General features: G+C 57.9%; 420 protein-coding genes, 5 tRNA genes, 22 pseudogenes, 2 riboswitches and 1 other annotated feature (1 of these 450 only partly in view). Of the genes and pseudogenes, 255 read left to right on the top strand and 192 right to left on the bottom strand.

All coding sequences use genetic code 11. The annotated features are described in order from the left end of the window. Positions 1 to 81 precede the first annotated feature (81 nt). The 9 genes from WJM78_RS03605 to ltnD all read right to left on the bottom strand — a co-directional run bounded on the left by WJM78_RS03605 (position 82) and on the right by ltnD (position 10,098). Positions 82 to 909, bottom strand: coding sequence for an SDR family oxidoreductase (locus WJM78_RS03605; protein WP_042034972.1), 828 nt, complete (start codon positions 907 to 909; stop codon positions 82 to 84). 145 nt (positions 910 to 1,054) lie between these two features. Next, positions 1,055 to 2,509: an OprD family outer membrane porin gene (locus WJM78_RS03610; RefSeq protein WP_108537848.1), complete on the bottom strand. Its 1,455-nt coding sequence runs from the start codon at positions 2,507 to 2,509 to the stop codon at positions 1,055 to 1,057. Between the two features lie 572 nt (positions 2,510 to 3,081). Beyond that, entirely contained in the window at positions 3,082 to 3,984 is a 903-nt protein-coding gene (locus tag WJM78_RS03615) for a DMT family transporter (RefSeq protein WP_212513761.1), read from the bottom strand. Positions 3,985 to 4,068: 84 nt separating this feature from the next. Beyond that, the gene (locus WJM78_RS03620; RefSeq protein WP_339013676.1) at positions 4,069 to 5,571 is read right to left on the bottom strand and encodes a gluconate:H+ symporter; all 1,503 of its coding nucleotides are present in this window, start codon (positions 5,569 to 5,571) and stop codon (positions 4,069 to 4,071) included. Continuing rightward, positions 5,568 to 6,512 (bottom strand): D-erythronate dehydrogenase, encoded by a 945-nt coding sequence (gene denD, locus WJM78_RS03625; RefSeq protein WP_275930343.1) that lies wholly within the window; start codon positions 6,510 to 6,512, stop codon positions 5,568 to 5,570. Before denD ends, WJM78_RS03620 begins: the two co-directional genes overlap by 4 nt. A gap of 35 nt (positions 6,513 to 6,547) precedes the next feature. Further along, complete coding sequence (gene otnI, locus WJM78_RS03630) at positions 6,548 to 7,321, bottom strand: 2-oxo-tetronate isomerase (protein ID WP_339013681.1); 774 nt, start codon at positions 7,319 to 7,321, stop codon at positions 6,548 to 6,550. Then, positions 7,318 to 7,950 (bottom strand): aldolase, encoded by a 633-nt coding sequence (locus tag WJM78_RS03635; protein WP_212513758.1) that lies wholly within the window; start codon positions 7,948 to 7,950, stop codon positions 7,318 to 7,320. The genes otnI and WJM78_RS03635 overlap by 4 nt, the downstream gene beginning before the upstream one ends. Continuing rightward, positions 7,943 to 9,193 carry a 3-oxo-tetronate kinase gene (otnK, locus tag WJM78_RS03640; protein WP_339013687.1) on the bottom strand — a complete coding sequence of 417 codons (1,251 nt, stop codon included), beginning with the start codon at positions 9,191 to 9,193 and terminating at the stop codon, positions 7,943 to 7,945. Before otnK ends, WJM78_RS03635 begins: the two co-directional genes overlap by 8 nt. Further along, complete coding sequence (gene ltnD / locus WJM78_RS03645; RefSeq protein ID WP_339013690.1) at positions 9,190 to 10,098, bottom strand: L-threonate dehydrogenase; 909 nt, start codon at positions 10,096 to 10,098, stop codon at positions 9,190 to 9,192. Before ltnD ends, otnK begins: the two co-directional genes overlap by 4 nt. Positions 10,099 to 10,353: 255 nt before the next feature. Here ltnD and WJM78_RS03650 point away from each other — a divergent pair, with 255 nt between their 5' ends. Beyond that, complete coding sequence (locus WJM78_RS03650; protein WP_339013693.1) at positions 10,354 to 11,142, top strand: DeoR/GlpR family DNA-binding transcription regulator; 789 nt, start codon at positions 10,354 to 10,356, stop codon at positions 11,140 to 11,142. A 19-nt stretch (positions 11,143 to 11,161) separates the two neighbouring features. Here the strand turns inward: WJM78_RS03650 and WJM78_RS03655 are convergent, their stop codons facing one another. The 3 genes from WJM78_RS03655 to WJM78_RS03665 all read right to left on the bottom strand — a co-directional run bounded on the left by WJM78_RS03655 (position 11,162) and on the right by WJM78_RS03665 (position 12,773). After that, positions 11,162 to 11,287 (bottom strand): entericidin A/B family lipoprotein, encoded by a 126-nt coding sequence (locus tag WJM78_RS03655; protein WP_084204580.1) that lies wholly within the window; start codon positions 11,285 to 11,287, stop codon positions 11,162 to 11,164. A 20-nt stretch (positions 11,288 to 11,307) separates the two neighbouring features. After that, complete coding sequence (locus tag WJM78_RS03660; protein ID WP_339013697.1) at positions 11,308 to 12,366, bottom strand: PQQ-dependent sugar dehydrogenase; 1,059 nt, start codon at positions 12,364 to 12,366, stop codon at positions 11,308 to 11,310. Between the two features lie 179 nt (positions 12,367 to 12,545). Continuing rightward, positions 12,546 to 12,773, bottom strand: coding sequence for a hypothetical protein (locus WJM78_RS03665; protein WP_339013700.1), 228 nt, complete (start codon positions 12,771 to 12,773; stop codon positions 12,546 to 12,548). 261 nt (positions 12,774 to 13,034) lie between these two features. Between WJM78_RS03665 and WJM78_RS03670 the strand changes: the two genes are divergently transcribed. The 3 genes from WJM78_RS03670 to WJM78_RS03680 all read left to right on the top strand — a co-directional run bounded on the left by WJM78_RS03670 (position 13,035) and on the right by WJM78_RS03680 (position 16,558). Beyond that, complete coding sequence (locus WJM78_RS03670) at positions 13,035 to 13,661, top strand: class I SAM-dependent methyltransferase (protein WP_339013703.1); 627 nt, start codon at positions 13,035 to 13,037, stop codon at positions 13,659 to 13,661. Next, positions 13,645 to 14,706: an HNH endonuclease gene (locus tag WJM78_RS03675; protein ID WP_339013706.1), complete on the top strand. Its 1,062-nt coding sequence runs from the start codon at positions 13,645 to 13,647 to the stop codon at positions 14,704 to 14,706. The genes WJM78_RS03670 and WJM78_RS03675 overlap by 17 nt, the downstream gene beginning before the upstream one ends. A gap of 715 nt (positions 14,707 to 15,421) precedes the next feature. Beyond that, positions 15,422 to 16,558: an ISAs1-like element ISKpn31 family transposase gene (locus WJM78_RS03680; RefSeq protein WP_339009338.1), complete on the top strand. Its 1,137-nt coding sequence runs from the start codon at positions 15,422 to 15,424 to the stop codon at positions 16,556 to 16,558. 8 nt (positions 16,559 to 16,566) lie between these two features. Here the strand turns inward: WJM78_RS03680 and WJM78_RS03685 are convergent, their stop codons facing one another. Next, positions 16,567 to 16,833 carry a hypothetical protein gene (locus WJM78_RS03685; RefSeq protein ID WP_339013709.1) on the bottom strand — a complete coding sequence of 89 codons (267 nt, stop codon included), beginning with the start codon at positions 16,831 to 16,833 and terminating at the stop codon, positions 16,567 to 16,569. A gap of 441 nt (positions 16,834 to 17,274) precedes the next feature. Here WJM78_RS03685 and WJM78_RS03690 point away from each other — a divergent pair, with 441 nt between their 5' ends. Further along, on the top strand, positions 17,275 to 18,609 hold the full coding sequence (locus WJM78_RS03690) for a tyrosine-type recombinase/integrase (RefSeq protein ID WP_339013712.1): 1,335 nt from the start codon (positions 17,275 to 17,277) through the stop codon (positions 18,607 to 18,609). Between the two features lie 11 nt (positions 18,610 to 18,620). Here the strand turns inward: WJM78_RS03690 and WJM78_RS03695 are convergent, their stop codons facing one another. Then, on the bottom strand, positions 18,621 to 19,664 hold the full coding sequence (locus WJM78_RS03695; protein ID WP_339013715.1) for a hypothetical protein: 1,044 nt from the start codon (positions 19,662 to 19,664) through the stop codon (positions 18,621 to 18,623). A gap of 605 nt (positions 19,665 to 20,269) precedes the next feature. Between WJM78_RS03695 and WJM78_RS03700 the strand changes: the two genes are divergently transcribed. From WJM78_RS03700 to WJM78_RS22765, 11 genes are all read left to right on the top strand, one after another. Continuing rightward, positions 20,270 to 20,446 (top strand): helix-turn-helix transcriptional regulator, encoded by a 177-nt coding sequence (locus WJM78_RS03700; protein WP_108536054.1) that lies wholly within the window; start codon positions 20,270 to 20,272, stop codon positions 20,444 to 20,446. 375 nt (positions 20,447 to 20,821) lie between these two features. Continuing rightward, positions 20,822 to 21,490, top strand: a complete 669-nt coding sequence (locus WJM78_RS03705) for a YagK/YfjJ domain-containing protein (protein ID WP_181364662.1) — start codon at positions 20,822 to 20,824, stop codon at positions 21,488 to 21,490. Between the two features lie 372 nt (positions 21,491 to 21,862). After that, a complete protein-coding gene (hcp1, locus tag WJM78_RS03710; RefSeq protein WP_339010171.1) occupies positions 21,863 to 22,381 on the top strand; it encodes a type VI secretion system effector Hcp1 in 519 nt (172 codons plus the stop codon). Positions 22,382 to 22,577: 196 nt separating this feature from the next. Beyond that, positions 22,578 to 22,865 (top strand): type VI secretion system PAAR protein, encoded by a 288-nt coding sequence (locus WJM78_RS03715; RefSeq protein ID WP_042038057.1) that lies wholly within the window; start codon positions 22,578 to 22,580, stop codon positions 22,863 to 22,865. An 11-nt stretch (positions 22,866 to 22,876) separates the two neighbouring features. Continuing rightward, complete coding sequence (gene tssI, locus WJM78_RS03720) at positions 22,877 to 24,919, top strand: type VI secretion system tip protein VgrG (RefSeq protein WP_339013719.1); 2,043 nt, start codon at positions 22,877 to 22,879, stop codon at positions 24,917 to 24,919. Continuing rightward, on the top strand, positions 24,916 to 25,710 hold the full coding sequence (locus tag WJM78_RS03725; protein ID WP_339013722.1) for a DUF4123 domain-containing protein: 795 nt from the start codon (positions 24,916 to 24,918) through the stop codon (positions 25,708 to 25,710). Before tssI ends, WJM78_RS03725 begins: the two co-directional genes overlap by 4 nt. After that, positions 25,710 to 27,662 (top strand): DUF2235 domain-containing protein, encoded by a 1,953-nt coding sequence (locus WJM78_RS03730; protein ID WP_339013723.1) that lies wholly within the window; start codon positions 25,710 to 25,712, stop codon positions 27,660 to 27,662. The genes WJM78_RS03725 and WJM78_RS03730 overlap by 1 nt, the downstream gene beginning before the upstream one ends. Then, positions 27,662 to 28,363 carry a DUF2931 family protein gene (locus WJM78_RS03735; protein ID WP_339013725.1) on the top strand — a complete coding sequence of 234 codons (702 nt, stop codon included), beginning with the start codon at positions 27,662 to 27,664 and terminating at the stop codon, positions 28,361 to 28,363. The genes WJM78_RS03730 and WJM78_RS03735 overlap by 1 nt, the downstream gene beginning before the upstream one ends. 8 nt (positions 28,364 to 28,371) lie before the next feature. Further along, positions 28,372 to 29,070, top strand: a complete 699-nt coding sequence (locus WJM78_RS03740; RefSeq protein ID WP_339013728.1) for a DUF2931 family protein — start codon at positions 28,372 to 28,374, stop codon at positions 29,068 to 29,070. A 25-nt stretch (positions 29,071 to 29,095) separates the two neighbouring features. Next, entirely contained in the window at positions 29,096 to 29,272 is a 177-nt protein-coding gene (locus WJM78_RS03745) for a hypothetical protein (protein ID WP_270688376.1), read from the top strand. Between the two features lie 321 nt (positions 29,273 to 29,593). Then, a complete protein-coding gene (locus tag WJM78_RS22765) occupies positions 29,594 to 29,956 on the top strand; it encodes a transposase (RefSeq protein WP_422388431.1) in 363 nt (120 codons plus the stop codon). A 39-nt stretch (positions 29,957 to 29,995) separates the two neighbouring features. Here WJM78_RS22765 and WJM78_RS03750 read toward each other — a convergent pair. After that, positions 29,996 to 30,235, bottom strand: a pseudogene (locus WJM78_RS03750) (transposase domain-containing protein); the annotation flags it as partial. A gap of 377 nt (positions 30,236 to 30,612) precedes the next feature. Here WJM78_RS03750 and WJM78_RS03755 point away from each other — a divergent pair. From WJM78_RS03755 to WJM78_RS03835, 17 genes and pseudogenes are all read left to right on the top strand, one after another. Then, positions 30,613 to 31,185: a TetR/AcrR family transcriptional regulator gene (locus WJM78_RS03755; RefSeq protein WP_339013738.1), complete on the top strand. Its 573-nt coding sequence runs from the start codon at positions 30,613 to 30,615 to the stop codon at positions 31,183 to 31,185. Positions 31,186 to 31,206: 21 nt separating this feature from the next. Further along, positions 31,207 to 32,016, top strand: coding sequence for a winged helix-turn-helix domain-containing protein (locus WJM78_RS03760; RefSeq protein WP_339013741.1), 810 nt, complete (start codon positions 31,207 to 31,209; stop codon positions 32,014 to 32,016). Further along, entirely contained in the window at positions 32,016 to 32,522 is a 507-nt protein-coding gene (locus WJM78_RS03765) for a FidL-like protein (protein ID WP_339013743.1), read from the top strand. The genes WJM78_RS03760 and WJM78_RS03765 overlap by 1 nt, the downstream gene beginning before the upstream one ends. Positions 32,523 to 33,285: 763 nt before the next feature. Then, positions 33,286 to 33,564: a BMC domain-containing protein gene (locus tag WJM78_RS03770; RefSeq protein ID WP_339013746.1), complete on the top strand. Its 279-nt coding sequence runs from the start codon at positions 33,286 to 33,288 to the stop codon at positions 33,562 to 33,564. A 16-nt stretch (positions 33,565 to 33,580) separates the two neighbouring features. Then, complete coding sequence (locus tag WJM78_RS03775; RefSeq protein ID WP_339013749.1) at positions 33,581 to 33,865, top strand: BMC domain-containing protein; 285 nt, start codon at positions 33,581 to 33,583, stop codon at positions 33,863 to 33,865. Between the two features lie 13 nt (positions 33,866 to 33,878). Further along, positions 33,879 to 34,157, top strand: coding sequence for a BMC domain-containing protein (locus WJM78_RS03780; protein ID WP_339013751.1), 279 nt, complete (start codon positions 33,879 to 33,881; stop codon positions 34,155 to 34,157). A gap of 53 nt (positions 34,158 to 34,210) precedes the next feature. Then, the gene (locus WJM78_RS03785; RefSeq protein WP_339013754.1) at positions 34,211 to 35,797 is read left to right on the top strand and encodes an acetaldehyde dehydrogenase (acetylating); all 1,587 of its coding nucleotides are present in this window, start codon (positions 34,211 to 34,213) and stop codon (positions 35,795 to 35,797) included. A 26-nt stretch (positions 35,798 to 35,823) separates the two neighbouring features. Beyond that, positions 35,824 to 36,081: a EutN/CcmL family microcompartment protein gene (locus WJM78_RS03790; RefSeq protein WP_339013757.1), complete on the top strand. Its 258-nt coding sequence runs from the start codon at positions 35,824 to 35,826 to the stop codon at positions 36,079 to 36,081. A 15-nt stretch (positions 36,082 to 36,096) separates the two neighbouring features. Continuing rightward, complete coding sequence (locus WJM78_RS03795; protein WP_339013759.1) at positions 36,097 to 37,251, top strand: 1-propanol dehydrogenase PduQ; 1,155 nt, start codon at positions 36,097 to 36,099, stop codon at positions 37,249 to 37,251. A gap of 26 nt (positions 37,252 to 37,277) precedes the next feature. Further along, positions 37,278 to 40,667, top strand: a complete 3,390-nt coding sequence (gene cutC / locus WJM78_RS03800; RefSeq protein WP_339013761.1) for a choline trimethylamine-lyase — start codon at positions 37,278 to 37,280, stop codon at positions 40,665 to 40,667. A gap of 113 nt (positions 40,668 to 40,780) precedes the next feature. Beyond that, positions 40,781 to 41,728, top strand: coding sequence for a choline TMA-lyase-activating enzyme (gene cutD / locus WJM78_RS03805; protein WP_339013768.1), 948 nt, complete (start codon positions 40,781 to 40,783; stop codon positions 41,726 to 41,728). 12 nt (positions 41,729 to 41,740) lie between these two features. Then, entirely contained in the window at positions 41,741 to 42,193 is a 453-nt protein-coding gene (locus WJM78_RS22770; protein WP_422388432.1) for a BMC domain-containing protein, read from the top strand. Then, on the top strand, positions 42,190 to 42,810 hold the full coding sequence (locus WJM78_RS03815; RefSeq protein ID WP_339013771.1) for a phosphate propanoyltransferase: 621 nt from the start codon (positions 42,190 to 42,192) through the stop codon (positions 42,808 to 42,810). Before WJM78_RS22770 ends, WJM78_RS03815 begins: the two co-directional genes overlap by 4 nt. A 12-nt stretch (positions 42,811 to 42,822) precedes the next feature. After that, a complete protein-coding gene (locus tag WJM78_RS03820; protein ID WP_339013774.1) occupies positions 42,823 to 43,518 on the top strand; it encodes a hypothetical protein in 696 nt (231 codons plus the stop codon). A gap of 24 nt (positions 43,519 to 43,542) precedes the next feature. After that, entirely contained in the window at positions 43,543 to 43,929 is a 387-nt protein-coding gene (locus WJM78_RS03825) for a DMT family transporter (RefSeq protein WP_339013776.1), read from the top strand. Positions 43,930 to 43,968: 39 nt separating this feature from the next. After that, complete coding sequence (locus tag WJM78_RS03830; protein WP_339013779.1) at positions 43,969 to 44,298, top strand: multidrug efflux SMR transporter; 330 nt, start codon at positions 43,969 to 43,971, stop codon at positions 44,296 to 44,298. A gap of 389 nt (positions 44,299 to 44,687) precedes the next feature. After that, a pseudogene (locus tag WJM78_RS03835) lies at positions 44,688 to 45,825 on the top strand (IS3 family transposase). Positions 45,826 to 46,069: 244 nt separating this feature from the next. On the opposite strand, the gene ulaR reads toward WJM78_RS03835, so the two are convergent. The 4 genes from ulaR to ulaG form a co-directional block, all read right to left on the bottom strand. Then, positions 46,070 to 46,828: an HTH-type transcriptional regulator UlaR gene (gene ulaR, locus WJM78_RS03840; RefSeq protein ID WP_339013782.1), complete on the bottom strand. Its 759-nt coding sequence runs from the start codon at positions 46,826 to 46,828 to the stop codon at positions 46,070 to 46,072. A gap of 97 nt (positions 46,829 to 46,925) precedes the next feature. Then, on the bottom strand, positions 46,926 to 47,798 hold the full coding sequence (locus tag WJM78_RS03845; RefSeq protein WP_339013784.1) for an L-ribulose-5-phosphate 3-epimerase: 873 nt from the start codon (positions 47,796 to 47,798) through the stop codon (positions 46,926 to 46,928). 14 nt (positions 47,799 to 47,812) lie between these two features. Continuing rightward, a complete protein-coding gene (locus WJM78_RS03850) occupies positions 47,813 to 48,640 on the bottom strand; it encodes a Cof-type HAD-IIB family hydrolase (RefSeq protein WP_339013787.1) in 828 nt (275 codons plus the stop codon). A gap of 107 nt (positions 48,641 to 48,747) precedes the next feature. Then, positions 48,748 to 49,815 (bottom strand): L-ascorbate 6-phosphate lactonase, encoded by a 1,068-nt coding sequence (gene ulaG / locus WJM78_RS03855; RefSeq protein ID WP_339013789.1) that lies wholly within the window; start codon positions 49,813 to 49,815, stop codon positions 48,748 to 48,750. Positions 49,816 to 50,327: 512 nt separating this feature from the next. Between ulaG and WJM78_RS03860 the strand changes: the two genes are divergently transcribed. The 4 genes from WJM78_RS03860 (at position 50,328) to WJM78_RS03875 (ending at position 54,103) form a co-directional block, all read left to right on the top strand. Next, positions 50,328 to 52,079: a PTS ascorbate-specific subunit IIBC gene (locus tag WJM78_RS03860; RefSeq protein ID WP_339013792.1), complete on the top strand. Its 1,752-nt coding sequence runs from the start codon at positions 50,328 to 50,330 to the stop codon at positions 52,077 to 52,079. Between the two features lie 44 nt (positions 52,080 to 52,123). Further along, positions 52,124 to 52,600: a PTS sugar transporter subunit IIA gene (locus WJM78_RS03865; RefSeq protein WP_339013795.1), complete on the top strand. Its 477-nt coding sequence runs from the start codon at positions 52,124 to 52,126 to the stop codon at positions 52,598 to 52,600. A 40-nt stretch (positions 52,601 to 52,640) separates the two neighbouring features. Beyond that, on the top strand, positions 52,641 to 53,333 hold the full coding sequence (locus tag WJM78_RS03870; protein WP_339013798.1) for an L-ribulose-5-phosphate 4-epimerase: 693 nt from the start codon (positions 52,641 to 52,643) through the stop codon (positions 53,331 to 53,333). Positions 53,334 to 53,458: 125 nt separating this feature from the next. After that, a complete protein-coding gene (locus WJM78_RS03875; RefSeq protein WP_339013801.1) occupies positions 53,459 to 54,103 on the top strand; it encodes a 3-keto-L-gulonate-6-phosphate decarboxylase UlaD in 645 nt (214 codons plus the stop codon). Between the two features lie 348 nt (positions 54,104 to 54,451). On the opposite strand, the gene WJM78_RS03880 is transcribed toward WJM78_RS03875, so the two are convergent. Further along, positions 54,452 to 55,369, bottom strand: coding sequence for a WYL domain-containing protein (locus tag WJM78_RS03880; RefSeq protein ID WP_339013803.1), 918 nt, complete (start codon positions 55,367 to 55,369; stop codon positions 54,452 to 54,454). A gap of 407 nt (positions 55,370 to 55,776) precedes the next feature. On the opposite strand from WJM78_RS03880, the gene WJM78_RS03885 reads away from it, so the two are divergent. Continuing rightward, complete coding sequence (locus WJM78_RS03885) at positions 55,777 to 57,021, top strand: hypothetical protein (RefSeq protein WP_339013805.1); 1,245 nt, start codon at positions 55,777 to 55,779, stop codon at positions 57,019 to 57,021. A 211-nt stretch (positions 57,022 to 57,232) separates the two neighbouring features. Here WJM78_RS03885 and WJM78_RS03890 read toward each other — a convergent pair whose 3' ends face one another. From WJM78_RS03890 to WJM78_RS03985, 20 genes are all read right to left on the bottom strand, one after another. Beyond that, complete coding sequence (locus WJM78_RS03890; RefSeq protein ID WP_339013807.1) at positions 57,233 to 59,962, bottom strand: ankyrin repeat domain-containing protein; 2,730 nt, start codon at positions 59,960 to 59,962, stop codon at positions 57,233 to 57,235. Between the two features lie 252 nt (positions 59,963 to 60,214). Next, the gene (locus WJM78_RS03895; protein ID WP_339013809.1) at positions 60,215 to 64,108 is read right to left on the bottom strand and encodes a type I restriction endonuclease subunit R; all 3,894 of its coding nucleotides are present in this window, start codon (positions 64,106 to 64,108) and stop codon (positions 60,215 to 60,217) included. A 100-nt stretch (positions 64,109 to 64,208) separates the two neighbouring features. Beyond that, complete coding sequence (locus WJM78_RS03900) at positions 64,209 to 65,582, bottom strand: restriction endonuclease subunit S (protein WP_339013811.1); 1,374 nt, start codon at positions 65,580 to 65,582, stop codon at positions 64,209 to 64,211. Continuing rightward, positions 65,572 to 67,188, bottom strand: a complete 1,617-nt coding sequence (locus tag WJM78_RS03905) for a class I SAM-dependent DNA methyltransferase (protein WP_339013814.1) — start codon at positions 67,186 to 67,188, stop codon at positions 65,572 to 65,574. Before WJM78_RS03905 ends, WJM78_RS03900 begins: the two co-directional genes overlap by 11 nt. Positions 67,189 to 67,202: 14 nt before the next feature. After that, positions 67,203 to 68,141: a restriction endonuclease gene (locus tag WJM78_RS03910; protein ID WP_339013816.1), complete on the bottom strand. Its 939-nt coding sequence runs from the start codon at positions 68,139 to 68,141 to the stop codon at positions 67,203 to 67,205. A 204-nt stretch (positions 68,142 to 68,345) separates the two neighbouring features. Next, a complete protein-coding gene (locus WJM78_RS03915) occupies positions 68,346 to 68,753 on the bottom strand; it encodes a type IV toxin-antitoxin system YeeU family antitoxin (protein WP_339013818.1) in 408 nt (135 codons plus the stop codon). Positions 68,754 to 68,755: 2 nt separating this feature from the next. Beyond that, positions 68,756 to 69,070, bottom strand: a complete 315-nt coding sequence (locus WJM78_RS03920; RefSeq protein WP_339013820.1) for a hypothetical protein — start codon at positions 69,068 to 69,070, stop codon at positions 68,756 to 68,758. Positions 69,071 to 69,154: 84 nt separating this feature from the next. Beyond that, positions 69,155 to 69,511: a hypothetical protein gene (locus tag WJM78_RS03925; protein ID WP_339013821.1), complete on the bottom strand. Its 357-nt coding sequence runs from the start codon at positions 69,509 to 69,511 to the stop codon at positions 69,155 to 69,157. 1 nt (position 69,512) lies between these two features. Continuing rightward, complete coding sequence (locus WJM78_RS03930; protein ID WP_339013823.1) at positions 69,513 to 70,055, bottom strand: hypothetical protein; 543 nt, start codon at positions 70,053 to 70,055, stop codon at positions 69,513 to 69,515. A 78-nt stretch (positions 70,056 to 70,133) separates the two neighbouring features. Next, entirely contained in the window at positions 70,134 to 70,496 is a 363-nt protein-coding gene (locus WJM78_RS03935) for a hypothetical protein (RefSeq protein ID WP_339013826.1), read from the bottom strand. A gap of 45 nt (positions 70,497 to 70,541) precedes the next feature. Next, positions 70,542 to 71,048 (bottom strand): hypothetical protein, encoded by a 507-nt coding sequence (locus WJM78_RS03940; RefSeq protein ID WP_108535499.1) that lies wholly within the window; start codon positions 71,046 to 71,048, stop codon positions 70,542 to 70,544. Positions 71,049 to 71,121: 73 nt separating this feature from the next. Beyond that, positions 71,122 to 71,490 (bottom strand): hypothetical protein, encoded by a 369-nt coding sequence (locus WJM78_RS03945; RefSeq protein WP_339012040.1) that lies wholly within the window; start codon positions 71,488 to 71,490, stop codon positions 71,122 to 71,124. Between the two features lie 24 nt (positions 71,491 to 71,514). Then, positions 71,515 to 71,706: a hypothetical protein gene (locus tag WJM78_RS03950; protein WP_108537670.1), complete on the bottom strand. Its 192-nt coding sequence runs from the start codon at positions 71,704 to 71,706 to the stop codon at positions 71,515 to 71,517. Then, positions 71,703 to 72,200 (bottom strand): RadC family protein, encoded by a 498-nt coding sequence (radC, locus tag WJM78_RS03955; RefSeq protein WP_339013831.1) that lies wholly within the window; start codon positions 72,198 to 72,200, stop codon positions 71,703 to 71,705. Before radC (WJM78_RS03955) ends, WJM78_RS03950 begins: the two co-directional genes overlap by 4 nt. 91 nt (positions 72,201 to 72,291) lie before the next feature. Continuing rightward, positions 72,292 to 72,600 (bottom strand): hypothetical protein, encoded by a 309-nt coding sequence (locus WJM78_RS03960; protein WP_339013834.1) that lies wholly within the window; start codon positions 72,598 to 72,600, stop codon positions 72,292 to 72,294. Next, positions 72,575 to 73,003, bottom strand: a complete 429-nt coding sequence (locus WJM78_RS03965; RefSeq protein WP_339013836.1) for a hypothetical protein — start codon at positions 73,001 to 73,003, stop codon at positions 72,575 to 72,577. The genes WJM78_RS03960 and WJM78_RS03965 overlap by 26 nt, the downstream gene beginning before the upstream one ends. 10 nt (positions 73,004 to 73,013) lie before the next feature. Next, on the bottom strand, positions 73,014 to 73,439 hold the full coding sequence (locus tag WJM78_RS03970) for a DUF2787 family protein (RefSeq protein ID WP_339012025.1): 426 nt from the start codon (positions 73,437 to 73,439) through the stop codon (positions 73,014 to 73,016). A 63-nt stretch (positions 73,440 to 73,502) separates the two neighbouring features. Beyond that, positions 73,503 to 74,081 (bottom strand): lecithin retinol acyltransferase family protein, encoded by a 579-nt coding sequence (locus tag WJM78_RS03975; RefSeq protein ID WP_339013839.1) that lies wholly within the window; start codon positions 74,079 to 74,081, stop codon positions 73,503 to 73,505. A gap of 87 nt (positions 74,082 to 74,168) precedes the next feature. After that, entirely contained in the window at positions 74,169 to 74,618 is a 450-nt protein-coding gene (locus WJM78_RS03980; RefSeq protein ID WP_339013841.1) for an IrmA family protein, read from the bottom strand. Between the two features lie 8 nt (positions 74,619 to 74,626). Continuing rightward, positions 74,627 to 75,439 carry a hypothetical protein gene (locus tag WJM78_RS03985; RefSeq protein WP_339013844.1) on the bottom strand — a complete coding sequence of 271 codons (813 nt, stop codon included), beginning with the start codon at positions 75,437 to 75,439 and terminating at the stop codon, positions 74,627 to 74,629. 160 nt (positions 75,440 to 75,599) lie between these two features. Between WJM78_RS03985 and WJM78_RS03990 the strand changes: the two genes are divergently transcribed. Then, positions 75,600 to 75,950, top strand: a complete 351-nt coding sequence (locus tag WJM78_RS03990; protein ID WP_339013847.1) for a helix-turn-helix transcriptional regulator — start codon at positions 75,600 to 75,602, stop codon at positions 75,948 to 75,950. On the opposite strand, the pseudogene WJM78_RS03995 reads toward WJM78_RS03990, so the two are convergent. The 3 genes and pseudogenes from WJM78_RS03995 to WJM78_RS04005 form a co-directional block, all read right to left on the bottom strand. Then, positions 75,942 to 76,363 (bottom strand): annotated as a pseudogene (locus tag WJM78_RS03995) (DUF932 domain-containing protein). The gene WJM78_RS03990 and the pseudogene WJM78_RS03995 sit on opposite strands and share 9 nt — an antisense overlap. A 310-nt stretch (positions 76,364 to 76,673) precedes the next feature. Beyond that, positions 76,674 to 76,750: transfer RNA gene (locus tag WJM78_RS04000), tRNA-Arg, on the bottom strand. Between the two features lie 50 nt (positions 76,751 to 76,800). After that, positions 76,801 to 77,955, bottom strand: coding sequence for a flagellar assembly protein FlgT (locus tag WJM78_RS04005; protein ID WP_339013850.1), 1,155 nt, complete (start codon positions 77,953 to 77,955; stop codon positions 76,801 to 76,803). Positions 77,956 to 78,149: 194 nt separating this feature from the next. Between WJM78_RS04005 and WJM78_RS04010 the strand changes: the two genes are divergently transcribed. Continuing rightward, entirely contained in the window at positions 78,150 to 78,770 is a 621-nt protein-coding gene (locus WJM78_RS04010; RefSeq protein WP_339013853.1) for a FlgO family outer membrane protein, read from the top strand. A 10-nt stretch (positions 78,771 to 78,780) separates the two neighbouring features. Further along, positions 78,781 to 79,206, top strand: coding sequence for an LPP20 family lipoprotein (locus tag WJM78_RS04015; RefSeq protein WP_339013856.1), 426 nt, complete (start codon positions 78,781 to 78,783; stop codon positions 79,204 to 79,206). A gap of 60 nt (positions 79,207 to 79,266) precedes the next feature. Here the strand turns inward: WJM78_RS04015 and pheA are convergent, their stop codons facing one another. Next, positions 79,267 to 80,439, bottom strand: coding sequence for a prephenate dehydratase (gene pheA / locus WJM78_RS04020; RefSeq protein ID WP_042037058.1), 1,173 nt, complete (start codon positions 80,437 to 80,439; stop codon positions 79,267 to 79,269). Between the two features lie 38 nt (positions 80,440 to 80,477). After that, positions 80,478 to 80,600, bottom strand: a sequence feature (Phe leader region). Between the two features lie 170 nt (positions 80,601 to 80,770). Between pheA and WJM78_RS04025 the strand changes: the two genes are divergently transcribed. The 21 genes and pseudogenes from WJM78_RS04025 (at position 80,771) to galE (ending at position 97,914) form a co-directional block, all read left to right on the top strand. Next, positions 80,771 to 81,367 carry an HAD family phosphatase gene (locus tag WJM78_RS04025; RefSeq protein ID WP_339013861.1) on the top strand — a complete coding sequence of 199 codons (597 nt, stop codon included), beginning with the start codon at positions 80,771 to 80,773 and terminating at the stop codon, positions 81,365 to 81,367. A 31-nt stretch (positions 81,368 to 81,398) separates the two neighbouring features. Next, a complete protein-coding gene (locus WJM78_RS04030; RefSeq protein ID WP_108537685.1) occupies positions 81,399 to 81,677 on the top strand; it encodes a DUF6482 family protein in 279 nt (92 codons plus the stop codon). A gap of 45 nt (positions 81,678 to 81,722) precedes the next feature. Continuing rightward, entirely contained in the window at positions 81,723 to 82,595 is an 873-nt protein-coding gene (locus WJM78_RS04035) for a hypothetical protein (protein ID WP_108537686.1), read from the top strand. A 100-nt stretch (positions 82,596 to 82,695) separates the two neighbouring features. Further along, positions 82,696 to 83,244, top strand: coding sequence for a DUF3157 family protein (locus tag WJM78_RS04040; protein ID WP_339013865.1), 549 nt, complete (start codon positions 82,696 to 82,698; stop codon positions 83,242 to 83,244). 207 nt (positions 83,245 to 83,451) lie between these two features. Continuing rightward, the gene (locus tag WJM78_RS04045) at positions 83,452 to 84,081 is read left to right on the top strand and encodes an outer membrane beta-barrel protein (RefSeq protein ID WP_108537688.1); all 630 of its coding nucleotides are present in this window, start codon (positions 83,452 to 83,454) and stop codon (positions 84,079 to 84,081) included. Positions 84,082 to 84,254: 173 nt separating this feature from the next. Beyond that, positions 84,255 to 85,199: a DUF523 and DUF1722 domain-containing protein gene (locus WJM78_RS04050; RefSeq protein WP_339013872.1), complete on the top strand. Its 945-nt coding sequence runs from the start codon at positions 84,255 to 84,257 to the stop codon at positions 85,197 to 85,199. A gap of 69 nt (positions 85,200 to 85,268) precedes the next feature. Next, a complete protein-coding gene (locus WJM78_RS04055) occupies positions 85,269 to 86,156 on the top strand; it encodes a MerR family transcriptional regulator (protein WP_042037069.1) in 888 nt (295 codons plus the stop codon). Beyond that, positions 86,153 to 87,574, top strand: coding sequence for a deoxyribodipyrimidine photo-lyase (gene phrB, locus WJM78_RS04060; RefSeq protein ID WP_339013877.1), 1,422 nt, complete (start codon positions 86,153 to 86,155; stop codon positions 87,572 to 87,574). The genes WJM78_RS04055 and phrB overlap by 4 nt, the downstream gene beginning before the upstream one ends. 1 nt (position 87,575) lies before the next feature. Next, positions 87,576 to 88,004: a nuclear transport factor 2 family protein gene (locus WJM78_RS04065; protein WP_042037071.1), complete on the top strand. Its 429-nt coding sequence runs from the start codon at positions 87,576 to 87,578 to the stop codon at positions 88,002 to 88,004. Then, positions 88,001 to 88,735: an SDR family NAD(P)-dependent oxidoreductase gene (locus WJM78_RS04070; protein ID WP_339013880.1), complete on the top strand. Its 735-nt coding sequence runs from the start codon at positions 88,001 to 88,003 to the stop codon at positions 88,733 to 88,735. Before WJM78_RS04065 ends, WJM78_RS04070 begins: the two co-directional genes overlap by 4 nt. Continuing rightward, entirely contained in the window at positions 88,732 to 89,991 is a 1,260-nt protein-coding gene (locus WJM78_RS04075; RefSeq protein ID WP_339013882.1) for an NAD(P)/FAD-dependent oxidoreductase, read from the top strand. Before WJM78_RS04070 ends, WJM78_RS04075 begins: the two co-directional genes overlap by 4 nt. Next, positions 89,988 to 90,740 carry a DUF1365 domain-containing protein gene (locus tag WJM78_RS04080; RefSeq protein ID WP_275931045.1) on the top strand — a complete coding sequence of 251 codons (753 nt, stop codon included), beginning with the start codon at positions 89,988 to 89,990 and terminating at the stop codon, positions 90,738 to 90,740. Before WJM78_RS04075 ends, WJM78_RS04080 begins: the two co-directional genes overlap by 4 nt. Positions 90,741 to 90,861: 121 nt before the next feature. Then, positions 90,862 to 92,118 (top strand): cyclopropane-fatty-acyl-phospholipid synthase family protein, encoded by a 1,257-nt coding sequence (locus WJM78_RS04085; protein ID WP_339013887.1) that lies wholly within the window; start codon positions 90,862 to 90,864, stop codon positions 92,116 to 92,118. Between the two features lie 2 nt (positions 92,119 to 92,120). Then, positions 92,121 to 92,600 (top strand): DUF2878 domain-containing protein, encoded by a 480-nt coding sequence (locus tag WJM78_RS04090; RefSeq protein WP_339013889.1) that lies wholly within the window; start codon positions 92,121 to 92,123, stop codon positions 92,598 to 92,600. Continuing rightward, on the top strand, positions 92,597 to 92,815 hold the full coding sequence (locus tag WJM78_RS04095; RefSeq protein ID WP_042037081.1) for a TIGR02450 family Trp-rich protein: 219 nt from the start codon (positions 92,597 to 92,599) through the stop codon (positions 92,813 to 92,815). Before WJM78_RS04090 ends, WJM78_RS04095 begins: the two co-directional genes overlap by 4 nt. After that, a complete protein-coding gene (locus WJM78_RS04100; protein ID WP_339013892.1) occupies positions 92,772 to 93,314 on the top strand; it encodes a chalcone isomerase family protein in 543 nt (180 codons plus the stop codon). The genes WJM78_RS04095 and WJM78_RS04100 overlap by 44 nt, the downstream gene beginning before the upstream one ends. Positions 93,315 to 93,328: 14 nt before the next feature. Further along, positions 93,329 to 93,876 (top strand): annotated as a pseudogene (locus tag WJM78_RS04105) (DUF3833 domain-containing protein). Between the two features lie 129 nt (positions 93,877 to 94,005). Then, entirely contained in the window at positions 94,006 to 94,473 is a 468-nt protein-coding gene (locus tag WJM78_RS04110) for a Dps family protein (protein WP_108536944.1), read from the top strand. Positions 94,474 to 94,690: 217 nt separating this feature from the next. After that, complete coding sequence (hcp, locus tag WJM78_RS04115) at positions 94,691 to 96,340, top strand: hydroxylamine reductase (RefSeq protein ID WP_339015743.1); 1,650 nt, start codon at positions 94,691 to 94,693, stop codon at positions 96,338 to 96,340. Between the two features lie 198 nt (positions 96,341 to 96,538). Further along, positions 96,539 to 96,805, top strand: a pseudogene (locus WJM78_RS04120) (2Fe-2S iron-sulfur cluster-binding protein); the annotation flags it as partial. A gap of 83 nt (positions 96,806 to 96,888) precedes the next feature. Beyond that, positions 96,889 to 97,914: a UDP-glucose 4-epimerase GalE gene (gene galE / locus WJM78_RS04125; RefSeq protein WP_108536945.1), complete on the top strand. Its 1,026-nt coding sequence runs from the start codon at positions 96,889 to 96,891 to the stop codon at positions 97,912 to 97,914. A 180-nt stretch (positions 97,915 to 98,094) separates the two neighbouring features. Here galE and WJM78_RS04130 read toward each other — a convergent pair whose 3' ends face one another. Next, on the bottom strand, positions 98,095 to 98,844 hold the full coding sequence (locus tag WJM78_RS04130; protein ID WP_287145723.1) for a DsbA family protein: 750 nt from the start codon (positions 98,842 to 98,844) through the stop codon (positions 98,095 to 98,097). A 198-nt stretch (positions 98,845 to 99,042) separates the two neighbouring features. On the opposite strand from WJM78_RS04130, the gene WJM78_RS04135 reads away from it, so the two are divergent. From WJM78_RS04135 to WJM78_RS04180, 10 genes are all read left to right on the top strand, one after another. Then, positions 99,043 to 99,130, top strand: a tRNA-Ser gene (locus tag WJM78_RS04135). 232 nt (positions 99,131 to 99,362) lie between these two features. Then, a complete protein-coding gene (locus WJM78_RS04140) occupies positions 99,363 to 100,136 on the top strand; it encodes a LuxR family transcriptional regulator (RefSeq protein ID WP_339013897.1) in 774 nt (257 codons plus the stop codon). Between the two features lie 9 nt (positions 100,137 to 100,145). Next, on the top strand, positions 100,146 to 100,289 hold the full coding sequence (locus tag WJM78_RS04145; protein WP_275931037.1) for a hypothetical protein: 144 nt from the start codon (positions 100,146 to 100,148) through the stop codon (positions 100,287 to 100,289). Positions 100,290 to 100,364: 75 nt separating this feature from the next. Continuing rightward, positions 100,365 to 100,883 (top strand): type VI secretion system effector Hcp1, encoded by a 519-nt coding sequence (hcp1, locus tag WJM78_RS04150; protein WP_339013902.1) that lies wholly within the window; start codon positions 100,365 to 100,367, stop codon positions 100,881 to 100,883. A 196-nt stretch (positions 100,884 to 101,079) separates the two neighbouring features. Then, positions 101,080 to 101,367, top strand: a complete 288-nt coding sequence (locus tag WJM78_RS04155) for a type VI secretion system PAAR protein (RefSeq protein WP_042038057.1) — start codon at positions 101,080 to 101,082, stop codon at positions 101,365 to 101,367. A gap of 11 nt (positions 101,368 to 101,378) precedes the next feature. Next, positions 101,379 to 103,472, top strand: coding sequence for a type VI secretion system tip protein VgrG (locus WJM78_RS04160; RefSeq protein ID WP_339013906.1), 2,094 nt, complete (start codon positions 101,379 to 101,381; stop codon positions 103,470 to 103,472). Position 103,473: 1 nt separating this feature from the next. Then, positions 103,474 to 104,199 (top strand): DUF4123 domain-containing protein, encoded by a 726-nt coding sequence (locus WJM78_RS04165; protein WP_339013908.1) that lies wholly within the window; start codon positions 103,474 to 103,476, stop codon positions 104,197 to 104,199. Then, entirely contained in the window at positions 104,196 to 104,489 is a 294-nt protein-coding gene (locus WJM78_RS04170) for a hypothetical protein (RefSeq protein WP_339013911.1), read from the top strand. Before WJM78_RS04165 ends, WJM78_RS04170 begins: the two co-directional genes overlap by 4 nt. 365 nt (positions 104,490 to 104,854) lie before the next feature. Beyond that, complete coding sequence (locus WJM78_RS04175) at positions 104,855 to 105,373, top strand: hypothetical protein (protein WP_339013914.1); 519 nt, start codon at positions 104,855 to 104,857, stop codon at positions 105,371 to 105,373. 2 nt (positions 105,374 to 105,375) lie between these two features. Then, positions 105,376 to 107,820 (top strand): hypothetical protein, encoded by a 2,445-nt coding sequence (locus WJM78_RS04180; protein ID WP_339013915.1) that lies wholly within the window; start codon positions 105,376 to 105,378, stop codon positions 107,818 to 107,820. A 183-nt stretch (positions 107,821 to 108,003) separates the two neighbouring features. Here the strand turns inward: WJM78_RS04180 and WJM78_RS04185 are convergent, their stop codons facing one another. Beyond that, positions 108,004 to 108,888 (bottom strand): LysR family transcriptional regulator, encoded by an 885-nt coding sequence (locus WJM78_RS04185; protein WP_339013917.1) that lies wholly within the window; start codon positions 108,886 to 108,888, stop codon positions 108,004 to 108,006. Positions 108,889 to 108,997: 109 nt separating this feature from the next. Here WJM78_RS04185 and budA point away from each other — a divergent pair, with 109 nt between their 5' ends. Next, positions 108,998 to 109,777: an acetolactate decarboxylase gene (gene budA / locus WJM78_RS04190; protein ID WP_042038062.1), complete on the top strand. Its 780-nt coding sequence runs from the start codon at positions 108,998 to 109,000 to the stop codon at positions 109,775 to 109,777. A 28-nt stretch (positions 109,778 to 109,805) separates the two neighbouring features. Continuing rightward, on the top strand, positions 109,806 to 111,476 hold the full coding sequence (gene alsS / locus WJM78_RS04195) for an acetolactate synthase AlsS (RefSeq protein WP_042038064.1): 1,671 nt from the start codon (positions 109,806 to 109,808) through the stop codon (positions 111,474 to 111,476). 108 nt (positions 111,477 to 111,584) lie between these two features. Here the strand turns inward: alsS and WJM78_RS04200 are convergent, their stop codons facing one another. Together WJM78_RS04200 and WJM78_RS04205 are read right to left on the bottom strand one after the other, a co-directional pair. Next, positions 111,585 to 112,160 (bottom strand): DJ-1 family glyoxalase III, encoded by a 576-nt coding sequence (locus WJM78_RS04200; protein ID WP_339013920.1) that lies wholly within the window; start codon positions 112,158 to 112,160, stop codon positions 111,585 to 111,587. Between the two features lie 35 nt (positions 112,161 to 112,195). Continuing rightward, positions 112,196 to 113,128 carry a 2-dehydropantoate 2-reductase gene (locus WJM78_RS04205; RefSeq protein WP_339013921.1) on the bottom strand — a complete coding sequence of 311 codons (933 nt, stop codon included), beginning with the start codon at positions 113,126 to 113,128 and terminating at the stop codon, positions 112,196 to 112,198. 200 nt (positions 113,129 to 113,328) lie between these two features. Between WJM78_RS04205 and WJM78_RS04210 the strand changes: the two genes are divergently transcribed. Then, a complete protein-coding gene (locus WJM78_RS04210; RefSeq protein WP_005311958.1) occupies positions 113,329 to 113,811 on the top strand; it encodes a YajQ family cyclic di-GMP-binding protein in 483 nt (160 codons plus the stop codon). Positions 113,812 to 113,943: 132 nt separating this feature from the next. Here the strand turns inward: WJM78_RS04210 and WJM78_RS04215 are convergent, their stop codons facing one another. The 6 genes from WJM78_RS04215 to WJM78_RS04240 form a co-directional block, all read right to left on the bottom strand. Continuing rightward, positions 113,944 to 114,786, bottom strand: coding sequence for an outer membrane protein OmpK (locus WJM78_RS04215; RefSeq protein ID WP_339013926.1), 843 nt, complete (start codon positions 114,784 to 114,786; stop codon positions 113,944 to 113,946). 156 nt (positions 114,787 to 114,942) lie between these two features. Further along, positions 114,943 to 116,322, bottom strand: a complete 1,380-nt coding sequence (locus WJM78_RS04220; protein ID WP_339013928.1) for an AmpG family muropeptide MFS transporter — start codon at positions 116,320 to 116,322, stop codon at positions 114,943 to 114,945. Positions 116,323 to 116,407: 85 nt separating this feature from the next. Continuing rightward, on the bottom strand, positions 116,408 to 116,737 hold the full coding sequence (locus WJM78_RS04225; protein WP_212512816.1) for a hypothetical protein: 330 nt from the start codon (positions 116,735 to 116,737) through the stop codon (positions 116,408 to 116,410). A 116-nt stretch (positions 116,738 to 116,853) separates the two neighbouring features. Continuing rightward, on the bottom strand, positions 116,854 to 117,405 hold the full coding sequence (locus WJM78_RS04230) for a peptidylprolyl isomerase (RefSeq protein WP_339013932.1): 552 nt from the start codon (positions 117,403 to 117,405) through the stop codon (positions 116,854 to 116,856). 14 nt (positions 117,406 to 117,419) lie between these two features. Next, a complete protein-coding gene (locus WJM78_RS04235; RefSeq protein WP_339015745.1) occupies positions 117,420 to 117,992 on the bottom strand; it encodes a YajG family lipoprotein in 573 nt (190 codons plus the stop codon). A gap of 30 nt (positions 117,993 to 118,022) precedes the next feature. After that, positions 118,023 to 119,159 (bottom strand): methyltransferase, encoded by a 1,137-nt coding sequence (locus WJM78_RS04240; RefSeq protein ID WP_339013934.1) that lies wholly within the window; start codon positions 119,157 to 119,159, stop codon positions 118,023 to 118,025. Positions 119,160 to 119,365: 206 nt separating this feature from the next. On the opposite strand from WJM78_RS04240, the gene WJM78_RS04245 reads away from it, so the two are divergent. The 9 genes from WJM78_RS04245 (at position 119,366) to nqrM (ending at position 127,226) form a co-directional block, all read left to right on the top strand. Then, positions 119,366 to 119,674, top strand: coding sequence for a BolA family protein (locus tag WJM78_RS04245; protein WP_339015747.1), 309 nt, complete (start codon positions 119,366 to 119,368; stop codon positions 119,672 to 119,674). A 439-nt stretch (positions 119,675 to 120,113) separates the two neighbouring features. Continuing rightward, positions 120,114 to 121,457, top strand: coding sequence for a Na(+)-translocating NADH-quinone reductase subunit A (locus tag WJM78_RS04250; RefSeq protein ID WP_042038078.1), 1,344 nt, complete (start codon positions 120,114 to 120,116; stop codon positions 121,455 to 121,457). A gap of 3 nt (positions 121,458 to 121,460) precedes the next feature. Next, positions 121,461 to 122,690, top strand: a complete 1,230-nt coding sequence (locus WJM78_RS04255; RefSeq protein ID WP_339013940.1) for an NADH:ubiquinone reductase (Na(+)-transporting) subunit B — start codon at positions 121,461 to 121,463, stop codon at positions 122,688 to 122,690. Next, complete coding sequence (locus WJM78_RS04260) at positions 122,680 to 123,468, top strand: Na(+)-translocating NADH-quinone reductase subunit C (RefSeq protein WP_042038081.1); 789 nt, start codon at positions 122,680 to 122,682, stop codon at positions 123,466 to 123,468. Before WJM78_RS04255 ends, WJM78_RS04260 begins: the two co-directional genes overlap by 11 nt. Continuing rightward, the gene (locus tag WJM78_RS04265) at positions 123,461 to 124,093 is read left to right on the top strand and encodes an NADH:ubiquinone reductase (Na(+)-transporting) subunit D (RefSeq protein ID WP_042038082.1); all 633 of its coding nucleotides are present in this window, start codon (positions 123,461 to 123,463) and stop codon (positions 124,091 to 124,093) included. Before WJM78_RS04260 ends, WJM78_RS04265 begins: the two co-directional genes overlap by 8 nt. 3 nt (positions 124,094 to 124,096) lie before the next feature. After that, on the top strand, positions 124,097 to 124,693 hold the full coding sequence (nqrE, locus tag WJM78_RS04270) for an NADH:ubiquinone reductase (Na(+)-transporting) subunit E (protein ID WP_042038084.1): 597 nt from the start codon (positions 124,097 to 124,099) through the stop codon (positions 124,691 to 124,693). Positions 124,694 to 124,725: 32 nt separating this feature from the next. Further along, positions 124,726 to 125,949, top strand: a complete 1,224-nt coding sequence (nqrF, locus tag WJM78_RS04275; protein WP_042038085.1) for an NADH:ubiquinone reductase (Na(+)-transporting) subunit F — start codon at positions 124,726 to 124,728, stop codon at positions 125,947 to 125,949. Between the two features lie 3 nt (positions 125,950 to 125,952). Further along, positions 125,953 to 126,990: an FAD:protein FMN transferase gene (locus WJM78_RS04280; RefSeq protein WP_339013948.1), complete on the top strand. Its 1,038-nt coding sequence runs from the start codon at positions 125,953 to 125,955 to the stop codon at positions 126,988 to 126,990. An 11-nt stretch (positions 126,991 to 127,001) separates the two neighbouring features. Beyond that, positions 127,002 to 127,226, top strand: coding sequence for a (Na+)-NQR maturation NqrM (gene nqrM / locus WJM78_RS04285; RefSeq protein ID WP_042038090.1), 225 nt, complete (start codon positions 127,002 to 127,004; stop codon positions 127,224 to 127,226). Positions 127,227 to 127,316: 90 nt separating this feature from the next. Here the strand turns inward: nqrM and WJM78_RS04290 are convergent, their stop codons facing one another. Then, positions 127,317 to 127,535: a hypothetical protein gene (locus WJM78_RS04290; RefSeq protein WP_287146871.1), complete on the bottom strand. Its 219-nt coding sequence runs from the start codon at positions 127,533 to 127,535 to the stop codon at positions 127,317 to 127,319. Between the two features lie 132 nt (positions 127,536 to 127,667). Between WJM78_RS04290 and dinB the strand changes: the two genes are divergently transcribed. From dinB to rlmM, 6 genes and pseudogenes are all read left to right on the top strand, one after another. Beyond that, entirely contained in the window at positions 127,668 to 128,720 is a 1,053-nt protein-coding gene (gene dinB / locus WJM78_RS04295) for a DNA polymerase IV (protein ID WP_339013953.1), read from the top strand. Between the two features lie 66 nt (positions 128,721 to 128,786). Next, complete coding sequence (locus WJM78_RS04300; protein ID WP_339013956.1) at positions 128,787 to 130,928, top strand: methyl-accepting chemotaxis protein; 2,142 nt, start codon at positions 128,787 to 128,789, stop codon at positions 130,926 to 130,928. A 283-nt stretch (positions 130,929 to 131,211) separates the two neighbouring features. Beyond that, positions 131,212 to 132,141, top strand: a complete 930-nt coding sequence (locus WJM78_RS04305; RefSeq protein WP_042038096.1) for a transcriptional regulator GcvA — start codon at positions 131,212 to 131,214, stop codon at positions 132,139 to 132,141. 50 nt (positions 132,142 to 132,191) lie between these two features. Next, positions 132,192 to 132,819, top strand: a pseudogene (locus WJM78_RS04310) (alpha/beta family hydrolase). 32 nt (positions 132,820 to 132,851) lie between these two features. Beyond that, positions 132,852 to 133,238, top strand: coding sequence for a DUF423 domain-containing protein (locus WJM78_RS04315; RefSeq protein WP_042038099.1), 387 nt, complete (start codon positions 132,852 to 132,854; stop codon positions 133,236 to 133,238). Continuing rightward, on the top strand, positions 133,231 to 134,325 hold the full coding sequence (rlmM, locus tag WJM78_RS04320) for a 23S rRNA (cytidine(2498)-2'-O)-methyltransferase RlmM (RefSeq protein ID WP_042038100.1): 1,095 nt from the start codon (positions 133,231 to 133,233) through the stop codon (positions 134,323 to 134,325). Before WJM78_RS04315 ends, rlmM begins: the two co-directional genes overlap by 8 nt. Positions 134,326 to 134,409: 84 nt before the next feature. Here rlmM and WJM78_RS04325 read toward each other — a convergent pair whose 3' ends face one another. From WJM78_RS04325 to queF, 7 genes are all read right to left on the bottom strand, one after another. Beyond that, complete coding sequence (locus WJM78_RS04325) at positions 134,410 to 134,853, bottom strand: hypothetical protein (RefSeq protein WP_108535348.1); 444 nt, start codon at positions 134,851 to 134,853, stop codon at positions 134,410 to 134,412. 121 nt (positions 134,854 to 134,974) lie between these two features. Further along, the gene (locus tag WJM78_RS04330) at positions 134,975 to 135,982 is read right to left on the bottom strand and encodes an isocitrate dehydrogenase (RefSeq protein ID WP_275930472.1); all 1,008 of its coding nucleotides are present in this window, start codon (positions 135,980 to 135,982) and stop codon (positions 134,975 to 134,977) included. A 163-nt stretch (positions 135,983 to 136,145) separates the two neighbouring features. Then, positions 136,146 to 136,955: a flap endonuclease Xni gene (gene xni / locus WJM78_RS04335; RefSeq protein WP_339013964.1), complete on the bottom strand. Its 810-nt coding sequence runs from the start codon at positions 136,953 to 136,955 to the stop codon at positions 136,146 to 136,148. A 137-nt stretch (positions 136,956 to 137,092) separates the two neighbouring features. Continuing rightward, the gene (ppnN, locus tag WJM78_RS04340) at positions 137,093 to 138,448 is read right to left on the bottom strand and encodes a nucleotide 5'-monophosphate nucleosidase PpnN (protein WP_339013967.1); all 1,356 of its coding nucleotides are present in this window, start codon (positions 138,446 to 138,448) and stop codon (positions 137,093 to 137,095) included. A gap of 150 nt (positions 138,449 to 138,598) precedes the next feature. After that, positions 138,599 to 140,218, bottom strand: a complete 1,620-nt coding sequence (locus WJM78_RS04345) for a GGDEF domain-containing protein (RefSeq protein ID WP_339013970.1) — start codon at positions 140,216 to 140,218, stop codon at positions 138,599 to 138,601. A 91-nt stretch (positions 140,219 to 140,309) separates the two neighbouring features. Beyond that, positions 140,310 to 142,580, bottom strand: coding sequence for a hypothetical protein (locus tag WJM78_RS04350; protein ID WP_339013973.1), 2,271 nt, complete (start codon positions 142,578 to 142,580; stop codon positions 140,310 to 140,312). Between the two features lie 126 nt (positions 142,581 to 142,706). After that, a complete protein-coding gene (gene queF / locus WJM78_RS04355; RefSeq protein ID WP_339013976.1) occupies positions 142,707 to 143,555 on the bottom strand; it encodes an NADPH-dependent 7-cyano-7-deazaguanine reductase QueF in 849 nt (282 codons plus the stop codon). Positions 143,556 to 143,723: 168 nt separating this feature from the next. On the opposite strand from queF, the gene syd reads away from it, so the two are divergent. Then, entirely contained in the window at positions 143,724 to 144,272 is a 549-nt protein-coding gene (syd, locus tag WJM78_RS04360; RefSeq protein ID WP_339013979.1) for a SecY-interacting protein, read from the top strand. An 88-nt stretch (positions 144,273 to 144,360) separates the two neighbouring features. Here the strand turns inward: syd and WJM78_RS04365 are convergent. The 6 genes and pseudogenes from WJM78_RS04365 to WJM78_RS04390 all read right to left on the bottom strand — a co-directional run. Continuing rightward, positions 144,361 to 145,142: pseudogene (locus tag WJM78_RS04365) on the bottom strand (Zn-ribbon-containing protein). A 6-nt stretch (positions 145,143 to 145,148) separates the two neighbouring features. Continuing rightward, positions 145,149 to 145,454, bottom strand: coding sequence for a hypothetical protein (locus WJM78_RS04370; protein WP_339013982.1), 306 nt, complete (start codon positions 145,452 to 145,454; stop codon positions 145,149 to 145,151). A 100-nt stretch (positions 145,455 to 145,554) separates the two neighbouring features. Next, a complete protein-coding gene (locus tag WJM78_RS04375) occupies positions 145,555 to 145,791 on the bottom strand; it encodes a DUF2789 domain-containing protein (RefSeq protein ID WP_339013985.1) in 237 nt (78 codons plus the stop codon). Positions 145,792 to 145,926: 135 nt separating this feature from the next. Continuing rightward, a complete protein-coding gene (locus WJM78_RS04380; protein ID WP_339013988.1) occupies positions 145,927 to 146,226 on the bottom strand; it encodes a DUF3301 domain-containing protein in 300 nt (99 codons plus the stop codon). Between the two features lie 74 nt (positions 146,227 to 146,300). After that, positions 146,301 to 147,329 carry a DUF3549 family protein gene (locus WJM78_RS04385; protein ID WP_339013991.1) on the bottom strand — a complete coding sequence of 343 codons (1,029 nt, stop codon included), beginning with the start codon at positions 147,327 to 147,329 and terminating at the stop codon, positions 146,301 to 146,303. 84 nt (positions 147,330 to 147,413) lie between these two features. Next, positions 147,414 to 147,533, bottom strand: a pseudogene (locus tag WJM78_RS04390) (IS5/IS1182 family transposase); the annotation flags it as partial. Positions 147,534 to 147,879: 346 nt separating this feature from the next. Here WJM78_RS04390 and WJM78_RS04395 point away from each other — a divergent pair. The 18 genes and pseudogenes from WJM78_RS04395 (at position 147,880) to ptsG (ending at position 166,731) form a co-directional block, all read left to right on the top strand. Continuing rightward, complete coding sequence (locus WJM78_RS04395; RefSeq protein WP_339013994.1) at positions 147,880 to 148,680, top strand: LuxR family transcriptional regulator; 801 nt, start codon at positions 147,880 to 147,882, stop codon at positions 148,678 to 148,680. A gap of 228 nt (positions 148,681 to 148,908) precedes the next feature. Further along, positions 148,909 to 149,427, top strand: coding sequence for a type VI secretion system effector Hcp1 (hcp1, locus tag WJM78_RS04400; RefSeq protein WP_339010171.1), 519 nt, complete (start codon positions 148,909 to 148,911; stop codon positions 149,425 to 149,427). A 196-nt stretch (positions 149,428 to 149,623) separates the two neighbouring features. After that, positions 149,624 to 149,911, top strand: a complete 288-nt coding sequence (locus tag WJM78_RS04405; RefSeq protein WP_339013997.1) for a type VI secretion system PAAR protein — start codon at positions 149,624 to 149,626, stop codon at positions 149,909 to 149,911. 11 nt (positions 149,912 to 149,922) lie between these two features. Further along, positions 149,923 to 151,833 (top strand): annotated as a pseudogene (locus WJM78_RS04410) (type VI secretion system tip protein VgrG); the annotation flags it as partial. Between the two features lie 81 nt (positions 151,834 to 151,914). Beyond that, complete coding sequence (locus WJM78_RS04415) at positions 151,915 to 152,850, top strand: cytotoxic necrotizing factor Rho-activating domain-containing protein (RefSeq protein WP_339015749.1); 936 nt, start codon at positions 151,915 to 151,917, stop codon at positions 152,848 to 152,850. A 9-nt stretch (positions 152,851 to 152,859) separates the two neighbouring features. Beyond that, positions 152,860 to 153,669, top strand: coding sequence for a DUF4123 domain-containing protein (locus WJM78_RS04420; protein ID WP_339014000.1), 810 nt, complete (start codon positions 152,860 to 152,862; stop codon positions 153,667 to 153,669). Positions 153,670 to 153,768: 99 nt separating this feature from the next. Next, the gene (locus tag WJM78_RS04425) at positions 153,769 to 154,686 is read left to right on the top strand and encodes an IS5 family transposase (protein WP_339009335.1); all 918 of its coding nucleotides are present in this window, start codon (positions 153,769 to 153,771) and stop codon (positions 154,684 to 154,686) included. Positions 154,687 to 154,718: 32 nt separating this feature from the next. Further along, a complete protein-coding gene (locus WJM78_RS04430) occupies positions 154,719 to 156,683 on the top strand; it encodes a DUF2235 domain-containing protein (RefSeq protein WP_339015751.1) in 1,965 nt (654 codons plus the stop codon). Continuing rightward, the gene (locus tag WJM78_RS04435; protein ID WP_339014003.1) at positions 156,683 to 157,387 is read left to right on the top strand and encodes a DUF2931 family protein; all 705 of its coding nucleotides are present in this window, start codon (positions 156,683 to 156,685) and stop codon (positions 157,385 to 157,387) included. Before WJM78_RS04430 ends, WJM78_RS04435 begins: the two co-directional genes overlap by 1 nt. Next, positions 157,384 to 158,076, top strand: a complete 693-nt coding sequence (locus tag WJM78_RS04440) for a DUF2931 family protein (protein WP_339014006.1) — start codon at positions 157,384 to 157,386, stop codon at positions 158,074 to 158,076. Before WJM78_RS04435 ends, WJM78_RS04440 begins: the two co-directional genes overlap by 4 nt. Positions 158,077 to 158,102: 26 nt before the next feature. After that, a complete protein-coding gene (locus tag WJM78_RS04445) occupies positions 158,103 to 158,252 on the top strand; it encodes a hypothetical protein (protein ID WP_339014009.1) in 150 nt (49 codons plus the stop codon). Positions 158,253 to 158,412: 160 nt separating this feature from the next. Further along, positions 158,413 to 159,780, top strand: a complete 1,368-nt coding sequence (locus tag WJM78_RS04450; protein ID WP_339014012.1) for an SEL1-like repeat protein — start codon at positions 158,413 to 158,415, stop codon at positions 159,778 to 159,780. A 319-nt stretch (positions 159,781 to 160,099) separates the two neighbouring features. Further along, positions 160,100 to 160,435 carry a YqcC family protein gene (locus WJM78_RS04455; RefSeq protein WP_339014014.1) on the top strand — a complete coding sequence of 112 codons (336 nt, stop codon included), beginning with the start codon at positions 160,100 to 160,102 and terminating at the stop codon, positions 160,433 to 160,435. 106 nt (positions 160,436 to 160,541) lie between these two features. Next, positions 160,542 to 161,282 (top strand): tRNA pseudouridine(65) synthase TruC, encoded by a 741-nt coding sequence (gene truC, locus WJM78_RS04460; RefSeq protein ID WP_042038132.1) that lies wholly within the window; start codon positions 160,542 to 160,544, stop codon positions 161,280 to 161,282. A 90-nt stretch (positions 161,283 to 161,372) separates the two neighbouring features. Then, on the top strand, positions 161,373 to 161,813 hold the full coding sequence (locus WJM78_RS04465; protein WP_042038134.1) for a flavodoxin: 441 nt from the start codon (positions 161,373 to 161,375) through the stop codon (positions 161,811 to 161,813). A gap of 727 nt (positions 161,814 to 162,540) precedes the next feature. Further along, entirely contained in the window at positions 162,541 to 163,815 is a 1,275-nt protein-coding gene (locus WJM78_RS04470) for a maltoporin (RefSeq protein WP_287146110.1), read from the top strand. A gap of 182 nt (positions 163,816 to 163,997) precedes the next feature. Continuing rightward, a complete protein-coding gene (locus tag WJM78_RS04475) occupies positions 163,998 to 164,867 on the top strand; it encodes a MalM family protein (protein WP_339014020.1) in 870 nt (289 codons plus the stop codon). 433 nt (positions 164,868 to 165,300) lie between these two features. Next, the gene (ptsG, locus tag WJM78_RS04480; RefSeq protein WP_108537429.1) at positions 165,301 to 166,731 is read left to right on the top strand and encodes a PTS glucose transporter subunit IIBC; all 1,431 of its coding nucleotides are present in this window, start codon (positions 165,301 to 165,303) and stop codon (positions 166,729 to 166,731) included. A gap of 242 nt (positions 166,732 to 166,973) precedes the next feature. Here the strand turns inward: ptsG and WJM78_RS04485 are convergent, their stop codons facing one another. The 4 genes from WJM78_RS04485 to map form a co-directional block, all read right to left on the bottom strand. Further along, the gene (locus WJM78_RS04485; RefSeq protein ID WP_042038140.1) at positions 166,974 to 167,357 is read right to left on the bottom strand and encodes a DUF3461 family protein; all 384 of its coding nucleotides are present in this window, start codon (positions 167,355 to 167,357) and stop codon (positions 166,974 to 166,976) included. A gap of 127 nt (positions 167,358 to 167,484) precedes the next feature. After that, on the bottom strand, positions 167,485 to 168,312 hold the full coding sequence (gene dapD, locus WJM78_RS04490; RefSeq protein ID WP_042038143.1) for a 2,3,4,5-tetrahydropyridine-2,6-dicarboxylate N-succinyltransferase: 828 nt from the start codon (positions 168,310 to 168,312) through the stop codon (positions 167,485 to 167,487). A gap of 135 nt (positions 168,313 to 168,447) precedes the next feature. Next, on the bottom strand, positions 168,448 to 171,135 hold the full coding sequence (glnD, locus tag WJM78_RS04495) for a bifunctional uridylyltransferase/uridylyl-removing protein GlnD (RefSeq protein ID WP_339014027.1): 2,688 nt from the start codon (positions 171,133 to 171,135) through the stop codon (positions 168,448 to 168,450). A 64-nt stretch (positions 171,136 to 171,199) separates the two neighbouring features. Further along, positions 171,200 to 171,988, bottom strand: a complete 789-nt coding sequence (map, locus tag WJM78_RS04500) for a type I methionyl aminopeptidase (protein WP_108537428.1) — start codon at positions 171,986 to 171,988, stop codon at positions 171,200 to 171,202. A gap of 362 nt (positions 171,989 to 172,350) precedes the next feature. Between map and rpsB the strand changes: the two genes are divergently transcribed. The 17 genes from rpsB (at position 172,351) to accA (ending at position 191,764) form a co-directional block, all read left to right on the top strand. After that, positions 172,351 to 173,079 carry a 30S ribosomal protein S2 gene (rpsB, locus tag WJM78_RS04505; protein WP_005312073.1) on the top strand — a complete coding sequence of 243 codons (729 nt, stop codon included), beginning with the start codon at positions 172,351 to 172,353 and terminating at the stop codon, positions 173,077 to 173,079. Between the two features lie 104 nt (positions 173,080 to 173,183). Beyond that, the gene (gene tsf, locus WJM78_RS04510) at positions 173,184 to 174,065 is read left to right on the top strand and encodes a translation elongation factor Ts (protein ID WP_212513615.1); all 882 of its coding nucleotides are present in this window, start codon (positions 173,184 to 173,186) and stop codon (positions 174,063 to 174,065) included. A gap of 71 nt (positions 174,066 to 174,136) precedes the next feature. Beyond that, positions 174,137 to 174,871 (top strand): UMP kinase, encoded by a 735-nt coding sequence (gene pyrH, locus WJM78_RS04515; protein WP_042038153.1) that lies wholly within the window; start codon positions 174,137 to 174,139, stop codon positions 174,869 to 174,871. Positions 174,872 to 174,974: 103 nt separating this feature from the next. After that, on the top strand, positions 174,975 to 175,532 hold the full coding sequence (gene frr / locus WJM78_RS04520) for a ribosome recycling factor (protein ID WP_287146108.1): 558 nt from the start codon (positions 174,975 to 174,977) through the stop codon (positions 175,530 to 175,532). A gap of 72 nt (positions 175,533 to 175,604) precedes the next feature. Next, a complete protein-coding gene (uppS, locus tag WJM78_RS04525) occupies positions 175,605 to 176,381 on the top strand; it encodes a polyprenyl diphosphate synthase (RefSeq protein ID WP_042038156.1) in 777 nt (258 codons plus the stop codon). 26 nt (positions 176,382 to 176,407) lie between these two features. Continuing rightward, positions 176,408 to 177,265, top strand: coding sequence for a phosphatidate cytidylyltransferase (locus WJM78_RS04530; RefSeq protein ID WP_042038158.1), 858 nt, complete (start codon positions 176,408 to 176,410; stop codon positions 177,263 to 177,265). A 132-nt stretch (positions 177,266 to 177,397) separates the two neighbouring features. Beyond that, positions 177,398 to 178,591 carry a 1-deoxy-D-xylulose-5-phosphate reductoisomerase gene (ispC, locus tag WJM78_RS04535; RefSeq protein WP_339014036.1) on the top strand — a complete coding sequence of 398 codons (1,194 nt, stop codon included), beginning with the start codon at positions 177,398 to 177,400 and terminating at the stop codon, positions 178,589 to 178,591. A gap of 82 nt (positions 178,592 to 178,673) precedes the next feature. Then, on the top strand, positions 178,674 to 180,026 hold the full coding sequence (rseP, locus tag WJM78_RS04540; RefSeq protein ID WP_042038162.1) for a sigma E protease regulator RseP: 1,353 nt from the start codon (positions 178,674 to 178,676) through the stop codon (positions 180,024 to 180,026). A 34-nt stretch (positions 180,027 to 180,060) separates the two neighbouring features. After that, positions 180,061 to 182,484, top strand: a complete 2,424-nt coding sequence (gene bamA / locus WJM78_RS04545) for an outer membrane protein assembly factor BamA (RefSeq protein ID WP_042038164.1) — start codon at positions 180,061 to 180,063, stop codon at positions 182,482 to 182,484. A gap of 148 nt (positions 182,485 to 182,632) precedes the next feature. Then, positions 182,633 to 183,145, top strand: a complete 513-nt coding sequence (locus WJM78_RS04550; protein ID WP_042038165.1) for an OmpH family outer membrane protein — start codon at positions 182,633 to 182,635, stop codon at positions 183,143 to 183,145. Between the two features lie 3 nt (positions 183,146 to 183,148). Then, a complete protein-coding gene (lpxD, locus tag WJM78_RS04555; RefSeq protein WP_042038365.1) occupies positions 183,149 to 184,168 on the top strand; it encodes a UDP-3-O-(3-hydroxymyristoyl)glucosamine N-acyltransferase in 1,020 nt (339 codons plus the stop codon). A gap of 24 nt (positions 184,169 to 184,192) precedes the next feature. Further along, complete coding sequence (gene fabZ, locus WJM78_RS04560) at positions 184,193 to 184,654, top strand: 3-hydroxyacyl-ACP dehydratase FabZ (RefSeq protein WP_042038166.1); 462 nt, start codon at positions 184,193 to 184,195, stop codon at positions 184,652 to 184,654. 5 nt (positions 184,655 to 184,659) lie between these two features. Next, positions 184,660 to 185,451: an acyl-ACP--UDP-N-acetylglucosamine O-acyltransferase gene (gene lpxA, locus WJM78_RS04565; RefSeq protein WP_339014042.1), complete on the top strand. Its 792-nt coding sequence runs from the start codon at positions 184,660 to 184,662 to the stop codon at positions 185,449 to 185,451. Further along, positions 185,444 to 186,583 (top strand): lipid-A-disaccharide synthase, encoded by a 1,140-nt coding sequence (gene lpxB / locus WJM78_RS04570; RefSeq protein WP_108536079.1) that lies wholly within the window; start codon positions 185,444 to 185,446, stop codon positions 186,581 to 186,583. Before lpxA ends, lpxB begins: the two co-directional genes overlap by 8 nt. 81 nt (positions 186,584 to 186,664) lie before the next feature. Next, positions 186,665 to 187,255: a ribonuclease HII gene (gene rnhB, locus WJM78_RS04575; protein ID WP_108536080.1), complete on the top strand. Its 591-nt coding sequence runs from the start codon at positions 186,665 to 186,667 to the stop codon at positions 187,253 to 187,255. A gap of 62 nt (positions 187,256 to 187,317) precedes the next feature. After that, the gene (gene dnaE, locus WJM78_RS04580) at positions 187,318 to 190,797 is read left to right on the top strand and encodes a DNA polymerase III subunit alpha (RefSeq protein ID WP_042038369.1); all 3,480 of its coding nucleotides are present in this window, start codon (positions 187,318 to 187,320) and stop codon (positions 190,795 to 190,797) included. Positions 190,798 to 190,813: 16 nt separating this feature from the next. Beyond that, on the top strand, positions 190,814 to 191,764 hold the full coding sequence (gene accA, locus WJM78_RS04585; protein ID WP_042038168.1) for an acetyl-CoA carboxylase carboxyl transferase subunit alpha: 951 nt from the start codon (positions 190,814 to 190,816) through the stop codon (positions 191,762 to 191,764). A gap of 180 nt (positions 191,765 to 191,944) precedes the next feature. Here the strand turns inward: accA and WJM78_RS04590 are convergent. The 3 genes and pseudogenes from WJM78_RS04590 to WJM78_RS04600 all read right to left on the bottom strand — a co-directional run. Further along, positions 191,945 to 192,283: pseudogene (locus WJM78_RS04590) on the bottom strand (IS4 family transposase); the annotation flags it as partial. Next, positions 192,249 to 193,670 carry an MATE family efflux transporter gene (locus tag WJM78_RS04595; RefSeq protein ID WP_339014050.1) on the bottom strand — a complete coding sequence of 474 codons (1,422 nt, stop codon included), beginning with the start codon at positions 193,668 to 193,670 and terminating at the stop codon, positions 192,249 to 192,251. The pseudogene WJM78_RS04590 and the gene WJM78_RS04595, both read right to left, overlap by 35 nt. Before the next feature lie 107 nt (positions 193,671 to 193,777). Then, positions 193,778 to 194,686, bottom strand: a complete 909-nt coding sequence (locus WJM78_RS04600) for a LysR family transcriptional regulator (protein WP_212513618.1) — start codon at positions 194,684 to 194,686, stop codon at positions 193,778 to 193,780. A 504-nt stretch (positions 194,687 to 195,190) separates the two neighbouring features. Between WJM78_RS04600 and WJM78_RS04605 the strand changes: the two genes are divergently transcribed. Continuing rightward, the gene (locus WJM78_RS04605) at positions 195,191 to 196,486 is read left to right on the top strand and encodes an HAAAP family serine/threonine permease (protein ID WP_181364657.1); all 1,296 of its coding nucleotides are present in this window, start codon (positions 195,191 to 195,193) and stop codon (positions 196,484 to 196,486) included. Positions 196,487 to 196,624: 138 nt separating this feature from the next. Next, complete coding sequence (gene yjeH / locus WJM78_RS04610; RefSeq protein WP_042038173.1) at positions 196,625 to 197,905, top strand: L-methionine/branched-chain amino acid transporter; 1,281 nt, start codon at positions 196,625 to 196,627, stop codon at positions 197,903 to 197,905. 59 nt (positions 197,906 to 197,964) lie between these two features. On the opposite strand, the gene WJM78_RS04615 is transcribed toward yjeH, so the two are convergent. The 4 genes from WJM78_RS04615 to WJM78_RS04630 all read right to left on the bottom strand — a co-directional run bounded on the left by WJM78_RS04615 (position 197,965) and on the right by WJM78_RS04630 (position 203,291). Continuing rightward, positions 197,965 to 198,501, bottom strand: coding sequence for a GNAT family N-acetyltransferase (locus WJM78_RS04615; RefSeq protein ID WP_339015753.1), 537 nt, complete (start codon positions 198,499 to 198,501; stop codon positions 197,965 to 197,967). Between the two features lie 81 nt (positions 198,502 to 198,582). Then, complete coding sequence (locus tag WJM78_RS04620; protein ID WP_339014057.1) at positions 198,583 to 200,316, bottom strand: ABC-F family ATP-binding cassette domain-containing protein; 1,734 nt, start codon at positions 200,314 to 200,316, stop codon at positions 198,583 to 198,585. 382 nt (positions 200,317 to 200,698) lie between these two features. Next, positions 200,699 to 201,136, bottom strand: a complete 438-nt coding sequence (locus WJM78_RS04625; protein ID WP_042038177.1) for a PliI family lysozyme inhibitor of I-type lysozyme — start codon at positions 201,134 to 201,136, stop codon at positions 200,699 to 200,701. A gap of 124 nt (positions 201,137 to 201,260) precedes the next feature. Then, positions 201,261 to 203,291 carry a M13 family metallopeptidase gene (locus WJM78_RS04630; RefSeq protein WP_339014061.1) on the bottom strand — a complete coding sequence of 677 codons (2,031 nt, stop codon included), beginning with the start codon at positions 203,289 to 203,291 and terminating at the stop codon, positions 201,261 to 201,263. Positions 203,292 to 203,420: 129 nt separating this feature from the next. Here WJM78_RS04630 and tilS point away from each other — a divergent pair, with 129 nt between their 5' ends. Then, entirely contained in the window at positions 203,421 to 204,761 is a 1,341-nt protein-coding gene (gene tilS, locus WJM78_RS04635) for a tRNA lysidine(34) synthetase TilS (protein ID WP_339014064.1), read from the top strand. Between the two features lie 67 nt (positions 204,762 to 204,828). Here the strand turns inward: tilS and WJM78_RS04640 are convergent, their stop codons facing one another. Next, positions 204,829 to 205,749, bottom strand: coding sequence for a GGDEF domain-containing protein (locus WJM78_RS04640; protein ID WP_287145982.1), 921 nt, complete (start codon positions 205,747 to 205,749; stop codon positions 204,829 to 204,831). A 100-nt stretch (positions 205,750 to 205,849) separates the two neighbouring features. Between WJM78_RS04640 and WJM78_RS04645 the strand changes: the two genes are divergently transcribed. Continuing rightward, positions 205,850 to 207,802: a cation:proton antiporter gene (locus tag WJM78_RS04645; protein ID WP_339014067.1), complete on the top strand. Its 1,953-nt coding sequence runs from the start codon at positions 205,850 to 205,852 to the stop codon at positions 207,800 to 207,802. A gap of 36 nt (positions 207,803 to 207,838) precedes the next feature. Here the strand turns inward: WJM78_RS04645 and WJM78_RS04650 are convergent, their stop codons facing one another. Together WJM78_RS04650 and WJM78_RS04655 are read right to left on the bottom strand one after the other, a co-directional pair. After that, positions 207,839 to 208,975 carry a patatin-like phospholipase family protein gene (locus WJM78_RS04650; RefSeq protein WP_339014070.1) on the bottom strand — a complete coding sequence of 379 codons (1,137 nt, stop codon included), beginning with the start codon at positions 208,973 to 208,975 and terminating at the stop codon, positions 207,839 to 207,841. 210 nt (positions 208,976 to 209,185) lie between these two features. Beyond that, positions 209,186 to 209,830, bottom strand: coding sequence for a response regulator (locus WJM78_RS04655; RefSeq protein WP_108535952.1), 645 nt, complete (start codon positions 209,828 to 209,830; stop codon positions 209,186 to 209,188). 158 nt (positions 209,831 to 209,988) lie between these two features. Between WJM78_RS04655 and WJM78_RS04660 the strand changes: the two genes are divergently transcribed. Beyond that, positions 209,989 to 210,615: a glutathione S-transferase gene (locus tag WJM78_RS04660; protein WP_287145985.1), complete on the top strand. Its 627-nt coding sequence runs from the start codon at positions 209,989 to 209,991 to the stop codon at positions 210,613 to 210,615. A gap of 75 nt (positions 210,616 to 210,690) precedes the next feature. Here the strand turns inward: WJM78_RS04660 and WJM78_RS04665 are convergent, their stop codons facing one another. The 5 genes from WJM78_RS04665 to WJM78_RS04685 form a co-directional block, all read right to left on the bottom strand. After that, a complete protein-coding gene (locus tag WJM78_RS04665) occupies positions 210,691 to 212,727 on the bottom strand; it encodes an alpha-amylase (RefSeq protein ID WP_339014075.1) in 2,037 nt (678 codons plus the stop codon). Between the two features lie 209 nt (positions 212,728 to 212,936). Beyond that, positions 212,937 to 214,097 (bottom strand): hypothetical protein, encoded by a 1,161-nt coding sequence (locus tag WJM78_RS04670; RefSeq protein ID WP_339014078.1) that lies wholly within the window; start codon positions 214,095 to 214,097, stop codon positions 212,937 to 212,939. Continuing rightward, positions 214,097 to 214,468 carry a GtrA family protein gene (locus tag WJM78_RS04675; protein WP_042038192.1) on the bottom strand — a complete coding sequence of 124 codons (372 nt, stop codon included), beginning with the start codon at positions 214,466 to 214,468 and terminating at the stop codon, positions 214,097 to 214,099. Before WJM78_RS04675 ends, WJM78_RS04670 begins: the two co-directional genes overlap by 1 nt. Further along, on the bottom strand, positions 214,465 to 215,529 hold the full coding sequence (locus tag WJM78_RS04680) for a glycosyltransferase family 2 protein (protein WP_042038193.1): 1,065 nt from the start codon (positions 215,527 to 215,529) through the stop codon (positions 214,465 to 214,467). Before WJM78_RS04680 ends, WJM78_RS04675 begins: the two co-directional genes overlap by 4 nt. A 56-nt stretch (positions 215,530 to 215,585) precedes the next feature. Next, entirely contained in the window at positions 215,586 to 216,131 is a 546-nt protein-coding gene (locus WJM78_RS04685) for a hypothetical protein (protein WP_042038194.1), read from the bottom strand. A 327-nt stretch (positions 216,132 to 216,458) separates the two neighbouring features. Between WJM78_RS04685 and WJM78_RS04690 the strand changes: the two genes are divergently transcribed. From WJM78_RS04690 to WJM78_RS04705, 4 genes are all read left to right on the top strand, one after another. Next, a complete protein-coding gene (locus tag WJM78_RS04690; protein ID WP_339014083.1) occupies positions 216,459 to 217,232 on the top strand; it encodes a substrate-binding periplasmic protein in 774 nt (257 codons plus the stop codon). A gap of 81 nt (positions 217,233 to 217,313) precedes the next feature. Further along, positions 217,314 to 218,798, top strand: coding sequence for a L,D-transpeptidase family protein (locus WJM78_RS04695; RefSeq protein WP_339014086.1), 1,485 nt, complete (start codon positions 217,314 to 217,316; stop codon positions 218,796 to 218,798). Positions 218,799 to 218,948: 150 nt separating this feature from the next. After that, positions 218,949 to 219,494, top strand: coding sequence for a DUF882 domain-containing protein (locus tag WJM78_RS04700; protein WP_042038198.1), 546 nt, complete (start codon positions 218,949 to 218,951; stop codon positions 219,492 to 219,494). A gap of 93 nt (positions 219,495 to 219,587) precedes the next feature. Then, complete coding sequence (locus tag WJM78_RS04705) at positions 219,588 to 219,839, top strand: hypothetical protein (protein WP_042038200.1); 252 nt, start codon at positions 219,588 to 219,590, stop codon at positions 219,837 to 219,839. Positions 219,840 to 219,930: 91 nt separating this feature from the next. Here the strand turns inward: WJM78_RS04705 and WJM78_RS04710 are convergent, their stop codons facing one another. Together WJM78_RS04710 and cysZ are read right to left on the bottom strand one after the other, a co-directional pair. Beyond that, a complete protein-coding gene (locus WJM78_RS04710; protein WP_042038201.1) occupies positions 219,931 to 220,545 on the bottom strand; it encodes a trimeric intracellular cation channel family protein in 615 nt (204 codons plus the stop codon). Between the two features lie 142 nt (positions 220,546 to 220,687). Then, the gene (gene cysZ / locus WJM78_RS04715) at positions 220,688 to 221,452 is read right to left on the bottom strand and encodes a sulfate transporter CysZ (protein WP_042038203.1); all 765 of its coding nucleotides are present in this window, start codon (positions 221,450 to 221,452) and stop codon (positions 220,688 to 220,690) included. Between the two features lie 109 nt (positions 221,453 to 221,561). Here cysZ and WJM78_RS04720 point away from each other — a divergent pair, with 109 nt between their 5' ends. From WJM78_RS04720 to ligA, 3 genes are all read left to right on the top strand, one after another. Further along, complete coding sequence (locus WJM78_RS04720) at positions 221,562 to 224,936, top strand: AAA family ATPase (protein WP_339014092.1); 3,375 nt, start codon at positions 221,562 to 221,564, stop codon at positions 224,934 to 224,936. Positions 224,937 to 224,951: 15 nt separating this feature from the next. After that, positions 224,952 to 226,076, top strand: a complete 1,125-nt coding sequence (zipA, locus tag WJM78_RS04725; RefSeq protein WP_275931112.1) for a cell division protein ZipA — start codon at positions 224,952 to 224,954, stop codon at positions 226,074 to 226,076. A gap of 103 nt (positions 226,077 to 226,179) precedes the next feature. Then, a complete protein-coding gene (gene ligA / locus WJM78_RS04730; RefSeq protein WP_339014095.1) occupies positions 226,180 to 228,186 on the top strand; it encodes an NAD-dependent DNA ligase LigA in 2,007 nt (668 codons plus the stop codon). 69 nt (positions 228,187 to 228,255) lie between these two features. Here the strand turns inward: ligA and WJM78_RS04735 are convergent, their stop codons facing one another. Then, positions 228,256 to 229,227, bottom strand: a complete 972-nt coding sequence (locus WJM78_RS04735; protein WP_339014098.1) for an ABC transporter substrate-binding protein — start codon at positions 229,225 to 229,227, stop codon at positions 228,256 to 228,258. A 442-nt stretch (positions 229,228 to 229,669) separates the two neighbouring features. Between WJM78_RS04735 and nrdD the strand changes: the two genes are divergently transcribed. The 4 genes from nrdD to WJM78_RS04755 all read left to right on the top strand — a co-directional run bounded on the left by nrdD (position 229,670) and on the right by WJM78_RS04755 (position 233,163). Then, entirely contained in the window at positions 229,670 to 231,787 is a 2,118-nt protein-coding gene (gene nrdD / locus WJM78_RS04740; RefSeq protein WP_339014101.1) for an anaerobic ribonucleoside-triphosphate reductase, read from the top strand. Between the two features lie 100 nt (positions 231,788 to 231,887). Further along, positions 231,888 to 232,397, top strand: a complete 510-nt coding sequence (nrdG, locus tag WJM78_RS04745; RefSeq protein ID WP_339014104.1) for an anaerobic ribonucleoside-triphosphate reductase-activating protein — start codon at positions 231,888 to 231,890, stop codon at positions 232,395 to 232,397. Between the two features lie 64 nt (positions 232,398 to 232,461). Next, positions 232,462 to 232,632 (top strand): YqaE/Pmp3 family membrane protein, encoded by a 171-nt coding sequence (locus WJM78_RS04750; protein WP_042038214.1) that lies wholly within the window; start codon positions 232,462 to 232,464, stop codon positions 232,630 to 232,632. Positions 232,633 to 232,782: 150 nt separating this feature from the next. Then, the gene (locus tag WJM78_RS04755; RefSeq protein ID WP_339014108.1) at positions 232,783 to 233,163 is read left to right on the top strand and encodes a hypothetical protein; all 381 of its coding nucleotides are present in this window, start codon (positions 232,783 to 232,785) and stop codon (positions 233,161 to 233,163) included. Positions 233,164 to 233,192: 29 nt separating this feature from the next. Here the strand turns inward: WJM78_RS04755 and WJM78_RS04760 are convergent, their stop codons facing one another. The 6 genes and pseudogenes from WJM78_RS04760 to slyA form a co-directional block, all read right to left on the bottom strand. Next, complete coding sequence (locus tag WJM78_RS04760) at positions 233,193 to 233,552, bottom strand: MliC family protein (protein ID WP_042038216.1); 360 nt, start codon at positions 233,550 to 233,552, stop codon at positions 233,193 to 233,195. Between the two features lie 108 nt (positions 233,553 to 233,660). After that, positions 233,661 to 234,533, bottom strand: coding sequence for a beta-1,6-N-acetylglucosaminyltransferase (locus WJM78_RS04765; RefSeq protein WP_339014113.1), 873 nt, complete (start codon positions 234,531 to 234,533; stop codon positions 233,661 to 233,663). 462 nt (positions 234,534 to 234,995) lie between these two features. Continuing rightward, positions 234,996 to 235,081, bottom strand: a pseudogene (locus WJM78_RS22775) (transporter); the annotation flags it as partial. 195 nt (positions 235,082 to 235,276) lie between these two features. Then, positions 235,277 to 236,305 carry a DUF2955 domain-containing protein gene (locus WJM78_RS04770; RefSeq protein WP_108535893.1) on the bottom strand — a complete coding sequence of 343 codons (1,029 nt, stop codon included), beginning with the start codon at positions 236,303 to 236,305 and terminating at the stop codon, positions 235,277 to 235,279. A 10-nt stretch (positions 236,306 to 236,315) separates the two neighbouring features. After that, positions 236,316 to 237,371 carry an HlyD family secretion protein gene (locus tag WJM78_RS04775; RefSeq protein ID WP_339014116.1) on the bottom strand — a complete coding sequence of 352 codons (1,056 nt, stop codon included), beginning with the start codon at positions 237,369 to 237,371 and terminating at the stop codon, positions 236,316 to 236,318. Between the two features lies 1 nt (position 237,372). Then, the gene (gene slyA / locus WJM78_RS04780) at positions 237,373 to 237,846 is read right to left on the bottom strand and encodes a transcriptional regulator SlyA (RefSeq protein ID WP_212513638.1); all 474 of its coding nucleotides are present in this window, start codon (positions 237,844 to 237,846) and stop codon (positions 237,373 to 237,375) included. Positions 237,847 to 238,161: 315 nt separating this feature from the next. Between slyA and WJM78_RS04785 the strand changes: the two genes are divergently transcribed. The 5 genes from WJM78_RS04785 (at position 238,162) to WJM78_RS04805 (ending at position 244,060) form a co-directional block, all read left to right on the top strand. Continuing rightward, the gene (locus tag WJM78_RS04785) at positions 238,162 to 238,353 is read left to right on the top strand and encodes a hypothetical protein (protein WP_084204678.1); all 192 of its coding nucleotides are present in this window, start codon (positions 238,162 to 238,164) and stop codon (positions 238,351 to 238,353) included. 556 nt (positions 238,354 to 238,909) lie between these two features. Further along, positions 238,910 to 240,217, top strand: a complete 1,308-nt coding sequence (locus WJM78_RS04790) for a 2-hydroxycarboxylate transporter family protein (protein ID WP_042038219.1) — start codon at positions 238,910 to 238,912, stop codon at positions 240,215 to 240,217. A 10-nt stretch (positions 240,218 to 240,227) separates the two neighbouring features. Continuing rightward, positions 240,228 to 241,778: an NAD-dependent malic enzyme gene (locus WJM78_RS04795; RefSeq protein ID WP_042038222.1), complete on the top strand. Its 1,551-nt coding sequence runs from the start codon at positions 240,228 to 240,230 to the stop codon at positions 241,776 to 241,778. Between the two features lie 17 nt (positions 241,779 to 241,795). After that, complete coding sequence (locus tag WJM78_RS04800; RefSeq protein WP_042038224.1) at positions 241,796 to 243,364, top strand: ATP-binding protein; 1,569 nt, start codon at positions 241,796 to 241,798, stop codon at positions 243,362 to 243,364. Between the two features lie 3 nt (positions 243,365 to 243,367). Then, positions 243,368 to 244,060, top strand: coding sequence for a response regulator (locus WJM78_RS04805; RefSeq protein WP_042038225.1), 693 nt, complete (start codon positions 243,368 to 243,370; stop codon positions 244,058 to 244,060). A gap of 87 nt (positions 244,061 to 244,147) precedes the next feature. On the opposite strand, the gene WJM78_RS04810 is transcribed toward WJM78_RS04805, so the two are convergent. Continuing rightward, positions 244,148 to 245,047, bottom strand: a complete 900-nt coding sequence (locus WJM78_RS04810; RefSeq protein WP_339014125.1) for a DMT family transporter — start codon at positions 245,045 to 245,047, stop codon at positions 244,148 to 244,150. 103 nt (positions 245,048 to 245,150) lie between these two features. On the opposite strand from WJM78_RS04810, the gene WJM78_RS04815 reads away from it, so the two are divergent. The 14 genes from WJM78_RS04815 to WJM78_RS04880 all read left to right on the top strand — a co-directional run bounded on the left by WJM78_RS04815 (position 245,151) and on the right by WJM78_RS04880 (position 257,797). After that, positions 245,151 to 245,984 (top strand): AraC family transcriptional regulator, encoded by an 834-nt coding sequence (locus WJM78_RS04815; RefSeq protein WP_275930249.1) that lies wholly within the window; start codon positions 245,151 to 245,153, stop codon positions 245,982 to 245,984. Positions 245,985 to 246,116: 132 nt separating this feature from the next. Then, entirely contained in the window at positions 246,117 to 247,397 is a 1,281-nt protein-coding gene (locus WJM78_RS04820) for a GGDEF domain-containing protein (protein WP_339014130.1), read from the top strand. 56 nt (positions 247,398 to 247,453) lie between these two features. Next, the gene (locus tag WJM78_RS04825) at positions 247,454 to 247,867 is read left to right on the top strand and encodes a VOC family protein (protein WP_108535931.1); all 414 of its coding nucleotides are present in this window, start codon (positions 247,454 to 247,456) and stop codon (positions 247,865 to 247,867) included. 102 nt (positions 247,868 to 247,969) lie between these two features. Further along, on the top strand, positions 247,970 to 248,659 hold the full coding sequence (gene phoB, locus WJM78_RS04830) for a phosphate regulon transcriptional regulator PhoB (RefSeq protein WP_108535930.1): 690 nt from the start codon (positions 247,970 to 247,972) through the stop codon (positions 248,657 to 248,659). A gap of 8 nt (positions 248,660 to 248,667) precedes the next feature. Then, entirely contained in the window at positions 248,668 to 249,963 is a 1,296-nt protein-coding gene (gene phoR, locus WJM78_RS04835; RefSeq protein WP_042038238.1) for a phosphate regulon sensor histidine kinase PhoR, read from the top strand. Between the two features lie 376 nt (positions 249,964 to 250,339). After that, positions 250,340 to 251,314 (top strand): PstS family phosphate ABC transporter substrate-binding protein, encoded by a 975-nt coding sequence (locus WJM78_RS04840; RefSeq protein WP_108535928.1) that lies wholly within the window; start codon positions 250,340 to 250,342, stop codon positions 251,312 to 251,314. 163 nt (positions 251,315 to 251,477) lie between these two features. Next, the gene (locus WJM78_RS04845; protein ID WP_042038240.1) at positions 251,478 to 252,284 is read left to right on the top strand and encodes a M48 family metallopeptidase; all 807 of its coding nucleotides are present in this window, start codon (positions 251,478 to 251,480) and stop codon (positions 252,282 to 252,284) included. Then, positions 252,272 to 252,778, top strand: coding sequence for a GNAT family N-acetyltransferase (locus WJM78_RS04850; protein ID WP_042038242.1), 507 nt, complete (start codon positions 252,272 to 252,274; stop codon positions 252,776 to 252,778). Before WJM78_RS04845 ends, WJM78_RS04850 begins: the two co-directional genes overlap by 13 nt. A 105-nt stretch (positions 252,779 to 252,883) precedes the next feature. Next, the gene (locus tag WJM78_RS04855; RefSeq protein ID WP_339014136.1) at positions 252,884 to 253,786 is read left to right on the top strand and encodes an ROK family protein; all 903 of its coding nucleotides are present in this window, start codon (positions 252,884 to 252,886) and stop codon (positions 253,784 to 253,786) included. Between the two features lie 41 nt (positions 253,787 to 253,827). After that, entirely contained in the window at positions 253,828 to 254,574 is a 747-nt protein-coding gene (locus tag WJM78_RS04860; protein WP_275930254.1) for a copper homeostasis protein CutC, read from the top strand. A 181-nt stretch (positions 254,575 to 254,755) separates the two neighbouring features. Further along, complete coding sequence (locus WJM78_RS04865; protein WP_042038246.1) at positions 254,756 to 255,367, top strand: FKBP-type peptidyl-prolyl cis-trans isomerase; 612 nt, start codon at positions 254,756 to 254,758, stop codon at positions 255,365 to 255,367. A gap of 153 nt (positions 255,368 to 255,520) precedes the next feature. Beyond that, positions 255,521 to 256,402, top strand: a complete 882-nt coding sequence (locus WJM78_RS04870) for an ABC transporter ATP-binding protein (RefSeq protein WP_042038247.1) — start codon at positions 255,521 to 255,523, stop codon at positions 256,400 to 256,402. A 70-nt stretch (positions 256,403 to 256,472) separates the two neighbouring features. Continuing rightward, positions 256,473 to 257,486: an ABC transporter permease gene (locus tag WJM78_RS04875; protein WP_339014138.1), complete on the top strand. Its 1,014-nt coding sequence runs from the start codon at positions 256,473 to 256,475 to the stop codon at positions 257,484 to 257,486. Continuing rightward, the gene (locus tag WJM78_RS04880; RefSeq protein ID WP_339014139.1) at positions 257,483 to 257,797 is read left to right on the top strand and encodes a DUF2845 domain-containing protein; all 315 of its coding nucleotides are present in this window, start codon (positions 257,483 to 257,485) and stop codon (positions 257,795 to 257,797) included. The genes WJM78_RS04875 and WJM78_RS04880 overlap by 4 nt, the downstream gene beginning before the upstream one ends. A gap of 52 nt (positions 257,798 to 257,849) precedes the next feature. Here WJM78_RS04880 and WJM78_RS04885 read toward each other — a convergent pair whose 3' ends face one another. After that, positions 257,850 to 258,068, bottom strand: coding sequence for a DUF1107 family protein (locus WJM78_RS04885; protein WP_042038252.1), 219 nt, complete (start codon positions 258,066 to 258,068; stop codon positions 257,850 to 257,852). 211 nt (positions 258,069 to 258,279) lie between these two features. On the opposite strand from WJM78_RS04885, the gene yfcD reads away from it, so the two are divergent. From yfcD to WJM78_RS04900, 3 genes are all read left to right on the top strand, one after another. Beyond that, entirely contained in the window at positions 258,280 to 258,762 is a 483-nt protein-coding gene (gene yfcD / locus WJM78_RS04890) for an NUDIX hydrolase YfcD (RefSeq protein WP_042038372.1), read from the top strand. 354 nt (positions 258,763 to 259,116) lie between these two features. Continuing rightward, positions 259,117 to 259,590, top strand: coding sequence for a peroxiredoxin (locus tag WJM78_RS04895; protein ID WP_042038253.1), 474 nt, complete (start codon positions 259,117 to 259,119; stop codon positions 259,588 to 259,590). Positions 259,591 to 259,713: 123 nt separating this feature from the next. After that, complete coding sequence (locus WJM78_RS04900) at positions 259,714 to 260,682, top strand: calcium/sodium antiporter (RefSeq protein WP_339014141.1); 969 nt, start codon at positions 259,714 to 259,716, stop codon at positions 260,680 to 260,682. Positions 260,683 to 260,763: 81 nt separating this feature from the next. Here the strand turns inward: WJM78_RS04900 and WJM78_RS04905 are convergent, their stop codons facing one another. After that, positions 260,764 to 261,915: a type III PLP-dependent enzyme gene (locus WJM78_RS04905; RefSeq protein ID WP_339014143.1), complete on the bottom strand. Its 1,152-nt coding sequence runs from the start codon at positions 261,913 to 261,915 to the stop codon at positions 260,764 to 260,766. Between the two features lie 507 nt (positions 261,916 to 262,422). Further along, positions 262,423 to 262,538, top strand: a riboswitch (glycine riboswitch). A gap of 119 nt (positions 262,539 to 262,657) precedes the next feature. Here WJM78_RS04905 and WJM78_RS04910 point away from each other — a divergent pair. Then, complete coding sequence (locus WJM78_RS04910) at positions 262,658 to 264,034, top strand: sodium:alanine symporter family protein (RefSeq protein WP_339014145.1); 1,377 nt, start codon at positions 262,658 to 262,660, stop codon at positions 264,032 to 264,034. Between the two features lie 78 nt (positions 264,035 to 264,112). Here the strand turns inward: WJM78_RS04910 and WJM78_RS04915 are convergent, their stop codons facing one another. Both WJM78_RS04915 and WJM78_RS04920 read right to left on the bottom strand, forming a co-directional pair. After that, positions 264,113 to 264,829 carry a lipoyl protein ligase domain-containing protein gene (locus tag WJM78_RS04915; RefSeq protein ID WP_339014147.1) on the bottom strand — a complete coding sequence of 239 codons (717 nt, stop codon included), beginning with the start codon at positions 264,827 to 264,829 and terminating at the stop codon, positions 264,113 to 264,115. Positions 264,830 to 264,931: 102 nt separating this feature from the next. Next, the gene (locus WJM78_RS04920; protein WP_339014149.1) at positions 264,932 to 266,329 is read right to left on the bottom strand and encodes a nucleobase:cation symporter-2 family protein; all 1,398 of its coding nucleotides are present in this window, start codon (positions 266,327 to 266,329) and stop codon (positions 264,932 to 264,934) included. A gap of 246 nt (positions 266,330 to 266,575) precedes the next feature. On the opposite strand from WJM78_RS04920, the gene WJM78_RS04925 reads away from it, so the two are divergent. Further along, on the top strand, positions 266,576 to 267,715 hold the full coding sequence (locus WJM78_RS04925) for a GGDEF domain-containing protein (protein ID WP_339014151.1): 1,140 nt from the start codon (positions 266,576 to 266,578) through the stop codon (positions 267,713 to 267,715). Between the two features lie 34 nt (positions 267,716 to 267,749). Here WJM78_RS04925 and WJM78_RS04930 read toward each other — a convergent pair whose 3' ends face one another. Then, entirely contained in the window at positions 267,750 to 267,998 is a 249-nt protein-coding gene (locus tag WJM78_RS04930) for a DUF2498 family protein (RefSeq protein ID WP_042038263.1), read from the bottom strand. Between the two features lie 149 nt (positions 267,999 to 268,147). Further along, positions 268,148 to 269,527 (bottom strand): MATE family efflux transporter, encoded by a 1,380-nt coding sequence (locus tag WJM78_RS04935; RefSeq protein ID WP_339014154.1) that lies wholly within the window; start codon positions 269,525 to 269,527, stop codon positions 268,148 to 268,150. 120 nt (positions 269,528 to 269,647) lie between these two features. On the opposite strand from WJM78_RS04935, the gene WJM78_RS04940 reads away from it, so the two are divergent. After that, positions 269,648 to 270,505: a helix-turn-helix transcriptional regulator gene (locus WJM78_RS04940; protein WP_275930265.1), complete on the top strand. Its 858-nt coding sequence runs from the start codon at positions 269,648 to 269,650 to the stop codon at positions 270,503 to 270,505. Between the two features lie 68 nt (positions 270,506 to 270,573). Then, entirely contained in the window at positions 270,574 to 272,268 is a 1,695-nt protein-coding gene (locus WJM78_RS04945) for an NAD-dependent malic enzyme (protein ID WP_042038269.1), read from the top strand. A gap of 279 nt (positions 272,269 to 272,547) precedes the next feature. Here the strand turns inward: WJM78_RS04945 and WJM78_RS04950 are convergent, their stop codons facing one another. The 4 genes from WJM78_RS04950 to WJM78_RS04965 all read right to left on the bottom strand — a co-directional run bounded on the left by WJM78_RS04950 (position 272,548) and on the right by WJM78_RS04965 (position 276,240). Beyond that, positions 272,548 to 272,673, bottom strand: coding sequence for a hypothetical protein (locus tag WJM78_RS04950; protein WP_339014158.1), 126 nt, complete (start codon positions 272,671 to 272,673; stop codon positions 272,548 to 272,550). Between the two features lie 206 nt (positions 272,674 to 272,879). Beyond that, positions 272,880 to 273,881 carry an OmpA family protein gene (locus WJM78_RS04955; RefSeq protein WP_339014160.1) on the bottom strand — a complete coding sequence of 334 codons (1,002 nt, stop codon included), beginning with the start codon at positions 273,879 to 273,881 and terminating at the stop codon, positions 272,880 to 272,882. Positions 273,882 to 274,313: 432 nt separating this feature from the next. Further along, complete coding sequence (ompA, locus tag WJM78_RS04960) at positions 274,314 to 275,336, bottom strand: porin OmpA (protein WP_339014162.1); 1,023 nt, start codon at positions 275,334 to 275,336, stop codon at positions 274,314 to 274,316. A gap of 307 nt (positions 275,337 to 275,643) precedes the next feature. Then, the gene (locus WJM78_RS04965; protein WP_287145767.1) at positions 275,644 to 276,240 is read right to left on the bottom strand and encodes a hypothetical protein; all 597 of its coding nucleotides are present in this window, start codon (positions 276,238 to 276,240) and stop codon (positions 275,644 to 275,646) included. Between the two features lie 259 nt (positions 276,241 to 276,499). On the opposite strand from WJM78_RS04965, the gene WJM78_RS04970 reads away from it, so the two are divergent. Further along, positions 276,500 to 276,766 (top strand): helix-turn-helix domain-containing protein, encoded by a 267-nt coding sequence (locus tag WJM78_RS04970; RefSeq protein ID WP_005298604.1) that lies wholly within the window; start codon positions 276,500 to 276,502, stop codon positions 276,764 to 276,766. 204 nt (positions 276,767 to 276,970) lie between these two features. Next, positions 276,971 to 278,332 (top strand): sodium-dependent transporter, encoded by a 1,362-nt coding sequence (locus WJM78_RS04975; protein ID WP_339014166.1) that lies wholly within the window; start codon positions 276,971 to 276,973, stop codon positions 278,330 to 278,332. A gap of 286 nt (positions 278,333 to 278,618) precedes the next feature. Here WJM78_RS04975 and WJM78_RS04980 read toward each other — a convergent pair whose 3' ends face one another. Beyond that, positions 278,619 to 279,488, bottom strand: a complete 870-nt coding sequence (locus WJM78_RS04980; RefSeq protein WP_042038277.1) for a patatin-like phospholipase family protein — start codon at positions 279,486 to 279,488, stop codon at positions 278,619 to 278,621. A 46-nt stretch (positions 279,489 to 279,534) separates the two neighbouring features. After that, the gene (locus WJM78_RS04985) at positions 279,535 to 281,076 is read right to left on the bottom strand and encodes a sensor domain-containing diguanylate cyclase (RefSeq protein WP_287145769.1); all 1,542 of its coding nucleotides are present in this window, start codon (positions 281,074 to 281,076) and stop codon (positions 279,535 to 279,537) included. 198 nt (positions 281,077 to 281,274) lie between these two features. Here WJM78_RS04985 and WJM78_RS04990 point away from each other — a divergent pair, with 198 nt between their 5' ends. From WJM78_RS04990 to WJM78_RS05000, 3 genes are all read left to right on the top strand, one after another. Next, entirely contained in the window at positions 281,275 to 282,324 is a 1,050-nt protein-coding gene (locus WJM78_RS04990) for an efflux RND transporter periplasmic adaptor subunit (RefSeq protein ID WP_287145770.1), read from the top strand. Beyond that, positions 282,324 to 285,440 carry an efflux RND transporter permease subunit gene (locus tag WJM78_RS04995; RefSeq protein WP_339014170.1) on the top strand — a complete coding sequence of 1,039 codons (3,117 nt, stop codon included), beginning with the start codon at positions 282,324 to 282,326 and terminating at the stop codon, positions 285,438 to 285,440. Before WJM78_RS04990 ends, WJM78_RS04995 begins: the two co-directional genes overlap by 1 nt. Before the next feature lie 173 nt (positions 285,441 to 285,613). Beyond that, the gene (locus WJM78_RS05000; protein ID WP_339014171.1) at positions 285,614 to 288,049 is read left to right on the top strand and encodes a YgiQ family radical SAM protein; all 2,436 of its coding nucleotides are present in this window, start codon (positions 285,614 to 285,616) and stop codon (positions 288,047 to 288,049) included. Between the two features lie 93 nt (positions 288,050 to 288,142). Here WJM78_RS05000 and WJM78_RS05005 read toward each other — a convergent pair whose 3' ends face one another. The 3 genes from WJM78_RS05005 to WJM78_RS05015 form a co-directional block, all read right to left on the bottom strand. Continuing rightward, the gene (locus WJM78_RS05005) at positions 288,143 to 288,655 is read right to left on the bottom strand and encodes a hypothetical protein (RefSeq protein ID WP_339014173.1); all 513 of its coding nucleotides are present in this window, start codon (positions 288,653 to 288,655) and stop codon (positions 288,143 to 288,145) included. Between the two features lie 284 nt (positions 288,656 to 288,939). After that, positions 288,940 to 289,764 (bottom strand): hypothetical protein, encoded by an 825-nt coding sequence (locus tag WJM78_RS05010; RefSeq protein ID WP_339014175.1) that lies wholly within the window; start codon positions 289,762 to 289,764, stop codon positions 288,940 to 288,942. A gap of 185 nt (positions 289,765 to 289,949) precedes the next feature. Continuing rightward, a complete protein-coding gene (locus WJM78_RS05015) occupies positions 289,950 to 290,258 on the bottom strand; it encodes a hypothetical protein (protein WP_157013457.1) in 309 nt (102 codons plus the stop codon). 406 nt (positions 290,259 to 290,664) lie between these two features. Between WJM78_RS05015 and WJM78_RS05020 the strand changes: the two are divergent. Further along, positions 290,665 to 290,889, top strand: a pseudogene (locus tag WJM78_RS05020) (alpha-amylase family glycosyl hydrolase); the annotation flags it as partial. 241 nt (positions 290,890 to 291,130) lie between these two features. After that, complete coding sequence (locus WJM78_RS05030) at positions 291,131 to 292,081, top strand: transposase (protein WP_339014178.1); 951 nt, start codon at positions 291,131 to 291,133, stop codon at positions 292,079 to 292,081. 352 nt (positions 292,082 to 292,433) lie between these two features. On the opposite strand, the pseudogene WJM78_RS05035 reads toward WJM78_RS05030, so the two are convergent. The 4 genes and pseudogenes from WJM78_RS05035 to WJM78_RS05050 form a co-directional block, all read right to left on the bottom strand. Further along, positions 292,434 to 293,235 (bottom strand): annotated as a pseudogene (locus WJM78_RS05035) (helix-turn-helix transcriptional regulator). A gap of 11 nt (positions 293,236 to 293,246) precedes the next feature. Further along, on the bottom strand, positions 293,247 to 293,783 hold the full coding sequence (locus tag WJM78_RS05040; protein ID WP_339014180.1) for a YbhB/YbcL family Raf kinase inhibitor-like protein: 537 nt from the start codon (positions 293,781 to 293,783) through the stop codon (positions 293,247 to 293,249). 239 nt (positions 293,784 to 294,022) lie between these two features. Next, positions 294,023 to 294,523: a DinB family protein gene (locus WJM78_RS05045; protein ID WP_339014182.1), complete on the bottom strand. Its 501-nt coding sequence runs from the start codon at positions 294,521 to 294,523 to the stop codon at positions 294,023 to 294,025. A gap of 186 nt (positions 294,524 to 294,709) precedes the next feature. Next, complete coding sequence (locus WJM78_RS05050) at positions 294,710 to 295,318, bottom strand: short chain dehydrogenase (RefSeq protein ID WP_339014184.1); 609 nt, start codon at positions 295,316 to 295,318, stop codon at positions 294,710 to 294,712. Between the two features lie 105 nt (positions 295,319 to 295,423). Here WJM78_RS05050 and WJM78_RS05055 point away from each other — a divergent pair, with 105 nt between their 5' ends. The 3 genes from WJM78_RS05055 (at position 295,424) to ruvC (ending at position 298,135) form a co-directional block, all read left to right on the top strand. Then, complete coding sequence (locus tag WJM78_RS05055; protein ID WP_339014186.1) at positions 295,424 to 296,305, top strand: LysR family transcriptional regulator; 882 nt, start codon at positions 295,424 to 295,426, stop codon at positions 296,303 to 296,305. 130 nt (positions 296,306 to 296,435) lie between these two features. Beyond that, complete coding sequence (locus WJM78_RS05060) at positions 296,436 to 297,341, top strand: Gfo/Idh/MocA family oxidoreductase (protein ID WP_339014188.1); 906 nt, start codon at positions 296,436 to 296,438, stop codon at positions 297,339 to 297,341. Between the two features lie 272 nt (positions 297,342 to 297,613). Further along, positions 297,614 to 298,135, top strand: coding sequence for a crossover junction endodeoxyribonuclease RuvC (gene ruvC, locus WJM78_RS05065; RefSeq protein ID WP_017412842.1), 522 nt, complete (start codon positions 297,614 to 297,616; stop codon positions 298,133 to 298,135). A gap of 534 nt (positions 298,136 to 298,669) precedes the next feature. Here the strand turns inward: ruvC and WJM78_RS05070 are convergent. The 3 genes and pseudogenes from WJM78_RS05070 to WJM78_RS05080 all read right to left on the bottom strand — a co-directional run bounded on the left by WJM78_RS05070 (position 298,670) and on the right by WJM78_RS05080 (position 302,312). After that, positions 298,670 to 299,425, bottom strand: coding sequence for a lytic transglycosylase domain-containing protein (locus WJM78_RS05070; RefSeq protein ID WP_339015758.1), 756 nt, complete (start codon positions 299,423 to 299,425; stop codon positions 298,670 to 298,672). A gap of 155 nt (positions 299,426 to 299,580) precedes the next feature. Then, positions 299,581 to 300,978 carry an alpha-amylase family protein gene (locus WJM78_RS05075; protein ID WP_339014189.1) on the bottom strand — a complete coding sequence of 466 codons (1,398 nt, stop codon included), beginning with the start codon at positions 300,976 to 300,978 and terminating at the stop codon, positions 299,581 to 299,583. A gap of 181 nt (positions 300,979 to 301,159) precedes the next feature. Further along, positions 301,160 to 302,312 (bottom strand): annotated as a pseudogene (locus WJM78_RS05080) (M23 family metallopeptidase). Between the two features lie 473 nt (positions 302,313 to 302,785). Here WJM78_RS05080 and WJM78_RS05085 point away from each other — a divergent pair. Further along, complete coding sequence (locus WJM78_RS05085) at positions 302,786 to 303,226, top strand: GNAT family N-acetyltransferase (protein WP_042038295.1); 441 nt, start codon at positions 302,786 to 302,788, stop codon at positions 303,224 to 303,226. Positions 303,227 to 303,230: 4 nt separating this feature from the next. Here WJM78_RS05085 and WJM78_RS05090 read toward each other — a convergent pair whose 3' ends face one another. Further along, entirely contained in the window at positions 303,231 to 303,773 is a 543-nt protein-coding gene (locus WJM78_RS05090) for a DUF1439 domain-containing protein (protein ID WP_042038296.1), read from the bottom strand. Positions 303,774 to 303,869: 96 nt separating this feature from the next. On the opposite strand from WJM78_RS05090, the gene cls reads away from it, so the two are divergent. Together cls and WJM78_RS05100 are read left to right on the top strand one after the other, a co-directional pair. Beyond that, entirely contained in the window at positions 303,870 to 305,351 is a 1,482-nt protein-coding gene (gene cls, locus WJM78_RS05095) for a cardiolipin synthase (protein WP_287145783.1), read from the top strand. A gap of 95 nt (positions 305,352 to 305,446) precedes the next feature. Beyond that, a complete protein-coding gene (locus WJM78_RS05100) occupies positions 305,447 to 306,703 on the top strand; it encodes a DUF945 family protein (RefSeq protein WP_339014192.1) in 1,257 nt (418 codons plus the stop codon). 84 nt (positions 306,704 to 306,787) lie between these two features. Here the strand turns inward: WJM78_RS05100 and purU are convergent, their stop codons facing one another. Next, complete coding sequence (gene purU, locus WJM78_RS05105; protein WP_042038302.1) at positions 306,788 to 307,624, bottom strand: formyltetrahydrofolate deformylase; 837 nt, start codon at positions 307,622 to 307,624, stop codon at positions 306,788 to 306,790. 209 nt (positions 307,625 to 307,833) lie between these two features. Continuing rightward, a riboswitch (FMN riboswitch) is annotated at positions 307,834 to 307,988 on the top strand. A gap of 105 nt (positions 307,989 to 308,093) precedes the next feature. Here purU and ribB point away from each other — a divergent pair. Both ribB and WJM78_RS05115 read left to right on the top strand, forming a co-directional pair. Then, positions 308,094 to 308,747 carry a 3,4-dihydroxy-2-butanone-4-phosphate synthase gene (gene ribB / locus WJM78_RS05110; protein WP_042038304.1) on the top strand — a complete coding sequence of 218 codons (654 nt, stop codon included), beginning with the start codon at positions 308,094 to 308,096 and terminating at the stop codon, positions 308,745 to 308,747. Between the two features lie 225 nt (positions 308,748 to 308,972). Next, positions 308,973 to 309,215, top strand: coding sequence for an Lpp/OprI family alanine-zipper lipoprotein (locus WJM78_RS05115; RefSeq protein WP_005334342.1), 243 nt, complete (start codon positions 308,973 to 308,975; stop codon positions 309,213 to 309,215). 141 nt (positions 309,216 to 309,356) lie between these two features. Here the strand turns inward: WJM78_RS05115 and WJM78_RS05120 are convergent, their stop codons facing one another. Next, complete coding sequence (locus tag WJM78_RS05120) at positions 309,357 to 310,205, bottom strand: tetratricopeptide repeat protein (RefSeq protein WP_042038305.1); 849 nt, start codon at positions 310,203 to 310,205, stop codon at positions 309,357 to 309,359. Next, on the bottom strand, positions 310,202 to 310,924 hold the full coding sequence (locus WJM78_RS05125; protein WP_339014196.1) for a 4'-phosphopantetheinyl transferase family protein: 723 nt from the start codon (positions 310,922 to 310,924) through the stop codon (positions 310,202 to 310,204). The genes WJM78_RS05120 and WJM78_RS05125 overlap by 4 nt, the downstream gene beginning before the upstream one ends. Before the next feature lie 300 nt (positions 310,925 to 311,224). On the opposite strand from WJM78_RS05125, the gene WJM78_RS05130 reads away from it, so the two are divergent. The 3 genes from WJM78_RS05130 (at position 311,225) to WJM78_RS05140 (ending at position 313,774) form a co-directional block, all read left to right on the top strand. Next, the gene (locus WJM78_RS05130; protein ID WP_042038374.1) at positions 311,225 to 311,689 is read left to right on the top strand and encodes a C40 family peptidase; all 465 of its coding nucleotides are present in this window, start codon (positions 311,225 to 311,227) and stop codon (positions 311,687 to 311,689) included. A 150-nt stretch (positions 311,690 to 311,839) separates the two neighbouring features. Then, complete coding sequence (gene rlmF / locus WJM78_RS05135; protein ID WP_339014198.1) at positions 311,840 to 312,796, top strand: 23S rRNA (adenine(1618)-N(6))-methyltransferase RlmF; 957 nt, start codon at positions 311,840 to 311,842, stop codon at positions 312,794 to 312,796. A 258-nt stretch (positions 312,797 to 313,054) separates the two neighbouring features. After that, on the top strand, positions 313,055 to 313,774 hold the full coding sequence (locus tag WJM78_RS05140) for a MaoC family dehydratase (protein ID WP_212514825.1): 720 nt from the start codon (positions 313,055 to 313,057) through the stop codon (positions 313,772 to 313,774). A gap of 138 nt (positions 313,775 to 313,912) precedes the next feature. Here the strand turns inward: WJM78_RS05140 and WJM78_RS05145 are convergent, their stop codons facing one another. The 3 genes from WJM78_RS05145 to WJM78_RS05155 form a co-directional block, all read right to left on the bottom strand. After that, entirely contained in the window at positions 313,913 to 314,914 is a 1,002-nt protein-coding gene (locus tag WJM78_RS05145) for a DUF481 domain-containing protein (protein WP_108537450.1), read from the bottom strand. A gap of 30 nt (positions 314,915 to 314,944) precedes the next feature. Next, positions 314,945 to 315,862 (bottom strand): L,D-transpeptidase family protein, encoded by a 918-nt coding sequence (locus WJM78_RS05150; protein ID WP_212514827.1) that lies wholly within the window; start codon positions 315,860 to 315,862, stop codon positions 314,945 to 314,947. Positions 315,863 to 316,027: 165 nt separating this feature from the next. Continuing rightward, positions 316,028 to 316,990: an IS1595 family transposase gene (locus tag WJM78_RS05155; RefSeq protein WP_339014202.1), complete on the bottom strand. Its 963-nt coding sequence runs from the start codon at positions 316,988 to 316,990 to the stop codon at positions 316,028 to 316,030. A gap of 349 nt (positions 316,991 to 317,339) precedes the next feature. Here WJM78_RS05155 and WJM78_RS05160 point away from each other — a divergent pair. After that, positions 317,340 to 317,429, top strand: a tRNA-Ser gene (locus tag WJM78_RS05160). A 197-nt stretch (positions 317,430 to 317,626) separates the two neighbouring features. Here the strand turns inward: WJM78_RS05160 and WJM78_RS05165 are convergent. From WJM78_RS05165 to WJM78_RS05260, 20 genes are all read right to left on the bottom strand, one after another. After that, positions 317,627 to 318,295, bottom strand: a complete 669-nt coding sequence (locus tag WJM78_RS05165) for a UPF0149 family protein (protein WP_339014204.1) — start codon at positions 318,293 to 318,295, stop codon at positions 317,627 to 317,629. Continuing rightward, entirely contained in the window at positions 318,282 to 321,608 is a 3,327-nt protein-coding gene (locus WJM78_RS05170) for an HsdR family type I site-specific deoxyribonuclease (RefSeq protein ID WP_339014206.1), read from the bottom strand. The genes WJM78_RS05165 and WJM78_RS05170 overlap by 14 nt, the downstream gene beginning before the upstream one ends. Before the next feature lie 82 nt (positions 321,609 to 321,690). After that, positions 321,691 to 323,094, bottom strand: coding sequence for a restriction endonuclease subunit S (locus tag WJM78_RS05175; protein WP_339014208.1), 1,404 nt, complete (start codon positions 323,092 to 323,094; stop codon positions 321,691 to 321,693). Continuing rightward, complete coding sequence (locus tag WJM78_RS05180; RefSeq protein WP_339014209.1) at positions 323,084 to 324,700, bottom strand: class I SAM-dependent DNA methyltransferase; 1,617 nt, start codon at positions 324,698 to 324,700, stop codon at positions 323,084 to 323,086. The genes WJM78_RS05175 and WJM78_RS05180 overlap by 11 nt, the downstream gene beginning before the upstream one ends. 14 nt (positions 324,701 to 324,714) lie before the next feature. Further along, positions 324,715 to 325,653 (bottom strand): restriction endonuclease, encoded by a 939-nt coding sequence (locus tag WJM78_RS05185; protein ID WP_339014211.1) that lies wholly within the window; start codon positions 325,651 to 325,653, stop codon positions 324,715 to 324,717. A 204-nt stretch (positions 325,654 to 325,857) separates the two neighbouring features. Further along, on the bottom strand, positions 325,858 to 326,262 hold the full coding sequence (locus tag WJM78_RS05190; protein ID WP_339014213.1) for a type IV toxin-antitoxin system YeeU family antitoxin: 405 nt from the start codon (positions 326,260 to 326,262) through the stop codon (positions 325,858 to 325,860). A gap of 2 nt (positions 326,263 to 326,264) precedes the next feature. Beyond that, positions 326,265 to 326,579, bottom strand: a complete 315-nt coding sequence (locus tag WJM78_RS05195; RefSeq protein WP_339014215.1) for a hypothetical protein — start codon at positions 326,577 to 326,579, stop codon at positions 326,265 to 326,267. A gap of 84 nt (positions 326,580 to 326,663) precedes the next feature. Beyond that, entirely contained in the window at positions 326,664 to 327,020 is a 357-nt protein-coding gene (locus WJM78_RS05200) for a hypothetical protein (protein ID WP_339014217.1), read from the bottom strand. A 1-nt stretch (position 327,021) separates the two neighbouring features. Then, the gene (locus WJM78_RS05205) at positions 327,022 to 327,564 is read right to left on the bottom strand and encodes a hypothetical protein (protein WP_339014219.1); all 543 of its coding nucleotides are present in this window, start codon (positions 327,562 to 327,564) and stop codon (positions 327,022 to 327,024) included. Positions 327,565 to 327,641: 77 nt separating this feature from the next. After that, positions 327,642 to 328,004, bottom strand: a complete 363-nt coding sequence (locus WJM78_RS05210; RefSeq protein WP_339014221.1) for a hypothetical protein — start codon at positions 328,002 to 328,004, stop codon at positions 327,642 to 327,644. Then, entirely contained in the window at positions 328,001 to 328,216 is a 216-nt protein-coding gene (locus WJM78_RS05215; RefSeq protein ID WP_339014223.1) for a hypothetical protein, read from the bottom strand. The genes WJM78_RS05210 and WJM78_RS05215 overlap by 4 nt, the downstream gene beginning before the upstream one ends. Beyond that, the gene (locus tag WJM78_RS05220; protein ID WP_339014225.1) at positions 328,213 to 328,722 is read right to left on the bottom strand and encodes a hypothetical protein; all 510 of its coding nucleotides are present in this window, start codon (positions 328,720 to 328,722) and stop codon (positions 328,213 to 328,215) included. Before WJM78_RS05220 ends, WJM78_RS05215 begins: the two co-directional genes overlap by 4 nt. 73 nt (positions 328,723 to 328,795) lie before the next feature. Beyond that, positions 328,796 to 329,119 (bottom strand): hypothetical protein, encoded by a 324-nt coding sequence (locus tag WJM78_RS05225; protein WP_339014227.1) that lies wholly within the window; start codon positions 329,117 to 329,119, stop codon positions 328,796 to 328,798. Positions 329,120 to 329,143: 24 nt separating this feature from the next. Then, positions 329,144 to 329,335, bottom strand: coding sequence for a hypothetical protein (locus tag WJM78_RS05230; protein WP_339014229.1), 192 nt, complete (start codon positions 329,333 to 329,335; stop codon positions 329,144 to 329,146). Continuing rightward, on the bottom strand, positions 329,332 to 329,829 hold the full coding sequence (gene radC, locus WJM78_RS05235; protein WP_339014231.1) for a RadC family protein: 498 nt from the start codon (positions 329,827 to 329,829) through the stop codon (positions 329,332 to 329,334). Before radC (WJM78_RS05235) ends, WJM78_RS05230 begins: the two co-directional genes overlap by 4 nt. An 88-nt stretch (positions 329,830 to 329,917) precedes the next feature. After that, on the bottom strand, positions 329,918 to 330,220 hold the full coding sequence (locus WJM78_RS05240; protein WP_339014233.1) for a hypothetical protein: 303 nt from the start codon (positions 330,218 to 330,220) through the stop codon (positions 329,918 to 329,920). Between the two features lie 9 nt (positions 330,221 to 330,229). Then, entirely contained in the window at positions 330,230 to 330,655 is a 426-nt protein-coding gene (locus WJM78_RS05245; protein WP_339014235.1) for a DUF2787 family protein, read from the bottom strand. Positions 330,656 to 330,699: 44 nt separating this feature from the next. Further along, positions 330,700 to 331,137, bottom strand: a complete 438-nt coding sequence (locus tag WJM78_RS05250; protein ID WP_339014237.1) for a hypothetical protein — start codon at positions 331,135 to 331,137, stop codon at positions 330,700 to 330,702. 14 nt (positions 331,138 to 331,151) lie between these two features. After that, positions 331,152 to 331,643, bottom strand: coding sequence for a lecithin retinol acyltransferase family protein (locus WJM78_RS05255; protein WP_339014239.1), 492 nt, complete (start codon positions 331,641 to 331,643; stop codon positions 331,152 to 331,154). A 170-nt stretch (positions 331,644 to 331,813) separates the two neighbouring features. Next, positions 331,814 to 332,728 carry a hypothetical protein gene (locus WJM78_RS05260; RefSeq protein ID WP_339014241.1) on the bottom strand — a complete coding sequence of 305 codons (915 nt, stop codon included), beginning with the start codon at positions 332,726 to 332,728 and terminating at the stop codon, positions 331,814 to 331,816. A gap of 1,784 nt (positions 332,729 to 334,512) precedes the next feature. Here WJM78_RS05260 and WJM78_RS05265 point away from each other — a divergent pair. Continuing rightward, positions 334,513 to 335,139, top strand: a complete 627-nt coding sequence (locus tag WJM78_RS05265; protein WP_339014243.1) for an inovirus Gp2 family protein — start codon at positions 334,513 to 334,515, stop codon at positions 335,137 to 335,139. A 260-nt stretch (positions 335,140 to 335,399) separates the two neighbouring features. Continuing rightward, positions 335,400 to 335,627 (top strand): helix-turn-helix transcriptional regulator, encoded by a 228-nt coding sequence (locus WJM78_RS05270; RefSeq protein WP_339014245.1) that lies wholly within the window; start codon positions 335,400 to 335,402, stop codon positions 335,625 to 335,627. A gap of 114 nt (positions 335,628 to 335,741) precedes the next feature. Here the strand turns inward: WJM78_RS05270 and WJM78_RS05275 are convergent, their stop codons facing one another. Continuing rightward, complete coding sequence (locus WJM78_RS05275; RefSeq protein ID WP_201035395.1) at positions 335,742 to 336,113, bottom strand: helix-turn-helix domain-containing protein; 372 nt, start codon at positions 336,111 to 336,113, stop codon at positions 335,742 to 335,744. Positions 336,114 to 336,744: 631 nt separating this feature from the next. Here WJM78_RS05275 and WJM78_RS05280 point away from each other — a divergent pair. The 9 genes from WJM78_RS05280 (at position 336,745) to WJM78_RS05320 (ending at position 344,963) form a co-directional block, all read left to right on the top strand. After that, a complete protein-coding gene (locus tag WJM78_RS05280; RefSeq protein ID WP_339014248.1) occupies positions 336,745 to 337,092 on the top strand; it encodes a hypothetical protein in 348 nt (115 codons plus the stop codon). Further along, complete coding sequence (locus WJM78_RS05285) at positions 337,068 to 337,265, top strand: H-NS family nucleoid-associated regulatory protein (protein WP_339014250.1); 198 nt, start codon at positions 337,068 to 337,070, stop codon at positions 337,263 to 337,265. Before WJM78_RS05280 ends, WJM78_RS05285 begins: the two co-directional genes overlap by 25 nt. Before the next feature lie 119 nt (positions 337,266 to 337,384). Further along, complete coding sequence (locus WJM78_RS05290) at positions 337,385 to 338,185, top strand: LuxR family transcriptional regulator (protein WP_339014252.1); 801 nt, start codon at positions 337,385 to 337,387, stop codon at positions 338,183 to 338,185. A 229-nt stretch (positions 338,186 to 338,414) separates the two neighbouring features. Next, a complete protein-coding gene (gene hcp1, locus WJM78_RS05295; protein WP_339010171.1) occupies positions 338,415 to 338,933 on the top strand; it encodes a type VI secretion system effector Hcp1 in 519 nt (172 codons plus the stop codon). 196 nt (positions 338,934 to 339,129) lie between these two features. Next, the gene (locus WJM78_RS05300) at positions 339,130 to 339,417 is read left to right on the top strand and encodes a type VI secretion system PAAR protein (protein WP_042038057.1); all 288 of its coding nucleotides are present in this window, start codon (positions 339,130 to 339,132) and stop codon (positions 339,415 to 339,417) included. An 11-nt stretch (positions 339,418 to 339,428) separates the two neighbouring features. After that, positions 339,429 to 341,471, top strand: coding sequence for a type VI secretion system tip protein VgrG (locus WJM78_RS05305; RefSeq protein ID WP_339014254.1), 2,043 nt, complete (start codon positions 339,429 to 339,431; stop codon positions 341,469 to 341,471). Further along, complete coding sequence (locus WJM78_RS05310; protein ID WP_339014256.1) at positions 341,471 to 342,262, top strand: DUF4123 domain-containing protein; 792 nt, start codon at positions 341,471 to 341,473, stop codon at positions 342,260 to 342,262. The genes WJM78_RS05305 and WJM78_RS05310 overlap by 1 nt, the downstream gene beginning before the upstream one ends. Continuing rightward, on the top strand, positions 342,262 to 344,262 hold the full coding sequence (locus WJM78_RS05315; RefSeq protein ID WP_339014258.1) for a DUF2235 domain-containing protein: 2,001 nt from the start codon (positions 342,262 to 342,264) through the stop codon (positions 344,260 to 344,262). The genes WJM78_RS05310 and WJM78_RS05315 overlap by 1 nt, the downstream gene beginning before the upstream one ends. Positions 344,263 to 344,264: 2 nt before the next feature. Further along, positions 344,265 to 344,963: a DUF2931 family protein gene (locus tag WJM78_RS05320; RefSeq protein WP_339014260.1), complete on the top strand. Its 699-nt coding sequence runs from the start codon at positions 344,265 to 344,267 to the stop codon at positions 344,961 to 344,963. 327 nt (positions 344,964 to 345,290) lie between these two features. On the opposite strand, the gene WJM78_RS05325 is transcribed toward WJM78_RS05320, so the two are convergent. Next, positions 345,291 to 346,499, bottom strand: coding sequence for a tyrosine-type recombinase/integrase (locus WJM78_RS05325; protein WP_339014262.1), 1,209 nt, complete (start codon positions 346,497 to 346,499; stop codon positions 345,291 to 345,293). A 265-nt stretch (positions 346,500 to 346,764) separates the two neighbouring features. Here WJM78_RS05325 and WJM78_RS05330 point away from each other — a divergent pair. Then, positions 346,765 to 346,992: pseudogene (locus WJM78_RS05330) on the top strand (IS1-like element transposase); the annotation flags it as partial. A gap of 163 nt (positions 346,993 to 347,155) precedes the next feature. Here WJM78_RS05330 and nhaC read toward each other — a convergent pair. The 3 genes from nhaC to WJM78_RS05345 all read right to left on the bottom strand — a co-directional run bounded on the left by nhaC (position 347,156) and on the right by WJM78_RS05345 (position 351,463). Beyond that, a complete protein-coding gene (nhaC, locus tag WJM78_RS05335) occupies positions 347,156 to 348,625 on the bottom strand; it encodes a Na+/H+ antiporter NhaC (RefSeq protein ID WP_339014264.1) in 1,470 nt (489 codons plus the stop codon). Between the two features lie 144 nt (positions 348,626 to 348,769). Beyond that, positions 348,770 to 350,023 (bottom strand): arginine deiminase, encoded by a 1,254-nt coding sequence (gene arcA, locus WJM78_RS05340; protein ID WP_042038315.1) that lies wholly within the window; start codon positions 350,021 to 350,023, stop codon positions 348,770 to 348,772. A 15-nt stretch (positions 350,024 to 350,038) separates the two neighbouring features. After that, a complete protein-coding gene (locus WJM78_RS05345) occupies positions 350,039 to 351,463 on the bottom strand; it encodes a basic amino acid/polyamine antiporter (RefSeq protein WP_042038317.1) in 1,425 nt (474 codons plus the stop codon). Between the two features lie 823 nt (positions 351,464 to 352,286). Here WJM78_RS05345 and WJM78_RS05350 point away from each other — a divergent pair. Next, positions 352,287 to 352,750 (top strand): annotated as a pseudogene (locus WJM78_RS05350) (IS4 family transposase); the annotation flags it as partial. Positions 352,751 to 352,762: 12 nt separating this feature from the next. Here WJM78_RS05350 and WJM78_RS05355 read toward each other — a convergent pair. The 6 genes and pseudogenes from WJM78_RS05355 to WJM78_RS05380 all read right to left on the bottom strand — a co-directional run. Next, a pseudogene (locus WJM78_RS05355) lies at positions 352,763 to 352,915 on the bottom strand (IS4 family transposase); the annotation flags it as partial. Between the two features lie 192 nt (positions 352,916 to 353,107). Continuing rightward, positions 353,108 to 353,446 (bottom strand): annotated as a pseudogene (locus WJM78_RS05360) (IS21 family transposase); the annotation flags it as partial. Between the two features lie 180 nt (positions 353,447 to 353,626). Further along, entirely contained in the window at positions 353,627 to 354,004 is a 378-nt protein-coding gene (locus WJM78_RS05365) for an SHOCT domain-containing protein (protein WP_339014267.1), read from the bottom strand. A gap of 69 nt (positions 354,005 to 354,073) precedes the next feature. Next, entirely contained in the window at positions 354,074 to 354,298 is a 225-nt protein-coding gene (locus tag WJM78_RS05370; protein WP_339014269.1) for a hypothetical protein, read from the bottom strand. Positions 354,299 to 354,318: 20 nt separating this feature from the next. Further along, the gene (locus tag WJM78_RS05375; protein ID WP_339014271.1) at positions 354,319 to 355,122 is read right to left on the bottom strand and encodes a hypothetical protein; all 804 of its coding nucleotides are present in this window, start codon (positions 355,120 to 355,122) and stop codon (positions 354,319 to 354,321) included. Positions 355,123 to 355,206: 84 nt separating this feature from the next. Then, a complete protein-coding gene (locus tag WJM78_RS05380; RefSeq protein ID WP_339014273.1) occupies positions 355,207 to 356,316 on the bottom strand; it encodes an META domain-containing protein in 1,110 nt (369 codons plus the stop codon). Positions 356,317 to 356,911: 595 nt separating this feature from the next. Between WJM78_RS05380 and WJM78_RS05385 the strand changes: the two genes are divergently transcribed. The 14 genes from WJM78_RS05385 (at position 356,912) to WJM78_RS05450 (ending at position 373,116) form a co-directional block, all read left to right on the top strand. Beyond that, positions 356,912 to 358,411, top strand: coding sequence for an alpha/beta hydrolase (locus tag WJM78_RS05385; RefSeq protein WP_339014275.1), 1,500 nt, complete (start codon positions 356,912 to 356,914; stop codon positions 358,409 to 358,411). 31 nt (positions 358,412 to 358,442) lie between these two features. Further along, complete coding sequence (gene glsA / locus WJM78_RS05390) at positions 358,443 to 359,447, top strand: glutaminase A (protein ID WP_339014277.1); 1,005 nt, start codon at positions 358,443 to 358,445, stop codon at positions 359,445 to 359,447. A gap of 68 nt (positions 359,448 to 359,515) precedes the next feature. After that, a complete protein-coding gene (locus tag WJM78_RS05395; RefSeq protein ID WP_339014279.1) occupies positions 359,516 to 361,153 on the top strand; it encodes an MFS transporter in 1,638 nt (545 codons plus the stop codon). A gap of 61 nt (positions 361,154 to 361,214) precedes the next feature. After that, on the top strand, positions 361,215 to 362,330 hold the full coding sequence (locus tag WJM78_RS05400; RefSeq protein ID WP_339014281.1) for an efflux RND transporter periplasmic adaptor subunit: 1,116 nt from the start codon (positions 361,215 to 361,217) through the stop codon (positions 362,328 to 362,330). Beyond that, positions 362,327 to 365,407, top strand: a complete 3,081-nt coding sequence (locus tag WJM78_RS05405) for an efflux RND transporter permease subunit (protein WP_339014283.1) — start codon at positions 362,327 to 362,329, stop codon at positions 365,405 to 365,407. The genes WJM78_RS05400 and WJM78_RS05405 overlap by 4 nt, the downstream gene beginning before the upstream one ends. 53 nt (positions 365,408 to 365,460) lie before the next feature. Then, entirely contained in the window at positions 365,461 to 366,009 is a 549-nt protein-coding gene (locus WJM78_RS05410; RefSeq protein ID WP_212512394.1) for a hypothetical protein, read from the top strand. Positions 366,010 to 366,026: 17 nt separating this feature from the next. Continuing rightward, entirely contained in the window at positions 366,027 to 366,527 is a 501-nt protein-coding gene (locus WJM78_RS05415) for a Na+/H+ antiporter subunit E (RefSeq protein ID WP_042038340.1), read from the top strand. Then, positions 366,520 to 366,801: a monovalent cation/H+ antiporter complex subunit F gene (locus tag WJM78_RS05420; protein ID WP_108537276.1), complete on the top strand. Its 282-nt coding sequence runs from the start codon at positions 366,520 to 366,522 to the stop codon at positions 366,799 to 366,801. The genes WJM78_RS05415 and WJM78_RS05420 overlap by 8 nt, the downstream gene beginning before the upstream one ends. Beyond that, positions 366,798 to 367,085: a cation:proton antiporter gene (locus tag WJM78_RS05425; RefSeq protein WP_108537277.1), complete on the top strand. Its 288-nt coding sequence runs from the start codon at positions 366,798 to 366,800 to the stop codon at positions 367,083 to 367,085. The genes WJM78_RS05420 and WJM78_RS05425 overlap by 4 nt, the downstream gene beginning before the upstream one ends. Beyond that, positions 367,085 to 368,026: a hydrogenase subunit MbhD domain-containing protein gene (locus tag WJM78_RS05430; protein WP_275931219.1), complete on the top strand. Its 942-nt coding sequence runs from the start codon at positions 367,085 to 367,087 to the stop codon at positions 368,024 to 368,026. The genes WJM78_RS05425 and WJM78_RS05430 overlap by 1 nt, the downstream gene beginning before the upstream one ends. Beyond that, positions 368,023 to 368,364: an NADH-quinone oxidoreductase subunit K gene (locus WJM78_RS05435; RefSeq protein WP_275931220.1), complete on the top strand. Its 342-nt coding sequence runs from the start codon at positions 368,023 to 368,025 to the stop codon at positions 368,362 to 368,364. The genes WJM78_RS05430 and WJM78_RS05435 overlap by 4 nt, the downstream gene beginning before the upstream one ends. After that, complete coding sequence (locus WJM78_RS05440; protein ID WP_339014288.1) at positions 368,365 to 369,915, top strand: complex I subunit 5 family protein; 1,551 nt, start codon at positions 368,365 to 368,367, stop codon at positions 369,913 to 369,915. Further along, the gene (locus WJM78_RS05445) at positions 369,915 to 371,549 is read left to right on the top strand and encodes a complex I subunit 5 family protein (RefSeq protein ID WP_339015761.1); all 1,635 of its coding nucleotides are present in this window, start codon (positions 369,915 to 369,917) and stop codon (positions 371,547 to 371,549) included. Before WJM78_RS05440 ends, WJM78_RS05445 begins: the two co-directional genes overlap by 1 nt. Before the next feature lie 118 nt (positions 371,550 to 371,667). Then, complete coding sequence (locus WJM78_RS05450) at positions 371,668 to 373,116, top strand: efflux transporter outer membrane subunit (RefSeq protein WP_108537279.1); 1,449 nt, start codon at positions 371,668 to 371,670, stop codon at positions 373,114 to 373,116. A gap of 53 nt (positions 373,117 to 373,169) precedes the next feature. Here the strand turns inward: WJM78_RS05450 and WJM78_RS05455 are convergent. Together WJM78_RS05455 and WJM78_RS05460 are read right to left on the bottom strand one after the other, a co-directional pair. Next, positions 373,170 to 373,274 (bottom strand): annotated as a pseudogene (locus WJM78_RS05455) (transposase); the annotation flags it as partial. Beyond that, positions 373,271 to 373,940: pseudogene (locus tag WJM78_RS05460) on the bottom strand (IS4 family transposase); the annotation flags it as partial. The pseudogenes WJM78_RS05455 and WJM78_RS05460, both read right to left, overlap by 4 nt. Before the next feature lie 91 nt (positions 373,941 to 374,031). On the opposite strand from WJM78_RS05460, the pseudogene WJM78_RS05465 reads away from it, so the two are divergent. Continuing rightward, positions 374,032 to 374,206 (top strand): annotated as a pseudogene (locus tag WJM78_RS05465) (IS4 family transposase); the annotation flags it as partial. A gap of 275 nt (positions 374,207 to 374,481) precedes the next feature. Here WJM78_RS05465 and WJM78_RS05470 read toward each other — a convergent pair. Continuing rightward, positions 374,482 to 375,330 (bottom strand): substrate-binding periplasmic protein, encoded by an 849-nt coding sequence (locus WJM78_RS05470; RefSeq protein WP_339014290.1) that lies wholly within the window; start codon positions 375,328 to 375,330, stop codon positions 374,482 to 374,484. A 699-nt stretch (positions 375,331 to 376,029) separates the two neighbouring features. Between WJM78_RS05470 and WJM78_RS05475 the strand changes: the two genes are divergently transcribed. Then, positions 376,030 to 376,494 (top strand): GNAT family N-acetyltransferase, encoded by a 465-nt coding sequence (locus WJM78_RS05475; RefSeq protein WP_108536293.1) that lies wholly within the window; start codon positions 376,030 to 376,032, stop codon positions 376,492 to 376,494. A 202-nt stretch (positions 376,495 to 376,696) separates the two neighbouring features. Here the strand turns inward: WJM78_RS05475 and WJM78_RS05480 are convergent, their stop codons facing one another. From WJM78_RS05480 to WJM78_RS05500, 5 genes are all read right to left on the bottom strand, one after another. After that, on the bottom strand, positions 376,697 to 378,457 hold the full coding sequence (locus WJM78_RS05480) for a bifunctional molybdopterin-guanine dinucleotide biosynthesis adaptor protein MobB/molybdopterin molybdotransferase MoeA (RefSeq protein WP_339014293.1): 1,761 nt from the start codon (positions 378,455 to 378,457) through the stop codon (positions 376,697 to 376,699). After that, a complete protein-coding gene (mobA, locus tag WJM78_RS05485) occupies positions 378,454 to 379,098 on the bottom strand; it encodes a molybdenum cofactor guanylyltransferase MobA (RefSeq protein ID WP_339014295.1) in 645 nt (214 codons plus the stop codon). The genes WJM78_RS05480 and mobA overlap by 4 nt, the downstream gene beginning before the upstream one ends. Continuing rightward, a complete protein-coding gene (locus tag WJM78_RS05490) occupies positions 379,070 to 379,765 on the bottom strand; it encodes an energy-coupling factor ABC transporter ATP-binding protein (protein ID WP_108537375.1) in 696 nt (231 codons plus the stop codon). The genes mobA and WJM78_RS05490 overlap by 29 nt, the downstream gene beginning before the upstream one ends. Before the next feature lie 34 nt (positions 379,766 to 379,799). After that, on the bottom strand, positions 379,800 to 380,501 hold the full coding sequence (locus WJM78_RS05495) for an ABC transporter permease (protein ID WP_339014297.1): 702 nt from the start codon (positions 380,499 to 380,501) through the stop codon (positions 379,800 to 379,802). Between the two features lie 64 nt (positions 380,502 to 380,565). After that, positions 380,566 to 381,396 carry a substrate-binding domain-containing protein gene (locus WJM78_RS05500; protein ID WP_339014299.1) on the bottom strand — a complete coding sequence of 277 codons (831 nt, stop codon included), beginning with the start codon at positions 381,394 to 381,396 and terminating at the stop codon, positions 380,566 to 380,568. 253 nt (positions 381,397 to 381,649) lie between these two features. Between WJM78_RS05500 and WJM78_RS05505 the strand changes: the two genes are divergently transcribed. Together WJM78_RS05505 and WJM78_RS05510 are read left to right on the top strand one after the other, a co-directional pair. Continuing rightward, the gene (locus tag WJM78_RS05505) at positions 381,650 to 383,005 is read left to right on the top strand and encodes a sigma-54 dependent transcriptional regulator (RefSeq protein ID WP_339014301.1); all 1,356 of its coding nucleotides are present in this window, start codon (positions 381,650 to 381,652) and stop codon (positions 383,003 to 383,005) included. A 25-nt stretch (positions 383,006 to 383,030) separates the two neighbouring features. Continuing rightward, positions 383,031 to 385,106: a sensor histidine kinase gene (locus WJM78_RS05510; RefSeq protein ID WP_339014303.1), complete on the top strand. Its 2,076-nt coding sequence runs from the start codon at positions 383,031 to 383,033 to the stop codon at positions 385,104 to 385,106. A gap of 95 nt (positions 385,107 to 385,201) precedes the next feature. Here the strand turns inward: WJM78_RS05510 and WJM78_RS05515 are convergent, their stop codons facing one another. Together WJM78_RS05515 and WJM78_RS05520 are read right to left on the bottom strand one after the other, a co-directional pair. Then, positions 385,202 to 386,068: a helix-turn-helix transcriptional regulator gene (locus WJM78_RS05515; protein ID WP_339015763.1), complete on the bottom strand. Its 867-nt coding sequence runs from the start codon at positions 386,066 to 386,068 to the stop codon at positions 385,202 to 385,204. An 89-nt stretch (positions 386,069 to 386,157) separates the two neighbouring features. After that, the gene (locus WJM78_RS05520) at positions 386,158 to 387,015 is read right to left on the bottom strand and encodes a formate dehydrogenase accessory sulfurtransferase FdhD (RefSeq protein WP_339014305.1); all 858 of its coding nucleotides are present in this window, start codon (positions 387,013 to 387,015) and stop codon (positions 386,158 to 386,160) included. A 233-nt stretch (positions 387,016 to 387,248) separates the two neighbouring features. On the opposite strand from WJM78_RS05520, the gene WJM78_RS05525 reads away from it, so the two are divergent. From WJM78_RS05525 to WJM78_RS05565, 9 genes are all read left to right on the top strand, one after another. Continuing rightward, positions 387,249 to 388,157: a hypothetical protein gene (locus WJM78_RS05525; RefSeq protein ID WP_339014307.1), complete on the top strand. Its 909-nt coding sequence runs from the start codon at positions 387,249 to 387,251 to the stop codon at positions 388,155 to 388,157. A 376-nt stretch (positions 388,158 to 388,533) separates the two neighbouring features. After that, positions 388,534 to 389,124 carry a DUF3305 domain-containing protein gene (locus tag WJM78_RS05530; RefSeq protein WP_339014308.1) on the top strand — a complete coding sequence of 197 codons (591 nt, stop codon included), beginning with the start codon at positions 388,534 to 388,536 and terminating at the stop codon, positions 389,122 to 389,124. Beyond that, on the top strand, positions 389,117 to 389,719 hold the full coding sequence (locus WJM78_RS05535) for a DUF3306 domain-containing protein (protein ID WP_339014310.1): 603 nt from the start codon (positions 389,117 to 389,119) through the stop codon (positions 389,717 to 389,719). The genes WJM78_RS05530 and WJM78_RS05535 overlap by 8 nt, the downstream gene beginning before the upstream one ends. 103 nt (positions 389,720 to 389,822) lie before the next feature. After that, the gene (locus WJM78_RS05540; protein WP_339014312.1) at positions 389,823 to 391,565 is read left to right on the top strand and encodes a 4Fe-4S dicluster domain-containing protein; all 1,743 of its coding nucleotides are present in this window, start codon (positions 389,823 to 389,825) and stop codon (positions 391,563 to 391,565) included. 9 nt (positions 391,566 to 391,574) lie between these two features. Next, a complete protein-coding gene (locus WJM78_RS05545) occupies positions 391,575 to 392,204 on the top strand; it encodes a TorD/DmsD family molecular chaperone (RefSeq protein ID WP_339014313.1) in 630 nt (209 codons plus the stop codon). 131 nt (positions 392,205 to 392,335) lie between these two features. Next, positions 392,336 to 392,539, top strand: a complete 204-nt coding sequence (locus WJM78_RS05550; protein ID WP_042035160.1) for a transcriptional initiation protein Tat — start codon at positions 392,336 to 392,338, stop codon at positions 392,537 to 392,539. A gap of 23 nt (positions 392,540 to 392,562) precedes the next feature. Then, positions 392,563 to 395,439: a formate dehydrogenase subunit alpha gene (locus tag WJM78_RS05555; RefSeq protein ID WP_339014315.1), complete on the top strand. Its 2,877-nt coding sequence runs from the start codon at positions 392,563 to 392,565 to the stop codon at positions 395,437 to 395,439. 4 nt (positions 395,440 to 395,443) lie between these two features. After that, positions 395,444 to 396,067 (top strand): formate dehydrogenase FDH3 subunit beta, encoded by a 624-nt coding sequence (gene fdh3B, locus WJM78_RS05560; RefSeq protein ID WP_339014317.1) that lies wholly within the window; start codon positions 395,444 to 395,446, stop codon positions 396,065 to 396,067. Beyond that, positions 396,064 to 397,035 carry a formate dehydrogenase subunit gamma gene (locus WJM78_RS05565; RefSeq protein ID WP_339014319.1) on the top strand — a complete coding sequence of 324 codons (972 nt, stop codon included), beginning with the start codon at positions 396,064 to 396,066 and terminating at the stop codon, positions 397,033 to 397,035. The genes fdh3B and WJM78_RS05565 overlap by 4 nt, the downstream gene beginning before the upstream one ends. Before the next feature lie 88 nt (positions 397,036 to 397,123). Here WJM78_RS05565 and WJM78_RS05570 read toward each other — a convergent pair whose 3' ends face one another. After that, positions 397,124 to 398,254: a response regulator gene (locus WJM78_RS05570; RefSeq protein WP_339014321.1), complete on the bottom strand. Its 1,131-nt coding sequence runs from the start codon at positions 398,252 to 398,254 to the stop codon at positions 397,124 to 397,126. Positions 398,255 to 398,430: 176 nt separating this feature from the next. On the opposite strand from WJM78_RS05570, the gene WJM78_RS05575 reads away from it, so the two are divergent. Together WJM78_RS05575 and WJM78_RS05580 are read left to right on the top strand one after the other, a co-directional pair. Continuing rightward, entirely contained in the window at positions 398,431 to 398,847 is a 417-nt protein-coding gene (locus WJM78_RS05575; RefSeq protein ID WP_339014323.1) for a DNA breaking-rejoining protein, read from the top strand. 215 nt (positions 398,848 to 399,062) lie between these two features. Beyond that, positions 399,063 to 400,778: an NAD-dependent malic enzyme gene (locus tag WJM78_RS05580; protein WP_212514382.1), complete on the top strand. Its 1,716-nt coding sequence runs from the start codon at positions 399,063 to 399,065 to the stop codon at positions 400,776 to 400,778. Positions 400,779 to 400,832: 54 nt separating this feature from the next. Here the strand turns inward: WJM78_RS05580 and WJM78_RS05585 are convergent, their stop codons facing one another. Together WJM78_RS05585 and WJM78_RS05590 are read right to left on the bottom strand one after the other, a co-directional pair. Next, a complete protein-coding gene (locus WJM78_RS05585) occupies positions 400,833 to 401,174 on the bottom strand; it encodes an RT0821/Lpp0805 family surface protein (protein ID WP_042035171.1) in 342 nt (113 codons plus the stop codon). After that, the gene (locus WJM78_RS05590; protein WP_339014325.1) at positions 401,171 to 402,520 is read right to left on the bottom strand and encodes a hypothetical protein; all 1,350 of its coding nucleotides are present in this window, start codon (positions 402,518 to 402,520) and stop codon (positions 401,171 to 401,173) included. The genes WJM78_RS05585 and WJM78_RS05590 overlap by 4 nt, the downstream gene beginning before the upstream one ends. Positions 402,521 to 402,827: 307 nt before the next feature. Between WJM78_RS05590 and WJM78_RS05595 the strand changes: the two genes are divergently transcribed. Continuing rightward, positions 402,828 to 404,066 carry a uracil-xanthine permease family protein gene (locus WJM78_RS05595; RefSeq protein WP_212514384.1) on the top strand — a complete coding sequence of 413 codons (1,239 nt, stop codon included), beginning with the start codon at positions 402,828 to 402,830 and terminating at the stop codon, positions 404,064 to 404,066. 73 nt (positions 404,067 to 404,139) lie between these two features. Here WJM78_RS05595 and WJM78_RS05600 read toward each other — a convergent pair whose 3' ends face one another. The 5 genes from WJM78_RS05600 to pykF form a co-directional block, all read right to left on the bottom strand. Next, positions 404,140 to 405,150, bottom strand: coding sequence for a beta-propeller fold lactonase family protein (locus tag WJM78_RS05600; protein WP_339014328.1), 1,011 nt, complete (start codon positions 405,148 to 405,150; stop codon positions 404,140 to 404,142). 65 nt (positions 405,151 to 405,215) lie between these two features. Continuing rightward, positions 405,216 to 405,455 carry a hypothetical protein gene (locus tag WJM78_RS05605; protein WP_339014330.1) on the bottom strand — a complete coding sequence of 80 codons (240 nt, stop codon included), beginning with the start codon at positions 405,453 to 405,455 and terminating at the stop codon, positions 405,216 to 405,218. A gap of 155 nt (positions 405,456 to 405,610) precedes the next feature. Further along, the gene (locus tag WJM78_RS05610; RefSeq protein WP_339014332.1) at positions 405,611 to 406,615 is read right to left on the bottom strand and encodes an IS1595 family transposase; all 1,005 of its coding nucleotides are present in this window, start codon (positions 406,613 to 406,615) and stop codon (positions 405,611 to 405,613) included. A 116-nt stretch (positions 406,616 to 406,731) separates the two neighbouring features. Next, on the bottom strand, positions 406,732 to 410,046 hold the full coding sequence (gene mscK / locus WJM78_RS05615; protein WP_339014334.1) for a mechanosensitive channel MscK: 3,315 nt from the start codon (positions 410,044 to 410,046) through the stop codon (positions 406,732 to 406,734). 147 nt (positions 410,047 to 410,193) lie between these two features. After that, positions 410,194 to 411,606 carry a pyruvate kinase PykF gene (gene pykF, locus WJM78_RS05620; RefSeq protein WP_042035179.1) on the bottom strand — a complete coding sequence of 471 codons (1,413 nt, stop codon included), beginning with the start codon at positions 411,604 to 411,606 and terminating at the stop codon, positions 410,194 to 410,196. 303 nt (positions 411,607 to 411,909) lie between these two features. Here pykF and WJM78_RS05625 point away from each other — a divergent pair, with 303 nt between their 5' ends. Next, positions 411,910 to 412,128 carry a hypothetical protein gene (locus WJM78_RS05625; protein ID WP_339014335.1) on the top strand — a complete coding sequence of 73 codons (219 nt, stop codon included), beginning with the start codon at positions 411,910 to 411,912 and terminating at the stop codon, positions 412,126 to 412,128. Between the two features lie 70 nt (positions 412,129 to 412,198). Here the strand turns inward: WJM78_RS05625 and WJM78_RS05630 are convergent, their stop codons facing one another. From WJM78_RS05630 to rdgC, 3 genes are all read right to left on the bottom strand, one after another. Next, on the bottom strand, positions 412,199 to 413,380 hold the full coding sequence (locus WJM78_RS05630) for a M28 family metallopeptidase (RefSeq protein WP_339014337.1): 1,182 nt from the start codon (positions 413,378 to 413,380) through the stop codon (positions 412,199 to 412,201). 411 nt (positions 413,381 to 413,791) lie between these two features. Beyond that, the gene (gene ggt / locus WJM78_RS05635; RefSeq protein WP_339014339.1) at positions 413,792 to 415,573 is read right to left on the bottom strand and encodes a gamma-glutamyltransferase; all 1,782 of its coding nucleotides are present in this window, start codon (positions 415,571 to 415,573) and stop codon (positions 413,792 to 413,794) included. 194 nt (positions 415,574 to 415,767) lie between these two features. After that, positions 415,768 to 416,679 carry a recombination-associated protein RdgC gene (gene rdgC / locus WJM78_RS05640; RefSeq protein ID WP_212514362.1) on the bottom strand — a complete coding sequence of 304 codons (912 nt, stop codon included), beginning with the start codon at positions 416,677 to 416,679 and terminating at the stop codon, positions 415,768 to 415,770. Positions 416,680 to 416,858: 179 nt separating this feature from the next. Between rdgC and WJM78_RS05645 the strand changes: the two genes are divergently transcribed. The 4 genes from WJM78_RS05645 to WJM78_RS05660 all read left to right on the top strand — a co-directional run bounded on the left by WJM78_RS05645 (position 416,859) and on the right by WJM78_RS05660 (position 423,196). Beyond that, the gene (locus WJM78_RS05645; protein ID WP_042036331.1) at positions 416,859 to 417,287 is read left to right on the top strand and encodes a GNAT family N-acetyltransferase; all 429 of its coding nucleotides are present in this window, start codon (positions 416,859 to 416,861) and stop codon (positions 417,285 to 417,287) included. Positions 417,288 to 417,391: 104 nt separating this feature from the next. Next, on the top strand, positions 417,392 to 418,618 hold the full coding sequence (locus WJM78_RS05650) for an exonuclease SbcCD subunit D C-terminal domain-containing protein (RefSeq protein ID WP_339014342.1): 1,227 nt from the start codon (positions 417,392 to 417,394) through the stop codon (positions 418,616 to 418,618). Then, entirely contained in the window at positions 418,615 to 422,367 is a 3,753-nt protein-coding gene (locus tag WJM78_RS05655) for an AAA family ATPase (protein WP_339014344.1), read from the top strand. Before WJM78_RS05650 ends, WJM78_RS05655 begins: the two co-directional genes overlap by 4 nt. A gap of 178 nt (positions 422,368 to 422,545) precedes the next feature. Further along, positions 422,546 to 423,196 carry a bactofilin family protein gene (locus tag WJM78_RS05660; RefSeq protein ID WP_042036327.1) on the top strand — a complete coding sequence of 217 codons (651 nt, stop codon included), beginning with the start codon at positions 422,546 to 422,548 and terminating at the stop codon, positions 423,194 to 423,196. Between the two features lie 28 nt (positions 423,197 to 423,224). On the opposite strand, the gene WJM78_RS05665 is transcribed toward WJM78_RS05660, so the two are convergent. After that, positions 423,225 to 423,773: a cytochrome b gene (locus WJM78_RS05665; protein ID WP_339014345.1), complete on the bottom strand. Its 549-nt coding sequence runs from the start codon at positions 423,771 to 423,773 to the stop codon at positions 423,225 to 423,227. Between the two features lie 245 nt (positions 423,774 to 424,018). On the opposite strand from WJM78_RS05665, the gene WJM78_RS05670 reads away from it, so the two are divergent. Next, on the top strand, positions 424,019 to 424,369 hold the full coding sequence (locus tag WJM78_RS05670) for a hypothetical protein (protein WP_339014347.1): 351 nt from the start codon (positions 424,019 to 424,021) through the stop codon (positions 424,367 to 424,369). Positions 424,370 to 424,535: 166 nt separating this feature from the next. On the opposite strand, the gene crr is transcribed toward WJM78_RS05670, so the two are convergent. The 4 genes from crr to cysK all read right to left on the bottom strand — a co-directional run bounded on the left by crr (position 424,536) and on the right by cysK (position 428,529). Continuing rightward, positions 424,536 to 425,045, bottom strand: coding sequence for a PTS glucose transporter subunit IIA (crr, locus tag WJM78_RS05675; RefSeq protein WP_339014349.1), 510 nt, complete (start codon positions 425,043 to 425,045; stop codon positions 424,536 to 424,538). A gap of 43 nt (positions 425,046 to 425,088) precedes the next feature. After that, a complete protein-coding gene (ptsI, locus tag WJM78_RS05680) occupies positions 425,089 to 426,816 on the bottom strand; it encodes a phosphoenolpyruvate-protein phosphotransferase PtsI (protein WP_212514356.1) in 1,728 nt (575 codons plus the stop codon). 44 nt (positions 426,817 to 426,860) lie between these two features. Next, positions 426,861 to 427,118: an HPr family phosphocarrier protein gene (locus WJM78_RS05685; RefSeq protein ID WP_005303128.1), complete on the bottom strand. Its 258-nt coding sequence runs from the start codon at positions 427,116 to 427,118 to the stop codon at positions 426,861 to 426,863. A gap of 442 nt (positions 427,119 to 427,560) precedes the next feature. After that, complete coding sequence (cysK, locus tag WJM78_RS05690; protein WP_042036320.1) at positions 427,561 to 428,529, bottom strand: cysteine synthase A; 969 nt, start codon at positions 428,527 to 428,529, stop codon at positions 427,561 to 427,563. A 167-nt stretch (positions 428,530 to 428,696) separates the two neighbouring features. Between cysK and WJM78_RS05695 the strand changes: the two genes are divergently transcribed. From WJM78_RS05695 to WJM78_RS05725, 7 genes are all read left to right on the top strand, one after another. Then, positions 428,697 to 429,539 carry an AAA family ATPase gene (locus tag WJM78_RS05695; protein ID WP_042036319.1) on the top strand — a complete coding sequence of 281 codons (843 nt, stop codon included), beginning with the start codon at positions 428,697 to 428,699 and terminating at the stop codon, positions 429,537 to 429,539. A gap of 3 nt (positions 429,540 to 429,542) precedes the next feature. Beyond that, positions 429,543 to 430,706 (top strand): vWA domain-containing protein, encoded by a 1,164-nt coding sequence (locus WJM78_RS05700; RefSeq protein ID WP_339014353.1) that lies wholly within the window; start codon positions 429,543 to 429,545, stop codon positions 430,704 to 430,706. Positions 430,707 to 430,763: 57 nt separating this feature from the next. Further along, positions 430,764 to 431,885 (top strand): beta-ketoacyl-ACP synthase III, encoded by a 1,122-nt coding sequence (locus tag WJM78_RS05705; protein ID WP_339014354.1) that lies wholly within the window; start codon positions 430,764 to 430,766, stop codon positions 431,883 to 431,885. Positions 431,886 to 431,940: 55 nt separating this feature from the next. Beyond that, complete coding sequence (locus tag WJM78_RS05710; RefSeq protein WP_212514354.1) at positions 431,941 to 433,383, top strand: HD domain-containing phosphohydrolase; 1,443 nt, start codon at positions 431,941 to 431,943, stop codon at positions 433,381 to 433,383. 668 nt (positions 433,384 to 434,051) lie between these two features. After that, complete coding sequence (locus WJM78_RS05715; protein WP_339014355.1) at positions 434,052 to 435,719, top strand: AAA family ATPase; 1,668 nt, start codon at positions 434,052 to 434,054, stop codon at positions 435,717 to 435,719. Between the two features lie 3 nt (positions 435,720 to 435,722). Next, a complete protein-coding gene (locus WJM78_RS05720; protein WP_339014356.1) occupies positions 435,723 to 436,571 on the top strand; it encodes an HNH endonuclease signature motif containing protein in 849 nt (282 codons plus the stop codon). A gap of 353 nt (positions 436,572 to 436,924) precedes the next feature. Continuing rightward, positions 436,925 to 437,170: a hypothetical protein gene (locus WJM78_RS05725; RefSeq protein ID WP_339014358.1), complete on the top strand. Its 246-nt coding sequence runs from the start codon at positions 436,925 to 436,927 to the stop codon at positions 437,168 to 437,170. 9 nt (positions 437,171 to 437,179) lie between these two features. Here the strand turns inward: WJM78_RS05725 and WJM78_RS05730 are convergent, their stop codons facing one another. Both WJM78_RS05730 and tsaA read right to left on the bottom strand, forming a co-directional pair. After that, positions 437,180 to 437,590 carry an H-NS family nucleoid-associated regulatory protein gene (locus WJM78_RS05730; protein ID WP_042036308.1) on the bottom strand — a complete coding sequence of 137 codons (411 nt, stop codon included), beginning with the start codon at positions 437,588 to 437,590 and terminating at the stop codon, positions 437,180 to 437,182. Positions 437,591 to 438,040: 450 nt separating this feature from the next. After that, positions 438,041 to 438,745 carry a tRNA (N6-threonylcarbamoyladenosine(37)-N6)-methyltransferase TrmO gene (gene tsaA, locus WJM78_RS05735; RefSeq protein WP_287147160.1) on the bottom strand — a complete coding sequence of 235 codons (705 nt, stop codon included), beginning with the start codon at positions 438,743 to 438,745 and terminating at the stop codon, positions 438,041 to 438,043. 270 nt (positions 438,746 to 439,015) lie between these two features. Here tsaA and WJM78_RS05740 point away from each other — a divergent pair, with 270 nt between their 5' ends. Continuing rightward, positions 439,016 to 440,008 carry an NAD-dependent epimerase/dehydratase family protein gene (locus tag WJM78_RS05740; RefSeq protein WP_339014361.1) on the top strand — a complete coding sequence of 331 codons (993 nt, stop codon included), beginning with the start codon at positions 439,016 to 439,018 and terminating at the stop codon, positions 440,006 to 440,008. A gap of 89 nt (positions 440,009 to 440,097) precedes the next feature. On the opposite strand, the gene WJM78_RS05745 is transcribed toward WJM78_RS05740, so the two are convergent. The 4 genes from WJM78_RS05745 to cydD all read right to left on the bottom strand — a co-directional run bounded on the left by WJM78_RS05745 (position 440,098) and on the right by cydD (position 444,579). Beyond that, positions 440,098 to 440,484, bottom strand: a complete 387-nt coding sequence (locus WJM78_RS05745; protein ID WP_042037595.1) for a DUF488 domain-containing protein — start codon at positions 440,482 to 440,484, stop codon at positions 440,098 to 440,100. A gap of 7 nt (positions 440,485 to 440,491) precedes the next feature. Next, positions 440,492 to 440,863, bottom strand: coding sequence for an Rcs stress response system protein RcsF (gene rcsF / locus WJM78_RS05750; protein WP_212514345.1), 372 nt, complete (start codon positions 440,861 to 440,863; stop codon positions 440,492 to 440,494). A gap of 208 nt (positions 440,864 to 441,071) precedes the next feature. Further along, positions 441,072 to 442,817 carry a heme ABC transporter ATP-binding protein/permease CydC gene (gene cydC, locus WJM78_RS05755; protein ID WP_275931085.1) on the bottom strand — a complete coding sequence of 582 codons (1,746 nt, stop codon included), beginning with the start codon at positions 442,815 to 442,817 and terminating at the stop codon, positions 441,072 to 441,074. Beyond that, entirely contained in the window at positions 442,810 to 444,579 is a 1,770-nt protein-coding gene (gene cydD / locus WJM78_RS05760; RefSeq protein WP_339014365.1) for a heme ABC transporter permease/ATP-binding protein CydD, read from the bottom strand. Before cydD ends, cydC begins: the two co-directional genes overlap by 8 nt. Before the next feature lie 201 nt (positions 444,580 to 444,780). On the opposite strand from cydD, the gene WJM78_RS05765 reads away from it, so the two are divergent. Both WJM78_RS05765 and WJM78_RS05770 read left to right on the top strand, forming a co-directional pair. Beyond that, positions 444,781 to 444,854: transfer RNA gene (locus WJM78_RS05765), tRNA-Gly, on the top strand. A 105-nt stretch (positions 444,855 to 444,959) separates the two neighbouring features. Beyond that, positions 444,960 to 445,034, top strand: a tRNA-Gly gene (locus WJM78_RS05770). A 132-nt stretch (positions 445,035 to 445,166) separates the two neighbouring features. On the opposite strand, the gene arcA (WJM78_RS05775) is transcribed toward WJM78_RS05770, so the two are convergent. After that, positions 445,167 to 445,886 carry a two-component system response regulator ArcA gene (gene arcA, locus WJM78_RS05775; protein WP_042037588.1) on the bottom strand — a complete coding sequence of 240 codons (720 nt, stop codon included), beginning with the start codon at positions 445,884 to 445,886 and terminating at the stop codon, positions 445,167 to 445,169. A gap of 376 nt (positions 445,887 to 446,262) precedes the next feature. Between arcA (WJM78_RS05775) and WJM78_RS05780 the strand changes: the two genes are divergently transcribed. Both WJM78_RS05780 and WJM78_RS05785 read left to right on the top strand, forming a co-directional pair. Further along, complete coding sequence (locus WJM78_RS05780) at positions 446,263 to 446,682, top strand: DUF3293 domain-containing protein (protein WP_339014367.1); 420 nt, start codon at positions 446,263 to 446,265, stop codon at positions 446,680 to 446,682. 39 nt (positions 446,683 to 446,721) lie between these two features. Then, positions 446,722 to 447,201, top strand: a complete 480-nt coding sequence (locus tag WJM78_RS05785) for a putative 4-hydroxy-4-methyl-2-oxoglutarate aldolase (RefSeq protein ID WP_339015766.1) — start codon at positions 446,722 to 446,724, stop codon at positions 447,199 to 447,201. A 4-nt stretch (positions 447,202 to 447,205) separates the two neighbouring features. Here the strand turns inward: WJM78_RS05785 and WJM78_RS05790 are convergent, their stop codons facing one another. Further along, a complete protein-coding gene (locus WJM78_RS05790) occupies positions 447,206 to 447,682 on the bottom strand; it encodes a hypothetical protein (RefSeq protein WP_212514341.1) in 477 nt (158 codons plus the stop codon). Positions 447,683 to 447,854: 172 nt separating this feature from the next. Here WJM78_RS05790 and WJM78_RS05795 point away from each other — a divergent pair, with 172 nt between their 5' ends. Further along, positions 447,855 to 448,253: an META domain-containing protein gene (locus tag WJM78_RS05795; RefSeq protein WP_275931088.1), complete on the top strand. Its 399-nt coding sequence runs from the start codon at positions 447,855 to 447,857 to the stop codon at positions 448,251 to 448,253. Between the two features lie 159 nt (positions 448,254 to 448,412). On the opposite strand, the gene aceK is transcribed toward WJM78_RS05795, so the two are convergent. After that, on the bottom strand, positions 448,413 to 450,140 hold the full coding sequence (aceK, locus tag WJM78_RS05800; protein ID WP_339014370.1) for a bifunctional isocitrate dehydrogenase kinase/phosphatase: 1,728 nt from the start codon (positions 450,138 to 450,140) through the stop codon (positions 448,413 to 448,415). 206 nt (positions 450,141 to 450,346) lie between these two features. Here aceK and WJM78_RS05805 point away from each other — a divergent pair, with 206 nt between their 5' ends. The 6 genes and pseudogenes from WJM78_RS05805 to WJM78_RS05830 form a co-directional block, all read left to right on the top strand. Continuing rightward, on the top strand, positions 450,347 to 451,039 hold the full coding sequence (locus WJM78_RS05805; RefSeq protein ID WP_042037582.1) for a tRNA/rRNA methyltransferase: 693 nt from the start codon (positions 450,347 to 450,349) through the stop codon (positions 451,037 to 451,039). 250 nt (positions 451,040 to 451,289) lie between these two features. Continuing rightward, positions 451,290 to 453,749, top strand: a complete 2,460-nt coding sequence (thrA, locus tag WJM78_RS05810) for a bifunctional aspartate kinase/homoserine dehydrogenase I (protein WP_339014373.1) — start codon at positions 451,290 to 451,292, stop codon at positions 453,747 to 453,749. Between the two features lie 2 nt (positions 453,750 to 453,751). Then, on the top strand, positions 453,752 to 454,732 hold the full coding sequence (gene thrB / locus WJM78_RS05815) for a homoserine kinase (RefSeq protein WP_339014374.1): 981 nt from the start codon (positions 453,752 to 453,754) through the stop codon (positions 454,730 to 454,732). Beyond that, a complete protein-coding gene (gene thrC / locus WJM78_RS05820; RefSeq protein ID WP_339014376.1) occupies positions 454,729 to 456,003 on the top strand; it encodes a threonine synthase in 1,275 nt (424 codons plus the stop codon). Before thrB ends, thrC begins: the two co-directional genes overlap by 4 nt. 94 nt (positions 456,004 to 456,097) lie before the next feature. Further along, positions 456,098 to 456,499, top strand: coding sequence for a YybH family protein (locus WJM78_RS05825; RefSeq protein ID WP_339014378.1), 402 nt, complete (start codon positions 456,098 to 456,100; stop codon positions 456,497 to 456,499). Between the two features lie 47 nt (positions 456,500 to 456,546). Further along, positions 456,547 to 456,657 (top strand): annotated as a pseudogene (locus tag WJM78_RS05830) (ABC transporter ATP-binding protein); its annotated part runs 153 nt beyond the window's last position; the annotation flags it as partial.

Raw genomic sequence — 456,657 nt, forward strand, 5'->3', positions numbered from 1 at the left:
AAGCGGGTAAACAAGATAGGCGCGTCGGGTTACGCCGCTAACCCAACCTGGGTTGCTTGATGCCCATGGCCGCTAACCGGATCAGGCCGACTTGGCCAGGATCCTGTCGAGCCAGCGGCTTGGCAGAAGGCGGCGCAATACCGCAAACAGCCGGGTCGGGAAGGTGACCGGGTAACGATGCTTTGGCCGCTTGCTCTGCAGCGCGTGCAGCAGCGGCGGGATGCAGGCTTCGCTTGGCAGCGTGAAACCGCTGGTAGCCCCCTCTTTTTCCAGCCGGGTCAGGGTCTGGCGATAGGCGCCCTGATGGCGGCTCTGGGCCGGATCGATATGGCGCACGAAGGCGGCGTGGGCATTGGCGCGAAAGCGGGTATCGATGGGGCCCGGTTCGATCAGGCTGATGTGCACGCCGCTGCCTTCGAGCTCCAGACGTAGGGTGTCTGTATATCCTTCCAGTGCAAACTTGCTGGCGTTGTAGGCGCCGCGATATTTCATGGCCACCAGCCCCAGCACCGAGCTATTTTGCACTATGCGACCCTCTCCTGCGGCCAGCATGGCTGGCAGTATCTGGCGGATCAGGTGGTGCCAGCCAAACAGGTTGGTGTCGAACTGGGCACGTAGCGCCTCGGTGGGCAAGTCTTCCAGCGCACCGGGCTGACCATAGGCGCCATTGTTGAACAGGCCATAGAGACGGCCCCCGGCCAGGGCCAGCGCCTCTGCCGCCCCTCGCTCTATGCTGGCGGTGTCCGCCAGGTCCAGTTGTACAGCCAGCAGACCCTGCTGTTGCAGCTGTGCCACATCGTTGGCCTTGCGGGCGGAGGCGATCACGGTAAAACCGTGCTGACCTAGCGCCTGCGCGGCAGCGAGGCCAATACCACTGGAACAACCGGTGATCAGAACAAAACGGGGCATGATAGCGTCCTTGTAACTGCTGACAGAAGCGTGCGGGCAGGATAGCGCGGATAAAAACCTTATCCGGCTCGCATGTTAGCCTGCCACCCGGAAAAAAGAAAACCGGGCCAAGTAGCCCGGTTTGCTGACATCGTAATTTGCCTGATTACATGATGGTAAGTGGCATGATGATGTGGAATTTGACGTCACGCTCGGAGGTAAACACGTTTGGATAGTCAGTCCAACCTTTCCAAGTGGATGGCAGATCGTTGTTATAGTCGGTGTAGTGCAGTTTGAACAGGGTGCCTTTCAGCTTGCCATCTTGGACTGTGTAGCTGACATCGAAGTTAGCTGCCCACTCTGTATCTCCTTCGGCAACTTTAGTGCCATCACCTTTCTCCATATCCCAGCCGTAAGCACCGGATACACCGACAGACCAGCCAGGCGCACCAACCAGGTCATCCAGAGAACGCGTTACGCCGAAGAACAGTGCTTTTTCGTTGTTGGCGTTCCAGTCGGAGCGGGAATCCCACCAAATTTCGTTAGCACCCTGGGAGTTGCCGTAGCCGCGGGTCAGACGGGGCAGGTAGTTGCCTTCAGCCCCTTCCGCTTTGGTCCACAGACCTTCCAGACGGAAGCCGTACTGAGCGTAGCTCCAGGCGGCGGTCAGGGCTTGTTGCCATGCCAAGCCATCATAAGTCTCTACAGGACTACCAGAGGCATTTTTGTAAGTCTCAGTCTCGGAGCCATAGAACTGGTAGCTGGTTGAGAGGCCTCCCAATACGTCAAACTTGTGAGCCAGTTTGGCGTGGTAGCTATCCATATAATCGGCAGACTGGCCGAAGGAGCCGGTAATGGCCGTGCCAGTCTCAAAGGTGTAACGAGCAGCAACTGCATGGATGTAGTCAATTTCGTTTTCTTTATCGAAGGTATTACCCCAAGGGCCGCTCCACGCTTTACTTTTGTAAAAGCCCTGAGTTTCTTTGAACCAGGGAGCCTTGTATTCATCGGCGATAGCGTAGGTCAGATAGAGACCACCAAGGTTACCTTCAATTTGTCCGCCCCGGTAAGTACCAGGTTGATAAGACCAGTTAACGCTAATTTGGCCAGGAACATACAATTGGGTATAGCCAGCTTTTGCGGTCACACCTTCAATCAGCTTCAACTTAAGAGCTGCGTTTGTCAGGCTCGCACCATTTTCAGATTCGGTGTTGCTGGTTCCCCAAGCTCGTCCCCAGAAAGAGAATTCATTCTCGGCGTTGACAGGGTTACTTTCATCAATGGCTAAGTCATAGGCAGTGAATCCGCCCAAGTCTAAACCCACCACGTCCCATGCATAGCCGGAGGTAAAGTTAAGGGCTGCTTGAGCGGTAGCATGGCTCAAGTTGGAGCGATATTTTCCGGTGTTCTCTGCAGGTACGACACCAGAGTCAACACGAACACGATCACGTTGGAAGTAGAACAGCCCGCCGGTCAGCTTGGCATCATCGGTAAAGGCTTCATAAGATTTGCCATAAGTTGGGCTCATCATATCCTGAGCTGCCAACGCCATGCTGGGGGTGACCAAGGCGGCAACAACCGCCGCGCTTAATGCAGCACGCTTGAAGATCACGTTTTCCATTTTTATAGCTCCTGATTTTATGGACTTAGCTTTTTTGTCCGGCAGTCAGGCAATGGCCCGCCGCTCGGTATTGGCATTGCAATCAAAGCCCCGTAGGGCAAAAAATTACTGGTCGTTCGTCTGCGGCCGCGACGTCTTGGCGTATGTGCGGTGGGCAGTTCTGTTCATCACATCATGTTATTTTTTGTGTTCCGATTCTTGGCTATCGGACAATGCCAAGAGTACGTTCGCGGTGCGAAATATCAATGAAAAGTTCCCGCCAAGTTTCAAAAATATGACAGAGTGCAAATAATCATGGATCTTGTCATGGACACCCGCAGCCCGCTTATATCAGCGCTGATAGCCATATTCAGGTGAAATTGGTTAGAGACTTGGGCGGATCTTTTGTGAGGGGCGTCACTTTTTTCGTTAACCGGTATGCAACAGATAATTTTGTGCCAAAAAAAAAGATATGCCCCCGCGTTGGGGGCGGGAGAAGGGGACTCATAAGAGAGATAGGACGGGATATTCAGACCTGATGGCCGAGGCAGGAGAGATGGCGTTTTTATGACAGCCACTTCATGGCGGTGCTGTCATGACAACGAAGGCGCGGCGGGCTCCTTCTGCTTGCGGGCGGCAGGTGACTTGCCCAGCATGCCGAGCAGGGCCCCCCCCATGATGAAGGCTCCGGCCAGCAGGTGACGGGGCGTCAGCTGTTCGCCATTGAGCAGCACCAGCAACAGGGTGCTCAGCAGCGGCGTCAGATAGGCCAGTGCCCCGATGCGACGGGGATCTCCGTCTCGCAGCGCCAGATACCAGGTGACGAAGGCCGCTCCCATGGGCCCGAGCGCCAGCCCCACGATCAACCACCAGTCGCGGGTGGGGATCTGTTCGAGGGGCAGCGGTCCCTCCAGCCACAGCGCAAGCAGCAGCGCCAGCAATCCGGCGGGCAGGCAGGCCGCCGCCGTCACCACAGCCGGTGCGGGTGGCAACCGGCGGGAGAGCACAGAGTAGGCACCCCAGATGATGGCGGCGCCGAGCGCCAGCAGGTAGCCGGGCAGATAGGCCTGTTGCAGCTGCAACTCGCCGTTGACCATCACCAGCACGGAACCGGCCAGCCCTAGCGCACCGGCCAGCAGGTGGCGAGCATGGAGCGGATGGCCCGGCAGCAGCAGGGGGGTGAACAGTATGATGCACAGGGGCCACAGGTAATTGATGAGGTTCGCCTCCAGCACCGGGGCGTGGCGAAAGCTCATGAACAGCAGCAGATGGTAGAACAGCAGCGCCGCAACCGTGACCAGCCAGGTGATGGGGCGAGCCCGCCACTGGCGCCAGAACGGCAGGGCACCGGCGCCGCAGAAGAAGAGCACCAATCCCACCAGCACCAGAGGTGACACGCTGGTGATCCGGGAGGTGAGCGCCGCCAGCGAGGCCCACAGCAGTATGGTCAGCAGCGCAAAACCGGTGGACTTGTCCCACCAGGAAGAAGCAGACATCCAACACTCCTTTGCAAGATGAATAAAAAGAGGGCCAGTCTAGCAGACTGACCCTCCCTCCTGACCATCCCTGTTTTGGTCTGGTTATTTACTGTTTACTACCGCATTGGCAACGGGGGTAACTGGCTGACGCCTTACTCCCCAGATGATCAGCGCCAGTACCACCAGTGGCAGCAAGGGGTCGAGCCAGGTGCCGCCCGAACCGAACAGCAAGTTGAGCAATGCCACGCTGGTGCCGCCAATGGCCCAGGCTATGGTGGTGGGGATGGACCAGACTACCATCTGCTGTTTGACATCCGAGATACCCATCATGCGGTTGACCACCCAGAACAGGCTGTCGTTGAAGTAGCCGAAGAACAGCGACCCCATAGTAGCTGCCTGGGCTGCCAGCAGCATGTTGACACCCGGGATCTGGGCCAGTATGGGCGCAGAAATAGAGGCCGCTGTCACCATGGCCACTGTACCCGAGCCCTGGATCAGGCGCACCAGGGTCGCCACGATGAAGGGGATCAGGATGGGGGAAATGGGTAGCTGGGCGATCTGCTCGGCCAGCTGCTGGCCCGCACCGCTGTCACGGAGCACGGCACCCAGGGCGCCACCGGCACCGGTCACCAGCAAGATGATACCGGCCGATTGCAGCCCCTCTTCCAGACGGGCGGCGGTGGCGTGGCGATCCATGTGCGGTACTAGTGTATAGACCGCCAGCAGCACGCTGATGGCGAGCGCTATGATGGGGGTGCCGATGAAGTTGACACCCTGCACCAGAGGGTTGGTGGCCAGGCCGTCCATGCCTTCCAGGGTGGCCAGGGTGGTGAGCATGGCCTTGAGGAAGATGAGCACTATGGGCACCAGGATCGGTAGCAGTGACAGGGTCAGACTGGGCAGGCTCTTGCCCTCCTTCTCCTGGATGTACTGCTCGTAGGTGGACTGGAGTTCATCCGGCGTCTTGGCGACCTGGGCGGCGAACTCGGGGTACTTCTTGTCGAGCCACTGGGCGTAGAAGACGATGCCGAGCACGCAGGGGATGGCCAGGGTCATGCCCATCAAGAGCATGGCGCCGATGTCCACGCCAAACAGACCGGCGACACCGAGGGGACCCGGGGTTGGCGGCACAGTGTGGTGGGTGACTACCAGCCCCCCCGCCAGCGCTACGCCCAGGGTGAGCAGGGAGCGCTTGCCGCTTTTCGCCAGCGCCTTGGCCACCGGATAGAGGATGACGAAGGCAGAGTCCACGAAGATGGGGATGCTGACGACGTAGCCCGTGATGGCCAGGGCCCACTCCTCGCGGCGTTTGCCGAGCCACTTGATGAAGCTGTAGGCGATCTGTTCGGCAGCGCCCGACACCTCCAGCAGGCGTCCCATCATGACGCCGAGGCCGATGACGATGCCGATGCAGCCAAGGGTCGAACCAAACCCCTGGGTGATGACGGTGAGGGTCTTGTCGATGCTCATGCCGCCAGTGATCCCGGCGATGCAGGCCGCGGCCAGCATGGCGATCAGGGCGTGTACCCGGGTACGCACTACCAGGAAGACCAGCACGAAGACCGCGATGATGAGTCCAATGATGGGGGTTGGTATGGTGCTCATGATGCCTCCTGCAGGTCATGGGTCATGAAACTGTCGATGATCCCGGCAAACGTCCTGTCTGCCATGAAGCCGGATGCCAGTGCCCGGCTGTTGTCTATTTGTCCGGGCCAGCTGGCGACGATGCGCTCGATGGCCGGGTCATGGGCAAAACTGACCTTGTCACGGGCCGCCTGACCACCCGCCTCGGTGAGTGCGTCCAGCATCTCGCCGACGGTGACGCTGATGCCGGGCAGGTTGATGCTGCGGCCATCCCCTCTGGGCAGCGTGGCAGCCAGCAGGAAGTTGTTGACCACGGTGGCGGGGCTCGAGAGCCAGAGGCGAAGCGCTGGGCTCACCGGGCAGGTGGTTTGTTCCCCCTGTAGCGGTTCGCGAATGATGCTGCTGACAAACGATGAGGCGGCGCGGTTAGGCTTGCCGGGCCGCACACAGATGGTGGGCAGGCGCAGCGCCAGGCCGTCGACGTAGCCCTTGCGGCTGTAGTCGTTGACCAACAGCTCCCCCATCGCCTTCTGGGCGCCGTAGGAGGAGGTCGGGGTCAGTGCCGTGCCGTCGTCTACCACCTCCGGCAGCGGGCCGCCGTAGACGGCCAGCGAGCTGGTGAACACGAAGCGGATGCCTGGGCGGGCCTGGCGGCACGCCTCCAGCAGACTGCGGGTGGTGTCCAGGTTGACCCGCCAGCCGAGATCAAAGTCTTGTTCCGCATGGCTGCTGACGATGGCGGCAAGGTGATAGACGATGGCGGTATGTTTGCTTATCAGCGATTCGGCCACTCCGGGAGCGGTCAGATCCGCCTGCAGGCAGCGTACTCGCGGGTCGGCCAGGGCTTGTGGCTCCTGAATGTCCACCAGCAACAGCTCGCTGAAAGAGAGGGAACTGTGCAACAGGGCATGAGCCAGCTTCTGTCCCAGAAAACCGCCTCCGCCGGTGATAATGATCTGCATCTTGCTATCCTCAGACTCGTTCGTGTTTAGGGTTGTTATTGTTGTGCCAGCCAGGCCAGGCCTTGCCGGGTATTGCCTCTGGGGTTGTATTCACAGCCGATCCAGTCGTGGTAGCCCGCCTGCTCGAGCACCTTGAACAGGTGCGGGTAGGCGATCTCCCCTTCGTCTGGCTCGTGACGGTCCGGCACCGAGGCGATCTGGACGTGGCCGATGGCCGGGCCCAGTTTGCCGATGAGGCGGGTGAGATCCCCGTCCATGATCTGGGCGTGATAGAGATCGAGCTGCACCGCAACGTTGGGTCTGTCTATCTCCTGCACCAGTGCCAGGGCATCGAGCTGATGGGCGAGGAAGTAGCCGGGCACGTCCCGATCGTTGAGCGGCTCGAGCAGTACCCTGATACCGTCTTTGGCCAGGAAATCGGCGGCGAAACGGATGTTATCGATCACGGTTTGGCGGTGGGCAGCCAGAGTGTGTGCCGGGTCGACGATGCCGCTCATGGCGTGCACCTTGCGGCAGCCAAGGGCCAGGGCATAGTCACGCACGGTGGGCAGGTGAGCACGAAATTCGGCTTCTCGCCCCGGTATGGCGGCCATGCCGCGCTCCCCGGCCGCCCAGTCACCCGGCGGCATGTTGAACAGCGCCTGGGTCAGACCGTACTGCTGCAACTGGCGGGCGAGCTCGGCGGCCGGCCACGCGTAGGGAAACAGGAACTCCACCGCCTCGAAGCCAGCCTCGCGGGCCGCCGCGAAGCGTTCCAGAAACGGCAGCTCGGTAAACAGCATGGTGAGATTGGCGGCAAACTTGCTCATGGCTTCAGACTCCTCAATTCGTTGATCTCGGGCTCGCTCAGATAGCGGATCCGCTGGCCGTGCAGCAGCAGGGCGAGGCGGGCCGTCTCTTCCAGCTCCTCCATGTTGTTGACCGCGTCGACGAGATCCTTGCCGGTGACCACGGGACCGTGGTTGGCCAGCAGGAAGGCGTTGCCGCCAGCGGCGCGGCGCCCCAACTCTTCGGCAATGCGCGCATCCCCCGGCTTGTAGTAGGGGATGAGCGGCAGCTGGCCGACCCGCATCACGTAGTAGGGGGTGAAGGGGCGGATCACATTGGCCGGATCCAGCCCCTCCAGACAGGAGAGGGCGGTGAGGTAGGTGCAGTGCAGGTGCACCACGGCCTGGCAGTCCGGATTGTTGTGGTAGATGGCGAGGTGGAAGGCCACCTCCTTGGAGGGGCTATCTCCCCCCAGGTGCTCGCCGCTCATGCTCACCCTGGCGAGGCGTGCCGGATCAAGCCGGCCGAGGCAGGAGCCGGTCGGGGTGGCGAGCAGGGTGCCGTCCGGCAACTTGGCCGAGAGGTTGCCGGCACCGCCGGTGGCATAGCCTCGTTCGAAAAGGGATGCAGCCAGCATCACCATGGTGTCGCGCAGTGCCTGTTCAGTCATGGAAGAACTCCTGTGCTCGGCTGAAGAAGGTTTCGTCACCAAAATTGCCCGATTTGAGGGCCAGTGACAGAGGGGCATCGGTGGCTCGCACCCAGGGGACTCCGGGGGCGATTTGAGGGCCGATGTGGAAGGCGGCGATACCCAGAGCCTGGGTGATGCGGCTGGAGGTTTCACCGCCGGCGATGATGAAGCTCTCCACCCCCGCCTCGCGCAACTGCACGGCAACTTGCGCAAAACACAGCTCCACCGCCTCGCTCGCCGCTTCGCGGCCAAAACGGGCCTGAATGGTGGCCAGCTCGTTCGGGCTGGTGGTGGCGTGGATCATGGGGGCCGGCGTTGCCGGCTGACTCAATACCCAGCGGGCCAGCTCGGCCGGGTAATCGGCCTGTGTCAGGCATGCCGCCACATCGAGAGCCAGGGACGGTGCCATGGTCTGGTAGCAGGCCACCTGGCGATTGGTCATCTCGGAGCAGGATCCCGACAACACCACGGCGCGCTTGCAAAGGGGTCTTCCAGCCTCGCGGGCGGCAGCCCGATTACCGTCGCCGAGCAGGCGGGCCAGGCCGATGGCGAGCCCGGAGCCGCCGGTCACCAGCGGCATGTCGAGGGCAGCGGCCGCGATGTCCAACAGGTGCTGCTCGGTGAGGGTGTCGACCACGACGTAGCGCACCCCGTCGGCTGCCAGCTGCTCAAAGGCGTCGGCAATGGCGCTGGGTCCCTGACTGATGGTGGTGAACGGGACCAGACCTGCACGCCCCTCGGCCTGAGCCTCCATCAGCCGCAGCAGGTTGCTGTCGGTCATGGGGGTGATGGGATGGTGGCGCATACCCGACTCGGCGAGCGGCTGGGTGCCAACAAACAGGTTGCCCTGATAGACGGTGCGGCCGTTGACCGGCAGCGCCGGGCAGATCAGGGTGAGTCGGCTGTCCAGCGCCGTCAGCAGGGCGTCGGTCACCGGGCCGATATTGCCCGCCGCCGTGCTGTCGAAGGTGGAGCAGTACTTCTGGTAAATGCGCGGGCAACCGCGCGCTTTGAGCCAGTCGAGGGCGGCTAGGGAGTCGCGGACCGCCTCGCTGGTCGGGCAGGAGCGGCTCTTGAGGCTGATCACCACGGCGTCAACCCCCGTCAGATCCGCCTCTGCCGGAATGCCGGAAAACTGGATGGTGGCGAGGCCGTTTTCCACCAGAAAACCGGCGATGTCGGTGGCCCCGGTGAAGTCGTCTGCGATGACACCAAGTTTCATGCTGTGCCCTCCATACCCGGCAGGCTGATGCCGTCGAAGATCTTGATGACGGCGCTGTCGTCTTCCTTGCCGTGACCGGCGTTGCTGGCGGTGAGGAACATGTTGAGCGCCGTGCTTGCCAGCGGCAGCGGGAAGTGCAGAATCCGCGCCGTGTCGGCCACCAGATTGAGATCCTTGACGAAAATGTCGACTGCGGAGCGGGCCTGGTAGTCACCGGTCAGCACTCGGGCCATGCGGTTCTCGAACATCCAGGAGTTGCCTGCGGCATGGGTCACCACGTCATACATGAGGTCGAGGGAGATGCCTGCCCGGCTGGCCAGCGCCATGGCCTCGGCGGCCACGGCGATATGCACCCCTGCCAGCAGCTGATGGATGATCTTGACCGTGCTGCCCTGACCCGGCTCGCTGCCGACCCGGTAGACCTTGCCGGCCACGGCGTCGAGCACCGGCTGCAGGCGTGCAAAGGCGGCGTCGGAGCCGGCGGCCATCACCGTCATCTCACCCGCATCGGCCTTGATGGCACCGCCGGAGACGGGGGCGTCCAGCATCAGCAGCTCCAGCCCGGCCAGCTCGTGTGCCAGGGCTGCGGCTTCATCAGCAGCGATGGTGGAGGAGATCATGACGCCTGTGCCCGGCTTGAGGTGGGCGGCCAGGCCGCTCTCGCCAAACAGGATTTGGCGCACTTGGGCGGCGTTGACCACCAGCAGCAGGACGGCATCCAGTGCTTCTGCCAGGGGGCGGGCATCGGCCATGACGGCGGTCGCACCGGCTGCTTGCAACTGCTCCCGGGCGGTTTCAGAGAGATCAATGCCATAGGTGGCAAGTCCGGCCCGTAAGCAGGATCGGGCGGCGCCCATGCCCATGGCGCCCAGGCCGATGACGGCTACGTGGTAGGGTCTGCTCATCTGTCTATTCCTCGATTACAACGGATGAGCCGATAGTAAGGGGTTGTTGTGGTTAAAAATCAGGCTGACATCACAAATATTAACTATCGATGTGTTAATTTTTGTTATTTATGAATGTCTGGAGCCAATTGGATGGCTTTGGATGTCGTTTTTGTGTGAATTTATGTGAGGCGTGAGCGGAGGGAGGATTTTTTATCAAAATTTCCCATTCCACTGGGGTAACATGAACACCCGTTTTACCGTTACGGATTGCCCATGATCCCCGTAGAGAGACAGCAACAGATACTGCACCTATTGGCCGAGCGCGGTGCCGTCAGCATCACCGAACTGACCGAGCGGCTACAGGTCTCCCACATGACCATCAGGCGCGACATCCAGAAGCTGGAAGAGCAGGGGCGAGTGCTCTCTGTTTCGGGAGGGGTGAGTCTCTCCCCGCGTATCAAGAGCGAACCCTCCCATGCCGCCAAGCGCAGCCTGATGCAGGAGGCCAAGCTGGCCATTGCACGCAACGCGGCCGCCCAGGTGGCGCAGGGCAGCACCATCTATCTGGATGCCGGCACCACCTCCCTCGAACTGGCCCGCGAACTGGCGCAGCGGGAAGATCTGATGATAGTGACCAACGACTTTATGGTTTGTGCCTACCTCATCGAGCATGGTCGTTGCCGCCTCTATCACTCCGGGGGCCAGGTCATTCGGGAGAATCAGTCCTGCGCCGGTGAGGCGACCGCCCATTTCCTGCGCAATCTGCACCTTGATATGGCGTTTTTGTCGGCGTCCTCCTGGGATGCCATGGGGATCTCCACCCCCAGCGAACAGAAGGTGCCGGTCAAGCGCGCCGTGGTGGAGGCGGCCGCTACCCGCATACTCATCTGCGACTCGTCCAAATATGGCAAGGTGGGGACTTTCAACGTGGTGGGATGGGAAGTGATCGATCAGGTGATCACGGATGGACAACTGCCGGAGAGCGCCCGAGAGGTGCTGGCCCAACATGGCGTCAAGCTCACGCTGGTGTCCTGGTTGGCAGAGCAGCAGGCCGCCGGTTAGGCGGCTCACTGCCCACGCCCTATTTACTGGCGGAGCGCTGGATCACTTCCCCCGCTTTTTCGATATCCCTGCCGATACCACTGACGGTGTTGCAGCCCATCAAGAGGACGCAGCAGAGCAGCAGCCCATATTTCATGTGTTTCATCTTGTTTCCTCTCAGGTGAGTTAGGGAATCAGTTTTAGCAAGCGTCCGTCAGGGGCATCGGTTAGCAGATAGATGGCGCCATCCGGTCCTTCCTTGACTGTGCGGATCCGTGCCCCCAGCTCGGTCAGCAGGCGTTCTTGCGCGACTATCTTGTCTCCCTCCATCTTCAGGTGCAACAGGGCCTGACCCCGCAAGGCACCGACCAGCAGGTCGCCCTGCCACTCCTTGAACAGGGTGCCTTGATAAAACGTCATGCCGGAGGGGGCGATGGAGGGAACCCAGATCCACTTTGGCGGTACCATACCGGGGGCCGCAGTGCCCGAACCAATTTTGCCGCCGCCATACTCTTCGCCAAAACTGACGCTGGGCCAGCCATAGTTGCGGCCAGGCAGGATCAGGTTGACCTCATCGCCGCCCTGGGGACCGTGTTCGTGGGCCCAGAACTGGCCAGTGACGGGGTGCAGGGCTGCCCCCTGCATGTTGCGATGACCCAGGCTCCAGATCTCGGGCAGGGCTCCGGCGTGCTGTACAAAGGGGTTGTCTTGTGGCACCCGGCCATCAAGATGCAGGCGTATGGTCTTGCCCAGGTGGTTATCGAGGGATTGGACCTGATCTCGCCCCTGATAGCGATCTCCCAGCGTGATATAGAGGTAGCCATCGTCCCCTGTCAGCAGCCTGGCACCAAAGTGGGCCCCCCCGCTCATTTTCGGCTGCTGGCGAAACAGCAGTTGCCACTGGTGCAGTCTGTCATCTTGCAATTTGGCACGGGCCACTGCCGTGCCTGCACCGCCCTCACCCGGTTCGCTGTAGCTCAGATAGATCCAGCCCTCCTTGTCCTGGGCCAGGTCGAGCAATCCCCCCTGACCGGCGCTGGTGATGGGAGGCAGCCCCTGCACCGAATGGCGCTCCCCTTGCGGATCGATGCGCAGCAAACGGCCTGTCCGTTCGCTGATCAGAAACTCCCCGCCAGGCAACAGCACCAGACCCCAGGGATGGGAAAGCCCTTCGACCAGCGGGGTCAGGGTGATGGCCCGGACGGGCGCGATCAGACAGAGCAGTAGTGCCAGTAGTCTGAACATGTGGGCCTCCTCTACAGTGACCGGTCAAAATACAGGTTGCCGGGGTGGGTCAATATCGCTGAAGTATAGAGAGACGTGACAGCAGCATCAGGAGCAATGCTCCCCTGTACGAGCCGGGATGAGGGAGCGTTTGTCTGATGTCTGGCGTGTGTTGACGAAGGGCCCCTGAAGATCCAGAGTCATACAAAGACGCATTTTCTAGTGGTATTGTGGCCAAGGACCACATCAGCCTCTTGTGCCAGCGCATTTAACTCCTTGAGGGAGAGATCCTGCGGGCCCTTGAGATTGAGCTCACGATCAGCCAGGAGTGCACCCAGATGACGGAGCTTTTCATCCCGGGTCAGTTCAAGGTCAAAGGAAAGAATCTTGTCATCCCCAAACAGGGCCACGACATCAGTCGAGTTCATCAATAGCCATCTCCATCTGGCGTTGGCCTCTCATGGCGATAATAAGTGCCAAAAGATCAGTGAGTTGGCCGAATATTACCCGAAATGTTGAACGGTGGCATCATTCAGAGCCCTCTGGTCTCAGTTCTTTTGGCTGGCATCCCGTTTTGGTAAATGTCCCTGCATCCTTAATGGCTCATGTTTGGAAAGTGTCGTCCTTGTCATGGTCAACCCACTGATCTTGTGAGACTATTTCCCTTCCTTCTCCGATCGGAACGCATTGTGTCCCTCGATTACTACCAGCGCCACGCCACCGAATTGGCGACCCGTTACCAGCAGGTATCTGCTCGCGCTGTTCACGGCGACTGGCTCACTCTGCTGGAACCTTGGCTCCTGGCTGCGCCGCGCAGGTTGCTCGATGTGGGGGCTGGCAGTGGTCGTGATGCCGCGTTTTTAGCCGGGCTCCATCGGGGCCACTGTGTGGTCGCTGTCGAGCCCTGTCAGGCACTCGCTCTACAGGGGCAATGTCATACCCGTGAGGCTGCGGTGGCGTGGGTCAATGACGCTATGCCTGCTCTCTCTGGCGTAACAGGCACTTTTGATCTGATTTTGCTCAGTGCTGTCTGGATGCATCTACCCCCGGAGTCTCGCCCCTTGGCGCTGGCACGTCTTCATGAGCTGCTCTCACCAGATGGTTATCTGGTACTGAGTCTTCGCCTGGTTGTATCGGAGCAGGAGATGCGGGAGCGAGCCATGTACCCGGTGGCTGCCGATGACGTCGAGCAGCTTGCATTGGGGGAGGGGATGACACTGCTCCATGTGTCAGAACCACAGGGGGACGCCTTGGCGCGTACCGGGTTGAGTTGGCAGAGTCTGATCCTTGGGGGCGAGCATGCACGCCTCTCCTGAGCAGCAACTCGCCTTTATTGCTTATTTGCAACGCATCTTTACCGAAGGCGATTTTGTTGCCACTTACAAGTGCGCCTTGCTCCACGGGATTGCAGATATCGCGATTGAGCGCAGCAGCGAGACCCATGATCTGACTGCGGCGCGCACCATTACGCTGGACGAACTGGCCACCAAGTTTGTGGAGCTCTATTGGCAGCACAGTCTGCCCTACTCGGCGACGGGAGAAACGGCTACCTTGCTCAAGCAGAGCAGCGGTCGTCAGGCCATCATGCTGACGGAGTTGTCACGGCTGCGTGAAGAGGGTGTCCGTTCGGTGACTGCACTGCGTCGTCACGACGCTTGGCAGCCTCTCCTTGCCCGAGTTCGACGCATCCTTATTGAGGGTCCCTTGTGGCGTCTGCAGATCCTGGGTGGGCGAGAGGAGTGCCACCTCTATCCTCATCAAAGGGGCGCGGATCATATCTGCCTTAACCCCGGCATTCTCTACTGTCTCCACCGCTTTTACGATCTGGTGGTCTCCCTCTCCCGACAGCATTGGCTGCAGCTTATCTGCGACATCAAGGGGAATCAGCCACTGATTGGCCCAAGCGTGGGGCTGGAGAATTTTCTCTTTGGTTCAAGCCGTCAGGCGCTGGGGCGGGTAGGGGAAGTATTGAGGGACTTGCAGGGGGGAACCTGTTTTTACTGTAACAAGGCGATACACGGGACTGGCGAGGTAGACCATTTCATTCCCTGGCGTCGTTATCCAATCGATTTGGGCCACAACTTCGTACTGGCACACGCCAACTGTAACCGGAGCAAACTGGATTTTCTCGCCGCTCCCGAGCACAGGGATACCTGGTACGAGCAGAATATCCTGACTCATGGGGCGTACCTTACTGGCGAGTTGGCCCCCTTGGTGAGCGTCGATGCCGAGCGTTCTACTGCCATCGCCACTTGGGCCTATCAGCAGGCCGTCCGTGAGCATGCCCGGTTGTGGCGTGGTATTGACGAGTTTGTGGATGTAACAGCCCCTAGTGTGGATATTCCCCTGCGCTTTTTATGAGGCTTTAAAGCTTGATAACAAAGGGCCACCTCTTGTGAGGTGGTCCTTTTCAAACGTTTGGTTGGCCGAGTCTGCGCATTGATATAGTCAAAGAAATCGACCTCCTGCTCGGCCATCTTGATCTTCACTCGCTCCACCAGATAGGGAATGGGCTTGCTGAAGTCGTCATACCCCATCAGGCTCACCTTGCCGGAGCGAATGTGCAGTTTGATCACATCGATATCGGTCAAGTCACCATAGAGTTGGCAAGCCGCCCCCAGGTAGACACGCAGCAGCGGCGGCAATTGTGCAATAAAGCATTTGTGCAGCAGCAGTGAATGGCTGGGATAGAACAGGTTGTTGGGTAGCTGTTGATGGGCCAGCTCGCAGGCCTGGTTGATGAGGGAAATGTCGGCAATCTGATAGAGCAGCGCTTTGGCGGCCTGCTGTGCCTGCGACTCTGCTTCGGTCCATAGAGATAGAGACGATCAAACGGGGTGTGTTGAGCCAGCCACAGGGCAATCTGATAGCTGTTTTTCCTTGGGTATATCAAGTCAATAGCAGCCCCTTGCCGAGGACAGACAAGTCGCCCCTGCTTGTTGAGTTCACTGGCTGCATGCTGATCAAGGGTGGGGGCTATGCCAGGGCAAGATCGCGAACGTTTTTTGACCAAGAAAAACAGGTTTGACCCTGCGATCCAGCTGTGATCTTATGCTCCTTTTTCAGGAGTGCCTTCATGTCTATTGATGCTGTTTTTGCTCAGTTTTTCGATGATATTCCCGACCCTCGCCAGCATGCCAAGATTTATTATCCTTTCTACGATGTCCTGTTTCTCACCGTCTGCGCAGTGATCGGTGGCGCAGACGGCTGGGAAGATATTGAAGATTTCGGTGAGGTTCATCTTCCTTGGTTTCAATCCAAGGGGCTGTTTAAAAATGGTATTCCTGTCCATGACACCATCGCCAGGATCATCTCCGGTATCAAACCAGAGCCGTTTCAGGCCGCGTTCGTACGTTGGACTCAAGCCATCAACCAGCACACCGAAGGCGCCTTGGTCGCTATCGATGGCAAAACCCTGCGCAGTTCCTATAACCGTGAAGATCGAACGTCGACCATTCACATGGTAAGCGCCTATGCCGCCGCTAATAAACTGGTGCTCGGACAGATAAAAACCGACGCCAAGTCCAATGAAATCACCGCCATTCCCGACTTGTTGGCGTTGCTCGACATCAAAGGCTGCCTGGTATCCATCGATGCGATGGGGTGCCAAACCGAGATCGTCGAGACCATCCTCCAGCAAAGTGGCGATTACTTGTTGGCCGTCAAAGGCAACCAGCCCAAGTTGTTCGAGGCGGTCCGGCAAGCCCTGGCCCCGCTGGCGGCTACCCCATTATGCGCAGCAACGATGACACTTGATAAGGCTCATGGGCGCATCGATGGTCGTGAGTACCATATCATGGCGGCGGGTGAGTTAGCTGCCCAGTTTCCTCATTGGGAACAGTTGTGCAGCATTGGCGTGGCCATCTCTTATCGCATTGAAAAAATGGAAAAAATCACTCTTGAACAGCGTTATTACATCAGTTCCAAAGCGCTGACGCGGGATGAGTTTTCACGAGCGGTACGTGGGCACTGGGCCATCGAAAATAGCCTGCACTGGGTGCTGGACGTCACGATGGGCGAGGACGATTGCCCAATTTATCGCGGTGATGCCGCAGAGATCCTTGCGTGCATCCGGCACATGGGGCTGAACATGCTCAGGGCTGAAACTTCACGCAAAGCGAGCATCAGACGGAAGCAAAAGATTGCAGGAATGAGCAGTGAATACCTGGAAAAGGTACTCAATGCTGGCCTCAACAAATTGGGTGAATTTTAACAATATGTTCACGCTCTCGCCCTGGGGGCTATGCCGGGGGAGGGGTTGGCCAGAATCGTTTTACGCAGCAGCGTCCCGCAGAACCCGTAGGTGAGTGACGGGGGTCCGAACATGTATACCAGCGGGTCGAGAATATGGGTAGCCAGTTCACGGTAGGCCAACCAGCTGTCATTTTGCTCGGGTAAGTTGGGGCATTGAATACGCTGCCACGTTTCACCACAGTGAAACAGCATCTCGAAGGTAAAGTGGCGGCTACATGAGCGGTAGATATCCATTGCTCATTTACTCTTTCCATGGCGAAAAGGTCAATGCAGGGCTTCCATTCGCTTAAGGAATGGTAAGCGCTGTTCTTGTATGGTCTGCCTAGTACTCAAGGCTGACGCAGAGATACCGTAACAAAAGATGACACATTCGAGAATTTGGGATGTGCAGAAACACCCAAGCCAAAAACGACCAAGGGGTTAGCGCCATGAAGATGCTAACCCCTTGTTTTATATGGTGCTCCCGACTGGAGTCGAACCAGTGGCCTGTCCCTTAGGAGCCAAGGTCGGTAGTGTTTCAGAAGGTTTTATAAAGTTGAAGAATAGATTGTAATACATTGTTTTTAATGTTTATTTTTCATTTTGTGGGTTTCAGCTAGTTTCATGAAGTCTCACCCTATATCATGTTTGCTGTGGTACCCCAAGTGGTACCCCAAACAGGGGGGAGAGAATGCTATGGCAAGAAAACCGGTAACTCAGGATCGAGAGATCCCCTCATTGATTTTGCAAGGGGAGGCTTCGATTACCCGCTATGCGGTGAAATCTCCCCATGGCGGTGGATTAGCCATTGAAGTTAGGGCTGGGAAGAGCAAGCGGTTTGTATATCGTTATCGGATTGCTGGTACTCAGGCGGCAGTTGTGCTGGGTAATTACCCTGCATTGTCGTTGGCGCGAGCCAGGCTTGAGCATGCAGAGCTGGCTGCCTTGGTAAAGAAAGGGATAGATCCACGCAAGCATGTTGCTAGTGAAAAGGCTAAAAATGAAACCGCCCTGACGATGGATGAGTTACTTGGGCGATGGCTCGAAGCGCAGCATGTTGCCCAGGCCGTCAAACCAAAGACTCTCCAGTGCCATCAGGAGCGTTGGAATCGTCACCTTAAGAAGAGCTTGGGTAATATTCGTCTAATCGATCTGACTCGTGCCCACTTGGCGCAAGCGTTAGAGATCACTCGACGTGCAACAAAAGATGAAACCCGTAAGGGGCTGGGAACGCTGAACCAGATGTTGGATTATGCGGTAGTTCACTGCCTGATCGAGGCCAACCCTGCGAGACTGTTGCGACCCAAGGATTTTGGTGCCAGTGCCGGTTCGCCAAGAGAGAGATGGCTGACAGTCCCCGAATTGCGCAGGCTATGGAAGGCGATTGATGAGGATCTTGGAAGTGGTGGTAGCTTGGAGGCTGGAGGGCGTGGCGTTTCTCGCCATGCCACTATTTCTCTGCCAGCAGCGAATGCGATCAAGCTATTGATACTGACCGGATGTCGTAGAGGCGAAGTCGCTAATATGCGTTTTTCACATATTAGAGATGATATCTGGACGATCCCTGATACTAAGAATGGGAAGCCTCATTCGGTATTCTTATCTCGACAGGCGAAAGCGTTGATTGATGAACAGGCACTATATGTAAACGGGGACTTCGTTTTTGAATCAGATAGACCTAAAAGTGACGTAATTGAACCAATTTTAGTTGACTCGATAACCAGAGCTTTAAGGCGATTTATTTCTCGCTCTTTATCTGACATGGAACCATTTACTGTACATGATTTACGGCGTAGTGCTGCAACAAATTGGGCTGAGAGATTAGATGCAGAAGAGAGAGTGATAGAATTATGTCTGAATCATCTCCCACTAAATAAATTGGTTAGAACCTATCATCGTTCGCGACATGATGATAAGAAAAAAATGCTATGGCAACGCTGGGGCGAGTTGGTTGAACTAGAAGTAGAAAATGAGCCGAAAAAAACTAATCTTCATGGGAATGTTATTGAGTTCGTAAGAAAAGTAAAATAAAAAAAGGCGGACTAGTGTCCGTCTTTTTTTATTTGTTCATATTCTTCTCGTATTAGTCTTGTGACTACCTCATTTTTTCTTCTATCTGTATTTTGACAAATGAAGTCTAATTTTTTAATGATATCTTCAGATAGCACAATACTTACTGCCTTTTTACCATTGTTTTTATCACGATATGCCTTTTGTGACCAAGCTGATTGCATGTTTTTCTTTAACAGTACCCTTTTGTATTTATATTCATGAAGTAAATCAAAGGTAGCAATTATCCCATTGCGTTTGTCATGTGTGTTACCATTGTTTATAAACCAGCTTGGTGTTTTTGTCTTATGTATATAAGACCATGCCCAGTTAGTTTTTTCTAGTTCTTGCAAAGTTATCCAAATTTCAATGTCGTCATTGTTTTTTATAAAACTCCATTTATTTTCAAGGGTCTTTATGCTTTCTGCTTTTTCATCCAATAAAACATTCCATGTATCAAAATATGAAATGACATTATCCTTTATTTCATCGTTGCTTTTAGGTATAGAGGAGTTAAACCTGTAGATATTGTCAAAAGTGTAAAAGTCATTATTTTCATAAAATTCATTTGAGTTGCTTTCCGCAATGATTGCATTTTCTGGTAGGTAAAGTTCATGTCCATTTATGGACTGCGGTTTATTATCCCCAAGGGATAAATTACTATGGATGATTTTATTATATGTTCGGGTTTTAGCGCTATTCACATATGCCCATAAAAAATTGCATAATCGATTATTATTAGTGTTAATCCATTCGAAGTGTGAACGATCTAGACACTCTGCATTTGCCATCACCTTAAAATACTCAGGGGATTCACGTGGGACAATGATGTTATTTGTTCCTAAATGGCTGTGGATATTTTTTAGGTTTACTCGGTTATGTACGTTTTGGCGATTATTAAATATCGCAGACAATAAATCATCCACATATAAGTCCAGCGGTTTGAATTTATTTATATCAACATGGTGAATGTTGCAAACTAGATTTAATTCCCGTTTGCTCAGGTTGAATAGCGGTCGATTGATACTCTTTGACATAGTGGGGAACTCGCTTGTTACTTAGTAATTGGTTGATTGTTTTGCGTTCTTTTGTGATGTGTTTTTAACTGATTTTAGATTGTTTATCAATTGATTTTAGTGTGATTTTTTGACATGAAGCATCATGATTTCTTCGTTTTCTTCGCACTAGCATGCAGTTCCTGAAGGTAGAGCCAGCATGTCGTTGAAATGACCTGCCATTGCTGTCTATTGATCCTGTGAGTGATGAGCCTATGAAAGAGTGTCAGCAGTGGAGTGGCTTTTTAGGATTACGGATTTAATGAGAGCTACAGCCGGACGAGATGAGAAGGGGCGGGTTCAACATTGAAGAGCCATGCCCACTTCAACATTCAGTGTGCAGCTATCTATAAGGGTAAACAGTATCCAGTTCATGATAATGCTTTAAACACGTGTATATAAGATCACCAATCGCATGTTCATTGCTTATCCATGTGTGTAAACACCAGTTTCATAGAGATGTGTATGCTACAGATTACGATGTTTAGCGTGCGCACAATAAAAATGTAATACTTATTTGTTTCGTTTTTATGATATATGTTTTTTACGTGAGGGACTCCTTGTATGGACGACAAAAGGAGCTCATCATGAAGTTACTTAAATTGAAGGATGTCATCGCAATGACATCACTCTCTAAGGCATCAGTTTATCGTCAGATGAATGACGGGAAATTTCCAGCGTCAGTCAAGATCGGCCCAAGATCTGTTGCTTGGGTTAGCTCTGAAATAGAGTTGTGGATTGAAGAGAAAATAAATCTTCGCTAGGGATAATTTCTGACGGGTAATTGGAATGAATTAGTTCGTTGCTGATGCTACAAGTCTTGTCCTATCAGGGGCTAGAGTTATTAGGTTGGTTTTACATTCAATACTTTGGTGTCGGCAATAGTAATATATAAATAAGGAGTAAAAATAAACACCGAATAAAACTGCATACACAGTATGCAGATCGACAGTACAAACATGTGGATGTCGTAACCATCAGCATACCAAAATCCATAACCCATCATATCGCTAAGTTGATAGCACTGTTTCAAACCTTCAATGAAAGTGTGCTAGTACACACTTGCAAACTGCTACCTTAATTTTAATGCAGGCATACATTCGCTGCATGTGGCCATGCTTTTATCTATGGAGTTTAATATGTTTGACACTCTTAATGAATATCGAGTGGCGGCTGAACGCCACTTCCAGAAAAATGGGTATACTTTCGATAAGGATAACCTCAGTAAAATTGTTGCTGTGATGAATGATGCTTTTACTCAATACTCTAGGGTCTTTGCTTTTAGAGTTGACCTTCGCTTCCCTGATAATGTTTTTACCAGGATCCTATCAGAAGGCAGTTCACGTTATCATGGCGCTGTGCTGAAAGCATTCTTTGCGGAACTTGAAAAACTGTTTGTGCTGGATCAGATGCGCCAAGCTACAAATGGGAAAAGAGTTCGCAAAACAGAAATTAGATATGTTTGGGCGAGGGAGCAAACAGCAGAGGCTGTCGTTCCTCACTATCACTTGATGTTTTTCTTAAATGGGGATGCCTATTACTCTCTGGGGAACTTTAAGTCTGAGAATATGAATCTGGCAAACAAGCTTAGAGTAGCTTGGCATCGAGTCGTCTTTGAAGCGGATGTATCAATTGATTTTTGTAGGAGGAGAGGGTTGGTTCAACTGTCAGAGGAGGGACAGCACGAAGTTTTCTCAGATGATCCTGTGGCTATAAAAAAAGTGCTGCTCCATGCAGCATACCTTGCCAAAAAGGAATCCAAGCGCCGTGGGCAGGGATATCAGTGTTTCGGGGGGAGTAACAATTGAGTGCGCAGTTTCCTTTCACCTCAAGCGTATCCTCGAGAGGCTGGGGGTAAGGGCCAGGCGATATTCTGGGTGCTCAAGCAGGGGCTGGTGCGGCTCAACATCGATGCTGCGTTAGTGGGGAATGTGGATGATGGTGGTCAATAGTTCTGTCTTGTGCAACAAGTTGCTCAGTATATGGAATTTAATGCTAAAAGTGTAACTTTTGCTGGCGTAATGGACTATCTGGCGCAATATCTTGCTGTTGGCTAGGGCTGCGTCGTGGTGGTTTTTCTTAAGGTGTTGATAATTAACGGATAAAAAAATTGGCATGGTCACTACTAAGGGTTTGGTCGAGTGCTAGCTCATTTAACCAACCTATTTAGGAGCATACACATGCCAACTCCATGTTATATCAGCATTGAAGGTAAAACCCAGGGCAACATCACTGCCGGTGCCTTTACCTCCGACTCCGTCGGCAACATCTTCGTACAAGGTCACGAAGATGAGATGCTGGTACAAGAGTTCCAGCACGTTGTCACCGTGCCGACTGACCCGCAATCCGGTCAGCCTGCTGGTCAGCGTGTCCACAAGCCGTTCAAGTTCACCGTTGCGCTGAACAAAGCTGTGCCGCTGATGTACAACTCCCTGGCTTCCGGCGAGATGCTGCCGAAAGTGACCCTGAAGTGGTACCGCACCTCTGTGGAAGGCAAGCAGGAGCACTTCTTCTCTACCGTGCTGACCGATGCCACCATCGTTGACATCGACTGCCAGATGCCGCATTGCCAAGACCCGGCGAAATCCGACTTCACCCAGCTTATTCAGGTCTCTCTTGCTTACCGCAAGATTGACTGGGAGCACACCGTTGCCGGTACCTCTGGTGCTGACGACTGGCGCGCTCCTGTCGAGGCATAAGCCTGACGTTCTGATTTCGTTATTTCCTGTATTAGGTTTCGTATCTTGTGGCCGGTGTGCACCGGCCTTTATCCCGTGTTTCTCCGGTCAGTCTTTGGCTGCCGGAGCCTTTTATGTTTTGCCATCCCCCTGCCCGGAGATTGATGTCGTGGTAGTGAGAGCGGAGTGATGGCAAAGCACACAAGAGGTTTGAATTATGTGTCCCTCCATTGCACTGCTTGGTGACCTTGGCACCGACCACGATGGCTTTCCACCGACCCCGGTGATAGCCGCCAGCCCTGATGTCTTTCTCGATGGCAAGCCGGTGGCCCGTCAGGGTGACCCGCTGGCGCCGCACGACAAGCCCAACAACCCGCCCCACCCGCGCAGCATTGCCGGTGGTGTGGGGTCTGTGCTGGTTAATGGCAAGCCTATCGCTATCACCGGCACAGCGGTGGATTGTGGTGGCGTGGTGATTGGTTCGGGCAGCGGGCAAGCAGGATAAGGAACAAGGTCATGGCACAGAGCACAGGATTACAATTCACCGTCAAGGTTGGCGCACTGGCTGACAACACCTTTGCGGTCGCGAGCTTCAAGCTGGATGAGGGCTTGAACAGCCCGTTTAGCCTCAAACTGGAGGTGGCCAGCCAGCAACCGGACATCGACTTTGGTGCTGTGCTGGACCAGCCCTGCGAGCTGATGGTGTGGTACCACGGCGAGCTGCAACGGCGGGTATGCGGGGTAGTGAGCGACTTTGCGCAAGGGGACAGCGGCTTTCGCCGTACCCGCTATCAGCTGCAAGTCAAACCTGCCCTGTGGCGATTGGGATTGCGCCAGAACTCCCGCATCTTCCAGGCACAGAAGCCGGACGAAATCCTCTCCATTTTGCTGCAAGAGCACGGCATCACCGATTACGCCTTTGCGCTGAAAAACGAGCATGCCCAGCGGGAATATTGCGTTCAGTACCGCGAAACCGACCTCGATTTCGTTAACCGCCTCGCTGCCGAAGAGGGCTTGTTCTATTTCCATGAATTCGAGCAAGGCAAGCACCGTATCGTGTTTGCCGACGATGCAGCTGCGCTGACCCAAGGCCCCGAGCTCTTCTTCAACCTCGGCAACCGCTCGCTGGAACAGGGCGCCTATGTTCGCCAGTTCCACTACCGCGAATCGGTGCGCCCCTCAGAGGTAGAGCTCAAGGACTACAGCTTTAAGACCCCGGCTTATGGCCTCTCCCAGAAGAAAATGGGGGCTGAGCTCGAGCACCAGCGCGACACTTACCAGCATTTTGACTATCCGGGCCGCTACAAGCAGGACGGCAGTGGCAAGGCGTTTGCCCAGCACCGGCTCGATGCGCTGCGCAATGACGCGGTCAGCGGCAGTGGCAAGTCCAACAGCGCAGCCCTCTTGCCGGGCCAGAGTTTCTCGCTGACCGAACACCCGAACGGCAGCCTCAACACCGACTGGCAAATTGTGCGTATCTGCCACACCGGCGAACAGCCACAGGCGCTGGAAGAGGAGGGCGGCAGTGGCCCGACCGTCTACCACAACGAATTTGGCGTGGTCAAAGCGAGCACCACTTGGCGAGCGCGGATTGGCAGCCCCGAGGCACCCCATAAGCCGATGGTGGATGGCCCGCAAATCGCCAGCGTGGTGGGGCCTGAAGGGGAGGAGATTTACTGCGACGAGCATGGCCGGGTAAAACTGCAATTCCCGTGGGACAGATATGGCAGCTCCAACGACCAGAGCTCCTGCTGGGTGCGGGTGAGTCAGGGCTGGGCGGGCGGTCAATACGGCATGATGGCTATTCCACGTATCGGCCACGAGGTCATAGTCGAGTTTTTAGAAGGCGACCCCGACCAGCCCATCGTCACCGGTCGCACCTATCACGCCACCAACCGACCCCCTTACGAGCTGCCCGCCAACAAGACCCGTACCGTGCTGCGCACCGAAACCCATCAGGGTGAAGGCTTCAACGAGCTGCGCTTTGAAGACCAAGCGGGTCAGGAAGAGATTTATATCCACAGTCAGAAAGACCTGAATGTGCTGATAGAGAACGACGCTGCTTGGCACATCAAGCATGACCAGCACACCGACATCGACAACGAGCGGGTCACCCGCATCAAGGCCAACGACCACCTGACGGTAGAAGGCGAGAAGCGCGACCACATCAAGGGCGATTACTCCCTGACGGTGGACGCATCGCTCCACCAGAAAATCGCGCAGGCACTGCTGGTTGAAGCGGGCCAAGAGGTCCACATCAAGGCCGGTAACAAGATTGTGCTGGAAGCAGGCTCAGAGCTGACGCTCAAGGTCGGTGGCAGCTTTGTGAAAGTTGACCCCAGTGGTGTCACCCTGGTCGGTCCCAGCATCAAGATGAACTCAGGGGGTAGCCCTGGCTCCGGCTCTGGTTGGGCGGGTCAGATGCCCGGCTTGCCAGGTGCGGTGAAAGTACCCCCCGCTCCCCCGGCTACTATCCCGGCGTTCTCGATTCAAAAGAGCATGGAGTCCATGGCTGCACTAGTGAAGCCCTGCCCCTTCGCCAAGGGAGGTAAGGCATGACCTTTCAAGAATGGCGTAACCAACAACCGGGCCAGCTTTTTGCCATCGTCGATGCGGCATTGGATACCACTGCCGTTGCGAGTTTCTGTGCCATGGGGGGCGAGCATGCCTCCCCCCTGTTTGCCGGTACTGCCTTTGCCGACCAAGCCGAGCAAGGCCCCTGGCTATTACCGTCTCCCACTCCTGAGTTTATTGCTGCTCACCCGCAACTTGGCGGCATTTATGTCATCAGCAGCGCCTCTTTGGATGTAGTACAGCAGCATTGGCAAAGCCTGATAGAGGTGGCGTTTGAAGGGGAAGTGATGTGGCTGCGCTACGCCGATAACCGGGTTTTCCCCAAGATGCTCGGCACCATGAGTCAGCAGGAGCTCGATGATGTGCTCGGCCCCTGCACCAGCCTGTGGGCTAACGACAGCGCTTGGCTACGCACGCCTGATGCCGAATTTACTCCCCGCCAAGCACCCTGGTTTCGCGTCCAGCCTCACCACCTGGCACCGCTGTATGACGAAAGCCGTCACGCCTACATCCTCTCTCGCCACTTCTGGCAGCGCATGGAGGATATGATGGCGCGTCATCCCAATCCGGAAGCCGCAATTGCCACAGTCCTCAAGCAGGCCAATCAAGGTGGGTTAGAAGGTGACGTCCTTGATGGCGTTGTGGCTGGCGCTCTCACGTTGCAGGCTAATATGGCGCTCGATGCCATCAGAGCGCCATTGATGCTGACTAACGACGAACTGGCTCAGGTGAATAACTGGCTGAACAAACACCCTGAATTGATAGGAGCCGTGTAATGGCTATCAGCGCCCACTGCATCCCCTGTGAGCAAAGTAACTGCTGGATTGAGATAGACGTTCGGGATGAACAGAACCGCTCGTTTAAAGGGCAAAAAGCCACCTTGACCGACGCTGCAGGCAAAACCCAAACCGTGACCCTGAAAGACGGTCCGACCCTGGTACAAGGCTTTGCGGTGGGGCCGGTCACCGTCAAGCTGGAAACCCAGTCCTGGCTCAAAGCCGCCCAGTCCCGTGAAGCCCTCAAGAAGGGTGAGACCAGCAAGGTCCCCCCCTATACCGACAAGCTCTTCGGACACTGCGATGTGAAACGCGAGCACATCAAGGTGACCACTGGCGACCTTTGCCTCACCGACCCCGAGCAGCCGCTACCGGAAGGGCATCAAGCAGGAAAAGCCCAGCCACCGCGCTTTATCACCAAGCACTCCTATGTGATTGAGGTGAAGGGCTATCAGCTGAATATCCTGCGCATCGGGGTGTTCTTTGATGGCACCGCCAACAACACCTTCAAGCACAAGGGGGGGAAAAGCGCGCTGGAGGAGGCCTTGGCGCAATGCAGCCCGGAAGAACAGCAGATATTGCTGGAGCAGTGTTTTGAAGGGGCGTTGCCTGATGGCCTGAACAACAGTGAGAAGAACGACATCACCAATATTGGCAAGGCCAGTGACCTATATCTACGTAATGACAAAGCTCCTGAGTTAAGTGCCGCTGTGTACATCGAAGGCATCGGCACGACCAAAGGTGAGGATGACGCCACTGCAGGCTTGGGGGCAGATAAGGGCCAGACCTCCAGCGCGTCCCGTGTCGAACAGGCTTGTCGTACCCAGATTGTTGCAGAAATAAAAGAACAACTTGAGAGCATACTGCCCACCATTGAGTGCATCCATAAGGTCGAGTTCGATGTCTTTGGCTTTAGCCGGGGCGCCTCTGCCGCTCGCCAGTTTGTAAACCGTATCGACCAAAAGGGGGACCACCCACTGGTGGAAGCCATGGCTGCTGACCCTGATATTCCCTTGAAAGCGGGCTTTGACTGGGCCAGTCGTGATGATGTGCGGATCCAGTTTGTCGGGCTGTTTGATACCGTGGTCAGCTCCTATCTGTGGGGTAAACGTAATGTGACGTTGGCTCCTGACTGCGCCGAGCGGGTGGTGCATATCGTTGCTGCCGATGAGTGGCGCTATCACTTTGACTTGACCCGTATCACCGACGATGCCGCAGGTACCGCGATTGCGGATAATTTTACCGAAGTGATTATTCCCGGCGCCCACTCCGATATCGGTGGGGGCTATTACAGCCGCTGGAGTTTGCGTGATCCCAACTATGCGTCACCGCTGATCACTGAAAATAGTGTGATTGGGACCTTCAGTTCCGATGAGTTGCCGCACATCCATCCAACGGATGCCCAGGCATATCGGGATGCCAGTGCCTATGCCAAAATGCAGGCTGGACAAGGCTGGGGCAAAGGCGTTGTGTCCTTGGCTAGCCATCTTGATACAACTCAGCTTGGTTATTTGAATGTACGCCCCAGGTCGCTGGGCCCGATCACGGGCAGTCAATCTGGGGGGCTTAGAAACATCAGCGTAGATGTGGTGCTGCACCGGGTGGTGGAGGGGGAGTATTCACGGATCCCGTTGCACATGATGGTGGAAGCTGCGCGGGATGCCGGAGTCCCCTTTATTAAGTGGGACCCCAGTCGCCGAGACTTGATGCTCAGCAGTGCCCTTTCATATCCCACCTTAAATCTGGCCAAACTCGATGAGCTATGGGTTGATGTGGCCAAACGGCGCGGAGAGGTGATCAACTTGGCTCGTCGCTTACCTGACGAGGTGTACCAAAAGTTGCGGCTGAGTTATTTGCACTACAGCGCTGACACAGGGCTGGTCAACGCCCCCAACAGGGTTGGTGACAAAGAGATCCGCAAGCTGACGGGTAATGAAAAGGGAGGTTCTTAATGCGCTGGATATTCTTATTGCTGCTGTTACCGTTCGTCACGGCCTGTCAGGCAGCCCCCACAGGCCCCAAACAACTGGACTGGCGCCATATGGTGGGCACCAATGCTGATCAGATATGGGTGACCGAGGTACTTTTTTATCGTCAGGGCAAGTTGGTGGATGCCTCAACCAATGGAGCGCTAAGCTCAGTTAGCGCCAACTCGTTAAAAGAGAAGGATTACCGCTGGGGCATAGGCAAGGGCCGTCGTGATATTCACCCCGCTCCCGATAAGGTGGAAGTGGAGTGGGTTTCATATCATGACAAGAAGCGCTATCGCATTAGCCTGGCCTTGCCAGCAGAACTGGAACGCATGATTGCGCAACCTTATCGCATCAAGGTGAGGGATGAGTGGCGTGAGGTTCGTCGCGATAACATTGGCTTAGGTATGGCCACTGGTGGGTATGTGGAAGCGTTTTTAACCAATGCCAAAGTGAAGCCTGATATCCTGCTAGCCAGGGGGATTGCCAAAGAGGTTACGGATGATCCTTATGATCAACGTATTCCGCTATCCAGCCAGTATAAAAATTCTTGGGCTGATTTTGACGCGAAGTACAGCAACGCCTATCAACAGTACCCAGTTCCCAGTGGTATGGCTTGGGCTCCGATCATGGACGCTTACCGAGCGGCGCAGCCCAAGACAGATACAGACCCAGTGCAATGATGGCTTCCATGCGCTGGATTCTCTTACTGCTGCTGTTGCCGTTCGTCACGGCCTGTCAGGCTTCCCCCACCGGCCCCAAGCAGTTGGACTGGCGCCATATGGTCGGTTCTAACTCAGATGAACTATGGGTGACCGAGGTACTCTTTTATCGCCAGGGCAAATTGGTTGATGCCTCGACGAATGGTTCCGCCGGATTTTTTGGGGCTGAAGGGTTAAAAGAAAAAGACTATCGCTGGAGTATTTCAAAAGGGAGCCACACCACACGACCAATTCCAGATCGGGTGGAACTAGAGTGGATTTCATTCCACGACAAAAAACGCTATCGCATTAGCCTGGCATTGCCAGCAGAGCTGGAAAGCATGATTGCACAACCTTATCGCATCAAGGTGAGAGATGAGTGGCGCGAAGAGCGTCGAGATAACATTGGCTTAGGCATGGCCACTGGTGGATATGTGGAAGCATTTTTAACCAGTGTCAGAGTGACACCTGATATCTTGCTGGCTAGGGGGATTGCTAAGGAAATTCAAACCTCGCAAGACAAGGAAAATCCTGTCACCAAAGTATACAAAGAATGGTTCGACGATTTTGATAAAGCATACGGTGATGCCTACAAGCAATATCCCACCCCCAGTGGCATGGCCTGGGCCCCGGTCATGGATGCCTACCGCGCGGCACAGCCTAAGACGGATACCGATCCGGTCAATTGATTTGGATAGCGCTTAAGAGGTATCAATGAAGCAGTACCAAAACTGGCTGGCCCAGTATCTGATCTGTCGTCGTGATAACGACCATGCCATGGCCGCAGAATTGGCAGAGAGTATCTGTGATTTCTGGCAGGCCAGAGGCGATAAGGCTGAGCATACCAAGTGGCAGAAGGTCTATCAGGATCACCGACAGAAAACCACCTGATAGGCAAGGCTAATGGCCAGGGAAGGCGCCGCATCAGTTTTTTGCCCATCAGGTGGCTGCGTAGCATAACGGATCAGCCTGCAAGACAGCAGTGCCTCATCCGTCACTTTTCACTCTGCGAAGATTTTCCCCATGACACACCGAGCCTTATGGCTGGCGCTGACCGCCAGCATGCTTGCAGCCTGTTCTTCCAATGGATCACGCACTGACGCCGAGCTATCCCAAGCGGCTAATCAGGGGTAAGCGTCAGGCCAGTACCGTCTGGTGAATCGTGGCAGTTGTGGACAAAGTAGTTCCCACTAAAAAGTATTGGGAACCAACATGGTGTACACCAATAGCCGTACCAATAGCAGCCGTAAAGGCAGAGCAAATTACTCGCGAGAATTCAAACAGCGACTTGTCGATGCCGCCAATCAGCCCGGTGTCTCTGTCTCAAAACTTGCACAGGAGCACGGCGTCAATGCCAATCTCTTGTTCAAATGGCGACGTGATGCCAAAGCCGAAGCCCCTGCGTTATATCCCATCGAACTGGTGTTCCCCCCCCTCATCCATGGAGCTCCTTGTGCCTCCGGCCTCGGCACCCGAAGTGCCAACGCGAGCCACACCTTCTGTAGAAACGCCATCAGGAAAAATCGAGATACGACTGGGGCGTGCAATGGTCGTCATCGATGGCACTGTCGATAGTAAGCGTCCAGCGAAGGCCGTATTGACAGGTGCGACAGGTTATTCAGCGGGTAGAGCAACACGCCATGGCAACAGTTCGCTGACCCGGTTCACCGGCCAGTCAGCGATCACATTCAACACATGCTGCAGATAATGCTCCGGATCCACCCCGTTTAACCGGCAAGTACCGAGCAGGATGTACAACAAGGCGCCCCGATCACCTCCATGGTCAGAGCCAAAAAACAGGAAGTTCTTTCGACCCAAGCTCACCAGCCGTAGCGCATTCTCCGCGATGTTGTTGGCACTGCGGCCTGCTAAAACTAATCGAGGCATTCACTTGCCAGCTTGCCTTGATGCTGCTCTTGGCACGCAAGTCCCAGCTGATAGCTGGCGTTACGATTGCCGAGGGCTGACTCTTGTGCTGACAAAGCTACGAGATCGCTATCTGCCCGCCTTTTTTGACCCAAACCTTAAAGCTGGCATCAAGGGAAAATTCTTTGTCACCCACCTAGTCCTCAAATAAATCCACATGACTCATATTCATGGGAATGATGTCAATATGATCTATGTGGTTAATTGTGAACCGCTACACAATAACGGTATCCAGTCTCGATACACCCCCCTCAAATTGATAACGATCAAGAATAATCATACCGTCTGGTCGGTATGATTCAGCCATGAACATGGAAACACAACATCGAAAAAAAGACCCTGTACGTCTCTATCGACAACTGCTGGAGGCAGCAGCCACTATTGCTGGCCGGGACGGTATCGCCGCCTTGTCATTAAACGCCGTCGCATATGAAGCGGGGGTAAGCAAAGGCGGCTTGCTACACCATTTTTCCAACAAGCAGGCGCTGATTTTTGCCCTCTTTGCTCGTCTGCTGGCCATAATGGAAGACGCCATTTCAGCACTGATGATGGCGGATACGACCTCTTATGGCCGCTTCACTCGCGCTTACTTGCACTATCTTTCAGCCCCCGAATTGACGGACACCCAGGAGAGTCGCCAGCTGATGGTGCTATCGCTGGCCATGCCGGATGAGCCAATGTTGCGAAAGTGCTGGCGTGACTGGATGCTGGCGCATCTGGAAAAAGGCGATGAACTGGATAATAGCCATACCGGTACGCTGGTGCGTTATGCAGCGGACGGTATCTGGCTATCGGAGTTAACCGAAGGGCGCACCATGAGCGCCGAGCACCGTCAGGCGCTGGTGGAGACCCTTTATAACATGACGCTTCCCACGTGAAGCGCGTGGACTGAGGCCAAGATGCGCTACAACATCAATGCCCGCTTCATTTATGACGCTACGGATGGTTCTCTGACTCAGTTGGAAAGTGCTGATCCGGATAGTCAGCTGTCCATCACAGCCAACGCTCTGTTCTATTTTTTCTTGCGAAATACCGGGATAGTCAGCCGTGAAGAGGTACTTAAAAAAGTCTGGGATGACAATGGATTAACCTCATCGAACAGCAATCTTAACCAATACCTGAGTATATTACGCAAGGCATTTCGCCACTACGATATCGACAATATTATCGTCACCGTGTCACGTGGTTATTTGCAGCTAAATCCCGACGTTATCATCGAGCCAATTGATGATATCTATCATCAGCCCACTAGCACACCGGTACACCAACTTGTTACTGCAACACCCGAGCTGACTATCGACCAAGAAGAGTGGAGTGTCCCCCTCACTCCCCATGCTCGAGGGATATGCTGGTATGTCGCAGGTAGCTGCCTGCTTGTTTTTTCACTTATATTGGTGGCTTTAGGCCTATTTAACGCCCGAGATCCGAGTCCAATCGCTCTGACACGAATTTCCCATAACCAGTGTGAGTTGCTAGCCAGTGATGAGATGTTGCGCTCGGTCAGTGTCGATATGTACCGAAAGAATTTCGATGACGTGCGGCAGCGGTTGGGAATTACCTGCAAACCCGGCGAACGCTTTTTGTTTTTCTACGGTGACAGGCTGGAAACCAATGGCTTGGGACGCGTGTTTCTCGCCCACTGCGCCATGCATGAAGACAACCCGTTTAGCTATTGTGATAACTACTTCTACTACTCTTGGAAGCCGTGATGAGACTAGCTCCGCGTTCCTTATTTCTCTTTTCCTGCATGGTGCTTATCGCAGCAGCGGTCTATGCCGTGTATCAGCTACCCAAAGAAAATGACGGTGTCATGAGGTGCACGACCAAAGGCATCATGCGTTTTGAAAACATGGAAAAAGAGAACGTGAATAGCAACATCCACTTTAACTTCGGCAGCCAGGGAAAAGGCTCTATGGTGGTTGAAGGCTATACTGATTCGGACGCAGGCTGGCTCTATCTCCAGCGCTACGCCAAGTTTACCTACAGCAGCAATCGCATCTCCGCCACCGAACGCCACTACCGCATCAACAAATGGGAATCCAGCGCATCGTCCATTGATCAGTCACCGGATGTGATTTTTGACTATTTTATGCGCGAGATGTCCGATAGCCATGACGGACTATTTCTGAGCGCGCAGCGGCTCAATAACAAGGCAATGCTGCTGAGCTCTATTAACTCGCCACTTTGGATCTGTAAGCTCAAATCCGGCAGCTAGCTGGACTAGCTCCGCCAATACGGTTGATGCGGTGGTACAGCTACCCATGACGCCAGCGCGTGTATTCATCCTCAACCTCTTGAATAGAAGGGCCACAATTAGTGGCCCACTCAAGTTGTCTGCCTGCTTGCCCGTACCTCCGAGGTAATAGCAACCTTGTTGTGATGGCTCGTCCTCCAAAACTATTGTGCCAAGCACAATATCATTACCGACAAGGCTGATCTTGTGCATCACAGATCAGATTGGCAGGCCGCCTCTCCCCACTCCTCCAGGCCATCGCATACATTCCTGAGTCGTGATGAACGATCTTCGACCCGAGACAAGAGAAACAACTCCCCCTGTCACAGTTAAACTGCCACAGTCACGTACTTCATCCCCTCTTCCTCCAGCACAGTAATCAATTTTTACATTTAGCTTCGACGACAAAACATGAGCTCCTCCACAGTTAGCACCAGGCCAAATTACCTCCCAACCCACATTAATAAACAAGCCTTTAACATCAGGTGCCGACTTATTTCCGAACCTGAATTCGGCCATATATAAGGCGAAAGTACACCATCAGAAAAAGCATAAAAACATAAATAAGGCTTATAAAGATAATAAATTTAGAGCAAAAAGCTAATTATTTCTTCTTTATGGATTTAAATTCCACTTAAGCCATCAATGCCTATAGTGGCTGTTGAACGCTGCCGCCGTGGTTTAACGCTGTGACACGGACGGTTTTCCTGAATCACACAACATAACTTGTTTTGAGGAGAGCACCATGGGTGATGCATTAGGGCTTATCGAAACCAAAGGTCTGGTGGCCTGCATTGGAGCGGCGGATGCGATGTGTAAATCCGCCAACGTTGAACTGATTGGTTATGAAAATATCGGCTCAGGACTTGTCACCGCGATGGTGAAAGGGGACGTCGGCGCGGTAAAGGCTGCTGTCGACTCCGGCGTCGAATCTGCACAGCGTATCGGGGAAGTAGTGACCTCGTTGGTTATCGCGCGTCCGCACAATGACATAAATAAAATCATCATTAAACACAAGGCTTAAGACTAGGAGAAAGCAAATGGGTGATGCATTGGGGCTTATCGAAACCAAAGGTCTGGTGGCCTGTATTGAAGCGGCGGATGCGATGTGTAAAGCCGCCAACGTTGAACTAATTGGATATGAAAACGTCGGTTCTGGGCTTGTCACCGCGATGGTGAAAGGGGACGTCGGCGCGGTAAAGGCTGCTGTCGACTCCGGCGTCGAATCTGCACAGCGTATCGGGGAAGTAGTGACCTCGTTGGTTATCGCGCGTCCGCACAATGACATCAACAAGATCGTCGCACATTACAAAATCATAGAATAACCGGAGCAAACTGATGAAAGAAGCACTTGGTCTTATCGAAACCAAAGGTCTGGTGGCCTGTATTGAAGCAGCGGATGCGATGTGTAAAGCCGCCAACGTTGAACTGATTGGATATGAAAACGTCGGTTCTGGGCTTGTCACCGCGATGGTGAAAGGGGACGTCGGAGCGGTAAAGGCTGCTGTCGATTCTGGGGTGGAAGCTGCAAAGCGTATTGGCGAAGTGGTCACTTTTCGCGTCATTGCTCGGCCGCACAATGATATCGAAAAAATCGCGGAACAGCACAAAGCATGACCTGACAGGGCACGTCCCGTCCGCACTTTATACGTCTGATGAAGGATAGTTCCATGATTGAAATCGATACCGATTTGCTCTCCCGCCAGAACGCGAGAGAACTGGTGCGTAATGCCAAAAAGGCGCAGGTGATTATGGCCACCTTTTCACAGCAGAGAATCGACGCCATCGTGAAGAACGTGGCCGAGGAAGCTGCGCGTCACGCCGAAGTACTGGCAAAGATGGCCGCAGAAGAGACCGGTTTTGGCAACTGGCAAGATAAGGTTCTGAAGAACCGTTTTGCTTCGCTGCGAGTTTACGATGCCATCAAAGATACGAAGACCGTCGGTATCATTCATGACGATCAGGAAAAAAAAGTGATGGACGTGGGTGTGCCACTAGGAGTGATCTGCGCGCTGGTGCCGTCGACTAACCCAACCTCTACGGTGATCTACAAAACACTGATCGCGTTAAAAGCTGGCAACGCCATCATCTTCTCACCGCATCCAGGTGCTCGCCAGTGTAGCTGGAAGGCGATTGAAATCGTTAAACGCGCAGCTGAAGCCGCTGGTGCCCCGGTGGGGATCGTCGATGGGATCACCGAGCTAACCCTGGAAGCTACGTCCGAGTTAATGCACAGCAAGGATGTATCACTGATCCTGGCAACCGGCGGTGAAGGTATGGTGCGTGCGGCGTACGCCTCCGGCACTCCGACCATCAGCGGTGGCCCGGGTAACGGTCCTGCCTTCATCGAGCGCAGCGCCGACATTCATCAGGCGGTGAAAGACATCATCACCAGCAAAACCTTCGATAATGGTGTGATCTGTGCATCCGAGCAGTCGATCATCGTTGAACGTTGCATTTATAACGACGTTCATCGTGAACTGGACGCTCAGGGCGCGTACTTCATGAACGAAAGTGAGGCAGCCAAAATGGCCGCCCTGCTGCTGCGCCCGAACGGCACCATCAACCCTAAAGTAGTTGGCAAAACGGCGATTTATCTCAGCCAGCTGGCTGGCTTTACCGTTCCCTCCAGCACCCGAGTTCTGGTTGCTGAACAAACTACCGTCTCTCATAAAAATCCGTATTCCCGCGAAAAATTATGCCCGGTACTCGGCCTGTATGTGGAAGAGGACTGGAGAGCGGCCTGTAATCGCGTGGTCGAGCTGCTGACTAACGAAGGATTGGGTCACACGCTGGTGATCCATACCCGCAACCAGGATGTGGTCCGTCAGTTCAGCCTGGAAAAACCGGTGAACCGCATTCTAATCAACACCCCTGCCGCACTCGGTGGCATCGGTGCCACCACCAACCTCACGCCGGCACTGACGCTCGGGTGCGGCGCCGTCGGTGGCGGATCCAGCTCTGACAACGTCGGACCGCTGAACCTGCTCAACATCCGCAAGGTGGGTTACGGCGTGCGCTCCATCGAGGAACTGCGAGCCCCCGATCAGCCGATTGTACCGCAGTCAATCATTGCCCCCCAGGCCGTGGATCCGCGCAGCAGCATCCTCGACGACGTACGCTTCACCTCCCCGGTACAGGTCTGCAACTCAGCCGATGACCGCTTTGCCGGCGCAGCTGCCGGTGTTGAATGCGAGATCAGCGAGCAGAACGTGGAGCGTGTCATCCGTCAGGTGCTTGAGCGCCTTGGCAAGTAACGCATTGAGATAAGGCGATAAAAACGATGATTCTCGCAAAGGTAACCGGACATGTCGTTGCCACGCAGAAATGCGATGAGCTGCGCGGCAGCAACCTGCTACTGATAACCCAGTTGGACGATGAGCAACAACCGATGAAGGACCGCTCTTGGGTCGCCGTTGATAGCGTCGGCGCAGGCATGCACGACATCGTACTGGCCGAGGAGTATCTCGCGCTCAACAAAGACCACTACAAGGCCATGTCGGTAGTCGCCATCGTCGAGAACGTGTTTCGGGACGCTTGAGGAGTGAATAGCCCAATGAGTGAATTTTCGCTGAAACCTCGGATCCGCTTTGGTCAGGACGCGCTGTCCGTCCTGACCGAACTGCCCGCCCGCAACGTGCTGCTGGTCACCGATCAGATGATGGTGAAGTTTGGCCTAGCCGACCGGGTGACGCAGATCCTACGCCAGCGCGGCATTGCCTTCCAGCTCTGGGACGATGTGGTGGCCGATCCGGATATCACCACAGTAGTACGCGGTATGAAGCTCATGGACAGCTGCTATCCGGATCTGGTGATCGCACTGGGCGGCGGTTCGGTGATTGATGCGGCCAAAGCGGTTATTTTCGCCCTGGCGCAAACCCGTCTGGACCTCAGTCGCGAGCGTCCCTGCTTCGTAGCCATCCCGACCACCAGCGGTACCGGGTCTGAAGTCACCAGCTTCTCCGTGGTAAAAGCCCACGCCGAGAAGCTGGTGTTGGTAGACCCGTCGCTGCTGCCGGATATCGCCATTCTCGATCCGTCGCTGGTGGCATCGGTGCCGCCTGCCATCACCGCAGACACCGGTATGGATGTGTTGTGCCATGCGCTTGAGGCCTATGTCTCTCGTGCGGCCAGCGACTTTTCCGATGCGCTGGCAGAGAAGGTTGTGCAGCAGGTGTTTCGCTACCTGCCCACCTGCTGGCGAAACGGGCACGATTTACTCGCCCGGGAAAAGATGCACAACGCCTCATGCATGGCGGGCATGGCATTTACCAATGCATCACTCGGTATCACCCACAGTCTGGCCCATGCTTTGGGCGGTGTGTTTCGTGTACCACACGGTCGGGCCAACGCACTCCTGATGGCGCAGGTCGTGGCATGGAACGCTGATTATCAGGGGCAATGCGATACCCAGGCCGCCCATAAATATGCTCATCTGGCTCACCTGCTGGATCTGCCCGCCCAAACTCCGCGCGAAGGCGTTACCAGCTTGCTGGTAGCCATTCAAGCATTGAAAGATGAAATGAACATGCCGACCGGGATTGGTGATACCGATGTCGTCTCTGTCGACTTTGACCTGCGTCTGGCAGAGATGGTCAACCAGGCGCTGCGCGACAACTGTACCGCGACCAACCCGCGTACACCGAATGCACCGGCATTAACCGAACTATACCGCCACGCATGGAGCGGCAACGCTGCTCTGGATTGCTAAGAACAAGAACTGGAGAAGTTTACCTCATGGCACACTACAACTTAACGCCGCGCGTCAAAGTGCTGGCCGAACGTTTACTGGCGCATACCAGCACCCTGTGCACCGAACACGCAACGATTCTGAACGGGCTGGACGGCGACATCGCGGGCATTCCCGCCGCAGTCAAACCGGCACGCCGTTTTTACGAACTGATGCGCCAGCTGCCGCTGACCATCTGCGCCGACGAGCTGATTGTCGGCAACCAGACCCGCACCCCGCACGGCGCCATTTTCCAGGACGAAAGTGCCGGGCAGCGCCCGTCCACCTTCAAGTTCCTGAATCTGAATAGCGATATCGACTCTCCCGACTACAAGCTGGTGGTGGAGAAAGGCGTGCTGGCCATCAAACACCAGCTGGAAGAGAAAACCCGTGCGTTGGGTAGTGCCGTTAGCCGCAGCGGTATGGACGAAGTGAACGGCTGCCGTGCCGCCATCTACGCCTGCGATGCCCTCATGGCGTTGGCGCAAAATCTGGCTAACAGTGCCGAAATGCTGGCCGCTGCAGAGAGCAACCCGTTCCGTCAGGCCGAACTGCGTGAAAGTGCCGGCATTTTACATCACGTCCCGGCCCACCCTGCACGTAACTTTAAAGAGGCATGCCAAGCGTTCTATCTGTTCCAGCTGGCACTTCAGTTGGATAACGGCAGCTACGCGGTAAACCCGGAAGGGGCGGACAAAGCTCTGCTGCCGTACCTTCAGCACGATATGGCCAGTGGCATGCTGAACGGGCAACAAGCGTATGAAATTGTTGAGAGTCTGTGGTTCAAGCTGGCGGAATTAAGCGAAGTGCGCGCCAACTGTGCCATCGACGGTTACCCGATGTTTGATGCCTTGTTCCATGGCGCTAGCCTCCAGAACGCGCGAATTAACGAGCTTTCTGACATGTTCATGAGTGCGCAGCAAAACCTCAGCGCTCTCAATTTGCCAGTGCGCTTGTTTAGCGGAGTGCAGCACGTCTCAGCCGTACCGTTCGCTGCCTGTACAGAAGATACTGCGGTGATGGAGGGTTTAACGCCGCGTCTGCAACGCCTGCGTAATCGCTATCTGACCGTGCGCCCCAGCGTCTCTATCTATCGCGCGCTCGCCTTTACCGAAGTCGTCAAAGCCAACCCGGGCATGCCAACCATTTTGCTGCGGGCCAAAGCCTTCCGTCACGCCTGCGAAACCGCCCCGATCCTGATTCAGGACGACGAGCTGATCGTCGGCCATCCATGTGGCAAGCCACGAGCGGGCGCATTCTCACCGGATATCGCCTGGCGCTGGGTTCACGATGAACTCGATACCATGAGCACCCGTCCGCAAGATCCCTTTGAAATCAGTGAAGCGGATAAAAAGACTATTCGTGAAGAGATCGTGCCGTTCTGGGAAGGTCGCTCGCTGGATGAGGTCTGCGAAGCACAATATCGTGAAGCCGGTATCTGGGCATTCAGCGGTGAGACTTTTGTCAGTGATCTCTCCTATCACCAGATTAACGGTGGCGGTGATACCTGCCCTGGCTATGACGTTCTGCTGTTCACCAAAGGGATGAACGGTATAAAAGCTGATGCCCAAGCTCATCTCGATCAGCTGAGCATGGAGAACCCGGAAGATATCGACCGTATTTACTACTACAAAGCTGCGATAGAAACCTGCGAAGGGGTGGTCAACTATGCTCGACGCATCGCAGCCCATGCACGTGATCTGGCTGCGAAAGAGCAAAATGCTCAGCGCCGCGCCGAGCTGCTGACCATCGCCGACGTGAACGAGAATGTACCGGCCAATCCGCCAAAAACGCTGCAAGAAGCACTACAGAGTATCTGGACTGTAGAGTCTCTGTTCGAAATTGAAGAGAACCAGACCGGACTGTCACTCGGTCGCCTTGACCAGTACTGCTACCCGATGTTCGAAGCCGATATTCGTGAGGGACGCCAAACCCACGATAGTGCGCTGGAAATGATGCAGGCGTTCATCATCAAATGTGCCGAACTGATGTGGATGTCGAGCGAGCTGGGGGCGAAATACTTCGCCGGTTATCAGCCGTTCATTAACCTGACCGTAGGTGGCCAAAAGCGGAATGGTGGTGATGCTTGTAACAACCTGACCTACCTCATCATGGATGCCGTACGCTTTGTGAAGGTCTACCAGCCGTCACTAGGTTGCCGTATTCATAACCAGTCGCCACAGAAATACATGGAGAAAATCGTCGACGTCGTGAAAGCGGGGATGGGTTTTCCTGCCTGCCATTTCGATGACTCCCACATCAAGATGATGCTGCGCAAGGGCTTTGATTTTGAAGATGCCCGCGATTATTGCCTGATGGGTTGCGTTGAGCCACAAAAGTCTGGGCGTATCTATCAGTGGACCTCCACCGGATATACCCAATGGCCTATCGCCATCGAGTTCGTGCTCAACCGTGGCCGCATGGTGTTGTTTGACAGCCACCAGGGGCTGGATACCGGTGACCTGCGTGATTTGCGTACCTTTGAGGAGTTCGATGCTGCGGTGAAAAAGCAGATTGCCCACATCGTGCGTCTCTCGGCAATTGGGACTGTGATCAGCCAGCGGGTGCACCGTGATGTTGCACCTAAACCACTCATGTCTCTGATGGTGGAAGGTTGCATGGAGAGTGGGAAAGATGTCTCCGCCGGTGGGGCGATGATCAACTATGGGCCCGGGCTTATCTTCTCTGGCCTTGCTACCTATGTCGACTCTATGGCCGCGATCCGCAGGCTGGTGTTTGAAGACAAAAAGTACACTCTTGAGCAGGTCCGCGATGCACTGCTGGCCAACTTCGAAGGGCATGAAGCGTTGCGCCGCGACTGCTTGAATGCACCGAAATACGGTAATGATGACAACTATGTAGACCAGTATGCGCTGGATATCACCGAGTGGACGGAGAAAGAGTGCAGCAAGTACAAGATGCTCTACTCGGTTATGAGCCACGGCACTTTGTCTATCTCCAATAACACGCCTATTGGTCAGTTGACCAACGCTACACCGAACGGCCGCTTGGCATGGATGCCGCTCTCTGACGGCATCAGCCCGACCCAGGGGGCAGATAAACAAGGTCCTACGGCTGTCATCAAGTCTGTAAGCAAGATGAATGTGGAGACCATGAACATCGGCATGGTGCACAACTTCAAGTTCCTCAAGGGATTGCTGGACACCCAAGAGGGACGTCACGGTCTGATCACGTTGTTGCGTACGGCCTCGATTCTCGGTAACGGCCAGATGCAGTTCAGCTATGTGGACAATGAAGTGCTGAAACAAGCGCAGCAGGACCCGGAGAAATACCGCGACCTGATCGTGCGTGTCGCAGGTTACAGCGCCTATTTTGTCGAGCTGTGTAAAGAGGTGCAGGACGAGATCATCAGCCGTACCGTGATTGAGAAGTTCTAATCGATACGTTGATAGCGATGTCCCTGTATTGAAAAAATAACTGGCAGTACTCCGTGATGGTGGGTCGCAAATAATACGACTGCGGCCTGCCATATCTGGAGATGGAGGCAAGCGTGATCGCAAACAATGAATTGACCGGGCGCATATTCAACATCCAGAAATATTCGATATATGACGGAGATGGCATTCGCACACTGATTTTTTTTAAGGGCTGCAATCTTAGCTGCCCTTGGTGCGCCAATCCTGAAGGACTGAGCAGCCAATATCAGGTGATGTTCTCGCACGACAAATGTATCAACTGCGGTGACTGTGTGAATGTCTGTCCGGCCGGGGTCCATTATCGGGCCGAAGAGAACGGCAGCATGAAACACTTCGTCGATCGCAATAAAGATTGCATCGGCTGCCGCAAATGCGAAGAGATCTGCACCCAGAATGCGCTGGATGTCATGGGCAAGGATGTCACCGTCAGCGAGCTGATGGAGATCATCATGCAGGACTACGATTTCTACATATCATCCGGCGGTGGCGTCACCATAGGCGGCGGAGAGATGAGCCTGCAAACCGACTTTGCCGTCGCGTTATTTCGCGAATGCAAGAAGATGATGCTCAATACCGCCGTGGAAACTCAGGGCACCACCCCGCTGGCCAATTACCAGCAGTTGGCCTCCGTCACCGATACCTTCCTGTTCGATATCAAGCAAATCAACAGCGAACAGCATAAAGCGATGCTTGGCATCGGCAATGAAGGCATTCGGCGCAATCTGGAATGGCTGGTCGATTACGGCGCCAACGTCATTGTCCGTATGCCGCTCATCCGTGGATATAACGATTCATGGGACGCCATTACCGGCGCTATCGAATACGTACGGAAATTGGCTAAACGCGGAAATATCCTGCGGATCGACATGCTGCCATACCACCAGTTGGGGCGCAAAAAATATGAACGGCTGGATATGCCCTACCCCATTACTCAAGACCCGTCTTATACGCCGGATCAATTAGACCGGCTGGAGACCTTCTTTAAAAAATTTGATTTCGATATTCGCTTGGTCCGCCATTAACAGGAGTCAACGATGAAAAGTTTGGGCGTAATTGAAACTCGAGGATTGGTCGCTGCCATTCAGGTCGTGGACGCCGCCTGTAAAGCCGCAGAAGTGACCTGCATTGGCTATCGCAAGGTGGGGTCTGGGCTGGTGAGTGTCTGCTTTGAAGGGGAGATCAGCGCCATTCGCACCGCCATCGAGCGTGGGGTCGCGGTTGCAGCCACGATCGACAAGCAGGTCCATTCACTGGTGATTGCCCGTCCGGAGCCAAGCGCGGTGGAGGCGCTCAGCAATCTCAAAGGCCACCCGCCGCGCACGCAAGCAAACACCAACGTGGACATGACTGCCGAAACGAGCGCAGCCCCGACCCTGTCACCGAAAAACAGTGCAGATGCCGAACCAGTCACCCCACAGGTCACGCAGTCCGCTCTGGATCTGGCGGAAGATAAAAACGCCGTGGCAAGGAGAGGGAAGAAGGCATGATCGACCCCCAGCTACATCAAGAAATTGCCAGCCGCCTGAGCCTAGCGTCACCGGCAATTCCGGTCGGTATCTCCAACCGTCATGTACATCTGGCGCAGCAGGATATCGACGTGCTGTTCGGCAAGGGCTACTCCTTGACGCCACTCAAACCGCTGCGCCAACCGGGCCAGTTTGCCGCCGAGGAGTGCGTCACCGTGGTCGGCCCCAAAGGCTCGCTGACCCGTGTTCGCGTGCTCGGCCCGACCCGGTCGGTTTCACAGCTGGAGATCTCCCGCGCCGACTGCTTCACCCTCGGGGTTAAGGCACCGGTACGCGAATCCGGCCAACTGGAAAATGCGGGCAGTGCACTGCTCATCGGTCCGGCAGGCCACGTTGAATTACGCTCCCAGGTGATCTGCGCTTGGCGACATATCCACATGTCGCCGCAAGATGCCCGTCAGCTGAATGTGACCAACGGCCAGAAAGTGAGCGTGCGCAGCAACGGCGAGCGCCAGCTGGCTTTCAATGGGGTGTTGGTGCGGGTACGTGACGATTTCGCCTTGGAATTTCATATCGATACCGAAGAAGCAAACGCCGCTGGATTGAAAAACGGCGCGCAGGTCATGCTGATCGGTTAACGGAGAACCGCTATGACCGACGAACAGATTGAACGCCTGGTCGAACACATGCTCCAGCGCCTGCAGCCACCGCTGCTGGTGATGGTTACAGCCACTAAGGGATATCGGGAGGCAATTCGAAGCCGCCTAGCTGGATGCGGACATCGCCTGCATCTTGCGCTGGCGGACGGCATTGAGGATGAAATGCAGTGGAAACTACTGGGTGAAGCTGTGGCGACCAGCGTTTGGCAACAAGCCCTGCCGCAAACACCGTATCGTGCGCTGGTGCTGCCATTTCTCGACTACCCGCTGGCGATGGACCTGCTAAGCGGCACGCTCCGCAGTCCCGTTGCCCAGCGTGTGCATGATGCCTTGTTGACGGGATTACCAGTGTTCGCGCTGCGCTATCACTGCGATCCGGCCAGCGAACTGAACCAGCTGCAGGGGGCGCATCCAAATTCAGCTTACGCAGGTCATATGCATGCTGCCCTGACCCGCCTGAGTGAGATTGGCGTCACCTTGTGCAACATAAATGAGCTGCTGGAGAAGCTGGTATCGGGTAACGACGCAGCTCTAGTGCTGGCAAGCACCACGAGCGTAACCCGGCGTTATCTCACTGTCAGCGATGTAGAGATAAATCCACAGCTTGCCAGTGCACCCGAAGCGCAGCTGACCGATGCCGCGATCGAGTATTTGAAAAATAAAACAAAAGAAAAAATCTTACCTTAAATAACAATCCCGGAGTTTTAACTTATGTCTTCAAAAACAAAATGTTGGTTATGGATGCTGTTGGTTATTATTTCAGAAACCTCAGCAACGTCGACCTTGAAAATGTTCGGCAGCAGTGAAGGTAATACCAAGATGATGCTACTTGGCCTGCTCGTACTGTTGTATTGTACCTGTTACTACTCGCTATCTCGAGCGGTAAAATATATCCCGGTTGGACTTGCTTACGCTACTTGGTCTGGCACCGGAATTTTGGTTTTGTCTACTTCTGGCATGGTATTTTACGGACAGCACCCAGATACAGCAGCTATTATCGGCATGGCAATTATTGCTAGTGGCATTGTTATAATGAATCTGTTTTCAAAAATGGGTAGCGAAGAAAGTGAAGACTCTTCAGGTGAGTCATCTATTTAATCAAATAAAAATAGCCAATTAATATAGGGTGTTTGACATATGTTTAATCTTGGGTTTTTATGGCTGGCGCTTTCTATCGGCGCTGAAATTACCGGAACATCAATGATCAAAAAAACCAATGGATTTAGCAAGCTAGCTCCATCAGTACTAGTAGTCTGTGCCTATAGCCTGTGTTATTTCGCACTAACACGTGCAATGAGCACGATTCCGGTTGGTGTCGCCTATTCACTGTGGTGTGGCTTTGGCATCGTGGGGGTAACTATCTGCTCCATGATTCTCTACAAGCAAAAACCGGATCTGCCCGCTATTCTGGCGATGATACTGATTATCTCGGGCGGAGTGGTCATGAACGTCTTCTCCAGCATGTAATGGGATTTGGGTTGCTTCGAGCGAACGAGCAAGGAGGCAACCCTCCCTACTACCTGTACTGTGTACTGCTCATTTCGGACTATGCCCACCATCAGCAGTCTTCTCTCTGGCTATGGCCGAAACGGTGTGCTAAGGAGAGTGCGATCAAGTTGGTCTGACCGTCATCATGAGTGACATGTCCACATTTTAAATTTTCATTATTCCATGCATCGGTCTCATTCCTTCCCCAATACTGCGTTTTATCCCATGATCCTCCCTGTTTTGAGGCTTACCTCGCGTTTTGGGCGCAGCTATCCCATGCCCGTATCATCTGGTCCACTCGAAACTGAATCGCCCCCAGTTCCCTAGACACCTCACAGCCTCAAAATGAGGCAACTATTGGAGGTGTTATGACCCGTCAGCGTTATCCAGAAACACTCAAAATCGAAGCGGTTAAACAAATCACCGAGCGCGGGCGGCCGGTGGCTGACGTTGCACGAGCCATCGGGGTATCCAGCCACAGCCTGTATGCATGGCTCAAGCAGTACGGTAAGCCCGCTGACCAGCAGCACGAAGAGTTAGCCTTGCAAGCCGAGATCCGCCGTCTGAAAGCCGAACTGCGCCAAGTCACCGAGGAGCGCAACATATTAAAGGAGGGCGCCGGGGACGAAGCCAGCGAGTCAAGGAAAGGTACGCGTTCATAACCTCCCGACTCGACCGGTACAGTGTCGTTACCTGGGGGTTAACCGAAGTGGCTTCTACGCGTGGCAGAAACAGCCTACATCGCCACGACAGCATGAGGACGAACGACTAACGGGGTTGGTCAAGCAATCCTGGCTGGAAAGTGGTGCTGTCTATGGTTATCGCAAGATCCATCGTGACCTTCGTGACTTGGGGGAAGTCTGCGGCAAGCACCGTGTGGCAAAATTCATGAGGCGAGAAGGACTGCGTTCGCAAACCGGCTATCAGCGCCGTAAGGGGCATTATGGGGGTAAGAGCCCGCAGGCAGCTCCGAACATACTGGCTCGTCAGTTTAAGGCCCCAGCCCCGAACATCTCCTGGGTGACCGACATTACTTACATCCGAACTCAAGAAGGGTGGCTATATCTGGCTATAGTGCTAGATCTGTTTTCTCGCCAGATCATCGGCTGGGCCATGAAGCCACGCATGACGGCAGACTTGGCGGTTGATGCGTTATTGATGGCGGTTTGGCGACGTAAGCCAACGCAGCCGGTACTGGTGCATTCGGATCAGGGCAGCCAGTTTACCGGTGGTGAATGGCAGGACTTTCTGAAGGCCCACAACCTGAATTGCAGTATGAGCCGACGTGGTAACTGCCACGACAATGCTGTCGCCAAGAGCCTCTTTCAGTTACTCAAACGGGAGCGGATAAAGCGCAGGATTTACCCGACAAGAGACGAAGCCCGCAGCGACGTATTTGATTATATCGAGATGTTTTACAACCCAATCAGGCGCCATGGTTCCAATGATGGGCTGTCGCCGGTAGAGTTTGAAAAGCAGTTCAATGTTCAACAACAGAGTGTCTAGAAAACCCGGGGCGATTCACATCGTATTTTGCGTGTCAACCCGCCCCCGGTGAGCGCTTACAGATTTTCAGCTCTCCTTGAGAAGAGTATATGCAACTCAAGATACCACTGGATGTGCGCAGTAGTAATATACTGTTTGGATGGATTGGATATGTTTTTCCTAGTAATGCCATGATAATTAAATATATTTTTATAGAGTGGGCGGGAAAGGGGTCGCTGGTAAAGCGCCCCCAGCGCCTAATGCTTTAGACCAGAATGACCTGCACATCCTTGGCTTTGAGCTGCTCTATGACCGCTTTATCGGCATCTTTGCCGGTGATCAGAATGTCGATCTTGCTTGCGGCGCAAAACAGCATGCCTGCCCGTTGTCCTACCTTGCTGCAGTCGGCCAGTACCACCAGTCGACCGACATGGTTGAGCATCTTCTGCTCCGCCATGGCGGTCAGCATATCCATCTTGTAGAGACCGTCTGCGGACACGCCCTTGCCGCTGGTAAACATCCAGTGTCCGGCATAGAGGGAGGAGACCTCGTCCTGTGGTGCCAGCGTGATGGATTGCGACTTGTTGTATTGACCACCGATGATGACCACGCCGTCATGGTCATTCTCGATAAGGTAGTTGGCGAGCGGGAAGTAGTTGGTGATGACTTGAACATCCTGCCCGCAGATCTCCTGACCGAGAACGAAGGCGGTGGAGCCACAGTTGATGACCGCGCTTTCGCCCGGTTTGATCAGGGCAGCAGCAGCCTGGGCGATGCGCACCTTTTCGCTGTGATTGAGGCTTTCGTTGCTGTCGAGGGGAGACCAGTGGGCTTTTCTTGCCTGCATCAATGCTTCGGCCCCGTTGCGCACCTTGTGCAGTTTGCCGGAGTTATTGAGCTTGTTGATATCGCGGCGAGCAGTGGCCGGAGAAATATCAAAGGCTTGCATTATGCTGTTGACCGACAGATGACGTTTCTGATTGAGCAATTCCAAAATGGCGTTATGGCGATGTGCTTCTGTCATATCATGCCTGATGATGATTGAATCTGATTGGGTGGTGATTATATCGCGCATAAGTTTGAATGACAGCTCTCTTGTCTACTCTTCTGGTGATGCGATATCAGGCTAGTGCCAGACCGGCTTGCTGGCCCAGCTCGATCAGTCGCGCTTTGGCCGTTTTCAGGTTGCTGGCCCACTGTGCATCCTTGGCCCACATCTCCAGTACCAATGGCCCGTTGTAACCCATTTTTGCCAGCGTGTTGAAAATGGCGGCAAAGTCGACCTCTCCCTCTCCAATGACCAGATCACGGAATTGTCCTTTGCAACTGTCCGATACCTTGCGGGTGTCTTTGAGGTGGATCTGCACGATATGGTCAGCACTCAAGTGCAGCTCGGTGCAGGTGTCATAGTTCCAGCCGCTGATATTGCCGACATCCGGGTAGGCCATAAAGTAGGGGGAGGGGATTTGCTTTTTCAGCACTTCAAATTTGCTCAGGGAGTTGAGGTAGGGGGTATCCATGATCTCCACGCCCAGCATGATGCCTGCCCGCTCTGCCATTCTGGCCGCCGCTTTCATCCCTGCAACGAAATGGTGGTGGGTCTCTTCGCTCTGGGGCTCGTAATAGACGTCATAACCCGCCAGCTGGATGCAGCGAATGCCGAGTTTGTACGCCAGATTGATAGCTTTTTGCATGATGATCGCTGCCCGCTCGCGGATGGCCGGATCGTGCGAACCAAACGGAAAGCGGCGGTGGGCGCTCAGGCACATGGAGTGCAGCGGGAAGCTATGCTGCTCGCACAGGTGTCTGAGCTGATAGATCTCGGCATCTGACCAATCCAGCCGCTGCAGTTTTTCATCTGACTCATCAATGGATATTTCGATGAAATCGAAGCCAAGCTCCTTGGCCGACAGAATTTTCTCTTTCCACTCCAGTTTGGAGGGCATCGCTTTTTCATAAAGGCCGAGGCGAAAGGCATGGTCAAAGTTATGCATACAAGCTCCTGCATTCAGATAGGGAAATAGGTGTTCAAGACCTCGAGGATCCCGCCCTCGTCGTTGCTCTCTCGGGTGACCCGGTCGGCTATCAGCTTGACCTCTGGCTCGGCATTGGCCATGGCGATGCCCATCCCCGCGAGGCAGAGCATGGAGGTGTCGTTGTGGTTGTCGCCGATGGCGACCAGCCGTGCAGGGTTGATCCCTTGCTGCTCAAGGTATTCCTGCAGTCGCGCCCCCTTGTTGTTGCCGCTGCGGGCAAAATCAACCCGGTTGGACCAGGACTGCTCGCCACTGAAGTGCTCGCGAACCCAGGGGTGGTTTGAGAAAGCCTGAATGGCGGCGATATCCCCCTCTGCCACGAACTTCCAGACATGGGTGCTGTTTGCCAGTTCCTCTTCAAACGAGTGAACACAGGCCACCTGCGGCTGGAGCTGCGGCGCAAAGCCGTTAGCCCATTGCTGCAGGGCGGTCATGTAGCGCACCGGCTGCCGGGAGGAGTAGACCATGCGGTCAGTGACATACATGACAAGGTTGAGTTGGTGCTCGGTTGCCAGCGTGATGAAGCGTTGTGCCAGCTCATGAGGAATGGCGTTGTCAGCTAGAACAGACCGTCGGTCGTAGTCGTAAACGTAGGTTCCGTTGCAGCAGATGATGGGGGTGGTCAGGCCCAGCTCGTGGTGATAGGGGTGGGCGGCCGTGTGATGTCTGCCGGTGACCAGCATGACTGTGGCCTGCTCCTTGATCCTCATGATGGCCTCCTTGACGGCCGGCATGATGGTGTGAGCATTGGTCAGGGTGGTGCCATCGAGGTCGAGGGCCAGGGCTAGATAGCGCATCATCTGCTCTTCTTGTTAACTGGTGATGGGGTGGGTAGTAGAGGGGGTGATTGAGATGACGCCTTGCTGGCCCATATCAATCACCATCCCTTGTATTACCCTACGTGTGCTTACAGGAAGGACTTGTAAGGCAGCTCCGGCTCGTCGATGAAGATGTCATCAAACCCGCGCGGGTGCTGGTAGTGCAGCTTGCTCTGATCAGTCGGGAAGGTGTACTTGCCACCGACTTGCCAGAAGAAAGGGCTGAAGCGATAGCCGAGGCGCTCTTTTTTCATGTTCCAGAGCACTTCGATCTCGCGGGGATCGCTTTGGAAGTTGGCCCAGATATCGTGGTGGAACGGGATCACCACCTTGGTATTGAGGGACTCCCCGGCCCGCAAGATGTCTGATGAGGTCATCTTGTCGGTCACGCCGCGCGGGTTCTCGCCATAAGAGAGCAGCGCCACATCGATCTGGTAGTCATTGCCGTGCTTGGCGTAGTAGTTGGAGTAGTGGGAGTCACCCGAGTGGTAGAGGTTGCCACCGGATGTCTTGACCAGATAGTTCACCGCCCGATCGTCCATGCCATCTAGGATGCTCTTGTCGGTGGATGAGACCCCCGCCGGCAGGGTGACCAGCGCGGTACGATCAAATGCATCGAGCACCTGAATCACGATATCACCCACAGGGATCTCGTCCCCTACACGCGCCACCACACAGCGCTCAGCAGGCACTCCCCAGCGCAGCCAGAGGTCGACACAGGCCTTGGGACCGATGAACTTCACATGCTCACCACAGTTTTGTTGCACGGCTGCTGCCACATTGACGTCGATATGGTCGGCATGATCATGGGTGGCGAGCACCGCGTCTATCTGCTTGATCCCGAAGGGATCGAGCACGAACGGTGAGGTTCTCAGGTTGGGTTGCAGCTTGCGCACGCCCCCCATCCGCATCATCTGGTGCTGCTTGTTCATATAGGGATTGCCATGGGTTCTTTTACCCGTGCCGCACCAGAAGTCGATGGAGATGTTGGTATTGCCGGCGGACTTCAGCCAGATACCGGTGCAACCCAGCCACCACATGGCGAAGGTGTTCGGTTTGACCTCTTCCTGCTCAATCTCTTCATTCAGCCAGGTGCCCCACTCGGGGAAGGTGCTGAGGATCCACGATTCACGGGTGATTTCTTCAATCTTGCTCATCTGACATACCTTTTCTGGTTTGGATGGTTCACGCAGTGGTGATTCATCGGGTGATGACATGGCTTGCATGGTTGCGAGCCAGTGATTCGTTTTGATTTATTGTGACTATATTATTGCTGTTTGTGATTATCAATGATTGTCGTGATTGTTTTGTGAGATTAATTGCGGGATATCACAATCCAGAAATGAGTGTGTTTTTAAGTCTTTGTATTTATGCGGGTTATTGTTTTTTGGTTCATGGTTGGTTTTTTTTGAATCCTTTTATGCGGCTAGTCGTGCTCTTTTAACCGAAATTTCACATCCGGAGGATGGAAAAAAGAGATTCTCCCGACCTAGATCTTCATCACAATAAATCATTTGGTGACCATATATGATTATTTTAGATTCCGCAGTGAGTGGTGACAGTTGAATCTGCTCGCGGGGCGTCAGGTAAAGCAATGCCCATATGAATGGTGAGATGTCCGCACCAATCCAATAGCAATGAGTTGTCCTCATCTGGACGGAGCATAAATATGGAAACCCTCTACAACGCTTTTTACATCTTTTACAGTCAGGTGATGACCAAGGCACCCCTGCTGTTGGGGCTGGTGACCTGTATTGGCTACCTGTTGCTCAAGCAGGATGGCACGACTGTCGTCAAGGGCACCGTGAAGACCATCGTTGGTTTCATGCTGGTGCAGGTTGGCGCCAGTACGCTGGTGGCCGGCTTCAAGCCAGTGGTGGACAAGATTGCGGAATATCATCATCTCACCGGTTCAGTGATAGACCCCTACACCACCATGATGGCCACCATGGAGACCATGGGAGAGAACTACTCCTGGGTCGGTTATGCCGTATTGCTGGCGCTTGCTCTCAATATTCTGCTGGTGTTGCTGCGGCGCTATACCGGGATCCGCACCATCATGCTGACCGGCCATATCATGTTTCAGCAGGTTGGTCTGATCGCGGTCTTCTATATGGTGATTGGCGCCTCAATGTGGGAAACCATTCTCTATTCCGCCGTTATCATGGCGCTCTATTGGGGTATCTCCTCGAACATAATGTTCAAGCCAACCCAGGAAGTGACCGGTGGGGCGGGTTTCTCCATTGGTCACCAGCAACAGGTCGCATCCTGGATTGCGACCAAGGTGGCGCCGAGACTGGGTAACAAGGAGGAGAGCGTTGACCATCTGAAACTGCCAAAATGGCTGCACATCTTCCACGACAGCATCACGGCCACCGCCATCGTGATGACCATCTTCTTCGGCATCATCCTGCTCTCGTTTGGCCTCGATAATCTGCAACAGATGGCGGGTCAGACCCACTGGTCAATTTACATTCTAGAGACCGGTCTCAAGTTTGCGGTCGCGATTCAGGTCATCGTGGTGGGGGTGCGCATGTTCGTCGCCGAGCTCTCCGAGGCCTTCAAGGGGATCTCCGAGCGTGTTATTCCTAACGCCGTATTGGCAATCGATTGCGCTGCCATCTACGCCTACTCACCAAATGCCATGGTCTTTGGCTTCATGTGGGGTGCCATCGGTCAGTTCCTCGCGGTGCTCACCCTGCTGGCATTCCAGGCGCCCATCATGATTATCCCAGGCTTCATTCCCATGTTCTTCTCCAACGCCACCATTGGGGTGTTCGCCAACCACTTTGGCGGCTGGCGCGCCGTGATGAAGATCTGTTTCGTGATGGGGATCATCGAGGTGCTGGGTTCTGCCTGGGCTATCCATCTGTTTGCGGTCAATGGCACCAGCTTCAATGGCTGGATGGGCATGGCGGACTGGGCGCTGGTATTCCCGGTGATCATGCAGGGTCTCTCGTTCTCTTCCCTGTTCTTTTTGGTGTTGCTGGCGGGGGCCGGGCTCTATATGTACTTCGCTTCCCGCTCCCTGCGCATGGAAGAGGATATGGCTGTCCCGGGTGCCATCGCGGAAGAGGATGAGAGCGATGTGCCTGCCTTGCAAGCCGAGAGTGCCAAAGGGGGAAATGCGGTGCGGATCCTGGCGGTATGCGGCAACGGCCAAGGCTCATCCATGATGATGAAGATGAAGATCGGCAAGTTTCTCGAGCAGCGTGGTGTGCCCCATGTCATGGACTCCTGTGCCGTGGCCGATTACAAAACCAAGCTTCAGACCACCGACATTATCGTCTCCTCCAAGCATCTGGCTGGAGAGATGAGCCCCGGTGATGGCAAATTCGTGCTGGGCGTACAGAACATGCTCAACCCCAATTCGTTTGGTGATGAACTGCTGGGCATCATCAAGAACAACTTTGCAAATTAAGCCGATGAACCTCGCTGCACTCGGCAGCGGGCAAGGAGAACAAGATGAAATTCAAACAATCTCTGATGGAAAACAACTCTGTATTGCTCAACGCGGCCGCCACCGACTGGCGCAGCGCCATCAAACTGGGCACTGACATGCTGATCCGCTCGGGTGCAGTGGAGCCTCGCTACCACGATGCGATCATCGGCAGCATTGAAAAGATGGGGCCCTATATCGTGATTGCCCCCCAGTTCGCGATGCCCCATGCGAGGCCGGAAGATGGGGTCAATCGCACGGCGTTCGCACTGGTCATCCTGACCACACCGGTGAAGTTTGAAGGGGAAGATGAGCTGGTGGACGTGCTGGTAACGCTGGCGGGCAGCACCTCGGATGAGCACATGGAGGGGCTGATGGAGGTCACTCAGGTGCTGGAGGATGAAAATAGCGAGAGCGGGATCAATCTCGACAAGCTGAGAGCATGCCAGAGCACGGCAGATGTATTCAACGTCATTGACCAGGCGCTGGCTCAAGTGGCCTGAGACACCCAACGTGGCCCCGCAATGGGCCCAGGAGAACGGAATGTACAAGTCATTGAAAGAGGCGGTACTGGAGGCCAACCTGCTGTTGCCCCGATATGGTCTGGTTACCCTGACATGGGGCAACGTTTCCCAGATTGATCGCAGCCTGGGTGTCGTGGCAATCAAGCCATCCGGGGTCTCTTACGATAATATGACCGTTGACGATATTGTGGTCGTTGATCTGAAAGGCCAGATCGTCGAAGGGCATTTATCCCCATCCAGTGATACCGCAACCCATCTGGTTTTATATAACGCATTCAAGGGTATTTCCGGTATTGTGCACACCCATTCCCGTCATGGCACTATTTGGGCACAAGCGGGTATGGATATTCCTGCATTGGGAACGACACACGCCGATTATTTTTATGGGGATATTCCCTGCACTCGTTCGCTGACTGAAGATGAAATCCGCGTTGATTATGAGAAAAACACCGGCAAGGTCATCGTCGAAGAGTTTCATCGTCGGGATCTGGATCCGCAGGCCTTGCCTGGCGTAGTCATCACCGGCCATGCCCCCTTCTGCTGGGGCAAGAGTGCGCTGGATGCGGTGCACAATGCGCTGGTGCTGGAAGAGGTCGCCACCATGGCGCTGGCAACCAGAGCGTTGAATCCGGCCATACATATTGCGCAGGAGTTGTCTGACAAACACTATTTCAGAAAACATGGTGAAAATGCCTATTATGGCCAGCGTTAATTGGCTGGCACGTTATTTAAATTACCCATCTATTTATTTTAGTGACGTCAGGTTACGGCCTCTTATCGACTTTAAATCAATGGGGCAATGAATCCTGTCAATATTTTAAATTAAGGAAATATATTATGACCAAGCCAATGTTACAGATTGCTCTGGATTCCACCGACCTTGCTACCGCCGTGGATATTGCCGAGCGCGTCGCCGGTTATGTTGAGGTCATCGAGGTCGGCACGATTCTGGCCTTCGCGGAAGGCATGTCTGCGGTACGCACCATGCGGGAGCGCCACCCTAATCACATCATCGTGTGCGATATGAAAACTACCGATGGTGGCGCCATTCTGGCACGCATGGCCTTCTCGGCCGGGGCTGACTGGATCACGGTATCGGCCGCAGCGCACGTCGCCACCATAGCTGCTTGCAAGAAAGTCGCGGATGAGTTTGGCGGGGAGATCCAGATCGAGATTTACGGTAACTGGACTCTTGATGATGCCAAGCAGTGGGCCGATATGGGGATCACTCAGGCTATCTATCACCGTTCGCGGGATGCTGAGCTGGCTGGAGTCAGCTGGACGCAGGCAGATTTGAGCAAGATGAGGGCGCTTTCCGAACTGGGGCTGGAGCTGTCGATCACCGGCGGTATCGTGCCGGAAGACATCCATTTGTTTGAAGGGATCCGTGCCAAGGCCTTTATCGCAGGGCGGGCATTGGCCTCTGAAAGCGGACATGAAACTGCAGAAGCACTGCGCAGCGAGATAAACAAATATTGGTAACGTGTTACTAGCCCCCACCGAAGTTGAGTCAGAGTCCGTTAACGTTCAATTAGAGTAGAGATGACTAAAGTGGAAGTTAAACAGGCTCAGAAGCTGTCAGAGCACTGGTTTGGCAAGATGCCATTAACCGTCAGGAAAAGCTAAAAAAAGAACATAGAAGGAAGCGGCCAGATGGCCGCTTCCTTCTTATTCAGTTGGCAAGTCACCAGAGACAAACTGAGCCGGTGCATCCATCAGTTGTGACAACGCTGCGTAGAAAGAGCACTCCTCTAGGGGTTGGATATATACGGGGCTTTGTTGCTGGAGAGGGTCATGCCTCTTTTCCTGCATTCCCTTTTTTTAAATCCCTTAACTCTCGCGCAAATCCGGGCTCCTAAGCTTGAAGATGCAACCCTTGGCCACCAGCTCATCCCGGTTTGCCAGCACTAGCGGGTAGAGTAGCGGATGCTGTTCGTGATCGCCGTTGTAGCTCACTTGCATACGCTCCAGCGCATAGTGCATCAGTGGAATGCGCTGGTTGAGCAGCAGCTTGCCATCTGCCATGGCATAGTCGTTGGCAATAATGGCCTGTTGTCCTTCGCTGAGGGTTGGATTGGGGATGACCACCGCAGTGACCTGGGTGTTCCACTCGAGATCCTGATCCCGGCCATGAGGGGAGGCATCCAGCAGCTCTGGTGCCCCACGAAACCGGCTCATCACAAAATCCAGATACACCCCTTTCTTCTCGCAGTAAGCGCGCACGTGCCAGCGGATCCCGTCATAGACCAGGGTATGCGGCACAATGTTGCGGCCACTCTGCTCCGCTGAGCTGAGCGACACGTAATCGACATCGACACGCAGCTGGCCGCGAGCAGCTTGTACCAGACCTCGGACAATCTGGGGGTCGATATGGCGATTCGGCACATCCAGGATTTCGATATGGCCGTAGCGCAGATCCATCAGTGGCAGGATCCCCCCCTCGGCCTCATGCTGGCGTTGGTGCTGTTTCTCCTTATGTAGCAGCATCAGGTACTCATCCACCTTACCTTCGCTAAAGCGGGGGTGGAACTGAGTGGTGGGTTTGTAACCCTTGAGATTGCGATCGTACTCCAGCCCTTCCGGGGAGACTTCTCTGATATAGCGGTTGATATCCTTCGATGCTTGCTGGCGGCCAATGTTGAAGGCGGTGCAGAGGTGATTGGTGGTCAGCCGTCCTTCCCATTGCAACACGATCTCTAGCAGGCGAAAGCGCAGGCTCTGATCCCAAGTAAGCTCTTTGGGGGTCATATGTGCTCCAAAATGCGACATGTGTATGTAACCAGTATCGGCATGAGTATACAGGCGACATATACTGAGTTAATCACAGTGTGGTGAAAAAGATTGTGCTGTCTGTACCACGTATGCAGCAAAGAGGGATCTCCGAGTATGTTGCCGAAGTGCAGCTTAACTTCGGTTGCTCTCACAATCACAAGGTCATGTCAGGCTTTGCCATCAGATGGGAATGTCCTATACCTCAAAGCCTTCGGCATGGTGTAGCACGATAAGGTGAAGTTATTTAGCGACAAGGGGACCAAGCTCATGATCGTGGAAGAAGACGCGAAAGGATACAAACGAAAAAATAAAGCAGAGGACGTTGCTACTCTATTCCGCGGCTTACCAGAAATGAAGGTTGAGGTTATTCAGGTGACCGATTGATGGACTTTCAGAATAAAATACCCTTCGCAATCAAGACCGAGACCGGCGCAATTGTCTCGGTCGATGATGTTGAACGAGGACTCGCAGCGGGTTGTCATTGCCCCAGTTGTAAAGGATTGCTTGTTGCCAGAAAAGGTGAGCACAACCGTCACTGCTTCGCGCATTACCGCGACAGCAAGGAAAAATGTCTTTACGCCTTTGAAACCAGTGTGCGGTTGATGCTGCGCTCTAAGCTGGGAAGTGTTGTTAAGCTCAATACCCCAGCCCATTACACCCAGTTTGATGGTGCCCAGGAACTGGTCGCCAAGATCCATGCCGATATAGGCGTTCAATTTGTTCCGCAAGCAGAGACCCATGGTGTCCCGGCAGGGCTCTTTCAGTTGGTATCGCGGCCAGACTTCCACCTTGCCTTACACTTTCCTGCCGCACATGAGCCTGTAGGGTTGTACCCGCTGTGGCTTGGACGATTTATAGCCAAACACCCTAAAACAGGCGTTTTGGCTGTTCGTTATAGCCAGTTTGGCGACCGGATGTTCGATAAGTCCTGCCCTGCAGGGATGGACACGACGACTTTGATGCTGACGATTCTGAGCGAAAATCCCAACTGTCTGCATTGGCTCTATCACCCACGCGAGGAGACGGCGCTGATCGCCCTGGAGCAGCTTGCCGAACAGCGACGGCAAGAGGCAGAGGAGAAAGCCAGACAGCGGCAACTAAAACAAGAACAACTGAAGGAAGCGCGGCGGCAGTATGAGGCAAAGCAAAGGATGCAACGCGAGCACCAAGCGGCGATTACGGCTCAGATGAGATTGGCTGAACAGGAACGCGCCGCCCTGAGAGCACGGGACTATGCCGCACAGGCAGCGCAAGACAGCGACAAGACCAGCAACGGGGGGCAGTATCCACGATCTACGCCAACCGCGTGCCGTAATTGCCAGCTACAGCACCAACGCCTTGATGCTGACGGCTACTGCTATCGCGAGGTTTGCATCAGATCTCGGGTGAAACGAATAGCAAGAGCAGAAAGGGCAGAAGCATCTACACGGTATTCCTACGCCAGCATGCGAGGTGGCGCAAATGCAAGCAGCACACCCCAGAAACAGACCAGCCTAGTTGCCAGTCAGCAACCCATGAGCGACACACAACGCCAATGGTACTCCTCTATCAAGCCTGGTTCGTGTCCTCACTGCGGGGGAGATAGAGGCAATGGCCCGAATGGCTGGTGGTGTGAGAAATGTACATAACCCTCTGGATTGACCCTATAGATCCAGACACTTTTTCCCGCTTAGTGTGATACCCGACTGTGCCGAAATTCCCGAGGTGTACGGTATCCATTGGTTCCCTTGAATAAGGTCCGCTTCAATATCCAATTATCTCCAGGCATCCATACCACAAAGGTAATAAAAAAAGAGATGCTGATAACAACATCTCTTTGGGTGCAGTGTGAGTTGCTATCTATTTCTGTAACACTGGGGTTGCTTGTGCAAGCAAGTCTGCAGTTGCGAGCAACTCTTGCTTGGTGGCACAACGCTGCCCATTTTGAGCTCGTTCGTTAGCTAAGAGGCTTAACGCTTCTGGGTTGTCGATCAAGTAGTTAATCCGTTCTAGGGGGGTCATTCCCTGAGAGTTGCGCTGCCGTGCGAGTTTGGGGGCTAGTTGCAGCAAGCGCCTGACGGCATGCAAATTGGCAGTCCAACTCGCCGTGTGCAGTGGTGATTGCCTATCATCCGTGAGATTGTCCAGATGGCACGGGTGATCGAGGAGTGCATCCACACAACTATCTACCCCAGACTTGATCGCCGAATGTAGAGCAGTCATTCCGCTACTGCTTTGTATTTCTGGATCAGCGCCAGCTTTGAGCATGATGGTTACTAAATCGGTATCTCCTTTCTCAGCCATCAGCATCAAGGGGGTTTGCCCTTTAATATCGGGGATATTTAGTTGTTTAGGGCTCTCTTGCGCCAGTTGGCCGATAAACGAGCGCCAATGCGCCAACATGGCTTCGAATCGACGCGTTTCACTTTGCAGCTCGAGTGGAATAATTAGCTTCATTGGTGGCATTATCTGCACAAAAGAAGAATGCATCTTGAGAAGAGCCATCAATACGGAATTTCCATCGACATCAGGCAGGCTAGATTTCAACAATGAACGATTGGCTTTGATCCATTTTTGCAATCCTTCTTCATCGCCAGCTTGGAACAATGGCAGCAGGTCGTTAAGTAACTTATCCATCGTACTTTGTATGCTACGGATTTCGGCCTCAATACCTGGATAGGGTTTGTACAGGTCATCCCAAAAGTAATCTGATGACCAGCGTGCAATATCCTCGATAGATGGAATCGTATCGCACTCTGCCATCATTCCTCCGGCCAGCATCTCCCGATAGTACTTTTCGTGGTTATTGGTGATTAGTTTCTGGTTGGCAACTTCTAAGGCCAGACCATCCCTCGCGATCTCACCACGCACTGGGCCATAATTTCGTTCCAAAGCAGCGTCCAGCGCCTCTCTGAACAGTTTGGTTGCACCCTCAAAATCATTACTGGCAAGCAGGTGCTTGGCTTTGTATTGCAAAATGGGTGCTTTCCATAATTCATACCCTGAGCTTGCTTCAGTTTCATCGAGCAGGGCTTTCACCTTGGTGATGGTGTCTTTTGGTCTTTGTTTGCGATCACCATTTAGATAGCCATCCAGCTCGAGCATAATTGCTTGGACGGTTTCAGCTGGGGTTGCAGCCAGCTCTCGCAAACGCTGGACAGCGGCCTCTTTGGCTCGTGGAGTTAGGGATGGATGCTGCGCTACCTGACTGACGACCCAATATCTATGCTCGGTCTGCAAGGCGCGCCAAGGTGATGAGGTTCTCATCCGGTCAATCAACCGATAGGTAGCTTGTGTCTCATCAGCATGAGCCTTGAGGCGTTCCAACTTTTTTTTAATGATGGGTACAGCGGATGCCGTGTCGAGTGCAAAGTGATCTTCAAGCATCGCCCCAGGCTGCAAATGGTAGAAATGACGAGTCAATAACTGAGCGAGTTCTAGATTTGCAGTCTCACGACGAGAAGGAAGGACCGAAAGGAATATGCCTTGTTTGTCCCATTCAGGCAGATGTGCTTCGAACCAAGCATTTTCAGCTGCTTCACCCTGCTCCCCGCAATATCGGTATGCATCGATAGTCCGGTTGTAGACAGCCTTATAGATGGCGAATAGTTGAAGCAATTTATTTTCTTGAGGATCTGCACACAACTTGTCAACATCTGGAAATAGGTATTTGAGTAACCGTATATAACCATCCTGTATCATCCGAGCGAATAAAAAGCGCTGGCGGATAATTTTTGGTAATGGTGCAGCATAACGCTCCGCGATGCATTTCACGAAGATGGCTTGCTCGTTTTCATCTGCCTGCCCAGCCAGAATTGACTCAATGCGACCAAGTTGAGTCATGGGGAGTTCCAATCGAAGTTGATCGGCAGTCAACCCCTTTTTTTCCAAAAAACTCAGAACGTTGTTGAATTGTGCAGAAGGGCTGCCATCGTTGTGGAGTGATATCGCGCCATCAAAACGTAGTTTTGTCTCGTCGGAGAAGTACTTCTCGATGGTCTCTGGGCGAATCGTGGTTCCACTACGCCAGTTATATAAGGATCGGCGTAGACCATCATGGCCATCCTCGAACAATTCACTATGTTGATCTGCGAATGCCTCTATAGGCTTACCCAGCAGGTCCAACAGCCAATCGACCACTTGGGCAACTGGCATATATAGGCTAGACGTGCCATTCACCTCGGAAGGCTCGGGCAGATACCAGAAACGCCCCCCCGGCATACCAGTATCCAGTTCTTGTTCAAGGTGCCAGAAGCCTGCATGGCGTGCTAGACCAGGTATGTATAAATGTGTCAGCACCGTCCAGAGAACCTGGCGTTGATCTGCGGCGAATGTCCAAGTATTGAGCTCGAGAAGCTTGTATTTCCCTGCAAATTCCATGAAGTTGTCGAGAGAATCTAATTGTGCCAGTGGGTCCATTCCTAGCGCCCTGAGGATATCGTCAAAGATTTCTTCGCCCATATTTTTGTGAGCTTTAAGACTTATCTGACCAGTCGCAAATTTTGTTTTCTTGGTTGTCGGATAACTCTGGCAGCCAAGGCTTTGATGAATTTCCAGCAAGATGGCTTCGGGTAGTGGCAAGGTGCTCATGTTGTGTCTGCTCCAGAATTTGTTTGGTGTAATGGCCATTCTGGCAATGTGTATCCATCGGGTCACTGAAAGGTCCTGTACCCCCCCCCCCTCTCACAGGCTGCAAAACTGGGGGGGGGGATTTTTGATCAAATTTGGTGCCCGCCTGAGCGGTCACCTGTCAGGGATGGGACATACAGGCTTGCGTTTTCATAAGGTCCTGTATGTACATGTTTCCTCGTTATGTTTAATAGAATTCACCCACCTGAAGCATTATTGTAATCTTCTTCTTTCTTTTTCATTGAGAGCTTGACGAAATGAAACATCCAGTACGATCACCGACTCTGCGGTCTCTGTTGTGGCTCCTTCGGATCTCTTCCAGCGCTTAGTCAAATCGGCCTTTAATCTTTCAAAACCATCTGCATATGCTGGATAGTTTTCCAGAAACTTCAGCACTGGCATAGCTATGGTGCCTACACCTCCAGCTATCAGACATACCTGCATCCACAACTCGGTACTACCAGCCTTGGCTTTTTCGAGCGCAAAAATAAGCTCCAAGCCATTCTTTGTGGCAAGGTCTTTCTCGGGTTTAAGTATGGAGTCAAGATATGCTACACAGGTCATCACGGTATCCAGCGTTTCTGGTGATTTAATGCCGGAATGCATGAAGTCTTGAACATCGTTCATCAGGCTCATTGCAGCAAAATTTTCACTGTAGGGGATATCGAGCTTTATGCTTAGAACACCAAGATGATGCACATTTTCAACTTGTTCTACACGCTGAGCAAGGTAGAGCTTCTTCTCTCCAATATCGATATAGCTGCGCCCGTTTCCCTTACCTCTAATGCGATCGCCACGACCAAATATGGTATTGATAACGGGTGAGAACTTCTTGAAGTTCTCCGCCTGCTCCAGCACGCTCTTGTAGACCTCATCGTTGGCCACTGGCGGGAAGCCGAATTTGTGTAGCAGCAGGATCAGGTCAACCTTCAGCTTGGCCTTGATATCGTCGCGGTTGCTCCAGTCGGGGTACTGAGCGTTGTTATCGACCGTCACCTTCATCTCTTTGGCCAGTTCCAGCATCTTCTCTTCGTCATAGGTGAAGTCGTACTTCACGCACATGTGCTCGAGGATATCGAGAAACGCCTTCTCTTCCATGTCGATGCCGATATCGGCGAACGACATCATCTCGGACTTGATGTCGTAGATCATGTCGGCCATCTGCTGGGTGAAGGCATCGAACTCTTCACCGTTGAGCACGTCGTTCTCTTTACGCTGGTTGTACTGTTCCACCAGTGCCTGGAAGCGTTTGGAGAAGTTAATCCCCTGCAGCTGGTTCACCTTTTGAAAATCGCTGATGGCCTTGGCCAACATCTTTTGCAGCAGTTGCATCCGGGTGTTGGGCAGCTTGATCTTGCCAATGCGGTCCATGTACTCGTCATCAAAGATATCGATGGTCTCTGCCTTGTCCTCACCCAGGGTGAATATCTCCTCCACCCCTTCCGCCTTGAGGGCCTCGGCAATCATCTCCCGCACCTTCTGGTTCATCTGTGCGGTATCAGGCGCATCACCCTTGGTGAGCTTGTAGACGATGGAGCGCACCGCCAGATAGAAGTGGATCAGTTCGCGCTCTTCCTGGCCAATCTCCTCACTGCCCACGCACACGTCATAGGCGGCCTTGAGCCGTTTCACCAAGCCCATAAAGCGCAGCTCAATCTTCTTGGTCTGCAGGGCAAACTCGGCGGCGCGGTTGAGGCAGTCGAGCTGCAGGGTCGGCGTGCCAGAGAAGTAATCACGGCTATCGAAGGTATGGAACACCTGGCCAAGCAGATGCAGGTGATTGCGCACCTCGATCAGCGACTGCTGAACATCTTCAAAGTTGGACTTGTCCGCCTTCGAGTACATGGCCAGCGCCATGTTCATCCGGCTTTTGATCCCGATGTAATCGACCACCAGCCCCTTCTCTTTGCCTTCAAAACGGCGATTGCCCCGGGAGATGGTCTGGATCAGGTTGTGCTTTTGCAGCGGCTTGTCGATGTAGATGGTATCGAGCTCCGGCACATCAAAGCCGGTCAGCCACATATCCACCACGATGGCGATTTTGAAGTTGGATTTGGGGTTCTTGAACTGCTTGTCCAGCTCGCGGCGATACTCCTTGGTGCCGAGCAGGTCATACATTACCGCATCGTCATCCTGACCACGGGTCATTACCATATTGACCTGGGGCAGGCGTATCAGCTCCTTGGCCTCTTGCTCTGTGAGGGGGACGCCATCAATGGCCAGTTTGGGCTCGAACCACTCAGGGCGTTTAGCTTTAAGGCTCTGATAGAAGGCATAGGCAATCTCCCGGCTGGCACAGACAAACATCGCCTTGCCTTTGACGGTCGATCCTTCCGCCACCCGTTGCTCATAATGCTTGGCGAAATCCTTGGCCAGCGCCTCGATGCGATCCGGGTCGCCCAGGATCGAGTTCATGCTGGCCGTGGTCTTCTTGCTCTCTTCAATCTGGTGCTCGCTGGCCCCCTGCGCCTCGCACTCCTGATAGTACTGCTCGATCTCTTCCAGCTTGCTGTTATCGAGTACCACCTTGGCGGCGCGCCCTTCATAGACGATGCGTACCGTGATCTGGTCGTTGACCGACTCGGTCATGGTGTAGCTGTCGATGGTGGGGCCGAACACATCCAGGGTGGCGTCGATAGGGGTACCGGTAAAGCCCACATAGGTGGCATTGGGCAGCGAGTCGTGCAGGTACTTGGCGAAGCCATAGGTCTTTTTGATGGTGCCCTTCTCTTGGTCGACCGTGAGCTTCAAATCGAGGTTGATCTGGCTGCGGTGGGCTTCATCAGAGATACAGATGATATTGCTGCGATCGGAGAGCTTTTGGATATCTTCGGTGAACTTGTGAATGGTGGTGAGGAATACCCCGCCACTGGCGCGCCCGGCCAGCTTGTCGCGCAGATCCTGACGGCTGGTGACCGGCTCAATCATCGCATCACCGATAAAGGCGGTGGCGCTGCAGAACTGCTTGGATAGCTGCTCATCGAGATCGGTGCGGTCGGTAATGAGGATGATGGTCGGGCTGGCAAAGTCGATGCTCTTCATCAAGAGCCGCGCCAAAAACTGCATGGTGTAGCTCTTGCCACAGCCGGTGGCGCCAAAGTAGGTGCCCCCCTTACCGCTACCGCCGACGTTTTCACCATTGGCGGCAATCTGCTTACGCTCTTTTTTGATGTTGTAGTAGAGCTTGCGGGCCGCGTAATACTGCGGATAACGGCAGCAGATCTTGGTTTCACTCTTGGATGTGTCAGGGAAGAAGACGAAGTTCTTCACCACATCGAGCAGCCGCACCGGGTGAAACAGCCCTTGGATCAGGGTGTAGAGGCCCTTTATTCCATTATTAGCACCCTCCTGCTCGGTAGACTCGTTACCGGTTACCTTGCGCCAGGCATAGTAGAACTCATAGGGGGCGAACAGGTTGCCCATCTTGTTGTTCACCCCGTCACTGACGATACACAGGGCGTTATAGACGAACAGCTTGGGGATATCCCGCCGGTAGCGCACGCAGAGCTGACGCCAGGCGTCATAAGTGGTGGCTTCTTCACCGCGCACTGCCGATTTGAACTCGAACACCACCAGCGGCAGGCCATTCACGTAGAGGATGGCATCGGGGATGCGGGTCTGTAGCCCGCCATCCCGGGTTTGCCCCTCAATTTCCAGCTGATTCACTACTCGGTAGATATTGTGGTCGGCCTCGGCAATCACCTCCTCTTGCCCCACGAACATGCTGGCCAGCTGGCTGGGCAAGGCTTGGGTATTCATCAACTCGATATAGAGGTCTTTCTGATCCCGGTCTTCGCGCTTGAGCAAAAAGCCATTACTGAGCCAATGGCAGAAGGTTTTATTACTCTGGTACAGGTCACTGGCGGGCAGGGTCTGCAACTGGTGCAGAATGGCTGCAATTTCACCTTCGGTAATGCCATCGGCCTGATATTGGCGGGCAAGGTAGTTGCGCAGGTCATCAGCAATCAGCACCTCACTGTTATCCCTGCGTGGCACATCACTGCCAACATAGTGGGGGTAACAGGGCTGGCCAGCTGAGTTAAGGTGATGGCCCAGCAGGGCGATAATGGCCTGTTCCAGCTTTGCTTCCGTGAAAATATGGCTCATGGCAATGGCTTCTTCTGTTCGTTTAAATAGCGTTCGTTAATGCTGGGCGTATCGGCGAAGGCGAAAGGGCAGCGCAGCCATTGCTGCGCGCCCCACCGGATCAAGCCACCTCTTCCGTGGTAAGGTCAGCTTCAATATTATCGAGGCGCAGTTCGCCGGAAATCAGCTTGGGTAATAGGGTGTCTCGAAGATTGGTAAGATTTTTTATTTGCTCAGTATGGGCAAAAATTCTTTTCCTTAACGTTGCCGCAAATGTATCGAAGGCATTCAATACATCATCATTAGGGGTTATTACCTGTAATCGATATGCATTATTCCGGTTTAAACCAGGAACAGCAGCATCAGTGTTCATCTCAGTAAGACCTAACGTTTGTAGCAAGCTAAAGCAGTAGGTGAGTGGCTTTTCGGATCTTACATAGAACACTGTATCTATAGGAAAAAACGGCCTGTCCTCCCAATACAAACTACCCACGGTACCCTTGCGACCGACAATTATTGATGGTCCATCGACCAGTGGTTCGTTGTGATACCCCGTAATACCGCCAGAACCATAAACAGGCACATGGCCATCAATTCGGTCTGTAGATTTCAGCGCCTTGCCGTAAGCAAGCTCCATCAAGTTCTCTAGCTTACAGACACTCCACCCCTTTGGCACCCAGCCGCCGAGGCCAAGGGAAGGCTCGGCGCACTCTTCAAATGCGGCAGGGAACAGTTGGCGGATAGCCTCTGGCAGCGGTTTAAAGTCACCACGTTCACGCACCGCTCTGCGTGCCTCGGCGCGGCGTAGCAGTTCGTCAGGGAAAGCTATATCCTGCTCAAAGAAGCCCGCATCCAGCGCGTTATCGATCACGGGATCGAAGTCCACAAACCACGACTTGAACAGAGCCTGTGCCATCTGTTCTAGGGTTTGGTTGATTTGGCGGTTGAGAGTAATTTTTTTGTTTAAGGCACCTAGCACGTTAATTATTTTTTTCTGCGCATCTAAATTTGGTAATGAAATAGGAAAGCTTTTCAGGTACGCGAGGTTAATTTTTGGAACACCTGTACACTCTGAATCTTTGATTAGCTTATTTATCGCGCTTTGAGAGGACACCCAATAGTACACATATTCTGGAAGTGCTTTGCTAGTGTCTACGCGGAGTCGCATTTGATTAGAAGATAACAAGTATCGATCAAAACGATGATGTGTGCAGAGGAGACCAGTTTGCCCAAGAGTACCTTTCTTAGTGAAAATAATGTCGCCAGCTATACATTCACTGCGTGACAATCGTTGAAATGCATCTTCTGGTACGTAAACGAATTCATGATCTTTAAAATCGTCTAAGCCGATAGAAAGGTTGCTTCCGCGAATAATCGGATACCCACTTTCTGTATATGCGGATGCTGGCAAGTTTGAGCCAAAAGGGCCATCAACAGCGCCATCAGAGCCTAGAGCAATTCCCCCCAGCGTAGTGTTAACCAATCTATTTCCCATAACCCAATGCCTCCATATTGGCGCAGATTGCTTTGTCGAGCTTTTCCGCTTCGTCCAATTGGCGATAGAGGGTTTGGGTGAGCTCTTGCATCTTGGTCTCAAAGGCGATGCCATCATCTTCAATATCGGCGGCCCCCACATAGCGGCCCGGGGTCAGCACATAGTCGTTGGCTTTCATCTCTTCTAGCGTCGCGACCTTGCAGAAACCGGCCTGATCTTGATACTGCTCGACACTAATTGATTTGTCTTCAATCCGGCGTTTCAGTTCGCTCTCGTCACTGCGCCAGGCGTGGAAGGTGTCGGCGATGGTGGCGATATCGGCAGTGGTCAGCTCTTTCTGGGTGCGGCTGATCATGGTGCCAAGGTTGCGGGCATCGATAAACAGGGTCTCACCACGGCGATCGCGGTAACCATATTTGACGCTGGCCTGTTTGCTCTTGCTGATAAACCACAGGCAGACCGGGATCTGGGTGGTGTAGAACAGCTGGCCCGGCAGGGCGATCATGCATTCGATGCGGTCATCTTCAATCAGCTTTTGGCGGATCTCCCCTTCACCGCTGCTATTGGAGCTCATCGAACCGTTGGCCAGTACAAAGCCCGCGATGCCATCCTCGGAGAGCTTGGAGAGCATATGGAGTATCCAGCCGTAGTTGGCATTGCCGGTGGGCGGGGTTCGGAAACCGGCAAAGCGCGGGTCGTTGGTGAGCTCCGCCTCGTTGCGCCAATCCTTCAGGTTAAACGGCGGGTTGGCCATGATGAAGTCAGCCTTGAGATCCGGGTGCTGGTCGGCAAAGAAGGTATCGGCCGGGCGCTCCCCCAGATTGCCGGAAAGACCGCGCACCGCCAGGTTCATCTTGGCCAGCTTGTAAGTGGTGCTGGTCAGCTCCTGACCGTAGATGGCGATATCCTGGCTCTTGCCCTGATGGCTTTGCACAAACTTGAGGGACTGGACGAACATGCCGCCCGAGCCACAGCAGGGGTCATAGATCTTGCCCTGATACGGCTCCAGCATCTCGGCCAGCAGGGTGACCACGGCTTTGGGGGTATAGAACTCACCGCCGCCCTTGCCTTCACTGGCGGCAAACTTGCCGAGGAAGTACTCATACACCCGACCCACCAGATCCTCTTCGGTCAGATCGCATTCATTGGCGAGGGTGTCGATGTTCTCGATGCTGTCGATCAAGGAGGCGAGCTTGGTCGCATCCAGCCCAAGGCGGGAGAAGTAGTTATCGGGCAGGGCATTGGCCAGCGAGGCGTTGCACTTCTCGATGGTCGAGAGGGCCGTATCGATAATGACGGCAATATCATCCTGCTTGGCGCGTGCACTGATATAGCCCCAGCGTGCCGCTTCGGGCAGAAAGAACACATTGTCTTGCTGGTAGAACACATCCATATCGACAAAGGCCTCTTGGCCGCTGGCGATCAGCTGTGCGCGCTTGGCCTCGAACTTGTCGCTGATAAACTTCAGGAACACCAGACTCAGCACCACGTGCTTATATTCGGATGATTCTACGCTGCCACGCAGTTGGTTGGCGGTATCCCACAGGGTCTCTTCAAAGCCTTTGCTGGCTTTCTTGGCGGGTGCTTTTTTCGGGGCGGTGGCCATGTATCTGTGTTCTCTTATTCTTCTGAAAAATAATCGGTGTCCAGGGCCTTGATGGCGAAGACCTGACGGGTGGAGACACCCACGTTGTGTTCAATCATCAGTGCGGTGAGACGAGTACCGTCGATCAGCACGATGCGCTTCTCAATCTCCCCCACATATTCTTGCGCCTCGCGGCTAAAGCCAGACGTGGTGATAAAGACCCCTTTCCGGGCTTTGTAGCGGTCGAGTGCCCCGGCGAAGGACTGGACCTCTGGACTGCCCACCGTCCTGTCGGTGTAGCGCTTGGCTTGCAGGTAGATGGAGTCGAGCCCTAGCTTGTCTTCCTTGATGATGCCGTCAATCCCGCCATCACTGCTGTAGCGGGTGGTATGGCTAGCTTCTTGAGTACTGCCGCCGTACCCCATGGCGACCATCAGATCGACTACCAGCTGTTCAAAGAAGCGAGGGGAAAGCCCAAGGATCTCGGCCAGCAGATCGTCGGCAAGGGAGCGATTGATGGCGGCCAGCGCCTGCTCAATCTGCTCTTGCGGGGTGCTGGCTTGATCGGGTTGTGGCTGCTCTTTCAGGGGCGCCACGATTTGCCGCGCATTGCCCGCACCTTCACTGGGCGCCTGGGTAAAGGCCACAAACTCGCCGAACTGGGCAAGGTAGCGATTGTCGATAGGCTGGCCAGAAGTCAAAGCAGCTTTGCCACGAGCCGTGATCAAGCAGATGCCGCGCTTAGGTTGGGCGATAAGCCCGGCTTTCACCAAGTAGGTCTTGGCCCAGCCGACCCGGCTGCGCAAGGTGGTTTGACGACCACTTGGCAAGGCTTCGGCAAGCTGTTGCGGTGTGAAGGCATAGTGCTGACAAACCCGCTCGAATACTTCCCGTAGGGGGCGGGGTATCCCATCGGCCAAGACCTTGAGCACCACCGGCATCATGGCTTCATAGCTGGGCAGGGTTTCTTTCATCGGGCGACCAGAGCGAGACAAAACAGGGGCGTATCTTGCCACAGCGACATAGCTGGAGCCAGTTGGTGTCGAGGATTCTGGGAGCAGCTTAGAAAAAACAAAATAACAAAAACAAAGGGAGGGCCACGCATTGGCCTTCCCTTCGACCGACACACTTATCACGGACGAGTAGGTGCAAAAATGTTACCACAAGCGAATGTGTGGTCACGCCTTGCGGTCAGGATTGGCGTTCGTGCTCGTGGCAGGGTAAATACAGATATACAGATATCCATGGCTGCCCAAGGTATCGGCTTCGCAGGTAAAGCCGCCGTGCTGGATAGTGATGCAGTGCTGACGTTGGGTATCTAGCTCGCCGGTCAATAGCTTAGCTTCCAGAGCATTGATGATCTCCGTAAAAGCCTGTTCGAGCTTCTCTATCTGCATCTGACTCCACTCACCGATCAGACTGGCTCGATCGGATAGAAAATCGAGCTGGTAGCGGCTCTGTATCAAACGAGCGCCAAAGCGTGGTGAGATATCACGCGGCAAACCCCAGCTGACGCTGGTGGGCGGTGTGAAAGTCCGGGTCTCAGGATTGTGTGTGGCAGGGCATGTGGGATGGGTCATGGTCATAATTAGCAATACCTCATTTGAATGTCGATACGGGTGCCAGGCACGTTGTGACGCTGGCGCAGTTTGGTCAGGTGCTCTGGGAGTTCGCTCAGGTTTGCCAGTCGCCCCCGGTAAAAGCGAGAAAGATTGACGTAGTCGGGATGGCTCACGGTGATGGTCACCTGATGCCCAGGCTGCCAGCGGCCAAACAGGTGTGCTTTGGCCTCTTTGATGGTGGTTATACCGGGTGCAGGTAGCGTCTGCCGGTTGCGCAGATGCAGTTTGTTGAGTTCGGGGGCATAACGATGCACCTCGAGCCCAGTGATAAGACGGGTCATGTTCGGTGACTCCAATGATGCCAAGGGCCAGCCTGTGAGGGCTGGCCCTTTATGCTGTTTGTGGATGAGCGAGACGGTGGGACCTCAACGAGCGCAGTCAGCTGTATCATTGATAACTGGCTTGCCATTGAGTCGGTCCAATAGATGCAGCGAGCCGTACTGAGCCACCAGTCGGTCTATGGCCATCTGGGCACAGGCCGTTCTGCTGGGCTTATTCTCCGGGACTGCGTAACGAGCAGTGAGCCAGCCGCCGAGCAGTGCAATGCGGTAGCCGCTCGGGATATGGGTGAGCGACGTTCCTATCCCCCTCCCGTGAATGAGGAAAGGCACGGCCTGGCCGCCGATGTCGATATCGATGCGCTGGCCCTTGAGCTCAAAACTGGTGAGTTCACCGGTCTGCGGGTGTTTGCCCGGTACTTTGATAGTGATGTGTTTGGCCATCTCACACCTCCGGCTTGGTTTCAAAATGGTGGGTTACAACGCCCGCTTCCGGGTCGATGCTGATAAACGCCGGGGCTTGCGGGTGGTACTGATAGAGCCGCGCCAGCTCGGCACGAAACGCCTCGATGTTTGGCGCAATCACATGACTTGTATCCCCCTCGGCGTAGTTAAAGGTCTCCAGCTTCTCGGTGTTAATCCAGATTCCGAAATACCAGGCATCCTGGTCGGTGTCGTATTGCTGCCAGCCCTGAGCCAGCAGTGTCCGGTCGTAATAGTAGCGGTCTGCCTGATGGCTACCCCGGTCGATGCGGCAGCCGGTCACCGTGAGCTCAAGCGGGATACGGCCCGCCTTGTGAGTCTTCTTGACCCGACGCAGCAGCTTGAGTGCCTTGGCTCTGCTGCGTTGATTACCGAGCGGATGCAGCTGTCTGGCCCGCAATGCCAGGTGGGTCATTATCTTCGGCGCAGTGTTGTGGTTGAGCTGACCGATGGCAGTGGTGAGCTGCCGAGCGGTCAGGGTCTTGTAATCACGCAGGTCGTGCATGGGTGGGTTCCTTAAAATGCAAACAGCCCCTCGGCGTGAGGGGCTGTATGGGGTCTTGTGTGTGCTGGTGGCCGTGGCTCAGGTGTGACTACTCCAATCCGGCTTGTCATTACTACCGTGGTTGACGTAGGCCCCGACAATTACCCGTTGCCACTCACTGACCGGTTGGCCTGCTGCATTACAGGCGCAGCGAAAACGAGCGAAGTTAATCTCTCGTGGCAGGTGTTCACGCATATCACGGGGACTGACAAAGAGCGTGGTCTTGTGCAGTACCGGGTTGGGCGCGACCAGCGGGCCGCCAATACGCCTTCCCTCCACATCGTGGGCATAGGCAAAGCCCGGTAGCATCAACTGCTGACTGATGAACTTGGCGAGCCCTGAATGGGCACGCATGGCCTCCGCTACGGCGGCCTGGCTAAAGCTGTCGTTGAATTCGATCATGGTATTGCTCCTGATGAAGAAGGGAGTGAGTGACGGTTCTGACCATCACATCTCTCCCCAAGGGGCTTGTTCCCACAGTGACAGCCGGGTCAGCACGTCTTGCGCCAGCGCTTGCTGCAACTGCTGTATTACCTTGACCAACCGAGGTGCCTGCTCAGGACTCCCACTCCATTCGCTCGATTGGTACAGGGCGCAGCAGGTGAATTTGTACAGCGCCACCAGTTCGGCATCGGTGAGTGGTGCCTGGTGGTAACGGTGGGCAGGTTTAAGCGGTCCCAGTTTGGTTGAGCCACGCTGGCGTGGTTCCTTCAGGCTCTGCTCACGCCCCAGCTGATAGCGATGCCAGACTGCACGGCGGTTTGCGAGCATCATCAGTCGTACCAGCCGGTCAACCCGCCATGTCCAGGTCCTGGTCGTGTCTGCTGGCGGTATCCACCAGAGGGTGCGCAGCAACTCTAGGGTGTAATGGGGGGGCATCGGGGCATTGCAAAAGCGGTGCAACTGCACGGCAAAGGCAAGGTAATCCTGGCGGTCAATCATGAAAGCAGACATGGGGGTGACTCCTTGAAATGAACAAGGCCACCTGCAGTGAGGTGGCCCTGTGGGTTGTGTCGGCATATCCAGATCATGGTGTTGGACCAGATGATCCGGGTTTGGGGATGTTGGCGGGCTCTGCGTCTGGGTGAGCCAGAGCGAACAGGATGGCGTAGAGCATGGAATCAATGCCGTTGACGGCATCGTGGTACGGGTAATAGGGCGGCGTGTCTCTGGAGCGTTCGAAGTAGTCGCCAAAACAGCTGAGACACTCGCGTATCTCGATGGTGGAGCCTTGCAGCAAAGCCTCTTCAAACTCCTTGGTGTAGGCCCTGTCGTCACTAGCCTTGGTAACCGCCTTATCCAACAACGCCTGCGCCCCTTCGTTGCTGGCGGCTGCCAGGCCATCGCGCAGCTTGCCCAGGGTTTCTTCCAGGGAATAGGGGTTAGGTAATCGCACGGTGTTTGTCCCTTTTTGGCCTGATTAGTGCCGCAACTGATGCAACAGCGCATCAATGGCTTCGACACAGTCGGCCTGGGTGAGTTGGTAACCGTTGGGCAGGTGAGCGACGATAGCGGGCGCTGCCTGCATCTGGACGTTGTCTGCCAGCCAGCAACGTAATTCGATGAGGATATCGAGGACGGTGAGGTGTGATTTGCCAGGGGGAACGTTCATAGCAGGCCTCGCTCGGCCAGCGAGACTACACCCTCAGCGCCGACCACCAGGTGGTCGAGCAGGCGGACATCGACCAGTGCCAAGGCCTCTTTGAGGGCCTGGGTAAAGACCCGGTCTGAGTGGCTAGGTTCGGGGTCGCCGCTGGGGTGATTGTGCACCGCGATGATGGCCCCACAGTTGAGTAACAAGGACCGCTTGACCACTTCCCGTGGGTAGATGCTGGCGCTATCGAGAGTGCCGCGAAACAGCTCCTCAAAAGCCAGTACGCGATGTTGGGAGTCGAGGAACAGTGCGCCAAACACTTCGTGATCCCGGTCTTGCAGTAAGGTTTGCAGCCGCTCGGCGGCCTCCGAGGTGCTGGTAATGGCATTGCCTTTGGCCAGACGCTTGCGGGCAATCTGATTGGCGATACGCAGCAGGTCTTGCTCGGTCACCGGTTCGGTGACGACATAAGTGCCGGGGCATTCCCCGGCTTTCAGCTTGTGGTAACGCATAGTGGAATTCTCCAAATAAACAAAACCCCGGCACGCATGAAGCATGTCGGGGTTAAAGGTAGAGCGGTTGTTGGTTCACTTTGAGGGTAGTTCAGTTGGCCTTGGTGGCGGCTTCTGCTCCTGCTCCGGCTGTAGGGGCACGCTTCACCGGCATCAGCGGTCCGGGGACCAGTACGTTGAGCGGGATAGCGAGGGCCACACTCAGCCGTTCTGCCAGTTGGTAGGCGGGACCTATGGTGTCGTAGTCTGCCACCCAGGTGGCCAGTGCCAGCCCACTTGCCTCCACCGCCCGCAGATAGACGCTGTAGCCGTGCACGGTCAGGCCGCTGTCACGTACCACCTGCGTTTCCCCCTCTCGATTGATGGCTTCCAGCTCAACGGCTATCGGATGTTTGGGCATCGCGAGCCTCCTCTTGGGGTAAGGGGTCACTCTCCACACGATAACCGTGATTAGTGCAGGTACGCTGCAGGTCGCTCAGAAAGCTACTCAGTACGCGGGGCTGCTCAGAGAGTGGCACCGGTCCTGCCTGGCCGCGCCAGAAACAACGACGCTTAGGGTCAACGCAGATTTCATCCACGGGCTGGCTCATGGTACGCCAGTCCTCGGCATTGGTGAGGGAGAGCAGTTGCCACTGCACCCCAGACCAACGCAGATACAGCGTGACGGTGCGGGCGTTTTGACCACCAGGAGTCAGGTGCAGCAACCAGCGTTCGCCTTGGCGAGTCGGCTGTATTTTGGCGTTGGCCGCGACTAGCCCCAGCCACTGGCGTGAGTAGTGGGAGAGCGGCAGTTCGTTAGTCATCACACACCTCCTAATCCCCGCTGACCGTGACGGTAAAATACCCCAGCTGGCCATAGGCGATGAAATTGCTCTGCCACAGGGCAAACAGTTCCCGCGCTTCCACGCCGGGCAGTGGCCCCCAGCCTTGCAGATAGTGCTCGTCACAGGAGAGGTTGAAGTCGAGCTCCTTGCAGAGCTCAGCATCCTGGCCCAGCCCCTGATAACTGAAGTCGGTGATGTAATCGAAGACCCAGCCGTGTAATCCCCGAATAAGCCGCAGCTCTACCGGATGGACGCCACCCGTTTCGGCACTGTAGCCGGGGCTGCGAAAGTTGAAGGTCAGTTGAGTCAGACGCTCCTGGTCGAGGCCTGTATTGGCGACCTCCTGATTGAGTAGCGCAAGTAATGCTTGGGCAACGGGCAGGGCAAAGCCGTCCCGGAAAAAGGGAATGGTCATGGTGTTTCCTCGTGGAACTCAAAGAGAGAGGGGGGTCACCTCTCGTCCAGACCGGGGGATGACTCAGTCGTTGAGCCAATCCCAGAGTTTGCTGATGCCATAGGCAGCGACGGCGCCCACGGCAAGGGGGGCTAACAGTGGGGCTGAAACAATACCGGTCACCGACACTACCGTCGCAGCGGCGCCAGTACCGCCAGCAGTTGTGGCCAGCGTGCTGGCAGCAAGCCCTGCCGTTGCACTGGTGGCCGCTTTACCCAGCGTATGGCGAGCCACTTCGGCTGCCACCACCGTTGCAACTGCTGTCTGCAGCAGCTTGGGAGGATGCGGGACCCCTTCTATGCACCAGGTAACAAACCGCTCACTGTTGGCAAACGGCTGACCCTGCTCACCTTCACTCAGTCGGGCGTAAGCCCGTGTCAGGCTTTCCTCTCGACTGAACAGGCGTTGGGTATGGGGCCTGACCTCAATGGCGTTGTGCTGGCTGAATTCAGCCAGCGAGGTCAGCGCCAGTTGGCCTGAGTGCTCTCCGGCAAGGGATGGTAGACAGTGAATGACCTGGTCATGGCCAACAAAGAGTCCGTGGTGGTGGCTTTCAGGCTGTGGCGCAATCAGGTGATCGCCAATAATGAAATGTCGTGTCATGGGGGGATGTTCCTCATCAAGGGTTGGAAATGAAAAAGGGCGTCACCATCACGGTGACGCCCTTTGGCTTTGTTTTTGCTGAGCGGGCTACTTGTTGCCCACGGTGATCTTCAGTGGTTGATGAAACTCAGGGGTGAAGGTCGAAACTGGCAGTCGGGTGACTTCGTTGTGAGCGAGCACCTCGGTCGCCTGAATGATGGCGATGGACTTGGCCTGCTCTACCTGTCCGCAGTCAACCTCCGTAAAGCCACCGCCATAGCGAGTGGCTGAGCTCCCGCCGAACGATTCAACCTCCAGAGTTGATTCGGCCAGCGCTTTGCCCTTCTTGTCATTGAATTGCAGCGTGATGTACAGCCGACCAAACTCATCGGCCCCACCGCTATCGAGGGAGAAGTGGTAGGCGCAGACGCCCTGGTTGGCGTAGACGGTGTCAGTGTGCTGGATAGCTAGATAGCGCTGATCTTCTGCATGGCTGACGGTTGTACAGAACAGTGCGGCAACAACGGTAGTCAATAGCGTGTTCTTGATAGTTATCATTTGGTTGATTACCCCCGGTAATATTCACACGGTGTTTGAAGCTGAACGGGCTTCATCTTCCATATCGCGACGGCAGTCTCGTCTTTATAAGCTGTGACTTTGGATGCGGCCAAGAGGGTGCTGACAAGGTCAGTCCATTGCGCCTGATTGGTTACCTTCGCGGAGAGACGCTTGCCATCGACCTCAATGGCATCGACAAATTGGCTACCTTTGCCATTGGTGTGTACCAGGCTTGAGGTGGAGCGCCCATCTGAGGTTTCAAATTTACGAGAGCACTTAAGCGTTAACAGATTCACGCCTTGGAATAGGTCGTATTGGGTGCCTTGGTTACTCATTTTCCATTCGGCATGTCCTACAGGCTCTTCAATCGACACAGGTTGTTTTTTTGCGTTCTCTTCAGCCTTGCTCCAGGATGCCCCTTTACCCGCCTTGCGTTCTTCGTGGTACATCCAGACATCCAGTGGATAACGCTTGATGAGCCTGTCACCGACCATGACATCGACGTTGTTCAGTCGATTGTAGGTATTGACCTCGATACTGGCTGAGGGGCTGCAGGTACCGGTATCGAGCTTTTTAAAGCTGCGGCTGGCGTGTTCAGCAACCAGCAGATCGCCAGTGGCACAGCCCGTTTGGGAGCGGTTGTTCACGAGGGCAAGGTAGTGGCTGTTTTTGTATAGCAGCTCACAAGTACGTTTGTTATTACACGCTTGAGCCAAGGTGGTGCCATCACTGTCTTGATAGGACCAGATGTCATTGGGGTTGCTAGCCATGGCGCTCGGTGCAGTGAGTGCCAGGGTGAGCAATGGAACGAGTTGTTTCATGAGAACTCCTGTTGCTTAGTTAATCGTGGGAAGGGGGAACACTATGTCGAGCTGGCAGGTAAAAAATGCCTAGTAACAACCTGTAGGGTCGATGTTCGCCTTTTGAGGTTCTTCATGTCAACGGGTCCATCCCCAACCATAAGGGTTGATGGGAGGACTTATGACAGATATCAACGTTGGACAGTTAGCCAAGAGCGTAGGTAAGGCGATTGGGCGTCAGCGCAACCGGGCAGGGCTTACCCAGGAGCAGGTGGCTGAACACCTCAATATCGGGATGGAAGCGGTCTCGCGGATGGAGCGGGGGATTGTGGTGCCGACCGTGGTGCGGTTAGCGGAGCTTGCTCAGCTGTTTGGTTGCGAGCTGGCGGATTTCCTGCGAGAGACCAGTAACCGGCCCACCGAACAGGGTATTGTGTTGAGTCAGCAACTGGCCCGGCTCGATGACGCCGACCGGACCTTGTTGCTGGAAACCATTAATCGTCTTGTGGCGCGATTAGCCCAATCAACGTAAATGGGTAAGGCAACGTTGATGCACGTGCATCTGCAGGGTGTTATTGCAGACCACCCGCAGAGACGTGAATTGCGCCGTGGTGCAGAGCGTGCCATCGCAACTGGTTGCCAGCAGTAGATAGGACTTCACCTTATTCCCCCCCTGGAGTGTCAGATCCTGGCCACTACCCACAACTTTCGACCGCCTTTGAGCGAGCCTGCGGTCTCCAGCTCAAAGCCACCGGCGGCTACCAAGTCTTGATAGAAGTGCAGCACCTCGTGAGGCTGGACCAGGTCGTAGTGACGGGAGACTACTGATGGGGGTTCAAGTGTATCTGAGTGATAAAGCACCTTACTGTCGCTGTAGGGGCGAATGTGCAGCGCATCGGAGGCGACATTAAACATCACGTCGCTCTGTTCGATAGTCCAATCCATCCCGGCAGCTTTAAGCCAGATATCGAGTTATTGTTGCGGGGGCAAGACATTGCCAAGGGGTTTGGCCTGTGTAGGCCATGGTGTCGATCAGGTGAGCCATGGGAGATCTCCAATGAAAAAGGGACTGCACAGAGCAGTCCCTTGGGTAGGTTCATGGAGATAATATATATCTGAGTTTAATTGAAATAAGACTTATTTACATTGTGGGGTTTCTATCTATGGAATGTGCGCTGTGGTACCCCGCGTGGTACCCCAAGCCAAAAACGACCAAGGGGCTAGCACCATGAAGATGCTAACCCCTTGTTTTATATGGTGCTCCCGACTGGAGTCGAACCAGTGGCCTGTCCCTTAGGAGGGGACCGCTCTATCCTACTGAGCTACGGGAGCCTTGTGGCGGGCATTATACAAGAAGCCGCTCCCTTTTAAACCCTTGATTCTTATTCCAATACTGCCAAATCACCGATTTGGATGTTAAATGGCGAATATTTGTTCCGAGTGCTGATGATGGCGCCGTCCTCGAATACCTGTACCACCTCGAACAGGCCGTCTGCCGGGTTGCGCATCATACGTGACTTGCCATAGGGGTCGATGAAGTCGGCGCGGTGCTGGATGCGAAACTGATCCCCGAGCTTGACGCCGTTGCGCCGACCCAGATTGATGTGTGGGCCACGCTCGTTCTGGCCTATCACCCGGGCTGTGACCGGGGCGCAGTTGAGCTGGGCCACCAGATCCTGTACCGCCTCTTGCAACTGATAGTTGACCTCCTGGCCATAGCTGGACTGCCAGAACTGGCCGCCTCTGGTGCCTATCTGATCCCGCTTGCCGAAGGTCCAGTTGGCGCGGCCCTGATACTCCTTGCGACTGAGCAGGCTGCCGCTGATGCCGTCGAACAGGTAGAGCTGCATGCGAAAGTTACGGATGGGGTCTTCGTACCAGCGTGTCAGCTGGCTGCCCTGCGGCTCAATGGAGAGGTCATCTATGCTGCCGAGTACCAGATACTGGCTGTCGGTGATAAGGCTCAGGGCCTTGATCTCCTCAAGGGGGCTGCGATCACCCTGTTGCAGGTGGAGCGGGTCTATGCGCAGATTTTCGTCCAGCCATTGGCGCGCGGCTACCCCTTGTGGCGCGTTGGCCAGGGCCTCGAACATGCGACGGGACAGGCTGGCTGGCATGTCGTCGAGGGCACCGTAGCTCGCCTGGTCCGGGTAGCGAAGCCGCAGCCTTACCAGTGTCAAATTCTTGGCGTAGTGCTGGGTCTGGCAGATCTGGCGTTCTGCTTGGATATCGGCCTGTAGCGTGATGTACATGCGGCCGTTGCGCACCTCTTCCCGCTTGAGCCGGTACTGGCGGATGTCGCCGCCGGAACGGATCTGGATCTGTTCGGAGCGAAGGCTGCCGTTCTCCAGACGCTGGGTGCTGGAGACAGCGGCGCCGCTCGCCAGCAGGGCTTGGCGCAGGGCATCGCGGGTGGCTTGCTCGCGGGCATAGACCTCGTCGCCCCCCAGGATGGCGGCACTGCCCTGGGCTTCGATAAGCTCTGCCCGGACCGACAGGCTGGCCAGCAGCAGGGTTAACAGCAGCGGTAATTTCATGACAAACACCTTGAATATGCGGGTCGGGGCGTTCACCCCTGTCGAAGTGATGGCGCCGGCCGATACAGACCACAGAACCGTGCCAGTTGCACAGCACACTGCAAATAATTAGCAAGATCCATGCCTCATTCCCGACTCAAGCTTTGGCCCGCTGAACCGATAACGAATCAGGTGCAGATACAGGAAAGGTATCCATGAACAAACTCATCACGGCGTTGGCCCTCGTGCTGGCGCTGACCAGCTGTGGTTCCGACCCCATCAACCGGAATATAGGTGACCCTCGCCAGGCCATTCATGGGATGGAGCTCAATTGGCTGGTGGCGCGCATGACCGATCAGCTGATGGAGCGCAAGTCGCTCACGACCCTGACCGAGCCCATTGCCGTCGCTTCCTTCGTCGATCTCGATACCCTGCAGGACACCAACTGGATGGGGCAGCAGATCGGGGAAAGTTTTATCCACGAGCTGAACCGGCGTGGGGAAGTCGTGGTGGATTTCAAGATGACCGGCAGCATCCGGGTGACCCCGCAGGGTGACTTCGTGATGAGCCGCAATCATCGGGATCTCGCCCCCCGGCTGCCCATCTCCCGCGTCCTGACCGGTACGTTCAGCCGCAACAGCAATGGGGTCCTGGTCAACGCCCGGATTATCGACATGCGTACCAAGATGGTAGAGACCACGGCCCAGAGCCTGATCCCGCCACAATTTTTGTCCGGTGCCAACAACTCTTTCGGGCGGGCATCGATTAATCGCGGTTTTCTGATCCGTGACAGTCAGGCTAGACCGGGCGGTCATCTGGTCAACCTGACACATTAAGGAGCGAGTCATGAAGATCTTGTTTGGTTGCCTGCTGGCACTCTTGCTTACTGGTTGCAGTGGTAACCGGGTAGTGGATTACACCCAGGGTAGCAGGCCCGATGATTTTCCGGTGCTCAAGGCGGTGGGGTATGCGGTGATCGACATTCAGCCCGGCCCCTCCCAGTCGGAGAAGATGCTGCAGGCTATCCGCGCTTCCAAGATGGATGCCTATCGCGAGCTGGCTGAACAGCTCAATGGCCAGCAAGTGCGTGGCCAGAGCAGCTACAAGGACCTGACCCAGGTCTCCAACTCGCTGGATGTGTCAGTGGCCGGCATGGTGCGTGGTGCCCGGGTGGTGGCCTCCTATCCCCGAGGCAATACCTATGCCACCGAGATGGAGCTCGATACCCGAGCCCTCTACAACATCAACCAGTTGATGGCCGGTCAGTTCTGACGGCGAGGCAGAAAAACAAAAGGCGAACATGATGTTCGCCTTTTTTGTTGGCAAAAATGGTCAGTTGCCCATGAGTACCGGCGGCACAGTCGTCGGCTTGACGTCTTCGCTCGGGTAGCAGCCCAGCACCTTGATGTAGCGGGTGATCTTGGTCAGCTCCATCAGCGCGACCTGCATTGCCGGGGTCTGCAGGTTGGCGGAAACATCCAGATAGAACATCTCCTCCCAGGGGTTGCCCTGTACCGGCCTGGATTCCAGCTTGGTCATGTTGATCTCGTTGTTGCGCAGCACCAGCAGCGCCTCCACCAGGGAGCCGGGCTTCTGGGAGGTGGACATGATGAGGGTGGTCTTGGCCGGAATTTGTGGCGCCACGTCGATGGGCTTGCGTGCCACTACGATGAAGCGGCTGTAGTTCTCTTTCTGGTTGGCGAGCTGCTCGGCCAGCACGTCCAGTCCGTACAGCTCACCGCCAGCCGCGCTGCCAATTGCCGCCGCTTCCGGGCTTGCCAGCTCCCTGACCTTCATCATGGCGCTGGAGGAGGAGTCGCAGATCTCGTGGCGTGCCCCTTCCAGCTTGCTCAGGTAGTGGGAACACTGCTGGAACACCTGGGGGTGGGCGTAGAAGGTCTTGATGCGGCCAAGCTCGGTTGGTACTGCGGTGAGAATGCAGTGCTCTATGGGGTAGGTCAGCTCACCGACGATGGAGAGGCTGGTGTGCTGCATCACGTCATACACCTCGTTGATGGAGCCCGAGCTGGTGTTCTCTATGGGCAGCACGCCAAAGGCGGCGCGACCCGATTCCACCGTATCCAGCACCTCGCGAAAGTTCTGGCAGTTCACCTCTATCACCTGATCCTTGTAGCGGGCCAGATACTTGCGGGCGGCCAGGCTAGAGTAGGAACCGCGGGGCCCCAGATAGGCGACGCTGGTCATGGGTTCCTGCTGTTCCGGGTTGAGCAGGCTCTGCAAATAGGCCTGCTGGGAGAGCACGGAATCTTCGATGATGGTGTGATAGATGCGGGTGATGTAGTGAGCATCCAGCCCCAGCAGTCGGCCCTGCTGGATCAGGGCGACTAGCAGGTCCTGCTCGCGCTGGGTGTCGCGGATGGGGCGTGGATTGGCCTGCTTGGCACGGGCAACCTCTATGCTGAGGGTCTTGCGCTTGGCCAGCAGGGCAAGCAGCTCCTGATCCAACCGGGTGATGTCTTGTCTGATCTCGTCGAGCGTAGCCATGGTGGTTCCCTATCCAAATAATCGAGTGTGGTAGCTGCAAAAAAAAGCCTCCGCTAGGGGAGGCTCGATTCGTCTTTGCTTTCTGTTCATGCGACGACAGGGCCTTCCCTCATGTGGGCCGGATAAACGAGAAAGCAAAGAAGAATGGTGCGTGCATGGGTCTTGTCCTGAAAATATCGTCATAACCATTAAGGGATTTGGGCGTGGGATGCAAGTAAAACTTGCCCGTGGGAGGCGAACGGGGCAGGGTATTTGCGTGTGCCGACGGGGCCATTCAAGCGCCATGTTGCGGCGGTTGGCTCAGCGGCAGAGGTATCATGAGGAGGTAACAATGGCGATTATTTTTGATCTGGGACGGGTGGTGGTGAGCTGGGATCCGGTGGGCATAGTGAGCTCGGTGCGAGGGCCGGACGATGCTGAGGCGCTGGCGGAGCGGCTGTTCAACCACCCGGACTGGCTGGAGGTGGACCGGGGCACGCTGTCGCTGCACACCATGGCCCGTCAGGCGCAGGAGCGCACCGGCTTGCCTGCGGCACAGAATCTTGCCATTTTGCAGGCGGTGCCCGCATCGCTCTTGCCGGATCCCGCTATGCTGACCCTGATAGCCGAGTTGCATGGCGCAGGCCATACGCTCTATGCGCTCTCCAACATGGGTCATGCCAGCATCGACTGGCTGGAGCAGCAGTCGTTCTGGCGCTTCTTCAGCGGCAAGGTGGTGTCGGCGCGGGTGCGGATGATGAAACCGGAGCCGGATATTTATCGCTATCTGCTGGTGTCGTTTGACCTGAAGGCCGACGAGTGCCTGTTTATCGATGACAGCCCCGCCAACGTGGCCGCCGCGCAGGCGCTGGGGATCGGGGGGCTGGTGTTTACCGATGCGCCCAGCTGCCGTCAGCAGCTGCTATCGCTGGGCTATCTGCCCGGTTGAGTCAACAGTCAGGAATGCTCAAGGAGACGTTATGGAGCATGGCCGGTTTCGCAATTGGTTGAGTCACTATCCGGATGCCGGCTTGCTGATCGCCTGCTTGGATGGCAGCGGTTACCAGCTCTGTGTCGAGGTCGACGGCGAGATGCTGTGTCTCACCGACAGCGAGGGGGGCAGGCTGACGTTTGGCTCCCTGGAGCAGGCGGAGGGCTTTTTGCGGGCGCATCAGGTGCATCAGGCGAAACTGCGGATTTATGATGCGCAACAGGATGAAAATGAAGGGAATTGGCAGGAGATGGTCATTAAATTCTGATTTCACCTTCTCTTTTAAGGGTTTATTCAGGATGGTTACGGCACAATAGCGGCCAATTTATCATCCGGTGTTGTCATTATGGATGCCAATATAGTTGTGCTGAATCGAGGATACGATCAGACCTTTCAGGCCAGGGAGCAGCTGCTTGTCGAGACCCTGGCCAGCTACGGCGAACTGGTGGTCTCCTTCTCTGGCCGACTGGAATCCTGCTACAGCATGGATTTGTGCCGTGCCAGCGGGGTTCGGGTCAGGGCCGTCACCCTGGACAGCCCGACCCGCAGCCGCAAGGAGGTGGCGCGGGCCAAACGCTACTGTCAGCGCTATGACATAGAGCAGAGGATAATCAAGACCGACGAGATGATCTTCTGCGATCACCTGCGTCACCTCAACGAGGTGATCGACCCGGTACGCTACATCTGTCATCTCACCGCGCGGGAAACCGACTGGAGTCATCTGCCCATGCTGCTGCCCGCCCCGGTCGAGGAGTTGCAGGAGTATTTGCGCCGCTTCGGTAGCCTGCCGGCCAACACCCTCTGGCTGTTTGCCAAGCAAGGTATGACCCACAGGGACGTTCGTTACGGCTTCAACAAACGACAGCTGGGGCGCTGGGGCAAGAGCGCCCACGGTTGCCTGAGCCGTCGTTTCTCCGATCCCGAACTGGTGGACAAGCGCCATCTGCGCATGGTGGACATGGCGGAGCAGATGCTGGCTGACATGGGGCTGGAGGAGGCGCAGGTGTTCTTTCATACCCTCTCCGATCAGGCGACCACCCTGGCACGGGTGCGCGTACCGCAGCGGCTGCGTGCCCAGGTATTCGACTTGCAACCGGATATCCTCAATGCCCTCAAGAGCACAGCGTTCGATCTGGTGACGCTGGACATGGTGCTGGAGGAGGAGCGGCAGGGACTGGCCGGCTGAGGCTGGCCGCAGCGGGCAAGAACGTGAGTCGGGTCATAGGCAAGTCGGGGCCGACTCTTTATACTGACGCCCTTTTCCATCGACGCCGAGCCATAGTCCTATGAAACCTTTGTCCCGCTTGCTGGTTGCCCTTTGTCTGTCACCCTTGCTGGCACAGGCTGCGCCCCTGACCCAGGTCACCCTGCCCGATGGCCGCCAGGTGCAGCTCAACGATGACTTCACCTGGGAATATCTGCTGATAAAGCCGACGGCGAGCGGTGACGTGGTCACGGGTGCGGTGGCTGTCCCCGTGCTGACCGAGCAGGCGATGACCAATCCGGATCTGCTGGCCCAGGCGGCCAAGGACGGGATCGGCGTCAAGCTCGACAAGATTGAGGGCTCGGATCCCCTGTCGCTGCAATTCATGGTGAGCAACACGGGCAGCCGCAGCGTGGTGCGCGTGCGCGGCAGCGTCACCCTGTTCAGCGAGCAGGGTGCCCAGCTGGCCAGGCAGGAGGCCCGTTTCTGGGTGGGCGAGAACCGCCTGCCGGAGTCTTATCTGCGCAAGGGCCAGCAGCGTCCCTCCCTGGTGATCGAGATGCCGCGCCCGGCCGGTCTGACTGGCCAACCCCTGGTGCGAGTCGAGATTGAGGAAGTGGAGTTCCGCTAAGCCTTCGCCACCCCGATGCCATTTGCCAAACAGGTTCCATGACTGAGCCTGTTTGGGCTCAATTGTTAATTCGGTAACCGCCAGCAACAGTTGCTTACATCTGACATGATTTAGCAACAGCTTGCCGCTCGGTATTCTCCCGCCTGCTCGGCACAATGGCTCCATTCCAGCTAGGTCTCAACTAGCTCAACACGTGGAGTCATCAAAATGAAAAAAGTTGCACTTTCTGTTCTGGTTCTGGCCGGTTTCGCTTCTACTTCCGCTCTGGCACAGGATGCCTTCAGCTATGCCAAGGGCGGCCTGACCTGGGCACATACCAAGTCCGATTACATCGGCGGAAAAGACAGCAACCACCGCGATTTCGGTGGCCTGAATCTGGATCTCTCCAAGAGCTTCGGTTCCAACTTCTATGGCCGTCTGGGCAGCGAATACACCTCCCGCAATGATGGCAACGACAGCATGGGCCTCTCCAGCCTGGGTCTGGGTGTCTACACCCCGCTCAGCACCGGTCTGAACCTGTACGGTGAAGCGGGTCTGATGGGTTACAGCATGGAGCGCGAAGTGGCTGCCAACGTGAAGGACAGCGGTTGGGATGTGATCACCCGCAAGAACAGCGGCAGCATGTACGGTGAAGTGGGCCTGCGCTATGACATTGGCGCCGTCGAGCTCTCCACCGGCTACCGTTACGCCAACATGACCGACGACATGCAGGACTTCAAAGTGGGCGCCGCCTACAAGGTGAGCCAGAATCTGGCCCTCACCGCCGACTACACCTATCGCAACTGGGATCTGCAAAAAGGTTCCATCTCCAGCCTGGGTGTGAAGTACAGCTTCTGATCTTCCCTCCCGTAGTGTCTTGATTGCTTGCCCATGACGTCTGTCATGGGCTTCTTCATTTCTGGTGATCCTGTTTTTGCCCTTGTGCCGTATCAGTCCGCAATAGTTATACAACTTTCTTTTCTTTGTATAACTGCTATAACTGAACTCAGGCTTATACAAGGAGCGTCAACATGTACAAGATTAAAGTCGGTATCAGTGCCTGCCTGTTGGGACAGGAAGTACGGTTCGACGGGGGCCACAAGCGCTCCAGCTTTTGCGAACGGGATCTTGGCGCTCACTTCGATTATCACCCCGTCTGTCCCGAGATGGCCATCGGCCTGGGGGCGCCGCGCGCAGCCATCCGGCTGGTCAAGCGCCATGGCGAGATCCGCGCCGAGGCGAGCAACGGGAGCTTCGATGTCACCGAGCAACTGATCGCCTTCAGCGAGCAGAAGGCCCGTCAGCTCGACTTTATCTCGGGCTACATCCTCTGCGCCAAGTCCCCCAGCTGCGGCATGGAGCGGGTACGCATCTATGGCGCCAACAACGAGGGGAGTGCCAAGGAGGGGATTGGCCTGTTTGCCAAGGCGTTGATGGAGGCCAACCCCCTGTTACCGGTGGAAGAAGATGGCCGCTTGTGTGATCCCATTTTGCGAGAAAACTTCGTGCTGCGGGTCTTCGCCTACCATGACTGGCAGCAGCTCTGCGCCCAGGGGCTCAGTGCCGCGGCGCTCATCCGCTTTCACTCCCGTTACAAGTATCTGGTGCTCTCCCATGCCACCACCCACTACCGCATCCTTGGCAAGCTGCTGGGCAACCTCGGTAAGGCCAACCTGCAGCAGGTCGCCGACAGTTACATCAAAGGATTGATGGCGGCCCTGACCCTGCGGGCCAATCGCCGCAGCCACACCAATGTGCTGATGCATCTGCAGGGTTACTTCAAGCGGGTACTGACCCCGTCCCAGAAGCAGGAGCTGGCCGACACCATAGACAAGTACCGCACCGGTATCTTCCCCTTGCTGGTGCCGTTGACCCTGATCCGCCACTACCTGCGGGAATACCCCAATCCTTATCTGGCGCAGCAGGTCTATCTCAATCCGCACCCCGATACGCTCAAGCTGCGTTATGGGCTCTGATCCCGCTTTGTTGCCCCGGTGCGCTGTGTGCACCGGGGCGATCCACCCCTCTGTTTGATGGACGTAGTTATGTCTGATTTACCGCACGAAGTTGCTCCTTTGCCAGATGTGGGGATTTACCCCATTCGTGATGTCTCCCGCCTCACCGGCGTCAATGCCGTCACCCTGCGTGCCTGGCAGCGCCGCTACGGGCTGGTGCAGCCGGCCCGCACCGAGAAGGGGCATCGCCTCTACAGCGAGCAGGATATCCGCCAGATAGGCGAGATCCAGCGCTGGCTGGAGCGGGGGGTGAGCATAGGTCAGGTCAAGGGATTGCTGAACGAACCCCAATCCCAGCTGGTGAGCGATCACTGGCAGCAGACCCTGGAGCAGCTATGCCAGTCGGTGCTTGGCCTCAACCAGCGCAAGGTGGAGGCGCAACTGAATGACCTGCTGGCAAGCTACCCGTTCGAGCTGGTGCGCAGCCGGGTGTTGCAACCCCTGGTGGGGCAGTTGCTCGGCCTGTGGCGCGAACGGCCCGATGGCGAGCTGCTGCAACAGGTTTGGCTGGGCTGGCTTCATACCCGCTTCGCTCGCCACCTCATCGAACAAGAGAAGGGACGCCCGGTTACCCTCGCAAGCTGGGGTCAGGTCGGCCCCCTCGATCTGGTCTGGTCTGCCTATGAGCTGATCGGCCAGGGTTATGAGGTACAGCTGCTGGGGGCAGTTGAGCCGCGCCACTTCGCCCTGCTGGAGGGGCGGGCGGCCACGCCCTGGTTGCTGCTACTGGGGGCCGGGCTTGGCAAGCCGGATATGGCCACTGGCTGGCCGGCGGGCACTCTCATGTTTGGCGAGCTGGGCCGCCTCTATGACGCGGATTGGCTGGCGGCCCATGGCTGGCAGCCCACTCTGGCTGAAGTCAGTTTGGACAAACCGGCAGCCCGTGGCGGTGCCGTGCGCGGGAGTAAGACCCCATGAAGCTGGTCTGGTTTCGCAATGATTTGCGCCTCGCCGACAATCCGGCTTTGCGACATGCTTGCGCCGAGACAGGGGAAGTAGCCGCCCTGTTTGTCATCTCCCCGACCCAGTGGCGGCAACACAAGATGGCCGCCATCCGTCAGCGCTTTATCCTGGCGCAGGTCGATGCGCTGGGCCGCGAGCTGGCGGCGCTTGGCATCCAGCTCCATCTGCTGCGGGTCGAGCTCTTTGCCGAGCTGCCCGCGGCGTTGGCGGCTCTGACCCGGGAGCTCGGTGTCACTCATCTCTACGCCAATCAGGCCATTGAGCTCGACGAACTGCGCCGTGACAGCGACGTCGGTGCCGCGCTGGCAGAGCAGGAGATGAGTTGCCACTGGTTCAACGGCTGCTGCGTGCTGCCTCCGGGGCGGGTGCTGACAGGCGCAGGGGAGATGTTCAAGGTGTTCACTCCCTTCAGCCGAGCCTGGTTCAAGGCGCTGGAGGAGGATGGCTTCGTCATTCACAGAGCCCCCGCGCCACGGGGCGAGCCGCTGCCGTGGCAACCGCTGGTCGACAGGACATGTGTCGATGCTGAGCTGGGCGACGTGTCGCCGGATCCGCACTGGCCAGTGGGGGAGGCCGAGGCCCAGCGCCGTCTGCACGATTTTCTGGAACAGGCGGTGCTCGACTATGGGGAGACCCGGGACTTTCCGGCGCAGGCGGGCACCTCCATTCTCTCGCCTTATCTGGCCGCGGGCATCATAAGCCCGCGCCAGTGCGTAGGGGCGCTGCAGCAGCGGCTCGGTTACCGACCCCAATCCAAGGCGCAGCAAGGTTTCGTCTGGCTCAACGAGCTTGTCTGGCGCGAGTTCTATCGCCACCTGCTTGTGCTGGTGCCGACCCTCTCCATGAATCTGCCGTTCAAACCCGAGACCGCGGCCTTGTCCTGGGGTTGGGATCCGGAAGCCTTGGCCGCCTGGTGCGAGGGGCGGACCGGCTATCCCATCGTCGATGCGGCCATGCGCTGCCTCAACGCCACCGGCTGGATGCACAACCGACTGCGGATGATAGTGGCGAGCTTCCTGACCAAGGATCTGCACATCCACTGGCGGCTCGGGGAGGATTATTTCATGAGCCAGCTCATCGACGGGGATCTGGCGGCCAACAACGGCGGCTGGCAGTGGGCGGCGGGAACGGGTGCCGATGCGGCCCCCTACTTTCGGGTGTTCAATCCCTCCACTCAGGGGCAACGATTTGATCCACAAGGAGACTTTATTCGTACCTGGGTAACTGAACTTGCCGATGTCCCTGTCGCCTATGTGCACCAGCCCCATGACTGGTTGCGACTCAAAGGAGGATGTGGATATCCTGACCCTATGGTGGATCATGCCCTTGCCCGGGTAAAAGCCATCGAGATGTTTCGCCACCTGGAGAAATAGAATGAACGCGCCGCTGGCCCGCTTTATTGCCCTTTACCAGCAACTGGATAAGCAGCAGCTGTATCGCTTGCCGGAAGTTTATGCCGAGCAGGTGATCTTCATCGATCCGGCCCACCGTATCGAGGGGCTGACGGCGCTCACCGACTATTTTGCGGCCCTCTATCAGCGCCTCGCCGACTGCCGCTTCGAGATAACCAGCCAGCAGCAACAGGGTCGTGAGGCCTGGATAAGCTGGGTCATGACCCTCTCTCACCCAAGACTGGCTGCAGGTCAGCCGGTGCGGGTCGAGGGGGCCACCCACCTTGAGTTCGACGCCGCAGACAAGGTGTGTCTGCATCGCGACTACTTCGATCTCGGCGCCATGCTTTACGAGCAGTTGCCGCTGCTTGGGCCCGTGGTGCGTACCATCAAGGGGAGGCTGGGGACATGAGCAAATGTGTGTTGATCACTGGCGCCAGTTCCGGGCTGGGTCGCCAGCTGGCGCTCGATTATAGGCAGGCGGGCTGGCAGGTGTGGGGTTGTGGTCGTGATGGCGAGCGGCTGGCACAGTTGGCCCGGGACGGTATTACCTCCTTGCAGTTCGATGCACGGGATGCGGCGGCAATGGCAGAGGTGGCTGCCAGCCTGCCGCCGCTGGATCTGTTGATCCTCAATGCCGGCAGCTGCGAATACATGGATGTGGCGGACGGCTTTGACGGCGAGCTGTTTGCCAGGGTGATCGAGACCAATCTCATCGCTACCGGCCACGCGCTTGCCGCTTTTCTGCCGCTGCTTGGCGAGGGGGCGCGGCTCGCCATCGTCAGCTCGTCGGTGAGCTGGTTGCCACTGCCAAGGGCGGAAGCCTATGGCGCCTCCAAGGCGGCCCTCGACTATCTGGCCGATACCTTGCGTCTCGATCTCAAGGCCAGGGGAATCGCGGTGACCCTGATCCGCCCCGGCTTTGTACAGACCCCGCTCACTGCGAAAAATGATTTTCCCATGCCCTGTCTGGTGACGGTAGAGGAGGCCTCTCGCACCATCCTGACCGGACTGGCCGCCGGTCGTCATCAGATCCACTTTCCCCGCCGCTTCATCTGGTTGTTGCGCCTGCTTGGCGCACTGCCGGTGGGACTCTGGCTGCGGCTTGGCAGCACGCTCGTTTCGAAAGGACGCCATTCATGAAGAAAAAGATTGCCATCGTCGGCTCAGGTATCTCCGGGCTTACCGCCGGTTTTCTGCTCCACAAGTGCCACGACATCACATTGTTTGAGGCGGCCCCCACCCTGGGTGGCCACACCGCCACCGTCGATGTCAGCCTGGCCGGTCGCAGCTATGCCATCGACACCGGTTTTATCGTGTTCAATGATCGTACCTACCCCCATTTCCTCACATTGCTGGAGCGGATCGGCGTGGCACGCCAGGACGCCGAGATGAGTTTTTCGGTGAAGAGCCCGGAGGGGCTCGAGTACAACGGTCACAATCTTGACACCCTGTTTGCCCAGCGCAGCAATCTGCTGAGCCCGCGTTTTTACCGCTTCGTCGCCGAGATCCTGCGTTTCAACCGGGAAGCGCGCGCTTGGCTGGCTGATAGTCAACGGCAACAAGATAGCTCTGAGCTGACGCTCGGGGATTTCTTGCAGGTGGGGGATTTCAGTGACTACTTCGCCCGCCACTACATTCTGCCCATGGGGGCGGCCATCTGGTCATCCACCCTGGCGGACATGCGCGCCTTTCCCCTTGGCTTTTTTCTGCGTTTTTTTGCCAACCATGGCTTGCTCGATGTGGCCAACCGTCCCCAGTGGTACGTGATCCCGGGCGGCTCGCGGGAGTACATAGGCCCGCTCACTGCTGGCTGGCAGCCGCAGATCCGCCTCGCTTGCCCGGTACAGGGGATCCGGCGGCTGACCGAGGGGGTGCTGATCCAGAGCAGTTATGGCGAGGAACAGTTTGACGAGGTGATCCTCGCCTGCCACAGCGATCAGGCGCTGGCCCTGCTTACCGATGCGAGCGAGCGGGAGCAGGCGATTCTGGGCGACATGGCCTATCAGGCCAACGATGTCTGGCTCCATACCGATGCCAGCTGTTTGCCCACTCGTCGCAAAGCCTGGGCCAGCTGGAACTATCAGCTGGACGGGGACGACGAGGCTCGGCCGCTGGTGAGCTACAACATGAACATTCTGCAGGGGGTGAACTCGCCAGCGCCCTTCTGCGTCAGCCTCAATCCCAAGGGCAAGGTGGACGAGAGCAAGGTGCTGCGCCGCTTTGTTTATCACCATCCGGTGTTCAATCAGGCATCCATTCTGGCGCAGCAGGCGCGGTTGGAGATCTGTGGTCAGCAGCACACCCATTTCTGCGGCGCCTACTGGTACAACGGCTTTCACGAAGACGGGGTGCGCAGCGCGCTGGACGTCGCCAGACGCTTCGGGGCCGAGCTATGAGTACTGTCGCCATGGCTCAGACAGTCAGCGCCATCTGGCAAGGTTCGGTGCGCCATCGCCGCTTTGCACCCAGGGCGCACGCCTTTTCCTACAGCCTCTTCATGCTGGGGCTGGATCTGGACGAGCTGCCACAGCTTAATCAAGGGCGCTGGTTTGGGGTGGAGCGGGCAGGCTTGCTCTCTTTTCACCGCAAGGACTATCTCAAAGGCAGCGAGGGAAGCCTCAAGCAAGCGGTGTGGGAGAAGGTGACCGAGCTTGGTGGGGCTGCAGAGCCGGACGGGCGCGTGCTACTGCTCGGCAATGTACGCTGCCTGGGCTTCTATTTCAGCCCGGTCAATTTCTACTTCTGCTACCGGCACGGGGATGCGCGTTACCTGCTGGCAGAGGTATCCAACACCCCCTGGAACGAGCGCCACTACTACCTGCTGGATCTGGCGGCGCTGGCGCCCCATGACAAGGATTTTCACGTCTCTCCCTTTATGGGGTTGGCCATGCGCTACCACTGGCGCATTCGCCCACCGGAGCAGGAGACACTGATCCATATCGAGAGTCATCCCCAGTCTGGCGAGGCCAAGTTGTTTGACGCCACCCTGGCGCTGAGTCGCGAGCCGCTGTCGCGCAAGGGGTTGGTGGCGCTGCTCACCCGCTGGCCCTGGATGACCCTGAAGGTGCTGCTTGGTATCTACTGGCAGGCCTTGCGTCTTTTTATCAAACGAACACCTATCTTCAGCCATCCGGAGACGCGCTAATGGAGCAGATACAATCCACTTCCGCAGCCTCAATGTGCTATCCGGTGGTCAGCTTAATTCATGACTCAGATTCAATTCAAACGCTCTGCCACTTATTCTTCAGCCATCCGGAGACTCACTAATGGAACTGGTGCAATCAACAAGCTCTGCCTCTTTCATCGACAAAGGCGCAAGGCAACTACTGCTAGCCCTGCTGGGGCGCCTCGAGCAGGGTCAGTTGCTGCTGCGAGACGGCAGCGATCGTCATAGTTTCGGGGTGGCGGGTACTGACCTGCACGCCGAAGTGGTGGTAAAGGATCCGGCCTTCTATCGCCGCTTGTTGTTGGGGGGCAGCATAGCCGCTGGCGAGACCTGGGTGGAGGGGATCTGGACCAGCCCGGATCCGGTGGCGCTGGTGCGGTTGCTGGCACGCAATATGACACTGCTCGATAGCCTGGAGCGGCGGCTTAGTTGGCTGAGTTTCCCCTTCAACAAGGCGCGCCACTGGCTCAATCGTAATACCCTGACAGGTTCACGATCCAACATCGCCGCCCACTATGATCTGGGTAATACCCTCTATCAGGGTTTTCTCGACAGCCATATGCAGTATTCGAGCGCCATCTATCCGGGGACCGAGTCCACTCTGGAGGAGGCACAAGAGGCCAAGCTGCGCACCATCTGCGAGCGCCTGGAGCTGAGGCCGGACGATCACCTGCTGGAGATAGGCACAGGCTGGGGCGGGCTGGCCATTTATGCGGCCCGTCACTATGGCTGCCGGGTGACCACGACGACCATCTCCCAGGCTCAGCATGACTACGCTCGCGAGTGGATCGAACAGGAGGGACTCGGAGATCGGATTACCTTGCTGCTGGAGGATTATCGCAAACTGGAGGGGACCTTCGACAAGTTGGTCTCCATCGAGATGATAGAGGCGGTGGGTCACGCCTTCCTGCCCGATTACTTCCGCCAGTTGTCACTGCTGCTCAAACCCGGTGGCCGCCTGCTGATCCAGGCCATCACCATTGCCGATCAGCGCCACGCCCAATATCTGCGCAGTGTCGACTTCATCCAGCGTTACATCTTCCCGGGCGGCTGCCTGCCGAGTGTCTCCCAGATGGCGGGGCTGATTGCCCGCGAGACTGACATGCAGCTGGTGCGGCTGCACGATCACGGTCATCACTATGCCCGCACCCTGGCACACTGGTGCGAGCGCTTTCTGGCGCTGGCCCCCGAGCTGCCCAAGCTGGGTTATAGCCAGGATTTCATCCGGCTGTGGCACTTCTACTTTGCCTATTGCGAAGGAGGCTTCTGGGAGCGGGCCATCAGCCTGGTCCAGCTGGAAGCAGCCAAGCCGGGGCCCCTCGGCTGGTCGGGGGATCTGCCAGTGAGCGGTCACTGACCATGTGGCAGTGGGCTCATCTGCTAGGGTTCAACCTCTACTGGCTGCTGGCGGTGAAATGGCAGCAGCCGGGCCCGCTGCTGTTGATGCTGTTGCTCCACTTCCTCTTCTCCCCCAGCCGCAGGCGCGATCTGCGGTTATTGCCGGTGGCCCTGGCCGGCTGTCTGCTCGATGGCCTGCTCTGGCAGCTCGGATTGTTTCAATTTTCGGTCGGTTTCCCCCTCTGGCTGGCACTGCTGTGGCTGGGATTTGCCTTGAGCCTCAGCCATGGGTTGCGCTGGTTGCGCCCCTTGCCCCGCTGGCAGCAGGGGCTGTTTGGCATTGCGGGTGGTGCTTCCTCCTATGTGGCGGGAGCGGCCATGGGCGCAGTACACTTACCTTGGGGCATCTGGATCAGCACAGCACTATTGGTGGTGATCTGGATGTGGTGGTTACCCGTACTCCTGTGGGGAACGGTCAAACTGGAGGGTGAATCAAGATGAACACCTTTTCGACCGACACCTTGTTGTTTTCCAAGTGGACCAAAGAGAGCCAGCACGAGCTGACCGAGCGTTACTATCTGGTGGTTGCCTGCCAGCGGGATGCCCAGGGGCGACTGGCCCGTGTGGTGATGCAGGATATCAATACCTTGCTGGAACAGGAGATGGATTGGCATGAACTGGAAGATCCCGCGAATTGGCATATGGGGTGGAATTAGCCTGCTGATCGTGGCCTTGAGCAGCCCACCTTCATTGGCCAAAGAGATCCCTTCCCCCCCCTGGCAGCAGCTGCGAGCCGTGGGGCAGGGGGAGATGAGCTGGCTCTGGTTCAAGCTCTATGACGCCACCCTCTACAGCCAAAGTGGCCGCTATGAGCCGGGCAACTATCCACAGGCATTGACCCTCACCTACGCCAGAGATATCGAACGGAGCGATTTGCTTACCGCCACCGCCGAGGAGTGGCAGCGACTCGATCTCGGCAGCGATGTCGATCGCCAGCGCTGGATCGGGCAGCTGGCAGCACTCTGGCCCGATGTGGGGGCGGGAGACAGGCTTACCTTCTATGTGGATGAAGCCGGGGTTGGCCATTTTTGGTGGCACGATCAGCCGCTCGGCACCCTTGCTGATCCCCAATTCTCAGCGGCCTTTTTGGCCATCTGGCTCGCCGACAATAGTCGCGATCCCACGCTCACCCGCCGTTTGCGCGGTCAACTCTGATGCTGGAGCAATTCATGGTTTTATTTCGTGTTTTTCGTTGTCTGCTCCTGCTGCCACTTTTGGTGCTGGCGGGTTGTGGCAGCAGCCTGGATGACTATCGCGGTCAGGGGCCGAGCTGGGATCTCGCCCGCTTCTTCAACGGCAAACTGGTGGCTCATGGCCTGGTGACCGACCGCAGCGGCGAAGTGACCAGTCGCTTTCGGGTCGAGATGCAAGGGCATTGGCAGGATGGCAAGGGTGAGCTGTTCGAGCAGTTCTATTTCGATGATGGCCGGCAACAGACCCGCACCTGGTTCCTGAACAAAGGGGCAGATGGCCACTGGCACGGCACGGCACGGCATCCGACGTAGTGGGGGAGGCGGTAGGCAAAACTCAGGGCTTTGCCTTCAACTGGCGCTATCAACTCGATCTGGCCCTGCCGGACGGGAAGGTGGTGCGGGTGAGCTTCGATGACTGGATGTATCTGCTGGATGAAGATCGCTTGATCAATCGGGCCGACATCAGCAAGTTCGGCATTCATCTGGGCGAGGTGATCCTCTACATAGAGCGGATCCCGGAGTGAGTCATACCAGATCATCCGCTGGGGGCACTTGGCGATAGTCGCTCGCTATTAATCAGTTAGGCAGTAACTATTACCTTTTGAGTCTTAAGGGAGCTAATCTGGCTCAGTCGTCAAATCTGGAGGTGAAACATGAAAAGTCCGATTGGTCTTGATACCGTTCAATCACAAGCCCTGGCCGCCGAGCTGAACAAATTGCTGGCCAGCTACCAGATCCTCTACATGAACGTCCGTGGCTTCCACTGGAATATCCGCGGCAACCAGTTCTTCGAACTGCACCTGAAATTTGAAGAGATCTATAACGATCTGCTGCTGAAGGTTGACGCCTTGGCCGAGCGCATCCTCACTCTGGATGGTGTGCCCATGCACAGCTTCAGCGACTACCTGACAGTTTCTGCCATCCCGGAGAAGAAGGGGCTGCATGACGGTCGTGCCTGTGTCGAATCCCTGCTTGAGAGCTTCCGCGAGCTGCTGGTCGCCCAGCGCCGCATCCTGGGACAAGCCGCCGAGGCCGGTGACGAGGGGACGGCCTCCATCCTCTCCGACTATGTGCAGCAGCAGGAAAAACTGGTCTGGATGCTGCGCGCCTATCTGGCCTGACCCTTTTTTGCAGAGAGTTTTGTTGTAAACCTTTGTTGTAACCCAGCGTTGTCTCTTCTTTTATCCACCCGCAGCCGCCCTGTTTGGGCGGCTTTTTTGTTTTTGATCTGCATCACCAAAAACTTAATTGGCAAACTGAATGCCTATTAAGTTTTTGGTGAGGGGCATAGAATCGCCACAAAACAAGCAACTGAAATGTCCAATTTGGAGAGGCATGATGTTTTGTGTGCAATGTGAACAGACAATTCGTACCCCGGCAGGCAATGGTTGTGCGTATGCACGAGGCATGTGCGGCAAGACGGCCGAAACCTCGGATCTGCAGGATGTGCTGATCTATGCGCTGCAGGGCCTCAGCGCCTGGGCGCTGGCCGCCCGCGAGCACGGTGTCATCGACAATGAGATCGATGCCTTCGTGCCCAAGGCCTTCTTCGCGACCCTCACCAACGTCAACTTCGATTCCGCCCGCATCGTTGCCTATGTCAACCAGGCGCTGGCTCATCGTCAGCAGCTGGCCGACCGTCTGGTTGCATTGGCGGTACAGGTCACCGGCTTGCCCGAGGCCGCCAGCTTCGAGCCGGGTGACGAGCTGCTCGCCCAGCTGGCCCATGCGCCGCAAACCGCAGTCAATCGTGGCAAGCGCGAGGTGCACGAAGACATCATGGGGCTGCGTCTGCTCTGCCTCTACGGCCTCAAGGGCGCTGCCGCCTACATGGAACATGCCCGGGTGCTGGGTCAGCAGGATAGCGAGGTAGCCGCCGAGTTCCATCGCATCATGAGCTGGCTCAGCACAGACCCGAGCGAGCTGGGTCGGCTGTTCAACTGCGCCATGGAGATCGGTCAGCTCAACTTCAAAATCATGGAGATGCTGGATATCGGTGAAACCAGCGCTTTCGGCCATCCGGAACCGACTCAAGCAAGCGTCACCCCCATCCCCGGCAAGTGCATTCTGGTCTCCGGCCACGACATGATGGATCTCAAGCTCATTCTGGATCAGACCAAAGGGACCGGCATCAACGTCTACACCCATGGCGAGATGCTGCCGGCGCTGGCCTACCCCTTCTTCAAGCAGTACCCCCATCTGGTGGGCAACTACGGCTCCGCCTGGCAGAACCAGCAGAAGGAGTTTGCCAACTTCCCGGGCGCCGTAGTGATGACCTCCAACTGCATCATAGATCCCAACGTGGGCGACTATAGCGACCGCATCTTCACCCGCTCCATCGTCGGTTGGCCGGGCGTGACTCATCTGGAAGGTGATGATTTCTCCGCCGTGGTGGCGAAGGCACTGGCGCTGGACGGTTTCAAACACACAGAGCTCGAGCACTTCATCACCATCGGCTTTGCCCGTAATGCCCTGATGCAGGTGGCACCAGCGGTGATCGACAAGGTGAAAGCGGGTGAAATCAGCCACTTCTTCCTGGTGGGCGGTTGTGACGGCGACAAGGCCGAGCGTGCCTACTTCACCGAGTTTGCCAAAGCCACCCCCAAAGACAGCCTGCTGCTCACCCTGGGCTGCGGCAAGTACAAGTTCAACAAGCTCGATTTTGGCAACATAGGCGGCATTCCCCGTCTGCTGGACGTTGGTCAGTGCAACGATGCCTACTCCGCTATCCAGCTGGCACTGGCGCTCTCCGAGGCGTTCGAGTATGGCGTCAATGACCTGCCGTTGACCCTGGTGCTCTCCTGGTTCGAACAGAAGGCCATCGTCATTCTGCTCACCCTGCTGGCGCTCGGGGTGAAAGACATTCGCACCGGCCCGACCGCACCGGCCTTCCTGACCCCGGCCCTGCTCAAGGTGCTGGAGGAGCAGTTCGGCCTGAAAGGGACCACCACGGCCGAAGCAGATCTCGCCGAGATCCTGGCCGCCTGAATCGAGTGATACCGCGCCTGACCATCTCGGCAGGTTGTAAGCCTTTGGCGAGCCTGATGGCTCGCCTTTTTTCAAAGAGCTGTGTTGCAAAAGCATGTGTTCAAAATGAGGAGCCTTGTGATGACCTCCACCTCTCTCACCCTGCGTTGCATCGGTCGTCGCGCCGACACCCATGATGTGGTGAGCTGGCAGTTCGTGCCGGTTACTGCCGTCAGCGGCCATTTCTGGCTGACCCTCAAGAAGAGCGGCAAGAAGGTGAAGATACTCCTGCTGGTGGCGCTGGAAGGGGCTGGCGAGACCATGATGGCCGCCTGCCGCGCCGGAGTGTGTGGTGCCTGTCGCTGTACCACGACCGGCGAGATCCAGCGGCAGAGTCGGGTGACCCTGACTCCGCAGGATATTGAGCGTGGGGTGGCGCTGGCCTGCTCCTGCACCGCCAGGGGGGATGTCAGCCTCGACTATTGAGGGCTCCATGAGTATCTCGCCCTTTTCCCGTTGTGGCTGGGCGGGTACACTCAGCCGAGTTTCACCAGAACACGGGATAAAAAATGACAATATTGGTCACGGGCGGCGCCGGTTACATCGGCTCCCATACCCTGGTTGAGCTGCTCAATGCCGGGCAGCAGGTCGTGGTGCTGGACAACCTCTCCAACGCCTCCCCCGAGTCGCTAAAGCGGGTCGAACGGATCACCGGCAAGCCGGTCACCTTCGTCGAAGGCGATGTGCTGGACAGAGCCTGCCTGCAGCAGCTGTTTGCCGCCCACAAGATTGAATCCGTGATCCACTTCGCCGGTCTCAAGGCGGTGGGGGAGTCGAGCCAGATCCCGCTCACCTACTACCAGAACAACATCACAGGCACCCTGGTGCTGTGCGAGGAGATGGCGAAGGCGGGCGTGTTCCGGTTGGTGTTCAGCTCGTCTGCCACCGTGTATGGCGATCCGGCCTCTGTGCCGCTGCGGGAAGATTTTCCCACCAGCGCGACCAACCCCTATGGTCGCTCCAAGCTGATGGTGGAAGAGATACTGCGTGACGTGTCCAAATCCGATCCGCGCTGGGCCATCGTATTGCTGCGCTACTTCAATCCGGTTGGCGCCCACGAGAGCGGCCTCATCGGTGAAGATCCCAACGGTATCCCCAACAACCTGCTGCCGTATATCAGCCAGGTTGGCGTCGGCAAGCTCAAGGAGCTGGGGGTGTTTGGCAACGACTATCCGACCCCGGATGGCACTGGCGTGCGTGACTACATTCACGTGGTTGATCTCGCCCTCGGTCATCTCAAGGCGCTGGCCCGCATCGCTGCCGATAGCGGTGTGTTCACCTACAACCTGGGCACCGGCCAGGGCTATTCCGTGCTGCAGATGATCACGGCGTTCGAGGCGGCCAGCGGTCGCACCATTGCGTACCAGATCAAACCGCGTCGCCCCGGTGACATAGCCGAGTGTTGGGCCGAGCCGCACAAGGCTCGTGACGAGCTGGGCTGGCAGGCGGAGCGCGGGCTGGAGCAGATGATGATCGACACCTGGCGCTGGCAAAGCCAGAACCCGAACGGCTATGCTCCTACTGCGAAGCCGTGATCAAGGATCATGCGCTGCTCGGGATCCTCATTTATTCATATAAACTCCGGTCCCTGCGCAGCTCTTCGCCTTGCTGACAGCTCCTCGCGACGGCCCATCAGGGCTGAGGGGCTGAAGCCTGAATAGCAAAACGCCCCGGCATCGTAATGCCGGGGCGTTTTTTATGTGCGAAGGGCTGGGTTACTGAATGCTCTTGCCCGCGCGCACATCCTTGATGAAGCCTTTCAGGCTCGCCAGATCGCGAGGGGCGCCACGCAATATCTGGTCGCCTATGATGAAGGCCGGTGTGCCGGAGATGCTCATGGCTTCGGCCAGCGCCCGGTTGGTGCCGAGGTTCTGATCTATGCTGCCATCCTTGATCTTGGCCTCGACCTTGCTCCAGTTCACCCCGGCGGCTTCCGCCAGCTGCTTCACCTGGGCCTCATCGGACAGCGGGCCCTGATGGGTGTACAGCTTCTCATGGAAGGCCTGGTATTTTTCAGGCTGACCCAGTTGTACCGCCAGCGCAGCACGGGCGGCGAAGTAGGAGGTCTCGCTCAGGATGGGGAACTGCTTGTAGATGTAGCGGATATCTTTGTCTTCACTCAGCAGTTGCTTGATCAGCGGATGGGCGCGCTTGCAGTAACCACAGTTGTAATCGAAGAATTCGACCACGGTCAGGCTGCCCTTGGGATTCCCGCTCTCGGGATCTTTATTGGCATAGAGCTGCTTGGCATGCGCCTGGATCAGGCTCTTGTCGTTGGCCGCCTGCTGGCTCTCCTGCTTGGCGCGCAGGGCATTGGACATCTCGACCAGGATCTCCGGATTCTTGACCAGATAATCGCGCACGATTTGCTCGACATCGCTCTTGGTCAGCTCACTTGCCTGAACCGGCGCAGCAAGCAGGGTGGCGCCAGTCAGGGCGCAAAGCAGGGCATGTTTGATTCTCATAAGTCCATCTTGCTGGGAGTTTCGTGATGGCCACTATAGTGGGTGAGTCTATTTTCAAGTCAAGTTATCTGGTTGAAAAAGCGCTGATAATGCCCCGTTAGTCGACTTTATTCGTCATTTAGACCAATAAATCAGCAAACGCACCGCGAGGGGATTTACAAGCCGGATCGCCATGGGTAATATTCGCCGCACTGTCGCGGAGGGGTGGCAGAGCGGCTGAATGCACCGGTCTTGAAAACCGGCGATGGGCGACCATCCGTGGGTTCAAATCCCACCTCCTCCGCCATTTATTCAGCCAAAAAGGCCATCCGAAAGGATGGCCTTTTTGCTATGTGTCCTATGTACTGCGGACTTTCAACGGTACTTTCATGCAGGTATATCTGAATTTACAGGATAAACCGTGGGCAATCTCCGATTTTGTGACAGGTCCAAGTGTGCCATCCGTTGACGCTTGTTAACATGCGGCATGTTTCCATGTTTGGCCACACGACCTTGTGCACGATACTCATACCGTAGAAATGAATACCCTGCATGCGCAGGATCTCATCGCCCAGTTCGAAACGGCTGCTGATCAGCGCACCATAGTGAGCCTGTTGCGTGAGCTGACCGCGCGCATGGGGTTCGACTATTTTCGCCTTGCCCTGATCTTTCCCAGTACCATCCAGCGTCCGGACGTCATCATCTTCAACGGTTGCCCGCAATCCTGGGTAGATACCTACACGGCCAGCGGTTTCTTTGCTATTGATCCCATTGTCAAATGCGGCATGACCCAGAGCACCCCCATTCTGTGGGCCGATGTGGTACGCGATAACGAGAGTTGTGATGAACAGGGCCGGGAGCTGATGCAACTGGCCAGCGAATTTGGCATTCGCGATGGCGTGACGTTTCCCTGGCACGGAGCCAACGGTCATGTGGGCCTGCTCTCCTTTATCACCAGCACACCTCTTACTAAGCAGCAGTGGCTCTATGCGGTGCCTTTTCTCAGTTGGCTCTCCATGCATATTTTCGAGGCGGTAGCCCGGGTCTGTCTGGCCGGTCTGTCGCCCCAGGATGTGCTGAGTCTGCGGGAACTGGAGGTCTGCCAGTGGGCGGCAGAGGGGAAGCAGGTGAGCGATATTGCCCAGATATTGGGCATTACCCCTAGAACGGTGACCTTTCACCTGGAGCGTATTGCCGAGAAGCTGGGAGCTAGCAATAAAAGCCAGGCGATATCCTGGGCGCTCAAGCAGGGGCTGGTGCGGCTCAATATCGATGCTGCGTTAGTGGGGAATGTGGATGAGAGTGGTCAATAGTTCTGTCTTGTGCAACAAGTTGCTCAACATGTGGAATTTAATGCTGAAAGTGTAACTTTTGCAGGCTTGATGGACTATCTGGCGCAACATCTTGCTGTTGGCTGGGGCTGTGTCGTGGTGTTTTTTATTAAAGTATTGATAATTAACGGATAAATAAATTGGCACGGTCACTGCTAAGGGTTTGGTCGAGTGCTAGCTCATTTAACCAACCTATTTAGGAGCATACACATGCCAACTCCATGTTATATCAGCATCGAAGGTAAAACCCAGGGCAACATCACCGCTGGTGCCTTCACCTCCGACTCCGTCGGCAACATCTTCGTACAAGGCCACGAAGATGAGATGCTGGTACAAGAGTTCCAGCACGTTGTCACCGTGCCGACTGACCCGCAATCCGGTCAGCCTGCTGGTCAGCGCGTCCACAAGCCGTTCAAGTTCACTGTTGCGCTGAACAAAGCCGTGCCGCTGATGTACAACTCCCTGGCTTCCGGCGAGATGCTGCCGGAAGTGACCCTGAAGTGGTACCGCACCTCTGTGGAAGGCAAGCAGGAGCACTTCTTCTCTACCGTGCTGACCGATGCCACCATCGTTGACATCGACTGCCAGATGCCGCATTGCCAAGACCCGGCGAAATCCGACTTCACCCAGCTTATCCAGGTCTCTCTTGCTTACCGCAAGATTGACTGGGAGCACACCGTTGCCGGTACCTCTGGTGCTGACGACTGGCGCGCTCCTGTCGAGGCATAAGCCTGACGTTCTGATTTCGTTATTTCCTGTATTAGGTTTCGTATCTTGTGGCCGGTGTGCACCGGCCTTTATCCCGTGTTTCTCCGGTCAGTCTTTGGCTGCCGGAGCCTTTTATGTTTTGCCATCCCCCTGCCCGGAGATTGATGTCGTGGTAGTGAGAGCGGAGTGATGGCAAAGCACACAAGAGGTTTGAATTATGTGTCCCTCCATTGCACTGCTTGGTGACCTTGGCACCGACCACGATGGCTTTCCACCGACCCCGGTGATAGCCGCCAGCCCTGATGTCTTTCTCGATGGCAAGCCGGTGGCCCGTCAGGGTGACCCGCTGGCGCCGCACGACAAGCCCAACAACCCGCCCCACCCGCGCAGCATTGCCGGTGGTGTGGGGTCTGTGCTGGTTAATGGCAAGCCTATCGCTATCACCGGCACAGCGGTGGATTGTGGTGGCGTGGTGATTGGTTCGGGCAGCGGGCAAGCAGGATAAGGAACAAGGTCATGGCACAGAGCACAGGATTACAATTCACCGTCAAGGTTGGCGCACTGGCTGACAACACCTTTGCGGTCGCGAGCTTCAAGCTGGATGAGGGCTTGAACAGCCCGTTTAGCCTCAAACTGGAGGTGGCCAGCCAGCAACCGGACATCGACTTTGGTGCTGTGCTGGACCAGCCCTGCGAGCTGATGGTGTGGTACCACGGCGAGCTGCAACGGCGGGTATGCGGGGTAGTGAGCGACTTTGCGCAAGGGGACAGCGGCTTTCGCCGTACCCGCTATCAGCTGCAAGTCAAACCTGCCCTGTGGCGATTGGGATTGCGCCAGAACTCCCGCATCTTCCAGGCACAGAAGCCGGACGAAATCCTCTCCATTTTGCTGCAAGAGCACGGCATCACCGATTACGCCTTTGCGCTGAAAAACGAGCATGCCCAGCGGGAATATTGCGTTCAGTACCGCGAAACCGACCTCGATTTCGTTAACCGCCTCGCTGCCGAAGAGGGCTTGTTCTATTTCCATGAATTCGAGCAAGGCAAGCACCGTATCGTGTTTGCCGACGATGCAGCTGCGCTGACCCAAGGCCCCGAGCTCTTCTTCAACCTCGGCAACCGCTCGCTGGAACAGGGCGCCTATGTTCGCCAGTTCCACTACCGCGAATCGGTGCGCCCCTCAGAGGTAGAGCTCAAGGACTACAGCTTTAAGACCCCGGCTTATGGCCTCTCCCAGAAGAAAATGGGGGCTGAGCTCGAGCACCAGCGCGACACTTACCAGCATTTTGACTATCCGGGCCGCTACAAGCAGGACGGCAGTGGCAAGGCGTTTGCCCAGCACCGGCTCGATGCGCTGCGCAATGACGCGGTCAGCGGCAGTGGCAAGTCCAACAGCGCAGCCCTCTTGCCGGGGCAAAGTTTCTCGCTGACCGAACACCCCAACGGCAGCCTCAACACCGACTGGCAAATTGTGCGTATCAGCCACACCGGCGAACAGCCACAGGCGCTGGAAGAGGAAGGCGGCAGCGGCCCGACCGTCTACCACAACGAATTTGGCGTGGTCAAAGCGAGCACCACCTGGCGCGCCCGTATCGGCAGCCCCGAGGCGCCCCACAAGCCAATGGTCGACGGCCCGCAAATCGCGATAGTGGTGGGCCCGGAGGGGGAGGAGATTTACTGCGACGAACACGGCCGGGTGAAGCTGCAATTCCCGTGGGACCGCTACGGTAGCTCCAACGACCAGAGCTCCTGCTGGGTGCGGGTGAGTCAGGGCTGGGCCGGTGGCCAATACGGCATGATGGCCATCCCGCGTATCGGCCACGAGGTCATCGTGAGCTTTTTGGAAGGAGACCCCGACCAGCCCATCGTGACGGGCCGCACCTTCCATGCCACCAACCGGCCACCTTACGAGTTGCCCGCCAACAAGACCCGCACCGTGCTGCGCACCGAAACCCATCAGGGCGAGGGCTTCAACGAGCTGCGTTTTGAAGACCAGGCCGGACAGGAAGAGATTTACATCCACGGCCAGAAGGACCTGAACGTACTTATCGAAAATGATGCGGCCTGGCACATCAAGCATGACCAGCACACCGACATCGACAACGAGCGGGTGACCCGCATCAAGGCCAACGACCACCTGACGGTAGAGGGCGAGAAGCGCGACCACATCAAGGCCGACTATTCGCTGACGGTGGATGCTTCCATGCACCAGAAGCTGGCCCAGTCACTGCTGGTTGAAGCGGGCCAAGAGGTCCACATCAAGGCCGGTAACAAGATTGTGCTGGAAGCAGGATCAGAGCTGACGCTCAAGGTCGGTGGTAGCTTTGTGAAAGTTGACCCCAGTGGCGTCACCTTGGTCGGTCCCTCCATCAAAATGAACTCTGGCGGTAGCCCTGGTAATGGTTCCGGCTGGGGTGGACAGGCCCCCTCATTACCGAAAGCTGTCGCATCTGAGCCGTCTCCAGAACATGTCACTATCGTGCCACAAATCGCCACCCAGACGAGTGCAGAGGCCTTGTTAAAGGCGCTTCCGCCTATGGAGAAACCTGTCTGCATCCCTTGCATGCTGAGAGCCATGGCTCAGGGCGATGCCGTGGTGAAGGGAGAGTAAGATGCTACCTGAATCAATCTGGCGTGAAGGAAAGGCTGTTGCTCTTATCGAAGCGGCCCATCTTAGTGCCGAGCAGCGAGAGAAGATGAGTGAGGGGCTGTTTTTGCCGCTCTATCTGCACGATGACCTGTTTGAGCTGGTCAATCTTGGCCCCTGGCTCTGGCAGTGCTCACAACAGGATGAAGGCTTGCTGGCTGAACTCGCCGAGCAGGGGCATGTCGTGGGGCTGATTGACAGCGAGCGACCTGTGGAAACACTGCAAGAGCAGTTGGCGCTTGGGGCAAGAGTGATAGAGCCGGGTGGCAAGTACAGTATGCTGCTGCGGTTCTATACCCCTGACGCCTTGCCCTTGCTGCTTGAGCAGCAGGATGCCCCCTGGCTTGGCGGTATCTTTGGTGGCATCAGTCGTTGGTGGCTGCGGGAGTGCAATGGCAACTGGCGTGAGCTGGTCTTGTCTATCCCCCCGGCAGAACCAGTTCTGGTGCAACTGACCCCGGCACTCTATCAAGCATTGGAAGGATCACCGCAAGCCCATCACCTGCTTGCTCTCTGGCAATCAGGGGATAATATTGCTCATTTTCCGCCCTGTGAGCGGATGGCCATGGTGCGTAAGGCACTCGACAAGGCCAAGCAGGCAGGGGCAACCGACGCTCAGTTAATGCTCTGGGGATTGGCCTATCTGGAAGGCGGGCGCTCAGCCTTGGAGCAGCTCAAGCAATCAGCATGACAGTAGAAAGAAGCCTGACACGATTTATTTCCACCATGGCTACGGCTGCGTGGGACTTGATGCCCCGCTGGGGACGCTGGCTGAGTGCCATTGTGCTGGTGCTCTGGCTGGGATGGACGTTTCTGTTGCAGGAGCGACATGGCGGGGCCGCTATCGTGGTCATGTCGGTGATGGATCGCCCCATCAGTTACGTCTACGTCAATGGCAAGATGGGCAGCAACACATTTGCGTTTGATGGATTCGGTGCGGGCGGGGGGGGGGAGTGCAGGCCCCTATCGGATCGATGGTGATACGGTAAAAATCGACTGGTTGCTGAGCACCACGCGGGAGCAATTGGATAAGGAAGGGCTGCGACCAGAAAAACACTCTGTCACTCTGCCCATGCCCATGCCCATGCCCATGCCCATGCCCAAGCGGGAGAAGGGACAGAATGATTTTTGTGTGCTGATGCTGCCTGACAATACCCCGATGGTACGTTGGGCCAATAGCTGCCCTGTTGAGCTGAAGGGTATCGTTGATACCTATCGGACTAGGAAATAGTGATGGTGGATAGGGATGACTTGCAGTGCCGGGTAGATCGAGAAGAGAGCCTGCATCAGGCGGGGACCTGCTCGCTGGTTGAGCGTTCGGCCCAGGAATAACAAAAGAGACAAGCATGACAGTAGAAAGAAGCCTGACACGATTTATCTCCACGATGGCCACGGCTGCGTGGGACTTGATGCCCCGCTGGGGACGCTGGCTGAGTGCCATTGTGCTGGTGCTCTGGCTGGGATGGACGTTTCTGTTGCAGGAGCGACATGGCGGGGCCTCTATCGTGCTCATGTCGGTGATCGATCGCCCCATCAGTTACGTCTATGTCAATGGCAAGATGGGCAGCAACACAGATGCGTTTGACGGATTCAGTGCGGGCGGGGGCGGCAGTGCGGGTCCCTACCGGATTGAGGGCGATACGGTCGAGATCAAATGGGAATTGGCGATGACCCGTAAGCAGTATGACGAGCTTGGTTACAGGCCAGAAGTGCATAAAGTTGTTTTGCCCATGCCCAAGCGGGAGAAGGGACAGGATGAGTTTTGTGTACTGATGCTGCCTGACAATACCCCGATGGTACGTTGGGCCAATAGCTGCCCTGTTGAGCTGAAGGGTATCGTTGATACCTATCGGACGAGGAAATAGTGATGGTGGATAGGGATGACTTGCAGTGCCGGGTAGATCGAGAAGAGAGCCTGCATCAGGCGGGGAGCGGCACCTGCTCATTGGCGTTGCAAATAGGATTCTTCTTCGATGGAACCAACCGGAATATCTACACAGATGAAGAGATCCAGCGGCTGACCAATGTGGGACGTCTGTTTCGAGCCCATCCGTTCGAGCTGGAAGCTCCTCTCACCTCGTCTTATTCATACGCCAAGGTCTACATTCCCGGCTTGGGCACCGAGCTCAACGATACGACCGCTGAGCGGCTGGACAGTATTCTGGATGCAAGGCAGCAGGCGTTGGCTGGCGATTACCTTGACGATCTGAAAGATCAGGCGAAAGAAACCGTGGTCGATGCTGTCAAGGGGGATTGGAGCAAGGTCTTGACCAATAAGCTCGGCGACATGCTGACCCTGAAGAGCGGTTTCGAAGCATCCGTCTCAACAGCCAAAAATGCGGTCAAACGAGCACTGGTCGAAGCGGTAGCTCCCATCCGGGATAACCCGTTGGTCGCTGACCTGCTGATGACCGGGGTGGACGCCAGAGTCGACTTTGCCAAGAACCGCTTCCAAAAGAACGTGTCTGCTTCCAAAGAACTGAACCAGCTTCCCATCAAATTGATCCAGGTATCGGTCTTCGGGGCCGATCTGGGGGCGGCTTTGGCCCGCCGCTTTATTGCGGAGCTGCTGGAGTCGGTCTGTACCAAGGTGGGCAACGAGTACCGTTACGAGGAGAGCAAGGTCGAGGTGATCTTCGCGGGCCTCTTCGACAGTTCACGGCGCAGCTTGCTCGATATGGGGGACACCGTCGCCGCGGTATCTGACTGGGCAGGTCTGTTGACCAAGAACCCGGCTGGTGTGCCGTTGGGCGTGGTGGCGGGCGCCAAGGTAATTGACTATAACAAGCCCCTTCACCCAGCCGTCAAGCGAGCCCTGCATCTGGTGGCCGCCCACGAGCGGCGAGACTATCGCCCACTGCTACCCCTTGGGCCGCTCAAGTCAGGTTGGCAGGAGGATCTCTGCCCTGGCATCAGCGAAGATGTTACTGGGGGCCTGTTGCCCAACGAACAGCGGCCCAGTGCCGAGCTTTGCCGGGTGTCGCTTAGAAAGATGTTTGATACCGCTCGTCGGGCTCAGGTGCCGTTCCCCAACTTCCGAACTCTTGATGCAAAGAACCCCCGTGTAGCTCAATACTTCGTCATGCTGGACAACCTGGCCGGACGCTCCGTGCAAGATTTTAGCGACCATTACCAGCAGTGGGCCGGTCGGGTCGACCCGACTCCGGCTGGGTTCGAACGGCATATGACTTGTTACTGCACATGGCTGGGAGAAAAGCTGTTCGACTACCGTGCTCGCCTGAAAGTGGCCAATGGTAGCGAACGTGATGAACTCAAGGAGCGTTGGGGCTGGCTTGAGCAGGTAGGAAAGGATGCCGATGACATCGTGATGTGGCAACGCTACCAGAGCAAGACTGTACAGGCCGCGAAATATGTAAAGTACTTTAACGAGTCTCAGCGGGTACCACGTGAAGTGGATGCTTTCTTCAACTACTTCATGCATGACTTCAGCTCGAAGGAGCTCAAGTACGCCACACTCGACGCTCAGGCCAACACCATGCTCCGCAGCAACAACTTCTTCGTTCCCCGTGGCATTGAAGCTATTGATGAAGTGGTAGCCGATAGCAATGAAAATAGATGGAAAATACCACCGCGTGGAATGGGCACCCCGGTTGACATCCGCATGGGTTTAATTGAGAAAAAAGTTGATGCTGTATCATATGTTCCTATAGGGAATGCGCTCAGTAAAATTAATAATGGATTTATGTCTGGGGTGCTGTTGGATGGGGCAATGTTATCTGGTGATAAATGTATGTTTAGCATCGCGGAGAACACTCTTAATGATGCGAGTAAATTTTATTCGTTAGAGTTGACTAACCAGAGGGAAAGGGTGAACGCAGGTGCTAGAAAATATGCAGAATATGCCTATTGGGCGCCCCAGGGTGGCTTTGTAGATATTCCTGTGCACCCTAGAAATGGTGAGCCTAACTATGTATTTACCCCGGATTTTTCAGGGTGTTGTTTAGTGGTAGACAAAATTAACGATACAACACTCAGAGTAAGGCATGTAGAGGGCGGGAAAGAAGAAGTACAATATAACACTCTTCAGGCATCTGAGATTGGTAATGGAATGGTCGGACACATGCTATACGATGACTACGGAATAATTAATGGGAGTGAAAATAGGTGTGGGTTTGCGTTTATGGTCTATAGCGGAGGGCGCTGGGTCATAAAGTGGCAAGCGAACGTTGGAACCATGAAGTTGGTTAAAAAGAAAGCTACTGGCCTTTTTTCTAAAACAGAATGTGAGACTGCGTTAGTCACGATTCCACCTGAGATTTTTGCAACGGGTAGTCGAGCTATCGAGGTTTAAACAATACTTGGGTGTTGTTGCCAAAATAGATGCAGCCAGAGAGTCATACGAGCCGGCTCCCTCTTTGACCTATTATGCCGATATATATTGAGTACTCAGCCTATATTGGTCGCCGCTGTGTGCATGGACCCAACGTATCCCCCTGTCTGCCCCATGGCGATGGGGGTTATTTTTATGGGCGATTCAATGGTGGCCAGGGATCAGCCCTATCAAGTGTTGCAGGCTCTTCTGACGGGGATGGCGGCGGGTGGCGAGGCTGATGCGGGTGGTGAGCGGTTCCTCGGCGATGGGGTGATAGCTGACGCCGTGAGGATGCAGTTCGCTCACCGAACGGGGGATGATGGCGACCCCGAAACCGGCCTGCACCATGCCGACGGTGGAGAGCACCTGCGGGCTTTGGCTGCCGAGACGGGGGCTAAAACCGGCGCGCTGGCAGCGTTGGGTGATGGCATCGTGCAGGCCTGGCCCCAGTTCGCGGGGGAACAGGATGAAGGGGTCCGCCGCCAGGGCCTCGATGGCGATGGCGCCGCTGCCTGCCAGCGCGTGGTGTGGGGGGAGGGCTATCAGCATATCCTCCTCATCGATGAGGTGGTGGGTCAGTGACGAGCTGCTGCTGCAGGGCAGGCGCAGGATGGCGGCATCCAGCTCCTCACTCATGAGATCGCGTACCAGGTTGGGCATGCTGTTCTCGATGGGATGCAGGCTCACCTCGGGCCAGGCCTGGCGAAAGTCGTGGATGAGCCGCAGCACACTCGGGTGCAGCACTGTGGAGCCGGCAAACCCCAGGCGCAGTGAGCCGAGCTGACCACGGGCGATGCGCCTGGCCTTCTGCATGGCCTGCTCGGTTTGCGACAATATCCCCTTGGCATCCTGATAGAGGCTCAGCCCCGCCTCGGTCAGCTCCACGCTGCGGGTCAGCCGGTGAAACAGCGGCGTGCCCACCTCCTGTTCTAATTTGCGGATCTGCTGGCTGAGGGGCGGCTGGGCCATGCCCAGCGCCTCGGCCGCCTTGGTAAAGCTCTGCTTCTCTGCCACGGCTACCAGGTAGCGCAGGTAACGATATTCCATATCTGGTACGTCTCGAAGCTGATGGGTTTGGATATTGGTATCAAGTTGTGATCTTGGTCACTATTGAATCCTGATTTACCAACCTAACAGGATTGGAGGTAAAACCCAAATGGAAACCAATACACAGTGTGACTGTGCCATCGAGATCAGCCAGCAGTTTGCTCGCTGGCAAGCCCGTCAGGGGGGGGGCGAGGTCTATCAGAGCTCCTTGATGAGCGCCCTGCTGGCCGGCGTCTATGAGGGTGAGACCACCATGGCGGATCTGCTGCGCCACGGCGACTTCGGTCTTGGCACCTTCAACCGGCTCGACGGCGAGCTGATTGCGTTCGAGCGCCAGATCCATCAACTCAAATCCGACGGTTCGGCCCGTCCGGCTCAGGCTGGCCAGAAAACCCCGTTTGCGGTGATGACCCATTTTCGCCCCTGTCTGGAGCGCCGCTTCGATCACCCCCTCAGCCGCGACGAGATCCATCAATGGATCGATCAACTGGTGGGCACTGACAACGTCTTCGTCGCCTTTCGGCTCGACGGCCTGTTTGAGCAGGCGCAGGTTCGCACTGTGCCCTGCCAGACCCCTCCCTACAAACCCATGCTGGAAGCCATAGAAGCCCAGCCGCTGTTCTCGTTCAGCCAGCAGCGCGGCACCCTGGTGGGCTTTCGCTGCCCACCCTTCGTGCAGGGGATCAACGTGGCCGGTTATCACGAGCACTTCATCACGCAAGATCGCCAGGGGGGCGGCCACATCCTCGATTACGCAATGGGCCACGGCCAGCTGCAGCTGTCTGTGGTTCAGCACCTCAATATAGAACTGCCACGCAATCCGGCCTTTCAGCAGGCCGATCTCAATCCCGCCGATCTGGACCGCGCCATTCGCGCCGCCGAAGGCTAACCCTTTCGCTCAACAAGGAGTCATTGTCATGGAAAATCAACACTGGGGCTGTGGGGCCGAACTGGTTGTGCGCCACCTGGAGGCGCAGGGCGTCAAGCAGGTATTCGGTATTCCGGGGGCCAAGATCGATCGGGTGTTCGATGCGCTGGAAGACTCCCCCATCGACACCATAGTAGTGCGCCATGAGGCGAACGCAGCCTTCATGGCTGCCGCCGTGGGCCGGCTGACCGGCAAGGCCGGGGTGGCATTGGTCACCTCGGGGCCAGGCTGTTCCAACCTCATTACCGGGCTGGCCACCGCCACTTCCGAAGGGGATCCCATGGTGGCACTGGGTGGCGCGGTGCGACGGGCCGATGGCCTCAAACTCACTCACCAGAGTCTGGATACTGTCAGCCTGTGCCGCCCTGTCACCAAGTTCTGCGCCCAGGTGGGCACAGGATCTGCCCTCTCTGAGGTCATGGCCAACGCCTTTCGGTCCGCCGAGCTGGGTCGCCCCGGTGCGGCCTTCGTCAGCCTGCCCATGGACATCATCAACGAGCCGACCGATGGCGCCATCCTGGTGCCCAGAGCCATTCCCGAACCCGGTGCCGCCGATACCGCAGGCATAGACAGGGCGTTGAGCCTGCTGGCGCAAGCCCGCAAACCCGTGGTGCTGCTCGGCTTGCTGGCCAGCCGGCCGGAAAATTCTCTCGCGGTGCGCGCCTTTTTGGACAAGAGCGGGTTGCCGGTGACGGGCACCTATCAGGCGGCCGGTGTGGTGGACTCTCACCATTTCGATGACTTCGCCGGTCGGGTGGGGCTGTTCAACAACCAGCCGGGGGACAGGTTGCTGCAGGGGGCAGATCTGGTGATCTGTATCGGTTACAGCCCTATCGAATATGACCCTGTGCTGTGGAACGACACGGGTGAACGGCAACTGCTGCACATCGATGCCCTGCCGGCGGAGATCGACAGCAGCTACTGCCCGGCGGTGGAGCTGGTGGGGTCCATCAGTGCCAATCTGTATTGCTTGACCAAGATGCTGAACAAACCGCTGGCACGGGATCCCGCCATCGCCGCTCTGCTCGGGGAGATCCGCATCCAGCGCCATCAGCTGACCCAGCATGCCCAACATCTGGGTGGCATGCCGATCCATCCGCTGCGCATCGTCAAGGAGCTGCAGGACATCATAGGGCAGGACATGACACTGTGTGTGGACATGGGCAGCTTCCACATCTGGATTGCCCGCTACCTCTATAGCTTCCGGGCGCGCCAGGTGCTCATCTCCAACGGTCAGCAGACCATGGGGGTGGCGTTGCCCTGGGCCATAGGCGCCGCCATGGTGCGACCGGGGGAGAAGATCATCTCTGTCTCCGGCGATGGCAGCTTCATGCAGTCGAGCATGGAGCTGGAGACAGCGGTGAGGCTCAAATCCAACATAGTGCACATCATCTGGGTCGATAACGGCTACAACATGGTGGCGATGCAGGAGGAGAAAAAGTACCGCCGTAGCTCGGGGGTGAGCTTCGGGCCCATCAACTTTAAGGCCTATGCCGAGTCCTTCGGGGCGGCCGGGTTTGCAGTCACCAGCGCCGAAGAGTTGCGACCGACCCTGCGCGCCGCTATGGCCGTGGTGGGGCCTGCCGTGGTGGCTATACCGGTGGATTACAGTGACAACCACCTGCTGATGGAGCAGCTCAGACCCGAGTTGCTGAGCTAGCGATCAAAAGGGGGGCAGAGTTGCCCCCGGCCAATAGCAGAGCGCCCCTTGCCGGTTGGCAAGGGGCGCTCTGTCATGACAAAAAGGTATCCGCGATGGCGGCAGGGGTCATGGCGTGACTGCAGGGGGCATCACCATGGGGCCGGCCACCGCGAGGGCGGCTTCGTCCCCGCGCAGCACCCGCACCAGCGCGAGGGCAAATTCGATGGCGGTGCCTGGCCCCTGGCTGGTAACCAGGCGATGTGTCTCATCCGTCACGACCCGTGCCGTGCTGAGCTGGCGAGTGGGCAGCTGGGCCTGAAAGCCCGGGTGGCAGGTCACGTTGGCATCTCCCAGCAAATCATGATGTTGCAATACCACCACGGGGGCGGCACAAATGGCCGCCCGCCAGCGGCCGAGCGTCGCCTGCTCCCTGAGCAGGTCGATGGCGAGCGGCGTATCACGGATTGCTTCGCTGCCGGGTAAACCGCCCGGCACGACGATGGCCTCGAAGTCACGGCTGGTCAGCTCGTCGATATGATAGTCAGCGACCAGCTGCACCCCGCGGGAGGCGCGGATCTGGCGCAGACCCGCTGGACAACAGGAGGCGAGCAGCACCTCGATGCGGGCGCGCACCAGGGTGTCGACGATGGCGACCGTCTCTATCTCTTCCGAGCCCGGGGCTACCAATACCAATACGGTCATACTGCACTCCTTGATTGCCCGCGCTCTTGCCGGGCTCAGCGCTTCTCTTTGATGGCCTGATAGAGGCCCTGATTGACCGGCACCGCTATGCCGTGTTTGGCGGCGCAGGCCAGCAGGAAGCCGGTGATGGCCTCGATCTCGGTCTCCCTGCCCTGCTCCATGTCCTGGTACATGGAAGAGTAATTGTCGGCGGTGAGCTCCACCACCGTCATGGCGCGGCGCAACAGCTCATCGCTGCTGGTGGGCTGGCCTTCGGCCTGCATCACGTCGGCCACTTCCACGCAGATCTGTTGCAGGACATCGGCGAAGCGGGGGCCGGCCAGTTCACCATTTTTGAGTCTATAGAGCGCGGTCAGCGGATTGATGGCGCAGTTGATGGCGAGTTTTTGCCACTGGCGAGCCAGGATCTGCTCATCCCAACCGGCCTGACCGAGAGCGGCACCGAGATCGTCCGCCAGGGCGGCATAGGCTTTGGCCGCCTCATTGACCGGGCCGAGCCAGGTTTCACCCTTGCCGGTATGGCGGAACACAAAGTGGCCGCCCTGCATGGCGCCGTGGCTGGTGACACCTGCAATGACAGGGTTATGGGGGAACAGCTGGACCACCTGCTCGGCTATGCCCATGCCATTGTGCAGCAGCACTATGGGTACTCCCGCAGCCAGCTTGCCCACCAGCGGCGTCAGGGCAGACACCACCTGACCGGCCTTGGTCACCACCAGCAGACGCGTGATCTGGCCTGGCTGGCTGATGAAACCGCGCTCGATGGCAATCAGCTGGGTATGGCCCTCCAGCGAGGTGAAGTCGATCCTGGGATGCAGGGTCGAACGGTGACGATCGCGCAGCAAGACGCGGGTAGGTTGACCGCTTTGAGTCAGCAGGGAGGCGAAGACGCCACCCAGGGCGCCGCAGCCCAGCAGTGACCATTGGGGGGAGGAGGGCAGTCGGGAACTGTGTAATCCGCTTGGCATGGAGAGACTCAATCAAGGTAGGGGTTGTATTCCGGTCAACCCCCGCCGGGGATAAGTGAAGATGTCGCGTGGCGGACACTAACAGGTCTCGCCATTCCTGCGCGCAGGGGATTCTAGCAGAGCAACCCCATCGAAATCAGCAAATTTGCCGGTTTTCTGGTAGATTTGCCCCCTTATAGCGCAACATGAGGAGCCCTGACATGCCGTCATTCGATATTGTCTCTGAAGTCAAAATGAACGAGGTGTTGAACGCCGTCGATAACGCCAATCGTGAACTGGCGACCCGTTTCGATTTTCGTGGTGTTGAAGCCAGCTTCGAGCTGAACAAAGAAGAAGTGAAGCTGGAGGCCGATGCCGATTTCCAGCTCAAGCAGATGGTCGAGATCCTGCGCGCAGCCCTGCTCAAGCGCAACATCGAGAACAGCTCAATGGACGTGGGTGATAGCGTTCACTCTGGCAAGCGTTTCCACCTGAACGTCAAGTTCAAGCAGGGGATCGAGAAAGAGATCGCCAAGAAACTGGTGAAGCTGATCAAGGATTCCAAGATCAAGGTGCAGGTCGCCATTCAGGGTGATGAAGTGCGGGTCACCGGCAAGAAGCGTGACGATCTGCAGGAAGCCATGGCGCTGGTACGTGGTGCCGAGCTGGGTCAACCGATGCAGTTTCAGAATTTCCGCGATTGATAATGGGCGGGAGGGGTCGGCCCTCCCCCTTGCGCGCTCGCCACGCAGTACGGCCGTCAAAGGTTCGATGGCAGAGCCATAAAAAAACCGGAGCAGCTGCTCCGGTTTTTTGTATCTGCATTACCCGTTTGATTAGAACTTGTAGGTAACGGAGAAGTAGTGGCTGAAGCCGGAGCTCTTCCAGGGGGTACCGTCAAACGCGGCAGAGCCGTCTTTGTTGCCGTAGGCATCCATGAAGTACTTCAGGCCATAACCCACTGCGTAGCGATCAGAGTGCCAGTAGATACCGTGGAAGGTCGCCAGGTTGTCGCTGGTACGGTCGGCACGGCTGTGGGTATCCAGATCGAAGGCATAATCCAGGTAACCTTGATAGGAGACGAAGCTGCCGTTGGTGAAGGTATAGAAAGGCTTGAACCAGTTCATGGCGAACCAGTAACCGTTCCAGTCACCTTCTTCTTCGGTGAAGAACTGGTTTTCAGTGGCGTGACGGGCATACAGGTTCATGCCAACTTTGCCAAACCAAGGCACCATGACATCGGCACCCAGACCGATCATGTTCTCCATCTGGTTGTCACCGATGTTGTTCAGGGAGGCGATGTACACCTCTTGCACCGGGCCGAAGGAGAGATCTTTGCCAGTCAGCGCATCCAGAGACAGACGCGGTGCAAACTTCATGAAGAGGTTCTGACCATCGTGCTTGTCGCTGTGACGGGAGTTGAAGACGTCGAATACGTCGACGTAACCGTACAGATCAAACAGACCTGAACGACCACCGAATTCCATTTCGAAATAGGTGTCGTTGTAGCCATCCTGACCGGCGGTGAAGGGACGCTGGTCGATGGTGTGCATGAGGTTGAACTGCATCCACTTGTAATCATTCTTGTGGATGTCACCACTGTAGTCAGCAGCAAAGGCCGGGGTGGCGGCAGCAGCCAGCAGACCGGCAGCGATAAGAGTCTTGGTAAATTTGGCCATTTTATTGGTCTCTTGTACGTTAGTTGAGGTTTTCCGTAGCCTACCCATAAGGAGCGGGGGGCATTCTAGCCAAATAAATTCATCGGAGAAACAAGAGCCGGGGAACTTTATTTGGAAGTGTGAATCTAATCACCCCCAAATTTACGCAAACGCTTGCTATTTATCCGATTCCGGTGGCAACGGCTTTCCTCGTTTGGCAACCATGATGATCAAGACCAACACAGGGATGCCAAGCAGGCTGGTACCGATGAAGAAGGTACTGTAGCCAAACTGTTCGACGAAATGTCCAGAAAACCCGGCCAGCAGTTTGGGCATCAGCAGCATGACTGAGCTGAACAGGGCGTACTGGGTGGCGGAAAACGCCACGTTGGTCAGGCTCGACAGATAGGTCACGAAGGCGGCTGTTGCTATGCCGGCGCTCAGGTTGTCGACTGAAATGATCAGGGTCAGCAGCTCGAGGTTGTGGCCCACTTCGTTGAGCAGGGCGAACAGCAGGTTGGTGCTGGCGGTGAGCAGGGCGCCGAGAAACAGGATTCGCAGGGTGCCAAAGCGCATCACCAGCACACCCCCCAGGGCGGCCCCCACCAACGTCATGATGACGCCATACACCTTGGTGATGGTGGCCACTTCCGTCTTGCTGAACTGCATGTCCACGTAAAAGCTGTTGGACATCACCCCCATTACCACATCCGAGATGCGATAACAGGCGATGAGCCCCAGGATCAGCATGGCCGAGCCGCCGTAACGGCGGAAAAAATCGGCAAACGGACACCAGATGGCCTCGTAGATCCAGGCGCCGGCGCCGGCCAGCGAGGTGGGCCAACCACGGGAGAGCAGCAGCGCCTTACGCGCCGCTTGCTGCTCGTTCTGACCGGCGAGATCGATATCCGGTTCGTGGCAGATCAAGGTGGTGATGACGCCGAGTGACATAAGAGCCGCCATCAGCAAATAGGTGAGTCGCCAGCCGTTGTAGTCATAGCCGCTGTTGCTGCCGAACCAGGCGGCCAGCGCCAGCGCCCCTGCGCCGGCCATGATCATTGCCAGCCGGTAACCCGTCATGTAGGAGGCCGCCATGGCTGCCTGCAACCGCTCCGGTGCAGACTCGATGCGATAGGCATCGATGACGATATCCTGCGTCGCGGAGGAAAACGCCACCAGCAGGGCAAACAGGGCGAGTTGGGCGAGCTGGGTCTTGGGATCGCAATAGGCCATGCCTACCAGAGAGAGGGCAATAACTACCTGGGAGAGCAGCATCCAGCTGCGGCGCCGTCCCAGCCAGCGGGCGAGCAGTGGCAGCTGCAGCCGGTCAACCAGCGGCGACCACAGCCACTTGAGGCCATAGGCCAGCGCCACCCAGCTCATGTAGCCGATGTCGGTCAGGCTGACATCGGCCTCGCGCAACCAGAACGAGAGGGTGCCAAAGACCAGCAGCAGAGGCAGGCCGGACGAGAAGCCCATGGCAAACAGTATGAGGACCCGAGTCTCGAGGTAGACGGCGAGCGAATCTCGCCAGCTCGGTGTACGGACAGTGTTCAAATACCTGACTCCTCTGGGAAAATTGCGCCATTTTGTCAGGTTCGGGGGGGATAGCCAAGGCAAGCCGAGCGTGGTGGGTCTCGATTCAGGGGCGTGAACCCATGCAGTGGTGCGGGCAGGGGCCCTCGGAGGTCAGATAGTTGGCACACGCCATCAGCTGCAGGCGCAGCCAGACGTCGGTGATGATCTGCTGCTCATCCCACTGATGCAGGCTGTGCAGCAGGTACCAGAACACCCCTTCCTGGTCGGTGGCCGGTTGTTTGTCTGCCGGGATATGGGGCAAGTCTTGCCAGTGAGAGAGGAGCTGCCAGCTCAGATCTTCCAACTGCTGATAGGGGATTTCTCGTGCCAGAAAATGACGAACTGCCTGGGCCAGCGAGACTGTGTGTTGGGCTAGGTAGTCATTGCAGGTCACCGGAACCTCCTTCTCCTCATGTGGGCCACACCCCGGGGAAATGGGGTAAGGTCAGAGTATAGAAAGGGACGCCGGTGACCCGGGCAAAGACGCGGCGGAATGTGATCCGGCCCGCGTTATTTCTCCGCCAGCAACACCACCTTCTTCAGGATAATGGGGCTGGTGGGCACGTCGTTGGCGCGCAGAATGGAGCTGTAACCCGTCTGCACCTGGGCCAGTTTGTCCAGCACCTCCATGCCCTGCACCACTTGGCCGAATACGGTATAACCGGCGCCAGCATTGGCGTTGAGGTTGTTGTTGTCGGTCAGGTTGAAGTAGAACTGGCGGGTGGCGCTGTCCACGGCCTGGGTACGGGCCATGGCGATGCTACCACGCTTGTTGGGCAGGCCGCCCTTGGACTCGTTGACCACGGGGTCAAAGGTCGGCAGTTGCTGGAACTGCTGGTTATAGCCGCCCCCTTGCACCACGAAGTCCTGGATCACCCGGTGGAACAGGCTGCCGTCATAGCTGCCGTCCGCCACGTAGCGCAGGAAGTTTTTCACCGTCTGCGGTGCCTGCTTGGAGGCCAGCTCCACCACTATGTTGCCGTGATTGGTCTCCATCCTGACCTTGGGGCCAGCGAAGGCCAGTGGGGTGATCAGCATGACCAGTAACCAGAGTTTTTTCATTTAACTATCCTCGCTCAGTTCGGTTGACCCTTGAGATAACCACGCAGGGCATTGTCCGCCATGATCTGTTGCAGCAAGCTGCCCAGCTGCTGGTTCAGGATGGATTCCAGCTCGGCCATGGTCGGTTCACCCGGACCTTCCTTGCTGGAGGACATGTTGAACTGCTTGGTCAGCTTGCTGCCCTGGAAGTCCGCAATCACCTGCAGGCTGACGCGGGACTTGGTGACATAAGTGAAGGTCTTCTCTTCCACCGTGACAACGGCGCTGGAGATGGCCAGGGTCAGATTGGTGGTACCGCTATTGCCAACGATCAGTCCCTGGCTGCGCAGACCTTCCGCCAGTTTCTCGGCCAGCAGGTTGTTGAGCGGCTGTTCGCTGTTGACCAGCACGACGGCCTTATCTTTCTTCTTGATGGAGAAGACGTAGGCAGCTTCACGCTTGTCGACTCCTTCCAGGGTGATGCGGTTGCCTGAGTAGTACTGCTGACTGGAAGGGACCACCTGCGGGTTGAGCAGCGCGGTTTCCGGCCAGTGAGTCGCGCAACCACCCAGCATCAGGGCGGCCAGCAGCAAGAGTGACTTTTTCATCATGGTTTCCTTTAAAGCGTTTGATGGCAGTTAACGTTTGATGGCTTTCAAAATAACGAATTTGCTGTTCGACGCAACGACCTGTGCGTTGGCAAACAGGCGCTTGAGTTTGTTGTGATAATCCAGATGACGGTTGCCTACTATCCAGAGTTCCCCCCCCTGGGGCAATACCCGGTGGGCATCGCTGAACATCTGCCAGGCGATATGATCGGTGATCGCCTGCAACTGATGGAAGGGCGGGTTGCAGAGGATCCGATCCGCCGAGCCCACCTCCACACCATCGAGACAGTTATTGACCATGAAGCGGGCGCGGGGCAGGGCATCCGGCAGATTGTGTTCGACGTTGAGCCGCGCCGAAGCGACCGCCATATGGGATTCGTCGATAAAGGTCACCTCCACTTCGGCATCCCGCGCCAGCAGCGCCAGCCCCAGCACGCCGTTGCCGCAACCCAGGTCGATCACCTTGCGTGCACTGTGCACAGGCAAATTGTCCAGCATGAAACGGGCACCAATATCCAGGCTGGTACGCGAAAACACATTGGCATGGTTGTGGATGAGCATGTCGGTGCCCTCCAGTGGCCAGACGGTCGGGAAGGGATTGTTCAGGGGGGTGGCCGATGTGCCATCGACGGTGCAATGAATGAGGCGTGCCTTCTTCCAGGCCAGCGAAGTGCGGGTCTGTCCCAGGTATTTTTCAAACAGCGCCAGGGTCGAACTGTGAATGTCCTTGGCCTTGCCGGCGGCGAGGATGCGGGTGGCCGGGGTTGCCACCTGACGCAGGGCCAACAGTTGCTGCTCCAGCAGCGCCTGATATTTGGAGACCTTGATCACCACCAGTGCCGGGGCTGGCGGCAGAGGGGCCAGCGTATCCTGTAGCGTGATGGCATTGGGATCCAGCTGGTTTTCCGCGAGGTTGGCCAGGGTGGCCCGCTCGCTGATATGGGAGTCGCTCACCCAGACAGGAGTATGGTCGTGCAGGTAGGCTGCCAGGGCACCGAAGCCGTCATTCATAATGATGACGGGGCCCGCTTGCGCGAGCGGTGCTTCTGCCAGGGTATTGATCAGATACTCGTCTGCCGCATCCCAGGCCTGCAACGGATCCTGGCTCTGGCGTGGATAGCGATACAGGGTCAGACGACAATGAGCCGTTTCGAGAAGGGTTTGCATAAGCGGAGCGTCCAGATGATTCATAAAACAGGCGCCAGCGGGGCGCAAAGTGGCGCTATTCTAGCGGGGGCGGAGAATTTCACCAGTCCGGCGGCACAGGGCGAGAGGCAAAACCGGGCCCATTTTCCCGTGGCGGACGATTTCGTCATACCACCAACCCTGGCTACAATGGCCGGACATCCATTTTGGGAGTTTTGCTCGTGACCATGCAACAACAGATCGAGGCCAAGTTGGCCGCTGCTTTGTCCCCCAGCCACCTGCAGGTGATCAACGAAAGCTACATGCACAGGGTCGCGCCGGGATCAGAGAGCCATTTCAAGGTAGTGGTGGTGAGCCAGGCTTTTGAGGGTCAACGATTGTTGGCACGCCATCGCCAGGTCAATGGCGTGCTGGCCGACGAGCTGGCGGGTGCCATTCATGCACTGGCGTTGCATACCTATACGGAGCAGGAGTGGCGGCAACGGGAACAGGCACCGACGACCCCGAATTGCGTCAGCAAGAATGGTCTGGCCTAAGGCTATTGACGAATTGATTACCCAATCCTCGATTAATTAACAATTGCTAAACGTTTTTTGCGGCGTCGCTAGCCCCTGCTTGTGACGTCGCTCTCCTGCCCAGACATTCAAATTTCTAGTCGATTTTTGAACATAAACGCCATTACCTACTTTGGGGTAATAATGGCCAGTGCGAGGCAAACCCTGAGGTTTAGTGAATAAATCGGCATGATTAAATTTCGATGATTTTGTGATAGAGCGGGGATTTTCCCCATTTTGCATGGCAGTAAACTGGCCATAAGTGCTAAACTCAACTGCTTTTGAATGACCCTGTATGTTGCTGATTTGTTTGTTTCTTCGACATTATTTTGCAACATAAACGGGCTCATTCAACAACTCGTCGTGATGTATTTCTCGGCGCTAATCAACCTGTCTTCCCTTAACGGTAGTGCAAGTGAGTATGATTACAATTAAAAGAGGACTGGACATCCCCGTGCTGGGTGCTCCGGAGCAAGTAATCTACGATGGCCCGGCCATCACCCGTGTTGCTACACTCGGCGAAGAGTTCGTGGGGATGCGACCTACTATGTTCATCAAAGTAGGTGATCGCGTCATTAAAGGTCAGGAGCTCTTCGAAGATAAGAAGAATCCCGGCGTTAAATTCACGGCCCCTGCCACCGGTGTGGTTTCAGAGATCAACCGGGGTGCCAAGCGCATTCTGCAATCCGTTGTCATCGAACTCGATGGGTCCGACGAGCAGGTGACCTTTGAGCATTTTGCGTCCGCCGAGCTGGCACAGCTCGCGCGCAGCAAGGTGCAAGAGATCCTGGTCGCATCAGGCCAATGGACTGCGTTGCGTACCCGCCCGTTCAGCAAGGTGCCGGCCGTGGAGTCTTCTCCCCGCGCCATCTTCGTCACCGCGATGGACACCAACCCGCTGGCCGCCAGTAGCGACCTCATCATCAAGGAACAGTCTCAGGCTTTCCTCGATGGTTTGGCGGTATTGACTCGCCTGACTGATGGCGCTGTCTACGTCTGCAAGGGCGAGGCCAGTCTGCCGCACGCTTCCCTGGCGCAAGTCAAAGAGGAAGTGTTCGTCGGCCCACACCCTGCCGGTTTGCCTGGTACCCATATCCACTTCCTGGATCCGGTCAGCGCCAAGAAGGTGCAGTGGTACATCAACTATCAGGATGTCATCGCTTACGGCAAGCTGTTCACCACAGGCCAGATCTTTACCGACAAGGTGATCTCTTTGGCCGGTCCGAACGTGGTCAAGCCACGCCTGCTACGCACTCGCATGGGCGCCTGCATCAGCCAGCTGACCAACAACGAGCTGCGTGCGGATGAAAACCGCGTCATCTCCGGTTCCCTGCTCAGTGGTGCCAAGGCCGAAGGTGTGCATGACTACCTGGGTCGCTACCACAACCAGGTGAGCGTGCTGGGCGAAGGGCGTGAGAAAGAGTTCCTGGGTTGGGTCAATCCCAGCGCCAGCAAGTTCTCCATCACCCGCACCACCCTCTCTCATCTGATGAAGGGCAAACTCATCAACTTCACTACCACCACTAACGGTAGTGATCGCTCCATGGTGCCTATCGGCAACTATGAGCGTGTGATGCCGCTCGACATCCTGCCGACCCTGCTGCTGCGGGATCTGATCTCCGGTGACATCGATGGCGCCCAAGCGCTCGGTTGTCTGGAGCTGGATGAGGAAGATTTGGCGCTCTGTACCTTTGTCTGCCCCGGCAAGACAGAGTACGGCCCAGTCTTGCGTGAGTGCCTGACCAAGATAGAACTGGAAGGTTAAGCGATGAGTTTCAAGCAACTTCTTGAAAATATGGAACATCACTTCGAGCCGGGTGGAAAGTACGCCAAGTACTACGCCCTGTTCGAGGCGGCGTACACCCTGTTTTATACCCCCGGGTCCGTGACCCGCAATGCTGCCCACGTTCGTGATGCGATCGATCTGAAACGCATGATGATCATGGTGTGGCTGGCCGTGTTCCCGGCCATGTTCTGGGGCATGTTCAACGTCGGCAATCAGGCGATTGCTGCCATTGCCCATATGGGTACGGCAGCCGGTGCCGACACCTGGCAATATACACTGGCACAACTGCTGGGAGCCTCGCTGGATCCTGCGGTCGCCGGTATCGGCAGCAAGATGCTGATCGGCGCCACTCACTTCCTGCCCATCTACCTGACCGTGTTCCTGGTTGGCGGTTTCTGGGAAGTGCTGTTCGCCATGGTGCGCAAGCACGAGATCAACGAAGGCTTCTTCGTGACCTCGATCCTGTTTGCTCTGATAGTGCCTCCCCAGCTGCCCCTGTGGCAAGCCGCGCTGGGCATCACCTTCGGTGTGGTGCTGGCCAAGGAAGTGTTCGGTGGTACCGGCAAAAACTTCCTGAACCCGGCCCTGGCAGGTCGTGCGTTCCTGTTCTTCGCCTACCCGGGCCAGATCTCCGGTGATGCTGTCTGGGTTGCCGTTGATGGCTACTCGGGCGCAACCGCGCTGAGCCAGTGGGCCCAGGGCGGCCAGATGGCGCTGATCAACGGTGCCACCGGTCAGGCCATCAGCTGGATGGATGCCTTCCTCGGTAATATGCCTGGTTCCATAGGTGAAGTCTCCACCCTGATGATCCTCATCGGTGCCGCCATGATCGTCTACATGCGGATCGCCTCCTGGCGCATCATCGCAGGTGTGATGATCGGCATGGTCGCTACTTCCCTGCTGTTCAACGTCATTGATTCCGATACCAACCCCATGTTCAACATGCCCTGGCATTGGCATCTGGTGCTGGGTGGCTTCGCTTTTGGTATGGCCTTCATGGCGACCGATCCGGTTTCCGCCGCCTTTACCAACAAGGGCAAGTGGTGGTACGGCGCGTTGATTGGCGTCATGGTTGTGCTGATCCGTGTCGTGAACCCTGCGTTCCCGGAAGGCATGATGTTGGCCATTCTGTTTGCCAACCTGTTTGCCCCCCTGTTTGACCATTTCGTGGCTCAGGCGAACATCAAGCGGAGGATCGCTCGTGGCGTTTAAGAAAGACTCTACTGTCGGCACCCTGACGGTTGTAACTGGTCTGTGTCTGGTCTGTTCCATCGTGGTCTCTGTGGCTGCTGTGGGTCTGCGTCCAGCTCAGCAGGTAAACAGGGCGTTGGACAGACAAAGCAACATCTTGTCCGTTGCCGGCATCGATATCAGCAATGTAGCCAGGCGTGACCTGGCCCAATTGTACGGTGAGAAGATTGAAGCGCGTCTGGTTGACCTGACCACGGGTGAATTTGTTGACGGCGATGCCGACAACTTCGACATCAGGCGGGCAGCGAAAGACCCGGCTACGAGTATTCGTCTGGCGCCAGCCGACGACAGGGCTGGCTTGCGTCAGATCTCCAGAGTGATGCCGGTGTTCTTTGCCAAGGATGCAGAAGGCCAAGTCGACAGCATCATACTGCCCATCTCCGGCCAGGGTCTGTGGTCTACCATGCATGCTTTCGTCGCCGTGGCTGCTGATGGCGAGACCATCCAAGGCATCACCTACTATGACCACGGGGAAACCCCGGGGTTGGGTGGCGAGATTGGAAATCCGGTCTGGCAAGCGCTGTTCAAGGGCAAGAGGTTGTTCGATCAGGATGGCATGCCAGCCTTGCGAATCATCAAGGGCCAAGCCCCTGCAGGTTCAATGCATGAGATCGATGGTCTGTCAGGCGCGACTCTGACCGGCAACGGTGTACAGAACACGTTCGACTTCTGGATGGGACCCAAGGGCTTTGGTCCTTTCCTGGCCAAGGTTCGTGCAGGAGAAATCAACAATGGCTGACAAGAGCGAAATGAAGAAGTTGCTGTTGACGCCTGTGCTCGGCAACAACCCCATTGCACTGCAGGTGCTGGGTGTCTGTTCCGCGCTGGCCGTTACCAGCCAGATGCAGACTGCGTTTGTGATGACGCTGGCGGTGACCGCGGTAACCGCCTTCTCCAACCTGTTCATCTCCCTGATCCGCAACCAGATCCCGAACAGCGTGCGGATCATCGCCCAGATGGCGGTGATTGCCTCACTGGTTATCGTGGTTGACCAGGTGCTCAAGGCGTATGCCTACGACATCTCCAAGCAACTGTCGGTATTCGTGGGTCTCATCATCACCAACTGTATCGTCATGGGCCGCGCTGAAGCGTACGCCATGAAGAGTGCCCCGCTGCCCTCCTTCCTGGATGGTATCGGCAACGGTATGGGCTATGGCGCCATTCTGTTGAGCGTCGCTACCGTGCGTGAACTGCTGGGCTCCGGCACCTGGTTCGGCATCGAGCTGCTGCCGCTGGTGAACAACGGTGGCTGGTACGTGCCCAACGGCCTGCTGCTGCTGCCGCCGAGTGCATTTTTCATCATCGGTCTGATCATCTGGGGCGTACGCACCAAGGATCCCAAGCAGGTGGAGGCGAAGGATTAAGGTATGGAACATTATCTGAGTCTGTTGATTCGTTCGATTTTCATCGAAAACCTGGCCCTCTCTTTCTTCCTGGGGATGTGTACCTTCCTGGCCGTCTCCAAGAAGGTCAAGACATCTATGGGTCTTGGTGTTGCTGTCATCGTGGTGCAAACCATCGCGGTGCCGGTCAACAACCTGATCTATAACTACGTCCTGAAGCCGGGGGCTATCTCCCCCGAGCTGGATCTGAGCTTCCTGAGCTTTATCACCTTTATCGGTGTTATTGCGGCACTGGTGCAGATCCTGGAGATGGTGCTGGACAAGTACTTCCCGGCCCTCTACAACGCGCTTGGCATCTTTTTGCCGCTCATCACTGTGAACTGTGCCATCTTCGGTGGCGTCTCTTTCATGGTGCAGCGTGACTACAACTTCATCGAGTCTGTGGTCTACGGTGTGGGTTCAGGGGCAGGCTGGATGCTGGCGATCGTTGCGCTGGCAGGTATCCGCGAGAAGATGAAGTACTCCGATGTTCCACACGGCCTGCGTGGTCTGGGCATTACCTTCATCACCACAGGCCTGATGGCGCTGGGCTTCATGTCCTTCTCTGGTATCTCCCTGTAATCGGCTTTCCTGCAATCAGAAAGGAACGATAGATGGAAATTATTTTGGGTGTGGTCATGTTTACCGTGATCCTGCTGGCACTGGTGGCAGTCATTCTGTTCGCCAAGTCCAAGCTGGTGACTGCGGGCGACGTGACAATCAGCATCAACGGTGATCCGACCAAAGCCGTGGTTGGCCCTGCTGGCGGCAAACTGTTGGGTGCACTCTCCGGTAGTGGTATTTTTGTCTCCTCTGCCTGTGGTGGCGGTGGCTCTTGCGGTCAGTGCAAGGTACGGGTGAAATCCGGTGGCGGCGACATTCTGCCGACCGAGCTGGATCACATCAGCAAGGGTGAAGCCCGTCATGGGGAGCGTCTGGCCTGTCAGGTCACTGTGCGTTCCGACATGGATATCGAGCTGCCGGAAGAGATCTTCGGGGTGAAGAAGTGGGACTGTACCGTTATCTCCAACGATAACAAGGCCACCTTCATCAAGGAGCTCAAGCTGCAGATCCCCGATGGCGAGAGCGTCCCGTTCCGCGCCGGTGGTTATATCCAGATCGAAGCCCCGGCTCACCACGTGCAGTACAAGCACTTCGATATTCCCGAGGAGTATCGTGGCGACTGGGATCGCTTCAAGATCTTCGAACTGGAGTCCAAGGTCGATGAGCCAATCATCCGTGCCTACTCCATGGCCAACTATCCGGAAGAGTTCGGCATCATCATGCTGAACGTGCGGATCGCGACCCCGCCCCCGAGCAACTGGACTGCCCCTCCGGGACAGATGTCTTCCTACATCTTCAACCTGAAGGCTGGCGACAAGGTGACCATCTCCGGTCCGTTCGGTGAGTTCTTCGCCAAGGACAGCGACGCCGAAATGGTGTTCATCGGTGGTGGTGCAGGTATGGCGCCGATGCGTTCCCATATCTTCGACCAGCTGCGTCGTCTGAAGTCCAAGCGCAAGATGAGCTTCTGGTACGGTGCCCGTTCCAAGCGCGAGATGTTCTATGTCGAAGATTTCGACATGCTGGCGGCCGAGAATGACAACTTCCAGTGGAACGTTGCCCTGTCTGATCCGCAGCCGGAAGACAACTGGGATGGCTACACAGGCTTCATCCACAACGTCTTGTTTGAGAATTACCTCAAGAATCACGAGGCGCCGGAAGATTGTGAGTTCTACATGTGTGGACCTCCGGTAATGAACGCTGCCGTCATCAACATGCTGAAAAACCTTGGCGTTGAAGACGAGAACATCCTGCTGGATGACTTTGGTGGTTAATCAATGCACAGTGTTGTAAAGACCTGGCTAGCCTTCGGGCTAGCCTTTTTCTTGACTGGGTGTGGTCAGGAAACGGTCCAATCCAAGCCGGAGATCCATATTACCGGCAGCACCATGGGGACCTACTACTCCATCAAGGTGGCGGACAACGTCATCAGTGAGCCGGCCAAGTTCCAGGCCGAGGTCGATCTCCTGCTGGAGCGGGTCAACGACCAGATGTCGACCTATCGTCCCGATTCCGAGTTGTCACGTTTCAACCAGCACAGGAGCTCGACCCCTGTAGTGGTCTCTCGCGACACCGCACGGGTGGTGACGGAAGCCATTCACCTTGGTCGTGAGAGCCGTGGGGCGTTGGACGTTACCGTCGGTCCCCTGGTCAATCTGTGGGGTTTCGGGCCAGATGCCCGTCCGACCAAGATCCCGTCCGAGGAGCTGCTTACCCAGACCCGCCAGAAGACCGGTCTGGGCAATTTGCATGTGATCACCTCCGTCGATGCTGATACCCTGCGAAAGGATATTCCGGATCTCTACGTGGATCTCTCCGCCATTGCCAAGGGCTTTGGCGTGGACAAGGTGGCCGAGTACCTCGAGTCCATGGGGTCTCGCAACTATCTGGTGGAGATTGGTGGTGAACTGCGTATCAATGGCGTCAACGGCAAGGGTCACCCCTGGCGCGTGGCCATCGAGAAGCCGACTGCCAATGCCAGCTCCGTGCAGGAAGTGATAGTGGCCGGTGACAACGGGATTGCCACCTCGGGTGAATACCGCAACTATTACGAGATGGACGGTCAGCGCTTCTCCCACACCATAGATCCCATGACGGGCAAGCCCATCCAGCATCGCATGGTGTCGGTGACAGTGGTCCACCCCTCCTGCATGACGGCAGACGGGTTGGCGACTGTGTTCATGGTGCTCGGGCCCGAGAAGAGCCTGGCCTATGCCAAGGAGCGCGGGCTGGCTATCTTCGTGATCACCAAGACGGCCGATGGCTTTGAAGAGGCTTATTCAGATGCCTTCAAACAGTATCTGGTTAGAAAGTAAGAGGCGGTAGCATGCAGATTTTCTTGATCACCTTCGGGGTGTTTCTGGCGGTAGTGGTGGCCATGGCCATAGGTTACATCTTCCAGAAGAAGACCATCTCAGGTTCCTGCGGTGGGCTGGGCACGGTCGGCATCGAAAAAGAGTGCGATTGTCCGGAGCCCTGTGAGAGCCGCAAGAAGAAGATGGCCAAGGAAGAGGCCCGTCGCAAGATGCTGACCGATAACCGGATCATCTGAGCGAGTCTGGGGCTGGAGTCGCACTCGACCCCATGCTGGATAGCAGGCGGGCTGACCATCAGGTCAGCCCGCTTTTTTGTAGAGGTGTGCTCAGTAGTCGTATTGATGACAGGCTTTCTTCTTGAACTCGGCCTTCCAGCGCGCCAGCTCTTCCCGTGTGCCCAGCTCGTCTCCCTCCTTGATGGCCTGCTCCAGTGTCGCTATGCGGTCATATAGCCAGCTGCATTCGGCAGTCGGGTTATCCTTGCTGCTGCCTGGTTGCGGCAGCAGGCAGAACCCCAGCGCTAATCCCAGCCAGAGTGCTTTCATCTCGTCCTCCTTGACCCATGGGGTGGTGAATGGTGCCTTAAGAGTCTATGCCTGTTCGTCGTTTCATGCCGATGGCAGAAACGGCAGCGCTGGGTTAGCATAGGCAGGTTACCTGTTTATTCGTACAGTGGTATGCGCAAAATCATTCACATCGACATGGACTGCTTCTACGCGGCGGTAGAGATGCGGGACAACCCGGCCCTGCGCGAGGTGCCGCTGGCCATCGGCGGCTCGGCCGACAGGCGCGGCGTCATCTCGACCTGCAATTATGTGGCGCGTCGTTTCGGGGTGCGCTCCGCCATGCCGAGCGGCTTGGCCAAAAAGCTCTGCCCGCCGTTGGTGCTCATTCCTGGCCGGATGGCGGTCTACAAAGAGACCTCCCGCCAGCTGCGTACCATCTTCCTGCGCTATACCGAACTGGTGGAGCCACTTTCCCTCGACGAAGCCTATCTCGACGTCACCGACAGCCCCTGTTGTGGCGGCAGCGCCACCCTGATGGCGGCCGAGATCCGCGCCGCCATTGCGCGCGAGCTGGGGTTGACCGCCTCGGCCGGGGTTGCGCCAAACAAGTTTCTGGCCAAGCTGGCTTCGGAGCAACGCAAGCCAGACGGCCTGTTCGTGATAACGCCGAATGAGGTGGATGAGTTCGTGCGCCAGCTGCCTTTGGCCAAGTTGCCGGGGATTGGGCACAAGACGGCCGATCGGCTGGAGTCACAGGGGCTTTACTCCTGTGAGGATGCACGAGTGCTCAGCAGCGAGGAGCTGATTGCCCGATTTGGCAAGTTGGGAGAGATGCTGACGGGGCGGATCTGGGGCCATGACGATCAGCCTGTGCAGGCCCAGCGAGTGCGCAAGACCATAGGTGTGGAGACTACCTTGGCTAGCGACGTGCTGGATGAGGCCGCCTGCTGGCAAGTGCTGAGCCGGCTCATTCCCGAGCTGGAGCAGCGTTTTTCGGTCGGCTATGCGCAGGCGCAGCTGATGGGGCAAGGGATCAAGCTCAAGTTTGCCGATTTTCAGCAGACCACTGTCTATCGCCGTGGCGGCTATCAGCCCGAGCTGTTTCACGACCTGCTCCATGAGGGGCTGCTGCGGGCACAGGGCAAGCCGATCCGGTTGCTCGGCCTGGTGGTCGGTTTGCCCCGTGACGGAGAAGTTAACCAGCTCAGCCTGGATTTTGCCTGATAAGGTTAAGTTTTTGTTTCTAAACCCGATAAACTGATCACATCTGTATGAGCTAGGAATGGTTGCATGAGTTCTCTTTCTGTTCAGGGGCGCATTACTCTGATCGCCGGTTGTTGTTTGTTGGCCAGTACCGGTGCACTGGTCGCCTCTTCTCTTTATAGTGCCGCCCGGATGCAGGATAAGGTACTGGCCTCCACCACGGAGGAGGCGCAGCGTTCGGCCGAAAACTGGATGAAGGCAATGGGATCCGAGCAGGCGGCCAAGGTCACCAGTTATCTGGATGAGGCCTATTTCCGCACCACCTTGTTGGCGCAGGGGGTCCTGTTCCAGCGCAAGAATGCGGCTGATAATTTCGGCTCATCCGAGACGCTGCGTGGCGCCGTCAATCAGCAACTGCACGATGCGGCGGCCTCCTCGGACAATCTGCTCGGTGTCTATGCGGTGTTCGAGCCGGATCAGCTCGACGGGGAGGACAGCAACTACCATGGCTCCAGTGCGCTCGGTGCCAACGACAAGGGGCGTTTCTCCACCTATTGGGCCCGGGTCGACGGCAAGATAGAAGCTGAGGTGCAAAACGAATCCGTGCTGGCGGACGAGAGCCCGACGGCGGCTGGCGGCGTGGAGAACGAATGGTATCGCTGCAGCATCCGCAGCAAGGCGCTCTGTCTGCTCGAACCTTATCTTGACGATGTGGGGTCGCAGAGGGTGCTGATGACCTCGGTGACAGTTCCCCTGCTGGAGCAGGAGACTCTGCTTGGCATGGTCGGGGTCGATATCTCACTGGCCACCTTGCAAAACCTGGTCAAGGAGATGGGTCAGGTGCTCTACGACGGTCAGGGCAAGGTGCTGCTGGTCAGTCACGAAGGGCGCGCCGCTGGGGTGGATGGCTTCGACGTGGCCCTGGGCAGCCCGCTTGGCCAGCAATATCAGGTGCTGGCCGGCGATCTGACTGGCTGGCTCGGCCAGGGGCAGACCATGACCCGCTGGAGCCCGGACGGTGCTTTGCTGCAAACCTTCGTACCGGTCAGGATGCGCGGCACCGCGCAGACATGGGGCATCTATATCGAGTTGCCCCGTAGTGTGGTGCTGGCCTCGGCCCGTCAGCTGCAAGAGGATCTCTCCAGTCAGGCCCATCGCAGCGTGGTCACCCAGCTGGTGATAGGCGGTGTGATCTCGGCGATCGGGCTGCTCTGTATCTGGCTGATGGCCCATCAGATAGTAGCGCCCATCCGCGCCGTGGTGGCCCGCCTCAAGGACATAGCCACCGGGGAGGGGGACTTGACCCAGCGCATCGACTTGCATCGCGATGACGAGATAGGTGAGCTGGCCAAATGGTTCAACAGCTTCCTCAACAAGTTGCAATCCACCATCAGCCAGGTGATAGACACGGTCGCGGGTACCCGTGCCAGCGCGGAGCAGGCGGCCCTGGTTGCCGAGCGCACCAGTGCCGGCATGCAGGCCCAGTATCAGGAGGTGGATCTGGTGGCGACTGCCTTCGAGGAGCTCAGCGCTACCGCACTGCAGGTGGCAGGCAACGCCAACTCGGCGGTGGCGGCAGCCAATCAGGCCGATACCTCGGCGCAGGAGGGCAAGTACGTGGTGGCTGATACCCAGGAGGCGATGCGCAAGCTGATGGCGGTGATCAGCGACGCCAAGCCGGTGGTGGAGCGGCTCTCCGCCAACAGCGAGAACATCAACGACATTCTGGTGGTGATCCAGGGCATCGCCGAGCAGACCAACCTGCTGGCGCTGAACGCGGCCATCGAGGCGGCGCGGGCCGGTGAACAGGGCCGTGGCTTCGCCGTGGTGGCCGACGAGGTACGCAATCTGGCGGGGCGTACCCAGAACGCCATCGTCGAGATCCAGACCCTCATAGGGCAGCTTCAGTCCGGTACCCAAGCCGTGGTCAAGGCGATCATGACGGGCCACAGCCAGGCGGATGTGACGCTGACAAAGGTGGATCTGTCGGTCAGCGTGCTGGAGAAGATCATCCATACGGTAGCGACCATACATCAGATGAACGAGCAGATTGCCCGGGCGGCGCAGGAGCAGAGCGGAGTGGCGGACGAGATCAATCGCAACGTCAGCAACATTCGCGATGTGGGCCACACCATACGGGCCGAGGCGGCGACCTCCGCCGAAAACGGGCGCGAATTGTCGGCGCTGGCGGACAAGCAGCAACAGCTGGTGGGGCAGTTCAAGGTATAGGGATAATAAAAAAGGCGCCATCCAACCGGAGGCGCCAAACACATTCAGATGACAGACTGGGTTAAATCGGTCCGATTTAAGCCCCTCTTCCCGCAGAGGAAGAAACACAACACCACAATCGCAAACCACTGACTCACAAAAATCACATGTAAACCAACATGGAAGAGAAAAAGTGAGCCATATGACAACGAATTGCGAAGCGAATTATGTTTATTCACTGGTCGGCCCGCAACCGACAAATTATAATGCCGCCCATTAGAAAAACTCATCATCGGCTGGTCTCATGTCTCGTCGTTTACCCCCGCTCAATGCACTGAAAGCATTCGAAGCTGCGGCTCGTCACTTAAGCTTCACCCGGGCTGCGGAAGAACTGTTCGTGACCCAGGCTGCTATCAGTCACCAGATCAAGGCGCTGGAGGAGTATCTCGGCATCAAGCTGTTTCGTCGCAAGAACCGCTCCCTGCTGCTGACCGAGGAGGGGCAGGGCTACTTCCTCGACATCAAGGACATCTTCACCTCCATCTCGGAGGCGACCGACAAGCTACTGGCCCGCAGTGCCAAGGGGGCGCTCACCGTCAGCTTGCAGCCGAGTTTTGCCATCCAGTGGCTGGTGCCCAGGCTGGTGAAGTTCAGCGAACGCCATCCGGACATAGACGTGCGGATCAAGGCGGTGGATATGGACGAGGGGTCGCTGACCGACGATGTGGACGTGGCTATCTACTACGGCCGTGGCAACTGGCCAGGGCTGAGATCCGACAAGCTGCACACCGAATACCTGATCCCCGTCTGTTCGCCGCTGCTGCTGACCGGCCCCAAACCGCTGCGCACCCCGGATGATCTGACCCGTCATACCCTGCTGCACGATACCTCTCGCCGTGACTGGAAGGCCTGGTTTCGCCAGCTCGACATAGATGCCCCCAATGTCAATCAGGGGCCCATCTTCAGCCACTCGACCATGGTGATCCAGGCGGCGATCCACGGTCAGGGTGTGGCGCTTGGCCACAGCGTGCTGGCCCAGCCAGAGATCGAAGCGGGCCGACTCATCTGCCCGTTCGAGCAGGTGCTGGTGAGCAAGAACGCCTTCTACCTGGTGTGCCAGGAGCAGCAGTCCGATCAGGGCAAGATAGTGGCCTTTCGCGACTGGATGCTGGAGTTGGTGGAGCAGGAGGAGGCCCGTCGCCGGGCACGGCTTGCCGATGCAGCCGATGCCTAGGTCACCACAGACGGGTGCATGTTGTCGAGCGAGACCTGCCAGGTGGCGTGATGAGTGACGTGATGAGGGAGGGGGCAAGTGATGCCCCCGTTCGTATTTTACTGGCCCATGGTGCCGGTGCCGGCATGGAACACGCTTTTCTTTCCGAGTTGTCACGCCTGTTGGCGGGGCCTGATATCGAGGTGGTGCGTTTCAACTTCCCCTACATGACCAAGCGGGCCCTGGATGGCAAGCGCAGGCCGCCGGACAGGCAGCCGGTGTTGCTTGACCATGGCGCGGCAATTCGCCCATCCCCGGCTGTTTCTGGCGGGCAAGTCCATGGGGGGACGCATGGCGGCAGAGCTGTATCGCGAAGGAGGGGGCGAGATGAATGCTGCAGGATTGCTCATTCTCGGGTATCCTTTCCACCCCCCGGCCAAGCCCGACAGTTGGCGGGGCGAGGTGCTCAAGCAAATCAAGACGTCGACCCTGCTGTTGCAAGGGGAGCGCGATACCTTCGGCACGCGCGCCGAACTGGCAGATTTTCCTTTCTCACCCCACGTATCGGTCCACTGGCTGACCGATGGTGACCATGGCTTCAAACCGCGAAAAGCCAGTGGTGTGAGCGAGCAGGAAAACCTGCAACAGGCGGCCGATCGGATAAAGGGCTTTATCGCCGCCACCCGGGTTGAGGCCTGACGGTGGTGAACGAGACAACGAGGGAGCTAAGGATGCAGATCCATCGACATTGGCTGGTGCTGGCGGGTTTTTTTGGCCTGACGGCGACCCTGCTGGGGGCTTATGGCGCCCACGGTCTGGCGGCGAGCGGCGTCACGCCTTCGCAGCTGGCGGCGTTCAACACCGCCGTGCAGTATCAGTTTTTTCACGCATTGGCCCTGCTGGTGCTGGGTTGGTGCGGTGTGCGCAGCAAGGTGATCACCTTTGCTGGCTTCGCATTTGTGCTGGGGATCCTCGGATTTTCCGGCAGTATTTACGCCATGGTGCTGCTCGGCAGCAAGGGGCTGGGGCTCATTACCCCGGCCGGTGGCCTCTGTTTTATGTTGGGATGGGCGGCTCTGATATGGGCTGGCTGTCGTCTTGGAGGAAAGAATGAATAATCTGCTGCTTTATTGCCGCCCCGGTTTTGAGAAAGAGGCGGCGGCAGAGATCACCGAGCGTGCCAGTAACATGCAGTGCTACGGTTTCGCCCGGGTCAAGGACGACAGCGGTTATGTGATATTCGAGTTGTATGACGAGGAGCAGGCCGATCTGCTGGCGCGCAAGCTGCCATTCAGGGAGCTTATCTTTATCCGTCAGATGCTGGTGGTGACCCACGAGCTGAAGGATCTGGATGTTGCAGACCGGATCTCGCCCATCATAGAAGCGACCCGCGAATACACTATCTGCGGCGATCTGCGGGTTGAAACCGCTGATACCAACGAAGCAAAAGAGCTGTCAGCTTTTTGCCGCAAGTTCACCGTGCCGCTTCGTCAGGCGCTGCGCAGCAACGAGATCCTGACCAAGAAAGAGACGCCGCACCGCCCGGTGTTCCATGCTTTCTTCATGGCCAATGATCACCTGTTGTTGGGCTACTCCTATTCGTTCAACAACTCTGAATTCCACATGGGCATTCCTCGCCTGCGTTGTTCGCCAGATGCACCGAGCCGCTCCAGCCTCAAGCTGGAAGAGGCCTTCTATGTGTTCGTGCCACGGGAAGAGTGGGACCTGCGTCTCACCTCCGGCATGAAGGCGGTGGATCTGGGCGCCTGCCCGGGTGGCTGGACGCATCAGCTTGTGCGTCGCGGCATGATGGTGACCGCAGTGGATAATGGCACCATGGCACAGTCCCTGATGGACACTGGTCAGGTCAAGCACCTGCGTGATGACGGTTTCGTCTGGCGGCCCAGCAAGAAGAACATCTACTGGCTGGTGTGCGACATGGTCGAGAAGCCAGCACGGGTGACCCACATGATCGCCGACTGGTTCCGCGAGAACGACTGCCAGGAGGCCATGTTCAACCTCAAGCTGCCGATGAAGAAGCGTTACGCCGAAGCGGTGCACAACATAGAGGTGTTGCGCGGCCTGCTCAAGGAGATAGACAACGCCTTCGTCATTCAGGCCAAGCAGCTCTATCACGATCGCGAAGAGATCACAGTGCACGTCTACAACAAGTACTGGGTTTCCAAGCTGGAAGCCAAGGAGTGATATCCGGCCCCTTGCCGTGAGCAGAAAAAAGACCGACGGCAGTGATGCCGTCGGTCTTTTGCTATCTGCGCCATGCAGCCAATGTCAGAAGCGGTAATCGAGACGCAGTGATGACTCGTCATCCGTGACTTTGAGCTCAATCTGCAAGGGGATACTCTTGTCGACCGGGTTGAACTGCAGTTTTACCCCATCCCCTCTGAGTTTGATGGCGGTGTCCATGCCCGCTGCCTTGAATTTGATCCTGGGTTTGTGCTGTTCAAAGGAGAGGCTTACGCTTTTTTCTGCCGTCAGATTCAGGGTCGGATAGGCGGTAACCTGCTTGTTGCCATCGCTGTCCGTCATGATTTCTACCCCGAAGGAGAGCGGTTTGGGGGCCTTGAGCAGCTCGTTGGTATCCAGGGTGGAGCGCCAGACCTGGCTGGCTTGCTGGGTGGCGGCAGCCGGTGGCTCTCTCCAGGCATTGTCGACCGGCCTATCTACTGCCATGACGCTGCTGTTGATGAGCAGCAGGCTGAAAATAGCGCGCATAATGGATCTCCTAATCCCTTATCTATTGAACATAGTAGCCAATTGATGAGGGGGAGAGCGCGCCGCGAGATAAAACAAAGGGAGCCGAGGCTCCCTTTTAAAATCAGTCTATTAGGCTAGTTCACAGCCGATCTATGATGGACTGGGTGAACTCGCTGGTGGAGGCTGTGCCCCCCAGATCCCGGGTTACCCGATCGCCAGATTCTATGGTGGCGCGCACTGCTTCCCGGATGCGTTCAGCCTTGTCCTGCATGCCCAGATATTCCAGCATCTGGATGGAGGCGAGGATCACCGAGGTCGGGTTGGCGATGTTCTTGCCCGCGATATCCGGTGCCGAACCGTGCACGGCTTCGAAGATGGCGGCACCATCACCTATGTTGGCGCCCGGCGCCATGCCAAGGCCACCCACCAGACCCGCGCACAGATCCGAAAGGATGTCGCCGAACAGGTTGGTGGTAACCATGACATCGAATCGCTCCGGGTACATCACCAGGTTCATGCAGGCGGCATCGACGATCATCTCCTCGCTCTGGATATCCGGATAGTGAGCCGCCACTTCACGTGCCACTTCCAGGAACAGGCCCGAGGTGGACTTGAGGATGTTGGCCTTGTGGATGATGGTGACCTTCTTGCGCCCTTCCTGACGGGCCAGCTCGAAGGCGAACTTGACGATGCGCTCAGCCCCGTCGCGGGTGATGATGCTCATCGCCTCGGCGCTCTTGTTGTCATCGCTGCGCTTCTGGCCGGCGCCCGAGTACATACCTTCGGTGTTCTCACGAACCGTGATGATGTCGATGTTGTCGTAACGGCTTCGTGTGCCCTTGAAGGAGATAACGGGGCGGACGTTGGCGTAGAGGTTGAATTTCTTGCGCAGGGAGACGTTGATGGAGGTGAAGCCGCCGCCGACCGGGGTGGTGAGCGGACCTTTCAGGCTGACCTTGTTCTTCTCGATCAGATCCAAGGTGGCTTGGGGTAGCAGCTCGCCGTGCTTCTCGAGGGCAACCAGCCCGGCGTCAGCATATTCATATTCGAAGTCGCAACCGGCGTGGGTCAGGATCTGGATGGCAGATTCAATGATGCTGGGGCCGATGCCGTCGCCGGGGATCACGGTAATTTTTCTTTTTGACATGAGACGTATCCACTTCTAGGGAACAGAGGGGGAGGATTCGGCCGTTTTATACCATTTCTACACCTAACCCTCCATGTTTCTTTACATTCTATCTGCTTTTGTCAACAGCAAAGGTGAGTCCCGTCATGATTGGCAGGATAGCGGGAGCATGGCGGGAAGCCTGTCAGGCCCCGCTGTCGGGCACGGGCGGATAACGTATCTCCCGCAGGTTGAACCCCAGCGGAATGTCCCGCTGCAGCTGCACCAGCCGCTGGGCCAGCAGGGCTTCATCCTGGTGCTGGCGCAGCTTGAGCAAGGGCTTGCTGGCGCCCTCCTGCTGACAGGCTGCGAGCAGCGCCGGGAGATCGCCATGTTGTTGCAGCAGCTGGGTCGCGGTCTTGGGGCCAATGCCGGGCACCCCCTTGATGTTGGAGCCACCGATGCCGGTCAGGGCCCAGAAATCCACCAGTTGCACCGGCGCCACCCCATATTGTTGCTCGACGAAGGCGGCATCCAGCCAGCGCTTGTTGAAGTAGTCACGGATCTGGATCTGCGGACAGATGAGCTGACAAAACCCTTTGTCGGTGGAGATGATGGTGGCCCTGGCCCCGTGCAGTGCCATGCCGCTGGACAGGGTGGCGATGAGATCGTCTGCCTCGTCGGTCTGGGAGAGCAGGGCATCCACGCCGCACTCCCAGAACGCATCCTGCAAGGTGTTCAAGCCTTCGCGCAGCTCGACTGGCATGGGGGTTCGCCCCTCCTTGTAGGCCGGATAGACCTCTTTGCGCCAGCTGTGCACCTCGCCGTCAAATACGGCGATGGCGTGGGTTGGCTCGCTGCCCGCCAGCAGCTTGCGGCAGGTGTTGATGAGGTTGGCGCGGGTGGCGATCAGCGCCTGGGCCGGGGTCAGCGCCTGCTGGACTTGCACCGCATGCAGACGACGGATGAGGTTGAGGGCATCAATGATGAGCAGTTGTGGCCTGATAGTTGACATGGGACACTCTTGGCGGTCGAGACGCGCCATTGTAACAAACAGTCCGCCCTGATGGGGGATTGATGGCATCCGTGTGCCAGAGGCCTGTCAGTAAAGAGGGGCGCCAATGCGCCCCTCTCTTCGTATTGGTGCCTGCCTTAGCGCACTATCTCGTAGCAGGGCACATACTGGCTGCCCGGCAGCTTCATCCGTTGCTGCTTGACGAAGCTCTCCAGCAGCTTGTCCATCAGGTGCATCAGCTCCTTGTCGCCGTGCAGCTTGAAGGGGCCCTTCTTCTCGATGGCGCGAATGCCCCCTTCCTTGACGTTGCCAGCGACGATACCGGAGAAGGCACGGCGCAGGTTCGCCGCCAGCAGCTGGGGCGGCTGATTGCGATGCAGATCCAGACCGGCCATGTTGGCGTGATCCGGCTCGAATGGCAGCTGGAATTCGGGCTCTATCTTGAGGGACCAGTTGAAGGAGTAAGCGTCGCCGACTGATTTGCGATATTCGCGAATTTTCGGCATTGCCTCCTTCATCACCCGGGCTACTTCCGGCGCATCGCCGACGATGATGCGGTAGAGGCTGGTGGCGGGTTCACCCAGGGTCGCCTTGACGAAGTCATCAATGGCGCGGAAGTAATCGGCGCTCTCCTTGGGACCGGTCAAGATAATCGGTATGGGCTGCCGCTCGTTGGCGGGGTGCATCATGATGCCGAGCAGGTAGAGCAGCTCTTCGGCTGTGCCGACACCGCCCGGGAAGATGATGATGCCGTGGCCCAGACGCACAAAGGCCTCCAGTCGTTTCTCTATATCCGGCAGTATCACCAGCTCGTTGACGATGGGGTTGGGCGGCTCGGCGGCTATGATGGACGGCTCGGTCAGCCCTATGTAACGGCCATTGCGCACTCGCTGTTTGGCGTGGCCAACGGCGGCGCCCTTCATGGGCCCTTCCATGGCCCCCGGGCCGCAGCCGGTACAGATATTGAGCTCGCGCAGCCCCAGTTCGTTGCCCACCGCGCGGGTGTACTGGTACTCGATTTCGTTGATGGAGTGGCCGCCCCAGCAGACCACCAGATTGGGATCCGCACCCGGCAGAATAGCCTTGGCGTTGCGCAGTATGGCGAACACCACGTTGGAGATGTGGGTGGAGCTGGTCAGGTTGACCAGCCGGTTCGACTCCAGCTGGGTCGAGACATAGAGGATGTCGCGCAGCACGGAGAAGAGGTGCTCCTGAATGCCACGAATGATTTCGCCATCCACAAAGGCGTGTTCGGGGGCATTGAACAGTTCGAGTTTGACCCCACGCTCGCGCCGGATCACATGTATATCAAAGGATTTGAAACGCTCCAGTATCTCTTTGGAGCTGTCGGTATGGCTACCTGAGTTGAGCACTGCCAGCGAGCAGTTGCGAAACAGTTGATAGATATCGCTGGAGGCTGTTTGTTTGAGGCGATCGACCTCGAGTTGTGACAGCAAGTCCATGCTGCCGACAGGATTGATGTGCGTAATCATAGATTCCCCTTTCACTCGCTTGTTATCGTTGTGCTTTTCCCTGGGGAGAAAACGGGATGCCATGTGGAATCCCTTGAATTTGATAGTAGAGGTAAGCGGTGGGGCAGGGGAATAGGGGAGAAGTGCGTTTGCTGCTTTTTTAGACTGCCATTAGCCCAGGTTGACCTGATCCCGGCCCGAGTGCTTGGAGCTGTAGAGCGCCTTGTCGGCCCGTTCGAACGCATCCGAGGTGTTATCCCCTTCCCGGAACAGGGTGGCACCGATGGAGATAGTGATCTCGACCCTGGCATCGCGAAAGCGGAACGGAATGCTCTTGATGGTCTGGCGCAGGGTCTCCAGCGGTTTCTGGTACTTGTCGGGGTTGATGTTAGGCAGCAGCACTACAAACTCCTCGCCGCCGAAGCGGGCGATGAAGTCGGTGTCACGCAGGGCACTCAGCAGCGCCTTGGCAACCACCTTCAACGCCTTGTCACCGGCCATGTGGCCGTAGTTGTCGTTGATGTTCTTGAAGTGATCTATGTCGATGATGGCCAGACAGAGTGGTGTGCCGTAGCGCAGCCAGCGCTTGTATTCGAGTTCGAGCCGCTCGTCCAGCGCCGCCCGGTTATGCACCTGGGTCAGGCTGTCGAGGAACAGCTTGTGTTTCTGGATGGTGAGCCGCTTCTTGTACTCGGCGGTCTCCTCCTTCATCAGTCGCAGCTTGGCCTCCATGTTGGAGAGGCGGGTGAGCAGGTGACGCTCGCGGGCGGCCATGGCTTCCCTGTCCTGTAACAGCAGATTGATGGCACCCATGTGGCCCGAGATAGCGCCTTTGAGCTCATCGAATGAGTCGTTGCTGGCCAGGGTATGGTCGATGGCGCGCAGCTCCTTGTCGATGGCCTGACGGGTATCCTGGGTGGCGCTTTGCAGGGCGCGCCCTTCGTCAAGAGATTCGGTAAAGCTGAAATGCACCGCCGAGAGGCTTTCGTTGAGGGTGCTCAGGAAGGCCTGGGAGGATTTTCGCTCCTCGCGGGTGCCCTCTATGATGAGCTCGATCACCTGCAGGCAGATCTCGGCCAGCTGCGGCGGCGTGATGCCATGGAGCAGCTGGCGACGGATATCCGCCAGCCTCTCGCCGATGGCACCGGCAAAGTCGAGCTCTGTGATGAGCCGCTGCAACTCGTCGGCTATGTGGGCGTGGGCCTTGGCATCAAACGGGATGGTTGGCTCGGGGCAAGAGAGTTCGGCTATAGCGATGACAGGCGTGCTGGCGACGGGAGCCGGATCCTGCAGGGGCTGGGTCGGTAGCAGCTGGATTTTGATGGCCTGCTGGTAGAACTCCAGCAGCCGGATCACCTTCTTCTGATGATCGCCAATGCCATAGCCATCCGGACTTGCCAGAAACGCCTTGAGGGACTTGCGGGTATCCTCCGGGAAGCCCTTGATGGACTTGAGCTGCTTGGAGCCAAGGTCGATGGCGGACTTGGTCAGGGTAATGGACTCTTCCAGCGCATTGCTGTGTTGCTGCAGCAGTTTTTCAATGGCCAGGAGATCGGCGTCCAGCGAGGTGAATGCGGGATTGTTATCCAGTTTCTGCTTGAGCTTGGCGAAGCGATTATCCAGCTCACGGTCGAAGCCACGACAGGAGAGCATCAACTTGTTGATAAACTCGATGCCGCGAGCACGCTCCGCATCGGAAAACGAGAGCACGCCGTCGAGCTCCAGCTGCTTTTGCTGAAGGGATTCCCTGAGTCTGGCCAATTGTCCTGCTACGGCAGCGATATCATTCATTATTCAGGTCGCCCTGTTGTCATTATCGTTTTTGTGTTGGATAGCAACGGCGGTCGAACCCGGTTTCAGATCCAGTTGATTATCTATATTGTCATTGGTCATCCGGCGCTTTCGTCCGTGAAAGTCGAAGCCAATTAACCCATTGCTTTTCATGAGAAGAATTTACTTTTACCAGTCCCTTGTCAATTGCCATCAAGCAGCATTGCCACACATCCCCATTAAAAAAAGCGGCCTGTTGGCAATCGATGGCGGCCAGCTCCAGCCAGACACTTTGCTGATGTTTTTCACTGAGCTGAATCGCTCCTGCCAGTGCCAGATAACAGAGGTCGAACAGGCCGTGGTGATCGAGGGCGGTCGCCGCCTTGGGCAGGAAGGGGTGGCTGACGATGCCGAGGCTGATGTGGCGTTCCAGCGGGTGCTGGCAGGGGAAGGCGGCAAAGGTTGCGAGCAGATCCTGGGCCAGCCGGTGCAGATCTTCCACATGGCGCTGGGGCACCACGTAGAGCAGATGACCTTCACGCAGGTCATAGATGCGCCCATCCTGCGGTGTCAGCCCGTTGACATAGCTGCCGAAGGCCTGCTCTATCTCGCGGCTCACCTGATAGCCGTGATGTTCCATGCTGTTGACCAGGAAGGGCACTCTAAACAACAGATAGTGCAGCTTGTCGTCAAATTCGCTGGTGGGCAGATCGCTCAGATACCAGCGTTCTGATGTTTGCTGGCGTCTGGCCATCTCGCGTGGCCAACGGTTCATCAGCCGCTGCCAGTTGGCCAAGCCGGTGCGCGGCTCGATCAAGATGGCCTCACCCCGCTGCTTGCCTTGCAGGCGGGCGACGCGGAGCTTGAGCCAGAGGGTGAAGAACAAATAGATGAACAGGGTCAGCAGCAGGCCTGTGATGACGCTCGACCAGAGGTAGCGATCCTGCTGATGCCGGCTGGTTTTGAGCTGCTGTTCCAGCTCCTTGATCTGCTGCTCCCGCTCCACCTGGACATAGTTGTCGCGGATCGCCTCCTGCTCCAGATCGACCTGCTGCTGGCGTACCTGCTCGCTGCGCTGGTGGAAATGCTTGTAGCTGTCCAGCGCCTGCTGGAGGTGGCCCTTCTGCTCGTAGGCCACCGAGAGCAGGCGGAAGATCTCGAACTGGCGCTGGGCATCACCGATCTGGTTGGCCAGCGCCAGCGCGTTTTCCAGTTGCAGGATGGCGATGCCGTCCTCCTTCTGCTTGAGGTGCAGCTCACCCAGCAGCAGCAGGGTGTCGATGAGCGGTTCCTTGTCGTCGCCCAGCTCGTGGGACTGGCGTGCCGCAGTGAGGTAGTTGCGGGCCAGAGTCAGGTTGCCGGTTTGCAGATAGGTCTTGCCTATCTCGTACTTGAGATGGGCGATACGGGTGCGATTGTTGCCTTCGTCCAGCAGATCCAGCGCATTGAAGAAGTAGACCAGCGCCATGTTCATTTCGCCCTGCTCCCGGTTGAGGCGGGCGAGCACGATCAGCGAATCGCTGAGCAGGGAGGGGTTGCCGAGGGCATGAAAGTAGTTGGCGGCCTCATTGGCATACTGCAGCGCCTTCTGCGGTTCATGCTCCGCCTGATAGAGGTTCACTATCTGGTTCGACAGCAGCCCGAGGAAGAGGGGATCCTGCAGCCCCCTGGCCTGTTGCTGGGCGTCAATGTAGTCACCGAGGGAGAGCTGGGGCTGCCTGAGGGCATGGTAGAGATCGCCGCTCACCGCGCTGACCCAGGCACTGGCCAGCGGCTCCCTGGTCTTGTTTGCCCAGCGCCGTGCCTCGGCCAGCTGGCGTTTAGCCTCGTCGAACTGGTGTGCCTCTATGCTGGCGTTGGTGCGCAGCAAGCGGCTGTAGACCTGCAGCTGGCTCTCTTTGAGGCTGGGGTTGCTGAGCAGGGTCTCCAGCTGGCCGAGCAGGCTTGCGCTGGCACCATGGGAGTGATCCTGCAGATTCTGGCTGCGGACCTTGAGGTAGAGGCCGTGGGCCTGCAACTCCAGTTGCTGCTCTTTGGCAGCCATGGCGATGCCCTGATCGAGCGACTTCTGGGCTGCCTGGAACTGCCCCAGTTGCAGCAGACACTCCCCCTTGAGCAGGTGGGCGCTGGTGGCCTGGGCGGCCGTGCCATAGCTCAGCAATGGCTCGCGATAGCCGTACTCCTGGCGATTGCTGATGATTTGCTTGGGGTTATTGGCTGTGCGCGTCAGGAAGGCCGAGGTGATCTGGACGCATCTGGCAGGATCGGTGAGCACCAGGGTCTGGGCCTGCTGCAGATCGATAGACAACTGCTCCTTGGCCAGATCCAGATTAGGAGCCGACAGGGAGGACATCATCATTGCCAGAAAAAACAGTTGATTCATTGGATTAAGGACAGCACAGGGGTGTGGGCATGTTATCCAAGCCCCCCCCTGCACGTCCAGCGTTTACTGGCGGGGGAAGGAAGGGGCCTGGGATCCAGGCCCCTCTTTGTCAACTGCGACCGGCGTTTACTGGCGGATAAGGCGCAGGTTGGCGGGGGGAGCTTCCCAATCGCTGCGAAACGGGTTGATGTCCAGTCCACCACGGCGGGTATAGCGGGCATAGACAGTCAGCTGGCTAGGGCGACATTGGTGCTTGAGATCGGTGAAGATCCGCTCGATGCACTGCTCGTGGAACTCGTTGTGCTGACGAAACGAGATGAGGTAGCGCAACAGTTTTTCCCGATCCAGCCGCGGGCCACGATAGTGGATCACCACGGATCCCCAGTCCGGCTGGCTGGTCACCAGGCAGTTGGACTTGAGCAGGTGGCTGTGCAGTGTCTCTTCCACCTCCTCATTGCTTGCCGCCCCTTGCAGCAGCTCGGCATCGAACTCGTAGCAGTCCACCTCTATGTCTTGCTCATCGATGCACTCCCCCGGCAGGGTCGCAATGTGATGAGGCGCCTGAGTCAGCGGGAACAGGGTGACACTCACATCGCTGCCGGCGCAGGCACTGAGATCCTGGACCAGCAGCGCCTGTACCGCTTCCAGCGAGTCGCACCGGGTCTGGTTGAAGGAGTTGAGGTAGAGCTTGAACGACTTGGATTCGATGAGGTTGACGCTGGTGGCCGGGACTGAGATCTCGCCGACGGCGACCATGGGCTTGCCTTTGGCATTGAGCCAGGAGAGCTCGTACAGGGTCCAGACGTCACAACCCTGGAACGGCAGTGTGCCGGTCAGGCCGAGGTCGTCGCGGTTCAGGCTGCGCGGTACCGGTTGCAGCAGGGCCGGGCAGTACTGGCTGATGTAGGCAGACTGCTGACCCAGGCTCAGCCCCTGCAAGGCGTGGGCACCTGCGTATCTCTCTTGTTTGCTCATGTGTTTGATGATCCGGACGTTGAATGAGCCATTGCACTGGCAGCCTGGCCCCAGGTCGGTGCCGCGGGAGGATCGCCACCTAAGTGGCGGCGTCTCGCACTTCACCTTGTTTGCTCACGGCTTTGATGGTGCAATAGCGGACTTTGGCAGCAATTGTGGGGAATTTCGATGTCGGATCAAGTCTTGTCTGCCCTGGAACACTTTTTTTTACGCTGGCAGCGTGATGGCGAGGCAAGGCGGGGACTGTCCCTGTGTGAATGGGAGGCAGACTGGCGCTCCCCTTGCGAGCTGGATGAGCCCAGAGAAGGGCGGGTCGCCTGGCGTCCGTATCAGCGCAGCGAACCCGCGGATTTCACGGCCATGGCCGATGCGCTGGAGCTGGTGCTGCATCCCGCTGCCCTTGCCCTGTTTGGCCACTGGTTCAGCCGCCCCATTCCCTGTTCCTACAAGGGGTTGCGCCTTGAGTTGATCCTGCCGTGGAACGAGGCGGATCTGGACCTGCTCAGGGAAAACCTCATTGGCCACCTGCTGATGCTGCGCAAGTTGAAGCGTGTGCCATCGATCTTCATCGCCACCACCCGCCACGAGATGACGCTTATTTCCCTTGATAACGAGAGTGGTCAGGTGTGGCTGGAGTGGCTCGACTCCGGTCGTCGTCTGGTGCTGGCGCCCTCCTTGTCCGCTTTTCTCGCGCGGCTGGAGACCTTGCCGCAATAAGGAGCCTTGCACCAGTTCGAACGAAAAGAGCCTTGCCGCTTGGCAAGGCTCTTTTTCATTGTCCCGTTATCACAGGTTGGCGTGGCGCCTAATCCTTGAAGTCCCAGGAGAGGTTGGAGATCAGCCGGCAGGGATCGCACTTGAAGTCGAAGATCTCGTGCAGGGGTTCGGCTAGCGCCCATTCGCCACCGCAGCCAGGGCAGGGGCGGGCCTTCTCTTCGGCGGCGCTCAGCCCGCCGACCCGGTAGAGATAGTAATAGGTAGGAATGCCGCTCAGGGCCTCCAGCCGCTTGCCGAGATCGCTGCCACGGCGTTGCAGCCGGCTGCCTACCTCGCCGATTTCGTGCAATGCCGCGTGTTCGGCGATGGAGCCGTTCATCTGCAGCTGATCACACGCCTCCCAATCCTCCTGCAGATGATCTGCTTGTGGTCACCGTTGGCGATGGCGGGCAGCCGATAGAGCGGTATGGGGGCGAAGTGGTCGCCGCAACGCAGTGGCGAGCAGGTGTGCAGGAAGCTGGTGTAGAGCAGCATCCAGCTCGGCCGCTCGTCGGTGTGGCCGCAAGGATCCGTGCTATCGGAGAGCAGATCCACGCCTTGCAGCTGGAGTTTTGGCGCGAGCAGTCCCGCCTGATTGAGCTGCTGTTCGGCCAGTTTGACCTGCTCGCTCTGGTTGTCCGGGTGCAGGCTGTCCTGCTCGGGGCAGACTACCCGGCTGATGAACTGACCCTGCTGCATGCTGGTGGGAAACTCCCGGCCAAGGATCTGGCCCTGATAGCGCAGCATGTCCAGGTAGTTGACGATGGCCCGTTCGGCCTCACCGAGGGAGGTATCGCGATAGCATTCAAAGCTGAGTTCGAGAATGTACATGGGCGCTCAGTCCGGCTGGCGTTGAAGCAGCAGGGTGGTCAGGCGATCGACCTTCTGCTCGAGCCGGTTGAGCTGATCGCTCAGCTGCTGCAGGTTGACGGCATCGGCCGCCATCTCGGGCTTGGCAACCGCAGGCGTGGTGGCGGCGGATGGCTCGGTGGGCTGGGGTTGCTGTTTCCACTGGCTCAGTACCTTGAGCAGCTCGGCCATGGGCACGGGCTGGCTGAGGCGAGCCTTGACCATGGCGGTGGAGGGGGTGATCCCCTTCGCGGCCAGTTCGGTGGCAATGCGGATGATCTCTTGGGCGGACATGGGGGCTCCTGCGCAGGATGGCGGTAATACGGGCTGGACGGGGCACAGAGCTTAACCAAACCGCCTTCGTCTGGAAAGTGGGCTGGCGAGAGTAGGAGGCTCAATCGCTCTGGCGCAGCCGCACATCCAGCTGATCGATGGCTTCCGACCAGTCCGCATCATCCCAGAGCGCATCGCGCAGGAAGTTGGCCTGGGATTGGGTCCAGAAAGCGGCCTCGGGCAGCAGGGTCTGATTGTCCAGCCTGTGTTCGTGGATGAAGCTGTGTTGGCTCAACTCGTCGTTGGCCAGGCCCAGCTGGGCAAACAGGGCGGACAGGTCGTGGGTCAGGAATTCCATCTCATCTCTCCCGAGGGGCATTCCTGAAAATTATAGGTCCGGATCCGTGCCGGCTTGCTATTGCGATGGCATACGTTAGAGGCAAAGTGGCTGGCCCGACTTGGTCTCTGGCCAGCGAGAGCCGCACTGGCTGGCTTACTGGGATGGCATGCGATGGGGGGGCAGGTCGACGCCGACGATGTGCAGTCCCTGCATGCGCAATTGTCCCTGATAGTTGCTCTCACCATCGCTGGAAAATTCAAACTCGTAGTAGGTCAAGAGCCGAAGCGGTTGGTGCGCCAGCGCACGGTGGCTGCGTGCCAGCGACAGCAGTTGCAGATCGTGATGCTGGCAGTAGCGGCGCATGTATTGCCAGGCGAGTTCGGCCTGGCGGCGCTGATGCCAGAAGGCAGCGCCGATGAGGATAAGCAGCAAGATACCGAGCATTTCACCCATCGAGGGCTCCTTCTGTGTGATGTGGCCTTGTGTGGATCGGGGGGCTAGCCACCCGGCCGCTATTCCATCGACCGTTACGCTGCGGCAAACAGGCGACCTATGGCCTGACCGAGCGCATCGCTTCGCGCCGGATCCCGCAATCTGGCCAGCATATCATCGCGCAGGGCTGGCAGGGTCACCAGCTCGGCAAACACCTGATTGAAGAACTGGGTCGGTTGCAGCGCCAACTGCTCCAGAAACAGACCGAGCAGGTTCGGCACCTTCAGGTCGGGCCAGAGGCGACCGGCGATGGCGAGCAGCAGGGCCGGGCTCGGCTGGGTTTGTAGCAGGGTCAGCAGCTTGTTGGTACGCATGGTATTGCCGTTGCACGAGGCTAGCGCCCGGCACAGGTAGGCCAGTGTTTCGGGGTCGGGCTCGGCGCCCTCCTGCTCCTTGCCGATGCGCTCGAACAGGGCACCCTGCACGGCCGGTGGCAGCGGGACATTTTCCAGGCTCTGACACAGGGCGTAGAGCGGCGCCTGGGGCAGCTTTGGCAGCGCCTTGCACACCAGTGCCAGATTGCGCTCGTCCTGCAGCCGCTCGGCCATGTCGGCGAAGCCTTGCAGGCCCAGCGCCTGCCAGCCTTCGTCACCGGGGGCTGCCAGATAGTGACACAGGGCGTCGTAGTAGGCGGAAGGGGCCTGTTCCAGCTGGCGGGCCAGCTTGGCATGCAGGCTGGCCATCTTGGCCTCGGCCGGGCGGAAGGTGTAGGGGTTGTCGGCCAGTCGCTGGGCCTTCTCTTCATCCAGATCACCGGTCAGCTTGTAGCCCAGGGTCTCGACCACCTGATCCATGAAGAGTTTGGGGCCGCTGCCGATGAGCAGGCCGCGCTCATCGAGCGCAAACTTGAGGAACCAGAGGTAGTGTCTGGACTCCGCTGCCTGGAAGAAGTGGACGCCGAGCCAGGCGTGCTGTTGCAGGGGCCAGGGATAGGGTTCCTGCTGCTGTTCGATGCGCACGAAGGTATCGCTCGGTAGCGGTCTCACCTGGCGACCCATGTCGAACAGTTGAAACTGGGTATCGGCCTGGGTCAGAAACTCGGTCAGCGTGTTGATGGTAGACATGATGTGATCCGGCTAAGGGTGATGCGGGCCGATTATAAAGCGGTTCTATCAGATAGCCAGTGAGGACCTGACTTCGGCCCACCGCCCGTGATGGAACCCGTTGTTCATGGCGTCGGCATCAACCCGGAAGGTGAGAGCGCCACGGTTAATCAGAGACTTGTTGTATTAAGACCTGTGGGTGATGGGGTGAAGCGCCTTGCCCATGGATGCAGACTTGAAAGGAATGGTGGTGATCAGATCACCGCCTTCTCAGTTAACGCCATTCCAACCGCATCGATTTGGGCAACAATGCCGGTTGGCAGTGCTCCTGCCGCCGTTACCAGCCCCGAAGCGCAACGGGCATCTGCACGATGTACCGTTATGTCGAGAATGGGCAAGCGCGCACCTGAACCAGTCAGCAAGACCGTCAGATTGACGAGTTCCTAATCTAGGTTTGTGGGCTCATACCGATTGATTACGTAGCCATTTTCTTGTTTCCTGGTGAGGGCGTGTGCTATCTGATTGATTATTGGTACTATTTAGTACGTTTCATCGCATGTAAGCTGAATGCTTGACCACTACCCCGTTTCATTTTCTCAATACTGCCGACGCACTGACGCTCATCACCCAGTTCGACACGGCCACTGACGAGCACACCATAGTCGCGCTGTTGCGCGCCCTCAGCCTGCAGATGGGCTTTGACCACTTTCGGCTGGGGTTCATCTCGCCAAGCTCTATCCAGCGTCCCGAGGTGCGCATTTTCAATGGCTGTCCTGCCCAGTGGGTGCAGATCTATGATGCGCAGAACTTCTTTGCTGTAGACCCTGTGGTGCGCAAGGGGATGACGCAGAGCACGCCGATCCTGTGGGCTAATCTCATCACCGAGTGTTGCGACCAACAAGATATCGATGGGCTTGAGGTGATGCTGCAGGCACATGATGCTGGTCTGCGTGATGGCATCACGATCCCCTGGCATGGGCCTAACGGTCATGTAGGGCTGCTCTCTCTTATCACGCGGACACCACGCACTGAACATCAATGGCTTGGCGCGGTTCCTTTTCTTAGCTGGCTATCAAGCCATGTCTTCGAAGCCGTCGCACGAGTGTGTTCGTCAGCAATGCCACCGCGTGACCCTTTAAGCTTGCGGGAGCTGGAGGTCTGTCAGTGGGCGGCAGAGGGGAAGCAGGTGAGCGATATTGCCCAGATATTGGGCATTACCCCTAGAACGGTGACCTTTCACCTGGAGCGTATTGCCGAGAAGCTGGGAGCCAGCAATAAAAGCCAGGCGATATCCTGGGCGCTCAAGCAGGGGCTGGTGCGGCTCAATATCGATGCTGCGTTAGTGGGGAATGTGGATGAAGGTGGTCAATAATTCTGTCTTGTGCAACAAGTTGCGCAGTATATGGAATCTAATGCTATGAGTGTAACTTTTGCAGGCTTGATGGACTATCTGGCGCAACATCTTGCTGTTGGCTGGGGCTGTGTCGTGGTGTTTTTTATTAAAGTATTGATAATTAACGGATAAATAAATTGGCACGGTCGCTGCTAAGGCTTTGGTCGAGTGCTAGCTCATTTAACCCACCTATTTAGGAGCATACCCATGCCAACTCCATGTTATATCAGCATTGAAGGTAAAACCCAGGGCAACATCACTGCCGGTGCCTTCACCTCCGACTCCGTCGGTAACATCTTCGTACAAGGTCACGAAGATGAGATGCTGGTACAAGAGTTCCAACACGTTGTCACCGTGCCGACTGACCCGCAATCCGGTCAGCCTGCTGGTCAGCGTGTCCACAAGCCGTTCAAGTTCACCGTTGCGCTGAACAAAGCCGTGCCGCTGATGTACAACTCCCTTGCCTCTGGCGAGATGCTGCCGAAAGTGACCCTGAAGTGGTACCGCACCTCTGTTGAGGGCAAGCAGGAGCACTTCTTCTCTACCGTGCTGACCGATGCCACCATCGTTGACATCGACTGCCAGATGCCGCACTGCCAAGACCCGGCGAAATCCGACTTCACCCAGCTTATCCAGGTCTCTCTTGCTTACCGCAAGATTGACTGGGAGCACACCGTTGCCGGTACCTCTGGTGCTGACGACTGGCGCGCTCCTGTCGAGGCATAAGCCTGACGTTCTGATTTCGTTATTTCCTGTATTAGGTTTCGTATCTTGTGGCCGGTGTGCACCGGCCTTTATCCCGTGTTTCTCCGGTCAGTCTTTGGCTGCCGGAGCCTTTTATGTTTTGCCATCCCCCTGCCCAGAGATTGATGTCGTGGTAGCGAGAGCGGAGTGATGGCAAAGCACACAAGAGGTTTGAATTATGTGTCCCTCCATTGCACTGCTTGGTGACCTTGGCACCGACCACGATGGCTTTCCACCGACCCCGGTGATAGCCGCCAGCCCTGATGTTTTTCTCGATGGCAAGCCGGTGGCCCGTCAAGGTGACCCGCTGGCGCCGCACGACAAGTCGAATAACCCGCCCCACCCGCGCAGCATTGCCGGTGGTGTGGGGTCTGTGTTGGTGAACGGCAAGCCCATCGCTATCACCGGCACAGCGGTGGATTGTGGTGGTGTGGTAATTGGTTCGGGCAGCGGGCAAGCAGGATAAGGAACAAGGTCATGGCACAGAGCACAGGATTACAATTCACCGTCAAGGTTGGCGCATTGGCTGACAACACCTTTGCGGTCGCGAGCTTCAAGCTGGATGAGGGCTTGAACAGCCCGTTTAGCCTCAAACTGGAGGTGGCCAGCCAGCAACCGGACATCGACTTTGGCGCCGTGCTGGACCAGCCCTGCGAGCTGATGGTGTGGTACCACGGCGAGCTGCAACGCCGGGTGTGTGGGGTAGTGAGCGACTTTGCGCAAGGGGACAGCGGCTTTCGCCGCACCCGCTATCAGCTGCGGGTGCAGCCGGCGCTGTGGCGGCTGGGATTGCGCCAAAACTCCCGCATCTTCCAGGCACAGAAGCCGGACGAAATCCTCTCCATCTTGCTGCAAGAGCACGGCATCACCGACTACGCCTTTGCGCTGAAAAACGAGCATGCCCAGCGTGAATATTGCGTGCAGTACCGAGAAACCGACCTCGACTTCTTGAACCGCCTGGCCGCCGAAGAGGGGTTGTTCTACTTCCACGAGTTTGAAGCAGGCAAGCATCGCATCGTGTTTGCCGACGATGCGGCGGCATTAACAGCTGGCCCCGAGCTGTTCTTCAACCTCGGCAACCGTTCGCTGGAACAGGGTGCCTATGTGCGCCAGTTCCACTACCGCGAATCGGTGCGCCCCTCGGATGTAGAGCTCAAGGACTACAGCTTTAAAACCCCGGCTTATGGCCTCTCCCAGAAGAAAATGGGGGCAGAGCTCGAGCACCAGCGCGACACTTACCAGCATTTTGACTATCCGGGCCGCTACAAGCAGGACGGCAGTGGCAAGGCCTTTGCCCAGCACCGCCTTGATGCACTGCGCAATGACGCGGTCAGCGGCAGTGGCAAATCCAACAGCGCAGCCCTGCTGCCGGGGCAAAGCTTCTCGCTGACCGAACACCCGAACGACAGCCTCAACACCGACTGGCAAATTGTGCGTATCAGCCATACCGGCGAACAGCCACAGGCGCTGGAGGAAGAGGGCGGCAGCGGCCCGACCGTTTACCACAACGAATTTGGCGTGGTCAAAGCGAGCACCACCTGGCGGGCGCGTATGGGCAGTCCCGAGATGCCCCACAAGCCGATGGTGGATGGCCCGCAAATCGCGATAGTGGTGGGCCCGGAAGGGGAGGAGATTTACTGCGACGAGCATGGCCGGGTGAAGCTTCAATTCCCGTGGGACCGCTACGGCAGTTCCAACGACCAGAGCTCCTGCTGGGTGCGGGTCAGCCAGGGCTGGGCTGGCGGCCAGTACGGCATGATGGCCATCCCGCGTATCGGCCACGAGGTCATAGTGAGCTTCCTGGAAGGGGACCCCGACCAGCCCATCGTGACGGGGCGCACCTTCCATGCCACCAACCGCCCCCCTTACGAGCTGCCCGCCAACAAGACGCGCACCGTGCTGCGCACCGAGACCCACCAGGGGGAAGGTTTTAACGAGCTGCGTTTTGAAGACCAGGCGGGGCAGGAAGAGGTTTACATCCACGGTCAGAAAGACCTGAATGTGCTGATAGAGAACGACGCTGCTTGGCACATCAAGCACGACCAGCACACCGATATCGACAACGAGCGGGTCACCCGCATCAAGGCCAACGACCACCTGACGGTAGAGGGCGAGAAGCGCGACCACATCAAGGCTGACTACTCCCTCACAATGGATGCATCGCTCCACCAGAAAATCGCGCAGGCGCTATTGGTGGAGGCGGGTCAGGAAATTCACTTCAAGTCGGGTCAAAAGGTCGTGCTGGAGGCTGGAGCTGAAATCACCCTCAAAGTTGGCGGCAGTTTTGTGAAGGTTGACCCCAGTGGCGTCACCTTGGTCGGTCCCTCCATCAAGATGAACTCTGGCGGTAGCCCTGGCTCAGGCTCTGGGTGGGCGGGTCAGATGCCCGGCTTGCCGGGGGCGGTCAAGGTGCCGCCAGTACCACCAGCGACCATCCCTGCGAGTGCTATTCAAAAAAGCATGGAGTCCATGGCCCCGCTAGTGAAGCCATGTGCTTTTTCAAATGATTCAGTCAAGTCCCTAGATGCTCCTTTGTCTGCCTCTAGGGGGAGCTCGACTCAAACGTCGTTTAAGCCAAACAAAAATACAGAAAGGTTAATGAGGGGGTATATATCGCCTTTGCAAACACGCGGCCTATTAGTTGGGGATGCATCCAATCCTATTGAACTCAAGTTTGACGTTTGCCGTGTTGATGCACTAGTACAGCTAGATATGCCGAGGCCTTATAGCAGCGAGGATGAATTATTTAGTGATAAAATCATAACATCTACAGGTGAACAGGCGACTTCACGTGAAGGTGGATTGAAAATTGGATCCTATTGGGGGAAAGAAACGCTAGGAAAAAATGTTTCCTTGATCAATGTAGTAAATGGTACAGCAGGGACAATAGGCATTCGTCTTGAGCTTAATTCCTTAGTTGATGGATATCCTGTTATCGTTACTTCTGGTGCATTGAGTGGTTGCACCATGATGTATGCTTATGACCATGAGTTTTTCTATGCCTACCATACAGGTCAACCTGGTGGTATGGATTGGAAAACTGGAGTTGATGGTATTACGACGACAGCAGCATGTCACACAGTGTTGACTGGGCGTAACACCGATGTATTGATCAAGCACAATAACTCGTTACTTGATATCTTTAATTCCTACGAAGGGGCAATCATTACTTATATGGGTAAAGAGGGAACTGTAATTAATAAGACTAGCCCCAGAGTTGTAATATTCGATTATAACCAAGCCAAGACTACCAGTAGGGCTCCTCGAGCTGGTTATGCCTATGCTCTGCTCGCCCGCTCAGGAAACAAACTCAAGATAAAGGGATTGTCTGAAGACGTCTTGATCAGTTTAAAAGATAACAAGATCACCCAATTAGCCAGCAAGAAAATTAAATTTATCTCCTAGAGGAAGTGTATGTCACCTTTTCCACTTAACGATGAGAGGTTTATTGCATCAGATGCATGTCAGCGTTTTGCAATTGTTGATGCAGTTGCAGATCATCAAGCAATCTTGTCGTTTTGCGAACAAGGTGGTAGAGATGCTTGTCCCCTGTTTGCTGGCACTGCCTTTGCCGATCAAGCTGAACAAGGTCCTTGGTTACTGCCCTTTCCCTCAGGTGAGTTTATTGTTGCTCACCCACAACTTCGCGGCTTTTATTTCCTTAGTAGCGAACCTGTGAATGTTGTTCAGAAGCATTGGCAAAGCCTGATAGAGGTGGCGTTTGAAGGGGAAGTGATGTGGCTGCGCTACGCCGATAACCGGGTTTTCCCCAAGATGCTCGGCACCATGAGTCAGCAGGAGCTCGATGATGTGCTCGGCCCCTGCACCAGCCTGTGGGCTAACGACAGCGCTTGGCTACGCACGCCTGATGCCGAATTTACTCCCCGCCAAGCACCCTGGTTTCGCGTCCAGCCTCACCACCTGGCACCGCTGTATGACGAAAGCCGTCACGCCTACATCCTCTCGCGCCACTTCTGGCAGCGCATGGAGGATATGATGGCGCGTCATCCCAATCCGGAAGCCGCAATTGCCACAGTCCTCAAGCAGGCCAATCAAGGTGGGTTAGAAGGTGACGTCCTTGATGGCGTTGTGGCTGGCGCTCTCACGTTGCAGGCTAATATGGCGCTCGATGCCATCAGAGCGCCATTGATGCTGACTAACGACGAAGTGGCTCAGGTGAATAACTGGCTGAACAAACACCCTGAATTGATAGGAGCCGTGTAATGGCTATCAGCGGCGTTGTTGCCCAAATCGATGCAGCTTGAATGGAACTAACTGAGGACTTGGTGATCTGATCACCACCATCCTCTTCAAGTCTGCATCATGGGCACGTCGCTTCACCCCATCACCAACTGGCCTAAATACAACCAGTCTTTGATTAACCGTGGCTCTCTCGCCTTCTGGGTTGATGCCGAGGCCATGAACAACTGGTTCCACCACGGCCATCATGGGTGCCGGGGCCGCAGCCAACTCTACACTGACCAGACCATCTGCACCTTCCTGATGCTCAAGGGGATTTTCAACCTCACTCTGCGGGCCACTCAGGGACTACTCGACTCCCTGTTCGAGTTGATGAACGTACCGCTTTGTGCCCCCGATTACAGTTGTGTAAGCAAGCGGGCACGCACGGTGACGGTGGCTTATCGACAGCCCCCAAAAGGACGTATTACCGATTTGGTTATCGACTCAACCGGGCTGAAGGTATTTGGTGAAGGCGAGTGGAAGGTCAGAAAACACGGCGCCGAGAAACGGCGAGTCTGGCGCAAGTTGCATCTGGCGGTAGATCCGGTGACCCACGATATCGTGGCGGCGGAAGTCTCGCTGGAAAATGTCCATGATGCCGAGGTGTTGCCCACCTTGCTCAACCCTCTGCGGCGCAAGCTGGGACGTGTTTATGCGGATGGCGCCTACGACAGCAAAGCCAGCCATCAGCTTATCTTGCGCAAAGGGGCAACAGCCTGTATCCCGCCTCGCAAAAGCGCGGGGTTATGGAAAAAAGGACACGCAAGAAATGAGGCAGTGCTGGTGATGCGCAAGGAAGGACTGGCGCACTGGATGAAGATATCGGGGTATCACCGTCGCTCACTTGCAGAGACAGCGATGTATCGGTTCAAACAGTTGTTGGCGGGGAAAGTCAGTCTGCGTAACTACAACGGCCAAGTGGGAGAGGTAATGGCGTATGTCAGCGCCATAAACAAACTCAATACCCTGGGTCTGCCTGTCAGAAAGCCCCGAGTGTAACGGTCACTTGGGGCTGGGGCAGTTGTGGCTTGATGGTTGATTTGGGAAACAACGCCGCTATCAGCGCCCACTGCATCCCCTGTGAGAAGAACAACTGCTGGATTGAGATAGACGTTCGCGACGAACAAAACCGCTCGTTCAAGGGGCAAAAAGCTACCTTGACCGATGCCACTGGCACCAGCAAAACCGTGACCCTGAAAGACGGTCCAACCCTGGTGCAAGGCTTTGCGGTCGGTCCGGTGACGGTCAAGCTTGAAACCCAGCCCTGGCTTAAAGCAGCCCAATCTCGTGAAGCCCTCAAGAAGGGTGAGACCAGCAAGGTCCCCCCCTATACCGACAAACTCTTCGGGCACGACGATGTAAAGCGCGAACACGTCAAGGTGACTTCCGGCGACCTCTGCCTCACCGACCCCGAGCAGCCGCTACCGGAAGGGCATCAAGCAGGAAAAGCCCAGCCACCGCGCTTTATCACCAAGCACTCCTATGTGATTGAGGTGAAGGGCTATCAGCTGAATATCCTGCGCATCGGGGTGTTCTTTGATGGCACCGCCAACAACACCTTCAAGCACCAAGAGGGTCAGCCTGCCTTGGAGGCTGCATTGGCCAAGTGTTCCCCGGCTGAGCAGGAAACCTTGCTGGAGCAATGTTTTAATGATGCGCTGCCCAGCAAGCTCAATAACAGCGAGAAGAACGATATTACCAATATTGGTAAGTCTAGGGAGTTATATAAGCAGCCAACAAAATCAGAGCTGAATGTGGCTGTATATGTTGAAGGAATTGGCACCACCCAGGGGCAGAGTGACACGAAGGCGGGCCTTGCCGCAGACAAGGGTGACACCTCCAGTGCAGCTCGGGTTGAGCAAGCCTGTCAAACTCAAATTGTGGCTGTGGTCAAGAAACAACTTGAAAGCATACTGCCCACCATTGAGTGCATTCATAAGGTCGAATTCGATGTTTTTGGCTTTAGCCGAGGCGCCTCTGCTGCTCGCCAGTTTGTGAACCGTATCGACAAGAAGAGCGATCATCCTTTGGTTGAGGGCATTGCCAATGCCCCTGAAATCCGCCTGAAAGAGGGGTTTGACTGGGCAAGTCGTGATGATGTGCGCATTCAGTTTGTTGGCTTGTTTGATACTGTGGTCAGCTCCTATTTGTGGGGAAAGCGCAGCGTAGTGCTGGAGCCTGACTGTGCAGAACGAGTGGTGCATATCGTTGCTGCCGATGAGTGGCGTTTTCACTTCGACCTGACCCGTATCACCGATGACTCAGTTGGAACCGAGATTGCTGACAACTTTACCGAAGTCATCATCCCCGGTGCACATACTGATGTAGGCGGTGGCTATTACAGTCGTTGGAGCCTGCGCGACCCCAACTATGCCTCACCCGTGATCACCGAAAATACTGTGATTGCCACCTTCCGTTCCGATGAGTGGGTTCGTAGCGAAATCACCGGTTCGCAGGCATATCGTGATGCCACTACCTATGCCCGAATGCGCTCAGAACAGGGGTGGGCCAAGGGGATCAAGTTGCTCCAAACGCACAGCAGTCCTACCATGTCCGGGTATCTGAATGTGCGCCCTCGTCGTTTTCCCACCGTGGGCAAAGACGCGTCAGAGCAAAAAATGACGGTGGATGTGGTGCTGCATCGTGTGGTGGAGGGGGAGTATTCGCGTATACCGCTGCACATGATGATAGAAGCAGCGCGGGATGCCGGTGTACCGTTCGATAAGTGGGATCCGACTGATAAAAATTTGATGCTCAACAGTGCGATTTCGAACCCCACGGTTGATCTGGCAGCTCTCGACAAGCAATGGGTGGATGCAGCAAAACGTCGTAAGGATGTCGTCAACTTGGCCCGAGCCTTACCTCCCGAGGTGTATCAACAACTGCGATTGGGTTACTTGCACTACAGCGCTGACACTGGGTTGGTCAACACGCCCAACACTGTTGGAGGCAAAGAGGTGCGCCAGATTACCGGTAACAAAAAGGGAGGTTATTAATGCGCCGGATTCTATTACTACTTCTTCTATTACCTCTCGTGGCAGCTTGTCAGGCAGCATCCACATCTACCCAGAATTTGGAGTGGTGGCATATGGTTGGCTCAAACTCTGATGAGCTCTGGGTGACTAAAGTTCTCTTTTATCGCCAAGGTAAGTTGGTTGATGCCTCGACCAATGGTTCTGCCGGATTTTTTGGCGCGGAAGCGCTCAAAGAAAAAGACTATCGTTGGCGTATTTCAAAAGGAAGCCACACAACCCGCCCGATACCTGATCAGGTGGACATTGAGTGGGTTTCATTTCATGACAAGAAACGCTATCGCATCAGCCTGGTGTTGCCAGCAGAGCTGGAAAGCATGATCGCGCAACGTTACCGGGTAAAAGTGGGCAAAGAGTGGCGTGAAGAGAGACGGGATAATATTGGCTTAGGCATGGCGACTGGTGGTTATGTCGAGGCCTTTTTAACCAGTGTCAGAGCCACGCCCGATATCCTGCTGGCCAGGGGAATAGCCAAAGAGGTAACGGATGACCCCTTTGATGCGCGCTTCCCGCTCTCCAGCCAGTTTGAAAATCGTTGGGCAGATTTTGATACGAAATACAGCCAAGTCTATCAACAGCATCCCGTTCCCAGTGGTATGGCCTGGGCTCCGGTCATGGACGCTTACCGAGCGGCGCAGCCCAAGACAGATACAGACCCAGTGCAATGATGATGCGCTGGTTATTACTGCCATTACTGTTACTGGGGTTGGTGGGATGCAATGACAACGGTCCGACCAAGATGGATTGGAGTTACAGCGTAGGGTCAAATGCGGATGAAATTTGGCATACCCGCGCCCTGTTTTCTCGGGAAAAAATGGGTTCTAACGAATCGAGTAATGGTGTGGTGTCTGTTGTGGGTGAGCGGCTGTTGAAAGAAAAATATTATCGGTGGGATGTAGGAAAAGGCAGAAGTTTTTATGGTCAGCCGGTGCCTGACAAAGTAGAGATTGAATGGGTGTCATATCACGACAAGAAGCGGTATGGCATCACGCTGGATCTGCCCAAGGATCTGGGGAAGCAGATGGCGCAGCGTTACCGCCTCAAAGGGGAGCGAATAGCACAGCGTAACTACATAGCGTTAGGGCTCGCCTCTGGAGGATATGTGGAGGTGTTCTTGAGAAGTCCGGATCCGCTGCCAGACGTGTTGATTGCAAGCGGGATGGCCCATGAAGTCACTGACTGGTATGACAAGAAAGTGCCGCTAGATAGCCAATATCAGAAGCGATGGGCAAGTTTTGATAAGAATTTCCGTCCTTATTACGACAAATATCCGATCCCAGCCGGCGAAGCGTGGGCTCCTATCATGGAAGCCTACCGTGCAGCGCAGCCCAAGACGGATACCAATCAGGTCAATTGATTTGGATAGCGGTTTAAGAGGTATCAATGAAGCAGTACCAAAACTGGTTAGCCCTGTATCTGAACTGTCGTCGTGATAACGATCATGCCATGGCTGCAGAGTTGGCAGAGAGCATCTGTGCCTTCCGGCATGCCAGAGGCGATAAAGCTGAGTATGCCAAGTGGCAGAAGGCCTAGCAGGATCACCTGCAGCAAACCACCTGATAGGCAAGGCTAATGGCCAGGGAAGGCGCCGCATCCGCTTTATGCCCATCAGGTGGCTGCGTAGCATAACGGATCAGCCAGAAAGACAGCAGTGCCTCATCCATCACTTTTTCACTATGCGAAGAATTTTCCCATGACACATCGAGCCTTATGGCTGGCGCTGACCGCCAGCATGATAACCGCCTGTTCTTCCACTGCGTCACGCACTGACGCCGAGTTATCCCAAGCCGCCACTCAGGGCAATGGCAAGGCTCAATATGAGTTGGCCAAACGTCTGGCCAGCCAACCCGATTATCCCAATGCCATGCACTGGATGCAGCAAGCGGCAGAGCAGTCGGGCCCTTTGGCCGCCGATCAGCAGATCCGCGCCAACGCTGCGTGGCAAGTGGGTGACTGGTATCAGGCTGGGCTCGGTGAGCCCAAAAATCCGGCGCTCGCTACCCAGTGGTGGCAACGCTCTGCGCGGCTTGGCAACACCCATGCCAGCTATCGACTGGGCCTGATGTGCCAGGAGCAGCATCAAGGCAAACTGGTGAGTGAATGCCTCGACTGGTTCGAGCAGGCCGCCAAGCGGGATCATGCCGAAGCGCAGTTAGTCCTGGCACTGTGGTACAGCAAACAACCGGGGGCTGATGCTGATGCCGTCAAATGGTTAGAAAAAGCGGCAGAACTGGGCAACCGTGATGCCCAGTACCTGCTGGGTCAGCGCTATGAAATGGGCAAAGGGGTTGCCAAACGGCCGGATATTGCCCAGCGCTGGAATGATAAAGCCGCTGCCCAACAGCAACCGGACGCCTTGTTGCTGCAAGCTAAACAGGCGCTTCCTTCTAATGCTTTCGCTGCCTATCAGCGCGCCGCCAATGCGGGCTCTGCCGAAGCTGAACTCTGGCTAGGGATGGCATATCTGGCAGGGGAGCAAGTCCCCGCAGATCCCGCTTTGGGGCGTTATTGGTTAGAGCTGGCAGCCGGACACGGCTCCCACGAAGCCGAGTACCAACTGAGCTTGCTGCAGGTAGACCGGGAGCAGCAGGCCCACTGGTTAACGCTGGCCGCTGACGGTGGCGTAACCAAGGCGTGGTTTGAGCTGGCGGAGTTACAGCAGGACCAGGGGGCTTTGGAGCAAGCCAGAGCCAGTTATGCCAAGGCCGCTCAACAGGGCCACACGGCAGCGCAATACGCCTACGGTGAAATGCTGCGTTTGGGCCAAGGTGGCAAAGAGGATTACACGCTGGCTCTCAAGCAGTATCGCCTGGCCGCTCAGCAAGGTGACCGCATGGCCCAATACCGGATGGGGACGCTGCGTGAGAAAGGCTTGGGGGCACCGCGCAACCGGATACATGCCTATGCCTGGCTCTCCTTGGCCGCCACCGAAGGGATGCCTGAAGCCATGCAGGCCCGTGACGAGCTGGAGGCAGCGATGACCAAACCGGAAGTCAAACAGGCTCAGAAGTTATCGGAACACTGGTTTGGCAAGATGTCATCAACGGTGAGGAAAAGCTAAAAAAAGAACATAGCAGGACGCGGCCCGATGACCGCTTCCTGCTTGTTCGAGCCCATGAATCCATCATGGGCCAGATGTGGATCTGGCTGGTCTGTTCGATGGTCCGCTGCTTTCACCTTGTTCTGCACTGTATGCGCCAAGGCGCGTTCAGCAAGATCACCGGCATAGCTTGGCTCTGCGTCCCGCTTGCCAATGGAACATGGCAGAGGGGGAGGGGGACGGTGTATAGTAGCGCCCTTTTTTGATGAGCTCGGCCAGCCTGTGTCTGTTTTACAGGGGAGGCTGACCGGTATGTGGTCATGAGCAAGAGGACGACGAGATGAATCAATATTTGCTGGTAGCCGGCCTGTTGGGTGAACTCACCGCCGAGTTGCAGCGGCTGGAGCGCTGGCAAGATGAGCATCCGGGTGAAGAGGCCCTGGCGAGCGAGCTGCCGTTTTGTGTCGATACCCTGAGCTTCGATCAGTGGCTGCAATTTGTGCTGATCCCGCGCATGGAGCAGCTGGTCATGCTGCAAGCGCCGCTGCCCACTAGCGTTTCCCTCTATCCCATGGCGAGCGAAGTCTACAAGAACGAGCTGGCCGAAATGGCGAGCCTGCTGCGCCTCATCGGTCGCTTCGATCTGCTGCTGACCGGTAAGGTGGTGGAAAAATGAGCCTGACTCTGCGCGATCAAACGCAGATGTTGGCAGGCGCCATCGGTTTCCAGGGCCACCTTGGTTGTGGTGGCGCGTCCCTGTCGGGTGGCGGGGTGATGGCACCATGAAACTGACCCTGCTCTATCAGGATGACTGGCTGGTGGCGGTCAACAAGCCGTCGGGCCTGCTGGTGCACCGCAGCTGGCTCGACAAGGCCGAGACCCGCTTCGCCATGCAGATGACCCGGGATCTCATCGGTGGTCGCCACGTCTATCCCGTGCACCGCCTCGACCGCCCGACCTCCGGCGTACTGTTGTTTGCACTGGATCCTGCGGTAGCCCGTACCCTGACCGAGGCGTTTGCCGCCCGTCGGGTGCACAAGGAGTATTTGGCGCTGGTGCGGGGCTGGGCCCCGGAGCAGGGGGTGATCGATTACCCCCTCAAGGAGCAGCTGGACAAGATAGCCGATGCCATGAGCTCCCCGGATCGCCCGGCCCAGGAGGCGGTCACCGCGTTTCGTCGCCTGCACCAGGTCGAGTTGCCCCATGCGGTTTCCAAGAAGCACCCCACCAGTCGTTATAGCCTGGTCAAGCTGTTCCCAAAAACCGGTCGCAAGCATCAGCTGCGCCGCCATCTGGCTCATCTGTTCCACCCCATCGTCGGGGATACCAGCCATGGCGATGGCCGCCACAACCGCTTCTTTCGCGAGCAGCTGGGGTGTGAACGCCTGCTGCTGGTGGCCCGCAGACTCAGTTTCGAGCACCCGATCCTCAAAGTCCCGATGCGGATCCAGGCGCCGCTGGGGCCAGACGTATTGCAACTGTTTGCCGAGCTGGGTTGGCCCGCCAGCGAGAGTGACTACTGATCTTCCCCTGGCTTGCTCACTTGCGGCAGGGTGTTGCCTTCGACCGGGTTGTGGCATGCTGTAACGCCACGTCAGTCAAAGGAATCTGTTATGGCTCAGATAGATATAGTGGTTGGAACCGTTTATGGCGCGGCCATGCTGGTTGCCGAGACGCTGGCTGCGCAGTTGCAGCAGGCCGGACATGAGTGCCAAATCTTCGATGAGGCAGTGCTGGAAGACCTGGATCCCTCCCGCTTTCTGCTGGTGATCACTGCCACCACAGGGCAGGGCGATATTCCGCCCAATCTGCAACCCTTCGCCGCCGCCCTGGCCGATCGGGCTCCCTATATGAAAGGGTGGCGCTATGCGCTCATCGCTCTGGGCGATAGCAGCTATGAGCACTTTTGTGGGGCTGGCCGTCAGTTGGACGGCTTGTTGCAGGAGTTGGGAGCAAGGGTTTTGTTACCCCGTCTGGAGATAGATGCCACCGTCGACGATGAACCGGAAAAAGTGGCGCTGGCCTGGCTAACCGGCTGGGAAAATACGCTCTAGTTTCCCCAGAGCGAGAGCATGAGCCGTTTTTTCGTTCAATCAGATGATAAAGCAGGTAGGAAAGCCAGTGTTAGGCAGATTTTTCATACATGAACATAGCGAGCTTGTACAAAAATAACACACCTGATGTGCTTAAAACTGAACAGGGTGTTGGTTTAATATAATTAAATTAACATTTAAATAACTCATGCTCTCACTCTGAGCTTTCCCCTCCTTGTATTCTTTATATGTCCCCTGTTGGTTTGACCACGGGGGATGTTTATTCCCGGGACAGACAAGCCTCAACTGACCATATTTTTCGCCTTTTATCCGGCTATTTTTCTAGCATCCCTTCGCTTGGCCGAGCATGTATTTCTGTCATGACAGACATGCAAGAAAATTAAAAGTTCCGCATTGAAAGCGATTTCAGTCATGTTTTTGTCATTGATTTGGGTATTTTCATCTTAATAATTGAAGCGAATTAATGGTTGGTATCGTTTTCATGGCTTTATTGTTTTCATTTTTTTATAATTAATGGTGAATTGTTGCTTGGTTTTTGCTTTTGGCATCCCATTAAACCCTCTCTGGCATGATCCGGGTGGTTTGTCGCCATTCTGTGAATCAGCTCATGTTTGTCACGAAATTGGCTACCTATAATCGACCCCGGTTATCACCTAAGCGTTTTTATGGTGATAAGAACTTGAATATCAGGATCACACTCCTCTCAGCGGGAATAAGGAAAATGAAAATGAAAGCAAAGTGGCTTCCGATCGCTGCAGCAGTAACCGCAGCCCTGGCTTCCCAAGCCGCCTTCGCGGTTGATTTCCACGGCTATATGCGCTCTGGTGTCGGTACCTCCGACAACGGCAGCCTGCAAACTTACGCCAAACAGAAAGTAGGTCGTCTGGGCAACGAAGCCGAGACCTACGGCGAAGTACAGCTGGGCCATGAGGCCTACAACAAGGATGGCAAGTCCTTTTACGTAGACTCCATGTTTGCAATGGTTTCTGGTCAGCAAGGACGTGACTGGGAAAGCACTGGCGGCGACGATGCCGACTTTGCTCTGCGTCAATTCAACGTTCAAGCCAAAGGTGTTTTGGGCTTTGCCCCAGAATCTACCCTGTGGGCTGGTAAGCGTTACTACCAACGTCACGACATCCACATCACAGATTTCTATTACTGGGATGTGTCTGGTGCCGGTGCTGGCGTAGAAAATATCCAAGCTGGTCCGGGCAAGCTCTCTTTTGCATGGCTGCGTAACGACCCGTGGGAAGATTACGACAAGTTTGTTGGCGGGGTTGGTGTAGACGAGCGCGTTAACACTGACGTGCTGGACCTGCGTTATGCAGGCATCCCGCTGTGGAAAGATGGTTCTCTGGAGTTGGGTTATAACTACGCCCGTGGCAATCTGACCGATGAGCAGAAGTCCGTTCTGGGTGACAAGGAATTCGAGAGAAATGGTCACATGGTGACCGCAGAGTTGACCCAATCCATGCTGGGTGGCTTCAACAAAACCGTTGTTCAGTACTTTGCTGATGGTTATGCCGCTCAGGCGGTTGAATATGGTAGCGGTTCTGGTAGTGGCTTGAGCCAAGCTGCCGCCAAGGGCGACGGCTGGCGTTTCATCAACTGGGGCGTGCTGCCAGTGGGTGATAAAGTCGAAGTTGGTCACCAGCTGGTCTACGGGACTGCCAGTGACATCGAGAATAACAGCGCTGACAAGGAAACCTTCTCTGTAGTCGTTCGTCCGATGTACAAATGGAACGATACAATGAAGACCATTGCTGAGCTTGGTTACCACCACGATAGCAATAAGCCGCACAACGGTACCGAAAGCAGTGATATCGGTAAGAAGTATACCCTGGCACAAGCCTGGTCCGCCGGTTCTGGTTTCTGGGCCCGTCCGGAAATCCGTGTTTACGCTTCCTATTTGGATGCTGATGGACAGTTCCGTCCGGATTCCAATGGCGTGAAACAGGATGACGTTTGGACCTTCGGTGTTCAAGCCGAAGCCTGGTGGTAAGCTGTTCATGACATGATTACAAGCGCCCCCGCATGACGGGGGCTCTTTTTTTACAACACGTTTCGTAGGGTCACGCAATGAGATATTCCAGATTAGCTTTGACTGTATTCTGCTCTGTTGCCCTGGGGGGATGTGCTGCGTTGGAAACGAACGTAGCCCCGACTCAAGAGTTCAAGTCTATTATGGAAAATCGCGAGGTTGCGATGGACCAATTGGCTACGGTTAGTAGCTGCTGTCGCGATGTCTCCAGCCTGCCTTTTCAGGATCTCCATCTTGGTTCGACCAAGTTGATCCCAATCAATGGCAGCTCTCCGGTTTACAATTTCAGTGAAGGGAAAAGCTATTTTTTAGCCTTCCGTTTACCCGTAAACTCTGGTGATCTACGTATCACAGTCGATGGATTAATTGATAAATCACTGTTCAACCCGACAGTCTTGATGCTTGATGCCAAATTCAATGTGACCCGCAAGTTAGGCAGCGATGTGTTCAAGTATGAGCCGGCGCGCATGCTGCAGGGGGATCGAATAGAAGCGGTGTTTACCGTTGATCGCTCCTATGTCGGCAACCCGAACAATGAGAGCTATATGGTGATCTATACCGACCATGGCACTCTGGATAAGACAACGACCATTTTTAGTCCCTCCAAGCTGATGACCAGGTCACTGGGGGTGGTTGACTATGGAGAGAAGGATCCTGTCATTCCGCACTCTCCCTGGGGGGTTGTCAGCATTTCTGTGGAAGACTTGAGTGGCGTAAAGACAGACAGCAACTATTACAAGCCTATCTATCAGGATGTGATTGATGCCAATACGCCGGTGGTCAACTCTTCGCCTAATAAACTGGTGGTGCCACTGGCCACTACTGGGGTTGCCAAAAGTGTGGCACCCATGCTGACCGAGACCGAAGCCTTCTATCAGTCCCAAATCGAGAAAGCGGTAAAAGCCGGCGATATCGACAAGGCGATGCAACTGGTCAATGAGGCCGAGCGTGCCGGTTCAACCAAGGCGAAATCCATCTTTATTGACGCGGTCAAGCGTTCGCAAAAAGGCTGAATATTGCCCAGTCTTTATAGAATAATATTTATTTGAGGCCTTCCTTGTTGGAGGCCTTTTTAATCGGTAGACTAAAATAGAAAAACAGCAATAAGTTACATTTGGTTACAAGTTGTTTCTTTTGGTATTGTTATGAGTGGTTAAAATACAATGCGAAACAGCACTTTTCATATTAATGGCGTAGCATGAGAGTGCCGAATTATATCTTCAATTCTTTCGAATTCCCCCTCAGAATTATCTTGTGATCTCCCCTCCAAATTCTTTATTCCCTTGCGCCTGAACGAAGAAATTTCCGATCTACTGGGTTATATTCATCTGGTCAAAATAAACAACCCCCCAATCGAATTCATGCCGATGAAGATGATGCTCGTGATCGTCTATCAATTGGACTGAAGCGTTTACGGGAAGATAATCCATTCAGGAGCATACACTCATGATGAAAAATGCGTTTTCTAATCTGCAAAAGGTTGGTAAATCGCTGATGTTGCCCGTCTCCGTATTGCCAGTAGCAGGTATCCTGCTCGGCGTCGGTGCTGCAAACTTCAGCTGGTTGCCAGAAATTGTTTCCCATTTGATGGAACAGGCCGGTGGCTCGGTATTCGGTCAGATGGCCCTGCTGTTCGCCGTCGGTGTGGCCCTCGGCTTTACCAATAACGACGGTGTTTCCGGTCTGTCAGCCATCGTTGGCTACGGTATCATGACCGCCACCCTGTCTGTGATGGCGCCAGTGATGGGTGTTGACAAGATCGACACCGGTGTCCTGGGCGGTATCCTCGCCGGTGGTGTCGCCGCCTGGGCGTTCAACCGTTTCTACAAGATCCAGCTACCAGAGTATCTGGGCTTCTTCGCGGGCAAGCGTGCCGTCCCCATCATCACAGGTTTCGTCTCTATCGGCCTGGGTGTGATCCTGTCGGTAATTTGGCCGCCAGTTGGCGCTGCCATCGGTGCCTTCTCTGACTGGGCTGCCAACCAGAACCCGGTACTGGCTTTCGGTATCTACGGCGTGGTTGAGCGCTCACTGATCCCGTTCGGTCTGCACCACATCTGGAACGTGCCTTTCTTCTATCAGGCAGGTACCTGTGTTAACGCTGCCGGTGAAACTGTTCACGGTATCATGACCTGCTTCCTGACTGCTGATGACGCTTCCCGCGCTGCCGGTAACGGTTTTGGTCAGCTGGCTGGTGGCTACCTGTTCAAGATGTTCGGTCTGCCTGCTGCTGCGTTTGCTATCGCTCACGCTGCCAAGCCGGAAAACCGCGCCAAGATCGTTGGTATCATGGCCTCTGCCGCCCTGACCTCTTTCCTGACCGGTATCACCGAGCCGATCGAGTTCTCCTTCCTGTTCATCGCCCCTGTGCTGTACGCAATCCACGCTGTACTGGCTGGTCTGGCTTATGTGCTGACCAACTCCCTGGGCGTGGTACACGGTCATACCTTCTCCAACGGCTTTATCGACTTCGTGGTGCAATCACCCCGTGCCGACAACATGCTGTTGCTGGTAGGTCTGGGTCTGGTCTACGCGGTCATCTACTACGTGGTGTTCAGCTTCGTTATCCGTGCCATGAACCTGAAAACCCCGGGCCGTGAAGACGAGACTGCTGAAGAGACCGTTAGCCAAAGCAAGGACGGGATGTCTGCTGCTCTGGTTGCCGCCTTCGGTGGTAAAGAGAATATCGCTTCTCTGGATGCCTGCATCACCCGTCTGCGGGTTGGTGTGAACGATGTTGCCAAGGTTGACCAGGCTGGTCTGAAGAAACTGGGGGCTGCCGGTGTGGTCGTGTCTGGTTCCGGCGTACAAGCCATCTTCGGTACCAAGTCCGACAACCTGAAAACCGACATGGACATCTGGATTAAGAGCAACTAATCCTGTTGCCTAAATATCTGCATGTTTGAAGAGGGAGGCGAAAGCCTCCCTCTTTCTATGTGTGGTCCGGGATAGTGCGCGTCGACGTGGGCAGGTATGGGGTTGCCCAAGTGGCGCAGTGGAAAGTCGGCCCTGTTCATAAGGTGGCATGCTTAGCTCACCTTATCGAGCGTCATCAGTAGATAAAGCCTGCCAATAAAAAGAGCGCCACTTTGGCGCTCTTTTGGCAAGTTGGGGGGGGGCTAGAGTTTCTCCAGATCCCGCTCTATATCGCGGATCTTGTTCTGCACCACTTTTTCAAGATGACGCAGATCACGCAGTATCTTCTGCTTGATATCCGGGTCAGCCTGGGTGTGCACGCCCTGAGTCAGGTTATCCAGCTCATCCACCACATACTTGAGATTGGCGTTGATTTCGGTGACATCCTTGTACTCATGGGTACCCGAGTCGACCAGCATGGTCTTGCGCTGGCGGGGATATTTGAATTTGACACTCTTGGCGAAGAACTCGCCCTTCTGCTTCTTGAAGTAGATCTTGAGGATGTCGTGATTGGCTTCCTGGCGCAGGGTATAGCTGTCCACTGAGGTGGGTTCCTGGATCCCCAGGCTCTTCAGATTCTCGTACATCGGGCTTCCTCGGTTTGAAACGATCCTGACCCGTCTATCTTAACCGAAGCCTGATGGCTTGCCTGTGACAGGGGCGCCAAAATCAAAAGGGCGCCATAAGGCGCCCTTTTCATCACAGCAATGCTGATTACTCGTCGATGGAGCGCAGCAAGGCGTTGATACCGACTTTGGCGCGGGTCTTGGCATCCACCTTCTTGACGATCACGGCGGCGTACAGGCTGTACTTGCCACACTTGGAGGGCAGGGAGCCGGAGACGACCACGGAACCCGCCGGTACGCGACCATAGTGGATTTCACCGGTTTCGCGATCATAGATGCGAGTGGACTGGCCGATGAAGACGCCCATGGAGATGACGGAGCCTTCCTCGACGATAACCCCTTCAACCACTTCGGAGCGGGCACCGATAAAGCAGTTGTCTTCGATGATGGTCGGGTTGGCCTGCAGTGGCTCCAGTACGCCACCGATGCCGACGCCGCCGGAGAGGTGCACGTTCTTGCCGATCTGGGCGCAGGAGCCCACGGTAGCCCAGGTGTCGACCATGGTGCCTTCGTCAACGAAGGCGCCGATGTTGACATAGGAGGGCATCAGCACGGTATTGGGGGCGATGAAGGCGCCTTTGCGGGCAGTCGCCGGTGGCACCACGCGCACACCCGCTTCCTTGAACTGCTCGGCGGTGTAGTCGGAGAACTTGAGGGGAACCTTGTCGTAGTACTGGGCATCGTCGCCCTTGATGATGCCGTTGTCATTGATGCGGAAGTAGAGCAGTACCGCTTTCTTCAACCACTGGTGTACCACCCACTCGCCAGCAATTTTCTCGGCGACACGGGCCTTGCCGGTATCCAGCAGGTCGATGGCTTGCAGGATGGCGGCTTTGGTGGCGGCATCGACTGAGCCTGGCGTGATGGAATCACGGCGCTCGAAGGCCGCTTCGATGATCTGTTGCAACTCGGTCATGACAGGTTTCCTTTAAAAAATTCGGTTTGTTGTATCACACTTTTCCAATTGTTTTTAAGGGCTCAAGCCGATTTCTTCGGGAGAACGGTGATTTATTGTGCTTAAGTGGTCCAACCATTTGTTCTGCTTGATAAATCAGGATGAAGAAAGGCGTCTTGTGAGGCCTTTCTCCGGTCTGTCGCTGCTCTCCTCATCGGCCGACGCCTGGGGGTTGAGCTGATTCACCAGCCGCTCTTCCAGCGCCTGCTGCTCATTCTGGGTCAAGGGGTCGCCCGTCAGGGTGGTGAGGCTGAAGAAATCCTCCACCCGCTCGCCAATGGTGGTGATCTTGGCCGCATGCAGGGAGAGGCCGCACTGCTGGAACACGGCACCGATCCGTGCCAGCAGGCCAGGCGTATCCAGCGCCGTCAGCTCCAGTAGCGTGTGGCGGTTTTCGCCCTTGTGGGGCAGGAAGACGGCGCGGGTCGGTACGCTGAACTGGCGGTGGCGCCGCGACAGCGGCTTGTTGCGCAGCACCAGCTTGCCCGGCTCCTGCAAGGCTTTCTCCAGCGCCTTCTTGATGGTGGCGGTGCGGTTGGGGCTGATGGGCTCGCCACTCGGCTCCAGCACCACGAAGGTATCCAGCACATAGTCGCTGCGCGAATTCATGATCTGGGCATCGTGGATGTTGAGGTTCTTCTGATCCAGCGCCGAGGCCACTGTGGCAAACAGGTTTGGGGTATCGCGACAGTAGATGAACACCTCGCTGCCCCCCCGGGTCGGATGCTTGCCGATGATCACCAGCGGGGCCGGGTTGTCGCCATGCGCGATGATCTTGCGACAGTGCCAGGCGATCTGCTCCGGGCTGTGGCGCAGGAAGTAGTCAGCCTTGAAGTCGCTCCACAGCTGGTTGATGGCCGCTTCCGGCACGTCACGCTGGGCCAGGATCTGTTTCGCCTGACGCTGGTTCTCGCGAATGCGCAGCCGCATGTCGGGCGGATTTTCCAGCCCCTGGCGCAGCGCCTTCTGGGTGGCGAAGTAGAGTTCGCGTAGCAGGGTGCCTTTCCAGTCGTTCCAGAGGCTGTCGTTGGTAGCACAGATGTCGGCCACAGTGAGGCAGTAGAGCAGGTCGAGATGTTGTTCGTCGCGTACTTTCTGGGCAAAGTCGGTGACCACCTCGGGATCATAGATGTCGCGGCGCTGGGCGGTGACTGACATCAGCAGGTGGTGGCGCACCAGCCAGGCGACCAGCCTGCTCTCGTAGCGATCCAGGCCGTGCAGCTGGCAAAACTCCAGTGCATCCACGGCGCCGAGCTCGGAGTGATCCCCGCGCCGGCCCTTGGCGATGTCGTGAAACAGGGCGGCGATACTGAGCAGCTCCGGCTTGCGCAGCCGGGTGAACACTTCATGGCAGAGCGGGTGGCTCTGGCGACTGGCCGGATTGGGGAACTGGTGAATGTTCTTGAGCAGCCGGTGAGTGTGCTCATCGACCGTGTAGGCGTGGAACATGTCGAACTGCATCTGGCCCACGATGAGATTCCACTGGGGCAAATAGGCCGCCAGGATCCCGTATTTGTGCATCAGGGTGAGCGGCTGACCTATGCCGTTGGGGTGGCGCAGCAGCGCCATGAACAGGCGACGGCACTCGGGCAAATCCTGCAGCCAGCAGTTGAGCTTGCGGCGCGCCTCGCGCAGCTGGCGCAGGGTGGCGGAGTGGATGCCAGCCATCTCGGGATGTTGGGCTATCTGGTAGAAGAGCCGCAGTATGGCGGCGGGCTCACGGCCAAACAGCTCGGCATCCACCGCGTCGATGAGGCGACCACGGAGCTGGAATTCGTCAGAGAGGCGGCGCACGTCCATGGCGGTGTTGCCGAGGATAGCTTCGTCAAACAGTTGCAACAGCATCTCGTTGAGCTCCGAGACCCGCCGCACCGTCTGATAGAAGCGTTTCATCATCTGCTCGACCGGGCTGTTGCCGTCCCCCTCGAACCCCAGCATCTGGGCTACGGTGCGCTGGCGGTCGAACAGCAGGCGGTTGTCGCCCTTGTTGATGGCCATGTGCAGGGCGAAACGCACCTTCCACAGGAAATTCTGGCAGTCGAGCAGCTCACGATACTCGGCCCGGTTGAGAAAGCCGTGGCTGGTCATCTCGAACAAGGTGGTGGCGCCGAAATGGCGGCGGGCGACCCAGGCCAGGGTCTGGATGTCCCGCAGTCCGCCCGGATTGCTCTTGAGATCCGGCTCCAGCTTGTAGGCTGTGCCCTGAAATTGCTGGTGGCGCAGCGCTTGCTCTTCGCGCTTGGCCTGGAAGAACTGCTCGCTCGGCCAGAAGTGCTGGGGGCCGGTTGCCTCCTTGAGTTGCTGGAAGCCTTCCAGGTTGCCGGTGATGTAGCGTGCCTCGATCAGGTTGGTGGCGACCGTGATGTCGGCGCGGCCCTGCTCTATGCATTCAGCCACGTTGCGTACCGCCTGACCCACCTCCAGCTTGAGATCCCACAGCAAGGTGATGAATTCGCCGATGCGCAGCCCCAGCACCTCGTCCAGCTCATCGCCTTCATAGAGGATCAGCAGGTCTATGTCGGAGTGGGGGTGCAACTCGCCACGGCCATAGCCGCCCACTGCGATCAGGGTGAGCGCCGTCTTGTCGAAGCCGAACTTCTGCCACAGCCGGGTCAGCAGATCATCCATGTATTCGGAGCGGGTGGCCACCAGTTCAATGATGTTGTCACCGGCATCGAAACGGGCGTGCAGCCAGCCGAGAAAACGGCTCAGATACTCTTTGCAGTTCTCGCGGGTGAGCTGATCGTCGGGTAACAGATGGGGGGAAAGCAGGCTGGCATCCATGGCATCTCACACTCTCGGTCTGGCCGGATAAAGATCAACCCCGGCGTGTGGCCGGGGTTGAATATCAAACGTGGCGGATAACACGCTCAATGGTGTCATCGGGGCGCAGGGTGAGCACCTCGCAGCCATCCTCGGTTACCAGCAGGGTATGCTCCCACTGGGCGGAGTCGCCGCCATCCTTGGTGGTCACGGTCCAGCCATCTTTCGGGTTGATGCGGCAGTGATACTTCTTGCTGTTGACCATGGGCTCGATGGTGAAGCACATGCCCGGCTTGAGCTCCAGCTTGCCGCCATTGCGGTAGTGCAGGATCTGCGGCTCCTCGTGGAATTCGCTGCCGATGCCGTGGCCACAGTAGTCGCGCACCACGGAGAAGCCAGCCTTCTCGACGATGGGCTGGATCAGGGCGCCTATTTCGGTGATGCACATGCCGGGGCGCACCTGCTTGATGGCGGCATACAGGCTCTCCTGGGCAACCTTGCACAGCTGGCGACGCAGCGGTGTGGTCTCACCCACGATGAACATGGCGGAGGTGTCGCCGTGGAAGCCATCCTTGATGACAGTGATGTCCAGGTTGATGATGTCCCCTTCCCGCAATTTCTTGTGATTGGGGATGCCGTGACAGATGACGTCGTTCACCGAGGTGCAGATGGACTTGGGGAAGCCGTGGTAGTTGAGCGGGGCCGGGATTGCCTGCTGCACGTCGACAATATAGTCGTGGCACAGGGTGTTCAGCTCGTCGGTGGTGACGCCAGCCTTGACGTGGGGGGCTATCATGATTAGCACATCGGCGGCCAGCTGGCCGGCAACGCGCATCTTTTCAATCTCTTCCGGTGTCTTGATTTTAATGGACATGGGATCTCTCTTGGGGCCTGACTGCGCATACGGTCGATGCCCAACAATCAGGTAATGAAAAATAGATGCGTTTGCAATCAGGCCAAAATTTTATCCCCAACCCCCGTTTACTTCCAGTGTGATTGTCATCACAACGTCAAATCCTCTGTCTGGCATCCAGCAGAGGGATCCATTTTTAGCACTCCGGCCGGTGGTGTCCTGGCCAAAGTTATGGTATAAAGCGCGCCGGAATGGGGAACTTGCGTCCGCATTTCATCACCCTTACTCAATAACACACACACATCGACACCTGTACCGGGGTGCCCCTTTGGGGTCGGTTACATGGGATGTGTGGAGGCCTAACCCCAATACAGAGGTATAAAATGGCTAAAGTTTCTATGCGCGACATGCTGCAAGCCGGCGTTCACTTCGGTCACCAGACTCGTTACTGGAACCCGAAAATGAAGTCCTACATCTTCGGTGCCCGCAGCAAGGTTCACATCATCAACTTGGAAAAAACCGTTCCGATGTTTGACGATGCCATGAACTTCATCAGCTCCGTAGCTGCCAAGAAGGGCAAGGTACTGTTTGTAGGTACCAAGCGTGCCGCGTCTGAAGCCGTAAAAGATGCCGCCGGTCGTTGCGACCAGTTCTATGTCAACCACCGCTGGTTGGGTGGCATGCTGACCAACTGGAAAACCGTTCGTCAGTCCATCAAGCGCCTGAAAGATCTGGAAACCCAGAGCCAGGACGGTACCTTCGAAAAGCTGACCAAGAAAGAGGCGCTGATGCGTACTCGCGAAATGGACAAGCTGGAGAAGAGCCTGGGTGGTATCAAGAACATGGGCGGCCTGCCTGACGTGCTGTTCGTTGTCGATGCCGACCACGAGCACATCGCTATCAAAGAAGCCAACAACCTGGGTATCCCGGTAGTTTCCATCGTTGATACCAACTCCAACCCGGACGGCGTTGATTACGTCATCCCGGGTAACGACGATGCTATCCGTGCCGTACAGCTGTATCTGAATGCTGCTGCTGACACCGTACTGGAAGCTCGCGCTCAGGACATCGTTGTTCAAGCCGAACAAGATGGCTTCGTTGAAGCTGAGTAATTGATAAGGACTGAAAAGCCCTTATTAACCAAGCTGATGTAATTGGTTAGCAGGGGCCCTTGTGGCCCCTGTTTCTTGTCAATTCAAGACCGAGGATACTGGACATGGCTAACGTTACTGCCGCCCTGGTAAAAGAACTGCGCGAGCGCACTGCTGCTGGCATGATGGATTGCAAAAAAGCACTGGAAGAAGCTGCTGGTGATATCGAGCTGGCAATCGAGAACATGCGCAAATCCGGTCAGGCCAAAGCCGCCAAAAAAGCAGGCCGTATCGCTGCTGAAGGCGTGATTTTCGCCCGTACCGAAGGCAACATTGCTGCCATGATCGAGCTGAACAGCGAAACCGACTTCGTCGCCAAAGATGCCAGCTTCATGGCAATGGGCCAGAAGATCGCCGATATCGCTGCGACCCAGAAAATTGCTGACGTCGACGCCCTGAAAGCGACCGATTTCGGCAACGGTGAGTCCATCGAGCTGACCATCACCAACCTGATCGCCAAGATCGGTGAGAACATGAACCTGCGTCGCGTGATGCTGGTTGAAGGTGACAACCTGGGCACCTACGTTCACGGTTCCCGCATTGGTGTTATCACCAAGCTGACCGGTGGTTCCGCCGAGCTGGCCAAAGATCTGGCCATGCACGTTGCAGCCAACAGCCCGCAATTCGTCAAGCCTGAAGACGTGTCTGCTGAAGTCGTTGCCAAAGAGCGCGAAATTCAGATCGACATCGCCATCAACTCCGGCAAGCCGAAAGAGATCGCCGAGAAGATGGTTGAAGGCCGCATGAAGAAGTTCACCGGTGAGGTTTCCCTGACTGGTCAACCGTTCGTGAAGGATCCTGCCATGACGGTTGCCGAGCTGCTGAAGAAAGAAGGCGCTGACGTTGTCTCCTTCACCCGTTTCGAAGTGGGCGAAGGCATCGAGAAGCAAGAGACCGATTTCGCTGCTGAAGTTGCAGCCCAAATCGCGGCCGCTCAGAAGGCCTAACCGAACCGGTTTTTCCGTTTCCCCAGACCGCGACTTATGTCGCGGTCTTTATATGACCAGGAATCAGTGACATGAGTACCAATCCCAAGCCTGCATACAGACGTGTTCTTCTGAAGTTGAGTGGTGAAGCCCTGCAAGGATCCGAGGGTTTTGGCATTGATCCGGCGGTGCTGGAACGGATGGCCCAAGAGATCAAAGAACTGGTTGAGCTGGGTGTTCAGGTCGGTCTGGTCATCGGTGGCGGCAACCTGTTCCGTGGTGCTGGTCTTGCCAAAGCGGGCATGAACCGCGTGGTGGGCGACCACATGGGTATGCTGGCCACCGTCATGAACGGTCTGGCTATGCGTGATGCCCTGCATCGTGCTTATGTGAATGCCCGTCTGATGTCTGCCATCTCTCTGCAGGGCGTCTGTGATTCCTATAGCTGGGCCGAGGCCATCAGCCAGCTGCGCGCCGGCAAGGTAGTGATCTTCTCTGCCGGTACCGGCAACCCCTTCTTTACCACCGACTCCGCGGCCTGCCTGCGCGGGATCGAGATCGAAGCCGACGTGGTGCTCAAGGCCACCAAGGTCGATGGCGTATTCACGGATGATCCGGTCAAGAACCCGGATGCCGTGCTGTACCATGAATTGAGTTATGATGAAGTTCTTGAAAAAGAACTCAAAGTGATGGATCTTGCTGCTTTTACTCTGGCCCGTGACCATGATCTGCCGATCCGCGTGTTCAACATGAACAAACCGGGTGCGCTGCGTCGGGTTATCATGGGTGAGCCGGAAGGCACCCTGATCCACCACATCGGCAAGTAAGGCAAGAGATCAGGCTGGAAGGCGCTCTTAATTCATTACGCCAGCAAATAAATATGATAGACACGAGCCGCGTGGCGGCTCGTTCGCCAAAAGGAAAACCACTGTGATCAACGAGATTAAAAACGACGCCAAGGACCGTATGGCCAAGAGCGTAGAGTCGCTCAAGACCCAGATGTCCAAGATCCGTACCGGCCGTGCTCACCCGAGCCTGCTCGACGGTATCCAGGTTGAGTATTACGGTGCTGCCACTCCTCTGAAACAGTTGGCCAACGTGGTGGCAGAAGATGCTCGTACCCTGTCCATCTCCATTTTTGACCGCTCCATGATCCAGGCGGTAGAAAAGGCAATCCTGACCTCTGATCTGGGCCTGAACCCGTCCAGCAATGGCCAGACCTTGCGCGTGCCCTTGCCGCCGCTGACCGAAGAGCGTCGCCGCGATCTGACCAAGATCGTCCGTGCCGAAGCCGAAGGTGCCCGTGTGGCCGTGCGCAACATCCGTCGCGATGCCAACGCCGACCTGAAAGCGCTGCTCAAGGACAAAGAGATCTCCGAAGACGACGACCGTCGTGCCCAGGAAGAGATCCAGAAACTCACCGATGCCTTCATCAAGCTGGCGGATGACGCCCTGGCCGCGAAGGAAAAGGAGCTAATGGAAATCTAAGTCTCTGACAGGTATATTACGAGCGCCGTGTAGTGCCCCTGCACGGCGCTTTTGTCTTTGTGGGAGAAATGAATGTCGCTTTTGGCAGCGTTAGGTAATTGTGCCAACTCGTCCTTGCCTCGTCATGTGGCCATCATCATGGATGGCAACGGGCGCTGGGCTCAGAACCGTGGCAAGATGCGGGTCTATGGTCACAAGGCGGGCGTGAAGTCTGTTCGTGAGGCGGTGACCTTTGCCGCGCGCGCCAAGATAGAGGCGTTGACCCTGTTTGCCTTCTCCAGTGAGAACTGGCGGCGGCCGGAAGGGGAGGTCAGTGCCCTGATGGAGCTGTTCCTGACCGTGCTGGGCCGTGAGGTCAGTAAACTGCACAGCAACGGGATCCGGCTCAAGGTGATCGGTGATACCGCCCGCTTCAGCGACCGCTTGCAAGCCAAGATCGCCAAGGCCGAGGCCCTGACCGCCGACAACCAGGGGCTGACCCTCAATATTGCCGCCAATTACGGTGGTCAGTGGGATATCGCCCTGGCGGCCCGTAAACTGGCCCGTGCCGTGGCGGCAGGCGAGCTGGACGCCGATGCCATTGATGAGTCCCTGCTGGCCGGACAGGTCTGCATGGCCGACCTGCCCCCTGTGGATCTGCTGATCCGGACCGGCGGCGATCATCGCATCAGCAATTTTGTGTTATGGCAGCTCGCCTATGCAGAGCTCTATTTTACCCCGGTATTGTGGCCCGATTTCAACGAGGCCGAGTTCAGTGAGGCGGTCGCCTCTTTCGTTGCCCGCGAGCGTCGCTTCGGGTGTACGGGTGAACAGATACGGGAATTGATCGCCGAGCATCAGACCGGCTAAATCCCCTCCCAAGAGAGAGGTTTCTTTTGCTAAAACAACGAATTATTACCGCATTGCTACTGGTTCCCCTGGTGTTGGGGGCGCTATTTTTTCTGCCGTTGAAATTCTTTGCCCTGTTGGCAGCCTTGGTGTTTCTGTTGGCCAGCCGCGAGTGGAGCGGCTTCGTTTCTGCCCAGCCGCAGCAATGGTTGCCGCTGGTGTTCTGTCTGCTGCTCGGTGCCAGCCTGTTCCTGCTGCCGGTCGAGCAGCTGTGGACTCCTCATCTGAACCCGCTGGTGATGGGTGTGCTCTGGACCGCGTGCAGCTGGTGGCTGCTGGGGCTATTGCTGGTATTGCGTTATCCCCAGAGCGCCAAGCTGTGGAAAGAGTCCATCTGGCTCAAGTCCCTGTTCGGTCTGGTGACCCTGGTGCCCTTCTTCTGGTCCCTGGTGGCTATCCGTGGTTACAACTTCTATCACGACCCCATGATGGGGTCCTGGATCCTGCTGTTCGTCATGGGGTTGGTCTGGGCGGCAGATTCTGGCGCGTACTTTTTTGGCAAGGCTTTTGGCAAACACAAGCTGGCACCGGCCGTCAGCCCGGGTAAAACCATCGAAGGCATGTTTGGCGGCCTGTTTACTGCCAGCCTGCTGGCCGTTGCTGTGACCTGGTTCATGGATTTCGTGCCCGCCAAGATGGCCATTGTGCTGTTTTGCTCCCTGCTGGCGGTGCTGGCATCCGTACTCGGCGATCTGACCGAGAGCATGTTCAAGCGGGAGGCGGGCATCAAGGATTCTGGTACCCTGCTGCCCGGTCATGGCGGCATTCTCGACCGGATCGATAGCCTGACGGCCGCCCTGCCGGTATTTCTGCTCAGCTATCTGTTGCTCAGCCAGGAATTCTGATGCCTCACTCGCTGATGATCCCGGGAGCGTCCGGCTCCGTCAGTCTGTTACTCGTTCAGGAGTGTTAATGAATAGTCTGATGATCTTGAAGGCTTTCGGCTCCATCCATCCGTTAGCAAGTCGGGAGTGTTGATGCATAACCTGGTGATCCTGGGCGCGTCTGGCTCTATCGGTCAGAGCACCCTCAAGGTACTGCGGCAGAATCCGGGCCGTTGGCAGGTATTGGCACTGACGGCAGCCCGCAGCGTGGATGCCATGTTGCGCGACTGTCTCGAATTCTCCCCCCGTTTCGCCGTCATGGTGGATGAAGACGCGGCTGCCACACTGGCCGGCCGGCTCAAGGCCCATGGCAGTGTCACCTGTGTACTGTCCGGTCAGGCAGCCCTGTGCGAGGTGGCTGCCCATCCCGATGCTCACAGCGTGATGGCGGCCATCGTCGGTGCTGCGGGTTTGGCACCCACCATGGCCGCCGTGCGCGCTGGCAAGCGTATCCTGCTGGCCAACAAGGAGGCACTGGTGATGTCCGGTGCTTTCTTCATGGAGGCGGTGCGCGAGTACGGTGCCGAACTGCTGCCCATCGATAGCGAGCACAATGCGATTTTCCAGTGCCTGCCCGAAGCCATTCAGCGTCAGCCCGGCTTCTGCGATCTGGCGGGAGCGGGCATCAGCAAGATACTGCTGACCGGCTCCGGCGGCCCGTTCCGCTACACCAACATTCAGGAGCTGGCGCATGTCACGCCAGCCCAGGCCATTGCCCACCCGAACTGGTCAATGGGGGCCAAGATCTCGGTGGACTCCGCCACCATGATGAACAAGGGACTGGAGTACATAGAGGCGCGCTGGCTGTTCAATGCGGCGCCCGAGCAGATCCAGGTGGTGATCCATCCCCAGTCCGTCATCCACTCCATGGTGCAGTACAAGGATGGCTCCGTGTTGGCACAGCTTGGCAACCCGGACATGTGTACACCCATCGCCCATGCCCTGGCCTATCCACGTCGTGTTGAGTCTGGGGTGGAACCTTTGGATTTCTTCAGTGTCGGAGAATTCAGCTTTATCCGGCCCGATTTCGATCGCTATCCCTGCCTGGCGCTGGCCATGAGTGCCTGCCAGCAAGGACAGGCGGCGACCACGGCGCTCAATGCTGCCAATGAAGAGGCCGTTGCAGCTTTCCTTGCAGAGCGGATCGGTTTTATGGATATTGCCAGAGTCAATGAGGCCATCATGGCGGCACTGGGCAGTTCTGCCGTGGGGTCACTGGATGATTTGATTGCGCTGGATAGTGCGGCCCGTGCCCGTGCTCACAATTTGATTGAGGAGCTTAGCTGATGAGTGGTATTTCGTGGCATTGTGCTGCCTTTATCCTTGCCTTCGGGTATCGGACCCTGCATGAAATCGAGGTGGCGGACTGATGGGCGGCGTGTTGTGGAACATCGGTGCCTTTATCGTTGCCCTCGGGTTGCTGGTTGCGGTTCATGAATTTGGCCACTTCTGGGTGGCTCGTCGCTGTGGCGTCAAGGTCGAACGCTTCTCCATCGGTTTTGGCAAGGCGATCTGGCGTCGGGTTGGCAAGGATGGCACCGAGTATGTGCTGGCGCTGATCCCGCTCGGCGGCTACGTCAAAATGCTGGATGGCCGGGTCGATGAGCTCCAACCCGGTGATGAGCAATATGCTTTCAATCACAAGAGTGTCTGGGCACGCATGGCCATCGTCGCGGCGGGCCCGATGGCGAACTTCGTGTTTGCCCTGTTTGCCCTCTGGCTGATGTTCATGATCGGCGTCCCTGCCGTCAAACCCGTGGTGGGGGAGGTGCGTCCCGCCTCCATAGTCGCAGCGGCCGGGATCGAACCCGGCATGGAGATCGTCGGTGTCGGCGACAAGGCGACCGGTGACTGGGAGAGCGTGACCTATGCCCTCATCAGCCACTTGGGCGATGATTCCATGAAGCTCAAGCTGAAAGCGGCCAATACCAGCTATGTGGTTGACAAGACCCTCCAGCTCGATGGCTGGAAGTTCGACCCGGACAAGGAGTCACCCATCGGCAGCCTGGGGATTGTGCCCCTCGGCGGCAAGGTTCTGCCCGTGGTCGAGGCCATCGTGCCCAAGAGCGCCAGCGAAAAGGCCGGCATTCTGGTCGGTGATCGCATCAAGCGGGTGGGCGAGCAGGAGGTCACCGAGTGGGCCCAATTCGTGCTCGAGGTGCAACAGTCTCCGGAGCAGCCATTGCTGCTGGTGGTGGAGCGGGCGGGCAGCGAGCTGACCCTGACCCTGACCCCGGATGTGAAAAAAGTGCGGGGCCAGCTGGTCGGTTTTGTCGGCCTGTCACCGCAACTGGTTCCATTACCGGATGAGTATCGAATTCTGTTACAGTATGGGCCTTTACAAGCCCTGTGGCAGGGCGCCGAGAAGACTTGGAGCCTGACCACTCTGACCTTTGACATGATTGGCAAGCTGATTGGTGGCGTTGTTTCGCTGGATAATCTGAGCGGCCCCATCTCCATTGCCAAGGGCGCAGGCAGTAGTGCCGATTACGGTCTGGTCTATTTCCTCGGCTTTCTGGCGCTGATCAGCGTCAACCTGGGGATCATCAACCTGTTTCCCCTGCCGGTGCTGGATGGTGGCCATCTGGTCTACTTCCTCATCGAGGCAGTCACCGGTAAACCGGTATCAGAAAAAATTCAGGAAGTGGGTTTCAGGATCGGCGCCGCCATTCTGATGTTACTGATGGGCATTGCGCTGTTTAATGATTTCGCTCGCCTCTGAGGCCAGAGCATCAACAAGGACACATAAGAACAAAATGGCTGTTAAAAAAGCATTGGTGTTGAGTTGCCTGCTGGGTGCCAGTTTCCTGGCCCAGGCGGCCCCTGCCTCTTTTGTGGTGCAAGATATCCAGGTCGACGGCTTGCAGCGAGTGACGCTGGGAGCCGCCCTGTTGAACCTGCCGATCCGGGTTGGCGATACCGTCGATTCCGTGACCCTGGCCAACGCTATCAAGAAGCTCTACTCCTCCGGTAACTTCGAGGACGTGAGGGTTTATCGTGACGGTCAGGTGCTGCAAGTGGCAGTCAAGGAGCGGCCGACCATCTCCAGCATCGAGTTTTCAGGTAACAAGGATATCAAGGAAGAGCAGCTGACCCAGAGTCTGGAGTCTTCCGGCATCCGGGTGGGTGATCCGCTGGATCGCACCGTATTGAGCTCCCTTGAGAAGGGTCTGGAAGATTTCTACTACGGCGTGGGCAAATACTCTGCCAAGGTCAAGGCCATCGTCACTCCGCTGCCGCGCAACCGGGTTGACCTCAAGTTCACCTTCGTGGAAGGGGAAGCGGCCAAGATCCAGCAGATCAACATAGTCGGCAACAACGTATTCCCGGAAAAGAAACTGCTGGCCCAGCTCTCCCTCAAGGATGATGTGCCCTGGTGGAATTTCACCGGTGATCAGCGTTACCAGAAGCAGAAACTGGCCGGTGACATCGAGACCCTGCGCTCCTACTACATGGACCGTGGCTACATCCGCTTCACCCAAGAGTCGACCCAGGTCTCCATGACCCCCGATAAAAAGGGTGTTTATGTCACTCTCAATATCAAGGAAGGGGACCAGTACAAGGTCTCCGGGGTTCAGCTCAAGGGCGATATGATCGATCGTGGCAGTGAGATGAAGGCCCTGATCCCCATAGAGGTGGGTGGCATCTACTCCGCCAGCCAGGTAACCCATACCGAAGAGGTGCTTTCCAAGTTCCTCGGCCGTTACGGCTACGCCTATCCGAAAGTGGTCACCTTCCCGCAGGTCAATGACAAGACCAAGGAAGTGGAGCTGATCGTCAACATAGAGCCGGGTCCCCGTGTCTATGTGCGCAACATCAACTTCAGCGGCAACGTCACCACCAAGGATGAAGTGCTGCGTCGCGAGATGCGTCAGATGGAAAGCACCTGGCTCTCCTCCGACAGCGTCGAGCAGTCCAAGACCCGCCTCAACCGCCTCGGCTTCTTCGAAACTGCGGAAGTGGACACCAAGCGGGTTCCTGGCAGCGATGACCAGGTTGATCTCGACTTCAAGGTCAAGGAGCAGCCAGCAGGCTCCATCAACGCCGGTGTGGGCTATGGTACCGAATCGGGCCTGAGCTTGCAGGCAGGCCTGCAGCAGGACAACTTCATGGGGACCGGCAAGAAGATCGGTATCTCCGCCAGTACCAACAAGTACTCCAAGAGCGTCGACCTCAGCTACAACGATCCTTACTTCACCGTGGATGGGGTCAGCCTGGGTAGTCGTCTCTACTACAACAAGTTCAGTGCGGCCGATGCCAACATAGTCGACTACGAGAACACCACCATCGGCTATCGCCTCTCCAGTGGTTTCCCGGTCAACGAGAACAATCGCCTCGACTTCAGCCTGGGGCTTGAGAACAACAAGCTGTCCCAGCCCAACCCCTATCTGCAGGTGGATGAGTTCTGGAAGATTTACAGTGACAACAAGGATGGTGACAACCGCATGACGTTCAACACCGTCGACGTCACCGCAGGCTGGACCCGTTCTACCCTCAACAAGGGGATGTTCCCGACCGCAGGTGACCGTCAGCGTGTGAACGCCAAGGTGACTGTTCCCGGCATGGATCTGCAGTACTTCAAGTTGAACGCCGAAGACGCGCACTACTTCCCGTTCGATGCGGATCACCAGTGGGTGCTGATGACCCGGGCCCGCGTCTCCTACGGCAACGGTTACGGCAGCAACGGCAACTATGACCACGTCTTGCCGTTCTTCGAGAACTACTTCGCGGGTGGTTTCGATACCCTGCGTGGTTTCAAGAGCAATACGGTGGGTCCGAAGGCGCTCTACTACTACAACCTGAGTGGCAATGACGTCATCCAGGGGACCGACAGCTCGGTGGGCGGCAACGCCCTGGCGGTGGCATCCCTCGAGATGATAGTGCCGACGCCGTTTGCGTCCGAGACCTATCAGCCTCAGCTGCGCACCAGCTTCTTCATCGATGCCGGTTCTGTCTGGGATACCACCTTCGACTATGACCAGTTCAAGAACCGCTGTTTCAGTGGTTGTAACTATCTGGCCGACTATTCGGATCCGACCAACTACCGTGCCTCGGCGGGTCTGTCGCTGCAGTGGCTTTCCCCCATGGGACCGCTGGTGTTCGCGATTGCCCGTCCGCTCAAGGAGTACGAGGGCGATCGCACCGAGTTCTTCTCATTCAACATCGGCCGTACCTTCTAAGGACGGACGCACCCCCACCCATGCGGTGGGGGTATTCAATGATGGGACGCGCATCTTGCGTGCCTCACCAGGTAACAAGTCGGTCCGGGTACCACTTGCATAATCGGGTAAATCAGGTAGCCCTCACATGAGGGAACAAGGAGTAAGTGTGAATAAAGCGTTGAAAGTAGCTGGTTTGAGTTTTGCACTGATGGCTGCCGGCATGGGATCCGCCTTGGCCGAGACCAAAATCGCTGTGGTTGACATGGGCGAGGTATTCCAAAAGCTGCCCCAGCGTGAAGCTGTCTCCAAGAAGCTGAAAGGTGAATTCGAGCCGCGTATGCGTGAGCTGCAGAAGCTGGAAGCCGATGGTCAGCAACTGGTCGAGAAGTTCAAGAAAGACGAAGCCTTCATGAGCGCCGAGCAGAAGAAGCAGAGCCAGGAGAAACTGGCCAAGCTGCAGATGGAGTTCAACCAGAAGCGTCAGGCGTTCGAGCAGGACAACGGTCGCCGTCAGTCCGAAGAGCGCGGCAAGATCCTGACCAAGGTGCAGGCTGCTATCGAATCCATTGCAAAGAGCAATGGTTATGATCTGGTGCTGGAGCGCAATGCTGCCCCGTATGCCGCCAGCAAGCTGGACATCTCTGCCCAGGTTATTTCTCAGGTAAGCAAGAGCAACTAATTGATGGCATTCACTCTCGCACAGCTGGCCCAGCAACTGGGGGCCCAGGTCCATGGCGACGGAACCCTGGAAATCCGCAAGGTAGCGACACTGGAAAAGGCCGGGGAGGGGGATATCACCTTCCTGTCCAATAAAAAGTACCGGCATTATCTGGAACAGAGCAAGGCCACGGCCGTGCTCATTACAGAAGCGGATTTGCCATTTTGTTCCACCAATGCCTTGGTGATCAATGACCCCTATGTGGGGTTTGCCCGGGTAGCCCAACTGCTGGACACCACGCCGCAACCGGCCACGGATATCCATCCGAGCGCCGTCATCGCGGCTGACGTGCAACTGGGCGAGAGAGTGGCCATCGGGGCCAATGCGGTGATCGAATCCGGCGTCGTGCTGGGGGATGACGTGCGCATAGGTCCTGGCTGTTTTGTTGGCAAAAATACCCAACTGGGAGCACGCTCCCGGTTGTGGGCCAACGTCACCCTGTATCACAACATCACCATGGGCACCGACTGTCTGGTTCAATCCGGCACAGTGATCGGCGCCGATGGATTCGGTTATGCCAATGAGCGTGGCGAGTGGATCAAGATCCCCCAGCTCGGTGGCGTGACCATAGGCAATCGGGTCGAGATTGGGGCCTGCACCACCATAGACCGCGGTGCGCTGGAAGATACCTGCATCGCGGATAACGTCATCATCGACAACCAGTGCCAGATCGCTCACAACGTCGAAATCGGTTACGGTACCGCCATCGCGGGCGCGACCACGATGGCCGGTAGTCTCAAGGTCGGCAAATACTGTATCATTGGCGGCGCCGCTGTCTTTAACGGGCACATGGAAATATGCGATCAGGCCACCATTACTGGCATGGCCATGGTGATGCGACCCATTACCGAGCCCGGTGTCTACTCTTCCGGCATCCCACTGCAAACCAATAAAGAGTGGCGCAAGACCGCCGCCCGGGTGATGCGTATCGAAGAGATGCACAAGCGGTTGAGCAAGCTTGAGAAGAAGCTGGATCAAGAATAATCACGATTGGTATAGGGTACTGTTTTGACTACTGAAAAGAAGAGCCTGGGTATCCAGGAAATCATGGATCTGCTGCCCCACCGTTATCCCTTCCTGATGGTGGACAAGGTGGAAAGCTACGAGATCAGCGACGAGCGCAAAACCCTGCGCGCTATCAAGAACGTCTCGTTCAACGAGCCGATCTTCCAGGGGCACTTCCCGGCCAAGCCGGTGTTTCCTGGCGTGCTGATCCTGGAAGCCATGGCGCAGGCCACTGGTATTCTGGCGTTTACCATGGTGGGCAAGCCGTCTCCCAACGAACTCTATTACTTTGCCTCAATCGATAACGCTCGTTTCAAGCGTCCGGTCGGCCCCGGCGATCAGCTGGTGCTTGACGTGGTGTTCCTGAAAGAGCGTCGCGGTATTGCCAAGTTCACCGGTGTCGCCACCGTCGATGGTGAAGTGGTCTGTACCGCCGAGCTGATGTGCGCCAAACGCGAGGTTTAATACACGTGATCGACCAGACTGCCATCATTCACGATACTGCCATCGTTCATGAGTCTGCCGTGATCGGTAAAGGGGCTGAAATCGGCCCCTTTTCTGTCATCGGCGCCGAGGTTGACATCGGCGAAAACACCTGGATAGGCTCTCATGTGGTGATCAAAGGCCCGACCAAGATAGGTCGTGGCAACAAGATCTTCCAGCACACCTCCATCGGTGAGGATTGCCAGGACAAGAAGTACGCTGGCGAGCGCACTTTCCTCGAGATCGGCGACAACAACGTCTTTCGCGAGAACTGCACAGTGCATCGCGGCACCATCCAGGATCAATCCCTGACCAGGGTGGGCAGCGGCAACCTGTTCATGGTCAACGTGCACGTTGCCCATGATTGCCTCATCGGTGACCACTGCATCTTCGCCAACAACGCGACCCTGGCGGGCCACGTGGTGATCGGTGATTTCGTGATCTTTGGCGGTCTATCCGCAATCCACCAGTTTGGTCGGGTTGGCTCCCACGCCTTCGTTGGTGGCTGCGCTGCCCTGAACAAGGACGTGCCACCCTATGTGATGGCGGCCGGCAACTACGCCAAGCCGTTCGGGGTTAACTCCGAAGGCCTGCGTCGTCGCGGCTATAGCCCTGAGGCCATCTCGGCCGTCAAGCGCGCCTACAAGGAGATCTTCCGCTCCGGCAAGACCATCGAAGAGGTGTTGCCCGTGCTGATGGAGATGGCGGCCAGCGAACCGGCTGTTCAGCTCTATGTGGATTTCCTCAAGGACAACGAGCGCGGGATCATCCGTGCCTGATCCCGTTCGCATCGGTATCGTCGCCGGGGAGACCTCCGGCGACATCCTGGCAGCCGGGCTGGTGCGTGAACTGCAGCGCCGCTATCCGGATGCGCAGTTTGAAGGGATTGCCGGGCCGCGGATGCAGGCCCTGGGCGTCAAGGCGCTGTTCGAGATGGAAGAGCTTTCCGTCATGGGGATCACCGAGGTGCTTGGCCGTCTGCCCCGCATCCTCAAGGTCCGCCGCGAACTGCTGCGCCATTTTATCGCCAATCCGCCTGACATCTTCGTCGGGGTGGATGCACCGGATTTCAATATCGGGGTGGAGCTGAAACTGCGCCGCGCCGGTATCAAGACGGTTCACTACGTCAGCCCCTCTGTGTGGGCCTGGCGTCAGAACCGCATTCACAAGATCAAGGCTGCCACCGACATGGTGCTCGCCTTCCTGCCATTCGAGAAAGCCTTCTACGACCGTTTCGATGCCCCTTGCCGCTTTGTCGGCCACACCATGGCGGATGATATTCCGCTGGTGCCGGATCAAGCCGCGGTGCGCCAGGCGCTCGGCATTGACCCAGGCCGACGCTGGCTGGCCGTGCTGCCCGGCAGTCGCAGTGCCGAGGTGGGTTTCATGTCACCGGTATTTCTCGAGGCCTGCAAGCACCTGACCGTGCGTTACCCGGATCTCGGTTTCATCGTGCCGCTGGTCAACGACAAACGGCGCGAGCAGTTCATGGCCATCAAGGCCGAGCTGGCGCCGGATCTCGACATGGTGCTGCTGGAAGGGCAGGGCCGCGAGGCGATGATCGCCGCCGATGCCGTGCTGCTCGCTTCCGGTACCGCCGCGCTCGAAGCCATGCTGGTGAAAAAGCCCATGGTGGTGGGTTACAAGCTCAAGCCCTTCAGCTACTGGCTGGCCCAGCGCTTGGTGAAGACCGCTTATGTGTCCCTGCCCAACTTGCTGGCAGACCAGATGCTGGTGCCCGAGTTGCTGCAGCACGAGTGCACCCCGGACAATCTGGTGGAAGAGGTCAGCAAGCTGCTGGAACACGATAACCGCGAGCTCATCGCCACCTTCACCCGGCTGCACCAGCGCATTCGCTGCAATGCCGATGTGCAGGCCGCCGATGCGGTGGCCGATCTGCTTGGCAGATAATATTCCCGGGCGGCCGATTATGCTGCGCTAATCGACCCCATGTCAGGCCCTGCGGGGCCTGTTTTGATTCAAGGCTGCAAGATGATGATCGATATTCCCGAAGACAGGCTGGTTGCCGGTGTGGACGAGGTGGGGCGTGGTCCCCTGGTGGGTGACGTGGTCACGGCCGCCGTGATCCTGGATCCCGCCAACCCCATTGTCGGGCTGGCAGACTCCAAGAAGCTCTCCGAGAAGAAACGTCTGGCGCTGTTTGACGAGATCAAGGCAAAGGCGCTGGCCTGGGCCATCGGCCGCGCTACGCCGCAGGAGATAGACGAGCTCAACATACTGCACGCCACCATGCTGGCGATGCAGCGCGCCGTGGCGGGACTGAACGTCACCCCCGAGCTGGTCTTTATCGACGGCAACCGCTGCCCGGCATTGCCGATGGAAGCACGGGCCGTGGTCAAGGGGGACAGCCTGGTGGCCGCCATCAGCGCCGCCTCGATTCTGGCCAAGGTGACCCGCGATGGGGAAATGACCGAGCTGGACAGCCGTCATCCCGAGTACGGTTTCGCCCGTCACAAGGGCTATCCGACGCCTGAGCACCTTGCCATTCTGGCCGAGCGCGGCCCCTTGCCCGAGTATCGGCAGAGTTTCAAACCGGTGCGCCGTGCACTGGGGATCGAGTAAACCATGCAGAGCTGCCGGCATCACGACATGCGCGCCACTCTGTGCAACGAGAGGGTATGACGATGGCTGAACCCCGTTTTATCCACCTGCGGGTCCACTCCGACTTCTCCATGGTCGATGGCCTTCAGAAGATCAACCCCATCGTCTCGGCGGCAGCGGCCAACAACATGCCGGCGCTGGCGCTGACCGACCAGATGAACATGTGTGGCCTGGTGCGCTTCTATGGTTCGGCCCACGGCAAGGGCATCAAGCCCATCGTCGGGGCCGACTTCTGGGTGCAGAGCGAGGCGCTGGGTGACGAGCAGTTTCGCCTCACCCTGCTGGCCATGGATAACGACGGCTACCAGAACATCACCCTGCTGATCTCCCGTGGCTACCAGCGCGGTCACGTCCAGGGTCGCCCCGTCATCGACCGGGCCTGGCTCGCGGATCACGCCAAGGGCGTGATAGTGCTCTCGGGTGCACGTGAGGGGGATGTCGGCAAGTTCTTGCTCAAGGGCAACCGGCAGATGACGGAGTCGTGCCTCGACTTCTACCGGACTCACTTCCCCGACGCCTACTATCTGGAGCTGCTGCGCACCGGTCGACCCGACGAAGAGGTCTACCTGCACATGGCGGTGGCCATCGCCACCGAGTTCGAGCTGCCGGTGGTCGCCACCAACGAGGTGGTGTTCCTCAACGCCGAAGATTTTGATGCCCACGAGATCCGGGTTGCCATCCACGATGGCTACACCCTGATGGACAAGCGTCGCCCGCGCCGTTACAGCCCGCAGCAGTACCTGCGCAGCCAGGAAGAGATGGCCGAGCTGTTCGCCGACATCCCGGAGGCGCTGGAGAACACGGTGGAGATCGCCAAGCGCTGCAACGTGACGGTGCGCCTCGGTGAATACTTCCTGCCCAACTTCCCGACCGGCGACATGACCACCGAAGACTTCCTGGTAATGAAGTCCAAGGAGGGACTGGAGGACCGCCTCGCCTTCCTGTTCCCTGATCCCGAGGTTCGCGTCGCCAAGCGCGGCGAGTACGACGAGCGCCTCGACATCGAGCTCAAGGTGATCAACCAGATGGGCTTCCCGGGTTACTTCCTCATCGTGATGGAGTTTATCCAGTGGTCCAAGGACAACGGCATTCCTGTCGGGCCGGGCCGGGGGTCGGGTGCAGGGTCACTGGTGGCCTATGCGCTCAAGATCACCGATCTCGACCCGCTGGAATTTGACCTGCTGTTCGAACGTTTCCTGAACCCGGAGCGGGTCTCCATGCCCGACTTCGACGTCGACTTCTGCATGGACAGACGGGACGAGGTGATCGAGCACGTCTCCGAGATGTATGGCCGGGATGCGGTGTCGCAGATCATTACCTTCGGCAGCATGGCGGCCAAGGCGGTGGTGCGGGACGTGGGCCGGGTGCTGGGCCACGCCTACGGGTTCGTCGATCGCATCTCCAAGCTGATCCCGCCGGATCCGGGCATGACGCTGGCCAAGGCGTTCGAGGCCGAGCCCAAGCTGCCAGAGCTCTACGAGCAGGATGAGGAGGTCAAAGACCTCATCGACATGGCGCGCCGGCTGGAAGGGGTGGTGCGCAACGCCGGCAAACACGCAGGTGGCGTGGTAATCGCGCCCACCAAGATCACCGACTTTGCGCCGCTTTACTGCGACGACTCCGGTAATCACCCTGTCACCCAGTTCGACAAGAACGATGTGGAGTACGCAGGGCTGGTGAAGTTTGACTTCCTGGGGCTGCGTACCCTGACCATCATCGACTGGGCGCTCGGCATGATCAACCCGCGCCTGGCCAAGGAGGGCAAGCCGCCGGTCGACATCGCCGCCATCCCGATCCACGACAAGAAGTCGTTTGACCTGCTGCAGCGGTTCGAGACCACGGCGGTATTCCAGCTGGAATCCCGCGGCATGAAGGATCTCATCAAACGGCTGCAGCCTGACTGTTTCGAAGACATGATCGCCCTGGTGGCGCTGTTCCGGCCGGGCCCGCTCCAGTCGGGCATGGTGGACAACTTCATCGAGCGCAAGCACGGCAAGGAGGCTATCTCCTACCCGGACGAGAAGTGGCAGCACGAGAGTCTCAAGCCGATCCTGGAGCCCACCTACGGCATCATCCTCTATCAGGAGCAGGTGATGCAGATAGCCCAGGTGCTGGCGGGCTATACGCTCGGTGGGGCGGACATGCTGCGCCGGGCCATGGGCAAGAAGAACCCGGCAGAGATGGCCAAGCAGCGATCTGGGTTTGAGGAAGGCGCCGTCAAGAACGGCATTGATGGCGAACTGGCGGTGAAGATCTTCGATCTGGTGGAAAAGTTTGCGGGCTACGGCTTCAACAAATCCCACTCTGCCGCCTATGCGTTGGTCTCCTACCAGACGCTCTGGCTCAAGACCCACTTCCCGGCCGAGTTCATGGCGGCGGTGATGACCGCCGACATGGACAACACCGACAAGATAGTGACCCTGGTGGACGAGTGCCAGCGCATGGGGCTCACCGTGATACCGCCGGATGTGAACACGGGTCGCTACCGCTTCTCGGTCAACGAAGACGGTCACATCGTCTACGGTATCGGGGCCGTGAAGGGGGTGGGGGAAGGCCCTATCGACGCCATTCTTAGCGCCCGCGATCAGGATGGGCCGTTTCGCGATCTGTTCGACTTCTGCAATCGGGTCGACATCAAGAAGATCAACAAGCGGGTGATGGAAAAGCTCATCCTCTCCGGCGCCATGGACCGACTCGGCCCGCACCGCGCCGCCCTGATGGCGACCCTTGAAGAGGCGATGCGCGCCGCCGAGCAGCATGCCAAAGCGCAGGCGGTGGGTCAGGTCGACATGTTTGGTGTCCTGACTCAGGAGATTGACGACGTCAAGAAGGCGTTCGCCAACGTGCCGCACTGGCCTGACAAGGTGTGGCTGGAAGGGGAGCGCGAGACGCTCGGGCTTTATCTGACCGGGCACCCTATCAACCAGTACAGCGGCGAATTGCGTCGTTATACGTCCGGTCGCCTGTGCGATCTGCATCCCACCTCCCGGGATACCGTGACCACGGCGGCGGGGCTGGTGATCGCGGCCCGCAGCATGGTGACCAAGCGCGGCAACAAGATGGGGATCTTCACCCTGGACGACCGATCCGGCCGTCTCGATGTGACCCTGTTCAGTGAAGCGCTGGAAAAATATGAAGAATTGATGCAAAAAGACCGTATTTTGGTGGTTTCTGGACAGGTCAGCTTTGATGACTTCTCCGGTGGCCTTAAAATGTCGGCCCGTGAATTACTGGATATCAACGATGCGAGGGAGCGTTTTGCCAGGGCAATCCGCATCTCCCTCGATGAACAGCGGATTGATGATCGCTTTTTCCCGCGTTTGTGCGAGATTTTGGAACCCGCCCGTGCCGGAGTCTGTCCGGTTCAGGTAAACTATCGTCGCCCCGGCTCCCGGGTGCGATTGACGCTCGGTACCGAGTGGCGGGTGACGCCCACCGATCAACTGATAGATGACTTGCGCGTCCTGCTTGGACGAGAGCGGGTTGAATTGGTTTTTGATTAGAGGATCTATAGGCCCTATGAGTCTTTTTCTGGATTTTGAACAGCCAATTGCCGAGTTGCAGGCGCAGATTGATGAACTCCGTCATGTGAGTGAGCACAACAGTGCTGTCGATCTCAATGAAGACATTCGCCGGCTGGAGAAGAAAAACGAAGAGCTGACCAAGAAGATCTTCGGTGATCTGGGTGCCTGGCAGGTATCCCAGATGGCGCGTCATCCCCAGCGCCCCTACACCTTTGACTATATCGAGCATATCTTCACCGATTTCGACGAGTTGGCTGGGGATCGCGCCTATGCCGATGACAAGGCTATCGTCGGCGGCATCGCCCGTCTCGACGGTGAGCCGGTGATGGTGATTGGTCACCAGAAGGGTCGCGAGACCAAGGAGAAGATCAAGCGTAACTTCGGCATGCCGCGTCCGGAAGGATACCGCAAGGCCCTGCGCCTGATGGAGATGGCCGAGCGCTTCAAGATGCCGATCATCACCTTCATCGACACCCCGGGTGCTTATCCCGGCGTGGGTGCCGAGGAACGTGGCCAGTCTGAAGCCATCGCCCACAACCTGAAAGTGATGGCCGGTCTGACTGTGCCTGTGGTCTGCACCGTGATCGGTGAAGGCGGCTCGGGTGGTGCGCTGGCTATCGGCGTGGGGGATCGCGTCAACATGCTGCAGTACTCCACCTATTCCGTTATCTCGCCGGAAGGGTGTGCCTCCATCTTGTGGAAGAGCGCCGACAAGGCACCGATCGCCGCGGATGCCATGGGCATCACGGCCCAGCGCCTGCAGGAGCTGAAGCTCATCGACAGCATAGTCGAGGAGCCCCTTGGCGGTGCCCACCGCAATGTGGAGCTGATGGCCAAGCGCCTGAAGGATCGCATCCAGCAGGATCTTAATGCGTTGCGCCCGCTCGAGACTGATGAGCTGCTGGAGCAGCGCTACCAGCGCCTGATGGGCTACGGCTACTGCTAAGCTCCGGCTTCATCCCGACCTGCCAGAAGGCCCCCGCATTGCGGGGGCCTTCTTTTTGGGGCCGGGATAAATGCTGTTCATACGGATGTCATTTGGCGCTATGTTTGCCGAACACCCGGTGTCGGATCAACCGAGTGGCGGATCGTGGCCAAAAAAGTGGGCTCCCGCTCCTGGTGCCAGTCAGTTAAGCCCATATGGAATTGTTGTTATTGGTTTTTTCACACTGCGCTTCCATGGTCTGGCTTCACGCAGCGGGGGTCAGTTCGCGCTCTTCTCTTTGTTAATACGAATAGCCTGTTGGCTGTTAATACGAATGGCCCGCTGGTTGCTCCAGGTCTGCCACCCGCCTCGGGATATGCCAGGTGACACAGCTGGCATGCAGCTCAACTCATGGACAAGGTAGACCGGCGCCCTGTGAAAACTCAGTTGACTTGCCGTCTATCCCCTCACGCTCGCTGCCTTCTTCACCTGTGTGCGGCTCTGTCTAGCCGGCGCGACGGGCCAGCTGGACTTCCTGATGAGAACCGGTCGGCTTGGCGTGATACGGGCGAAGGGGTGTGCACGCCCGCTTGAGTCGACGCCACTCCTGCCAAAGCAGCCCGCACAGCGGCAGGGTCAGCAGCAAGACGGTGGTGGGCTGGGCCATCAGCACACCCTCGCGGCCCCACCAGAGCGGCAGCAGAAAAATCAGCGGCAGCAGCAGCAGTGTCTTGGCCGCCGAGATGATCAGCGCCTGCTTGGTGCGGGCCATGGACTGCAGCAACACTATGCCGAACATGATGATCCCCTCCAGCGGAATGGCGCTGAGGTTGAGGGTCAGGCTGCTGACGGCCGCGGCAAGCAGCTCGGCATCCTGATTGCCGATGTAGAGCATGGCCACCTGGCGCGGCAGCAGCTGGATCAGTAGCCAGACCGCCATGCCATAGGCAAGCGTGATCTTGAGCCCCATCTCCATCAGGAATTTCAGATCTCGATAGCGTTTGGCCCCCGTCGCCTGGCTGATGAGCGGTTGGATGCCGAAGGCCAGACCCTGCAGGATCACGATGAACACGGCTTCTGTGTAACCGGCTACGGTGAAGCCGGCCAGATCCTTGATGGCGCCATACGCCATCAGCTGGCTGTTGTGTAGCAGCAGTAGCAGCCCCAGGTTGAACTGGGCTATCAGGCTCGGCAGGCCGGTGAACAGCAGGTTGGGCATGGCCGGAAAACTGGGCACCATGTGGCGCCATGATAGGCGTAGCTTGGCATGGGAGGTAAAGAAGTAGCCCAGGCCCAGCAGGCTGACGATCCCCTCAGTGATGAGCGTTGCCTGGGCCGAGCCCACCAGTCCCAATCCCAGCCGCCCGACCATGAGGTAGTTGAGTACGATGTTGAGGATGGCGCCACTGCTGACCAAGATCATGGCCAGCCTTGGCCTGCCGTCGTTACGCAGCAGGTAGGGTACCGCCAGGTTGCAGGCCAGTAGCAGGGTACCGCCACCGATCCAGCTGAGGTAGTCACTGGCCTGTTTCCAGGTGTCGGTACCTTGCTCAATCCCCAATGCTTGCAGTATGTCGATGTGCCAATGGTACAGCAGCAAGGGCGCCAGGAGTCCGAGCAGCCCGAGCAGCCAGAACGCATTGACCAGCGCCTGTCGGGCCAGCCGGCTATGCTTCGCCCCCTGATGCAGGGAGATGGCGGTGGCCGCCCCCATGCTGATCATGGCGGCGAGCCCGATCAGCACCATGATGACCGGATAGACCAGGTTGATGCCGGCGAGGCCAGCGGCCCCCACATAGTGGCCGACGAAGATGCCATCGACCAGGTAGTAGGCACCTGAGACCAGCATGGCCATGACGGAGGGGAGGGCATAGCCCCAGAAACGGCGAGTCATTGCCCGTTGGCGCAACAGTAAGTAGGCAGACATATCTGTTCTCTTGGGGGAGTTCGATGATCGAGCAGACAGTCTAGATTAATATGTTTTTGTTGATAATCCGGTTTGTATTTGATGAATTAATGAATTTATCTCAGTAATCATCGGGTTTGATAGTGTGCCTTGAGCATGTCTATCAGGGCACGCAGGCCGCTGCCCAGCTGATGTCGGCTGGGATAAAAGAGTGAAAATCCCACGAAGGTGGGGCACCACTGCTCCAGCACGCTCACCAGTTTTCCCTGTGCCAGCTGCTTGCTCACCTCCTCTTCCAGACAATACGCCAATCCCAGCCCAGCCTCTGCCGCCCCGAGATAGAGAGCCGGCGTGCTGGTGGTCAGTGGCCCGGTCACCTCTATCTCCAGCAGGGCACCCTCTTCCCCGGCAAACGCCCAGCGGTAGTGATGAGATGGCGTCAGCCGGTAGCCTATGCAGGCATGGCGTGACAGCTCGCGGGGATGTTGCGGCGTGCCGCGCTCGGCCAGATAGGCGGGTGACCCCACCACCAGATAGCGTTGGGGAGGTCCGAGCGGCACACCAATCATCTCCTTGGGCAGCAGATCACCATAGAAGATGGCGGCGTCATAGCCATCCTCGATGAGACGCGGCATCAGCTCCTGCTCCACCACTTCCACCTGTATGCGCGGATAGCGCACCATGTAGTCGAGCAGCACGGGAGCCAGCAGCTCATCGATGGCGCCCCGCGGCGCACTGATCTTCAGCCGTCCCACCGGCTCGTCGCTGTGGTGAGCCAGTTCTTCGAGTGCGCTCTGCAGGTGGTTTAGCGTGGGCAGCAACTGTTCGAGCAGGTGCTGGCCCGCATCGGTCGGCACCACGGCGCGGGTGCTGCGATTGAGCAACCTGACACCCAACCGGGTCTCTAGCCCTTTCAGGCTGTGGCTCAGGGCGGAAGCCGACACCCCGAGCTCAAGGGCGGCTTTGCTGAAACTCTGGTGACGGGCGACGGCGGCAAAGACTGCCAGTTCGGCGAGGTCGGTACGGGTGATGGCCATATTAATGCAATGGGGAAATGTTGAGGAACAGGGTACGTCAGGGCACTTCAGCGCACAACCGGAGCAATAAACAGACACATGTAATCAGTTTGTTGTACCTCAAAGGGTGTAGATACGGGTGAAACTACCTGTGATTGTTAACGGTTGTTCACAAGATTGGGCTGATAACGTGATCTCGGACGTCAGAAAGGCGATTCCAATCAAACTTTGGTTGATTAATTCAAAAAAACACTGTGATCGCTAAGGGGATTTAATTAGAGTCAGCGCATCAGAACAAAGGTGCGTTAATGAGTTGTAATGGTTGACGCGCTTGCGGCCCCCGGGCTGATGACCCACAGATCTGTTTGTTGCAGTTTGGTTGTTACATGGAGTGGCGAACAAGTTGCCGAGTCGGCGGGATAAGAATAACAGGGATGGAGTGCAGGAGTTCCAGGGAAATGGGACAGGGCATTGCGCCCGGTTGACTAGATTTTTTCTATTTTCCTTGATGACAGGAACACCCCTATGTCTGACATGAACATTGCAGTTGAAGGCAACTTAGCCAGTAATGCGTCTTCCCGTGGCATCAACAAGGCCGACCTGGTCTGGATGCTGGGCCTGTACGGTACCGCTATCGGTGCCGGTGTGCTCTTCCTGCCAATCAACGCCGGTGTCGGTGGTCTGTGGCCGCTGGTTGCCATGTTGATCCTGGCCCTGCCGCTGACTTTCTTCGCTCACCGTGGTCTGGCTCGCTTCGTGCTGTCCGGCTCTACCCGTGATGGCGACATCACTGAAGTAGTTGAAGAGCACTTCGGCAAGACCGCAGGCAAGTTCATCACCCTGCTCTACTTCTTTGCCATCTACCCGATCGTACTGATGTACTCGGTCGCCATCACCAATACCGTCGAGAGCGTGATTGTTCACCAGTTGGGCATGTCTGCACCTCCCCGTGCCGTTCTGTCACTGGCGCTGATCCTGGGTCTGATGGCGGTTGTTCGTCTGGGCGGTCAGGTTATCGTCAAAGCGATGAGCGTGCTGGTATTCCCGTTCGTGATCACCCTGATGGGTCTGGCGTTCTACCTGATCCCGCACTGGAACGGTACCATCATCACTGAAGCACCAGCGCTGGCTGACGCCTTCAACGGCGACTTCCTCAAGACCCTGTGGCTGGCTATCCCGGTCATGGTGTTCTCCTTCAACCACTCTCCGATCATCTCCTCCTTCGCGGTGGACAATAAAGGTCGCTATGGTGAAGGTGCCGAGAAGAAGTGCAGCAACATCCTGCTGGGCGCCCACGTCATGATGGTGATGACCGTTATGTTCTTCGTATTCAGCTGCGTACTGAGCCTCTCTCCGGCTGACCTGGCTGCTGCCAAAGAGCAGAACATCTCCATCCTGTCCTATCTGGCCAACCACTTCGACAACCCGGTTATCGCCACTGTGGCTCCGTTGATTGCCATGGTTGCCATCAGCAAATCCTTCCTGGGTCACTACCTGGGAGCGCAAGAAGGCATGAACGGCCTGATGGCCAAGGCGCTGCGCGAGAAGGGCAAGAATGTTGACACCAAGCAACTGAACAAAGTGACTGCGGTGTTCATGATCCTGACCACCTGGGCCATCGCCACCATCAACCCGAGCATCCTCGGCATGATTGAAGATCTGGGCGGCCCCATCATCGCGATGCTGCTGTTCCTGATGCCGATGTACGCCATCTCCAAGGTGCCGGCCATGCGCAAATACGCTGGCAACATCAGCAACGGCTTCGTGACCATCATCGGTCTGATCGCCATGTCCGGTATTATCTATAAGCTGATTGCCTGATAACTCCGGCTACCGAGTTGAATGAAGAAGCTGCCTCGCAAGAGGCAGCTTTTTTTGTTTGATCAACGGATTGCCCTTAACAAGCAAGGGGCTGCGGCCTAACATGGCGTGATGTTTTTCCAGTCAGGGCAAAAGGATATGTCTGCGTTGAAAAAAGAGCTGGGGCTCTGGCAGGGGATGGGGCTGCTCGCCACCTCACTGCTGGGTACCGGGATCTTCGTGGTGCCAGCGACCGCGGCGTCGCTGGCGGGGGGAGCCTCGCTCTGGGCCTGGGTGTTGCTCATCGTGCTGGTGCTGCCCATCGCCTTCACCTTCGCCCGACTGGGGCGCCGCTACCCCCATGCGGGTGGGGCGCCGCACCTCATCGGGCTCGCCTTTGGCAACGGCGCCGAGCGCTTCTCCGCCTTTCTGTTTCTGGCTGTGCTGCCGGTGGGCTTGCCTGCGGCCCTCACTATCGCCGCTGGCTTCTGGCACGCGCTGTTTGATTTGGGGGAGTGGACCCTGTGGGCCATCCAGCTGCTGACCCTGCTCGGGGTATTCCTGCTTGGGCTGCGGGGGGCGCGCTCCTCCGGCAACCTGCAGTTGTTGATTGCCCTGGCCATATTGGGGCTGACCCTGCTCATCTGGTTCAAGGGGGATCTCAGCTGGCGTGACGCAGCGCAGCCACTGCCGACGGCAGCTGAGTGGCCCGCCATGGGCACGGCGCTGGCGCTGATGTTCTGGTGCTTCGTGGGGCTGGAAGCCTTCGCCCACATGGGGGAGGAGTTCAAGCGGCCGGAGCGGGACTATCCGCTGGCCCTGCTCGGCGGCGTCTTGCTGGCGGGGCTGATTTACTGGGTGCACTCGCTGGTGGTGCTCAAATATGGCCTCTATGGCGACGAGGCGACCAATGCCACCGCCATTCCGGCCCTGCTCTCCTTGCTGTTCGGCCCCACCGCCAAGTGGCTGGTGGCCATCCTTGGATACCTCTCCTGCTTTGCCAGCATCAACATCTACCTGCAGGGATTTGCGCGCCTTATCTGGAGCATGGCGCGGGAAGGCAAGCTGCCGGTCTCCCTCTCTCGCCTCTCGGCCAGGGGGGCGCCGCTCAACGCCCTGTGCTGGGTGCTCGCCATCTGCTTCGTCTCCATCACCTTGATCCTCTGGTTGCGACTGCCGCTTGATGAGCTGATCCGCTACGCCAACGGCAACTTTGTGCTGGTCTATCTGCTCTGCATGGCGGCGGGTTGGCGCTTGCTCGGTGGCATGGGCAAGGGGCTGGCGGCCTTGAGTGTGCTGCTCTGCCTCGCTGTGCTGGTGGCGCTCGCCTCCCAGGTGCTTTATGCGGCGCTGCTCAGCGCGGGTTACGGTGTGTTTTCTTTGTGGCGGCGCAGACGTCGCCGCGCTCTGGCTACCGACAACATCTGCGCCATCAAGTAACCGACCCGATAAAAAGCCCCAGTGCGGGGCTTTTTGCTAGCTATCAGATGCGGTGGTGCTCAAGCGTTTGGCAGGTCGCTGCGTAGCAGGGCGTAGTGCCGCAGGGAGATAAACTGCTCCCCCTTCCGCTCGCATTCCCGAGCCGTCCCTTCGTAGCGAAAGCCGGCCCGCTCGAGCAGGCGGGCAGAGGGGAAGTTTGGCTCCTCCACCACCGCCAGCAAGCGGTGCAGCTCGGTGGTGTGGTAGATGAGGTCCAGAAACTGCCGCAATGCCGTCTGCATGATCCCCTGGCCCCAGTGCTCGGGATAGAGCCAGTAGCCGAGTTCGGCCCGCTTGTGCAGCGGGTCGGCATCGTTGTAGCCGATGGCCCCCAGGGGGACGCCGTTTCGCTGGCAGCGGATCAGGAACCAGGCCCCGCTCTGGCACTGCGCTATCTCGGCGTACCAGCGCATCTGGGCCTGGCATGCCTCCATGCTGTCATAGCTGATACCGTAATAGGCGATGACCCTGGGATCTGACAGTGCGCGGTAGATGTGGGGCAAGTCGGCCTCCATGACGGGGTCGAGCCTGATATCGGGTTGTGGTGGTGAAGACATCATGTGCTCCTTGCGGCCAGCCGTGGCTGGCCGCGTGAGTTGAGTAAAAGGGCGGGATAACAGCGCGGATCACGGCTGGGCTCACGGCTCGGAAAGACCCAGCAAACCGGCAAGCCTTTCCAGCTCATCGCGCCACTCTTGCTGCAGTCGCAGGGTTTGATGTTTGGGCTTGCGGGCGAGATCGGCGGCAAGCAGGGCATCCAGCTCGTACCAGCGTGCCAGCAGCGCCTCATCATCGTGCACCGGCATGGGATCTTCCCTCCCGGCGTCATTGGCCTGGGCGTCGGCGGCGGGCCGATCGGGCGCATCGCCGAGCAGCTCGGCATAGGCCCGCTCGGCGCTGTGGGCCTCGTGGATCCGACCCTCCCTGATCACCCAGAAGCGGTTGCAGCTGCGCTCGATCAGATCCCGGTCGTGGGAGACAAGCAGCACGCCGCCAGCAAAGCCGGTTAGCGCCTCGGCCAGCTCCTCCTTTCCTGCCAGATCCAGATGGTTGGTGGGTTCATCGAGCCAGAGCAGATGGTGACTCGCCAGTGACAGGGCGAGGAACAGCAGTCTGGCCCGCTCGCCCCCGCTCAGGGTCGCGACTCGCTGACCGTGACGGGAGTAAGGGAAGCCCGCGCGGATCAGGGCCTGGCGCAGCGTCACCTCCGGCAATGGTGCCAGTGGATAGAGGGCATCGGTCAGGGTGGCGTCGCCGTCCAACTGCTGCAGGGACTGATCGTAATAGGCGATGCTGGCGCCAGGGTGGCGATACCAGCCCTCGGCCGGTTGTTGAGCGCACACCTCGCCCCAGCACTGACGCAGCAGGGAAGACTTGCCCGTGCCGTTGGCGCCGAGCAGGGCGACCCTATCGCCAGCACGCAGCCAGAGATCCTCGGCTCGCAGCAGCGGCGGCAAGCTGGGGGCGGGGTGCACGTCGAGGGCGTCGAGCCGAAGCAGGGCATCGGCGGGCAGTGCCTGCCCGCGCAGTTCGAGGCGCCAGGGTGCGTCCGCTCCGACCACGCTCTGCTCCTCCTGCAGCCTGGCCACCCGTTTCTCCATGGACTTGGCCTGGCGCACCAGCTTCTCGTTGTCATGCTCCCGCCCCCAGATGGCGAGGCGTTTGCTGCTGGCGCTCAGGCGGTCGATCTCTTTTTGCTCGTCGGCCCGGCGCAGGCGGGTTTGCTCATCCTCTTCGGCCAGGGCCGCCCTGGCCTGGCTGCAGGGCAGGGCGAAGCGATGAAGCCGCCGATCCCGCAGGATCAGGGTCTCGCGGGTTACCCGATCGAGCAGGCGACCATCGTGCGACACCAATACGAAGGCGCCACGCCACGCCAGCAGGAAGCGCTCGAGCCAGAGCAGGGCGGGCAGATCCAGGTGGTTGCTGGGTTCGTCCAGCAGTAACAGGTTGGGTTGGTGCAGCAGAGCGCGGCCTATCTGCAAGCGGGTGTGCTGACCGCCGCTCAGCGAGCTGACCGGAAGGTCGGCCTGCTCGGTCAGTTGCAGTTCGGTCAGCATCTTGTCTACCTGCCACGCTTGGTCAGCCTCGTTGGCCAGCGCATCGAGCAGCACGGCGCGGGTGCTGAGTGCTTGCAGTTGCGCGGGCAGATGCTGGGCCACAAATTCACAGCGGCAGGGGCTAGCCTTGTGGATGCGTCCCTCATGGGGCTGGCGCTGACCGGCCAGCAGGGCGAGCAGTGTGCTCTTGCCACAGCCGTTGGCGCCTATGAGGCCAATGCGATCACCGCTGCGGATGCTGAGGTCGAGGTTGTCAAATAACGGAAGGTGCCCCGCACTCATTTGCAGGGAATGGGTACTCATCAGGGTTGTCATGCTCTTGCTCTCTTAAATTCCGGGATCGAAGATCCCTGTCATCAGGAGCGCTGGCGACAACGGCAGAGTCGAGAAAGATCTCGGTTTGGAAGGGAGTCGGCTTTGCTCGAACCCGCTATCGCAGCGCGATGGTATGCAGGCAAGAGCACGCGAATGTGCCGAACAGGCGGGCCGAGAACATCGGGCACGCTTGGATAACCATTTTTTACCTCCTTATTTTTCGTAGTGGCAAGGTGCGGCGATTATAAGCGCAGAAAAAAAAGCCGTCCATCGGGGTTCAGGTCTGTCGCCGGGCAGCAAGGAGGCGAGAAAGGGCGTCAGCGTCGGTCACCGACAAGGCGGCAGCCCCGCGCTGCGGGGCTGCCTCATGGCGTGTGATGAATTAATCGCGGGGGGTTTTGAGTGCCTGGATCACATCGTCAGTGGGAGCCAGCTCCTCGACGTGGTTGAAGCTCTCGATCCCCTCTTGCGGATGCAGGGTGAAGGCGTCGGCGCTCAGGTAGCTGCCGCTGCCTGTGCTCTCCATGATGACGATGAGCTCGGGCTGCTTGTCACCGTTGAGATCCTGCAGTTTGAGCTCCTTGATGGTGCCATCGCGCGCCAGCACCTTGCCGTCGATGAACTGATCGAGGGGAAACTGGGGATTGGCGCCGGAGTAAAGGCGCACGTCGTAGCTGCCGATGGAGGCGGGTTCACCACGCCCCTCGCTGACGGTGATCACCTGGCCGGAGGGCAGCGTCAGTTGTTTGAAGAATCCCTCCGCCGCCTGGCCAGTCAGTGGCAGGGTGAGCAGGCCGAGTGTCATGAATAAGGTTTTCATCGATGTGACCCTTGTTGCTGCGGTGACGGGCCGGCATGCCTGCCCGTCACGGATGTGAATGTGTGGGCCGGGTTCGGGCTTGCCTCTGCCCGGCTCTCTTTCTCTGCTTCGCCGGAGGCGGCCATTACCAGATCTTGACCCGTTTGGCCGGGTCCAGATAGAGCTTGTCCCCCGGCTGGATATTGAATGCCTCATAGAAGGCGGGAATGTTCGGCACCACGCCGTTGACCCTGTACTCGGGCGGAGAGTGGGGATCCGAGGTGAGCAGCATCTGCATCAGCTCGGGGCGATACATGCCCTTCCACACCTGGGCCCAGCCGAGGAAGAAGCGTTGCTCGCCGGTGAAGCCGTCCAGCACGGGTGCCTCCTTGCCATCCAGTGACAGCTCGTAGGCCTTGTGGGCTATGGTAAGACCGCCCAGATCGCCGATATTCTCCCCCAGGGTGAACTGGCCATTGACGAACTGACCATCGATGGGCTCGAAGCGGTTGTACTGGGCCACCAACCGACTGGTGCGAAAGCGGAACTCCTTGAGATCCTGTGGCGTCCACCAGTCGCGCATCAGGCCGTCGCCGTCTGACTTGGCCCCCTGATCATCGAAACCGTGGCCCATCTCGTGGCCGATCACTCCGCCGATGGCGCCGTAGTTGACCGCATCATCTGCTGTCATGTCGAAGAAGGGGGGCTGCAGTATGGCGGCCGGGAAGACGATCTCGTTGTTGCTCGGGTTGTAGTAGGCGTTCACCGTCTGCGGCGACATGTGCCACTCGTCTCTGTCTACCGGCTTGCCGAGGCGGGCCAGGTTGTCGGCATATTCAAAGGCGTGGGCCCGCTGCAGGTTGCCCAGCAGATCGCCCTGGCGGATCTCGATGGCGCTGTAATCCTTCCACTTGTCCGGGTAGCCGATCTTGGGTCTGAACTTGGCCAGCTTCTCCAGCGCCTGCGCCTTGGTTTCCGGCGACATCCACTCCAGCTCCTGAATGCTCTGGCCATAGGCGGTGCGCAGGTTCTCCACCAGCTGCTCCATGCGGGCCTTGGCCTCTGGCGGGAAGTAGCGCTCCACGTAGAGCTGGCCCACCGCCTCGCCCAGATGATCGTCCAGCACGCCGAGCGCGCGCTCCCAGGGGGCGCGTTGCTTCGGAGTGCCACTTAAGGTGGTACCGAAGAAGGCGAAGTGCTGGGCGTCGGTCTGGCTGTCAAGATAGGGGGCGTAATCCGTGATCAGCTGCCACTTGAGGTAGGCTTGCCAGTCGCCGATCGGGGTCTGCTGCATCAGGTCATCGAGGGCCGCGAGATAACTTGGCTGGCCTATGACCAGGCTGCTCTGACCGGCGAGGCCGGCCTGGTTCAGATAGCTGTCCCAGTCGATGTGCGGGGCGAGGCGCTTGAGCTCGCTCTGGGGCGCCTTGTTGTAATTCTTCTCCCGATCCCGCAGGGCCACGTTGTCCCACTGGATCTGGGCGAGTTTGGTCTCAAGGGCCAGGATGCGCTGGGCCTTGGCCTTGGCATCCGCTTCACCGAAACGGGTCAGCATGTCGGCGATGTGCTGCTCGTATTTCTGCCGCAGCGCCTGGCTGTTGGGGTCACTCTTGAGGTAGTAATCCCGATCCGGCAGGCTGAGCCCGGATTGATAGAGGTAGACCGCATAGCTGTCCGGCGCCTTGGCATCGGCGTCGATCCAGAAGCCGAACGGGGCACCGCCGCCAGTGCGACCGCTCTGGGCAAAGGCTCGGGCCAGCCCGCTCTGATCGCGGATCTGATCGATGTCGCTGAGCAGGGGCAGCAGCGGCGTGGTGCCCTTGGCATCCCGGCTGCCCTGATCCAGATAGCTCTGGTAGAGGTCGTGGATCTGCTGGGCCGGGGTGCCTGCCGCCGCCTTGCTGTCGAGCCCCTCGACCAGCACCCGCACGTCCGCCAGGGACTTGTCCCGCAGCATGTAGAAGGCGCCATCGGCGGGCCTGTCGTCCGGGATCTTGGCGGTGGTCAGCCAGTGACCATTCACGTAGCGGAAGAAGTCGTCACCGGGTTTGACCCGGGTGTCCATGTTGGCCAGCGCGAGGCCGGAGTGTTTGTCTGCTGTGTCCGGCCCCTGACTACAACCGGCCAGCAAGGCCAGTCCGATGAGGCAGGCCAGTATGCTTTTTTTATTGTTCATCTTGTTGGATTCCAATTCGGGTTATTCAGCTTACTGGCCCAAACAGGACAGTTCTTCACTCTAACAGTCGGGTTGCAGCTTGATAAGCCCGACTCTGCTAAGATCGGCCTGGTCGTTTTGGGGAAGCCTATGATTTCTCGTATTTATTCTCGTTTTTGTCAGACCCTGCCCGCGTCGGAAGGTTCCCGGGGCCTGTTGGTTGCCTTCAGTGGCGGGCTCGATTCCACAGTGTTGTTGGTGCTGGCGGCGCAGTTTGCCCGCGAGCAGGGGCTCCGGCTACGCGCCCTGCACGTGCATCACGGCCTGAGCCCTCACGCCGATGCCTGGGTGGCCCATTGTGAAGCCGTGTGTCAGCAACTGGCGGTGCCGCTCATCGTCCAGCGGGTGCAACTGGTGCGTGGCAATGGCCAGAGCCTGGAGGCCCAGGCCAGGGAGGCCCGCTATCAGGGGCTGGCCGCCAGTCTGGGGGCCGGTGAGTGGCTGCTCACCGCCCATCATCAGGACGATCAGCTGGAGACACTGCTGCTGGCCCTCAAGCGTGGCGCTGGCGTGCGGGGCCTGGCGGGCATAGTGCCGAGTCAGCCGTTTGCGGACGGCCTGCTGCTACGCCCCTTGCTTGAGGTCAGCCGGGCCGAGTTGGCCGAGGCGGCCCAATCGCTTCCTTACGGCTGGGTGGAGGATGAGAGCAATCAGGATGTGAGTTATGACCGCAACTTCCTGCGCCAGACGCTTATCCCCCAGCTCAAGGCCCGCTGGCCCGCCATGGCTCGCACCGCCGCCCGCAGCATGGCGCTGTGTGCCGAGCAGGAGACGTTGCTGACCGAGCTGGCCGAAGCGGACTGGCGGCTGGCCGGTGAGGGGAGTGCCCTGAATATCGAGCCGCTGCACGGGCTTTCGGCGACCCGGCGCAACAACCTGCTGCGCTACTGGATCCGCCGGCTGGGGGGCGAGATGCCCTCCCGAGATCAGCTGGCTCTGCTGTGGCAGGAGGTGGCGCTGGCGCGAGAGGATGCCAATCCACAGTTCAGCTTGAAGCGTCTGGATTGCCGCCGCTTTCAGGGCCGGCTCCATCTGGTCAAGCCTGGACTGGTGCCCTGCCACGAGCAGTTGACGGTGCTGGTTGGCGAGTCGGTCGCCTTGCCGGATGGGCTGGGCCAGGTGCAGCTAGCGCTGCGGCAGGGCGGTGAGGGGTTGAGGCCGCCCACTGCGTGGGAGCCAGTGTCGGTACGTTTTCAAGTGACGCCAGGGATCATGCTCAAGCCCGTGGGGCGCAGCGGCAGTCGGCGTTTCAAGAAGTTGCTGCAAGAGTATGGGGTGCCCTCCTGGCAGCGGGGGCGCATCCCCATTCTCTATTACGGCGAGCAGGTGGCAGCGGTGGCTGGACTCTTTATCTGTGACGGATTCATGACGCGAGCGACCGGTGTGGAGTGGCACTGGTTGCCAGCGGCGGACAGCTACATCCCGGAGTGAATCCGGGATCGCCATTAAGATAAAAAGCCGGCATTGCCGGCTTTTTTGCACTTGTCTACTTACCGGCTCAATCCAGCAGGCTGGTCTTGCCCGCTTTTTTGCGGGCGTAGAGGTGGGCGTCCGCCGCCTCATACAGACTATGGACAGCCACCCCGGATTGCCAGCTGGCAGCCCCCAGGCTGCAGCCGACCGAGAAGCGACTGAGCTCCTTGTTGGTTATCAGCATGTGTTGCAGCCGCAGCCAGACGGGGCGCCAGGCCTCGGGCTCGGCGGGTTGCAGCAGCAGCGCAAATTCGTCGCCACCGAGGCGAAACGCCTGATCCGTGCTGCGGGTGCAGTTCTTGAGCAACTGGGCGAAGCGGCTCAGCACCAGATCGCCGACCGGGTGGCCCCAGGTGTCGTTGATCTGCTTGAAGTGATCCAAGTCCAGCAGTACCAGCACCAGACCGTGGGACTCCCGGCTGTGCTGCTCCACCGCGCGGCCTATTGCCTCGTCGAAGTAGGATCGGTTGCCGAGCCCGGTCAGGTGATCGAGCCGCACCTGCTGCTCCAGTTGCGCCAGTCGCAGATAGAGGGGCAGGGGCAGGCAGAGCAGCTGATGGTACTGCTGCAGGATCCGCTGCTGGCTGCCGCTCAGGGTATGTTCCAGGGTGTAGTGCAACTGGCCGAACAGCTGGCCATGCTGGCCGCGCAGTTCGAACGGATAGCTGTGTAGCGTCAGGTTGGCCTGGGGCGGCTGCTGGATCAGCCGAAGTGACTGGGCGTGATCAAAGTAGAGGCTGTGTATCCGGACAACTCTTGCCGCATGATCGGCAAAGGTTGCCAGCAGGCTGTCGAGATCCGTCTGTACCAGCAAGAGCTCGAGCAACGGGTTGCGATCCTGGCTGGCCAGCGGCGTGAGCCGCTCCATCTGGCGAACCCACTGTTCTATGCCATGTCCCAAACCATTCAATGACGATGTGTTTTCCACGGTATAGTCCTCAGACATCCTACTTACTCTCACCTCCTTGCAATCCTTGTGCCCAAAATATGTTCGATGTGAACAAGGGCCGCTGGCTAGGCTTAAGTGGATAAAAAGGGAGGGGAAATTGTATACAGATGTCTTGATCCTGCTGTTTGCCGCCGTCTTGCTGGTGGCGATTTTCCGGCGCCTCGGCCAGCCGGTGATCCTCGCCTACCTGCTTGCCGGGGTACTGCTCGGCCCCCATGGCGCCGCCGTGATCACGGGACAGGCGATCATGCAGACCATCGCCGAGCTCGGCATCGTCTTTCTGATGTTCTCGCTCGGGCTGGAGTTCTCGCTGCCGCGGCTGATCGCCATGCGGATGCTGGTGCTGGGCGTGGGCGGTTTGCAGGTACTGTTCACCTCCTCGCTGTTCTTCTGGCTCGCGTGGTGGTGGGGACTGAGCCTGCCGCAGGCACTGGTGGTTTCGGGCACCCTGGCGCTCTCCTCCACCGCCGTGGTGATCAAGCAGCTGGGGGAGCAAAAACAGCTGCACACCCGCCGTGCCCAGCTCGGAGTGAGCGTGCTGCTGTTTCAGGATCTGGCTGTGGTGCCGCTGCTGGTGATGATCCCCATACTGGCCAGGCCCGAGATCCAGGGCGGCGCCCTGCTGGCGGAGATCGCCTGGGCCACCCTCAAGGGGCTGTTCGCCCTGTTCAGCCTGCTGGCGGTGGGCAAGTGGCTGCTGCCGCTGCTGTTTCACGAGGTGGCGCGGGCCCGCTCCGACGAGCTGTTCGTGCTGACCGCCTTGCTGGTGGCGCTGCTGGCCGCCTCGCTGACCCAGTGGATGGGGCTCTCCATGGCATTGGGAGCGTTTCTGGCGGGCATGATGCTGGGCGAGTCCCACTATCGCCATCAGTTGGAGGTGGACATACGGCCGTTTCGGGACGTGTTGATGGGGCTCTTCTTCATCACCATCGGCATGACCATGGACTGGCAGCTGGTGGCACGGGCCTGGTGGCAGGTGATCATCAGCGTGCTCGGCCTCATCTTGATCAAATCCCTGCTAGTGCTGCTGGCCGGCCGCCTGATGGGGGAGCGCAAGCGCGATGCCATGGCGACGGGGATCATGCTGAGCCAGGTGGGCGAGTTTGGTTTCGTACTGCTGGCGCTGGCCAATCATCACGGCCTGCTCGACCATCAGCTGATCTCCCTGCTCATCGGCATAGGGGTGATCTCCATCGCCATGACCCCCTGGCTGGTGCAGCGGGCCCATGGTTTGGCCCGTTCGCTCACCGACTCGGCTCTGCTCTCTCGCTCCGAGGTGGCGCAGTCCGGCCTGAGCAAGCATCAACACGTCATCATCGCCGGTTTCGGCCGGGCCGGGCAGACCTGTGCCCGCTTCCTCAAGCTGGAAGACATCCCCTTCCTCGCGCTGGATCTCGATCCCGAGCGGGTGAGCGAGGCCAAGTCGGCGGGGGAGCAAGTGGCGTTTGGCGATGCGAGCCGGCGCGATATCCTGTTGGCCGCCGGCCTGCTGCGGGCCCGGCTGGTGATTATCACCTTCGACGATCGCAAGCGGGTCGAGGCCATGCTGGCGCTGATCAAGGAGCTGGCGGCGGAGGTCAGGGTGCTGGTGCGCACCCGGGATGACAGCTTTCTGGAGGCCTTCAAGCAGGCGGGGGCCCACGAGGTGATCCCCGAATCTCAAGAGGGAGCCCTGATGCTGGTCTCTCACCTGCTGCTCAACTGCAACATTCCCATCGGCCGGGTGATCCGGCGCATGGAACACGAGCGCAGCAGCCAGTATCGCTTCCTGCACGGCTTCTACTGGGGGGATCAGAGCGCCAGCAATCTGGAGACGGATCAGCTGCTCGAGCGACTGCATCCCGTGCTGTTGCACGATCAGGCCTGGGCTGTGGGGCGCACTGTACAGGCTCTGGCACTGGATACGGTGCGGATCAAGGAGGTACAGCGCGGTGAGCAGAGCCTGGAACCCAGACCCGAGCTGATGCTGGCGGCGGGGGATCTACTGGTCCTGTTTGGCAATGCGGTGGCAATGGAGCAGGCCGAGCAGCGGCTGCTGGAGGGGCGCTAGCCCGGCGCCCCCCGGACCGGCTGCGGTTCATGTCACTTAGCGCGCCATCTGCTCGATACCCAGAAACTGTTCGACCCGCTGGCGCTCGTTGAGGGTGTCCCGGTAGCCCAGCTTGATCAATTGCTGGCAGTAGCCGGGGTAGAACATCAGGAAACTGGCCAGGCTACTGCTCTCATCCCCCTTGACCCCCAGCACCCGCAGCAGGCGGCGCAGCTGTACCGGCATCTTGCGCAAATAGTTCAACGCTATGATGTCTAGATCTTCGCTCGGCTTCAGTACACAGGTCTCCACTCGCTTCAATTTCAAACGGTTACGCTCCCGCTCCGGGATGAAATCCAGGGTCTGGTTGATGCTCCACAGCCGCTCAAGATCCGAGTTGAGGGTGTCGGTGAAGACAGTATCGAGCAGGTGGCCGGCGATGTTGGAGCTGGTCAGGTGATCGTGATGAAAGGTCGGTGCCGAGTGGGCCGGCGGATCCAGGGTGACCAGCAGGATCCGCTCTGCCCCCAGGTGGATGGCGGGGCTGAGCGGACTGAGCTGGTGGATGGATCCATCGCCATAGAATCTGTCGCCTATATGGGTTGCGGGAAAGACAAATGGCAGCGCTGAGGAGGCCATCAGGTGATCCGAGGTGAGCAGGGTACGTACCCCGCGCCGTCTGGCTCGCTCCCACGGCAGGTGTTCGGCCCGTCCCTGAAAGAAGGTGGTGGAGAGGCCGTCATCGTAATCGGACGCCGTGATGGCGAGCGCCTCCAGGCTGCCGTAAAGAATGTTGTCATCGATGCGGTGGTAGTCGATGAGCTGATCCAGCAGGCGGCGCAGCGGCGCGTTGTCGAACAGGTGAAAGGCGTGGTTGGTGTGGGGATTGATGAGGCCTGCCGAGCCCTCGTACATCAACCGCCACAGCAATCTGCCGGGGTGAAAGTCGAAGATGTGATGAGTCTCGAAGCGGCGCCAGACCCACTCCAGCTTGCGCACCCCCAGATGAAAGCAGGAGGCATAGCAGGCCAGTGCGGTGGCATTGATGGCGCCGGCTGAGGTACCGCACAGTATGGGGAAGGGAATGCCGATATTGCGCGGATAGAACTCGGCGATGGCCTTGAGGGCACCGACCTGATAGGCGGCGCGAGCACCGCCACCGGTCAACAGAAGAGCTGTGTTGGGTCTGGCCATGATACTGCGCCTTATGTTTGCAACTGGGGGGGCTGCCACCGAGCAATGTAACTATAAGGCACTGTATCGAATATAAAAATAGGGTTGTCCCCCCTTTTTTTCAGGCTGGTTTTGCTCCCTCGTCAGGGCGCCCTCACTGGTGTGAATGGCCTCGCAGGCGCCGTCTCGTCATGCTGATTACGCTTGGGGGGAGCAACAGCTTGCTGCCGCTCAGTCGTCCTTGATATCGAGCTGCTGCAGGGCGATAACTGCCTGAGTGCGGTTCTTGACTCCGAGTTTTCTGAAGATGGCGGTGATATGGGCCTTGATGGTGGCCTCGGAAACGTTGAGCTCCCAGGCGATCTGCTTGTTGAGGCTGCCATCGCGCAGCATCACCAGCACCTTGTATTGCTGGGGGGTGAGGCTGGCGAGCTTGCTGGCGAAATCGGGGCCATCTTCGGACTCGGGATGCAGCGAGATGCCGGCCGGCACCCAGTTATCCCCTCCGATCACCGTATTGAGGGCGCTGACCAGCTCCTTCATGGGCACGGATTTGGGGATGAAACCCAGCGCCCCGAGCCGCAACACCTGCTGGATGATGGCGGGATCCTCCGAGGCGGAGACCACGACGATGGGCAGATCCGGGTGCTGGCCGCGCAGGTGAGCGAGGCCGGAGAAGCCGTTGGCGCCCGGCATTTTGAGATCGAGCAGCAACAGGTCCACCTCCGGGTGTTCCCCCAGCAGACTGGTCAGACTGTCGATGGAGTCCGCCTCCAGCAGTTGGACGTCGTTGATGGCCATGTGCACCGCTTGATAGAGGGCGCCCCGAAACAGGGGGTGGTCATCTGCGATGACGATGGTAAATTGGCTATCCATTGCTCACATTGTTGCTAACTGATTGTTTTGGAAAATTAAACTAGCATCGCGCCTCTAGGGGGTCAAACCCGCAGGCATGCAAATGTGAAGCGAGCGTCGGATGTCGTGCCATTAGGGTCGATAGGATAGTCATGCGAAACCCATGCGGGAGGCAAGAGATGGGATCTTTGGTATTGACGGTGGGCACAGGCTCCACCTGGGCAATGCGTGCTGCGCTGGTGCTCGCCATGAGCGGGTTGGCGTGGCAGGAGCAGGTGTTTGATCTGGAAGATGCCAAGGCGTTGCAGCGGCTCAAGCGCGTGGGGCCAGCCGGCCTGGTGCCCTGGCTGGATCACGATGGTGTGCGGATACACGACTCACTGGCCATCGCCGAATATCTCCACGAGCTCTGTCCAGATCGCCGGCTCTATCCCGCGTCCCTGGCCGAACGGGCGCTGGCCCGCAGCCTGTGCGCCGAACTGCACTCGGGTTTTGGCCAGATCCGCAGCCAGCTGCCCTTCTTCCTGGGGGCGCCGACCCGCAGCGAGCCACCGGTAGAGGCCATCGGCGAGCTGGCTCGTTTGCAGACCGTCTGGTCCCAGGCGAGGGAGCCCTTCTACTTTGGCGAGGCGGGTATTATCGACGCCTTCTATGCCGTGATGGCCCATCGGCTGGCCAGCTACGGCATCGTGCTGCCCGGTCAGGCGGGGGCGTATCAGCAGGCGCTGCTGGCTTGGCCTCTGTGGCAGGAGACCCTGCTCAAGGCGCGGTTGCAGTGGCCGGTGGCGGCGCGCCAGTCCCAGTAAACTGTTGCGGGCGGAATAACGAGAGAGGGGAGCCAGTGGCTCCCCTCTCTGTTGGTGGTGAAGGTGGCTTAAGGGTTACTTCTGCCGACCGGCAAAGACGACGACGACCTTGTCATCCCCCAGCTCCCGCACGAAGGCGTAGGGGGCATCCGAGAGTTTCTGGTGACTGCCTGCCGCTACCGCCGGATGGGCGGCGCGGAACTGGCCGAGTCGCTGCCAGTGCTGGACCAGTTCGGCCTTGTCGCCGTGCCCTAGCTCCTGCCAGTTCATGTCCGAGCGCACGCTCTGGTCAAAGACGCCGCCATCCTTGGCCAGGCCACGGCCCGACTCGTCGCCGTAGTAGAGCTGGATGCCGCCCGGCAGCAGCATGAAGCTGTTGGCCACCCGCCGCTGCAGCGGTATGTCCTGATAGTCACCGAAGAAGAGCTTGGTATCGTGGGAGCTGATGTAGCTCAGCACGTTGAACTCGGGATCCTGATTGATACGGCTGGCGTAGCTGGCATAGGTGGGATCGCTGCCCGCCATGCACTGGGCCTGGGGCAGGGCAAACTCACGCTGATAGTCGAAGTTGATCAGCGAATCGAAGCCGTTCTGGTACCAGAAGTCCTTGGCGACCCCGTGATCCCACACCTCGCCCACCATGTAGAAGGGAAGGTCATCCAGCGCCTTGTCCGGGTTGGTGGCCTTCCACTCCTTGAGTGCCGCCGTGCCTGCCTGTTTGAGCCTGGCCCATACCTCTGGTTCCAAGTGCTTGACGGTATCGGCCCGAAAGCCGTCGATGCCGAATCGGCGCACCCAGTCGGTGTGCCAGGCGATCAGGTAGTCGCTCACCGTAGCGTCGGGCAGCGCCTTGGCCTTGGTATCTTTTTTCGCGGCCAGCAACGGCGGCAGCCCCACCGGTTTGGTTGATTCGGTCAGAAAGTCCGGCAGCCCCGCCACCGAACCGGTCACATCGTCGGTGCCCGGTTGTGGGTAACCGGGCAGACCGGCCCGCACCCAGCCAGGCCCCCACCACTGGTTCCAGACGGTCGGCAGTTTGCCGCTGTTTTGGGTCAGCTCGGTGAGCCCCAGATCCTGCAGATCGGCCAGGGTGGCGTAACCGGCGTGGTTCATCACCACGTCCAGAATGATCCGCATGCCGCGCTTGTGGGCTTCGTCCACCAGGGTTTTCAGGCTCTCTTCATCACCATAGTTGGGATCGATTTTGGTGAAGTCCAGTGCCCAGTAGCCGTGGTAGGCGTAGAAGGGGAAGTTGCCCTGCTCACCACCGCCGATGAAGCCGTGTACCTGCTCCACCATGGGGGTGATCCAGATGGCATTCATGCCGAGGGACTTGATGTAGTCGAGCTTCTCGGTCAACCCCTTGAAGTCGCCGCCATGCCAGGTAGCCACCTCGTCCTGACCATCCTTCTGGCGCCCGAAGCTGTGGTCGTTGGCGGGATCGCCGTTGTGGAAACGGTCGGTCAGCAGGAAATAGACGCTGGCCTGATCCCAGCTGAAGGGGGCCGCTTTGGCTACCTTGACCGGTTCGAGCAGCAGCAGGCCGCCGCTCTCTTTGGCTGGGGTCAGGGTCAGCTTGCCCTGTTTGACCACAGCCTCCTGTTTCGAGTAGGCATCTCGCAACCGGGTGCCGTCGGGCCAGATCCCTTGCAGCGATACCGTAACCGGGCCGCCATCCCACTGGATGCAGGGCTCCTCGGGCGGCTGGCGCTTGAACTCACTCTTTTTGGTGGCACGCAGCACCTGGAGGCTGGGGGTATCCGGGTTGAAGGTGAACTGATAGTCCCCTGCCAGCATCACCCGCAGGGTAAAGCTCTGATCCTTGGTGCAGTTGTCCATGGGTTGCGCCGTGCCGAAGGGGAGCGGCTTGCTCTCGCTCGGGCCAAAGCTGGTGCCGCAACTGTTGCCTGCATCGCTGATGCGGATCTGGTGGCTCCCCTTGGCAAGGGGATGGGTCAGCGCTACCGGGCCCTTGTCCAGGCGCAGCGGCGTGGCGACTGCTTTGCCGTCCACATAGAGATGCACCTCGGGGGCAGCCAGCACCTGGCCGGTCAACAGGGGGCCGCCCAGCAGGGCGAGCCAGAGGGGAGAGAAGCGGGGATCGCGACGCATAAGCCATTCCTTGAGCAAGGGGTAACCGGACCAGATTTCGTCAATGGGGCTCATTCTAGGGGTATGGTGGTGGGCATGGACAGGCAAAGCGCTGATTTGTGACCTCAGTTCAAATGGTTACGTTTTCAGAAATGGGAAAGTGTGACACCGGAACGCCGTCCATAAAAAAAGCCGGTCAGTCGACCGGCTTGTTGGTGCAGGTTATCACCTCAGACGGTGAAGAACTTGAAGTTGACGAAGGCCACCGCGATGAAGGAGGCGACCATGCCGCTGATGCAAAGCACGGCCGGGCGAATGGCAGGCCAGCGATGGGTCAGCAGGACAATGGCCAGGATGGTCGGATAGAGGCCGAACATGTAGCGCGGCATGGCGTTGAGGCCTGTCATCAGCGGTATGGTGCAGCAGATGAACATCAAGGTCGCTTCGGCCCAGCGCTTCTGGCTGAACAGATAGAGGTTCAAGGCCCAGCCGAACATCACCATGATGGAGAGGTAGGACTTGCGACCACCCAGCTCGAAGCCGCTCAGCCACCAGTCGAGGGGGCTGTCCATATAACGGCCCCAGGCCACCTGGATATGCTTGAAGGCCAGCGCATCGCCGGTGAGATGATAGAGGTAGACCATGTAGGCAAACAGGCCGAGCGGGATCATCCAGAGTGCGAACACCACCCGGAAGGCCCGCTCGGTGAAGCGGAAGAACTCGCGCCAGCCATAGGCCTGCAGGGCCAGGATCAGCACGGGGAACACCATCATGACCCCCAGGTTGCGGGTGCTTGAGATGAACACGCCGAGCAGGGCCACCATCAGCCACTGTTCCCGATAGGCGAACAGGAACATCCCCAGCATCAGCGCCATGAACATCGACTCGGTATAACCGGAGACGAAATAGGCGGAGAAGGGAGAGAAGGCGAGCAGCCAGACGCCGAAGCGGGCAGTCTCGTCACCGAGCTTGAGTTGACGCAGCACCAGCAGCATCAGCGGCAGGCTGGCGAAGAAGGCGATGTTGGTCACCACCATCAGGCCGATCAGACTCTCGACGTTGAGCAGGTTGGAGAGCATACCCGACAGGATCGGATAGAGCGGCATGAAGGCCCAGTTGGCTGCGTTGCCCTTGCTGAGCCAGCGCGGGTAGAGATCATAGCCGTTCTCTATGATGCGCTGGAACCAGACACAGTCGAACTGGCAATAGGCTTGCAGCGGACCGATTTCAGGGGAGCCATAGAGCTGGACACCGAAATAGCCTATACCGTACAGCGCCACACGGCTCAGTACGAAGGCGGCGATGATCATCAGCCAGTCGCGGCCGCTGATGCGCAGCGACGGGCGATAGGGGCCAACGTTGTCAGGGGTCATAGTTGTCATGTCATTCATCAGGCAAATACCCAGATCCTGGAGAGGAGGTAGGTGAGCACGGTGACTGTCAGGGTGGCGATCACCACAGGCAGCAGACCGGAAAGACCTGCAAACAGCAGACCGCTCAATATCAGGTTTCTCACCGCCAGCGAGAAGAGTGCGACCAGCAAGAATTTGCCGATGGCGCCCTGTTTCTGGAAGGTGATGTAACGATGGCCAAAGAATGAGAACCAGAAGGCAATCATGAAGGCGATGGTCGTGACCCAGTGCTCAGAGATGGTGGGCCAGGTGTGGAACAGCGCGATAGAGGTGCCAAGGTCGACGAGGGTTGCCCCCCCGCCGACCAGACCGAACCGAAACAGGCGCCAGAATTCCTCGCGGGAGATCATTGAGGCGCTTGCTCCTGCTGGTCGTCAGTGACTTTTACTGTGGCCGCTTTCTTGCCGGTGCCCTTCTTGCTGCCAGTCGCCGCGCCGTCCTGTGTTTGCGCTTCATCCTGTTTGGCATACTGGCCGTACACCCCTTCAATCAGGTAGACGGGGCGCTGCTTCACTTCCACAAACATGCGACCTATGTACTCGCCTATGATGCCAAGCGACAGCAGCTGGATGCCGCCGAGAAAGAGCACCACTGACATCAGGGAGGCGTAGCCCGGCACGTCTATGCCGAAGAAGACCACCTGGGTCACGATCTTGAGGATGTAGAGGAAGGCGACGAAGGAGACGCCGACCCCGACGTAGCTCCACACCCGCAGCGGCCAGCTGGAGAAGCTCATCAGGCCATCGAGGGCGAAGTTCCACAGCTTCCAGTAGTTGAACTTGGTTTCACCGGCGTGACGGGCTGGGCGCTCGTAAGGCACGCCGACGGCGCGAAAACCGGCCCAGGCAAACAGCCCCTTCATGAAGCGGTTGCGCTCGGGCAGTTGCTTGATCGCCTCGACCACGCGGCGGTCGATCAGGCGGAAGTCACCGGCGTTTTCCGGCAGCTTGGTGCTGGTGGAGAGGGCGTTGAAGAAACGGTAGAAGCCGCCGGCGGTGAGGCGCTTCATCGCGGTATCTGCGCTGCGATCCACCCGGATGCCATAGACGGTGTCATAGTCACCTGTCTGCCACAGCTTGACGAATTCGAGGATCAGGGCCGGGGGATCCTGCAGATCCACGTCCATCGGCACGATGGCATCGCCCTTGGCATGATGCAGGCCGGCGGTCATGGCCGCTTCCTTGCCGAAGTTGCGCGCCAGGTTGACCAGGGTTACCCGGGGATCGCGGGTAATGGCCTGCTCAATCACTTCACGGGTGCGGTCACGGCTGCCGTCATTGACGAACACTATCTCCAGTCGATCCTTGAGGGGTGCCAGTTCGTTATCTATCGCGTTGATGAAGGCATCTATGCTCTCTTCCTCGTTGTATACGGGAACGATCAGAGAGAGTCGAAAATCGGAATGCGACATGAAAACTTCCTTATTTGGAAAATTATTTTATAAAACAGCGTATTGGATAATACGTCTTACTGGGCGACAGTCAGTCGTACCGACTGGACATTGAGAGGTGTCGGTGCGGACAGTGCCAGGAAGTTGGGACGCTTGGGATCTGATGTCAGCGACTCGCCAGGCAGATTGAGCCGGATCTCGTTGATACCGGCCTTGGCCAGCTTGATGGTGGTGGTGAAGTCATGGCCCAGGGCCACCTTGAGCAGCGCGCCGGCTTGCGGGCTGTTGACCCGGGCCTGAATGGTCAGCTGTTCGGGCTGTGCCTGTTGTCTGGGCAGCACGAAGTAGAGGCCACCCTGGCCACTGAGTTCGGTGCCGTCTGCGCTCGGCTTCTTGGCCCAGCCTTCGCTGGAGAGGAAGCGGCTCGGCTTGGTCAGATTGAGCTCGTTGCCGGGCTGGTAGGTCATGCTGGAGTTGTGTTCCCAGAAGCGGGTTTTGCCTTCCAGGTAATAGAGTTTGTAGGCCAGGCTCACATTGGGGTGAGCAGCCAGATAGAGGGTGTAAAGGTAGAAGCCACTCAGGGCCATGATGGCAGTCAGAAAACCGAACTTTTTGTACGTCATATCACTCTCTACGCCTCACGATTGGTAGGCTGATTTCGCGCATATGCTAATCCAATTGCAAAAAAAGCATAGTGGATCACAAAAATATATTTGGTCACATATTAACCCCTTTCCAGCCCGTGTTCCAAATGTTACTGCTTTGCCTTTTTTATCGCCTGATCCGGCCTTATGCCGCGCGGGGACTGGGCTCATTTTCTGGCTGAGTCCCTGCTGCCGCAGCGGGTCAGTTCAGACACTGTGCTGGCCGTTGTGATCGCTGTGGCGGGATCTGTCGCCATTTTACCAAGGCCGATTTATGATGGAGTATCGCCAAGTCAAGGATGACCCATGAGGCTGAAACTCTTCTGCTGGACGCTCTGGTTATTGACCCCGCTGGTGTCGGCAAACAGCCTGTGTCCCTCTCCATTGCGGGTCGGTTATGACAACTGGCCACCCTATCACTATTACGCCAAGGCGGTGGCGACCGCGCCTAAGGTGCTGCAGGGGTTTGCGGTCGAGGCGCTCAACGCCATACTCCAGCGTCTGGACTGCCAGGCGACCTATGTCGAGCTGCCCTGGAAGCGGGTGTTGCACGGTTTGGAACAGGGCTCGATCGATATTGCCATGGAGGCCTATTTCAACGACGAGCGTGGCCGCTATGCCTGGTTCTCTGATGCCTATAACCCGGGGCGAAGCGTGCTCTGGATCCGCAAATCATCCGCCTATTCCGAATCCGATCTGGCGACCTGGCTGGCCAATGGCCATACCCTGGGGGTCACCAAGGACTACTACTATGGAACTGAAACCGCCGAGCTGGTGCGCCGTTATGCGGCCCAGGTCAGTGCGGTCAACGATCGGCAAAACTATGGCAAGCTGGTGCGCGGCCGAATCGACGGTTTTCTCGGGGATATTCTGGCGACCCCCTGGGGTCTGAAAGAAGAGGGATTGGTCGATCTGATCGTGCCTCACGCCATGCCCGTATATGAGGCACCGACCTTTTTCATGTTCAGCAAGAAGCGGTTGTCGCCCGCATTTGTCAAGGCGTTCAATCGGGAGTTGACTGAATTTAGAGCAACCAATGAGTATGACGTTATCTGGCGGCGCTACGCGCCCGCCAGCTAGTAAAGTCGTTGGCATTCACGCATCATGAGCGCCTTGACCACCGGGTCTGACAGGCTGAAGTGAACCGATCTTGAGGTAAGCATGGGGAAGAAGTATTGGCTGGCATTGGCAAACCTGATCTGGCTGGGCTGTTGGCCTGCGGCCATGGCGCAGGCCAGCGAGGGTCAGGTGGTGGTGACCAATGCTGCGGTGCAGCACGACTGGTACCAGAACAGCACGGCGGGGCAGGCTCGCCACGAGTTGGAGCTGCAGTTGCAGGAGGCCGTACTGGCCCATCTGCACCCGGATTTCTTCAGCCTCTGGAAGAGGCTGCAGGCCAAGCCCGCCGATCAGCGCGGCGCCATTTATGACGAGGTGTTTGGCAAGCTGGCTCGTTTCCAGCAGGCCTGGCGAGCCATGGATCTGGTCTCCCGCGAGCAGATGCAGACCCTCAAGCTCAATCTGAACAAGCCGCTGGCCCACGAGCCTGCCGGTGACAATCTGCTGGAGCAGGTCAAGCAGCTCAGACCCCAGGTTGCCGAGTACGACAGGGTGCGCGAGGAAGTACGCAAGCTGCTGGCCATGCCCATGGCCAAACGCTGGCCGACCCTGACCATGCCGACCCTGCGGGCGGGTGAAACCTCAGCCGAACTGGGACAGATCCGCAGCATACTCAACGAGTTGGGTGATGTGGCTCCCCTCCATGACGACGCTACCTATGACGCCGACACCCAGCAGGCCATCAAGCAGTTCCAGCGCCGCCATGGTCTGACCGCCGACGGCATCATAGGTCGTCAGACCCGCGGCTGGCTCAATACCGGGCCCGAGGTCCGTGCCAGCCTCCTGCTGCGCAACCTGTGGCGCCGCGATCTGGTGGATCAGCTCTCCGGTGCCCGCTACGTGCTGGTCAACATTCCCGACTATCGACTGAGCGTGGTGGAGTCCGGCAACGAGGTGTTTACCAGCCGGGTCATCGTCGGCAAAGAGCAGCGGGCGACGCCCATTCTGGCCAGCGAGATCCGCTCGATCGTGCTCAACCCGGCCTGGCATGTGCCACGCTCCATCCTGAGCAAGGACATTCTGCCCAAGCTGAGTCGGGATCCCGCTTACCTCAACCGCGAGCAGTTTGAGGTGATCAACGGCGAAGGCAATCCGGTGCAGTTTACCGAGGAAGCGTGGCAGCATGCGCTGGCGACAGGTTTCCCCTATCGCCTGCGGCAAAAGCCGGGGGATCACAATGCGCTGGGTCGCTACAAGTTCTACCTGCCCAACAACGATGCCATCTACCTGCACTCCACGCCGCGCAAGGCCCTGTTTGAGCAGGGGGCGCGCGCCTTCAGCTCGGGTTGCATCCGGGTGGAGCATGCGGACGATTTGGCTGAGCTGTTGCTGGCGGACTCTCGCTACCAGCCGGACAAGGTGGCCAGCATATTGAAAGAGACCCAGACCAGGTGGCTGCCGCTGACCACCCCGATCCCGGTATTTACTGTCTATTGGAGCAGCTGGATCGACGAAGAGGGTCGTCAGCAACTGCGCAACGATATCTATGGATTTGATCGAGTCAGCTTCCAACGTCGCTTGCTGTGATCCTTGCCACAGAGTGAAAACCCCGGCCCGTGCCGGGCTTTTCTATTGGGCCCCTGCGGTTTGACATGATGGGGCCCGGAAGGTAGTTTCGGGCCCCTGTATCAAATTCATTCACCTGTTTTACTTCAATCTGCGATGGACGGACAACGGATGCTTGAACAAGAGATAAGCCGGCGTCGCCTGCTGTTGGGGGCCGGTTGCCTGCTGGGGGGAGCCCTGCTTTCATCCCCGGCCATGGCGAGTCGCAGTACGGCGGGACGTGAACTCAGTTTCTTCAATCTCAATACCGGTGAGCGGGTGAGCGCCAGCTATTGGGAGGATGGCCGTTACCTGAAAGACGGGCTGGCCGAGCTCAACCATATTTTTCGCGACTACCGTCGCAACGAAGTGTTCAACATCGACCGGAAGCTGTTCGATCAGCTCTATCTGCTGCAGCACAAGCTGGGCCGCCACGGCGAGATCCAGCTCATCTCCGGTTATCGCTCCCCTGTGACCAACCGTCAGAAGCGCAGCAGGAGCCGCGGTGTGGCCAAGCACAGCTATCACACCCTGGGGCAGGCGGTGGATGTGCGGATCCCGGGCGTGCAGCTGGCACACCTGCGCAAGGCGGCGCTCAATCTCAAAGTGGGCGGGGTTGGCTACTACCCGAGCGACAACTTCGTGCACCTCGATACCGGGCCTGTTCGCAGCTGGTAGCCGTGGGCGGCCTCAATCCGGTGGGCTGTAGCGCGGCTGGCAAACAGGGTGGCCGAGCTGGTAGGCTATGGGCATCACTCAGAGGAAATTCATATGAAGCATGTTTTGCTCGGGGGCCTGATCGCCCTGTTGCTGACCGGTTGCAGCAAGCTCAATCGCGAGAACTACGACAAGTTGCAGATGGGGATCAGCTATACGCAGGCTAGCAGCATCCTCGGCAAGGCGGAGCGCTGCGACGATACCCTGGGCACCACCAGTTGCATCTGGGGCAACGAGGGCAAGAATATCAAGATCCGTTTTATCGCCGACAAGGCGACCTACTTCAGTTCGGAAGGGATCAACTGAGGCAAACGCCCGGTTCTCAATACAAAAAAGCGCCAGTCAGGCGCTTTTTTGTTGTTGGCGATCCGTACCGCCTCGCCAGAACCTGGCGCGCTCAGTGCGTCGCGTACTGGTAATGGAAGGTGGGTAGCCCCCACTTGAAACGCACCGCCAGCAAGCGCAGCACGAAGCCGATGCCGATGGCACCGAAGGCGGCCCAGTCGTTGGGCAGGCCTTGATCCAGCGCCAGGCAGTAGAGGGCAGCCGTCACCAGCGAGATGGCGGCGTAGAGCTCGCGGCGAAACACCAGCGGAATGCGCTGGCAGAGCAGATCTCGCAATACGCCACCAAAGGCCCCCGTCACCACCGCCATGATGCAGGCGATACCGGCCCCATGCCCCATCTCAAGCGCCCGGGCTGCCCCGAAGATGGAGAAGACCACCAGCCCCAGCGCATCGAGCGCCATGAACAGCTTGCCGAGGTAGCGCATCAGTGGCGCCGAGATGACCGCCGCCATGGCAGCGCCGGCTACCAGTAGCACATATTCCGGATGCTCGATCCAGAGCAGGGGATAGTGGCCAAGCAGCACATCGCGAATGGTGCCACCACCGATGGCCGTGGCCGAGGCGATGATCACCACGCCAAACAGGTCCATCCGTCGCCGACCCGCTGCCAGCGCGCCAGTCATCCCTTCGGCCACCAGGCCCAACAAGAAGAGTGCATGTAACATGAGATATCCCAGGGTGCGAGAAAGGCCCGCATCCTATCAATTCAGTCTGTATGCGACAAGCAACGAAGGGGATTCATTATTTTTTATAATGCAAAAAGCAAACAGGCACCGCCAGGGTGCCTGTTTGCTACGGGGGAAGGGCTCAGCGGTTGAGCTGTTCGGCGCGGTAGTGATCCACCCAAATGGCGGTGGCGCCACAGATGGCCACCGGCATCACGAACAGGTTCACCACAGGGATGGCGGAGAAGAGGGTGACCAGGGCGCCAAAGCTCAGGCACTGACCGCGGTGCTGCTTGAGGGTATCGCGCATGGTGATAAAGCGGATTTTGTGGTTGTCGAATGGATAGTCGATGTACTGGATCGCCATCATCCAGGCGCTGAACAGGAACCAGAGCACAGGGGCGAGCGTCTGGCCGACCACCGGAATGAGGAACAGGATCAGACAGCCGATGGCCTTGGGCAGGTAATATTTCAACTTGGTCCATTCGCGACCGAAAGTGCGGGGCATATCCTTGACGATATCCAGCATGCCGGTGTCGCTGACCACCTTGCCGGTGAGGATCTGTTCCACCTTCTCTGCCAGCAGGCCGTTGAAGGGGGCTGCTATCCAGTTCGCCACCGAGCTGAACAGGAAGGAGAAGACCACCAGTACGGTCACCAGGGCGATGGGCCAGAGCAGGTAGTCCAGCCAGTCGAGCCAGCTGGGGATCTGCTGGTGCAGCCAGCCGAACAGGCCGTCGAGTTGCAGCAAGAGGGCGTAGAAGGCCCCCGCAAACAGCACGAAGTTGACCAGCAGGGGGATCACCACGAAGGTGCGGATGCCGGGCTGACGGATGAGCGAAAAGCCGCGCAGGAAGTAGTCCGCACCGCTGATTGAGTCTTTGACCATAGGGGGGGATTGGCTCATCTGAGCTCCATCTGTTCATGGGAAAGTGCCAGCATATTACAAACAAGGTTTGGATTTGGTAAAGTCGCCTGCCCGCCTCCTCTTTATTTCGTTACCCACATAGGCTCCCATGCGTCTGAAATTGATCAAACTCGCCGGTTTCAAGTCGTTTGTCGAGCCGACCCGTATCGAGTTCTCGGCCGACATGACCGCCGTGGTGGGACCCAATGGCTGCGGCAAGTCCAACGTGATCGATGCCGTGCGCTGGGTACTGGGGGAGAGCTCGGCCCGCCATCTGCGCGGCGAGAATATGACGGATGTCATCTTCAACGGATCCATCAACCGTAGCCCCCACGGCCGCGCCTCGGTGGAGCTGGTGTTCGACAACCCCCACAACCGGGTACCCGGTGAATTTGGCCGCTTTACCGAAATTTCGGTGCGCCGCGAGGTGCTGCGCGACGGTTCCAACTACTACCAGATCAACGGCCAGAAGTGCCGCCGCAAGGATGTCACCGACCTCTTCCTTGGCACAGGTCTGGGCCCGCGCAGCTACGCCATCATAGAGCAGGGCACCGTCAGCCGGCTGGTGGAGTCGCGCCCTGCCGATCTCAAGCTGTTCATGGAAGAGGCTGCCGGTGTCTCCCGCTACAAGGAGCGGCGCCGCGAAACCGAACAGCGCATCCGTCATACCCTGGAGAACCTGGAGCGGCTCGGCGACATTCGTGGCGAGCTGGGATCGCGCCTCGAGCATTTGAAAGCCCAGGCCGAAACCGCCGAGCGTTACAAGCAGCTCAAGGGCCGCAGTCGCGCCGCCCGGGCCGAGCTCATCGGTTCCGAGCTGTGGGCGCTGGAGAGCCGCCTCGGCGAGGCCAAGGCCGAGCTGGCCCAAGCCGAACAGGCGCTGGCGGCACTGGATGCCAAGCGCACCGCCGACGAGGGGCGCCACGTCACCCTGTCGGTGGCCCGTCAGGAGGCCCAGGCCGAGCAGGCGAGCCGTCAGCAACAGATCTTTCTCGGTGGTCAGGCCATCGCCCGCCTCGAACAACAACAGTTGCACCAGAGCGAACTTGGCCGCGACTGGCAGGCCCGACGTCAGGCGCTTGGCGAGCGTATCGAGGCGATCAAGGCCCAGCTGGCCAGCCAGCATGAGCAGCTGACCGATGGCACCCTCAGAGAGGAGGTTGAATCGGCGCGACTCGAACAGTGTGAGCAGTTGCTCACCGACCAGCAGGGAGTGCGCCAGGTAGCCGGCGAGCAGCTGGAGCAGGCTCGGCAGCGGCAGCAGCAGTGGCAGCAGCAGCTCGGCCAGTTACAGGGGCAGCTCAACCAGACCCGGGCACAGGTGAATGGTCTGCAAGAGCTGCAGGCCAAGACCCGGCTGGCCCGCCTCAAGCTGGAGGATGAACAGGCTGGCCCCCCCGGCGGGGAAGGGGAGAGTCTGCAACCCGCGCTGGATGCCCTGACGGCCGAGCTGGCGCTCTCCCGCGCCCGGCTCGCCGAGCTCGATGAACAGTGGCAGGCCAGTGTGGCCCGCCATGAAGAGCGCAAGTCAGAGCAGGGTCAGCAGGGCGGCCTGCTGCGCGAGCTTGAAGCACGTCTTACCACGCTTGACCAAATTTTGGGGGAGCAGATGGTGGGGGCCACCCTGGCGGATCGGCTGCAGGTGACGCCCGAGTGGGCCCAGGCGCTGGACAAGGTACTGGGGCGCTGGCTCACCGCCCAGCCAGGGGACGATTGCAACCTTGAGCAGAGCGGACTCTGGATTGGCCCGGCCCTGCCCGCGGTTGCCGGTACTTTGGCGGCCCGGCTCGAGGGCGATCACATTCCCGCCTTTCTCAATGCCATTTGGCTGGCGGAAAACCGGGAGGCGGCGCTGGCCCGCCAGCCAGGCCTCTTGGCCGGTGAGTCGGTACTGACCCCGGCGGGAGACTGGTTTGGTTCCAACTGGGCCGATCTGGGTCAGGGTGGGGCGCTCGGTACCCTGGCGCTGCTTGGTGAGCGTGAGCGGTTACACACAGAACTGGCGGCAGGCCGACAGGCACTTGGCCTGTTGAATGAGCAACTGGGCGCGGCCGATGCCGAGCGTGCCCAGCTGCACGGCGCCTTTGAGCTGGCCCAGCGCACGGTGCGCGAGCAGGAGCCGCAGTGGCAGCGACTGCGTGAAGCCTGGAGCCTGCGCGAGGGTCAGCGCCAGGAGCGATTGCAGCGGCTCGGCCAGCTTGGCGAAGAGCTGATCAGGCTGGACAAGGAGCAGGCCGAGGAGGCGCTGCGACTGGCTGCTGCCCTGCAGCAGCTCGAGCTGGATGAAGCGCGGCTTGGCGAACTGCAGGAGCAGGGTGAGCCGCTGGCTCAGGCGCTGCAACATGCCCAGGAGCGGGTCACCAGTGCCGAACGGGCGGTGGAAGAGGCTCGCCTGCGCCGGGAGCAGCAGCAGGCCGGCTGCCAGCGTTTGCAGCTGGAGCTGCAGAATCAGCGCCAGCTCATCACGCTGCGTGAGCAGGAGCTGGCCCGGCTCGGACTGGAATTGGCCGAACTCAAGGCACCGGGAGCCACACAGGGTCAGGATCTGTCGCCCCTGCTGGCCGAGCAGCGCAACCTGGAAGCGCTGCAACTTGCCTGCCATCAACGGTTGGCTGAGTTGGAGCGCCAGCTGACCGAGCTGGAGCAGGCTCGCAGCGCCGATCACAAGCAGCTGGTGACCCTGCAAGAGAAGCTGGCCCAGCTCAGATTGGAGCGCGAACGCAACCTGACCCGCCGTCAGGGGCTGCACGAGCAGTTCGACGAGTTGGGTGTGCGGCTGGTGGACCTCGATCAGGCGGTGTTGATCGCCGCAGATCGCGGCAAATTGCGCCAAGAGATCCAGACGCTGGAAGCGCAAGTGGAGGCGCTCGGTGCCATCAACCTGGCGGCGCTGGCGGAGTATGAAGAGGCAAAAACCCGCTCAAACTACCTGGAAAACCAGTGCCAGGATCTCGAACAGGCGCTGGAAACCTTGAGCCAAGCCATTAAAAGAATTGATAAAGAAACACAAATACGCTTCCGGGACACTTTCGATAAGGTCAACGAAGATTTAAAATCCCTCTTTCCAAAAGTGTTTGGGGGTGGCAGTGCCTGGCTTGAGCTGACCTCGGATGATCTTTTGGAAGCCGGAGTGAGCATCATGGCAAGACCTCCGGGTAAGAAGAATGCTACCATTGCCCTGCTTTCCGGGGGGGAGAAGGCGTTAACCGCACTTGCGCTGGTTTTTGCCATCTTCAGACTCAACCCAGCACCATTTTGTCTGCTGGATGAGGTGGATGCACCGCTCGATGAAGTGAACGTCGGTCGCTTCTGTTCTCTTGTCAAAGAGATGTCGAGCACAGTACAGTTCGTTTACATCAGTCATAATAAGGTCTCCATGGAGATGGCTGAGCAACTGGTTGGCGTCACAATGCAAGAGCCCGGGGTTTCTCGCATTGTGTCGGTCGATATCGGTGAAGCCGTCGCTTTGGCTGAGCAAAACTAGAAAGAGAAGCAGCTAATGCAGGAATTGCGTTACATCTTGGTTGCCCTGGGCGGTATTGCTATTGCGGCATTGCTCATTCACGGGCTGTGGAGCAACAGAAAGAATCGTCAGGCACCGATCAAAGAGAAACCTCTGGGCCGGATGGAATCCAAATCACGAACTCGTGACAATGACGCCTTCGACAGCGATGGCATTGGTCAGGTGCGCGTGGTCAGTGGCAGCCGTCGTGCCGAGCCCAAGCTCCACAGCGACGAGGCTCGTCAGCCGGATGTCAGCCGCCGTACGCCCGTCCCCGCCTTCGATGATGAGGATGATGACGCCGAGCTGCCACCCCCCGTGGTGCGCAAGCCTGTCGCTCGCCCGGTTGCCCCGCCCCCCGTCTACGAAGAGGACGAGGAGGAGCTCGAGGCGCTTCAGGCCGAGACAGTAGAGGCAGCGCCTGCTGCGCCGGTACACAAGCCTGCCCAGGTGATCCGTCGTACCCCGGTACACCGTTCACGCCCCCAGCGTGAGCCGCTGTTGCAGCCGCTGGATGATGAACCCCTGGTCGAACCGGCTTATGCCACAGCCCCGACGTTCGGTGTGCGCGAACCGGTTCAGGCGCCGGCACCTGAATACAAGCAGGCCCGTTATGCAGTCCCCGAGCCTGCCTACGAGGAGCCCGTGTATGAAGAGCCCGTCCGTGAGCCGCAGCTCGATACCCCGCCGGTCGAGAAGATCTGGCAGGATGTCTATGTCATCAACCTAATGGCGCGCCCCGGTCATGACCTGCAAGGGGCCACCCTGCTGGCCTCCCTGATGGCGCTGGGCTTCAAGTTTGGCGAGATGGACATCTTCCATCGCCACGAGGATCTCAACGGCAAGGGGGAAGTGCTCTTCTCCATGATCAACATGGTCAAGCCAGGCACCTTCAATCCCTACCGGATGGAGCAGTTCGACACCCCAGGTGTCTCCCTGTTCATGCAGTTGCCGCTGCGCAGCAATGCCGCCTTTGCCTTCGAGCACATGTTGCAGGCTGCCGATCAGCTGGCCAGCGATCTGGATGCCATGCTGACTGACATGGATCGCAGCCCGCTGAGTGACGAGACCATAGCCCGTTACCGGCACGAACTGGCTGCCTACGAGGCCAGTCGCGACTGATACGCCATGCGGGTCGAATGAATAAGAAAGTGCGGTACCCAGGTGCCGCATTTTTGTTTGTGCGGTTAACTTAATTATTTCAACCACAGTCCGAGACTTCTCCATGAGCGAAACCCTCTCCCGCCACCGTCAACTGTGTGAACTGCTCACCGAATACGGCCATCAGTACTATGTGCTGGAGGAGCCGACCGTGCCGGATGCCGAATACGATCGCCTGATGCGTGAACTGATCGCGCTGGAAACCGACCATCCCGAGCTGAAGAGCTCGGCCTCACCCAGCGTACGGGTCGGTGGTCAACCTCTGCTCGCCTTCAAACAGGTGCGCCACGAGATCCCCATGCTGAGCCTGGACAACGTGTTCAGCAGCGAGGAGTTGCAGGCGTTCGAGCAGCGCATGAGGGATCGTCTGAAGCAGGAGGTGAGTTTCGCCTTCTGTTGCGAGCCCAAGCTCGATGGTCTGGCGGTGAGCCTGCTCTATGTGGATGGCCAGCTGGTGCAGGCCGCCACCCGCGGCGATGGAACCACGGGTGAGGAAATCACCGAGAACGTGCGTACCATCAAGGCCATTCCCCTGGCCCTGCGGGGTGAGGATTGGCCAGCTCGTTTAGAGGTGAGGGGGGAAGTCTTTATGCCCAAGGCCGGTTTCGAGGCGATGAATGCCAAGGCACTGGCGGCAGGGGAGAAGGTGTTCGTCAACCCGCGCAATGCTGCCGCAGGCAGCCTGCGTCAGCTCGATTCGCGCATCACCGCCAATCGTCCCTTGAACTTCTACGCCTATGGCGTCGGGGTCGGTGGCGATCAGCTTGGGGATTCCCACTTCGCTCGCCTGTGCCAGCTCAAGGCGTGGGGTCTGCCCATGAGTCAGGAGGTGAAACTCAAGCAGGGTGCGACCGGTTGTCAGGCGTTCCATGATGACATCCTGGCTCGCCGTGGCGAGCTCCCTTACGAGATTGATGGCGTGGTCTACAAGGTCGATGCCATCGCTCTGCAGGAGGAGCTGGGTTTTGCGGCCCGCGCGCCGCGCTGGGCCACGGCTCACAAGTTCCCGGCCGAGGAGGAGATGACCGAGCTTGAGAACGTCGAGTTTCAGGTTGGCCGTACCGGCGCCGTGACCCCAGTGGCCAAGCTGAAACCCGTGTTCGTTGGTGGCGTCACCGTCTCCAACGCCACCTTGCATAATGCTGACGAGATTGAACGGCTCGGGGTGATGATCGGCGATACGGTGATCGTGCGCCGGGCAGGGGACGTGATCCCGCAGATCGTCGCCGTGGTGGAGGCGCAGCGCCCCGTTGATGCCCGCGCGATCCTCTTCCCGACCGAGTGCCCTGTCTGTGGATCTGCGGTGGAGCGGCTGGAGGGGGAGGTGGTGACCCGCTGCTCCGGCGGTCTGTTCTGCGAGGCGCAGCGCAAGGAGGCGATCAAGCACTTTGCCGCGCGCCGCGCCATGGATGTGGACGGCCTTGGCGACAAGATTGTCGAGCAGCTGGTGGACAAGGGACTGGTGAAGACCCCGGCCGACCTGTTCAGCCTCAACGCCATCCAGCTCGCCGGGCTGGAGCGTATGGGGCCAAAATCTGCACTCAATCTGGTGGCGGCCATCGATGCGGCGCGCAGCACTACCCTGCCGCGCTTCCTGTTTGCGCTGGGCATTCGCGAGGTGGGGGAAGCGACCGCGCTCAACCTCGCCAATCACTTCCTCACCCTGGAAGCCCTGCGGGCCGCCACGGTAGAGCAGTTGCTGACGGTGGCGGATGTGGGGGACGTGGTGGCCAAGCACGTCTACTACTTCCTGCGTCAGCCCCACAATGTGGAGGTGTTGGAAGCCCTGCTGGCGGCCGGTATCCACTGGCCGGCCATCGAGAAGAAGGCGGCAAGCGATCAGCCTTTTGCCGGCAAGACCTTCGTGTTGACCGGCACCCTCACCCAGCTTTCACGCAACGACGCCAAGGCGGCGCTGCAGGCGCTGGGGGCCAAGGTGGCGGGGTCGGTGTCGGCCAAAACAGATGTGCTGGTGGCGGGGGAGGCGGCAGGCTCCAAGCTGACCAAGGCTCAGGAGCTCGGCATCACCATCTGGACCGAAGAAGAGCTGCAACAGGCGTTGCAAGCCTAGGTGGCTGCTGGCCCTGTCTGATAAGAAGAGAACCCGGCGAGGCCGGGTTCTCTTTTTTGTTGCTGTGAATCACTCACGCAACAGGATCTTGTCGCGCCACTTGTCGGGCAGGGTGAGTTGCCAGCGGGCCAGCTCGTGCTTGCTGAATATATACTCGCCGCGCAGGGCGGCGCGCGGCGCCAGCGTGTTGGGCTGAGCCCCCGCCAGGATGGCGTTGACGAGCCCAGCCGCCTTGGCCCCCTGATCTCGACCATCCAGCACCAGGCCGCCGATGGCCCTGCCCGAGCCCACCGAAAACGCCCAGAAGCAGAACATGGGCACAGGGCTGTGGGCACTGGTCCACTCCAGCACAGTCTGTTCGCTGACGTGCTTGCCAGCATCGTCCACCAGCGTGTGGTAGAGGCCGATAAAGAGAGCTTCGTAGCCATTTTTTCTCGCGTTGAGTACCGTCTCCTGCCAGAGGCTGTAGTCACCTATGAGTTGGCTGTTGACCCGGGTCTGGCCGACCCGCAGATCGGTCTGGCTCTTGAACTCATCCTCGATAGCAGTGAGTGCCACGTTGCTGGAATCAAACAGTGCCAGTGCCTTCTTGATGCCACCCATCAGCTGGCTCATCTCGCTGATGTTGCGCTTGAGCAGGGGACGTTCCAGCACGCCGGTGATCTTGGGGTGGCCGACCAGCCCCTTGTGGCGCGGGTTCTCGTTCATACCGAGAAACACCACGGGGGTGCCGAGGGAGGCAATCTCGTGGGCCAGATAGTTGATGGCGTTGTCGTCACCGAGCACCACCAGATCCGGCTTGATCTGCTGGTAGAGGGCCAGTGCCTGTTGGGCAATCTTGTCGACATCGCCATTGGGCTGGCGCTTGGTGTCCATGTAGAAGTGGCTGACGTGGTTCTCGCCACTCAGATGGGCCTGCAGGCTGGCGTTGTAACTCTGATCCCACAGGTATTCGGGGTGATAGCTGCTGATCACCAGAATCTCGGCCGCCCACAACCGGTAGGGCAGGAGGCACAGCAGCAGTATCAGGGGCTTGGCCATGTCGGGTCCCGTTGATGGCAATGACATTCCGTACATTATGCCTGTTTTACGCCACGGGTACCCTCGTCAACTATGGTCGCAGGGGGGCGCTTTTTACTGTCATGGTCCCATCGAACGCCAGCCCTTACCAGGCTTGGGATGCCCTTTTATGGGGCTGTTTTTCACTGGTCGGGAACTGCGCCACTCGCCTCAAAACCTGTTCTGGATCAAGAAATAAGGCCGCGCTTTGGTGCCTAATAGGCACCATATATAGGGATGCATTCGTTTTTAATCCCTATATGTTGTGTTATCAAGCTGTGTATAAGCTGTTCCCTTCCTATCTTCAGCCCGGGCTTGTCAAGTCTCGGCTGAATTTATTTGCGTCCAGGATGAGATGCCGGGAGGGGGGCCCAACAAGGGTGAGCCAGAGGCAAATGCCTGGCCTTTTAAACGGGGAAAATCGATGAAACCGGTTGTGATCAAACGTGACGGATGTCGCGCACCATTCAATGCCCAGCTGATTGCCGAGGCAGTGGGCCGAGCGGCAGAAGCGGTCAATCAGGCCAGTTCGGCTCTGGCACTGCGTATCTCAAGCGCGGTCAGTCAGGAGCTGGAAGGGCGTGGTGAGGTGGATATCCACGAGATCCAGAACCGCGTTGAAAACCATCTGATGGCCTCCGACGACAAGGCCATCGCCCGTGCCTACATCGAATACCGTCACGACCGGGATCAGGCTCGCGAGGCCCGCGGCCGGCTGGCCCAGGAGATCCGTGGTCTGGTCGAGCAGACCAACGCCGCCCTGCTCAACGAGAACGCCAACAAAGACTCCAAGGTGATCCCGACCCAGCGTGACCTGCTGGCCGGTATCGTCGCCAAGCACTACGCCACCAGCCACATGCTGCCCCGGGATGTGGTGCAGGCCCACGAGAGCGGCGATCTGCACTTCCACGATCTCGACTACTCGCCCTTCTTCCCGATGTTCAACTGCATGTTGATCGATCTGAAGGGGATGCTGACCCACGGCTTCAAGATGGGTAATGCGGAGATCGATACCCCGAAATCCATCAGCACGGCCACCGCCGTGACCGCCCAGATCATCGCCCAGGTGGCGAGCCACATCTATGGTGGCACCACCATCAACCGCATTGACGAGGTACTGGCCCCCTATGTGACCATCAGCTGGCAGAAACACAGGGAAGTGGCCGAGGAGTGGGGCATCAACGATGTGGACGCCTACGCCATGGCCCGCACCGAGAAGGAGTGCTACGACGCCTTCCAGTCATTGGAGTACGAGGTCAATACCCTGCACACCGCCAACGGTCAGACTCCCTTCGTCACCTTCGGCTTCGGCCTTGGCGACAGCTGGGAGTCGCGGCTGATCCAGCGCGCCATCCTCAGTAACCGCATCGCCGGCCTTGGCAAGAACAGAAAGACGGCCGTGTTCCCGAAACTGGTGTTCGCCATCAAGGATGGCCTCAACCACAAGCAGGGCGATCCCAACTACGACATCAAGCAGCTGGCGCTGGAGTGTGCCTCCAAGCGGATGTATCCGGACATCCTCAACTACGACCAGGTGGTCAAGGTGACAGGCTCCTTCAAGACGCCCATGGGCTGTCGCTCCTTCCTCGGCGCGTATGAGGAGAATGGCGAGCTGATCCATGAAGGACGCAACAACATAGGGGTGGTCAGCCTCAACCTGCCGCGCATCGCCCTGAAATCTCGCGATGAGGCGGATTTCTGGGACAAGCTGGATGCCGCCCTGCGCGTGGCCAAGACAGCGCTCATGTACCGCATCGAGCGGCTCGACGGGGTCAAGGCGCGGGTTGCGCCGATCCTCTATATGGAAGGGGCCTGTGGCGTGCGTCTGAAAGCAGACGACAACGTCAGCGAGATCTTCAAGCACGGCCGCGCCTCCATTTCGCTCGGCTATATCGGGGTGCACGAGACCATCAACGCCCTGTTTGGCACCGATGTCCATCTGTTTGACAGCGACACCCTGCGCCAGAAGGCCATCGCCATCATAGCGCGGCTCAAGAGGGCGACCGACGAGTGGAAAGAGGAGACAGGCTACGGCTTTAGCCTCTACTCCACCCCGAGCGAGAACCTCTGCACCCGCTTCTGCCGCATCGATGCCAAGGAGTTTGGTGTGGTGGCGGGCGTGACCGACAAGGGTTATTACACCAACAGCTTCCACCTCGATGTGGAGAAGCAGGTCAACCCGTACGACAAGCTGGACTTTGAGGCGCCCTATCCGCCCATCGCCAGCGGCGGCTTCATCTGCTACGGCGAGTACCCCAACATCCAGCACAATCTGGAAGCGCTGGAGAACGTCTGGGATTACAGCTATGACAAGGTGCCCTACTACGGTACCAACACCCCCATCGACGAGTGCTATGACTGCGGCTTTACCGGCGAGTTCGAGTGCACCTCCAAGGGCTTTACCTGCCCGCGCTGCGGCAACCACGATCCGGCCAAGGTGTCGGTGACCCGCCGTGTTTGCGGCTACCTCGGCAGCCCGGATGCGCGCCCCTTCAATGCGGGCAAGCAGGAAGAAGTGAAGCGCCGCGTCAAACATATGTGAGCGCAAACGCGATGAAGCGCTGGCCCCTGACTCAAGGGGCCATTTTCATTGGAGGGCGGCAGCCATGCCGCTCTGCCATGAGCGAGGCAGGAAACAAGCGATGCACTACCACCAATACTACCCGGTCGATGTGATCAACGGCCCCGGCACCCGCGCCACCCTGTTTGTGTCGGGCTGCGAGCACCTGTGTCCGGGCTGCTATAACCAGAGCACCTGGCGGCTCGATGGTGGCCAACGGTTTGATCAGGCGATGAGCGATCGCGTCATCCGGGATCTTAACGACAGCCGCATCAAGCGGCGAGGTCTGTCGCTCTCCGGCGGCGATCCGCTCCACCCGGCCAACGTGCCTCACGTGTTGGCGCTGGTGAAACGGGTGCGGGCCGAGTGTCCGGGCAAGGATATCTGGTGCTGGACCGGTTATTTGCTCAATGAGCTCTCAGATGCCCAGCGCGAGCTGGTTGCCTTGCTGGATGTGCTGGTGGATGGCAAGTTCGAAAAAGCGCTGGCGGACCCGGGTCTGCTCTGGCGTGGCAGCAGCAATCAGCAGATCCACAACCTCAATGCCAGGGGTGAAGCGGGTGAGCGTATTCCCTCTCTGGTTTGCAGTTGAAGCCAAGGCTGTTTATGGTTAGCCCATCCCTATATCGACGACATCATTGACGAGGAGAGCCGAGATGAGTCATCTGTTCAAGATCCTGCTGGCCATTTTCCTGCCCCCTGTGTGCGCTTTTATCCAGGTGGGTTTTAGCCTGCACTTTTTAATCAACATAGTGCTGACCCTGCTCGGTGGCCTGCCCGGCATGGTGCATGCGCTCTGGCTGGTGGTGAGTGACAGGCGTGGCTGAATCAGGCTATCCGTTGCATGCTGAGCCAACCCGACCGGGTTGGCTTTTTTATGACGTTCAAACGGCGTCGACTTGTTACCGTCACTGGTCGGCCATCGTGCCGGAGGATGGCGCCGCGTCATCCTGAGCCGACTCAACAAGGCGTGTTGAATGCGTTTGAATGTCTTGCTGCTGGGCGCTGTGCTCGGCCTGCTTGGGGGCTGCGCGACCCCGAGCCCCACAGTGACGCTGAACCAGCCGCCGATCGATATGACCCCGGAGCAGTTGTCAGGGTACGGGGTACAGGAAGAAGAGACTGGGTGGTTCCGCCCTGTAGGAGACCTGCCCGGCAAGGGGTATGTGGCGATCCGCTATCTCATAGACTCCAATGGCAACCTGTTCAGTTCCGAGAGGGTGGCATCCGAGCCGCCCGGTGTGCTGGATCTCTTCGCCTTGTCGGGTTTGGCCAAGACCCGCTATCGGGTCGCCGAGCAGAACCCGGACGCCATACCGGTGCGTGTCGTGAGTCGCTTGGATATCGAGGTTAAATAACAAAATCCCGGCCAGGCCGGGATTTCTCATTACTGTTGTTTGCAGTCGTTGTAGACGCCCTGCCACTCGCCATCCTTGTCGCGCATCTCGACGAATCCTCCCTCCCCCTTGTTCCACCAGATGGCCTCATGGTCATCGGTATAGCGAGCGCCGGAGGCGGAGACTGTCTGCGGCAGGGTGTAATCCTTGCCATCGGGCAGTGCCAGCTTGACGAAATTCAGGCTCTGGTCGGAGAGGGCGAAGTAACTCACCTGCACCTTCTTGCCCTGCTCACACAGATAGGTGACGGGATCGCCGCCGGTCACGCTCAATGTGGTGGCCCCGCGTTCGCAACCGCTCAGCAGGGTCAGGGCCGTGATGCCCAGCAACAGAATATTGGCGTGCTTCATCTTGAACTCTCCATCGGTATCAACCGGCTTGAGCCTACCAGTTTGTGCCCAAGTCGCAATCTTCCCGGAGGCGGATTGCGTCGGTAAGTGTCCGGATGACTCGCATTGTCATACCAATGCAGCTTGCCGGATGACAGGTGTGTCGAGGGGGCATCTCATGGCTTGCTCTAGGATATCCAGAATGTCGCTGTCTATGGTCTCGTCAAATTTGCGGGCGAACAGGTGCTCGCTTTGTTGCAGGGCCTCGGCGTCGTGCACCGTGTAGTCGCGCGGGCGCAGCTTGATGTCACCCATGGGGATCCAGTCGATGGCTCGCTTGTCATCGTTGACTATCTGGCCCTGATAGCTGGTGTTCATGATCACCGTCTGGAAGAAGCCCTCGTCAGCGATCAGGGTGTGGCGGTAGAAATCCTTGAAACGATCGACCTCGGGGCTGTGGCTGACGAATTCGCAGAAGGCCCGGCTCAGGATCATCCACTGATTGCCAATGTAGGGGGTCACACCTTCCAGGTAGGGACGGGTCTTCACCGGTTCGCACACCAGCTCCTGGGCGGTTTCGGTCACATAGTGATCGATGCGGTGCAGGGTGTCCGGTCTGTGCTGGCGCTGATCCGCGACCTTGAGGAAATCCTTGCCCTTGTGATCGCGCAGGAAGTCATGAATGTCACTCTGGGAGCGCAGCGGGAAGTCCTGGGCGCTCAGATTGATGAAGAACTCCCACTCCTTGTTTTGCTCCAGCAGCGCCGCTATGCCGCGCAGCTCCGCATCCACCAGGCTGTAACCGCCCCAGAGCGCATTCTTGCTGGGGAGCATGCCAGCGTTGGGGTAATCCGCCAGAAAACGGATTATCTCCTGCTGCAGCTCAGGACCCGAGCTCTTGTCCACGTGGATCAGGTAGTGGTTGCTGTCGTGGTAAATCGCCTTGAACAGGCGCTTGAACTGATCGGGATAGCGATGCACCAGAATGAGGTAGGCAATCATGTCAATGTGTCCTGTGTGGGCGGCAGGGCTGCGCCAAACAGAAAATCGCCTCAGGCCGCTGGCTTGAAGCTTGTTTTCGTCGGGATGGCCGCTGTCGCAGTAAAAAGAGTGGATAGCAGATAACAACAGTGAGAACAGGCTGCGACGGGGAAGGGATGCGCCTTATGGCATCGGGTCAATACAGCTGGTCTGGCGACGTCAGGTTGAGGGTGAGAGGTGGGCAAGGGCTGCCCTGGCTGGCGACTCTTTTGCATGACAAGCCTGTCATCAGGTGCAGAGCGCAATCGGCCGGTAAGTGAGGGGCCACAGTAGCACGGTTCGGGCCGGGTTCGATATATATCGCCGGAGCTGCTGAAAAATTGTTCAGCGCAGTCCAAGCCTGGCTGCGAAGTCCCGCACCCGCGCCTCGTTGGCGTCATTGTTTTTGATCTTCTGCAGTCCCTCCTTGAAGCGCCTGACCATGGCCTCTCCCTGTGGCTGGCCACTCTCCTTGTTCAGCGCGCAATAAGGGGCCCGTCATCCTCGGCGGCGATCAGCACGGGGGCAGCGCAGGTGTCGTTCATCTCCTGTGAGAGGGCCACGGCCAGCCGTCGTGAACTCGTGCCATTGTGCCCCTCCGTCGTGTGACCACCAGTTGCCGGTGTTGCCCGATCAGAGTGGCTGGCGCAACACGCGGACAAAAAAACGCCCCGGTAGGCATCACGGGGCGACAAACAGCAGTTCCTTGAGCTAACAACGGCGGGTCAATAACCGAACCGAGTCGCCTCGAAGCGGTTAAGCAGCCGGTGGATGAGGTAACAGGCCAGCAGGGTGGCGACGATGGCAAACAGTATGCTGCTCACCCGATAGAGGGCGCTGAACACCAGATCGTTGCCCGGGGCCAGGTACTGGCCAAACAGTATGCCGAGGGTGGTGAGGGCGCCGAAGCCGACCCCGGAGCCGCTCGCCTCCTTCACATGGGCGTGGCTGAACAGCATGGCGCCTAGCCAGAGCATGGGGGCGACCAGCAGGAGCAAACCGGACCAGTCGTAGAGCACCAGCTGGCCGAGCAGGCCGAAGGTCACACCGAGCAGTGTGCCCATGGCCCGCTTGCGGGCGTAGCTCAGCGCACCGTTCCAGTGCATGGGAAACAGCAGCAGCAGGGTGGTGGCCTGGGCGGACATGGAGTCCCGCAAGTCGAAGATCTGGAACACCATGAAGGAGAGGGTGGCTATGCTGGCGCCGAGCAGGGCCTCGTGCCGCATCCGGTGTGGTGCCTTGGGGGGCGCAGCCGGCTTGGGCCGCTCTTCCACATCCGGGATCAGTGCCGTCATCAGGTAGGCGATGAGCACCGACAGGGTGCTGGCCCACAGATTGTTGAAGATGAGGTCGTTGAGATCGGTTTGCGGGTAGCTGGCAAAGTGCAGCATGATACTGAGGCTCATCACGCCATTGGCGCCAAACAGGAACAGGCTGCCCCGGGACATGGCGGCAAAGCGGTAGAGAAACAACAGGAAGGCGATGGGGATCATCAGGCCGGGATGGCCGCCAAACAGCCCTCCCAGCAGCCCCACTTCCACCCCGCAGATAACGGCGGCCGCCATCAGCTGACGGGCGGCATGGCCGTTCATCACAGGCACCATGCCCAGCAGCAATACCGGGGTCACGGTATAGAGGACGCCATAGTTCCAGCCAAACAGCTTGCAGAGCAGGAAGCCAAGGGTGCAGCCAAAGGCGATGCGCAGACATTGGCGCAGCTCGTTGGCGGTGAGGGGCCTGTGCCACAGATTCATCGTCGCCACCTTAGTAGATGTAGTGCAGCAGGCTGAGCAGGCGGATCTGGCCACGGGCAAACAGAGCGCTTAGTGCGTTGTCCGGCAGCAGTTGCACTGTGGCGCGGGCACCGGCCGGCAGGTGGCTTGGCAACTGCTCCAGCGTCAGGTGCACCCGCAGCCGCTGGGCGTTGCGCACCCAGCGATCCGATTCGGTGGGGCTGGCCAGCAGACCGTTGGCATCGAACTGACCGGCGCTGACTCCGGCATCCAGGCTGGTGACACGGGCCGGATAAAGCTTGCCCGGCTCACCATCGAAGGCGACCAGCGCCCGGCTATCCTGAGCCACGTGCCGCAGGCTCTTCTCGCGAAAATCGGCGATCACGTCCACCTGCTCGGAGACCAGCGCCAGCAGCGGGGCTCCGGCCGCGGCGAAGCTGCCCGGCTTGAGTTGCAGATTGGTGATGATGCCATCCTGACTGGCCTGTATCTGGCTGTAGGAGAGGTTGAGCTCGGCTTGGGCGAGGTGGTTGCGAGCCTGGCGTAGCAACAGGTTGTCATCACCGGGCAGGCCGCGGTTCACCCTGGCCTGGGTCATGCGGGCCTTGCTGGCCATCACGTTGGCCTGGGCAGTGCGCAACGCGCTGTCGGCGTCATCTTTTTGCTGCTCTGACACCATGCGACGGCGATAGAGTGCATCGATGCGTTCGGCTTCCCGCCGCTTCTGGGAGGCCTGACTCTGCAACGAGTTGAAGTCGGCGGCAGTGGCGTTCAGGGTGGCGTCGAGCTGACGGTTCTGCTGCTCGGCCTGATCCAGCGCGAGCCGGGCCTGTTCGACGGCCAGTTCAAAGGGGGCGGGATCGAGCGTGAACAGCAGATCCCCCTGTTTGACATGCTGGTTGTTGCCGACGGCGACCTGCGCCACCTTGCCACTGACTTGGGGGGCCAGCTTGGTCACGACGCGGGTGGCCATGGCTTGCGGGGTGAGCGGCATCTTGAGGTCGGCCAGCAGGAAGTAGCCAAATAGCAGTATGAAGCTCCCCATGGCCCATTTTATCCAGCGTTTGAATTGTTGATCCGGGGTCATCCTATTCTCTCTCTTCACTCTGTGAACCTATCTTGCCGAGGGCGTTGGCGGAGATCCGGTGCACTATGTCTTCAAATTGTTCCAGCTCTCGCTGGCTGATGCCGGTGAGCAGGTCCCGGCGAATGTCCATGATGCGATGCTCGATCTGGTCGAGCAGCGCCTTGCCCTCTGGTGTCAGGGTGACGATGCGGGCCCGTTTGTCCTTGCAACAGCAGTGGCGCTCCACCAGCCCCTGCTCTTCCAGCAGACCCAGGGTGCGCATCAGGGAGGGCAGCTCTATCTCCAGTGCCTCGGCGAGCGTCTTCTGGCTGAGGTGACCTCCGAGGCGACTGAGTTTCCACAGTGCAGTCCAGCGGGGATGGGTCAGACCCAGCGGCGCCAGCTCGAGATCGGCCACGGTACGCCACAGTCGATGCAGTCGTCCGACGCGCTCGGCGAGGGACAACTCGCGCAACATTTCCAGATCTTTCATCATGAGCACTCTCAATTTACTTAGCTTGCTAAGCATTGTAATTGTTTAGCAGGCTAAGTAAATGGTGTGGTCGAGATCTTGTTTATAAAAAATCAGGTGGGTTTCTTATGGCGCTTTTTGATGAGTAAAGGGCTTCGCAAGAGGCTTTTTGGGTTTGGAATGAGCGAAAGGTGCGCGAAATCCCATGGAATACCCTGGCGGGATAAATAAACGTGGGCTGGCTGGTGGGATGAAAATAAGGCAAGGGTCGCGCCTGCTATTATTTTTGGTCAACAGGATGTCATATAAATTCGGCAGCCTGTTTTTTATCCACTAATATTGATGGGTCAGCTAAACAGGGAGACGATAGCTGTGGAACGATATGAATCGGGTGACCCCCATTTTTCAATCGAGAGCCTGCTGGCCGATGGAGAATATGTTGCCGACGCACATTATGGCCCCAGTCTGGAAGCGAGTGATATCTGTCATGAATTTGACCCCGCCAATATTCCACTGTTATTAGCCGAATAGCGAAAGCGAGCAGGTTGAAATGAGGCTCTGGCCATTCAGGCGAGCCTGGTCCTTGGGGCATGCACTGTCCCACCCGCCTCATTTTATCGCTCTGGAAGGCACAGCTGTTGTTTCGCGCCCGCGGAGCAACCCACATCATATCCCTCCCGGAACTGCCTCTTGCCGGTGACACCCGGGGCCTGATGATCCACCAGCCTCAGTTCATGGGATCGCGCAGGTGCTATGCCAGCGTTGTTGCCCTGTTGATATGAAGGCGCAGCCTATATATGGGCTGCCGTCATCCGACAGCTATCCGATTATTTCTTGCCTGTTGGTGGGTGAAATTTAATCATTTTCTAATGCCCGTCCCGCTAGGTCGTGGCGTCACGCCGACATCACTCTTTATGTCTGTGTCTGGCCAGCGTAGTTCAGGGCGCGTGAATAACGCGGGCGGTGGCCATTTTATGGCCATAGCGTTTAAGGTTTTAATGTTTTTATATGCCTTTGTAATCGGGCTAACCGACAGGGAAGGGGAGGATCACTAGAGTAGCGCTACACCACACGTTGGAGCATAACAATGAAAAACCTCTCTACCCCACAAACCAGGGTTGCGCTGTTTGGCGACCGACAAATTGCCGGCATGCCCATGATGATCTTTCTCGGGCTTGCCACCTGCGTGCTCTTTTCTGGCTGGAATGGATCCTTGCCGCTCGGCATGGTCGGCGCGTTGGCGCTGATGTTCGTGCTCGGTACCCTGCTGACCGAGCTGGGCGAACGCATCACTCCCATACGTGAGTATCTGGGGGGCGGCACCATACTCGCCATCTTCGGCGGCGCCGCCCTGTTTGAATACCGGATCCTGCCAGTCGAGGCGGGTCAGGTGATCATCGGCTTCATGAAGGAGGGGGGCTTTCTCAACTTCTTCATCGCCAGTCTGGTGACCGGCTCTGTCTTTGGCATGAGCAGTGCCCTGCTGAAAAACGCCGCCATGCGTTACCTGCCGGTCATTCTGGGGGGCGTAACCCTGGCGCTGCTCAGCGTTGGCCTGGTCGGCGCTCTGATGGGTTATGGCTTCAAGAATGCAGTGTTGCTTATCGGCCTGCCCATCATGGGCGGTGGCATGGGTGCCGGCGCCGTACCGCTGGTGGAGATCCTCTCCGGCCCGATGCAGATGTCCAGCGCCGATCTGCTGTCACGCATGGTGCCCGCCGTGGTGATCGCCAACACCCTGGCCATTCTGGTGGGCACAGTGCTGGCCCGTCTCGGCCGTCGTTACCCCTCCCTGACTGGCAACGGCCAGCTGATGATCAAGGAGATCAGCCAGAACGTGGCCGAAGAGCAGACTCAGGCCCCGACGCTGGAGAGTCTCGGCATCGGGCTCTTTATCAGCTCCTGCATGTTCGTACTGGGCTCCCTGCTCGGCAACTTCATTCCCATGCACCCCTTTGCGCTGATGATACTGGCAGTGGCCATCATCAAGGTGAGCGGCGTGCTGCCACGTCGTTACGAGCAGGCTGCCGCCGACTGGTACCAGTTCGTGGTCGGCAATCTGACTCCCTCCCTGCTGGTGGGGATAGGTGTCGCCTACACCAGCATCCCAGAACTCATCAGCGCCTTTTCCATCAGCTACTTCGTGCTGGTGCTGGTGACAGTGGTTGGCGGTGCCCTGGGGGCGGCCCTGGTGGGACGCATGATAGGTTTCTATCCCATAGAGGCGGCCCTCACCGGCGGTCTGTGTATGGCCAACATGGGGGGCACGGGCGATGTGGCTGTGCTGTCGGCGGCCCAGCGCATGAAGCTGATGCCGTTTGCCCAGATCTCTTCCCGTCTCGGGGGCGCCGTCATGTTGATCCTGGCCACCCTGCTCATCTCGCTGCTGGCATAAGGAAAAGACAATGAACGACATCATGATGGGCACCAGCCTGCCCTATGCAGAACGCAAGCGACAGGGGCTGATGGGGCGTATGCCCCATAAAGAGGAGTCCCTGGCCCAGCAACGGCGCCGTATCTATCGCCTGGTCTCTGCCATGCAGAGCCCGTTCGATCAGCACCTGCTGCTGCGCCAGCTGCAAGAAGACAACCCGGTGCTGTTTTACGATCTGGTGCGCCACCACCTGCCGGAACTGCTGCCCATTATCTACACCCCAGTGGTGGGAGAGGCGTGTCAGCGCCACAGCGACCTCTATCTGCGCAGCCACGGTCTCTACCTCTCCTGGCATGACAGGGACGATCTGGATGCCATCTTCGCCGCGGTAGAGCAAGAGGTGGATGTCATCGTCATCTCTGACGGTGAGCGGGTGCTGGGGCTCGGCGATCTCGGTATCGGCGGCATGGGGATCTGCATCGGCAAGCTGGCGCTCTACTCGGCCGCTGGTGGCATCGACCCGGCGCGTACCCTGCCGCTGTGCGTCGACGTCGGCACCAATAACCCCGAGCTGCTGGAGGATGACTCCTACCTCGGCTGGCAGGCCAACCGGGTGGATGGCGAATCCTATTACCACTTTATGGATCGGGTAGTGGCGGCCATTCGCACACGCTGGCCCCAGGTGGTGCTGCAGTTTGAAGACTTCGCCGGCAAGCATGCCGCGAACCTCTTGGCCCGCTATCGGGACGAGCTGTGTATGTTCAACGACGATATTCAGGGCACGGCGGCGGTCGCCTCGGCCTGTGTGCTGGCGGGCTTGCAGCAGGCGGGCAGCCAGCTGGCCGACACCCCTGTGCTCATCGTTGGTGCCGGCTCGGCGGGTTGCGGCATCGCCGCCATGCTGGCCCAACTGGCGGGTGGCTCGGAGCGGGTGCAGCTGTTTGATCAGGATGGACTGGTCTGCCTGGATCGCGCCAACCTGACCCCGTCCCAGCGGCCGTTTGCCCGCCCGGCGCAAGAGGCCTGCGGCGAGCTGCCTGCGCTCATTGAACGCCTGCGCCCTGGCGTACTGATCGGGGTGAGCGGCCAGGGCGGCCTGTTTGATGAAGCCGTGCTCAGCGCCATGGGCGCCGCCTGTGAGCGGCCCGTGATCCTGCCGCTCTCCAACCCCACCCGTAGCGCCGAAGCGACGCCGGAGCAGGTGTGGCAGGCCACCGGGGGACGCGCCCTGCTCGCCACCGGCAGCCCCTTTGCCCCTGTGACGGTGGCGGGGGAGGCGCGGGTAGTCTCCCAGTGCAACAACGTCTACGTGTTTCCGGGCATTGGCCTGGGGGCCTGCGCGGTCAAGGCGCGCCGCATCAGCGATGGCATGCTGCAGGCGGCGGTGCGGGCTGTGGGTGCCTATCCACTGGCCGAGGGGCGGCTGTTGCCTCCCATTGAGCAGGTGGGGGAGGTGGCCCGTGCGGTCGCCAGAGCCGTGGCCCTCACCGCCCGCGAGGAGGGATTGGCCGATTTTAGTGGTGATCCTGCGCCACTGATTGACCAGACCTGGTGGCGCCCGCACTATTGGTCCGCTTCCTGATGTTGCAAGGCTAATCGATGAAACTGCGCCACCAACTGGTTACCCTCTCTCTGGGTCTGTCACTGCTGCTGATCGTGATCCTGGGCAGCCTGCTTGCCCTTTTTATCCGCCATCTGCTGGAGAGCACTCTGCAGGAGAATGGTGCCGATCTGGCGCGGGTGCTGGCGGCCGACAGCCGGGTGGTGCAAGCCCTGCAACAGGGCAGTGATCCCGGTTTGCGCGACTATGTGGAGGGGATCAGCAATCGCACCGATGCCGCCTACATGGTGGTGACAGATGAACATGCCCACCGCCTTAGCCACCCTTCGCCCGAACGGATCGGTGGCCTCTTCCGTGGTGAAGACATCTGGCCGGCCCTCCATGAGCGGCTCAGCTACTGCTCCGAAGATGAGGGCACATTAGGCCCGGCCATTCGCTGTTTTGCTCCGGTGATCGGGCCCGATGGCCGCGCCATGGGCGCCGTGGTGGTGGGTTACCTGATGCAGACGGTGGAGGACATCTATCTGGAGCGGATCGCTCTGCTGGTCACTGCCATCCTTGCCGTGCTGGGTTGTGGTCTGCTGCTGGCGCTCTGGCTGCAACATCTGCTGCGCCGCACCCTGCTGGATCTGGAGCCCGAAGCCATTGTCAATCGCTTCGTGCTGCAGGAGCTGGTGCTGGAGCACATCTCGGAGGGGGTGATAGCCATCGACAGCGGGGGCAATATTCGGATGCTCAACAGCGCTGCCTTCTATCAACTGCGTCTGCCGGGCACAGGGCGTCATGCTCTGCTGGGGCAGCCCCTTGCCGAGTTGTCACCACCACTGGCGCCCGCCTTGACCCAGCTCGAAACCGAGCTGGGCTTCACTGTGCACGGTGAGGCGTTCGTGGGGCGCTGGCAGGCGGTGGAGGGCAAGGTGCCCGGTCGCCTGCTGATCTTCAGTCGCCCAGAGGTGACCGGCAGCCTCGGCATGCAGGTAACCCATCTGCGCCAGTATGCCGAGATGCTGCGGATGCAGACCCACGAGTTCGCCAACAAGCTGAGCAGCCTCTCCGGCCTGCTGCAGCTCGGTCATGTGGATCAGGCGGTGGAACTCATTCAGCAGGAGAGCGAGGCCTGCCAGACCATGTTGCAGGGGCTGCTGCGGGCCATCGAAGATAAGCCGGTGGCGGGGCTTATTCTCGGCAAATTCAGCCGGGCGCGGGAGCTGGGGGTAGAGCTGGTGCTGGATCCCGACTCGGCGCTGGGAGAGTATCCGGCGGCGGTGTCGGCAGATCTCATCACCCTCATTGGCAACTTGCTCGACAATGGCATTCGCGCCGCTTGGGCCAGGCGCAAGGCGTGTCCGCCGCGGGTGCTGATTTCCCTCAACGATTTTGGTCGCCGGCTGGTGATAGAGGTGGAGGACAGCGGCGAGGGGGTAGACGAAGCGCTGGCGGATCATTTGTTTGATTACGGCATCAGCCGTCAGACGGGTGATCACGGGGTTGGCCTCTTCCTGGTCAAGGAGACGGTGGCCAGACGAGGGGGTGTGATAGAATGGCGCCGCACCGCCGAACAGACCACTCTGTTCGGTATCTACTTGAATAAAAACCAATTGGTGTGATCTATGGCGCCCATATTCACTCTGGTGATCGAGGATGACGAACGGATTGGATCCATTCTGTCCGAGCTGGTCTCCTCCACCCCCGGATTTTCCCTGCTGGGTCGGGCCGAAAGCCTGACCCAGGCCGACCTCATGATGCGAGCGACCCAGCCGCAGCTGCTGCTGGTGGATATTTCCCTGCCCGACGGCTCTGGCCTCGAGTGGGTCAATCGGCTGCGTAGCCATAACCGTGAGGCTTACGTCATCATGGTGACCGCCTCCTGCGATGTTGAGACGATACAGCAGGCCCTCAACCTGGGGGTGCAGGATTACATCATCAAGCCGCTGCGGCTGTTTCGCATCCAGCAGAGCCTGGACGAGATCCTGACCCTGCACAGGCGTATCAGCGAGCGGGGCTCTCTGGAGCAGAGCGACCTGGATCGGCTGATGGGCAAGGGGCGTCCCCAGGCCAGGGAGATACGTGATACCCCCAAGGGGATCGACGCTATCACGCTGCGCCAGGTGCTGGAGCTGCTGGCCGGTGAGCCGGATACCGCGTTTTCCACGGATACGGTGGCGCTGCGACTGTCGCTCAGCCGCACTACGGCGCGCCGCTACCTGGAGTATCTGGAGTCCGAAGACAGGGTCGATGTGGATCTCAACTACGGCCAGCGTGGTCGGCCGGAGCGGCGCTACCACTGGCGCCGGGGCAACTGAGCCTGCGGATTTTAGCGCGAAGATGCATGCAAGAAGGGAGCCTCGGCTCCCTTCTTGCATTGTGTTGCAGCGGCTTGTCTCGCCGGTTTATGCCTCCCCGGCAAGGGCGCGGCGCACCCTGGGTCTGAGCTGGGAGAGCATGACGCCGGTCAGGATCAGACCGCCCCCCAGCAGGTGATAGCCGTGAACGGGCTCTCCCAGGGTGATGACGGCAATGAGGGCGGTACACAGCGGCATCAGGTTCATGAACACAGAGGTGCGCTCCGCCCCCATGCAGGCGAGGCCGCGCATCCAGCAGTAGGCGGCCAGCAGGGAGGAGGCGAGCCCGGCAAACAGCACCAGGCCCCAGCCCTCGGCGGGTACCGCCAGGGAGTCTGCGCTGAGGGCGACCGGGATCAGCAGCAGCACAGCCAACAGGATCTGCATGTAGAGGTTGAGCCAGGGACCGAACGGCAGTTGCCAGCGGCGGATCAGCAGACCATAGAGGGCGTAGCTGGCGGAACCGAGCAGCATGAGCCCATCCCCCGGGTTGATGCCGTCGTGCAGCAGAGCCAGCGGTTGGCCCTGGCTCAGCAGCCAGAATACCCCGAACAGCGAGATGCTCATGCCAAGCAGTGCCTGCTTACCGGGGCGCTGGCCGAAGAAGAGCGCGCTCTGCAGCAGGGTCAGCAGCGGGATGAGGGAGCCAATGACCCCCATGTTGGTGGCCGAGGTGGTGTGTGCGGCGTAATAGGCAAGGCACTGGTAGAGCACCATGCCAAGGGCCGCCAGCACCAGCAGCTTGCCGAGCCAGGGGCGGATTTCGTGGCGGCGGCGCCACAACTGCGGCAGGCAGAAGGGGGTCAGTGCCAGGGCGGCTATCACCCAGCGGTAAAAAGAGATGGCTGCCGGGTCGATCACACTGGCGGCGGCCTTGGACACCACTGTATTGGTGGCCCAGATCAGCACGGCCATCAGCGGAAACATAAGCGGAAAGAAGATACGCATCAAAGGATCCTTGTTAACAGGGGGCCAAGTCTACCCTTGTCTTTCTGTTATCAAATAACGTAAAACTGACAATTCATCCCGCAGAAAGGACAAGTCACCCGCAATGGCCGTGCATCAGTATCACCCGACCGACTTACATCTGCCCGAGCCCAACCCCCTCTATCTGCGCTATCAGCAGATCCAGGCCGAGAGCGCCTGCGCGCCACACAGCCACCCCTGGGGCCAGCTCAGCCTGATAAGTCTGGGGGTGATGGAGATAGTGCTGGATCAGCACCGGCTGGTGGCTCCCGCCGACTACCTTATCTGGGTGCCGGCGGGTCTGGAGCATGCCTCCTACAACCAGCAGGCCCTCGCCTACACCTCCATCTATGTCAATCATGCTCTGGCGGCCAAGCTGCCAGCCGAGCCACGCCTGCTGGAGATGACACCGCTCATCCGGACCATGCTGGCAGATTTTTGCGAGCGCAAGCTGGGCCACATGCAGGATGAATGGGATGTGCGCCAGGCCGAGCTGCTGGTGGAGAAGCTGACCCGCACCCGCTGCCAGGAGAGCTACCTGCCCATGAGCCAGGACAAGCTGCTGGCTCCCATGCTGGCGGCGCTCCACTGCGATCCTGCCGATCCGCGCACCCTGGCCCAGTGGGCCGAACAGTTGCACAGCACGGAGCGCACCCTGGCCCGGCGCTGCGTGCGCGAACTGGGCATGAACTTCGGCCAGTGGCGGGCCCGGCTCAAGCTGCTTAAGGCGCTGGCCTGGCTCAAGGGGGAATTGCCGGTGCAGGAGATTGGCTGGCGGCTCGGTTACGGCTCCACCTCGGCCTTTATCGCCATGTTCAACCGTGAGTTGGGCTGCTCGCCCCAGCGCTATCGCCTGCAGTCGGCAGAGCTTGGGGTCGCAATGGTGGGAAAAGGTGACGATGAGCTGCGAACACCTTGATAGGTGACCTGTTTCTTGTCGTTCCAGGGGTTATCATAGTGTTTTGTTATCGCGTGCCATGATGGGGATGCCGGAGAGTTTTCTGCCCAAACCAGATGGCCCAAGTGTCCATATTGATGCGATGGGGTCAGCATGATCGCTTCCAGTTCCCGTTTTGCCGAGTCGCTGTTCTGGTACCTGCTGGCGTTGACCTGCTGCTCCATCCTGCTGTTCGAGTTCGGCCCCGAGCGGGTGCTCGATATGAAGGGGGGGCCGCTTTCTGTGACCGTACAGCAGGCAGCGGATGCTGCGCCGGGGGCAGTGCGCTACCTCCCCTCGGCCGATGGTAACCCCGGGGTGGAGTGCATCCTGGTTGCCAGCCCGGACAGCTACCCCAGTTGCGGCCTGGTCCTCACCCTGACGTCGCGCCAGCAGGGGATTAATCTCGCCCGTTTCGACATGCTCCATATTCGTTTGAGCGTGACAGGGGAGGGGGAGCAGGATTGGCGCTTCTATCTGCGCAACTACAATCCGGCTTACGACAAGGTGGACGACCCGTTGCAACCCAAGTTCAACGAAATCATCTTTCGTCCGGCCGATTACGGCAAGTCCCACGAGGTGCCGCTGGATGTATTCACTCCGGCGACCTGGTGGATCAAGTATTTCAATGTGCCGCTGCAGCAGCAGGGGGCGAATCTGGATCGGGTCTATGCCATGGAGGTGGTAGCGGGTTCCGACATGCCACCCGGCAAGCATGGGGTAGTGATCGAGGAGCTGCAGTTTCACGGCCCCTGGCTCGATGCCACCCTCTTCTACCGGCTGATCCTGTTTGTCTGGTTTATCTATGGCTGCGCGTTTTTTCTGGTCAACCATATCTATATGAAACAGCGCTTGCAGTATGCCCATCAGGCCAAGCTGGAGGTGGAGGCGCTCAACCGCACCCTGAGCGAAGAGAGCCGCCGCTCACGCGAACTGGCCTGTTACGATCCGCTGACCGGCGCGCTCAACCGGTTGGGTGGTGAACGCTTGTTAGCCGAGATAGACGAGCTGGCTTGCTCCTTTATCTATCTCGATGTGGATCACTTCAAGCAGATCAACGACACCCATGGCCACCCGGTGGGGGATGAGGTGCTCAAGCATCTGGTGAGCGAGATCCTGCGCCACTGTGATGCACTCTGCCATCTGGTGCGCTGGGGTGGGGAGGAGTTCGTGCTGGTCTGCTTCCACTACGATAGGCTGCGAGCCGCCAGTTTGGCCGAGCGGCTACGGGTCATACTGGCAGCCTATCCCCATTGGCCTTCAGCCCTGCGGGTCACCGCCTCGTTCGGGGTGGCCGAGCGTGCAGGGGATCCACTGGAGCTGTTACTCAAGCGCGCTGACGAGGCGCTCTATCAGGCTAAAAAGCGGGGCCGCAACCGGGTGGAAGTGAACTGACCGCAGTGCTACCGTGCCGCCAACAGTCGAAAAATCAATGAATGCGAGAGAGCAAGATGACAACACAATCGATCGGGGCGCTGACCCTGCTGGTGGCCGATTACGATCAGGCCATTCGCTTTTTTACCGAGGGACTTGGCTTCGCGCTGCTGGAAGATACCCGGCTTGATGAACCGGGCAAACCGGGCAAGCGCTGGGTGCGAGTGGCGCCTGCCGGCGCGCCAGGATCTGCCTTGCTGCTGGCCCGTGCCGCCACGCCCGAGCAGCAGGCCGCCATCGGTCAGCAGGGGGGCGGCCGGGTATTTTTGTTCCTCGAAACCGACGACTTCTGGGGGGATTACCAGCGCATGCAGGCGTACGGTGTTCATTTTTGTGAACAGCCACGTAGTGAGCCATACGGCATGGTGGTGGTGTTCGAGGACATCAGTGGCAACCGTTGGGACTTGCTGCAACTCGCAGCTGCCAAATGAATCTGAAAACGTTTATCATCTCGCCTGTCATAAAGTCATAAAAGTGTCACAGAAAGTTCTAATAATTGGCGCACCCATCTTCACACAGGAGAGAGAAGGGATATGGCTAAGCGAATTCTGGTGGTCGAGGACGAAGCACCCATCCGCGAAATGCTCTGCTTCGTGCTTGAGCAAAAGGGATATGAGACGGTTGAAGCGGAAGATTACGCCGATGGACTGGCGAAGGTGCGCGAGCCTTACCCCGAACTCATCGTGCTGGACTGGATGATGCCGGGTGGCAGTGGCATCCAGTTCATCAAGCAACTCAAGCAGGATGAGGTGACACGCCAGATCCCGGTGGTGATGTTGACCGCCCGCGGTGAGGAGGAGGACAAGGTGCGTGGTCTGGAGGCCGGTGCCGACGACTACATCACCAAGCCTTTCTCTCCCAAGGAGCTGACCGCCCGCCTTCATGCTGTGATGCGTCGTGTTTCGCCCACGTCGGTGGACGAGGTGATCGAGGTGCAGGGACTTAAACTGGATCCGGTTTCCCACCGGGTCAGCGCCGAGGAGAAGGCGCTGGACATGGGGCCGACCGAGTTCAGACTGCTGCACTTCTTCATGACCCATCCCGAGCGGGTCTATAGTCGCGAGCAGCTGCTCAACAATGTCTGGGGGACCAATGTGTACGTCGAGGACAGAACCGTGGATGTGCATATTCGTCGCTTGCGCAAGGCCATTGAAGAGACGGGTCACGATCGATTGATTCAGACGGTGCGCGGTGCAGGCTATCGCTTTTCCATCCGTCTCTAGAGGACGTTATGTTGCAACCTTACGCCTGGCGGCGACAGTTGTGGCGGATGGCGTTTTTTTATACGCCCTTCGTCTTGGTCGGCTGGTTGACGGATACCTTCACCCTTTGCCTGCTGGTGGCGACCGTGCTGCATCTGGGCTGGCACTATCGCTTTCAGAAGCGGCTGTCGGACTGGCTGTGGCACGATCGCAGCCTGGTGCCCCCCAACGGCAGTGGCAGCTGGGAGTATATCTTCAACGGCATCTACAAGTTGCAGCAACGCCACCGCGCCCGGCGCCGCGAGCTGGCGGGCCTCATCCGCCGTTTTCGGGAAGGGGCCGAAGCCCTGCCCGATGCCGCAGTGGTGTTTCGCACTGACGGCAGCATCCTTTGGTGCAACCGGCTGGCAGAGCAGTTGCTCGGTTTTCGCTGGCCGGAAGACGCCGGTCAGCACATAGGCAACCTCATTCGCAATCCCACCTTCGGTGCCTATCTGGGTGAGGGGCAGTATGACGAACCGTTCGAGATAGCCTCGCCCATCAACGAGGAGAAGAGTCTCGAGTTTCGCATCATGCCCTACGCCGAGGATCAGGCCATGCTGGTGGTGCGGGATGTCACCCGGCTGCGCAGCCTGGAGAAAACCCGCAAGCACTTTGTCTCCAACGTTTCCCACGAACTGCGTACTCCGCTCACTGTACTCAAGGGCTATCTGGAGATGACCGAAGAACTGCCCCCCCCTGACCTGTGGGCCAAGGCACACAGGGTGATGATGGAGCAGACCATCCGCATGGATAACCTTGTCAACCAGCTGCTCACCCTGTCGCGCATCGAGGCGGCTCCCTCGGTGGATCTCTCCCACCTGGTGGACATGCCTGCCATGCTGGGGCTGCTGGAGCAGGAGGTACGGGTACTGTCGGGGGATCGGGCACACCAGATCGAGTTCAGGGTGCAGTCCAATCTCTTCGTACGCGGGGATCAGGATCAGCTGCGCAGCGCCATCTCCAACCTGGTCTACAACGCCATTCACTACACCCCGGCGGGGCGCAAGATCAGCGTGGAGTGGCGCAAGCAGGGGGCCATGGCGCTGTTTGTGGTGCAGGACGAGGGGGAGGGTATCCCGCCCGAACATCTGGCGCGGCTCACTGAGCGTTTCTATCGGGTCGACAAGGCACGCTCGCGCCACACGGGTGGCTCAGGGTTGGGGCTTGCCATCGTCAAGCATGCCTTGAGTCATCACGACGCCCAGCTCGATATCGAGAGCCGGGTTGGCCTCGGTAGCCGTTTCAGCTTCCTCATTCCGGCCAATATGGTGGTGCTGAAATAGTCTTTTTCAGCAAGGGGTTAGCAGTGCAGAGAGGGCGGCGACGGCGGCCCTCTTTTCATTTGGCCAACAGCCTTGCCATGTCATTAAAGTGTCACATTAAATCCATAAATTTGTCACTGCCAGGTCAGATACTGGCGCCGTCTTGAGAACGGACCTTCTGTCACGTTGGCGGGGACGAAATGAAGCCCGACCAACAGTACGAGCGGGTTTTAACCAGGTTTGACATCAGATTGACGATTGCCTTTTGCAACCTCGGACTGGGTGGAGAGGGCATGGAATGAAACTCAACAAATCGGTCGTCGTGACCGGCGTTGAGCGAAGTTAACACCGTTTTTGAATGGACTGCGTTCTACAACCTTGGACTTGGAGAGATTGGATGAAACTCAACAAACTGGCTGGTGTAATCGGATTCACCGCAGCAACCCTGTTTTCCGTCAGCGCCCTGGCTGCCGGTGTGGATAAAAATCTGCCGGATTACACACCGACCAGCGGCATCTCGGGCAACCTGTCCTCTGTCGGTTCGGACACCTTGGCCAACATGATGACCCTGTGGGCCGAAGAATTTAAGCGCATGTACCCCAACGTCAACGTGCAGATCCAGGCCGCCGGTTCCTCCACCGCGCCAACTGCCCTGACAGAAGGTGTTGCCCAGTTTGGCCCCATGAGCCGCGCCATGAAGACAGGTGAAGAGGAAGCATTCGAGAAGCGCCATGGCTACAAGCCGACCGCCATCCGCGTTGCGGTCGATGCCCTGGCCGTGTTCGTCAACAAGGACAACCCCATCAAGGGGCTGACCATGCCGCAACTGGATGCCATCTTCTCCAGCACCCTCAAGTGTGGCGAAGACAAGGCGGCCACCAAGTGGTCTGATCTGGGTCTGGACGGCAACTGGTCCTCCAAGGATCTGCAGCTGTTCGGCCGCAACTCTGTCTCCGGTACCTACGGTTACTTCAAAGAGCACGCCCTGTGTAACGGCGACTTCAAGAGCGGCGTGAACGAGCAACCGGGGTCTGCCTCCGTGGTGCAGTCAGTCTCTGCCTCCCTGAACGGTATCGGCTACTCGGGTATCGGTTATGTTACCTCTGGTGTGCGTGCCGTACCGCTCTCCAAGGATGGCAAGACCTTCATCGAAGCGACCGCTGACAACGCCATCACCGGTAAGTATCCGCTGTCGCGCTTCCTGTACGTTTACGTGAACAAGCATCCGAACAAGCCGCTCTCCCCGATGGAGCAAGAGTTCGTCAAGCTGATGCTCTCCAAAGCGGGTCAAAGCATCGTTGCCAAAGATGGCTACGTGCCGGTGCCGGCCAAGGTGGTCGAAGCCGACCTGAAGAAACTGGGCATCATGTAAGCCAGTTTCCTCTGCCACACGGGCCCCGCGGGGCCCGTTTTCTTTTTGAGTGGATCCACCATGGCGACCTGTGACCGCTTTCGCCGAACAGTATGATTTGGCGACTTGCGCCGGACGCCCGCATTTCCGAAAATAGGGCATCTTTATGGTGAAGGACACCTCCATGACATCCCCCCTGTTCAAGCTCGGCCTGGCGGCACTCTGTTCCACCCTGCTGGCCAGCTGTGCCCAGTCTCCTACCGGTCGTAGTCAGATGTTGCTGTTCTCGCCCCAGCAGATGAACCAGCTGGGCGCCGACTCCTTCGAGCAGATGAAGAAGCAGGAGAAGGTGAGCAAAGATGCCAGGATGAATGCCTACGTCTCCTGCGTCGCCAAGGCGGTGACTGCCCAGGTACCCGCCAGCTATGGCATCACCAGCTGGGAAGTGGTGGTGTTTGACTCCAAGCAGGTCAACGCCTTCGCCCTGCCCGGCGGCAAGATAGGGGTCTACAGCGGCCTGCTCAAGGTCGCCAAGAATCAGGATCAGCTCGCCACCGTCATCGGCCACGAGCTGACTCACGTGCTGGCCCAGCACTCCAACGAACGGCTCTCCCGCAGCCAGCTGACCGGTCTCGGTCTGGCGGCGGCCGACATCGCCATGGGCAGCAGCGAGTATCGCGGCGCCACCATGGCCGCCCTTGGCCTCGGGGTCGAGGTCGGTGTCATGCTCCCTTATGGCCGCACCCAGGAGAGTGAAGCGGATCGGTTGGGGCTGGAGTTGATGGCCCGCGCTGGTTTCAATCCGGCTGAAGCCATTCCCCTGTGGCAGAACATGAGTGCCGCCGCCGGTGGCAACACCCCGCCGAAGCTGCTCTCTACTCACCCCAGTAATGAGAACCGGATCGCCGAGTTGCAGGCGCAACAAGCGTACGTGCTGCCGCTCTTTAAGCAGGCTCGCGCCAACGGTCTGGTGCCCCAATGCAAGGCGTAAGCCTGCGCATGGCGCGGCCCGATGACGCCCCCGCCATGACGGTGACGCAGCGGGCCAGCTGGCTCGCAGCCTATGGCGAGGTGCTCGGTGCCGACATGCTGACCCAGCTTTCGGTGACCGAGCACCTGCAGATCTGGCAGAGCCGGCTCGCCGGATCCGGCCCCAGGCCCATGTTGATCTGCCAGGACGAGGTGGTCATAGGCCTGCTTTACTGGCAACTCGTGCTGGATAGCACAGAGCCGAGCGCCCTGATCCGCGCTTTTTACCTCCATCCCGAGCACTGGCGCCTGGGTCATGGCAAGCGGCTATGGCAGGCGGTGGCGATGCAGATGCGTCGTGCAGGTTGTGGCAGCGTCAGATTGTGGCTGCTCGATGGCAACCGGATCGGCGAGGGGTTTTACCTGAGGCGCGGCTTCGTCTTCGACGGTCAGGCACGCACCCTGATGAGCCTTGGGCAGGCTTGCCTGCAACGGCAAATGTTCCGTTTGCTTTGATCTCTCTCCCATTTTTCGCCCCCGATCACTTTATTTTTTTTGCGAATTAATACAATGTGCAGCTCTGGACAGGCTGAGGTGACTTACCGACAAGGGAGTGTGGGCATGTATTACGGCTTTGATATTGGTGGCACCAAGATAGCGTTTGCCGTGTATGACGACGCCTTGAACCTCTGTCATGAGGAGCGCATGAGCACGCCCGGTAACGATTACGAGGGATTGCTGCAGCTCATCCGTGCCCGGGTCGAGCAGGCGGACGCCCGTTTTGGCGCGAGAGGCGCCGTGGGCATCGGCTTTCCTGGCATCCTCAATCGGCACGATCACAGCATAGTGGCGGCGAACCTGCCCTCCATCAATGGCCGCCATCTGGGCGCCGATCTGGCCGAGCGGCTGGGCCGTCCGGTCAAGGTGGACAACGATGCCAACTGCTTCCTCTGGTCAGAAGTGCACCAGGGGGCGGCGGCCGGGGCCGACAGTGCGTTGGGGGTCACCATCGGCACCGGTATCGGCGGCGCCGTCTATCTGGCGGGCAAGCTGATCCAGGGCCGCAACTGGCTGGCGGGGGAAATAGGTCACTATCCGCTGCCAGCCACCATGTTGATGAAGTATCCCGACCTGCCTCGTCCCCGTTGTGGCTGCGGCCGCCTGGTCTGTTTTGAAACCTATGTATCCGGCACCGGGCTGGAGCGGCTCTATCACCATTTTCATGGTCAGCGTGCCAGCGGTCACCAGATAGTGGGGCGCTTCGAGGCCCATGAGCCCCATGCGGTGGCCACGGTCGACTGCTGGCTGGAGATCATGGCCGCCGGGCTCGCGACCGCCATCTCTGTGGTTGATCCCGAGGTGGTGGTGCTAGGGGGCGGCTTGAGTGGCTTGCCTGCCCTGTACCAACAGCTGCCGCTGCGTCTGCCCGGCCATCTGTTGCCCGGTGTCGCCCTGCCCGAGATCCGCCAGGCCCGCTTCGGTGGCGCCGGCGGGGTGCGCGGCGCGGCCTTGCTCAATTTATGAGATCAGATGTGCTGTCTGATCTCTCCAATAAAGGAGTCATCATGACCCGTCTTGAAATTTGTATCGACAACCTGGAATCCCTGTTCACCGCCCAGCAAGCAGGCGCGGATCGCATCGAGCTCTGCTCTGCGCTGGGGCTGGGTGGCCTGACCCCCTCTTATGGTTTTATGCAGCTGGCTGCGCGCCACGCCAACGTGCCTGTTTACGCCATGATCCGCCCCCGCGCCGGGGATTTTTGCTTCAGCACCGCCGAGTTTGAACTGATGCTGGTGGATATCGCTGCCGCCCGCGCAGCCGGGTTGCAGGGGGTGGTCATTGGCCTGCTGGATCAGGAGGGGCGGGTGCCCGCCGACCAGCTGCGCCAGCTGGTGGAGGCGGCCGGGCCGCTCGGTGTGACTTTCCATCGGGCCATTGATCTCTCCTCCGACTGGCGGCTGGATCTGGAGACGATCGTCGCGGCCGGCTGCGAGCGCATCCTGAGTTCGGGTCATGCGCCGACCGCGCTGGCGGGGCTTGAAACCCTGCAGGCCATGCAGCAGGCGCTGGCGGGCCGTGCCAGCCTGATGCCGGGTGCCGGGGTCAATGCCGACAACGTGCGCACCATCCTGGAGTTCACCGGGGTGAGCGAGGTGCATATGTCCGGTATGGGCTGGCGTGGCGGCATGGTACCGCATGGGGTGAACATGGGCACGTCTGATGACGGCCGGGTCAATATCACCGACGCCGGCAAGGTGGCAGCGGTGCGGGCCCTGCTGGATCGCACTGATGCCACCGAAAGTGTGGTTTGAGTCCAAAGGTTCAGTGTGTCATTGTGCCTGACAGGATCGCCGCCGATAGGCGGCGATCCTGCTCTTCTTGTGTGAAGTTCCTCCCACTGGCGTGGAAATCAGGGCTGCCACCGGCAGCACCTCGCCAAAAAGTCTGATATCATCCCGCCTCTTTATTACTTGGATCTGGAGCAACATCTCAATGTCCCAATACGACGCTATCGAACAGAAGGCCAGCTATGGCATCGGCCGCAACATGGGTGATCAGCTGGCGCAGCAAGCCTTCGCCGGTCTGGATATCCCGGCCCTGCAACAAGGTCTGGCAGATGCCCTGAATGGTCTGGAGTTCGCGGTTAGCCGTGACGATATCAATGATGCCTTCCAGGTGATCACCGCTCGCATGCAGGAAGAGCAGGAAGCCGTTGCCAAGGCTGCCGCCGCCGATGGCGAAGCCTTCCTGGCTGACAACGCCAAGCGTGCCGACGTCAAGGTGACCGATTCCGGTCTGCAATACGAAGTCATGGTAGAAGGCAATGGTGCCGTGCCGGTAGCCGGTCAGTCCGTGCGCGTGCACTACCACGGTACCTTCACCCACGGTGGCGTGTTCGACAGCTCGGTCGCCCGTGGCGAGCCGGCCGAATTCCCGGTCACCGGCGTCATCGCTGGTTGGGTTGAAGCGCTGCAGCTGATGCCGGTTGGTTCCAAGTGGAAGCTATACATTCCGCAGGATCTGGCCTATGGCGCCCGTGGTGCCGGTTCCATCCCGCCCTACTCTGCGCTGGTATTCGAAGTGGAGCTGCTGGACATTCTGTGATCCGGCTGGCTTGATGCAAACGGCGACCTCAGGGTCGCCGTTTCTGTTTGAGGTGCCCCTGTCTGGCGGGCCCTCGTCGATAGACAATGTGCCTTTGCGGGGTATTTGGATATAGTCAGGGCTTGGCGTTCCCGGTCACTCTGGAAAACACGCATGGCTGCCATCATAGAAGTCATTGACCTCATCAAGCACTTTCCCGGCGTCAAGGCGGTGGACGGGCTCAGCTTTACCATTCCCGCCGGGTGCTGTTTCGGCCTGCTCGGTCCGAACGGGGCAGGCAAGACCACCACCATAGAGTTGCTGGAGGGGATCCTCACCCCGGACAGCGGCCAGATCCTGTTTCATGGTGCCGCCCGTGGCACCGATTACCGCTCCCGCATCGGCATCCAGTTTCAGCACACGGCGCTGCAGGATTTTCTGACGGTGCGCGATACCTTGCGCCTGTTTGCCAGCCTCTATCCCAATCCCTTGCCCCAGGCGCAGCTCATCGAACTGTGTGCCCTTGGCGAGTTCATCGATCGGGACAGCCGCAAGCTCTCCGGCGGCCAGCGTCAGCGCCTGCTGCTGGCGCTGGCCCTGCTTGGCGACCCCGAACTGCTGTTTCTGGATGAACCCACCACAGGGCTGGATCCCCAGGCCCGCCACCACTTCTGGCAGCGCATCGAGGCGATCAAGGCCCAGGGCAAGACGGTGGTGCTCACCACCCACTACATGGACGAGGCGCAGCAGTTGTGCGATCGCATCGCCATCGTCGATCACGGCCATCTGCTCAGCCTGGATACCCCGGCCGCCCTGCTGGCTCGTCACTTCGATGGGGTGCTGGTGCGTCTGCCGGATCATCCGGCCCTCGCCAGCCTGGGTTATCCACTGTTGCCCCACGGCGATCAGGTGGAGCTGACTTGTCCCGATGTGGCGCTGCTGTTGCCGCAACTGCTGGGTCTGGGGGTGCCGCTGACCGGCATGCAGGTGCGCTCCCCCAATCTGGAAGATCTCTTCTTGCACCTGACCGGCCATAGCCTGAGGAGTGGCGCATGAACGCAGTCATGAGGTGCCGTGTCGAGGCTCGCTCTTACCCGCGAGCCTTGCCGTGGCCTAGGAGCAAAACATGAAGGGGGCCATCAAGCGGATCGGTGCGCTTTTTTATGCCCGCAATCTGGAGTTTGTGCGCGACAGGGCCGCCCTGGTGTGGAACCTGGCCTTCCCGTTACTGCTGGTGGTCGGTTTCTCTCTTATCTTCTCCGGCCCGCCCAAGCCGCTAGTGCAGATGGGTGTGGTGGGCGAGCTGACGGCGGCCTATGCCCCCCTGAACGCCATTCCGCTGCTCAAGCTCATCCCCTATGACGATGAGCGCAAGGGCCAGCTCAAGGTGCGCCATCATCAGCTGGATCTGCTGCTCTCGCCCGGCTCGGACCGTTACTGGGTCAACCCGGACGCCAGCCAGGGCGCCATGGCCGAATACCTGTTGCGCCAGGCTATCTCCCGGCCGCTGGTGAAGGAGACCCTGAGCGGGCAGGCGATCCGCTACGGTGACTGGCTGTTGCCCGGGGTGATCGGCATGAACCTGATGTTTTCCGGCCTGTTCGGGGTGGGCTTTGTCATAGTCCGCTATCGCAAGAACGGAGTGCTCAAGCGACTGAGGGCCACGCCGCTCTCTGCCGCCGAGTTTCTCTGCGCCCAGTTGCTGTCGCGCATTGTGATCACCCTGGTGGTGAGCTTGCTGGTGTTTCTGGTCGCGTATTGGCTGCTTGGTGTGCCCCTGCTCGGGTCAGGCTGGTTGCGGCTGCTGATCGCCCTGGCAGGTGGCGCGGCCATGGCGTCGCTGGGCTTGCTCATCGCTGCCCGGATCCAGAACGAGGAGCTGGCGAGCGGCCTGCTCAACGTCATCAGCATGCCCATGATGTTTCTCTCCGGGGTCTGGTTCTCGCTGGAAGGGGCGCCGGTCTGGCTGCAACAGTTGGCGGCCTGGCTGCCGCTCAGCCAGATCATTACGGCGGCCCGTGCTGTCATGCTGGAGGGGGCTGGCTGGGCCGAGGTGGCCGCGCCTCTCGGCTGGATCCTGTTGTTTACCCTCTGTTGTCTCACCCTGGGCAGTGCCCTGTTTAAATGGAATAGCCAATGAAGCGACATCTGAACCTGGGGGTTGTCCTGGCCCTGCTGTTACTGAGCATACCGGCCAGCGCCGATGCAATGCGTTGCAAGAATGCCCTCATCACCGAAGGGGACAGCACCGCCGAGATGCTGCTCAAGTGTGGTGAGCCCATGCTGCGCGAGGAGCTCAGCCGCAATGAGGTGAACCACCTGGGCAATCTGGTGCAGGTCAAATTTGGCGAGCGCTGGACCTACAACTTCGGCAAGAACGAGTTCATGCGTTTCGTCACAGTGCGCAATGGTGTCGTCATCGACATCGAAAATGGCCCGCGCGGCGAGTAGCCGGCGGGCAAAGCATGGATGCACAACAGACGGTATGGCAAGGCCCTTTGACTCACATGTCCGGCAAGGGCTCGTTGTGACGAAGCTGGCTGACGGCCTGATTGATCTGGCGAGCCAGCCTTAGCCGTTGGCGGCAGGTCAGGCCATGGAGGTTGATCCTGCCCGCGTTGAATTCAAATGTCCCCAGCGACTCGATGGTAAAATAGCCTCGGTGAAAGCTCTTGATGTAGCGAGCGATCTGCCGTGGGGATAACTGCTTGAACACCTTCATCACAAGGTTCCCTGATTGCCTGGACAGGGCACACTATGCCGTCGTCGGATGACACTGATATGACAGTGGGGTGAGGGATTGTATGAATCCTTTGATCTGCGTCGATGAACGGGGGGATTTGCTGGCGTATGTTGAAAAAAGTGCTGCCATGACAAGCCCTTACCCCGATATACTGCTGTCAGTTGAGCAACATGAGCAAAAGGACCTGCACGTGGAATGGGTGGATGTGGTGGATGCGGATAACCGGGTGATTGGCGTGGCTGAGCGCGCCAGAGTGCGGCGGGAGAACCTGTGCCATCGCGCCAGTTATATCCTGGTGCTCGACGAGGCGGATCGCATCCTGGTGCAGCGGCGCACCCTCAGCAAGGATTTCTGCCCCGGCATGCTGGATGCCTGCGCCGGTGGCGTCGTGACCACGGGCGAGCAGATGGAACCGGCCGCCCGCCGCGAGCTGGCCGAGGAGTTGGGTATCGAGGATGTCCCCCTGCAGGGCTTTGGCAGCTTCTACGCCGAAGGGGAGGGCTATCGGGTCTGGGGTGGCCTCTACAGCTGCCATTATCAGGGGCCGCTGCGCTTGCAGGCTGAAGAGGTGAGCGAGGTGCACTGGATGAGCCAGGCCGAGATCGCCGCCCGCGCCACCGAATTTACCCCGGACTCCCTGCTCGCCATCGCCACCTGGCAGGCGAGGCGTTAAACCGCTTCTCATCTCCTCATGCAAAACGGGCAGCCACTGGCTGCCCGTTTTGCATTGTCACACCCGCCTGAGGCGCAGGCTGTCGCTCGGGATCCCGGCCAGCTCAGCCGGCGAAGGGCGAATTGGCCTGTTGGGCGGCAAACCGCTCGGCGGCGTCGGGCAGGGGCAGTGTGTTCTGCTTGCGCAAGGTGGAGGGGCGAATCTCCAGTCCATCTAAATGGTTCTGATTGAGATCTTATGGGCTGGTGGAACCTGCTCAAGGTTAGTGCAAATGGCGGCGCTGATGGGGGTGTGTCTCGCGTGCATGGGCTGGGGTAGACTGTGGCTCCTTACCTCCACCACGGACGAGAGATCATGATAGCGATTGGCCAATCCCTGCCTTTGGGCGAGTTCACCTTCATCACCCGGGAGGGCAAGCAGGTTCAGGATAGCCAGGCCCTGTTTGCCAGCAAGAAGGTGGTGCTGTTTGCCGTGCCGGGCGCCTTTACCCCCACCTGTTCCAACGCCCACCTGCCCGGTTATGTGGCGCTGGCCGACCAGTTCAGGGCCAAGGGGGTCGATGCCCTCTATTGTCTGTCGGTCAATGATGCCTTCGTGATGAAGGCGTGGCAGGCGGCCCAAGATGCCGACGCCATCACCATGCTTGCCGATGGCGACGGCAGCTGGACACGGGCGCTTGGCCTTGCCAAGGAGACGGGGGCCTTCGGCGGTATTCGCGCCCAGCGTTTTGCCCTCATCGCCAACGATGGGGTGGTCGAGCAGCTGTTCGTGGAAGCACCGGGCAAGTTCGAGGTCTCGGCTGCCGAGAGCCTGCTGGCGGCGCTGTAAATGTTCATCGCCGTTTGATTTCCCCTTGAAATGGGAGGTCGGCCCGTTACACTGGGCCCCTTCTGGACAGAGCCAGGCATTGTGCCTGGCTCTGTTGTTTGCAGGCGATGGGATGGATACGTTATGACCCTGGCTGTTGTTGCCCTGATTGCCGGACTGGCGCTGCTGGTCTGGAGTGCAGATAAATTTGTGGACGGCGCTGCGGCGACCGCCCGTTATGCAGGTATGCCGCCGCTGCTGATCGGTATGGTGATCATCGGTTTTGGCACCTCGGCCCCCGAGATGGTGGTCTCCGCGCTGGCGGCTTCCCAAGGCAACCCCGGGTTGGCGCTCGGCAATGCCTATGGCTCCAACATCACCAATATTGCCTTGATCCTGGGGCTGACTGCCCTGATCAGCCCTATTGCGGTCGCCTCTCAGGTGGTGCGCAAGGAGATCCCCATCCTGCTCGGCATTACCCTGCTCTCCGGTGCTCTGCTGCTCGATGGGCATTTGGGACGGATGGATGCGGCCATTCTGGGTGTGGCGTTTGTTGGTCTGATGGGCTGGTCCATCTGGGCTGGTATGAGTGGCAAGGGAGATGCGCTGGACGCGGAGACCGCCGAGGATATCGAGAGTGAGGGGATGTCCCTCAAGCGCGCCATTCTCTGGCTCATTGTCGGGTTGGTGCTGCTGATCGGCGCTTCCCGTTTGCTGGTATGGGGCGCGGTGACCATCGCTCAGGCATTTGGCATCAGCGATCTGGTGATTGGTCTCACTATCGTTGCCATCGGTACCTCGCTGCCAGAGCTGACGTCGTCCCTGATCGCTATTCGCAAGAATGAGCACGACCTGGCGCTGGGCAACGTGATCGGTTCTAACCTGTTCAATACCCTGGCGGTAGTCGGGATTGCGGCGGGTATTCACCCGCTCGACGTGGCGCCCGAGGTGCTGACCCGTGACTGGACCGTCATGATGGGGTTGACCCTGTTGCTGCTGGTGATGTGTTTGGGCCGCAAGGGACAAGGCCGCATCAACCGGCTGGAAGGGGGCGTGCTGCTCGCCTGCTTCGTCGCCTATACCGGCTGGCTGCTGACCAGTCAGTTTATCTGACCAATGCCAGTGAAATGAGAGAGGGGGAAGCTTAAGCTTCCCCCTCTTGTTTTTGCTCGGTGAGTCTGTTGGCCGGTTTGCTCAGGCAACCGCCACCAGCTTTTTCCCTTTCTGGCTGCTGTCCAGAATGAGGATGCTCGCCTTGGGGAAGAAGTTGAAGGTGGAGGCCGAGGCCCAGGTGTAGGCACCCATCACACGGCCCACCACCAGCTCGCCGATAGCCAGGTCAGGCAGCATGATGCCATCGCGGATCACGTCCACACTGTCGCAGGTGGGGCCGGAGAGCACCGAATTGTGTTGCTCGCCGCTGGCATAGGGGGTGCTCACCGGGTAGGTGACGTGGTCGTAGAGCTGACCGTTGTAGCTGCCGTAGAGGCCGTCATCCAGGTAGTACCAGATCTTGTCGCCGCGGTGGGCCTTGCCCATCACGCTGGAGACCGAGGTCATGGCCGGTGCACTGATAAAGCGGCCCGGTTCGGCAATTTTTTGCACGGTAGCGGGCAACTTGGCCAGCGCCTCGCGGATCGGGGCGCAGAAGCCGTCGATATCGAATTCGCCGCCCTCATAGTCGACCGGAAAACCGCCGCCGATATCCAGCACCCAGGGCTTGAGCCCCAGCGCCCAGGCCTGCTCCATGATCTCGCGGCAGGCGTCGATGGCTTGCACATGGCGACGGGCATGGGGCACCTGGGAGCCGACGTGGAACGACAGCCCCATCACCTTGATTCCCTTGGCGTGGGCCAGTTGCAGCAGCGGCAGGGCTTGCTCCGGGGTGCAGCCGAACTTCTTGGAGAGGTCGACCTTGGTCTCCGGGTTCGGGAAGCTGACCCGCAGCAGCAGTTTCACTTCGTCCTTGTAGGGAATGAACTTCTCCAGCTCCAGCGGGTTGTCGTAGACAAACACGGTGCAGCCGAACTCCAGCGCATAACGGATATCGCTGTCGCGCTTGATGGGGTGAGTATGAATACAGCGTCCCGGGCGAACCCCTTGGCTACGCACCAGATCCACTTCGCCATTGGTGGCCAGATCGAAACAGGCCCCCTCTTCCTTCAAGACAGAGACCACGGCCTCGTGGGGCAGGGGTTTGAGTGCATAGTGCAATCGCACATCGGGCAGGGCGGCAGCCAGGGCCCGATACTGTTTGCGGATGGCTGCCTTGTCGAGCAGCAGCAGGGGAGAGCCGAATTGTTCAACCAACTGACGGTAGTCTTGTGCGATCAGGGTTTCGTTCATTCTCTTTTGAAAGTCCTTAGGGGGCAGGTTTGCCCTAGCCTTGGTTTGTTGAGACGGCAGCGGCCGGCTCAGGCGAGTGGTCCGGAGGGACCAACCAGACACAATGCATAACTCCATCGCAAAGTGCTTAGTTATGCGCGGAATTATCTGCCTATTGAGTTTCTGTGCAAGCATTTTGAGTGGATATGTTGGAAAGTTTTTCTGGTCGAGATGACAGGTCATCCTGATATGCGACCTGGTGGCGCAACCGGCTCGCGGGATGCCCAAACTGGCTTTGTTAAAGTATTGAGGTTTAACAAAAAAATAACATGTCTCACAGTGGTGCCCGAGGTGGAAAAAAAGCGGCGCAGCGGACGGCCGAGTGGGAGACAGCTCACATTTTTTGGATTAACATGCCCGCTTCCTAATCCAAACTAGTTCGGATGAAGGTAGCAGGAGAGCGATGGGCAACCATCCACCGAAGAAGTGAATCTTTCAGGTACCGGGCAACCGGTGTGGACTGCTACTGGACGATACTCTGGAGAGACCCGTTAAATCGGGCGCCGAAGGAGCAAGGCACCATGACTACCCGTAAGGGCAGGCTGGCGCCGGAAACTCTCAGGCAAAAGGACAGAGGGGATGGGATGGTTGTACTTTGGGTTGTACTTTGGCTTAGCCCGCATCCGATCGCCTCTGGGGGATCGCGACACCTATGGGAAGATCATCCTTCTCCTCCTTAATCTTTGTTTTTTAAGGAGGATGCATGTCATCAATTCAATCGGCGTTAACCGCCATCGATAGCTTTATCTGGGGGCCGCCCCTGCTGATCCTGCTGGTCGGGACCGGTATCTATCTCACCCTGCGTTTGGGTCTGCTTCAGGTCGTGCGCTTACCGCTCGCCCTGCGGTTAGTGTTTGGCCGCGATCAGGGTCAGGGCAAGCAGGGGGATGTCTCCAGCTTTGGCGCCCTGTGCACCGCCCTCTCTGCCACCATCGGTACCGGCAACATCGTTGGCGTCGCCACCGCCATCAAGCTCGGCGGCCCCGGCGCCCTGTTCTGGATGTGGATGGCGGCGCTGTTCGGCATGGCCACCAAGTACGCCGAATGCCTGCTGGCAGTCAAATACCGCGAACAGGATGCCAACGGCCAGATGGCTGGCGGCCCCATGTACTATCTGGAGAAGGGGCTCGGCTCCAAACCGCTTGCCAAGCTGTTCGCCCTGTTCGGCATAGGTGTGGCCTTCTTCGGCATCGGTACCTTCCCGCAAGTTAACGCCATCTCCGACGCCATGAGCCTCTCTTTCTCGGTGCCCCGTGAAGTGACGGCCGTGCTGCTGACCCTGATAGTGGCACTGGTGACCCTGGGGGGTATCAAGTCCATTTCCAGCGTGTCGAGCAAGGTAGTGCCCTTTATGGCGATCTTCTATATCGTCGCTTGCCTGGGGGTGCTGGTGAACAATGCGAGCGCCGTGCCCGATGCCGTCATGCTGGTGATCGAGAGCGCCTTTACCGGCCATGCGGCGACCGGCGGCTTCGTCGGTGCCAGTATTATGCTGGCGATCCAGTCCGGTGTCGCGCGGGGGGTCTTCTCCAACGAGTCGGGGCTGGGCTCTGCCCCCATCGCGGCAGCAGCGGCCAAGACAGATTCTTGCGTGGAGCAGGGGCTGGTTTCCATGACGGGCACCTTCATCGACACCATCATCATCTGCACCATGACCGGCCTGGCCCTGGTGGTGACAGGGGTGTGGAGCGGGGACTTGAGCGGCGCAGCCATGACCAGCCAGGCCTTTGCCCAGGGGCTGGATGCCCACATAGGCCAGTATCTGGTGAGCATAGGGTTGCTGTTCTTTGCCTTCACCACCATCCTCGGCTGGAACTATTATGGCGAGCGCTGCACCGAGTATCTGTTCGGGGTCAAGGCGATCAAGCCCTATCGTCTCATCTATCTGGTGCTGGTAGCGAGCGGCGCCTTCCTCCATCTGGACATGATTTGGCTGCTGGCCGACATCGTCAACGGCCTGATGGCGGTGCCCAACCTCATCGGCCTGATTGGCCTGCGCCATGTGGTGATCGCCGAAACCCGCGCCTACTTTAGCCGGGATCTGGATGGCGAAGCCGAGCCGGATCCGCAGACGGCCTGATTTAATCTGTACTGAAAAAGCCAACGCCACGACCCGGGTCGTGGCTTTTTTTATGGCGCGTTAGGGGCTCATTCTTGCTCAGAGGGAGGGTGTCTGATCGCGGGTCAGCAGCACCTTCAGGCGTGACTGAACGCAGTCGACCAGCTCGGCGTCGCTGCCCTGCCACTCAATGCAGCGGGCCAGCGTGGTCGAGGTGCCGGGCGCAAAGCGCAGCTCTGCACCCGCCAGCGCATAGAAACGGCTCGCCATCCGGGTACCCTCATCCACATCTCCTGCCACCAGCAGCATGGCCTGGGCCAGCACGGCGCCGCCGTGATCCTGCCCCGGTGCCAGCCAGCGCTGGGCGGTGCCGGTGATCTTGCGCCCCCCGATCACCAGATTGTACTGGCCATCGCAAAAGGAGCCGGGCACGAAGTCATAGTTTCCCTCAAGGCCGTACTCCCCCAGCAGGGCCAGCAGCGGCGCCCCCAGCAGCCGGTAGTAGTGAGCCAGATCGGTGGTGGTACGGGGCAGTAACAAGGAGAGGTTGAGGATGCCAGCGCCGTGGGGCACGGCGGTGCCGCCACTGTCGCGCACATGCACCGGCCAGCCTTCGGCGGCGAGCTGCTCGCAGGCGGCAGCGTAACGGGGCAGACGGGTATCCTTGCGGGTGACAATCAGGCATTGGGGGGCTTGCCAGAGGTGGGCACGGGGCTGGCCGTCACGGGCACAGTCGCGCAGCCAGTGCTGCTCCTCGGCCAATATCTGTGCGGGGGAAGCTGTGTCGGGGAGGAGAGAGAGCAGGCGATAGGGCATGGCGACATCCTCAAAAAAGGCTGCTCAGCACACTACCCGTGGCGGCTGACAAGGTAAAGCCCCGCAGTGCGGGGCTTGAGTCTGCTATCGGTTGATGACGTCTCAGGAGTGACGCTGTTCGCGCTTTGGCAGCAGCAGGTTCATCACGATGGCGGTGAGGCCGCCGGTGGCGACGCCGTAGGAGAGCACGCTTCTGGCCAGATCCGGCAGGTGTTGCAGCACTTCCGGCACCTGGGCGACCCCCAGCCCCATGGCGAGCGACACCGCCAGGATCATGAGGGCGCGTCTGTCCAGCTCCTCGCGGGAGATGATGCGCACCCCGGCGGCGGCTATGGTGCCGAACATGACGATGGTCGCACCGCCCAGCACGGGCTCGGGGATCTGCTGCACCAGGCTGGCGACCGCGGGGAACAGGCCGAGCAGGGCCAGCATGGCGGCGATAAAGAGGCCGATATGGCGACTGGCCACCCCGGTCAGCTGGATGACGCCGTTGTTCTGGCTGAAGGTCGACATGGGAAAAGTAGCAAACAGGGCAGCCAGCATGGAGTTGCAGCCATCGGCCAGTACCCCGCCCTTGATACGTTCCAGATAGACAGGGCCACTGACAGGCTCACCCGAAATGTCCGAGGTGGCCGTCATGTCGCCGATGGCCTCCAGCGCCGTCACCACGAAGATGATGGTGAGCGGCACGAACAGCTGCCAGTCAAAACCGAGGCCGTAGTGCAGCGGGATGGGCACCATCACCAGGGGACCGTCGAAGGTGGGAGCCGTGACTTTGCCCAGCAGCAGTGCCACGGCATAGCCCGCCAGCATGGCGATCATGATGGCGGAGAGGCGCAGCCAGGGATTACGGCTGCGTTGCAGCAGCACGATGAGGCCGAGTACCAGCAGGGAGAGGAAGAGGTTGCTGTGGCTGGCGAAGCTGCCATCCGAGAGGGCGGCATAGCCGCCACCCATGCTGATGAGCCCGACCTTGATCAGGGTCAGGCCGATCAGCAGTACGACGATGCCGGTCACCAGCGGTGTGATCACCCGTTTGACCAAGTGGAGGAAGCGGCTCATCACCACCATGGTGAGGGCGGCCACCAGCATGGTGCCAAACAGGGTGCCCAGCAGATCCTCGGTGGGCATGGCGGCCTGCTTGAGGGCGAGACCGGAGGCGATGATGGGGCCGAGGAAGTTGAAGCTGGTGCCCTGCACTGACAGCAGGCCCGAGCCGATGGGGCCGAAGCGACGGGTCTGGATGAAGGAGGCGATGCCGGACATGACCAATGACATGGAGACGATATAACGGGTGTCGGCGGCAGGGAGACCGAGGGCATTGGCAATGATGAGGGGTGGGGTAATGATGGCAACAAACATGGCGAGCATATGCTGCAGGGCGGCGAACAGGGTCTGGGGCAGGGGGGGGACATCGTCTATGCCGTAGACCAGTTCGCTGTGGGCTCGTCTGGGAGGATTAGCCTCTGGGGTTGCACGGACGGCGGCAGCCTGTTCCATAAATACCTCGAATGTGTGGGGGCGGGGGGAGAAAATTGGGCGCTATTTTAGTGATTGAAATGGCGCTGACCAGCGCTAATTCGGGCTGAAACCGGTTTATTTTTTCATGGGTTGAAACGTTTGCGTGTGGCGATTATGATCCGCCGGTTTGTGTGACGGCGCTCGCCCTGAAATGGCGCCGGTTGCATAGGATTTTGAGCCTGTGCGGCGTAGAATGAGCCCTCTGTCGAGATTTGGAGGCTCTGGATGCTGAAGTTGTCGGAGTTCTGGAGTGCCCGTGCCCACTCCGAAGATTTTACCCTGACCCGCATGGGCTTCATGACGGTGCGCTTGCGCCTGCTCACCTGCCTGCTGATGGTGGGTCTGCCCGCCTGGGCCCTGGTGGACTGGCTGACTCTGCCCTCTGCCCAGTTCGATGAACTGCTTCAGGCCCGGATTTTCTGCCTGCTGGCCCTCTCTCCACTTATCCCCCTCTCCTACCTCATCCATTTCAGGCACGAGCGCATGAAGCTCGCGCTGGGCTATCTGATGGCGGTGATGATGCTGTTCTCCCTCATCTGCCTGCACAGTTTCGGTGCGGATCAGGAGTTGCAGGCGGGCTACATGGCCTTTCCCTATCTGCTTGTCAGCCTGTTTGCCATCTTCCCCATTCCGCTCTCCCTCGGCCTGCAGCTGGCGGGGGGCATTCTGGTCACCATGCTGGCGGGCAACTGGTTGCTGGTGGGGCAGCCGCTGTGGAGCGTGCAGACCCTCAACCAGGTCTGGCTGCTGGCGCTGTTTGCCCTGGCCAGCAGCTGGGTGCAGTGTGGTCAGCTCAATATGCTGCTGCAGCTCTATCGGGAGTCCACCACGGACGAGCTGACCGGCATGATGAACCGTCGACTGCTGATGAAGCGACTGGAGAAGGCCTGGATGAACATGATCCGCAAGCAGACGCCCTTTGCCGTCCTGTTGCTGGATCTGGACCGCTTCAAGCGCATCAACGACACTTTCGGCCATCTGGCGGGGGATGCGGTACTCAAAGAGGTGGCGGCGACCCTTGCGGAGCAGCTGGAGTCTGGCATGGTGCTGGGGCGTTATGGCGGCGAGGAGTTTGCCATCCTGCTGCCTAACTGCGGCGATCTGATCCAGGCGAAGCGCGTGGCGGAGCGGCTGCGGGTGGCGGTGGAGGCGCGGCTGGTGAAGAGTCCCACCTCGGATGAGTTGTTGGAGGTGACCGTGAGTATCGGCCTGACCCTGGCCCAGCGCGGGGAGAGCATAGAGGATCTGTTCAATCGGGCCGACGAGTACCTCTACATGGCCAAGATGGCGGGCCGCAACTGCGTGGTGGGCGAGCTGGCCGGCAAGCCGGCACTGCCCCACGCCATCAAGACAGATGCCGCCTGAGGGCGGCATCTGTCTGTCATGGGCACGGGAGAGATCAGCTCAGCTGGTACTTGCCGGAGAGCTGCTGGGCCAGCAGCTTGAACATGTTGAACACCGCCATTGTCTTGCCGGTCGGGGTGCCATCTTCGGCCAGGAAGAACTCCCCCTTGAACACCAGAATATCCCCCTTCTGCTCTACCGCGTCGGCGCGCATGCCGTGGATGAAGTCTTCGTGGCGCTTGATGATGCCGTTGGCCATTTCCAGCAGGGCAGTCTCGGTGATCAGCTCTTTCTGTGGTTGCATGCTCGTCTCCTGAAACGACGACGGGACAGGGCATTGGACACGTGCACTTAGCTGCGCCCTGTCTCTGATTGAAGAGGGGGCCAGCATACTGCAAACGGGGATTTTCTGTCATTGATATGACCCCGCATTTTGCCTCTTCCTGCGTCCCCTTATCCTATGACCAGATTTCTGAGCCAGCGGCGCTGGCGGATCCTGCGCTGCACCAGCACGACCTTGCACAACTCCTCCAGCAGCACCACGGCTACCACCCAGGAGAGAGGCCAGCCGAGCAGGCTGACCGCCACCCAAGCGAGCGGCAGGCCTATGCACCACATGGCGATGATGTCGATGATGATGCTGTAGTTCACGTCGCCGCCGGAGCGCAGCACCCCGATAATCCCCACCATGTTGAACACCTTGAGCAGCATGCCCAGACACATGACGGCGAGCACCTGCCCCGCCTCTCCCAACATCTCGCCTGGCAGGTTGCCGACCCACTGCAACAGGTGGGTCTGCAACAGCCAGACTGCCATCCCTACCAGCAGGGCGCCTATGGGGGCGAGCAGCAGGAACAGCTGGGAGTGTTGCCAGGCGATGTCGTACTCCTCGGCCCCGAGCCGGTGGCCGAGCAGGGTGGAGCAGGCCACCGCCAGCCCGAAGAAGAGAGAGATGAGGATGCTCTCGAGCGTCCCCAGCGTGGTCATGATGGCCAGTGAATCTGTGCCCAGGTGGGCATAGAGAAAGCCGTAGAGCAGCATGCCGAAGGCCCAGAGCCCGTCGTGGAACAAGAGCGGCAGGGCGATCAGGGTGAAGCGCACCACCTCCTTGCGCTTGAAGGCGTCCCACCACTCCTGTCTGCGCGGGATGAGGCGGGGCTCCTGCCGCCACACATAGATCAGCAGCAGCGCGGTTTGCAGCAGGCGTGAAATGGTCGTGCCCCAGGCAGAGCCTGCCACCCCCATGGCCTCGAAGCCCAAATTACCGAAGATGAGGGCGTAGTTGAGGATGACGTTGGCGATGATGGCTATGATGCCGATCCGGGTCGGGGCGGCGGCGTTGCCCACCGAACGCAGCGCCGACTCCAGTGGCACTACGATGGCGGTGCACAGAATAGTGGCGCCGGTGATCATCAAGAACGGGTCGGCGAGGGCGCGCAACTGGGGTTCCTGGCTGGCAAAATCCAGCACGCTGCCCGGGGCGAGCACATAGATGAAGGCAAACGGCAGACTCACCAGCAGGGCACCCACCAGCGCCAGTAGCAGGGCGCGGCGCACCCCGGCCAGCTCGCCGCGACCGTAATATTGTGCCGCCAATACCGAGACGCCACCCGAGAGTCCCGCTATCACCAGCAGATTGAAGAAGAAGACCCGGTTACCCAAGCCCACTGCCGCCACCGCCGTGGTGCCGAGTTGGCTCACCATCATGATGTCGATGAGGCCGAGCAGGGAGAACATCATGGATTGCAGCGACACTGGCAGGGCCAGCCGCCACAGTCGTGTCATGAACTCGCGATCGGTGGTTTGTTTTAAAATCGCTTGCCAATAATTCATTTATGTTAACCAGGTATGTGAAAAGCAAGGTTTATCATGGGTATGATAGGTTGAGTGGCGAGCGACTTCACTGTGAGCCCCTCTCGGGTTTCTTGTTTAAAACTATCATGTTGAGGCGTTATGGCTTTTGTCCGCGAGTGTCTGGAAATAGCCCCGGCCTGCGAGGAGCGGATGCTGGGCCGTGAAGGGCTGCCCCTGCTCGGCGAGGCGGGCATCTTTCTGACCGGCCTTTCGCACATCAGGGAGCACTACCTCATTCGTCGCAATCGCCCTGAGTTCCACATCCTGATGGTGAGTCACGATGAGGGAGGCGCCTTGCTCACTGACGAGGGGGAACAGCCGATTCCGGCAGGATCGCTCATCTTCCTGCCCGCCGCCGTGCCAGGTGGTCTCAGGCTGATTGGCGAGCGCTGGCAGATCAGCTGGATTTTGCTCGATGACGTGCCGCGATGGCAGCACCTGCACCGGCTTGGTCACCGCATCTGGCAGGGAGAGGAGGGGGATCAGCTCTATCACCTGCTCAGCCTGATGCAGGGGGAGGGGGTACGTTCACCCTTGCAACCCCAGCTGCTCAGCCTGTTGCTGGCGCTGCTGGAACGCACTCTGCAAGGGGAGGTGCGCGGTACCCCTGAGCTGAGGTTGCAGGCGCTGTTTCGGCGGGTGGAGGCGCGCCTTGACGAGCCCTGGAGCGTAGCACTGCTGGCCCGGCAGATGGCCTGCTCTGTGCCCCATCTGCACCGGCTCTGCCAGCAGGTGTTCGGCATGGGGCCCATGGCCTGGCTCACCGGGCTCAGGATGAACAAGGCGCGTCAGCTGCTGCTCTACACCAACTGGCCGCTCGGCGAGCTGGCCAGCCGGGTCGGCTACAGCGATGGCGCCAACTTTGCCAACCGTTTTCGCCGCATCACTGGTCAGACCCCCGGCGCCTTTCGTCGCCTGGGTCGCAAACCTTTTGCACCGGATGTGCAAACTCTTTGAAATTAATGGCGCAAGCCCATAGGATCGGCGGATCCCTTCGTCCAGGTCATTGTGTAGGTACCCGATCCATGTTTGAAGATAATAACCAGAAACGCCCCCTCTACATTCCCTATGCCGGTCCGGCCCTGCTGGAGACTCCCTTGCTCAACAAGGGCAGCGCCTTCACCAGTGAAGAGCGCAGCAATTTCAACCTCGAGGGCCTGCTGCCCCAGAATATTGAAACCATCGAAGAGCAGGCCGAGCGGGCCTACCGTCAGTTCATGGCGTTTGGCAACGACATGAACAAGCACATCTATCTGCGCAACATCCAGGATACCAACGAGACGCTCTTCTACCGTCTGCTGCACGACCACCTGACCGAGATGCTGCCGGTCATCTATACCCCGACCGTGGGCAAGGCGTGCGAGGAGTTCTCCAACATCTATCGCCGCGCCCGCGGCCTCTTCATCTCCTATCCGGACAAGGACAGGATTGATGACATGCTGCAAAACGCCACCAAGCAGAACGTCAAGGTAATCGTGGTCACCGACGGCGAGCGGATCCTGGGTCTTGGCGATCAGGGGATTGGCGGCATGGGCATTCCCATCGGCAAGCTCTCCCTCTACACCGCCTGTGGTGGCATTTCCCCGGCCTACTGCCTGCCGGTGGTGCTGGATGTGGGCACCAACAACCAGCAGTTGCTCAATGACCCCTTCTACATGGGCTGGCGCAATCCGCGCATCTCGGGTGAAGAGTACGCCGAGTTCGTCGATGCCTTTATCCAGGCGGTCAAGCGCCGCTGGCCCGATATCCTGCTGCAGTTCGAGGATTTCGCCCAGAACAACGCCATGCCGCTGCTCAACCGCTACAAGAACGAGCTCTGCTGCTTCAATGACGACATTCAGGGCACGGCTGCCGTGACGCTCGGCAGCCTGATCGCCGCTTGCAAGGCCTCCGGTGCCAAGCTCTCCGAGAAGCGGGTCGCCTTCCTCGGCGCGGGCAGTGCAGGTTGCGGCATTGCCGAGCAGATAGTGGCGCAGATGAAGGCCGAAGGGCTGACGGATGCACAGGCCCGTGGCCGGGTCTTTATGGTGGACCGCTTTGGTCTTATCACCGACAAGATCCCCAACCAGCTCGACTTCCAGCGCCGCCTCTCCCAGCCGGTTGAGCGCATTGCCGACTGGTCGGTGGGGGACAATATCTCCCTGCTGGAGGTGATGGAGCACGGTCGCCCGGACATTCTGATCGGGGTCTCCGGCCAGCCGGGCCTGTTCACCGAAGAGGTGGTCAAGACCATGCACAAGCACTGTGCCCGTCCCATCATATTCCCGCTCTCCAACCCCACCTCGCGGGTCGAAGCAACTCCGGCAGATCTCATTCGCTGGACCGATGGTCAGGCGCTGGTGGCCACTGGCAGCCCGTTTGCCCCGGTGGAGCACAAGGGCAAGCGCTATGTCATCGCCCAGTGCAACAACTCCTTCATCTTCCCGGGGATCGGCCTTGGTGTCATCGCCTCCGGTGCCACCCGGGTAACCGATGCCATGCTGATGTCGGCCAGCCGCGCCCTGGCGGAGTGTTCGCCGCTGGTGAAGGGGGCCGAGGGCTCGCTGCTGCCGGATCTGGCGGACATTCACGAGGTATCCCGCTACATAGCCAAGATGGTGGCCAAGACCGCCATGCTGCAGGGCAAGGCGGTGCAGACCCCGGATGAGGTGATAGAGCAATCCATCGAAGCGAATTTCTGGCAACCGGAATACCGCCGCTATCGCCGCACCTCCTTCTGATCTTTCGCACAGACGAAAAGCAACAGGGATGCCTCGGCATCCCTTTTTTGTGCACCTTTCACCGGTTTCCCTTTCAGTACCTCTCCCACACGCCTGACTGCTCTCTTCGTTGTTTGACTCGGTCGATGGTGCTGCGGCTGGCTCTGCGACGGGGGTCTCGGGGGCACCCTGAGAGCCGGTGACCGGTTGCCCTCGCCACTGCTCAGGGTGCTCACCTTGTCGGCGGGCTGGCCGAGGCTGGCTCGCGGTGCCAAGTTGATGGACTTGATGCGATAGAGATCACCGCTCCCCCTCGGCCAATACCGAGAAGATGTCGCCAGGGGGCAACCGGCCTATCACCGACAGGGAGGCCTCATGGCTGCCAATGCAATCCAAACAGGTTTTGGTCTTATGTTCATCGCGCATCCTCGTCGATGTTTGATGCCGCAGAGCGCCAGCGCTGTTGTGTACAACCCCGACGATTGATAGGCGATGCAGGGTTTTTAACCACTTAGGTGGTACTTGGGATTACAACGAGCGGGACGAGGTGACAAAACGGAGAGGGTGAGCGGTGATCCCGGGGCAATAAAAAAGGAGGCCATCAGGCCTCCCTCATATGCCACCTGAGTGACTTACTGTTTCACTTCTTTTACGCCGGTGACGCTTACTTCAACGCGACGATCCGGTGCCAGGCAGGCGATCAGCTGTGCCCGGGCCTGGATGCCGTCACACTGGGTGCCGGTGACCGGGTTGGCTGTGCCACGACCTTCGATGGTGACCTTGCCAGCAGGCAGACCCTTGCTGATCAAGACGTCGGCCACGGTGCGGGCGCGGGCTTCGGACAGTCTCAGGTTGTGCGCTTCAGAACCGATGCGGTCTGTGAAGCCGACGACCACGGCGCTGCCATCTCTCGGCTGCACGTCGACGATCTGCTGATACAGGGTATTCAGCGCGGCAACACCTTCCGGCTTCAGAGTGGATTTGCCAAAGGCAAACAGCACGTCCGAGCTCAGGGAGAAGTTCTTTTCGACCATCACTGGCTCAGGAACCGGCTCGGGAGCCGGTGCCGGGACGGGGGCAACGTAAGAGGTGCGGTTCGGGTGAAACACCAGTTCCAGGGTGGCCAAACTCATGTTAGTTTCCCCGGTCACATTCTCATCACCCACGTTCCACAGGTAGCGGTAGCGGGCTTGCAGATCGAGGAGGTCGGTGAGCTTGGCGGTCAGGCCCAGACCGGCCAGCGGCACGGTGACTTGGTCGCTGCTGTTCTTGCCGTTGACACTGCTGAAGTAGGCTCCACCTTCTGCAAATACGGAGAAGATGTCGCCCAGTGGCAGACGGGCAAGACCGGACAGGGTAGCGCCCTGGGTCCTGAAGTTGGCACCGTCGACATCGAATTGGCCGGTGTAGAGGTAGCCCAGTTCAGCTGCGTAGTTATCATTGAAGTTGTAACCACCAAACAGGGAGAGCGCGGTAGCGTCCTGATCAGCGTCTTTGTCAAAGTCGTTCAGGTCATGGCCATAAGCCCAACCGGCGCCGATACCTGTGTACCAGTCGTTGGCTGCCTGAGCGGTGGAAGTTCCCATTGCCGTGATGGCCAGAGCAATCAGGGCAGGTGCCATTTTCATTTTCATCGTTTCATCCTCGTTGAGTTTGCTGTGCTAGGGCGTACTGCGCACTCTTCAGTTATACCGGTCACAGGTGACAATTCAGCTGCGACTTCCATGGTGTATCACGACTGGCTTGAATGAAAAAAGAGACGGTATCCTGGATACTCATGAAGTCTTGGCCTCATGGACAACTAACCGGACAATAAGCACTTTTAAAAGTTCATCTAATCCCTCACAAGCAGGGTAACTGTATTCTTTTGACCCACTTTTATCAAGTTTCTGTACAGGTATCCAGCACTTGTGCGGGTTTGAGCGAACAAGCAGGGCGTGTGGCGGGGGAGACGGTTTGACAGACAGTGTCGCGTCTTGCTGCATTCACTATTAATCAATGGAAAGCGGGAAAACAAAAGGGGATGCCGTGGCATCCCCTTTTCGCATCATCTGAACAGAGTCAGATTATTTCTGAACTTCTTTTACGCCAGAGATGCGAACTTCTACGCGACGATCCGGTGCCAGGCAGGCGATCAGCTGTGCTCTGGCCTTGATGCCGTCGCACTGGGCGCCAGTGACCGGGTTGGCGGTGCCACGACCTTCGATGGTGACCTTGCCGGCAGCCATACCCTTGCTCACCAGGAAGTCAGCAACGGTACGGGCGCGGGCTTCGGACAGCTTCAGGTTGTGTGCTTCAGAACCGATACGGTCTGTAAAGCCGACGACCACGGCGCTGCCATCTCTCGGCTGCACGTCGACGATCTGCTGATACAGGGTATTCAGCGCGGCAACACCTTCCGGCTTCAGAGTGGATTTGCCAAAGGCAAACAGCACGTCGGAGTTCAGGGCGAAGTTCTTCTCAACAACCTGTGGGGCAGGAGCCGGAGCTTCTTCAACAATCGGAGCCGGAGCCGGCGCTACGTAGGAAGTACGGAACGGGTGGTATACAACTTCCAGAGTACCAACGGACTGGTTACCTTTGTGGTTGATGCCGCTATCAGTGTTCAGGTCAGCCACGTCCCACATGTAGCGGTAGCGAGCCTGCAGATCCAGAGCGTCATTGATCTTATAGGTCAGACCCAGACCTGCCAGCGGGGAGACTCGGGTGCTGCTGGTGTCCATACCATCGGTATGTGCCCAGTAGGCGCCACCTTCGGCGAACAGGGAGAAGTCGCCACCCACCGGCAGACGAGCAATCCCGGACAGGATGCCACCCTGGGTTTCATAGGAAGTACCGTTGGTATTGCCACGGCCAGCGTAAAGGTAACCCAGCTCGGCACCAAAGTTCTCGGTGAAGTTGTAACCAACGAAGGCGTTGGCAGCTGCAGCGTTTTCTTCGCCATGAGTCACACCCTCGATCTTGTTCAGACCGTTGAAGTGGGCAGCACCGACACCGGCACCGAAGTAGATGTCGTCAGCGGCGTGAGCTGCAGTTGCACCCATGGTAGCCATAGCGATGGCGATCAAGGAAGGGGCCATTTTCATCATAAAAAAATCCTCGTAGAGATGGCACGTTGTTCACGTGCTTCGCACTTTTTAATTTATGTAAGCTGCAGGCTCTGCCGAACAACAGCGTTGAGTCTGGCAGGGATCCCGGTTCCATCCGGGAGGCACACATTCCTGGTGCACAAGCGAGCGGGTAGCAGCGTAAGCAATGCCTTCACCCTTCACGAACAGCCGACGTCATTCCGATGACGTGGCGCACTCTATGCCGATTTCAAAACATGATCAAGCTCACACATAATACATATGGCAAATTGTGTCGCGTGGATAACTGGCTGTTTATCCGAATTAATTAGTGATCCAAATAGGCTCTGTGCAGCTTCTTTTCGAGTTTAATATAGGCCTGAACCCAGTCGGATTGCGCCATAGAGGGAGATACCCTCGCCTGGAATACCGCCAGATAATCGGCCTCGGTTGCTTCGCACAGTAAGGGTGTGAAGCTGAGCAAAAAATGACGGGCGAGGTAGGGGTCGAGGGGCCAGATGTTGAGGATGGCCCGCGCCACGGGCTGAACCGCAGCTGAACAGCGAAAGTGGCGGTGACCCGCCTCCAGCCAGAGCGCCATCTCGGCGAGCCCGCTTTCAGGCACCAGACCCCCGTCACCCTGCTCGTTGGCAAGGGCAAGGCTGTGGCCATTACCGAGCAGCAGATGTCCGTCTTCTTGCAAGACTCCATCGTGACTGCGCAGGGTCAGGCCGGGCACGGGCTGTTCGAGAAACAGGCTGCTTTTGTCATTGAGCGCGGTCAAAATCGCTGCCGCCTGATCATGCATGGCCGCAGGTAACCAGAAGGCTTCGGCGCGTGTCTGCTGGCCTTGCATCAACTGGCGGGTGAGGTCTGCGGGTGTTGAAACTGGGTGTAAACAGGAGATTATGCCGGGGAGTGCCATGAGTTCCTACTCTTTAGGGATAGCTAGCGGATTATACGAGTTATTTCTGTTGCAACAATAAAGGTTTCTTTTCGAGACTGTTTACCTGAGGCGGTTGAGCGATTACCATCCCCAATGTTTGCAAGGGTTGTCGTCGAAAGACGCTGATTAAAGATAGAGGCTCGACCATAACGAGTCCGTTCAAAACTGATACACTTGACTACGAGTCGTCGCGAAAAATAAAGGTGGAGTTAATCCGCCGTACGGAGTATTGAACAATATGAATTCAAATATCGTAACTGTTGGTAAAAAGATCCGTCAGATCCGTGAAGCGGTCGGTTTGAGCCGTCCCAAGTTTGCCGATCTGCTGGGTGTTCCCCCTACCACCCTGAAGAACTATGAACTGGGTTATCGTGAAGTTGGTGGCGCCTTCCTGGTGGCACTGGCGCATCACCCGGAGCTGCACAAGTTCACCCTCTGGCTGCTGGCTGACAAGAAAGTCGCCGAAATTGGCCAGATCGGTCCGGACGATATTGCCAAGGCTTGATTTATTTGGGCTTTGACAAAAATGCCGCCATTGAGGCGGCATTTTTTTATCCATCTAATAACCACTTCAGTTAATTAAATTTGGCTAATTGTGCCTTCGTCCGGGATTTTAACGAAAATATCTTGGCAAGCCGGATTAATCCTCAGAAAATTCCTGCTATAAAATCAGTATTATCCTTCGCGTGATGCGCACAGTGAGACAAGTATGAGTCAAACCATTCCCCAGGTCAGAGATGGCTTTACCAGTAAATTTGGTGTGCTTGCCGCCACCCTGGGCTCTGCCGTCGGGCTGGGCAATATCTGGAAATTTCCCTATCTGACGGGTGAAAACGGCGGCGCCGGTTTTCTGCTGGTCTATGTGATTGCCACCCTGTTGGTGGGATTGCCGGTGATGATTTCCGAGATCATGCTGGGCCGCAAGGGTAAGGCCGATGCGGTGACTACCCTGAGCAAACTGAGCCCCAAGGGGCAACCCTGGTGGCTGATTGCCGTGATGGGAGTGGTCGCCGCCTTCCTCATCATGTCCTTCTATTCCGAAGTGGCGGCCTGGGTGTTCGCCTATATCTTCAAGGCCATCAGCGGCGAGATACTGTCGACCGACCCTGCGATCACGGGGGCTGCCTTCAATGCGCTCATCACCAACCCGCTGCAGAGCCTGCTCTGGCAATGGCTGGTGTTGGCGCTGATGGGGGGCATACTGCTGATGGGGGTTTCCAAGGGGATCGAAGCTGTCACCAAGAAGCTGATGCCGGTGCTCTTTATCCTGCTGCTGGTGATCGGTATCCGCAGTCTGACTCTGCCGGGGGCGAGCGAAGGTCTCGCCTTCCTCTTCTCGCCAGATTTCTCCAAGATCACCGGGGCCGTGGTACTGACCGCCATGGGGCTGGCCTTCTTCAAGCTCTCCATCGGTATGGGTTGCATGATGACCTATGGCAGCTACTTCCGGGATGATCAGAACATTCCGCTCACCACCTTCCGGGTGATGTGCGCCGATCTGTTTGTCTCCATGCTGGCGGGGATCGCCATCTTCCCAGCCGTGTTTGCCTTCGGGTTCGAGCCCTCGGCCGGCCCCTCCCTGCTGTTCATCACCATTCCGGCAGTGTTTGCCAGTATCCCGTTTGGCCATGTTTTCATGGTGCTCTTCTTTGTACTGTCAGCTATTGCGGCCACCGGTGCCATGCTCTCCATTCTGGAAGTGCCGGTCTCGGTGCTCTCTGAGCGCTTCAAGATGAGCCGCCCCAAGGCGACCCTGATCAACCTGCTGGTACTGGGTGCTGTGGGTTCCACTTGTGCGCTCTCCAACAGCTCGCTGGCGGATGTGCAGATTGCGGGCAAGACCTTCTTCGATCTGTTTGACTACCTCTCCTCCAACATCCTGATGCCGCTGGGCGGTATCTTCCTCTGCCTGTTTGTGGGCTGGGTATGGGGTGAGGAGAAGATGCGCGATGCTCTGACCAATGGCGGCGAGCTGGCTCTGCCGATCCTCAAACCACTGTTCTTCATCATTCGTTACGTATCGCCGCTGTTGATCCTGATCGTGATGCTCAAAGGGCTGGGGCTGTTCTAAGCCCGCTGTTTTGTCATAGAAAAAGAGCGCGGCAAAGCTAATGCCAGTCAGTTAAGAGAAAGTGAGTCTCAGCCCGCGAGGTATAAGGGCCAAAGAGTGAGGGAGGCATAAAGCCTCCCTCTTTTTATTGGATGCCCATCAGGGCAAAGGTGTCAGCCACATTGACGCGTTAACCATGGTACCGTTCCTGTTATTCAACATTTTGAATATTCAGTCACAAAAGTGCTTAACTGACAGGCGTTACGCTGCAAGGCGCTCTTTTTTGTTTGGTGCGATTGGGGGAGGGTTACAGCAACCCGAGGCGGCCCAGCTCCTCCTTGAGCTGATCGAGGTTGCGTTCGACACAGGCCTCCCCCTCGTTGATGGCATCGCTGGCACGATGAAAATCCATGATGGAGAAGCTGCCAAGGCGTGGACAAAGCTGGATTTCAGGCGGGTCCCCCGCCATTCGGGCGCGGGTGATCCGTTCCTGCATGATGTTGATAGAGCCGCTCATCACGCTCCACAGGCCGGGAGTTGCCGGTGCCGATTCGCCGCGATTAAGCCACTGACTGAGCAAGCCGCCGCCACCCGGTTGATCCGGTCCGTCGGTCCAGGGCTGGTGCATGTCGTTGTTGAGGTTAACCGCAATCACTACCTCTGCGCCCATGGCGCGGGCCAGCGAGATGGGAACCGGGTTGACCACGGCGCCATCTACCAGCCAGCGGTCGTTGACCCTGGTTGGAGTGAGGATCCCCGGCATGCCACAGGAGGCGCGCACTGCCTGGCGTAGCGAGCCCCGTTGCAGCCAGATCTCGCGGCCGGTGTCGAGTTCGGTGGCGATGCAGGCGAAGGGGATGGGCAGGTTCTCGAGATCGGGATCCCCCAGATGGCTGGCGGCGAGACCAAATACCTTCTCACCGCGAAACAGGCCGCCGGAGAGGGCGGGATCGAGCAGGCCGACGACTTGCAGCCGGCTGAAGCCGCGAACCCAGGACTCGAGCTTGTCCAGCTTGCCTGCAGCATAGGCGGCGCCGACGAAACTGCCGATTGAGCAACCTGCTACCAGATCTGGTTTGACGCCGAGGCGATCAAGGGCACGGATGACACCAATGTGTGCCCATCCTCTGGCGGCGCCGCTCCCGAGAGCGAGCCCTACGCGGGGTTTACGTGGCACAACTTTCCTCCAAAAAAGGGGTTGGGTGACCAGCTTACCTCGCAAGTCAGGAGGCGTCACCCAACCATCTTTCACTGCGGTTGCGTCCGTTGGCCTTGGCCTGATAAAGCGCCATGTCGGCGCGGCGCACCGCTTCATGGAGCTGGATGCTCTCCTCGTGGGGGTAATAGCCGAGGCTGATGGTGACAGCCAGCTCAGGTTCGATGGTGGCCCAGTCGTGGTCGGCGACCGCGATCCTGATCTGTTCCGCCAGTTCGCCGAGACGGGATACGTCGCTGTGGCCGATCAGTAGCAGGAACTCCTCACCGCCCCAGCGGACCAGGCGGTCTGATGGGCCGAGTTGCTGCTGGCAGATTTGTACCAGCCGGATCAGCACGATATCGCCAACGGCATGGCCGAAGTTGTCGTTAACCCGTTTGAAGTGATCCGCGTCGAACATCAGCATGCCCGGCCGGAGCCGCGCCAGGCTGCCAGTTTGCTCCAGCAGGACCAGATAGTGGCGGTTGAAGGCACCGGTGAGGGCATCATGACAGGAGAGATAGTTGAGCCGCTGGTTGAGGCGATGGGACCTCAGGTTGGAGAGGGCCGCCAGCAGTAAGAAAAGGATGGCGAGCAGGGTTGGAGCGGACTGGTAGGCAAGGGTCCATGCCAGCGGCAGCAGAGTGACGCTGTGCACCAGCAGCAAGGGGGTATCGGGGACAGCTAGCGTCAGTTGCAATGCCCCCTCTCGCCACTGGTACTGTACGGTTGGAGCAAGATCCTGGGGGATTCGCGGTTCCTTCGTACTGCTGGCCAGCACCTGATGGTACTGGTTGAGAAGCAGATACTGTCCCAGCGCGGGCGTCAGCCGATCGAGTTGCAGTTGCAGGCGTGAGAGCAGAATATCCATGCTAATCATCCCCACCAGCGACCCGTCTTTGTAAAGAGGTTGGGACATGGTGACCATGGTGCCAAGTCCGGCGAAATCTTCGTAAGGGCGGGAGAGAATGGTGTCCTGTGTGGGGTTGGGTGACATCAGCGCATCCTGCCAGTAGTGCTTCTCATAGATGCTGCGGCTAAAGCGGAACTGGCTGGAGGGGATCCATGGGTAGAGGTAGATGAAGTTGTCCACACCGGTAAAGTAGACCCAGGCGATCTCCTCACCAAGGCGCTGGCTGGCGGTGGCCAGCAAGGGGGAGAGACTCAGCGCCAGATGAAATCGCGCCTCCCGCTCACTGCCGGGGGGAGGTAATGGGCCTTCCCCGGTGAGGTTGCCTGCCAGCCCCGCAGGCAGGTCGGCGGGGAGCTTGTCGAGTACCAGTCCCTGATCCGGCAGTTGTTGGATATAGCTGTAGAGCTGGCGGGTCAGCGCCGATTGAGGGTCGCTGCGCAGCCGCTCTTCGGCCTGACCGCGCATCGCTTCGAGAAAGGTGTCGGTCCTCTGGAACTGATCCTGAAGGTGAATAGCACTATTGAGGGTGTCGCTCAGGTAGAGGCTCTCTATCTGTTTCAGGTTTTGCCGCAAGGTCAAACCAATCAGCAGGATGACCAGAGCGAAAAGCAGCCAAGTAAGGCGTGTGGGAAATCGGGCGTCGGACACATTGAGCATAGGCAGCTATCTGGCGTTACAAAGGAAACTGTCGTTAGTGTAAGCGAGGTAGCCGGAAAAAAAATAGAACCGCAAAAAATGCAGTGATCTCATCGCCTTCCTGTTACGTTTTGTCACATTTATACATAGTCACGGCATAGTCTGTGGCTAAAATGGACCCAATCTGGATTTACCCTTTCACTCTTCATGGATTGTTCGATGAAAATGCGTATCTGGCTCGGCTCGGGCCTTCTCTTTATCGTGGTTGCCGGTGTCTGGGCGCTGCGTCACACCGAACCGGCCCCCAAAGCGCCGGCCAGACAGGTCAATATCCGCACCGAAACCGTCAAGCAGAGCCTGGCCGAACCCACCATCAAGCTGGTGGGCAAGCTGGCCGCCAACCGCTCCGTGGTGATAAGCCCCGAGGTGACCGGTCGCATCGTCAAGATAGCGGTGCGTTCCGGTCAGCTGGTCAAGCAGGGCGATACCCTGATAGCGCTGGATGCGGGCAAGCAGCAGGCGGAGCTTGCGGAGCAGAACGCCAGCGTGCGCGATGAGGCCCGCAAGCTGCGGGATATGCGCCGGCTGGTGGCGCGCGGTGCCATCACCACCTCCGAGCTGGAAGGGCAGGAGGCCATAGTGGCCCAGGCCCAGGCCCGTGCCGATGCGGCCAAATACGAGTTGTCGCTGCGCACCCTGCTGGCCCCCTTCAACGGCACCGTCAGCCTGATTGATCTCAGTGAAGGGGCCCTGGTCAACAGCGGTGATACCCTGCTTCATCTCGATGAGTTGGCCAAGCTGCGGCTCGATCTGGCGGTGCCCGAGCGCTATCTCTCCCAGCTGCGTCCCGGCATGGCGGTGACGGCAACCAGCTCGGCCTGGCCGGATCAAGCGTTTCGTGGCGTGCTGGAGACCCTGGACAGCCGTGTCTCCAACGATACCCAGAACATCAAGGCGCGCGTCATCATCCCCAATCCCGACGGTCAATTGCGGCCCGGCATGCTGCTCAACCTGGAGCTCTCCCTGCCGCCCCAGAAGATGACCCTGATCCCGGCCCAGTCGGTGGAGTATGCCGGCGAGCTGCGCTTCGTCTATCGCCTCGAGCCTGATGGCCTGGTCAAGCGGGTGCCCGTGGTGCTGGGGGATACCCATGGCGAGGAGGTGTGGGTTACCGAGGGCCTGAAGGTCGGCGATCGCATCGCGGTTGAGGGGCTGGTCAATCTGCGTGACGGCGTCAGCGTGAACGATCTGGCGGAGGTAAAAGGCTGATGTGGCTCTCCGATATCTCTGTACGTCGCCCGCTGGTGGCCGTGGTAGTGAGTGCTTTGCTGACCGTGTTCGGTCTGGTGGCCTTCAGCAAGCTGACGGTGCGGGAGATGCCGGACGTGCAGACGCCGTCCGTCTCCATCTCCACCACCTATGAGGGGGCGGCGCCAGCCGTCATGGAGAGCCAGGTCACCAAGCCCATCGAGGATCAGCTCTCCGGCATCAGCGGCATCAAGAACATCAACTCGGTGACTCGCAAGGGGCGCTCCGTCATCACAGTGGAGTTCAAGCTCGGCTGGAACATGGTGGAGGGCACCTCGGATGTGCGTGACGCCATCTCCCGCGCCCGCCCCAGGCTGCCGGATGGTGTGGATGAACCTATGGTCACCAAGGACAACGGCAACGGCGACGTGGCGATCTGGCTCAACTTCAGTAGCAGCCAGATGGATCGCACCGCCATGACCGATTACGCCAACCGGGTGCTGGTCGATCCTCTGAGTCTGGCGGACGGGGTGAGCGAGGTGATGCTCTCCGGCGACCTGACCCGGGTGATGTATGTGCGGCTGCGTCCTGCAGACATGGCGGCCCGTGGTATCACAGTGACGGACGTGCAGGAGGCCCTCAAGCGGGAGAACATCGAACTGCCGGGCGGCGAGATCCGCAACAACTCCATGACCATGTCGGTGCAGATCGCCCGTCTCTATCACACCGCAGATGATTTCCGCCAGTTGCAGATCCGCACCGCCGCCAACGGCCAGAGCATCTACTTGGCGGATATCGCCGACGTGGAGGTAGGGGCCAAGAACGAAGACAGCGCCTATCAGCGCAACGGCCGCGAGAGTCTGGGGATAGGCATAGTGGCCCAGTCCACCGCCAATCCGCTGGCGGTGGCGCAGGGGATCGAGAGGAAGATCGTCGAGATGCAGCGCTTCCTGCCACAAGGGGCTGTGCTCGAGGTCGATTACGACTCCACCATTTTCATCAAGCAGGCCATCGACGAGGTCTACATGACCCTGGCCATCTGTGCCGTGCTGGTGGTGGCGGTGCTATACCTGTTCCTCGGGCAGGGGCGCACCACCCTGATCCCGGCCATTACCGTGCCTGTGTCGCTCATCTCAGCCTTCATCGGCGCCTGGTATCTCGGCTTTTCTATCAACCTCATCACCTTGCTGGCGCTGATCCTCGCCATCGGTCTGGTGGTGGATGACGCCATCGTGGTGGTGGAGAACATCCACCATCATCTGCAACGGGGCGAGCCACCGCTGCTTGCCGCCTGGCACGGCACCCGCGAGGTGGGCTTTGCGGTGATCGCCACCACCGCCGTGCTGGTGATGGTGTTCGTCCCCATCGCCTTTATGGATGGCATGGTGGGGCGGCTCTTTACCGAATTTGCCATATTACTCTCGCTCGCGGTGCTCTGCTCCTCGCTGGTGGCGCTCACTCTCACGCCCGCCATGGGCTCCTGGCTGATGCGCCCGCTCGATCGGCCGAACCGGCTGACCGCCGCCCTCGACCGAGGCCTTGGCTGGGTCGAACTGCACTACCGCGCATGGCTGGCGCAAGTGCTGCGCCACTCCCGCTGGGTGCCACTGGTGCTGCTGCTCTGTCTTGGCGGCATCGGCGCCCTGTTCAGCCTGCTGCCCAACAGCCTCACCCCCACCGAGGATCGCGGTGTGGTGTTCGTTTTCGTCAAGGGGGCTGAGGGAACCAGCATAGAGCGGATGAAGCGCAACATGCAGCAGGTGGAAGCCGCCATCATGCCGATGCTGGGGGATGGCGTGGTGCAGGCCATGAGCTTCAGTACCCCCGCCTTTGGCCGTGGCGGCGACCAGACCGGCATGGTGATCATCCAGCTCTCCGACTGGGCCGAGCGTGATGTCACCGCCACCGAATTCTCCCGCTCGCTGGGCGCCAAACTGGTCGGCATTCCCGACGTGATGATCCGCACCTTCCAGCCCGGTTTCCGGGGGGGCTCCACCGCGCCGGTGCAGTTCGTGCTGCAGGGCAATGACTATGCCGAGCTGTATCAACAGGGGCTGGCGCTGCAGAAAGCGGCGCAGGCCAGCGGTCTGATGCTGAGCCCGGATCTCGACTATGCCGAGAAGACCCCCGAGCTGCAGGTGACCATCAATCGCGACAGCGCCAGCCAGCTCGGCATTCCGGTCTCCACCGTTGCCAGCACCTTGCAGGCGATGCTGGGCGGGGTGAGCAAGACCACCTATGTGGACAGGGGGGAGGAGTATGACGTCTACCTGCGCGGCAACCAGACCGAGTTCAATGGCGTCTCGGATCTCAGCCTCATCTACCTCAAGGCCGCCAGTGGCGAGATGGTGAGTCTCTCCACCCTGGCCACCGTCAAGCAGGTGGCGACGGCAAACCGCCTTAACCACTACCAGCGGCAGAAGGCGATCACCCTGACGGCGGATGTGCATCCTGATCACACTCTCGGCGAAGCCCTCAATTTTCTCGATGGCTGGGCTGACGCCAACTTGCCGAGCGGCATGACGGTGGATTACGCCGGTGAGTCCAAGGACTATCGCGATAACCAGGGCGAGATGGTGATGATATTCGCGTTGGCCCTGCTGGTGGTCTATCTGGTGCTGGTGGCCCAGTTCGAGAGCATGCTGACCCCGGCGGTGGTGATGGTGACTGTGCCGCTTGGCATCTTCGGCGGTCTGCTCGGTCTCTGGTTGACGGGGCAGGAGATGAGCATCTACAGCCAGATCGGCATGATCATGCTGATCGGCATGGTGACCAAGAATGGCATCCTCATCGTTGAGTTCATCAACCAGTTGCGCCAGCGTGGCGAAGGGTTCGAGGAGGCGATAATCAAAGGCTCGGTGCGCCGCCTGCGCCCTATCCTGATGACCTCGCTCACGGCCATTATCGGCGCGGTGCCACTGATGCTCTCCATGGGGGCGGGCTACGAGAGCCGGATGGCAGTGGGTACCGTGGTCTTCTTCGGCCTCTCTTTGGCGACGCTGGTGACCTTGCTGGTGGTGCCTGCCATCTACCATCTGCTGGCGCGCAAAGCCGGTATGACCGGTGCGCGGGATCAACAGGTAGACGAGGCGCTGGCCGCCAAGGGGGCAGGGGAGTCACACTCCCCGGCGCCCTGACTTGAATCCAACAGGGGCCAGTTGTCAGCCTCATCATCACAAGGGCGCCTGCGGGCGCCCTTGCTATTACCAGTGGCCGCGCTATTCCGTGGGATCTATAGGGGCAAAAAGCCATCGCCCCCGCTTCGCTCTGCCGGTATAATGCGCGACCCGAATTGTTCCAGGTGTTCAAAATGCAGCCGGTTACCCACCTTTTCTCCTATCCCCGCTATTGGGCCGAGTGCTACGGCACTGCGCCTTTCCTGCCCATGTCCCGTGCGGAGATGGACAAGCTCGGCTGGGACAGCTGTGACATAGTCCTGGTGACCGGTGACGCCTATGTGGATCACCCGAGTTTCGGCATGGCGGTGATTGGCCGCATGCTGGAATCCCAGGGTTTTCGGGTCGGCATCATCGCCCAGCCGGACTGGTCATCGAAGGATGACTTTATGCGCCTGGGCAAGCCGAACCTCTTCTACGGGGTGACGGCGGGCAACATGGACTCCATGATCAACCGCTATACCTCCGACAAGAAGCTGCGCCACGACGACGCTTACACCCCGGGAGACATAGGCGGCAAGCGGCCCGACCGCGCCACCCTGGTCTACACCCAGCGCTGTAAAGAAGCCTTCAAGGAAGTGCCGGTGGTCATCGGCGGCATAGAGGCGTCCCTGCGCCGCATCGCCCACTACGACTACTGGTCCGAGACTATCCGCCGCTCCATCCTGCTCGATGCCAAGGCCGACATCCTCATTTATGGCAACGCCGAGCGGCCGCTCATCGAAGTGGCACACCGCATCGCCAATGGCGAGACCATCGACACCATGCAGGACATTCGCGGCACCGCGGTGATCCGCAAGGAGCCGCTGCCCGAGTGGCGCGGGGTGGATTCGAGCAAGCTGGATCAGATCGGCCGCATCGACCCCATCATGAACCCCTATATGGAAGGGGCGCCCTGCTCGGATGACGAAGGCACGGCGCCGGTGGAGCAAGAAGCCAAGCCGGTATTGGTGCAGCCACCCAAGCAGAAGCCGTGGGAAAAAACCTATGTGAAGCTGCCGGCGTTCGAGCGGGTGAAGGAAGACAAGGTGCTCTACGCCCATGCGTCGCGCATCCTGCACCACGAGACCAACCCGGGCTGCGCCCGTGCGCTCTCCCAGGCCCACGGCGATCGCATCGTCTGGGTCAACCCGCCTGCCTTCCCGCTGGAAACCGACGAGATGGACGGCGTGTTTGGCCTGCCCTATCAGCGGGTGCCGCACCCGGCTTATGGCAAGGAGAAGATCCCGGCCTACGAGATGATCAAGACCTCGGTCAACATCATGCGTGGCTGCTTCGGCGGCTGCTCCTTCTGCTCCATCACAGAGCACGAGGGGCGCATCATCCAGAGCCGCTCGGAAGAGTCGATCATCAAAGAGATCGAAGAGATCCGCGACAAGGTGCCGGGCTTTACCGGCGTCATCTCGGATCTGGGCGGCCCCACTGCCAACATGTACAAGCTGCGCTGCAAGAGCCCCAGGGCCGAGCAGACCTGTCGCCGTGCCTCCTGCGTCTGGCCGACCATCTGCCCGCACATGGATACCGACCATACCCCGACCATCAGCCTCTATCGCAAGGCGCGGGATGTGAAGGGCATCAAGAAAATCCTGATCGCCTCCGGGGTGCGTTACGACATAGCGGTGGAAGATCCCCGCTACATCCGCGAGCTGGCCAAGCACCACGTCGGCGGCTACCTGAAAATTGCCCCCGAGCACACCGAGGAGGGCCCGCTCTCCAAGATGATGAAGCCGGGCATGGGCAGCTACTACAGCTTCAAGGATCTGTTCGACAAGTATTCCAAAGAGGCGGGCAAGCAGCAGTACCTGATCCCCTACTTCATCTCGGCCCACCCGGGCACCACGGATGAAGACATGGTGAACATGGCGCTCTGGGTCAAGACCAACAGCTTCAAGCTCGATCAGGTGCAGAACTTCTACCCGTCGCCGCTCGCCAACGCCACCACCATGTATTACACCGAGAAAAACCCCCTCAACAAGGTGAGCCGCCAGGGCGGGGACGTGTTCGTGGTCAAGGGCGAGCGTCGCCGCCGCTTGCACAAGGCGCTGCTGCGCTATCATGATCCGGCCGGCTGGCCCATGATCCGCGAAGCCCTGCTGGAAATGGGCAAGGGCCACCTGATCGGCAACGGTCCCAACTGCCTGGTGCCGCCGGAAGGCCGTGGCGAAGCCAAGGCCGAGCGCAGTCGCAGCAAGGGGCTGAAACCGGCCCTGACGCGCCACAGTAACATTGCCCATCAGCGCGGCAACGGTGCTGGCAACAAGGCAGCGGGCCAGAGCAACGGACGTGGCAACAGTGCCGCCCGCAGTGAGGCTGGCGCAGGTCATGCCCCGGCGATCAGCAAACATGGCGGCAAGGCGGGCAATGGCAAACCTGTGGGTGGCCAGTTGCAAAAAGGGGCTGGCAACGGCAAGCCCGCCGCTCCAGATGCTAAACCGGCAGGGCAGGGGAAACCCGCTCACAAGGGCAAGGCTCCGACCCGCGCAGGCTCCGCCAAGCCGGGTGCCAAACCCGCGTCTCAAGGCGGCAAACCTGCGGCGAAAGGGAATGGTGCCAAGCGACCGGCTCGGTGAGTTTTCTGATTGGAAAGCGATAGAAATAAAAAGGCGACCGGATGGTCGCCTTTTTATTTAAAGTAATCGTACCTGTAAATTTATTAACAATGTTTACTCACAAGGGTTTTCATCACTTATTTTTGTAACGACTAGGTCTGAGTAAACAGATGAGTTAGATTTGCCTGGGACAGCGTGTAATTCTATGCCCGTGGCTTGCGTCCCAACTTTTATTTTATCTAGATTTATATTTTTAAATGCTATTCCAAGGCTTTTTCCAACATGTATTCTAACTCTTTCTGGTGAATGCATGTTATCCATAACAGTTCTGTATTCATTATTTAAGTAACCTTTATTCAAAGCATTGCCACATACATATGTAGCCTCATAGTGTCGCTCTTTTTCGAACTGTTTTTCGTATCGAATTTTACCATTAGATAACCACCATCCATTCTTATCTTTATTTATTTCTATGACATAATGTGCTCGGCCAGCAGCATATTTTTGATGAAATAATTTCTCTGGGGTTTTATCAACAATCGTGGTCACACCACCTTCCAATTCTATATATTTTGCTGCAGAGGCAGGCAGAGTAATTGCTAAAAATATTAATGAAACGAAACGCATTATAAATCTCCTTAAAAAATGCTGGTAGCAGAAATCTGGGACACCCACCTTTCTGATCATGGATAAATCCTATAGGTCTATTAAAACTTAACGTATTAATAACCGCTGTCACACCTCACTTACATGAGAGATGGCTAGCCTCTTATGTTGGGATAATAGTTGTATGTTGATGCTGAACGAAATTAAGTCCAATGTTTACCGCAATAACTAATCTTTATTGGCAGTGTTACAGCTCTCAATATTTAATCTGTTCAGGTGCGTAGGGATTTCTATATGATGCTGAGTTACAATAATTCAGCTTTGCCATCGATAAGCACTAACCGCTTACCATCTTCACGCGGGCTGATCAAGGGTAGTGTGTTCTTGCCTGACTTATAAACACCGTCCTTCATATCAAAATAGACATCTGGAGCATCATCTTTTTGGATCAAATCCGACTCATTTCTGGTTAAAAAAACTCCATATCTGCCAGGCTTGAGATTGAGGATTTTTCCAAATTCTTCTCCCGTCGCAGGGCGGGCTGCAGTGATATAAATAGTGGAGTAGCTCACGCCTGGCAGCGTACATTCGTGGGTATACTGGTAAGGTTTGTTCTCCACACAAGTGATTTTATTGATATCAATCATTCCCAGTCTTAGCTTAATCTTGGGCGTGTCATCGGGCTCAACAGGTCTGACTTTGAAATTATTGATAATGAAGCGTTCGATTACGCGACTCTGATTATATGTCTCACCATTTTCAAGCTTTGCAGTCCACACTTCAGATGGCTTTAGTGGATAGCCTTCCGTCAGTCCTCCAATAAACCCAGCACCCAACCCTAGTGCCCCCCCTGCAAGGGCGCTCCCAAGATCTGACGTTAGATTCATTGCATATGAAGTCGAGTTAACCATCATATCGATAGATTTGTCATATGTATGATCGCTTAGGACCCATGGGTAGCCTGCATATGCACCGACGTTCCAAGCAAAGCTTTTGGTCTTGTCATCTTGATAATAACTTCCAAGTGCTTCTGGGCTTCGGATATTGTCGTATATTTTGAATGCACTACAACCGCTTACCCCGAACAATGATATAGAAATAATCAAGCTTGCTTTAATTATACTTTTCATAATGTATGTGTGTATCTAAGGTTAGTCAGTTTTTACTAGTTTATAAGTGTGTTGATGTATAATATTTCCCCACTCATTGAACGATGGTATTATCATGTAATTAATACTATCGTTCTGATAACGAAAATAATTTCGCATGAGTGATAGCATAGCTTTGCTATGGTTTAAAAAGGTGAGCGTTAAATTTATTTAGCCGGTTTTTTTTGCTCTATGATTTGGAGTGGTGCATAGATGCAAGATACACCACCATTTGTCAGTGCGATACTGAATCGATGATCGCAATTAACGGCAGAAAAAATGACAGGTAACTGTTCATTACCAAATGAATCTGGTAGGAAAACAACCTTCTGACCTGGCTTGCAAGATGCAGCGGTTACATCTTTCTGCCATTTATTTACTTCACATAAATCTTCTTGGTCTATCACTGGATATATTTGATCGCAGCCAAACAAATTAGTTATAGCAATGGTTAAGATAGACAGTTTTTTAATCATAATATCCGCCAATAAAATTAACTATATAAGGTTATAGACTTAGCTACTGTGGCTCCTTTTGGGAGAGCGCTCTTTCAGTTCTTACGTGTTTTGTTGGGTTGGCCAAAAAAACACGCTACCGCCCGTGGATTACAGCTTCCAATATGCTCCATTGACCAACTAGGACTGTAACCTATCGCGACTGGGGTGGATTCGTGTGGGTATGGTAATCCAAGTGAAGCTACATTGGCGAGTGAAAAATGGCGTAACCACCAGAAATTCATCATTTTTTGCGCGGTATCACCAAACTGAAATCTGGGAGAGATCGGGAGATCTGGAGGGAAGGGAGGAAATCTGGGACACCCACCTTTTTGACAGAGGCGTAGCGCTGCTCTTGACTAGAGAGGTCACCGTTGAGGAATACGCCATGACTATTGCCCGTTCACGTCAAATCAGCTTGCAGGATACGCCTTACTACCACGTGGTCAGCCGCTGTGTGCGGCGAGCCTTCCTGTGTGGTGACGATGCCCATTCTGGCCAGAGTTACGAACATCGGCGCCAGTGGGTGGTCGACAAGTTGGGGCAACTGTCACGGCTGTTTGCTATCGGTGTTTGTGCCTATGCGGTGATGAGCAATCACTATCGAGAGGTCACCGTTGAGGGATGCGCCATGACCATTGCCCGTTCACGTCAAATCAGCTTGCAGGATACGCCTTACTACCACGTGGTCAGCCGCTGTGTGCGGCGAGCCTTTCTGTGTGGCGAGGATGCCCATTCTGGCCAGCGGAAATCTGGGACACCCACCTTTCTGTGTCGAGATCTGGGACACCCACCTTTTTGACAGTGGCGTAGTGCTGTTCTTGACTTAAGAGGTCACCGTTGAGGGATGCGCCATGACCATTGCCCGTTCACGCCAAATAAGCTTGCAGGATACGCCTTACTACCACGTGGTGAGCCGCTGTGTACGGCGAGCTTTCCTGTGTGGTGAGGATGCCCATTCTGGCCAGAGTTACGAACATCGGCGCCAGTGGGTGGTCGACAAGTTGGGGCAACTGTCACGGCTGTTTGCTATCGGTGTTTGTGCCTATGCGGTGATGAGCAATCACTATCATCTTGTGCTCAAGGTGGAGCCCGATACGGCGGCCAACTGGAGTGAGCGGGAGGTGGCTGAGCGCTGGGCGGCTCTTTTCCAGTGGCCGCTGTTGGTACGACGCTGGTATCAGGGGGAGACGCTGATCGAGCCTGAACTGGCGGTCGTGCAGCAATTGCTTGCCCAATGGCGGGAGCGGCTTCACTCCATCAGCTGGTTTATTCGGCTACTCAATGAAAGTCTGGCCCGTCAGGCCAATCAGGAAGATGGTTGCAAGGGCCATTTCTGGGAGGGCCGCTTCAAGAGTCAGGCTTTGCTCACCGAATCAGCCTTGCTGGCCTGTATGGCGTATGTTGACCTCAATCCGATACGAGCTGCGTTGACCGACCGGCCAGAGCAGAGCGACTACACCAGTATCAAACAGCGCCTTGAGGAACCTGCTACTCCTGAGGTTTTGCTACCACTTTTGCTGCCGTTTGCCAGCCAGGGGAAGCCTGAAGAGTTGCCCTATGCCTTCACCGATTACCTGATGCTGGTTGATTGGACGGGTCGTGCTATTCGGCCCGACAAGCGGGGTCATATTCCGGCCCGTCTTGGACCCATCCTGGAACGGCTGGGTCTTGATGGCGCCCGCTGGTTGAAACAGGTGACGCTGTTTAGGCGACAAGGGATCAGAGTGGTGGGAGACAGAGATCATTGCCAGCAGTTTGCCCGCCACTGTGGCCAGCGGCGATGCCATCAACCACAGCTCTGATTGATTTGCGTCCACCCTATCGATAGCTCCGGGTATTGCACATAGTTCAGTGGATGGCTGTGCAGGGGCTGTTGCTTTCTAAACCTGAAAATCTCTCCCACTAGCCGACTTTTGCAGGTATCAGTTCGAATGCATTCACCCTTATTGTGCCTGCAAGCAGCCTGATAGTGGCTTGCTCCAAAAGGTGGGTGTCCTAATTATCTTTCTAAACCTGAAAATCTCTCTCACTAGCCGACTTTTGCAGGCATCAGTTCGAATGCATTCACCCTTATTGTGCCTGCAAGCAGCCTGATAGTAGCTTGCACCAAAAGGTGGGTGTCCTAATTCTCCTCTTCGGAGAATTACTTATCGACTATCTGGCGTGACTGCGCGGGGTGGATGGACAGGTGTGCAGATATTGGTGGGGAGTCAGACCGAACTCCTGTTTGAAGCGGGCTGCAAAACGGCTGGGGGAGTCATAACCGCAGGCGAGGGCGACCTCCAGCGGGGTCAGGCCCTGTTGCAACAGGTTAAGGGCGTGGCTCAGGCGTACCTGAGCCAGCAACTGGCGAAAGCTGCGACCTTCGGCGGCCAGCTTGCGCACCATGGAGGCGCGACTCATGGCAAAGTGGGGGGCTACCGCCTCAAGGGTGTGGTCTATGCCGGGCTCGACCGCCAGGTAGCGGGCCAGCCGCTCGCCGAGGGTCATGTGTCCTGGCGGGGAAGAGCGACCCGAGGGCATTTTCGGCCCGCAGTTCGGCGTAAAAGCCGCGCAGCAGCTCGGCTTGGGTCGCCTCACTCAGGCTCCGCTCGGCCATGGTGCTGATCAGCTCAAAGCAGAAGGCGAGCCCGGGGGTGACCTTGACTGCTGGCTCATCCAGATCGGCATGGGAAGGGGCTGACGCGGTCAGCCATTCTTTCGGCGGTGGGGTGAGCAATGTGATGGCGTGGGAACGAAATTTGCCCTGCTCCGGCTGATTGACGAAGGTGAGCTGGTGGCCTGCTGGGATCAGCAGCCAGCGCTCCCTGTCAAATGACAGACGCCGCTCTCGCCACCACAGTTGCTTGCTCCCCTGAGTGACCCAGATGAGGGTCGGGGCATAGATGAGCACCCGGTGCAGGGGCTGCTGGCGGATCCCGAGATAGTGGCTCTGTTGCAGCAGGGGAGTGCTCATCCGGTTGGCTCCTAGGGGGTGACGAAGGTGGCGGTCAGGGTGGCCTTGCCGAGCGCCATGCTGTTGAGCATGTAGCCTACCATAGCGGGCGGGGTATCGGCCTTCACCTCGAGATCATGGGGCAGGGCCCAGGCGGTGAACTGATAGCGGTGCATGCCGTGACCTGCGGGCGGACAGGGGCCGCCGTAACCCTGGCTGCCAAAGTCGGTGCGGATCTCCACTCCCTGCTTGAGTTTGCCGGAGGCATTGCTGGCCAGCTCGCTCTGGGTGGCAGGCAGGTTTACCACCAGCCAGTGCCACCAACCGCTGCCGGTGGGGGCATCGGGATCGTAGGCGGTGATGGCAACGCGCTGGGTGCCTGCTGGCAGATCCTGCCAGCTCAGCTGGGGCGAGCGGTTGTCACCGCTGCAGCCAAAGCCGTTGAAGCTGAACTGTTTGTCCATCAGCTGGCCTTCGTGAATATCAGTGCTCTTCAGGGTCATGGCAAAAGCGGGCATGGCCGTCAGGCAGAGCAGTGGCAACAGGGCACTGTGTTTGAGCAATTTCATCGGGTGATTCCTCGTGTGGTAACGGGTTCACTTTAGCGAGGACGGGGCAGAATATTATTGCAGAACAGCTCATTATAATGTCATGAGATGAGTTGTATGAGCCTTTTGGTTGTTTTATGGCGAAAGGGTAAATTGCAGCCATAAAAAAACCGGCATCATGGATGCCGGTTTTTTTTTTTGACGATGAGACGTGCGGCTTAGCGCAGGATCATCTCGTCACGGCCCGGGCCACGAGAGAGTCATCGTTGCCGTGCTGGCTCGCTGCGATGCAAAAAGGTGGTCAGGGTATCGCGCGGCGGCGTGATGCCGCACTGCACCAGAATCCGCCCGATTGCCCCTCTGTGATAGCCGCCGTGGGTCACCAGATGGAGCAGCATCTCGTCACGGCTCATCTGTCCCTTGTCACCATCGACAAAGCGAAACGAGAGCTGGGTTGCACCCTCTTGCGGGCTGAGGGTCGCGACGTAATCCACCAGCCAGTTATCCAGTGCCGTGACCGAGCTGCGCAAGGCGGCTTGGGTCGGCGTCTCCGGGGTATTGGTGGCGGTAAAGCCGTGGGTTTTACCCAGTAGATTCGCTTTGAAGATGGCATCGACCACATGGATATGGTTGAAGATCCTAAGGCAGGTGTGGTGGGCCTCGCCATATTGCTGTGCATCGAGTGTGGCGATCGCATCCAGCAGCTCGCCATCGGCCCAGCGCTTGTAGTGAAAGAGGGATTGTAATGTCTTGTTGCTCATCGCGTCCTTGCCCTTGTCGCTTCGTGAAGTGCGGCATGGTAGCCAAAAAGAGCTCAATACGAAACCCATGCTGTGGCGGGCTTGACGCTTCCAATACAAAAAGCCCCGAGAGCAGGGCGCTTTCGGGGAAGAGGAAAATCATCGACAGGGTATGACAACAGGCAAAGGGATCACGGCTGAGCGGGATCAGGCATCGACATAGAGCACCTGGCCGGTAATAAAGCCATCGACGGAGCGCTCAAACGCTTTGCCGACCAGGGCGCCCGGCACCGGCTGGAAGCCGGGCATCATCTCGCCATACACGTCCCACGCCTCTTCCAACACGGTCGGGTTGACCACATTGATGCGGATGCCGCGGGGCAGCTCGTGGGCCACGCACTGGACAAAGGTATCGATGGCGCCGCTGGTGGTGGCATCGGCAATGGCCAGCGGGATCGGCTTGATATTGAGGATGCCGGAGATCAGGGTGAAGGAGCCGCCCTGATTGATGTAGTTGAGGCCGACATTGACCAGATTGATCTGCCCCATCAGCTTGCTCTGGATGGTGGTTTGCCACTGTTCGTCGCTCATCTCGCCAAAGGGGGCGTATTCGCAATAGCCGGCGGTATTGACCACCGCATCGAAGGAACCCACGTTTTGATAGAGCCGCTCGATAGACTCCCTGCTGGTGATATCCACCTGAAAATCACACCCCTCGCCGGAGCGGCTGGCGGTGATCACCTTGTGCTTGCCCAGACCACTGAGGGCGGCTTGCCCCATTTTCCCCTGAGCACCAATCAGAATGACAGTTTTCATCGTTAACCTCGCTTTGCTGGAAGAGCTGCAAGGTTAGAGAGCCGATGATACAATGTAAATCATGGGTAATTTGTATATGATACAACTTAAATTGGTGGGGTGCGGGTGGAGAAGATCGATATCAGGCAGATGCGGGTGCTGGTGCTGCTGGTCAGACACAAGAGTGTGTCGCGGGTGGCCGAGCTGTTGGAGATCTCCCAGCAGGGGGTGAGCAGCCATCTGAAAAAGCTGCGCGACGCCTTTCCCGCCGAGCTGTTTATCCGCCAGAGCGCCGGGTTGCAGCCGACTGACTACGCCTGCGAGCTGGCCGACAAGTTTGAGCAGATCCTGGTCGATATCGACGGGGTCTTTGTGGCCGCCCCCTTCGAACCGGCCAGCAGCCAGCGCACTTTCAGGGTGATGGCCAACGAGTATGCCCAGCTCGCCATTATCCCCAGGTTGGCGAGCGCCCTGCGACGCCTGGCGCCCTCCATCCGGCTCGATGTGGTGGACTTTCAGGCCGAGCTGCATCTGGACGCGCTGGCCAGCGGCGAGATTGATCTGGTGATTGGTTTCGATGCCTATATCGACCCGGGGTTGCTGCGCGCCACCCTGCGCCGGGATCACTACTGCTGCGTGCTGCGCCAGGAATCCCGATATTTTGCCGACAACGCCCAGCCTCAGGACATGGCGGCCATCCCCTTTGTGCAGTTCGCCAACAGCGTCGGTAATTTTGAAGGGCAGATGAGCCCGCAGCAGGTCGCTCGCTCGGCGGTGGCGACGCTCCCCTGCTACACCTCGCTGCAAGCCTTTATGTCGGTCAATGACGTGGCCGCCTGCATTCCGTCGGCCATCGCCGCCCTCGGCGATTTTCGCGTGCTGGAGCTGGCCGGAGCGCCGCAACTGTTTGAGGTGGTGGTCGGCAGACACAGAAAAAGTCAGGGCAATCTGGCCATCGAGTGGATGGCCGAGGTGATTAAGTCGGTCAGCGACCTTGCGCCCAGATAACGCAGCCACTGGCAGAGAAAGGCCGCCGCCAGCCAGAGTGGCTAACAGCAGGCTGGCGCTGCGGGGGGACATCCTGCGATGGTGCGGGCAGTTATCCGCTTATTCCGTTATCGAGTGAAAAGGAGTTGAGATGCGCATTGCTCTGATTGGTCTGGGGGATATCGCCCAGAAAGCCTATCTGCCGCTGCTGGCGAGCGACGAGCGAGTCACCCCGCTGCTCTGCACCCGGAGTCCATCGGTGCTGGCGCGGCTGGCCCGCCAGTACCGGATCCCTGAGTCGTACACCGATGTTAATGCCCTGCTGGCCAGTCGCCCCGATGCCGTGATGATCCACGCCGCCACCGCGGTGCATCGCGAGCTTGCCGAGCAGAGCCTGCGCGCGGGGATCCCCACCTTTGTCGACAAACCCCTGTGCGACACGCTGGCCGAGGCCGAGGAGCTCGCCAACCTCGCCATGGCGCAGGATTGCCCGCTGTTTGTCGGCTTTAACCGCCGCTATCTGCCGGCCATGGATGCCGCCCGTGCCCAGCCGCTCACCGAGCTTAACTGGCAAAAACACAGACATGCTCTGCCGGGGGCACCCCGTCAGTTCCTGTTCGATGATTTTATCCATGTGCTCGACAGCCTCTGCTTCTATGGCGGCGCACCGGACGGGGATTTTCAGGCGGTATTGCGGCCGGATGCCAAGGACAACAGCCTGCTGGCCGGGGTGAGCGTCAGCTGGCAGAGTGGTGATCGCGCCATCAGCGGCAGCATGAATCGCAGTGCTGGCATCACCGAGGAGCGCATCGACGCCTATGGAGACAACCTCTCCCTGCACCTTGAGAACTGCACCCGCTGCATCATCGCCCGAGACAAGACGTTGCAGGTCCTTATCCCCAACGACTGGCAGCCGGTATTGGTCCAACGGGGCTTTGCCGCCATGCTGGAACACTGGTATCAGCAAATTGCATCGGGCAAGGCCGATAGCGAGCTGATCGCCTCCTGCCTGCATGGTCACCGGCTGGCGGAGCAGCTGGTGGCGCTGGCGACCTGACCCTTCTCCTGCGCCTGTGGTGCCTGATTTGGCGGGCCCGCACGGGTGAAGGAACCGGCAGACCACTGTACAAGATGGCGGATCCCTGCGCAGTCAGCCAGCGAGGGCGCCGCCGCGCGAGCCAAGCGGACGCTTGTTTGCTATCTTGGCGGCCATGAACTGCCTTCAGAGCAACAGAGTGCCATGAGCATTATTTTCGGAATGGAGCCGGGCCCCCGGCTCAGTGGTGATGAGGGTGTGAGCCGCCCTCAGGTGTGCATGGCGGAGCTGCCATGAGCATTATCCTGGGGATAGATCCGGGCTCCAGGATCACCGGCTATGGTGTTATCCGCATCGTCGCAGGTAAGGCGGAATACCTGGGTTCAGGCTGTATTCGCACCGACCTGGGCGAGCTGCCGTCCCGCCTCAAGCAGGTGTATGACGGGGTGAGCGAGATCATCACCCAGTTCAAGCCCGACGAGTTTGCCATAGAGCGGGTCTTCATGGCCCGCAATGCCGATTCGGCCCTGAAGCTCGGTCAGGCCAGGGGCAGCGCCATCGTCGCGGCGGTCAATGCTTTGCTGCCGGTGAGCGAATACTCGGCGACCCAGATCAAGCAGGCCGTGGTGGGCACGGGGGGCGCGGCCAAGGAGCAGGTACAGCACATGGTGACCCATCTGCTCAAGCTGTCGGCCACGCCCCAGGCGGATGCGGCGGATGCGCTCGGGGTGGCTATTTGCCACTTCCATACCCGCCAGAGCCTGATCAAGATGGCGGGGCGGGCCACCAGCTCGGTGCGCGGCCGCTATCGCTGAAGCCTGCCGCGTCTGAAGACCAATGTGAGAGGAGGGCGCCCGGGCGCCCTCCTTGTCTATTCGTTGCGCCTGGCACGGCTCAGGTGCGCGCCACCCTTTGCTAAAAGCCTTAACCGAGTCACGAGTTGTCTTGTCACATGGCGTGACTCCAATCGGGACAGCCAGCCTGGGGAGTGACGACAATCCTCTTTATTAATCAATGGCTTGTGACCTTTATTACATCTTCTTGGCGAGACGTGGTTTACGTCGCCTCGTCATGTCACCCGCCCATAATGTGGCGCCGTTTAACAACGGCGACCTCGTGAGCCCCGGCTCCTTGCCCCGGGTTGCGCCGAACGTCGGTGCCATTCCGGGGGCCTTGGCCTATCGCGTGATCGCACCGAAAGCGTGATCCGTGACAAAAACGTGGGTATCAACAGGCCCCGTGTGTGCTGTTCGCAGGGGTATGCATTCAGACGTTGAGTTCGGGCAGGACAGCCGTGGGGCCCGGTATCAGGGGGATCTTGTGCCAGCGGTTGCGCCACGGGAGTGTGGTCACAGCCCCCGGGTGTGCAGCATCTCTTTATAGCGTTGATGCAATAGCTGCACCCGCTCCACATAGGCGCGGGTCTCTGCATAAGGGGGGATGCCCCCATGTTTTTGCACCGCTCCGGCCCCCGCGTTGTAGGCCGCGGTCGCCAGCGCTATGTTGCCGTCATATTGCTTGAGCAGGCCTGACAGGTATTTCACCCCGCCAAAGATATTCTGCTCGGCTATCAGGGCATCGCCGACCCCCAGTTCGTGCGCCGTGGCCGGCATCAGCTGGGTCAGCCCCATGGCCCCCTTGCGGGAGACCGCCAGCGGGTTGAAGGCGGATTCGGCGTGGATAAGCGCCCGGATGAGCGCGGGCTCCACCTGATAGGCCTTGGCAGCTGCCTGTATCGTGCTGGCGTAGTCGTAGAGGAAGAGACCGGTCGTGTGCCAGTTGACCTTGGAGGCCGGATCGCAGGCGTAGCAGTCGTTGAACAGCAGCAGCTCGTAGTGGCCCTGCTCCGGCATCATGTCGGAGTAGCGTATCACGCCGTTTTTCTGGACCGACTTGTAGACCTGGATCTGGCGTGTGCCGGGCGGCAGGCTGGTGGTCAGCTGGCTGGGGTCGGGGAGTGCGCTGGGCGCGGGCATTGACTTGGGAGCCACCAGAGGAACGGGGAGGGGGGCTTGCGCCTCTGTGGTCAGGATCACCACCTCGGCCGGTGGGGGAGTCTGGCTCCAGCCGGGCGGGGAAAACAGCGGGATCAATCCCATCAACATCCATGATTTCAACGGCTTGCTCCTTCAGCCTCGTTAGGCTTGTTGAGTAAAGCATCATGACGGTGGCAGAACAAGCTGCCGATGATCGCGGCGCCTGAAATAAACCGGCAAAAAGAGGGGCCGCACGGTGGCGGCCCCGGTTTGATCTCTCTTTCTTATTCCTGCAGCCAGAGCCGGGCGCTGCGGGCAGGAATAGCGACCCGGACCCACTGGCTCTGCACATTGAGCAGCGCGTTCTGATCGAGCACGTCCCGGTAGTTGCGATACCAGTTCATCTCGAACTTGGCGGTATCGAGCCAGTACTCCTGCTCGTAGTCACATTTGTTAATGCCGACCAGCCCCAGCTTGCCGCGTTTGAACAGCACGAAGCAGTCGCCGCTGCCGATGAGCTGCATAGGCTGGCCCTGCACCGCATTGTGGAAGCGGATCATTCCCTTGAGATCTGCGCGTTGGTAATAATCTTGCCAGCGCAGCCCATCCTTGGCCTGGGTCTCGCCGTGATCGGAATAGACCAGCGGTGAGCCACCATCGCGGCCAAGCAGATAGGCATAGGCCAGCGTCTCGTCGGTCTGGTTGAGGATCTGGTAGCGAAAGCCATCGTTGGTGGGAATGTCGTGGGTGATGGCGAAGGTGATGGCCCGGTTGCCCGGCAGGGCCTGTCCGTAGGCCCCCGGATCCGCCAGCAGGTTCATGCTGCCGCCATAACCCAAGGCCCCGCGCAGGGAGTTAAACAGCAGGAAGTCATAGGCCCCCTGACCGCTGCTGTCGAGATAAGGTTTGAGGAAGCGTTCGTAATCCGTGCTGCCGGCGCCCCCCGACGTGACCACCTCGCCAAACACATGCACGCCCTGTTTTATCTCGGGGGTGAACACGGCGTTGATCTGGTAATTGCTCATGTGCTTGACCGCATCGACCCGAAAGCCCTTGATCCCCATCCCCTTGAGCGCCTTGAGATAGGCCTGCTGCTGGCTCACTACCCAGTTGTTGGGGTCGAGATCCGGCAGCCCCTTGTCACCGGCGCCACCGCACAGGCGCCAGTACTGGACGTGACCCGGATCGTGCCAGTCGGTGATGCAGCCTTCGGGGTGAAAATCCGATCCGGCCAGCAAGTTCTGCCCCAGATCACCAAACAGCCTCTGGCGCTCGAAGTAGGCCGGGTTGGCCGCATATTGGTCGAGCAGCGCGCTGCCGGGGTAGTTGAGATCGCTGCGCTTCCAGCTCTCGTTGGCCATGTGGTTGAGCACTACGTCCGCATAGACGGCAATGCCCCGCGCCTGCATGGCGGCGATCAGTTGCTCGAGATCCTGCTTGTTGCCAAGGGGAGTGTCGATAAGGCGCAGATCCTGCGGTTGATAGCGTGCCCACCACTCGTTGCCGGATGATTTGAGGGGAGGCGAAATGAGCACCTGCTTGTAGCCGGCGGCCTTGATGAGATCGGCCTTGGCGGTGACGTCACTGTATTTCCAGTTGAAGGCGTGCAGTATGACGTCGGCTTGCGCCAGCGGGGCGATCAGCATGCCTGCGATCACCCAGATTCCCGCGATTTTTTTCATTATTGTCAGTCCTTGTTTGGGTGCCCATATGGGCACCATAAGCCTCACACTGGTCTGGCTGGCCGGCAATCTCCTTTTGGCTGTTTTGTGAGCACTTTCAAAGGGGCATATGCGGATCTGTGACGGCTTGCATGAAACCGCCGAGCCCTGTCATGAGCGACTTACCCATGATGTAATCGGTTCAGTCGAGGCCATTGTTGTAGAGCGGCTGCCAGGCACAGAAACGCTGGCCGTTGCGGCTGTTTTGCAGCCAGAAACGGTTGCAGTTGTCGTCGTAGTTGCTGGTGCCGACGTTGACCGCATAGCTGCTCAGACGCTGCCCCTGCAGGGACTGGAACACCCCGTTGTAGAGCAGGGAGAAATGCAGGTGCGGGCCCGTGGAGGAGCCGCCCTCGCACAGGGCTTCGTTGCGATTGCTGGCATAGGTGCCGATGGGGGTGTCGGCGGCCACGTAGTCACCGCTGCGAACCGAGATGCCGCTCATGTGGTAATAGTTGGTGGCCCAGCCATTGGGGGCCGTGATCCGCATCTGGCAGCGGGAGAAGACAGTGACGGTCCCGCCGTTGGCGGCGGTGACCGTATAGGTGGCGCTGCCCCACCCCGGCCAGTCGTAGGAGACATCGATGGAGGAGTAGGGAGAGCCTGAGCCGGTATGGGAGTGGGCGCCGTTCACCTGCCAGCTGTAACCCTGGCGCCAGGGCAGCTGGAACTGGCCACCGGCCAGCTGGTCCGACGGTGTAACCGTCTGCGCCCTGGGCGAGATCATGGCTTCCTTGCCAAACAGGGTCTGCCACTGCTCGCTCAACTGCTGCCGCTCGTGGGGGGCAAGCAGGCTGGCCAGAGCGGCCTGGTGCGCGGCGAGCGGGGACAACGCGGGGGCATTGCGCAACTGGGCCTGGGCCTGATAAAAGCGCGCAGAGAGCTGGCGCGCCATCTGCTCGAACTGGTTATCGAATCCCCGGGCCTTGACCAGCCGGGCGAACGGGGCCGCCATGGCTTGTTCCCAGGGGGCCGAGATGAGCTGGCTGCTCGCCTCCATCAGGGCCAGCAGCAGTTGGGGGTTGAGGCTGGTGATGCCGCTCCAGTGCAGGATCACCTCCTCCTTGGGCAGCAGGTGAGGCGCCTGTTGCAGCAGGAAGTCGTGCAGATCGAATGCCATGGCTGCCTCGCCAAACACGAAGTGGGCCTCGTCCAGCGGCACTGTGACAGCGTCAGTGGCAGCTGAGCTGCTGTCGGGTGAACTGGTAGGGAGCAAGCGGGGTGTGGATGTCGCTGGCCCAGCTGGCGGTAGGGAGCAAGGCCAGCATCAGCAGTGAAGGAATGGGTCTGAACATGGTATCTCCTTGGCAAGGGGGTGAGGTGTCAGCGTGGGAGTGATCCCACTCAGGCAACGACAGCGCGACGCTATGCCAAGGTTTCACCATAGGGTGACAGGTCAGAATTGCTACTCGAATGAAGCTTTTGTTGCAGTGGATGATCAGTGTCAATTGTTAACAAATGTTTACAAAAATATTTTATGATACTCAATCAGCGCTATTTGATGTTCGAGCAAGGCCTTGCCGTAAAATCGGGCGGTTCGCGCAAGCAGTGCCCGTGCGGGGGATAGCGTGATAGGCTTGCCCCCGACTTCCTGCGGTCAGCCGCCTGTTGAAAAGTGCGCAAGCCGGGTTGTTATTGGCTGTTTTGTTATTAAATGGCGTGATATCTTGCCGGTTAATCTGGTCGGATCTCTCTCCGAACTGCAACTGAATATTGAGGACTGGGCCGAGTGTCCAAGGATGGAACGGGTGTGATAAGCAAGCGGGCGATGGCGATCACGTTTGAAGAGTACTGTGATGCGGATCTTTCCCTGATCAGGGACTACTACGAAACCACTTTCTCCCATTACGTGCCGGATCTGGCCGAGCGTATCTTCGTGGTGCGCGATGCTAACTGGCTGGTGGGCGTCGTGCGTCTGCGCGACGAAGAGGATTACTACCACCTGTGCGGCTTTCGCTTGCTGCCCCATTACCAGTCGTTGGGACTGGGCTCCCGTTTGTTGCAGCACGCCTGCAACGATCTGCTGGACAAGCCGGTGGTGTGCCAGGCATTGCCGTTCGAGAAGCCGTTTTACCTCAAGGCCGGTTTTACCGACCTACCCCTGCACGAGCTGGATGGCCCGCTCTTCTCCCTCTATGACCAGCAGCGCGAACAGGGTTACCAGATCGAGCTGCTGGTGCGTCAGGCCCAGGCCCCCGCCTACAACTAAAGGCTCATTTGGGGTTGGTTAGCAGGTGAATTTTGCCTGGTGACAGCTCAATTCCCAGCAGATTCTCTTTCAACCAGGCCTGGTTTGTGTCCTTGTCGTTGAGGCGATAGACAGGTTGGGTCTCCAGCCGTTTCTCCATGCTCTGCAGCAGCATGCCCAGCATGAAGCCGAACTTCTGCTGCGCCGCCTCCGGTTCCAGCTTGTACTCAATCAACTTCATGTTGTCGAGGAAGAGTGCGCTCTGGGCCTTGTCATAGCGCGGCCTGGCCTCGTAGGTCATGTTCAGGCGCGCGTCGTATTCGGTCTGATCCGGCAGGGTGATTTTCAGCTTGCCCTTGCCATAGACACGGGCGGTATCCGGGCTCTGGCGCCCAATCTGGACGTCGCTCTGCTCGAGCTGCACATGGGCCTTGATGATGCCGGGCAGCTCCAGCTGTTTGTTCACTTGTACCTGGGATTGCAGGTACTGGTTTATCTGTTGCTCATTGATGTCATATGAGCCTTGGCCTAGCATGGCCAGACTCAGCAGCATAGATTGCAGGATCATGCTAACGACCTGATAGAATGGGTGTGTTTTACAGCATACCATCCTGGCCCCGTGGGATCTGCCCACCGCGACCACTCTGGTGTACAAGGAGTTCTCTTGATCAATGGCTTGGAGCACGACATCCAGCTGCTGTTTTCCCAGTTCCTCGGCGGGTTGCTGCTGCTATTTCACACCGTGATTGTGGCGGGGGTTTCCCTGCGGGTGGTGATGAAACGGCGCCCCATCGGCGTCTCGCTGGCCTGGCTGGCGCTTATCTATGCCATCCCGTTTGCCGGGGTCGGTTTCTACGTGCTGTTTGGCGAGATCCGTCTTGGTCGCCGCCGCGCCGAACGGGCTCAGGCCATGTACCGCCCTTACGCCATCTGGATCCGCCAGCTGGCCCGCCTCTTCCCCCAACACTGCTGCGAGGTGGGCAGCAAGGCCCAGCCGCTGCACGATCTGATCCAGAGCAGGCTGTCCATGCCCATGCTCTCCGGCAACCGGATGACGCTGCTGAGCAAGCCGGAATCCATTTTGTGCGAGATAGTGCGCGACATCCGTCAATCCTCCCAGTCCTGCTATCTGGAGTTCTACATCTGGCACCCGGGTGGCGATGTTGACGAAGTGTGCGAGGCGCTGATGGAAGTGGCGGCGCGCGGCGTAGATTGTCGTCTGCTGCTCGATTCCATGGGCAGCAAGGCCTTCTTCCGCTCGCCCTGGCCGAAGAAGTTGCGCAAGGCGGGGGTCAAGCTGGTGGAGGTGTTGCCGGTCGGCGCCTGGCGCATCCCGTTCCAGCGCCAGGATCTGCGCATGCACCGCAAGCTGGTGGTGATCGACGACAGGGTGAGTTACACCGGTTCCATGAACATGGTAGATCCCCGCTTCTTCAAGCAGAACGCCGGGGTCGGCCAGTGGGTAGACATCATGATCCGGGTGCAGGGGCCCATGGTGCCGCTGATGTGGTCCATCTTCGTCTGGGACTGGGAGATGGAGACCGGCGAGCGGCTGCTCGACAGCCTGCAGCACGAGCCCGAGGCTTGGCCCCAGAGCAACTACCGGGCCCAGCTCATTCCGTCAGGTCCCTTCGTCGGCGGCGACTGCATCCAGCAGAGCCTGCTGCTGGCCATCTATCAGGCCCGTCACCATCTGGTGTTGACCACCCCCTATTTCGTGCCGGACGATCCGCTGGCGGCGGCGCTCTCCTCGGCGGCGGCGCGCGGGGTGAAGGTGCAACTGGTGTTGCCCGCCCGCAACGACTCCCTGATGGCCAATCATGCCTGCAACGCCTTCATGGAAGAGCTGCTGGAGGCCGGGGTCGAGGTCTACCGCTACGATGCCGGGCTGCTACACACCAAGAGCGTGCTGGTGGATGACGACTTCGCCCTAGTGGGCACAGTGAATCTGGATAGGCGTAGCCTCTGGCTCAACTTCGAGGTGACCCTGCTCATCGACAACCCGGTTTTTGTCGCCGAGATGACCCGGCTGGTACAGGGCTACATGATAGAGGCGACCCCCATGTCGCTAGCCAAGTGGCGTGCCCGCCCCTGGTACAAGAAGGTGATGGAGAACATCTTTTATCTGTTCAGTCCCTTGCTGTGACAGCACATATTTGCGGCCGAGGCCGAATTGGACTTGCCTAGCCCCGATATGGCCCCGTAGAGTGCGGCAATGAGCCTTTGGAGAATCATATAAAGATGAAGAAGCGAGTAGCGCTGGCCGTCGGTGCGGCCCTGGTAGTCGGTGGATTGGGTGCCTGCTGGTACACGGGCAATACGTTCGATCGCATCATGGCCGAGCAGATTGCCAAGGTGAAGCAGGAGAGCGGCATCGAGCTGACCTGGCTGCCTGGCGCCAGCAACCTGTTCACCCGCGATGGCGTGCTGAAGGTGGTGGTCACGCCGCAGACCCTGGCCCACCTGGATGGTCAGCTGGAAGGGAGCGAGCCGATCGGGGCGCAGTTCATCGTCAACAGTCGTATCCTGCCGCTCTATATCAAGAGCCACATGTTGCTTGACACCACACAGGGCTCGCTGGCCCCGGTGTTCAGCTCGCTCAAGCTGGAGCAGTGGCAATTTGGCATAGAGTCGGTCAGTAGCCTGTGGACCGCCAGCAACAGCAGTCGCTTCTGGGCCAACGAATTCAAGGCCAAGCAGGGGCTCGGCGAGTTCAGTTTCCTGCCCATGAAGGGCGACTACCACGGTGATTTGGAAGGCAATGGTCACGTCACCTTCCACTGGCAGGGCATGACGCTGCACGAAGAGCAGAGCAAGATGGTGCTGACCGAGCTTAAGGGCAGTGCCGACATGGCCGAAATCAGCGGCATCTGGCTCTCTCCCCGCAGTAACATGTCTCTCTCCGCGTTGTCGGTGCAACTGCCTGACAGCGTCAAGGTGTCACTGCAGGGGCTGACCACGGAAACCCAGCTGGCAGGGGACGATGCCCAGACCCTCTCCAGCAGCTATCGGGTGAAGCTGAACACCCTCAATCTGGAGAACGAGACCGACAACCTGGCGCTGACCCAGAGCAAGTTGGCCCTGAATCTCAAAGGACTGGATCTGGAAGGCTATCAGGCGCTGCAGGCCGCGAGCGGCCAAGGGGTGGAAGATCAAGCCATTCAGCAGGCGCTGGACAAGTTGCTCAAGCGCGGCGCGACTCTGGAGCTGGTGGAGTTGGGCGCTCAGCTCAACGGCGAGCCCGTCGCCATGAAGGGGGACGTCACGCTGGCGGCCACCTCGCTGGAGCAGCTGTTCAACAGTGAAGAGGGGATGCATGCCCTGTCCGGTCTGCTGCACGCCAACCTCAGCGGCAAGCTGGGCAAGGCGGTACCGCAACTGGCTCCCATGCTGGAACAGCTTACTGCCATGGGCTATCTCAAGGTGGACAACGCCCAGCTGACTGCCGAGCTGAAGCTCGACAAGGGTGTCATGACCATCAATGGTCTGCCGCTGTAAGCCGAGTGCAAGAAAAGGCAGTGCAGAAACAACAAAGGCTCCCGCAGGAGCCTTTGTTGTTTCTGGCGTGGTGCCAGAGGTGGGTTACTTGAACACCACCGTCTTGTTGCCGTAGACGAACACCCGCTCGTTGAGCACCAGCTCCAGTGCGCGGCTCAGCACGGATTTCTCCACGTCGCGACCGGCCTTGGCCATGTCGTCGGCACTGAAGGCGTGGCCGACATGGATCACGTCCTGCTCGACGATGGGGCCCTCATCCAGATCGTCAGTGACGAAGTGGGCGGTGGCGCCGATCAGCTTGACTCCGCGCTCGAACGCCTGGCGGTAAGGGCGGGCACCGATGAAAGCCGGCAGGAAGGAGTGATGTATGTTGAGGATCTTGCGCGGATAGGCCTCGACGAAGCTCGGCGTCAGCACCCGCATGTACTTGGCCAGGATCACGTAGTCGGGCTGATAGCCGTCGATGATGGCGCGTACTTGCTCTTCGTGTTCGGTGCGGCTCAGATCCTCGTGGCTGACGGTGTGGAATGGGATGTCGAACTTGCCGGTCAGTTCGGCGAGGGTATCGTAGTTGCCGATCACCGCCACTATGTCCATGTCCAGTGCACCGGCGTAGTTCTTCATCAGAATATCGCCGAGGCAGTGAGTCTCTTTGGTCACCAGGATGACGATGCGCTTCTTGCCCGCCTTGACCAGGCGGCGTTGGGCACCGGTGGGCAGGGCATCATCCAGATCTGCCAGCAGGGTTTCGTCGTTGAAACGCCCCTCCAGCTCGGTGCGCATGAAGAAGCGGCCGTTTTCGTTATCCACGAACTCGTCATTCTTGTTGATGTTGAGCTGGTGCTTGTAGCAGATGTTGGTGATCTTTGCGATGAGGCCCTTGGCGTCCGGACAGTCCGTCAGCAGTATTTTCTTTTCCATCTCTGTCATGATTCCGTTTGTGGTATTGGCGCCTGAGTCTGCGCAGGCTGCGCGTTTTTTCAGGCACTATGCCATAAACAAAATCAGAAAAGACAGTGCGCCGTGCGTGCGTGAGCCAAGTCGTTGGCTGTGGGTGTTGGTCGGGTCCACATTCATTCTTGATGGGTTTTGGGCTGGTATCCGGCGTTTTTTTTCTTTAGGCTATCTGCGCTTATTCTCAGGGCGGGGTGAAATTCCCCACCGGCGGTATCCCGATCTGACTCGGGGAGCCCGCGAGCGCCCGACCTTGTAACCAGGGTCGGGGTCAGCAGATCCGGTGAGATGCCGGAGCCGACGGTCATAGTCCGGATGAAAGAGGATAAGACAGATATTGCAGGCATGGCCCCGTTGGGCTGGCCGCTGCATACCTATCTCTGTCTGCCTTTCCATGCCCTGATTCTGGTCCTTGTCTTGTTTTAGGAGTCTTACCATGAATCAGTCTCTACTCAGTGAATTTGGTGATCCCCTTGCTCGCGTCGAAGCGGCGTTGGCGGCTCTGCGGGCCGGTCGTGGCGTATTGGTAGCCGACGATGAAGATCGGGAGAACGAAGGCGACCTCATCTTCGCCGCCCAATCCATGACCAATGAACAGATGGCCATGATGATCCGGGAGTGCTCCGGCATCGTCTGCCTCTGTCTGACCGACGAGCGCGTTCGTCAGCTTGAGTTGCCCATGATGGTGGAGGCGAACTCCAGCCACTATCAGACCGCCTTCACCGTCACCATAGAGGCGGCACAAGGGGTGACCACGGGCGTCTCTGCGGCCGATCGCGTCACTACCATTCGTGCGGCTATCGCCGATGGTGCCAAACCGTCCGATCTGCATTGCCCTGGCCATGTCTTCCCACTGCGGGCTCGTACCGGTGGTGTGCTGACACGCCGTGGTCATACCGAAGCCACGGTTGATCTGATGCAGCTGGCCGGCCTCAAACCCTTTGGGGTCTTGTGTGAACTGACCAAGGAAGATGGGTCCATGGCTCGTCTGCCAGACCTGGTTGCTTTCGGTCGCCTGCATCAGATGCCTGTGCTGACCATCGAAGATCTGGTGCAATATCGTCAATTGTTGTCAGAACGTTCAGCTTGAGCCTCATACGAAATTGTAATAAGCCCAAAATTTGGTTACGCTTTGTGCGAACCTCATCCAGAGGCACTCATTTTTGCTTAAAGTTTGCGCATAAAGTGTGCGGCTAAAAAAAAATGAGGGTTTTAATGCATTTATCTGTGATGGGGCCTATCCAAAGTATGATTCTTTTGTGCCATAATCACGCCGCTTGCTAAACGTCTGGCGAGTTAAAGGGAGCTTTTAAAAATGAAAAAATTGTTGTTGGTAGGTGTTGTTGGTCTGTCCGCTCTGCTGGGCGGTTGTGCAAACACCAGCGAACTGGAAACCTCCGTTCAGAATCTGTCTAACAAAGTTGACCAACTGGCTCAAGATGTTAGCGCAGTTCGTGCTGATCAATCCAAGATCGCTGCTGATGTTGCAGAAGCCAAGCAAGAAGCTATGCGTGCTAACCAGCGCATCGACAACATGGCTACTTCCTACAAGAAGTAATCCATGCGAAAAAATGGCGCATTTATGCGCCATTTTTTTTGCCTGAAATTCGTCAATTCCCCGCATTGAGTCACAACGTTCTAGCCTTGCCAAGGCAATGCCGATCCCTCGGCATCCCCCCGTTTTTCATCATGTGATCATTCAGTAGAGCAGGCTGTAGAGCTTGCGACGGTAGTTCTGTGCCGCCGGATGGGCGCCCATGGTGGTCAGAATGTCGAGATAGGTCTTCTTGGCATCGCCAAAAGCCAGGTCGTGCTTGAGGATGGTGAACAGCAAGGTCAGTGCCTCTTCCTGTCGACCCGCCTGGTTGTATTGCACCGCCAGCTCCTGGGTCAGGGGGAAATTGTCAGGATCCTGCTCGTAACGTGCCTCCAGCGCCCGCAGTTCCGGGCTGTCTGCGGCCTGCAGTGCCAGCGCCAGTCGGGAGCTCAGAGTCTGATAGTGGTCATCCTGCGCGATCATGGGGATCTTGCCGAGCCGCTCCTGCGCTTCGTCCAGCAGATTGAGATCCAGCGCCGCCTGAATGAGCCACAGGCTGATGTCGTGGCGCTCAGGGGCCAGCTGGTGAGCCTTGGTGAGATGGGCATAGGCCACATCCGCCTGACCGTCAGCCAGAGCCTGTTGCGCCTGCTCGAACAGCAGTTCCTCCTCCTTGGGAGCGAAGGCGGCAAAATAGTGGCGCAGGGTTGCTTCGTCCTGCGGCCCTTCCAGAATGGCCTGCTCGTCCGGGCGACCCTGATGGAAGAGTACCAGTGCAGGCAGGGCACGCAGACCAAGCTGGCTGGCCAGCGGTTGCAGCTGCGGATCGTTCATGTCGACCCTGGCCAGGGTCACCTGGGGGTTGGCCGGGCCAACCAGTGACTCCACCAGCGTGGTCATGCCCTGGCACTCGGGCATTTGGGGGGCGTGGAAATAGATGACGACCGGCTTTTTCATGGAAGCATCGATCAGTGCGGCTTGGAAGTTCTGGGGATTGATGTCGACGATCATGAGGCTGTCTCTTGGAAAATGGTGTGAGTTAACATGGGGTTGATAGGGGCGGATTTCAAGTTGTCGTCCAGCAGCCAGCCGTTGACGGCCAGGGTTGGGGCGGCGAGGCTGAGCCAGCCGCCGCCAAGGGGCCAATCCTGTACCTGGTAATCGTGTTCATCGAGCCTGTTATCGAGCCGCCACTCCTGCTGCGGCACAAAGCATATCTTGTCGAGCCCGGCTGCAATGCCGGCACCATGGGCCTTCAACACCGCCTCCTTGCGTGACCAGAGCCGATAGAAGGCGCTTTCCTGTTCTTCAGCCGGCAGGGCGGCGAGCCACTCGTACTCGCTGGTTGCATAGAAGCGTCTGGCCAGTGGCAGGGTTTGGCGGCGACGCTGGCCCAACTCTACATCTACCCCAAGTGGCCCCTTGGCACAGAGTGCGATCACCAGCCAGTCGCCACTGTGGCTGAGGTTGAACTGCCAGCGCTGGTCGCTCAGCTCGGGTTTGCCGTGGGGATTGGTGCAAAACAGCAGCTCGCTGGCCTGGCACTGCAGGTGATCGGCCAGCAGCCACCTGAGCAGCACTCGGCTGACCAGGAACTCCTGGCGGCGTCTTTGGTGGTGGATCCCCTGCCACTGTTGCCGCTCTGTCGGGGAGAGTGCGTCCGTCAGCAGAGCCAACTGGTCGACGCTGACATTTGCCGGTTTTAACAAGTAGAGATCCACAGCGATCATAATTTTTCACTTTAAAAGAGGGATGAAACAGCGATAAGAGTCAGTTTAATCGAGCAAGGACGGTCGCTTTCGAGATTGTATATTGTTTGGGCATGCTCACATTAATCACGGTAAATAATGCATTTACTTGCAAAAATGTGATCTCGATTGGGATTTTCACTTGCCTCAATAGGATTCTTGGATATAGTCAAGTGCTGTTGCCTTATAAATTGCCCTTTGGGGCCGTATTTTAACAAGTTTTACTATTTTTGCGGGGATAAAGGATTGCGCCACCTGATACTGCTGCTGGTCGCGCTCGGAATGGTGGGTTGTGCTTCGGCACCCCAGCCCGAGGTCGCGAGCAAGATTGAAGTTTCCATGATGGAACCCATTATTGAACCGGAAGCTTCGCAAACACCCGATGTGAACGAAATCCTGACAGTATATAAAGAGTGGCGTGGTGTTCCTTACCGTATGGGGGGCAGCAGCCAGCGAGGCATAGATTGCTCCGCCTTTGCCCGTGAAGTGTTCCGCAATGCAGTCGGTGTCGAATTACCCCGTGACACCCGCTCCCAAGTCCATGAAGGGACTCGAGTTTCCAAGCAAGATCTGGTCGAAGGGGACTTGGTATTCTTCAAGATCAATCGTCGTCTCAATCATGTCGGTATCTATGTGGGCAATGGTGAATTCATCCACGCCTCGACCCGTGCCGGAGTGACGCGCTCCAAGCTGAATAGCTCCTATTGGCGCAGCAAGTTCTGGCAAGCACGCCGGATCGACATCTGAGTCAGGCTGGACAAGCGGCTCGCAGTACGGACTGTTTTTCCAACCTCACTTGAACCGGGCACCTTAAGCCCGGTTTTTTGTGGCTGTGATTTAGACTTTCCGGGGCCAAATCACTATAGTGTGGGCCCGTTTTCCCTCGGCAGGCCCAGCATGAAGACCCCCTCCCACCGCAAATCCGGATTGCATCCACGCAATCGCCATCAGGCTCCCTATGATTTCGATGCGCTCTGCCAGCGTACCCCCGAGTTGCGACCTTTGGTATTCGTCAATGAGCACGGTACCCAGACCCTGGATTTTGCTGATCCTGCCGCCGTCAAGGCGCTGAACAAGGCCTTGCTGGCACTGCACTACGGTATCCAGCACTGGGATCTGCCTGCGGGTTATCTTTGCCCACCGATCCCGGGGCGGGTGGACTATCTGCATCGGGTCGCGGATCTGCTGGCCGAGAGTGCGGGACGCGTACCGACCGGCAAGGGGATACGAGTGCTGGATATTGGGGTGGGGGCGAACTGCATCTACCCGCTGCTGGGGGCGCGCGAATATGGCTGGCGCTTCGTCGGGTCGGATATCGATCCTGTCTCGGTCAAGGCAGCGAACTTGCTGGCCAAGAGCAACGGGCTGGGTGGACAGGTCGAGTGCCGCCATCAGGGCAATGCCAAACATGTCTTTCACGGCATCATAAGCCCGCAGGAGCGCTTCGCCCTGACCCTGTGCAACCCGCCGTTCCATGGCTCGCTCGATGAGGCGAGCAAGGGCAGCGAGCGCAAGCTGCGCAATCTAGGCAAAGCCGTTAAGGGGGGGCCTGTGCTCAATTTCGGCGGCCAGAAGGCCGAGCTCTGGTGCGAAGGGGGAGAGGCCGCGTTTCTCGCCACCATGATTGCCCAGAGCAAGGAGTTCGCCAGCCAGTGTCTCTGGTTCAGCTCGCTGGTGTCGAAGAAGGAGAACTTGCCGGCTGCGAAGAAGGCGCTGGCCCAGGTCGGTGCTCGTCAGGTGCGGGTGATCGACATGGCGCAGGGCAACAAGGTGAGCCGGATCCTGGCCTGGTGTTTTCTGGATGAGGCCACCTGTAAGCAGTGGTGGCAACCGGCACCGCGTGACGACGCCTGACGAGCCAAGCAAGGTATCGACAGAAGCTCTCAGATGGCATTCCCCCGGTTTCGGTCCCGGGGATCATGGCAGCGTGACGCTGGCCATGGTAATCGTTTTTCTCCTTGTGCCATCAGGCTTGCAGCCAACAGGTTAGTGACCACTTCTGCTCGTGGTACAGCTGTACGCTGAGATTTTTTTGCACTTGCTGTTGAAACTTTCATAAAATGGGACTGGTTAGACCTCTTTACAGGCTTTGAATCGAATAGGGATCGGTAGATGAAAGTTGTCGATTTTCTGAAGCGCAAGCGTGAAATTCTGGCGCAGCACCCCTTTGAGCTCAAGGATTGGCTCTCTCCGGCGATCCGCGACTACTGGCGTGAGTTTCAGCAAAAGGCACATCTTCACCCTCTGCTGGGTCGTGTGCTGGACCTGCACACTGACAGCCAGTCCGTGCAGCGGCAAGCTGGCGTGGTGCAGGTTGCCAACGGCCAGCCCCAGCAGGCGGATGAGCCGGCAGTTGAGCTTAATGGTGAGGCGGCTGCCCTGTTTGCCACTCTGCAGCCCAGCATAGGCGCTGAGACCCACGTGGGTGAATGGTTGCTGGTGAGTCAGCAGATGATCAATGCATTTGCCGCCGTGACCGGCGACAACCAGTGGATCCATACCAACCCTGAACGTGCCGCTGCCGAGTCGCCGTTCAAGACCACCATAGCCCATGGCTTTTTGACCCTGGCGCTGCTGCCACGGTTGACGGGCAGCATCAACGAGGCGACGCCCGAGTTTCCGGATGCTCGCATGGTGGTGAACTTCGGGCTGGACCAGGTGCGTTTTCCGTATCCTATCAAGGTGGACAGCAATATCCGCGCACGCACCAAATTGCTGCGAGTGACTCCCATCAAGGGGGGGCTTGAGCTGCTCAAGGAGATCAAGGTCGAGATCGAAGGCATTCGTCGTCCCGGCTGTGTCATTGAATCTGTCACCCGGATCTACTTCTGATGTCGTGATGGTTGTCGCCCGGTGGCATGAATCGTATTGAAATAAAACAGGCTCACCCAGGTGAGCCTGTTTTATTTATGGCGTTATGGTGCTTGTCAGTGGCACAGACCCTTGTTCAGGAATGGCTTGCCCTGATGTCTAGAAGCTGGCCCCCAGGCTTATCAGATGGCGCCACTCCTTACCTGCCAGCTGTTGGTGAATATCTTGGTCATCCAACCGGGCATCTTCCCAGTCGAGCTCGCTTGACCAGGAGAGGCGCAAGTGATCGTTGAAGTAGTAACGCAGCCCCAGACTCCCCTGAATGGATTGCTCCCTTGTTACATAAGGAGAGGGCTGGGCCAGGTAGCGCTTGTAGCCCCCCTTGCTGAATATCTCTATGCTCTCTGACCACAAGATGACCGGCTGTCGGTAATCCCAGCCCAAATTGAGGAGGGGATAGTTGATGATCCTGTCATCAAAGATGTCGGCGATGATGGACTCATCGTAGGCCGCAGGTCTGAGATATGTGCGCTCCAGACCTACCTGGGTGATGAGCTCAAGGCGCCGTTTCTTGTCGTTCCAGAACCTGTAACCCGGGCCCGAGGCATAACTCAGGTTCAGGTAGTTAGCGTCGAGCATCTGATAGTCATAGTCGATGGAAGAGCGCACGAACCAGTGCTGGTCAAAGAAGAAGTCCAGCATGGGCTTGAGTTGATACTCATGTTTGTTGGTGACGTTGTTGGCCGTTTCGTAGATGTACTCCCCATTCAGGCTGTATCGCCAGTCGAGATTGGCGACCTCTGTCTCGGCCTTCAGGTTGACGTTGTTGGTCTGCTTCTCATTGTGCCTTAGCCTCACGTTCAGATCGCTGCTGCCGGTCCACAGCCAGGCGCGCTTGTCATCCTGCGTGGTAAGGGCGCGCAGGGTAATGCCGGTCTTCACCGTCGGTTTTGGCTTGTCCTGCTTCTCGATACGCCAGCGTTTGACCGCCTCGCGCTTGACCGTCACCGGTGAACTGTAGGGCAGTGCTATGCGCACCTGTTCATCCGTGATCTCCTCTATGGTGCCGGTCAGCCGGTCACCGTTGTCCATCCAGAGGATGTCGGCCAGCGCCACCGGGCTGAGCAAGATGGCGAGCAAGAACCAGACGCGGTATTTCATGGAAAATCCTTCATGAACACAGGGTTGCCGTTAACCGCTGACGGGGCGTGGAACGCCGTTTTTATTGTTCAGCACGGCAGCGACCTTGTCACCGTCGATCTCGGGCATGGCGATAAAGGTTTCCACCTCGGCTGAGAGGATCAGGGGGGGACCCTGCTCCAGCTCCAGTTCAGTGCGAGAAAGGGGGGAGTGGACCTCCAGCCAGTGGCGGCCATCGGGCTCGCTGGCCGTCTTGACCGGCTGGTTGATCACCCGTACCTGGGTGCCGAGGGGGACTATCTTGAACAGGGCCTCGATATCATCGGGGCGCAGGCGAATGCAGCCTGCACTGACCCTCAGCCCGACGCCAAACTCCTTGTTGGTGCCATGAATGAGGTAGTCCTGCTTGCCGTAACCCAGGCGCATGGCAAACTTGCCGAGGGGATTGTCCGGGCCTGGCGGCACGACCGCGGGTAGGGTGATGCCCTTCTGCTCCAGCCAGGATTTGCGCACCATGGGGCCGGGTACCCAAGTCGGGTTGGGGTTCTTGGCGATCACCGTCGTGGTCATTTCAGGGGTTTCCCGTCCTATGTCGCCGATGCCGATGGGCAAAACGATCACCTCATTTTTCCCCTTGGGGAAGTAGTAGAGACGCAGTTCGGGCAGGTTGATGACTATCCCCTCTCTTGGCACATCCGGCAGCAACATCTGGGTCGGCAGGGTCAAGCGAGTTCCTGTCTTGGGCAAATAGGGATCAACCCCGGGATTTGCCTCGAGCAGTGCCAAAAAACCAATCTGGGTGTGCTTGCCGATCAGTTCAAGGTGCTCACCTGGCTGGACTATGTAGTCCTCCAGCTCGCCAATCAAGCGGCTGCCAGCCGGTGGCAAGGTATAGGTCGTAGCCCAGGTTGGCGCGCTCCAGAGGCTGGCTGTCATTAGCAGCAGTGAGACGATTCGTGCATTGAACATGGTACTTCCTGTCAAATAGCGTGAGGGCCGATCACTACCCGCCCTGAAAAAAGAGGTGAAATTGTCAACCAATCCACTCCCGATTACCAGCCCGCCCCACAAGGGTTACAGGGGAGTCTTGTCTCAGAAAATGGCCCTTTTAACGACATCCCCCCTTTTTTAAGGCTATGTCCCAATTACGTGTTGCATGGGGCGCCCCAGCGCCTCATGCAAACATGCTTTGATATTTACGCCTTTTCCGTAACGCTCCAGCATCCTGCGCCAACCCAGGTAGTTCTTCAGGTAGTGCGTCGCCACGCCATGGAACCGCTCCATCCACTCTTTCAACCGATGGTGATACCCGTTTACGTGCTGGATGTGATACGCACCGACCACCCGTTCGCCTTGACGATTGCGCACCACCTGATGGGTTACACCCTGTTCTTTGCTGAAACAGGCATACACACCCGCTCCATCGCTACACAGCACCGCATCCGGTGACACCAACGGCTTCAACACCGCGATGACCGTCTCGGCATCTATTTTCTCCAACTGGAAATCCGCATGGTGGCCTTCACGGTCTTGTACCACCATCACCGGGATGTAATCTGGCCCGGTTCCACGAGTTCGACCTTTACCACCGCGATGACGTGCCGGACGCGGCAGTCCCCGCTGCCCCTTGAACGATTCAAGGAAGAAGGTCTCATCAACCTCAACGATGCCCTCTTCCCGGGTGGCCTGATGGGTTGCCATCGCGCGCAAGAAGCGGTGACGCCAGAGGAACGCGGTGTTTTTGCTGACCCCACAGCGCCGCGCGGCTTGGCGGACAGTCAGTCCCTCGATGAGGGCTTGCGCGTAGTCTTCCCAGCACTGGGCTTTGCGCAACCGTGCCAGAGGAGTTTTAGTCAAAACGGTGCTGGTGCGCAGACACAGTTTGCAACGGTAGCGGCGCAGTCCCCGACTCCATCCCCAGGGTGCCAGCTGGGTGACATCAGCCTGACAATGTGGGCAGCCACTGCATGCCGGTAACTGAGTATTGAGCGAGGTAATGGTGTGGGGTGCAGTGAGCTCCTGCTGAGCAACACGGCGCTGGCGCAGGGTTAACTGGGGAAAAAGGGACAACAGGTGTTGAAAGGCTGGGGTATCCATGATGGTAGACCTCAAGGTGATGGCCTACTTCAAGATTAGCCTTTCAACACGTAATTGGGACAGAGCCTTTTTTAATACAGTGCCAGATAACCTTGGCTGAACGCTGCCCGTGATGGAAAATACCGCAACCTGTCACCCACAAACAGGCCTGTTGTGGGGGCGTCATCACACTTGCCAGGCTGTCTAAGGGACTGGACCCGGTGCGCTGAGGCCAAAGCGCCGTCGAAGTACCACGTGCAGGCCCCACGGTAGAAACAGTGTTGCTTGCCTGTTTTATAGGCAGTCATTTGATCTTTAAAGAGATTCTGGTTGATTTACCAGACCGGGTTCGGTAAGAATGAAGCCCTGCGGAGAGATGCCGGAGTGGCCGAACGGGATTGACTCGAAATCAATTGTGGTAGCAATACCACCCAGGGTTCGAATCCCTGTCTCTCCGCCATATTAAAGGCCCAACCTATTGAAAAGGTTGGGTTTTTAATTTTGTTGGTTTTTTCGGTATGCCATTGAGTATGCCATTAGGTGTTGGCTGTCCTGCTCCTCGATAGCATCTCTTTGGACAGGTCATCGTCATTACTCCTTCAGTTTAACCAAAGCCAGAGAGGGCCATCGGCCCCCTCTTGCTATCTATGTTGTTGGTCAGTGCAAACAGCACTGCTTGTACTTCTTGCCGCTGCCACAGGGGCACGGCTCGTTGCGGCCAATCTTGATGGGTGCCACCACTGGTTGTGAACGTACCGGTCGCTCGCCACGTTGTGCCAGAAAGTAGGCATGCAGGATACGAGCAGCAAAACGAGCCTTGGTGGCTTGCTCTTGCAGATGTTCATTGCTGTACGCTTCCAGCGACGTAGGCATCTTCTCCAGCGGTTCAGCTATCATCGCCAGTGCAGCAGCTTCCGGGGCCGGTAGCGTGGGCCATGGCGCCAGCTCAAGACCTCCCTGGTAACCACCACACCAGTCGTGGATCAGAGGAACCCACTCACCATGTTGCTCAAATTCAGGCGCAACTGGGATATAGTCTTCTGCCGCATAGGTCAGAGTGGTCGCAATGTCGTTGCTGTGGCGCATCACCAGGTCGATAAAGCGTTCCAGTTCTGCTTCGCTTTGCCACTCGGGTTGATCCTGCTCACCACCCCAGATCGCGTTGAGCCAGGTGCTCGGCATGATGAGGTGAGGGCCAGAAACCACTGCCGTCAAAAAGCCATCGAGCATCGACATCGAGGCAATGCTGTTCTCACTGCCGTAGCGCTCCAGCAGCGCTTCCAGCTCATCGAACTCTTCATCACTCAAAATTTCAAACGATTGCATCAGTTGTTCCCGGTTGGTGGTATTTTTTGAAGTTCTCCGCCTGCTCCAGGACGCTCTTGTAGACCTCATCGTTGGCCACAGGCGGAAAACCGTAGCGGTGTAGCAGCAGGATCAGGTCTACCTTCAGCTTGGCCTTGATATCGTCGCGGTTGCTCCAGTCAGGGTACTGGGCGTTGTTATCAACCGTCACCTTCATCTCTTTGGCCAGTTCCAGCATCTTGGCTTCGTCATAGGTGAACTGGTACTTCACGCACATGTGCTCGAGGATATCGAGAAACGCCTTCTCCTCCATGTCGATGCCGATATCGGCGAACGACATCATCTCGGACTTGATGTCGTAAATCATGTCGGCCATCTGCTGGGTGAAGGCATCGAACTCTTCACCGTTGAGCACGTCGTTCTCTTTACGCTGGTTGTACTGTTCCACCAGTGCCTGGAAGCGTTTGGAGAAGTTAATCCCCTGCAGCTGGTTCACCTTTTGAAAATCGCTGATGGCCTTGGCCAACATCTTTTGCAGCAGTTGCATCCGGGTGTTGGGCAGCTTGATCTTGCCAATGCGGTCCATGTACTCGTCATCAAAGATATCGATGGTCTCTGCCTTGTCCTCACCTAGGGTGAATATCTCCTCCACCCCTTCCGCCTTGAGGGCCTCTGCAATCATCTCCCGCACCTTCTGGTTCATCTGTGCGGTATCAGGCGCATCACCCTTGGTGAGCTTGTAGACGATGGAGCGCACTGCCAGATAGAAGTGGATCAGCTCGCGCTCCTCCTGGCCAATCTCCTCACTGCCCACGCACACGTCATAGGCAGCCTTGAGCCGTTTCACCAAGCCCATAAAGCGCAGCTCAATCTTCTTGGTCTGCAGGGCAAACTCGGCGGCGCGGTTGAGGCAGTCGAGCTGCAGGGTCGGCGTGTCAGAGAAATAATCACGGCTATCGAAGGTATGGAACACCTGGCCAAGCAGATGCAGGTGATTGCGCACCTCGATCAGCGATTGCTGAACATCTTCAAAGTTGGACTTGTCCGCCTTCGAGTACATGGCCAGTGCCATGTTCATCCGGCTTTTGATCCCGATGTAATCGACCACCAGCCCCTTCTCCTTGCCTTCAAAGCGGCGGTTGACCCGGGAGATGGTCTGGATCAGGTTGTGCTTTTGCAGCGGCTTGTCGATGTAGATGGTATCGAGCTCCGGCACATCAAAGCCGGTCAGCCACATATCCACCACGATGGCGATTTTGAAGTTGGATTTGGGGTTCTTGAACTGCTTGTCCAGCTCGCGGCGATACTCCTTGGTGCCGAGCAAGTCATACATGGCCTGCTCATCATCCTGGCCACGGGTCATCACCATATTGACCTGGGGCAGGCGTATCAGCTCCTTGGCCTCTTGCTCTGTGAGGGGGACGCCATCGATGGCCAGTTTGTGCTCGAACCACTCGGGGCGTTTCAGTTTGAGGCTCTGATAGAAGGCATAGGCAATCTCCCGGCTGGCACAGACAAACATCGCCTTGCCTTTGACGGTCGAGCCTTCAGCCACCCGTTGCTCATAATGCTTGGCGAAGTCCTTGGCCAGCGCCTCGATGCGATCCGGGTCGCCCAGGATCGAGTTCATGCTGGCCGTGGTCTTCTTGCTCTCTTCAATCTGGTGCTCGCTGGCTCCCTGCGCTTCGCACTCCTGGTAGTACTGCTCGATCTCTTCCAGCTTGCTGTTATCAAGTACCACCTTGGCGGCGCGGCCTTCATAGACAATGCGTACCGTGATCTGGTCGTTGACTGACTCGGTCATGGTGTAGCTGTCGATGGTGGGGCCGAATACATCCAGGGTGGCGTCGATAGGCGTACCGGTAAAGCCCACATAGGTGGCGTTGGGTAGCGAGTCGTGCAGGTACTTGGCGAAGCCATAAGTCTTTTTGATGGTGCCCTTCTCTTGGTCGAAGGTGAGCTTCAAATCAAGGTTGATCTGGCTGCGGTGGGCCTCATCAGAGATACAGATGATATTGCTGCGATCGGAGAGCTTTTGGATATCTTCGGTGAACTTGTGAATGGTGGTGAGGAATACCCCGCCACTGGCACGGCCAGCCAGCTTGTCACGCAGATCCTGACGGCTGGTGACCGGCTCAATCATCGCATCACCGATAAAAGCGGTGGCGCTGCAGAACTGCTTGGAGAGCTGCTCATCGAGATCGGTACGGTCGGTAATGAGGATGATGGTCGGGCTGGCAAAGTCGATGCTCTTCATCAAGAGGCGCGCCAAAAACTGCATGGTGTAGCTCTTGCCACAGCCGGTGGCGCCAAAGTAGGTGCCACCCTTACCGCTACCTCCGTGATTTTCTACCACCATCACCCCGGTGCTGTCAGGGCGGCTCACCAGCTGTTTGCGCTCTTTTTTGATGTTGTAGTAGAGCTTGCGGGCCGCGTAATACTGCGGATAGCGGCAGCAGATCTTGGTTTCACTCTTGGATGTGTCAGGGAAGAAGACGAAGTTCTTCACCACATCGAGCAGCCGTACCGGGTGAAACAGCCCCTGGATCAGGGTGTAGAGACCATTGATACCCTCCTGCTCGGTGGATTCGTTACCGGTCACCTTGCGCCAGGCATAGTAGAACTCATAGGGGGCAAACAGGTTGCCCATCTTGTTATTCACCCCATCACTGACGATACACAGGGCGTTATAGACGAACAGCTTGGGAATATCGCGCCGGTAGCGCACACAGAGCTGGCGCCAGGCGTCATAGGTGGTGGCCTCTTCACCGCGCACCGCCGATTTGAACTCGAACACCACCAGCGGTAGGCCATTGACGTAGAGGATGGCATCAGGGATGCGGGTCTGTAGCCCGCCATCGCGGGTCTGGCCTTCGATCTCGAGCTGATTCACCACTCGATAGATATTGTGGTCGGCCTCGGTGATCACCTCCTCTTGCCCCACGAACATACTGGCCAGCTGGCTTGGCAAGGTCCGGGTATCTATCAACTCGATATAGAGGTCTTTCTGATCCCGATCTTCGCGCTTGAGCAAAAAGCCATTACTGAGCCAGTGGCAGAAGGTTTTATTGCTCTGGTAAAGGTCACTGGCGGGCAGGCTCTGCAACTGGTGCAGAATGGTCGCAATCTCACCTTCGGTAATGCCATCGGCCTGATACTGGCGCGCCAAAAACTCACGCAGGTCATCGGCGATCAGCACCTCGCTGTTATCCTTGCGTGGCACATCGCTACCGACATAGTGAGGGTAACAGGGCTGGCCAGCTGAGTTAAGATGCTTTCCCAGCAGGGTGATAATGGCCTGTTCCAGCTTTGCTTCCGTGAAAATATGGCTCATGGCAATGGCTTCTTCTATTTGCTCAAAATGGGTTCGTTAATGCTGGGCGTATCGGCATGGCGAATGGGTGGCGTAGCCACAGCTACTCCATCCATTCCTTGGCTAGACCCGCCTCAATATTATTGAGGCGCAGTTCGCCGGAAATCAGCTTAGGTAATAGGATGTCTCGGAGATTAGCCAACGCAATACTTTCCTTTGTATTCTGCTTTAACTTTTTAAATGACGGCAACGCCAAACTAGAAAACTCGTTCATTATCTCAACAGATGGAATGGCGATCTGGTAGTCATCAAAACAGCCATTCTGTACTCTTTGCCGTCCAGATGAACCGACCATGCTTTGCATTACATGTTGTCTGAAGTTTTCATATCTAGCTAAACAAGCAACATAGGTATGGTGAACTTTTTCATTACCACGAAGAATAATGAACTCCGTTGAGCCAAAACCTGATTCATTTTCAGATAGAAAATCAACGATTCCCGTTTTACCGTTCTGTAAACAAGGTGTTATACGAGCAAGTAATACATCATTATTTTGGAACTTCATGCCCCCAGAGAAAGGTTTTTCGATAACATCTTCTATTGAGTAACCCTGTGTGGGCAGGGCTTTCATATCAACGAATTTCGCGATTTTATTTTTAGCCAAATTAACTTTTGGATTAATTGTTATAGCCTCAGATACACATTTAACTGTCCACCCCTGTGGCACCCAGCCACCAAGACCAACAGAAGGCTCGGCGCACTCCTCAAAGGCGGCGGGGAACAGTTGGCGGGTAGCGTCTGGCAGCGGCTTAAAGCCAGCGTGTTCACGCATGGCTTTACGGGCCTCGGCACGGCGCAGCAGCTCGTCAGAGAAGGCTAAATCCTGCGCAAAGAAGCCTGCATCCAGCGCGTTATCGACCACAGGATCGAAGTCCACAAACCACGACTTGAACAGCGCCTGCGCCATCTGCTCTAGAGTCTGGTTGATTTGGCGGTTGAGGGTGATTTTTTTATCTAATCCTCTCAGTAATTTCGCACCATCTTGCTGATATTTCAATGGTGGAATTTTAATTGGAATTTCCTTTAGTGCCTTACCTGTAAGGTGCTTAATTGTAGTGCCAGTAAAAAAAGGATCAATATGGCCTGCTCGAGTGGAAAAAAGGAACCAGTAGTATAAGTACTCACCATCTAACCCTGGCAGTGGCCTTACACGATGTAACGCTTTTTGTATCTTCATATTTGGGATGTTACCTTCCCAAATTGCACATCGTCCGGGTTCACCACCCTCACAAATAATTAAGTCGCCTTTTATAATTCCATAACGATCATGCTCATGTGCTTCGAACTTCATTTCCGAAAGATCATCAAGCTCGAACGCTCCCCACCTTACATTACTATTACCTAGGTAAGGATGGTATTCGCCAGTATTCTTATTCTTGTCTAGCATTTTCCCTAGGCAAGATTCGACATAGTCACCGAGTTTGGCTTGTGTCCAGTTATTTCCCATAACCCAGCGCCTCCATATTGGAGCGGATCGCTTGGTCCAGCGCAGTAGCTTCATCCAACTGGCGATAGAGGGTCTGGGTTAACTCCTGCATCTTGGTCTCAAAGGCGATGCCGTCATCTTCAATATCGGCTGCGCCCACATAGCGACCCGGGGTCAGCACATAGTCGTTGGCTTTCATGTCGTCGAGCGTCGCGACCTTGCAGAAACCAGCCTGATCTTGATATTGCTCAATCCCGATCTCTTTAGCCTCAACACGGCGCTTGAGTTCGCCCTCGTCACTGCGCCAAGCGTGGAAGGTATCGGCGATGGTGGCGATATCGGCCGTGGTCAGCTCTTTCTGGGTGCGACTGATCATGGTGCCGAGATTGCGGGCATCGATAAACAGGGTCTCACCACGGCGATCGCGGTAGCCATATTTGACGCTGGCCTGTTTGCTCTTGCTGATAAACCACAGGCAAACCGGGATCTGGGTGGTGTAGAACAGCTGGCCCGGCAGGGCGATCATGCATTCGATACGGTCATCTTCGATCAGCTTTTGGCGGATCTCTCCTTCACCGCTGCTGTTGGAGCTCATCGAACCGTTGGCCAGTACAAAACCCGCTATGCCATCTTCTGACAGCTTGGAGAGCATATGGAGTATCCAGCCGTAGTTGGCATTACCGGTGGGCGGGGTACGGAAACCGGCAAAGCGCGGGTCGTTGGTCAGCTCCGCCTCGTTGCGCCAATCTTTCAAGTTAAACGGTGGGTTAGCCATGATGAAATCGGCTTTGAGATCCGGGTGTTGGTCAGCAAAGAAGGTGTCGGCCGGGCGCTCCCCCAGATTGCCGGAAAGACCGCGCACCGCCAGGTTCATCTTGGCCAGCTTGTAAGTGGTGCTGGTCAGCTCCTGACCGTAGATGGCGATATCCTGGCTCTTGCCCTGATGGCTTTGCACAAACTTGAGGGACTGGACGAACATGCCGCCCGAGCCACAGCAGGGGTCATAGATCTTGCCCTGATAGGGTTCAAGCATCTCGGCCAGCAGGGTGACCACGGCTTTGGGGGTATAGAACTCGCCGCCGCCCTTGCCTTCACTGGCGGCAAACTTGCCAAGGAAGTACTCATACACCCGGCCCACCAGATCCTCTTCGGTCAGATCGCATTCACTGGCGAGGGTGTCGATGTTCTCGATGCTGTCGATCAAAGAGGCGAGCTTGGTCGCGTCGAGCCCCAAGCGGGAGAAGTAGTTATCGGGCAGGGCATTGGCCAGCGAGGCGTTGCACTTCTCGATGGTCGAGAGGGCCGTATCGATAATGACGGCAATATCATCCTGCTTGGCGCGGGCACTGATATAGCCCCAGCGTGCCGCTTCGGGCAGAAAGAACACATTGTCTTGCTGGTAGAACACATCCATATCGACAAAGGCTTCCTGGCCGTTGGCGATGAGCTGTGCGCGCTTGGCCTCGAACTTGTCGCTGATAAATTTGAGGAACACCAGGCTCAGCACCACGTGCTTGTATTCGGAGGATTCCACGCTGCCACGCAGCTGGTTGGCGGTATCCCAGAGGGTCTCTTCAAAGCCTTTGCTGGCTTTCTTGGCGGGTGCTTTTTTCGGGGCGGTGGCCATGTATCTGTGTTCTCTTATTCTTCTGAAAAATAATCGGTGTCCAGCGCCTTGATGGCGAAGACCTGACGGGTGGAGACACCCACGTTGTGTTCAATCATCAGGGCGGTGAGACGAGTACCGTCGATCAGCACGATGCGCTTCTCAATCTCCCCCACATATTCTTGCGCCTCGCGGCTAAAGCCAGACGTGGTGATAAAGACCCCTTTCCGGGCTTTGTAGCGGTCGAGTGCCCCGGCGAAGGACTGGACCTCTGGACTGCCCACCGTCCTGTCGGTGTAGCGCTTGGCTTGCAGGTAGATGGAGTCGAGCCCCAGCTTGTCTTCTTTGATGATGCCATCGATCCCGCCATCGCTGCTGTAGCGGGTGGTATGGCTAGCTTCTTGAGCACTGCCGCCGTACCCCATAGCGACCATCAGATCGACTACCAGCTGTTCAAAGAAGCGAGGGGAAAGCCCAAGGATCTCGGCCAGCAGATCGTCGGCAAGGGAGCGATTGATGGCGGCCAGCGCCTGCTCAATGTGCTCTTGCGGGGTGCTGGCCTGATCGGGTTGTGGCTGCTCGCTCAGGGGCGCCACGATTTGCCGCGCATTGCCCGCACCTTCACTGGGCGCCTGGGTAAAGGCCACAAACTCGCCGAACTGGGCAAGGTAGCGATTGTCGATAGGCAGACCAGAAGCCAAAGCAGCTTTGCCACGAGCTGTGATCACGCAGATGCCCCGCTTAGGTTGGGCGATAAGCCCGGCTTTCACCAAGTAGGTCTTGGCCCAGCCGACCCGGCTGCGCAAGGTGGTTTGACGACCACTTGGCAAGGCTTCGGCAAGCTGTTGCGGTGTGAAGGCATAGTGCTGACAAACCCGATCGAATACTTCCCGTAGAGGGCGCGGTATACCATCGGCCAAGACCTTGAGCACCACCGGCATCATGGCTTCATAGCTGGGCAGGGTTTCTTTCATCGGGCGACCAGAGCGAGACAAAACAGGGGCGTATCTTGCCACAGCGACATAGCTGGAGCCAGTTGGTGTCGAGGATTCTGGGAGCAGCTTAGAAAAAACAAAATAACAAAAACAAAGGGAGGGCCACGCATTGGCCTTCCCTTCGACCGACACACTTATCACGGACGAGTAGGTGCAAAAATGTTACCACAAGCGAATGTGTGGTCACGCCTTGCGGTCAGGATTGGCGTTCGTGCTCGTGGCAGGGTAAATGCAGATATAGAGATATCCATGGCTGCCCAAGGTATCGGCTTCACAGGTGAAACCGCCGTGCTGGATAGTGATGCACTGCTGGCTGCGGGGATCCAATTCCCCTCTCAAGAGCTTTCCTTCTAATTCCTTAATGATGGCTGGGAAGGCGGCTTCCAGCTGGTCTATTGCCTCCTCTTCCCATTTGCCAACCAGTGAGGCGCGGTCTGACAAAAAGTGGAGGCGATGATGCTCTTGAATAAGACGAGCGCCAAAGCGCGGTGTAACGGTGTGGGACAAGCCCCACTGCGTAAAAATCCGAGTGGGCTGGTCTGGTGCTGCGGGTTGTTGGTCATTGGTGTGGGTGGTTGTCGTGGTCATGATTAGCGATACCTCAGTTGAATGTCGATGATGGTGCCGGGCACGTTGTGGCGCTGTCGCAATCTGGTCAGATGCACGGGGAGGTCTGTCAGGCTTGCTAGCCTCCCCCGATAAAGCCGGGAGAGATTGATGTAGTCGGGATGGCTCACGGTGATGGTCACCTGATGCCCAGGCTGCCAGCGGCCAAACAGGCGTGCTTTGGCGTCCTTGATGCTGGTAATGCCGGGCGCCGGTAACGTCTGCCGGTTGCGCAAATGCAGTTTGTTGAGTTCGGGAGCATAGCGATGCACCTCGAGCCCGGTGATAAGACGGGTCATGTTCGGTGACTCCAATGATGCAAAGGGCCAGCCTGTGAGGGCTGGCCCTTTATGCTGTTTGTGGATGAGCGAGACGGTGGGACCTCAACGAGCGCAGTCAGCTGTATCATTGATAACTTGCTTGCAATTGAGTCGGTCCAGCAGGTGCAGCGAGCCGTATTGGGCCACCAGTCGGTCTATGGCCATCTGGGCGCATGTCGTTCTGCTGGGCTTATTCTCTGGTATTGCGTAACGAGCGGTGAGCCAGCCACCGAGCAGGGCTATGCGGTAGCCACTCGGGATGTGGGTGAGCGACGTTCCTATCCCCCTCCCGTGTATGAGGAAAGGCACGGCCTGCCCACCGATGTCGATATCCATGCGTTGCCCCTTTAGCTCGAAGGTAGTGAGCTCGCCGGTTTGTGGATGTTTGCCAGGCACCTTGATAGTGATGTGTTTGGCCATTTCACACCTCCGGCTTGGCTTCAAAGTGGTGGGTCACAACGCCTGCTTCCGGGTCGATGCTGATAAACGCCGGGGCTTGCGGGTGGTACTGGTAGAGTCGCGCCAATTCAGCGCGAAACGCCTCGATGCTTGGCGCCATCACATGGTGGGTATCCCCCTCGGCATAGGTAAAAGTCTCCAGCTTCTCGGTGTTAATCCAGATGCCGTAGTACCAGGCGTCCTCCTCGGTGTCGTATTGCTGCCAGCCCTGAGCCAGCAGTGTTCGGTCGTAGTAGTAGCGGTCAGCCTGATGGCACCCCCGGTCGATGCGGCAACCAGTCACGGTGAGCTCAAGCGGGATACTGCCCGCCTTGTGGGCCTTCTTGACCCGGCGCAGCAGCTTGAGTGCCTTGGTTCTGCTACGGCCATTACCGAGCGGTTGCGGCTGTCTGGCCCGTAATGCCAGGTGGGTCATTATCTTCGGTGCGGTGTTGTGGTTGAGCTGGCCGATGGCAGCGGTTATCTGCCGAGCGGACAGGGATTTGTAATCACACAGGTTGTGCATGGTGGATTCCTTCAAATGCAAACAGCCCCTCGGCGTGAGGGGCTGTTAGAGGTCTTGTTTGTGCTGGTGGCCGTGGCTCAGGTGTGACTACTCCAATCCGGCTCGTCATTACTACCGTGGTTGACGTAGGCCCCTACTATCACCCGCTGCCACTCGCCGACCGGTTGACCCGCTGCATTACAGGGGCAGCGAAAGCGGGCGAAGTTAATCTCTCGTGGCAGGTGCTCACGCATATCTCGTGGACTGACAAAGAGCGTGGTCTTGTGCAGTACCGGGTTGGGGGCGACCAGCGGGCCGCCAATACGTCTCCCCTCCACATCGTGGGCATAGGCAAAACTCGGCAACATCAACTGCTGGCTGATGAGCTTGGCGAGCCCTGAATGGGCACACATGGCCTCCGCCACGGCGGCTTGGCTAAAGCTGTCGGTAAATTCAATCATTGGTGTTTCTCCCTTTCTGCAGGTATGCGGTAAGCCGCGGCCAGCAGCGCAAATTGTTCGACCAGGTAACTGATGCTGATGCCCAGTTCATCACTGACCCCATCCCCTAGACGCTGATGCAGCTGTGCCATGTCATCGGCGATGTGTTGAGCCAGGTGGGCCGTTGAACTCGGTGGTGAACCCGTCATCGTCAGGGTGATGGAGATATTCATCGCATCTCTCCCCAAGGGGCTTTCTCCCACAATGACAATCGGGTCAGCACGTCTTGCGCCAGCGCTTGCTGCAACTGCTGTATCACCTTCACTAGCCGGGGAGCCTGCTCGGGGCTCCCGCTCCATTCACTCGATTGGTACAGGGCGCAGCAGGTGAATTTGTACAGCGCCACCAGTTCTGCATCGGTGAGTGGTGCCTGGTGGTAACGGTGGGCAGGTTTAAACGGACTCAGCTTGTTCGAGCGGTGCTGACGTGGTTCCTTGTGGTCCTGCTGACGCCCCAGCTGATAGCGATGCCAGACTGCACGGCGGTTGGCGAGCATCATCAACCGTACCAACCGATCAACTCGCCACGTCCAGGTACTGGTCGTGTCTGCTGGCGGTATCCACCAGAGGGTGCGCAGCAACTCAAGGGTGTAATGGGGTGGCATCGGGGCATTGCAAAATTGGTGTAACTGCACGGCAAAGGCCAGGTAATCCTGGCTGTCAATCATGAAGGCAGACATAGGGATGGTTCCTTGAAATGAACAGGGCCACCTGCAGTGAGGTGGCCCTGTGGGTTGTGTCGGCATATCCAGATCATGGTGTTGGACCAGATGATCCGGGTTTGGGGATGTTGGCGGGCTCTGCGTCTGGGTGAGCGACATCGTGGTACGGGTAATAGGGCGGCACGTCTCGGGAGAGCTCGAAGTAGTCGCCAAAGCAGTTGAGACACTCGCGTATTTCGACGGAGGAGCCCAGCAGCAAAGCCTCTTCAAGCTGCTTGGCATAAATCTGATCGTCACCAGCCTGGGTGACCGCCTTCTCCAATAACGCCAGCGCATCCTCGTTGCAGGTAGCTGCTAGGCCATGGCGCAGCTTGCCCAGCGTTTCCTCAAGGGTATAGGGGTTAGGTAATCGCATCGTGCTTGTCCCTTCTTGGCCTGATTAGTGCCGCAACTGATGCAACAGCGCATCAATGGCCTCGACACAGTCGGCCTGGGTGAGTTGGTAACCGTTGGGCAGGTGAGCGACGATGGCTGGCTCGGCCTGCATCTGAACGTTATCTTCAAGCCAGCAGCGCAGCTCGATGAGGATATCGAAGGCAGTGAGGTGTGATTTGCCTGGGGTCAGGGTCATAACAGACCTCGCTCCGCCAGCGATACCACGCCCTCAGCGCCGACCACCAGATGGTCAAGCAATCGCACATCGATCAGCGCCAAGGCCTCTTTGAGGGCCTGGGTAAAGACCCGGTCTGAGTGGCTAGGTTCAGGGTCACCGCTGGGGTGATTGTGCACTGCGATGATGGCCCCGCAGTTGAGTAACAAGGCCCGCTTGACCACTTCCCGTGGGTAGATGCTGGCGCTATCGAGAGTGCCGCGAAACAGCTCCTCAAAGGCCAGTACACGATGTTGGGAGTCAAGGAACAGTGCCCCAAACACTTCATGTTCCCGGTCCTGTAGCAAGGTTTGCAGCCGCAGAGCGGCCTCTGTGGTGCTGGTAATGGCATTGCCTTTGGCCAGACGCTTGCGGGCAATCTGGTTAGCGATACGCAGCAGGTCTTGCTCGGTCACCGGTTCGGTGACGACATAAGTGCCGGGGCATTCCCCGGCTTTGAGTTTGTGGTAATGCATGGTGGTCTCCTGAAAAAGAAAGACCCCGGCAGCGCGAGGCATACCGAGGCTAAATGCAGAGAGGTTGTTGGTTCATTGTGAGGGTAGTTCAGCTGGCCGTCGTGATGGGGCCTGCTTTGGCTGTGGGTTCATGTTTCACCGGCATCAGCGATTCGGGGACCAGCACGGTGAGAGGGATGGCCAGTGCAAGGCTCAAGCGCTCTGCCAGTTGGTAGGCCGGTCCTATGGTGTCGTAGTCTGCTACCCAGGTGGCCAGTGCCAACCCACTGGCCTCTACCGCCCGCAGGTAGACGCTGTAGCCGTGCACGGTCAGGCCACTGTCACGTACCACCTGCGTCTCGCCATCCCGATTGATGGCCTCGAGCTCAACGGCTATCGGTTGTTTGGGCATCTTGACCTCCTATCCCTTGCTGACTATGACGTTAAAAAATCCCAACTGGGCGTAGGTGATGAAATTGCTCTGCCACAGGGTGAACAGCTCACTGGCGTCAGTCATGGGTAATGGTCCCCAGCCTTGCAGGGCGTGCTTGCCACTGAGGAAGTTAAAATCGAGTTCCCTACAGAGCGCTGCATACTGGTCAAGGCCCTGGTAACTGAAATCGGTGATGTAATCGAACCGCCAGCGCGCGGCCTTGCGTATCAGGCGCATCTCGACCGGATGAACGCCACCGGTTGTCGGGCTGTAGGTGGGATTACGAAAGTGGAAGGTGAGCGCAGTGCAACAGGTCAAGTCATGGCCGGCATGTGCGATTTCATGGCTGAGGATATCAAGCAAGGTATGGGAGACGGGCAAGGCAGTGCCTTCCCAGTCAATAGGAATAGTCATATCAAGGCTCCTGGATAAAGGTTTTGTCGGGCTATTGCCCTGTGTCAGTCAGCGGTATTGGTGCCCGCTACCGCAGGCTCCAGTGCCTCTGCGTCTGCTCGGGTGAACGCGATGGGGTGATGTGCAATGAAGCGGTCCTGCCATTGCTCGAAGACCTGTGTGAATTGCGCTGGGGTTAAGGGACCCCCTTGGCAGTACCAATACTGGTGCTGCTCGATATCGACGTAGAGTTCCTGAAAGGGCCGTTGCATGTCAGGCCAGCCGCTGGCATCCGTGACACTGAGTAATTGCCACTGCACATCCCCAGGGCCTGTCGTGCCAGAGCACTGCAGCAGCAGGGTGGTCGTGGTGTGGGCCATCTCCCCTTTGGTTGGGGTGAGATGCAATAACCAACGCATGCTGGCAGGGGATATCCCGGCAGCCTGGATAAAGCTATCAATGCGAGCCACCACTGTCGGGTTGATGGAGAGAGTATTCATCATGATGTGGATACTCCTTACCCAGAAGAACGCAGGTTTTTAACCAGCCGAGCAAGGCCATAGCCAATCAGTCCCCCGATAACCACAGGGCCACCCAGTGAGCGACAGACGTGATAGCCAAGCCCAAACAGGGCTGCCCGGCCATAGGGGGTCATCAGCAGTGAGCCGGTGGTGATGGCAGTGGTGACCTGTGGACTGCGTGCTTGTGCGTCGATACACCAGTTGACGAAGTGTTCGCAGTTGTTGGTGAGGGGATGGTATTGACGTTCCCCCAGACGAGAGAGCGCCCTTGCAAGGCGAGCATCGGCGTCATAGGTGGCTGAGGGATGGGGCCGCGCAGTGACATGGCGGCCATTAGCAAAGGCCTCCAACGAGATGATTCCCACCCCGTCAGCCTGCTCTCGGCTCGACAGCCCACCGCCATAATGAATGACCTGCTGCCCGCCAAGGTACAGGCCATGATGGGTAAACAATCCCCGTGAAACGACCAGGTGGTCACCTCGTTGCATAACGTACTCCCATAAGTGTGTGAAGACCGAAACGAACAAGCCCCGGCAAATGCCAGGGCTTGTTCGATATGAAGACACCCTGTGTGGTGTGTCACATGGGTAATGTCGGTCTGAAAATTTATGGAAGTGAAAAAATGGCCTGCTCCACGCTGATGAGGGCGGTAACGCCATCAGGACGAGGATGTAACCTGCCGGTGACGCTCCTTAATCAGCATTTCCAACACATCACTGATACGCATGTCGTAATGCGCGGCCAGTGAGTCAAGGTGCGCCTTTGTTTCGTTTCTCAAGTACGTGTTCAGTGCTTTTTTATCTGTGCGTTGTTGGCGTAATTTCCGTTGGTTCCAGGCTTTGTTTAAATTGAGCAAAAATAGCCGCTTGCTGTCGGGGGCGTAGTCCCATAAATCCAGCGCCCCGCGCACAGCAAGTAACCGTTCGGCATGGTTAAACGGCACAAACCAATGAGTTAGTTGCGGTGTTGATGGAAATAGGGGGCTGTATGTTTTTTTGGTATCATAAAAGTGTGCGTTTAAACGCTCCCACGCCCACTGTACCGACGCTTCTTCATCAGGCAACCATTTTAATGGTGTTGGTTGGGCGCATATGTGCTTCCATCTATCCTTGAGTCGCTCTAGCTGACTCGCCTTAACATCAGGTGATGACAACGGAACTTCAATACGGTCCATAAAGGTGATGATGAGTGATAGTCGTTCTTGATGGTGACATGGTGACTCGCTCAACTTAAGCCGCTTATACATATTTTCAAGCGGATTGCCAGTAGGTGGTATGCCAATCGTGTTATCATCGGCTTGATAAATATAGGCCCACAACCAAAATGCAGCGCGCTCATCTTCTTTGAACCAATCAAAATGCGTTATCGGAAGGATGTTTGTCGCATGCGCCCGCTCTAGTTCAGCAATTAAATGGGCGCGGGAATTCCCGTTTGGTGCAGCCTTTGAAATCATGCTATGTATTGCCATTCGACAGCTGCGAACATCATTCTTGTCACAGTTGTCGATTGGAACGCCCTTGGTCTTATTCAGATAAATAAGGCAAAACTGGCATCCTCGGATATCGCTAGCCATAGCGGAATGCCGTATGTCATCGTAACTTGTCTTCATGCTTCCCCATCAACTGACAAAACTACGTAGTGGTATAACCGTATCATGATGCTTGTTTTATTGTCACTGGAAAATGTCTCTTGTCGTCATATCGTATCTATACGTTAGTTTTGTCATCGTTTTGTTGATGTTTTATCAGGGTTTGCCCGTGGTGACTTACCATCAAGACAAGCCTCTTCTTGCTCCCCTTTTTGGTCATTTTCTTCAGTAAGGCAAGCCACTACCCCCTTTCTCCTGCGTTACCCTCCTTGTGCTCACCGTCTCGTCGGTCACCTCATCCAATCTCCATCTCTCGCTCGCAGCGGCGTTCACAACCATGTGGTCGCCAGTTTTTTATTACTGGCCTTAGCATTCTTTTAAGGGGGTTAATGTCTCGGCTAACGCAGACTGAGACTGACGAGCATTTCGTGCGAGGGGAAGTAAGTCGGATGTGCTCGGTAAGTGAAAAAATACGCAAGATAGCATTCGGTGGTCACCTATCCTTTCATCGCCACGCGCACTCGCCCCTCGACGTCAACCCCCATTCCATTATCCAGAGAACATCAGGAGCGACGGACATTGTTAATGCTGGCAGACACTCATGGTAATGGGAGGAATAGGAATGTGACAAAATGATAACTCCAGAGTGATTTTTCCACTGCGAGCGATTTCATATACATTCCGGAAACCTTGTAGTGCCTGGGTTTATATTCCTCTTAGGCTAGCTAAGTACGAGGTAAAACATGTCGGTTTGTTAATATAATAATATAGAGTATATAACTCATAAACAATACATGGAAATAATGTGATGTATATGGAAGGGAATATGGACAATATATCTGATGGATATGAATTATATAAACCATGAATATGGGGTATGTGCCTGAATAGATATGGAGTACATAAAGCATAGATGCTGGTCTATCACATTGATGGATGGTGTTGCTGATATGGTCTTTCGCAAGGAGTGGAGTATCGGCAGTATCTCGTTGATAGGCTTGCCATGGCTTATCGGTGAGGATGTCTGGATATAGACCGACAGAGGTATCGATGGGAGTTGTAAAGGGATGTGTGAGGTGTAGGTGGATGGTATGGCATTTTAATCCAGCAAGAGCCCAAGCATCGACTCAGAGGCCTGTATCGCATCATGAACGGTTTTATCTGAAATAGAGGCGTGAGCCAGTGCGTTGACATCTAACCTCCGTATCAGGGTGTATAGGACCTATATGACGGACATTGAGACTGATGCTGTTACCGACGTTGATGAAGCCCTTATAGCTGGATGTTAAGCGACGTGACCGTTAATGGATTTCCCAAGGGGTATGAATGCCTGAATGCAGGAGGAGAGGTGCTATCGGCCATCTGTATCGCGTTCTGTTTCATGCTTCGTTGTGGGTGATTAAGCCTATCTGAAGTGACCCCTGAATGAGCTGTGCAGTCTAGCTGGTTCATTATCGCCTCTGTGGGCGTCATACAGCCATTTTGAGACTGATGGCACTCAATGGGTCATCTTTCCTTGAGTAATGCGTCAGAGAGTGAATGAGGCGCTATGAGAGGCCTTGCTATTCAACATAACGCGCAGTACTCCGTCATCAGCACCATCAGCACCATCAGCACCATCAGTGCATCCCCAACGCATCAATCAGCCCATCACCTGAGCAGGCATCCGGTTCAAACCGTCACGCCCTGTGGCATGCAGTCAAATCGACATAACTTTTTACGACGAAATCCATCTGGTGACACCCAAACACACCTAAGAGGATTTCATCATGTCGTCACTGTCTAGCAAATGGCATAACTCCTACTACCTGCAGCGCTGTAAGGACACTATCGACCTGGCGCTTGCGACTCACCCCAGGCTCATGGCGGTGCGTATCGACCTGCACTTCCCCAACAAGGAACTGGCAGCAGATACCATGGCCATTTCCCGCTTCATTGGCTCGCTCAAGGCCAAGCTCAAGGCAAACCGCAAGCGCAAGAAAAAAGAGGCCCAAAGCAAGCGCGTGCATGACACCTCCTTGTTCTATATCTGGGTCAGAGAGCACGGGGAGGAAAGTGATCAGGCTCATTACCACCTGGTGCTGATGCTCAACAAGGATGCGTTCTATTCGCCAGGTGACTTCAAGGCCAATCCAGCGGACAAGCATGCAAGCCCCAGCCTGTTCATCATGACATGTCAGGCGTGGTGTAGTGCCTTGAAACTGGACGACATAGAAAAACATGCCTCTTTGGTTCATTTCCCCCAAAACCCCTGGTACTGGCCCAGGGCGGATGAGCGAAACTCTGCCGACTACAAAAGACTTCTTAAGCGGGTCAGTTACATGGCCAAAGACCGGACCAAGGTGTACAGCAAAGCCAATCGGTCGCTTGGGTGCTCGGCCGGTGGCAAGAGGTAGCCCGTGACGCGAAGGGGGTTGCAACGAGGGCGCTTGGAACGCCAGCGCCTCAAGCCCCCCGTTACCGAGACATTGCCACGGCCTAATGAACCCCATCGGTATTTCTCTACGCCACTTGCTATCTGATGAGCAGGCATAGCACTTACATCGTCACTGCTGTCTGACCTCATCGCCGACAGCGCCACTGAGCGCCGTTACCCTTATCCCCATGCCATGGTTGCACTTGTTGCCATGGCATTTTTTATTCAGGAAATTTCACCATGAGCCAACACAAACCAGTTCGAGTTCTGCGCCTCAAAGACATGATGTTCAAGCTGAGCATCGCTCGTAGCACGCTGTATGACTGGATGAGCGAGAGTTCACCCCGCTATGACCCATCCTTCCCCAAGCGAGTGCGTCTTGGCCTGAAAAGTGTGGGGTGGCTGGAAAGCGATGTGGACCAGTGGATATTGGCCCGGTTCAATCAGGCTGATGCAGCCAGTGCGTAGACAATCCCATGTTATGTAACAACGACGCTTGGCCCTGTACCTGTCATATCACCCCGTGTTGTGGTGAGGGTCAGGTAGTGCGGGCTAGCTAGCCTGATTTCTCTGTCATCTCCATCAATAAAAATCGAGAAACTGGATGAGGGCTTGCTGCTTCTCTGGGGTCAGGCCTGCCCACTGCTGCTCTAGCCGACGCTTGAGCCCCTCTGTTGGGCGATAAGCCAAGGGGGCTGGCGCAGTAATGAGCGCTCCGTAGCCTGAGGTGCACTCAAGGAAAAACCACTCAACCGGGGTATCCAGCAGTGCTGCGATATCAACTAGCAACGCCGCACTAATCCGATTCCCGCCTCGCTCATATCGGGACAGCTGCTGCTGAGACAGGTCTAGCGCCTCTGCCAGTTGCGCCGCTGACACCCGCAACTCCTTGCGCCGGAGTTTGACCCGCTTCCCTAACAGGACATCCATCTCTGTTGATGTGAACTTGCTCATTACATGACCGTTATGAACTCAAAAGTTGTAGAAGCAGTTTTGTTGAGCCAAAGGGTTGATGAAATGAACGTTGGGTTGTAAATTGATTGAGGATGAAACTAGAGCGTTCATTCTGGTGATTTACACACGTTTATTGGCAAACGAACAACCTATCGGTATGGAGAGGTATGACATGAGTGACATCGACAAAAACGCCGCAAAGGCGGGAGCCGTTGGCGCTGCAGCGGGTGCAGCCGGGTCTGTTAGCACGGTAGCTGCTGTGGGCGCCGTCGGCGGGTTGGGTGCTGCTGGCATTACGTCGGGCTTGGCCACTGTTGGGAGTGTGGTTGGTGGCGGCATGGCCGCTGGACTGGCGGTCACCGCCGCAGCGCCCATTGCAATTGGGGCTGCCGCCTACGGGTTGTACAAGTGGTGGAAAAGCTAGGTCATCCTGGCGCAATGGATAAGGGGAGAGGCGGCAGGCCTTGCCAGCGGAACGGGGTTGTGGGCAGCAATGCTCCTGGCCCCAATCGGCCTTGATGTGCATCCCATCGCCCTCTCTCTGCCCAGGGGGAAGGCCCAAGAGCAAGCCGAGTCACCCATTCTCCCCTGATGCATTCAATACAACCAATTTCCTTTACCAGAGGTTTGCATGGGATTGAAACCGTATTTATTACTCGCATGCCTGTGCGTCAGCAGTGGCGTGCTGGCAAAAAACGGGTCTGTCAAAATAAGTGTTGGTCAGGAGGGCAACTATCGGATTGTCAATGTCACGGGGTTGGCGGATGAACTAACTGTCAACAAGGTGATGGTCAATCGAAATCAGTGCAACCCAAGCCTGAGTAATCCGAATGAGGCATACACGCTGAAGTTTGGCGCGACCCAGTCCTACCGTTACATGTTGTATAACAGCATGAGTGGCAAGCGCTATCACTGTGATGTGGTTGAAATCGTTGTAGAGACTGACCAAGGCGCATGGACATTCACACCCACGAGCTGATGACGCAGATAGCCTTGAAGTATCACATCAATGACAAACCACAGCTCGGCTTAACGCCGAGCTGTGGTTTTTTGGGTTTTCCTGGATGCGACATGACCGGTCAGGGCCGTACGCCCAAATTCCTGGCTGAGCAGCTCGAGCAAAGCCGTCAGCTGGACGAGTTCCTCATCTGAACGTATAGGCCGCATCAATACTCGATGTGGCCTTATCTATCATTAGCTGGTGATAGATTGCGCCATCTGATTGATTGTTGGTAATATTTAGTACATTTTATCGCTTATAAGCTGAATGCTTGACCACTACCCCGTTTCATTTTCTCAATACTGCCGACGCACTGACGCTCATCACCCAGTTCGATACGGCCACTGACGAGCACACCATAGTTGCGCTGTTGCTTACTCTCAGCCAGCAGATGGGCTTTGACCACTTTCGGCTGGGGTTCATCTCGCCAAGCTCTATCCAGCGTCCCGAGGTGCGCATCTTCAATGGCTGTCCTGCCCAGTGGGTGCAGGCCTATGATGCGCAGCGCTTCTTTGCGGTAGACCCAGTGGTGCGCAAGGGGATGACGCAGAGCACGCCCATCCTGTGGGCTAATCTCATCACCGAGTGCTGCGAGCAACAAGATACCCATGGGCTTGAGGTGATGCTGCAGGCTCATGAAGCGGGATTGCGCGATGGCATCACTTTCCCCTGGCATGGGGCCAATGGTCATGTGGGGTTGCTGTCGTTCATTACCCTAACACCCCGTACTGAACACCAATGGCTGACGGCCACGCCCTTTTTGAGCTGGCTATCGGTGCACATCTTTGAGGCGGTCGTTCGGGTCTGCTTGTCCGATATACCCCCTCGGGATGCGCTGAGTCTGCGGGAACTGGAGGTCTGCCAGTGGGCGGCAGAGGGGAAGCAGGTGAGCGATATTGCCCAGATATTGGGCATCACCCCTAGAACGGTGACCTTTCACCTGGAGCGTATTGCCGAGAAGCTGGGAGCCAGCAATAAAAGCCAGGCGATATCCTGGGCGCTCAAGCAGGGGCTGGTGCGGCTCAATATCGATGCTGCGTTAGTGGGGAACGTTGATGAAGACGGTCAATAGTTCTGACTGGCGCAATTTATTGCCCACCTATTAGGCTAAATCACTGTCTTGGCAATATTTGCTGAGATATGTGCGCTGTTTGAGCGAAAACTTGCTCAGGGTTGTGCGGTTGAGGCTATGAGGTGGAGGTAAGTGATTGATAAATAATGAGAAGAGAAGTTGGCACGGTCACTGCTAAGGGTTTGGTCGAGTGCTAGTTCATTTAACCCACCTATTTAGGAGCATACCCATGCCAACTCCATGTTATATCAGCATTGAAGGTAAAACTCAGGGCAACATCACTGCCGGTGCCTTCACCTCCGACTCCGTCGGTAACATCTTCGTACAAGGTCACGAAGACGAGATGCTGGTACAAGAGTTCCAACACGTTGTCACCGTGCCGACTGACCCGCAATCCGGTCAGCCTGCTGGTCAGCGTGTACACAAGCCGTTCAAGTTCACCGTTGCGCTGAACAAAGCTGTGCCGCTGATGTACAACTCCCTGGCTTCCGGCGAGATGCTGCCGAAAGTGACCCTGAAGTGGTACCGCACCTCTGTGGAAGGCAAGCAGGAGCACTTCTTCTCTACCGTGCTGACCGATGCCACCATCGTTGACATCGACTGCCAGATGCCGCATTGCCAAGACCCGGCGAAATCCGACTTCACCCAGCTTATCCAGGTCTCTCTTGCTTACCGCAAGATTGACTGGGAGCACACCGTTGCCGGTACCTCTGGTGCTGACGACTGGCGCGCCCCTGTCGAGGCATAAGCCTGACGTTCTGATTTCGTTATTTCCTGTATTAGGTTTCGTATCTTGTGGCCGGTGTGCACCGGCCTTTATACCGTGTTTCTCCGGCCAGTCTTTGGCTGCCGGAGCCTTTTATGTTTTGCCATCCCCCTGCCCAGAGATTGATGTCGTGGTAGTGAGAGCGGAGTGATGGCAAAGCACACAAGAGGTTTGAATTATGTGTCCCTCCATTGCACTGCTTGGTGACCTTGGCACCGACCACGATGGTTTTCCACCGACCCCGGTGATAGCCGCCAGCCCTGATGTTTTTCTCGATGGCAAGCCAGTGGCTCGTCAGGGTGACCCGCTGGCGCCGCACGACAAGCCGAATAACCCGCCCCATCCGCGTAGCATTGCCGGTGGTGTGGGCTCGGTATTGGTGAACGGCAAGCCCATCGCTATCACCGGCACAGCGGTGGATTGTGGTGGCGTGGTGATTGGTTCGGGCAGCGGGCAAGCAGGATAAGGAACAAGGTCATGGCACAGAGCACAGGATTACAATTCACCGTCAAGGTTGGCGCACTGGCTGACAACACCTTTGCGGTCGCGAGCTTCAAGCTGGATGAGGGCTTGAACAGCCCGTTTAGCCTCAAACTGGAGGTGGCCAGCCAGCAACCGGACGTCGACTTCGGCGCCGTGCTGGACCAGCCCTGCGAGCTGCTGGTGTGGTACCACGGCGAGCTGCAGCGCCGGGTATGCGGGGTAGTGAGCGACTTTGCGCAAGGGGACAGCGGCTTTCGCCGCACCCGCTATCAGCTGCAAGTCAAACCGGCCCTGTGGCGACTCTCGCTTCGCCAAAACTCCCGTATCTTTCAGGCACAAAAGCCTGACGAAATCCTCTCCATTTTGCTGCAAGAGCACGGCATCACCGATTACGCCTTTGCGCTGAAAAACGAGCACGCCCAGCGCGAATACTGCGTGCAGTACCGCGAGACTGACCTCGATTTCTTGAACCGCCTGGCCGCCGAAGAGGGGCTCTTCTACTTCCACGAGTTTGAAGCAGGCAAACACCGTATCGTGTTTGCCGACGATGCGGCTGCGCTGACCCAAGGCCCAGAGCTCTTTTTTAACCTCGGCAACCGCTCACTGGAACAGGGCGCCTATGTGCGCCAGTTCCACTACCGCGAATCGGTGCGCCCCTCGGATGTAGAGCTCAAGGACTACAGCTTCAAGACCCCGGCTTATGGCCTCTCCCAGAAGAAAATGGGGGCTGAGCTCGAGCACCAACGGGATACCTACCAGCATTTTGACTATCCGGGCCGCTACAAGCAGGACCCGAGCGGCAAGGCGTTTGCCCAGCACCGCCTCGATGCCCTGCGCAATGACGCTGTGGCGGGCAGTGGCAAGTCCAACAGTGCGGCCCTCTTGCCGGGCCAGACATTTTCACTCACCGAGCATCCGAACGGCAGCCTCAACACCGACTGGCAAATCGTTCATATCCGCCACACCGGCGAACAGCCGCAGGCGCTGGAAGAGGAGGGCGGCAGTGGCCCGACCGTGTACCACAACGAATTTAGCGTGGTCAAAGCGAGCACCACCTGGCGGGCGCGCATCGGCAGCCCCGAGGCACCCCATAAGCCGATGGTGGATGGCCCGCAAATCGCCAGCGTGGTGGGGCCTGAAGGGGAGGAGATTTACTGCGACGAACACGGTCGGGTAAAACTGCAATTCCCGTGGGACCGCTACGGTAGCTCCAACGACCAGAGCTCCTGCTGGGTGCGGGTGAGCCAAGGTTGGGCCGGTGGTCAATACGGCATGATGGCGATCCCGCGCATCGGCCACGAGGTCATCGTGAGCTTTTTGGAAGGGGACCCCGACCAGCCCATCGTGACGGGCCGCACCTATCACGCCACCAACCGACCGCCTTACGAGCTGCCAGCCAACAAGACGCGCACCGTGCTGCGCACCGAGACCCATCAGGGGGAAGGCTTCAACGAGCTGCGTTTTGAAGACCAGGCGGGGCAGGAAGAGATTTACATCCACGGTCAGAAAGACCTGAACGTGCTGATAGAGAACGACGCTGCTTGGCATATCAAGCATGACCAGCACACCGACATCGACAACGAGCGGGTGACCCGCATCAAGGCCAACGACCACCTGACGGTGGAGGGTGAGAAGCGCGACCAGATCAAAGCCGACTATTCCCTCACCGTGGATGCATCGCTCCACCAGAAAATCGCACAGGCGTTATTGGTTGAGGCGGGTCAGGAAATTCACTTCAAGTCGGGTCAAAAGGTCGTGCTGGAGGCTGGAGCTGAAATCACCCTCAAAGTGGGCGGCAGTTTTGTGAAGGTTGACCCCAGTGGCGTCACCTTGGTCGGTCCCTCCATCAAGATGAACTCTGGCGGTAGCCCTGGCTCAGGCTCTGGGTGGGCGGGTCAGATGCCCGGCTTGCCGGGCGGTGTTGAAGTGCCTGTGGCGCCACCGGCCATGATAACTGCGCTTGGTATTCAGAAAACCATGGAGTCCATGATGCCGATGGCCAAACCTTGCCCGCTAGCAGACCAAGGGGGTAACTGATGGTATTGCAACAATGGCGCGAAGAAGGGGTTCTATATGCAGTCATTGATGCGGCAGCAGACCCCTCCTTGATTGCGCATTTCTATGAGCTGGGCGGAAATGATGCCTACCCACTGTTTGCTGGAACAGACTTTTCGGCGCAGGCCGAACACGGTCCTTGGCTGCTACCTACCCCCTCGCAGGCTTTTGTTGAGGCACACCCCACACTCAGCGGCTTTTACTGCCGTAGTCGCGCCTCGAAAGAAGTAATGCAGAGTCACTGGCAGAGCCTGAACAGCGCCATTCATGACGGCGAGGCCGTGTGGTTTCGCTACGCCGATCATCGCGTCTTGCTACCAATGCTCACCGCAATGACGCCAGGAGAGCGAGATGCGCTGCTTGGCCCGTGTGAACAGTTAATGATCGAAGGGCAGTGCGTCACACAAAGCCAAGATTTCATCTGGGTACCAGCGAGTGAAACACCTTGGTTCCATATTCGGGAGCATCAACTAGCGGGTCTTTATAACGAGTCCCGCCATGCTGACATACTGCATCGCCATCTCTGGCAACGAATAGAGAAGGTGATGAGAGCCCACACCAACCCCAAACCGGTGATCCTGAACACGTTGCAGCAAGCGAATCGAGATGGGTTGGTTGAGGATGTGCGCGAGGGCGTCATCGCTGGAGCCCTGGCGCTGCAAGCCGATTTTACGCTGGACAGCATACGTGCCCCCTTGATGCTCACCGACGATGAATTCATGCAAGTCGCCAACTGGCTCGGCAAACACCCTGATTTGATAGGAACTCACTGATGGCTGTAAGTGCACATTGTTTACTCTGCGAAAAATATGATCGGTGGATTGAGATCGATGTTCGTGATGAACAGAACCAATCATTTAAGGGCCTCAAGGCCACGCTGAAAGATGAAACCGGCCAAGTGAAAACAGTCACCCTCAAGGATAGCCCCACCTTGGTGAAAGGCTTTGCCGTTGGTGAGGTTACTCTGACCATTGAGAACCAACCTTGGCTTAAAGCGGCTCAAAACCGGGAAAAATTAAAAGAGGGGGAAGCAAGCAAGGTTCCAGCCTACACCGATAAGTTTTTTGGCCATAAGGGTGTGAAACGTAAACACGTCAAGCTGACTACTGGGGACCTGTGCCAAACCGATCCAGAACAGCCGTTGCCGGAAGGTCACAAGCGTGGTCAAGCTCAACCAGCTCGTCTGCTCACTGACGAGTCCTACGTGATCGAGGTGAAAGGTTACCAGCTCAATATTTTGCGGATTGGCGTTTTCTTCGATGGTACCGGCAACAACACGCGCAATGCTCAAGTGGGACTACAAAAGGTGGAGCAATGGTTGCTAGAGACCTGTTCCGATCCAGCCCAGCGGGAGAAGGAATTGCGAGGCTGTCAGATGGGGCAAAGCCCGGTTAAAGGGAGCTCGGCCAATGATGTGACCAATGTAGGCAAGCTGTTTGAACAATATGACATCACAGCAGGCCCTTTGGTGACTCACAGCTATATCAGTGGTATTGGCACTCGCGACCCAATCGCAGGAGACAATGGCCCTGAATATCGTTCGGATGACACCCTGACCCAAGGATTTGACCTCGATTTTGGTGGAGATAATACCTCTATTATCGGAAAAGTAGATGCAGCATGTGAACAGAGCATAGTTCGCTCGATCAATCGGGATTTGGGCGAGATTTTAGTTGATGTAGAGCGTATCCATCGTATCGAATTTGATGTGTTCGGGTTTAGCAGAGGCGCCGCCGCCGCCCGCCACTTTGTTAATGTGATAGACCAAAAAACCGATCACCATTTGGTACACGCTATGGCCAATAGCCCGAATATTCGCCTCAAGGCAGGTTTTGATTGGGCTAGCCGCGACGATGTACGCTTTACCTTCGTTGGCCTGTTCGATACCGTAGTTTCCTCTTACAACCGCAGTGTCAATGTTCAACTCAAAGCGGATTGTGCAGAGCGGGTAGTACATCTCACCGCGTTGGATGAAGTGCGTAAATACTTCCCGCTATCACGCATTACAGAAGATGCTGCAGGCGCCCGTATTCCTGCTCACTTTACTGAGCTGGCGCTACCGGGGGCTCACTCTGACATAGGTGGCGGTTACTATAGCCGCTGGAGCTTGAGCAATCCCAACAGCGATCCGGCCCTGATCGAGAGTATCGAGCTGGAGCGTTTTATGAGTGTGGAAACTGTTACAACAGCAGATGCCGAGAGCCATGCCTATCAAAAAGCCAAGGCGTATGCCGAGGAGAAACGTACTTTGGGCTGGGTCACTCGCATCAACCACAACCTGTCTCGTGGCGCCGTGCCGCCGCTGGGGGCGATCAGCCTGAAGCCATACTCCTTCCGACGTCCCGAGGGGAAAAATGGCACAGGCCCCGGCAAAAAGTCAGTCTATGTGGAGGTGCTGATGAGCCGGGTGGTGGAGGGGGAATACTCCCGTATTCCGCTACATATGATGGTTGAGGCGGGCCGAGCCGTGGGGGTGCCGTTTAAAGCATGGATGCCGGAAGATAGGGCATTGCAGCTTAAACCGCTATCTATCAAACGGCCAGAGGTTGACTTGAAGGAGTTGGATAAACTCTGGGCCCTATCAGCTGTCGAACAGAAGGTTGCCAAGAACTTGACCCATCAATTATCGCCCGATGCTTACCGTGCCTTGCGTCGTGACTATCTGCACCACAGTGCCAGCAACCAGGGCATCGCTAATCCGGCCAATACCAATAAATATGAGCCCAGCATCAGCAAGGAGAGACGTGAGATGATAGGGAACAAGGAAGCATAAAGATGAAATATATCGTCGCATTGTTGGGAGTCAGCTTGTCATTGATGGCCTGCGCGGTTCCACAATCTCTGTCTAAATTTGCTTGGGATTATGGTACAGGCAGCAATATAGATCTTACTAAGAACACCAAGACCGAGTTCTATCTTGGAGGGAAACAGGTTTATGCGGACCGTCTAGCTGGAGGGGGGGCTGGAGGTCTGCTTGCCGACCGTATCAAGGGACAGCGTTACTACTGGGCTGGCGGCGGTGGCCTGCCCACCGATGGCGTTCCCGTCCCCGATAAAGCCGTGATTGAAATGGTTTCGTTCCATGATGGCAAGCGCTACAGCATCAAGGTGGACTTGCCTGCCAATCTGGAGCAGCAGATGCGCCAAGTCTACTCAGTCGAGGGACGTTATGACCGCCGTAGTTGGCTCTTTTTTGGTCTAGCGCCCGGCGGCTATTTTGAGGTGTTGCTCAAAGGGGATGGGCTACTTGTTAAGCCAGATATTCTACTTACCCGTGGCATCGCCGAAGAGGTGACCGATGATTGGTATGATCAGCAAGTGCCGATAGTGCGCCAATACGGTATGGATGATTTCGACAAGAAATATGGCGAGCTATTCAAGCAACACCCTGTACCGCTCGGTATGGACTGGGCCCCGATCATGGACGCCTACCGTGCCGCACAGCCTAAGACGGATACCAATCCGGTCAACTGATTTGGATAGCGGTTTAAGAGGTATCAATGAAGCAGTACCAAAACTGGTTGGTCCAGTATCTGATTTTTTCGTCGTGATAACGACCATGCCATGGCCGCAGAATTGGCCGAGAGCATCTGTGCTTTCTGGCTGGCCAGAGGCGATAAGGCTGAGCATACCAAGTGGCAGAAGGTCTATCAGGATCACTTACAGCAAACCACCTGACGAGCAAGGCTAATGGCCAAGGATGGCGCCGCATCAGCGTTATGCCAGTCAGGTGGAGCTGCAGTATATCAGCCTCTCATGCGAGACAAAAAATAAAGGAAGCGGCCCTTATGGGCCGCTTCCTTATGCGGCTGGTAATCCACTTTCGACGAACTCCGCCCAAGTATCCATCATAGGCCGACGTTGATCCAGCAGATCAGTGCGGTGGTATGCCGCTTCCACCTTATTTTGGATAAGGTGCGCGAGTGCTCGCTCAGCCAAGTCTCTGGGGTAGCCTTGTTCACTGCACCAGTCCCTGAAAGTTGAACGAAAGCCATGAGCAGTTGCCAGCCGTTCAGGCGTCGTGCTTGGGGCCTCGACTCTTCTGAGCAGGGTGGTCAGTGCCATATCTGTGAGCGGTATTTGTTTACGTGGGGACGGGAAAACCCATTCACCATGCAGCCCCCGCACCTTATCCAATACAGCCATAGCCTGAAGAGATAACGGAATGCGGTGAATGACTTGGGTCTTCATCCTATCAGCCGGAATGGTCCAGATTGCAGCATCCAGGTCGAGTTCTTCCCAGCGCATGCTTCTCGCTTCACCAGAGCGGCAGCCTGTCAGGATCACGAACGACAGTAGGGCTCGGCTGACGTCAAAGCGCTCTGCATTCGCCAAGTGCTGTTGGTAGAACGCTGGCAGTATCCGCCAATCCATCGCTGGTTGGTGCTGGGTGCGGATTGCTTTACTGGGTTGTAGTGGTAGTAGCTTATCCACGACATCGACAGGGTTCGCTTGGCAGAAGCCATGAGCCCATGCCCAGGCCATCACAGCATGAAGTCTCTGTTTCACGCGGGTGGCTGTTTCCGGGATTTCCAGCCAGATAGGCTGTAGTACACTGGCGATATGTGCCGGGGTGATGGCGTTGATAGGCTGCCGACCGATGATCGGGAAGGCATATTGCTCCAGGGTCGAGATCCATTGCTTCCCATGCTTGGGGTTACGCCAGCCGGGTAACAACTGCTCGTGCACCTGACGAGCCGCAATTTCCACTGTGGGTATCGCAGGCTTACTGGCTTCTTCTTTCTTTACTTCCAAGGGGTCCAGCCCTTTGGACAGTTGCTCACGCATCAGACGAGCCTGGTTACCTGCATCTGCAACCGAGACTTCCGGGTAGGAACCTAAGCCAGCATTACGGCGTTTGCCGGTGATGGGACTGACATATCGCAACACCCACTTTCCTTTTCCTTTTATCGTAGATGGATGTAACGCCAGACCTGTGATTCCTCCATGAGGGAACGGTTTGTCTTCTGGTTTTAAGCTACGCGCCTTGGTATCGGTGAGTGTCGCCATGAGGTCACCTCTGTAGATATGAGTATGCCAACCAGTATGCCATTACATATGGGGTTTGATAATGTGAGATTGAAATAGATTGGACGGAGTTTATTTGTAACTGTATGATTTTAATTTATTATTTGAAATTGTATGGATGGTTTTAGACTGTGTTATGGCGGGCTGTCTCTCCGCCATTCATTCCCTTCAAGCCCACGCCAGCCGAGGGTTTGGCATGGATATGCTATGTCAGCCCATGCTTTCGATCGGTTGATAAGATATGGTGATGCTTTTGAGACTCAGTTCTTCATGGTATCCATCATCGTCTACTGTCCTCGTTGCCCTGCCTGTCCCCACGTTTTTCAGCTCACTTACACCTATGAAGCTCGTAAACCATGTGTCAAAGAGAAGATTGTCGAGATGGCCTTCAACGGCTCAGGTGTCCGTGACACAGCCTGCGTCCTCATATTGGCTTAACACCATCCTGCGCGCCTTAAAGAACTCGCACCAAGGCAAGTAACTACCGAAAAAGTATCAACAGCAGTCGAATACTGACTGTAGTGGTCGACTAAATCCGGACACTTGGTTAGGCCGGTTTTCGGCTGCTGCTGGCGATATCCGTCATGGTGGTGATGTGGACGCCGCCAGTTGTCGTGCATGGCCTGCGTACGAGCCATTCAGCTTGTTGGTAGCACAGCCTTGCTTGGCAAACGCAACATGCGAAATCCTGCGTAAGCCACTGCGATGGTCAGTAACGGGCTGATGAAACAGAACACCGCATAGGGTGCGTAGCTCCAAGTCGTTACCCCCAAAGTGGCCGCCATATAGGCGCCGCAACTGTTCCAAGGGATTAACGCCGAGGTTGGCGTCGCGGTATCGCCGACCGCCCTCGATAGCACCACAGGGGCCAGGCCGCGCTTGGCAAAGGCAGATTTAAACATCCGCCCCGGCAGCACAATGGCGATGTATTGGTCGGCGGTGACGATATTAGTGGCCACAATTGAGGTTGCCAGCGAGGCAACCAAAGCACCGTCCGACTTAGCTTTCTGAATAATCGGGGTGATTAGCCTCTCAAGCACCCCGACCTTCTCAACTACCCCACCAAACGCTAAGGCGCTGATAATCAGCCAGATGGTATTGAGCATGCTGCCCATACCGCCACGCGATGCCAGCATGTCCATCGGAGCAAAGCCCGAGGTTGAGGTATAGCCATTGGCCAAGGCCCGCCAGACGCCTTCCAATAACGCCAGCCACTGTGGAATTCCCTCGTTGGCAGCGGCAAAAGCCAGCACCCGCTCCGGGGCCATAACCGCCGCGAGTAGACCACCGGCAATCGAGCCAAGGAAAATAGCGGTAAAGGGCGGAAAGCGGAACAATGCCAACAAAATCACCAACACTAGCGGCACAAACATCACCAACTGTGGCTGGAATGAGTTTTGAATCGCAGCAATTTTATCTGCGGCGTCGAAATCTCCTGGCTCACCCCACATAAAGAAAAACACTAACGAGAGCAACAAGGCCATTAGCGAGGTCAGCAGCGTTTCACGGATATGCTGATACAGATCGACACCAGCAGCGGCCGCAGAGAGATTGGCCGAGTCAGAGAGTGGCGATGACTTATCGCCAAAGTAAGCACCCGAGATCACCGCGCCCGCCGCTATCGCCGGATTCAAGCCCATGCTCATGGCAATCCCCATAAAACCAACACCGATGGTGCCGACGACTGTCCAAGAGCTACCAATGCTGGCCGAAACGATGGCACTGATCACGCAAGCGGTTACGAAGAAGTAATCTGGATTAAGTAGCTGTAATCCGTAATAAACCATAGCCACCAGCGTGCCACTGAGTGCCCAAGTGCCAATCAGGCCGCCGACCGCGAACAAAATAAAGATCGCACCAATGCCAGTGGACACGCTATCAGTCGCGGCTTTACCCAGCGCCTCAAGCGTGTGTCCACGACGCCAACCTATAAATACCGCAATCATCGTCGCGGTAACCAGCGCAACCTGGTTAGGGCCACCGGCGCCAGCATCACCAAATAAAAAATAAGACAAGGCAACCAAGACAACCAGGCAAGCGACCGGAATGATCGCCTCAAACAGCGACAGTGGTTGCGGCGTGCTAGGTCTGCGAATAAAACTGAACATTCAGATAGGCCTCGGTTAATGTTCATATGACGGCTAGACATGCAGCGCTTGAGCTTAGCGCCATTGTCTGCCGCTTAACGCGTTGTCACCAGTACCATTAAAACCGCCGCCAAAATTGGCGGCGATTGCTGTTGGAGACTTCGCTTAGAAATCTACCTCATCACGGCTGATCGGGCAGGTCATGCAATGGCCGCCACCACGGCCACGACCGAGTTCGGAACCAACGATGGTGACCACTTCGATCCCCTCTTTTCGCAACAGGGTGTTGGTGTGCACGTTACGATCATAGGCAAATACCACCCCCGGCGATGCGCACACCAAGTTGGCGCCGCTGTCCCACTGCGTGCGCTCACGCATGTAAGCGTTACCACCGGTTTCCACCACCCGCAGTTTCTTCAGACCCAAGGATTGCGCAACCACATCGGTAAAGCGGCCCTTTTCCTTGACCAGTTCGATACCGCTTGGCTTGTCGCTTGGGCGGTACGAGAAGGTGCTGACGTGGTCCATTATGTCTGGGTAAAGCAGCACGCAGTCGCGGTCAGCAAAGGTGAACACGGTGTCCAAGTGCATAGCCGCACGCAGTTTAGGCATCGCTGCAACGATTACCCGCTCCGCTGCACCTTGCTTGAACAAGGTCGCGGCCAACTGGCTAATGGCCTGACGCGAGGTTCGTTCGCTCATGCCGATCAGCACGTTACCCTTGCCGATCGGCATTACATCGCCGCCCTCTAAGGTGGCCATGCCATGGTCTTCGGTAGGATCGCCCCACCAGACTTTGACCTTGCCAGCAAAATCGGGATGGAACTTATAAATAGCGGTGGTGAGGATGGTCTCTTCGTGACGCGCCGACCAGTACAGCGGGTTAAGCGTAACGCCGCCGTAAATCCAGCAGGTGGTGTCACGGGTGTACAAGGTATTCGGCAAAGGCGGCAGCAGGTATTCGGTCACACCTGCGGCTTCACGCACCAGCTTGAGGGTTTCGCCGCCGAAGGTTTCGGGAAACTCGTCAGTGGACAAGCCGCCGATCAGCGTCTCGGCCAGATCTCGTGGTGACAAGCCTTCGAGGTAGCTACGAATCTCATCTACCAGCCCAAGGCCAACCTGATTAGGCACAACCTGATGATCAAGAATCCACTTCTTGGCTTCAGCAATTGCGACAGTTTCAGCCAATAAGCTGTGCATTTCGACCACATCAACGCCGCGATCGCGCAGCTTGTTGGTGAAATCGAAGTGATCACGTTTAGCGTTCTCGACCCACATAACGTCATCGAACAGCAGCTCGTCGCAGTTGCTCGGGGTAAGCCGGGCATGCGCACGGCCCGGCGCGCAGACCATCACTTTGCGCAGCTGGCCGACTTCCGAATGCACGCCAAATTTGACTTCACTTGCATTTGTCATGATCAACTCCCTTGGTTAAATAGAGATAGCGCCAGTCGCTAAGCCGTAAACGCCGTAAATAGCCGCGGCGGCAATCACAGCGAAGATGATCCAATCCGAGGCCTTATCGAACACCACCTTGCCCTGCTCGCGGCGGGCGATGAAATACAAAACAGTGCCAGGCGCAAACAACACCGCCGACAACAGGATGAACTTCAAGCCGCCGGAGTAAATCATGAACAGTGTATACAACACGGCAAAACTGGCGATCAGCAGGTCGCGATTTCGTTCCTGTGGACGCACCTCATAGGTTTCACTGCGCTTGGCAATCATCAAGCCGTAGGCAGCCACAAACAGGTAGGGGATCAAGGTGGTGGCGCTAGTCAGGTTAAGCATCAGCGAGAACGCATCACGCGACCAATAGGTGGTGATCACAATGATCTGGACGATGATGCTGGTCACCCAAAGCGCCGTGACCGGCACGTTGTTTTTGTTGACCTTGGCAAACATCGCCGGCATGTCCTTTGACTTGCCCGCTGCGAACATCACCTCCGCACAGATCAGCGCCCAGGCCAAATAAGCGCCCAGAACTGAGACGAGCAAGCCAGCACTGACAAACATCGCCCCCCACGGGCCGACTACCGACTCCAGCACGCCAGCCATCGATGGCTGACGCAGGCCGGCAATTTCGGCGCGCTCCATCACTGCGTAGGGCAGCAAGGTAACCAGCACCATCAAGCCGGTAACCACGATAAAGCCAAGGATGGTTGCCTTGCCGACGTCGGCGCGCTCTTTGGCGTAGCGTGAATACACGCTGGCGCCTTCAATGCCGATAAACACAAACACAGTGACCAGCATGGTGGCCTTGACCTGTTCGAACAGGCCTACAGTCAAGTCGCCGCCATACAGATTCATGCTGAACAGATCGATCTTGAATGCAAAAAACAGCAAGACGATAAACACCATGATCGGAATGACCTTGGCGACCGTCACAATGCTGTTGATAAAGGCGGCCTGCTGTACGCCGCGCAGAATCAAGAAATGGAATAACCAAATGCCGATTGAAGCAACACCGATGGCGATCACCGTATTGCCATCGCCGAATACCGGAAAGAACGCACCCAAGGTGGACTTGATCAGCACCCAGTAAGACACGTTACCGATGCAACTGCCGATCCAATATCCGAAAGCCGAGAGAAAGCCCGGATAGTCACCAAAACCTTCTTTGGCATAAGCGAATACGCCGGCATCGATATTCGGTTTGCGCTCAGCCAAGAATTGAAAAACTCGCGCCAGCATATACATGCCGGTACCGGCAATAATCCACGCAATCAGTGCACCCAGCGGCCCGGTTGCTCCGGCAAAGGTTCTTGGTAGCGAGAAAATCCCGGCCCCGACCATGCCGCCAACTACCATCGCGGTTAGAGCCATCCGCGACATTTTTTGTTCTGTAACAGCCATATTCTATTGTCCTCCTGGAAACTTATACCGGGTGAGACACCCGACTGCGCTAACCCCTTGCTTAAACACTCAACTTCTTGTTAAAAAACAAGGTCAATCCTGTTGCTTTGTCAAGCTGATTGTCACAATATTTTACCCGTCCAAAATAGTAAAACTGCCAAACATACTGAATGTGCACTAAGGCAGATTACATCGACGTGATTGTACTGGTTTAAGCCCCTACCTATGCATGGCTCAAGCATTACCGCGAGATGCCGTAACAGAAACGGCCGCGATTAATCGTTTACGCTGTAGCCGAGGATTGTCTCGCCATAACCTGTAAAATACTGCTCCATTACTCCACAAAGTAGCTCGGCACACTTGGAAACTGCCGATTAGCTAGGTAGCTTGCAAGTCAGTGCTGAAATTATTGCCCTTGATGCCCCTGCGTAAACTCCAAGCTAGCCGCCAGTCGTTGCCTTTGTGATAGTTGAAGCGGTTTTCGCCGTATCCTAGGTACTTTAGATATCCGCGTTTTTACTCTTCGAAGTAGAGGTATAAGCATAGACCTTCTGTTAGAAAGCCCCAGTGAGAATCATCAGGATTGCCATAAGTAATTTCTGGGTGCTCAGAAAAAGTATGGATACTCCGCTGTCAGGATAGTTGTCGCCTCTTCGGTTATTCCTAAAAAAAACGTATCGGGGGCGGAAGGAGACAGGCCGTACTATTCACCTGAACGCAGAGCCGCATTACCTTAGCCATCCCCTCATACGAGTGAGGCGCGGTGAGGCCTCTGAGGTATGCTCTGCGTTTTTGACCCGCCAATACCGAACAGAGCAGCCCAATGCTTAATCACGACATCATTCTCAACCACATTGATGACATTTTCTGGCAGGACATGCATGCCAAACGTGTGTTGTCGCTCGCCCATGAAACCCACGGGGTTATCGAGTCTGGCTCGCTGGTCATCCCATTGGCAATGGCCTCTCTTTGGCCAGTGGTCTTGAACACAAGTACGCGGTCAAGCAAGTCGACCGCTTGCTGACCAACATCCAGCTCAATGTCTGGCGCCTTTTCGATGACTGGGTTCCCTATGTGGTGTCCGAACGCACCGAGATTGTCGTATCCATAGACTGGACCGAGTTTGAGGCCGATGACCACAGCCCCCTGGTTATCAGCCTGCAAACCAACCATGGCCGCAACACACCGCTATTGTGGAAAACCCACCAGGAATCCTTGTTCAAAGGCCAGTGCAACATCCATGAGCGGGCGTTGCTGACCAAGATCAGAAAGACCTGGTCGGAGGGCAATGCCAGTCAGTTAAGCCTGACTGGCATTGTTTTTATTGGTTTTTTTAACTCCATACTTCTGTGGCCTTGGCTTCACGCTGCGGGGATAACTTCGCTCCGGCAATACAAACTGCCCTGCCTGTTTCTCCAGCTCCGCAACGCGTCCCGGGATATTCCCCGGTGAATTCTCGTGAGTAATTGGCTCTGCCTTTACGGCTGCTATTAGTACGGCTATTGGTGTACACCATCTTTGGTTCCCACTACTTTTTAGTGGGAACTACTTTGTCCACAACTGCCTCCATTCACCAGACGGTAGTGGCCGGACGCTTACACCGGTAGTGCCATGGCGACGTTGGTTGACGATGTCTTGCAACTAGGGGCCGATATGGGCATTGGCGGTTGACACATCCAGTGCCAGTTCTGCCTGTTTGAGTGTGGCAGCCAGTGGTGTGACAAAGCAGCGCTGAAACGCTCGACCTTGCCTTTGGTCTGGGCCCGGTAGGAACGGCAGACGCGGGGGCGCAAACCGAACTCTTCGGCCAGGGCGAGCAGGGCCGGGTGCCAACGATGGTCACCTTCACCATAGGTATCCCGCTCGCGGATAATTGTGAAATCGACCTGTGGGTGCCGTTTCAAAACGGACAACAGTGCCAGGGGCGTCATGGCGCTGAGGAGATAACCAGGCCTTGAGCTGTGAGAGCCCGCCAGTGTAACCACTAGGGAACCAGGGGTGATTTACATTACATTCGTCACTTTGGCACTCAGATGCCGTTTTGGGGAGGGGCGACCATCCCATTTACGCCGCGTAACGCTTGCAGCAAAAACTGAAAAGCCCGCATCCACAGCGGGCTCTCTGGTTTAACGGTTGAGCGCCAAGATGCGGCGCTGCATATGCTTAGTCCAGTGCTTTGGCTTTGAGTTGGGCATATTCATCAGCATTAATCGCGCCGTTATCGAGCAAGGCTTTGGCCTCGCAGATCTGCTCGACTGGTGATTTACCTGCCACTTGCCGAATATAGTCTTCGGTATCTGATTTGGCCCGCTGCATCGCCGCACGTTGACGCTGGGCCATGCCTGCACCATTGCTAACAATGTAAATCAGCGCGGTAAACATCGGCAAAAATATCAGTCCGAGGATCCACAGAGCTTTAAATCCGCCGCCCATTTCAGTGTTGCGAAACAGATCGCCGACGATCTGGAACAGCACCAAAAGGTAAGCGATAAAGATAAAACTTGAGAGTATTAACCAGAAGAAATCCCAGAAATTGCTCATATTGGTGTGTTTCCTTTGCGTTGCCTAATTGGTTTAGGTGTAGCCGGCGTAAACCCGCCGGCGATGGTGTTACCCGGGCTTGCGCATCGCGGCCTGTAGCCAGCTGCGCAGAAGCGACCAGAGTGCGCTGCCGGTGAGCATGCCAAGCACGTAAACTCCGACGATCAGTAGCGACGCCGGCAGCGTCAGGCTCATATTAAGCAGCGAAACTGTGACAAGACTTATATTTTGAATTTTAAACAGCAAAACAGTCGTCGTGATGACGATGATTAAAGCGGCGTAAACGTAACGCATAGACCCCCCTGTACTGATGATTAAGGTAGTGCTGATGGTGTTTTAAGCGACTCATCAGCTGTCGTTGCTGGATGTTGTAACACACGATTTATCAGCATGTAACAGGCAATAAAACCGCCCAGCGAGGCGGCAAAATGTTTCAAGGTATGGCCGCTAACAACATGGCTAAGACTAAGGATTTCGGCGTCATAGGTTTCGAGCACCTTGCTCAACACATACCAGCTAAAGATCCAGTAAAGATCACTACCGCGTGAGTAACGCGATGGTTGCAAAATAGCCAGAAAAAGTAAAGCCAGTACCGCATAAGCCTGCAGCATTGCGTACGGCAGCACGTTGCCAACGCCTTGCCGCTCGGTCACACGCCAGTAAATAACCGATGAGGCACCAATCAGTAACATCGGTACTAATAACACTAGCCCGGTGCGCACGCTGATGCGATCTGAAATCTGGCTGGCGACTAAGGCCATAAAGGTAATGGTCATCGGCAGACGGTCCCAGAACAGTCGGTCATTGTCGGGGGCTAGATGGTAGTAACTTGAACCTAAAGCAGTCGCGAATATACCAAAGAAAAACACCAAATAAGGCCAACGCTCACGCATAAATTCAAACCGCACGCGGCAGCGGATTAGCAGGGCCAACCCCAAGGTACCCGCCAGAAAAAAACCTATATTGGAGACCACGTTATTGAAATGCGGGATCCCCAAGAAGCTGCGTTGGTCGGCAAAATTATGGTAAGCCAGCGGCTGCGGCACGGCCGGTAACAAAAAGGCTGCCGCCACACAGGCGAGGGTAAAACCGATCAGTAGAAGGTTGCGCACACTCATAGGACAAGCTCCTGTTGTCGATGCGCGGTACTGTTTAGCGTTGTGCATGATCGGTACTGTGTCCATCCAATGGGTTGTGAGTTTTTATGGAGCGCTGACGACGGCATTAAACACACGCTCGCCATCCGCACGATGCGCATCCAACAAACCGTCGCGTATTTCCCATAGTTTTACCGACTCCAGCGCCGCGAGAAACTCGCGCTCTTGTTGCATCACTCCATCGGCGGGGCAAACCATACGTGTGCTCAGCAATGGGCCGATGCTCAGGCGATTTTCGACCGAGGTAAAACTCGCCTGATAAGTATTGCAACCGCTGCTGCCGTGTACCTGGCCTTGCTCAAAGACCATGCTCAAACGCGTGCCAGGCAGAGCGCTAACCACTGCTTGGCGACCGTTGTTGAATCCGGTTACGTCCCAGTACACGCCCTCAAGCGTTGCCGCAGGCTGCGCTTTAAATGTCAATACCGCACCAGTGGCAGTGCTCAGGCTCAGTTGCTCAGTATTAATGGCATACGCCAGAGTGCCGCTGAGTGCCGCTCTCACGGCGTTCTCCAGCGCCGTTTGTGGCTCCGGGCAAGCCATCGTCGAACCGGCTAACATGCTAATTTTCACCTTTCCAGTACTCAGGTTATAGCCCCCCATAAGCCTATTACAGCCGGAAAAACCGCTCAAACGGCCTGCCTCAAAACGTACCGTTACAGGCTTTGCCGCGTCAATTGCGATACCGGCAAAGCTACCGCTAGGAGAGTCTAACTGCCATGTTGGCCCCTCTAGTGAGAGCGGCTTGGCGGTGGTATCCGTGGTATCCTTAGCTGGCTTTGGCACGCGACAACAACCTGCCAACAGTTGCCCGTCTGGCAGCGATATCCTTGCGCTCATTGGATGTTGGGTGTTAGACATACCGTCGCTACAGCTCGCCTCACGCAGCAGCGCGACTGCTTCGCCGCCCTTACCGGTTACCGGCTTGCCGCGCCAAGCGTACTCTTTGAGCGCAAGCAGATGCGTTTTCTGGCCGAGGAAATCGACCGCTTTCTGTTCGGGCAAGAGCAATTGCGCTCGACTTTTGTCACTAAACTGCAGGCTCCATGACGGCTCATTGCCAAAGCAAATAAGCTGCGGCTCGGCGGCGAACACAGTAAAAGCCGGCAATACCGACGCCAGTAAAATCGCTGCATTTATCGATGTTTTTAGCATGTGTTCGACTCATCCTTTATGAATATATATAAGAGCGTATTGTGACCATGTAGGCACCGCGCAGGCGCTGCTACCGCATAGGTAAAGAGCCGCAGCTTGAGGGCGGTTTTGGTAGTGCAGATTTTTGCTTCCAGCATACTAATAATTGGTGATAAGGCCTCACTATCTCAAGCTATTGGCGCTTGGGGTTTTGGGAACAATGGAACACAGCACTACCCGCGTCGCTCAGTGCCTTCTTCCCAGCAATCGGTTTTGATAACGCGCTGAAGGAATAGTAGTTAACTGCTTATACGTACAATGTAGCCGATGTTATGGTTGTTGTCCTCAATGGGGAAGGTCAGTGACTCAAACCAGTGGCAGTGTTGTGAGGGCAGGCTATAATCATGTTTATCTGCTTGCATCACGTATTAGTATAAGGCTCTGATGACTGACGCCTGCGCCCCCGTTAGTGGCATCGTAGTTGTTCCACTAGAGCACCCTGATAGCAATTAAAACCTTTAGGTCTAACTGGCTTTGCCATCTATTATTGCCTATTGCCGCGACTTCTGTCATTGCATCACTGTCTATTATTGCGCTATTGCACGAGATAAAACCGATGATAAGAGCAACACTGAAAACATTTAAATGGGCAGCGTTGGTGCTAGGCGTCAGCGTGCTGACGATATTGGGTGTGCGTGCTTATGACTCGCAGCGCGGTGCGCCATTGGAGCTTTGGCATACTTTTGTGCCGCATGAATTGACGGTCGAGCAGATTGATATGGCTGACTGGGCTCAGTACGTGAGCGCCGAAGAGCGAATTTTTGCCGAGGTACGTACCGAGGTGAGTGATCGGTTGGATCCCGAGTCGCGCAATGCTAGCGACCGTTTTTTTGTCGATAGCCCAATTTATCCCGGTAACTTTGCCAATAACTGGAACCATTCTTACATCATGATGCCGACGGGCACGCCCATAGGTGCGGTGGTGTTGCTGCACGGTCTGACCGACTCGCCCTACAGTCTGCGTCACATTGCCTTGCGTTATCAGGCCGATGGTTATGTGGTAGTTGCTGCGCGGATGCCGGGGCATGGCACCGTTCCGGGTGGCTTGACCAAGGTTGAGTGGCAGCAGTGGGCGGCAGCGACCCGGATGGCTGCGCGTGAAGCGCGTCGACTGGGTGGCGCGTCTACGCCTCTGCATGTTATCGGTTTCTCCAATGGCGGCGCGTTGGCGATGAATTATGCCCTCGAAGCTCTCTCCGATAAGGCGCTGGCTCGCCCAGATCGCATTGTGCTGATCTCGCCAATGATCGGCATCACCAGTATGGCGCGATTTGCCGGCATGATGGGCTGGCCTGCAGTATTTCCCGCGTTTGCCAAAGCCGCATGGTTGAATATAGTCCCGGAGTTTAATCCGTTTAAATACAACTCATTTCCGGTTAATGCGGCGCGCCAGACTGCGCTCATGTCTAACGAGTTGCAGCAGCGCATCGCGCGCTATGAGAGTGAAGGTCGCTTGAGCGAATTGGCCCCAATACTAACCTTTCAGTCGGTGGTCGACTTTACTGTTAGCACGCGGGCAATCATCAACGCGCTCTATGCTCATCTGCCTGCCAATGGCAGTGAGTTGGTGTTGTTTGACATCAACCGCAATACTAAGATTGGCCCGCTACTGCGCGTGAGTAACGATACCGTGCTGAAACGTTTATTACCTGCGCCGCCGCGTGCCTATACCGCGACCGTTATCAGTAACATTAGCCCTAACCAAGCAGAGGTTATGGAGCGCACTACCCCGGCAGGTTCAACAAAGGGGCAAACGCGTGCCTTGGGCTTGGTTTACCCGCGTGAAGTTTTTTCCTTGTCGCATCTAGCGCTGCCATTTCCGCTCGACGATTCACTGTATGGCTTAACCCCTGGAGATAACCTCGATTACGGCGTTAATTTAGGCGCGATGGCGGCACGCGGGGAGCGCGGTACGCTGATCGTGAGCATGGACTCGCTAACGCGGATGTCTTCCAATCCATTCTTTTCTTACATGCTTAAACGTATCGAAGAGGGTCTTGGCGGTGGCCGCAGCACGGCGGCACCAAGTGCTAACGGTGCGAATAGTCCCGAGTAAGTAAAATCGTCCAGCGAAATAGGAGCACGACATGCACACACGGATTCCACTTGATGAAAATGAGCTACTTGAGTCCGTGTCGACCGGACATTTGCCACCTGCCGAACAGATAGAGTCATTGGTGGCCGAGGCGTACGAGCGTTATCGGTCGCTGGATGAGGGACGGGTGGCCGATTACATTCCGGCCTTGGCTAAAGTGCCGCGTGAGCTTTTTGGTATCTGTGTTGTGGGAGTTGGCGGGGCGGTTTATACGGCTGGCGATGTTTCCTATGAGTTTACCATTCAGAGCGTCTCCAAGCCCTTTGTGTTCGCTCTGATTTGTCAGGCGATTGGCGAAGCCGAGGCGCGCACTAAGCTCGGCGTGAATGCCACCGGGCTGCCCTTTAATTCGGTGATGGCGGTCGAGCTCAATCAAGACCGAACCATGAACCCGATGGTCAACGCTGGGGCTATCGCAGCCACCAGCCTCGCGCCAGGCGCTAATGCCGATGAAAAATGGCAGTTTATCGAAGAGGGTCTGTCGCGTTTTGCCGGCCGAAAACTCACCCTCAATCGCGAAGTTTACGACTCTGAAGCTGCCACTAATCTACGTAATCGCGGCATAGCCAAATTGCTGGAGGGCTACGATCGGATGTATTTCGACGCCCTCGAAGCCACCGATATTTACACCAAGCAATGTTCGCTAAACGTCTCGGCTCGTGATCTTGCCATCATGGGGGCGACGTTGGCGGATGGCGGGGTCAACCCTATTACCGAAGAGCGGGTGGTGGATGCCTCGATCTGTAAGCGTGTACTGGCTGTGCTGGCAACCGCCGGGCTGTATGAGCTTTCGGGGGACTGGCTGTATGAAATAGGCTTGCCGGGCAAGAGCGGTGTTAGCGGTGGCATTGTTACCGTGGTGCCGGGTAAGGGGGGATTGGGCACGTTTTCGCCTGCGCTCGATGAGGCCGGCAACAGCATTAAAGGACAGCGGGTGGCGAAGTTTCTCTCCGAACGGATGGGTTTGAACCTGTTTGCCTCTAAGCCTGACCATTGAGTGGTTGGGTGTATCGATGTATCTCGCCAGTCACTCGGCTTGGCGTAATTATCCAGGGATGAAACATTATGACTAAGGCGTTCTCTGCAGGCATGGGTGAGCAAACGGAGCAGCAAGCATCTTGGCTGCCGATGATTATCATCTCGATGGGGCAAGCACAAATGTCGTTGAATATCAACGCTTTGCCGGTATCTATTGGCGGTATTGTCGAGGAGTTCAATACGGCCCCGACGACGGTGGCGACTGCTATCGTGGCGTACTCTCTGGCGGTTGCCGGTTTTATTATGCTCGGCGCTAAACTCAGTCAGATGTTTGGTGCGCTCACGGTATTTCGTTTGGCAACTGTTGTTTTGTGCGGGTCGATGGTGATGATGACCTTCAGTCCCAATGTAGCCGTGATGATTGCCGCGCAAGGCATCGCTGGCTTGGCTGCGGCCGCCATAGTGCCAACCTTGGTAGTGCTGATTGCCAACAATTACTCCGGCAAGCAGCAAGCCAAAGCGCTGGGTATTCTGGGGGCCGTGCAGGCTATGGCGACGGTAACCGCCTTCTTTGTGGCTGGTGTGGTCGGTACCTACCTTGGCTGGCGCTATGCATTTGGACTGGTTATTCCGTTTTCTGCGATAACCCTGTTTCTTACCCTGCGACTCAAGCCCGTTGCCAAGGTGCCTGATGTGAAAATTGACGGTGTCGGGGTGATCCTGGCCGCAACCTCAGTCATCCTGATCAGCCTTGGGGTCAACAACCTGAACAATTGGGGGCTGATGCTGGCCAATACACTTGCACCGTTCAATGTGCTGGGGCTATCACCGGCGTTGCTCATGCTGATTGTCGGTTTGGTGGGTATTCAGTTGTTCGTGGCTTGGGCGCAGCGTCGTCAGGCACGTCAAGAAACGCCCTTGTTAGCCCTTGAAGTTATCCAGTCACCACAGGAACGGGCGGCGGTGTACTCGATGATGTCGATTGTGATCTTGGGTAATGCATTGACCTTCCTCGTGCCGTTGTATATCCAAATGGTCCAGGGGCGTTCTAGTTTCGACACCGCAGTGGCGATGATCCCTTACCAACTGTCAGTGTTTACTGCGGCTATTCTTGTCGTCGGTCTTTATGATCGACTGGCGCCCCGCCAGATCGCCCGTTATTCTTTTGTGTTGGTGTCGATTGCGATGGCGCTGCTGGCCTTCGTGATGAAAAACGACTGGAGCAACTGGTTGGTTGTGCTGGGCCTAGTCATGTTCGGTTTGGGCCAAGGTGCGTTGGTTACGCTGCTATTTAACGTGTTGGTCACCTCATCGCCAAAAGAATTGGCTGGTGACGTGGGATCGCTGCGTGGCACGGTGAATAATTTATCGGCAGGTGTTGGCAGTGCCATTGCCGGTGCATTGGTGGTGGGTATCCTGAGCATGAATATTAATAGCGCCTTGGTTGAGAATCCGACTATTCCTGCAGCCCTGATTGAACAGGTTGATCTCGATCGGGCCACCTTCGTCAGTAACGATCGCTTGCTCGGTGTTATGTCGCGAACCACGGCAACCTCGGAGCAGGTTGACGAGGCCGTGAGAATTAACGCTGAGGCGCGCCTTAAAGCGCTGAAACTGACATTTCTGATAATGGCTGCGCTGGCTCTTTTAGTCATAGTACCGAGCGGCCGGTTACCGGGTTATATTCGTGGTCAAGGTCCCAGTGGACAGCCACCCAAGGTTTAATGATTGATGGCTGACTGCGCCCGCTCGAACAAGTGCCAATACCATTGAAAGGAGTTGTTCTGTGTTTGTGAATTACTTTGCCACGCGTGTTGGCCATTTACATGCCGCGACCGCTGTACTCGCGCTTGCTTCTCTGGCACTAGCCACGGGCTGCCAGCGGGAGGGCGAAGAGCTGCAAGCGGAGATTCGCCCGGTTCGCGTGATGACCATCGAAAGTCGTGACAGCAATGGCGCGTTTTCGTTGACCGGCACAGTGCAGGCGCAGGCTGAAATCAACTTGTCGTTTCGTATCGACGGTCGAATGATCATGCGCACGGTGGATATTGGCGACAGCGTCAAGGCTGGTCAACTGATTGCTCGGCTCGATCAGCAAGATGAGGAGCGTGGTCTACAGGCGGCGCGCGCTCAGTTAGCTGCGGCTCGCGCGCAGTTGCTTGAGGCGCGTAACAACTACGGGCGTATGCGTGAGCTGGTCGCCCAGGATGCTGTATCGCGGGCTACTTATGACCAAGCCGAGGCGCTTTTGGGGACGGCAGATGCACAGGTTAAGGCAGTGAAGGCGCAGGTTGACTTGGCGAAGAACCGCTTGAGCTATACGCGTCTCTTGTCTGATGTGGCTGGTGTGGTGACGGCACGTGGTCCTGAGGCGGGCGAGGTGGTCGGGGCAGGGCGGATGGTTGTTCAGGTTGCGCGCGATGGTGCACGTGATGCGGTATTTGGCGTGCCAGCACAGATCAAAGACAGCGCCCAGAGCAACTCGGAGATCACGGTCTTTTTAACCAGCGACCCACAGGTTACCGCCGTAGGCAAGGTGCGTGAAATTTCGCCCCGTGCCGACCCGGTAACGGGCACTTTCGCTGTGCGTATTGGACTGCTTAATCCACCACCGGCGATGCGCTTAGGTAGCACTGTGACTGGGCGTTTAAAACTGTCAGTGGCTTCCGGCATTGAGGTTCCCGCCTCGGCGTTAACCCGTGCGGGTGGCAAACCTGCAGTATGGGTGGTCGACGCGCAGGCACTGACAGTGTCGCTACGCACTATCGAGGTGCGCGGCCAAGATACGGCCAAGGTCCAGGTTGGTGCAGGGCTTAACCCTGGTGATGTGGTTGTGACTGCCGGAGTGCAGGCGCTACGTCCGGGCCAGAAGGTCCGTCTGCTAGAGGCGAGTAAATCGTGATAGGTCCGAATCTGTCTGAGTGGGCGCTTTCGAAGCGCTCGTTGGTGGTGTTTTTGATGATTCTCTCCGTGGTGGCGGGGACGCTATCGTTTACTAACTTGGGCCGTGGCGAGGACCCTGCGTTTACCTTCAGGAGCATGGTGGTCGGAGCTGCGTGGCCAGGGGCGACGGTTGAGGAAACCCTGCTGCAGGTTACTGAGCGCCTCGAGCGCACCTTACAAGAGACGGATCATCTTGAGCGGGTGCGCAGTTACACCACTGCGGGCCAGGCCACGATTTTTGTCGACCTGAAGCAGTCAACCCCGCCCGCCGAGGTTGAAGATGTTTGGTATCAGGTACGTAAAAATATTGGTGATATGCGTCATACCCTGCCATCGGGTGTGGTCGGGCCATTCTTCAATGATGACTTTGGCAGCACTTTCGGCATTATTTATGGGTTTACGGCCGACGGTTTTACCTTCCGCGAGTTGCGTGATTACGTCGAAAGCGCCCGCTCACGGCTGCTACAGGTGCCGGACGTTTCCAAGATAGAAGTGTTGGGCGCTCAAGATGAGCAAATATTTATCGAGTTCTCCACCGAACGCTTGGCTGGCTTGCGCCTTGACCTACCGGCGATTTTAGCCTCACTGCAGGCGCAAAACTTGGTAACCCCGGCGGGCGTGATTCAGTCTGAGCACGAGCGAGTGTTTTTGCGTGTTAGTGGTGCGCTGGATTCTGAGCGTGATATTGAAGCCATGACCATTGTTGCTGGCGGGCGGATTATTCGTCTTGGCGATATTGCCAGCGTGCGCAGAGGCAACGTCGACCCGCCGCAGCCGATGTTTCGTATCAATGGCCAACCGGCTATTGGCTTAGCAATTGCCATGCGCGACGCAGGTGACATTCTCCAATTGGGGAGCAGTATTCGCGCCGAAATGGCCGATATTACCGCCGGTTTGCCGGTGGGCATTGAACCGACACTGGTGGCCGATCAGGCCGTTACGGTGGATGTGGCAATTGGCGATTTTATGACCTCGCTTTGGCAGGCTATCGTAATCATTCTTGGTTGCAGCTTTCTCAGCTTGGGGATTCGGCCCGGCACCGTAGTAGCACTGGCGATTCCGCTGACGTTGGTGATCGTGTTTGCCGTGATGGATATCGTCAATATCGATCTGCACCGGATATCTCTAGGCGCATTGATTATCGCCCTTGGTCTGTTGGTCGATGATGCCATGACCACGGTCGATGCCATGATGCGGCGCTTGGCTGCCGGGGACAGTAAAGATGAGGCCGCCACTTTCGCTTATCGCACCTTGGCTGCCCCGATGCTGATAGGGACGCTGGTGACCATCGCCAGTTTTGTACCCATTGGTTTTGCCCAGAGCTCGGCGGGTGAGTACACTTTTTCGATTTTCTCAGTGGTGGGTATTTCGCTGATCGTCTCGTGGCTGGTGGCGGTGATTTTTGCACCCTTGATTGGTAAAGCGATACTCAAGACACCTAAGGCCGAGTTACAAGCCAAGCCGAGTAAGTTACTAAATGCTTATGGTGCTTTCTTGCGTGCGGCGATCCGCGCCAAATGGTTGACCATCGGCCTGACGCTGGGGGCTTTCGTCATTACCTTATTCTTGTCGCAGTTCGTTTCGCAGCAGTTTTTCCCCGCCTCTGATCGCCCTGAATTGACGGTGGATTTGAGCCTGCGCCAGAACGCTTCTATCTATGCCACTGAGGTGCAAGCCCAGCGGCTCGAAGCGTTCCTTAAAGATGATCCCGATGTTGAGCACTTCAGTACCTATGTTGGCCAAGGGGCGGTGCGTTTTATCCTGACCTTAAATGTTCAGCTGGCTAATCCGTTCTTCGCTCAATTGGTGGTGGTGGCTAAAGATATTGAAGCGCGAGAACGGCTGCAGGTTAAATTGGAGAAACTTCTCGCTGAGCAGTTTCCTGATGTAGTAGCACGGGTCTCCCCTCTCGAGCTAGGCCCACCTGTGGGGTGGCCCTTGCAGTATAGGGTGAGCGGACCAGACAACGATAAGGTGCGTGCCATTGCCCTCGACTTGGCTGTGCTGATCGGTGCGGACGCCCGCGCCCGGCACGTTAACTTCGACTGGATGGAGCCAGCGCGGCAGATTCATGTGCGCGTTAATCAAGAAGAGGCCCGTCAACTGGGCATCAGTTCGAGTGCGCTGGCCGGTGTGCTCAATGCCGCCGTGACAGGCACGACTGTGACGCAGGTTCGTGACGATATTTACCTAGTAAACGTTGTGGCCCGCGCCATTGACGAACAGCGCGCCTCACTGGAAACGCTCAGCTCGCTGCAGGTGCCGACCCCGAGTGGGCGGATGGTGCCGTTGAGCCAGTTCTCGACCTTTGTTGAGGAGCAGGAGTTTCCTTTGGTGTGGCGCCGCGACCGGGTACCGACCTTGACTGTGCGCGCCGATGTGATCAGTGGGGAGATGCCAGACACAGTAGTGGAGGCGTTGGCACCGCAGGTCGCCGCATTTGCTGCCAAGCTGCCCAAGCCTTACAAGGTCGAAACCGGTGGGCTGTACGAGGAGAGCAAAGAGTCCCGCGCTTCGGTGTTCGCCGTAGTGCCGCTGATGATCTTGCTGATGCTGGTAGTCATGATGGTGATGCTTGTTAGCTTTCGCCGGTTAGTGATGGTGGTGTGCGTTTTACCGCTGGGGCTGATAGGCGTGGTGCTGACGTTGCTGACCTTTGATCAGCCGCTTGGCTTCGTTGCCATTCTCGGTGTTTTGGCCTTGATCGGTATGATCGCCAAGAACGCGGTGATTCTGATTGTGCAGATCGAAACCGATCGCGCCGAAGGGAAGAGTGTCTACGATGCCGTCATCGCATCAGCGACCTCGCGGATGCGGCCGATGATGTTGGCTGCCTTCTCAACCATCCTGGGCTTGATCCCCATTGCTCCGACCGTATTTTGGGGGCCGATGGCGTTCGCCATCATGGGTGGTTTGTTAGTGGCAACGCTGCTGACGTTGGTGTTTTTGCCGACGCTGTATGTGGCAGTGTTTGGCCATGAGCAAACACTTCCCGGTACGGTTGTTGATGAAGCCGCGATGGGTATTACGGATTGAGCTCAAGCCCATTAACTGCGCCCGCTGCTGCGGCGATGCGCGAGGTCTTAGAGTTGTATTTGGACGACACCCGACAGCTGTTTAACTCAATGGACCCGGCACCGTTTCGCGAGCGTGATATTGACCCCGAGGCGGCGCAGTACATCCTCGACTGGGCGTATGAGGTCTCGGGGCGAAAGTCGCTGGGCTTAGCGGTACATCTGGGGCGAGAGAACACCAGCGGTGACACTACGACGATCGTGACGCAAGCGGTGCATGAGTATTTTCGCGGTCGGGCGCAGGCTTCGCGCAAAGAGCTGAAAAAGCTACTGCGCACCGGGCGCATCACTTTGGTTATCGCGTTGGTTTTTCTGAGTGCGGTGAACGGCTTTAGTGAGTTTGTCTCTGAGCTAATCCCGCACGAGGGGCTCTTCTGGTTAATTAACGAGAGCTTATTGATTGCCGCCACGGTGGCACTCTGTCAGCCGATTGCGATTTTTCTCTACGACTGGTGGCCGATCCGCGCCGATGCTCGTTTGTATGACCGCCTTAGTGTGATGGATGTGCAGGTTTTCTGTGCCAATACGGCAAGTGCTTGCGTAGTGGAACAACCAGCGTTATGACGCAGTGGAGGCGGGCGATGGGTGTACCTAGGGCGTCAATTGCATGGCAGCGCGGCGTGGCTTATTTCGGTTTTTGGCTGCTGTTGTTGCCAAGTTTTTCGCTTGCAGATCTGACCTTTGGTCTGCTGCTTGCGGGGGCCGCGACCTGGGTCAGTATGCGGCTGTTGCCCGTTGACGCGGAGAGTTTACGGGTGAGCAAATTGCTGCAATTGGTACCGCACTTTATTTACGAGTCTTTACTTGCTGGAGTTGACGTGGCGCGGCGCGCGCTGGATCCAAAATTGCCGCTCAATCCTGGTTTGGTTAATTGCCCGGTCGGGTTTCCGCCGGGTTTTGCGCGCAATACCTTCGCCACCATTATGAGTTTGCTGCCCGGTTCTGTGTCGGTCGGTGAGGGTGCTGACGATAAGGTGTTGGTGTATCACTGCCTCGACCTAGCCCAGCCGTTGGTCGAGCAGCTATACGCCGAGGAGCGGTTGTTTGCCAAGGCGTTGGTAGTGGGGAAAGCGCATGTCTGAGTTCTTGTTGGGTGCGGCGGTATTTATCCTTGTGGCAGTTGCCTTGGGCTTGTTACGAATCTTGCGCGGGCCGGGGCCGGCTGACCGGATGATGGCGGTGCAGTTGCTGGGCACGGGTGGTATTGCTGTGTTGTTGTTAGTTGGGGTGGCCACTGCCGAGCCGGCAACTGTTGATGTGGCGCTGACACTGGCACTGCTGGCGGTGTTTGCCACCTGTGCGTTCGTTACCGCCCCAGACGCTTCGCGCAACGCGCCACCCGAGGATCGGCAATGAGTATTTTTCTCGATGCTTGGAGCGTGCTCGCGGTGTTGGCGGGTGGTTTTTTCTTTTTTGTTGGCAGTCTTGGTTTGTTACGCTTTCCTGATTCCTTCACCCGCCTGCATGCCCTCACCAAGGCTGATAACCTAGGTCTGGGCTTTGTCGTGCTTGGGCTGTTGCCGCAGATGGACAGTTGGTTTGCCGGCCTTAAAGTGTTGAGTATTTGGTTATTGGTGTTGCTATCGGCGTCGATCATCTCGCAGCTGATCGCGCGTGCCATCAAGCGCAGGGAGTGGTGATGCTTAACCTACTGAATGGCAGTCTGGCGCTGCTAATCCTCGGTTTGGCCATTTGGGTCATAGTTGCGCGTGAGGCGTTCGCCGCCGTCGCCGGTTTTATGGTTTATGGCTTATTGTTGGCGTTGGTTTGGGTCCAGTTACAGGGCATCGACATCGCGCTCACCGAAGCCGCTATCGGCGGGGGGCTGACAGGCGTATTGCTTATTGGCGCAGTGACGCGCTTGCGCGCCGCAGAGGCCTCCATTTATGCCGTACGGCCAAGCGTGTGGCTGCGTTGGCTGGCTGGCGGGCTGTCGCTGGCAGTTACGCTACTGCTGGCACTCTGCGTGCTGGCACTGCCCGACCCGGCACCGACGCTGGCGCATGCGGTGGTGGCCAATATAGATGCCACTGGGGTGGGCAATCCTATCACTGCTGTGCTACTGGCTTTTCGCTCGTTAGACACCTTGCTGGAGGCCATAGTGCTGTTGCTGGCGCTGATTGGCGTTTGGTCGTTGGCCCCAGAGTCAGTATGGGATGGTCGACCTAGCCTGGCTCAGCAACTAGAAACTAATGGTATTTTGGCCTATGCGGCGCGTTTGATGGTTCCGGTTGGCATTGTTGCTGGCGGTTATATCTTCTGGGTTGGCGCCGACCACCCGGGCGGTAAATTTCAAGGTGCTACAGTACTTGCGGCCATGTGGTTGCTGGTCATGCTGGCGGGCCTACAGGATGCCCCGCCGATTAGTCGGACATGGCTGCGTATCGGCTTAGTCTGCGGCCCACTGGTGTTTATTGCCATCGGCTTGGTTGGCGTGCTGAGCGCGGGCGCGTTTCTGGGCTATCCGCCCGGGCTGGCCAAACCCTTAATTATTGCCATTGAGCTGGCGTTGATGCCGTCGCTGACGCTAGTGCTCGGTTTATTGTTGCTCGGCACACCGCAACGCAAGGCATGCCCATGAACACCCCGACGTTATTTGGCCTGTGCGCCGCTGCACTTATTGGCATTGGCTTGTACGGACTGATTGTTAACCCACATCCGTTGCGCAAAATACTGGCGTTTAACCTGCTTAGCAGTGGTGTGTTTATGTTGTTTGGTAGTATTGCCCGCCGGGGCGCCGCGCTGGGTATGGGCGGCGACCCAGTACCGCAGGCCTTGTTGATTACCGGTATCGTGGTGGCGTTTTCAGCCACGGCACTGGCGGTGGCCTTGCTGTTGCGGCTGTTTGCCGTCACCGGTGCGGTAATCCTGAATGATCACGCGCCGAGCAAGGCGGACTCTGCGGCCGGTGAGGTGTAAATGCCAGTGTCTGCCGCTATGCCGGTTTTATTGAATATCTCGACGAGCACTTCGGACGCCGGTTTGCTGTTGGTGCTGGCTGTGCTGTTGCCGTTTGTGGGCATGATGTTCGGTGTGCTCTGTGGTGCTCGTCACGCGCAACGGGTGACCCAACTAGCGCTTCTGTTGGGCCTGGCAATTGCACTGGCCTGCGGCGTTGTACTGCTGAAAACGAACACCGCGCTGGTGTACGTGCTGGGAGGCTGGGCCCCGCCATTAGGGGTCGCCTTGCGTGCCGATGGCTTATCAGTGGCGATGTTGCTGGCGACCGCGGTAGTGGTTTGCGCTGTGGGCGTTTACGGCGGCGCAGACTTTGGTGCTCGCCGTGGCGAATCACTGCAGCGCGCCGGCTTTAGTTTTTGGTTGCTGCTACTGGCGATCTGGGGCGCGCTCAACCTGGTGCTGGTGAGTGCCGACCTGTTCACCTTGTATGTCGCCCTCGAGTTGTTGACCTTCTCTGCAGTGCCATTGGTGTGCTTAGACGGCCGTGGCGAGACGCTGCGTGCGGCGTTGCGTTATCTGTTGTTCGCACTGCTGGGCTCGATGCTCTACTTGCTGGGGGCTGTGCTCTTGTATGGCGCCTATGGCACCTTGGATATCGCCCTCTTGGCCGCCGTGGCTGAGCCGGGCCTACTAGTCGGTGTTGCCGCGGCATTGATGACGGTCGGTTTGCTGGCCAAAACGGCGCTGTTTCCGCTGCATATTTGGCTGCCGCCCGCACATGCCGGTGCGCCGGCGGCGGCCAGTGCGCTGTTGTCGGCCTTGGTGATCAAGGGCTCTTGGTTTTTAGTCGTGCGTTTGTGGTTCGATGTACTGCCAGCCGTGGTGACGTTCTCAGCGTCGCAACTGTTGGGAGCGCTCGGTGCTGCTGCGATCGTGTTTGGCAATCTAATGGCGCTGCGCCAAGCACGCTTGAAATTACTGATCGCCTATTCCACGGTGGCCCAGATTGGTTATCTATTTTTGCTGTTTCCGCTGGCATTTAGCGCTTTGAGCGGGCACATCGAAAACGGGCTTGCCTTGACAGGGGGCATGCTACAAGCGATTTCCCATGCCACGGCGAAGGCCGCGATGTTTATGGCCGCCGGTTTAATCAGTGCTGCGCTAGGCCATGATCGGATCGCCGATTTTGCCGGTGTGGCCCGAGCGTTGCCTGTCACCGTGATGGCTTTTGCACTGGGCGGCATAACGCTTATCGGCCTGCCTCCCTCCGGCGGCTTTCTGGCCAAATGGTTGCTGCTGTCGGCTGCCGTTAGCAGTGGCCAGTGGTGGTGGGCGTTGGTGTTGCTGGTGGGGGGCTTGCTCACCAGTGCTTACCTGTTTGTTGTGTTGGCGCAGGCGCTGCGCGCACCCTTGGTGCCGTTGCTACTGTGCGCCCCAGTCGCTCGTTCTCGCGAGTTGACGGTGCTAGTGCTAGCCCTGTGTTCGGCCTTGCTGGGGCTGGTGGCGTTTGCCGAGGTCGACCTGACTCAGATCGGTCGTCAGGTGGCAATGTTGGAGGGCGCATCGTGATGCTCGGACAGTTGCTATTAGCGACCACCTTAGGATTGCCGTTGCTGATGTTGGCAACTTGCCTGTCGGCCCGCGTGCGTGAGCGGATATTGGCATTGCTGGTGTTCGCGCCATTGCCGGCAATGGCGGCGGCTTTATTTGCCGTCGATAGCCAATTGCTGGTCGGGCAGGGGCGATTGCAGTTGGCGCTGCAGTTGGATGTTCTCGGGGCGATATTACTCGGTGTGGCGGCTTTACTGTGGAGCATGGCGGGCCTGTATGCTGCCAGCTATTTACGTGGTACCGCCAATTGTGGACGCTTTGTGGTCTGTTGGTTGATGACGCTGATGGGCTGTTTGGGGGCCTTTGTAGCCGCCGACATGTTTAGTTTTTACCTGCTACTGGCGCTGCTTGGCGTCGGTGCCTGCGGCTTGGTGGTGCATGATCAGAGCGCTTCGGCGTGGCGCGCAGGTGGTACCTATCTGGGCCTTTCTCTGTTTGCTGAAAGCTGCGTGTTGTTGGCGTTTATCCTGCTGGCGGCGGGCACCCAAGGCGACAGTTGGTTGATCCGTGATGTGGTCGCCGAGTTGCCGCAGTCGCCGTGGTGTGATGTGACACTGGGGTTGCTGATTGTCGGACTGGGGCTGAAAGCTGGGTTGGTGCCGCTGCATGTGTGGATGCCGTTAGCGCATGCGGCTGCCCCGATACCGGCATCTGCAGTGCTGAGTGGCGCGGTGGTCAAGGTCGGCATCATCGGTCTGATTCGCTTTTTGCCACTGCAGACAGCCTTGCCTGACTGGGGTTTTGCCTTAACTTCGGCAGGCTTGTTTACTGCGCTGTACGGGGTGGCTATTGGCATCACACAACAACATCCGAAGGCGGTGCTGGCTTACTCCAGCGTCAGCCAGATGGGCGTCATAGTGGCTGTCTTGGGCATGGGCTTGTCGTCTGGCGAAACCAGCGCGGCACTCTATGCCGTTTGGTATGCGGCCCATCACGTGCTGGTCAAAGGCACTTTATTTCTGGCGGTCGGACTGGCTGCCACGACAGGTGCACGGCATCTGTGGCCGCTGCTGTTGGTGGTGGCCGTGCTGGCATTGGGGCTCGGCGGCCTGCCGTTGACGGGTGGCGCGCTGGCCAAGTACGCGGTGAAGGGGCCGCTGGGCGATGGTCTGGCGGCGACAGTGGCGAATGTCTCTGCCGCCGGCACGACCTTGCTGATGCTGCACTTTGTCTATTGCCTGAAAACATTTGCCGCCACGGACGCGCAGGCGCAGCCGGGCAAGGGCTTGTTGCTCCCTTGGTGCGTGTTGGCGCTGGCGTCGTTATTGATCCCTTGGCTGATGTATCTGTGGGTTGCAGCCGGCACAGTGACCGACCTGCTCGAGCCGGCCTCGCTGTGGCTGGCATTGCGACCACCCTTGGTAGGCATGATTACGGCGATTGCTCTGTGGTATTGGGGCGGGCGTTTGCCACGGGTTCCCATAGGCGATATTGCGGTGTTGTTCGGTAGGCTGATGCCGCGCAACGGCGGCGTTAGCCTTGTGTTTACATCGCTGGATGCGTGGCTGCGGCGCTGGGCCTTGGCTTGCATGGCGCTGTTGGTGTTGAGCCTGTTATTCGCTTGGACACTGTATGGCGGGGGGCGCGGATGAGTTACTTGCCGTCAGCGTTGGACCTATCTATATCTACAACAATATACGTTTGGGCCGCCCGTCCTGCGCTGTGTGCGCCAGGTTTGCCGCTGTCACGCCTCACCAGAAGGAAGTTGAGATGAGAATTAACCTGCTCGTAGTACTGCTTGTCGTCGGTTCGTCCGGCTGCACTGTAGGTCCCGACTACCAGCGCCCGCACAGCGAAACACCCAGTCAATGGCGTAGCGATTACGCGCAGATGGCCGAGCTGACGAACACTAAATGGTGGGAGCAGTTTGCTGATCCGACACTGAACAAACTGGTCGAGAGCGCACTGCGGGAGAATCTTGATGTCGCTGTGGCGGCGGCGCGGGTTGATCAGTTTATTGGCGCTTTGACCGCCACGCGTGCCCAGTTATCACCGCAAGTTGGCTACACTGGCGATGCCAGTCGCTCGCGCGCCAGTCGCCTTGGACAGCCACCGCTGCCGCCCGATGCCGATCCGTATTTTTCGCTTTACCAGGCCTCACTTGGTGCATCCTGGCAGCTGGATTTATTCGGTCGGGTACGGCGTTTGTCGGAAGCGGCGCAAGCACAGGTTTACGCCAGTGAACAGGCACAGCGCGGCGTGGCCTTGTCGTTGGTGGCGAGCGTGACCACCAGTTACATAAGCTTGCGCGCACTCGACCGCCAGCTGGAAATCGCCCAGGCGACGGCAAAGAACTTCGGCACCACGGCGCGCTTGTTCGAGTTGCGCTTTAAATTCGGCATCGTCAGCAAAATCGAGCTGATGCAAATTACCTCGCAGCATCAGCAGGCATTGGCGGCTATTCCGGCGTTTGAGCAGGCCATCGAGGCGCAGGAAAATCTGCTGTCTATTCTGCTTGGCCGTAATCCGGGACCGATCCCGCGTGGCAAGAGTATCGAGCAATTAGTCACCCCGCTAATTCCTGCTGATTTACCCGTCGCACTGCTGCAACGTCGGCCGGATATTCTCCAAGCCGAGCAAAACTTAGTGGCGGCCAATGCCAATGTTGGTGCTACCCGTGCTCTGTATTACCCGAGCGTGTCGATTACCGGCGCGCTGGGGAGTATCAGTAGCGAGTTTTCTAAGTTGTTGACGGGGCCTGCGAGTACCGGATTTATTGCCGCTAGTGTGAGTGGTCCGCTGTTTACTGCTGGCGGAATTGAGGGGCAGGTGTACTCCGCTGAGGCGCAAAAGCGCCAAGCGTTGCTGTTGTATCAGCAGACCATTCTGAACGCGTTTCGCGAGACTAACGATGCGCTCACCGGAGCACAGAAGAAAACCGCCGAAGTGGCGCTACAGCAGCAGCGCGTGGCCGCCTTGCGTGAACTGGCGCAGTTATCACGGCTGAGGTTTGATAAGGGCGTTGCGGGCTATCTGGATGTATTGGTCGCCGAGAATGAGTTATTTGCCGCCGAGTTGGCAACCGTCGGCTTGCTGGCCAACAACTATAGCCAGTTTATTAACGTGTATCAGGCCATGGGTGGTGGCTGGGTCGATATTGCAACTTCGATGACGGTGCAGCCGAAAGGCGGGCTAAGCAGCGCCGCATCACAACAATAGCGTGCTAACGCGAGTATGGTGGTGCTCAACGTCATGCTGATTGTTTGCGGCTGGCCCAGCGCCAGATACAGCGATTTGTTGCTTACCCGCTGGTTCTCGCGGATCTTCAGCACAATGCAGTCCAGATAGACGATGGGATAGAGCGGGTCTAACTGCCAAATTTGTAGTCCTTGATATCGTGCAAACTGGTCTCGATACCCCAGCACTGACCGTACAGTTGCAACGCTTTGGCGGTACTCACATCGACCCGATTGCTGGCTAAAAACCAGGGTTCTTTCATGTCGCTCTTGTGGCAGCAATACACCCGCTCGACCCGCGCCATATAGCCAACGCCACAGTCCGCTACCACAGTGACAAAACGCCCTCCGGCAAGGTCTTTCTGAGCTTGGTCAGCAACGCCCGCTCATGGATGTTGCACTGGCCTTTGAACAAGGATTCCTGGTGGGTTTTCCACAATAGCGGTGTGTTGCGGCCATGGTTGGTTTGCAGGCTGATAACCAGGGGGCTGTGGTCATCGGCCTCAAACTCGGTCCAGTCTATGGATACGACAATCTCGGTGCGTTCGGACACCACACAGGGAACCCAGTCATCGAAAAGGCGCCAGACATTGAGCTGGATGTTGGTCAGCAAGCGGTCGACTTGCTTGACCGCGTACTTGTGTTCAAGACCACTGGCCAAAGAGAGGCCATTGCCAATGGGATGACCAGCGAGCCTAACTCGATAACCCCGTGGGTTGCATCGGCGAGCGACAACACACGTTTGGCATGCATGTCCTGCCAGAAAATGTCATCAATATGGTTGAGAATGATGTCGTGATTAAGCATTGGGCTGCTCTGTTCGGTATTGGCGGGTCAAAAACGCAGAGCATACCTCAAAGGCCGCACCACGCCTCACTCGTATGAGGGGATGGCTAAGGCTCAGGCCCTGATGAAAGAGGGATTATCCACGCTGAAAGCTGCGAAGAGTGGCGTGGTGGCTGTCGATATTGGAAGCGGTAGCGCACCGAGCCATCAGTGCAATAAGGGATTGGTTGGAGTGGGTTGTAGATTTTTAGTCAAATAATGCTCGCCGAACAAAGCAGAGAAAGTAAATACAAAACAGGACGTTGGAAGGGATTTTAATTGACGCATTTTCTTTAGGTCCTGTACATGATGTTGCACTTGTAATGAGCGAGCATGGTTGGGACTATTAGAGATCCGAAAAGCAATGTGGCATTTATATAACCCCTATCTGTTCCCTTTGACGCCCAATCACAGAGAATGTCCACAATACCAAGGTATTACCGATATCACTCTAGGTTGGGGGGTTATGGCTTGATGGCTGATGTGGGAAGCAATGTCGTCATCAGTCAATTCATTTCATCTATTATTTATTCATTATATTGGTATCCACCAGTATACCTGATATATCGCCAGTGCTCATATTTAAATGTTGCTCTAGTTTGGATTTTAATTCATTGTATTCACCAGATTTAATTAATTCAAGCATGCCTTTGTCAAACATAGTGCTAAGGTATTCTCCGTTGCCAGTTGCTTTTGAGAATGCGATATAAAAATCACCATCAGTAGAAATGGTAAAAACATCTACAACTTGATTTCTAATATTTTTCTTACTTGCAAGATAATAACCAGAACCCTTTCCCAGTAAGGCAAAGTCTATTCTGTTTCGCAAAAGCATATCGAGTTGCACACTGTCAGACTTTACTTTCTCGAAAGTGATTTCAGAATTTTCAAGTATTTCAGTTGGGTATGAATAACCCAGTGTAGCGCCAACCCTGTTACCTGATAGCAATTCATACACCCCAACTTGTCCTGATGCATCATAACTTCTACTCTTTGACGTCAATGAACAAACCCCTAGCGGTTCGTTTACAAGTGGCGTTTTTGGCCACACATATTTATTTTTGTTGTCTCTTGTTATGGCAGCATTAAAGCAACCGGAAATAACATTAGTAAGTGCTAGATACATGCAGCGTGAAAATGGAATTACTTTATACTCAGTGTTAATGCCTACTTTTTTAAAAGCTTCACGAACTACAATGGGTGTAAAGCCGTCAAGATGTCCAGTTTCTTTATTTAAGAAACAGTAGGGAGCCCAGTCATCTTCTACACCTAATATAATTGTTGTAGGTTTTCCTGATGAGGGGTACACATTGCCTGGGAAAATGAAAAAAATTAATAACAATATAGTCATTGTGTAAGTGTGGCTTTTCATAACAGCTCCCGAGTACATACGAATACATTTATAATACATCATGTACAGGATTCTATTTTATTATCTCATATGTTGAATGCGTTCCAATAACTGATCCGCAACGAAAGCCGCGGTGTCACCGCCGTTGGGCGTCTTCTGTTATCTGGTGACTGAACCGTGCCTGCCGCAGCGCTGGGCAAATTGCTGTCAGTTGTTCCTTGGCTGACTCGGAAATGAGGTGGTGCGCGTCATTTCTGCGAGCCGGAGAGCGTTGGCCATAGGTCGGTGCCCAGAAAAATTCGGCATTGGTCATCGTCTCTTTCCGCCGACCAATGGGAGGAAGTAGCCATGTGTGCAGATTGACGCTCTCTCGCAGCCGGTCGCGTTGGGCGCGGGCTAACTTGGAGTTGTCTCCATCCTTCACAACCGTCAATAGTGCCAGAGTATCGTCGGCCCCGACGGCTGTCATACTGGCCAGTCAAGCTGGCGCCTTCCCGAGGGCACCACGGCGGCAGCAGCGGCCGCCCATGGCCATGGTGGTGTTCTTCCAGTCCACTGCGGGTTGGATGTGGCTGGCCCGGGTGAGTTGACGTCTCCTGGCATGGGAGTGCTGTCGCCTTGCCAAGGGGTTATATATCGGCACACACTGCTCCTTTCACAAGGCGCGCCTTCGGGGACGCCTTGTCATCTTTGGAGTAGTGATGGCACCAGGAGGTGCAGATGATCGTTCGTCAGGCAACGCAGGCTGATATTCCCGTATTGGTGAGTCTGCGCATGGGGCTGTTTTGTGAGGTGGGTGAGCTGAGCGATCCGCTGGTCGATGTGGATCTCTGGCAGGCGACCAGTGCCTATTTCAGCACTGCGCAGGCTGATGGCAGTGCGCGGTCCTGGGTGGCCGAGGTCGGGGGGGAAGTGGTGGCGAGCGGCACGCTGGCTCTGTTTGTGCGGCCCCCCTATCCAGGCAACGTGTCGGGGCGGGAGGCCTATCTGCTCAACATGTATACACTGCCGGCATACCGCAAGCAGGGCATGGCCAGCGCCCTGCTCAATGCCATGGTGGCCCATGCCTGCGCCGAACAACTGGGCAAGGTGTGGCTGCATGCCAGCGATGAGGGACGCCCTCTGTATGAACGCGCTGGTTTTGTTGCCAATCCGGCGTATCTGGAGTGGTTGCCGGGACATTGATCCTGCCTGTGGCGAGAGCTGAACCGGTTTGTTCCGGCAGACGCAATTGTACCTTTGGCATCATCGCCCCATGCAGGGGCGCTTGCCGAGTGCGATACGCAGGCCGTGGACGATGCGATAGCGGCGTATTCAGGCGCAACTGACAAGCCTCGGGTCATGGGCGCGAGCACCCCGCCACGACCGGCGGGATGCTCGCGATTGATCAGGCCACTCGTCCCTGGAGCGGGTGGATCCAGACCCGCTCGCCGAGTGCGATGGCCGGCTGGGCGGGGACAATTTCAATCAGGCAGTTGGCATCGGCCATGGAGCTCAGAATGCCGGAGCCCTGTGGCCCTGTGGTGCGCACCCGCAGCACGCCGCTGGCATCCTGATGGAAGACGCCGCGCAGAAACTCGGTGCGGCCCGGGCGGCTCTGCATCTTTTGTTCGGCCTGTGCCGACAGGCGCAGCGGTTGCCAGACCCGGCCCTGCAAGCAAGCGATGGCAGGCTCGACAAACTGCAGGAAGCAGACCATGGCCGCTACCGGATTGCCCGGCAAGCCGAAGAAGGGGGTGACCCCCAGCTTGCCAAACGCCAGCGGGCGACCCGGCCGCATCTGGATGCGCCAGAAGGCTATCTGGCCAAGCTCGGCCAGCACCTGCTTGATGTAGTCGGCATTGCCCACCGAGACGCCGCCCGAGCTCAGCACCAGATCGGCGCTGGTCGATGCCTGCTCCAATTGCTGGCGCAGTATGGCGGGATCGTCGGGGATAATGCCCAGATCCATCACCTCGCAGCCGGCGGCGGCGATGAGCGCCATCAGGGTGAAGCGGTTGCTGTCGAAGATGTGGCCGGGGGCCAGGGCCTCGCCCGGCGCCTGCACCTCGTCGCCAGTACTGAACAGCGCCACTTTCAGCGGGGTTCGCACGCAGAGCGTGGCTTGACCGAGCGATGCCGCCAGCCCCAGCTGGGGGGCGCCAAGGCGAGTACCGGTCGGGATGGCGACGGCACCCCAGGCGAGATCTTCACCGGCCAGACGCACATTCTGCCCCGCCCGGATCGGGGCACTCACCGTTACCCACTCACCTTCAATAAGCGTCTCTTCCCGCATCACCACGGTATCCACGCCGGGGGGCAGCGGCGCGCCCGTCATGATCTGCACCGCCTGACCCGCCAGCACAGGCTCATGGCGCGGCTGGCCCGCCAGCACTTCACCCACCAGTTGCCAGCGGCCAGCGGCGAGATCGTCGCCGCGCAGGCCAATCCCGTCCATCGCCGAGTTGGCGTGGGGCGGTACATTGATGGGGCTGACGAGATCGGCTGCCAGCACGGCGCCGTGGCACTGGGCCAGCGGCATGTCGGTGCTGCGTGGGGTTGGGGTGAGGGCGTCCAGAATGGTCTGGCGGGCCTCCTCCACTGATAGAAAACCGGCTCCCGGTGTCTGCTCCCGTTGCCGGGATTGAGCCAAGTGGGTACAGACGAAGTCGGCGATGGCCGCCAGATCATTGATATCGAGTTGGGGCAGAGTGGTTTCCTGCGGCGTATCGCTTGCCAGCGCGATGATATCGTCATCGTCCGGGAACAGCAGTGGCTTGCCGAGCGCTGCGCGGTGCAGCTCGATTTTCGGGAAGTGCTCGTGTTTGAACCCCTCCACCAGCAGCAGATCGAGCTCGGTCTGATCGAAGCTTGCCAGCAGCTGGTGAAAGTCGGCTTCGGCCAGATCGGTCTCAATGATGCGAGCATGGCGGCGGCGGGAGGCAACCATCATCTGGCTGGCACCGGCCTTGCGCAGGCGATGGCTGTCTTTGCCCGGCTGGTCGATGTCAAAATCGTGATGGGCGTGCTTGAGTACGCCAAGGCGCAAGCCACGACTCACCAAAATGGGGATGAGTTGTTCCAGCAGGGTGGTCTTGCCGGTGCCGCTCCAGGCGGCAAAGCCGAGCAGGGGAAGGGTGGGGGCCGGGGTCGTCATCGCCAGGGTCATAGCGCGGCTCCTTGTTGGGGGTCGATAGCCGAGTTCAGCAGGCGTGCCTCGTAGGCGGCCAGCTCGGCCGGGCTGTTGAGATTGATGAAGGCATCCGGCTCATCGGCAAAGCTCACCACCGCCATCTGGTGGCGGGCAAACCAGATATCTATCTTGCGCTCCCCTTCGGCCAACGCGCGGCAAAGGGAAGGGAGCAGGGATTTGTGCAGCAGGGCCACCACGGGTTGCAGCCAGTCGCCGTCGTGAGCCACCACCAGCTCGGTGCCCGGAGTGAGGGCGGCGCGAAAGCGGCTCATCAGATCACAGGGCAGGGCAGGGCCATCGCAGGGGACGAACAGCACCCAGTCGTGGCGCGCGGCGGCAAGGCCGACCTGCATGCCCGCCAGTGGGCCGAGATAGTCGTTGTTGTCATCGCTGATGACCGGGGCCAGCACCTGATAGCGCGCCTGACTGCGGTTGGCGTTGATCAGGATCTCGTCGACCTGGGGCTGGAGCCGGTCAAGCACGTGATCGATGAGCGGACGGCCCGCAAGCTGGACCCAGCCCTTGTCTTCGCCCCCCATGCGGGTGGCGCGGCCACCGGCCAGGATCACGGCAGAGACGGGGAAGGCATCAGTTCTGGATTCGCTGTTTGAGGTCATGTCGCTCGATGATTTTCAAAGGGGTGGGTTCGTGCAGTTTGCCACGGGCGAGGGTCCATTGCCGCTCGCACAGGTCGGTCAGATCGTTGTTCTGGTGGCTGATGATGACCAGACCACTGCCCTGTTCCCGCAGATCTTGCGCCAAGGCGGCCATCAGGGCAACCGAATGTGCATCCAGATTGGCGGTGGGTTCATCCATCAGCAAAAAGGCGGGCTGCAGCGCCCAGGCACGGGCCATGGCCAGACGCTGGCGCTCGCCACCGGACAAAATACTGATGTGTTCCCGCGCCACTCCTTCCAGCTCGACCCGGCGCAGCGCCTCGAACACCCGCACCTCGTCGGCGGCCTGATGGCCGAGGGCCCAGGCCACGTTGTCGTGCACGCTGCGATCGAACAGATAGGGGGTCTGGTGCAGATAGGTGACCCGGCCCGGGCCGGGATCCCGCTTGATCCACTGCTCGAGTCTGGCGCGCCAGCCACGGGCGAGGTTGGTGTGGCCCTGGGTCGGCGTCAGCAGGCCGGCCAGTATCTTGAGCAAGGTGGTCTTGCCCACCCCGTTCGCCCCGCGCAGCCAGATGGCGTCGCCTGCCGCGATGGAGAGCCGCTCTATCTGGAACAGGTTACGCTCGCCAAAGCGCATCATCAGCTGGTGGGCGGTCAGGGCCATGGGGTACTCCAGTTGATAAACAGTGGGGGCATGGTCAGTTCTTCAGATAGCTGTGGCCGCGACACGCGGTCAGCAGCAGGTTGAGCAGCAGGGCCAGGCTCAGCAGCACTATGCCGAGCGCCACCCCCTGGGCAAAGGCACCCTTCTGGGTTTCCAGCGCAATGGCAGTGGGGATGTTGCGGGTAAAATGCAGGATATTGCCCCCCACCATCATGGAGCAGCCCACCTCGGTGACGATGCGGCTGAAGGCGCCGATCACCGCCGCCAACAGGCCGAAGCGGCATTCGCGCATCAGCCCGAGCAGCGCCTTTGGCCAGGAGAGCCCCAGGGTGAGTGCCGTCTCCCAGGCGCGGCGATCGCTTTGAATGAAGGCGGCGTGAGCCATGGTGGTGATGACGGGGAAGGCGATCAGCATCTGGCCAACCACCATGGCTTGCTGGGTAAACAGCATCTTCCAGTCGCCAAAGGGGCCTGCCCGCGACAGCAGCATGTAGAGCAAGAGGCCGATCACCACGGTCGGTACCGACTGCAGGGTATTGATGCAGGAGAGCCAGAGCCAGCGCGCCGGGATCGGCAGATAGGCCAGCGCAAAGCCGAGCAGCAGCGCCGGCACCAGCACCAGCCCCAGCGCCAGGCAGGAGACGGAGAAGGAGACCCCCACCACCTGCCACAGCTCTGTGTCGCCACTGAACAGCAGGGCAAGCGCCGCCAGCGTTGTATCCAGCAGGGTTGGCATCACGCCTCTCTCTCATGGTGCAGGGCGAGGGCCATCAATGCGGTCGTATCCAGCAGGATCGGCATTATTGCCCGCTGGCATCGGCTACAAACAGCGCCTGACCCGCCACCTTGAAGTTACCGATCAGCGTCTGGCCATGCTCGGAGACCAGCCAGTTCTTCAGGGTGCGGGCTCCTTCGGTATTGAGATCCGGGTAGCGCTTGGGGTTGACCAGGATCACCTGATAGGGGTTGAACAGGCGCTTGTCACCCTCCAGCAGCACGGCGAGATCCAGCTTGCTCTGATAGGCGAGCCAGGTGCCTCGGTCGGTCAGGGTGTAGGCACCGAGCTCTGAGGCCATGGTCAGGGTCGGCCCCATACCCTGGCCGATGGACTTGTAACCGGGGAACTCGGGTTTGACGTCAGCGGCGTGCCACAGGGTCTTCTCCTTGATGTGGGTGCCGGACTCGTCGCCCCGGGAGATAAAGGTCTGGCCCTGATCCTTGATGGCTTGCAGCCCTTTCGCCGCGTCGTGCAGCTTGCCCAGACTCGCCGGGTCTTTCGCCGGGCCGACGATGACGAAGTCGTTGTACATCAGGTGCACCGGCTCGATACCAAAGCCTGCGTCGACGAAGGCCTTCTCGGCAGAGGGGGCATGGGTCATCACCAGATCCGCGTCGCCATTTTCACCCATCTTCAGGCTCTGACCAGTACCGGCCGCCATCACCTGCACCGGATAACCTGTCTCCTTGGTGAACTGGGGCAGCAGCCAGCCCAGCAAACCGGACTGCTCGGTGCTGGTGGTGGTGGCGAGGCGGATAGGCGCCTTGGTGGTATCGGCGTGGACTGCGCCGGCGATCAGCAGGCTGGCCGCGAGGGAGAGGGCAAAACGTTTGAGATGGGTTTTGATCGTCATCTTGATGCAACTTTTTCAGGGTGGATGAGGAGAGGGCAAGCGTAAGCAAACAGGGTGCCAAACTGTTCCTTTCCTGTTTTATTTGCAGTTTGCCTTTTAAAAACAGACGGTTATTAGAATCATTTAAGTGAGCGTGTTATCGCTTTTAATAATTGGTGTTGGTGCTTTTGATACGGTAAGGACAAAATGTCCCACTAAAGTTCCGGTTATCGGGACATTCTCCGACCTTACCTGCATTCGAGGTACTTTTGTCATGACTGCACCCGCCAGCCGCTGGTCTGCCCTCTCTTTGCTCATCGTCGATGACGAACCCGGCATGCGCAGCTTTCTGGCCAAAGCGCTGGCCAGGCGCTTCGCCCAGATAGAGACGGCCGCCAGCGTGGAGGAGGCGGAAGCCCTGCGCTGTCGCCTGCATTTCGATCTCATCATTGCCGACATCCGGCTGCCGGGGCGCTCCGGCATCGAATGGCACGAAGCCATCGACCCCGCGACCCGTCGCAGCGACATCATCTTCATGACAGGTTTCGGCGACATGGATACCGCCCTCAAGGCGCTGCGGCTCGGCGCCAGCGACTTTATCCTCAAGCCCTTCAACCTGGATCAGATGGTGCAGGCGGTGGACAGGGTGATAGAGCGCCGCCAGATGGAGCGGGAGAACCTGCTGCTGCGCCGGGAGGTGAGCAAGCTCTTCCCCCCCACCCTGATCGGCGACAGCGCCAAGACCCGGGATCTCAAAACGCTCATCGCCAGAGTCGCGCCCTCCAACGCCGCCGTGCTGGTGGAGGGGGAGTCCGGCACTGGCAAGGAGCTGGTGGCCCGCGCCCTGCACCAGCTCTCCGGTCGTATGGGGGCCTTTGTGCCCCTCAACTGCGCCTCCATCGCTCCCGAGCTGCTCGAAAGCGAGCTGTTCGGTCACGTGCAGGGGGCCTTCACCGGCGCCCGCAAGGGGCGCGACGGCCTGTTCCGGGTCGCCCATCAGGGCACCCTCTTTCTGGACGAAATAGGCGAGATGCCGCTCGCCATGCAATCTTCCCTGCTGCGGGTGCTGGAGCAAAAAGCGATCCGGCCGGTCGGCGCCGAACGTGAATTGGCGGTGGATGTGCGTATCGTCGCCGCCACCAACCGCAACCTCAAAGCCGAGGTGGAGGCGGGCCGCTTTCGCGAAGATCTCTTCTACCGCCTCAACGTGGTGGCGCTGCCGGTGGCGCCCCTGCGCGATCGCGTCGACGACATCCCCGCTCTGGTCCATCACTTCACTCGCCAGCTCACCGCCGAGATGGGGATGGGCTCCTTAAGCTGGACCCACGAGGACGTGGTGGCCATGCAGGCCTATCCCTGGCCCGGCAACGTGCGCGAGCTGCGCAATCTGATCGAGCGCTGCCTGTTGCTGGGCAAGCCCCCCGCCGACTATTGGCAGAGCAACAAGGCGGCAGAGCAGGGGGAGAGCGAAGAGGGCTATCCGCTGGCGTGGCCGCTGGCCGAGGTGGAGAAGGCCCATATTCTGCAAGTGGTGGCGAGCCATGATGGCAACAAATCCGCCGCCTCCCGGGTGCTGGGGGTGGCGCGCAAGACCCTGGAGCGCAAGTTCAAGGAGTGGGCCATCGAATGAACATCTGCAACCGGATGGCGCCGCTGTGACCCTGTTGCCGCGCTGGCTCAAGACCAAGGTACGCTGGCGCCTGCTGCTGCTCACCTCTGTGCCCATCACGCTCACCCTGATGGGCATGATAGGGCTGACGCTGTACTGGACCCTCACCTACAGCTGGCAGAACCTGCTCACCAATGTGCGCGGCGACCTCAGGGTTGCCCACCATGCGGTGAGCGTGCAGCAGCAGCGTCAGGCCGAACATCTGGAGCACCTGCGCGATGCCTGGGCCTTCCAGCTGCGGCTGCGCGAATCGCCAGCTCAACTGCAGGAGTGGGTGATGCCGCTGGCGGCCAGCTATGGCCTCGATTTTCTGCGCTTGCGCCGTGGCCCCGAGCTGGATCAGCTGACGGCGCAGGCGCGCACGGCCCTCACCGCCGGGCGCAGCGTCAGCCACTTCGTGGTCTGGTCGCGGGAGCAGTTGCTGGCCCTCTCGCCCGCCCTTGCCAGCCGCGCCGTGCTGGACAGGGAGCACACAGCCGACCTTGGCCAGGAGACCCGGGGGCTGGTCAGCCTCTCCCTGACGCCCGTCATGGCCCAAGACGGCTCTCTCTGGGCCGTGCTGGAGGGGGGCGAGCTTATCAATGGCAGTACCCGGCTGGTGGACGAGATCAGGGGGCAGGTGTTTGCCAAAAATACGCTGCCAGAGGGGGGCGTAGGCACAGTCACCCTGTTTCTTGGCGATCTGCGGGTGAGCACCAACGTGCCTGCCAGCAGCAGCCGTCAGCTGGGCCGGGCGGTGGGCACCCGGGTCTCGCCACCGGTGCGCGAGCAGGTGCTGGGACGGGGGGAGATGTGGGTTGACCGCGCCTTCGTCCACGACGCCTGGTATGTCTCTGGCTACGAGCCGCTGCTGGGGGCGAATGGCGAGCGGATCGGCATGCTCTATGTCGGCTTTCTCGAGTGGCCCATCATCCGTACCTACCTCACCAATCTGGTGGAGCTGGGCTCCGGCGTGGTGGTGCTGTTGCTGCTCTCGGGCCTGCTGGTCTATCGCGGCGCACGGGATCTCTTCACCCCCATAGAGCGGATGCACAAGGTAGTGCGTCAGGTGCAGCATGACCAGTCGGCCCGGGTGGGGGCGCTGCCGCTTGACCCCGACCATGAGCTGGCCGAGCTGGGTCGCCAGTTTGACGCCATGCTGGACCGGCAGGCCGCGCACCAGCAGCAGCTGGCCCGCAGCGCCGACCAGCTGGAGCAGAAGGTGGCCGAGCGCACCCTGAGCCTCAAGCAGAAGACTGCCGAGCTGGAGCACCACATCCATATGCTGACCGAGGCGCGCCAGCAGCTGCTCATCAGCGAAAAGCTGGCGGCCCTTGGTGAGCTGTGCGCCGGGGTGGCCCACGAGATCAATAACCCCTTGGCGGTGATCCTCGGCAATGTGGAGCTGATGAAGCTGGAGCTGGGGGAGGCGGCCGAGCCGGTCAGTGAGGAGCTGGCGTTGGTGTTGGCCCAGATTGAGCGCATCCGCGCCATCACCCGCAGCCTGCTGCAATACTCCCGCCCCGGCGACTACGAGACAGCGCCCGTCTGGCAGCACCTCACCCCCATCATTGAAGAGAGCCTGACCCTGGTGCGTTCAGCCCTGCGCCAGCAGCAGGTAGCGCTGGTGGCCGATCTCAGGGCCCAGCAGCCCATCGAGGCGGATCGCCAGCAACTGTTGCAGGTGCTGATCAACCTCTTGGTCAACGCCAGCCACGCGCTGGGGGAGCAGGGGGAGATCCGGGTCGAGAGCCGTGACTGGTGCGATGAGGCGGGAGCGCTGCAAGGGGCCGAGGTGCGGGTCATCGACAACGGCAGCGGCATCGAGGCCGCCATCATGGACAAGATCTTCGACCCCTTCTTCACCACCCGCGCCACCGGCACCGGGCTGGGGCTGGCCCTGAGCCACCGCATCATCAGCCGCTGGGGCGGGGAGCTGTTGGTGGACTCCACCCCGGGGCAGGGGAGCTGCTTTACCATACGGCTGCGCAGCCACGCCCTGCTGCCCAGTGGCGGCGAGCCCGCCCAGCTTGAAGGGTGGCGCATTGCGCTCAATGCCGAGGGGCGTGAGACAGGGGATTGATCTCGTTATAAAAAGGCCCGTTATCAAAAAGCCCGTGATAAAAACAGCCCGTCAATATGGTTGGCGGGCTGTTTTGTGGGCGGGTGGGGGCTAATTTACTGCGGGCTCCACACCAGCTTGCCGCTCTGGCTCAGGTCATAGCCGCCGAGCCGGGCCGCCAGCTCGCGCCCCTCGGGTGATTGCAGCCAGCCGATCAGCTGTTGCAGCAGGGTGCGAAAGAAGACCCCCTGCGGCATCACCAGATCGAAGCACTCCTGCGACAGCGGCATAAAGCCGAGGCCAAACTCGGTGGCAGTGCTCTGGGCGCCGGGCCCCACGTCGGCATCGCCACGGCTGATGGCGGCGGCCAGCTCCCGCTCGCTGTTGACCTCGAGGGTGCGCTCCAGCCGGGTCAGCGACTCCCCCTGGGTTTGCAGCCACTCCTGCAGGGCACGCTGGCTGCCAGCCCCCTCCTGGCGCATGGCCCAGCGCCAGTCGAGCGCCTCTTTCGCCTCCTTGGGTTGCAGCCCCTGCCGCAGTACCAGCCCCTGCACCCGCCTAAATCCATGAACGATCACCCATTGCCGGTGGCCCTGATACTGCTGCACCAGCGCCGGGTGGCGCAGGTGGGCCTCCTCGGCCTGCCCCCAGTGGATGGCGCACAGATCCACATGGCCGCGTGCCAGCATCGCCAGCCCCTGCCTTGTGCCGCACGGGGTGTAGCCCACCAGTGCCCGGGTGCCGAGCTGCTGGGCTAGCCGGCTGCTGGCGTAGTGCAGCAACACATCGTCGGAGCCCGCCAGCAGCAGCCGGTCGTTCATCACCCCCTCGTGGCAGCTGCCGAGCAGCCAGCGATCGAGCAGGGAGCGGGGAAACAGCCACTTTCCGGTCGCCTTGGTGGCGGGGATGCGCGCCTCGTTGGCGAGCTGGTAGACCTTCTTCTCGTTGAGATCGAGGTATTCCGCCACCTGCTTCACGTTCATAAATTCATTCATGGCTTGCGCTTGACCCTCTGGCTGGACCGGTCGAGATACAGAGCGATCGGCTCGGCACTCATCAATTCGTTCATGGCTTAATCCCGCATGCTGCGACCAGCCGAACTTGGCGCCAACACTGGCGGCTTCTCGTCCAGCACCAGCTGGTCGTGGCCGCTGAATACCTCGAAGTGACGCCCCTTGGCGCGGGCAATCATGGTGATGCCGAGCTGGCGGGCCAAATCCAGCCCCATCTGGGTGACGCCTGAGCGCGACAGCAGCACCGGAATGCCCATCTGCGCCACCTTGATCACCATCTCCGAGGTGAGCCGCCCTGTGGTGTAGAAGATCTTGTCGGCACCGCTCTCACCACTCATCCACAGCTCGCCCGCCAGGGTATCCACCGCATTGTGGCGCCCCACGTCCTCGACAAAAGAGAGGATCTCCGCGCCGCGACAGATGGCGCAGCCATGCACCGCACCCGCCATTTTGTAGGTTTCGTTATGGGCCGACAGCGCCTTGAGCAGGGCGTAGAGGGTGCTCTGTTTAAGCTCAGGCGCCGCCAATACCACCCCTTCGAGCTTCTTCATCACGCTGCCATACATGGTGCCCTGACCGCAGCCGGAGGTGACCGTCTTCTTCTCCAGTGACTTATCGAGATCGGCGGCCTGCTGGCTGCTCACCACGGCGGCGGCCTCGCTCTCCCAGTCGACGATCACCGACTCGATGGCCGAAATATCCTCGATAAAGCCCTGATTTTTAAGGTAACCCAGCACCAGCGCCTCGGGGCGGGCCCCCAGCGTCATCAGGGTTACGATTTCCTTCCAGTTGAGGTAGACCGTCAGTGGCCGCTCACAGGCGATTTGGCGGGTTTGCAGCTGTCCCTGTTCATCCATCACCTCGACGGCCATGGTGAGCTGGGCGGCAGCATTGCTTTTGATAAAGGTCGGTGTCATGGGCCCCTCGCGACCGGTTGCCGGGATCTAAGGGGAGGAGTACAGCAAGTTTTGTTCCATATTCATGTAGATATGAGCATAGAAAATGCCGGTGCCAAACAGTATTGATGCAGTGGACGAAAGTTGGACATTATTTTGAATGTCATTAGTTTATTTGTTTGTTAGCATGATGGTAGTGTCATATTAATGATGTGCTTTTAAATGATATGGTGTTTTTATTTTAGGGGGATCGATTGATAACATTGATTTTTGGTGCTGGTGCAAGTTATGGTTCTGGTAGAACTATTCCATATAATCCTCCATTGGGAAATTATCTTTTTGATAATCTGGTGTCTTTAAACAGAGCATTTGCCGCATTACCACAAGATATTAAAGATGTTTTTATTGAGCGTGGCTTTGAAGAAGGTATGGCATACATAGCCAACGACAGCAGAAAGATAAATCCATTGCAAAAAGAAATTGCATGCTATCTTTCTAAATTTGAAATAACATCAGAGAATGCATATGCGAGACTTTTCAATAAGCTTCGTAGATATATGAGTGAGATTAATATTGTTACATTAAATTATGACACATTAATTGAGCAGGCTTTGGGGGTGACTGGTTACTCATCGGATTATAACTGTTCAGGTCAAGGGGTTAACGTATTAAAGCCTCATGGTTCATCAAACTTTCTACCTAGAATTCCAAACGGTTGTAGTTTTAGTGGTAATACCATGATCGGTTGTGGAACTTTCTTTGAGGGTTTGCAAACCGATGCTGTATCTACACATGAGGAAGTTGTTAGCTGGTGCGGTGATCCTAGAAATAGTGATCTGAGCCCTGTACTCTCTCTATACGAAAAAGGGAAAAGGGTAGTAATTAACTCGGCATTAATTAATAAAGTTAAAGAAGATTATAAGGGTGTTATCTCGACATCAGATCTAATAGTTTTAGTCGGTATAAAATATATCGAGCATGACTCTCATATTTGGCAGCCATTAGAGGAGTCTCATGCTGATTTATTAGTTGTAGATCCTTACCCTCAAGATACAAATGAATGGTTAAAAAGAACAAGGAAAGTCAGTGCAGAGGTCATCTGTAATGGTTTTGAGGATTCAGTGTTGACTATTGCAAGAACAGTGAAAAGATATGTGATTTAACAAGAGTTCTTGAATATTGGGCTAAATCGTAGGTTGGTGCTGAACGAAGTGAAGCCCAACGTTTTAAGCAAGGCAATAATCGGATAATTCAGTGTTATTTGATTATTGCCATCTTCTCGATCAAGCACCGGCAGATTGGTTTTACGCCGCATGTTGGGCTTCGCTGCGCTCTGCACCAACCTACGCTCGCGCCAGCCCATATCCCGCACGACACGCCAACCCGCATCAAAGCCCCCATCAACCACCAAACCTGCCTTGGCCCCACTCTTGCTAAGTCTTATCCCATTGATGGCCGTGGCCGCCCTGAAGATCCTGCCGTAATCCGCCCCGAACGGGGTGGATCACGGGGGGAGGGCGGCCCGGCAGAGACCTTCTGATGGGAGTCGTGACAGTGCAAGAGACAACCAAACCCCTCTCCCCGCAGCGCTGGCTGCAACTGGAGTTAAAGGCCATCGACAGCCAGGTTGGCCGCTGGCAGAGCCGCCGTTTCGAGATTGCGGCGCTCCATCCCGCCGAACCTGAAGCGACCGGTGCGCTGCCCCTTACCCTGTTTCGCGATGAGCGGGGGGATTATCGCTTTAACTTGAGCTCCGGCTCGCCCCGCCTGTTTGTGACCGGAAGCCGCGTGGACAATGGCTTTGTGGCCGATGGCCTCACCTTGAGCCAGACCGTGGCCGCCGCCTATATGGATGGCGAGCGGCAGGTGCTCTCCTGCCCGTTGCCTGAGGCGCTGCAAGCTTGGGTGGAGGCCTTTATCGGCCGTCATGGCGAGCTGCTGGAGGCCCGTCGCAAGGGCAAGAAGGGCAAGGGACGGGCGCAGGATCAGCTCGGTCTCGATACGGCTGTAGCGACATCAAGAGACGCCGTAGATCAAGCCAATTGCGGCGCCGTCAGAGCCACCGGCCCCGATGGCCGCGAGCGTGGCAGTGACAGCGGAAACAACGCCGGAAACAGCGCCCATGAGTGAGTTCCTCAAGCGCTGGCACTCTCGCAAGAGTGAGGCGCGCAAGCATCAGCCATTGCAGCCACGGGAAGAGGCCACCCCAGAGGTGATTGCGATTCCCATCGAAGGCAGTGGCGAAGGTGAAATATCAGATACCGCGCTGGATAGCCCCGTAGTCAGCACTGACAAGGGGAGTGAGGAACCGCTTGCCATCGAAGGAACTGAGAGTGGCGCGCCGCCGCTAACAACAGCCCAGCCGGGCAAGGCCAGGCTCCCTGACAAGGAGGCGCTGCGGGCCATGTTTCGCAGCCACAAGCCGGACGGGCTCGATGACTACACCCAGGATTTCAGCCAGCCAGAGCTGCTACCCGCAGCCCTGACCGCCGGGCTGCGCAACTGGCTGGTGGAGCAGGTGATCGCCCCTGACAGCGAGACGGCCAATCCGGCCAGCGGATCCGCTGAACCGGTTGCGGTTGCCAGCGTTGCTGCCGCCGACGAGCCGCACGGGTTGGCTGATAACCATTCTCAAACCCCCACCGACGATCGGGACATTTTGGTTTCCTGTGATGGACAAAATGTCCCAGCCAAAGATAAGGGAATGGAACCTTCAGGATCCTGACTCCCTGTCAGTCACTTTTTTTCCGGGGGAGTTGGCTCGGCTCTTGCTCTCTCGGCTTACCAACAAGCGCCCATCCCACGAGGTGGCGCGCACAGGAGCGTATGTGATCACCGAACACCCCATAACCACATCTGTCACAAAGCTGACCGACGAAGCGGCCGAGCATAACGCGCGCGCTCGCGCCTATGCGCTGCGGCATACGGTCAAGACCGATAACCTGATCCCGGCCACTGTCTCTTACCAGAGTCAGGGGCGCTTGCTGCTGGTCGGCCCGGAAGATCGCATTCGCCGCGCCGCCAGCCTGCTGCCGCCCGAGGTGACGCCCACCCTGCTGGTGACCGAGCCGGTCCACGATGCCGAGGCGGCGGATCTCGAAGCCATCTTCGATGCCACCGTCTCCCTCGCTGCCCTGACCCTGCGCGAACCGAGCCTGACAGGGTATCTCGGTCAGTTCCAGCTCACCGGTCTCAATGGTCAGGGTGAGCGGATTGAGCTCGCCGCGATCTGCTTCCCGCAGCAAACGGCTGCTGTCAGTGAACAGCCGCGCTTTGATCTGGTGGCCGATCTGGGCTGCACCCCGCTGTTTGCGCTGGAGCGCCCGCCGGTCGGTTATCTGCATCTGGTCGATGATGCTGGCTTGGCTGAACGGCTCGCCGGGCAACTCGCAGAACTTTGCGCGCTGACCGGTATCTTCGACAAGCCGCGTTATTTTCGTCTCGACCCCGAGGCCTGCGCCTTTACCGCCCGTGGTGTGCCCGGTTGCAGCCGCTGTCTCGATGTCTGCCCGACCGATGCCCTCAAGCCCATCAATGGTCGCATCCAGATCGATCCCCATCTGTGTCAGGGCTTTGGCAGCTGTGCCACTGCCTGCCCGACCGGCGCCATCGCCTATCACCAGCCCGATGCCAACACCAGCGGCGACTACCTGCTGCGCCTGCTCAAGCACTACCGGGAGGCGGGCGGTGAAGCGCCTCAACTGCTGATCGCCGCTGATAATGAGCGCGAATGGGTGGAAGTCGAGCTCGCTTCTCTTCCCGCCAACTGGCTACCGGTCTGGGTGGAGGAGAGCGCGAGTTTAGGCATCGAGAGCTGGTTCGCCGCACTCGCCTATGGCGCCAGCGCTGTGCGCATTGCACTCGGTGACGATGCCCCAGCCAGCGTGCGGGCATTGGTTGAGCGGGAACTGGCGAGCGCCGCCGTGCTGCTGGCGGGCGCCGGTCTTGCTGCCGATCGCATTGCATTGTTTAACGGCGATGCCGAACAGGATAAGCCGATCTCCTGTGAGCCAGCCGTTGCTCTGCTGGAGAAGCCGCTCAAGGGAGAAAAACGGGAGAACCTGTTTGCCGCCTTCGATGCCCTCTGGCAGGCCAACGAGGGGAGCCGCGAACCGCTGGCAGTGCCCCACGGTGCCCCTTACGGCAGCGTGGAACTGAAAGAAGCTGACTGCACCCTCTGCATGGGCTGTGTGGCAGTCTGCCCGAGCCGCGCCCTGCATGCGGTGGGGCACACGCCTGGCCTCAACTTTATCGAGCAGGACTGCATCCAGTGCGGCATGTGCGAAAAGGCCTGCCCCGAGCAGGCCATAGTGCTCATGCCCCGCCTGCAACCTGTGCCCGAGGCGCGCCGCGCCGTGCAGAGCCTGAAAGCCGAAGAGGCTGCCTGCTGCATTCGCTGCGGCAAGCCGTTTGCGCCAGCTTCCCTCATTAGTCGCATCCAGCAAAAGCTGGCCGGTCACTCCCACTTCCAGAATGAAGCCGCAGCGCGGTTGCTGATGTGTGAGGAGTGCCGGGTCAAGGATGTGTTTACGGCGCTGGCGGCGGATCCTGCCGCCCAGCTCAAGATATGAGGGCCTGTGATGAGTGAACAACCAAATAGCCATACCGCACTGAATGCAGGCGAACTGACCATGACAGATCTGGATCGCAATAGCGCCGACATGTATGCCCTGCTGGCGAGCCTCTGGCGCGCCGCCCCCCGTGGCGAACAGCTCGGCTGGCTGCAAGGGTTGCAGCCGATGCCGGGCCCCTTTGCCAGAGGGCTGGGGCTGGTGCAGCTGGCGGCCAGCAGCCACCACGAGAATGAGCTTGCCGAAGAGTATCAGGATCTCTTTATCGGGCTGGGGCGCGGGGAAATCGTGCCGTTTGCCTCCTGGTATCTCACCGGCTCCCTGATGGAGCTGCCGCTGGCGGTACTGCGCGCCGACCTCCAGTCGCTGGGCTTCGAGCGCCAGAGCGGGGTATGCGAGCCGGAAGATCATCTGGCCGCCCTGTGCGAGGTGATGGCGGCATTGATTGGTGAGCAGCACCCGGATCGCAACCGCTTCTATGAACGCCATCTGGCCCCCTGGGTACTTGTCTGTTGCCGCGATCAGCAACAGGCGAAAGGGGGCAGCTTCTACCGGGCAGTCGGGGCGCTTGCCGAAGATTTCTTCACGCTGGAAAACGAATTGCGCCTGCCGTTTGGCGCCTGCGTGGTCACGGGCTGAACGCCTCCATCTGTGCATAACAGGCTGTGCATAACAAGTTCTGCGCATGACAAAACGAGCAGATGAGATATCCCATTGGACGCGAAGCTGGCGCGCAGGCGCCGGCAAGTACAAAAACAGAGGTCACAAGAATGAGCGATGAAAAGCTGAAAGACCCGTCCCGCCGCCATCTGATCAAGGGAGTTGGCGTGGTCGCCACCATAGGCGTGCTGGCCGGTGCCACCGGTCGGGTGGTGGGCAAAGAGGTGCTGACCCACGACACCGAGCCTGACAAGGGCTATCGGGAGACCCCCCATGTTCACGACTTTTATCGCACCCTGCGCGGCACCGACTGAGCCGGATCAGTGAAGGAGAATTCATGAAACTGACAAAACGTGCCGAGTGGCCCCAGGCGGGCGAGCAGGGCAATGAGGCTGTTCGCGGTCAGGGGCTGACCCGCCGTGCCTTTATGGTCAACTCCGGTCTGGTGGCCGGTGGCGCCGTGGCTGCCGGTTGGCTGGCCCCGGCCATGATGCAGCGGGCCGAGGCCAAAACCGTGGCCGCTGATGTGCCGGTCGAGGTGAAGCGCACCATCTGCTCCCACTGCTCGGTGGGCTGCGGCGTCTATGCCGAGGTGCAAAACGGCGTCTGGACCGGTCAGGAGCCGGCCTTCGATCACCCCTTCAACCTTGGCGGTCACTGTGCCAAGGGGGCGGCCCTGCGCGAGCATGGCCACGGCGAGCGTCGCCTCAAGTACCCGATGAAACTGGTGGGTGGCAAGTGGCAGCGCATCAGCTGGGATCAGGCCATCGAAGAGGTGGGCAATGAAGTGCTGCGCCTTCGCAAGGAGTCCGGCCCCGACAGCGTCTACTGGCTTGGCTCTGCCAAGCACTCCAACGAGCAGGCCTACCTGTTTCGCAAGATGGCGTCCCTGTGGGGCACCAACAACGTGGATCACCAGGCGCGCATCTGCCACTCCACCACGGTCGCTGGCGTCGCCAACACCTGGGGCTACGGCGCCATGACCAACAGCCTGAACGACATGCACAACAGCAAGTCGATCATGTTTATCGGCTCCAACCCGGCGGAGGCTCACCCGGTCGCCATGCAGCACATCCTGCTGGCCAAAGAGCGCAACGGCTGCAAGATCCTGGTGGTCGACCCGCGCCGCACCCGCACCGCCGCCAAGGCGGACATGTACCTCTCCCTGCGCCCGGGCACCGACGTCGCCTTTATCTGGGGCATGCTCTGGCACATCTTCAAGCACGGCTGGGAAGATAAAGAGTTCATCCGCACCCGCGTCTATGGCATGGACGAGGTGCAAAAAGAGGTGGCGCGCTGGACGCCGGCCGAAGTGGAGCGGGTGACCGGCCTCAATGAACAGCAAGTGCACGATGCCGCCAAACTGCTGGCCGACAACCGCCCCGGCTGCGTGGTCTGGTGCATGGGCGGTACCCAACACACCACCGGCAACAACAATACCCGCGCTTACTGCATCCTCGAACTGGCCCTCGGCAACGTGGGCAAGAGCGGGGCGGGCACCAACATCTTCCGTGGTCACGACAACGTGCAGGGTGCTACCGACTTTGGCGTTACCTCCGACTCATTGCCCGGTTACTACGGGCTGGAAGAGGGCTCCTGGAAGCACTGGGCCCGGGTGTGGGATGTGGATTACGACTGGATTAAGGCCCGTTTTGACAACAAGGCCTACAACGGCAAGCTGCCGATGAACAACAACGGCATTCCGGTCTCCCGCTGGGTGGATGGTGTGTTGGAGAACGCCGATCTCATCGAGCAGGGCTCCAACATCCGCGCCATGTTCTACTGGGGCCATGCGGTCAACTCCCAGACTCGCGGCCCCGAGATGAAGAAGGCGATGCAAAAACTCGACATGATGGTGATTGTCGACCCGTATCCCACCGTCGCCTCGGTGATGAACGATCGCACCGACGGCGTCTACCTGCTGCCGGCCACCACCCAGTTCGAGACCTATGGGTCCGTCACCGCCACCAACCGCTCCATGCAGTGGCGCGACAAGGTGATAGAACCCCTGTTCGAATCCAAGGTCGACCACGAGATCATGTATCTGCTGAGCAAGAAGCTCGGCTTTGCCGACCAGCTGTTCAAGCACATCAAGGTGGAGAACAACCAGCCACTGCTGGAAGACATCACCCGCGAATACAACCGCGGCATGTGGAGCGTGGGCTACACCGGCCAGAGCCCGGAGCGGCTCAAGGCGCACCAGCAGAACTGGCACACCTTCCACAAGACCAACCTCAAGGCCGAAGGTGGCCCGGTCAGCGGCGAAGTGTATGGTCTGCCCTGGCCCTGCTGGGGCACCCCGGAGATGAAGCACCCCGGCAGCCACATCCTCTATGACACCAGCATTCCGGTCTCGGAAGGGGGCGGGGGGTTTCGTGCCCGTTTCGGCATCGAGTATCAGGGCGTGTCACTGCTCGCCGAAGACTCCTGGCCGAAAGGGAGCGAGGTGGAAGATGGCTATCCCGAGATCACCGCCGATCTGATGAAGCAGCTCGGCTGGTGGGATGAGCTGACCGAGGCCGAGAAGAAAGAGGCCGAGGGCAAGAACTGGAAGACCGATCTCTCCGGCGGCATTCAGCGGGTCGCCATCAAGCACGGCTTCGTCCCCTACGGCAACGCCAAGGCGCGCTGCGTGGTGTGGACCTTCCCGGATCAGGTGCCCAAGCACCGCGAGCCGCTCTACACCCCGCGCCGGGATCTGTTGGCCGACTATGCCACCTGGCCTGATTCGAAGAGCCTGTGGCGCCTGCCGACCCAGTACGCCTCGGTGCAGGAGAAGGACGTCAGCCAGGCGTTCCCCATCATCCTCACCTCCGGCCGTCTGGTGGAGTACGAGGGGGGCGGCGACGAGACCCGCTCCAACCCCTGGCTCGCCGAGCTGCAGCAGGAGATGTTCGTCGAGATCAACCCGGCGGATGCCAACGACGTCGGCGTGCGCGACGGTCAGGATGTGTGGGTCGAGGGGCCGGAAGGGGGCCGGGTCAAGGTGAAGGCGCTGGTGACCCCGCGGGTCAAACCGGGGCTCGCTTTTATGCCGTTCCACTTCGGCGGCCACTTCGAGGGCAAGGATCTGCGATCCAAATATCCGGAAGGGTCTGACCCTTATGTGCTGGGTGAATCGGTCAACATAGTCACCACCTATGGTTATGACCCTGTCACCCAGATGCAGGAGACCAAGGTCACCCTGTGCCGTTTTCGCAAAGTAGGAGCCTGACCCCATGGCCAGAATGAAATTCATGTGTGACACCAAGCGCTGCATCGAGTGCAACGGCTGTGTGACGGCGTGCAAGAACGAGAACGATGATGCCCTCGAGTGGGGCATCCAGCGGCGCCGGGTGGTGACCCTCAACGATGGCCTGCCGGGTGAGACCTCCATCTCGGTCGCCTGCATGCACTGCACCGACGCCCCCTGCATGGCGGTCTGCCCGGCCGACTGCTTCTATCACACCGACGACGGCATAGTGCTGCACAACAAGGATCTCTGCATCGGTTGTGGCTACTGCCTGTTTGCCTGCCCGTTCGGGGCGCCCCAGTTCCCGAAAACCGCCGCCTTTGGCGATCGGGGCAAGATGGACAAGTGCACCTTCTGCGCCGGTGGCCCGGAAGAGGATCACAGCGAGGCGGAGCGCCAGAAGTACGGTGCCAACCGCATTGCCGAGGGCAAGCTGCCCATGTGTGCCGAGCTCTGCTCCACCAAGGCGCTGCTGGCGGGGGATGAGCAGGTGATCTCCGACATCTTCCGTGAGCGGGTCGCCTATCGCGGTGCCAAGGAGGCGGGCTGGGGTAACGGCGATGAGCTGTTCCATGATGCCAGCAAGGCGGGCAAGGGAGGGGCAGCATGAAAACCTGGCTAATGGCCCTGTTTGCTGCCCTGCTGCTGGTGAGTACTGCAAGTTTCGCCGATGCCGAGCAAGAGGCTGTCGGCTTTGCTGGCGCCGATTACTGGCGGGCGGTGAAGGATGGGCAGGAGGGGGTGACCACCTCCCGCTCGCCGGAGCACGGGGTGCTGATCTCGGTGCCGGGTCAGCTCTGGTTCGAGGTGAAGACCAAGTGGGTGTCACCGCTCGGCGCTATCGCCATTTTTGGATCCTTGGCCATGTGTGGCCTGATGTACCTGGTCGTGGGGCAGACCAAGCTCTCCAAACCCCGTACCGGGCGCAAGCTCAAGCGCTGGAGCCGGCTGGATCGGGCGCTGCACTGGACCACGGCGGCCATGTTCCTGACCTTGTCCGGGTCGGGGCTAGCCATCATCTACGGCAAGTATTTTATCAAGCCGGTGGTGAGCCTCGGGGTGTGGGAGAACTGGATCTGGTTCGCCAAGGTGTTCCACAACTACGTGGGGCCACTCTTCTTCCTCTGTCTGATGGGGGTACTCATCAAGTGGTTTCGCCACAACATCGTCAACATGGTGGATGTACAGTGGTTTATGAAGGCGGGTGGCATGCTGGGCCCCCACAAGGGGAGCCACCCCTCGGCGGGCTTCTCCAACGGCGGCGAGAAGGCCATTTTCTGGCTGCTCATCTGGTTTGGCGGCATAGTCGTGGCGACCGGGCTGTTTCTGGACTTCCCCATCTTCGGCCAGCTGCGCCGCCAGATGGAGTGGGCCAGCTTTATCCATATCGTAGGCGCCTTGATCCTCATCTGCGGCTTTATCTTCCATATCTACATGGGCCTGTTCCAGTTGGAAGGGGCGCTGGAGGGGATGGTGACCGGCGAGGTGGATGAGACCTGGGCCAAGGAGCACCACGACCTCTGGTATGAAGAGGTAAAGCATCAGCTTGATGAGCCCAAGGTGGGCAAGTCCGGCTGAGACGTGATGAAGGGATGAAACATGAAAGGACGCCGAGGCGTCCTTTTTTTATTGTCTGTTCCTGATTGTCTCGTCAACGCAAGCTTTTTTACAGGGGGGGCTGCAGGGGGAGCCTGATCTGGTATGTCAGCCCCTGGCCGGGCGGGCTGGTGACGGTCAGCTGGCCGTGCAGGTTGTTCTCCACCAGATTGTGGATGCGGCAGGCGCTCAGGCCGCAGTGGCTGGTGCTGCCGCGCAGGGTGGTGAAGAAGGGCTCGAACAGGCGGGGCAGCTGTTCGGTCGTCATGCCGGGGCCCGAGTCCCGATAGGTCAGCAGCAGCTCGTTGCCGCTTTGAGCTATGTTCAGGCCCAAGCTGTGTGGCCCAGGCCCCTTGAAGGCGTGATCCATGCTGTTCTTGATGAGTTCATGCACCAGATCGAGAAACAGCGACTCGGGGGCGATCAGGGTCACCTCCTCACCGCCGAGATCCGGGTTGACCCTGGCGATGAGAAACTCGGGTGAGAAGGCTTGCAGTAGTTTGCCCAGGCTTTTTTGCACCGGGAAGTGGAGGGCTGGCAGCTCGTGTTGATCCCGGGTCAGCTCTTTGAAGCGGGTGATCAGCAGGGCGACCCGGCGCAGGCTGGATTCGACCAGCTCTGAGCCCTCCTTGATGTCGGTGAGCTGCTGGTGGAGCAGGCGCTGGCCCAGCATGCCGTTTTGCACCGCATTCGCCAGCAGATCGCCCGCGCCGTGGATCAGGCTGGAGGCCGTGATGCCGATGCCAACCGGGGTATTGATCTCGTGGGCAATTCCGGCCGTGAGCTGGAACAGGCTCTGGTAGAGCTGCACCTTGGCCTGCTGGCGGCTCAGATCCTTGAGGCGCAGCTGGTTTTGCACCCGGGCCAGCACCTCAAGCTGGTGAAACGGCTTGGAGACATAGTCGCAGCCGCCCGCCTGAAAGGCCTGCTCGAGGGCGCTGATCTCGTTGTTAGCACTGATGAAGAGGACGGGCAGGCACCACTGGCCCGGCAACTGCTTGATGCGGCGACACGCTTCATAACCATTCATCACCGGCATGTTGATGTCCATCAACACCAGCGCGGGAGGGGACCGGGTGGCCGCATCCAGCGCCTGCTGTCCATCGGTCGCCTCGCGCACCGGGTAACCCGCCTCTTCCAGCAGGCAGCGCAATATGTAGCGGTTGGATGCCATGTCATCGACGATCAGGATATCACTCATAGTGCGGCTTCCCGGAATAGGGGGGAGAGAACCCCTGCTGTGGGTTTGCTGTTGAGCATAGTTGTCCGCCATATTCATTGCGTTGACAACCCTTTGGCATCGTCAAATCGTGTGGTTTTTTACGCAGGGGTGAGCAACAGTAAGGGCGGTTTCGTTTATTAACGAGGAGAACAAGGATGAAGAGAACATTGCTGGTAGCCGTCTGTTCATTTGGTCTGCTGGGGGGAATGACATCCGGGGTCGTGCAGGCGGCCGATGACATCAAGACCCAGCAGGTGCAGTTCAAGAAAGGGGAGTCCGGTGCCATCATCAAGGGTACGATCCAGGGGCATGAGACGCTGGACTACACACTGACCGCCAACAAGGGCCAGAGCATGGCGGTGACCCTGACGGGAAAATCGAGCACCTATTTCAATATCTTGCCACCGGGCAGCACGGGGGAGGCGATATTTATCGGTTCCAGCGAGGGCAACAGTTTCCAGGCAAACCTGCCAGCCAAGGGGACCTACACCATTCGGGTCTACCAAATGGGTGCAGCCGAAAGCAGCAAGGCCAAGCATGCCTTCAAGTTGGAGGTGAGTATCATCGATTGAGTCTTTAACTGCCATGGGAATGAACACACGGTGGCTGCGGCCGCCGTGTTTGTTTCAGGTTGTACTCCGGCTCTGCGCCCGGCCTGATCATGTTTTTGGCCGCAGGGTATGCCCGAGCTCACAAAACGAAACAACCAAACGTCATATGATTGATTTCATTATGAGTCTTGCTCTCCTGCCGAACGGCAATTTCACGTAAATCAAAGAGAACGACTATGGCTACCGGACAATATCTGCTGTGGAAAGATGCACAGGGACAGGATTTTCGCCCCGTTGCACTGACTGGCACTGATCTGCTCAACGATCGCAACCTCAACAAGGGCACTGCCTTCACCGAACAGGAGCGCGCCGACTTCGAGCTCGACGGCCTGTTGCCTCCTCAGGTTCAAACCTTTGAGGCCCAGCTGGAGCGGGTCTATCAGGGCTTCTTGAGCGCCTGCAGCGACATCGAGAAGTACCAGAACCTGCGTGCCCTGCAGGATCGCAATGAAACGCTGTTTTATGCCCTGCTATCGCGGCACGTGGAAGAGATGACTCCCATCATCTACACCCCGACCGTCGGCAAGGCGTGTCAGGAGTTCAGCCACCGCTATCAGAAGGCGCGCGGTCTTTATATCACCCCGAAAAACGTCGATGACATGGGCTCTCTGGCCCGTCAGCTGGACGCAAAATCGGTGCGCATCATAGTGGTGACCGACAGCCAGGGCATCCTGGGGATAGGTGACCAGGGAGTGGGCGGCATGGGGATCCCCATCGGCAAGCTCTCCCTCTATACCCTGGCGGCCGGTATCCACCCCGCCTGCTGCCTGCCGATCGCCCTTGATGTAGGGACCGACAATCAGGCCCTGCTGGATGATCCCATGTATCTGGGTCAGCCTCACAAGCGCATCCGTGGCAAGGAGTATGACGACTTCATCGACAAGTTCGTGGCCGGAGTCAAGCGCCACTTCCCGAACGCCGTGCTGCAGTGGGAAGACTTCAGCAAGTCCAACGCCTTCAACAATCTCTCCCGCTACCAGCAATCCCTGCCGTCGTTCAACGACGATATTCAGGGCACGGGCGCCGTGGTACTGGCCGGTATCATAGGGGCGGTCAAGGTCAAGGGGGAGACTCTGGGTCAGCAGAACTATCTGGTCTATGGCGCTGGCGCCGGCGGGGTAGGGGTTGCAGATCAGATCTGTGCGGGCATGATCCGCGAGGGTCTGGACCCGCAGGCGGCCCGCGATCGTATCTATATCCTGGATACCCAGGGGCTGGTGTGTGACAACCGCGATGGCCTTGACGAGTACAAGCGCCGTTACGCCAAGCCGGGTCTGCTGCTGGCGGGCTGGGATACCGAAGTGCCCGGCAGGGCCAACCTGACCGACGTGCTGCGCCATGTGCCCATCACAGTGCTGCTCGGCACCAGCGGTGCCGGTGGCGCCTTCAAGGAGGAGCACGTGCAACTGATGCAAAAGCACTGTGCCCGTCCCATGGTGTTCCCGCTCTCCAACCCGACGGCCAACTGTGAAGCATTGCCGGAAGACATCTACCGCTGGAGCCAGGGCAAGGCCATCGTCGCCACCGGCAGCCCGTTCAAGGACGTGACCTTTGATGGCAAGGATTACCGCATTGGTCAGGGCAACAACGTCTTTATCTTCCCCGGGGTGGGGCTGGCCGCCATCGTCAGCCAGCTGAGCGAGATCAGTCCGGATATCTTCACCACGGCCGCCTTTGCGCTGGCCGAGTGCGTGAACGAGGTGGATCTGGCACAAGGTTCCGTCTATCCGCGGATCCGCGAGCTGCGCAACATCTCGGTGCACGTGGCGACCTCCGTGCTGAAAGACATAGTGCGCAAGGATCCATCCCACCCGCTGATCGGGCAGGATCTGCAGCAGCATATCCTGAGCCACATGTGGGAACCGCTCTACCTGCCTTATCGCCGGGTATGACGGCCGAAAGCGTGAGATGAAAGGGGGTGGCCGTCAGGCCACCCCCTTTTTTCGTCAGCTGCGCAGCGGCAGCCAGTGCCCATCCTTGCTGCGGCAGGCGGTATCTTCCCACTGCTGGCTTTCCTGGCCTATATAGAGCTGCTCGCGATAGTCGCGACACCAGAGGCCATTGGGGTGGCGGAAGGTGCGCAGCGGCGTGACACTGCCACTGTGACGGTTAGCGGCATTGAACCAGGTGAGGCTCTGCCCTTTGGGGCGGGTTTGCAGCGCCTCTGCCAGCGCCTGATTGGCCAATACCACATCGGCCTTGTCCATCTGGTGGTAAAGCGGTGGGCTGTCGACCGTCGCGCAGCCAGTGAGGCCGAGCAGGAAAAGTGGTAACAGATAACGCATTATGGTTGCCCCTGTTCACGAAAACTGCGGTTGAGCAGAGCACGCTCCTGCTCATCGGTAAGCACTTGCTTACGATCATCGATGGTGCCATCGCCCCGCAGCTTGTTGCCGTTGGCATCGACGGTATCCACACCGTTGTCGTCGATGGTGCCGTCGCCCCGTAGCTTGTTGCCGTTGGCATCGAAGGTATCCACACCGTTATCATCAATGGTGCCGTCGCCCCGCAGCTTGTTGCCGTTGGCATCGACGGCGTCCACACCGTTGTCGTCGATGGTGCCGTCGCCCCGCAGCTTGTTGCCGTTGGCATCGACGGCATCCACACCGTTGTCGTCGAGGCCGTTGCCAAGGCCGCGTCCACCAGCATGATGATCCCCTCCGGCGTGACGATCTCCTCCGGCGTGACGATCTCCTCCGGCGTGTTCACCGCCGCCATTGTCATCACTACCCTGGCTACCCCCGTCGCTGCCGCCACTGTTGTCGCTGCCGCCACTGCTGTCGCTACCGCCACTGTTGTCGCTGCCGCCACTGCTGTCGCTACCGCCACTGTTGTCGCTGCCGCCACTGTTGTCGCTGCCGCCACTGTTGTCGCTGCCGCCACTGTTGTCGCTGCCGCCACTGTTGTCGCTGCCGCCACTGCTGTCGCTGCCGCCACTGTTGTCGCTGCCGCCACTGCTGTCGCTACCGCCACTGCTGTCGCTACCGCCCCCATTCCCGCCACTACCGCTGCTGCCATCGCCATCCTTGTTGTGAACGATCAGCGAGTTGGCTATATAGCTGTGGCTGCCATCGAGGATCAGGTTGAACAGTGCCGTGGTGGGCGGGCTGTCAATCCAGTAGAGCGATTCCACCAGCAGCTCGCTCGGTTGGGGAGCCAGCGCCAGATTGCCTGCACTGGCAGCGGCTGCTGGCCAGCCCAGCAGCCGCATGCCGGTAAAGAGTGGCAACACGGCCAGGGCCGGGTTCTCGGTACGGGTCATGGCGGGCGAGATAGCCGCCCAGCCGCGAGAGGTCAAGAAGGGGTGCTCCGCCGTGAAGAAGGGGGCCAGTTGGTTGATTCCGTAGAGCTTGCGCTCCCCCAACAGCACGCGCTCGATAGCCAGGATCCGGTTGAGATGACCATGTTGATCCAGCACACATTCACCGGCTTGCAACGTCTCTATGGGGCGTTCGCTGCCGTCGGCCATGACGATCCGGGTACCGGCAATGAAGCAGGACTTGGCATAGGCCTGATTCATTTGCCACTCGTTGTGGGTGAAATCATAACTGAATGGGGTAGCAAACAGGGCCAATGCGATGGCCGATCCCACCAGTAATTTGCGCTGGCTGGGTTTGAAAGAGGGCAGTGTCATGGGGGACTCCTTGTCCGGTTGGGTTCACGCAATCAAGTATAGAGTGACCCTATGGCGGAGCAGGGGTGAGTCCTTGACAAACAAAGTCGCGTGGAAAAACGATTGGCGTCTGCCATAAAAGTGCGTAAAATCGCATACTCGATGCTTGTAGCAACGAATCCCGCCCAAAAAGCCAGTTTCATGCCCTCCCCAAGCAGTAAAAGGTAACGAATGACGCCAAGTGGCCCATTTAACACCTTGAAAACGTCTTGTGATAACTGAAAAGTGTTAAATATCCCTGTCGGTTATCAAAAAATTAAGGACATCCATGTTTTCCTTAGTCAAGCAAAGTGTCGCCGGGCTGCAAATCCTGTTTGTCGCCTTCGGTGCCATGGTTCTGGTGCCCCTGCTCACCGGACTGAACCCCTCCATGGCCCTGCTTGGCGCCGGTGTGGGAACCCTGTTGTTCCAGCTCTGCACTCGCCGCCAGGTGCCGATTTTCCTCGGTTCCAGCTTTGCCTTCATCGCCCCCATCATTTACGCCACCCAGACCTGGGGATTGCCATCCACTATGTTTGGCTTGATTGCCGCCGGTTTCATGTACTTCATCCTGGCCGCACTCATTCGCGTGCGGGGCATGGGCTTTGTGAACAAGTTGCTGCCGCCCGTGGTGATTGGCCCTGTGATCATGGTGATCGGCCTGTCGGTCGCTCAGGTTGCCTGCAACATGGCGATGGGCCGTGCCGGTGGAGAACAGGTGGTGCCTGCCACGACGGCGTTGGCGTTGGCGGGCATCTCGCTGGCGGTGACCCTGATTGCGGCCGTGTTCTGCAAGGGCTGGATCAAGCTCATCCCCATCCTGTGTGGTGTGATTGCAGGTTATGTCGCGGCCGTGCTGATGGGGCAGGTGAACTTCGATGGTCTGGTCAACACACCCTGGCTGGCGCTGCCTCACTTCGAAACCCCGGAGATCAACTGGGCCGCAGCGCTGTTCATGCTGCCGGTGGCCATCGCCCCCTGTATCGAACATATTGGCGGCGTGCTCGCCATCGGTGGCGTGACCGGGCAGGACTACACCAAGAACCCGGGTCTGCACCGTACCCTGGCAGGTGACGGCATTGGCGTCTGCTTTGCCGGTTTCATCGGTGGCCCACCCGTGACCACCTACGCCGAAGTGACCGGTGCCGTGATGATCACCCGCAACTTCAACCCTGTCACCATGACCTGGGCTGCCGTGTTTGCCATCATTCTGGCCTTCTTCGGCAAGTTCAATGCCCTGCTGACCTCCATCCCCATGCCGGTGATGGGCGGTATCATGCTGCTGCTGTTCGGCTCCATCGCAGCCATCGGTCTCAAGACGCTGGTGGAATCCAAGGTGGATCTGGGGCTGGCCCGTAACATCGCCATCGTGGCCGTGACCCTGACGGTCGGTGTCGGCGCGCTGGAGATGAAGATAGGTGACTTCGCCCTGGCCGGTGTCGGCCTGGCATCGGTTGCCGCCATACTGCTCAACCTGATCCTGCCTGCCAGCACCGAAGAGGGAGCCATGGAGAGCGCCAAGGACTAAGCAAAGGTTGCTGTCAGTCAAATAGTGAGGCCACCCCCGGGTGGCCTCACTCATTTCGACCGGTTTCTCGACGTCACTCGCACAAGGCCAGCACCCGCACCCACATGGCCCCGTCGCCTACCGGATGGCGTGCGAGCAGCGTCAGCTCACCGCTGCCCGGGTCTATGCGGTGCACGGCGAGTTGGTGGGAAGCTTGCCCGGCCGCCAGCAGATAGCGGCCGCTGTGATCGATGGCAAAGCCGCGAGGCATGGTCTCTGTCGGGAAGTGGGCCCGCAGGGTCAGGCTGCCATCCTGCGCAGCTATGCCAAACAGGGTCAGCAGGCTGCTGGCTCGTTCGCAGCTGTAAAGAAAACGGCCATCCGGTGTGACGTGCAGATCCGCCCCCCAGCGCTCTCCCTGATACCCCGCTGGCAGCATGTCCAGGCTCTGTTGCAGATGGATATGGCCATTGGCCTGCCTGTGGTAGCGGTTGATGGTGCAATCGAGCTCGTTCAGGCAGTAGATATCTCCATTGACGGGGTGCAGCGTCAGGTGCCTTGGCCCGGCACCGCTGACGGTATGCAGATCCCCCAGCGGATGGGGCGCCAGCCGCCCCTTGTCATTCAGGGTGAAGCGGCGGATGGCATCTTCCGTGAGACAGGCGACCAGAACATCCTGCTCGCCCTGCTCATCTGCGCCCAGCAGAGTAGCCGAGTGGGCGGCCTGCAAGCCATCTAGCTGCTGATGGGGTGCCTCTACCCGGCCACCGCTACCGATGGGGGAGACGGTGACATGGTTGAAGGCATAAGAAGCCGCCAGCAGGAAGCGGCCGCTGGCATCGATGGCGGTGTGCGAGGCACTGCCCGCCAGCGGCGCCGAGCCCTGTTCGCTGAGCCGGCCATCCATGTCAATCCGGTAGCAGATGACCGCAAAATCGGGCCGCACGGCGGCATAGAGCCAGCGCCTGTCGGGACTTATCACCAGCGGTTGTACCTGACCCGGCGTGCTCACCAGTTGCAAGAGTTGCATCTCTCCCGTGTCGGCCAGGGCAAACACATGGATCTGCTGGCTGCCGGGGCTGGCGACATAAACGACCTGCTGCATCTGATCTCTACTCCTTGTCATGGGTAACGGCAGGCCAATTTTATCTCCATCCTTCGGGTTTTTGCTTACTCTTTTGGCCAGCCCGGGCACTCTACCTGATGGGCCTTCAGGTGATAGCGCGCCATCTGCGGGTAGCGGAAGAAGCCCACTTCCCACGGTTTTTTCTGCAAAAACGCGGCGTGAACGGCTTCGAGGAGGGGATGATCCTGTGGGATCTGGTAGGCATCGGCGGTGATGATGGTGTCATTCCATTTGGTGGCCAAACCGGGCCCGCGAGTCGCTGGCGAAATGGCAGCGGCCGTCATGCGTGAGCCGTTGGGATTTGAAGGTCTCGGGGAAGGGGATGAAGAAGCGGTTAGCGTTATCCGAGGATAGAAAGAACCGCGCGTGGTGTGCGACTGTGACCGGTCCTGGGGGACCTGCACCCCTATCCGATTCTCGCCTCGCCATCACACAACCGCTAACCCGGTTCTGGCAGGTTGATCCCGGACCATAAAAAAGGCTCTGTCCCAATTACGTGTTGCATGGGGCGCCCCAGCGCCTCATGCAAACATGCTTTGATATTTACGCCTTTTCCGTAACGCTCCAGCATCCTGCGCCAACCCAGGTAGTTCTTCAGGTAGTGCGTCGCCACGCCATGGAACCGCTCCATCCACTCTTTCAACCGATGGTGATACCCGTTTACGTGCTGGATGTGATACGCACCGACCACCCGTTCGCCTTGACGATTGCGCACCACCTGATGGGTTACACCCTGTTCTTTGCTGAAACAGGCATACACACCCGCTCCATCGCTACACAGCACCGCATCCGGTGACACCAACGGCTTCAACACCGCGATGACCGTCTCGGCATCGATTCTCTCCAACTGGAAATCCGCATGGTGGCCTGCACGGTCTTGTACCACCATCACCGGGATGTAATCTGGCCCGGTTCCACGAGTTCGACCTTTACCACCGCGATGACGTGCCGGACGCGGCAGTCCCCGCTGCCCCTTGAACGATTCAAGGAAGAAGGTCTCATCAACCTCAACGATGCCCTCTTCCCGGGTGGCCTGATGGGTTGCCATCGCGCGCAAGAAGCGGTGACGCCAGAGGAACGCGGTGTTTTTGCTGACCCCACAGCGCCGCGCGGCTTGGCGGACAGTCAGTCCCTCGATGAGGGCTTGCGCGTAGTCTTCCCAGCACTGGGCTTTGCGCAACCGTGCCAGAGGAGTTTTAGTCAAAACGGTGCTGGTGCGCAGACACAGTTTGCAACGGTAGCGGCGCAGTCCCCGACTCCATCCCCAGGGTGCCAGCTGGGTGACATCAGCCTGACAATGTGGGCAGCCACTGCATGCCGGTAACTGAGTATTGAGCGAGGTAATGGTGTGGGGTGCAGTGAGCTCCTGCTGAGCAACACGGCGCTGGCGCAGGGTTAACTGGGGAAAAAGGGACAACAGGTGTTGAAAGGCTGGGGTATCCATGATGGTAGACCTCAAGGTGATGGCCTACTTCAAGATTAGCATTTCAACACGTAATTGGGACAGAGCCATAAAAAAGGCCCCGTCACGGGGCCTTGGGGAGTGGTTGTCGTCCGGCATCAGGCGGGCTGCTGGCCCGGCTGGGCATCGGAGTTGGGCTCGACCTTCAGCTCTTCACCCTTCATGTTCTTGATGTAGACATCCATCTGGTTGAACGCGATCTCGATGCCGTTCGCCTTGAACAGGGCGTCTATCTTGCGGTTCAACTCGTCCACCGTCGGGTTGCGATCGCTGAGCTCACTCACGAAGAAGCGCAGCTCATGTTCCAGGGTGCTGGGACCGAAGGTGAGGAAGTAGACGATGGGAGCCGGATCCTTCAGCACGCGGCTGTTCTCGTCGGCCGCCTGTTTGAGCAGGGTGCGGGTCAGCTCCAGATCCGAGCCGTAAGCCACCCCCACCCGTACGATTACCCGGGTGACTGTGTCACTCAGCGACCAGTTGATCAGTCGCTCGGTCATCAGCACCTTGTTGGGGATGATCACCTCTTTACGGTCGAAGTCGGTGATGGTGGTAGAGCGGATACGGATCTTGGAGACGGTGCCGGAGAAGGTACCAATGGTGACTGTGTCACCAATCCGCACCGGACGCTCGAACAGTATGATGATGCCGGAGATGAAGTTACCGATGATTTCACCCAAGCCAAAACCGATACCGACGGTCAGGCCTGCAGCCATCCATTGTAGTTTTTCCCACTGCATGCCGAGCATGGAGAGCGCCGTCAGGGTACCTATCCCGATTAGCAGATAGTTGAGCATGGTGGTAATGGCGTAGGCAGTGCCTTGGGCCAGGCTCAACTTGGAGAGCACCAGCACTTCCAGCAGACCAGGCAGGTTACGAGCCAGTGACCAGATTGCCCCCAGCATGAAGAGGGCGGTCAGCGCGTCGCTCAGGCTGATCGGGAAGAGCACGGCATTAGCGCCGGTCCCTTCACTGCGGTGCCACAGCACCATGCTGTCGAGGTAGGAGAAGACCGCCACCAGATCAGACCAGAGCCAGTAGAAGGCGACACCGAATACCAGCAGCAACACAGTGCGGGTCAAGCGCAGGGATTGCTGGCTGACTTCTTCCAGATCCATGGGCTGCTCTTCGATGGACTCGCCACCTTCTGCGTCTTCCACCGATCTGTGTTCACGCTTGGCGACCGCGCGGCGGTAGGCCAGGCGACGGGCCGCCAGCTCCAGACCACGCAGTGAGGTGCGATAGACCAGGCGCCAGATGATCAGCAGGTAGAAGGATTCCACCAGACGGCCAGTCAGTTTCAGCGCCGTGTAGTAGTAGCCCAGTCCGACCAGCACCATCAGTGCCACCGGCGCCAGCGCCAGGGCACCCGCCGTGATCGACTGTTGCATGCTGCCCTCGCCCTTGATAATGGCGCGAGAGATGGGGAACACCAGATAGGTGGTGAGGCCCAGCAGCAGCAGGGTCAGCGCCTGACCGATAACATCGTTGCCCAGCGACGAGGGCTCTACGACCGCCTTGGTAGAGAGCATGATGAGTGGCAGCAGCGGCAGCCACAGGTAGCGCATGCTGGTGCGCTTGGCCTGCAACACGGCCTTCGGAATGCGGAAGTGCGATTCGGCAATGCCACCCGGGCGCATGACCGTCAGATAGACGCTGAACACCAGATAACCGAGGGCGAGGTTGAGGGTGATCTGGAAAATCAGTTTGGGACTGAGCAGGCCACAGTAAGCGAGCCAAAGACCGGCCGCCAGTATGAACAGGCTACCCGGCAGGCGCTGCAGCACGGTATAGAGCAGAGCGCGCGGGGTATGCCACTGGCTGTCCTGGCGGAAGCGACCAAGGTCTTTGGTGATCTTCTTCTCGCGCTCAATCAGGGTCGGGCGCCGCCATACCAGCAGACCGCCGATCAGCAGCAGCGGAAAGGCCAGCAGGGAGACCCCCAGCAGCTTGGCCCGCCAGCTTTGCCAGTCCGGCTTCAGCACCCAGTCTGAGGCTTGCTTGTAGGCCAGGGCTGGCCAGTTGATGAACCACTTCATGTCGATGGGTTTGTTACTGCTGACCCAGAAGATGTGTTGCTGCAGGGTAAATTCGATGGAAGCGTAGATCCGTGCCAGCTGCTGCTGGGTCAGTTGCAGGCTGATGGCGTTGGTCAGCTGACTGTCGAGTTGACGGTTGAGCTGGTCGAGCAGGTTGATGCGGGTGTCGAGCAGGGTGGCGAGGCTGGCTCTGTCCTCTGCACTGACCGGCTCTCTGCTGTTGGCGATCAGGTTGTCCAGATATTGGTTTTTCTGAAACAGTTGATCACGTTGCTGACTCAGTTCGAACTGGGCCAGATGCAGGTCGGCGATCTGCTCTTCCAGATTCTTGACCAGAGTGGAAGGGGCCGACTCCAGCTGCTGGTAGAGCTGATAGAGGATGCGGGAGAGCAGCAGGTTGCCCTTGAGCATCTGTACCTGTTCGTTCAGGTTGCGCTCTGTCTGGGTGCCGCGTTCCAGCCAGCTCTTGGCTTGCAGGTTCTTCTGCACCAGTTTGTTGAGATTGGCGGTGGCGCTGACCAGTTGCTGGCTGAGCTGATGGTTGAGTTCCTGCTCTTTTTGTACCAGTGGGTTATCGTCGATGGCGACCAGTTCGCCGGTCTGTTCGGCCGTTTTTTCGGTATCGCCCAGACGTTTGGCACTGCTCTGTTCTTGCAGCAGTTGCAGCTTTCTCTCCTCGTTGGCGAGGCGGGCATTCTGGTAGTCCCGTTGCTTGACCGCCAGATCCTGCATGCTGGTGCGGTTATCCAGCTGTTGTTGCAGGTTGGCAAGTTGCAGCTCCAGCAAGGCCAGTTCCGCGCCCAGCTTCATCTTCTCTGCGCTGCTCACCCCGTCACCTGCGTTGAGGCGGGTACGGATCTTCTGGCTGTCCTGGTAAGCGCGGCTCATGTTGGCCTGTGCGCGCTCCGGCAGGGTCTGCAGGCTGGTCAGCTGGCTGCTGATGGTGCCGAGGGCCTCCTGGGCATTCTGCATGTTGGCCACGACATCTGGCTGGCGACTCTCCAGCTCGCTCAGGCTCATACGGGCGTATTCGCTCGTGATCTGCTCATCGCTCTTGTTCTGGGCCAGGGCATCGAGTTTGGCGCTGATATCCCTGAGCTCACCGGGCAGCGCGCGAATGCGTTGGGCCTGGCTCTTGGCCTTGGCCTGCTCCTTCTCGATGCTGTCGAGCAGGCTGAGGGTCTCGGTCAGAAACTTCTGGTCTGTCTGTTGGCTGACGGTGAGGGTATCTGACTTGCCGATGGCATCGAGCGCACGCTGTACGCTGGCCCGTTGGGGCAGGTCTTGCGCCATGGCCTGCGGTACGCAGAGGCTGATGAATAAGCAGAGCAGCGGCAACAGGGTGGCCGAGGCTCTTTTAAAACGTGTTGAGAGCATAAAACTTCCGGGTTATTACGCGATATTTGGGACATTTCCCATTTGAATTCAATCCGCGTGGATTCTAACACCGGGCTTGCACGGTAAGCAGGGGGACAGATAAAAAAAACGGCGCCCGCAGGCGCCGTTTCATCGGTTCAGTACGAATTAGAGTACGTGAACGGAGGCGGTGTTGGTGGTGCCGCTCGGTACCAGGGCACCGGAGACCATGACAACCACGTCACCCTTCAGACCCATGCCGCTGGCCAGTGCCGCTTCTTTACCGATGTGATAGAAATCGTCGGTAGAGGCGATGCTGTCAACCACGTGAGCAACCACACCCTTGGTCAGAACCAGCTGGGCAGCGGTCTTCTTGTTGGTGGTGATGGCCAGGATCCAGGCTTGCGGGAAGTACTTACGAATGGCCTTGGCAGACTTGCCGCCTTCGGTGGCAACCACGATCAGCGGGGCATCCAGCTTCTCGGAGGTCTCGACCGCGCCTTTACATACGGCTTCGGTGATGCGCAGCTTGTTGCTGTCATTGGCAGCAGACAGGTTGGACGGCATCACGGCGTCGGTACGCTCGCAGATGGTGGCCATGATGGTCACGGCTTCCAGCGGGTACTTGCCCTTGGCGGACTCACCGGACAGCATGACTGCGTCGGTACCGTCCAGGATGGCGTTGGCTACGTCGCCTGCTTCAGCGCGGGTCGGACGCGGGTTCTTGATCATGGAATCCAGCATCTGGGTGGCGGTGATGACCACTTTACGTGCCTTGTTGCACTTGGTGATGATCATCTTCTGGGCGAAGATCACTTCTTCAACCGGAATTTCCACGCCCATGTCGCCACGCGCAACCATGATGCCGTCGGAGACCGCCAGGATCTCGTCGAAGTTATCCAGGCCTTCCTGGTTTTCGATCTTGGAGATGATCTGGATGTTCTCGCCACCGTGGGCTTTCAGGTGCTCACGGATTTCCAGCACGTCTTCTTTCTTGCGAATGAAGGACGCCGCAACGAAATCAACGCCTTGCTCGCAACCGAAGATGAGGTCGCGCTTGTCTTTCTCGGCCAGGGCCGGCAGCTTGATGGAGACGCCCGGCAGGTTGATGCCCTTGTTCTCGCCCAGATCACCGTTGTTCAGCACTTTACAGATGACTTCACGCTCGGTGATTTCGATCACGTCCAGGCCGATCAGGCCGTCATCCACCAGGATGCGGTTGCCGACGCGCAGGTCGTTGGCGAAACCGGCATAGGTCACGGCCACTTTGTCTTTGTTGCCAACCACGGTCTGGTCGGTGGTGAAGGTGAACGTCTGGCCAGCGACCAGGGCAACGTCGTTGCCGCCTTCCAGTTTGATGGTACGGATTTCCGGACCCTTGGTGTCGAGCAGGATGGCTGCATGCTTGCCGGTTTCGGCCATGACAGCGCGCAGGTTGCTGATACGACCGCCGTGCTCGGCGTAGTCGCCGTGGGAGAAGTTCAGGCGCATGACGTTCATGCCAGCATCCAGCATTTTAGCCAGCATTTCTTTAGATTCGGTCTTGGGGCCGATGGTGCAGACGATTTTGGTCTTTTTCATGTCAGTCTTCATGGTTAAGGAGTTTCCGCCGTGCAATATACACCAGTTTTTGGATACTTTTTATGATCCAGAAACAACGTTTTGACCAGATAACGTTTTCTTTTCAAGGATAACGTTTTCCTCCCGGCTACTTTTTAGGGCATAAATTAACTGGTTCGCGCAGATTTGGCATAAATGTTGCCATATGTATCCAGGTGCCGGCCCGCCTCATCAGATGTGGTAAAATGACGATCCCATCCTGTCATCAAGCCGTCATCAGTCCCGACAAGAATAGACCCGGTGACGGCACATGAGAGCCCCAAGATGACGCCCTATCTGTTGATACTTTCCCTCGCCCTGCTGGTCATACAGGCACTGCCTGCCGCCTGCTGGCCGGACGATCCTGCCCCCCGGGCTGCCAGTGCCCTTGAGCTTATCGAATTGAAGCAGATGCTGGCCGCCAGCGAACCCGGCCTCTCCCGTGACGCCTGGCGGCAATTGCGCCAGGACAGCCTGCTCGGCTGGCAACAAAGGCCGCACTGAACGGGGGCTGTTAACAAGAGAAGGGAGGCCAAGCCTCCCTCTTGTTATCCTGTTTTCAACGGCGCCTTGCTCAGTTGATCTTGCCCATCTCGATGGCGAAGCTGGTGGCCAGCTGGGCAAACTTGAGGGCGTGGCCGGCGGAGGCGTCCGAATTTTTCAGGGTATCCTGCGCGGTGTGGATATTGGGGTTGTAGTCATTGAAGCGCGACTCGAACGGCATGGCGGCGGGATAGCCCTGATTGTGCCAGGAGGCGTGATCCGAGCAGCCGTAGCCGCAGCTGTCGTAGCCATAGCTGATTTGCGGCAGGTAGGCATCGAGCAACTGGGCGAGATAGCCAGTCAGGCCCTTGTCCGTGTAATCGGTCATGAAGACGATGTCCTCGGCCGAACCCTGGTAGTTGGTCATGTCCAGTTGCAGCGCGGCCAGTACCTTGGTGTTGGCTGCCTTGTAGCGGCTGGCGATGTCCTTGGATCCGCGCAAGCCCACCTCTTCTGCCGCATAGCCGATAAATTGCAGGGTGCGTTCCGGCTGGCGCCCCTGCTCGGCAATGACTCTCAACACTTCGGTCAGCGTGGCGATGCCGGAGGCGTCATCGTCGGCGCCGGGGGCCAGGGTGCTGCTGTTGGGGGCCGAGCCTGCGGTCGAGTCGAGATGACCGCCAATCACCACCACTTCATCCGGATAGCGACTGCCCTTGAGGGTCAGCACCACGGATTGCTGCGGGTAGCCGCTGTGCTTGACCCGGCTGACGCTGGCCCAGGGCAGGGGGGCGCTCAGGCTTTGCCACTGGCTGGCCACCCAGTCGGCGGATTGCACCCCTGTGGTGGTGGTGTAGTAGCGGTTGCGCCAGCTGGCGAGCTTGCTGATGGTGCCGACAATGTTGCCCTGATCCAGATAGGGCAGCAGTCGGTTGACACTGGCACTCTGGGTCAGCGGCGGCGGGCTGAACAGGTTTTGTGTGAGGGGCTGGGCCATGCTCTGCAGGGCGTCGGCCAGGGTGCTGTGCACCACATAGCCACCGCAGCGCTGATGACCTTCGTGCATCAGGTGGGAGAGGGTGCCGAGCTCGCTCGCCTCGATCTGCGCCAGCTGGACGGGGGCGCCGCTGGCACTGAACAGGGGGGCCAGTTTGGCCTTGACTTGCTTGAGTTCGACGCCGCTGTCGGCACCGATCGTGATCCAGACGGGGTCGGCGGCCTGCACGGCGAGGGGCAGCAGGGGGAGCAAGAGGGCGGTCAGCAAGGGTTTCATATCGGATCCTTCCGGGTTGAGTGACAGGTGAATATCATAAATGGGTGTCATAAGACGACCAACTCAGTCTAGTCAGGGGATCGCACGCCGGATCTGCCCATCTGGCGGGCTTCCCCATCCGGTGGGGGTCGCTGCAGGATCTGCTGTTTAGCTGGGGGGAGAGCGGGGTTGGTCAGTGCTTTGTGCTGATGAGAGGGGGAGTGGCAGTCTGGTCGCCGTGCCGTGGTCATTGTGTCCCGGCTGGGGAGCTGACGCAGGGACCCAAAGTGTGCCATGTCGGCCATGTTGTGCCGGGATGGCCGGATTGATCAGGCCGGCCCGGGCGATGGCCTAACCAGGCTCGCTGCCGTTGGGGGCGGCCACAAGCACCAAGGCGACCCTCAGGTCGCCTTGGTGCAGAGACGCGGGCATTTATTGGCCCTTGGCAATCCCCTCGCGCCTCGGATCGGCGGCGCCGAACCAGCCGCCAGCATTGCGTTCGACCCCCTGCAGGCCCGAGGTCTGCTCGCTGAGTACCACTTCGTGGCCTCTCGCTCTCAATCCCTCTACCACACTCTCCGGTGTGCGTCCCGCTTCCAGCTCGGTGGGGCCGTTGCGGCTGCCGAAGTTGGGCAGGTTAATGGCTTGTTGCAGGTTCAGCCCCCAATCCTGGGTGCCGAGCAGCGTCTTGCCCACGTAGTTGATGATGGCGGAGCCCCCCGGGGAGCCCAGGCTCATTTCGAGCTCGCCACTGTGCTTGTCAAACACCAGCACGGGGGACATGGAGGATCGCGGCCGTTTGCCGGGCGCCACCCGGTTCGCCACCGGCAGACCGGCGGCATCCACCGAGGTGAAGGAAAAATCGGTGAGCTGGTTGTTGAGCAGGTAGCCGTTGACCATCAGCCGCGAACCGAAGCCATCCTCGATGGAACTGGTCATGGAGACCGCCATGCCGGTCTTGTCGACGATGGAGACGTGGCTGGTGGAGGGGAGCTCAGGGGTCGCATCCTTGCCGCGGGCCAGTGCCAGCGGCGGCGTACCGGGTTGTGCGACCCCCATGGATTGCTCACCGATAAGCTTGCCCCGCTCGGCCAGATAACCCTTGTCCAGCAGCCCCTTCACCGGCACGCTGACAAAATCGCTGTCCGCCACGTACTGGTTGCGATCGGCGAAGGCAAGGCGCGCCGCCTCGCTGTAGAGGTGAATGGCATCGCTTGAGGCGGCCAGCCCCCCCTCAGGCGTCGCCACAGGCTTGAGGGCCGCCATGTTGCGGCTCTCCAGCATGCCGAAGATCTGGCCCAGCGCTATCGTGCCGGAGGAGGGGGTCGGGAAGCCGCAGATCTGGCTCTGACGATAGTCAAAGCAGAGGCCGTCCCGCAGCTTGGCACGATAGCTGGCCAGATCGGCCGCCGCCAGCACGCCCGGGTTGGTGGGATGCTGGCGCACCTTGGTCACCATGGCTTCCGCCAGGGGTCCCTGATAGAAGGCATCCGCCCCCTGTGTGGCCAGAATCTTCAATACCTGGGCCAGCGCCGGGTTGGTGAGCGTACTGCCGGCAGGCCTTGGCGTGCCATCCGGCAGATAGAAGTAGGCGCGGGCATCCGGGTCTTTGGCGAGATAGGGGTCTTTTGCCAGCAGAGTGGCGAGGCGAGGGCTGATCACAAAGCCCTGCTCAGCCAGGGTGATAGCGGGCTCGAACAGCGTGGCCCAGGGCAGCTTGCCATAGCGCTGATGGGCCAGCGCCAGTGCCCGCACCGTGCCCGGCGCACCGACAGAGCGGCCACCCACCACGCCGTCGTAGAAGGCCATGGGCTTGCCATCCTTCATGAACAGCTGATCCGTGGCGGCGGCGGGTGCAGTTTCGCGACCATCCACCGCCACGACCTGGCTGCCATCCCACACCAGCAGCAGGGAGCCACCGCCGATACCGGAGGATTGCGGCTCCACCAGAGTCAGTACCAGTTGCACCGCGATGGCGGCGTCCACGGCGCTGCCACCCGCCTGGATGATCTGGTAGCCCGCATCCACCGCCAGCGGGTTGGCGGCCGCCACCATGAAGTCATTGCCCTGCCAGCCCTGTTTGTCGGTCCAGCCGCTGGCGGCTTCCGGGGCGATCAGGGTTTGGGGAGGCGGGGCATAGTGAAAGCCTTTGTCACTGGCACAACCGGCCAGCAGGGCGAGGGCAACGGCGAGGCCCAGGGGTTTGAGCAACATGACACTCTCCTTGTCTGTTTTATGAGCGCGAAGGGGGACTATGTCACGATTGGCGCTGGTTGCTCAAGTTATTGAACAGGATCAATACCTTACTCATCTATCAATAGAGGTTACCCACAGTAGAAACAAAAAAACTGCCCGAAGGCAGTTTTTACAATGTTCATGGCAGTTGCCAGTGACCCATGCAAGCGAGCTTAGATGGACTGCTCTTCGCCACCCAGGGCGGCAAACAGCGCCGGGATGAACTGGGCCAGTTCGGCGGTCACCAGGGCGAAATCCGCATCCAGACGGGCGGCGGGATCTTCGCTGGTGACGTCGTCGTTCTGCTCGCGCAGCTCTTCGCTGAATTTCAGGCGCTTGATGGAGAGGTCGTCCCCCAGCACGAAGCTCAGGGTCTCGCCCCAGTTGAGGGCCAGCTTGGTCACCAGCTTGTCATTGGCCAGATGGTTCTTGATTTCATCCGTCATCAGATCCTGCTGCTTGCAGCGAATGATGCCGCCGTGTTCCATGGCACTGCGCAGCTCGGCTTCATCTTCCAGCGCGAAGGCGGCGGGCAGATTGCCCTCGCTCAGCCACTCGGTCATGGTGATCTCGGGCGGGTTCTTGAGGGCCACCGGCACCACCGGCAGGGTACCGATGCTTTTGCGCAGCAGCGCCAGCAGATCGTCCGCCTTCTTGGCGGAGCCTGCGTCCACCACCATCAGATTGTCGGCCGGATTGATCCAGGCGAAGGTCTGGCTGGTACGACTGAAGGCACGGGGCAGCAGGGTGTGGAGTATCTCCTCCTTCAGCGCTTCCTTCTCTTTCTTTTTGAGGGCGCGGCCCTGCTCGAATTCGATCGCTTCTACCTTCTCCGCCAGCATCTCCTTGACCACGGAACCTGGCAGCATCTTCTCTTCCTTGCGGGCGCAGAGCAGGATGTGGCCGGAGGCGGAGTGGGTCAGGGTCGAGCCGAATTTGCCAAGGGGCTTGACCCAACCGAACCGGGAGATGTCCTGACTGCCACAAGGGGTGAAGGCGCAGGCCTCGAGCTGGGTTTCCAGCTGATCCACTGTCAGGTCAAAGGGGCGGGTAAAGCGATAAATCTGCAGGTTTTTAAACCACATGGCGTCCTCGGTCTCATAGATTGTCCGGCGGGCATTGTACTAGAGAGGCGCTTTGTGATCAGCCAATCATTCTCGCTAAATAAAGGGCGATCGAGTTCACAGGGAGTCATATTCGCCCCAATTCTGTCATCAAACTCTCCTAGACTGCGAGTGTTCAGATTGTTAACAAGGATGCAAATATGTTGAGGCCGAGTCGGTCCGAGGACATGGATGAGATCGTTGAAATCTGGTTGCTGGCCTCCCTGCAGGCCCACGATTTCGTTGATGCCTCCTGCTGGTGGCAGGCCCAGGAAGATCTGCGCACCCGTTATCTCGACCGGGCCCGTATCTGGGTCTTCGAGGAGCGCGGCGAGCTGCTCGGCTTCATGGCACTGGCGGATGATTACCTCGCGGCCTTGTTCGTGCGCCCTGACCGCCAGGGGCGCGGCGTCGGCCACGCCCTGTTGCAGGAGGCCAAGTTACAGGGGGCCAGGCTGCATGCGCGGGTGTTTGTGGAGAACGAACAGGCGGTGCGCTTCTACCGCCGCCGAGGCTTCGTGATAGAGCGGGAGGAGTTTGATCCCCTCACCGGCCATCCCCAGTACAAGATGTGCTGCGAGTCCGCCTGATCTGACGCCACCGGCCTGTTTTGCTTGAAAAAAGGGTGGCGTATCCTCATCTTGTCTCCATTGGGTGCCGTGGGCACCTCTCCCCCATTTCGAGCCGTTTTCTCATGAAGATCCTGCATACCGCCGACTGGCACCTTGGCCACCAACTCCATGGTCATGAACGCCGCTTTGAACACGACGTTTTTCTCGACTGGTTGACTGACACCCTCAAGCAGCGTCAGATCGACGCCCTGCTGGTGGCGGGCGATCTGTTCGATACCGCCAATCCCCCCGCGAGCGCCTGGCAGCAGCTCTATCGCTTCCTGGCGAGACTGCGGGCCGAGATGCCCCACCTTAACATGGTGCTGATCGGCGGCAATCACGACTCACCCTCCAAGCTGGATGCGCCCCACGAGCTGCTGCGGGCCTTTGACCTGCATCTGGTGGGCAGCATCAGCCGGGATAGTGATGGCAAGCTTGAGACCGAACGCCTGCTGGTGCCGCTGCAAGACAGAGAAGGCAAGCTGGTCGCCTGGTGCGCTGCCGTCCCCTTCCTGCGCAGCAGCGATCTGAGGGTCGAGCAACTGGCAGAGGGGCAGGATCGACTGATTGAAGGAGTTCGCCAGGTCTATGAGGAGGTGCTGAGTGCCGGGCGCGCCCGCTGCGAGCCCGATCAGGCGCTGATCGCCATGGGCCACGCCTATCTGGCGGCGGGCCAGCTCTCCGAGCTCTCCGAGCGGCGGGTGCTCGGCGGTAACCAGCATGCCCTGCCAGCCGACATCTTCGCCGCTGCCGACTACACGGCGCTCGGGCACCTGCATCTGGCCCAGAGCCCGGCCGAAGGGGTGCACTACAGCGGTTCGCCGTTGCCGCTCTCGCTCGCTGAGGCCAACTATAACCATCAGGTGCTGGAAGTGACCTTTGCGGGGGGGAAACTGGCCGGGGTGGAGCGGATCCCGGTACCCCGCGCGGTGGAGATGATCCGGCTGCCCGAAAGCGAACTGGAGGGGGCGCTCCAGGCCATCGAGGCGCTGACGCTACCCGCTTGCCAACAAGAAGCCCAGTCCTTCCTCGAAGTGCGACTATTGTTGCCCAGACCCGAGGCCCGCATCCGCGAGCGCATTCTGGCTGCGTTGGTGGGCAAACCCGTGCGTCTGGCTCGCATCAGCACCCGTTATCTGGGATCCGGGCAGGGGCTGGCCGATGGCTCCCATCAGCGCAGGCTGGATGAGCTCTCCCCCACAGAGGTGTTCAGACTCTGCTATCAGCGTCAGTTTGACGGTGAACCCGAGGCCGAGCTGGTGGCCTCGTTTGAAGAGATATTGCAACAGGTGAAGGAGTCCGGCATATGAAGATCCTGTCCCTTCGGGGTGAAAACCTGGCCAGTCTGACCGGGCTCTTCACCATCGACTTTACCAAGGGGGCGCTTGGCGCCGCCGGTCTGTTTGCCATCACCGGCAACACGGGCGCGGGCAAGAGCACCCTGCTCGATGCCATCTGTCTGGCGCTGTACGACGAGATGCCGCGCTTCATCGCCAATCGCAAGCACGTGGCCGAGGTGGGCCGAGCGGATGACGAGGAGAAGCTCAAGGCCAATGACGTGCGCGGCATTCTCAGCCGTGGCCACGCCAGCGGCTGTGCCGAGGTGCAGTTTCGCGGCTGCGACGGCCGGATCTGGCTGGCGCGCTGGGCGGTGCGCCGGGCCCGTAATCGCTCGGAGGGGCGCTTTCAGGCTCAGGAACGCAGCCTGACTGACGTGGCGAGCGGGCAGGTTTTCTCCGGCAGCAAGCGGGAGCTGCAGGATCGCATCGATGAGCTGGTGGGGCTCTCCTGGGAGCAATTTCGCCGCGCCGTGATCCTGCCTCAGGGGGAGTTTGCCGCGTTTCTCAAAGCGAGTGCCGACGAGCGCTCCGCCCTGCTCGAACGCATGACCGGTACCGAGCTTTACTCCGTTATCTCCATCCAGACCCATGAGCGGGCGCGGGAGGAGCAGCAAAAATTGGCCGCCATCGGGCAACGGCTCGGCGACGTGGCACTGATGGACGAGGCGACCCGCGAGCAGTGGGTCGCCCGGCAGTTGGGCTGCTCCACCGGTCTCAAGCACGAGCAGCAGCAGCGCCAGCTGTTGCAGGACTTGCGCGATCTCAACGATCGCATCGCCGCCCAGTTGCTGGCCTGTCAGGAGGGGCAGGTGGCACTGGCTGCCGCAGAAGCGGCTCACACCCTGGCCGCTCCCGAGCGGGAGGAGTTTACCCGCGCCGAGCAGGCCCAGGTGGCCCGCGCCGATCACGACGAGCTGGCGCGTCTTACCCTGGAGGTGCAGCAGCAGGAGCAGCTTATCGGCCAGTTGGGGCCTGAATTGGCACAGGTTGAACTGGCGCAGCAGCAGGTCGCGCTGCGTGAGCAGCACCTGCTGGCCGACAAGATAGCCGCCGAGCGTGAATGGGGGGCGCTGCAACCCGAGCTCAAGCGGGCGCAGGAGCTAGATACCCGCATCAGGGAGAAGGGCAGCCAGTTGCAGGACGTCCAGCAGCAGGGGGCGCAGGCGCGTACCTTGCAACTGGCACTGCAGCAGGAGTGGCAACAGCAGGCGAGCCGGGTGCAGGCACTCGACGCACGGCGCCAGCAATGGGCACGCTGGCTGGATGAGCGCAAGGCGCTGGCGCCGCTGGCGCGGCAGTGGCAACCCTTGCTGGCGGCCATGCAGGATTGGGCAGAGGGTCGGGATCAGCTGCAACATTTTCAGCAGAGCCGTGAGCACAAGGGCCATGCCCTGCGCGATCTCAACAGCCGGCTGGAGCAGGGTCAGCAGGAGCGGGACGGCTGGCAGCAGGAGCGCACACGGCTGCAACAGCAGCATGATCAGTTGCAGGCGCAGGAGTGGGATGGTCAGGTTGCCAAGGCGCAGGAGCAGCGGCAGGCCCAGACCGAGCAGCTGGCGCGGGTGCAGCAACTGCTGGAGCTGGCGGAGGCGGGCCGCAATCACAGCGAGCAACAGGAGCGCTTGTTGCAAGAGATGGCGCTGCTCGAGCAACATCTGCACCGGCTGGCCGGTCAGCGCGATGAGCTGGTGCCAGCGCTGGAACGGCTTGCCACCCAGCGTGGTGAGGCGCGCCATGCCCTGGAGCAGGCCCGCGCCGTGGCCAGCTTCGAGCAGTATCGTCACGTGCTGAGCGATGGCTCCCCCTGCCCGCTCTGCGGCGCCGAGGAGCACCCCTATCGCCAGAGCCAGCCGCAGGTGGCTGGCATACTGGCCCAGCTGGCCGATCGAGCCCGTCAGCTGGAGCTCGAGTGGGAGCGGCTCAATCACCAATATATTCAGGGGGAGAGCGAACGGGTTGAACTGGCCCGTCAGCTTGCCGCCCGCCAGCAGCGCCAGCCGGAGCTTGAGGCGAGATCCGAACAGCTGACCCAGCGCTGGTTGCAACTGGGCGGCAATACCCTGTTGGGGCACGGGCTGCCACTACGTCAGAGTCCGGCGGAGTGGGCAGATCTGCTGGCCCATCTCTTGGCACAGGGAGAGACTCTGGAGCTGGGTCTGGTGGCCGGACAGCGACAGCTGCAACAGGCCCAGCAAGGCCAGCAGATGTTGATGGGGCTGCGCAATCAGCTGACCCAGTTGACGGCCCGTCATCAGCAGTTCGAACAGCAGTGGCAGGAGGCCGAGCGGCAGAAGATCGCGTGGGAGGCCGAGCTAAAAGCGCTGGCCGAGCAGGAGGTCGCGCTGCGCCAGCGCCTGGTGCAGGGGGAAGCGCGACTCGATGAACAGATGGGTGCCGAACCCTGGCGCCAGTGGCTCGGCAGCCGGCAGTGGCTCGAATGGCAGCAGACCTGCGAGGCCTATTTGCAGGGACAGCGCGAGTGGGAGCAGTTGGGCAGCGAACTTGCGAGCCTGACGCCGGGCGTGAGCGCGCAGGAGGCACGGGTGCAGAGCCAGAACGAGCTGCTGCACAAGCTGGAGCGCGACTACAAAGAGGCCGAGTTGCAGCGCCAGGGGTTGCTCGCCAGCCGCGAGGCCTGTCTGGGAGGGCGCGTCATCGCCGAGGTCGAAGGCGAATGGCAACAGCGACTGTTGCATGCCGCCAGCCAGCTCGAGGAGGCGGTGGCCGCGTTGCGGATGGCCAGGGAGAAGCAGACCGAGCTCAAGGCCAGGCTGGCTCACCTTGAGCAGGACAAGCTGGTGAGCAGCCGTCGCCGGCGCGAGGTGCTGGGCCGCTGGGCGGCGCACGCCACTACCCTGGGCATTGCCGAGTATGATCTGCGACGGCTGCTGGCGATGGTACCGGATGAGCTCAAGTCTCGCCGGATCGCCTTGCAGCATCTGGACGACGCCCTGGCCGAGGCTCGCACCCGGCTGGCCGAACGCCAGCGGGCGCTGGCGTTGGAGGAGGTCAAGCTGGCGCGTTATCGCGAGCATCACGGCGAATTGACCGCCCTCTCTGTGCAGGAGCTTGGTCTGCGCCTGGGGGCCAGCGAGGCCCATTGCCGCGAGCTGGAAGAGCAACTGTTTCAGTGCAAGAGCACCCTGGCCCAGGCCGAGGCGGCTGCCCTCAAGGCGGGCTCCTTGCAAGAGGAGCTGAGCCGCCAGCAGGCGGTGGCGGATCACTGGCAGCAGCTGTCCGAGCTTATCGGCTCCGCCAGCGGTGCCAAGCTGCGCACCTTCGCCCAGAGCCTCACCCTGGAGCGCCTGCTGCTGGAGGCCAATGCCCAGCTCGGCGAGCTGTCGCCGCGCTATCGACTGGAGCGGGTACCCGGCACGGATCTGGCGCTGCAGGTGGTGGATCTCGATATGGGGGATGAGGTGCGATCAGTGGACTCCCTCTCCGGCGGGGAAAGCTTCCTGGTCTCGCTGGCGCTGGCGCTGGCCCTCTCCAGCCTCTCGTCGCATCAGACCCAGATCGAGTCGCTGTTTATTGACGAGGGCTTCGGTACCTTGGATCCGGACAGCCTGGATCTTGCGCTATCCAGCCTGGACTCGCTGCAGGCGGCCGGTCGCCAGATAGGCGTCATCTCCCATGTGCAGACCCTGGTGGAGCGGATCGGCGTGCAAATTCGGGTAGACGCTCTGGGCGGCGGCGAAAGCCGGGTGGTGCTGCCCTGAATCCTGACTCACTCCGTTGAGGGACTGCGGCCCCGCCAGATGGCGGGGCTTTTTTGTTTCAGAGTTTTCGCAATATGGTCGCTTGATCTAGGTCCATGCCCGCATATTGCGGGAAAAGAGATAATCAGGGGTCATGACCCCGGTCTTGCATCCATGCACCCGCAAGAGGGAATGGTCAATGACGGTTGTACCTGAAAGGGTCTTATGTCGCATCGCAATGCGAAAACGAGGTGATGCGCTTTATGTCATCTGGTTCTGCTGGGGCCTGGCGTTGCTGCTCTATGTGTTGGGATCTGCATATTACAAATTACCCGTAGTGCCGCTGTTAGTGATGGCGCTGATGTTAATGGTGGAGAAAGTCAGAATGTTTGGACGAAAGCGCAATGAGTCTGTATCTGCGGTATCGGGTGTGGCAATGACAGTGATTGCACAGGGAGCCAGATTCACGGGTGAGCTGCAAGTGGAAGGCAATCTGGATGTGCATGGGCAGTTCATCGGAACCTTATTGGTCAGCGGGGGAACAGTTCGCATTATGGAGGGGGGCCGCGTTGAGGGAGAGGTGACCGCCGCCCATGTCACCATCAATGGCACCCTGGATGGCACCTGCGCATCGACGGAGGTGGAGATCCTCGAAAGTGGCAAGATGAAGGGGACCTTCAAAGGTGGCAGCCTCTCCATTCGAAAGGGAGGCCAGTTCATCGGGCAATCCCAAGCTCAGGAAGATAGCAACGCTGTCTCTGGCCAGAGCAAGGGGAACGTGAAGAAGTTGCAACCCGAGGGGAAACCCAAGGCCATTGATGTGCCGGAGGTGGCGGCAAAACAGGCGTAAAAAGGGGCGCCAGCGCGCCCCTCGTTGTTTAACTGCGGCGCTTGGGCAGCATATTGGTCAGTGTGTTGTCCTTGAGCACATGGTGGTGATAGATGGCGGCAACGGCGTGCAGGGCGATCAGGGCATAGCCTATGTTGGCCAGCGTCTCGTGCAGCTCCTTTATCGTTCCCCTCAAGCCATCATTAGGCGCGAGCAGGGCGGGCAGTTCGAACCCGAAGAAAGGGATGGGTTTACCGCCCACGCTCAGCAGCAGCCAGCCCAGCAGCGGGGTGAGGATCAGAAAACCGTACAGTGCAAGATGGGCGAGTTGAGCCAGCTTGTGCATCAGAGGGGACTGCTCGGGCACTATGCGGGGTGAGGGGCCGCTGAAACGCACCAGCAGCCGTACCACGACCAGCGCCAGGATCAGCAAGCCCACCATGAAGTGAAACTCCTTCATCAGGTCGCGCCCGGCCGAGCCCTTGGGAAAGATGTCCCTGAATTCCATCAGGGCGTAGACGGCAATCATCAGCAGCAGAGTCAGCCAGTGCAGGCCGATACTCAGGCTGCCATAACGTTGTTCGGTATTTTTCAACATGTTCATGTCCTTCTCGGGGAGCTCATTGCATCACTTTCTTATCCATCCGGGCTCGCTTCCTGTACCCGGACCTCTTTGCATCCAATCCCATGTTACAAGCCCTGTTCGACAAAACTTTGATCTCGATAACTTTTTAACATTTTACTCTCAGCTCTCAGCTCTCAGCTCTCAGGCGGTGCCTGGCCAGGCACCCCTCTGCGCGAGGCTATGCGTCTGGTAACGGCGGTGCGGATGAAGGTCTGGTCATGAAACATCTTGGATTGGGAGCTGCGCAGCTGTTCATGTTGGGCGCCATTCTACTTGGCGTGGCTGGCAGTGGCAGTGATCGTCTCTTTGCGGCAGAGCCTGAACATCCATCGCACTTTTCCGCCTATCTGGGGCTGTTGCCGGGGCTCATCGATTCCGATGGGAGCGGTCCCTTCATCGATCTGGTCAAGGCCATGGCCGCGCTGGATGACGGGGTCGAGGTGAGCGTGATGGTTTACCCCATGTCGCGTGCGACGCGCAGCGTGGTGGTGGGGGCGACCGCTGTCAGTGACCCTGTGCGATATCGCTCACTTCAAGCAGGTCAACGTTGCCGGGCAGAGCCTGTATAACCTGTTGCTGGTGGCTGATCGGGCCCTTAATCAGGCCAAGGCACAGGGGCGCAACCGGGTGGGTTTACACACCTGGCAGGCGTCAAGGGTCAGCATGGCCCCATAAAAAAACCGAAGCGCTTGGCTTCGGTTTTTCGTTGCAGTCACTGGCCAAAGCCAGAGCGCATTATTTCTTGATGCGGATCACCGGGGTCTCGCCCACAGTCACTGCACCTGTCATCTTGATCAGCTCTTTGATCTCGTCCATGTTGGAGATGACAACCGGCGTCAGGGTAGACTTGGCCTTCGCTTCCAGAATAGCCAGATCGAACTCGATGATGGTATCACCGCGCTTGACCTTTTGACCTTCCTGAGCGATGCGCTTGAAGCCTTCACCTTTCAGTTCAACGGTGTCGATACCGAAGTGAACGAACAGCTCGATACCTGAGTCGGATTCCAGCGAGAACGCATGGTTGGTCTCGAAGATCTTGCCAATGGTGCCATCGCACGGAGCAACCATCTTGTTGCCAGCCGGCTTGATGGCGATACCGTCGCCGACGATCTTCTCGGCGAAGACAACATCAGGCACATCTTCGATCGGTACGATTTCACCTGACAGCGGGGCATACAGCTCAATGCCACCGGTATCAGAGCTATCATCGGAAACCAGTTTCTTCAGTTTATCAAACAGACCCATAGTAAAAGCTCCTAGAGATGATTGTCGCTGTTTGCAGCCGATCTTAGCAGACTGCCTTCTGCTTAATAAAGTTATCTACACAGGCTTCGATTTCGGCGGCAGTTGCATAGCTCAATGCCTGGTCAGCCATTGCCTTTACATCTTCGAAGTTGGTGTTACGGATAAGCTTCTTGATACGCGGTACAGAGATGGAGCTCATGGAGAACTCATCCAGACCCATACCCAGCAGCAGCAGTGTGGCGCGTTCGTCACCAGCCAGCTCACCGCACATACCGGTCCACTTGCCATTGTCATGGGAAGCGTCGATAACCATCTTGATCAGCGTCAGGACGGAGGGGGACAGCGGGTTGTACATGGCGGAGATCATCTCGTTACCACGGTCGACAGCCAGGGTGTACTGGGTCAGGTCGTTGGTACCGATACTGAAGAAATCCACTTCTTTAGCCAGATGATGAGCCATCACGGCAGCAGCCGGAGTCTCGATCATGATACCCACTTCGATGGATTCATCAAAGGCTTTGCCTTCGGTGCGCAGTTCGGCTTTCAGCTTCTCTACGGTGGCTTTCAGGCTACGGAACTCTTCGACAGAGATGATCATCGGGAACATGATGCGCAGTTTGCCGAAGGCAGACGCACGCAGTATGGCCCGCAGCTGGGCATGCATGATGTCTTCGCGATCGAAGAAAATACGCACGGCACGCCAGCCCAGGAAGGGGTTCATCTCTTTCGGGAAATTCATATAAGGCAGTTCTTTGTCGCCGCCAATGTCCATGGTACGGACGATGATCGGCTGATCCGGCATGGCCGCTGCCACTTCTTTATAGGCTTTGAACTGCTCGTCTTCGGTCGGCAGCGCGTCACGGTCCATGAACAGGAACTCGGTACGGTACAGACCCACGCCTTCGGCGCCATTGCGGATGGCACCTTCGGTATCCTTGACGGTACCTATGTTGGCGCAGACTTCGACCTGATGACCATCTAGCGTGATGGCAGGCAGATCTTTCAGCTTGGCCAGCTCGTCCTTCTCGGCCTGGAACTGGGCCTGGAACTGTTTGGCTTCCGTCAGCTGCTCGGCGGTCGGGTTGATGATGATCTGATTGTTGATCGCATCCAGTACCAGCATGTCACCGTTCTTGACACGCTCGGTGATGTCATTGGTGCCCACGATGGCAGGCAGCTCGAGTGAGCGGGCCATAATGGAAGTGTGAGAGGTACGGCCACCGATATCGGTAACGAAACCCAGCACATATTTCAGGTTGATCTGAGCGGTTTCAGACGGGGTCAGGTCTTTAGCGACCAGGATGACCTCTTCGTCGATGGTGCTCAGGTTGACAACGGCGATACCCAGCACGTTCTTCACCAGACGGGTGCCGATGTCACGGAAGTCGGTGGCGCGCTCGCGCAGGTAGGGGTCGTCCAGATCGGCCATCATCTTGGCGTATTGCTCGATGACTTCGTAGACGGCCTTATCAGCGGTGGCCTTGTTGTCTTTGATGAAGGATCTGATATCCCCTTCCAGCTCCTCATCTTCGAGCAGCATGATGTGGCCTTCGAAGATGGCCTCTTTTTCCTCACCGAAGGTACGACCAGCCATCGTTTTGATGGCTTCCAGCTGGACAGCTGACTTGGTGCGGGCTTCGAGGAAGCGGTTGATCTCGGCGTCAATCTGGTCAGCAGAAATCTTGCCCTGATTGATAACGATTTCATCTTCTTTCAGAAGAAGCGCCTTACCGAATGCGATACCGGGGGACGCAAGAATGCCAGATATCATAATCCTTCCTATTAAAACGACTGTGGGGGAGGAATAAAGCTGGATTACTCCAGCTCGTCCATCAGGGCAACCAGCTTCTCAACGGCTTTCTGAGCGTCCGGGCCATCGGCCTGGATGGTCACGTTGGTGCCTTTGGTCAGGCCCAGGGTCTGCAACTTGAACAGGCTCTTGGCGCTGGCAGATTTGCCACCGGAGACCACAGTGATCTCGCTTTGGAATTCTTTGGCTTCTTTCACGAACTGAGCTGCCGGACGGGTGTGCAGACCGTTTTCAGCAGTGATAACAACAGACTTCTCGTACATGGTTTCACCCCATATTATTGATATTTTTTGGAGAGATGGATGCTTTTGACGCTTCCTTATCTCACCGTGTCAGTATGGATATGTTGTAAAGTAACGAAATCAGACCTGCAATGGTTTAATCCAGGTCAATTTTCTGTGCAGTATTCGGTGTCTGCCTAAACTCTTTTTCGTTATCGCGCTACAAGCCGCATAAATACTGGCTTGAAATTATTTTTTAACGAAAAATAACACTTTGTTACTTTGTGATACCTAGTCGGCAAATACCTCGTGACGCCGCACAGGATATGAGATTTATCACAGAATGTCTGCTTTTTTTGTCGTCCGCCAGCTTGTTATTTTACCCCAAAAAATAAGGGACCGAGTGGCGCTACCACCTGCTCAGTCTAGCTCATAAAAAAACGGCGCTCCTGGGAGCGCCGTTGTTCTGAAAGAATGCGATCACCTACTGCAGCAGTTCTTGCTCGCTGAACACCCCGGCAAACAGGGCGCTGGAGAGGTAACGTTCGGCGGCGCTCGGCAGTATGACGACGATTGTCTTGTCGGCAAATTCCGGCAACTCGGCCAGACGGGCGGCGGCCACGACGGCAGCCCCCGAGCTTATCCCGGCCAGGATCCCTTCCTCTTCCATCAGGCGACGGGCCATCTCGATGGCATCATCGCTGCTTACCTGTTCGACGCGGTCCAGCAGGGTCAGGTCCAGGTTGCCCGGAATGAAACCGGCGCCAATGCCCTGGATCTTGTGGGGACCCGGCTTGATTTCAAGACCGGCCAGACGCTGGCTGATCACGGGTGACTCGCTCGGCTCGACGGCCACCGAGACCACGGCCTTGCCCTTGGTCTGTTTCAGATAGCGGGAGACACCGGTAATGGTGCCACCAGTGCCGACGCCTGCCACGAACACATCCACCTGACCATCGGTGGCATCCCAGATCTCGGGTCCCGTGGTCTTTTCGTGGATTTCCGGGTTGGCGGGGTTTTCAAACTGTTGCAGCAGGACATATTTGCCCGGCTCGGATTCGAGGATCTCGTTGGCCTTGGCGATGGCGCCTTTCATGCCCAGCGGGCCTTCGGTCAGCACCAGATTGGCGCCGAGCGCCTTGAGCAGCTTGCGGCGCTCCAGGCTCATGGTGGCGGGCATGGTCAGAGTGATGGGATAACCGCGAGCGGCGGCCACAAAAGCCAGAGCAATACCCGTGTTACCGCTGGTGGGCTCGATGATCTCCTTGCCCTTGGTCAGGACGCCGCGTTTCTCGGCATCCCAGATCAGGTTGGCGCCGATGCGGCACTTGACGCTGAAGCTCGGGTTACGGCTCTCAATCTTGGCCAGTACGCGGCCCTTGGTAACACGGTTGAGTCGAACCAGCGGGGTGTGACCTATGGTCTGGCTGTTGTCCTCAAAAATTTTGCTCATGGTGCTATCCCTGTTTGTTACGGCGATGAAACAAGATTACCCTGTGGTTTCTGAATGAGAAGTGACGATTTGTTATAACAATATGTTATTACAAGATATAGAGCTTATTCTTTCTTACTGAGGCCTCAGTCTCCAAAAGGTCTCTTGTCGTCAAAGGAATGGACGTTATGGGATTTGCAGGAAGCGATCGCTATCTCGCCTCAGAGGCGCTAAAGATGGCGGTCAATGCGGCAATAGTGCTGGAAAAACCGTTACTTATCAAAGGTGAACCCGGCACAGGCAAGACGGAGCTGGCCGAAGCTGTGGCCAGCTCGCTCGGTACCCAGCTGATCGCCTGGCACATCAAATCCACCACCAAGGCCCAGCAGGGGTTGTATGAGTACGATGCTGTGGCGCGGCTGCGTGACTCCCAGCTTGGCGATCCGCGAGTGGGGGAGATCAGTCACTACATCCGCCAGGGCAAGCTGTGGCAGGCCTTCACCGCCGAGCAGCGGCCTGTGCTGCTCATCGACGAAATCGACAAGGCGGACATCGAATTTCCCAACGACTTGCTGCTGGAGCTGGATCGGATGGAGTTCGACGTCTACGAGACGGGCGAGCGAGTCAAAGCCCGCCAGCGTCCCGTGGTCATCATCACCTCCAACAATGAAAAAGAGCTGCCGGACGCCTTCCTGCGCCGCTGCTTCTTTCACTACATCCGCTTCCCTGACAAGGCCGAGATGCAGGCCATCGTCAATCTGCACTATCCGAACCTCAAAGCGGCGCTGCTGGACGAGGCCATGGCGCTCTTCTTCGAGTTGCGCGAAGTGGATGGGCTGCGCAAAAAGCCCTCCACCTCCGAGCTGCTGGACTGGATCCGGCTGCTGCTGGCCGATGACATCTCCCCCGAGGCGATGCGCACCCGCGCGCCTGGCAAGCTGGTGCCTGCCCTCTACGGCGCTCTGCTCAAGACCGAACAGGACTTGCATCTGTTTGAAAAGCTCGCCTTTCTGGCGCGTCGCGGCAGCTAACTCATGCTGATCGATTTTTTTACCCACCTGCGCCGCCACAAGCTCCCGTGCAGCCTGCGTGAACTGCTGGACTTGCACGCAGCGCTGGCAGCCCGGCTGGTCACTCTCGATATGGATGCGTTCTACCAGCTCGCCCGCTGCCTGCTGGTGAAAGATGAGGCCCATTACGATCGCTTCGATCGCGCCTTTGCCGACTATTACGATGGCCTGCAGGCCACGCCCCTGTTGCCAGAAACCCTGCCGGATGAGTGGTTGCGCAAGGAGTTTGAACGGCTGCTGAGCCCGGAAGAAAAAGCGTTGCTGCAATCCTTAGGCGGACTCGACAAGTTGCTGGAAACCCTCAACCAGCGCTTGAGCGAACAGAAAGGTCGCCACGCAGGCGGCAACAAATGGTTGGGCACGGGAGGCAGCAGCCCGTTTGGCCACGGTGGTGTTCACCCCGAAGGGATCCGCATGGGGGGAGAGGGCCAGCACGGCAAGGCGGCCAAGGTGTGGGAGGCGCGTCACTATCGCAACTTCAGCGACGACTCGCCGCTGGGGCAGCGTGCCATTCAGCTGGCGCTGCGCAAGCTCAGGCGCTGGGTGCGCCAGGGCAACCCGGACGAACTGGATCTCGACGACACCATCCAGAGCACGGCCCGCCAGGGCTGGCTCGATGTGAAGTTGAGGCCGGCGCGCCACAACGGCGTCAAGTTACTGGTCTTTTTCGATGTGGGGGGCTCCATGGATGCCCACGTGGCCGAGGTGCAGCGGCTCTTCTCGGCGCTGCGCCACGAGTTCAAGCATCTGGCGTACTTCTATTTTCACAACTGTCTCTACGACTTCGTCTGGCAAGACAACAACCGCCGGGCCGAGGAGCGTTTTGATACCTTGCGGCTGCTGCGCACCTACGGCAGCGACTACAGGGTGATTGTGGTGGGGGATGCCAAGATGGGCCCCTATGAGATCACCTGGCCCGGTGGCAGTGTCGAGCATTGGAACGAGGAGGCGGGTCAGGTGTGGCTCGCCCGCCTGCAGCAGCACTTTCCCAAGCTGGTGTGGCTCAACCCGGTTCCGAGGCGGGAGTGGCTCTGGCATCCCTCCATCAAGTTAATGAATGAACTGGTTGGCGGGCGCATGCATCCGCTGACCCTGGCCGGTCTCGCCGCGGCGATCGATCAGCTGTAATGACCTCTCTACCCTAAAAAGCCAACAAGCCGGGAACGCACCCGGCCAGGAGCAAAGATGACTTCTATCGTGATCAGTGGATCAGGCCTGTATACCCCGCCTTTTGCCGTCAGCAACGAAGCGCTGGTGGGCGCCTTCAACCAGTATGTGGATCTCTACAACGAGGAGAACGCCTCCGCCATCGATGCGGGCCAGCTGTCTGCCAAGCAGCATTCGAGCTGCGAGTTCATCGAGAAGGCCTCCGGCATCAAGAGCCGCTATCTGGTGAGCAAGGAAGGGGTGCTGGATCCCGACATCATGCAGCCGCTGCTGGCGGAGCGAGCCGATGACAAACCCTCCATCATGGTGGAGATGGCAGTGGCCGCCGCCGAGCAGGCGCTGATCGCCGCCGGCCGCGAGCCGGGAGAGATAGATCTGGTTATCGTCGCCGCCTCCAACATGCCGCGCCCCTATCCGGCGCTGGCCATCGAGTTGCAGCACTACCTGGGAGCAGGCGGCATGGCCTTTGACATGAACGTGGCCTGCTCGTCTGCCACCTTTGGCATCAAGGCGGCAGCCGACATGCTGGCGGCGGGTAGCGCCAAACTGGCGCTGGTGGTGAACCCGGAGATCTGCTCGGGGCACCTCAACTTTCGTGACAGGGATAGCCACTTTATCTTCGGCGATGCCTGTACCGCCGTGCTGCTGGAGCGGGAAGAAGCGTGCAAGGTCAGCAACCCCTGGCAACTGGTGGCCAGCAAGCTGGTGACCCAGTACTCCAACAACATTCGCAACAACTTTGGCTTCCTGAACCGGCTCAGCCCGCGTACCCGTTATGGTGATGACAAGCTGTTCTGCCAGCAGGGGCGCAAGGTGTTCAGGGAAGTGCTGCCGCTGGTGTGCGATCAGATAGCCGGCCAGCTGGATGAGCAGGGCTGGCCAGCGGATACCCTGAGCCGGCTCTGGCTGCATCAGGCCAACCTCACCATGAACCAGTTCATCGGTCGCAAGCTGCTGGGTCACGATGCCAGCCAGCAAGAGGCGCCGGTGATCCTCGACAGTTACGGCAACACCAGCTCGGCGGGTTCCATTATCGCGTTCCATCTGTACAATCGCGACCTGCCTACAGGGGCTCGCGGCGTGCTCTGCTCGTTTGGCGCTGGCTATTCGATAGGGAGTCTGCTGCTGCGGCGTCTGTGAGGGGCGGGGGCATATCCCTGCCGTCATTACCAAAAACAGCGGTCAGGGTGGAATCATGCAGAAAATCACGGGGCGCTGCGCCCTGCACTATGGGGTGACACTGCCACTCTTTTGCCTCTACGGGTTGCAGGTCTCGTTTCAGGAGAGCCTGACCCTGCCCCAGCTGCTGGGGCCCACCCTGCTGGTCTTCACCCTCATGTTTGCCGTGCGCCATTGGGTGTTGTGCCGACTGGTCCTGCCCGGCAGCGGGCTCAGTAGCTTCGGGCTGGAGGTGGGCTTCTACCTGCTGGGGGCGCTGCTGCTTTCGGGCTACAGCGGCCTCATGCTTGATCTCCCGCTGTCGAGCCACCTCAAGATCCTGCTGGGGATGACGACCCTGGGCTTTCTGGTGGCCGCGGATCTGTCGCTGGCGCGGGACTGGAACCTGGCCAAACAGCGGGAGCATCAGGGCTCGCTGGTGCTGACCCGGCCGCTGGCCATGCCGGTTTCCCGCAAGTTCTCACTGTTTACCTTCACCACGCTCGTGCTGCTGGGGGGCGTCTTATTCCTGCTGTTCAACAAGGATCTGGAGCGGCTGGCGACGGTGGACAGAAGCCTGTCGCGGCTCGATGTCCAGCAATACATCTTGCTGGAAATTGCCTTCGTGATGGGGGTGACCTTCTGTTACCTCTGGCTCATCATTCGTGGCTATGGCCGCAATCTGACCCTCTTCCTGGAGCACCAGATGCGTACCATGGCACAGGTGCAATGCGGCGATCTGGATGCGCGGGTGCCGGTCACCCGGGATGACGAATTCGGCCTGATCGCCGCCAGCACCAACCAGATGATCGGCGAGCTGAAGGCGCGCCGCGACGAGCTCAACCTGACCCGGGACGTGGCCATCCTCGGCCTCGCCTCGCTGGCGGAGACCCGTGACAACGAGACAGGTGCCCACATCATCCGCACCCAGCACTATGTCAAGGTGCTGGCCGAACACCTGAGCCGCCACGACGCCGAGCGTTATCCCCTCGACGACGCCACCATAGACCTGCTGTTCAAGTCGGCGCCGCTGCACGACGTGGGCAAGGTGGGCATTCCCGATGCGATCCTGCTCAAGTCGGGCAAGCTGACCGACGAAGAGTTCGCCATCATGAAGCGCCATCCCCAGATAGGGGCCGATGCACTGGCCAGCGCCGAGGCCGAGCTTGGCTCCAACTCCTTCCTGCGGCTGGCGCGGGAGATCTCCCTCACCCACCACGAGAAGTGGGATGGCAGCGGTTACCCGGCCGGCTTGGCCGGGGAGAGCATCCCGATTTCGGGCCGCTTGATGGCGGTGGCGGATGTCTACGATGCCCTCATCTCGAAACGGGTCTACAAGCATGCCTTCACCCACGAAGAGGCGAAAGCCATCATAGTGCAGGGGCGCGGCAGCCATTTCGATCCCGGGATGGTCGATGCCTTCCTCGCTTGCGAGGGGGCCTTCAGGCAGATTGCCGCCGAGCACAGGGATCAGGCGTGATAACACCAGGGGGGCCTGTCCATGCCGCTGCGACAGGGTAGACACAGGGCGTCCGTCACTTAGTCACCATCCAGGTCTGATTTTACCGGCCCGCACTCGCGTAAACCCCACATACCTTGGCCACATGCCACTCACACTTAGCGAGGCACTCACTGCCGCGCGGATCTTGCTGTTGTTCGTCAATCCCGCAGAGAGCGCCGAGCAGGGTTTGGCGAGCGTAGCGAGGTGCCCTCAAGCGGCGCCAGCTGCGCTCCTTGGCGCTCTGACAATAACTGTACTTGGGCTGAAATATCTTGTAATTAAGAGTGGTTTGTACATTCCGACAGCCATGTTTTTTAATATTTGTGATGATAATCTATGCGTCCAATCTATGTAGTTGTACCAGCGTAAAATTAGTAAAAATATCAAAATCGATTTCACTTTATATTTTTAGATGCAGATAGGATGCGTGTTGTGATTTTTCTTGGGTCACTACTTTCACTTGAAGCTACCTTTCAAGTCAGCGCTGATTGTGACTCACAATTCTGTATGAAAAAAATGATCTTGGCGTAAGCTTTGAATGCATCAAGATCCTTGTCACATATTTACTTATTGCATAATCTAGTCCATGCATATGCAGTGCCGACGTAGTATGCTGGCGGTTTTAGGTTTGGATTAAGGGGCTTGGCATGGTTAATATTAGAGTTTTACCTATAAAGTCAAATAGTGGAATGAAAGATAAAGATGTATTTGTCTACTTGCTTCAAGACAATTGGAATGATTACTCATTTAAAACATTGTATCACCTGTTTTTGTCTGGGTATTACTCTGAAAGTGGTGAGCCAATCAGGTTTGGTGAAGTGAAGATTTTAAAGAAGGGGCAAACTGAAGACGATGGAATACAACTTTCTCGTGGTGATTATGTATCTTTATCCGATGATTTCTGCTCACTTGGACAGACGTTAGATTATTATGAGAGAATAGCTTCTCTGAAGTCTGAATATAAGGAGAAAATACTAAAATCGTTAAATGACGTAATTTTTAAACCACAAATAAAGAGTGATTTTAATGAAGAGAGCGGTTGGCTTACCTCATTAATGAGGGGGCTGAGTGAAACCGATGATATATTTATTCTATCACCATATCTCTTGAATAGGGATTACAACTCAATACCGAGTATCGAGCTTAAATTATCCTTTATTAATGGTGATATGGAGGGGCCAATAACTTTTGATTTTGATGCTCCATCATATGGGTATCTTGTCGGTGATAAATTGCCTTGCAGGATGAATGTAATAGTGGGGCAGAATGGCTCTGGTAAAAGTTCTATTTTATCAAAAATATCAAGAGTGGCATTTGCATCAAGTAAGGATAGAATGAGTGATGCTCTCTCTAAAGTAGGAACTATTACTCCTCATGGGATTGGTTTTCCTAAAATAATAAGTGTTGCGTATAGTGCCTTTGATAGTTTCAAAATACCTGGGGTTTCAGTTGAAGATAAAAAACAAATATTATCAGATATAAAGTCAAGTAAAGGTCGATATGTTTTTTGTGGTGTGCGTGATATAGGGCAGGAGTTAATTGAGTATATAGAGAGTTTTACTGGCACAGATATACTCCCAGACGATGAAATCATAAACGATAGGTTAAGTTCAACAAAGCTAAAATCAATATCATCTATGTGCGATGAGGTATCAACGCTTCTCCTTTTAGTAAAAAGTAAAAGGCGTGTGCGGATCTTAAAAAGTGCTATTAGCATTTTGTCAAAAGAGCTTTCTTTCAAAGAAATGGAAGGCTCATTACTGGAAGCGATTAAAAGTGATTCATTATCTAAATTATTTTTTGAATGTTCGACTGGTCATAAATTTATAATCCATACAATCATTAGCATTATTGCTCACGCTGAAAAAAGAAGTCTAATTTTAATGGATGAGCCGGAAACTCATTTACATCCACCTCTTCTTGCTGTTTTCATGACCTCAATAAGGTATGCGCTCGAAGAATTTGATTCATTTTGTATTGTCGCAACGCATTCCCCCATAGTTGTTCAAGAAACGCTTAGTCGGCATGTTAATATAATAAAGCGGCTTGGTAATAAAGTAGACATAACTTCGCCAGATATTGAAACATATGGTGAGAATCTATCTGCTATAACAAATCTTGTTTTTAGTCTATCCGGTGATTTTACTCAATTTCATGAAGAGCTAGATAAATTAACAATGTTTTATGTTGAAACAAATAAAAATAAAACAGTAGATTATATATACAAAGAAATAGAAAAGGTTTTTGACAATGGCCTAAGTATGCAAGCTCGCTCATATGTTATGTCTCAAATTGTTGGCACATTGGGGGGCTAAACTATGTGGACATTACAGCCACCAAAGGATATTAATCATCAAGAAATTATCGATGTTGCTTTAACCTATAAAAATGGGGATGCAAAATATACATTAACAAATGATGAGAAAAATGCCATATCAAATATATGCATTCAATATGATGGACTTAAAGGAAAGGAGCATGACGACTTAAAGGGGGAGGAGGCGTTAAGGGTTGCAAGTCGAACGGCAATGCATGATGCCTATAATGAAGTGCAAATTAAAGGTCGTCTGAGTGACTATAGAAGTAAATTGCTTTTTTCAGCACTAAGATGCCCATGTTGTGGCATCAGTGCGGCTGATGAACTTGATCATTATTTACCTCGCTCACAATTTAATGCATTATCATTATATTCAAACAATTTAATTCCAATGTGTCATCAGTGTAACAATAAAAAAAGAACACATCATAGCGATACCGATGAGCGTTTTTTACATGCATATTTTGATAATGTGCCAAGTAATGAAAGATTTTTCATAGCTGACACCAGCATAACAAATGGTGCTCTCATTGTTAATTTCTCGGCAATAAAAACTCCAGGTATTACGGATGAAGTTTTGTCCATGATTTCATTTCAAATTAACTTAGTGAGACTTAATGCTAGACTTAAAAAAGAAATTAATATTTTCCTCACTGCATTTATAGATGTCATTGAAATGACCTATGATGTTCAAGAAAGCTCTGATGATGTTAAAAAACTTTTAAATGGTGCAGAGAGAACATTCACGAATAAATTTGGATTGAATGATTGGAGGTCGGCATTACTGAATTCATTGTCTAATAATGATCGTTTTTGTGGAGGGGGGGTTCGTATTGTTTTTGAAAAATAAAGTTATACTTATTCATTTATTATATTTTTGATTTATTAATTGGCTAGGTGATTTTAATAGAGTCACCTTACCTCTATGTTATTTTTCTTGTGGTGTGGCTATATATATCACCTGGCACGATTATGTCTTGTCGGCTTTTATGAATATTTTCCATTAGGTCTCGCTCGGTGGTTAATATGTGCCATTCTTTATTAAAAACACTAAAAATAAAGCTGTTTCAATATTTTAAATAGCGAAGGCGATAGTCAGCCACAATCAAACTATTTTCTATAAAAACACCTAGTAGTCTCTAATAATTTGTTTGGAGGACGTTTATCCTTATAGGATGAGACGAGCATTCCAACTCTAACACAATGAGCCACGAACAGAGCTACGTCACGGAATCCGCTCCCGCCTGCGTGCTCCATATAGAAAAATTTTTTCAAAAATGGATTACTGCAAAACCCTATGCCCAGAGCCCGCCAGCGCTGGGCTTGGTGGCTAAAATCCGAACTGAAAACAGTGAACATGCTTTCACTGTTTTACCGTTTTTGATGTGCGGTGATGGCGCCGGGGATAAAAAGGCAATAAAAATGCCGCCCGTAGGCGGCATCTGGTAAACGCGGATATTAAATCAGGAAGTCATCCAGGCTCTTGCCTTGCTCAACTTGTGCAGCGATGGCCTTTGGCATACGGCCCTGACCGGTCCAGGTTTTCTCCTGGCCATCTTCTTGATATTTGTATTTGGCCGGGCGTGGTGCTCGTTTGGCCTTATTGCCAGCTTTGGCTGATAAGACCGGGGCGGCGTGACTGACCAGGTCACGGGGGTCGACACCGGCTTGTTTCAGCAGCTCGGAGAACTCAGCAAGCTTGCGCTGATGCTCTGCTTGCTCGGTACGCTCTTTCTCGGTGGATTCAAAGCGCTCTGTATAAACCTGCTCGAACTTTTCTTTCGCTTCTTCCAGCTGTTCAAATGGCAGCTCGCGCAGGGCCACACGAAGACTACGGATGTTCAGCAGTGTTTTAAGAAATTCGTTCATGGCATCCCCATTAAATGGCTGATTAAGGTGATCATCAATTTCAGGGGGAACATACCATAAAAAATTGGAATGTATATATAAATGTTATTCAGATAATGGGGGAAATAAAAAATACTGGCCCAATGGCGTGGGTAAAGTAATGTTTTTCATCTTGCCTATGACACAAGGGGGCAAGCGCAGCGGCGCCACATGGGTTATCAGGTTTGCGTTGATGAGAGAATTTCCGACGAGACGGGGCTTTGCTCATCTGCTCTCAATGTGGTTAACGGGTGGATATTGCATGAAACAAATCCGTTTGTTTCATTCCATCACACTCGTTTTAAAAAACAGCGCAGGGTGTTTTTTATGGCTCACATCGTCTGGCGATCAGGTCGGCGATCAGGCCAGCACTCAGGCCGGCACTCAGGCCGGCACTCAGGCCGGCACTCAGGCCGGCACTCAGGCCGGCACTCAGGCCGGCACTATGGCCAGCACCAGACAGTCGGGTTCGCTGATGCGAAAGCGCACGTTGAGATCGAACAAGCGTACCCCGTACTCCTTGTCGTCCGGCTTGCCCTTCTTGTAGGCGGGACGGGGATCCTGGGCCAGCACTTCGCTCACCAGCAGGCGCAGCTCGGGATGGGCCTTGAGCCAGGGTTGCAGCTGTTGCTCCGCCTCCGGGCTAAAGCGCACCGCCAGCGGCGGGGTGGGGGCATGGGGGGCAAAGCCGCCACGGGCATCAGGCAGGCTGTCGGCATAGGGGATATAGGGCTTGATGTCGACGATGGGGGTGCCATCGAGCAGATCGACCGCGCCGAGTTCGAGCCACAGCTTGCCCCGTTCACGGCCGACCCCGTGCAACTCGACCACCGACAGGCCGAGCGGATTGGGGCGAAAGGTGGAGCGGGTGGCAAAGACCCCGACCCGCTCGTTGCCGCCCAGACGCGGCGGGCGCACAGTCGGGTGCCAGCCCTGATCCATGGTCTGGTGAAACACGAAGCTGAGCCAGAGGTGAGAGAACTGCTCTATGCCGCGCAGCACGTCCGGCTGATCGTAAGGTGGCAGCAGCTCGAGGCGGGCACGGGCCGACTTGACCAGACCGGGCTGGCGGGGGATGGCGAACTTCTCCTTGTAGGGAGAGCGGATGATCCCGAGGGTGTCGATTTCGAACTTCATGGCGGATCCTGACTGAAAACCCCGGCAATTTAGCACAGGCGACGTCAAAACGCAGGCCCGCCTTGCTGTGCGTCTCCCTTGCCTGATCAGGATCCCGACCTCGCTGCCCCGCGCCCTTTTCCTTGGTCCTGCCGTGATCGCAGTCCCATCCCTGTGCTATCGAGGCTGTCCCCCGCCGCCAACTTGGGTAGGGTGGGGGCACTATGGATACCGGCATGCAAGGCGCGTCATACCCGAGATAGCCAATCGTGCCGGACAGGAGGGACATGGATGAAACTGCTGATCATCGGCGGCACCGGTTTTCTGGGCCGCCACCTCACTTCGCTGGCGCTGGATTGGGGCCACGAGGTGACCCTGTTCAATCGGGGTTCTCGCCAGCACCCGGACTGGCGCGAACTGGTCCAGCTCACCGGTGACAGGGACAAGAGTCTGAACGCCCTGCACGGGGAAGGGCCCGGCTGGGATCTGGTTATCGACACCTGCTGTTATCGGCCCGAGCAGGCGGCCAGCCTCTCGGCTGCCCTGCTCGGACGCTGCGAGCGGCTGATCTTTATCTCCACCATCAGCGTCTATCGCGACTTCGCCCAGCGGGGGATGGATGAGTCGGCGCCGCTGCACGAGATAAGGGCCGGGGAGACGCCCACCGACTATGGCCCCTTGAAGGTGTTGTGCGAGGCTGCGTATCAGGCCCGCTGGGGCGAGCGGCTCTGCATTTTGCGCCCCGGCGTGCTGGGCGGCCCTTTTGATCCCACTGGCCGTTTGACCTGGTGGGTGAAGCGGGTGCAGCAAGGGGGCCCCTGGCTGCTGCCGGGAGAGGGACAGGATCGACTGCAATACCTGGACGTGCGCGACTGCGCCGAATTTGTGCTGCGCGCCGCCGAGCAGCAACTGGGGGGCATCTTCAACCTGCTCAAACCCGGCATAGCGCTGGCGGACTGGGTGGATCGCATCGCCGCCCGACTCGCGCCCGCCACGGCACCGCAACCTGAGTGGGTGCCCTGGCCCGCGCTGCTGGCGGCCGGTGTCGAGCCCTGGCAGAGCTACCCGGCGCTGTTGCCCAACGCGCAGCCGGAGTATGCCGGTTATGGCCGCATCAGCGCCGAGGCGGCCATAGTGCAGGGGCTCAACTTTCGGCCGCTGGAGGAGACGGTGGCCGATCTGGCCCGGTGGCTGGCAGAAAATCGTCAGGCCGTGGTGGCCGGGATGACGGCCGAGCAGGAGCGGGCACTGCAACAAGGGTTGCGGGTGGGCACTCTGCCATAGGGCCCGGCTGCCCCCATCCAGCCTTGATGGCCATCATATGAAAGAGGGCGTCCTGTGGGACGCCCTCTTTCATTATGTGGCGGTGCAAGTTAGCGCAGTCTGGCGCCGTAATGGATCAGCAGCTCTTTGAGCAGGGTGCGATGACAGCGCTCGGCCTGCTCACAATAGCAACCCACCGACAGATTGCTGGTGTGGGAGAGGGCCGCCAGCAGCGCCAGATCGTGACGGGCGCAGGGGCTGGCCATCTCGGCCCTGTACTGTTTGCAGAAGGCGGCCCATTGGGCGGGGGTCTCGGCAGCCTGGCCCAGCTTCATGGTCTCGCTGCTGGGGGCCAGGTTGGGGAACCAGACATCGTACCAATCCTGACTGGCAAATTCGCTCTTGGGCACCCCACGGGGCGGGCGCCGCACTGTGCCGATGCGCAGCCCCTCGTCGGGGAGGCGGGGGCTGCCGAGCCGGACTATGGCCAGTGCCATGGGGTCCTTACTTCTCTTGCGCCACTTTCAGCGCCTGCCCGTAGCAGATCACCTGTTTCAGGCAGCCCGGGGTGTCGTTGAACTCGACGCACTTGTCGAAGGTGACCGCGTTGCCACCCATGTCAGCCACGCGGCGGCGGGCCTGAGTGCGGGCTTCACCTGCGTTGGGAATGGGCTGCTTGGCATCGCTCTGGCAGGATTCCCCCTCGACGGTGCCGAGGTAGAGGTAGTTGAGATCAGCCAGCTGACTCTGCTCATAGATCTGGACGCCGCCCGGCTTGAAGTACTCGTCGAAATTTTCCTTGTCCAGGTTGCTGCTGAAAGAGAAGTCGGCGCAACCGGAGGCAATCAGGGGCATCATCAGGATAAGGCGTTTCATGTCGGTATCTTGTTGAACTGTGAGGGGGCCATTATAGGGGCCAGTCGTTGCCTGCGACCAGCCCCATTTTTTAACCATGGAGACGGGGTGTGACGGGGATCAGGCCGGTACCAGCCGCTGGTGCAGGCGGCGATAGTCGTCACTGGCCAGCAATTCATGGTGTGAGCAGGGCACAGGTGTGCCCTCTTCCCCTCATTTTTTCTTGCGATCAGGCCGGTACCAGCCGCTGGTGCAGGCTGCGATAGTAGTCATCGGCCAGCAATTCATGGTGAGGGGCACAGAGGCGGATCTGCCCCTCTTCCATCAGGGCTATCCTGTCCATCTGCTCCAGCCCCAGCAGGCGGTGGGAGATGAGCAGCAAGGATCGATCTGCCCCCAGTCGGAACAACAAGTCCATGATCTCACGTTCGGTCTGGCTGTCGAGTCCCTCGGTCGGCTCATCCAGCAGCCAGAGCGGGGCATCGTGCAGCAGGGCGCGGGCGATACCGATGCGGCGTCGCTCGCCACCGGAGAGCGGGCGACCGCCGTCCCCCAGCCAGGCGTTCAGTCCGCTGTCACTGTGGCCGTTGTCATCTTCCAGCAAATTGGCCAGACCAACCTGGGCCAGCACCTCGGTCAATTGCTCGTCAGATGCCGTTGGGGCCGCCAACTTGAGGTTGCCTCGCAGGGTATCGGCGAACAGGTGAACCCGCTGACTCACCACCGACAGCGAGGCGCGCAACGCCCCTTCGCTGTAGTCGGTGAGTGGTTTGCCATCCAGCACTATCTTGCCCGCTTGCGGGGTCCACTCCCGGGTCAACAGCCCCATCAGGGTGGACTTGCCGCAACCGGTCTGGCCCAGCAGCGCCAGCTTCTCGCCCGCTTGCAACTGCAGGGTGCAACCGCGCAGCACCGGCTGCGGGTTGCCAGGATAGCTGAAATAGAGGTCGCTTATCTGCAAGGTGCCGACGCTGGCGTGTTGCTGCTCGACGCCCCACTCGGGGGCCTTGGCCTCCTGCAGTATCTCGTTGAGACGACGGGCCGAGGTGAGGCTGGTGGAGAGGTGCTGGAAGGCACCCGCCAACGGCAGCAAGGCCTCGAAACTCGCCAGGGTGGCGAACACCATCAGCGCCGTGATGGGGTCGGGTTGCGCCCCCGCCACACCGTGACCGGCCAGCCAGAGCATCAGGGTCAGGGTCCAGCCGCTGAGCAGCTGCACCGAGAAGTTGGCCAGGCCGCTCACCCTGGCCATGCGGGCCTGGGCGGTCAGCAGCGCCTGTTCGGCCTGTTTCAGTTCGGTCAGCGCCTTGGGGGCGGCGGCAAACATCTGCAGCTCGGCCTGACCATCCAGATAGTCCACCATGCGGGTACGCATCACCGATTTTTCGGCGATCAGCCGACGGCCGGGCTGGCGACCGAGGAAGTAGAACACCAGCGGCAGGGCTATCATGCCAAACAGCAGTATGGCTCCCAGGATCAGGGCAAGACGAGCGTCGAAGAAGGAGAGGAAGAACACCAGACCGGCGCAGCTGAGCAGGGCCGCGCCTATGGGGGTGACCAGACGCAGATAGACGTGATCCATGGCGTCTATGTCGGCTACCAGCCGGTTGAGCAGATCCGCCTGGCGAAAGCCGGCCAGGGTGCCGGTGGAGAGTGGCGAGAGTGTTTGCCAGAACCAGACCCGCAACCGGGTCAGCACCCGGAAGGTGGCGTCGTGGCTCACCACCCGCTCACCCCAGCGACCCGCGGTGCGGATGATGGAGAAGAAACGCACGCCGCCAGCCGGGGTCATGTAGTTAAAGGCATGGGTGCTCGCAACTGTCATGCCCGCTACGGCCGCGGCGGAGAGGAACCAGCCGGAGAGCGACAGCAGTCCCATGCCAGCCACCAGGGTCACCAGGGCCAGCAGCAGGCCCAGCGAGAGGCTCAGCCAGTGCTGACGATAGAGGCGCAGAAACGGCAATAGATCAGTCATCGAGAGAATCCCCCGGGTGTTGGGACAAGAGGCGGGCGAACGGGCCCTGCGCTGTGCTCAGTTGCTGGAAGTTGCCTTGCTCCACCAGCTGGCCGCGTGCCAGCACCAGTATCTTGTCCATTTTGGTCAGTTGATCGAGACGGTGGGTGATCATCAGCAGGGTCTGGCCCGCCATCGCCTGCTCCAGCGTGGTCATGATGGCGCGCTCCGAGTGGCGATCCAGGCTGGCGGTTGGCTCATCCAGTACCATCAGTTGGGTGGATTTGAGCAGGGTGCGGGCCAGCGCGAGGCGCTGGGCCTGACCGACCGAGAGGCCGCCCGCCTGATCGCCGACCGGATAGTCGAGCCCCTTCTCCATGGCAAATTCCCACGCCTGCGCCCGTTTCAGGGCATGTTCCAGCTCGCCGTCGCTGGCCGTTGGCTTGGCCAGCAGCAGGTTGTCGCGCAAGGAGGCATGGAACAGCTGCGGGTTCTGGGAGAGCCAGCCCAGCTGCAGCCGCCACTGGCTCATGTCGAGGCTGGCCAGCTCCTGGCCGTTCACCTTGAGCTCACCACTATAGGGGGCAAAACCGAGCAGGGCATTGACCAGCGAGCTCTTGCCAGCGCCGCTGATACCGATGAGCGCCGTGCGTGAACCCGCTTCCAGGGTGAAGTCGATGGGGCCAACCAGCACCTTGCCTTCGGCACTCAGCACTTCAAGGCCTTTGGCTTCGACCCTGATGGGCGTGTTTGCATGGAAAGGGGTATTACCAGAGGCGGGCTCGCTCACCTCGGCTTCCAGGAATGCCAGCAACTGCTCGGCGGCGCCGATGGCCTGCGCCTTGGCGTGGTAGTGGGCGCCGAGCTCGCGCAGCGGGGCGTAGAACTCGGGGGCGAGGAAGAGCACGAACAGGCCGGTAAACAGGGTGACCTTGGCGCCATAGTGGCCGAAGTTCAGGTGATCTATGTAGGAGAAACCGAAGTAGACCGCCACCAGCGCCACCGAGATGGCGGCGAAGAATTCCAGCACGGCTGTGCTTAAGAAAGCAAGGCGCAGTACCTCCATGGTACGTTCGCGAAAATCTTCCGAGGCGTCGCGAATGGCATCCCCTTCTGCCTGGGTGCGCATGAAGAGCTGCAGGGTGCGAAGACCCTTGAGCCTGTCGAGGAAGTGGCCGGAGAGGCGGGCCAGTGCCTGGAAGTTGCGGCGGTTGGCATCGGCGGCACCCACCCCCACCAGGATCATGAAGAAGGGGATGAGGGGCGCTGTGCCCAGCAGGATCAGGCCCGCCGCCCAGTTGACCGGGAACACGGCCACCAGGATCACCACGGGAATAAAGACGGCAATGGCCATCTGCGGCAGGTAACGGGAGAAGAAATCCTGCATGTTTTCAATCTGTTCCAGCAGCAGGCTGGCCCAGCTGCCAGCCGGGCGTCGCTGGATATAGGCAGGGCCGAGACGGCCGAGGCGGGTGAGCACCAGCTCGCGAATAGCCTGGCGCACCGCGCTGCCCGCCTTGAAGCTGGTCACTTCACGGCCATAGGCCAGCGCCGCTTTGGTCAGGGTCACCAGCAGCAGGGTAATGAAGAGGGGAATGGATTGTTCCGGCGTGGCACCCTCCATGATGAAGCGATGCAACAGGGTCGCCAGCAACCAGGCTTGCGCCACCATCAGTATGCCCTGACCCAGACCAAAGCCTATGGAGAGACCGATCCAGCGTCGGCCGTGGCTCGACTGGTTACGCAACCAGCCATAAAGATGTTTCTGAGTTTTCTTGTCCATTACCACCATCCTCGCGTCGAGTGGCGCAAGACTATCCTCGGCCCCCGGCATTGGCAACCTTGTAAATTCCCGGTGTTGAAAATGTTTGATGGAAAAAACAGCTTGCTGCTCATTAGTTGGTCGAACAGCTTGATTTATGGTAAAAAACAGCACAGTGGTGATTGCGCTCGGCTTCAAAATGCATATAGTAGAGGCCCTGACGCGGGTGTAGTTCAATGGTAGAACGGTAGCTTCCCAAGCTGCATACGTGGGTTCGATTCCCATCACCCGCTCCACATTCTGATACCCGGTAATCAAACCGTCTTGCTATCGCCTCTGTCTGGCGCACTGCTTATCGACGCGTGTTTGATGCCTGTTATCTGTTGCGAGTTTGATGCCAGGCGGGCATCGTATAATGGCTATTACCTCAGCCTTCCAAGCTGATGATGCGGGTTCGATTCCCGCTGCCCGCTCCAGCTTTCATGCAAAAAGCCCACTCCTGCGAGTGGGCTTTTTGTTTTGCGCTTGCGCCGGAAGAGGGTAAACGGCAGGCAGAGAAAAGGCGCCGATGGCGCCTTTTGAACCAAATTTAATGGGATGGAACGGGCTTATTCCTGTTCCAGCTCACCACAGAAGCGGTAGCCTTCGCCATGGATGGTGGCGATGATCTCCGGGGTGTCGTTGACGCTTTCGAAGTGTTTGCGAATACGGCGAATGGTGACATCCACGGTACGGTCATGAGGTTTGAGCTCACGGCCTGTCATCTTCTTGAGCAGCTCGGCACGGGTCTGGATCTGGCCCGGGTTTTCGCAGAAGTGCAGCATGGCACGGAATTCAGAACGCGGCAGTTTGAACATGTCGCCAGCCGGGCTGACCAGTGCGCGGCTGTTGATGTCCAGGGCCCAGCCGTTGAACAGGTAACGTTCAACCAGCTTCTTCTCTTCGCCACCGGCGACCACATTCATGGTGCGGCTCAGCAGGTTGCGGGCTCGAATAGTCAGTTCACGGGGGTTGAACGGCTTGGTGATGTAATCATCGGCACCGATTTCCAGACCCAGGATCTTGTCCACTTCATTGTCACGACCAGTCAGGAACATCAGGGCTATGTTGTCATCTTCACGCAGCTCGCGTGCCAGCAGCAGGCCATTCTTGCCCGGCAGGTTGATGTCCATGATCACCAGATTGATGGTGTGGGCGGTCAGGGCTTGATGCATCTCGTCGCCATTGTTGGCTTCGAGCACAACGTAGCCTTCGGCCTCGAAGATGCTTTTCAGGGTATTGCGGGTGACCAGTTCGTCTTCGACGATCAGAATGTGTGGTGTTTGCATGAGTATTCCCAGATTCTTATCAGTTAGTTATCTTAATTTTAACACTCTTTGGCGTTACCCGACCGGTCCTGAAAATTTATTACGTCATCCTGGGTATGAATGTCAGGTCGGATTATCGCGAATTTGGCATCAGCGTCGGCAAACATCCCTGTGCCACACATAGGCTCTCAACAAGTCTGATCGAGAGAAGCCTGGAAAGGTCGTCCATTACAAAAGTGGCTGCATTTTATCAGTTAACAGGCGCATAACAACACTCTTTGCCGTCAGATAGCAACTTTTTAACTCTGATTTGATATAGGTCAAGCACAGAGTTCACAGCATGATACTTGGGGTTGCCCCCATTTTCGCCCTGATAAAATGTAATGGAATGTAACATGTGGTTGACATGAATTTGTGGGAAAACTACAGAAAAATTTGTTTTATTGCACCTTTTTCTGCACCGCAATGGCCCGCTTACGCCATAGTGACAGCCTGGAATCCGGCCAGCCGCGAGGTGGGAATACGTCGTAATACCCGGCGCCAGCGGGCCCTCTGGCGGGTGATCGCGGCGTCTCCCTACATGATGGCCATGGGGCCTTGCTGGGGGAGCTCGCCTGATGAAAGTTGGCGTGAATCGTCGCTGTTGCTGGCTTCCTCTCGTGGTGAGTCCATCGCTCTGGCGGCCCGTTTCGGTCAGAACGCCCTCTATTGGGTGGAGCAGGGGGAGCTCTGGTTGCTGCCGGTATTGATGAAAGGCATACCGCTTCATATGGGTAAAATTGAATCCCACTGGATTGTCAGAGATTCGGGCTGGTGAAATAATGAGCCAAATCATGTCCATGGAAGGAAGCTTATGATGCTGGATCTACTGCCCGACCTCTGCGATCAACACGGTGATGTCCTGCAAGTGGCCGATCCGCTGTTCCACAATTTTGGTGGCAAGCCGCTGTTTTATGGCCAAGCGGTCACTCTCTCCTGCTATGAAGACAACAGTCTGGTGCGGGAGCTGGTCACTCGACCCGGCCAGGGGCGGGTGATGGTGATCGATGGCGGTGGTTCCTTGCGTCGCGCTCTGCTCGGTGATCTGCTGGCTCTCAAGGCGGCTGAGCAAGGATGGGAGGGGATCCTGATCCACGGCGCTGTACGTGATGTGGGCACACTGGCGATGCTGGCACTGGGGGTCAAGGCGCTGGCGGCCTGTCCGGTCAAGACCGAGAAGCGGGGTCAGGGTGAGCTGGATGCCGTGGTGTCGTTTGCCGGGGTTACCATACATCCGGGTGACTACGTCTATGCCGACCTCAACGGCGTAGTCGTGAGCGCTACCCGGCTCATCTGAGCGGTCAGAAGTTGAAGCCGACGCCTATGCTGAGGGATTGTTCTGTGCTGAAGGCGCTGACGCCGTAGTTTGCCTTGATGGCGAACTGCGGGGTGAGCAGCAGGCTGGTATTGAGCTCCAGCAGTGTGCTGGCCTTGTCCACTTCCAGCTGCTTGAGCTGGCTGCCGATGTTCAGCGAGGGGGAGAACTGGTAACGCACCCCTGAGCTGATATTGAAGCCCGCCTGCTCGCTGTGGGGATCCATTGCAGGGCCCGCTTCCATGTAGAGGCTGACATCGTCCCGAACCGAGTACTGATAGCCGGTGTTGATGAGCCAGAGGTCGAAATGGTCGCTGTGGTGAGACTGGCTGCCAAGCAGCGCGCCGGAATAGCTTTTCACGTAGAGCTGGCTGTTTTCCTCGCTATTGAGAAAGTCCCAGTCGGCGGCCTGGGCACAGAGGCTGAGGCATGAAGCGAATGCGATGATGAGTGGTTTGACCATTCTTTTGCCCTCCCCGGGTCCGGAACTGGAATACAAGCATGGCACATGCCAGCTGCTAGTAAAGGCAACCCAGATCACAATAAAACAGTTTTAATCTGCCGCCATCTCATGATAAACAGGCCACCATCATCACTTTCCTTCCCCTATTTCGCTGACATCAAGAGGTGACTCCATGAACAAGAAACTGACCCTGCTGGCCGCACTGGCACTGGGGGGCTGCGCCATGGCAACTGGTTCCAATCTGGCTCAACTGCAAGCATCCACCTGGCAGTTGCAGGGGGCGAGCGACGATACCTTCACCCTGCAGATCGCGGGTGACAAGGTGGCGGGCAAGGGCGGCTGCAACCGCTATTTTGGCGGTATCACCCAGCAGGGTGACGGCGTATTGACGCTGGGGGCCATGGGCTCGACCCGCATGATGTGCATGGGCGATCTGGCCGACAAGGAGATGCTCTATCTGCAGAAACTGGAGAGGGTGGCAACCTTCAAAATCAGCGGCCAACAGCTGGTTCTGAGTGATGCCAACAAGGTGGCGCTGCTCACCTTCGATGCCATGCCTGCTGCCAAGTAACTGATATGCCAGTCAGAGGCTGTCGTAGCGTGAGCAGACAGCCGCGATCAGAAAGGGACGCCGTGACGTCCCTTTCTCAATGCCGTTTTGCGGCTTGTGCCGGCCAGGTTGCAAGATGCATTGCATCCGAGCCACCGGCAAGGCGCCGAGAGCTTCTCCTCATCCCCCCCGCTGGAACTTGAAGCGCTTCTTGCGTCGATAGGGATAGACATCCTCGAACACCCCCACCTTGATGTTGCTCTGCAGCATCTTCCAGTAGTTGGCGTCGAACATCTCCTTGTGCAGTTGCATCATGATCTCCCGCACCTGGGGTTTTTGCAGCAGGAAGGTGGCGAACTCCTCGGGGAAGATGTCGTTGGGGGCCACCGAATACCAGGGCTCGGCGCTCCATTCATCCTCGGGGTAGCGCGGCGGCGGGATCTGGCGGAAGTTGCACTCCGTCATGTAGCAGATCTCGTCGTAGTCGTAGAAGACCACCCGGCCGTGACGGGTGACGCCAAAGTTCTTGAACAGCATGTCGCCGGGGAAGATGTTGGCCGCCGCCAGCTGCTTGATGGCGTTGCCGTACTCCTCCAGCGCGAGCCGGGTCTGCTGTTCGTCCGCCTTGTCCAGATAGAGGTTGAGGGGGATCATCTTGCGCTCGGTGTAGAGGTGTGTGATCACCAGCTTGTCGCCTGTGATGGTGAGCGCCGACGGCGCCACCGTCTTGAGCTCGGCAAGGAGCTCGGGCGAGATGCGATCCAGCGGAAACTCGAAGTTGGTGAACTCCTGGGTGTCGGCCATGCGGCCAACCCGATCGTGCTGTTTGACCAGCCGGTACTTCTCTTTGACCTGCTCGTGGCTCACCTCCTTGGGCGGGGTGAACTCGTCCTTGATCACCTTGAACACCACGTCGTAGGAGGGGAGGGTAAACACGCTCATCACCATCCCCTTGATGCCCGGCGCGATGATGAACTGATCCCGACTCTGGGCCAGATGGTGGCGGTAGTGGCGATAGAGCTCGGTCTTGCCGTGCTTCTGGCAGCCGATGGCGTTGTAGATCTCGTAATCGGGCTTGTGGGGCATTATCTGGCGCAGAAACACCACAAACAGCGCCGGCTCAGGGGCGTAGACCATGAAGTAGGCGCGGGCGAAACCAAACACGATGGAGGCCAGCTCCGGCTCGAAGATGACGGTATCCACATAGATGCTCTGGCCGGTACTGAGCAGGGGCAGGATAAAGGGGAAGACCTGCCCCTTCACCCGAATAAGCCCCACCAGATAGGCGCCCTTGTTGCGGTAGAACACCTCTTTCAACAGTTCGATGGCAAACGGCTCGTCATGGAGAATTTGTGGCCCGTTCTCCGCAAGATGGCGGTGGATGTCGACAATATCCCGCTGCTTGTCCTCGTAGGACAGGGTGAAGCTGTAATCCCCGAGCAGCTGGCTCAGGGCCTGCGGCAGGTGGGTCAGATCGGTGCGATAGACCCGCAGCAGGGCGCTCAAGTCAGGATGATCCCCCCGGCTGCGAAATGGATGGATATAGAGGTTCTCGTCGCGGATATTGCGATGGCGGAAGATGCGGCGATAGACGGAGTTGAAGAAGGACTCCGCTACCTCGAAGTTGTCACAACGGGGCAGCAGATCGCTGAAGGCGCCTTTTACCCGCTTGAGCAGCTCCTGAGTGGCGTGGTGTTCCCCCATCATCTGCTTGATCAGGGCCGTGGTGGCGCCGACGTGGTGATCATAGAGGCGAATACGCTCCCGTCCTGCGAGCTGCACCCCCAGCCAGTCACTGTTCTCGAAGCGGCTCTTGCTGCCCTGGGTTATCTCGAGAAACCGGCTGTAAAACGACTCGAAGCGTTGCAAGATCGTCTCGGCGACGGCCTGTTCCAATGGCTGCTGCATCTCTCTCTTCCTTGTGATCTGTCGGGCCGATAGCGCGAAGGATTGCGTGTAATTTGGTCACACGTCTGGCCACTATGGCAACATTCAAACGTCTGTTCAAGTGGCATTTTTCGGGGATAAAAGGTAGATTGCGCCCCTGTTTTGGCGATGGTTTGGCGACTGTTTGCCGTCTGTTTAAGAGGCCCTCTGGCCTGCGAGGAAACCCGATGAAGCTCTATTTTGTCCTGGTGGCACCTGCCCGTCCTGCGAATGTGGGGGCGGCTGCCCGCGCCATGAAAACCATGGGATTCGATGCCATGCGACTGGTGGCGAGCCGGGTACATGAAGAGGAGGAGGCGAGCTGGGTGGCCCACGGCGCGCAGGAGATCCTGACCCAGGCCGAGGCGTTCGACACCCTGCCCGAGGCGCTGGCCGACATGGATCTGGTGATCGCCACCACCGCCCGCGAGCGCGGTCGCTACCAGCACTACCTCACGCCGGGGGAGATCCGCGAGCAGATCCGCGCCAAGCCCTCCCTTGGCAAGGTCGCCATCGTCTTTGGCTGCGAGGAGTCTGGCCTCTCCAACGAACAGCTGGCCGAGGTCGATCTCATCAGCTATCTGCCCCTCAAGGTGAGCTACCCGTCGCTGAATCTGGGGCAGGCGATCATGCTCTACGCCTACGAGATGAGCCAGTTGCTGGATGAGCCGCAGGCCGTAGCAGAAAATTTTGATAACGTTGGGCAGGTTCGGGTACTAAAAAGCAAAACAGCAGAATTGCTTGGTGAACTCGGGGTTTCACAGGATGAAAAACTGCATCAATGGGTGATGGACCGGGTGCCCATGCTGCCGCAGCGGGATTTGAACATGCTCCACCTGCTCTGCAAAGACCTTGCGCGCAAACTTGGCAAAGAGGTTTAAGTTGACAGCCCAAGGCCAGCCGCGGTATTGCTAAAAGCCAGCTTCGTTCAAGAGTGTTCGTCATGCAGTTATTCACCAACGTCATCACCACCACCATTATTACCGGTACCACCACAGGTGGCACTGGGGCCGGTTGATGCGCTGACGAACAAGCACAGAAATCAAAAAAGGCCCGTACCCACCCAGTACGGGCCTTTTTGTTGGATTGGTTTTTAGATTATATTTCATAGAGTTACAGGGAGAGAAAGCGATGAGAGTGTTGAAGTTTGGCGGGTCTTCATTGGCCGATGCGATGCGTTTTTTACGGGTGGCCGATATCGCGGTCAACACCCACGGTCAATCTCAGGTAGCCCTGGTGCTGTCTGCTCCTGCCAAGGTGACCAATCATCTGGTGGCGCTGGTGGAACAAACCAGCCGCGGCATGGATGCCAGTTCTACCCTGTTTGAAATCAACGGTATCTTCTCCCGCCTGCTGGCCGGGTTGAAGGCGGCTTATCCGGCGCTCGATGACAAGGGGCTGCTGGCCCGTCTCACCAATGAGCTGGATCAGGTCGAGCGGCTGATGCAGGGCATTCGTCTGCTGGGCCTCTGCCCGGACAACGTGCAGGCGCGCATCCTGAGCCGTGGCGAAAACCTCTCCATCGCCTTTATGCACGAGTTGCTGCGGGTGCGCGGTCTGGACGTGGATCTGATCGTACCGGAAGAGCTGCTGGCTACCGACGGCGGCTATCTGGAAGCCCACGTCGATATTGAGGCCTCCCGGGTGCGCTTTGCCGCCAAGGGGCTGCGCAGCGATTGTCTCTATCTGATGCCGGGCTTTACCGGCGGCAGCGACAAGGGCGAAACCGTGCTGCTGGGCCGCAACGGTTCCGACTACTCCGCCGCCGTGCTGGCCGCCTGTGTCGATGCCGAGTGCTGCGAGATCTGGACTGACGTCGAGGGCTGCTACAGCTGCGACCCCCGTCTGGTGCCGGATGCCTACCTGCTGAAAACCCTCTCCTACAAGGAGGCGATGGAGCTCTCCTACTTCGGCGCCAAGGTGCTGCACCCGAAAACCATCGCGCCGGTGGCCCAGTTCCATATTCCCTGCCTCATCAAGAACAGCTTCAACCCGCAAGGGCCGGGCACCCTGATCGGCCCCGAGAGCGGCGACGATGACCTGAAAGTGAAGGCCATCTCCGACTTGTCCGGCATGTGCATGTTTAACGTCTCCGGCCCCGGCATGAAGGGGATGGTTGGCATGGCCGGTCGCATCTTCTCCGCCGTCTCCCGCGCCGGGGTCAGTATCGTGCTGATCACCCAGTCATCCTCAGAGTACAGCGTCAGCTTCTGTATCCACAGCTACGACAGTGAGAAGACCCGCAAGGTGCTGGAGCGCGAGTTCGAGCTGGAATTCAAAAACCAGCTGCTGGAGCCACTGGATATCATCAGCGATCTGGCGATCATCTCCCTGATCGGTGACGGTATGCGCACCAGCAAGGGGATGGCGGCCCGCTTCTTCACCTCGCTGGCGCAAGCCTCCATCAATATCGTCGCCATCGCCCAAGGCTCCAGCGAGCGCTCCATCTCTGCGGTGGTGCGGGATCGTAAGGTGGCGGAAGCCATCAAGGCGTGCCACCAGAACTTCTTTGGCAGCCAGCAGTTTATCGATCTCTTCGTGGTCGGGGTCGGTGGCGTCGGCGCTGCGCTGGTGGATCAAATCGCCCGCCAGCAACCGGTACTGGCCGAGCAGGGCACCGGCCTGCGGGTAGTGGGCATCGCCAACAGCCGCCAGATGGCGGTCAACAAGGATGGCCTGAACCTCGCCAACTGGCGCGAACAGCTGGTGGAAGCACGTGACAGCTTCTCGCTGGAAGGGGTGAAAAAGCTGGTGGAAGATAGCCACATCATCAACCCGGTGATCGTTGACTGCACCTCTTCCGAGGCGGTTGCCGTCCAGTATGCCGACTTCCTGGCCGCCGGTTTCCATGTGGTCACCCCGAACAAGAAGGCCAACACCGGCTCGCTCGATTACTACAAGGCGCTGCGTCGCACTGCCCGCCAGACTCGCCGCAAGTTCCTCTATGAAACCAACGTCGGCGCGGGCCTGCCGGTTATCGAGAACCTGCAAAACCTCATCAAGGCTGGTGACAAGCTGCGCGCCTTCGACGGCATCCTGTCCGGTTCGCTCTCCTTTATCTTCGGCAAGCTGGACGAAGGGATGGCCTTCTCTGAAGCCACCAAGATTGCTCGTGGCAACGGCTTTACCGAACCGGATCCCCGCGAGGACCTCAATGGCATGGATGTGGCGCGCAAGCTGCTGATCTTGGCTCGTGAAGCTGGCATGGCGCTGGAACTCTCCGATGTCGAAGTCGAGCAGGGGCTGCCACCCGGCTTTGATGTGAGCGGCGATGTGGAAGCCTTTATGGCCCGCTTGCCCGAAGCGGACGGCTGGTTCCGCGACCAGTTCGCAGCCGCGCAAGCTCAGGGCAAGGTACTGCGTTATGTGGGTTCCATCGAGGGTGGCAAGTGCAAGGTGGCCATCAAGGCGGTCGGTGGCGATGAGCCGCTGTTCAAGGTCAAAGACGGGGAGAACGCGCTCGCCTTCTTCTCCACCTACTACCAGCCGATCCCGCTGGTGCTGCGCGGCTATGGCGCCGGTACCGAAGTGACTGCCGCTGGCGTCTTTGCCGACGTGCTGCGCACCCAGAACTGGAAGCAGGAGTTGTAAGCATGAGTTCAGACATGTACCAGGGCGGCAGCGTGGTCGCCTACGCGCCCGCCTCCAGCGCCAACCTGAGCGTGGGATTCGATGTACTGGGGGCGGCGCTCGCCCCCGTGGATGGCTCTCTGCTCGGCGATCGGGTGCAGGTGAAAGCGGCTGACGTAGCGTTTGCGCTCTCATCCGTGGGCCGCTATGCCCACAAGCTGCCGGATGATCCGAAAAAGAATATCCTGTTCGACTGCTGGGTCGCCTATGGCGAGGCGCTGGAGAAGCGCGGCCTGACACTCAAGCCGCTGGCGATGGTGCTGGAGAAGAATCTGCCGGTGGGTTCGGGTCTGGGGTCCAGCGCCTGTAGCGTGGTGGCGGCCCTTGAAGGGCTCAACGCCTTCCATGGCGAGCCGCTTGATGAACACGACATGCTGCTGCTGATGGGGGAGATGGAAGGGCGCATCTCCGGCTCCGTCCACTACGACAACGTGGCCCCCTGCTATCTCGGCGGCATGCAGCTGGTGCTGGAAGAGCACGGCGTTATCAGCCAGGGCATTCCGGTGTTTGACGAGTGGTACTGGGTGGTCTGCTACCCGGGCACAGTAGTATCCACCGCTGCGGCCCGCGCCATTCTGCCGGCCCAATATCGCCGTCAGGATTGCCTCACCTATGGCCGCCGTCTGGCTGCCTTTGTTCACGCCAGCTACACCGGGCAGGAGGGATTGGCCGCGAGCGTACTGAAAGACGTGATTGCCGAGCCCTACCGCGCGGCGCTGATTGAAGGCTTTGCCGAGGTGCGGGCGCAGGCGGCCCAGAACGGGGCGTTGGCCACCGGTATCTCCGGCTCCGGTCCCACTGTGTTTGTGGTGATGAAGGAGCTGGCGCAGGCCGAGCGGATGAAGGATTGGATGGAAGCACATTTCGTGCAGAACGAAGATGGATTTGCCCGGGTCTGCAAATTGGACATGGCCGGGGCACGGGTAACAGGAAGCGAGCTATGAATCTTTACAATATCAAGGACAAGAGTGAACAGGTGAGCTTCGCGCAGGCGGTGCGTCAGGGGCTGGGTCGCGATCAGGGGCTCTTCTTCCCCGACGTGATTGCGCCGCTGGCCGATGTGGATGCCCTGCTGGCGTTGCCGCTGGCCGAACGCTCTGCCCGCATCATCAGCCACCTGCTGGGGGACGAAGTGCCTGCTGCGAAGGTGAGCGAGCTGATTAACGCCGCTTTCACCTTCCCGGCGCCGCTGGTGAAACTCAAAGATGGCACCTATGCCCTTGAGCTGTTCCACGGCCCGACCCTGGCATTTAAGGATTTCGGTGGCCGCTTTATGGCCCAGTGCCTCGCGGCCTTTAGAACTAACGACAAGATCACTATCCTCACCGCCACCTCCGGCGACACCGGCGCCGCCGTGGCCCACGCCTTCTACGGGCTGGAGGGGATTGAGGTGGTCATTCTCTACCCCAAGGGCAAGATAAGCCCCTTGCAGGAGAAGCTCTTCTGCACCCTCGGCGGCAATATCCGCACCATCGCCATCGACGGCGACTTCGACGCCTGTCAGGCGCTGGTGAAAGATGCCTTCGACGACGAGGCGCTGAAAAAGGCCATTGGCCTCAACTCCGCCAACTCCATCAATATCAGCCGCTTGCTGGCGCAAGTTTGCTACTACTTCGAAGCAGTGGCCCAGTTGCCCAAAGCCGACCGCGCCAAGGCGGTTATCAGCGTGCCGTCCGGCAACTTTGGCAACCTCACCGCTGGCCTTATCGCCAAGGCGCTGGGGCTGCCGGTGAAGCGCTTTATCGCCGCCACCAACGCCAACGACACAGTGCCGCGCTACCTGAAAACCGGTCAGTGGGAGCCGCACCAGACAGTGGCAACCCTGTCCAATGCCATGGATGTCAGCCGCCCCAACAACTGGCCCAGGGTGGAAGAGCTCTGCCGCCGTGAAGGCTGGGGGCTGGAGACCCTGGGTTCCGGCATGCGTGACGACGCCAAAACCCGCGATGCCCTGAAACGCCTGCACCAGCTGGATTACCTCTGCGAACCCCATGGCGCCATTGCCTGGGATCTGCTGGGGGAACAGCTGGCCGAGGACGAAGTAGGGGTGTTCCTTTGCACCGCCCACCCCGCCAAGTTCAAGGAGTCGGTGGACGAGATCCTGCATCTCGATGTACCGCTACCCGGTCCGCTGGCCAAGCACGCCGAGCTGCCGCTGCTCTCGGTTAATTTGCCAGCGGAGTTTGCCCGGTTAAGGGCCTTTCTGCTCGGTTAAGTTGACTGCCAATCCCCCGACTTCGGGGGATTTTTCTATCTGTTGTTTTCTATCCGTGACAGGGCGGGCAAGTCGCCCCATATAAGGAGTGAAGATGAGTCAACATCCCCTTCGTACCCTTATCGAGACCTGCGACGCCGCCATATCCCGGCGCGATTTCGACGCCCTGATGGCCTTCTACGCCGAAGATGCCGCCCTAGTGGTCAAACCCGGCATGGTGGTGCGTGGCATCCCCGCCATCCGCCGTGCCTTCGGGGCCATCTCGGACTATTTTCAGGGCCGGCTCGAGGTCACCCAGGGCGCCATGGAGGTGATCGAGGGAGCCGATAACGCCCTAGTGATCATGGAGACCCGACTGCGCTATCCCGATGGGCAAGGCGGCCATATCGACGAGAACCGCCGCGCCACCTATGTGTTTCGCAAGGATCCTTGTGGGGAGTGGCGTTGCACCATAGACAACTCCTACGGCACTGCGCTGTTGGTGGCAGTCCCATAACCCCGGCGGCTCAACGTCGCCTCACTTGGCTAGATCCTTGGTCCGCTCGCGCCCCGCAACCGACCCACCAGTTGAGTGGTGGTGAGCGGCTGAAGCTGGGCTTCTTGATGGTATTGGCACAGCAACCTGAGCTGCTGCTCCTCGATGAGACGGATAAT

This window comes from Aeromonas popoffii (genome assembly GCF_037818705.1).
GTDB lineage: Bacteria > Pseudomonadota > Gammaproteobacteria > Enterobacterales > Aeromonadaceae > Aeromonas > Aeromonas popoffii.

Bases quoted from the DNA above. Each gene is read 5' to 3' on its own strand.
- WJM78_RS04925 (WP_339014151.1), top strand. From the start codon at position 266,576: ATGCTGAAGTTGTCGGAGTTCTGGAGTGCCCGTGCCCACTCCGAAGAT.
- WJM78_RS03765 (WP_339013743.1), top strand. From the start codon at position 32,016: ATGAGACTAGCTCCGCGTTCCTTATTTCTCTTTTCCTGCATGGTGCTT.
- denD (WP_275930343.1), bottom strand. From the start codon at position 6,512: ATGCAGATCATTATCACCGGCGGAGGCGGTTTTCTGGGACAGAAGCTG.
- tssI (WP_339013719.1), top strand. From the start codon at position 22,877: ATGGCACAGAGCACAGGATTACAATTCACCGTCAAGGTTGGCGCACTG.
- WJM78_RS03935 (WP_339013826.1), bottom strand. From the start codon at position 70,496: ATGATCGAATTCAACGACAGCTTTAGCCAGGCCGCCGTAGCGGAGGCC.
- WJM78_RS03655 (WP_084204580.1), bottom strand. From the start codon at position 11,287: ATGAAACACATGAAATATGGGCTGCTGCTCTGCTGCGTCCTCTTGATG.
- WJM78_RS05695 (WP_042036319.1), top strand. From the start codon at position 428,697: ATGGGATTTGCAGGAAGCGATCGCTATCTCGCCTCAGAGGCGCTAAAG.
- WJM78_RS04795 (WP_042038222.1), top strand. From the start codon at position 240,228: ATGAACGACATCATGATGGGCACCAGCCTGCCCTATGCAGAACGCAAG.
- WJM78_RS05515 (WP_339015763.1), bottom strand. From the start codon at position 386,068: ATGAACGTGAAGCAGGTGGCGGAATACCTCGATCTCAACGAGAAGAAG.
- WJM78_RS04685 (WP_042038194.1), bottom strand. From the start codon at position 216,131: ATGACGTACAAAAAGTTCGGTTTTCTGACTGCCATCATGGCCCTGAGT.
- WJM78_RS03990 (WP_339013847.1), top strand. From the start codon at position 75,600: ATGACAGATATCAACGTTGGACAGTTAGCCAAGAGCGTAGGTAAGGCG.
- WJM78_RS05445 (WP_339015761.1), top strand. From the start codon at position 369,915: ATGCTCGGACAGTTGCTATTAGCGACCACCTTAGGATTGCCGTTGCTG.
- WJM78_RS05270 (WP_339014245.1), top strand. From the start codon at position 335,400: ATGAGCCAACACAAACCAGTTCGAGTTCTGCGCCTCAAAGACATGATG.
- WJM78_RS05195 (WP_339014215.1), bottom strand. From the start codon at position 326,579: ATGACCCGTCTTATCACCGGGCTCGAGGTGCATCGCTATGCTCCCGAA.
- ruvC (WP_017412842.1), top strand. From the start codon at position 297,614: ATGAGCATTATCCTGGGGATAGATCCGGGCTCCAGGATCACCGGCTAT.
- bamA (WP_042038164.1), top strand. From the start codon at position 180,061: ATGGCTGTTAAAAAAGCATTGGTGTTGAGTTGCCTGCTGGGTGCCAGT.
- WJM78_RS05060 (WP_339014188.1), top strand. From the start codon at position 296,436: ATGCGCATTGCTCTGATTGGTCTGGGGGATATCGCCCAGAAAGCCTAT.
- WJM78_RS03650 (WP_339013693.1), top strand. From the start codon at position 10,354: ATGATCCCCGTAGAGAGACAGCAACAGATACTGCACCTATTGGCCGAG.
- xni (WP_339013964.1), bottom strand. From the start codon at position 136,955: ATGTCAACTATCAGGCCACAACTGCTCATCATTGATGCCCTCAACCTC.
- WJM78_RS04905 (WP_339014143.1), bottom strand. From the start codon at position 261,915: ATGAACGAAACCCTGATCGCACAAGACTACCGTCAGTTGGTTGAACAA.
- WJM78_RS04450 (WP_339014012.1), top strand. From the start codon at position 158,413: ATGACACATCGAGCCTTATGGCTGGCGCTGACCGCCAGCATGATAACC.
- WJM78_RS05180 (WP_339014209.1), bottom strand. From the start codon at position 324,700: ATGGCCACCGCCCCGAAAAAAGCACCCGCCAAGAAAGCCAGCAAAGGC.
- WJM78_RS03680 (WP_339009338.1), top strand. From the start codon at position 15,422: ATGTCTATTGATGCTGTTTTTGCTCAGTTTTTCGATGATATTCCCGAC.
- WJM78_RS03930 (WP_339013823.1), bottom strand. From the start codon at position 70,055: ATGCACGACCTGCGTGATTACAAGACCCTGACCGCTCGGCAGCTCACC.
- WJM78_RS04710 (WP_042038201.1), bottom strand. From the start codon at position 220,545: ATGTTACATGCACTCTTCTTGTTGGGCCTGGTGGCCGAAGGGATGACT.
- WJM78_RS05375 (WP_339014271.1), bottom strand. From the start codon at position 355,122: ATGAGTGTGCGCAACCTTCTACTGATCGGTTTTACCCTCGCCTGTGTG.
- nqrE (WP_042038084.1), top strand. From the start codon at position 124,097: ATGGAACATTATCTGAGTCTGTTGATTCGTTCGATTTTCATCGAAAAC.
- WJM78_RS03920 (WP_339013820.1), bottom strand. From the start codon at position 69,070: ATGACCCGTCTTATCACTGGGCTCGAGGTGCATCGTTATGCCCCCGAA.
- WJM78_RS05145 (WP_108537450.1), bottom strand. From the start codon at position 314,914: ATGAAATACCGCGTCTGGTTCTTGCTCGCCATCTTGCTCAGCCCGGTG.
- pykF (WP_042035179.1), bottom strand. From the start codon at position 411,606: ATGAAAAAGACCAAAATCGTCTGCACCATCGGCCCCAAGACCGAATCT.
- WJM78_RS04170 (WP_339013911.1), top strand. From the start codon at position 104,196: ATGACAGTAGAAAGAAGCCTGACACGATTTATTTCCACCATGGCTACG.
- WJM78_RS04140 (WP_339013897.1), top strand. From the start codon at position 99,363: ATGAATACCCTGCATGCGCAGGATCTCATCGCCCAGTTCGAAACGGCT.
- WJM78_RS05710 (WP_212514354.1), top strand. From the start codon at position 431,941: ATGCAGAAAATCACGGGGCGCTGCGCCCTGCACTATGGGGTGACACTG.
- WJM78_RS05100 (WP_339014192.1), top strand. From the start codon at position 305,447: ATGAAGAAGCGAGTAGCGCTGGCCGTCGGTGCGGCCCTGGTAGTCGGT.
- WJM78_RS05265 (WP_339014243.1), top strand. From the start codon at position 334,513: ATGTCGTCACTGTCTAGCAAATGGCATAACTCCTACTACCTGCAGCGC.
- WJM78_RS04200 (WP_339013920.1), bottom strand. From the start codon at position 112,160: ATGACCGTATTGGTATTGGTAGCCCCGGGCTCGGAAGAGATAGAGACG.
- WJM78_RS03885 (WP_339013805.1), top strand. From the start codon at position 55,777: ATGGACTTTCAGAATAAAATACCCTTCGCAATCAAGACCGAGACCGGC.
- WJM78_RS05535 (WP_339014310.1), top strand. From the start codon at position 389,117: ATGAGTGAGTTCCTCAAGCGCTGGCACTCTCGCAAGAGTGAGGCGCGC.
- WJM78_RS05425 (WP_108537277.1), top strand. From the start codon at position 366,798: ATGAGTATTTTTCTCGATGCTTGGAGCGTGCTCGCGGTGTTGGCGGGT.
- WJM78_RS04100 (WP_339013892.1), top strand. From the start codon at position 92,772: ATGAACTGGAAGATCCCGCGAATTGGCATATGGGGTGGAATTAGCCTG.
- radC (WP_339014231.1), bottom strand. From the start codon at position 329,829: ATGCATTACCACAAACTCAAAGCCGGGGAATGCCCCGGCACTTATGTC.
- WJM78_RS04675 (WP_042038192.1), bottom strand. From the start codon at position 214,468: ATGATCTCCCGCGAGGAATTCTGGCGCCTGTTTCGGTTCGGTCTGGTC.
- WJM78_RS03605 (WP_042034972.1), bottom strand. From the start codon at position 909: ATGCCCCGTTTTGTTCTGATCACCGGTTGTTCCAGTGGTATTGGCCTC.
- WJM78_RS04435 (WP_339014003.1), top strand. From the start codon at position 156,683: ATGCGCCGGATTCTATTACTACTTCTTCTATTACCTCTCGTGGCAGCT.
- WJM78_RS04825 (WP_108535931.1), top strand. From the start codon at position 247,454: ATGACAACACAATCGATCGGGGCGCTGACCCTGCTGGTGGCCGATTAC.
- nrdD (WP_339014101.1), top strand. From the start codon at position 229,670: ATGAAACCGGTTGTGATCAAACGTGACGGATGTCGCGCACCATTCAAT.
- WJM78_RS05520 (WP_339014305.1), bottom strand. From the start codon at position 387,015: ATGACACCGACCTTTATCAAAAGCAATGCTGCCGCCCAGCTCACCATG.
- ribB (WP_042038304.1), top strand. From the start codon at position 308,094: ATGAATCAGTCTCTACTCAGTGAATTTGGTGATCCCCTTGCTCGCGTC.
- WJM78_RS04185 (WP_339013917.1), bottom strand. From the start codon at position 108,888: ATGGAATATCGTTACCTGCGCTACCTGGTAGCCGTGGCAGAGAAGCAG.
- glsA (WP_339014277.1), top strand. From the start codon at position 358,443: ATGCACACACGGATTCCACTTGATGAAAATGAGCTACTTGAGTCCGTG.
- WJM78_RS05495 (WP_339014297.1), bottom strand. From the start codon at position 380,501: ATGCCAACCCTGCTGGATACAACGCTGGCGGCGCTTGCCCTGCTGTTC.
- WJM78_RS03725 (WP_339013722.1), top strand. From the start codon at position 24,916: ATGACCTTTCAAGAATGGCGTAACCAACAACCGGGCCAGCTTTTTGCC.
- WJM78_RS03635 (WP_212513758.1), bottom strand. From the start codon at position 7,950: ATGACTGAACAGGCACTGCGCGACACCATGGTGATGCTGGCTGCATCC.
- WJM78_RS05000 (WP_339014171.1), top strand. From the start codon at position 285,614: ATGCAGCCGGTTACCCACCTTTTCTCCTATCCCCGCTATTGGGCCGAG.
- WJM78_RS05240 (WP_339014233.1), bottom strand. From the start codon at position 330,220: ATGCCCAAACAACCGATAGCCGTTGAGCTCGAGGCCATCAATCGGGAT.
- WJM78_RS04440 (WP_339014006.1), top strand. From the start codon at position 157,384: ATGATGATGCGCTGGTTATTACTGCCATTACTGTTACTGGGGTTGGTG.
- WJM78_RS03915 (WP_339013818.1), bottom strand. From the start codon at position 68,753: ATGACCATGACCCATCCCACATGCCCTGCCACACACAATCCTGAGACC.
- WJM78_RS05475 (WP_108536293.1), top strand. From the start codon at position 376,030: ATGATCGTTCGTCAGGCAACGCAGGCTGATATTCCCGTATTGGTGAGT.
- WJM78_RS04465 (WP_042038134.1), top strand. From the start codon at position 161,373: ATGGCTCAGATAGATATAGTGGTTGGAACCGTTTATGGCGCGGCCATG.
- zipA (WP_275931112.1), top strand. From the start codon at position 224,952: ATGCAGGAATTGCGTTACATCTTGGTTGCCCTGGGCGGTATTGCTATT.
- WJM78_RS03690 (WP_339013712.1), top strand. From the start codon at position 17,275: ATGGCAAGAAAACCGGTAACTCAGGATCGAGAGATCCCCTCATTGATT.
- yjeH (WP_042038173.1), top strand. From the start codon at position 196,625: ATGTCTGCGTTGAAAAAAGAGCTGGGGCTCTGGCAGGGGATGGGGCTG.
- WJM78_RS04895 (WP_042038253.1), top strand. From the start codon at position 259,117: ATGATAGCGATTGGCCAATCCCTGCCTTTGGGCGAGTTCACCTTCATC.
- WJM78_RS05120 (WP_042038305.1), bottom strand. From the start codon at position 310,205: ATGATCGTCGACATCAATCCCCAGAACTTCCAAGCCGCACTGATCGAT.
- WJM78_RS03970 (WP_339012025.1), bottom strand. From the start codon at position 73,439: ATGACCATTCCCTTTTTCCGGGACGGCTTTGCCCTGCCCGTTGCCCAA.
- WJM78_RS04975 (WP_339014166.1), top strand. From the start codon at position 276,971: ATGAGTCAAACCATTCCCCAGGTCAGAGATGGCTTTACCAGTAAATTT.
- purU (WP_042038302.1), bottom strand. From the start codon at position 307,624: ATGGAAAAGAAAATACTGCTGACGGACTGTCCGGACGCCAAGGGCCTC.
- WJM78_RS04705 (WP_042038200.1), top strand. From the start codon at position 219,588: ATGAAGCATGTTTTGCTCGGGGGCCTGATCGCCCTGTTGCTGACCGGT.
- WJM78_RS04940 (WP_275930265.1), top strand. From the start codon at position 269,648: ATGGCTTTTGTCCGCGAGTGTCTGGAAATAGCCCCGGCCTGCGAGGAG.
- WJM78_RS03985 (WP_339013844.1), bottom strand. From the start codon at position 75,439: ATGAAACAACTCGTTCCATTGCTCACCCTGGCACTCACTGCACCGAGC.
- WJM78_RS03615 (WP_212513761.1), bottom strand. From the start codon at position 3,984: ATGTCTGCTTCTTCCTGGTGGGACAAGTCCACCGGTTTTGCGCTGCTG.
- WJM78_RS04805 (WP_042038225.1), top strand. From the start codon at position 243,368: ATGGCGCCCATATTCACTCTGGTGATCGAGGATGACGAACGGATTGGA.
- WJM78_RS05595 (WP_212514384.1), top strand. From the start codon at position 402,828: ATGTTTTCCTTAGTCAAGCAAAGTGTCGCCGGGCTGCAAATCCTGTTT.
- WJM78_RS05275 (WP_201035395.1), bottom strand. From the start codon at position 336,113: ATGAGCAAGTTCACATCAACAGAGATGGATGTCCTGTTAGGGAAGCGG.
- WJM78_RS04420 (WP_339014000.1), top strand. From the start codon at position 152,860: ATGTCACCTTTTCCACTTAACGATGAGAGGTTTATTGCATCAGATGCA.
- WJM78_RS05365 (WP_339014267.1), bottom strand. From the start codon at position 354,004: ATGAGCAATTTCTGGGATTTCTTCTGGTTAATACTCTCAAGTTTTATC.
- WJM78_RS04470 (WP_287146110.1), top strand. From the start codon at position 162,541: ATGAAAGCAAAGTGGCTTCCGATCGCTGCAGCAGTAACCGCAGCCCTG.
- WJM78_RS04290 (WP_287146871.1), bottom strand. From the start codon at position 127,535: ATGAAAGCACTCTGGCTGGGATTAGCGCTGGGGTTCTGCCTGCTGCCG.
- WJM78_RS03980 (WP_339013841.1), bottom strand. From the start codon at position 74,618: ATGATAACTATCAAGAACACGCTATTGACTACCGTTGTTGCCGCACTG.
- mscK (WP_339014334.1), bottom strand. From the start codon at position 410,046: ATGCTCTCAACACGTTTTAAAAGAGCCTCGGCCACCCTGTTGCCGCTG.
- WJM78_RS03910 (WP_339013816.1), bottom strand. From the start codon at position 68,141: ATGAAAGAAACCCTGCCCAGCTATGAAGCCATGATGCCGGTGGTGCTC.
- WJM78_RS03815 (WP_339013771.1), top strand. From the start codon at position 42,190: ATGATCGACCCCCAGCTACATCAAGAAATTGCCAGCCGCCTGAGCCTA.
- WJM78_RS04815 (WP_275930249.1), top strand. From the start codon at position 245,151: ATGGCCGTGCATCAGTATCACCCGACCGACTTACATCTGCCCGAGCCC.
- WJM78_RS04945 (WP_042038269.1), top strand. From the start codon at position 270,574: ATGTTTGAAGATAATAACCAGAAACGCCCCCTCTACATTCCCTATGCC.
- WJM78_RS05565 (WP_339014319.1), top strand. From the start codon at position 396,064: ATGAAAACCTGGCTAATGGCCCTGTTTGCTGCCCTGCTGCTGGTGAGT.
- WJM78_RS03850 (WP_339013787.1), bottom strand. From the start codon at position 48,640: ATGATGCGCTATCTAGCCCTGGCCCTCGACCTCGATGGCACCACCCTG.
- WJM78_RS04775 (WP_339014116.1), bottom strand. From the start codon at position 237,371: ATGACCCCGGATCAACAATTCAAACGCTGGATAAAATGGGCCATGGGG.
- WJM78_RS03895 (WP_339013809.1), bottom strand. From the start codon at position 64,108: ATGAGCCATATTTTCACGGAAGCAAAGCTGGAACAGGCCATTATCGCC.
- WJM78_RS04810 (WP_339014125.1), bottom strand. From the start codon at position 245,047: ATGCGTATCTTCTTTCCGCTTATGTTTCCGCTGATGGCCGTGCTGATC.
- WJM78_RS05785 (WP_339015766.1), top strand. From the start codon at position 446,722: ATGCTGGATCTACTGCCCGACCTCTGCGATCAACACGGTGATGTCCTG.
- WJM78_RS04955 (WP_339014160.1), bottom strand. From the start codon at position 273,881: ATGAAAATGAAAATGGCACCTGCCCTGATTGCTCTGGCCATCACGGCA.
- hcp1 (WP_339010171.1), top strand. From the start codon at position 21,863: ATGCCAACTCCATGTTATATCAGCATTGAAGGTAAAACCCAGGGCAAC.
- WJM78_RS05210 (WP_339014221.1), bottom strand. From the start codon at position 328,004: ATGATTGAATTTACCGACAGCTTTAGCCAAGCCGCCGTGGCGGAGGCC.
- WJM78_RS05205 (WP_339014219.1), bottom strand. From the start codon at position 327,564: ATGCACAACCTGTGTGATTACAAATCCCTGTCCGCTCGGCAGATAACC.
- nrdG (WP_339014104.1), top strand. From the start codon at position 231,888: ATGCACTACCACCAATACTACCCGGTCGATGTGATCAACGGCCCCGGC.
- WJM78_RS05805 (WP_042037582.1), top strand. From the start codon at position 450,347: ATGAAGCTCTATTTTGTCCTGGTGGCACCTGCCCGTCCTGCGAATGTG.
- WJM78_RS04090 (WP_339013889.1), top strand. From the start codon at position 92,121: ATGTGGCAGTGGGCTCATCTGCTAGGGTTCAACCTCTACTGGCTGCTG.
- WJM78_RS05115 (WP_005334342.1), top strand. From the start codon at position 308,973: ATGAAAAAATTGTTGTTGGTAGGTGTTGTTGGTCTGTCCGCTCTGCTG.
- WJM78_RS03975 (WP_339013839.1), bottom strand. From the start codon at position 74,081: ATGACACGACATTTCATTATTGGCGATCACCTGATTGCGCCACAGCCT.
- WJM78_RS05285 (WP_339014250.1), top strand. From the start codon at position 337,068: ATGGACATTCACACCCACGAGCTGATGACGCAGATAGCCTTGAAGTAT.
- WJM78_RS04240 (WP_339013934.1), bottom strand. From the start codon at position 119,159: ATGCAAACCCTTCTCGAAACGGCTCATTGTCGTCTGACCCTGTATCGC.
- WJM78_RS03620 (WP_339013676.1), bottom strand. From the start codon at position 5,571: ATGAGCACCATACCAACCCCCATCATTGGACTCATCATCGCGGTCTTC.
- WJM78_RS22770 (WP_422388432.1), top strand. From the start codon at position 41,741: ATGAAAAGTTTGGGCGTAATTGAAACTCGAGGATTGGTCGCTGCCATT.
- arcA (WP_042037588.1), bottom strand. From the start codon at position 445,886: ATGCAAACACCACACATTCTGATCGTCGAAGACGAACTGGTCACCCGC.
- WJM78_RS05570 (WP_339014321.1), bottom strand. From the start codon at position 398,254: ATGAGTGATATCCTGATCGTCGATGACATGGCATCCAACCGCTACATA.
- WJM78_RS05325 (WP_339014262.1), bottom strand. From the start codon at position 346,499: ATGGCGACACTCACCGATACCAAGGCGCGTAGCTTAAAACCAGAAGAC.
- WJM78_RS03705 (WP_181364662.1), top strand. From the start codon at position 20,822: ATGTTTGACACTCTTAATGAATATCGAGTGGCGGCTGAACGCCACTTC.
- tsf (WP_212513615.1), top strand. From the start codon at position 173,184: ATGGCTAACGTTACTGCCGCCCTGGTAAAAGAACTGCGCGAGCGCACT.
- WJM78_RS04820 (WP_339014130.1), top strand. From the start codon at position 246,117: ATGATCGCTTCCAGTTCCCGTTTTGCCGAGTCGCTGTTCTGGTACCTG.
- slyA (WP_212513638.1), bottom strand. From the start codon at position 237,846: ATGATGAAAGATCTGGAAATGTTGCGCGAGTTGTCCCTCGCCGAGCGC.
- accA (WP_042038168.1), top strand. From the start codon at position 190,814: ATGAGTCTTTTTCTGGATTTTGAACAGCCAATTGCCGAGTTGCAGGCG.
- WJM78_RS04110 (WP_108536944.1), top strand. From the start codon at position 94,006: ATGAAAAGTCCGATTGGTCTTGATACCGTTCAATCACAAGCCCTGGCC.
- WJM78_RS04370 (WP_339013982.1), bottom strand. From the start codon at position 145,454: ATGTCCGCCCAAGAGATCATCCGCATTGCCACCGAACTGGCCGCGAAG.
- nqrF (WP_042038085.1), top strand. From the start codon at position 124,726: ATGGAAATTATTTTGGGTGTGGTCATGTTTACCGTGATCCTGCTGGCA.
- WJM78_RS05555 (WP_339014315.1), top strand. From the start codon at position 392,563: ATGAAACTGACAAAACGTGCCGAGTGGCCCCAGGCGGGCGAGCAGGGC.
- WJM78_RS05310 (WP_339014256.1), top strand. From the start codon at position 341,471: ATGGTATTGCAACAATGGCGCGAAGAAGGGGTTCTATATGCAGTCATT.
- hcp (WP_339015743.1), top strand. From the start codon at position 94,691: ATGTTTTGTGTGCAATGTGAACAGACAATTCGTACCCCGGCAGGCAAT.
- WJM78_RS04880 (WP_339014139.1), top strand. From the start codon at position 257,483: ATGAAGCGACATCTGAACCTGGGGGTTGTCCTGGCCCTGCTGTTACTG.
- WJM78_RS05155 (WP_339014202.1), bottom strand. From the start codon at position 316,990: ATGGATACCCCAGCCTTTCAACACCTGTTGTCCCTTTTTCCCCAGTTA.
- WJM78_RS04455 (WP_339014014.1), top strand. From the start codon at position 160,100: ATGAATCAATATTTGCTGGTAGCCGGCCTGTTGGGTGAACTCACCGCC.
- WJM78_RS05050 (WP_339014184.1), bottom strand. From the start codon at position 295,318: ATGAAAACTGTCATTCTGATTGGTGCTCAGGGGAAAATGGGGCAAGCC.
- WJM78_RS04850 (WP_042038242.1), top strand. From the start codon at position 252,272: ATGCAAGGCGTAAGCCTGCGCATGGCGCGGCCCGATGACGCCCCCGCC.
- crr (WP_339014349.1), bottom strand. From the start codon at position 425,045: ATGGGTCTGTTTGATAAACTGAAGAAACTGGTTTCCGATGATAGCTCT.
- WJM78_RS05450 (WP_108537279.1), top strand. From the start codon at position 371,668: ATGAGAATTAACCTGCTCGTAGTACTGCTTGTCGTCGGTTCGTCCGGC.
- WJM78_RS05215 (WP_339014223.1), bottom strand. From the start codon at position 328,216: ATGAATATCTCCATCACCCTGACGATGACGGGTTCACCACCGAGTTCA.
- WJM78_RS04415 (WP_339015749.1), top strand. From the start codon at position 151,915: ATGGCCCCGCTAGTGAAGCCATGTGCTTTTTCAAATGATTCAGTCAAG.
- WJM78_RS05005 (WP_339014173.1), bottom strand. From the start codon at position 288,655: ATGCGTTTCGTTTCATTAATATTTTTAGCAATTACTCTGCCTGCCTCT.
- WJM78_RS03940 (WP_108535499.1), bottom strand. From the start codon at position 71,048: ATGTCTGCTTTCATGATTGACCGCCAGGATTACCTTGCCTTTGCCGTG.
- WJM78_RS04430 (WP_339015751.1), top strand. From the start codon at position 154,719: ATGGTTGATTTGGGAAACAACGCCGCTATCAGCGCCCACTGCATCCCC.
- WJM78_RS03795 (WP_339013759.1), top strand. From the start codon at position 36,097: ATGAGTGAATTTTCGCTGAAACCTCGGATCCGCTTTGGTCAGGACGCG.
- hcp1 (WP_339013902.1), top strand. From the start codon at position 100,365: ATGCCAACTCCATGTTATATCAGCATCGAAGGTAAAACCCAGGGCAAC.
- queF (WP_339013976.1), bottom strand. From the start codon at position 143,555: ATGAGCAAACAAGAGAGATACGCAGGTGCCCACGCCTTGCAGGGGCTG.
- WJM78_RS04985 (WP_287145769.1), bottom strand. From the start codon at position 281,076: ATGCTCAATGTGTCCGACGCCCGATTTCCCACACGCCTTACTTGGCTG.
- WJM78_RS05070 (WP_339015758.1), bottom strand. From the start codon at position 299,425: ATGTTGATGGGATTGATCCCGCTGTTTTCCCCGCCCGGCTGGAGCCAG.
- WJM78_RS04965 (WP_287145767.1), bottom strand. From the start codon at position 276,240: ATGGCACTCCCCGGCATAATCTCCTGTTTACACCCAGTTTCAACACCC.
- WJM78_RS05300 (WP_042038057.1), top strand. From the start codon at position 339,130: ATGTGTCCCTCCATTGCACTGCTTGGTGACCTTGGCACCGACCACGAT.
- WJM78_RS05795 (WP_275931088.1), top strand. From the start codon at position 447,855: ATGAACAAGAAACTGACCCTGCTGGCCGCACTGGCACTGGGGGGCTGC.
- WJM78_RS03780 (WP_339013751.1), top strand. From the start codon at position 33,879: ATGAAAGAAGCACTTGGTCTTATCGAAACCAAAGGTCTGGTGGCCTGT.
- WJM78_RS04155 (WP_042038057.1), top strand. From the start codon at position 101,080: ATGTGTCCCTCCATTGCACTGCTTGGTGACCTTGGCACCGACCACGAT.
- WJM78_RS05305 (WP_339014254.1), top strand. From the start codon at position 339,429: ATGGCACAGAGCACAGGATTACAATTCACCGTCAAGGTTGGCGCACTG.
- WJM78_RS04845 (WP_042038240.1), top strand. From the start codon at position 251,478: ATGACATCCCCCCTGTTCAAGCTCGGCCTGGCGGCACTCTGTTCCACC.
- WJM78_RS05165 (WP_339014204.1), bottom strand. From the start codon at position 318,295: ATGCAATCGTTTGAAATTTTGAGTGATGAAGAGTTCGATGAGCTGGAA.
- WJM78_RS22765 (WP_422388431.1), top strand. From the start codon at position 29,594: ATGGTGTACACCAATAGCCGTACCAATAGCAGCCGTAAAGGCAGAGCA.
- WJM78_RS05720 (WP_339014356.1), top strand. From the start codon at position 435,723: ATGTGGACATTACAGCCACCAAAGGATATTAATCATCAAGAAATTATC.
- WJM78_RS03660 (WP_339013697.1), bottom strand. From the start codon at position 12,366: ATGTTCAGACTACTGGCACTACTGCTCTGTCTGATCGCGCCCGTCCGG.
- WJM78_RS03695 (WP_339013715.1), bottom strand. From the start codon at position 19,664: ATGTCAAAGAGTATCAATCGACCGCTATTCAACCTGAGCAAACGGGAA.
- WJM78_RS05575 (WP_339014323.1), top strand. From the start codon at position 398,431: ATGAAGAGAACATTGCTGGTAGCCGTCTGTTCATTTGGTCTGCTGGGG.
- WJM78_RS05430 (WP_275931219.1), top strand. From the start codon at position 367,085: ATGCTTAACCTACTGAATGGCAGTCTGGCGCTGCTAATCCTCGGTTTG.
- thrA (WP_339014373.1), top strand. From the start codon at position 451,290: ATGAGAGTGTTGAAGTTTGGCGGGTCTTCATTGGCCGATGCGATGCGT.
- WJM78_RS05200 (WP_339014217.1), bottom strand. From the start codon at position 327,020: ATGGCCAAACACATCACTATCAAGGTGCCTGGCAAACATCCACAAACC.
- WJM78_RS04405 (WP_339013997.1), top strand. From the start codon at position 149,624: ATGTGTCCCTCCATTGCACTGCTTGGTGACCTTGGCACCGACCACGAT.
- WJM78_RS04855 (WP_339014136.1), top strand. From the start codon at position 252,884: ATGTATTACGGCTTTGATATTGGTGGCACCAAGATAGCGTTTGCCGTG.
- WJM78_RS04215 (WP_339013926.1), bottom strand. From the start codon at position 114,786: ATGGCCAAATTTACCAAGACTCTTATCGCTGCCGGTCTGCTGGCTGCT.
- dinB (WP_339013953.1), top strand. From the start codon at position 127,668: ATGCGCAAAATCATTCACATCGACATGGACTGCTTCTACGCGGCGGTA.
- WJM78_RS04160 (WP_339013906.1), top strand. From the start codon at position 101,379: ATGGCACAGAGCACAGGATTACAATTCACCGTCAAGGTTGGCGCACTG.
- WJM78_RS04300 (WP_339013956.1), top strand. From the start codon at position 128,787: ATGAGTTCTCTTTCTGTTCAGGGGCGCATTACTCTGATCGCCGGTTGT.
- WJM78_RS04445 (WP_339014009.1), top strand. From the start codon at position 158,103: ATGAAGCAGTACCAAAACTGGTTAGCCCTGTATCTGAACTGTCGTCGT.
- syd (WP_339013979.1), top strand. From the start codon at position 143,724: ATGTCGGATCAAGTCTTGTCTGCCCTGGAACACTTTTTTTTACGCTGG.
- WJM78_RS05670 (WP_339014347.1), top strand. From the start codon at position 424,019: ATGAAACATCTTGGATTGGGAGCTGCGCAGCTGTTCATGTTGGGCGCC.
- dnaE (WP_042038369.1), top strand. From the start codon at position 187,318: ATGGCTGAACCCCGTTTTATCCACCTGCGGGTCCACTCCGACTTCTCC.
- WJM78_RS04640 (WP_287145982.1), bottom strand. From the start codon at position 205,749: ATGTCTGAGGACTATACCGTGGAAAACACATCGTCATTGAATGGTTTG.
- WJM78_RS03755 (WP_339013738.1), top strand. From the start codon at position 30,613: ATGAACATGGAAACACAACATCGAAAAAAAGACCCTGTACGTCTCTAT.
- cysZ (WP_042038203.1), bottom strand. From the start codon at position 221,452: ATGAGCCAATCCCCCCCTATGGTCAAAGACTCAATCAGCGGTGCGGAC.
- rcsF (WP_212514345.1), bottom strand. From the start codon at position 440,863: ATGAAACGCCTTATCCTGATGATGCCCCTGATTGCCTCCGGTTGCGCC.
- WJM78_RS04330 (WP_275930472.1), bottom strand. From the start codon at position 135,982: ATGTCAAAAAGAAAAATTACCGTGATCCCCGGCGACGGCATCGGCCCC.
- WJM78_RS04885 (WP_042038252.1), bottom strand. From the start codon at position 258,068: ATGAAGGTGTTCAAGCAGTTATCCCCACGGCAGATCGCTCGCTACATC.
- WJM78_RS05630 (WP_339014337.1), bottom strand. From the start codon at position 413,380: ATGAAACCCTTGCTGACCGCCCTCTTGCTCCCCCTGCTGCCCCTCGCC.
- ltnD (WP_339013690.1), bottom strand. From the start codon at position 10,098: ATGAGCAGACCCTACCACGTAGCCGTCATCGGCCTGGGCGCCATGGGC.
- WJM78_RS05605 (WP_339014330.1), bottom strand. From the start codon at position 405,455: ATGACGGCCGCTGCCATTTCGCCAGCGACTCGCGGGCCCGGTTTGGCC.
- WJM78_RS04700 (WP_042038198.1), top strand. From the start codon at position 218,949: ATGCTTGAACAAGAGATAAGCCGGCGTCGCCTGCTGTTGGGGGCCGGT.
- WJM78_RS04255 (WP_339013940.1), top strand. From the start codon at position 121,461: ATGAGTTTCAAGCAACTTCTTGAAAATATGGAACATCACTTCGAGCCG.
- WJM78_RS03865 (WP_339013795.1), top strand. From the start codon at position 52,124: ATGAAATTCAAACAATCTCTGATGGAAAACAACTCTGTATTGCTCAAC.
- WJM78_RS04695 (WP_339014086.1), top strand. From the start codon at position 217,314: ATGGGGAAGAAGTATTGGCTGGCATTGGCAAACCTGATCTGGCTGGGC.
- WJM78_RS04750 (WP_042038214.1), top strand. From the start codon at position 232,462: ATGAGTCATCTGTTCAAGATCCTGCTGGCCATTTTCCTGCCCCCTGTG.
- WJM78_RS04050 (WP_339013872.1), top strand. From the start codon at position 84,255: ATGTACAAGATTAAAGTCGGTATCAGTGCCTGCCTGTTGGGACAGGAA.
- WJM78_RS04765 (WP_339014113.1), bottom strand. From the start codon at position 234,533: ATGATTGCCTACCTCATTCTGGTGCATCGCTATCCCGATCAGTTCAAG.
- WJM78_RS05700 (WP_339014353.1), top strand. From the start codon at position 429,543: ATGCTGATCGATTTTTTTACCCACCTGCGCCGCCACAAGCTCCCGTGC.
- WJM78_RS04690 (WP_339014083.1), top strand. From the start codon at position 216,459: ATGAGGCTGAAACTCTTCTGCTGGACGCTCTGGTTATTGACCCCGCTG.
- WJM78_RS03845 (WP_339013784.1), bottom strand. From the start codon at position 47,798: ATGCATAACTTTGACCATGCCTTTCGCCTCGGCCTTTATGAAAAAGCG.
- WJM78_RS04280 (WP_339013948.1), top strand. From the start codon at position 125,953: ATGCACAGTGTTGTAAAGACCTGGCTAGCCTTCGGGCTAGCCTTTTTC.
- WJM78_RS04770 (WP_108535893.1), bottom strand. From the start codon at position 236,305: ATGAATCTGTGGCACAGGCCCCTCACCGCCAACGAGCTGCGCCAATGT.
- WJM78_RS05380 (WP_339014273.1), bottom strand. From the start codon at position 356,316: ATGCTAAAAACATCGATAAATGCAGCGATTTTACTGGCGTCGGTATTG.
- WJM78_RS04045 (WP_108537688.1), top strand. From the start codon at position 83,452: ATGAAAAAAGTTGCACTTTCTGTTCTGGTTCTGGCCGGTTTCGCTTCT.
- fdh3B (WP_339014317.1), top strand. From the start codon at position 395,444: ATGGCCAGAATGAAATTCATGTGTGACACCAAGCGCTGCATCGAGTGC.
- WJM78_RS03950 (WP_108537670.1), bottom strand. From the start codon at position 71,706: ATGAACGTTCCCCCTGGCAAATCACACCTCACCGTCCTCGATATCCTC.
- rpsB (WP_005312073.1), top strand. From the start codon at position 172,351: ATGGCTAAAGTTTCTATGCGCGACATGCTGCAAGCCGGCGTTCACTTC.
- WJM78_RS03890 (WP_339013807.1), bottom strand. From the start codon at position 59,962: ATGAGCACCTTGCCACTACCCGAAGCCATCTTGCTGGAAATTCATCAA.
- WJM78_RS04075 (WP_339013882.1), top strand. From the start codon at position 88,732: ATGAAGAAAAAGATTGCCATCGTCGGCTCAGGTATCTCCGGGCTTACC.
- WJM78_RS03735 (WP_339013725.1), top strand. From the start codon at position 27,662: ATGCGCTGGATATTCTTATTGCTGCTGTTACCGTTCGTCACGGCCTGT.
- WJM78_RS04595 (WP_339014050.1), bottom strand. From the start codon at position 193,670: ATGTCTGCCTACTTACTGTTGCGCCAACGGGCAATGACTCGCCGTTTC.
- WJM78_RS04720 (WP_339014092.1), top strand. From the start codon at position 221,562: ATGCGTCTGAAATTGATCAAACTCGCCGGTTTCAAGTCGTTTGTCGAG.
- WJM78_RS04475 (WP_339014020.1), top strand. From the start codon at position 163,998: ATGGAAAATCGCGAGGTTGCGATGGACCAATTGGCTACGGTTAGTAGC.
- truC (WP_042038132.1), top strand. From the start codon at position 160,542: ATGAAACTGACCCTGCTCTATCAGGATGACTGGCTGGTGGCGGTCAAC.
- pheA (WP_042037058.1), bottom strand. From the start codon at position 80,439: ATGGCTACGCTCGACGAGATCAGACAAGACATCACCCGGTTGGATCAG.
- tsaA (WP_287147160.1), bottom strand. From the start codon at position 438,745: ATGAAGTTCGAAATCGACACCCTCGGGATCATCCGCTCTCCCTACAAG.
- WJM78_RS05190 (WP_339014213.1), bottom strand. From the start codon at position 326,262: ATGACCACGACAACCACCCACACCAATGACCAACAACCCGCAGCACCA.
- WJM78_RS04425 (WP_339009335.1), top strand. From the start codon at position 153,769: ATGGGCACGTCGCTTCACCCCATCACCAACTGGCCTAAATACAACCAG.
- WJM78_RS04875 (WP_339014138.1), top strand. From the start codon at position 256,473: ATGAAGGGGGCCATCAAGCGGATCGGTGCGCTTTTTTATGCCCGCAAT.
- WJM78_RS04915 (WP_339014147.1), bottom strand. From the start codon at position 264,829: ATGCCCTATCGCCTGCTCTCTCTCCTCCCCGACACAGCTTCCCCCGCA.
- WJM78_RS05685 (WP_005303128.1), bottom strand. From the start codon at position 427,118: ATGTACGAGAAGTCTGTTGTTATCACTGCTGAAAACGGTCTGCACACC.
- WJM78_RS04040 (WP_339013865.1), top strand. From the start codon at position 82,696: ATGAAACCTTTGTCCCGCTTGCTGGTTGCCCTTTGTCTGTCACCCTTG.
- WJM78_RS05220 (WP_339014225.1), bottom strand. From the start codon at position 328,722: ATGTCTGCCTTCATGATTGACAGCCAGGATTACCTGGCCTTTGCCGTG.
- WJM78_RS03860 (WP_339013792.1), top strand. From the start codon at position 50,328: ATGGAAACCCTCTACAACGCTTTTTACATCTTTTACAGTCAGGTGATG.
- WJM78_RS05315 (WP_339014258.1), top strand. From the start codon at position 342,262: ATGGCTGTAAGTGCACATTGTTTACTCTGCGAAAAATATGATCGGTGG.
- cydC (WP_275931085.1), bottom strand. From the start codon at position 442,817: ATGACTGATCTATTGCCGTTTCTGCGCCTCTATCGTCAGCACTGGCTG.
- WJM78_RS04935 (WP_339014154.1), bottom strand. From the start codon at position 269,527: ATGAATTATTGGCAAGCGATTTTAAAACAAACCACCGATCGCGAGTTC.
- WJM78_RS04930 (WP_042038263.1), bottom strand. From the start codon at position 267,998: ATGCAACCACAGAAAGAGCTGATCACCGAGACTGCCCTGCTGGAAATG.
- WJM78_RS05550 (WP_042035160.1), top strand. From the start codon at position 392,336: ATGAGCGATGAAAAGCTGAAAGACCCGTCCCGCCGCCATCTGATCAAG.
- rdgC (WP_212514362.1), bottom strand. From the start codon at position 416,679: ATGTGGTTTAAAAACCTGCAGATTTATCGCTTTACCCGCCCCTTTGAC.
- tilS (WP_339014064.1), top strand. From the start codon at position 203,421: ATGATTTCTCGTATTTATTCTCGTTTTTGTCAGACCCTGCCCGCGTCG.
- WJM78_RS05625 (WP_339014335.1), top strand. From the start codon at position 411,910: ATGACGCCCTATCTGTTGATACTTTCCCTCGCCCTGCTGGTCATACAG.
- WJM78_RS03665 (WP_339013700.1), bottom strand. From the start codon at position 12,773: ATGAACTCGACTGATGTCGTGGCCCTGTTTGGGGATGACAAGATTCTT.
- WJM78_RS03610 (WP_108537848.1), bottom strand. From the start codon at position 2,509: ATGGAAAACGTGATCTTCAAGCGTGCTGCATTAAGCGCGGCGGTTGTT.
- ptsI (WP_212514356.1), bottom strand. From the start codon at position 426,816: ATGATATCTGGCATTCTTGCGTCCCCCGGTATCGCATTCGGTAAGGCG.
- WJM78_RS04010 (WP_339013853.1), top strand. From the start codon at position 78,150: ATGAACAAACTCATCACGGCGTTGGCCCTCGTGCTGGCGCTGACCAGC.
- WJM78_RS04210 (WP_005311958.1), top strand. From the start codon at position 113,329: ATGCCGTCATTCGATATTGTCTCTGAAGTCAAAATGAACGAGGTGTTG.
- ulaR (WP_339013782.1), bottom strand. From the start codon at position 46,828: ATGACAGAAGCACATCGCCATAACGCCATTTTGGAATTGCTCAATCAG.
- WJM78_RS04680 (WP_042038193.1), bottom strand. From the start codon at position 215,529: ATGTCGCATTCCGATTTTCGACTCTCTCTGATCGTTCCCGTATACAAC.
- WJM78_RS04900 (WP_339014141.1), top strand. From the start codon at position 259,714: ATGACCCTGGCTGTTGTTGCCCTGATTGCCGGACTGGCGCTGCTGGTC.
- WJM78_RS04235 (WP_339015745.1), bottom strand. From the start codon at position 117,992: ATGAAAAAGTCACTCTTGCTGCTGGCCGCCCTGATGCTGGGTGGTTGC.
- WJM78_RS05320 (WP_339014260.1), top strand. From the start codon at position 344,265: ATGAAATATATCGTCGCATTGTTGGGAGTCAGCTTGTCATTGATGGCC.
- ggt (WP_339014339.1), bottom strand. From the start codon at position 415,573: ATGTTGCTCAAACCCCTGGGCCTCGCCGTTGCCCTCGCCCTGCTGGCC.
- hcp1 (WP_339010171.1), top strand. From the start codon at position 338,415: ATGCCAACTCCATGTTATATCAGCATTGAAGGTAAAACTCAGGGCAAC.
- phoB (WP_108535930.1), top strand. From the start codon at position 247,970: ATGGCTAAGCGAATTCTGGTGGTCGAGGACGAAGCACCCATCCGCGAA.
- WJM78_RS03685 (WP_339013709.1), bottom strand. From the start codon at position 16,833: ATGGATATCTACCGCTCATGTAGCCGCCACTTTACCTTCGAGATGCTG.
- otnI (WP_339013681.1), bottom strand. From the start codon at position 7,321: ATGAGCAAGTTTGCCGCCAATCTCACCATGCTGTTTACCGAGCTGCCG.
- rseP (WP_042038162.1), top strand. From the start codon at position 178,674: ATGGGCGGCGTGTTGTGGAACATCGGTGCCTTTATCGTTGCCCTCGGG.
- WJM78_RS05660 (WP_042036327.1), top strand. From the start codon at position 422,546: ATGACGGTTGTACCTGAAAGGGTCTTATGTCGCATCGCAATGCGAAAA.
- WJM78_RS05385 (WP_339014275.1), top strand. From the start codon at position 356,912: ATGATAAGAGCAACACTGAAAACATTTAAATGGGCAGCGTTGGTGCTA.
- WJM78_RS03880 (WP_339013803.1), bottom strand. From the start codon at position 55,369: ATGACCCCCAAAGAGCTTACTTGGGATCAGAGCCTGCGCTTTCGCCTG.
- phrB (WP_339013877.1), top strand. From the start codon at position 86,153: ATGAAGCTGGTCTGGTTTCGCAATGATTTGCGCCTCGCCGACAATCCG.
- arcA (WP_042038315.1), bottom strand. From the start codon at position 350,023: ATGACAAATGCAAGTGAAGTCAAATTTGGCGTGCATTCGGAAGTCGGC.
- WJM78_RS04995 (WP_339014170.1), top strand. From the start codon at position 282,324: ATGTGGCTCTCCGATATCTCTGTACGTCGCCCGCTGGTGGCCGTGGTA.
- cysK (WP_042036320.1), bottom strand. From the start codon at position 428,529: ATGAGCAAAATTTTTGAGGACAACAGCCAGACCATAGGTCACACCCCG.
- WJM78_RS03730 (WP_339013723.1), top strand. From the start codon at position 25,710: ATGGCTATCAGCGCCCACTGCATCCCCTGTGAGCAAAGTAACTGCTGG.
- WJM78_RS05230 (WP_339014229.1), bottom strand. From the start codon at position 329,335: ATGACCCTGACCCCAGGCAAATCACACCTCACTGCCTTCGATATCCTC.
- WJM78_RS05280 (WP_339014248.1), top strand. From the start codon at position 336,745: ATGGGATTGAAACCGTATTTATTACTCGCATGCCTGTGCGTCAGCAGT.
- ulaG (WP_339013789.1), bottom strand. From the start codon at position 49,815: ATGAGCAAGATTGAAGAAATCACCCGTGAATCGTGGATCCTCAGCACC.
- WJM78_RS05420 (WP_108537276.1), top strand. From the start codon at position 366,520: ATGTCTGAGTTCTTGTTGGGTGCGGCGGTATTTATCCTTGTGGCAGTT.
- WJM78_RS03900 (WP_339013811.1), bottom strand. From the start codon at position 65,582: ATGGGAAATAGATTGGTTAACACTACGCTGGGGGGAATTGCTCTAGGC.
- WJM78_RS05600 (WP_339014328.1), bottom strand. From the start codon at position 405,150: ATGCAGCAGGTCGTTTATGTCGCCAGCCCCGGCAGCCAGCAGATCCAT.
- hcp1 (WP_339010171.1), top strand. From the start codon at position 148,909: ATGCCAACTCCATGTTATATCAGCATTGAAGGTAAAACCCAGGGCAAC.
- WJM78_RS05175 (WP_339014208.1), bottom strand. From the start codon at position 323,094: ATGGGAAATAACTGGACACAAGCCAAACTCGGTGACTATGTCGAATCT.
- WJM78_RS05580 (WP_212514382.1), top strand. From the start codon at position 399,063: ATGGCTACCGGACAATATCTGCTGTGGAAAGATGCACAGGGACAGGAT.
- glnD (WP_339014027.1), bottom strand. From the start codon at position 171,135: ATGGATGCCAGCCTGCTTTCCCCCCATCTGTTACCCGACGATCAGCTC.
- WJM78_RS04660 (WP_287145985.1), top strand. From the start codon at position 209,989: ATGGGATCTTTGGTATTGACGGTGGGCACAGGCTCCACCTGGGCAATG.
- WJM78_RS04615 (WP_339015753.1), bottom strand. From the start codon at position 198,501: ATGTCTTCACCACCACAACCCGATATCAGGCTCGACCCCGTCATGGAG.
- WJM78_RS04920 (WP_339014149.1), bottom strand. From the start codon at position 266,329: ATGGAACAGGCTGCCGCCGTCCGTGCAACCCCAGAGGCTAATCCTCCC.
- WJM78_RS04620 (WP_339014057.1), bottom strand. From the start codon at position 200,316: ATGACAACCCTGATGAGTACCCATTCCCTGCAAATGAGTGCGGGGCAC.
- rnhB (WP_108536080.1), top strand. From the start codon at position 186,665: ATGATGATCGATATTCCCGAAGACAGGCTGGTTGCCGGTGTGGACGAG.
- WJM78_RS04910 (WP_339014145.1), top strand. From the start codon at position 262,658: ATGTCATCAATTCAATCGGCGTTAACCGCCATCGATAGCTTTATCTGG.
- WJM78_RS04305 (WP_042038096.1), top strand. From the start codon at position 131,212: ATGTCTCGTCGTTTACCCCCGCTCAATGCACTGAAAGCATTCGAAGCT.
- WJM78_RS04650 (WP_339014070.1), bottom strand. From the start codon at position 208,975: ATGGCCAGACCCAACACAGCTCTTCTGTTGACCGGTGGCGGTGCTCGC.
- WJM78_RS05500 (WP_339014299.1), bottom strand. From the start codon at position 381,396: ATGACGATCAAAACCCATCTCAAACGTTTTGCCCTCTCCCTCGCGGCC.
- WJM78_RS05010 (WP_339014175.1), bottom strand. From the start codon at position 289,764: ATGAAAAGTATAATTAAAGCAAGCTTGATTATTTCTATATCATTGTTC.
- uppS (WP_042038156.1), top strand. From the start codon at position 175,605: ATGTCGCTTTTGGCAGCGTTAGGTAATTGTGCCAACTCGTCCTTGCCT.
- WJM78_RS03870 (WP_339013798.1), top strand. From the start codon at position 52,641: ATGTACAAGTCATTGAAAGAGGCGGTACTGGAGGCCAACCTGCTGTTG.
- WJM78_RS03775 (WP_339013749.1), top strand. From the start codon at position 33,581: ATGGGTGATGCATTGGGGCTTATCGAAACCAAAGGTCTGGTGGCCTGT.
- WJM78_RS03820 (WP_339013774.1), top strand. From the start codon at position 42,823: ATGACCGACGAACAGATTGAACGCCTGGTCGAACACATGCTCCAGCGC.
- ompA (WP_339014162.1), bottom strand. From the start codon at position 275,336: ATGATGAAAATGGCCCCTTCCTTGATCGCCATCGCTATGGCTACCATG.
- pyrH (WP_042038153.1), top strand. From the start codon at position 174,137: ATGAGTACCAATCCCAAGCCTGCATACAGACGTGTTCTTCTGAAGTTG.
- WJM78_RS04095 (WP_042037081.1), top strand. From the start codon at position 92,597: ATGAACACCTTTTCGACCGACACCTTGTTGTTTTCCAAGTGGACCAAA.
- WJM78_RS04970 (WP_005298604.1), top strand. From the start codon at position 276,500: ATGAATTCAAATATCGTAACTGTTGGTAAAAAGATCCGTCAGATCCGT.
- WJM78_RS03830 (WP_339013779.1), top strand. From the start codon at position 43,969: ATGTTTAATCTTGGGTTTTTATGGCTGGCGCTTTCTATCGGCGCTGAA.
- ptsG (WP_108537429.1), top strand. From the start codon at position 165,301: ATGATGAAAAATGCGTTTTCTAATCTGCAAAAGGTTGGTAAATCGCTG.
- WJM78_RS05715 (WP_339014355.1), top strand. From the start codon at position 434,052: ATGGTTAATATTAGAGTTTTACCTATAAAGTCAAATAGTGGAATGAAA.
- WJM78_RS03790 (WP_339013757.1), top strand. From the start codon at position 35,824: ATGATTCTCGCAAAGGTAACCGGACATGTCGTTGCCACGCAGAAATGC.
- WJM78_RS05370 (WP_339014269.1), bottom strand. From the start codon at position 354,298: ATGCGTTACGTTTACGCCGCTTTAATCATCGTCATCACGACGACTGTT.
- WJM78_RS04015 (WP_339013856.1), top strand. From the start codon at position 78,781: ATGAAGATCTTGTTTGGTTGCCTGCTGGCACTCTTGCTTACTGGTTGC.
- dapD (WP_042038143.1), bottom strand. From the start codon at position 168,312: ATGACCGAGTTGCAACAGATCATCGAAGCGGCCTTCGAGCGCCGTGAT.
- WJM78_RS05530 (WP_339014308.1), top strand. From the start codon at position 388,534: ATGGGAGTCGTGACAGTGCAAGAGACAACCAAACCCCTCTCCCCGCAG.
- WJM78_RS03675 (WP_339013706.1), top strand. From the start codon at position 13,645: ATGCACGCCTCTCCTGAGCAGCAACTCGCCTTTATTGCTTATTTGCAA.
- WJM78_RS04250 (WP_042038078.1), top strand. From the start codon at position 120,114: ATGATTACAATTAAAAGAGGACTGGACATCCCCGTGCTGGGTGCTCCG.
- WJM78_RS04205 (WP_339013921.1), bottom strand. From the start codon at position 113,128: ATGCCAAGCGGATTACACAGTTCCCGACTGCCCTCCTCCCCCCAATGG.
- WJM78_RS05140 (WP_212514825.1), top strand. From the start codon at position 313,055: ATGAAAGTTGTCGATTTTCTGAAGCGCAAGCGTGAAATTCTGGCGCAG.
- WJM78_RS05505 (WP_339014301.1), top strand. From the start codon at position 381,650: ATGACTGCACCCGCCAGCCGCTGGTCTGCCCTCTCTTTGCTCATCGTC.
- WJM78_RS05610 (WP_339014332.1), bottom strand. From the start codon at position 406,615: ATGGATACCCCAGCCTTTCAACACCTGTTGTCCCTTTTTCCCCAGTTA.
- WJM78_RS05790 (WP_212514341.1), bottom strand. From the start codon at position 447,682: ATGGTCAAACCACTCATCATCGCATTCGCTTCATGCCTCAGCCTCTGT.
- WJM78_RS05650 (WP_339014342.1), top strand. From the start codon at position 417,392: ATGAAGATCCTGCATACCGCCGACTGGCACCTTGGCCACCAACTCCAT.
- WJM78_RS05130 (WP_042038374.1), top strand. From the start codon at position 311,225: ATGGTGGGTTGTGCTTCGGCACCCCAGCCCGAGGTCGCGAGCAAGATT.
- nhaC (WP_339014264.1), bottom strand. From the start codon at position 348,625: ATGTTCAGTTTTATTCGCAGACCTAGCACGCCGCAACCACTGTCGCTG.
- WJM78_RS03715 (WP_042038057.1), top strand. From the start codon at position 22,578: ATGTGTCCCTCCATTGCACTGCTTGGTGACCTTGGCACCGACCACGAT.
- WJM78_RS05435 (WP_275931220.1), top strand. From the start codon at position 368,023: ATGAACACCCCGACGTTATTTGGCCTGTGCGCCGCTGCACTTATTGGC.
- WJM78_RS04165 (WP_339013908.1), top strand. From the start codon at position 103,474: ATGCTACCTGAATCAATCTGGCGTGAAGGAAAGGCTGTTGCTCTTATC.
- ispC (WP_339014036.1), top strand. From the start codon at position 177,398: ATGCATAACCTGGTGATCCTGGGCGCGTCTGGCTCTATCGGTCAGAGC.
- WJM78_RS05545 (WP_339014313.1), top strand. From the start codon at position 391,575: ATGAGTGAACAACCAAATAGCCATACCGCACTGAATGCAGGCGAACTG.
- WJM78_RS04760 (WP_042038216.1), bottom strand. From the start codon at position 233,552: ATGAAGCACGCCAATATTCTGTTGCTGGGCATCACGGCCCTGACCCTG.
- thrC (WP_339014376.1), top strand. From the start codon at position 454,729: ATGAATCTTTACAATATCAAGGACAAGAGTGAACAGGTGAGCTTCGCG.
- WJM78_RS05090 (WP_042038296.1), bottom strand. From the start codon at position 303,773: ATGATCCTGCAATCTATGCTGCTGAGTCTGGCCATGCTAGGCCAAGGC.
- WJM78_RS04265 (WP_042038082.1), top strand. From the start codon at position 123,461: ATGGCTGACAAGAGCGAAATGAAGAAGTTGCTGTTGACGCCTGTGCTC.
- WJM78_RS04860 (WP_275930254.1), top strand. From the start codon at position 253,828: ATGACCCGTCTTGAAATTTGTATCGACAACCTGGAATCCCTGTTCACC.
- WJM78_RS04630 (WP_339014061.1), bottom strand. From the start codon at position 203,291: ATGAACAATAAAAAAAGCATACTGGCCTGCCTCATCGGACTGGCCTTG.
- WJM78_RS05125 (WP_339014196.1), bottom strand. From the start codon at position 310,924: ATGATCGCTGTGGATCTCTACTTGTTAAAACCGGCAAATGTCAGCGTC.
- WJM78_RS05725 (WP_339014358.1), top strand. From the start codon at position 436,925: ATGAGCCACGAACAGAGCTACGTCACGGAATCCGCTCCCGCCTGCGTG.
- WJM78_RS05040 (WP_339014180.1), bottom strand. From the start codon at position 293,783: ATGAAATTGCTCAAACACAGTGCCCTGTTGCCACTGCTCTGCCTGACG.
- WJM78_RS04325 (WP_108535348.1), bottom strand. From the start codon at position 134,853: ATGCGCGCTATTTTCAGCCTGCTGCTCATCAACAGCAGCGTCATGGCA.
- WJM78_RS03700 (WP_108536054.1), top strand. From the start codon at position 20,270: ATGAAGTTACTTAAATTGAAGGATGTCATCGCAATGACATCACTCTCT.
- WJM78_RS04055 (WP_042037069.1), top strand. From the start codon at position 85,269: ATGTCTGATTTACCGCACGAAGTTGCTCCTTTGCCAGATGTGGGGATT.
- WJM78_RS04665 (WP_339014075.1), bottom strand. From the start codon at position 212,727: ATGCGTCGCGATCCCCGCTTCTCTCCCCTCTGGCTCGCCCTGCTGGGC.
- WJM78_RS05645 (WP_042036331.1), top strand. From the start codon at position 416,859: ATGTTGAGGCCGAGTCGGTCCGAGGACATGGATGAGATCGTTGAAATC.
- rlmF (WP_339014198.1), top strand. From the start codon at position 311,840: ATGAAGACCCCCTCCCACCGCAAATCCGGATTGCATCCACGCAATCGC.
- WJM78_RS05470 (WP_339014290.1), bottom strand. From the start codon at position 375,330: ATGAAAAGCCACACTTACACAATGACTATATTGTTATTAATTTTTTTC.
- WJM78_RS04085 (WP_339013887.1), top strand. From the start codon at position 90,862: ATGGAACTGGTGCAATCAACAAGCTCTGCCTCTTTCATCGACAAAGGC.
- WJM78_RS04350 (WP_339013973.1), bottom strand. From the start codon at position 142,580: ATGAATCAACTGTTTTTTCTGGCAATGATGATGTCCTCCCTGTCGGCT.
- WJM78_RS03965 (WP_339013836.1), bottom strand. From the start codon at position 73,003: ATGACTAACGAACTGCCGCTCTCCCACTACTCACGCCAGTGGCTGGGG.
- WJM78_RS03770 (WP_339013746.1), top strand. From the start codon at position 33,286: ATGGGTGATGCATTAGGGCTTATCGAAACCAAAGGTCTGGTGGCCTGC.
- WJM78_RS05730 (WP_042036308.1), bottom strand. From the start codon at position 437,590: ATGAACGAATTTCTTAAAACACTGCTGAACATCCGTAGTCTTCGTGTG.
- WJM78_RS05590 (WP_339014325.1), bottom strand. From the start codon at position 402,520: ATGACACTGCCCTCTTTCAAACCCAGCCAGCGCAAATTACTGGTGGGA.
- ligA (WP_339014095.1), top strand. From the start codon at position 226,180: ATGAGCGAAACCCTCTCCCGCCACCGTCAACTGTGTGAACTGCTCACC.
- WJM78_RS04065 (WP_042037071.1), top strand. From the start codon at position 87,576: ATGAACGCGCCGCTGGCCCGCTTTATTGCCCTTTACCAGCAACTGGAT.
- WJM78_RS05250 (WP_339014237.1), bottom strand. From the start codon at position 331,137: ATGATGAATACTCTCTCCATCAACCCGACAGTGGTGGCTCGCATTGAT.
- WJM78_RS05490 (WP_108537375.1), bottom strand. From the start codon at position 379,765: ATGGCCCTGACCGCCCACCAGCTGATGATGCGCTTTGGCGAGCGTAAC.
- WJM78_RS04345 (WP_339013970.1), bottom strand. From the start codon at position 140,218: ATGAATGATATCGCTGCCGTAGCAGGACAATTGGCCAGACTCAGGGAA.
- WJM78_RS05225 (WP_339014227.1), bottom strand. From the start codon at position 329,119: ATGCGATTACCTAACCCCTATACCCTTGAGGAAACGCTGGGCAAGCTG.
- WJM78_RS04755 (WP_339014108.1), top strand. From the start codon at position 232,783: ATGCGTTTGAATGTCTTGCTGCTGGGCGCTGTGCTCGGCCTGCTTGGG.
- WJM78_RS05185 (WP_339014211.1), bottom strand. From the start codon at position 325,653: ATGAAAGAAACCCTGCCCAGCTATGAAGCCATGATGCCGGTGGTGCTC.
- WJM78_RS04315 (WP_042038099.1), top strand. From the start codon at position 132,852: ATGCAGATCCATCGACATTGGCTGGTGCTGGCGGGTTTTTTTGGCCTG.
- WJM78_RS04990 (WP_287145770.1), top strand. From the start codon at position 281,275: ATGAAAATGCGTATCTGGCTCGGCTCGGGCCTTCTCTTTATCGTGGTT.
- WJM78_RS05150 (WP_212514827.1), bottom strand. From the start codon at position 315,862: ATGTTCAATGCACGAATCGTCTCACTGCTGCTAATGACAGCCAGCCTC.
- WJM78_RS05030 (WP_339014178.1), top strand. From the start codon at position 291,131: ATGACCATTGCCCGTTCACGCCAAATAAGCTTGCAGGATACGCCTTAC.
- WJM78_RS04790 (WP_042038219.1), top strand. From the start codon at position 238,910: ATGAAAAACCTCTCTACCCCACAAACCAGGGTTGCGCTGTTTGGCGAC.
- WJM78_RS04605 (WP_181364657.1), top strand. From the start codon at position 195,191: ATGTCTGACATGAACATTGCAGTTGAAGGCAACTTAGCCAGTAATGCG.
- WJM78_RS04375 (WP_339013985.1), bottom strand. From the start codon at position 145,791: ATGGAATTCCTGACCCACGACCTGTCCGCCCTGTTTGCCCAGCTGGGC.
- WJM78_RS03825 (WP_339013776.1), top strand. From the start codon at position 43,543: ATGTCTTCAAAAACAAAATGTTGGTTATGGATGCTGTTGGTTATTATT.
- WJM78_RS05395 (WP_339014279.1), top strand. From the start codon at position 359,516: ATGACTAAGGCGTTCTCTGCAGGCATGGGTGAGCAAACGGAGCAGCAA.
- WJM78_RS05075 (WP_339014189.1), bottom strand. From the start codon at position 300,978: ATGAAAAAAATCGCGGGAATCTGGGTGATCGCAGGCATGCTGATCGCC.
- WJM78_RS05345 (WP_042038317.1), bottom strand. From the start codon at position 351,463: ATGGCTGTTACAGAACAAAAAATGTCGCGGATGGCTCTAACCGCGATG.
- WJM78_RS04800 (WP_042038224.1), top strand. From the start codon at position 241,796: ATGAAACTGCGCCACCAACTGGTTACCCTCTCTCTGGGTCTGTCACTG.
- galE (WP_108536945.1), top strand. From the start codon at position 96,889: ATGACAATATTGGTCACGGGCGGCGCCGGTTACATCGGCTCCCATACC.
- WJM78_RS04735 (WP_339014098.1), bottom strand. From the start codon at position 229,227: ATGGCCAAGCCCCTGATACTGCTGCTGTGCCTCCTGCCCTACCGGTTG.
- aceK (WP_339014370.1), bottom strand. From the start codon at position 450,140: ATGCAGCAGCCATTGGAACAGGCCGTCGCCGAGACGATCTTGCAACGC.
- WJM78_RS04865 (WP_042038246.1), top strand. From the start codon at position 254,756: ATGTCCCAATACGACGCTATCGAACAGAAGGCCAGCTATGGCATCGGC.
- WJM78_RS03875 (WP_339013801.1), top strand. From the start codon at position 53,459: ATGACCAAGCCAATGTTACAGATTGCTCTGGATTCCACCGACCTTGCT.
- WJM78_RS03925 (WP_339013821.1), bottom strand. From the start codon at position 69,511: ATGGCCAAACACATCACTATCAAAGTACCGGGCAAACACCCGCAGACC.
- WJM78_RS05655 (WP_339014344.1), top strand. From the start codon at position 418,615: ATGAAGATCCTGTCCCTTCGGGGTGAAAACCTGGCCAGTCTGACCGGG.
- WJM78_RS04230 (WP_339013932.1), bottom strand. From the start codon at position 117,405: ATGAAAAAACTCTGGTTACTGGTCATGCTGATCACCCCACTGGCCTTC.
- WJM78_RS05415 (WP_042038340.1), top strand. From the start codon at position 366,027: ATGGGTGTACCTAGGGCGTCAATTGCATGGCAGCGCGGCGTGGCTTAT.
- WJM78_RS04600 (WP_212513618.1), bottom strand. From the start codon at position 194,686: ATGGCCATCACCCGTACCGACCTCGCCGAACTGGCAGTCTTTGCCGCC.
- cydD (WP_339014365.1), bottom strand. From the start codon at position 444,579: ATGGACAAGAAAACTCAGAAACATCTTTATGGCTGGTTGCGTAACCAG.
- WJM78_RS04025 (WP_339013861.1), top strand. From the start codon at position 80,771: ATGGCGATTATTTTTGATCTGGGACGGGTGGTGGTGAGCTGGGATCCG.
- phoR (WP_042038238.1), top strand. From the start codon at position 248,668: ATGTTGCAACCTTACGCCTGGCGGCGACAGTTGTGGCGGATGGCGTTT.
- WJM78_RS04840 (WP_108535928.1), top strand. From the start codon at position 250,340: ATGAAACTCAACAAACTGGCTGGTGTAATCGGATTCACCGCAGCAACC.
- WJM78_RS05440 (WP_339014288.1), top strand. From the start codon at position 368,365: ATGCCAGTGTCTGCCGCTATGCCGGTTTTATTGAATATCTCGACGAGC.
- WJM78_RS03740 (WP_339013728.1), top strand. From the start codon at position 28,372: ATGCGCTGGATTCTCTTACTGCTGCTGTTGCCGTTCGTCACGGCCTGT.
- WJM78_RS04005 (WP_339013850.1), bottom strand. From the start codon at position 77,955: ATGAAATTACCGCTGCTGTTAACCCTGCTGCTGGCCAGCCTGTCGGTC.
- WJM78_RS05255 (WP_339014239.1), bottom strand. From the start codon at position 331,643: ATGCAACGAGGTGACCACCTGGTCGTTTCACGGGGATTGTTTACCCAT.
- map (WP_108537428.1), bottom strand. From the start codon at position 171,988: ATGTCCATTAAAATCAAGACACCGGAAGAGATTGAAAAGATGCGCGTT.
- WJM78_RS05665 (WP_339014345.1), bottom strand. From the start codon at position 423,773: ATGTTGAAAAATACCGAACAACGTTATGGCAGCCTGAGTATCGGCCTG.
- WJM78_RS05170 (WP_339014206.1), bottom strand. From the start codon at position 321,608: ATGAGCCATATTTTCACGGAAGCAAAGCTGGAACAGGCCATTATCACC.
- WJM78_RS04175 (WP_339013914.1), top strand. From the start codon at position 104,855: ATGACAGTAGAAAGAAGCCTGACACGATTTATCTCCACGATGGCCACG.
- WJM78_RS05260 (WP_339014241.1), bottom strand. From the start codon at position 332,728: ATGGCTAGCGATATCCGAGGATGCCAGTTTTGCCTTATTTATCTGAAT.
- WJM78_RS04655 (WP_108535952.1), bottom strand. From the start codon at position 209,830: ATGGATAGCCAATTTACCATCGTCATCGCAGATGACCACCCCCTGTTT.
- alsS (WP_042038064.1), top strand. From the start codon at position 109,806: ATGGAAAATCAACACTGGGGCTGTGGGGCCGAACTGGTTGTGCGCCAC.
- cutC (WP_339013761.1), top strand. From the start codon at position 37,278: ATGGCACACTACAACTTAACGCCGCGCGTCAAAGTGCTGGCCGAACGT.
- WJM78_RS03745 (WP_270688376.1), top strand. From the start codon at position 29,096: ATGAAGCAGTACCAAAACTGGCTGGCCCAGTATCTGATCTGTCGTCGT.
- WJM78_RS04130 (WP_287145723.1), bottom strand. From the start codon at position 98,844: ATGAGAATCAAACATGCCCTGCTTTGCGCCCTGACTGGCGCCACCCTG.
- ppnN (WP_339013967.1), bottom strand. From the start codon at position 138,448: ATGATTACGCACATCAATCCTGTCGGCAGCATGGACTTGCTGTCACAA.
- rlmM (WP_042038100.1), top strand. From the start codon at position 133,231: ATGAATAATCTGCTGCTTTATTGCCGCCCCGGTTTTGAGAAAGAGGCG.
- WJM78_RS05740 (WP_339014361.1), top strand. From the start codon at position 439,016: ATGAAACTGCTGATCATCGGCGGCACCGGTTTTCTGGGCCGCCACCTC.
- WJM78_RS03960 (WP_339013834.1), bottom strand. From the start codon at position 72,600: ATGCCCAAACATCCGATAGCCGTTGAGCTGGAAGCCATCAATCGAGAG.
- nqrM (WP_042038090.1), top strand. From the start codon at position 127,002: ATGCAGATTTTCTTGATCACCTTCGGGGTGTTTCTGGCGGTAGTGGTG.
- budA (WP_042038062.1), top strand. From the start codon at position 108,998: ATGGAAACCAATACACAGTGTGACTGTGCCATCGAGATCAGCCAGCAG.
- radC (WP_339013831.1), bottom strand. From the start codon at position 72,200: ATGCGTTACCACAAGCTGAAAGCCGGGGAATGCCCCGGCACTTATGTC.
- WJM78_RS03905 (WP_339013814.1), bottom strand. From the start codon at position 67,188: ATGGCCACCGCCCCGAAAAAAGCACCCGCCAAGAAAGCCAGCAAAGGC.
- WJM78_RS05245 (WP_339014235.1), bottom strand. From the start codon at position 330,655: ATGACTATTCCTATTGACTGGGAAGGCACTGCCTTGCCCGTCTCCCAT.
- WJM78_RS04080 (WP_275931045.1), top strand. From the start codon at position 89,988: ATGAGTACTGTCGCCATGGCTCAGACAGTCAGCGCCATCTGGCAAGGT.
- thrB (WP_339014374.1), top strand. From the start codon at position 453,752: ATGAGTTCAGACATGTACCAGGGCGGCAGCGTGGTCGCCTACGCGCCC.
- WJM78_RS04385 (WP_339013991.1), bottom strand. From the start codon at position 147,329: ATGTCTACCATCAACACGCTGACCGAGTTTCTGACCCAGGCCGATACC.
- WJM78_RS04485 (WP_042038140.1), bottom strand. From the start codon at position 167,357: ATGTACGAGAATCTGAAGAGCCTGGGGATCCAGGAACCCACCTCAGTG.
- WJM78_RS05705 (WP_339014354.1), top strand. From the start codon at position 430,764: ATGACTTCTATCGTGATCAGTGGATCAGGCCTGTATACCCCGCCTTTT.
- mobA (WP_339014295.1), bottom strand. From the start codon at position 379,098: ATGACCTCAAACAGCGAATCCAGAACTGATGCCTTCCCCGTCTCTGCC.
- otnK (WP_339013687.1), bottom strand. From the start codon at position 9,193: ATGAAACTTGGTGTCATCGCAGACGACTTCACCGGGGCCACCGACATC.
- WJM78_RS03785 (WP_339013754.1), top strand. From the start codon at position 34,211: ATGATTGAAATCGATACCGATTTGCTCTCCCGCCAGAACGCGAGAGAA.
- WJM78_RS04625 (WP_042038177.1), bottom strand. From the start codon at position 201,136: ATGAAAACCTTATTCATGACACTCGGCCTGCTCACCCTGCCACTGACT.
- WJM78_RS04180 (WP_339013915.1), top strand. From the start codon at position 105,376: ATGGTGGATAGGGATGACTTGCAGTGCCGGGTAGATCGAGAAGAGAGC.
- WJM78_RS04030 (WP_108537685.1), top strand. From the start codon at position 81,399: ATGGAGCATGGCCGGTTTCGCAATTGGTTGAGTCACTATCCGGATGCC.
- WJM78_RS04870 (WP_042038247.1), top strand. From the start codon at position 255,521: ATGGCTGCCATCATAGAAGTCATTGACCTCATCAAGCACTTTCCCGGC.
- lpxD (WP_042038365.1), top strand. From the start codon at position 183,149: ATGGCATTCACTCTCGCACAGCTGGCCCAGCAACTGGGGGCCCAGGTC.
- WJM78_RS04245 (WP_339015747.1), top strand. From the start codon at position 119,366: ATGCAACAACAGATCGAGGCCAAGTTGGCCGCTGCTTTGTCCCCCAGC.
- WJM78_RS05045 (WP_339014182.1), bottom strand. From the start codon at position 294,523: ATGAGCAACAAGACATTACAATCCCTCTTTCACTACAAGCGCTGGGCC.
- WJM78_RS04950 (WP_339014158.1), bottom strand. From the start codon at position 272,673: ATGCGCGATGAACATAAGACCAAAACCTGTTTGGATTGCATTGGCAGC.
- WJM78_RS04670 (WP_339014078.1), bottom strand. From the start codon at position 214,097: ATGAATGACATGACAACTATGACCCCTGACAACGTTGGCCCCTATCGC.
- WJM78_RS05480 (WP_339014293.1), bottom strand. From the start codon at position 378,457: ATGACCCTGGCGATGACGACCCCGGCCCCCACCCTTCCCCTGCTCGGC.
- WJM78_RS04380 (WP_339013988.1), bottom strand. From the start codon at position 146,226: ATGGGTGAAATGCTCGGTATCTTGCTGCTTATCCTCATCGGCGCTGCC.
- WJM78_RS05015 (WP_157013457.1), bottom strand. From the start codon at position 290,258: ATGATTAAAAAACTGTCTATCTTAACCATTGCTATAACTAATTTGTTT.
- WJM78_RS05825 (WP_339014378.1), top strand. From the start codon at position 456,098: ATGAGTCAACATCCCCTTCGTACCCTTATCGAGACCTGCGACGCCGCC.
- WJM78_RS05085 (WP_042038295.1), top strand. From the start codon at position 302,786: ATGGCGATCACGTTTGAAGAGTACTGTGATGCGGATCTTTCCCTGATC.
- WJM78_RS05745 (WP_042037595.1), bottom strand. From the start codon at position 440,484: ATGGCACTGGCCATAGTCCGGCTCGGCAGCCCCCGCCTCCCCGACGAG.
- WJM78_RS03760 (WP_339013741.1), top strand. From the start codon at position 31,207: ATGCGCTACAACATCAATGCCCGCTTCATTTATGACGCTACGGATGGT.
- WJM78_RS04070 (WP_339013880.1), top strand. From the start codon at position 88,001: ATGAGCAAATGTGTGTTGATCACTGGCGCCAGTTCCGGGCTGGGTCGC.